We start from the raw sequence: 355952 nt of genomic DNA on the forward strand, positions 1-355952 counted from the left end.
AGCGCGGCGCCGAGGTAGGTCCAGCCGATGACGGCCCGCTGCGAGGTGTCCGCCGGCAGGTAGCGCGAGTAGTCGGAGACGTAGACGGCGTACCCGAGCTGGTAGCCGGTCGCCGCGACGAACTGCGCGAGCAGGCCGGCCCAGGAGAAGCCGTCGCCGGCAGCGGGCGAGACCGGGGTCAGGTGGACCAGGGCGAGCACCGTGAGGACGCCGAAGATCGGCACCACGAGGTAGGGCAGCCAGCGAAGCACGGTGTGGAGCAGGTCGTAGCCGAAGATCGCGAGCCCGGTGGCCAGCCCGACGATGACCAGGCCCCAGCCGAGCGTCGTCCAGCCGAGGTACGACGCCAGGACCTGCGAACCGAGCAGCACGCCGAACGAGCTGAACCCGAGGTAGACGCCGATCACCGCGATCATCGGCACGCTCGCGCCGCGCAGGCCGAACTGCGCGCGCGACTGGATCATCTGCGGCAGGCCCATCGTGGGGCCCTGGTTGGCGTGGAACGCCATGAAGCAGGTGCCGAAGAGCACCCCCGCGATCGTCGCCACGAGCGCCCACAGGAGCGAGAGTCCCAGCACGGGGCCGACGAAGCCGACGACCATGGTGGTCGGCACGAACTGGCCGGTGAACCAGAAGGGCGCCTGCTGCCAGGCCTTCCCGTGGCGCTCGGCCTGCGGCACGTAGTCGATCGACCGTGTCTCCGGCTCCAGACGCCGCCCGCCTGACACCGCTCTCGCCCCCGCCTCGACACCATCGGTCGTCGCCATCGCTCCACCTCTCTCTGGTCAGGTAGGCGATAACTTACAACCTTCTTGTAACTTTGTCTGCGGCCTCACACGAGAAGTTTCCGGACCGTGGAGACGACCAGGCCCGCCCTCGACGAGTCCACATCGTGCGACTACCCGATCCTCACCTCGCGCTCGTCAGCGTGACCGGCGCGAAGAAGACCGAGAACGCCGCACAGCAGGAGGGCGTTCGGCAACCGCCCCCGACTGCGGGGTGGCGGCTCGAGGGTCTGGGCGCATCATCGCGCCGCACGCATGGCGGCCTCGACCCTCGCGGTCGGTCCCGCCACGAAGACGTACTCGACGTTGCGCAGCCGCGCCACCTTCCCGACCTTCTTCCCCGACGGGCTGTGGATCCCGATCTGCGCCCCCACATAGCGCTTGCTGTCGAACGCCAGCATCCGCACGTCCTCGTGCCCGGCCTCCCGCAGCGACTCCGTCATCTGCTCGGCAGTGATCCACGACTCGTCGTTGTACGACACCACGACCACCTCCGCCCGGGCCCGGCCGACGAGGTCGGCCAGCGCCCCCGGCATCTCTCGCTGCGCGTTGAACACGCTCTTCGTCGCCGGGTCCCGGCTGTCGATCCGCTTGCACGCCACCCCGTAGTGCGCGGGTGCGTCCCAGCGCACGAGGGTCTCCCAGATGTGGTAGTTCGTGAAGTACCGGTGCTGGTTGTACGGCGGGTCCAGGTACATCAGGTCCACCGCCGGCAGCTCGTCGACGGTCCGCATCGCGTCGCCACCGATCGTCGTACCGGGGCCGGGGAGGAGGGTCGGCCGCCGCAGCTCGAGGTCGTTGTGGGACCGCGGCGCCCACTGCTTGAGGTACGCCATCTGCACCCCCGTCGTCGAGTCCACCCGGTCGGCCGCCTGCATCAGGCTGGTCAGCAGGATCGGGTACAGCGCCGAGCCCCGGTAGTCGGTGTCCAACAGGTTGCGGATCGCGTCGACCCGGGCGCCGTTCTTGGGCTGGAAGAAACGCGACCGCACGCAGAAGGTCTCGGTGAAGTACCCCGCCTCCCCCGGCAGCGCCGCCAGCCGCTTCAGCTCGTTGTCCAGCTCCTGCAGGTCCACCTCCCGCGCATCGGTCGCGATGTAGCAGTCACTGAGCACCTGGCTGTACGTCGCCAGGTCGGTCGCCGTCACCACGAGCCCGCGCCGCTTGAACTCCTGCGCCACCCGCGTCGTACCCGTGAACAGGTCGACGGCCGTCTGCGCCTCCACCGCCTGGGCGAGGTCGCCGAGAACGGGGACCAGGTTCCGCTTGGAACCCAGGTACTTGAGCACGGACCGAGGCTACCCGGGGCGCTCCGGGGATACGGTCAGGGCCGCGCCCGTCAGGTCGTCCGCGTCGTCGGATCGGACGTCAGCGGAGCCGCGGCCCGTCCTCCGAAGCGCGTCGGGAACCGGGTTCGCCGAGCTCGACCTGTCACGACTCACACTGCTCGATCACGGCAGCGGCTGGAGCTTCCGCGGCCTGCGCAGGTCAGCCCTGACGGAGCACGAAGCGCTGGACCTTCCCACTGGGCGTCCTCGGCAGCTCGTCGACGAAGTGCACCGCGCGCGGATAGGCGTGCTTGGAGTACTCCTCCCGAACCAGCACCTGCAGCTCCTTCCCGAGGGCATCGGAGGGTTCGAACCCGTTCGCCACGACGACGAAGGCCTCGACGACCTCGCCCCGGACCCCGTCGGGATCGGGGCGCCCGACGACCGCGACCTCGCCGACCGACGGATGCCTGGCCAGGACGCTCTCCACCTCGAAGGGGCCGATGCGGTATCCGGCGGCCAGGATCACGTCATCGTCTCGAGCGGTGAAGGAGAAGAAGCCGTCCTCGTCGACGCGGCCGGAGTCGGCCGTGAGGTACCAGTGGCCGTCAGACGTGAACCTCTCGGCGGAACGCTCGGGGTCTCCGACGTACTCGGTGAACCAGAGCAGCGGGCTGCTCTCCACACTCAGGGCGATCTGGCCGTCGACGACGTTCGCGACGAAGCCCGGCATCGCCCGGCCCATCGATCCGGGCCTGATCGGCGCCACGACGGACTCGTGCCAGCAGTTGCCGATCACCATGCCGACTTCGGTCTGGCCGTAGTGGTCACGCACCTCGACGCCCAGCATTGACGCGGCAACCCGAGTGGGATGTGCGGTAGGACAAACGGGATCGATCTCGTTGCAGGCGGATCCAGCGTCGACCTACGCAAAACTGTTGCGCGCCTGTAGGGATTCGAACCCCTAACCTTCTGATCCGTAGATTGATGGCGAGGCGTCGGACGCCGACTCGGCACGCATGCAGCCGACGTCTACAGTGCTTCAAAGCAGCAGGTCAAGCATACTTCCCGCCCCAGTGACGGCGTCTGGCGGGAGGAGTCGCGATCTGTCGGCTTCGTGCCAATCAGCGCTGACCTGAGCAAACGCCTCAGCTCAGTAGTACCAGGGGAAGCGCGGCACGCTCAGCGGGTTTTGGTGGTCGATGACCGCACTAAGCCCGGATCCACCGATGGGCATGGTCGGAATGAGGTGATGGTGGCCGTTGCTGGGTGAGGACTCCGGAGCATGGGGATCCGCCGGACCTCGCTGTCCGGGGTGTTCCACGTTGTTCCTCGTCGCGCAGCTGGGGCTGCTGGGTGGTCAGGCCGCGAGGACGGGCGGTGGGTCGCTGACCCGGTCGAACAGTGCGGTCCAGGCGGTCTCCCAGGGCCAGGCTTGTGGCAGATGCAAGGTCACCCTGCGTGCTGAGGTCGCGACCCGTGCCGGCACGGTGATCAGCTTGCGACGGATGGTCGCGGTGGTGGCCTTCGTGAGCTGGGAGTCGGTCAGGCTGGCGGCGGCACGGGTGAGGTTGAACGCCATAACGGCCAGCACCAGCCAGGCGGCGTTGGCGTTGAACACTCCGGACGGCAGGTGCGCCAGCGCGGAGTTCTTGAGGTCGGCGTGGACCTGTTCGATGATGGCGTGAGCGCGGTGGGTCTTGTCCGCGGCCACCGTGTCGGCCACGTCGTGCTCGGTGGTGGTGAAGAACGCGTGGAAGCGCCAGGTGTCGAACAGGGTGGGGCCTGACCCCGGATCTTGGACACGCCGAATCCCGCACCCGTGAGGGTGGCGGGGAGAGCGAGATGATCCGAGAATCATGGCCAGGAAGAACTACTCCGAGGAGTTCCGTCGTCAGGCCGTCGACTTGTACGAGTCCACCCCGGGGGCCACGGTCCGCGGCATCGCCGAGGACCTGGGCATCGTGCGGGGCACGCTGCGCGGGTGGCTCGAGGTGTACGGGACCGGCAAGAAGACCGCTGCTGACGGGACGTTGACCTCCAGCCCGTTGCAGTCCAAGCCCACCAGCAAGACGACCTCGGGCCCGGGTGAGGAGTCGCCCGATCAGGAGCTGGCTCGGCTCCGCGCCCGGGTCGCCGAACTCGAGGTCGAGACCACCAAGCTGGCCACCGAGCGGGAGATTCTCCAGCGGGCGGCGAAGTATTTCGCCGGGGAGACGGTCTGGTGAGTCGCTTCCAGTTCGTCGCCGACAACTCCGCCACCTTCGAGGTGAAGCGACTGTGTGAGCTCGTCGAGATCGAGCGTTCGTCGTACTACGCGTGGAAGGCCGGGGCTCCTGCTCGGGCTGAGCGGGCTGCCGCGGACGCCGTGCTGGTCGAGCGGATCCGCGCCGTCCACGACGAAGACAACACTTGCGGGGCACCGCGGATCACCGCCGAGCTCAACGACGGCGCACCGGCCGAGGAGCGGGTCAACCACAAGCGGGTCGCGCGGGTGATGCGGGCCGCGGGGATCGCCGGCTACGTCAAGAAGCGGCGGGTGCGGACCACGATCCCCGAGCAGTCCGATCAGAAGGTCCCCGACCTGCTGAAGCGGGACTTCACCGCCCCCGCGCCCGGGCTCCGCTACGTCGGCGACATCACCTACCTGCCGTTGGCCGACGGGACAAACCTCTACCTGGCCACCGTGATCGACTGCTACAGCCGACGCCTTGCCGGATGGGCGGTCGCCGACCACATGCGCACCAGCCTCGTCGAGGACGCCCTCAACGCAGCCAAGACCACCCGCGGCAGCCTCGCCGGGGCGGTGTTCCACTCCGATCACGGGTCGGTCTACACGAGCAAGGACTACGCCCGGCTCTGCAAGAGTCTCGGCGTCACCCAGTCGATGGGCGCTGTCGGCACGTCGGCCGACAACGCGCTCGCGGAGTCGTTCAACGCGACTCTGAAGCGTGAGGTCCTCCAAGACGCCGCCTGCTGGGCTGATGAGGCCAGCTGCCGCCGAGAAGTGTTCCGGTGGATCGTGCGCTACAACACCCGACGCCGACACTCCTGGTGCGGCTACCTGCCACCGTCCACCTACGAGGCCCGCCGGGCCGCTACGCTGCCAACCGCTGCGTAATCAAACCCTGTGTCCAAGATCCGGGGGTAGGGCCCGACGACCCAAGTGCGGACACCGGTCTTCGAAAGCGAACAGTGCTTTGCCAGTGCGGACGACCACCACGTCAATGTCGCCGTAACGCACGACTGCACGCCCCTCGGCTAACAGCGCTTCTACCGACCCACAATCGACACGATTGAATCCCCTGGCCCGATGTCCCATATCGGGGTTCCGATGTCTGCGCAACCCTGTGACGATCCGACTACAGGAAAGCAAATCAGGCGCCTTTCACAGCCCGCTGCCGGACGCGCCGCCAGTGGTCGGACAAAGCACGGCATGCCGCGAAGTCACCTTGACGGTGAGCGCCGCCTCGACACCCTGCACGTCGAGCTTTATGACGTCACCGTCGGCCACCGGGCCGACCCCTGCAGGCGTCCCCGAGGTGATGATGTCGCCTGGGTTGAGGGTTGTTATCGACGAGGCATAGGCCACGAGCTCCGCGAAACCCCAAATGAGATCTGACGTGTTCGCATCCTGCCTGACCTGGTCATTGACGCGGCAAGTGAAGTCGAGGTTCCCGATCTGATCGACCTCATCAAGCGTGACGATCCATGGGCCCATCGGGGTGAATGTCTCGAACGACTTACGCGTGGAACGATCCTCACTGCCGCGCATCGTCATGTCCATGAGGGGCGTGAAGCCGAAGACATGCTCGAGGGCGTCAGCAGCGCTCACCTTTCGGGCGCGACGCCCGATGACGACCGCGACCTCCCCCTCGAAGTCGAATCGACGATCCGTATAGGGGAGCTCGACCTCACCCCCGTGGCCGACAATCGAAGATGGGGACTTGAGGAACAAGCCCAGGCCCGAGACCTGCACGTCCTCGTTCATCTCGATCTGGTGATCGATGTAGTTGACCGGCGCGGCGAGGATCTTGCCGGGGTCGGGGACCGGAGGGAGGAAGGACACCTCATCGAGCGAGAGAGGATCTCCTTCCGGACCCGTGAAGCCCCACTCCCCCGCATCTATCACTTCGATGAGTCGCCGCATTGCACTGATCTGCCCAGCCTTCGAAGCTTCGAAGCCGGGAAGAGGATAGACCTTGCCGCCCTCCACGACCCCGACGCGACCGTCGCCCAACGTAGCCACACGCATTAGAGTTCTCCTAAGTCCGTAGTGCAGGTTGTCAATGTGCTGGGGCGAACCCCTGACGCCTGAGAAATCAAACCGCCTCCTCGCGATAGAGGTTCAGGGCCTTCATCGCAGGCTCGTTCGAACTGGTGAACAGCACAGCGTCCTCATCCCGAGAGCCATTCCTGTGCTGATAGGCCAGCCAACCCGGAATGACGAAGACATCCTTTTCTTGCCACTCGAGCGTCTTCCCACCAACCTCAGTCGAGCCGCTGCCACGAACGACATGGCAGATCACACTCGAGGTCTGGCGGCGGGGACGCCCGACAAAGCCTGGCCTGAGCCGCTGGACCCGGCACCCGATAGTCGGAAGGACCGACCCCCCATCGACAGGGTTGGTGTACTCGAGCGACACACCGTCGTGTTCACAGCCGTCCGCGTCATCCCCGATAGCGGCAAGCGCGCGCTCGGTCTCGACCCAGGGATAGCTACCGAGGGGGGAGTGACGCTCCTGAGAGTTGAACCAGACCGGGTTGAGGCGACCGTGGATGAACTGACGCGTCGAGATCCCGTCGGGAACGACGGACTTCTGATACTTGTCTGGGCTTTGCTCGTAGAAGCCGGCTTCGAGGAGGTTGACCAACGGGTAGTCGAGACCGTCGAGCCACAGCATGGGATTATCGCCGGGATGAAAGTGGTCATGCCACTTCCAGCCGGCGGTGAGCAGGAGGTCTCCGGGATTCATGTACAGGCGTTCACCGTCGACCGTCGTGTAGACACCGCTACCTTCGATCACGAAGCGGAATGCGTTAGCCGTGTGGCGATGCGCAGGCGCTTGCTCCCCCGGCAGCAGGATCTGAATGCCTGAAAACAGGGTATTCACGGTCGCCGGCGGATCCTGGAGTCCCGGGTTCACCAGCATCAGAACTCTGCGTGCAGCGTCTTCAATCGGGAGACTCTCGGCGAAGTGCATCGCCACCTCCCGGAGCGCCTTGTAGTGCCAGACGATCGGAACCGCGGTCGGCTTCGGCTCGGGGAGGAAGAGGTCTCCGTAGTATCGCCACAACGGCGCCGCACCCTCAGCGGCGAGCCTGGTGTAGGCCTGTTCATCACTGGCAAAAGTCATGCTATGAGCTCCCGTTCGATCAGCGTTGTCACATCGGCGTTCGGCGAATTGAGCCAATTGAGCCAGTCGATCGGTTCGCCGTCTGAGGGGTCTCGGCGCACGATGCCGTCGCTCATTTACTCTGTATACTGAGGATCGTACCGCAGGCCATTCCTCTCGTCAAACGGGGTGAGACCTCCACGGGGCTGGAACCCAGCCCGGTCACCGACGGCTCGCCCCCGGCGCCTGCCGATAGCTTGAGACTCCTGACCCGAGGACGGTCGGTCCGCCGGCCGCAGCACCTCACCAATGGTCAATTCACCCGAGTTGAGTCCAACGCATCGCCGACCGCTTGCCCGTGCGATCGGCTCCGAACCACTTGATCGCGCCTGGCGCTACTCCGAGCTCGTTTGGGCACGACCGCATGAACGCGGTCGCTGCTGGAGCATCACCGGCCCCACCCGCCCCAGTCCGGCCGTCGAGCTCCACTTCCCGTCCGCGCAGGCGTACCCGCGCGGACCGAAACCGGTGATGACGAGATTCACGCCTAATTTCGGACCACGGTGCCGAGGTCTACCGAGAAGACCGATCCAGTGATTGATCGGGCCTCGTCGGAGCAGAGGAACGCCACCATGGAGGCGATGTCATCCGGCTCGAGCCAAGGCACCGGCAGCAGGTTGCGCTCTTGGAAACGCTCCATCACCGCCTCGGCCGACGGCTCCGCCAGATCCGGAGCAAGCAGCCCGGTCGTCGCATCGTTGTGGATGAGCGGCGAGTTCACGGTGCCCGGGTTGACGGTGTTGACACGGACCCAGTGCTGTCCCAGCTCGTTAGCCATCGACCTCATCAGGCCGATCAACCCGTGCTTGGCAGCCACGTAGTGAGAGCCGTTCGGGAAGCCGACCAGCCCGGCAGCCGAGCTGGTGATGATGATGCTCCCGCCTTCGCCCTGCTCAATCAAGTGAGGCACAGCCGCTTTACAGGTGTGCCAAACACCGGTGAGGCACACATCGATAACTTCCCGCCACTGCTGCTCACTGAGCTCGTGCATCAAGCCGAAGCTCCACACCCCCGCGTTCGCGCACACGATGTCGAGCCGCCCAAGCTGAGCGATCCCGGCCTCGAGGGCCGAAGAGAGACCGTCGTACGACCGTACGTCCGCCTGGGCAGCGTAGACACGCCGCCCATGCTTCTCGACGAGACGAGCCGTCTCCTCCAGGTCCTCAGGCGTGGCCGCAGTCGCCACGTTGGTGGGGACGGCGTCGCAAATATCGATAGCAATGATGTCCGCGCCCTCGCTCGCAAGCCGGACCGCGATTGCGCGGCCTTGGCCGCGCGCCGCCCCAGTTACGAATGCCACCTTGCCGTCGAACCTTGCCATTGTGACTCCTAGACACGCCTGCGTAAAATTGTTCAGGGTACGGATGATTCTTGGCCTCAACCTAAGGGGGCAGAATGACAGTGTCAACCGTCTCGACGGGCCTGGTCGGCGCGACGGAGATCACCCTCGTTGACACCCAATTGCCGCTCCCTGTACCGTCACGTAGACGCTTCTTCCGTGTACAGATCTTTTTGATGGCGCACCTCCGTGAGTAGAGGAAGGACTGAATGAAGTTGAACATTGAGCACGACAGCCTCTTCTATGGCGGCGAGTGGAAGTCTCCCCACGCCGGCGGCAGGATCACGGTGGTGTCGGCCAGCACGGAGGAGACGATCGGCTCGGTGCCCCTGGCGTCCGAGCGCGATGTGGATGCAGCCGTGAGGGCTGCACGTAGCGCATTCGACGACCCGGCAGGATGGGCCTCCTGGGAGGTCGCCCGTCGAGCCGACGCCATGGAGCGCCTTGCAGACGTCATGGAGACGCGTGGTGCCGAGCTCGCCAAGCTGGTCACCGCACAGAACGGGATGCCGATCAGCCTCAGCATGCAGGCCGAGGCCAACACCGGGCCGCTCCTGCTGCGTTACTACGCGGCACTCATCCGTGAGCTCGGAGAGGATGAGACAAGAGTGACCGCGGGCCGAACGACCCTGATTCGACATGAACCCGGTGGCGTGGTCGCCGCCATCGTTCCGTGGAACTTCCCCATGGGGAGCGCTCTGCTCAAACTCGCACCTGCGCTGGCAGCCGGGTGCAGCGTCGTCCTCAAACCTGCCACGGAAACCGTGCTGGATTCGTTCCTGCTCGCACAGTGCATCGAATCCGCTGGGATACCGGCCGGCGTGGTCAACATCCTGCCTGCAGACCGCGATACCGGCGCCTACCTGGTCGGCCATCCGGGGGTTGATCGCGTCGCATTCACCGGGTCAACCATCGGGGGACGAAAGGTTGCAGCGCGGTGCGCCGAGCTCTTGCGTCCTGCGATCCTCGAGCTTGGCGGGAAGTCTGCCGCTATCGTTCTTGACGACGCCGACCTGGTCACGCTCCGGGACCAGTTCCTCTACAACACCATGCTGAACAGCGGACAGACCTGCTGGATCAGCACTCGCATCTTCGTGCCACGGAGTCGCTACGCGGCCTACGTCGATGACATCACGGAACTGGTCTCGTCACAGATCGTCGGTGATCCGTTCGAGGCGACGACAGAGGTCGGGCCAATGGTGAGCTCGACCCACCGCGACCGGGTTGAGCGATACATCAACGCGGGGATCGCAGAAGGTGCACGTGTGACGACCGGCGGCGGACGCCCCGTAGGGCTCGACCGTGGTTGGTACGTCGAGCCGACGATCTTGGCCGATGTCGACAACGGGTCGATCGTGGCGCGGGAGGAGATCTTCGGCCCCGTGTTGTGTGTGATTCCTTATGGCGACATCGACGAAGCGGTCGAACTAGCCAATGACTCCGAGTACGGCCTCGGGGGTTCGGTGTGGTCCGCTGATCCGGACCGTGCCGTCAACATCGCCCGACAGTTCCAGACCGGGTCGGTGAGCATCAACGGGACACCGGCCGACCTTGCCGCTCCGCTCGGCGGAGTAAAGGCCAGTGGCCTCGGACGCGCACTCGGACCAGAAGGACTCGAAGAATATCGATCGATCAAGTCCGTCTATCTGCCCACCGGGTCACCAACGCCGGCTCCGGTCCTCTGAGTCGGCCAACCCATCGGCCACGTCCGGCAGCTCGACTCGCAAATCGCTGTTCCTGATCGCGCTGGCCGCACACACCCGACTGCTCGGGCTGACCGCCGCCTGGACCGATCCGGACATGGGCGATCGTGGGCATGCGTTGCTCATATCAACGACACCATTATCGAGGTCCAGGGTCATCCCTACCGAGATCCCGGGCTCGGCTACTCCGGCATCCGCGGACTCAACGCGCTGCTCGCTGCCGTCACCACGACGAGCAGCACCCCGGTGATCACAGCCGAACGCCCTCCAGAAGACCTCGAGCCAATCACCGCGCGGTGCCAAGCGTGTAGACGGTATGACTGACCCCGTCGTCGTGAGGGGGTGCGGGCCGGGCCTCACTCACAAAACGGGCCAAGCTGACCCCTTCACATGAGCACGTGCGGTTCCGACTATGACGCGGTGCTCACGGTGAAAGCCCGCCGCGACCGGGCAAGTCCTTCGGATCGGCAACGGATGTCCTGGTCGAGGGAGCTGACCTCCCTCACGACCTACGGCCGGGTGACACCAACTCATGAGCCGCAACGCCTAGGAGTCGCGGAAGGGCCCCTTCGGCAGGGTCAATATCGCCATCGGCGGCCTTCACGTGGTCACCCAGGCCGGGGGATCGTCGTGGGCGCTTCGGCCGCACTTTCGGATGTCAACCGGATCACCGGCCCCACACCAAGCCGGTGTGAGGACTCCTCAAATACCGGCCAGAAGTTCTCGGCCCCCATCGCTGCCCATCACCTTGCGGATGTTCTCAGAGATGCGCCACCGACCGTCGACACGGCGAAACACCCACCTGTTCAGGCTGTGATTCTGATACGCAACCTCGGGGGCGTAGTTGCCCACGGCACGGGAGTAGATGATCGCGTCACTGATGATGAGCGCAGTTTCATCGTCCAACAACCGGAACACCGAAGGCTGGCCGCCGGTCTGGTGTTGGCATCGGCCGACCAGTCTCTTGTGGCGTGGCTCGGTAGCGGCCTCGTAAAGCTCCTCGTGGCCGACAAAGCGGCCGAACTTCTCCGGCCAACCAACGGTCGTTGGGTCATCGACTAGAGGATTAAGCTTCTCGTCGAGGTACGCGGAGTCGTCGAAGTAGTTGAACTCCATGACTGCGTCCTCTGTAAAGATGCCCACCCACTCGTCTGCCAAACCGAAGTCGGCGTAGAGCCCGTAAAGGGTTAGCAACTCATGGCAATCGCGCTCCGCCTCCAGGGCGAAGATTCGCCGCTCAAGGTCTTGGGCGGCGGACTTTCCAACTGGTGTCTTTGACATTGGCACTCACTTCCGCTATAGCTAGCTTGGCAAGGAATCTATCAGCAAACTGAGCAGCTTCCGATGGAGATTGTGCAGCCTCAGGACGATCCACCGATGGGAAACTTCGGGCCTGCCTGCCGTAACGCGAAGATGCCCCGCCGGGCTGGATGTCTGGGCCTTGCGACGGTTCCAAAACACCCACCAAGGAGGGCACCTTCGGCATCGCACTGGATGCCCACACCAAAAATCACGAGCTGGCCACGCGTCCGGTCAATGCGAAACTCATGCGAGGAGGCGAATGTCTCAGAATCCCTGTCGGCCGACCCGAGCATTGTCGTGATCTTCTCGACCTTTGGGATTGTCGCACCCATCGATCGAGATCTCTTCAACGGTAGTACGCGCCTGTCCCCGCACTGGCGCTTTCAGACGGGGCGCCCTCATCAATCGATTGCTCACTCAACGACGGGTCCAGGAGGAGCTGATCGCTCCTCCTTGTTGCTTCCGACACGATGAACCATGTCGCCGATTCCGGCCACAGTGGTCTCATGCGCAGCGATCAAGCTAAGGAGTTCCAAGGCAAGTTGAGGGGCGCGGGGAGCTGATCCCACAACTCCGCCGGGATTTCGGCCGCTGCGTCATCTAGGAGCGCTTGGACACGCTCTGGTCGCGACAAGCCGACAACCGTGGAGGTGATGCGCGGGTCGCGCATCGAAAACTGAAGCGCGACGGAGCGAAGACTGACGTCGAACGACTCGCACAACTCATGCAGTTGATCCACGGCCTGCAAAGCATCCGCATTCGGCGGCGCGTATTGGTACCAAGCGCTGCCTCCACGGGGAGCCGCAAGAAGCCCGCTCGCGTATGGGCCAGCGTTTAGGAAGGCCATGCCTGCATCTGAAGCCTTGTCAATCAACGAGTCCGCCGACCGGTCGAGAAGCGTGTAGCGGCCGTAGTTGAGCAAGATGTCAAGATTGCCCGTATCCACATACCGCGCCATTTCGACCACGTCGCCGCCGGCAACGCCGACGAGACCGACCAAGCCTTCATCCTTGAGTCGGAGCAGTTCCTCCATTGCACCGCCGCGTGCCATCACATGCTCAAACGGGAACTTCTCCGGGTCATGGAGGAAATAGACGTCGATATGCGAGAGTCCTAACCGTTCCAAGCTCAGTTCAAAGGAGGCGCGAACCTGCTTGGCCGAGAAGTCACCGCGGCGTGCTGTGCCATCACCCTCAGCATCTGCCTTAGTGGCAATAACGAATCCCTTGGGCATGCGGCCCTCGCGGATAACCTTGCCGATGCGGACTTCGCTGTCCCCGTACTCGCTAGACGTGTCCATGAAGTTGATAGGCGAATCGAACACAGCCTCTACAGTCGCGATGCCTCGCTCTTCGCTGACATCGTAACCGAATGCGGTCGGCATCCCCCCAAGGGGTCCGGCCCCGATGCAAAGGTTCGATACCTCCAGACCCTGCGAAATTTCCGTAGTTCTCATGCCATTCGCCTTCGTCTCATTAGTGTTTTCTCACACACGGTCATCAGCGTACTGATGATTCTAGGAACCCGACATGCGCAGTGTCAAGCACATCGAGCCAGCGGGCGGCGATCTCGGGTTAGTCCCAATTTAGGTCCTCAATTCGCGGATAGCGGCGTGGCCACAGTGGGAGGCACACCAATATTCAGCAGACTCCGATAACCTGACGAGTCAGGCCAATCGGAACGGGTCCCTCGCGTCCGCGTTGGTGTCGATCCAGACGGTCTTCGTCTCTGTGTACTCGCGCATGACCTCGATGCCGTTTTCGTGGCCGAGCCCGCTCTTCTTGACGCCGCCAAAAGGCGCGGCATAGGAGACGCGCCTATAGCAGTTGACCCAGACCGTGCCAGCGCGCACTGCTTTGACCATGCGCTGCGTCCTTCCGAGGTTTGTTGTCCACACAGCCGCGGCCAAGCCGTAGGGGGTGTCGTTTGCGATGGCGATGGCCTCAGCTTCCGTCTTGAATGGGACGATCCCGACCACCGGCCCGAAGATCTCCTCCCTGGCGAGCTCCATCGTGGGCCGAACGTCCACCAGAACGGTAGGAGCCACATAGAAGCCCCCAGGAGTTGGCGCTGGATCGGGCCGCCCACCACCCGTGACGAGCCGAGCTCCCTGCTCCTGAGCCGTCTCGATCCTTCGAAGCACACTGGCGTACTGGTCGGCCCAGGTCAGGGCGCCCATCTCGGAGCCCCAATCGAACGGGTCCCCGATCTTGATCGCCCGGACACGCGCAACCAGCCGGTCGATGACCTCGTCGTACACGGATTCATCGAGCAGCACCCTCGATCCGGCCGTGCACATCTGGCCACCGGCCGCAAAGCCCCCCGACAGGATGCCGTTGACCGCCAGGTCCAGATCGGCATCTCCAAAGACGATGTTCGGTGACTTGCCTCCAAGCTCGAGAGAGACACGCGTAAGATTGTCGGCAGCTGCGTGCATGACGCTCCGCCCCGTGGCGGTCGAACCCGTGAAGGCAACCTTGTCGACATCGGGATGCGAGGCTAGGGCGGCACCGGCGTCCCGGCCGCCGGAGACGACGTTGACAACGCCGGGCGGGAATCCGACTTCTTCCAGGACCCGAGCGAACTCAAGCGTGGAGACCGGCGCAACCTCGGACGGCTTGATTACGATCGTGTTCCCTGCCGCCAGGGCCGGGCAGAGCTTCCAGAGCATGAGGAAAATCGGAGAGTTCCAAGGGGTGATGGCCCCCACGACACCCAGTGGCCCGGGAACCGTGTAGGTGAAGGTCTCATCCATGGGCACTGTGTTGGTACTGCCCCCAAAGCTCTCCGCCAGGCCGGCGTAGTAGTAGCACCATCCGCTGAACGCTCGTGCTAGCCCGATGGTCTCTCGGATCACCTTCCCTGTGTCCAGCAGCTCGTGGACCGCCAATCGCTGAACAACGTCCTCCCTGGACAGCACGTCCGCAAGCCGACGCAGCAGGGCTGCCCGCTGCGCGGCGCTCGTCTCGCGCCAGCCGTTCTCGAAGGCAGCGCGCGCAGCCTTGACCGCTGCATCGATGTCGTCGGCTCCGCCTTCAGCGACCTCAGCCCAGGGCAACCCTGTGGTCGGGTTCGTCGAAGTGAACGACTTCCCCGATCGGGCATCGACCCACGCGCCGCCGATGTATAGCTGGTAGCTCGCCAAGCCGTTATACGGGTTCGTCAGCCGCGGTTCTTCGAGCACGCTGGTCATGTGAGCTCCTTGTCCATTGCGCCGAGCCCATGCTGCTCGACGACGAAAGCGTTCATCAGGTGGCTCAGTTCGTCCCCTTCGATCCCGAACTCGCTCAGAATCGCTACGGTGTGCTCGCCCGCATACGGCACATCGCCGACCGGCAGGTCAGGGTCAGCGGCCGGGGTCCGTGGCAACACGGTCCCAGTTGAGGTGGTCCCCCACATGCCCATGGCATCTAGCTGAGGGTCGTCGATGAGCGCACCGATCGGCCGGACCACCGCGGCGGGGACACCGACAGCAGCCAAACGGTCGACCACCCTCTCCGCCGGAACCATCTCGAGCGCCCGCTCGATCTCAGCGATCAGCTCAACCCGGTTGGCGTTACGGATCACGTTGTCACGAAAACGATCGTCGTCTGCGAGTTCAGGCACACCGAGGGCCAGTGCGGCTCGTTTCCACATCGCATCGCTATTGACGCCCACCATGACCAGTCGGTCAGAGGTTCGGATGGCTTGATACGGCGCGAAGTTGTGCTGGGCCGAACCCAGCCGCGTCGGCTCTACGCCGAGACGCGTGGAGACCAGATGGTGCAGCATGTAGCTGATTGCTGTCCCCAGCATGGTCGACTGGACTCGGGCCCCCTTTCCGTCGTGCTGCCGCTGCAGGAGCGCCGCGAGAATCTCGAGCGCCGCCCACGTTCCAGCCCCGACGTCAACGACGGCGCCCCCCACCCGGGCGGGCTCGCCCCCCGGGTGGCCAGTGAGATCCATCAGGCCCGAGTAGGCCTGGACCACCGCATCGAAGCCTGCGACGCCGGCAAGGGGACCCACGTTGCCGAAGGCGTTCACGCTGCAGTAGATCAGACGTTCGTTGATCTCCCTCAGAGCGTCCCAGCCCAAGCCGAGGGCATCAGCCTTTCCTGGGCGCATGCTCTCGATGAAGACATCGGCGTGCTTCACCAACTCATGCAGGAGCCGCTGGCCCTCCACGCTCTTGGCGTCGAGGACGATCGACTCCTTACCTCGGTTGAACGCCGAGAAGACACTTGAAAACCCGTCAGTGTCCTGAGGCGACCACGTCCGCGAGACGTCGCCACCCGGTGGCTCGACCTTGAGCACTCGGGCGCCGAGGTCTGCGAGGATCAGGGTCGCCGACGGTCCCGCAATGTTCACGGTGAGGTCGACGACCGTAACCCCAGCGAGCGGGCGATCTAGGCCTTGCATGATCAACCTTCCTGAGCCTCAGGCCCTGTCGTCCGCAAAGCGGCCAGGCACGCGGGTGCCGATCACGTCGCCGGGCCATTGGCGCGGCGGCCACTTGACCTTGCCGCCAGGACCGGTTGCCGGGTATTCGAACTCCTCGCCGATCGGAACGTCGATGACGTACAACGTGCCGGACCCAACGCCGCGCTTGAGCGCGGCATCCAGATCGCCGGCATCTTCGACCCGCTCACCATCCGCGCCGTACGCCCGCGCGAGAGCGACGAAGTCGGGGTTATTGAGGTCAGTCCAAGACGGCTTGCCGTAGAGATACTCCATAAATCCCTTATTGGCTCCGAGAGCCCCGTCGTTGAACACCACGACCGTGACCGGGATGTTCTCGCGCAGCGCCAAGGCGATCTCATTGTGGGAGTAGCCGAAGCCGCCGTCGCCAACGCCGACCACGACGTTCGAGTCCGGACGCGCCAGCTTGACTCCGAGGGCCATCGGAAGCCCCGGACCGAGCACGCCGGCTCCGAAGCTCGCCGTCAGCCGCCTCGAGCGGTTGGCCGTGGTGCCCTGGAACATCCAGCCGGTGTTGTTCCCCGAGTCCGAGACGAGATAGTCGTCAGGCCCCAGAGCCGACTCGATCGCGGAAACAACCCGCCACGGGCTGGTTGGAGAGTCGGTGACCGCCGCGCGTTCGCGGCGCTCAGTGGCCCACTTCTCCTTCGACTCAGCTAGCCGCTGGTAGTTCGGCCGCTCGTTGTAGGGCGAGGGGACGAAGCTCGCGTCCTGGCGTACCGCCTCAATCAGTTGTCGGAGTACGGTGCGAGCGTCACCGACGATCCCGAGTTCCGGGAAGTAGAAGGCGCCGATCTGGTTGGCGTCGGTGTCGATGTGCACCAGCCTGCCCGGCAAAGCTGCGGTGTAGGAGCGTCCGTAGCCCCACTCCGACATGCGCGTGCCGATCGCAATCACCACATCGGCCTCGGCGATAGCGTCGTTCGCACACGGCCAACCAATGGGACCGCTTGAGCCGAGCGAGAGAGGATGGGTCTCGGGCACAATGCCCTGCGAAGTGAATGTCGTCGTTACCGCGACCCCTGCGAGCTCAGCCAGCTCCAGCACCTCGGCGTCAGCCTGCGAGGTGACAGCGCCGCCACCCACGATGAGTACAGGACGCTCGGCACTGAGGAGCAGGCTCGCTGCAGCCCGGACGAGCTCGGGGTCTGCGCCGGCGCGATTGACTGTCGCGGGCCATCCGGTCGGGATCTCCATCTCGGCCACATCGACCGTCAGATCGAACGGGATGTCGACAAAGGTGGGACCTGCGGGGGTGCCGTGCGCACGCTGGATGGCGCGGTTGATCGCTTCCGGTAGCTTCTCCGGACGTTCCACGCGAGCGGCATGCCTGGTCAGCGGCTTCAGCGCGTCGACGTTGGGCATCTCCTGCATGGAGTCACGGCCCTGGAACCCACCGTCCACATTGAAGCCCAGGTGCACCGATGGGATGCGTGAGTACAACCCCTCGTACAGCCCGGACGTGATCATCAGAGTCCCGCAGGTGTGCCAAAGACCCGCTGCTGAGGCGCGGCCGGTGATGTAGTTGTAGCCGTTGATGAGGTGTGCTCCGCCCAACTCGGTGGCCGGGTTGATCGTGCGCATTCCCTTGCGTTCACTCGCCGCATCGGCCAGCTCCTGCGTGGTGTGGCCGATGTAGCCGACGAGCAGCTCAGTGCCGCCGGCTTCGAGGGTGTCCAAGATCGCGTCAGCGCCTCGCATTAGACCCATAAGAGTTCTCCTCAACGTTTGTGGCCAAAGGGTGGCCTGCATTGGTCTCGAGCCCTAGGGTCGAGCCTTTGCGATTTCGATACCGGCTTATGAAGTTGTGTGGCACGTGAGCGGTCAGTGCCGTGGGGCGCACTTGGTGGCCAGGAGCCCTAGCGCCCCTGCCAGACAGGGTCGCGTCGCTCGGCGAAGGCCGCGATGCCTTCAGCCGCATCGTCAGTGAACTTGAGCATGCGGAGCATCGTCTCCTCCAAGCGCAGGCCTGAGGGCCGATCCATGTCTCGCGCGCGGATCGCAAGCTCCTTGCACGCTTGCACCGCGAGCGGGGGTAAGGAGGCGAGACGCCTCGCGTAGCTCAACGCCTCTTCCATCAACTTGTCAGCGGGCACAACCTTGTTGATTAGTCCCCACCGCTGTGCAGTCTCCGCATCGACCGGTTCACCGAGCAGCAGCATCTCCATCGCGATAGGATGAGGCAGTTGCTCCAGGACACGTTGAGTTCCACCGTTGGCGGGAAGTAGCCCCCTCTTGACCTCGCTCAGGGCGAAGGTCGCATGCGACGACGCCACCCGAAGGTCGGTGGCCAAGAGCAACGTCACCCCACCGCCAAAGCAGTAACCGTTGACGGCCGCAACGACCGGCTTGTGGACCTCCAGGCCGCGATTGAGCAGTGGGTCCTTCTGCGTGTTCCAGAACTCGGAGAGATCCCCCGCGGATCCGACGAAGGACTTAAGGTCTGCGCCGGCGGTAAACGACTTCTCGCCAGCGCCGGTGACAACCGCGGCGCGTATCTCGACGTCGTCGCGGATCCGGATCCACGCATGCGACAACGCTTCGTAAGTGGCCCCATCCATCGCGTTCATGCGTTCAGGACGATTGATCGTCACCGTCGCGACGCCGTTGTCGACCTCAAAAAGCACTGACATTGTCGATATCCTTCATGCGTTGTTAGCTGGTGAGAGACTGATGCGGCTGGGACGCCACAATCGCGCGAGCCATCGCTATGACCGGCCCATCGACCATCTGGCCCTCGAAGCTCACGACCCCGAACTCCGACTTCTCCAGGGCGGCCAACAGGTTCCTCGCCCAGGCCAGCTGGGCTCGAGTCGGGCGATAGGCCTGACGAATGACGTCTGCATGCGTCGGATGAATCGCCACTTTCGCTGCGAAACCCATCGCGACCGCATCGTCGCACTCAGCGCGAAGCCCGACGAGGTCAGGAATGTCCAGGTAGACACCGTCCCAGGCCGAGATCCCCGCAGCGGCTGCGGCTATCAGGACCCTGCTGCGGGCGTACTCGACGTGGGGCAGGTAGCTTCCATCGCTACGCCGGCTGCGCCGTCCACCGATGTCGGCCGTCAAGTCCTCTCCCCCCCACATCATGCCGACACAATCGTCGAGTCGGGCGATATCAGGGGCGGCCTCGACACCTCGGGCGGTCTCACACAGTGCGATCACCGACAGCGGTGCGAGGGCCGAAATATCTTCTGGGCATTCGACCTTGGGAACCATCACGAAGCGGAGGTTCGACTTGCAGAGAAGGTCAATGTCGGCTCGACCATCCGCGGTCCGCGGAGAGTTGATCCGGACGACCGTCCGCTCCACAGGAAGGTGAGGGAGTGCCGTTGCCAGCGCCTCGCGTGCCATGCCCTTCCTGTCGACGGCGACGGCGTCCTCAAGATCGATGATCACCGTGTCCGCGCTTACCAGCGCCTTGTGATAGCGGTCAGGACGATCCGCAGGACAAAAGAGGATCGCCGGCCCAACAGGCAATCTCAACTCCAGCCTGTCTTCCACCCGTGTCACACCCCGTCGGTTACCGCCCTCACTCGAGAGCGTCGAGAACATCATTCGGTCACCTCCACACCGGCGCTCGTCCAAGGCCTGCAGGACACCGCCACACCAGATCATTCAGTGTACAGATGAACTTGGCCGAGGCTATAGCCGTTCTCTCAGACTGTCAATGACGCGGCGATGCGCCGCCCCGGTCGCGCGACCGCCGACGGCGCTCCGTGTGCGCCCTCCACAACGGCCGACACAGGGCACTCCAACTTCCGCCAGATCGCGCTCTGCTTCTCAGTCGTTGAAGGGGATGTCCGGTGCTCACTTGTCACCTACCGTGGTGGCATCGGCTTCAACGACGTGCTCGAACCCGCGTCACCACGATGGCGGCTCATACTTCCAACTCCCGAGGGCCAGTCGGTCGTACCTCTTCGTCCACATCGATGGCACGTACTTCGAGCCAAAGGAACTGGTGGGCAGGCGGGCCGACCGGCATGCGCGAGCTCGACGCGCAGCCGGCCACTTTGTTTCAGCGATGGACGAAGTTGGCCGGCCGCTTCTCGATGAAGGCCGCCATTCCTTCCTTCTGGTCCTGAGTGGCGAACGCCGCATAGAAGGCTCGCCGCTCGAAGAGGACTCCCTCGGACAGGCTCGTTTCGTAGTTCCTGTTGATGCAGTCCTTGATCGACGCCACGGCGAGGCTCGACTTCGACGCGATCTCTCGCGCCAGCTCATGAGCCGCTTCCTGAAGCTCGTCAGCCGGGACCACACGGGAGACGAGACCGCTCCGCTCCGCTTCCTCCGCGCCCATCATCCGGCCGGTGAGACACATCTCCATTGCCTTCGACTTGCCGATCGCGCGAGCCAGGCGTTGCGATCCGCCGATGCCCGGCGGGATACCGAGCTTAACCTCGGGCTGACCGAACTTGGCAGTGTCTGCGGCGACGATGATGTCGCACAGCATGGCAAGCTCGCAGCCGCCGCCGAGGGCGAAGCCGGGCACGGCAGCGATCGTCGGGGTGCGAAGAGCGGTCAACCTGTCCCATGCCGCAAACCACTGCGAGTTGTAGAGGTCACTGAAGCTGCGGCCTTGCATCTCCTTGATGTCGCCACCCGCAGCGAAGACGCCGTTGGCGCCAGTGATGACGATTGCGCCGACGGACGGGTCAGCATCGAAGCCCACCGCCGCGTCAGTCAGCTCGCGCATCACGGCTTCGCTCAGCGCGTTGAGGGCGTCGGGTCGATCGATCGTGACCGTGGCGACCCGTTCGTTCACCGACGTTCTGACCGAGGACTGCGCACCGGTGTCGACACCCATCACAGGTCCGCCCCGGCGCCAGGATGCGGGGCTCCAACAAGCGCCGAGACGTTGCCGAACACCTCTTCGCCCCGACCCATGGCCGCGTGCGCGCCGGGGATATCCTCAAACCGAATCGTCCGGCCAAGAGCCGGGTCGATCGCGCCCGCGAGGACGAGATCGTTGTAGGCACGCGCTTCCGTGTCGTTGGTGCCGTGGGAGCCTTGAAGCCGCTTCTGTCGCGTCCAGTGGTATCGCAGGTCGACCATCGCGTCGTATCCAGTGGTCCCCGCGCAGATTACTACCATGCCTCCCGTCTCGCAGACGAAAATGCTAGTCGGGATGGTGGCAGCGCCTGGGTGCTCGAAGACGATAGCCGGGTCCTGCCTGCTACCCACGATGTCCCAGATCCTCTTCCCGAAGTTGCGTGCCTCCGCCGTCCAGGCCTTCTGGCCAGCCGCGTCGTCAACCAGGGGCGGAACCCCCCAGTGGTTGAAGTCTCGCCGGTTGATCCAACCGGCGGCGCCGAGCTTCTCCGCGTAGGCACCCCGCTCGGGCTCGGATACGACCGCGACCGGAATAGCGCCCGCAAGCCGAGCGAGCTGGATCGCTTGACTGCCAAGTCCACCTGACCCGCCCCACACCAGGACGACATCGCCTTCGCTGACGACGTTCCCCTGCCAGCCGTGGAGCATGCGGTACGCCGTGGTGCCCACCAACGTAGGCGCAGCAGCCTCCTCCCACGTCAGATGGGCCGCCTTGGGCAGCACTTGATGAGCCTGGACACGGGTGAACTGCCCGAAAGACCCATAGTTGGTGTCATAGCCGTAGATCCTGGCCGTCGGCGCCGTCATCTGGTCCTTGCCACGGGCGATCCAGGCGTCGTCGGCGTCCCAGACGCCGGGATGGGTGACGACGTGGTCACCCACCTCGATCCCGTTCACCTCGCCGCCAACCGCGTAGACGATTCCAGAGGCGTCAGAGCCGCCGATGTGGAAGTCCTCAGTCTCACCCCGCCGCTGACGTGTGGCGATCTGGTCCACGGGGTAGCCACGCGCGGCCCATACGTTGTTGTAGTTGATGCCGGCGGCCATCACGCCGATCAACACCTCGTCGGGCCTGATGTCCGGGGTTGGAACGACCTCCGCCACGAAGGCGGTCGCCGGATCCCCGAAACGATCCTGGCGCACCAGTTGGGCATGCATATGGCTCGGGACCTGGCCGACGGGCGGCAACTGTCCGACGGGCGTCGGCTCGACGCCTGGAGTAACCACACTGTTGCGTTCCGCCTGATGCGAGCTGGCCATCCTTGGCTCCTCCTAGTTACGACGTACACTGCGTAACCAGAGCGTGACGGCCTCCGACAAGAAGGTCAAGTCCTCAGTATGCGGAGTACATCACGTCGCCCGCGTCACCGCGCAGGCGTGGGCGGCCGCACATACGGAGAAGTCCTTCGAGCGCTTCTTCCCAGGATCAACGTCCGCGGGCACATTTCGCAGATGACCTGCGTCGCGATGCGCAGCGCGAAGTCTGCCTGATGCCGGGGGGACCGCCGTGCGCCTCGCATCTTGCCCAGAACGCACTCATTGATCTCGATGATCCGCGAGCAATGCTCCTCGATCCCGCTTGAGCGTGAGCTCCGGGGCCGACGGCCCTCCGCCGCTGTGCGGGTTCCGCGCGGTCCATCCGAATGGAGAACTCCGACTCGATGGTGGCCTGCTCCACACTGTTCGTCGGGTAGCCGTGCGTGCGGATGTTGGTGCTGAGCCTTGGATCCCCCAGCGCCGCCCTCTTACGACTCCTGATCCGCATGCGGCACGGCGCGGCTGCCAATTTGGGACCCTTCGTGCTCGGCGTCGGTGCCGGGTTCGCCCGCAGCCGCGGAGTTTGACCGGCCTGACCGGCGCTACGAGTCACGCTCGTCGATGTCCAGCTAACGCTACAAGCACGACGCCGAGACACCCAAGTCCTCGGCAACTTGAGCGATCGAGGAGCCAGAGTGCCGGTACACCCGGATCACGTCCTCGCGGAACTCCCTGGGAAACGCCTTCGGCACCGTGCACATCCTTCGAGCGCCGACACACATCGAGGCAGATCAGATGTCACCTATCCGTGCAACAGACCCTTTCGACTCCCCTGTGCCTGTGCCGTTGACCGCGCGCAGGCGCTATGTCTCAGTCGGGTTGTCATCCGGATCCTCAACGCAGAGCCCGAATCCGCCGTGGTACAGACCTTTGGTGACGGCGATGGGCTCCTCCACAAGCTCGGGAAGACCCGCGCGCAGAACCGCAACCGCGTGACCATCCGAGTGACGCCTGTGCGCTTGCGCGTCCTCGTAAAGCTCGTAGAGGTAGACGGCGTCCGATTCGTCATCCACCGCGTGTACCGCATAGATGAGCGTACCCGGCTCCCGTTGCGCATGCTCCGACGCCTTGTCGAAGAGAGCCAGTAACCGGGCGCGTTGCCCGGGCTTCGCTTTCACCTTGGCGAAGAAGGCCACCCTGGGCATCGCCACCTCCATTCTGAGAGTTGAACCAATCGACACTTGCTGCGACGCCAGCCTCGACGGGGCGCACTACCCCGGTGATGTACCGGCATCTTCCGATACCAGCCGTCCGCCTGCGTCGAAGATGTCCTTCGGCTCGTGTTCGACGACCGGCAGCGCATCGCTCAGCCCGCCGGCAACCGACGGGCTGCTCGCACTCCGGACCCTAGTCAGACATCACCTTCAGTGTGCGGATCATAGCATCGATCTGCGCTTCTCCAGGCGTCGACGACACGAGGACCATGAGCGCCCGTCGCTTCGCTTCACGCGCGACGGGCGCTGAACGCGGCACACCCACATGTTGCCACGAACTCGACCGAAAACAGTCCCCGCGATGCGGGCCACGACTCCCCCGTGCGCGTGCACAGAGTTCATCGAATCCCCTCCGAAGGAGTAGCGGCGGCACCCGGGTTCCGCAGCCCTGATCCGCGCGCTCCACCTCCACGGTCCACGAAGGCGCGCGTGCGGGCCGGGTTGACCGGCCCAGCGCATCCCAGAGTAGACTTTCCTCCGTACACCGATTAATTCCTTGGTCCGTGGCCGCCACCGCCGCACCAAGATGCGCCGCGGGGCGCATTGCGCGGCAATGGAGCGGGCAGCGGCTCACGCAGACCCGAACAACGGAGCCCCGTCAATGACCATGCAAACCAGACTTCCGGGACGCGTGGTCATCGTAGGTGCGTCGCAAGCAGGGCTTGCGGCCGCTGAGACCTTGCGTAAGGAAGGGTTCAACGGTGGCTTGACGATCGTTGGGTCGGAGACTCACCTGCCGTATCAACGACCGCCACTGTCAAAGCACGTTCTTGCCGGTGCCTGGAGTCACGAGCGGACCTTCCTTCGCCACGAACACGAACTCGAAGCGCTCGGCGCGTCCTGGCGGCTTGGTGTGTCTGCAGTTGCTCTCGACCGAGCGAACCGACGTGTCGAACTCTCGGATGGATCGAATGTCGAGTTCGACGGCTTGGTGATCGCCACCGGCGCCTCCCCGCGCCGTATGGGCGTCGGGCATGAGCTGCACGGCGTGCACGTGCTCCGGACCCTGGATGATGCCGCGGCGATCGGGGCTGAGCTGACAGCCGGGCGTCGGCTGACCATCATCGGGGCTGGGTTTCTCGGCTGTGAGGTCGCCGCTGTTGCGCGCAAGGCCGGTATGCATGTCGACATCATCGATCCGCTCCCCGGGCCGATGATTCGTCAACTGGGCCAGGATGTGGCGGCGCGCATGGCCGCCGTACACCTCAGCAACGGAACGAAGATGCACTTGGGTGCCGGCGTGGCAGACTTCAAGAAACGGCTTGGCCACGTCACAGGCGTGGAACTCACGGACGGGTCGTCGCTCGACTCGGACCTCGTCCTGGTGGCGGTCGGGGCCGTACCAAACACGCAGTGGTTGGCTGGGAATGGGCTCTCGCTGACCAAGGGGATCGACTGCGACGAGTTCTGTCGGGCCGCGCCAGGCATCGTCGCAGCAGGGGATGTGGCTAGTTGGATCCACCCGATCTACCGGCGACGCGTGCGAATCGAGCACCAGACGAACGCTATCGAACAGGGCGTGGCGGCGGCTCGTGCCCTCCTGGACAAGGCCGTCGAGCCCTTCGCTCCGATCCCCTACTTTTGGACCGATCAGTACGACGTGAAGGTACAGGTCTACGGGATTCCTCACGCTGAGGCGGCAACGACGATCGTGCGCGGCGATCCGGAGGACGGCAGGTTCGCGGTCGCCTACCACCACGACGGGCGAAAGGTTGCCATCCTTACGTGGAACCTCCCTCGAGAGGCGGTCAAGCTGCGAGGGGAGCTCGTCGACGAACTCCAAGCGAGTACGTCCTAGATGCCTCAAGATGCGCGGCGAGCACGTCGTCCTAGGCTCGCCGACCTGTCGTCGACGACCTAACGACGACGACGAGCCAAGACGCATGGCGCGTGCCCGTGTGGCTCTGACCTTGAGTGTCCTTGCCATGTTCGCCGCCGAGTTGATGGTCGTCGGTCTCATTACGATGGGAATCGTCCTTGGTGGGACCCGACCATGACCCCCCTCGACAGAGTCCCGCGGGGTGGTGGGCTATGAGGTGGTCCTCGGTGCCCTACTCGCCCCTCTCGATGGCGGCATGATCTCCAGTATCCATGGTGGTGTTGAGCAGCGCCATGGACTCCTCGGATAGGTAGCGGCGGTCGCCCGCGATCCATTCGTCGTGCATGTCGATCAGGACCGCGCCGACGAGCCTGATCACGGCCGCGGCGTTGGGGAAGATCCCGACCACACGGCTGCGGCGCTTGTCTCCGTGTTGACCCGCTCGAGGGGGTTGGTCGACCATCTTGCGCCAGTGGGCCTTGGGAAAGCCGGTGAACGCGAGGACCTCGGCCTTCGCGTCGTCCATCAGCGGCCCGACCTTCGGGAACGAGGCGGTGAGCTGGTCGCGGACCTCGTCCCACGCTGCGTTGACTGCTTTCAGGTCGGGTTGGGCGAAGACGGTGCGGAACACCGCGGCGACCATGTTGGCGTGGGACTTCGGGACGTGGGCGCGCAGGTTACGACCGAAGTGGACCCGACAGCGTTGGTGCGCGGAGCCCTGGCAGGACCGCTTGAGCGCCTGTGGTCCAACGGCCGGGTCCCGAACGCGCCGACGACCTCATCAAGCTGCTCGCAGATCCGGGATACCTCGGACTTGCTGCTCCCGCTGTCAGCGCCCAACGCGGCCACCAGGTCGTCCACGCTCCTGGACGAGATGCCGTGGACATAGGCCTCCATCACCACCGCGTACAACCCTGGTCGATACGGCGCCGGGGCTCCAGGATGGACGGGAAGTAGGAGCCCTTGCGGAGCTTGAGAATCCTCACTTCGATGTCGCCGGCCCTGGTGACCAACAGCTCGGGTCGCGTGCCGTTGCGATCGGTGACGCGGTCCTCGGTGCGTTCGTAGCGCTCGGCACCGATCACCCCGGCGGCTTCGAACTCGACGAGCTCTTAGCCTCGATCCGTGGATCGACTCGGCGGGTGAGTCGGGGTAGGTGGTGGCTGACGCGGTTGGGTTGGGCGGCGGCAGTTGGGCAGGGGTGTGGTGCTGGTCTGCCCAGCTCTTCCACTGTCGGGGTTCCTCGGGTCGTGCCTTGCGGCTGGTGGATCGCTCAGGTGGTGATCGGTGGTCCGTGGGCGGTGTCGAAGACGCGGTCCCATGTCTGGAGCCAGCGCTCGGCCCAGGGCCAATGTGCGGGCAGGTGCAGGACGGGGCGGCGCTGCGGCCTGGTTAGGCGAGCTGGGACGTTGATGATCTGACGCCGCAGGGTCGTGCCTCGAGCGGGGATCGGGATGTTCTGTCCAGCGGTGTTGCGGGTGCGTGGGGCCAGGGTGTCGGTCGCGCGGAGCAGGTTGTAGGCCATGGCCGCGCACAGGGTCCAGGCGTGGTTCGCGGCGAACCTGCCTGAGGGCATGTGCGCGAACGGTCCGTCGATCAGGTCAGCGAAGACGGTCTCGATGACCGCGTGACGACGGTGGGTGATGTCCGCGGCCGTCACGGGCTCGGTGTTGTTGGTGAAGAACGGGTGATGCCGCCAGAGCGGGAACAACTCCTCGAGGCCGGCATCGAGGTTGGTCTTGTCGCGCACCCGCCGCACGATGAGCCGTGCGGTGACCGGGTTGTTCTGTGCGAACGCGGTGTAGGAGGTCTCGGCGACCTCGGCATCGGAGATCAGCTCACCGGTGTCGGGATCGGCCACGGCGCCGGGATAGTGCACCGGTTGCCACGCATCGTCGGGGATCCGGGAGATCGCGGCGGCAACAGCGTCGTTGTGTCTGAGCACGACCGAGAACTCCACACCGGCGTTGATGCAGGCGTTGACCACGGCACTGCTGCCGTACGCGGAGTCGCCCCGCACCAGAATCTTCCCGGTGCTCGTTCCGGTGCTCGTTCCGGTGCTCGTTCCGGTGCTCGTTCCGGCGCCGCAGGCGCGGGCAGTCCGGATCGCTTCTTCGACCATGGATGCGGCTGCTTTGCCCGATCCTGCTTTCCCGGCTCGTAGCCGTACACCGGCCACGACAGGAGCGCTGGTGGGGGTGCTGATCGTGGTGACCAGCGGCGAGAGACCCTTGCGGAGCAACGCGCGGCCCGCGATCTTGGCATGGCCGTAACTCGCTCCTTGCTTCTGGTAGCCGTAGACCGGGCGCAACAGCGAGTCGATGTCGATGAACGCCTGCTCACCGACCCCGTCCAGCAGCTCGGTGGACGCGACCAGGTTCACCAGGTGCGAGCGCGCGACCGAGGCGAGTTGGGAGACATGTCCGTGGGTGAACGAGCGGAGGAACTGGCCCAGCGTCGCTGGTGCGTAGACCCCGCCGAACAGTTCCTTCATCCCGCCGGCGCGGACGATGTCGAGGTCCTCGATGCACTCGGCGCCCACGGCCATGCCCGCGATGATCGTGGCGATCTTCCCCGCCGGGTTCACCCCAGCCGAGCGGACGAGCGAGGACTTGATCGACACCCGGTCGGCGAGGAGCCCGGAGAGTCCGGCCTGCTCGGCCAACGCCATCACCGGCACCAGTCCGGCATGCGACACGAGGTGGTCTTCATCGAAGACCGGCGTGGCTCGGGACCACTCTTGATGTAGTTTCACTTCCAGTGCCTCTTCGGCTCGAGCGACTCGCGACTTCAGCAATCACGATTCTCCCGGCCAGGAGGCACTTTCACGTCCAGGCCCGCCGCAACCCATGTCGCGAACCCCGAGTCGATCCACGGATCGAGGCTTAGAGCACGGTGCGGACCGACTCGCGGATCATGTCTACGCCATCGCCGGTGCGGAACGCCTCGAGGAGCTCGGACACGGGCAGACTGGGACAAGGCCATCGGTGGTTCTCCTTCAGTGCGTGACTTGGTCGTTTCACACCGAAGATCCCCCCGATGGCCCCCTACTTCACGCCACCACACCGGTCCTCAATCCCCACCACTCCACGGGACTCTCCTCTCCTCGAAGTCCATGTCGCCCCTCCATCGCTAGTGGGTGTGTGGGTGAGAGCTCTTGCGGAGGGGCGACGGTGGCCGGATATACCAGGCGTGGATCGGTGGCTTGGAATCGACGGCGAGGCGCCTTTCGGCTCCGCCCGCGTTCACATGACGGTCCAGCCGCCATCGCTTGGCAAGATCGCGCCGGTCACATTCGCTGAATCGTCGCTTCCCAGCCAGGCGATGCAGGAAGCGATCCGGCTGGCCGGCACGGACGGTGGCATGACCACAGGCCAGACCGACTCGAATCGATCCTTCGCCAACTTCGACTGCCATGTGAATTCGATGCTGGAGTCGACAGGCCCTGGGCAGACCGCGTTGGCTCGGATCCCGAGCGGCGAGTAAACGAAAGCAAGATTGCGTGTGAGCCCAATGAGGGCGTGCTTTGAAGCCGTATATGCCGCTCCGGCCGCGGAGCCACGTAGCCCCGCTACCGAGGAGACCATGACAATTGCGCCCGTCCCTGCTTCAAGCATCATTGGAAGAACCGCCCGGGTGAGCCTGAACGGCGCGGTCAGGTTGACGTCGATTACTCGATCCCAGAGCAGGTCATCGGTCTCGGCCACCGGTTGGCAGTTGTCCGCGATGCCGGCCACGTTGGCGAGTAGATCGATCCGCCCATGTGCGTGCGCCACTACCGCAGCAACCACTTCGCTGTCACAGGCGTCGCCGGCAACCGTGACTAGAGAGTCGTCGGCCCACTCGTTGGCGAGCGACTCGAGCCTCGCGCCGACAATGTCGGTTGCGATGACTCGCGCTCCTTCACTTCCAAGGCGCAGGGCGGTTGCCCGGCCGATTCCAGCGCCGGCACCAGTCACGATCGCGGTCTTGCCGGCGAAGCGCTTAGCTCCATCCATCGTTCCAATTCCTCCTGTGTAGTCATTCACGTGGTCGTCACCCCGGGGTCGGGGATCGTCGTGGGCACCTCTGCCGCACTTGCGGCTCCGACGAGCCTGATCACCGCGGCGGGATTGGGGAAGATCCCGACCACGCGCGAGCGGCCGCTTGATCTCCTTGTTGACTCGCTCGGGTTGGTCGACCAGATCTTCTGCCGGTGCGCCTTGGGGAACGCGGTGAACGCGCCCGACCTTCGGGAACGACTTGGCCAGCTGGACGCGGACCTCGTCCCAGAAATTGCTGACCGACTCGGCGTCGGGCCACGGGTCGGACGTCGTCGCAGATGTTCCCGGCGCCAGCATCGTGGCGGCACCCGCTCCGCCGTCCCGGACTACCAGAGCCGCACTCTCGGTGGACTCTTCCGCGACACCTGCTCGAGCCGTCCTACCTCTTCGGCAGTCAGTTCCACGGTGCGGGACTCGATCATCGGAGCGAGCTGTTCGACCTTGCGCGCACTCGACATCGCCGCGGCGACCGTCGGCTGTTGGCGCACCCATGCGATCGCAGCCGCAGCCGGAGAGACCGCGTGTGCGGCGGCCACTTCCCGCACGACCTCGAGTACTGCGCAGGCTTGGAGATCGTTCAAGTAGTGCGCGCCCGAGTTGTCACCTCGGCCGGTGCTGGCTTCGACCCCGGCCTGATACTTGCCCGTCAGGAAGCCGTGGGCCAGGACCGAGTAGCCGATCACGGCCAACTCCCCGGCGCTCACCGCGTTCCGGATGTCGAACTCGAAGTCGCGCGACAGCAGCGAGTACCGGGTCTGGATCGCGGCCGGTCGGGGCAGTCCTTCGCGGTTGCAGATCTCGACCGCCTCGCGGATCCGTGCGGCAGAGAAATTCGACAAGCCATAGGAGCGAATCTTCCCAGATTTGATCAGTTCGCTGAAGGCCGTCAACGTCTCGTGCAGGTCTCCGCCGTCGTCGCGGTGGGCGTAGTAGATATCGACGTAATCCGTCTGGAGCCGGCGCAGGGACTTGTCGATCTGGCTGTGAATCACGTTCGCCCCGATCCCGCCGACGATCGGCATCGCGTAGTAGCCGACCTTGGTCCCGATCGTCACCTGGGCACGGACTCCACGACTGGACACCCAACGGCCGATGATCTCCTCGGAGACCCCCATCCGACCCTCGTGGGCCCAGGCCGGATAGACGTCCGAGGTGTCGATCGCCAGGATCCCGCCCTCGTACGCCGCATCCATCACCTGCAGGGCCTCGTGCGCGTCGGCCGACCAGCCGAACACGTCTCCGCCGAGCCAGACCTGGGCCAGATTCACGGACATTCAGGAACGCCACCTTCCGAAGGGTGATCCGATCTGCCGATCACGGCAGAGCATAAGGTCGATCGATAACATGTGTACTGATTGATTGCACTGCCTGCGGCCTCGGGAACGGTCGACCAGTAAGTGGTGTCCACGCGCTTCGGACGGTTCAGGCCGTCGGCCCGTCGAGCAAGGCCATCGTCGTCTCCTAGACCCGCCCCAGGGCGTCGTCCACCGGCATGGCTCGAAGTTCCTTGCAAGCTGGGATACAACTGTGAAGCGTCGCCGGCACTCGTCCAGCTCGAGCACGGCAGCTTCACGTCGTCGGTCGTCGTCACACCCAGGTCCTCCGAAGACTCTCACCGCTCCGGCCTGGACATCCACCTTCGGCAGGGCTGGGCCGGACGCCGTCGCCAACGCATATTTACTCTGTATGCTGATGGTAGTCAATGATGAGCAGCGTAGTTCGTCCATCCCTCGACGCCATGGCTCCGTCATCCGCTGTGACTCATGCCTCCGTCGACCCCGCGCCGACCGGTGGCGCACAGAGTGAACGCATGAGACGAGGACCCGTTGGACGCGGCGCTGACAGGGCACCCCTCCGGCAGAGACCCACGTCTGATCGTCGCCGTACTCACCATCGGCCCTACCCCCGGATCTTGGACACAGGGTTTGATTACGCAGCGGTTGGCAGCGTAGCGGCCCGGCGGGCCTCGTAGGTGGACGGTGGCAGGTAGCCGCACCAGGAGTGTCGGCGTCGGGTGTTGTAGCGCACGATCCACCGGAACACTTCTCGGCGGCAGCTGGCCTCATCAGCCCAGCAGGCGGCGTCTTGGAGGACCTCACGCTTCAGAGTCGCGTTGAACGACTCCGCGAGCGCGTTGTCGGCCGACGTGCCGACAGCGCCCATCGACTGGGTGACGCCGAGACTCTTGCAGAGCCGGGCGTAGTCCCAATACCGTTCAGTTAGCCGCGCGACGGAGATGGTTGTGGTGTTGCCGGGTTGGGGCCAGGTGGCGTGGGCGGCGCGTTTGACGTGCCACTTGGTGTACTTCCTCTTCACGACGCGCGGTGCTGCCCGTCGTCGCCGCTCTGGGTTGAGTCGTCGCAGCAGCCGGCGTAGGAAGTCCAGCCAGCCGGGACTGTCTCGCCCATGCTGGTCAGGGGGGAAAGGCGCCCGGGTGGGCGAGGGTCTGGCGGGTGATCCGTAGCGCGGCAACGAAGCTGACCCGGTCGGGATCATGCCCGGAGTGTGCGGCGGCTTCGGCCATCAGCGAGCGGATCGCGAAGTGGCAGCACAGGTGGCCCCAGATCTCCTGGAGCACCAGGTCCGGCGACTTGGATCGCAGCACAGTCCTCGGGCCGCGTTGGTGGGTCTTGAGCTCGTCGAAGGTCGACTCGATCTCCCACCGTTGCGCGTAGGCCGCGGCCAGATCGGTCGCGCTCGCCTCGCCCGGGTCCACGATGGTGGTGAAGAGCCGATACGACGTGGTGTTCTCGCGGCCGTCGTCGAGGGTGTAGTCGATGACGCGCACTCGCATCGGCTCCGCAGCCCGCGCGGCCTTGGAGTGGGTCTGTTGTAGGTCGGCCAGCCAGGAGCCGTCGGGCAGGTCTTCGACATGGACCGGCTTGGGGGCGGATTTGTCGGTGCGGATCCGCCACAGCAGGTCCGCCCCGGTCGCGATTGCCTTGCGCCACAGGGCGTAGGAGAAGAACCCGCGATCCGCGGTCAGCAGCATCCCTGGCGCCAACCGGTCCACGAGACGATCAGCAAAGACGGCCTCGGATGTCGAGTAGGTGCCGACCTCGGCGGCGAACACCGCGTGCGTGCCACACTCGGCCAACGCGACCACGCGAGCCTGGGGGAAGGCTGCCTGCTCGCCCTTGTTCACCCCCGGCCGGCCGAAGTGCTCGGCATTGACTGCCGTGTCGGCGACATCGAGACACGTGCCGTCGATCGCAACCAGCCGCCGACCGGCGAGCCAGACTCCTGGCATCTCATCGGTGCCGATCGGCTTGGCAACCCGCTCGAACAACTCCTTCAGCGGTTCAGCGCCCAGCCTGGCCCGGGCCTGGAAGATCGCGGACTTGCTCGGCGGGGAGTACTCCTCGGTCCAGCCCGAGGCCCACGAAAGACCATCGGTCAACTGAGCCAGCACGTCCTCATAAGAGCCCTCCGAGTACAGCGCCATCCCGATCGAGAAGTACGCCATCACCCGCGCCGGCAACGACCGATGCCGACGCTCGGTCCGCCCCACTTTGGCGATCACATCGTCGACCAACTCCGGCGGGAACACCCGCGTCAGCACCCCCACCGACACCAGATCAGACAAGCGTCGCTCGGTCTCCGGCTTCCTCCATCCAGCACGCGGCATGCCACCAAACTACACCGTCGTAACCTTAACTGAACGGTATTGGGCGTAGTCCTTGCTCGTGTAGACCGACCCGTGATCGGAGTGGAACACCGCCCCGGCGAGGCTGCCGCGGGTGGTCTTGGCTGCGTTGAGGGCGTCCTCGACGAGGCTGGTGCGCATGTGGTCGGCGACCGCCCATCCGGCAAGGCGTCGGCTGTAGCAGTCGATCACGGTGGCCAGGTAGAGGTTTGTCCCGTCGGCCAACGGCAGGTAGGTGATGTCGCCGACGTAGCGGAGCCCGGGCGCGGGGGCGGTGAAGTCCCGCTTCAGCAGGTCGGGGACCTTCTGATCGGACTGCTCGGGGATCGTGGTCCGCACCCGCCGCTTCTTGACGTAGCCGGCGATCCCCGCGGCCCGCATCACCCGCGCGACCCGCTTGTGGTTGACCCGCTCCTCGGCCGGTGCGCCGTCGTTGAGCTCGGCGGTGATCCGCGGTGCCCCGCAAGTGTTGTCTTCGTCGTGGACGGCGCGGATCCGCTCGACCAGCACGGCGTCCGCGGCAGCCCGCTCAGCCCGAGCAGGAGCCCCGGCCTTCCACGCGTAGTACGACGAACGCTCGATCTCGACGAGCTCACACAGTCGCTTCACCTCGAAGGTGGCGGAGTTGTCGGCGACGAACTGGAAGCGACTCACCAGACCGTCTCCCCGGCGAAATACGGCCCTCCTGACTGATCCGTGGGTCAGATCCGACCGGGGAGGGCTGGCTTGTGGCCTCCGAGGTTGAGCATCGCCAAGGCGATGAGTGCTCCAGGTGAGGCGAACCCGAAGGCCATGCGGGTGATGAGCCGGATCTTGGTGTTGACCGACTCGATCAGGCCGTTGGACAGTCCGTGCTCGATCGCGGCGAGGATCGCGGCCTTCTGATCGATGACGGTGCGTTGGAGCTTGACGAAGATCGGGATGCGGGATCGACGGGCCCAGCCGATCCAGGCATCGAGGGCAGCCGGCGCCTCGTCCGGCGGGAGCTGGAACACCAACCTGAGCGCTTCCTTGAGGAGGTAGGCGCGGTGCAGCCTGGGCTCGGCCTTGGCGATCCAGGCGAGCTTGGCCCGCTGCCGGGTGGTGAGGTTCTCGGGGTTCTTCCACAACGCGAACCGGGAGTCCTTGACCGCCTTGGCGTGGCCGGTGGCCTGCACGTCCTTGCCGTGGGCGCGGCGGGCACGGTGAGCGCGGACGTCGCCGCGAGCAGCGTTCCAGGCCTCGCGGCGGACCTCGTCGAGGGCATCGGTGGCCCACTTCACGACGTGGAACGGGTCCGCGCAGCGCACGGCGTTCGGACATCGTTCGGCGACGACCTGGGCGATCCAGCTCGCCCCGTCGGCGGAGACGTGGGTGATCTCAGCGCAGCGACCTTCGCCGGAAGCCTCCAGCGCGTCGAAGAACGTGCGCAGGGTGGCCTGGTCCTTCCCCGGCGCGGCCCACACCAGCCGGCCGGTGTCATGGCAGACCACCACGGTGAGGTACTTAGCCTCGATCCGTGGATCGACTCGGGGTTCGCGACATGGGTTGCGGCGGGCCTGGACGTGAAAGTGCCTCCTGGCTGGGAGAATCGTGATTGCTGAAGTCGCGAGTCGCTCGAGCCGAAGAGGCACTGGAAGTGAAACTACATCAAGAGTGGTCCCGAGCCACGCCGGTCTTCGATGAAGACCACCTCGTGTCGCATGCCGGACTGGTGCCGGTGATGGCGTTGGCCGAGCAGTCCGGACTCTCCGGGCTCCTCGCCGACCGGGTGTCGATCAAGTCCTCGCTCGTCCGCTCGGCTGGGGTGAACCCGGCGGGGAAGATCGCCACGATCATCGCGGGCATGGCCGTGGGCGCCGAGTGCATCGAGGACCTCGACATCGTCCGCGCCGGCGGGATGAAGGAACTGTTCGGCGGGGTCTACGCACCAGCGACGCTGGGCCAGTTCCTCCGCTCGTTCACCCACGGACATGTCTCCCAACTCGCCTCGGTCGCGCGCTCGCACCTGGTGAACCTGGTCGCGTCCACCGAGCTGCTGGACGGGGTCGGTGAGCAGGCGTTCATCGACATCGACTCGCTGTTGCGCCCGGTCTACGGCTACCAGAAGCAAGGAGCGAGTTACGGCCATGCCAAGATCGCGGGCCGCGCGTTGCTCCGCAAGGGTCTCTCGCCGCTGGTCACCACGATCAGCACCCCCACCAGCGCTCCTGTCGTGGCCGGTGTACGGCTACGAGCCGGGAAAGCAGGATCGGGCAAAGCAGCCGCATCCATGGTCGAAGAAGCGATCCGGACTGCCCGCGCCTGCGGCGCCGGAACGAGCACCGGAACGAGCACCGGAACGAGCACCGGAACGAGCACCGGAACGAGCACCGGAACGAGCACCGGGAAGATTCTGGTGCGGGGCGACTCCGCGTACGGCAGCAGTGCCGTGGTCAACGCCTGCATCAACGCCGGTGTGGAGTTCTCGGTCGTGCTCAGACACAACGACGCTGTTGCCGCCGCGATCTCCCGGATCCCCGACGATGCGTGGCAACCGGTGCACTATCCCGGCGCCGTGGCCGATCCCGACACCGGTGAGCTGATCTCCGATGCCGAGGTCGCCGAGACCTCCTACACCGCGTTCGCACAGAACAACCCGGTCACCGCACGGCTCATCGTGCGGCGGGTGCGCGACAAGACCAACCTCGATGCCGGCCTCGAGGAGTTGTTCCCGCTCTGGCGGCATCACCCGTTCTTCACCAACAACACCGAGCCCGTGACGGCCGCGGACATCACCCACCGTCGTCACGCGGTCATCGAGACCGTCTTCGCTGACCTGATCGACGGACCGTTCGCGCACATGCCCTCAGGCAGGTTCGCCGCGAACCACGCCTGGACCCTGTGCGCGGCCATGGCCTACAACCTGCTCCGCGCGACCGACACCCTGGCCCCACGCACCCGCAACACCGCTGGACAGAACATCCCGATCCCCGCTCGAGGCACGACCCTGCGGCGTCAGATCATCAACGTCCCAGCTCGCCTAACCAGGCCGCAGCGCCGCCCCGTCCTGCACCTGCCCGCACATTGGCCCTGGGCCGAGCGCTGGCTCCAGACATGGGACCGCGTCTTCGACACCGCCCACGGACCACCGATCACCACCTGAGCGATCCACCAGCCGCAAGGCACGACCCGAGGAACCCCGACAGTGGAAGAGCTGGGCAGACCAGCACCACACCCCTGCCCAACTGCCGCCGCCCAACCCAACCGCGTCAGCCACCACCTACCCCGACTCACCCGCCGAGTCGATCCACGGATCGAGGCTTAGAGGTTCCGCCAATAGGTATTGAGCGGTGAGGGCGTGTCGGTCACGCAGGACAGGCACGAGCCTCGGTAACAGAAGGGGTGTCTGACGCCACTTCTCTTCCCCGAGGTGCTCGTGCCTGCCCTGCCATCTTTCATCATCGAACCGCTGTGGGACCAGTTCGCCGCGCTGATCCCTGAACCCATCGACGCTCATCCCCTTGGGTGTCACCGACCGCGTATCGCGGACCGGGTTGTGTTCGACAAGCTGGTCCAGATCGCGGTGCTCGGCGCCGCCTACGACCGCATCGCCGACACCACGTGCTCGGCCACCACGATCCGTCGGCGCCGTGATGAGTGGATCGAGGTCGGGATCTTCAAGACGCTGGAGCAGATCTGTCTGGACGCCTACGACCAGATCGTCGGTCTGGACCTCTGCGATGTCACGGTCGACGGGTGCATCGTGAAGGCTCCCTGTGGTGGCGAGGCAGCGGGCAGATCCCCGGTAGATCGCGGGAAACAGGGAACCAAGCGGTCCCTGTTGGTGGAAGCTGCCGGCATCCCGCTGGGGTGTGTCGTCGCGGGCGCGCACCGCAACGACTCACCGCTCCTGCGCCCCACCTTGGAGCACCTGGGCCGCTTCGACCTGGGTTTCGGTGATGGGCTGCCCGACGACATCACGGTCCACCTCGACGCTGGCTACGACAGCCGCAAGACCCGCGACCTGCTCGACGAGCTCGGCTGCGAGGGCGTGATCAGTAAGAAGGGCTTCCCGCTCCAAGCCGGTGCCCGGTGGGTCGTGGAGCGGACCAACTCCTGGCACAACCGCGGGTTCAAGAAGCTCGCCATCTGCACCGAGCGTCGCACCCAGGTGATCGAGGCCTTCATCGCGCTGGCCAACGCCGCGATCATCATCCGACGACTCGTCCGCCAGGCCTGGATCACCCACCGCTGGGACGGTCGACCAGCACGACAACCATGACCTATTGGCGGAACCTCTTATGGCCGCGCTTGTAGGAGATCTCGTCGATCCCGATCCGACGCAGCCCGGCGAACAGGTCGACCTCTGCCGACGCATCGGCCCACACCCGGTCCACGATCGAGCCGACGGTGCGCCACGCGACCCGCATCAACTCGACCACCGCGGTCTTGGAGCACCTGGTCGCCAGCCACGCCGCCTGTTGGTCGAAGGCACGGGTATGTCCCGCGCCGTGACGAGCCCACGGGACAGCCCGGACCGTGGGGCCGTGTGTGCGGCAGTTAACCCGCGGCGCATCGGCCTCGAGCCACACTCGGATCGTGCCCAGGTCGAGCGCCCGCCAGCGCCGGCGACCCTCGCCGCGGTCGTACCAGGGCGAACGGCGACCGCACCGTCCGCATCTGCCTGCTGACCGCCGGGTGGGCCGCACCGCGGCCACCACGACGCCCTCGTCCTCATCGAACTCGATGCTCTCGATGACCGTCTTCTCGACCCCCAGAAGGGCGCGCCATAGGCTGGCGTTCCGCACGCCGTTCTCCGCTCAGTGGTTCCTGTTCTTCGACAGCTCAGAAACCTAGGCAGGGAACGGCGTGTTCAGTTCTCAGGCGCGCTCAAACCACCCACGGAAGAGTCAGGAGAGCCCGAAATACTTCGCCGCCCGCTGGAGAATCTCCCGCTCGGTGGCCAGCTTGGTGGTCTCGACCTCGAGTTCGGCGACCCGGGCGCGGAGCCGAGCCAGCTCCTGATCGGGCGACTCCTCACCCGGGCCCGAGGTCGTCTTGCTGGTGGGCTTGGACTGCAACGGGCTGGAGGTCAACGTCCCGTCAGCAGCGGTCTTCTTGCCGGTCCCGTACACCTCGAGCCACCCGCGCAGCGTGCCCCGCACGATGCCCAGGTCCTCGGCGATGCCGCGGACCGTGGCCCCCGGGGTGGACTCGTACAAGTCGACGGCCTGACGACGGAACTCCTCGGAGTAGTTCTTCCTGGCCATGATTCTCGGATCATCTCGCTCTCCCCGCCACCCTCACGGGTGCGGGATTCGGCGTGTCCAAGATCCGGGGTCAGGCCCCCATCGCCTGCATCGGCGTCTCCTTCAGGCAGACGATCGTCATACCGATCCAGTCGCGCCTACCGGAGTACCCCAGCTCCACTCCCGCCGGGACGGGGTCGATGATCACGGTGTCGGCGCGCTCGAGCGCCTCCCCGTAGCGGTCCGGCCAATCGGCCGGGCAGAAGAGGATCGCCGGACCCACCGGCAGCTCGACGCCCGCTTCAGACGTTGCCGATGCGGTCACGACCCACCCCGCACACTCACCCGAGCCAGCACCGGCAGACTGGATCACCGTGGCCGGATGACCACCTCACCGAACGCACCCCATTCCTGCATCCAGTGCGGAAGTGAACCGACCCGTCAGAACCACCGCGGCCCGTCTGGCCCGCACCTGCAAGCCGCCGGCTGATACGGCCAGCCTAGATTCGTTCGCACACTGAACGAGTGCTGGTGGTCCGCGACCAGGGCAGAGACTGGCGACAGTGAAGCTCACTGCTGACCCAGAGGTGTGTGTCGGGGCCGGACACTACGTTCTGACAGCCTCTGCTGTGTTCACGCAGTCGGTCGAGGATGGCACGATGCTGCTTCTCGACCCGTCTCCGCCGGAGTTCAGGGGCGCTCGGGTCGAGGAAGCCATGGAGATGTGCCCCTCGGGCGCCATCCGCCTGTCGTCGGTCTGAAGCGTTTCGCCGCCAGGTGACCATTGGGCGAAATGCCCCGCCCGGCTGTCGCCCACAGGTGATCCAGGACGGTCACTGCCTGGAGCGGCAGGCGTGGCTTCTCGCCCACTCCGGCAGAGTGCGAGAGCGGCTGTCCTGCTGATCCGTACTCCAGAGCGAGCCGCAGATCACGCAACAGGCCTCCTGGGGCACCATGCTGACCGGGTCGCACGCCAGTACCCGGATCTGCGGCCGGAACTCGTCGGGCAGGGTGTCGTACAGAGCGGCAGGGCGGTCTGTGCGAAAAGCATGCGGCACCACAGCGATGATCCGTACCGGCTGATCGCCCAGGACGCGGAGCGCGTGCCCTGTCCCTGGGTAGGTCGTCACCAGGTCTCCGGGGCCCAGGCGGACCTCCTCGCCGGTGGTGAAGGACATCACGCACTCGCCCTCCACCACGATGTACCACTCCTCCACATCGCTACCCGTAGGGACGTCACGATGGATGTGGAGCCCGATCGCGTCGCCGGTGTGACGGGCAGGGATCTCCACGAAGCTGACGTGCAGATCTCCTGGACCGCGGTTGAAGGCCGCCCCTGCGCGGACCTCGACATCGGCGCCGTGAGCATGCGCGGGGTTGACCGCGACCTCGTCGAACGTGTAGCGGCGCCACCCGCGCTCATAGCCCTGGTTCACTCGAGCCTCCGCACGATTCATGAAGGGAATGTCGATCTCGCAGGTTGGCCGGCCCGTCGGGCTCGTTGACGGGGTCAACCGCCCGACACTATCATTTCCGTACACTGAGCAATTCGGGCCACGCCGGATCGAGCGGGTGACGATCAAGGGCGACGTCTCGATCCGCTGGTGCGGTGCACTCGCGCCCGGAACAGTGACCGCCGCACCGAGCGCGGACCTCGCCCATTCTCCATTCCTCGAGGCCAGCGGAGCGCCGACGCATGCTCCGAATCGAAACTGTGACACCAAGTCGATCTGACCTCGGTGGCGGTCCGCCGCCACGAAGATCCGCTCACCGTTGACGCACGCAGGGCTTGTGCTCCCGTGAGTCCTCAGTACACTGAGGGTAATCTCTCACAGCGAAGCTGTACTTGCGTCGCCAAGACTTGTTGCTGTGGCCCCGTCCATGAAGGGAAGAAGATGACAGCGGAGCAGGACCTTGTGGAACGCATCCAGCGAATTGAGGACTATATCTCGATCACTGAGTTGAAAGCACGCTACCTGCGCGCGGTGGACTCACGGGATTGGGACCTCCTCGAATCCGTCTTCCTTGCTGACGCGACCTTCGTCTCCCTGACCGGAGTGACGAGCCAAGGCACTGCTGGGTGGCTGGAACGAGCCAAGGGGGCCCTGGAGGGCTCGTGGTCCGTACATCACGCACACATGCCTGAGATCTCCATTGAGGGCGACACCGCGACCGGGATCTGGGCCCTAGAGGACTACGTCGGCTTTGCCTCCGGAAAGACCGTCCACGGCTATGGGCACTACAAGGAGACCTATCAGCGAACCCCCGATGGCTGGCGCATCTCGCGGTACGCGATCTCGCGTTTGCGGGAGGAGTGGACGGAGACGGTGGTACGGCCCGCCTTCGGCACCTAGGTCTACCCGGCCAGGACGTGGGTAGCAGCGGGAATGTCTTGACATGAGGAGAACCCCCAGTTCGGGTGTGGCTTGTCTAAGGCCCACATCCGACCGGAGGTTCTCATGTCCTACGGTAGTGCTCGCACCACGTTGTATGGACGGCTGCTGATCGTTCAGCGTCATCGGGCGGGTGGCCCCAGGCTCATATCGCGACTGCGATGGGTGTCTCGCGTAAGTGTGTGAAGACCTGGATCGACCGCTTCGCCGCCGAAGGTGAGGCAGGGGGTTGGTGACCAGGTCGTCGCGGCCGCACACGACCCCGACACGGACCAGTGCCGCGGCCGAGCAGCGGGTGCTGGCGATCCGCGGTGAGCGGCGTTGTGGCCGCGAGGAGATCAGTGAGCAGAGCGGGGTGCCGGCGCGGACGGTCTCGCGGATCTTGGCCCGACACCGGGTGCCGCCCTTGGCTGCGTTGGACCCGATCACCGGAGAGGTGATCCGGTCGAGCAAGGTCACTGCGGTCCGCTGCGAGCGCAGCCGGCCGGGCGAGCTGGTCCACATGGACGTCAAGAAGCTCGGCAAGATCCCACCAGGTGGGGCTGGCGGGCCCACGGACGTGCGAGCGGCTCGATCATGCGTGACCGGTCCACCCGGGTCGGCTTCGACTATGTCCACTCGCTCGTCGATGACCACACCCGGCTCGCCTACTGCGAAGCCCTGGCCGACGAGCGGGGTGCGACCTGCGCGGCGTTCGTCGCCCGGGCTGCGGCGTACTTCGCGGCTCACGGCATCGATCGGATCGAGGAGCTGATGACCGACACCGCGTGGGCCTGCAAGTGGTCGTTGCGCGGAATCAGCGCCGAGTTGGCCGCTGGTTGCGAGGTACCCAGCTAACGGGTTGCGATGCTACTCGGACGTGGGGGCGCAGTTCACCTCGACCTCGCTACGGCGAACCACTCGCTGAGATTGGCGCAATCCCCTCGATAGAACCGTCGCTGCCTCATATGACGACGCCCTGGCCGAGACCGTGGACGGCTACTACAAGGCCGAGCTCATCCGCGGGCTTGCCCTCGACGGCCGGCCGGCGCCCAAGCGTCGAAGACGTCGAGCTCGCGACTCTGTCGTGGGTCCACTGGCACAACACGCAACGCCTGCACGGCTACCTCAACGACGTCCCACCAGAGTTCGAGGAGTCGCTATACGTCGTGCAAGGAACGACCAACCCTCGTGACTCGTGCCACCGGGGTGTGTCAGTGAGGGTGGATCTGTAGCGCGGTCAGGATCGTGGCGGCGGTCGGCGTGAGGGGGTCGGCTGCGACGTGGTCGTGGCCGGCGATGCGGACGCTGATCTGCTGGATCGGTCGCAGGGTCTGGATGATCTTCTTGATGCTCAGCCCTGTCGCGTTCTGCAGGTAGCGAGCGATCGCGAGTGCGGCGAACACGATGGTGAGGTGGGCCTCGATCGCATCGCGGGTGTGGTGGAACATGGGTCTTGCGGCGAGGTCGGTCTTCGACATCCGGAACGACTGCTCGACGTGCCACAGGTCGTGGTAGCTCCCGATGACCTCGCCGGCGGGCATCAACGCAGCCTCGATGTTGGTGACGTAGCCCTTCAATCCGACCAGGCCACGAGCCCGGGCCAGTGAAGCCTCGTCGACCTCGTTGGCTCCATTGCGGGTCTTCACGAACCGTGGTGTCCGGGCGGCCTTCTCCCCGGCCACGACAGCACGGGCCTTGTTCTCCTGCAAGGTGAGCGTCTTGCCGTCCCGGACAGCTCGCTTGGTCGAGTAGGCCCACACAGCTCGCCAGGACTTCGCGTGCACGGCCGGATCCCACACCGGTTCAGCCTTCCGCTTCGGATCCGACGCCTTCACTGCTGTGCCGCGTTGGTCGCGTGGGGTGATGGTGTCGATGATCTGCCCGTCGATGAAGGCGGTGCCGTGCCACCGGAAGTGGGACTCCAGATCCTTCGGTGCCTTCGTGACGCGGGAGCCGACGATGAAGCGAAGGCCGGCATCGTCGAGCTCGCGCAGGTTCGACGACGAGAGCATCCCGGCATCAGCGACGACGACCATGTCCGCGATGCCGTGCCTGTCTTGGAACTGCTTCACCACGGGCAAGATCGTGAGTGTCTCGGCCTTGTTGCCCTCGAAGCAGCCGATCTCGAGCGGGAACCCGTGCCGGTCGACCAGGAGCCCGACCACGATCTGTGGATCCACGCGACGCTCTTTGGAGTAGCCGACCTTGCGGAGCTCGTCTTCCTTCTCTGCTTCGAAGTAGAGCGTGGTGACGTCGTAGAGAACCAGACTCACGTCCCCGGCGGTCAGGGCGTGGTCGAAGCAGGCCTCGGCGATCTGACCGCGGTAGTCACGCTCCTGGGCTCGCTGCAGCGACCGGAACATCGTGCGCAGACCGACAGCATCGACGCCGACCTCGCGAAGGACACGCACCGAGTCTGCCTTCGAAGTCGGCTCGATGATCCGCGCGAACACCAACTGGGCGAAGGCTTCATCGCCGATGACGTCGAACCCCAGCCGCGTGTACGCCTCGGTCAAGACCTGCCACAACAGGGCCGAGCGCTTGCTCGTAATGAGGCCGGGGCGCTGTGGCACGCCCTCATCCTCAAGCCCGACACCGTCAAGGTCGAGGGCCTCTTGGCCCTCATGCAGACGCCGACTGGCCGCAGCCATCAACAGCTTCAACTCCGCGTCGGTCCGGGCCGTCCCCACATGTGCCACCACGACGTCGCGTCCACCGCGGCGCTCCGCAAGCTGAACCTTCGTGCTGCCCGAGCGGCCCGGAACCTTCCGCACGAACACCACCAGCCGACCCTACCGAGGACCGGGGTGTGTCAATCAGCGACGCCGCAACGCCCTGACCTGCACAGATCCCAACGAGATCACCGAATCTCGATCAAATGGCACGAGTCAGGTCGTGGGTCCACTGGCACAACACGCAACGCCTGCACGGCTACCTCAACGACGTCCCACCAGAGTTCGAGGAGTCGCTATACGTCGTGCAAGGAACGACCAACCCTTGGTCGGAATCCAATAGTTCGTGTCTCTGTAGAACCAGGGCGATTCACACAACGGATTGTTCACCCACACGTCACTCAGCCTGAGGGCGCGGGTCGATATGCGGGCCCGGCGCTGTGCTCAAGTCACGCTGTACGTCCGCCGGAATCTAGACTGTGGGTAATGTGGTCCGCGGCTGCCATGCCAAAAACAAGCCCGATAGAGAGGTTGCCGGCGTAATGCCGGTTGTTGAGGTTGCCGATGTCGACCCCGCACGCGTAGAGACCACCGATGGTTTTGCCGACGGCATCCAGCACCTGAGCGTTCTGATTCACTTTCAGCCCGCCCATAGATGACGTAATGCCTGGCTGGACCAGGACGCCGTAGAATGGCGGCGTCATGACCGGGTAAACGTAGCGAGACTTTGGTACGTCCAGCAAGTGCGTTGTCCCATTGTTGGCTGCGCCGTTGAAGACTTCGATGGTCTCTCGCAGTTGAACCGGCGCCACGCCGAGCGTACCGGCCTGTCTAATTAGCTCTTCCATATCGTGCGTGAATAACACCGGAGCCCCGGCGTCCCTAGCGATGCCAAATTTGTCTGACCCCGCCTGACTGAATCTTGAGCGAGGATCGCGATACATCTTCCACATTGCGTCGTCAAAGACCAGCAAAGCTGTTGCATCGGGTTGCCGCGCAGTGTCCTGTGCCAGGGTCTCCTCAAGCCGTGTCTCGCCCTCGTCGGTGTACCGCTCGCCTCTGAGATTGACCGCGACTGCCGCTGGACCGTAAAATTGCGAAACCTCGATCAGTTGCGACTTATCAAACTTTGCTGGACGAGCAGGCAGATTATGTCCGTAAAATGCATTGAAACCCCCATCGGATGGAGCCGCGCCAATCTGAGTCGCTAGCCGCAACCCATCACCTGTGACTGAATCCGCACATCGTGGCCACAACTTGGCCGCATAAGGGGTGATGTGTTCTGCGATCAAACTTGGGCAGGCAGCGAAACCGCCGGTAGCCAGTACGACAGCACGGGTTTTAACCGAGAGCCGAGTACCTTGTGCGTGGAGAACGACGCCGACTACGCTCTCACCTTTCCGAACCAATTCCTCTAGCGACGTGTCGAGGAACAACGGCACAGCGAGGCGAGTAAGCTCCTCGACCATCATGTCCACAAACTGGGACGGATTCATGACCCGCCCTATCGTGTCGTATCCCTCGATGATATCGCCGTCGATCAGACGATTCGGTAGATCAGCGTCCATGCCAGACAATGTCGTGCCTGGTTTCACCTCGGCGGGTATCCCGAGCTCGTCCAGCCACGCGTGTCCGGCGGGAATGCCCTCAACCCACCGACGTTGCAGATCGGCATCGCCATGCGGAACGAATGATCGAATATCTTCGAATCTCCTCATTCCCCAGACTCCGCCCCCGGAAAGCCGCGTCGTTCCTCCAGCCTCGCTCGCCTTCTCGACAACGATGACACGTGCCCCGGCCCGTGCGGCACGCACGGCAGCCGTAAGGCCGCCGATGCCTGAACCAACGACGACGATGTCGACTTGGGAGTCCGACGCGGCCATCAGCTCGCGAAGCCGTGTTCCAGTCACAAAGATTGACTCTCTCGGGTGTGCACCGTTGACATCGACTTCGACCGTACAATTGGGACGTAGACGCCGCTCAATATCGCACTCTTGGAGTTGGAGTTCCTGACCGGAACATCCCACGCTCTCATGGCCGCGGTGTGGCATCTCCGACTACGGCCAACGACTCTCGCGAGTACCTCGATCGTTGGGGGGCCAGAGGCATTGGACGAGCTTCGCGAACACCTTGGACCTCATTTAGTGCATAGGCCCGATACTCGACGTGCAGCCGATGGCGATCGTCCCAATTATGCGGAGCCGACCGGAGCAAGATCCCAGGCTGCCGGAAGAGACGTAAAGATACATGCGGCCACATTGTATTCGACCGACACAGCGTCCTCGTCATCAATTCGGAGGTTTGGCAGTCGACGCAATACTTCCTCCAGCACAACTTGCATTTCAAGTTTTGCAAGTGGGGCGCCGACACACCGATGAATCCCTGCCCCGAAACTCACATGCTGATTGCGGGGGCGGTCGAGTCGGAACTCATCCGGCGACGGGAATTTGCTCGGATCTCTGTTTGCGGACCCGAGAAGTAACATTACCTGGTCGCCCTTCGGGACCTCGACTCCCTCTAGCGACAGGTCTTTCGTTGCAGTTCGTCCCTGGCCGAGAAGCGGGGTGGCAATTCTCAATGCTTCGTCGACGGCGGATTCGACTAGGGACTGATCAGCCGTGACTTGGTCTTGAACGTTCTGGTTGCGAGCCAAGTGATAAAGAAGTCCTCCAATGCCCGCTACCGTTGTATCGTGGGCAGCGTTCAGAGTGAGGAGCGCCATCGCGACCGCATCGTCGTCGGTGATCGGCATCCCGTCGATTTCAAGCGCTGCAATTTCTGAAAGTAGATCATCGGTCGGCTGCTTGCGCCGCTCATTTAAACGCTCGCGCACATACTCGTGCAGTTCAGAAATCGCCGCCGCCGCGCCAGCATTGTCCCCCTCCCTGGTAAGGCGTAGGGCTGTGACGTCTCTTTCGCGGAACCACGGCCAGTCCGCCTCTGGCAGGCCAAGTAGGCGGGCGATGACCAAGGGAGGGACGGGCTGTGCCAGCGACAGGGCAAGATCACCTCGACCCTCGGCGGCAAATTGGTCAAGGCAATTCGTGACAATCTCACGAACTTGCGGTTCAAACTTCCTCATGCGGGCGACCGTAAACCAAGCCTGCATGGGCTTGCGAAATTTTCGGTGCTCCGGCTCGTCTTGCTCGAGGCAGATCACTGGCGGCTGTGGGATTTTTGGAATACTAATCCCATTCAAGCTACTACTATATGTGACTGGGTCCAGCAAAGCTTCATAGACATCTTGATATCGCGACATCAGCCAGAAGCCGCCGAAAGTATCGGTATGACTTACCGGACATCCTGAGCGGAGCTTGTTATAGTATTCGGTGGGCTCTTTCGCTACTTCCGGCTTAGTCAGTTCGAAGTCTGCCACGCGCTCCATAGCCGTCACCCCTATCCAGTAGGCCACCTAAGCGAGGAACTTTGCCTCCGATGTGTGCCAACCTAGTTGCTCTGTATACTGATGGATGGAGATTATCCCCCACCCTCGTAGTTGTCAAGATTCAAGCCGACTTCTGAGCCGGGCCACCGCCTTCGTCCCCACACGCCTTTGGGTAGCACCGGAGCGGGTTCACGCCTGGATCAGCGGCCCGTTGGTGGCCCGGGGGGCGCCGCACCCACCGCTCGGGCGAGGATGTTGGCAATCAAGGCGTGGTCCGTTGGGTGAGCTCGCCCTCCCAGTGGCCCGGGACGGCCCGGTGTACTCACGCAACTGCTCGTTGGACACGGGCCGCGCGGTCTTGGGACGCTTAGCCGCCTGCTGCGCCTTCCACTGCGCCACGCCAGCGCGGTACTCCTGTTTGCCGCCACGAGTCGCGGCATTGCGACCCAGTTCGCGTGAGACGGTCCCAGGGTCACGCCCTATCGCACGGGCAATCTCGCGCACGGCCCTTGTCCTTGGCGCGGAGGATCGCGATCTCCTCGCGTTTCCCGCAGGTCAGGTTCCGGACAGTGGGGTCGGCCAGCGGGATTGGCGGCACGTCGCCAGCGTGACGAAACCAGCGAGCACCGACCGGCCACGACACACCCACGGCGATCGACGCCTCCACCGTCGTGTCACCGGTGGCGGTCTGTGGCCAGAACTGCCGCTGCACCACCCGCGAGGGATCCGGTCGCCTGAGCGAGCGCATCGCCTGTTCTTCCGCATGACCGCGATCTGCTCGACAACCGTCGCCGGGGTCCGCGTCGAGCGACAACAAGGCGCACTCGAATCACCGTGGAGGCCGGCTTCGCCGTGCTCGCGTTAACGGCCACCCACTTGCCCAGGCACTGGCGTCAGACGCCTGCTTCGGCAGCGATGTGGGCAAAAGGACCGTGGCGGCAGCACAGCACCAGTCGCAGACGGCCCTCAGGGGTCAACGGCGCATTACGAAGGCTCATAGGGCAGGTACTTCGGATCGGCGACGGATGTCTTGGTCGACTTCCATCTTTGCCACCAGGGACCCGCCCGTCCGTCACGACCTACGGCCGGGTGACACCAACCTCATGAGCCGCAACTGCTGGCGCGCGCGAACGACTCCATCGTGGTGTCGCGGACGCGTTTCAGGGCGGCCTCGACCGACGTCGCCCGATGCTCGCTCGACAGCATTTCAATACCCCAGAAACCGCCGAAACCTGCACTCATCATCGCCGCAATGAACGTTGGGATATCCGCGTCCCCCTCACCGCAGTACTGACGATGGTTGACCGTGTCCTCGAGGAGAGTCCCCTGGGGCTCCCGTCGGGCGTCGGCCAGCTCGACGGCGATGACGTGCGCCCCGCTCTGGCCCTCGAATACCGACAGATCCCAGCCACCGCGATAGGCCTGCCAGCTGTCGATCATCAGACCACCGGAGCCGCTCGGCGCAGCCCGCACAACGCCGAGGCCCAGTTCGGGTGTGCAGGTGTGAGCCCACGGATGCAACTCCAAGGCCATCTTGGTGCCCACGCGTTGCGCGGCTTCGCAGATACGCGCGAACTCAGCGGCGATCTGGTCGTAGTCCGGCGGGTGAGTCTGGAGCGCAGCGATGCTGGTTCCGACCTTGATGTGCCGAGCACCCAGCTCGGCGGCGCAGCTCAGCAGGAACTCGAGCTTTTCCTCCGACGCCTTCCGCTCGACAGGATCAGTCGAGTACCACCCGGTGAGGTACTCGAGCTCGACCATCTCAATCCCAGCACGGGATACCGCTTCTCGCACCTTGCGCATGGCGCCGGCACCATGGCGCTCCAACGCCACCCGAAGGTCGACATCGAGAAACCCTATGCCCTGGAAGCCGGCTCGTCCTACGCACTCGACCCGATCGAAGATGTCGAGGGGGCTCGCTGGGCTCTCGTACAGCGGTGATGCGTCACCGGCGCTCGTCCAAGCCGCGCTTACAAGCTTCACGTCCGTCACTGGCATCTCAGGCCCCTTCACCTTGGTCCAACTCCGGAGATTCCCCATGCAGCTGCATACCCGGCGCCCCTTGCCGACAGGTCACGCCCAGGCATTCATCAGCATACTGACTAAATCACCAATCGTCACCCCGAGGTATGGCAGCCAGCCTTCGGCGCCGCGCCGGGCAACAAGATCTGTCCCGCTGCCATTGTCAATCGTCAAGGACGTCAGGATCTGCCCCGTGACGGACGTGAGACCTGCCCGTTGACGGTCACGCTAACTGCGCGGTGGTGGCCACGCCATGCGCCGGATTCTTACTCCGCGCCGCTGCCTACTTCGCCACCTTCGGGATCGCCCGGATCGAGGAGGTGATCACCGACAACCACCTGTCCTACCGCCGATCCGCCGACATGCGTGCCGCTGTCGAGGCCCTCGGCGCCAAGCACATCTTGATCAAGCCCCACTGCACCTGGCAGAACGGGAAGGTCGGCGGCTGCTTGTCGCCGGCAAGATTGCTCAGTATGCAGAGTGGCGCTCGTTCGCCTCGCGGCATCAGCGGATCCTCCCTACCTGCCCGGTCACAACGGCAAGGTGGAGAGATACCAGCGGATCCTGGCCAACGAGCTGCTCTACGCCCGCCCCTGGCGCAACGAAGCCCACAGCTGCGACGCGATGGCTACCAGGAACCTGCACTACAACCACCATCGGCCCCACAGCGCCGCCGCGGACAAGCCCCCGGCCTCACGCCTTCGCACCGGCGTCATCAGCAACTACACCTAGCCGGCCACTCGTGCGGCGATGGCATCGCCGATCTCGGATGTACTTCGCGGTAGGCCACCTCCGCCGGCTCTCTCCGCCAAGTCGCTGAGCACCGCCTCCTCGATTCGCCGAGCCGCGGGGCCCAAACCGACGTGGGCGAGCATGAGCGAAGCGGACAGAATCGCTGCTGTGGGGTCCGCCTTCTGTTGTCCGGCGATGTCCGGGGCAGATCCGTGCACCGGCTCGAACATCGATGGAGCGGTCCCATCCGAGTTGATGTTCCCGCTCGCGGCCAGACCAATTCCGCCAGTAATTGCAGCCGCCAAGTCGGTAATGATATCGCCGAATAGATTGTCTGTAACGATAACGTCAAAACGGCTGGGATCCGTCACCATAAAGATAGTGGCCGCGTCAATGTGGAGGTAATCAACAGTAACGTCAGGAAACTCCTCGCCCACCTCAGCCATCAGCCGCGACCAAACCGCACCCGCGTTCACGAGCACATTCGTCTTGTGGATGAGTGTCAGCTTCTTGCGTGGGCGTTGCATAGCTCGGCCAAAGGCGTGGCGCACGACTCGCTCAATGCCGAAGGCAGTATTCACCGAAACCTCGGTTGCGATCTCGGCTGGCGTACCGACGCGGAGCCCTCCGCCGTTCCCGATATACGACCCTTCGGTACCCTCCCGAACTACAACGAAATCGACATCACCCGGGTCCGCGAGCGGCGACCTGACCCCAGGAAGAATCCGCGACGGCCGCAAGTTCACGTAGTGGTCCAGTTCGAAGCGAAGCCGGAGCAGCAGACCTCGCTCGATGAGCCCGGCTGGAAGTTTCGGATCCCCAGGCCTTCCTCCAACAGCTCCCAGGAGGATCGCGTCATGCCCGCGAATTTCGTCGAGGACCGCCCCGGGCAAAACATCACCAGTGGCGAGATAATGTTCCGCGCCCAGGTCGTACCGTGTGACTTCCAGCTTCTTTGTCAGCGGAGCGGCCCCCAGTACCTTGAGTGCCTCCGCGGTCACCTCCGGTCCGATCCCGTCGCCGGCGATCACAGCAAGATGCAGAGTAGATGTCATGAGTTTCTCCTATGTCGAGCAGTAGGGGCGAGTCCCGTCGCCAACGGTGCCTGATCAATGTCGAGGTGGGTGAACACGATCCAGAAGCGTCGTCGCTTGAGGCATTCAAGGCCCCGAGGTGGACATGCCTTCGGCCCGCCACCTGTCGGAGTCAGCCTGAGTCCATGGAGCTGGGTCTGCCACGCTCCTGTCCAGACAGGCACCACGTTGCGCCCAGCCCTGGCATTCACCAGAATCTGGCCGTCGATTGCTCAGAAGACATAGCGATCCTCACATCGTCCGCATGCTGAACATACCGTTCGCAATCAGTGCTTCCGCTGGACTCTTGATTCCATCTATTCGGCGAGCCGAACCGAACCACAGAGACCCGCTGGCATTAATCCTGATCGCCTGTTGACGAAGCTCTCTCGGGTCGGGTGCAGCGCTTCCATCTCCGATGACAGCTAGATGAACTACCGGCTCCAGAAGACCGTATGAACACCGGCGTTTGCCAGGTAAAGCGCCTGCGTTAGCTCGATCGTGATGCGTCGTGGGCCGCGCCGCGAGGTTCCCAGTACGCTGCACTCCAGCAATTCACCGCTCGTCCGCACGCTCACGGCCAGGGCACGGTCAATTTCAGCCGGCAGTTCATAGACCCTCGTGTTTCTGCATGCGAATTCCACGACGTTCGCCTCGCCGTAGGGCCCGGTCAAGGTGGCGCACATCCCTGTCTTGGAACTCACGATAGCGTCGACATATGCGACACCGGGTGCGCGCCGGCGCCACTCGTCAAAGGACATCAACCTCATTCCTCACCTCTCCCATTTCTCACAGACGCCAACCCCTCGGCTTTGCTCAGATGCAGCGGTAGACGTCCCCGACGTAGGCGGACTACCTCTTTCGGCAGGGAACCCAGCGAAACCGCGCACTCTGCTGTCAGCGCTTTCCCGCTACCGAACTCGGAAGTGATCGGGGCCTGGCGACGGTCACCGGCTGACGTATCCGCCCCAACAGGCTCGAGTTGAGTGCTGGCTCAACCGGGGCACCCGCCGGCCAGGGATCGCAGTGGGCCAGGGGTGACCCGGTCGACCTCACATCAAAGTCACTTACTACCGCGGCGCACCACAATGGTGAACGCAACAGCAAGAATGAGACAGGCACCGTTGAACACGTCGGACACCCAACTATCGAATCCAAGAAGCACGAGGCCCGTGATTCCCACAGTCAATAGATAGAGCGCGACCAAAGTACCTGCCACGTTGAAGCGACCCACCTTGATTGCGGACGTGCCGAGAAAGGCTGCCGTGATAGGCGGCAACAAGTAGGCAGCATTGGACGAAGTGTCGACCGCGCCAAGACTCCCCGCAAACAGCATACCGGCGAGAGACGCCAAGGCACCCGACACAATGAAGCTCCCCACGCGTAGTGATGTCACGCGAAGACCTGCCAACTCCGCCGAGGCGCGGTTTCCGCCGACGAACAATAGGAAGCGTCCAACGGGGGTCAATTCGAAAACATACCAAATGATCCCGGCAACGATCCAACCGATCCAAACAAACGTGGTCAGCCCCAGGAAACGGTGACTTGCGAAGTCACTCAACTCCGGTGGAATTGTCGTGACTAGGGTTCCACCGCTTAGAAAAATCGAAAGGCCACCCAGAATAGTCAAAGTTCCCAGGGTCGCAATAAAGCTGTCGATCCCGACCTTTACCACGAGGATCCCGTTCACTACGCCGACCACGGGCCCAATGAGGAGCGGAAGAAGGTAAACCATCCAGGTGGACTCATTGTTAAGCGTAAGAATCCCAACTGCAGCGCCCGTGAGGACCATCACTGCCGACACGGACAGATCGAAGTCACCTGCACGTAGAGGAATAAGAAGTGCCATTGCCAACAGCAAGACAGTAGCTTGACCCTCGACCATCACTCGAACGTTGGCAACAGACGCAAAAGTGTCTGGAAGGAGGAAGCAGAAGGTGATGAACATCAACGCCAGCAGAACAACCATTGCCCATGGAACGAATGCACCCAGTGGACCTGCATATCGCGGGCGACCCTTCGACGCATCTAGATGCTGAAATCCAGCCGCTTCCGTCGCCAAGTCGTCGCCATCGAGCGGACTCGTTTCGCCCTTAAGCTGCATTACTGCCCCCTTGACCATCGGAGAGCCCTCGTTGCGAGAGCGAAAGAATGCGTTCTTCGGAAACTTCGCCAGGCGACAGCATCGCGGAGCTCGACCCGTACTGCATGATCAGTACGCGATGACAGACCTGGGCGACTTCCTCGGTGTCAGACGAGAAGATGACGACGGCTGCGCCGGCATCGGCAGCTGCCCGGACAATATTCAAGATTTCCTTCTTTGCGCCGGCGTCGACGCCCTGCGAGGGCTCATGAAGGAGAAGTACGCCTGGCTCGAGGCGCAGTATTCGAGACATCACGATCTTCTGCTGGTTTCCGCCACTGAAATGAGAAATCTCGAGTGACGGGAGATTCGGGCTTACTGAAAATCCTTTGAACTCGCGCTCAACGAACTCGCGCTCCCGCGCAGGATGAATCCGAAATTTTCGCCAGAACTTACCGAGATGGGGCAGGGTCAGGTTCTCCGAAGCGGAACCGAGCAGCCAGAGTGCGTCTCGCTGGCGATTCCCCGGAACGAGCCCCATGCCTGCCAGCCTGGCGGATCTTGGGGAGCCGTCCACCGGCCGCCCATCAACGACAACCTCTCCCGCCAATCGTGCCCGACCGCCGGCAAGTAGGTACGGAATCTCATCCTGACCCATACCGGCCAAGCCGGTCACACCGACGATCTCCCCTGCGTGGGCCTCGAAAGACAGGTCGGTGATGCCGCCGTGCGTCAGACTGCGTACTTGAAGTCGGACATCCTGATTTGTATGCACGTGCTTCTCCGGATAGAATTCACCAATTGGGTATCCGAGCATTAAATCCACAATCTGTGACGCGGTAGTCGCGGCGGCGTCAACCGTAGCCACCAATTGGCCACTCCTAAGAACACTGATCCGATCGCAAACGCTCAGCACTTCATTCATTCTGTGGCTGATATAGATCACAGCAGTCCCGTTACGCGCCATCGTGCGCAGGAGTTCAAGAAGGCGGATTGACTCCGCGTGTGGCAGTGCGGCCGTGGGCTCGTCCAGCACGATCACCTTGTTCTGGCCGTCGTCACCCAGTTGGCGCAGACCTCGCAGGATCGCGACGACCGACCGTTCCGCGGGCGATAGGTCACCCACCAGTTGGTTCGGGTCCAAGTCGAGACCAAACCGTTTGGCAAGGTCACGGATGATTGTGCGCTCATGCCTGCTACTGATGGGTGAGCCAATCCAGCGCTCGTAGCCGGTCGATATGCCGACATTGTCGGCCACCGACATACCTTCAACCAGAGCTAGGTCCTGATGAATGATGGCCACGCCGTGCTGTCTAACGTCTTTGATCGGGAATGTGACCTCCTCCCCTTGGAGAGTGATCCTCGAGCCATGATCAGGGACATGGATCCCACCGAGAATCTTGACCAAGGTAGACTTCCCCGAGCCGTTCTCCCCGACAAGGCCATGAACTTCGCCGGGAAGGACAGACAGATTCACGTCTCTGAGAACGGTGACGCCTGTGAAGCTTTTGGCGACATTTCTCATTGAAATGGCCGGCTCGGTCATCGCCGCGACATCCAGCCGCGTTTGGGAATGAGGTTCAAGAGAATTGTCACGATACCCCCCAAGCCTGCCTGTACTCGTCTTCAAAGCCAACCAACTTCGGAAACTGCGTACTAAACTCCCACGCCTCGCCCCAGTTCGATTCGTCGAAAATCTGCTGTGGCAGGTACACGTTCTCTGGCGAGCCGGAAATGACGCGCATGACGCTGTCCGCCGCAATCCATCCCACGACCTCGTGCGGCATCCACGACAGGTCAGCGACCTGCCCGCTTCCTTCGATAGACGGTTGCAACTGACCGCCATCCCATCCGATGACTGGGACGTCGATACCCACCGTCTTCGCACTCTGGAGGACCATCGGAACCGCCGGGTCGGGCGTCATGAGGAAGTTCATGTTGGGATTCCGACGAAGCATATTCGCCGAAATCGTCGGCACTGACGTTGCGAAGGTCGGAATCGGGAAATCAGTCGATTCAAGCTCGCACTGGTCGCCGCAGAGAGCCTTTACCTCTGCAACGATAGCATCGTTATAGGCGGTGTTGTACTCGTCACCTGCAGCGTAAAGGACAGCGCCGTCCAATTTACACTCGGTCTTGGCGAGAGCATAGTCGGCCGACAGGGTCCCAGTGTCCTCGGCCTTCATGGCCACCACGGCCGCAACGGTGTCGGGTTGCGCCTCCTGCACGAGATCGAGTACCGGAATTCCAGCCGCCTTGGCGTCCTCCAGAGGGTTAGCCACAAGGCTGGGTGAGACGCCGAACATGATGATCGCGTCCACATCCTGTGCAATTGCTGAATTGACCCCCTGCGCAGCGAGGTCTGGCCGGGCCTTGGCGTCGAACAACGTGCTGCTAATCCCAACCTCCTCAAGCGCCTTTTGCAAAGCCTCGTTAGCAACCGCGTTCAACGTCGAGGCTTGGATCCAGGAGACGATAGCAACCGTCTTACCGCTCATCGAAGACGTGTCTAGCGGCTGCGGCTTCTCGATCTCCATCGGCTGCATAGCCGCCTCAACCTTCGCCTCAGCCTGAGCGACGCAATCGGCACTTCCAGCACCGCCACCAGAATCCGCACTCGTGTCCGAACACGCGCCAAGCGCGGTAACGAGAACAGCGGTAGCGAACGAGCCTGCGAACATTCGGCGTCGCGCTGAACCCGCGGACCTCACGCCGAACACCAATCAATGGAAAGTAGACCAGCTTTGATCGACACTTGAGTAGGTCCTTCCTGGAATGTTGAAAAGGATAGAAACGTGCCCCTGGGGGCATTGGGCCAGCTATGACATTTGCGTTCTTCTGGTCCGCCGCCCGAGTGCGTGGCCACGAGTCATCGCGAAAATGCTCAGTGTGCTGAGTAGATGACGCAATGTAACCGGACTCACAAGCGATGTCAATCCCCTCCGCGTCAGGCGGAGGTGAGACCCCGCTACTGCGTCCCTCCCCTCCGCACGGGGCGAGAAGCGAGGTAGTTGATGACCATGACGTTGGCCGATGCTGCCCGGATCGATGATGGGGTGGTGGGCCCGAGGGCAGACCAACCGACGCCAACGCCGGTTCACTGGTGAGTACAAGGCCGCGATCCTCGCCGCGTACGAGGCCGCGGAGTGAAGACCAAGAAGGCCTGCGAGCTCCTCGAGCGTCTGCGGGGCAGCCACTGCCGCGCCAAGCAGCCGGTGGCCCACGAGCCGGCCCGTAGGCCGTCGCGGCCGACCCCGCCGAACGCTCTGACCGCAGTCGAGCAGGAGCAGGTGTTGGCGGTGTTGACCTCGGAGCGGTTCTGCGACAAGTCGATAGTGCAGAACTCGCCACCCCAGTGGACGACCGGTTGGACGCCGCGATCGCCGAGATGGCCGCCGACAGCGAGTTCACCCCACTCGTGCAGCGGCTGGGGCAACAGCATCGGCTCCCTCATCGGCCTGGTACCCAGCGAGTTCTCCTCAGGCCAGTCCAGGGTGCAGGGATCGATCACCAAGACCGCCAACAGCCACGTCCGCAGGCTCCTGATCGAAGCCGCCTGGCACCACCGCGCCAACCATGTCGTCGGCAAGACCATGCGCGACCGCTGGGAACTCGCGTCACCGGCCGCCCGCGCCGCGGCGACGAGGGCAACCCGCGGCTGGACCACCGCTGGAACACATTCCCAGCCCGGCGCAAGCGCCACGTCGTGGCCGACGTCGCCACGCCCGCGAGCTGGCCGGCTGGTGCTGGTCCCTGGCCGTCCTCGAGGAGTAGCCAGCCCCGCCACAGTCTGCTTCGTCGACCAGAACAGTGGCAGCAGCGCGAGGAGCGACCCGCTCAGCCACCACCGAAGACGACGGATCACGAGGCGCCCGCCCCGAGTGATCGGGACGGGCGCCTCACCCTGCCTCGTGACACGAATGGCCTACATATCAGCTGATGGCCACCGGGGCAGGTGTGGTCGTGGGCATCACCAAGCTCCGCGGACCTGGACGCGGGACGTGGTTCCAGCTCGACGTCGCGCTCGACATCTTCTCCCGCTACGTGGTGGCCTGGACCGTCCAGGCGGCCGAGGATGACGGCGAAGCCGCGTTCAAGACCCTGAAGTACGCACCGGTCTTCCCCGAAGCATTCGGGTCGCTGGCCGACACCAGGACGAGCCGGTGCCAAACGGCCCGGGAAAGTCAGACCCCCAGGCCCGTTACAGCCCTCGGTACGCGCCGAGCTACTCGCCAGGAGCGCTGCTTCGATCGACCAATATCTGGCCTCGGCTCGATCCAAGGAACAGCTGTGGAGCGCACACCGTGGCGCACTGCGGCCGGTCGTTGAAGTGCGAGTTCGCCCGGCCGGTCAACCTCACCGACGTCCACACCGGCTGGGTCTTGACCCGTTTGGGTGCGTAAAACCGCCCCCCGCGCACATTGGATCCACCGGTTCAACCCGTCGATCCTGCACAGGTCGGTGTACTCACTTGTTGTTGGTAAACCCCGCGTCGACGGGAAGTGCGACACCTGTCACGTAGCGCGCAGCGTCCGATACGAGCCACGCAACACTGTCGGAAATGTCCTCGGGCTCGAGCCTGCCGATAGGAAGAGCGTTGCCCATCCCGTGCATCGAGGGGCTGCTCTGAACGAAAGTCTGCACGGCCTCATTTTCGATCATGCCGGTGGACACCGCGGTCGGGTGGACCGTGTTGACGCGGATCCAGTGCGGCGCGAGGTAGTTGGCGTAGGCACGCATCAGACCGACGACTCCGTGCTTGCTAGCTGTGTAGCCCAATCCGCCTGGTGAGTTGCCCGCGACACCGCTCAAACCGGCAGTGGAGCTCACAATAACGATGGATCCACCTTGCCCGAGCTCAATCATCGCGGGCACCGCGACCTGGACTGTGTTGTAGACACCGGTGAGATTTATGTCGATCGTTGTCGACCACTCATCAGGGTGCGTGTCGAGGGACAGAACTGCGACACCAGCGTTGGCGATGACAATCGTGGGTACCCCGAGTTCAGCAACACCTTCGGCATAGGCCCTGCGGAGCGCGATCTCGTCACGAACGTCGGCGACAGCGGTGTGGATGCGGCCGCCCGCGGCTCTTACGGCTTCCGCCGTATCGTCGAGGTCCTGTGACGTGCCCAACTTATAAGGGACGGCGTCGATATCGGCGCATACGTCCACCGCAATGATGGCTGCGCCAGCCTGGGCTAGCCGGATCGCATGACTCCGTCCCTGACCGCGAGCGGCACCCGTGATAAATGCGACCTTGCCCGCTAACGTCATGCTGCCACCTCTGGCCATGCATGGCACTGGGGGTGGACAGTCAGGATCACAATCACGTCGTACGTTTCCTTCCCTGAAGTCATGTTTGCGCGCCCAGGACGTGTCGACCTAGGGAGCGATTGAGCTCAGATCATGTTCTTCGCGCTGGTGACGCACCGCCAGGCTCGAGATGCGCCAGCCATCCGAGGTGCGCTGGTAGGTCTCCGCGTAGTGCCCATACTGGGCGTAGCCGCTGCCACTATGGCGGAGGAGGTAGCCCACCATGGGCCAGATAGCAGAAGCGACATCCCCGTCCAGCGAGATCTCCGGCGTGTGCCCGTGATGCGCCGACCAGGTGTCCCCCATGAATTTGCTCACGTGCTCGGTCCACCGCGCAGCCCCAGAGTGCGGAGCGCCGCCCGTGGAGAACGTTGCATCCGGCACAAAGAGTGACTCAAGCAGTGACCAGTCGTGGCTATCCACGGCTCGGAAGTAGCGCGTCTTGAGTTCGCAAATCGCGAACCGGTCCTCAAGGTCTCGCACCCTTTCATCAGGCCCTCGTGACGGCGCGTCTTCTACGTTCTCAGCGAACATGTCTACCTTTCCAGCGTGTAACCACGTCCCCAAAGGACCTGCTACGCCACGCCTTTCCTCAGTATACAGATAATTACCCAATGTGCCTTCACGGACATGGGCGGTCAAACCGCGGCACGGAGCTCCACAAAGTCCTCGTCGGTGAGCTCGATCTGGGCAGCGGCGAGGTTCTCCTCGAGGTGAGCGCAGGACGAGGTTCCCGGGATGGGCAGCATCGCCGAAGATCGCCGCAACAGCCAGGCGATAGCGATCTGTGAAGGTGTGTGACCAGTACGATTCGAGACCGACGTCAGCGGTCCATTCGGCGCGCACAGAGCGCCCGTCGCCAGGGGGAACCAGGGGATGAACGCAAGACCAACTTTGGAGCAGTACTCCAGAACGTCCTCGGCGCTGCGGTTGGCCAGGTTGTAGAGGTTCTGCACCGAGACAATGTCAGCAATCAGGCGCGCTTGCTCGATCTGGGTAACGCTTACCTCACTCAGACCTAGGTGTCGGATCTTCCCCTCGACCTGCAGGTTCTTCAACTCCCCGACCTGGTCCTCGAACGGAACCAATGGGTCGACCCGGTGTAGTTGCAGCAGATCGAGTCGCTCCACCGCTAGGTGACGCAGGCTGAGTTCCACCTGCTGGCGAAGGTACTCGGGCCGTCCGCAGGCGACAGCCAGTTCGGGCCCTTGTCGTGTGAAGCCCACCTTTGTGCCGACCACGAGATCGGGAGGGTAAGGATGAAGCGCCTTCCTGATCAGCTGCTCCACGACAAACGGACCGTAGGCGTCGGCGGTGTCGAAAAACGTGACTCCCAGATCCACGGCGCGGCGAAGGACGCGAACGGCCTCGTCTGGGTCCTTGGGGTCGCCCCAACCGCCAGGCCCGCTGAGCTGCACGGTCCCAAAGCCGAGCCGGTGAACCGGCATATCACCGCCCAACAGGAACTCGCCTGAGCGAGCCGCCATGCTCAGGCCCATGTCGCTGGCACCGACGTGAGCGTGGAATGGGTGGTCGCGAACTTGAGACGCATCGCCTCTGGGTACTCGACGCGGATCTTGGGCGTGCGACGCAGGACCTCCTCGAGGGTCGCGCGCATCTCCAGCCGCGCCAAGGGGACGCCAACACATCGTTGAATCTTGGCACCATAGGTCAGGTGCTGGTTCCGCGCGCGGTCGATGCGAAACTCCTCCGGTGCCCCGAACTCTGCCGGGTCCCGGTTGACCGCAGCCAGCAAGCGCATAGCTCGGTCTCCCCGCGCGAGTGCCACGCCATCGACTTCTACCTTGTTCACCATCATGCGCCCTTCAGCGATCACATCGACGCCTCCTGTTGAAATTTCATCCGCGTACAGAGCTTATTGAGAGACTAGGCGTGATGGCGATCTCAGGTCAAGAGCGCGACGAGACTCACGAGAACTGCCCGCTGACGGTGGTTGCTGATGACGCTGGTGCGAAGGCGTGAGGCCGAGGGCTTGTCGCCGGCGGCGCTGTGGGGCCGATCATGGTTGGAGTGCAGGTTCCAGGTAGCGATCGCGTCGCAGCGATGGGCTTCGTTGCGCCAGGGGCGGGCGTAGAGCAGCTCGTGGCAAGGATCCGCGAGTATCGCTCCACCTTGCCGTTGTGCCGGGGCGTGTAGGGATCGTGCCGGGCCTGCGGAGCGTTCACCGACGCGAAGGCGTACGCGGGGGCTCGAAGACGGAGAAGGGCCGCGTCCTGGACGAGGTCGTGGCAGTCACGGGATGGCCGCGCGACGGCGGCTGGTCGCGGACGCGGCAGGGGCCACCGAGGGCGCCGGCCGGGCAGTCGCCCAACAGCGCCCCCGGCAGCGGGCGCCGAAGTACTCCGCCGAGGCGGTCAAGGTGCTGCAGAAGGTGGGCGCGGACTCGATCGACCGCTACGTTCAGCCGGCCAAGAGCAGGGACGCGGTCCAAGAGGAACTTGGCAGCGGAAGGCGGCACGAGTATCCCGCGGACCGCCCTTTGACGTCGAGGAGCAGTCAGCCGTCCAGAGCGCAGATCTCGCGCCACACCCCGTCTGGGAGGTCCAGACCATGCTGGCTCATCTCGTGGTGTCGCCGGGAACGGTCGCCGGGCACCCTCACCGGTGCGGCCGGATCTGTCGGCGGAGTTGCACGAATTGCGTCCAGGTATTCAGAAACCACTCGCGGGGAAGTGGTGGGTTGGGCCACGATGAAGACATCACCCTTGTTGCACACTTGCGTTGAATCTAGGGTGCCCACCACGGCTCGTCCGGTCGCGCTGTCGGTGAGGCTCGCGACGAGCGCTTCGAAGGCGAGGCCGAGGGCATATCCCTTTGCACCGCCGAAAGGTGCGATTGCACCCTCCCGCGCAGCATCTGCATCATTCGTTGGGTTTCCCTGCGCATCGACTGCCCATCCATCCGGCAGCGGCTGACCGCGATGGGCGTAGTCGTGGATCTTCCCCATAGCTACTAGGCTTGTGGCCATATCCAGCACGAATGGCTGTGGCTCGGCTGGAACTCCAATAGTGATGGGATTGGTTCCCACCATTGCGAGCCGTCCACCCCATGGGTGCACGAGCGCCTCGCTGGTGGTGAGCCCGATGAGAACTTGGCCAGCGTGAGCGATCTCCTCTGCGTACAGCGCGAGCATGCCAATATGGTTGCTGTTGGAGATAGTCGCAATTGCGACTCCCGTGACTTTGGCGCGCGCAGAGATCGCAGACAGAGCATGCTCTGCGACGACCGGACCGATCCCCCGCTCCCCGTCAACAGCTAGGTGAGCAGATCTGTCCCACGTGTGCTTACCTTTTGTGCGGCCATCGAGGACTCCGTTTCGCAGCCGTTCGACTACCCGTGGAAGACGCAGCAAGCCGTGTGACGGAAAGCCACGCAGCTCGGCCTCTAGCAGGAACCGAACCAAGCTGTGAGCGTTCTGATGAGAAACACCGGCGCGGACCAGCACGTCGGTTGCTTTCGACCTGACGGTCTCAACCGGAATGAGCACGCAGTCTCCTGGGAGTTCGATTCTGCCTTCTGCAGTGCGCCTTCACCAGTCGACCGCGATGTACTTCGTCTCCGTGAACTCCAGCATCCCTTCGTGGGCGCCTTCCCGGCCAAGCCCACTCTGCTTGACGCCACCGAACGGCGCAGCCGGATCAGAGACGAGCCCTCGATTGACCGCAACCATTCCACTTTCGATGCGGCCAGCCACTCGCAGTCCGCGTCGCAAGTCTTCGGTGAAGACGTACGCGGCAAGTCCGTACTCGGTGGAGTTCGCCGCAGCGATCGCCTCTTCGTCAGTATCGAACGGGATGATCGATGCAACCGGACCAAAGATCTCCTCAGTGACCATACGCGCGTCCGAGGGCACTTCAGTCACGACCGTTGGAGCGTAGAAGTGCCCTGGCGAGTCGATTCTCGAGCCGCCGACCGTAACGGTCGCACCACGCCCAACGGCGTCCCGGACCAGGTCTTCAATCTTGACGACGCTCGCTTCGTCCACGAGCGGGCCGAGTTGCGTGTCAGCGTCTACGGCGGCGCCGACACGCAGGGCACTCATGCGTCGGGTCAGACGCTCGGCGAACAGATCGTGTACATCGCGGTGAACGTAGATGCGGTTGGCTGCCGTGCAGGCCTGTCCACCGTTGCGCATCTTGGCGACCATGGCGCCATCGACTGCGAGGTCGAGATCTGCATCCTCAAAGACCACGAAGGGTGCATTGCCACCAAGCTCCATGGAGCAGCTGAGAACTTGGTCGGCTGCTCGTCTGAGAAGGTGCCGCCCGACCTCAGTCGAACCCGTGAAGGAGAGCTTTCGCACCCGAGGGTCGGCTAGGACAACGTCCATCACCTCACCGGTACGGCTCGTCGTGAGGACATTGACCACACCCGGCGGAACCCCGGCTTCCGTCATGATGTCGGCGATGACCAAGGAAGTGAGCGGTGTCAAAGTTGCTGGCTTGAGGATAGCGGTGCATCCGGCCGCGAGTGCAGGTGCGAGTTTGCGCGTAGCCATCGCGGCCGGGAAGTTCCACGGTGTAATGAGCGCACACACACCAATCGGTTGACGCTCGACGACAATTCTGTTCGCGCCCGAGGGTGCAGTCGAGATCTGGCCGATCAAGCGCACTGCTTCCTCAGCGTACCAACGGAAAAATTCGGCGGCATAGGCGACCTCGGAACGCGCGTCGTGAATCGCCTTGCCGTTCTCGAGGGAGATGAGCCGGGCGAGCTGCTCACCGCGTTGGGTCATGAGTTCGAAGCATCGGCGAAGAATCTCGGAGCGAGTCCGAGGTGCAGTTGCGGCCCAGGCTGGGAGAGCTTCTGAAGCCGCACCTACCGCGCGCGCTCCGTCGGCAGGGGTCGCGTCCGCGACCTCGGTGAGGAGGGAGCCATCCGACGGGTTAAACACTCCGACTGTTCCGAAGTCGCTGCCATTCACCCAGCGACCGCCGATGAATAGGCCGCTTGGCACTGCTAGCTCGTCGATCGTCAACACGGTGCGGTCAACGGCAGTCTCCATTTTTCCTCGCTTCAAGTCAGCCACGGAATGAGTAATCGCCGACAAACGCGGCACGAACAATTTCGTAGAGCCCGTCGATATCCAGCTTGACGGGATTGTTGTCAATCAGGCGTTTTGAGTTTAGTGACAGTTCCGCGATTCTTGGCAAGTCATCCTCTTGCACACCAATGTCTGCAAGGGTGGGCGGGATGTCAATGTCCGCGAGAATCTGGTCTATGGCCAAGACAGCTTCTCGCGCTGCGTCCGGAACGTCAGCGCCAACCGTGTCGCAGCCGAGGGTCTCGGCGATCCGGGCCAGTTGAGGTTGAATCGCTGGGAAGTTGTAACGCATGACGTAAGGAAGGAGTAGACCGACCCCAAGACCGTGCGACGTGTGGGTGAGAGCCCCGATCGGATACTGGAGGGCGTGTGCAGCCGCAGTGCCGGCATTACTTAGGGAGATCCCACCGTAAAGTGCCGCGAGCATCATGTCTCCCCGAGCGGCGAGGTTTCCCGGTTCGCGATAGGCGGCAACCAAACTTCGGCCGACCAGACGAACGCCTTCGAGCGCGATAGAACCGGTAAGTGGACTTGCTCCAATGAAGACGCGCTCATGCGGCAGCTGAGTTGTGCGTTCACGCACGACTGCCGTGTATGACTCGACGAGGTGGACGAGTGCGTCCGCTCCCGTCGCAGACGTTAGCGAGGAAGGGCAGCTCAGCGTGAGGGTTGGGTCGCAGACTGCGGCAACTGGGATCATGTAGGGACTAGAGATACCCATCTTCATGCCTCGCTCGAGGTCTCCGACGACCGCGATCGCCGTCGCCTCGGAGCCTGTGCCCGAAGTCGTTGGCACGGCGATGATTGGCATGACCGGCCCAGGAACCGCGAATTCTCCGAAGTAGTCGCGTGGGGAGCCGCCGTGAGTCAGCATCAACGCGACGACTTTCGCCATGTCAATACAACTGCCGCCACCAACGCCTATTACGACATCGAAGTGACGCCCGCGTAGGCGGTCGACACATGAGCTGATCCCCGATAGCGGCAGTTCGGGTTCGGTGTCACTGAAGACCTCAGTGGAAAGCCCCTCGGACTGTAGGTCGCTCACGATCTCTGCGATCACGTCGGACTTTGCCAACCGGGAGTCGGTGCAGATGAGGGCTGCCTTGCCGAAGTCCCGCGCCAACATACCCACACTTCGACGTTGCCCGGCCCCGACAAGGATCGTCCGCGGTAACCGAAGCACTCCAAATGCAGACTCAGCACTGACGAGTGCGCTCGTGCACGTCACGTCCAGGCCTTCCTCTCAGGCAAGACATCCAAGGTTGTGCGGCCCAGGATACTACGTGTACTGAACAATGCAACCTCTGCCCGCCGCTGCTTTCAGTCGGTCGCGGGGGTTCCACACCACCGTCGGGCACCGCCATCACTCTGTCGCTTGCGAGCCGACGCTCCGTCCGGCCCGGTTGATCGTCGAGGACGGCTGGTCGCCCGCCGAGCAGCTGAGTTTTCAACGTCTCTTGGCGCACCGCCGGCAAGTGGGCTCGGCACTACCGGGCCGAAGGACCGGTCGGGATGCAGGATCGGTCCTGGCCCGACACAGCCAGCACACGAGGACCCGACTCAACCGGCCGACCTGCATGGACCGGGTCACTGGCGAGCCGGCCAAGCACTACGAACGCGAGCGCCCCAGGGACCTGATCCACGTCGACGTGACCAAGCTCGGCAACGTCCCCGACGGGGGCGGCTGGCGGTTCGTCGGGATCGATCAGGGCAACGCCTACCGAGGCGCCACTCGCGTCCGGACTGGGAAGAGGACAGAGATACGGGGTGGCGATGGGCACCTGCTTGCTCGGCATCACTCCGAAGCGACCTCGCCGCCCGTAGACCAAGGGCAAGATCTGCATTGCCCCCCGGCGAGTCACCTCGACGCTGGGTAGATCCTCAGTCTGCTGCGTTTATGCTTGTCGCAAGGACCAACCCAGCTGATGAGGCGAAATGGCAAACGAAACGCAGAACAACAGCGGCGAGTTCGACTTCGAGTTGGTCGACCAGGTGGGATACCTAATCAGGGTGTCGCAACAGGTCCACTTTGCGTTGTGGAACTCCTCTGACGACGTGGGAGGCCTCACGTCACCGCAGTTCGCCGTGCTTCACAATCTTGCCCACAACGAACCGCTCGACCAGACCGAGCTCGGAGGACTTGCCTCCCTCGACCGATCCACCCTGGCGAACATCGTGACGCGGCTGGCCGAGCGAGGGTTGGTGAGGCGCACGCGTGACACCGTCGACGGACGTCGGAACTTGGTGTCGCTGACTCCGGAGGGCAAGGCTGTGCATGCAGGCGCAGTTCTTGGCGCGTATAAGATCAATGAGACCCTGCTCACCTCGATGCCGGAGAGCGATCGGAAGTCGCTCCTTCGCATCCTCAGGACACTCATTTCGAAGCATCGAGAGGCGTCGACATCTAACAACGTTCGCAATGCCCTGGGCGTCTCCTCTGGGCGTAATGGCGGGTAGGGGCCGAGTTCAACTTCCGCGCTTGGCCGCACGAGACCGATGCCAGCTCCGCAGGCCGCTCGCGTCGACAAGGACGCGCCTTCCACGGCGCTGATCGGCGCTGACGCTCACGCTCTTGACTCATCCGCAAACTCGTCACGGCCCGCTAGAAGCCCACCTGGCTGTTCGGCTCCGAACAGCCAGGTTTGGAGTTCGTTTCATCACGACGACCACCCCGGGGCTCGTGGCGCCGTCACGAGCGCTTCAGACACTCGATGTTCGGTAGTCAAGTAGCCGCCGAGATGACCGGCTGCGTCGTCCACCACGCCGACGTCCCGACTTGAAGGGCGCCCTGCCCCTGCCGAAGAACGACTAAGGCTCCCGACACGATGGGCGATCGCCGGGTCGCCGCGCGGTCGAGATTCCGAACCACCCCCTCCCAACCGCACACGAGACCTTCCGCAGCGCGTTCGCTCTCGTGCTCGGCAATCACGGGCGCGCCTCGGCCGTCCACGGGAAACGCGGTCGCGGCTCCAGGCGCCCTTCCTGCGATCGTCAATTGCACCGATGGCAAGCACCGGCGCCCTCGTGGCACTCATAGTCGGTGATCGGCCGAACCGACGAGGTCGCGACGGCCGAGCACGCGGCCAGGGCGCCTTCCCCTACGCCGACGTTCCGAGGTGCTGGCCCCCGCCCTCCGTCAACTTGGGTCATTGAGGATTCCGATGTGATGGACGCCAATTGACGTCGTAACTCCGTAGCGTTGCCGACGCTCCCCGCTGGCGGAGCAAGAGAGACCTGAGGGCTGGGGGGCTGTCGATACGAGAGGAATATTATTGTCAATGGCCAAGTTGAGGTCCCCGCTGGTGGCCAACTAAAGGTCCCCACCCTTCGCTCGGGGTTCAGCTGGTCGTGAGTCGGGTTCCTCCCTTCGCTCGGGCCTGTCGCATGCGGTAGGAGTCGCCGTCGGTGACGACGGTGTGGCAGTGGTGCAGGAGCCGGTCGAGCATGCTGACCGCGGTGGTGTGCTCGGGCAGGAACCGTCCCCAGGACTCGAAGGGCCAGTGGGACGCGATGCCGAGCGACCTGCGTTCGTAGGCGGCTGCGACGAACCGGAACAGCAACTGGGCGCCGGTGTCGTCCAGGGGCGCGAACCCGAGCTCGTCGACGAGGACGAGGTCGTTGCGCAGCAGGGTCTCGATGAGCTTTCCGACGCTGTTGTCGGCCAGCCCGCGGTAGAGGGTCTCGACGAGCTCGGCGGCGGTGAAGTACCGGACCCGATGACCGTGCTCGACGGCGGCGATGCCGAGTGCGATGAGGGTGTGGGACTTCCCGGTGCCGGCCGGGCCGATCATGCACACGTTCTCGGCTGCGCGGATCCACTCCAACGAGGAGAGGTAGTCGAACGTCGCTGGTGGGATCGAGGACGCTGCGACGTCGAACTCCTCGAGCGTCTTCCTCACAGGGAAGGCTGCTTGCCGCATCCTGGTGCGGACGTTGGACTCCTCACGCGAGGCGATCTCGGCCTCGATGAGGGTGCGGAGGAACTCCTCGGGCTTCCACCGTTGGGTCTTCGCGGTGACCAGCAGCTCGGGTGCCAGCCGGCGCATCGCGGCCATCTTCAACCGCTTCAATCCCTCGTTCAGGTCCGTCGGCAGCGGTGGTGGGGTCGACGCGGTCACGACACCTCACCCCCATCCGTCCCGTCGATCCGGTAGGCGTCCAGCGACCGTGTGGGCACCGTGGGCAGGGTCATCACCAGCGCCTGCCCCGCGGCGGTCGGCCGGGGTGCGTGGCCGTTGGTGGCCAGGATCGAACGGACGTCGTCGGCACGCCACCGCCCGAACGCCACCGCCCGAACGCGACCGCCCGTTCGAGTGCGGCCAGCAGTGGTTCGGTGCCATGGGCGGCGGCCAGGGTGAGGATCTCGGCGATCTCGCTGCCCAGCTTGGTCACACCCGCGGCCGCGGCGCCGGTCAGGAACGCCTCGGCGACTGGCCCCAACTCCAGGAACTCCCGCTCGACTACCGTCTTGGGGCGTGCTCCGCGACGCGGAGTGTCCGGGCGTGGCCGGTCGTAGTGGGCATCGACGACCGAGGTCTCGCCCGGCGCCACCAACTGGTGTTCGGCGTGGACCTCGCCGGTGACCGGCTCGACCACTCGCAGCACCCGGTCCCGCTCGTCGACCAGCACCGTGACCGTGGCCCCGATCAGCCGGTTCGGGACCGAGTAGCGCGCTGAGGCGAACCGGATGCAGGACAGCTTGTCGACCTTGCGGGTGATCGGCTTCGAACCGACCTCCAGCCGCAGCGACGGCAACTCACCGAGCAGCTCCCGCTCCGTGTCGAGCCGCTCGGCCGGGATCGCGTGGATCTCGCTATGGCAACGACCATTCACCTCCTCACACCACGCCACGGCGCGGGCGTTGAGCCCCGCGATGCCCTCAGCCCACGGGTCCTCGCCAAGAACAGGGTCGAGCTCGAGCGGGACCAGCAGGTCGTCCTTGGCGTAGCCGACCAGGTTCTCCACGATGCCCTTGGACTCCGGGTCCGCGCCATGACAGAAGTCGGGCCGGAACCGGTAGTGGGTCGCGAACCGGACGTAGTCCGGTGCAGGCACGACGACGTTCGCGACCACCCCTCCCTTCAGGCACCCCATCCGGTCGGCCAGCACGACCTTCGGGACCCCGCCGAGAACCTCGAAGCACTCCGCCAACATCCCCAGCGTCGTGGCCTGCTGCTCATCGGCGGCGAACCGGACGAACCGGAACCGTGACCACGCCAGCACAGCACAGAACACGTGGACCTTCCGCCCGCCGATGATCTCCTCGCCCCAGTCGATCGCGAGGACCTCACCCGGCGACCACACCGCCGGACGCCGGCCACCGGCACGGGCATGACCCCGTCGCCACTCGCTCTTGGCCTGGGCGACCAGCCGCCGGAAGTTGCGGTCCGACCCCGCATAGCCGGCAGCGCGCGCCGCCGGCAGTAGCCGCTTCGCGCTGATCTTCCCCGCGGTCTTCTTCACACTCTCCGCGACCAGGTCGGCGACCCCGTCGTAGTTCCTGGCTCGCGGCGCCCGCACCTGCGGACTCCCACCCTGGCTGGCCAGCTCGTGCGCGGTGATGATCCGCTTCACCGTCTTATGGGTCGTGCCGCAGATCTCTGCGGCTCCCCGGTAGGTGCCTACGTCTCGGTAGGCGGCAATCACGTCCATTCGTTCCTTCGCGTTCTTCAATGGAAGCCCCTGCGTGGTGCTCGGTGACTGGTTGGCACCGCCACCGTCACCACGCAGGGCCCTCACGTCGGCTACGACACGCGAAGGGTGGGGACTTCTATCTGGCCACCAGTGGGGACCTTGACCTGGCCACCAGTGGGGACTTTTTCAGGCTCTTGTGACGCATCCGTGGGTGCTTGAGCGCGCCTGAAACGTGAGCACGCCGTTCCCTGTCTAGGTTTCTGAGCTGTTGAGGAACCGAAACCAGTGAGCGGAGAACGGCGTGCAGAACGCCACCTTATGGCGCGCCCTGTTGGGGGTCGAGAAGACGGTCGTGGAGGACATCGAGTTCGACGAGGACGAAGAGCTGTTGGTGGCCCATGTGCGGCCGCGGAAGCGTGCTCGCGGTCGTTGTGGACGGTGCGGGCGACCTTCGCCTGGCTACGACGCCGGAGAAGGCCGGCGACGGTGGCGGGCACTGGACCTAGGCACGATCCAGGTCGTGCTCGAGGCGGACGCACCGCGGGTGAGGTGTCTCGAACATGGCCCGACGGTCGTCGCGGTGCCCTGGGCACGGCACGCGGCCGGCCACACAGTCGTGTTCGACGAGCAGGTGGCCTGGTTGGCCACCCAGTGCTCGAAGAGCGCGGTGGTCGAGCTGATGCGGATCGCCTGGCGCACCGTCGGCGCGATCATCACCCGGGTCTGGGCCGACGTCGAAGCCCTGCACGACCGGTTCGCGGACCTGCGACGGCTGGGGATCGATGAGATTTCGTACAAGCGCGGGCACCGATATCTGACCGTGGTCGTCGACCACGACAGTGGTCGGCTGGTGTGGGCCGCACCGGGCCGTGACAAGGCAACCCTGGAGAAGTTCTTCGACGCCCTCGGCCCCGAGCGCAGCGCCCAGATCACCCACATCTCTGCAGACGGGGCGGACTGGATCAGCACGGTGGTCGCACAGCGGTGTCCGAACGCGGTGCGCTGCGCTGATCCGTTCCACGTTGTCCGCTGGGCCACCGACGCGCTGGACGAGGTCCGCCGGCAGGCCTGGAACGAGGCCCGTGGCGCCGTCACCCAGCGCCGCGCCGGACGAGCCAGCGGCCAGGCGAAGGCACTCAAACACGCCAGGTTCGCGTTGTGGAAGAACCCCGAGAACCTCACCCTCCGGCAGCGGGCCAAGCTCGCCTGGGTCGCCAAGACCGATCCGCGCCTGCACCGCGCCTACCTGCTCAAGGAAGGCCTCCGGCTGGTGTTCCAGCTCCCGCACGACGAGGCCGAAGAGGCCCTCGACGTCTGGATCGGCTGGGCCCGTCGCTGTCGGATCTCGGCCTTCGTCGATCTGCAACGCCGGATCGTCAAGCACCGAGCCTCTATCCTCGCCGCGATCGAGCACGGCCTGTCCAATGGACGCATCGAGTCGGTAAACACCAAGATCCGACTGATCACCCGGGTCGCCTTCGGCTTCCGCTCACCCGAAGCCCTGATCGCCTTGGCCATGCTCAACCTCGGCGGCCACCCACCAGTGCTCCCCGGCCGCAAATGACCCACGGAAGGGTCAGGAGAGCCCTTTTTCATGGCCACGGACAAATATGGAGACCAGCGCGCCGACACTTGGTCGAACCTGGATTCAGGTGCCGCCAGCAACTCGTACGCCCCGCGACACGACGGCGGGCAACTTGACTGTGGCTGACCTAACACCTATTTTCTTCCGTATACTGAGGATTTCCAGACGGGCATTGCAGGCGCGCTCAGTCGAACCGGTCATCGATACCGCCATCATCGTCAGCACCTGCCGAAACCAGTGAAGAACCAGTGAAGGATCCGATGAGGACTGCGCTATGACTTACGTGATCGCCTCGGGCTGCCTCGACGTCCAGGACCGCGCCTGCGTGGACGAGTGCCCGGTCGACTGCATCTATGCCGGTGCTCGGATGCTCTACATCCAGCCCGAGGAGTGCGTGGACTGCGGTGCGTGCGAGCCGGTGTGCCCCGAGGAGGCGATCTTCTACGAGGACGACGTCCCGGCCGAGGACGCAGACTTCACGCGATTCAACGCGGAGTTCTTCGCCGAGATCGGGTCGCCCGGAGGCGCCGCGGCCGTGGACCTGACCGACCGCGACCACCGCGAGATCACCCCCCTCCCGGTCCGCCGCGCGGGGCAGGCATGACCGCCACCGTCGACCCTTCCCGTCCCGACGCTCGACCCGGGCCGCACCGGCCCTGACCTGGTGCGCCGTCACGACCCTGCGGACGGGCCGCACGCCGGCAAGGAGTCACCTCCGACCAGGAGGTGCGCTGGTGCCCGGGATGTGGCGACTATGCGGTGCTCACGGCCGTGCAGTCGTTCTTGCCCACCCAGGACTGCGCCGGAAGAACATCGTGTTCGTGTCCGGGAACCGGCTGCTCCAGCCGGTTCCCCTACTACCTGGACACCTACGGGATGCGCTCCAACCACGGCCGCGCCCCCTCGATCTCGACCGGGATCGCCACTGCGCGGGAGGACCTCTCGGTGTCGGTGGTCACCGGCGACGGCGACGCGCTCTCGATCGGCGGCAACCACCTGATCCACGCGGCGCCGCAACGTCAACATGACCATCATGCTGTTCAACAACCGCATCTACGGCCTCACCAGGGGCCGGTACTCCCCCACCAGCGAGAACCGGCAAGATCACCGAGTCCCCCCATGGGCTCCCTAGGCCACCCCTTCAACCCGGTGTCCCTCGCGCTCGGCGCCGAGGGCACTGCCGTGTCCCGCACCATCGACAGCGACCGCAAGCACTTCACGCCGGTCCTGTCCGCGGCCGCCGCCCACCGCGGCACCTCGTTCGTCGAGATCTACCAGAACTGCCCGATCTTCAACGACGGCGCCTTCGACGCCATCAAGAACAACGACACCAAGGCCGACGCGATCATCCCGCTGACCCACGGCGAGCCGATCCGCTTCGGCGGCACCGACAGTTCGGGCGTGGGTCCAAGGGCGTGATCCGTGGTCTCGGCCCCGGGGGCCCGGTGGCGTGAAGATCGCTGCGGTCGCCGAAGTCGGAGAGGACGCGACCCTCGTCCATGACGCCCCCAACCCCGACGCGACCACGGCGTTCGCGATCTCCCGTCTCACCGCGGCCGACTACCTGCACCAGGCGACGATCGGCATCCTCCGCCAGGTCGCGCGGCCGTCGCACGACGACCAGGCCCGGGCGCAGGTCACGACCGCCCAGTACGCCGCCCCCAGCGAGCCCTCCGATCGTCTCGCGGCGCTCATCGGCGGCGGCGACACATGGACGGTCACCTGAGCCGGCCGCACGCTAGTCAGGTCACCAGCGCGAGCTTGCCCCCGGGGTGCAGTCCCAGGAGCACCCGGAGCGCATCCGGGGCGGCCTCGAGCGGGAAGGTCCGCGCGACCGGCACCTCGATCTCACCGGCTGCCGCCGCCTCGATGAGCCGGGAGCGCACACCATTACGATAGGTCGCGCTCACCGGGTTCGATCCCGCGAGGGCATGGAACCCTTCCGTCGTTGCCCGATGAGCCGAGGCGATCGTAACGATGCGACCGCGATCAGCGACCACCGCCGTCGATGCGCTCACCGCTTCGTCCGTGCCTACGCAGTCGAGCGACGCGGCGATACCTTCCGGAGCAGCTGCCTGGAGGCGCGCGACCAAGCCATCGCCGTACCGGACCGGCTCGGCACCGAAGCCACGAACGCGCTCGAAGCTGTGCTGACCGCATGTGGCCACGACCCGTACACCCATGCGCCGCGCTAGCTGGAGCACGGCGACACCCACAGCTCCCGAACCGCCGTGCACGACGATCGTCTCTCCGCTCGAGACGCCGGTGACGTGCAACATCTCGGACGCCGTCGTCCCGGCAAGAAGCAGGTTGGCGGCCTCGGCGAAGGACAGGTTGTCGGGCTTGGCGAAGACGTCAGATGCCCGCACGGTCACATGCGATGACCACCCGCCCGCGACTCTGAAGGCGAGCACCTCCTGCCCGACCGTACCGCCACCGGAGGCGATCTGGGTTCGGGATGGAATCGCGGCAAGCACGCCAGCGACCTCGTAGCCGATCGGCTTGGGGAATTCAGAGGCGTTGCCACCTGCCGCGTGCTTGTGGTCGGCCGGGTTCACACCCGCCGCTCGTACCTCGATGGTCACCTCGCCAACCTCGGGGACGGGGACGTCGTACTGCTCGAGCGAGAAGTGCTCAAGTCCGCCAGGGCGGGTGGCCACCCAGCGTCGGGCAGCGATCAAGGTGCTGTCACCGGAATGCGTGCGGGCCGCCAGCACAGCGCGAGCAGGACGGCGGCGCCCCCGCCACCACAAATAACGGCGACCAGGAGTCCCGTCCAGCCCGAGAAGTCGATGTCCAGTGCGGCGTCCAGCGACCAGCTCCCTGCCCCGAGGCCTCCGAGCGCAACGGCTACCAGGATGAGGGTGAGGACGTACTCGTATCCCTCGCCCGGACGGAAGATGAAGAACCCGTTGCGCAGATGGTTGGTGACGAGCGCCACCACCATGACCCCCACCACGCCGGCCGCGGCCAGCGGTATCAGCAGCCCGGCGAGAAGGAGGGCTCCCACCCCGAGCTCGGTCACGCTCGCCACCCAGGCGTGCACCAGCCCCGGCCGCATGCCGAGGCTGTCGAACCATCGAGCCGTGCCCGCGATCTTGCCACCTCCCCATACGTGGTTATAGCCATGGGCGAGGAACACCACACCCACAATCCCCCTGAGCACCAGGAGAGAGAAGTCGATCGTGGCAGGGTCGGACATTCGAGTTCTCCGATCGTTTGGGGCGACACCAGCGCCGAGATCGCTTCCGCAGTGTCGTGGCGGGCACTCGTGGAAGCACACGGCCCCACCAGCGCCGGATGCTCCGGTATACGGATACTGCCGGACTCATCGCATTCCTGCGATCAACGAGCCATTGCCACTCTGCATACTGAGTAATTTTACCGGCGACAAGCAGCCGCCGAAGGAGGCATACCGACGCAGGCAGCAGGGAGTGCCGTTCCGCCCGTTCGGCGCGGGACCCTGTTTCTCAGGTCAGTCGGTCATCCGAATCGCCTGAGACGGGCAGCGGCTGACCGCTTCCTCGACGTTCTCTCGTTCCGACTCCGGAGGGTCCTCTACGAGGATCGCGATCCCGTCCTCTTCTCGCTGATCGAAGACCAACGGTGCCGTCAGGACGCACTGACCGGCACCGACGCACATCTCCTCGTCGATCTCGACATTCATCTTCAACCTCACATTCAGAACTCCGACCGACACCTCGAGCCGCTGCAACGCGACCCACCGGCCCTGCATGCCCACCGCGGGCGGTAGTGGCCCGCGTCGAGCTGCTTTCGCGACATTAGAATTAATCAGTACACGGAAAGTGTACCACCCGGTCGGAGCCCAGTTCAAGGGTTGCCAGGTGTCGCCCCTTCGCAGCGCTGGCGAGCCGGGCACCGTGGTCGGCTCGCACATCTGCCCCGCTCTGCCGATTCCTTCCGCCCTTGTGCTCGGTCGGCACCAGCTTGAGGCCCGGGCACCGCGTGAACACCTCGCCGAAGATCGGCCTAGCCACGCTTCGGCGATACACCAGCCGCCGCACTCGATCTCCATGAGGGCGTTCGCGCGCGGCTGCGCCCTGGCGCTCGAGACACCGTGCGTCGGCGACAACTGACGAGATGCACGCGAACGCCCGATGGGACACGGAGGCATGTCCACTTTCCGGACGCTACCCAGATCTTCCTCCGCCTACTGAGTAATATAGGCGAACACGAGGAACGCCGCGCAAATCGGCTCTGGGCGCTTTCCGACCTCCACGGAGGTGCGAGACGGAGGAGAACTTGATGCACCGAGAATGCGACGCCGTCGGCCCAACGACACGGCTCGAGATCTGCGGCGACGACCGCCTTCCCCAACCGTTGACCCCTACCGAATGGCGCGAGGCGATGCTGAGCACGGTGCCAGAACCTGACCGCTCAGCAGACCCGTAGATTCCCAACTGCCAGAGCCGAACGCAACGTCACGCGCGTCGCGCACGCCACTTCGCGGGCTCGCACAACGTACAACTGCAGATGGGGCCCGCCGATGGACAATTGAACGGCGTGTACCGCGATGCCTGAGGCAAGCCCGCCCGAGGCCGTAAGCGACGGCGTCGAGCGGAGAAACTACGCTCTGGAGGATTGGCGTGACTGCCGAGAACTACTCGCTCTTACGGCTTCTACGCCAACTTCAGTCTCGCCCGCGGATGCGTGGAGCTGTTCACCGAGGACGGGCGCATGGAAGTCAACTTCTACAACGACTCCGCCTGCCTCAAGGACACACTGAGTCCGATGGCAGGCCACCCGACCAAGGTCGACTGGCCGGTGGAGTCCGGCCGAGTCACCAGCCACGACGAGCTGCACCTGGTCGCCACCGCGCCTAGGCACGAGCGACTCATGGGCATGTGCCAACACCGACGGGCAGCCGTCGGTCTTCACGCTGAATGACCACGAGACGGCGCTCATCATCAGCAACTCCATCATCTACGCGCGCCATCACGGCAACTTCGCACCCGAGGTCGGATATCAGAGTCACGCCCTGAACCGCTGGGTGTTCCGCCGCGCGAACCGTCGGTGGCGCATCTCCAAGAACATTCGAAGGGTGATGGGCCACCCCAGTCATCTCTTTAAAATTGGAAGGAGAACCAGATGGACAGGTTCACGCACCACGTCGGAACCGGGCTCGCCCTCCGTCGCAGCAACGTCGATACGGACCAGATCATCCCAGCTTCTTACATGAAGCGAGTTACCCGGACCGGCTACGAGGATGGTCTGTTCGCGGCCTGGCGCGACGACCCGGACTTCGTCGCAAACAAACCAGAGTTTCGAGGCGCCAGCATCCTCGTCGCGGGCCAGGACTTCGGCACGGGATCGTCGCGAGAGCATGCGGTGTGGGCTCTGATGGACTCCGGGTACAGGGTGGTCCTGTCCAGTAGGTTCGCCGACATCTTCAAGAGCAATGCGGGCAAGTCAGGCCTGCTGGCAGCGCAGGTGTCTGAGAGCGTGGTGGAGCTTCTCTGGGGCGCCATCGAGAGTGCGCCTACCACACAGATCAGCGTCGACCTGCAGAACCGGACCGTCGCCATTGACGGACTGACCGCGCCGTTCGAGGTCGACGACCACACCCGCCATCGACTGCTGGAGGGGGTGGACGACATTGCAGCGACACTCGCGAACGAGGCCGACATCGCTGCCTTTGAATCACTGAGGCCGTCCTGGCTGCCGCGCACCTCTACATCGGCGACCTGAGGGACCCAGCGTCCGTTTCGAGAATGCGAGAGACCCCCTCGAGCTACCCGACAACCGACACGGTTCGCGGCCCTCGGACCCGGTGTCGGCACCCAGCGCCTTGACCGAGTGGTCGACCTTCCTCGTGGAGGCCCCGTCCCGGTAGACGTCCATGATCACCGCGAACAGCGCCCGGTCGACCCGGCCGCCAGCTTCGGGATCCGCCAGCTTCGGGATCCGCAGCTCCAAGTCGCCCGTGGACGTCGTGAGCGTCCGCGGACGGCTGCCGTTGCCCTGCGCAGTGCGGTCCACGGTGCGTTCCCAGTGGCCAGCGCCGATCACCGCAGTGAGCTCGGCAGCGATCAACGCCTGGTAGATCGTCTGGGCCGCCGTGCGGACCCGGTCCTCGACGCCCCAGCCTGCATGGCTTCCAGCACCTCGAGTTGGGCAGGATTGTGCAGGGCCATCGTGCTTCAGGTCCTGCCATGAGTGCTATCGCTAGGTCTCACTGAACGCGGCACGGTGGCCGCGTACGTCATCGTCAACACGACGAACACCACCTCATGGGACGTCACCCCGGTGGCGATGCCTAGTCGTCCCACCATTACTTCTTCGTGACCATCCGTGGCTCGGCCCTGGACTACCGCTGGCTATCCGCCAGCACCCAAGGAAAGGCGCAGGCGGTACTTCGAGAACCGTCGACCGCCCGTGAGCGGTTGGGTTCACCCAGCTCCGCCAGGAGGCGCTGGGACAGCCGGACCATGGTGGCGAACGAAGCCGGGTCCAACCACTCCGGTTCCAAGGCGTATGACACGTCCTCGGTCGCTGCGTTTCCACTCGCGCCGGGTGCGAAGGGGCATCCGCCGAGTCCCCCCCAGCGCGCTGTCGACCATGGTCGCTCCCGCGGCGACGGCAGCCAGGGTATTCGCTACGCCCATGCCCCAGGTGTCATGTCCGTGGTAGCCGATCCGCCGTACCGGACTCAGCTCACGGACCTTGCGCACAAGGCTAGACACCTCTGACGGTCGTGCTTGGCCGAGCGTGTCGCAGAGGACGACCTCGTCGAGGCCTTCGGTGCGCGGATCGTTGATGATCTCGAGCACACGGTTGGGGTCAATCACACCTTCGAACGGGCAGGTGAAAGCAGTCGCCAGTCCGAGTTGCATGACGCCACCTACGGACTGCGCGACCTCGATTGCCTCAGGCAGGCCATCCATGCTCACGTCGGTTGTGCGCGCAACGTTTGCCTGATTGTGACTGCCCGACACCGAGACCACGTACTGGAAGTTGACGACTCCCACGGCCGCTGCTTTCCGTACGTGCTGTGGAGTAGCGACCCACATCCAACTGCTGGCCAACTCCGCCGGAGTGAGCGCTGCGGCTACTTCGAGACTATCGGCGAGCTGCGGAATCAGATCAGGTCGGGCCATGGAGCCGATCTCGATCTCGGTGATGCCGAGCGCAAACAGTGATCAGATGACTTCGACCTTGCGCTCTGTCGTGAGCGACTTTCCAGTGAGCTGGAGGCCGTCGCGCACGGTAACGTCTCGGATCGCGGCGCTCTGTACCGGTTCCTGGGTCACGCGTGAACACCTTCCTCGAGCACCCGCTCAATCTGCGCAGTCGTCTTTCCCAGGACGCTTCGCAACACAGACTCGGTGTGCTCCCCGAGGTCCGGCCCCACCGATCGGACCTGCAACGAACGACATCCCAGAAGGGGGACGATGCCGGGGAAGTCAACAGCCTCGATGCCGCTGCCGGTATCCACGGGAAGGGTTTGGATCATTCCGCGTGCACGATAATGAGGATCGTCGATGATATCTGCAGCTTCGAGGATCGGGCCCGCGGGGACGCCGGCTCGGTCGAGCTCGGCTAGTGCTTCGGCTCGAGTGCAACTCTCTGTCCACGCGCCGATCGCGGAGTCGAGGAGGTCTCGGTGCTTCCACCGCTCAGTATTCGTCTGCAGCCCAGGATTCTCCCCCAGGTCCGTTCGCCCGATGACCTGCATGCAGCGGCGGAAGATCGAGTCACCGTTGGCCGCGATGACCACGCTTGATCCGTCAGCGCACGCGTACGCGTTGGTCGGTGCGATCCCTTCCATGCGACCACCGACTCGTTCGCGATTGACTCCGTAGGCGGACCGATCGGGGATCAGCGACTCCATCATGGAAAAGACGGCCTCGTGCAAGGCGACGTCGACATGCTGCTCGCAGGGGCCCAGACGTGGCTCTCCGGCCGCGCGTCGTGAGTCACGCTGGAACAGCGCCATCACCACACCGAAAGCGGCGTAGAGTCCTGCGATCGAGTCTCCGATCGAGACGCCTGTCCTCGAAGGTGGCCGGTCGGCCTCACCGACGAGCGCACGCAGGCCGCCGTACGCCTCGGCAACGGCTGCAAATCCTGGGCGGCTCGACAAGGGACCCGTCTGACCGAACGCGGAGACCCGGGCCACGACTAGCTCCGGATTGACGGCCTGCAACCGCGCTGCACCCAGGCCCCACCCGTCCAGCGTCCCGGGACGAAAGTTCTCGAGCAGAACGTCCGATCGCTCGACGAGTTCTAGCACGGTGTCGCGCCCGGCCTCGGTCCGCAGGTCGAGCGCGATCGACTTCTTCCCCCGGTTGATCGTGCGGTAAAGGAGCGACGTGTGGCCGGCGTACAGTCGCCAGTTGCGCAGCTCATCACCGGTTCGGGGCCGTTCCACCTTGATCACCTCGGCACCGAAGTCCGCCAACAGGCGACCTGCTGTCGGTGCGGCGATGTAGTTCCCTAGCTCGATCACGCGAATGCCTTCGAGCGGGCGACCGAGCTCTGCGTCCATGAAGTCTGCGGGTCTGTCGGAGTCGACCACCTGAGTGGGCGGCCGATTGTGCGAGTGCGTCATCAGCGATGGTCTTCCATGATGATGTCCGCCGCGATCCAAGCCATCGCTTGGGTCGGCGCGTTGTTATTCCCGCCCGGCTGGGTAGGAAACACCGAGGCATCGACAACGCGAAGCTTGGTGGTGCCCCGGACGCGCAACCGATCGTCGACGACGCTGTCCTCGGTGCCACCGATCGCGCAGCCCCCGATCGAGTGGTAGCCGACCGCCTTGGTAAGGCAGTACTGAAAGATCTCCTCGCAACCAAGCGGATGTCCCGGCACGACCTCGGCCTCGACGAGTCCAGCGAAGGGTTCAGTTGCCAGCAGTTCGCGTGCCTTCTCGTAGACCTTGGGCAAGAGAGCCCTGTCGTGCTCGGTCGTGAGGTGGTTGGTAATCAAGCGCGGCTTATCCTTGATGCCCGAGCCGGTGATGTGGATCGACCCCCTGCTTGTCGGATACATCATGTACGCGTTGAGCATCGCGCCAGGGAATTTGTCCACGATCATCCTGCCGGTCCTCGGATGAACGGCAGTGGCCGACAGAGGCGTGAAGAACGCCTGCGTGTCGGGGTGCGGCGAGTTCGCGTCCGACTTGTACATCGCTGCCACGTTGTATGCCCCGTAGGAGACCAAACCCTGCCGAGTAAAGAGGTACTTGAACCCGGTCCAACCTTTCCCGAACATGCTAGAGACCGTGGCGTTCAGACCGGAGTCACCCTTCAGCTTAACCTGGAAGATCAGGCTACAACCGTGATCATTGAGGTTCTCGCCGACGCTCGGCGAGGGAACGACGACCGGGACACCCGCCGCCTTCAGGATGTCTGGATCACCTACGCCACTGCGCTCAAGGAGCAGCGGGCTGTCCAGTCCACCGGCACAGACCAGGACCTCTCGATGAGCCCTGAAACGGACCTTCTTCCCGCGACGTGTCACCTCCACACCGGTAGCCGCCGACCCGTCGAAGGTGACGCGATCCACCTCGGCCCGGGTCAGAACCGTGACGTTCGGTCGGCGTCGAGCAGGCCGGAGAAACGCTTGGGATGCGCTGACACGGAGTCCGCTTCCGATGTTTGCGCTCGCGTAGGCAACGCGCTCCTCGTCAGAGTCGTTCATGTCATCGGTCATGGCAATGCCGTGCTTGCCGAGCGCCGCGATGAAGGTATCGCTCACCGGATCCGGCGGCCGAGCGACGCTCACGGGGACAGGCCCCCCGCTGCCTCGAGCGGGGCTTTCGCCGAGCTCATGATCCTCCAGCGCCTTGAAGGCTACGAGGAACCGATCCCAGCTCCAGCCCTGGATACCGCTGCGCTGCCAGGCTTCGTAGGCCGACGCCCACCCTCGGTTCCAAAACATCCCATTGATGGTCGTCGAACCGCCGAGGACGCGGCCGCGAGGCAGGGACGCGACGTAGCCGGAGGCATCCGGCTCCGCCTCGAACACCTTGGTGTAACGCTTGCTACCCATGGTGTAGAAAAAGCCCTTGGGCACCCGGTGCAACGGGCTACGATCCGATCCTCCCGCCTCCAGGACAAGGACACTCGCGCTGGAGTCTCGGCTCAGACGATCGGCGAGGATCGAGCCCGCTGCCCCGCTGCCGACGATGATGTAATCGAAGGCAGCGGGGCCTGCCCGCCTGCTGGCTGGGTTGGTCACGTAAGGACGTTGGGTCGGACCCAGGCGCCGGCGGGACGAAACGCGAACGTGAAGTCGTGCTCGGGGTCTTTGAACTGCTCGGCCCACTTCTTCTCGTCATCGGAGAGGGGAGTCATCAGCTCGGTGATGGTGGGCGCCTTGATCCGGTTCGCGACCGCCTGCAGGACGTCCAGGTCGAGGTCGAAGGCACGCACCCCGTTGCCGTACATCATCTTGCGGACGGACTCCTCGGGGATTCCGGTCATCGCGTCACGGATTGCGAGCTGGGACCGGATCGGCTCGTTCTCGACCTCTGGGTCCGGGAAGGCCCACGTGCCCTCGCGGTGCGGGTAGTCACTGCCCCAGATCAGCATCTTGTCGAACCCCTGCTCCACGGCCGTCTGCGCCTCGAAGTTTGCCATGAAGCTCACACCGAAGAACACGTTGGACTGCACGTACTGGTTCGGCAGCTTCGGCACCAGGGCCTGCAGCTCCGGCGTGGCGTCCTCCCATGCCTGGTCCAACTCACGCACCGCGTTCTCCCACCACACGCCGCGCCCCTCGGTCAGCAGCAGCTTCAGATCCGGGTAGCGCTCGAACACCTCACCGAAGATCATCCGACCCATCCCGCGACGGTACGGCCAGCTGTCCATCTCCAGCTGCTGGATCGCACCGGCCCGGGGCAGGTTCATCTTCTCCGGGTCGCCGTAGATCCCCGGCGCGCCCACCCCTCCGGAGTGGGTGTTCAGGTGCATCTTGTTGGCCTGGGCGCACGCCCAAAACGGGGCCCACGCCGGGTCGTCGTACTCGGTCAGCCACTGCCTCGGCGAGGGAAAGTTCACCCCACGCAGACCATGGTCTGCACCCCACTGCAACTGCTTGACCGACTCCTCGATGTCCCACATCGGCAGATGCACCAGACCAATGTGACGCTCCGGCTCTACCGAGCAGAAGTCCGCGAGCCATCGGTTGAACGCACGCATCCCCGCCGCAGCGTTCTCCAACTCGTTGGCAGGGATGACTGTACGAACATCTGATGTACCCCGGTGACCCAGAGGGAACGGTTGATCGTTCTGGCTGCCGTGGAAGATCACCTGCACCGCGATTCCATCGCGATCCATGTCGCGGATCCGAGCATGCGGATCGTAGTGCCCCTTGGTCCGACTGTTCAGATCCTGCCGCCGCATACGACCCTCTGTCGGGGAGAACACCGTGTAAGCGTTTTCGGCCTTCTGCTGCTCCGCGATGAACTCATCAAACGCCGGCAGGAACTTCGCCTCGAAGTACGGTCGCAGATCCTCCGCCCGCGGCCCGCAGTGACTATCACCGGACACAATCACAACCGACTCAGAATCCGAACCAGACATCACACACTCCTCCGTCTCGCGCTAGTGGTCATCTCCGGAAGTTCTTCGGGTGTCCCGCACCCCGGGCACGCACCTCGCGGCGTTGCCGACGCTGGCGAGACGACCCGGTATGGCTGCGCGCCGGCGCCGTGCGATGCACGCACCCGGAGCACGGGCCACCCCCGCACAACTTCCGGAGATGACCACTAGTCAGCGCCGCCGCCTCGACAACAACAAAGCCTTCCGTATACTGACTGTATGACCGAGTGCACCACCAGTCAACCCGCATTTGCGAGGTGAGCCGCGTATGACGCGAATTGGAGCGCCACATGCCTAGCCAAGTTAAGCAGCTGGATCGGGTGATCATCCGGTTCGCCGGTGACTCCGGTGATGGCATGCAGCTGACCGGTGACCGGTTCACGCAGGAGTCGGCTGTGTTCGGCAACGACCTAGTGACGCTGCCGAACTTCCCGGCCGAGATCCGTGCTCCTCAGGGGACGTTGCCGGGCGTCTCGTCGTTCCAGGTCCACTTCGCCGACCACGACATCCTCACCGCGGGCGACCGGCCCGACGTCCTGGTGGCGATGAACCCGGCCGCGCTGAAGGCCAACGTGGGCGACCTGCCGAAGGGCGCCGCGATCATCGTAGACAGCCACGACTTCTCCAGGCGCAACCTGGACAAGGCCGGTTATGAGTCCAACCCGCTGGACTTCCTGGGTGACGCGAACGACCCGCTCAGCGACTTCCAGGTGCACACCTTGGACCTGACCGGCATGACGGTCGCAGCCGTGGCGGAGTTCGGGCTGTCCCGCAAGGACGCGGCGAGGGCGAAGAACATGTTCGCGCTCGGCCTGCTGTCGTGGATGTACGGCCGGCCGACCGAGCCGACCACGAAGTTCTTGGAGAACAAGTTCAAGAAGTCACCTGACCTCCTCGGCGCCAACCTGACGGCGTTCAAGGCAGGCTGGAACTTCGGCGAGACCACCGAGACCTTCGTGGTCCGCTACGAGGTCAAGCCCGCCCAGTTGCCGGCCGGCGCATACCGCAACATCACCGGCAACTTGGCGCTGTCCTACGGCCTGATCGCTGCCGGCGTACGGTCCGGGCTGCCGGTGTTCTTGGGGTCCTACCCGATCACCCCGGCCTCGGACATCCTTCACGAGCTGAGCAAGCACAAGTCGTTCGGCGTGACCACGCTCCAGGCCGAGGACGAGATCGCCGGCATCGGTGCCGCGATCGGCGCGGCCTTTGCCGGATCCCTCGGCGTGACGTCGACATCTGGCCCGGGCATCTGCCTGAAGTCCGAGGCGATCGGCCTGGCCGTGATGACCGAGCTGCCGCTGCTGGTGATCGACGTGCAGCGCGGCGGGCCCTCGACCGGTCTCCCGACCAAGACCGAGCAGGCCGACCTGCTCCAGGCCATGTACGGCCGCAACGGCGAGGCACCCGTGCCGATCGTCGCACCGCAGTCGCCCGGCGACTGCTTTGCAGCGGCGGTGGAGGCAGCCAGGATCGCGATCACCTACCGCACGCCGGTGATGCTGCTCTCCGACGGCTACCTCGCCAACGGCTCCGAGCCCTGGCTAATTCCCTCCGTCGACGACCTCCCGGTCATCGACCCCGCGTTCGAGCCGGCCCCTGCGCTCGACGCCTCTCAGACACCCCCGGCCGGCGCGCACCCTCCCGAAGACAGCGGCTCGCTGGCTTCACACCGCCCTCATCCCGCCAGCCGGGGGAGCCAGCCGTTCCAGCCATATGCTCGGGATCCCGAGACGCTGGCCCGCCCGTGGGCGATCCCCGGGACCCCGGGGCTGGAACACCGCATCGGCGGCCTAGAGAAGCAGGACGGCACCGGCAACATCTCCTACGACCCGGCCAACCACGACTTCATGGTCCGGATCCGCCAGGCGAAAATCGAGGCGATCGCCAAGTCGCTGCCACCGCTCGAGGTCGACGATCCGAGCGGCGAGGCAAGGGTGCTGGTGATCGGCTGGGGCTCGACGTACGGACCCATCGGCGCGGCCTGCCGCCGCGTCCGCCGCGCCGGCTTCCACGTCGCGCAGACCCACCTGCGCCACCTCAACCCATTCCCGAGCAACCTCGGCGCCATCCTCAAGCGCTACGACAAGGTCCTCGTCCCCGAGATGAACCTCGGCCAGCTCTCCAAGATGCTGCGTGCCGAGTACCTCGTCGACGCGATCGGCTACAACCATGTGTACGGCCTCCCACTGAAGGCTGCCGAGCTCGCCGACGCCGTCGGCCAGCTCGTCGGTCAGGCCGAGGGCATCGACGTTGACCTCGGCGAACACGGACTAAACCCTCCGGCCGACCACGAGGCCAGCCCCGCGGAGGGGTGGCTCTGATGACCTACGTGATCGCCTCAGCCTGCGTGGACGTCAAGGACCGCGCCTGCATCGACGAGCGCCCCACCGACTGCATTTACGAGGGCAAGCGCATGCTCTACATCCATCCCGACGAATGCGTCGACTGCGGAGCCTGCGAACCCGTCTGCCCCGCCGAAGACGTGGAATTCACCCGCATCAACGCCGACCTCTTCACCAGCAGAGGCTCCCCCGGGCGAGCCTCTGGGACCCACGTCGCCGACCATGACCACCCCGACGTCACCAGCCGACCGGTCCCCGAAGGAGTCCAGGCATGAGCGCCATCGATCTGAGCACGCCGTCGCTGCGCACCGGCACCGAGTCGGTGCCGGCAACCGACGGACCGCAGACCGCCAAAGAGTTCACCTCCGACCAGGAGGTCCGCTGGTGCCCCGGCTGCGGTGACTACGCCGTGCTCAAGGCGGTCCAGGGCTTCCTGCCCCAGCTGGGCCTGCGCCGCGAGAACATCGTCTTCGTCTCCGGGATCGGCTGCTCGAGCCGCTTCCCCTACTACCTCGACACCTACGGGATGCACTCGATCCACGGGCGTGCGCCGTCGATCGCGACCGGCATCGCCACGGCCCGCGAGGACCTCTCGGTGTGGGTCGTCACCGGTGACGGCGACGCGCTCTCGATCGGTGGCAACCACCTGATCCACGCGCTGCGCCGCAACGTCAACATGACGATCCTGCTGTTCAACAACCGGATCTACGGCCTCACCAAGGGCCAGTACTCCCCCACCTCCGAGACCGGCAAGGTCACCAAGTCCACCCCCATGGGCTCACTCGACCACCCGTTCAACCCGGTCTCGCTCGCACTCGGCGCCGAGGGATCGTTCGTGGCCCGCACCATCGACTCCGACCGCAAGCACCTCACCTCGGTGCTCTCGGCGGCCGCCGCCCACCGGGGCACGTCGTTCGTCGAGATCTACCAGAACTGCCCGATCTTCAACGACGGCGCGTTCGACGCGATCAAGAACAACGACACGAAGGCCGACGCGATCATCCCGTTGGTGCACGGCGAGCCGATCCGGTTCGGCGTGGAGGGCTCCAAGGGCCTGGTCCGCGACCCCGAGACCGGTGGCGTGAAGATCGTCGCGACCGGCGACGTCGGTGAGGGCGACCTGCTGGTCCACGACGCCCACAACCCCGACCCGTCCACGGCCTTCGCGATCAGCCGGCTCACCGACTCGGGCTACCTCAACCAGTCGCCCATCGGGGTCTTCCGCCAGGTCGAGCGACCGACCTACGACGACCTCGCCCGGGCCCAGGTCGACGACGCTAAGGCCAAGGTCAACGGCACGTCGACCGACCGGCTCACGAAGCTGCTCAACGCCGGCGACACCTGGCACGTGAACTGACGATCGAAGGACACTGACATGACCAGGCCCGCAGCACCCCAGACCGGGTCGCCCACCCAGATCACATCGACGGATGCGCCGGTCGAAATCAATCACGCACCCGAACGGGACCCGGCGGCGGTCCCTGCGTTCGACCAGGAGCGTGCCGAGGCTGCCGTCCGCGAGTTGCTCATCGCGATCGGCGAGGACCCCGAGCGCGAGGGCCTGCTCGAGACCCCGGCTCGCGTCGCCCGCGCGTACGCCGAGCTGACCGCGGGCCTCCGCAGCCGGCCCGAGGACGTACTCACCACGACCTTCGACCTCGGCCACGACGAGATGGTCCTGGTGCGCGACATCGAGCTCTGGTCGATGTGCGAGCACCACCTGGTGACGTTCACCGGCGTCGCGCACGTCGGCTACATCCCGGCCGAGAGCGGCAAGATCACCGGCCTCTCCAAGCTCGCCCGCCTGGTCGACGTCTACGCCAAGCGCCCGCAGGTCCAGGAGCGGCTGACGACGCAGATCGCCGACGCACTGATGCGGATCCTCGAGGCCCGCGGCGTGATCGTGGTGATCGAGGCCGAGCATCTCTGCATGACGATGCGCGGCGTGAAGAAGGCCGGTGCGCGCACCATCACCTCGGCGATCCGCGGCAGCATGCACAACGCCGCGACCCGCAACGAGGCGATGAGCCTGATCATGCACGGCACCCGCTGACGCCGATTGGTCCGCCCGTGACGCCGTCACTGACGTCACGCGAGACCTGTTTCTCTGCCGGGCCTGCCCTCGACCCAGACGGCGACATCTTTCCCCTCGACGATGGGGCGACCCGGGAGTGACCCGTCTCCGCTCGACGAGGGATGGGGCCGCTCGTACTCCAGGAGCACTCGCCGGCGAAGGTGCGACCGTCGCGCGGTCCGACACCGAGCCAGGACCTCCCACGTGCGCGACCGTTTCGGAGGTCTGAGACGTGGAAGCTGGTCGGATGACACAGCGACCTGCTGAAGATTCAGGCCGAGGAGGGATGCGGCTGATGCGATGAAGACTGAACCGCCCTGGATTCATCGGAGTGTCGGTTGTTTGGCGATCCCCGGGTCGGGGGTCGTCGCATTAGCCTGCCGGTGAAGTGTTTCGAACTTAATCGGTGGCAGGTAGCCGATCGAGGAGTGCAGCCGGGTGGTGTTGTACCAATGGACCCATCGGGCGACTTGCCACTCCACGGCGGAGCGGTCCTTCCAGGTCGGTCCGCCGTCGTTGATGGCCTCGGTCTTGAACAGTCCGATCGCCGACTCGCACGCGGCGTTGTCCAGTGCGTCGCCGACGGTGCCGATCGACCCGGCGATGCCGGCCTCGATCAGCTCGGCGGTGAACGCCACGGACGTGTATTGGGCGGGCTCAACCGGTCGAAGCAACACCAGCCTATTGGAGTAACCGTAGTTGCTCATCGAAGGCCTCTGCTGGTGTTCGCCATCCGAGGGTCTTGCGGGGCCGTCCGTTCAGGGCTGCGGACACGGCATGGAGCTCCTGCTCATCCCAACGTGAGAGGTCGGTTCCCTTCGGGAAGTACTGGCGAAGCAGACCGTTGGTGTTCTCGTTCGTGGGCCGCTGCCAGGGGCTGTGCGGGTTCGCGAAGTAGACCGCGATCCCGGTCTCGATCTTGAACTGGGCGTGCTGGGCCAGTTCCTTGCCGCGGTCCCAGGTCAGGGACTGGCGCAGCTGGGGCCTGACCCCGGATCTTGGACACGCCGAATCCCGCACCCGTGAGGGTGGCGGGGAGAGCGAGATGATCCGAGAATCATGGCCAGGAAGAACTACTCCGAGGAGTTCCGTCGTCAGGCCGTCGACTTGTACGAGTCCACCCCGGGGGCCACGGTCCGCGGCATCGCCGAGGACCTGGGCATCGTGCGGGGCACGCTGCGCGGGTGGCTCGAGGTGTACGGGACCGGCAAGAAGACCGCTGCTGACGGGACGTTGACCTCCAGCCCGTTGCAGTCCAAGCCCACCAGCAAGACGACCTCGGGCCCGGGTGAGGAGTCGCCCGATCAGGAGCTGGCTCGGCTCCGCGCCCGGGTCGCCGAACTCGAGGTCGAGACCACCAAGCTGGCCACCGAGCGGGAGATTCTCCAGCGGGCGGCGAAGTATTTCGCCGGGGAGACGGTCTGGTGAGTCGCTTCCAGTTCGTCGCCGACAACTCCGCCACCTTCGAGGTGAAGCGACTGTGTGAGCTCGTCGAGATCGAGCGTTCGTCGTACTACGCGTGGAAGGCCGGGGCTCCTGCTCGGGCTGAGCGGGCTGCCGCGGACGCCGTGCTGGTCGAGCGGATCCGCGCCGTCCACGACGAAGACAACACTTGCGGGGCACCGCGGATCACCGCCGAGCTCAACGACGGCGCACCGGCCGAGGAGCGGGTCAACCACAAGCGGGTCGCGCGGGTGATGCGGGCCGCGGGGATCGCCGGCTACGTCAAGAAGCGGCGGGTGCGGACCACGATCCCCGAGCAGTCCGATCAGAAGGTCCCCGACCTGCTGAAGCGGGACTTCACCGCCCCCGCGCCCGGGCTCCGCTACGTCGGCGACATCACCTACCTGCCGTTGGCCGACGGGACAAACCTCTACCTGGCCACCGTGATCGACTGCTACAGCCGACGCCTTGCCGGATGGGCGGTCGCCGACCACATGCGCACCAGCCTCGTCGAGGACGCCCTCAACGCAGCCAAGACCACCCGCGGCAGCCTCGCCGGGGCGGTGTTCCACTCCGATCACGGGTCGGTCTACACGAGCAAGGACTACGCCCGGCTCTGCAAGAGTCTCGGCGTCACCCAGTCGATGGGCGCTGTCGGCACGTCGGCCGACAACGCGCTCGCGGAGTCGTTCAACGCGACTCTGAAGCGTGAGGTCCTCCAAGACGCCGCCTGCTGGGCTGATGAGGCCAGCTGCCGCCGAGAAGTGTTCCGGTGGATCGTGCGCTACAACACCCGACGCCGACACTCCTGGTGCGGCTACCTGCCACCGTCCACCTACGAGGCCCGCCGGGCCGCTACGCTGCCAACCGCTGCGTAATCAAACCCTGTGTCCAAGATCCGGGGGTAGGGCCCGCTGTTCGGGCAGGGTGATCATGCTCGCAGCGAGCGCGTCCTTCATCGCGATCGCACCGTAGCCAGCAAGGGGTGGGCCGTTCTTGGTCCGCGGAATGACTCCGTAGCCCTCGGCGCGGGGTAGGTGCACGAGCATGGTGAATCTGGTGGTCCGCTCGACCAGGGTTCCGATCGCTGATCGCTCCAGCCCGATGATAGCCCGAAGAACGACTCGACCCAGGCCTGATCGTTCGGTGTCGATGGTCGGCCGAAGTGCTGTGCGATCCGGGTGCCGGCCATGAACACCGCGGTCGCGTTCGAGGTCATCTGCGGACCGTTGTCCGATACCGCGAGCAGCACCGGGACCGGCTCGTCGTCCTCGCTCAGGGCATCGGGTACGACACCGGTGGCGAGCTCGTCGAGCAGGGGCTGGTCGAGGAGATGTTCCTTCCCGTCGACCACCAGAGCACGGGTGAACGCGACCTCGACCTGGGTCGAGGTCTCCTCGGCCGAGACCACCGTGGCGAGCCAGTAGCGTGAGACGACGTCGAGGACCGCGACCGCGCAGCGCTTGCTGGCCCGGAAGTGGGTGAAGTCGTAGATCCAGATCACGCCGGGCACCAGTTCGGCCCACTCAGGCCACGGACGCTTCTCGCGACGCTCGTGTGCAGGTTGTTCGGGCAGGTGGACGCCGTGGTCGACCAAGACCCGCAACACCGTGGACTCGGAGGCGTAGAACGCCTCCAGCCGTGATCCACGGTGCGCGAGCTTGCGGTGCGAGCGGTCGATCTCGGCCCAGTCGTGGGCGATCTTGAGGATCGCGAGGCGCTCCTCGTCGAGGAGCGCGTGGGGTGCCTGGTCCGGCCCGGGCTTGGCGTCCACCAGCCGTCCGAGCACGGCCCGGGCCTGCCAGCGAAGGACCCGGACATGATCGAGTCCCAGTGTTGCTGCGGCCCGTCGCAGCGACCAGCCGCCCACGCCCGCAGCGTGGTCGACGAGGTCGAGAAGACCGGCCTTGACATCAGCGTCCACGCGCACGGGGATCGGGCCGGCGTTCAGTCCCATCGCGATTTTCCCTTGTGCAGATGCAACTCCACTGCCTGCTCGGTGATGGTGTCGCGTAGCCGCTCGATCTCAGCCTCGGCGGCTTCGAGCTGGACCTGCTCGGCACTCTTGCCAGCCCGGCCCGACGGCCGGCCCGGCGTGGAGGCGGCCAGGGCGTCCAGAGCTCCCTGTTTCGCGGTCTTGCAGACGTGGACGACCGTGGAACGGTCCACGCCGAACTTGTCCGCCGCCTCGCGCTGCGTGGCCTGCTGAGTCAACACCTGCACGAACAACTCGTACTTCTCCGAGGGCGCCAGACGCTTCCTCGACCTACCCCCACCAGCGGTGCGGGACTCGGTTCCTGTCATCTACTCCAACCTTTCAAACGGGAGGACGGTAGCCGCCTCCTGGTTGGGTATTTCAGCCCCGGTTTGGTTCATTAACTCTGACGCAGAACGACTTCGGGCGTTCGGGGCCTGACCCCGGATCTTGGACACGCCGAATCCCGCACCCGTGAGGGTGGCGGGGAGAGCGAGATGATCCGAGAATCATGGCCAGGAAGAACTACTCCGAGGAGTTCCGTCGTCAGGCCGTCGACTTGTACGAGTCCACCCCGGGGGCCACGGTCCGCGGCATCGCCGAGGACCTGGGCATCGTGCGGGGCACGCTGCGCGGGTGGCTCGAGGTGTACGGGACCGGCAAGAAGACCGCTGCTGACGGGACGTTGACCTCCAGCCCGTTGCAGTCCAAGCCCACCAGCAAGACGACCTCGGGCCCGGGTGAGGAGTCGCCCGATCAGGAGCTGGCTCGGCTCCGCGCCCGGGTCGCCGAACTCGAGGTCGAGACCACCAAGCTGGCCACCGAGCGGGAGATTCTCCAGCGGGCGGCGAAGTATTTCGGGCTCTCCTGACTCTTCCGTGGGTGGTTTGAGCGCGCCTGAGAACTGAACACGCCGTTCCCTGCCTAGGTTTCTGAGCTGTCGAAGAACAGGAACCACTGAGCGGAGAACGGCGTGCGGAACGCCAGCCTATGGCGCGCCCTTCTGGGGGTCGAGAAGACGGTCATCGAGAGCATCGAGTTCGATGAGGACGAGGGCGTCGTGGTGGCCGCGGTGCGGCCCACCCGGCGGTCAGCAGGCAGATGCGGACGGTGCGGTCGCCGTTCGCCCTGGTACGACCGCGGCGAGGGTCGCCGGCGCTGGCGGGCGCTCGACCTGGGCACGATCCGAGTGTGGCTCGAGGCCGATGCGCCGCGGGTTAACTGCCGCACACACGGCCCCACGGTCCGGGCTGTCCCGTGGGCTCGTCACGGCGCGGGACATACCCGTGCCTTCGACCAACAGGCGGCGTGGCTGGCGACCAGGTGCTCCAAGACCGCGGTGGTCGAGTTGATGCGGGTCGCGTGGCGCACCGTCGGCTCGATCGTGGACCGGGTGTGGGCCGATGCGTCGGCAGAGGTCGACCTGTTCGCCGGGCTGCGTCGGATCGGGATCGACGAGATCTCCTACAAGCGCGGCCATAAGTACCTCACCGTGGTGGTCTGCCATGACACCGGCCGGCTGGTGTGGGCCGCGCCGGGGAAGGACCAGGCCACCCTGCGCACGTTCTTCGACGCGCTGGAGGCTTCCGGCGAAGGTCGCTGCGCTGAGATCACCCACGTCTCCGCCGACGGGGCGAGCTGGATCGCCCAGGTCGTCGCCGAACGATGTCCGAACGCCGTGCGCTGCGCGGACCCGTTCCACGTCGTGAAGTGGGCCACCGATGCCCTCGACGAGGTCCGCCGCGAGGCCTGGAACGCTGCTCGCGGCGACGTCCGCGCTCACCGTGCCCGCCGCGCCCACGGCAAGGACGTGCAGGCCACCGGCCACGCCAAGGCGGTCAAGGACTCCCGGTTCGCGTTGTGGAAGAACCCCGAGAACCTCACCACCCGGCAGCGGGCCAAGCTCGCCTGGATCGCCAAGGCCGAGCCCAGGCTGCACCGCGCCTACCTCCTCAAGGAAGCGCTCAGGTTGGTGTTCCAGCTCCCGCCGGACGAGGCGCCGGCTGCCCTCGATGCCTGGATCGGCTGGGCCCGTCGATCCCGCATCCCGATCTTCGTCAAGCTCCAACGCACCGTCATCGATCAGAAGGCCGCGATCCTCGCCGCGATCGAGCACGGACTGTCCAACGGCCTGATCGAGTCGGTCAACACCAAGATCCGGCTCATCACCCGCATGGCCTTCGGGTTCGCCTCACCTGGAGCACTCATCGCCTTGGCGATGCTCAACCTCGGAGGCCACAAGCCAGCCCTCCCCGGTCGGATCTGACCCACGGATCAGTCAGGAGGGCCCGAAATACTTCGCCGCCCGCTGGAGAATCTCCCGCTCGGTGGCCAGCTTGGTGGTCTCGACCTCGAGTTCGGCGACCCGGGCGCGGAGCCGAGCCAGCTCCTGATCGGGCGACTCCTCACCCGGGCCCGAGGTCGTCTTGCTGGTGGGCTTGGACTGCAACGGGCTGGAGGTCAACGTCCCGTCAGCAGCGGTCTTCTTGCCGGTCCCGTACACCTCGAGCCACCCGCGCAGCGTGCCCCGCACGATGCCCAGGTCCTCGGCGATGCCGCGGACCGTGGCCCCCGGGGTGGACTCGTACAAGTCGACGGCCTGACGACGGAACTCCTCGGAGTAGTTCTTCCTGGCCATGATTCTCGGATCATCTCGCTCTCCCCGCCACCCTCACGGGTGCGGGATTCGGCGTGTCCAAGATCCGGGGTCAGGCCCCCGTCCTCATCTGAAGAAGTGCTGGACCATCCCGCCAAAGCAGAACGCAGCGTTCGCGGCGGCGATGGAGGATGTGCTGGCGGTCTATGCCCGCGGCTACAACCGGTGCCGACCGGTGGTGTGCATGGACGAGAAGCCTTACCAGCTGCTCAACCATGCCCGCGACCCGATTCCCGCCGAGCCTGGACACGACCTGAAAGAGGACAGCGAGTACGTGCGGCACGGAACCTGTTCCATCTTCTGCTGGGTCGAACCGTTGGCCGGTTGGCGGCGGGTGGACGCGCAACCGCGTAGGACCAAGGTCGACTGGGCTCACCAGGTCCAGCAGCTCTTGGAGGTCGACTACCCCGACGCCGAGCAGGTGGTGCTGGTGATGGACAACCTCAACACCCACAACATCGGATCCCTCTACGAGGCATTCGAACCCGACAGGGCGTTCGCCCTCGCGCAACGCCTCGAGATCCACCACACCCCCAAGCACGGCTCCTGGCTCAACATCGCCGAGATCGAGCTCTCCGCGCTGACCCGGCAATGCCTGGACCGCCGCATCAGCGACCTCGACGTCCTCAACACCGAACTCGCCGCCTGGCAGGCCGACGTCAACGCCGATCAGCGGAAAGTCAACTGGCACTTCACCACCGACGACGCACGAATCAAACTCCGACACCTCTACCCAAAACAGCAAGAATAAGAAGCGACACTCTACTAGTGCCAATGCCGTCAACTTAAGCCGACATGGTGGTTGTCACGGTGGCGCGCCGGTGAGGATGTTGATTCTGGTGTCGGTGTGGTGGCTGGGGCCGCGGAGCCGTCCTCTGGCGGTGTGTGGGGCGTAGTTTGAGATCGCTCGTTTCACCACCCGTGGGGCGGTACGGGCTCGGCGTTGGGGCAGAAGGTCGGCCAGGATCTGGCGTCCGATGGCGCCGACGATGTCGGTGACAGCGCCGGCGATGATCCCGGCCGCTTTGATGATCTGGTCACGTGCGGCGTTGAACGCCACGGTGAAGCTGGCCCGGTCAGGGTCGAGCTCGGGGCGGGCGATCGCGGTGTCAGCGATCGCGATCCTGATGGCCTGGTAGGCCACCAACAGTGCGTAGACCTCTTGCTCGATACCGGTCGGGGTGCGGGCGCGGAGCACTCGCCCGCCCAGGATGGTGGACTTGAGTTCGCAGTAGGTGGTCTCGATCTCCCACCGCTGGTGGTAGAGCCGCACGATCTCCTCGGCCCTGCAGGACTGATCGATGACGGTGGTGATCAGCCGGTAGGACGCCTCGCGCTGGCCTGCGGGAGTGGTGATCGTGATCGTTGCATCGATCACGCGGACTTGGACCGGACCGATCCGCGACAGGTAGGACCCGTCGCCCAGACGGTGGCACACTGGGAGCTTGCGAGCACCACGGCCGTTCTTGGCTCTCATGAGCACGTCGGCACCGGTTGCGGCGATCTGGGTGATGAGGTCGCCGGCCGCGAAGTTGCGGTCGCCCAGCACGATCATCCCCGGGCCCATCGCACCGAGCAGGTCGAGTGCGAACCGGGTCTCGCCACGGCTGGTCGGGCCGAACGTCGCGGCCAGCAGGGTCCGGGTGCCGCACGCGACCAACGCGAGCAGCCGGATCATCGGGTATCCGGTGCCGCCGTGATAGCCCCGGCCCTTGCGGTGCACCCTCAGGTTCGCTTCGGTGTCGGGGCAGCACATCATGGTGCCGTCGATCGCGCACACCAGCCGCCCGCGCCACCACGTGCCCTTCGTGCCAGGGGCCGCGGCCGACGTCGTCAGCAGAGCGAACAACTCTCGCAACGGTGCCGGGCCGACACGGCGGCGTGCTGCGGCCAGCGCCGCGGCGGACGGCCTGGCGAGGGGCCCGAGCGCCGGATCCAGACCCGTGACCAGCCGGGCCCATACCTGCCGGTAGCCGCACTCGGCGAACAGTGCACCGGCAAGGAGGAGGTAGACCACGACCCGGGAGGGAAGGTCACGGGTGCGTTGCTGGACCCTGCGGGTCTGGGCAAGGACCGCGTCGACCATCTCGAACGACACGATCTGGGTCAACTCGCCCAGATGACCCGGTGCGTACACGCTTCGCGAGCGCTCCTCACGTCCAGCGGCGTGGGAACTGACGCGGGAACTGATGTTGGGGATGACATGATGAACAGGCAACGGAGCTCCCGGGGAAGGAGAAGCTTCTTGGTCGTTGCATCTCTAACCCGGGCTCCGTTGCACCCCACGCCGACACGCCGCACTCGGTCCTTGACCGACCCGCCCCGTCCTTAAGTTGACGGCATTGGGACTAGTGTCCTGTCCGGTTGTTCCGGTAGCTATTTGTTGATCGCGCGGCAGTAGCCCGCGAGGCGTTCGAGGATCTCGTCGGCGGTCTTGTGCCATACGAAGGGTTTGGGGTTCTCGTTCCAGGCCTCGACCCAGGCGGTGATGTCGTCGGCGAGGGCCTTGATGCTGCGGTGGGCCGAGCGTTGGAGCTTCTTGGTGGTCAGTGCGGAGAACCACCGCTCGACGAGGTTCATCCAGGAGCCGTAGGTCGGGGTGAAGTGGAAGTGGAACCTCGGGTGGCGCAGCAGCCAGTCGTGGACTGCTGGGGTCTTGTGGGTGGAGAGGTTGTCGAGGATGACGTGGACGTCGAGCTCGTCGGGGACCTCGGTGTCGATCTTGTCCAGGAACGCGATGAAGTCGGCGGCCTTGTGGGACTTGCGCAGGTCGGTGATCACTGTGCCGGTCGCGATGTTCAGTGCGGCGAACAGGTCCAGGGTGCCGTTGCGGAGGTAGTCGTGAGTCGCCTTCTGCGGGGTGGTGGGCAGCATCGGCAGGATCGGGGCCGAGCGGTCCAGGGCCTGGATCTGGGGTTTCTCGTCCACGGCGTACACGGCTGCCGCGACGGGAGGAGACATGTACAGGCCCACGAGGTCGCGGATCTTCTCGATCAGGTCGGGGTCCGGGGAGACCTTGAACTCGTCTTGACGCCAGGGCTTGAGCCCGAACGCCCGCCAGATCTCCGACACGGTCTGCCGGCCGATGCCGTGCCGCTGGGCCAGCTCCCGGGTCGACCAGTGAGTGGCGTCCTTCGGGGTCTCCTCAAGCGTGTCGACCACGATCGCTTCGACGACCTCGTCACTGACCCTGCGTCGCGCACCCGGACGGGGCGCGTCTCCGAGGCCTTCGAGGCGATCAGCGGCGAACCGGTGGCGCCACTTGGCGACCGTGACCTGGTTGCAGCCCAACTCTTCGGCGATCGCGGTGTTGGTCTTTCCCTCGCCGCAGGCCAGCACGATCCGCGAACGCAGAGCCAACGCCTGCGACGACGAGTGGCGCCGAGCCCACCGTTGCAGTGTCTCCTGCTCGTCGTCGGTCAACTCGATCGTGACCGTCGGTCGTCCTGCTCGTCGCATCACCGGCTCCATCCTGTCGAGGCTCTTGCCTCTTCAGAACCCGGCCCAGCCTACGAAATTCCCGAATCCCCGATATTTCTTAGCGGAACAACCGGACGGGACACTAGTGCCATATGGCCTCCGAGCACCTCATAGCGGTTCGGTGTCGGGACTAGGGTCGCCGCATGCGAGTCGACGTGCGGAGCTGCCGGTGACCGCCACGACCGCCGCCGTTGAGCCCGAGCGTTCGAGTCGCTCGGGTGCGATCGTGCTGGTGTTGGCGCTGTGCGGCACGGCAGTGTCGCTAATGCAGACGCTGGTCGTCCCGCTGCTGACGGACTTCCCCCGACTGCTGGACACAACTCCCGATAACGCCGCCTGGCTGGTGACCGTCACACTGCTCACCAGCGCCGTCGCCACACCCATCCTGTCCCGCCTGGCCGACATGCACGGCAAACGCCGGATGATCGTGGTCTCGCTCGTCGCCCTGCTCGCCGGCTCCCTGCTCGGTGCAATGAGTGACTCGCTCGCTGTCCTCATCGTCGCCCGGATCCTCCAGGGATTCGCCCCGGCACTGATCCCGATCGGCATCTCGACCATGCGCGACGAGCTGCCCCCGGAGAAGATCGGCGGCGCGGTCGCCTTGATGAGCGCCACCCTCGGCATCGGCGGAGCAGTGGGTCTGCCGCTGTCGGGCGTGATCTATGAAGCGTTCGGCTGGCAGGCAGTCTTCTGGGGCAGCGTGGCCATGTCCCTCGTGATGCTGGCCTTGGTCCTCACCGTCGTGCCCGAGTCGGGAGTACGGATGCCCAGCCGCTTCGACTGGCTGGGCGCCATCTTGATGTCCATCGCCTTGACGGCCCTGCTGCTCGGCATCTCCAAGGGCGGCGTGTGGGGCTGGACCTCCCAGTGGACCTTGCTGTCATTCACCGTGGCCGTGCTCTTCTTTGCGCTGTGGGCTCCCTGGGAGTTGCGCACCGGAGCGCCACTGGTGGACCTACGCACCTCGACCCGCCGACCGGTGCTGCTCACCAACGTCGCTTCGCTCCTGGCAGGCTTCGCGATGTTCACCAACCTGCTGGTCGCCACTCAGCAACTCCAGATCCCCGCTTCGACCGGCGTCGGGTTCGGCCTCGGAGTCACCGAGGCGGGACTGGCGATGTTGCCCGGCGGGGTGCTGATGGTCCTCATGGCGCCGATCTCCGCGTCGATCACGCGCCACTTCGGTGCACGCACCACCCTGATCGCGGGACTGTTCCTCACCGGCTTCGGGTACGTCGTCCGCGTCCTCCTCGATGGTTCCCTCGTCGAGCTGATGCTGGGCGTCTCGGTCGTCTCGATCGGCATCGCGGTGAGCTTTGCCGCCATGCCGGTGCTGATCATGCAGTCGGTGCCGATCAGCGAGACGGCCGCTGCCAACGGGCTCAACACCGTGGTCCGCTCTATCGGGACATCGACATGCTCGGCAACCGTCGCTGCGGTCCTGACCGCCGGGGTCGTCGCCGGTGGCGCCTACCCCTCCGAAGCGGCGTTGCACTCGATGAGCTGGCTTGCCGCGACTGCGGCGTTCCTCGGTGCCGCCGTCGGGTTCCTCATCCCTGCTCGCGTGGCCCCCGCACTCGCGGCCCGTCCCACGATCTCTGGTGAACGTGCGCCGGTTGCGCGCGGCGACGCCGTACGCCGTGCCGAGGTCGGAACCGAGATCGTCATACGAGGGCGGGTGCAGCGCCCGGACGGCAAGCCTGCCCGACTGGCGGTGGTCTCGGTGCTCGACAGAGGTGGTCGGCAGGCCGATTGGGCACGCGCCGACAACGACGGTCGCTGGTCGGTCGTCCTGCCCGGGGCGAATGAATACCTCGTGATCTGCTCCGCCGAAGGATGGGCTGCCCGGTCCGAGCTGCGCCACCTCTCGCCCGAGAACCCCACATTGCTGAGGTTCGACGAGCGCCTCACGGTCGCCGGGGTGATCTCCCGCAGCGGGTGGCCCATCGACGACGCGCTCGTCGTGCTCACCGACGCATCCGGTGAGTCCGTCGGAGCGACCAGGACGGACGAGGAAGGTCACTACGAGCTCGGACTGCCGCCGCTGGGTCGCTACGTCCTCACGGCGCTCGATCCCAGCAGCGGGTTCGCGCAGTCCGAGGACGTAGTCATCAGCGCCCACCGACGCCGCTTCAACCTCGTCCTCCCCGAGTTGTCCGAGCGAGCGCGGTGAAGGGTACGGCGTCCACACCCTGACCGGAGGGCCGCCGACCGTCCGCGTGAACGCACTAGCGTGTTGGGGTATCGAGCGCCACTGACAGACGGCCCAGATCAAGAACCGTACTGGGCGCATTGACCCGCATGCTTCGACCGTTACCGACAGCCGTGGTGGACAGCATTCACTGCCTTGCATGCTCCTGCCACAGCAGTGCGCCCATCTGCCGGGCTGCGCGACGGCGTAGTTCGTCGACGGCGTGGGTATAGCGCTGGGCGGTGGCCATCTCGGTCCAGCCCATGATGGACATGACGGTGCGGATGTCGACGTTCTGCAGGAGCAGCAGGGTCGCAGCCGTGTGACGGGCGTCGTGGAGGCGGACCTCCTTGACGCCGGCTCGTTGCAGGAGCACCTTCCATTCGGTGCGGTCGCGTGCGGGATCGATCAGACCGCCGGCGGAGGCCGGGAAGACCAGGTCGTGGGTGCTGTCCCAATCGGATCCGGCTGCGAGGCGTCGACGGTTCACGACGGCACGATGAGCCCGCAGCTCGTCGACGAGCGGCTGCGGTAGCACGATCGTCCGCTTCGATGCCTTCGTCTTCGGCTCGACCAGTTGGAGCCCGCCACCGGTCCGGCCCTCACATTCTGCCGCGCGCTTTCGTCCGCATGAGGACGAACCATCGACAGCCTGGCAGCCGTGCTCCCAGGTGTGGCGCTGAACGGCTCGGCGAATACGGAGGACGCTGTCGTCGAGGTCGACGTCGGGCCACAGGAGGCCGAGCGTCTCCCCTTGGCGGAGTCCGAGCGAGAGTGCGATCGACCATCGTGCTGGATGCAGGGTGGATTGGGCGGCGGTGAGGACGCGGCGGCTTTCCTCGACAGAGAGTGGCTCGACCTCGACGTCCTCGGCGCGTGGCGGGCGCGCGACCAATGCGGGATTGGTGGCGAGTCGGCGTCGGCGCACGGCCTCGTTGAGTGAGGAGCGCAGGACGCGGTGGACCCCGCGGATGACGTGTGTCGAGTGGCCCTCCGCCTGCATCCGGCGGTAGTGCTCCTCGAGGTGCTCAGGGCGGAGCTCGCTGAGTCGCCACTGCCCGAGGGCAGGGATGGCGTGGACGCGCATCTGGCTGCGATAGGTCGACAGGGTCTTCCACCGTGCGGTCATGGGGAGCACGGACTCGAGCCAGTGCTCGAGCCAGTGGCCCAGGGTGACGTCGTCCTGGGTCCAGACGAACGTGCCGGTGTCTCGACGGCGCTCAAGGTCGCGGACTGCGTCGCGCAGCTCCCCTTTCGTCCTCCGCTGGACGTGCTTGCGGGCGGTGGTGCCGTCGGGTCTGCGGCCCATGGTGACGCGAGCGTGCCACTTGCCGTCGGCGCCTTGGTAGAGCGTGGAGGTGGTCTGCTCGGCTGTCTTGCGGGGCCTACTCATCGTCCACCTGCACGTCGCCGTCTCGCATACGAACGATGAAGCGCTCGAGCTCGCGGCGCTCGATACGGACCGACCGGCCGAGGTGGACAACGCGGAGCCGGTGGCTGGCGACGTGGCGCTCGACGCTGCGTCGGGCGCAGCGCAGCTGTCGGGCGGCCTCGTCGAGGGTGAGCAGCAGGGTGTCGGCCGCGGTCGTGGTCAGGGGGCTGGGGTGTGTGGTGGTCTCCATGTGACACCAACGTGCGGAGACCCTTTCCCAGCGATCACGGATCCGGGGGGACATGGGGGGACGCTGGCCGATTTCGGGGGGACGCGGCGGGGGGACGCGACCAGCCGCGACTCGGCCCGACGGTGAGGGTCCGAATAGTTTTTGAGCCAGTTTTTGGGCCGAGAAAGGCCCACCCCCCGCTCGGGGAAGTGGGCCTCTGACACCGTTTGCGCAGGTCATGCGGTGAATCCGATCTGCGCGCCTGTAGGGATTCGAACCCCAAACCTTCTGATCCGTAGTCAGATGCTCTATCCGTTGAGCTACAGGCGCTCGCCGCTGTGCGACCGCACGAGAATAGCCGAGGCAACGCACAGATGCCGAATCACCGGCGCCGGGCTGTGTGGAAGCATGACGCCATGACCTCCTACGAGCCCGCCGACCGGGCGCTCTTCGAGGAGGAGGCGACCGGTCTCTACGAGCAGGTGCTGGCGGAGGGCGGGCTGGCGACGGACGACCCGAGGCTGGCCGAGGGGTCCGCCGTACGACAGGGGTTCGACCTGCTGGTGGAGCTGGGGCTGCTGCAGCTGGACGCGTCACGGCAGACGTGGCGGCCGCTGGAGCCGAGCAATGCGCAGTCGCGGGTGGTGACGCCGCTGGGGAACGAGGGCACCCGGCTGCTCGAGGAGTCGGCGCGGTGGGCGACGGCGTTCGCGCACCTCAACCAGAGCTGGCGTCGCTCGCCGGCGGCGAGCGAGTCGGGGCCGTTCCTCTACCTGCACGGCGAGGCGATCAACCCGTACCTCACGACGCTGGTCAGCGAGGCCCAGGAGGAGCTCCTGACCGCGCAGCCGCAGGCGACGCGCAGCGCGAAGACGGTGGCGGAGGCGACCGTGCGTGACGTCGAGGCGCTCACACGCGGGCTGGCGATGCGCACGCTCTACCAGCACAGTGCGCGGCGGCATCCGGCGACGCACAAGTACGTCGCCACGGTGACCGAGCGCGGCGCGGAGGTGCGCACGCTCGACGAGTTCTTCAACCGGATGATCGTGGTCGACCGCCGGGTGGCGCTGATCCCGGCCGCCGACAGCCTCGCGACGGCGGTCGTGGTGCGGGAGCCGGCGATCGTGGCCTACCTGGTCGACGTCTTCGAGCGGGCCTTCGCTCGCGGACGGCCGTTCGCCAGCGCGGGCCAGAGCGTGACCAAGGAGATCGCGTCCGAGCAGCGCTCGATGACGATCCGGATGCTGATCGAGGGCCACTCCGACGCCGTCAGCGCGAAACGGCTCGGCGTCAGCCCACGCACCTATGCCGGCTACGTCGCCGAGCTCAAGGAGGAGTACGACGCCGAGACCCGCTTCCAGCTCGGCTACACCATGGGCACGCTGGGCATCGCCGGTCAGGACGACGACAAGTCGTCCTGACCGCACGCGCCGTACGCGACCCCGTCAGCCCTTGGCGTGGGGAACGACCCGCCAGCCCCAGCCGGTGTCGGCCTCGGCGACGGTCGGGAGCGAGACGATGCCAGCCGCGGTGATCAGCGCGGCGAGGCCGAAAGCAGTCTTGCGAGCGAGCTTCTTCATGAGCTTTCCCCTCACTGGTGGGCGGCCGAGCCCCGTCCCTCCGGATGTACTCGAACCGCTGGCGCCTTCCCCCATGAAGCCACCGCCAAACATTTTCCCCCATCGACCGCGAATAAGCGAGACCCCCGGCAGGCACTGCCGGGGGTCTCGTCCGGGTGGCGGAGGCGGAGGGATTTGAACCCTCGATGGGGGTGAACCCAAACCGCATTAGCAGTGCGGCGCCATAGACCGGACTAGGCGACGCCTCCTCCACTGCACCGGTCAGGGACCGGCCAGCGTGCTCAGGCTACTAGGACCGCGCGCGCCTGTCCCAATCGGGCCCGACGAGGCGCCGGTCAGCCGGCGGCGCGCTGCAGGTGCACCCGTACGTCGCGCGCGAAGTCGTCCTTGTCGCCGGCCACGAGCTGCACCGGGATGGTGGTGCTGCGCCCGTCGCGCAGGCGCAGCACGAGGCAGTCGATGCCCGAGGGCGCGGCCGCGACGGCGTCCTCGACCTCGGTCCAGCGGGCCTCGGTCGCGCCGGCCGCACGGATCATCCGGACCTGGTAGCCGGCGTCGGTGAGCCGGACGACGACCAGGCGGGAGCGCAGCCACCAGGCGAGCGCGATCAGGCCGAGCAGACCGAGGCCGAGCACCAGCACGAGCAGGTCGGCGTTGAGGTCCGCCGCGGCCACGACCGCGGTGACCACGAGCAGCACGACCGCGAGCAGCACCAGGTAGGCGCCGACGAAGCGCGCCATCACCGGCGGGGCGAGGCGGTAGTCGGTGACCCGGGTCGGCTGCGCGCTGCTCATGCGGGCATTGTCCCGGCCCGATCGCGGACCGGCCAAAGCGGCGGCGTCGCGCCCACTAGACTTGACCGGGTGCCTGGCCGGCGCGTGCGTCGTACCGGGCCCAGGAGGGATGCCGGAGTGGCCGATCGGAACCGCCTTGAAAGCGGTCGTAGGGAGACCTACCGCGGGTTCGAATCCCGCTCCCTCTGCCAAGGCGGCGCTCACAGCAGCGGCGCGAACCGGCGCGGCTCCGGGCGTACGGCGGCCGCCTGCTCCGCGACCCGGCTGCCACGACCGCGGTTGCCGGTCAGCGCCAGGTCGAGGCGGATCAGGAACCAGCCGAGGACCAGGCCGACGGCCAGGCCGTAGACGACCGACAGGGCGGCTTCGCTGACCGAGACCGCCGGGTTGGCGAGGGCGGTGGCGGTGGGCGAGGTCGCGGCGACGCCGAAGGCGCACACCCACCAGCCCTGGCGCCGGCGGGCGCGCATGTGAGCGCCGTAGGCGAGGGCGGGCACGCCGAGCACGGTCGCGATCGGGCGTGGGAAGGCGCCGAGGTGGCCGCGGCTCCAGGAGACCCAGTCCAGCAGCTGGTCGACCAGGCCGGTGGAGCCGTAGCGGCGCAGCATCTCGGCGTACAGCAGCGTCACGGCGAGCACGACGGCGCCGATCGCCACGATCACCAGCCCGCGCCGGCCCAGACCGTGGAAGCCCGCACCGAGGCGGTAGACGAGGACGATCGCGCCGAGGAAGGCGAGCCCGAGGCCGACGTACTCGAAGCGCTCCTTCTGGATCGCCGGCTCGAAGCCGACGGTGGCCATCGCGCCGATGCCGGCGACGACCAGTCCGACGACACACTCGCGAGCGGCGGTCGCGATCCCGGCCGCGGGCACGGTGATCATCACGCCGAGCACCGCCGCGACGGCGGAGGTGCCGACGGCGGCACCGGTGAGCAGCAGGTCCTGGTCGGAGAGCACCGCGGCCAGCCCGCAGGCCAGCGCGATCGGCGCGAAGACGAGCGGGCGGCCACCGGTGCGGGCGGCGAGCCCCCAGGTGAAGGCGGTGGCGATCGCGATCGAGCCGGCCGTGCCGAGCCACGCCGGGCCCACCGGCACCATCGCGCAGACCAGGGCGGCGGTGGCGAGGACGACCAGCGTGAACCAGATCGTCAGCGGTGCCCGCGAGGCCCCGAACTCGCCGATGCGCTGCTCGAGCGGGACACGGGAGGGAGCGCGGGACACGGAGGTGGAGCCTACATTCGCCGGTTCTGGAGGGACGGATTGACGCGACGGGCCTCCTCGAGCACCGTGCGCTCGATCACGGCGCGGACCACCTCGGGCTGCTCGGGGGAGCCCGGCCCCGCCTCCACGAGCACCTCGCCGAACGGGTCGACGACCATCGAGTGACCGCAGTAGCGGCCGGCGGGCTGACCGACCGCGGCGACGTACGCCGTGTTCTCGATCGCGCGAGCGCTCACCAGGGTGCGCCAGTGGTCGACCTTGCGCGGGCCCGCCACCCAGGCCGCGGGGAGCACGATCAGCTCCGCACCGCGGTCGACCAGGGCCCGGGCGAGCTCGGGGAAGCGGAGGTCGTAGCAGGTCATCAGCCCGACCCGCCAGCCGTGCAGGTCGACGACGGCCGGCTCGAGCGGCCCGGCGGTGAGGCGGTCGGACTCGCGATAGCCGAAGGAGTCGTACAGATGCACCTTCCGGTACGACGCCGTCGCCTCGCCGCGCATCACCAGCGTGTTGAACGGCCGCTCGGGGTCGGGGCCCTGCTCGAACATGCCGGCCACCAGCGTGGTGCCGTGCGCGGCCGCGGCGTCGCCGAGCGCCCTCGCGAAGGGGCCGTCGATCGGCTCTGCGTACGAGCTGATGTCGGAGCCGGCCTGGCCGAAGTCGCGGGCGAAGACCTCGGGGAACACGACCAGGTCGGCGTCACCGGCGTGCTCGGCGCTCAACCGGGTCAGCGTCTCGCGGTTGGCCGCGGGGTCGAGCGCCGACGCGGCCTGCACCAGGGCCAGGCGGAGCGTGGGGGCTGTGGGGCTGGTCACGGTGCCAGCCTAGGCGTCGCCTTGAGAGGATCGGCGAGTGGTGATCGAGCTCGGACTGGCCGGATTCGCGGCGATCGTGCTGGCCGGCGGGCAGGGCTCGCGGCTCGGCGGGGTCGACAAGGCGTCCATCGAGGTGGACGGCCGGCCGCTGCTGGAGCACGCCCTGGACGCGGTGATCGACGCCGGCGAGGTGGTCGTGGTCGGGCACCAGGTGCCGACCGACCGGCCGGTGACCTTCGTGCGCGAGGAGCCTCGCTTCGGCGGGCCCGCGGCGGGGCTGCTGACGGGGCGCGACGTGCTGCTGAGGACGTTCCCGACCATCGCGGTGCTCGCCGTCGACATGCCGCGCCTGGCACCGGGCACCTTCCGGCGACTGCAGGAGGCTGCCGTGGGCCACGAGGGCGCGGTGCTGGCCGACGCCGACGGTCGCCGGCAGCTGGCGTTCGTCGTGGAGACGGCCCGGCTGGACGCCGTACGCCCGGATCACGAGGGGCAGCACGGCCTGTCGATCCGCGCGCTGCTCGAGCCGCTCGACCTGGTCGAGGTCGCTCCGCTCGGCGACGAGGCGCGCGACATCGACACCTGGAGCGACCTGCGCGACATCGCCGGTGGGCCCTGATCTGGACTGGCCCCGGGGTGCCGCGAAAACCTTGCACCGGCCGGGCCCTCGGGTCACTCTGGTCAGGTGAACCTCCACGACTGGATCGATGAGTTGTGCGACGCCCTCGACATCGAAGCCGAGGCCGACGAGGGGCTGCTGGGCGACCTCGCCGGCATCGCGGTCGAGAACGTCCATCCGGCCGCGGGGCTCGTGACCGCCTTCCTGCTCGGGTTCGCCGCCGGCGAGCAGGGCGCCGACCCCGATGCCGTCGAGCGGCTCGCCGCGAGGGCGCAGGCGCTGGCCGAGTCGTGGGACCGGCCCGCGGGCGCGGCCGCCGACGAGGACGAGGACGTCGACATCGAGGAGCTCGCGGACGCCGACTACTCCGACGAGGACTCGCTGGTCTGACCGGCCACGCCTGCCAGACTGCACCCATGCGTGCCGTCACCCAGTCCGCCCCGGGCGGTCCCGAGACCCTCGTCGTCACCGAGCTGCCCGACCCCGTCCCGGGACCCGGCGAGGTGCTGCTCGACGTGGCCGCGACCGCGGTCAACCGGGCCGACCTGCTGCAGCGGCAGGGCTTCTACCCGCCGCCGCCCGGCGCCTCGGACGTGATCGGCCTGGAGTGCAGCGGCACCGTCGCCGCGCTCGGCGAGGGCGTCACGGACTGGTCCGTCGGCGACCGGGTGTGCGCGCTGCTGGCCGGCGGCGGGTACGCGAGCCGGGTCGTCGTACCCGCGGGACAGGTGATGCCGGTCCCCGACGGCGTCGACCTGGTCACCGCTGCAGCGCTGCCCGAGGTGGCCTGCACCGTGTGGTCGAACGTCTTCATGGTCGCAGGGCTGCGCCCCGGCGATGCCTTCCTGGTCCACGGCGGGGGCGGCGGGATCGGCACCTTCGCGATCCAGCTCGCCGCCGCGACCGGCGCCCGGGTCTTCACGACCGCGGGCAGCGCGGAGAAGCTCGAGCGGTGCCGCGAGCTCGGGGCCGAGGTGGCGATCAACTACCGCGACGAGGACTTCGTCGAGGTCGTCCGAGCGGCGACCGGCGGCGCGGGCGCGGACGTCGTCCTCGACAACATGGGCGCCAAGTACCTCTCCCGCAACGTCGACGTCCTCGCCGACGAGGGCCGCCTGGTCGTGATCGGCATGCAGGGCGGCACCAGGGCCGAGCTTGACCTCGGCCGGCTGCTGTCGAAGCGCGGCGCGGTGATCGCGACTGCGCTCCGGTCCCGTCCGGTCGAGGGGAAGGCCCGGATCTGCGCGTCGGTCGTCGAGCACGTGTGGCCGCTCGTGGCCGACGGGACGATCCAGCCGGTCGTCTCCGCCGTGCTCCCCCTCGACGACATCGCCGAGGCGCACCGGATGATCGAGTCCGGCGACGCCGTCGGCAAGGTCCTGCTCACCCCCTGACGCAGCCTGGGATCAGACCGGTCTGCGGTCGTCGAGGCACAAGATGTTGTCCTCGCTGTCCTTGAACCAGGCGGCATGGCCCATCCCCGCCATCCCGGCGACGTCGCCGTCCCAGACGACACCGGGCATCTCGTAGTGCTCGAAGGTCAGTCCCCGTGCCCTGAGCTCGTCGACCACCGGACGGACGTCGGCCACGTGGAGCTGGGCGATGGTGTGCCCGGCCTTCCCCGCCTCCTGGGTCTCGTAGAGGAAGAAGTCCGTCCCGCCGGTGCGGTAGACCAGCCCGCCCGGGTTCTCGTCGTACGGCTCCAGCCCGAGGGTGTCGGCGTAGAACCGGCGGGCCCGGTCGAGGTCCGCGGCCGGGATGTTGGCCGTGACCTGACAGCCCTCCAACAGCATCGGATGCCCCTCAGGCACTCTGGAAGCGCGGGTGGTGCAGGTCGTGGAAGGTGGCCCCGGTCAGGGCGTACTCCAGCTCCCGGCGTACGTCGGCCGGGGGCTCGACCCGCTCCCCCTCCCGCGCCTCCGCCTCGGTCGTGAACGCGACGGTCTCGACGAAGGAGCCGTCGGGCTCGATCGCGAGGGTGCCGCCGAGGATCTCGGGACGCATCTCGTGCAGGGTCTCGGTGTCGGCCAGCATCGCCTTGAAGCGGCCGGGGTCGTCGACCTTGCCGGTGATGATCTGCACGAAGCCGGCGTCGTCGGAGCCGCCGGCCAGGAACAGGGTGACGTCGTCGCAGTCGTGGAAGGTCATCGGGCCGTCCATCAGCGCGGCCATCCGCTCGGCCCACGCGCCCTGCTCGGGGCGCGCCGAGTTGGCCATCGCCGCGTCGCGGTCGGTGAAGCGGACCACGGCCATCAGCTGGTCGTCGTCGGTGAAGCCGTGGGTGCCGCCCAGCCAGCCGGTCGCGCCCGGGGCCAGGTCGCGCCGCCACTCGTCGAGCATCTGCTGGACCTCGTCCTGCCGGGTGCAGGGGCCCTGGATCATCTGGATGAACATGTGCTTGCTCCTCGGTCGTCGGGTCGGGACATGGCTGTCCGCTGGACCGGTCGAGGCCGCACGCACCGGGCCCGGCCGGGCCCATCGGCAACCTACGCCTCGCGGGCATCCCTGCCATCGCCCAACGGGGGGATGAGTAAGTTGGGGGCATGAGCGAGAACGTCTCCGGGAGCGAAGAGCAGATCGTCGTCGTCGGGCCGGACGGGCAGCCGATCGGCACCGTGCCGGCGTCCGCCGTCGAACAGGCCGGTGCGGCCGACGGCGGGGACGACGACGGCGAGCGGGCGCTGACCGACCTCGTCGAGCAGCCGGCCAAGGTGATGCGGATCGGCAGCATGATCCGCCAGCTCCTCGAGGAGGTGAAGGCCGCCCCGCTCGACGAGGCGAGCCGCAGCCGCCTCGCCGCCATCCACCGCTCGTCGATCGCCGAGCTCGAGCAGGGCCTGGCCCCCGAGCTGGTCGAGGAGCTCGAGCGGCTCTCGCTGCCGTTCTCCGAGGACGCGACCCCGTCGGAGGGTGAGCTGCGCATCGCCCAGGCCCAGCTGGTCGGCTGGCTCGAGGGGCTCTTCCACGGCATCCAGACCGCGATCTACGCCCAGCAGATGGCGGCTCGTGCGCAGTTCGAGCAGATCCGGCGCGCGCTGCCGCCGGGGATGAGCCTCGGCGGTCCCGGCGCCCCCGGCCCGCAGTCCCCGGAGCAGGCGGCGACCGAGCAGCCCGGGGGCGAGCAGCCGTCGTCGGGCGGGATGTACCTCTAACCCGTCAGGAGCGGCGGCGGCCGAGCCGCGAGACCACCAGCAGGCCGAGGAGGCCGATCAGGCTGATCGCGGCACCCGAGGCCACCACCCGCCCGATCTGGGGCGGGTCGCCCAGCGGATCGTCGGGCTGGTGGAAGCTCACCGGCTCGGGGGACGGCTCCGGGGCGGGCGGCGGCTCGACCGAGGCGAGGTACTTCTCGAGCATCGCCGCGACCTTCGGAGTCAGGCCCTTCGGCAGCAGCACGGTGCCGCCGCAGGCGTCCGCGACGATGCCGTCGACGGTGTCCTTCGTGAAGAAGAGGTACGACGCCCCCTGGGTCACGCCCGGCTGCGCACCCACCGGCCACTCGATCGTCACCGCGGCCTGCTGGCCCTCGGCGACGTCGCCCAGCCACGCGCGCTCGACGGTGACCCCGTAGCCGACCCGGCCCGACCCGGTCACCGGCGCCGCCGCGTCGACCTGCCCCACGAAGACGTCGTCGGCCGCGGCCGCGCTCTGGTCGAGGGCGGTCTCGTTGGTGATGTCGAGGGGGGCGCAGTCCGCCGGCAGCCCACCGGAGGCGCCGGAGGCACCGGCAGCGGCGCCCGGCAGCGCGACCAGTGCCACCGGCACCGCGAGCAGGGCAGCGCGGAGCAGTCGAGGGGCGGCCTTCACAGGCCCATCCCACCAGATCCGGCGGCGGGGAACCAGCGTCCGATCTCGACCGCGGCGCCGTCGTCGTCGACGGAGTCGGTCACCGCGTCGGCGATCCGCCTCACCTCGTCGACGGCCTGGCCCATCGCCACGCCCCGGCCGGCCCACTGCAGCATCTCGATGTCGTTGCGGCCGTCACCGATCGCCAGCACGTCGGCGCGGTCCACCCCGAGCTGCTGCGCGACGTACTCCAGGCCGGAGGCCTTGGACACCCCGACCGGGGCGAGGTCGAGCCAGGCGGTCCAGCCGACGACGTAGTCGGTGCCGTGGAGGCCGAGGTTGGCGGCCAGCGCCACGAAGTCCTCGGCGGTGGCCAACGGGTCACGGATGATCACGCGGCTGACCGGCTGGGCGACCATGTCGTCGACGTCGGCGATGATCGTCGTACCGCCGAGCTCGCCGTCGGGGAACGGGCCGGACACGCGGTAGCCGACCCCGCGCTCCTCGACCGCGACCAGCGCGTCGGGGTGCTGCTCGAGGACCGCGGCGACGGCAGCGCGCGCGTCGAAGGTGACCTCGTGGACCACCTCGGCGGGCGGGTAGCGCAGCACGACCGCGCCGTTGGCGGCGACGATCCACAGCTGCTCGCCGTGGCCGTGCAGATCGAGCATGTCCGCGACGACCGTCATGTTGTGGGGCGCGCGGCCCGAGGACAGCACGACGTGAGCACCCGAGTCGAGGACCCGCTGGACGGCGTCGTGGACCGCCGGCGTGACCTCCTCGTGGCTCATGCCGAGCCCCGCCACCCACTTGAGCAGGGTGCCGTCGATGTCGAGCGCGACGAGGCGGGGCTGCCAGTCGCTCATCGTGCCACGGGCTCCAGCACCTCGAGGCCGCCCAGGAACGGCTGCAGCGCCTGGGGAACCCGGACCGAGCCGTCGGCCTGCTGGTGGGTCTCGAGGACGGCGACGATCGCGCGGGTGATCGCGGTGAGCGTGCCGTTGAGCGTCGCGATCGGCCCGGTCCGGTCGCCGAACCGGCCGCGGGTGTCGAGGCGGCGGGTCTGGAAGTCGGTGCAGTTGGACGTCGAGGTGAGCTCGCGGTACTTGCCCTGGGTCGGGATCCACGCCTCGCAGTCGAACTTGCGGATCGCGCTGCCGCCGAGGTCGCCGGCTGCGATGTCGACCACCTGGTAGGCGAGCTCCAGCTTGTCGAGGAACTCCTTCTCCCACGCGAGCAGCCGCTGGTGCTCGGCCTCGGCGTCCTCCAGCGTGGTGTAGACGAACATCTCGACCTTGTCGAACCAGTGGACCCGGATGATCCCCTTGGTGTCCTTGCCGTGCGAGCCGGCCTCCTTGCGGAAGCACGGGCTGAAGCTCGCGTAACGGCGAGGCAGGCTGTCGCCGTCGAGGATCTCCTTGGAGTGGTACGCCGCCATCGGCACCTCCGACGTACCGACGAGGTAGAGGTCCTCGCCCTCGATCCGGTAGATGTCCTCGCCGCCGCCCTGGTCGAGGTACCCGGTGCCCTCCATCGCCTCGCTCCTGACCAGCGAGGGGGCGATCACCTGCGTGAAGCCGGCGTTGCGCGCCTGCTCCATGGCGAGGTTGACCAGCGCCAGCTCGAGCTGGGCACCCACGCCGGTGAGGAAGTAGAAGCGGCTGCCGCTGACCTTGGCGCCGCGCTCGAGATCGATCGCCCCCAGCAGGCGGCCGAGCTCGATGTGGTCGCGCGGCTCGAAGCCCTCCTTGGCGAAGTCGCGCGGGGTGCCGATCTGCTCGAGGACCACGAAGTCGTCCTCACCGCCGGACGGGGTCTGCTCCGCGACGACGTTGGGGATCGCCTTCAGGGCGGTGGTCCAGGCTTCGTCGGCGTCGGCCTGCGCGGCCTCGAGGTCCTTGACGTCGGCCGAGAGCTGCTTGACCTGCGCGAGCAGCGCCTGCTTCTCCTCGCCCTGTGCCTGGGCGACCTGCTTGCCGAAGGTCTTCTGCGCGGCGCGCTTCTCCTCGAACCGCGCGATCGCGGCGCGGCGTACGGCGTCGGCCTCGAGCGCCCGGTCGACCACGTCGGGAGACCCCCCGCGCTTGGCCTGCGAGGCACGGACGCGGTCGGGCTCGTCGCGGAGGATGCGCGGGTCGATCATGCGGCTCAGGCTATCCGCCGCCTCCGACTCGGCGCGCATCGGTTTCGCTGCGGGGCGCCGTGCAGGAATCGCCGCCTGAGTGGCGAAACTGCTGCTTCTTGACCGTAGCAACGGTCAAGAGGTGAGGGAATCGCCACTTAAGCGGCGATTCCTGCACCCCTTGGAGCCCGTCAGTAGAGCGCGACGGGGTCGGGGGCGGGGAAGAGGGCATCCAGCTCGGCGAGGTCGGTGGCGGTGGGGACCCACTGGTCGGCGGCGGCGTTGGCGACGACCTGCTCGGGGGACGTGGCGCCGGCGATGACGGACGCGACGGGGTCCTGGGCGAGCAGCCAGCCGATGGCGACCGTCACCTCGGAGACCCCGCGCTCTCGGGCGAACGACGAGTAAGCCTTGAGCGTCGGCGAGACGGCGTCCTCGAGCAGGTGCTGGCGGGTTTTCGCGAGCCGGGTGCCGGCGGGGGCGTTCCCGGAGGCGTACTTGCCGGTGAGCAGCCCGTTGGCGAGCGGGAAGTACGGCAGCACGCCGATCCCGAACGCGCGGGACGCGGGCAGCACTTCGAGCTCGGCGCGTCGGTCGGTGAGGTTGTAGTGGTTCTGGGCGGAGACGAACCGCTCGACGCCGAGCTCGCGGGCGACGTACTCGGCCTGCGCGATCTGCCAGCCCGACCGGTTGGAGTGCCCGAGGTAGCGGACCTTCCCCGAGCGCACGAGGTCGTCGAGCGCCGAGAGGGTCTCCTCGATCGGGGTGCGCGGGTCGGGGGTGTGGAACTGGCAGAGGTCGATCCAGTCGGTGCCGAGCCGGCGCAGCGACGCCTCGACGGCGGTGCGGAGGTAGCGGCGCGAGCCACGGGCGCCGAAGTCGGGGCCGTTGACGCCGCGCATGTCCATCCCGAACTTGGTGGCCACGATCACCTCGGACCTGCGGGAGCCCAGGGCGGCCCCGAGCCGCTCCTCGGAGAGGCCCGGCGTGGCGCCGTACACGTCGGCGACGTCGAAGAAGGTGATCCCGGCATCGAGGGCGGCGCCGATCACCCGGTCGGTGCCCTCCTGCGACTCCGTGGCGGCGCCGGGCCGGCCGAGGTTGTTGCAGCCGAGGCCGATGCGGGACACGACGAGGCCCGAGCGGCCCAGGGTCACAGAAGAGGGGGCGGTCATGGCTCGACGTTATCCTCCGGGGGTGGTCATCTCCGCAAGCTGTTCGGAGGCGTCCCGTGCTCCGGGTGCGTGCATGACAAGGCGGCGGAGCGAAGTCGTACTTTGTCGTCCAACGGACGACGCCAACGCCGCCAGGCGCGTGCCCGGGGTGCGGGACGCCCGAAGAACTTCCGGAGATGACCACTAGTGCTCGACCGACCCCGCCGGACCCCGTTGCTGGCCTCGCTGATCCTGCTCGCCCTGTTCGCCGCGGTGGCCGGAGCCGTCGCCGCCGACTGGACCTGGGTGCTCGACCTCGACGGCCGCGGCGAGTCGGCCCGCGGCTGGGCCGGCGACCAGGGCTGGCTGGACCACCCGCTGCGGGCCATCGAGATCGTCTTCGGCACCGCCTGCATGACCGCGATCACCGCCGTCCTCGCGATCACCCTGTTCGTGAAGGGCCACCGGCGGGCCGGGATCCTGGTCGCGGCCGTGATGGCCGCCACCGCGCTGCTGACGTACGGCGCGAAGGTGCTCGTCGGCCGCGGCCGCCCCGTGTGGCAGGACCCCGAGTACTTCCTGCACTCCAACGCCTTCCCGTCCGGCCACACCTCAGCGGCCGCCGCGTTCGCCGGCCTCGTGGTGCTGCTGGCCGTGATGCTGGTACGACGCCCGGGCATGCGCCGCCTGCTCTCGACGCTCGCGGTGCTGGTGTGGGCGCTGGTCGCCGCGGACCGGATCCTGCTGGGGCGGCACTACCCCAGCGACGTGGTCGGCGGCACCCTGCTCGGCGTCGGCGTGCTGTTGCTGGGGGTGGCGCTCTACAACCCGCTCCCCCGCAGCCACGCGCTGAAGGCCGAGCCGCTGCCCGAGCCGTTCCCGTCGGCGCGCCGGCTGGCCGTCGTACTGAACCCGATCAAGGTCGAGTCGGTCGAGCAGTTCCAGACCCTGGTGACCCAACTGGCCCTGGATTCGGGCTGGCACGCACCACGCTGGTACCTCACCACCGTCGAGGACTCCGGCACCGGCCAGGCCGAGCAGGCGGCCGTCGACGGGGCCGACCTGGTCATCGTGTGCGGCGGCGACGGCACCGTGCGCGAGGTGTGCGCCGAGCTCGCCGGCACCGGCATCCCGGTGGGCGTCGTCCCCGCCGGGACCGGCAACCTGCTCGCCCGCAACCTCGAGATCCCCCTGTTCATCCGGGCCGCCATCGACATCGCCCTCACCGGCCAGGACCGGGCCATCGACATGGTCGAGGTCGACGGCGACGGCCTCGAGCCCACCCACTTCATGGTGATGGCCGGCATGGGCTTCGACGCCGCGATCATGGAGGGCGTCAACGAGGACCTCAAGAAGAAGGTCGGCTGGCTCGCCTACGTGCTCTCCGCGCTCAAGGGGCTGATGTTCCCCACGATGAAGCTCGAGATCTCCGTCGACGACGGCCCCTTCACCAAGCACCGCGCCCGCACCTGCGTCATCGGCAACGTCGGCAGCCTGCAGGGCGGCATGAACCTGCTCCCCGACGCCACCATCGACGACGGCCAGCTCGACGTGGTGCTGCTCTACCCGCGGCGCTTCCTGAGCTGGATCCCGCTCGTGCTGCGGGTGATGACCCGGCGCGAGCGCAACGCCGGCGAGTCGGTCGCGCGGATGACCGGCCGGAAGGTCGTCGTACGCGCGTCGGGCGAGGTGCCGCGCCAGCTCGACGGCGACACGATCGGGCTGGGCTCGGAGCTGCGGATGGAGTGCATCCACGGCCGGGTGCTGGTGCGGGTGCCGCGCAGCTAGCTGCGCGCGAGCCGCGCGTGGGCGACCGCCTCGGCCTCCTCCGGCGAGAGCTCCTGGTCGCCGGCCCAGCCGGCGACCGACTTGGCGTAGGTGCGGGCCTCGTTGCGGCCCCGGATCGAGGTGAGGACGACGCCGTCGCCGCTGTCGTCGAGCAGGGCCAGCGACCACGACAGCCGCCCGCCCATCTCGTCGAAGGCGTCGTACCGGACGACGGCCAGGTGGCGCAGCGCACCGACCGCCTCGGCCCGCAGCGCGGCGACCTCGCGGCGCAGCCCGGCGGCGTCGGCGGGCAGGTCGTCGGCGGGCGTCGTGCCGCCGCCGCGTCCGCTGCGGATCGCCACGACGAGGGCGCCGACGGCCACGAGGAGAGCGAGGAGCGCGAGGACGACGGCCATGGGGCGACCGTAGTCAACGAGACGCGGCGCAGGGCGACCACGCGCCGCCACTACCCTTGCCGCATGGTCCGTATCGCGTACCAGGGGGAACCCGGCGCCAACTCGCACATCGTGTGCAAGCAGCAGTACCCCGACGCCGAGGCGGTCGCCTGCGCCTCCTTCGAGGACGTCTTCGCGGCCGTGGCCGGCGGCGACTGCGACCTCGCCCTGCTCCCGATCGACAACTCGATCGCCGGGCGGGTGGCCGACATCCACCACTTCCTGCCCGACTCGGGCCTGCACATCATCGCCGAGCACTTCCTGCGCATCCAGTTCCACCTGATGGTGGTCCCGGGCACGTCCACCGAGACGCTGCGGACCGTCCACAGCCACGTGCATGCGCTGGGCCAGTGCCGCAAGGTGATCCGCGAGCTCGGGCTGACCCCGATCATCTCCGGCGACACCGCCGGCGCCGCCCGCGAGATCGCCGAGGCCGGCGACCCCACCCAGGCCGCGATCGCCCCGCCGCTCGCCGCCGAGATCTACGGCCTGGAGATCCTGCGCGAGGACGTCGAGGACGAGGACCACAACACGACCCGGTTCGTGCTCCTCTCCCCCGACTACGTGATGGCCCCACAAGGCAACGGCCCGGTCGTCACCAGCTTCGTGTTCAACGTCCGCAACCTGCCCTCGGCGCTCTACAAGGCGCTCGGCGGGTTCGCCACCAACGGCATCAACATGACCAAGCTGGAGAGCTACATGGTCGGCGGCGAGTTCGCCGCCACCCAGTTCCTCGCCGAGGTCGACGGGCACCCCGACGACCCGGGCCTCAAGCGGGCGCTGGAGGAGCTGACCTTCTTCACCACCGACATCTTGGTGCTCGGGGTCTACCCGGCGGACCCGTTCCGGGGCTGAGGAGCGCCCGGACCGTCGTACGCCGGGATAACGCACGTGTCCCGGACACGTTGTGACAGGTGTCTCCCGCACCGGCGTCGGGCGCACTAGGGTCGGCGGTGACAGTCGGGGAGAGAGAAGGCACAGCGAAAGGGTCAGCATGGCAACGTTCTTCGAGCACTTCTCGCCTCAGGAGATCGCGCGGATCAGCGCGACCGGACGGCGGGTGAAGCTCCCCGAGGGCTGGTCGCCGATCTGGGAGGACACCCCGGCCGACAAGGCGTACGTCATCCTCGGCGGCACCGTCTCGGTCCGGCGCGACGGCGCCGAGATCGCCCAGCTCGGCGCGGGCGACATCGTCGGCGAGGCCGCGATCGTCGGCCAGAAGCTGCGCAACGCCACCATCGTGGCCCTCACGCCGCTCGACACGATCCACCTCACCGACGAGACCCTGCGCGAGCTCGACGCCGAGTGGCCCGCCTTCCACGACGCCCTCGTCGAGGTCGCCCAGTCGCGCCTCGGGAACGCCTGACCACACGTCGATGCGCACGCCCGACGACCCCGCCGCAGCCGACGGCGGGGTCGTCGGCGCGCTCGAGGAGCACCTCCTCGGCGAGGCGCCCTGGCTGACCCAGGAGCAGGTGGCCGAACGGGCCGGCGTACCCCTCGCGACCGCCAACGAGCTGTGGCACCTGCTCGGCTTCGCCCACGTCCCCGACGACGAGGCGGCCTTCACGACGGCCGACGTCCGCGCGCTGCAGCTGACCGACGACCTGATCCGGCTCGGGATCCTCAGCCAGGAGCGGCAAGACGGCCTGGTCCGCACCTGGGGGCGCAGCTTCGCCCGGCTCGCCGACTGGCAGGTCACGCTGCTGGCCGCGGTCGCGGCCGACGCCGGGGCCGACCCGACCGAGGGCCTGCTCGCCGTCTTCGACGAGGTGATGCCGCGCGTCGAGCAGCTGCAGTCCTACGTGTGGCGACGCCACCTGCTCAGCGCGAGCGCGCGGATGCTCGCCGAGTCGTCGTCGGGTACGTCGAGCACGCTCGCCGTCTGCTTCGTCGACATCGTCGGCTACACCTCCCGCTCGCGCACGCTCAGCGACCGGGAGCTGGTGACCTGGTTGGAGTCGTTCGAGTCGACCGTGCTCGGCCTGACCGTCGACCGCGGCGGGCGGATCATCAAGAACATCGGCGACGAGCTCCTCGTCGTGGCCGAGTCACCCGAGGCGATGGCCGACCTCGCGCTCGAGCTCACCCACCGCGGCGCGGACCCCGACGACCCGTTCCCCGCGGTCCGCGCCGGCATTGCGTACGGCGAGGTGGTGACCCGCCTCGGCGACGTGTTCGGCCCCGTCGTCAACATCGCCGCCCGACTCACCTCGGTGGCCCGCCCGAGCTCGGTGCTCGTCGACCTCGGCGCCTACGAGGCGCTCACCGGGCGCGAGGACGACGAGGCGGACGAGCACACCGGGACGTACCGGTTCCGGCGGCTGCGGCGAGTGTCGGTGAAGGGGTACTCGCGGCTCAAGGTCTGGGCGCTGCAGGAATCGCCTCTTCAGAGGTGAGACTTGCGCTTCTTGCCCTTTGCAACGGTCATGAAGCGCAGGGATCGCCTCTGAGGAGGCGATCCCTGCAACCCGGCTCAGCGGATCGTGACCTGGCGGTTGGCGAGGCCGTTGCGGGCCGAGCGCTGCTCGGTGGTGAGGTCGGAGCCGTCGGCGAGGGCGGCGTCGAGCTTGGTCTTGAACGCGGTGGCGGCGTCCTCGAGCGGCTCGGGGCCGGTGCCGACGGGCAGGTCCCAGACCGGGGCGAGCAGGCCGTGGGCGCGGAACATGCCGACGAACCGGGCGTCGGGGACGATGACGTCGTCGCCGGAGACGTGCAGCCGGGCGAGGGCGTCGAGCAGGGCGTCCTCGGGCTCGGGCATCACCCAGCGCAGGTGCTCCTTGGCGCCCATCCGGGTCCAGTACGCCGCGGTGACACCGGTCAGGCGCGCGGTGGGCGCGGCGGCACCCTCGGCCTGCTCGAGCGCCTGGGCGAGCTCGGAGCTGGCGTCCATGTCGGAGACCCAGTAGTCGAAGCCCTCGTGTACGTCGACCGCGAGCTCGTCACCCGCCACCAGGTCCTGCAGCCGCGGGCCGGGCCCGGGAGGCGCGGTGAGGCCGACCATGCCGGCGCCGGGCTCGGCGGCGAGCGCCTCGAGCAGCACGGCGCCGAGGTCGCGGGCCGGGTCGCCGAAGTTGTGCTGGACCTGCAGGCCGAGCCAGACCTCGCCGCTGTCGCGGACCAGGGCGGGGGCCGCCATCGGGAGCAGCGTGCAGAGCCGGACCACGCGGTCGGCGTACTCGCCCGCGAGGGGCAGCGGGGCGGTCGCGGCGGGGACCAGCTCGCGCAGCGCGACGATGTCGCACTCCGAGGCCAAGCCTTCGAAGGGCCGCTTGACGAAGACCTGGCCGCCGCCGGGCGCGCCGTGGCACGCCTTGTAGCGCTTGCCCGAACCGCAGGGGCAGGGCTGCCGGGGACCGACCTCGCCCGCAGGGGTCTCGGCAGCGGTCTTGGTGCGGTTCTTCTTCGCCATGCGCGGAAACCTACTCGGCAGGGCCGAACCGCTGCTCCAGCAGGTCGATCATGAACCGCGGCCGGTCGCTGATCACGGCCTTCACCCCGAGGTCGAGGCAGCGGTCGAGGTCCTTGTCCTCGTTGACCGTCCACACGTGGACGTCGCGTCCCGACCGGGCGATCGACTCACCGACCCGCGGATGCTCGCGCAGCATCTTGATCCCCGGGCCGACGATCCAGTCCCGGCCGATCACCCGGCGCAGCATCGGCCAGTAGTTCGCCTTGTCGAGCAGCTGCACCAGCTGGATCTCCGGCGCGAGCCGCTCGACTCGCTGCAGCGCCGTGAACGAGAAGCTCATCACCCGCACCGGCGCCCCCGCCCGGTCCCAGCCGAAGTCGCGGAGCATGTCGACCAGGCGCTTCTCGACCAGGCCGCCGTACCGGGTCGGGTGCTTGGTCTCGATCGCCATCTCCACCGGTCGGTCGTAGTCGGCGACGGTCTCCAGCAGCTTGCGCAGGGTGAGCACGCCACGCAGGCTCTCGTCCTCCTCGGGCGCCTCGTCGTCGAGGTCGGCCCACGGGTTCTTCCACGCGGCGAAGTCGAGCTCGGAGAGGTCCGCGAGCTCCATGGTGGACACGAAGCCCTTGGTGGCGGCGGTACGACGCAGGTCGCGGTCGTGGACGCACACCAGGTGCCCGTCGGCGGTGAGCCGGACGTCGCACTCGAGGCCGTCGGCCCCGCTGTCGAGGGCCTCGAGGTAGGCGCCCAGGGTGTGCTCGGCGAGCTCGTGACTGGCGCCGCGGTGGGCGACCACCTGGGGTCGGACGGTGGGCACAGGTCGATTGTGGCAGGTGTCAGGGTCGAGTTCGGGGTCGGACCGGGGTCGTTCCCCGATGTGTCGCGGCAGCCGGCCAGGCACCGTTGAGGCATGAGCAACTACGACAGCTACTCCAGTCCCCAGAACCCCGCCTCGCCCCGACGGCTGACCCGCCGCGAGCACGACAAGATGATCGGCGGCGTGTGCTCCGGTGTCGCCGCGCACCTCAACGTCGACGTCACCGTGGTCCGGCTGCTGATGGTCGCCGCGACCGTCTTCACCGGCGGCGCCGCGCTGCTGGTGTACCTCGCCGGCTGGTGGCTGATGCCGCGCGGCTGACACCCTGGCCCGGTGACCGACCTCGTCTCCCGACTCCGTGCGGCGGGCTGCGTGTTCGCCGAGGAGGAGGCCGAGGTGCTGACCGCCGCGGCCACGTCGCCGGCACACCTCGAGGAGATGGTCGTGCGCCGGGTGGCCGGCGAGCCCCTCGAGTACGTCGTCGGCTGGGTCGCCTTCGACGGCGGCCGGGTCGCGGTGGAGCCGGGCGTGTTCGTCCCGCGCCAGCGCACGGCGTACCTTGTCGAGCTGGCCGCGCCGCTCCTCGCCGCCGGCGACACGGTGCTCGACCTGTGCTGCGGGAGTGGCGCGCTCGGGCTCGCGCTGGCCCGCCGGGTGCCGGGCGTGCTGGTGCATGCCTCCGACATCGACCCCGTGGCCGTCGCCTGCGCGGCCCGCAACCTGGCGTCCGTCGGCGGGTCGGCGGTCGTGGGCGACCTGGCCGCGGCCCTGCCTCCGTCCCTGCACGGGACCGCGGCCGTGATCGTGGCGAACGTGCCCTACGTGCCGAGCGCCGCGGTTGCGCTGATGCCGCCCGAGTCCCGGGACCACGAGCCCCGCGGCACCGTCGACGGCGGCCTCGACGGCCTCGACCTGCTTCGCCGGGTGGCCGCGCTCGCCGCCACCTGGCTGCGGCCCGGCGGGACGCTGTTCTCCGAGGTGTCGCGGGACCAGGCGCCGGCCGCCGCGGCCGCCTTCACGCGGGCCGGCCTGCTCGCGAGTGTCCACCACGACGACGAGCGCGAGGCGAGCGCCGTCAGCGCGGTGCTGCCCCGGTAGCGGCCTCGGCCCGGGCGTCAGCCGTCGAGGAAGCGCGGCGCCAACGCGGCGCCGACGCCGGTGAGGTGCTCGACCAGCTCGGCCGCGTCGACCTCGACCAGTCCGGACTGCCAGGCCAGCACGGTCTCGACGAAGCCGCCGATGCCGAGCAGCACGCTGACCCGCAGGCCGGTCTCGTCGGCGTCGGGCCGCAGGTAGGGCCGGGCCAGGCCGATGAGCAGGTCGACCGCCATCTGGATCGTCTCGCGGCGACGCTGCTCGAGGACCGCGCTGCCGGCATGGTCGCCGAAGATGATCTGGGCGCGCTGCGGCTCGTCGCCGATGTGGTGGACGACGGCGGACAGGGCGGCGCGCAGCTGGACCAGCGGGTCGTCGTCGGCGTGCGGCTCGATGCTGGCCAGCAGCATCGCCAGCGTCTCGTCACGGACCTGGTCCCACAGCGCGGCGAGGAGCGCGTCGCGGTCGGCGAAGCTCTCGTAGAAGTAGCGGTCGGTCAGGCCCGCGCGAGCGCACACCCCGCGCATGGTGACCGCGGCCCAGCCGCTCTCCTGCCAGATCTCCAGCGCCGCGGCGACCAGTGCCGCGCGGCGCTCGGCGCCGCGCTGCTCGGCCGACTTGCCGCCGTACCGGCGTCGGGGGGACCGGGCTGCTGCTTCCACCCGGACATCTTGACGGCGGGTGCCCTCAGAATGCAATGTGAAGGCATGCGCCTTCAGAAAGTGGGCTCCGCGCGAGGCTCGGCGCGCAGCCGCGTCGCGGCGGCCGTCACCGCCCGCACCCTGCGCCCGCTCACCGCGGTCGTCCCGCTCAACCGCGCCGGCATCCGCTTCTCCCGCGGCCTGGTCGCCGGCGGCCTCGCCGTGTGCGGGCCACCACTGCGCGGCAGCCGGGTCGTGCGGGTCGCGCGAGCGACGACCGCGACACCGGCCTCGCGCGGCGAGTGGGTCCGCGGCCCCGGTGCCGAGCGGGACGACGCCGTCGTGCTCTACGTCCACGGCAGCGCGTACACGATCTGCTCCTCGCGCACCCACCGCGGCCTGACCTCACGCCTGTCGGCGCGCACCGGCCTGCCGGTGTTCGCCTGCGACTACCGGCTGGCGCCCTCGCACCGCTTCCCCAGCGCGGCCGACGACGTGCGGGCCGCGTACGAGTGGCTGCTCGGGGAGGGCCACGACCCGGCCCGGATCGTGCTCGCCGGAGACTCCGCCGGCGGCCACCTCGCCGTCGACCTGGCACTCGAGCTGATCCGGGAGGGCCGGCCCTCGCCGGCCGCACTCGTCGCGCTCTCCCCCGTCCTCGACCTCTCGATGTCGCTGGCCGCGGCCCGTGAGCGGATGCGCCCCGACCCGATGATCTCGGCGTCCAAGGCGGCCCGGATGCTCGACCTGTACGTCGCCGGGCACGACCCGCGGGCCGCCCGGCTCTCCTTCACCTTCGACGGCGCCGACCGGTTCCCGCCGACTCTGATCCAGGCCGGCGGCCGCGAGATGCTCGCCGCCGACGCGATCGAGCTGGCCCGCGGCCTGTCCTCGAGCGGCGCCGAGTGCCGGCTCGAGGTGTGGCCGGACCAGATGCATGTGTTCCAGGCCCTGCCGCGGATCGTCCCCGAGGCCGACCGGGCTCTCGACGTCGCGGCCGCGTTCATCGACGAGCAGCTCGAGATCCAGCGCCGACGCGACGCACTGACCCTGGTCCACCCGGCGAAGGAGGCCTGAACGATGGCACGACGGACGACGGACGCCGACGCGGTCGTCACCGGGGCCGGCAGCGGCATCGGCCGGGCGTTCGCCCGCGAGCTGGCCCGGCGTGGAGGGCGCGTGGTCTGCGCCGACCTCGACGAGACCACGGCGAAGGAGACAGCCGCCTCCATCGAGGCGACCGGCGGCCGGGCGCTCGCCGTGACCTGCGACGTCGCCGACGTCGCGCAGGTCCAGGGCCTGCACGACACCGCGCTCGACTGGTTCGACGCCGCGCCCCGGCTGGTCGTCAACAACGCCGGCATCGGTGCCGGCGGCAAGGTCGTCGGAGACGCCCCGCTCGCAGACTGGCAGCGCACGCTCGGCGTGAACCTGTGGGGGGTCATCCACGGCTGCCATGTCTTCACCCCGACCCTGCGCACGGCCGGACGCGGCGGCATCGTCAACGTCGCCTCCGCCGCGGGCTTCACGGCCGCACCGCGGATGGGCGCCTACAACGTCAGCAAGGCCGGGGTGGTCAGCCTGTCCGAGACGCTCGCCGCGGAGCTGGCCGGCACCGGCGTCGCGGTCACCGTCTTGTGCCCCACCTTCGTGAGGACCAGCATCTTCGACGGCGACCTGATCGATCCGAACGCCGCGAGCCTGGCCCGCCGGATCGCCGAGCTGGCCGGCTTCTCCGCCGAGCGGGCCGCCCGCACGACCCTCGACGCCCACGACAAGGGCCGGCTGTACGTCGTCCCCCAGCTCGACGCCCAGCTGCTGTGGCGCGCCAAGCGCCTGCTTCCCGCCCCCTACACCCGCGTGGCCGGCCTGCTCGGCCGGTTCGCCCCCGACGAGGAAGGTGCTCGACGATGACCGCCACCGACACGAAGTACGACTTCGACGCGATGCTCCAGACCATCAAGGACAAGCAGTGGTCGCTCGCCGACATCGACTGGGACGCCCCCGGCGCCGAGCTCGTCACCGACGAGGTCCGCGCGAAGATGAAGCCGTTCCTGGCCGACCTGGTGTGGATCGAGCACGTCGGCGCCCGCGGCTTCGCGTCGTTGGCGAAGAAGGCTCCGACGCCCACGATCCAGCGGATCTACGAGTACTTCCACGCCGAGGAGCAGAAGCACGCCAACGCCGAGCTGGCGCTGATGAAGCGCTGGGGCATGCTGGATGCGGACGGCACACCGCCCGAGCCGAACATCAACGTCAAGCTCGCGATCAAGGTGCTCGACGACTACGGCGACACGCTGCCGCTGACCGGACTGGCCACGCTGATCCCGCTGCTGGAGTGCGCGCTCGACGGCGCGCTGGTGAAGTTCCTGCTCGACGAGGTGCATGACCCGGTCTGCCACGAGGTCTTCCGGCACATCAACTCCGACGAGGCGCGCCACATCACCGTCGACTTCCAGGTGCTCGAGCTGATCGGCGCCGGCCCGCTGCACAAGCTGCTGATCGAGTCCCTCGCGCTGCTGCAGCCGCAGGTGATCATCGGGCTGATCGTCGTGTTCACGCCGCTGATCAACAAGATGCGCGACAACATCGTGGCGATGGGCCTGCCCGAGCAGAAGCTCTACAACGCGGTGAAGAGGTTCGCCACGATCGGCTCGCGCGGTGCGCACACGGCCCGCATCCCGGCGTACCACGTGCTCAAGGCGCAGGCCGCGATGGTCGTGGACCGCACCTCGCCGTACCACCGCCTGCTCGCCGACCCGATGGTCAAGCTCACCTCGTTCGTCCCGGCGAAGGTGCTCGGCAGGCCGCAGGCCTGGGTGGACGAGCTGACCCACGAGCCGGTCGCCTCGTGAGTGGGTACGACGGCGAGCTGCTCCGCGGCGCACAGTGGCGCGGGCGCGCCTTCACCGGCCAGTCCGTCGCGGTGATCGCTCCCGGTCGCGAAGCGGCGGTGATCGTGCCCGAGCTGGTCCGCACCGCGCGTGCGGTGAAGGTGTTCCAGGAGGAGCCGGACTGGCTGTTGCCGGTGCCGCTCCCGCTCCCCCGCGCGCTGGCCCGGCCTGCCGCACGGCTCCACCTGCGGCTACGCGTCCGCGACCCGTGGACCCGGCGCCGGCTCACCCCCGACGCCCGCTTCAACCGGCACCGGCCGCGGGTCGACGGCCGCTACTACGCCGCGCTCCAGGAGCCCCACTGCACCCTGATCTCCTGGCCGGTCTACGCGCTCGTGCCCGGCGGGGTCCGCAGCGTGGAGGGCATCGAGCACCACGTCGACTGCATCATCCTCGGCACCGCCGCCGCCCACCGAGAGGACCTCTGCGCATGAGCCCGACCCCCGACCTGCTCGCCCAGCCCGACCACGAGGTGGTCATCGTCGGCGGCGGCTTCTCCGGCATCGGCGCCGCGATCCTGCTGTCCCGCGCGGGCTTCGAGGACTACCTGCTGCTCGAGGCGGGCGACGGCCTCGGCGGCGCCTGGCACTGGAACACCTATCCCGGCGTCGCGGTCGACATCCCGTCGTTCAGCTACCAGTTCTCCTTCGAGCAGGTCGCCGGCTGGTCGCGGGTCTACGCGCCCGGACGCGAGCTGAAGGCGTACGCCGAGCACTGCGCCGACAGGTACGACGTCCGGCGGCGCACCCGGCTGCGGACCGCCGTCACCGCCGCCACGTTCGACGACGAGGCACACCTGTGGCGCCTCGACGTGGCCGGCGGCGAGCCGATCACCGCACGCCACGTCATCGGCGCCACTGGCGTGCTCACCCAGCCCAAGCTCCCCGACATCGACGGGCTGGCCGACTTCGCCGGCACCGTGATGCACACCGCGCGCTGGGACCACACCGTCGACCTGACCGGGAAGCGGGTGGCGGTGATCGGCACCGGAGCGTCCGCCGTCCAGGCGATCCCCCACGTCGCGGAGCAGGCCGCGCACCTCACCGTCTTCCAGCGCACGCCGATCTGGTGCCTGCCCAAGCCGGACGCGCCCCTGCCCGGCGTCGCCCGGGCCGCGCTGCGCGCCGTTCCCGGCGCCCGCCGGGCGACCCGGCTGGCGAGCCAGGCGTTCGTCGAGGCGACCTTCCCGGTGGCGGCGCACTTCGCCGGCCTGGTGCCGGTCGCGGCGGTGGGCGAGCGGATCGGGCACGCCTACCTGCGCCAGGCCGTGCGCGACCCTGGGGTGCGGGCGGCGCTGACGCCGGCGTACGCGCTGGGCTGCAAGCGGCCGAGCTTCTCCAACGCCTACCTGCCCACCTTCAACCGCGCGAACGTGACCCTGGAGACGGCCGCCATCGCGACCGTGACCGCGACCGGCGTCCGGACCGCCGACGGCGTCGAGCACGCGGTCGACGTGCTGGTGCTGGCGACCGGCTTCAAGGTGTTCGAGAAGGGCAACATGCCGCCGTTCACCGTGCGCGGCGCCGGCGGGCTCGACCTGGAGAAGTGGTGGGAGGAGAACCGCTTCCAGGCCTACCAGGGCGTGAGCGTGCCGGGCTTCCCGAACTTCTTCACGATCCTCGGCCCGTACGGATACAACGGCTCGTCCTACTTCAACCTGATCGAGACCCAGAGCGCCCACATCGTCCGCGCGCTGCGCCGGGCCCGGAAGGTCGGCGCCACCCGGGTCGAGGTGACCCCGGAGGCCAACGCGGCCTATCTCGCGAGCGCGCTGGGCCGCCGCCGCCACCAGGTGTTCTTCCAGGAGTCGTGCGCGCTGGCCAACAGCTACTACTTCGACGCGCACGGCGACGTGCCGTTCCGGCCGGCGACGACGCTGGAGACGATGTGGACGGCGCGGCGCTACCCGCTCGACGCCTACGCGTTCAGCGGCTGAGCGCGAGCTCCTCGCCCTCCCAGCGCCGGCGCAGCCACCGGTCGTGGGTGGCCACGACGACCGTGCCGGGGCTGGCTCCGATCGCCTCCTCGAGCTCGGCGACGAGCGCGAGCGAGAGGTGGTTGGTGGGCTCGTCGAGCAGCAGCAGGTCGGGCTCGGTGGCGACGGCGATCGCCAGGGCCAGCCGGCGGCGTTGCCCCACCGACAGCAGCACGACCGGCTGGGTGGACACACGCGGGTGGAGCAGGCCGAGGCTGCGCAGCGGCCGCCGGGCGGCGAGGTCCGGACCGACCGCGGCGTCGTAGGTCGCCTGCGCGCCGGCCGTGAGGTCCGCGAACACCGGGTCCTGGGTGAGCTCGGCGACCCGTTGGGCACCGACCTGCACCACCCCGGTGGTCGGCGCGACCCGGCCCGAGAGCACCCCGAGCAGGGTCGACTTGCCGGTGCCGTTGGCGCCGGTGACCAGCAGGTGGCCGCCGCCGTCGAGATCGAGGACGGGCAGCCGCAGCCGGCCGTCGACGACGAGGTCGCGGACCGTGACCGCCCGGCCACCGCCGGCGGCCGCGGTCAGGCCGGTCGTGAGCCGCAGCGGGGCGGGCGGCTTGCGGACCTGGGTGCGCTCGGCCTCCTCCAGCCGGCGCTCGGCGTCGCGCTTGCGTCGCGCGAGCGCGCGGTCGACGTTCGCGCCCTTGAAGGCATGGATGAACTTGTCGTTGTCGCGCGGCCCGCGGCCGGGCGCGACCGCGCTCTTGTCGATCCGCGCCGCCTCGCGCAGCCGATCGAGCTCCTCCTGCTGGGCGGCGAAGGTCTCCTCCCACCGGCGCCGCGCGGCGGCCCGCGCCTCGGCGTACGCCGTCCACCCGCCGCCGTACCTGCGCCCGCCGCGTCCGTCGGTGCCCATCCCGACCGGGTCGAGGTCGACCAGGTCGGTGCAGACCTCGTCGAGCAGCACCCGGTCGTGGCTGGTGAGCACGACGACACCGGGCAGGTCGCGCAGGAACGCGACCAGCAGCCCGACCGCGTCGTCGTCGAGGTGGTTGGTCGGCTCGTCGAGCAGCAGGCACTGGGGCCGCCGGGTCATCAGCGTCGCCAGCGCGAGCCGGGTCCGCTGGCCGCCCGACAGGCTCCCGACGCGGCGGTCCCGCGCGAGATGGTCGAGGCCGAGCTGCTCGGCCGCCAGCAGCGCGCGGCGGTCGGCGTCCCAGGCGTCGTGGGCGAGCGCCAGGTCGAGCGCCGCGGCGTACTCCTCGGCGACCGCCGGGTCGTCGAGGCGGTCGGCCAGCCGCTCGACCGCGGCCACCGCCTCGCGCAGCGGCCGCAGGGCCGTGGCCAGCACGTCGGCCACGGTGTCGTCGTCGCCGAACGGCGGCTCCTGCGTGAGGAAGGCCAGGTCGGCGGGCCGCTGGATCGTGCCGCTGACCTGGGCGGTCGTCGGCAGGTCCCCGATCACGGCGCGCAGCAGCGTGGACTTCCCCGCGCCGTTCTCCCCGATCAGGCCGATCCGGCGGCCGGGCTGGGCGAGCAGGTCGATCCCGTCGAGGACGGTCTGCCGCCCGAAGGCGATCGTGAGGTCGCGGACGACGAGCGGGGCGAGCGAGGCGGTGGCGGGTGCTGACATGGCTGATCCGATCGGTGACGGGGTCGGACTCGCCGGGCACTGGTCGGTGGACTCAGGGACGGCCGCGGGCGCGAGTCGGGTCAGGCGAGGATCAGCATGATGGGTCGAGCGTACGTGGCGGGTGGGCACGGACGCGACCGATTTACGACGGGAGACGCCGCGCTTCAGGCTCAGAGCCCGTCGAGGATCCGGGCCCGGGTGGCGTCGTACTCCTCCCGGCTGACCAGGTCGCGCCGGAGCAGGTCGTCGAGCTCGGCGAGGCGCTCGGCGGGGGGCTTGGCGTCCGGGGGCGGGAAGGCGTTGCTGGCGGCGAGAGGGCTGATCGGCTCGGCGGCGTCCCAGTCGAGCTCCCACTCCTGCGACTCGGGGTCGACGAGGACCGGCAGGTCGCCGGTGTAGAGCAGTGGCATCCGGACGTCGGAGACGACGGTGCGGCTCTCGACCTCGAACGGCGCCAGGTCCTCGCCGTGGATCCGCATTCGCAGCTTGAGCAGCGGCTGGTCGTTGATCCGCACATTGGTCGGGTCGAAGGAGAGCACCTGGGCGCGGGCGGGGCGGCCTGTGCTGCGCAGCCGGTAGAGCTTCCGCGCGGAGCGGTAGCGCCCACGACCGATGAGGACCCCGATGACCAGGTCCAGCACGGTGATGCCGAGGCCGGTCGGCAGCAGCCAGCCGGCCTCGGGCTGGTCGCCCATGACCAGGCCCATGACCAGGAAGATCGGGCCGACGACGCCGCACACCAGCAAGAACAGGACGGGCGGCAGCATGCTGCGGAGCAGGGACGGCGGTCGCGGCACGTCCCGGGGGGCGGCGGTCATGGCGACAGCGTAGGGCGCTGCCGCCGGCGCCGGGTGCTACTCGGGGCCCTCACCGGCCCCGACGTGCTGGGCGAGGTACTGCTGCACGCCGACCCGGCTGATCGCGTCGAGCTGGCTCTCGAACCAGTCGGCGTGCTTCTCCTCGTCGCGGACCATGTCCTCGAACACCGCGGCGGTGCCGTGGTCGCCGAGCTCGTGGCACTCCTTGGCGCCGGCGTTGAACTGGGCGACCGCCGCGCGCTCGCTGGCGAGCGCGAGGTCGAGCATCTCCTCGGCGCTCTCGCCCACCTGGATGGCGTTCAGCCGCTGGACGTTGGGATGGCCGTCGAACATCAGGATCCGGTTGATCAGGTCGTCGGCGTCGCGCATCTCGTCGATGGAGAGGTCGTAGAAGACCTTCCCGAGCCTGGGCAGCCCCCAGTTGTCGAGCATCCGGGCATGCAGGAAGTAGGTGTTGGTGACGGTGAGCTCGAAAGTCAGCGCCTCGTTGAGGAGCTCGACGACACGGGGATCGACTGGCTGCACGACGCACCTCCGGCGATGGGGACCCTTCTCGCCGATGCTGGCACACCACCCCCGTGGTGAGGCCAGACTCAGAACCCGATCAGCTCGCGGCGCCGCCGGCGCGCAGGTGGGCGCATTCCTGCTCGTGGTGCTGCTGCACCAGCGCCTTCACCGAGAAGATGCAGGACCCGCAGTCCTGGGCCGCGCCCGTCGACCGGCACACGGCGCCGACCGTCCGCGCGCCCTCGGCCAGGGCGGCGTCGACCTCACGGTCCGTGACGACGCGGCACTGGCAGACGATCATGTCGTATAGGTTAGCCGAACCTAACCCTGAGATCGAAGATAGCGTCCGAAATGCGGGACCGTGAACGCGATCCGGCCCCGCTCTCCGGAGTAGATCAGCCCCTTCTTGAGCAGCGAGTCCCGCGCCGGCGAGAGCGACTGCGGCTTCTTGCCGAGCACGGTCGCGACGTCGGCGGTGGCGACCGAGCCGACCGGGTCCTCCACGCCGTCCTCGGCCGCGGTGACGGCGGCGTCGGCCATCGCGCGCAGGTAGTCACGCTCGGCCGGGGTGGCCCGCTCGTAGCGGGAGCCGAAGAAGCCGACCGCGAGCTCGGTCTCGGCCTCCGGGCCGGCGACCGCGACATCCTCGGCGGTGATCGGGCTGCGCGGGGCGAGGTCCCACACCGAGCGGCCGTAGGCCTGGATGAAGTACGGGTAGCCGCGCGTGGCGTCGTACATCGCGGACAGGGCCTCGGCCGTGAACTCGGCGTCCTCCTCGGCGGCGGGCGCGACGAGCGCGCGGTCGGCGGCGTCGCGGGAGAGCCGGTCGATGCGCTGGTAGGAGAAGAGCCGCTCGGAGTACGACTTGCTCGCCGACAGCACGGCGGGCAGGTGCGGGAGGCCGGCGCCGACGACGATCACCGGCAGGCCGTTCTGGCTGAGCTCGTGGCAGGCGGCGCAGAGCGCGGACACGTCGTCGGCGCCGAGGTCCTGCATCTCGTCGACGAACACCGCGACGCCCTTGCCGACGTCGGCCGCGAGCCCGCCGACGTCGGTGAGCAGCTCGACCAGGTCGATCTCGACGTCACCCGAGTCGGCCCGGCCGCGCACGACGGGCGCGTCGATGCCGGGCGACCACCGCTCGCGCAGCTTGGCATCGGCGCCCGCCTCGCGCTGGGCGAAGGAGCGGATCACGCCGAGCACGTGGTCGGCCTCCGCCGGCTCGGGGTGCCCGAGCTCGCGGACGGCCTGGTGCAGCGCGGACGACAGCGGTCGTCGCAGCGACTGGTCGGGACGCGCCTCCAGCTTGCCGGTGCCCCACCCCTTGCGGACCGCGGCCGAGCGCAGCGCGTTGAGCAGGACGGTCTTGCCGACCCCGCGCAGGCCGGTGAGCACCAGCGAGCGCTCCGGGCGGCCGCGCGCGACCCGCTCCAGGACGACGTCGAAGGCCCGCAGCTGCTCGTCGCGACCGGCCAGCTCGGGCGGACGCTGCCCGGCACCGGGCGCGTACGGATTGCGGATCGGGTCCATGATCCGACACTATCGGGCTCTCTAGCAGATTTCCTAGATTGGTCGTGGGAAACGCTGATCAGTGCCGCCCTCGCGAGCGTCTGCAACGCGGCCGGCGTGCGTGCCTCGCGGCGCGCAGCACGCGGGATTGAGCAGCGTGTCCGATCGTCGGCCCGGCCCGGTGGCTCAGTCGTCGCTCGGCCGGACCCGCTCCTCCTCGACCGCGGAGATCTCCGCGGTCTCGCCCTCGACCCAGCCGTCGCCGGCGGGCAGCTCGCCGAGCGGCAGGTAGCGCTCCTCGGCGTCCGAGGACCCGCCGAGGACGCGGGTCCACTGGACCAGGACGACGGCCGAGGCGTCCTGGTCGCGCTGGTCTCCCGCCGGCGCGGGGGAACCGGGTGCCCCGGCCACGGCCGGGAGGCCGGAGCCGACGCAGAGAGCCGCCACGAGGGCGAGCAGACCTTGGGCGAGGTGCCTGCTGTGCATGGGAGGACCCTTCTGGAACGCGGTGGACAGGCTCCCGAGCGGCGCCGACGACCTGACAACACCGAGCTCCGGCGCAAGGTGACGCCACCCGGCCGGAAAGGGGACGAAGTCCCGGATCCCGCAGCTCCGTCGAGCGGACGTCCACGGATCCGGGCTTAGGCTTGGGCCGTGCCCGAGCTGCCCGAGGTCGAAGCCCTGGCCCTCGACCTGCGAGGCCGGCTGGAGGGGCGCGCCATCACCCGCGTCCACATCGCCGCGTTCAGCGCGCTCAAGACCTACGACCCGGCGCTGTCCGCGATCGAGGGCAGCCTGGTCGACGACGTACGACGCCACGGCAAGTTCCTCGACGTCGAGGCCAGCGGCCTGCACCTCGTCCTTCATCTGGCCCGCGCCGGCTGGGTGCGCTGGAAGGACGAGGTCCCAGCAGCGCCGCCGCGCCCCAGCACCAAGTCCACGTGGCGGTGCGGGTCGTGCTCGACGAGCGCGACGGCCGCACGCCGGGCCTCGACATCACCGAGGCCGGCACCAAGAAGTCGCTGGCCCTCTACCTGGTCCGCGACCCGCTCGACGTCCCCGGCATCGCCAGCCTCGGCCCGGACCCCCTCACCGACGACTTCACACCCGAGCGGCTCGCGGCGATCCTCACCGAGGCGGGACGCAAGCAGCTCAAGGGCGTGCTGCGTCACCAGGGCACCATCGCCGGCATCGGCAACGCCTACTCCGACGAGATCCTGCACGCCGCGCGGATGTCGCCGTTCAAGCCCGCCGACAGCCTGTCCGACGACGAGCTGGCGACGCTGTACGCCGCCGTGCGCGACACCCTCGGCGACGCGGTCGAGCGCTCCCGGGGCCTGGCCGCGAGCGAGCTCAAGAAGGAGAAGAAGTCGAACCTCGCGGTGCATGGCCAAACCGGCAAGCCGTGCCCGGTGTGCGGGGACATCGTGCGGGAGGTGTCCTTCGCCGACTCGAGCCTGCAGTACTGCCCCACCTGCCAGACCGGCGGCAAGCCGCTCGCGGACCGCCGGATGAGCAAGCTGCTCAAGTAGCGCCGCCGCCGGCCGATCGGGTCCTCATGGGCACTACCCCCGTGCGCGCGGCACGCCGCGCGGTCCTGTCCGGCGCCGCCGCCGGGCTGGGAGCGGTGCTGGCCCGGCCCGCGGGCGCCGAGGCCGCGGCGGACGTGCGCGGCTTCCCGGCCACCCCGGTCCCCGACGCCGAGACCTGGCACGGCATCCGCCGGTTCACGGCCGGCTACACACCCGCCCTGCGCACGCAGATCGCCGAGGCGGGCGGCTTCGCCGCGTGGTTCGCGGGCCAGCTCGACGGCTCGTACGACGACGCCTGGTACCACGAGACCTCCCGGTGGTGGCTCTCGATCAACGCCGACGACGCCACCGTGTGGCAGCGCGACCGCGCCGGCGTCGAGTCGCTGTGGTGGGCCGACGCGAACTACCAGAGCTGGGCGATGGTGCGGCGGTACGGCTCGCAGCGGCAGGTCCTGGAGACCATGGCCGAGCTGTGGGAGCACCACCTGCACGTCCCGGCGCAGGGCGAGGCCGGCCCGTTCCGCGCGGCGTACGGCAAGGCGATCCGCACGCATGCGCTCGGCCGGTTCGCCGACCTGCTGGAGGCGGCGATCACCCACCCCGCGATGAGCGTCTACCTCGGCAACGCGAACTCCCACAAGGCCGCTCCCAACGAGAACCTCGGCCGTGAGCTGCTCGAGCTGCACACCGTCGGCGTCGGGCAGTACGACGAGGCGGACGTGAAGAGCTCGGCCCGGCTGCTGACCGGGTTCAAGGTGGGTGTGTGGACCACCTGGGCCACCTCCTACGACCCGAGCGCGCACTGGACCGGGCCGGTCCAGATCATGGGGTTCAGCCACCCCAACAGCGACCCCGACGGGCGCGCCGCCCTGTCGGCGTACCTGCGCCACCTGGCGCGGCACCCGGCCACCGCGCGCCGGATCGCGCGCCGGATCGCGGTCCGGTTCGTCTCCGACACCCCGTCCGACCGTCTGGTCGACGACCTGGCCGCGGTCTACCTCGCCGAGGACACCGACATCACCGCGGTGCTGCGGGCGCTGATCACGTCCGCGGAGTACCGGGCGGCCGCCGATGCCAAGGTGCGCACCCCAACGGAGGACGTGGTCGCGACGTACCGCGCCCTCGGCGTCCGACTCACCGGTGGCCCGACCGGCGTCGCCGACCAGTCGGCGGCCAACACGATGCTGTGGCAGGCCCAGCGGATCGGGGCCAAGCCGTTCGACTGGCCGCGCCCGGACGGCCGGCCCGACACCGCCCTGGCCTGGTCGTCCACGTCGCGCTTCCTCGCCTCGCTGGACGTCCACTACACGATGAGCGGCGGCTGGTGGCCCGTCGAGGGCGTGCAGTACCGCGCGCCGCTCTCCTGGCTGCCCGCCGCGGCGCCCGCGCCCGCCGGCACCCCGGCCGCCGAGAACGAGGCGCTGGTCGTCGGGCGCCCGAAGAAGGGCAAGAAGAAGAAAAAGAAGAAACGGAGAAAGAAGAAGGCCAAGAAGGCCAAGAAGCAGCCGGCCCCGCCGCCTGTGCCGACACCGGCGCCGACACCGACACCGGAGGTGCCCGCCGCGCCGGAGCCGACCCCGACCGTCGCCAGCATCCGCTTCGACGAGCTCGTCGACCACCTCTGCCGCACCCTGCACGGCCGGCCGGTCGAGGCGACCATGCTCCGGGCGGCGTGCGACGCGGCCGGCTGCGCACCGAGCGATGTCATCACGCCCCAGCACCGGATCGTGGCCTGGGAGCTGCCGCGGCTGCTCACCGTCCTGCTCGACTCGCCCCTGCACATGACCCGGTGAGGTGCCGATGACCTCCTCATTCGCCTGCGACGAGTTCGCGACGCTCAGCCGCCGCGGGCTGTTCCGCGGCCTGGCCGCCACGACGGCGGCGGTGACGACCACCACCGCGGTCGGTGGGGCGTTCATGTCGACGTCGTACGCCGCCACGCCGAGCGCCCCGGCCGTGCTGGTGGTGCTCTCGATGCGCGGCGCCGTCGACGGGATGAGCCTGGTGGTCCCCCACGCCGACCCGGTCTACTACGCGGCGCGCCCGCGGATCGCCGTACCGTCGAGTCGACTGCTGGCCAAGGACGCCTTCTTCGGTCTGCACCCCGACCTGGCGCCACTGCTGCCGTGGTGGAACGCCGGCACGATGGCGGCCGTCCACGCGACCGGCCTCCCGGCCCCGAACCGCTCGCACTTCGCGGCGATCGAGGCCGTCGAGGATGCCGACCCGGGCTCGTCGGAGCGGGTCGGCTGGCTGAACCGGCTGATCGGCCGAGACGCCGAGGACAGCCCGCTGCAGGCGGTGCAGCTCGGCGACTCCGTGCTCCCGGCCGCACTGCTCGGTCCCCAGCCCGCGGTCGCCGTCGACCGGGTCGACTCGATGACGCTCGCCGGCGCGGACCGTTGGGACACGCAGGGCCGGCGGCCGCGGTCGATGACGACGATGTGGGCGGACGCGCCCGGTCCGCTGGGGGCGGGCGCCCGGTCCGCGATGCGGGCGATCGCCGACTTCGCGCCGGTCCGGGACTCGTCGGCGACGCCCGCGAACGGCGCGGTCTACCCCGACGGCGACCTCGGCGAGAGCCTGGCCTCGGCCGCGCGCACCATCCGCGGCGACATCGGGGCCGAGGTGATCACCATCGACACCGGGAGCTGGGACCACCACGTCGACCTCGGCACCCTGGAGTGGGGCCAGCTGCAACGGATGACCAAGGAGCTCGCCGGCGCGCTGGCGGCCTTCCTCACCGACCTCGGGCCGTTGATGTCGAAGGTCACCGTCGTGACACTCTCGGAGTTCGGCCGGCGTACCAGGGAGAACGCGAACTACGGACTCGACCACGGCTACGGCAACGTGATGTTCCTGCTCGGCGCCGGCGTCAAGGGCGGCTACCGCGGTCACTGGCCGGGCCTGGTCGACACCGTCGACGGCGACCTGCTGGTCACCACCGACTACCGCAGCGTGCTCTCCGAGGTGGTGGTCAGCCGGCTCGGGGCGTCCTCGGCGCAGGTGTTCCCCGGCTTCCAGCCCGAGGGCGTCGGCGTCATGCGGGCACCCTGAGCGCCGGTACGACGACCCGGGCCCGGACCCGCCTCGGCAACTGCACCAGCACCACCGCGCCGAGGACCAGCAGTCCGCCCAGCCACTGCGGCGCGGTCAGCGTCTCGCCGAACACCACGGCCGCGCTGAGCACCGTGACGACCGGCTCGAGGATGGAGAGGATCGCGGCGGTCGACGGGCCGACCCTGGCGAGGCCGGCGAAGAACAGCAGGACCGAGGCGACGGTGCTGACCAGCACGAGGACGATCAGCCAGCCCCAGCCGGCGGCACCGAAGCCGAGGTCCGGAAGGCCCCGCACGGAGTCGACGGCGAGCAGTGCGCCGGTGGCGCCGGTGCAGACCAGTGCGGCGAGCGCGACCGGCGGGGTGCCGGCGGTGACCCGGTCCCCGATCACGATGTAGCCGGTGTAGGTGGCGGCCGCGCCGAGCGAGAGCAGGACGCCGAGGGCGAGGTCGAGCAGTCCGCCCCCGGGCTGCGACTGCACCAGTACGACCTCGTCATCGGCGACGAGTACGGCGACCAGCCGCGCCTGATCCATGCCGACCTGCGCCGCGAGCGACTGCTGCGCGAGCGGCTGCACCGCCGGCGCCGGCGCGTTGCTTCCCGACCTCGCGCTCGACGGACGCGACACCGGGGCCGTCGTACGCCCGCTCGCCGAGGGCCCGCTCGGCCGGGAGGTGTTCCTGCTGACCCGGCCGGCCCGCACGCCCGCGGTCGAGGCCGTGGCGACGGCGCTGCACGCGGCGACACCGCCTGGCGCGACCTCTCGTGTCCCGTCGACACTAGTGTGGAGCCATGATCCCTGAGGTCGAGATCGACGGCGTCCCGTACCCGCTCCCCGAGGGCCTGGTGGTGCTCGACGTCCGCGAGGCCGACGAGTGGGCAGCCGGCCACATCGAGGGCGCGGTCCACATCCCGCTGATGGAGCTGCCCGCCCGGCTGGGCGAGTTCGTGGAGCTCGAGGCCCCGCAGACGCTGGTGGTCTGCAAGGGCGGCGGCCGCTCGGCGCGCGCGGTGGCCTACCTCGCCCAGCAGGGCTACGACGTGGTCAACCTCGTCGACGGCATGCTCGGCTGGGAGCGGGCCGGCCGGCCGATGAGCGCCGACGGCGATCAGCCGCCCCAGGTCGTCTGACCGTCCGGCCCGCTGACGACGACGGCCCCGCCGACCAGGTCGGCGGGGCCGTCGTGCGCCGGTCAGGCGCGGGTCACTGCGTGGGCAGGTCCGAGAGCAGGCTCTCGAGCTCCTCCGGGTCGGTCGGTAGGTCCGAGAGCAGGCTCTTGAGGTCCTCCGGCGAGGTCGGGAGGTCCGACGGCAGGTCCGTCGGGAGGCCCGTCGGGACGTCGGTCGGCAGGTCGGTCGGCAGGTCGGTCGACGAGTCGTCCGAGCCACTCGAGCCGCTGCCGGTCGACTCCGCGCACGTCTCGGACTGGTACTTGGTGAACGCCTCGACCTTCTTCTGGTCGTCCTTCGAGATCAGGTCGTCCTCGAACGCACTCTGGTCCTCGGCCTCGAAGCCCTTCTTGACGGTGTCGCCGTCGAGGTCCTTGAAGGTGTCGATCTGGATCTCGAAGCCCTCGCGAGCGTCGTCCGGGATGTCCTTCGGCGTCCCGACCTCCTCGGCCTTCTCGGCCTGCTCCTTGAACAGGTCGGCGATCTTGTCGTAGTCCTTGTCCTCGATCGCCTTCAGGAAGTCGGTGTCACCGAGGCTGTCGTTGGCCGCGGCGCAGAAGTCCTTGACGGAGGCGTCGCTCGGCGCGCCGCCACCACAGGCGGTGAGCGAGAGAGCGAGGAGGACGACGGCACCGGCGGAGGCCAGCGGGCGCTTCATGAGCGTCATGGTGTTCCTTTCATGGAGGCGGCGTCAGCCGCCGAAATGGTCGGGGGGATGGAGCACCTCGGCGCGCCCCCGGGGGGGCACGTGTACGCGGTCACCCTGCCCCACCGGACTCAGACTATTCACAGGTGTGGCGAACAGCAGGTTGCGGTCCCGTGACCGGCGTGGTGTCAGCGCGCCCAGAGTGCGGCGGTCGGGACGGCGAGCAGGCCCTCCAGCGCGGCGAGGTAGGACGGCCGCGGGATCTCCCGCACCCCCAGGCTCGCGAGATGGCGGGTGGCCCACTGCACGTCGATCAGCCGGTTGCCCGCGGCCCCGGCGGCGTCCGAGCGGAGTCCCTCGACGAGCCCGATCAGTGCGACCTTGGAAGCGTCGGTGACGTGGTGGAACATCGACTCGCCGGCGAACAGGCCGCCGATCGCGACCCCGTACAGGCCCCCGGCCAGGCGCCCGTCCCGCCACGCCTCGACCGAGTGGGCCCACCCGAGGCGGTGCAGGTCGCCGTACGCACGGGCGATCCGGGCGTCGATCCAGCCGTGCGGGCGACGTGGGTCGGCGCAGGCCTCGACCACCTCATCGAAGGCGGTGTCGACGCGGATCTCGAAGTCGCGCGCCGAGCGGCGCAGCGATCGGGACACCCGCAGCTCGTCGAGCTGCAGGACGCCGCGGTACGCCGGGCTCCACCAGCCGATCGCGCGCCCCTCGGGCATGGGGAACAGCCCGCACCGGTACGCCGCCAGCAGGGTCCCCGGCGCGAGGTCCGCCCCGACCGCCACCAGGTCGCTCCCGTCGTGGGTGCCGTCCCCGTCGTCCTCGTACTCCTCGTCGGGATCGTCGAGCACCGGCAGCGCGGCCAGGTCCGCACGGCTCGGGAACACCCAGGGGCTGGGCTCGGGCTCGACGGGCACGGCCCGATCCTAGGCGCGGCTAGGCTCGGGACATGGCTTCGATCAAGAAGGGCCTGGCGCTGCGGACCGCCCAGACCCTCGCCCCGAAGGTCACCCGGCTGGCGCCGGGGCTGACCCAGTCGTTCGTGCGCGAGGCGCTGCACCGGGCGCTGGTGGGCGTCGGACCGCTGCCACCGGCGGCCCACGCGGCGCGGGTGCAGCTCGAGGAGCAGCGCGGCGACGTCGACAAGGCTGTGCGGGAGCTGACCGAGAACCATGTCGCCTACGCCAGCGTCGAGGGCCTGGCCACCAACCTGGGCGGCCTGATCACCGCCGCGATCGTGGCGCCGGCGAGCATCACCGGGCTGGCGATCATCCAGTGCCGGATGGTGGCGGGGATCGCCTACCTGCGCGGCTACGACCTCGAGGACCCGCGGGTGCGCAACGCGATCCTGGTCTGCATCCTCGGCGAGGACACGGTGCGCGCGATGGTGAAGCGACGCCAGCTGCCCGCCCCGCCGATGGCGATCGCGACCGCCCCCCAGCACGACCCGACCCTCGACCGGACCGTGTCGACAGTGCTGGCCGGCGAGCTGGTCAGCCGGGTGATCGGCAAGCGGATGGTCACGACGGTCGGCAAGAAGGTGCCGCTCGTCGGCGGCGCCGTCGGCGCGGTGGCCGACGGCTGGAGCACCTTCCGGGTGGGTCGGTACGCCGGCCGGGAGTTCCGGCCGCGCGGCCGCTAAGAGTCCGAGGGCTCCTGGGCCGCGCGGTTGCGCGCCTTGCGGTAGACCTCGAGCGCCTGACGCCCCTTGCCGCTGCCCTCCAGCCGCTGCACCGTCCACTCCATCGACCGCATCAGCCGCGGCGTGCGGGCCCGGACCAGCTCGCGGCGGGCGGCCTCGAGCTTGCGGCGCAGCCGCTCGTTCTCGGCGTGCGCCTCGGCGTTGTCGAGCAGCAGCGCCTTGATCGCGTCGACCGCCGCGGCGGAGACCTGGCGCTCCGGCGGGCGGTCCGGGTCGACCCACTTGCCGCCCGGGGCGGGGGCGCCGCGCAGGTCCTCGAGGTCGCCGACGACGTCGTACCCGCGACGGGACAGCTCGCTCACCCAGCTCTCGGTGAGCTCCTGGACCCAGGGGTACTGGTCGGGCGGCAGGCCGAGGCGAGCGGACTTGGTGCGCTTGGACAGGGTGCGGTGCGCGAGCAGCTCGCGGACCAGCGGCCGGTAGTGCTGCGGGGGCAGGTCGCGGGCGGCGACCCGGTTGATCCGGCGGATCAGCGCGGACTCGGGTACGCCGAGGCTCGGGTTCGCGCGGCGGGTGGTGAGCTTGAGGTCGAGCCCGTCGAGCCCGAAGGTGGCACTGAACCGCTCCCACAGCAGGTCGGGCGAGCCGCCGGACGGCGGCACGGTGACCAGGTGGACCCGCTCCGGCGGGATGTCGGCGCCCCAGCGGTCGAGGATGTCGGGGATCTCCTGCACGCCCCAGAACCAGGCGCCGACGCGGTGGGCGCGCTCGGGGTCCTGGATCAGCTCGAGGAAGCGGCCGTACCCGAACCGGGCGCGGTGCTTGACGTTCTCCTGCCACTCGGCCGGGATCTGTCGGACCAGATCGCGAACGGAGAGGATCAGGTGGACCTCGGTGCCGCCGCTGCTCGTGTCGCCGCCGGCCTGGTGGCCCAGCGAGGCGAGCGCGCGCGCCACCTGGCTGCGCGAGGCGGAGGCGAGGATCTCGTGGCTGATGATCGCGGTGCCGTCGTGGGCCCGGACCTCGTCGGCCAGCCTGTCCCAGGCCCCGACGGCCTCCGCCTCGAGGCCGCCCCAGCGCAGCCGCATCAGGTCGAGCGCGGCGAGGAAGTGCGCGTCGAAGCGCCCGGCCGGGTACAGCACGTCCTGCTTGAGCAGCCGGGCGCGGTTCTTGTAGAGGACGTCTTGGAGGTACGACGTCCCTGTCTTGGGCGTGCCGACGTGCAGCAGGACTCGCCGACTCACCGGGGTTCCCGCTGAGTTGTGCGGTGGATGCGAAGCAGGCGGGGAGCGAAGCGACCGACGCCAAGGAGCGAAGCGGGGGAAGCGCAGAACTCTGCGGGGTGGTTCATGCTTCCTCCTTGGCCATGGTCCTGACTGTCGCCGTCACCGGGTCGAGGAGCAGGCCCAGCGCGAGGCTCAGCACCTCGGCGTCGACCGGCACCACCGGCTCGTACCCGAGGGGGCGCGGCAGGAGCTGGTCGAGATCGCCGAGCACAGGGTAGCGAGCAGCGGCGAGGTCGTGCCGGGTGCGTTCGGCCTGGGTGCTGAGCCAGCCGTCCCAGCGCGGCGGCAGCGTCGGCGCCGGACCGCCGAGCCCGTCGAGGCGGCCGGCGAGGGTCTCGCGGAGCAGCCGCGGGCGGTCCGCGGACGGCACCAGCAGGCCGAGCGGCTCACCGACCCGGCGGACCAGGTCGACCGCGTTCGCGCCGAGGCGCGGCGGCCCCCCGAGTCGGGACACCCCGAGCTCGTCGGCCAGCAGCCGGTCGTCGAGGACGACGCGGACCCGCGCGGCGCCGTACTTGTAGGCGGCGGAGCGCGCCATCCGCGCCAGGTCGGCCCGCGGCGGCAGGTGACCGGCGCCGGCGTTGGCGCGCACGAAGCCGCGCCAGGAGGCGCCGCCCTGGTCGAAGCTGCGGGCAGCCCAGGCCTGCACGAGGACCGTCTCGAGGTCGTCGGCGAGCAGGTACGCCGTCGGCCGGCGCCCGCCCGGGCGGTGCCCCTGCGCGGTCAGCTCGGCCCGGACGGCGTCGGCACGCCAGGGCATCCCGACGATCACGAACGAGCGCACCCACGGTCGGCGGGTGGCGCGCACCCGGTCGACCAGGCTCGGCTCGGGAGCGGGAAGGGAGGCGGCCACCGCGATGTCGTCGGCGATCAGCGCGCTGGCCACCCGGAGCAGCTCGTCGTCGGCCAGCGCGTCCGGGTCGACGGGACGCGGCCCGAACTGGTCGGGAGCGTCCACTCCCACCAGGGCGAGCTCGCTGCGCCCGCGACCGGAGACGCCGGCGGCGAGCACCCGGTCGGCGGTGGCGGCCGGGACGGTGCGACCGGCGGCCGCGGCGTGGGCGTTGACGCGGCGCAGCAGCGCGAGCTGCTGCGCTCCGGGCAGCTCGGCGCCGAGCGCCGGGCCCTCACCGGAGCCGTCGGCCGGCCAGTCGAGCCACGGCGTCGTCGCGCCGCTCCGCAACGCGGCCACCCACCCCCAGGCCCGTTCTCGACTCATGGCCCCACGTTAGAGGGGGGTCAGGAGCTGCTGCCCGCCAGGGCCCGGACGACGGCGGAGGGACTGGGCCGGCCGAGCTGCTCGGCCATCCAGACGCTGGTGCCGACGACCGCGTCGAGGTCGACACCGTGCTCGATGCCGAGGCCGGTGAGGAACCAGACCAGGTCCTCGGTGGCGAGGTTGCCGGTGGCGCTCTGGGCGTACGGGCAGCCGCCCAGGCCGCCCGCCGACGCGTCGTACGTCGTGACGCCGGCCTGCAGCCCGGCATGGACGTTGGTGAGCGCCTGGCCGTAGGTGTCGTGGAAGTGCAGGGCGAGCCGCTCGCAGCCGACACCGGCATCGGCGAACGCGGCGACCAGCGCCTTGACGTGGCCGGCGGTGGCGACGCCGATGGTGTCGCCGAGGCTGAGCTGGCCGACCCCGAGATCGAGGAGGCGCCTGCCGACGGCGACGACCTGCCCGACCGGGACGGCACCCTCCCACGGGTCGCCGAAGCACATCGAGACGTAGCCGCGCACGTCCATCCCGGCATCCAGCGCCGCCCTGATCGTCGGCTCGAACATCTCGAACTGCGACTCCAGCGTGCGGTTGAGGTTCTTGCTTGCGAAGGTATCGGTCGCCGAGGCGAAGACCGCGACGTGGCGCAGGCCGAGCTCGACGGCCCGGTCGAGGCCGCGCTGGTTGGGGACGAGCACCGGTAGCCTGCGGGCGGCGTCGCCGAGGTCGGCGGTGAGACCGGTCATCAGCTCGGCGGCATCGGCCAGCTGGGGCACCCACCGCGGGTGGACGAAGCTGGTGGCCTCGACGACCGGCAGCCCGGCGGCGATCAGCCGCTTCACGAAGGCGGCCTTGACCTCGGTCGGTACGACGGACTTCTCGTTCTGCAGGCCGTCGCGCGGGCCGACCTCGTAGATCGTGACCTCGGTCGGCAGGCCCGGCTCGGGGACGACCATCGGCAGCCCGGTCACGACTCGCTCCCCTCGACCACGAACAGCTCCGCCCCCAGGGCCACCTGCTGGCCGGTGCTCGCGCCGACGGCGGTCACCGTGCCGGCGTACGGCGCCTTGAGCGCCAGCTCCATCTTCATCGCCTCCACGACGCCGAGGAGGTCGCCCTCGGCGACGGTGTCGCCGACCGCGACCTTCACGTCGAGGACGGTGCCCGGCATCGGCGCGACGATGGTGCCGTCGCCCGCGGCGGCCCCGTGGTCCGCGCTGGCGTCGGGACGGTCGAAGACGTAGCGCTGGCCGTGGTGGGCGAGCTCGACGTGGTGGGCCGAGACACGTGACGTCATTCGTTCCGTGGGCGGTCGCCCACGGAACGAATGACGTTGTGCCCGGGAAACCGTCACGGCGCCGTCGGTGAACTCCACGACCGGAGCCGCCGCGGGTGCGCCCATCCGGAAGCCGTCGCCGGCGAACGGACCACTCGACACGGTGTTGGCATCGAGCCAGAGCCGGGCGGCGATCTCCCGTGCGGGCGCGGGGTCCGGGGACGCGACGTCGTGTCGGTCCAGCCACGCGGTGTCGATGCCGCCGGGGACCGCGAACTCCTCGCCCGCCGCCAGCACGCGCAGGAAGCCGGTGTTGGTGGTCAGACCGAGGATCGCGGTGTCGTCGAGCGCGGCGACGAGCGCGCGGCGGGCGGCCTCGCGGTCGCGACCGCAGACGATCACCTTGCCCAGCATCGGGTCGTACGACGTGCTCACGACCTGGCCGGACTCGAGCGCGTGGTCGACGCGCGCGGCCTCGGGCCAGGAGACGACGGTCGCCGTACCGGCCTGCGGGAGGAAGCCGCCGAAGGCGTCCTCGGCGTAGATCCGGGCCTCGATGGCGTGGTCGTAGAACCGCAGCCGGGACTGGTCGAACGGCAGCGGATCACCAGCGGCAACGGCGATCTGCAGCGCCACGAGGTCGGTCCCGCTGTGGATCTCGGTGACCGGGTGCTCGACCTGGAGCCGGGTGTTCATCTCCAGGAAGTAGAAGTCACCGGTGCTCGCGTCGAGGAGGTACTCGATGGTGCCGGCGTTCTCGTAGCCCACGGACGCGGAGAGCGCGACGGCCGAGGTGTGGATCCGCTCGCGCAGGTCGTCGTCGAGCGCGGGCGCGGGCGCCTCCTCGAGCACCTTCTGGTGGCGGCGCTGCACCGAGCACTCGCGGGTGCCGAGGTGGACGACGGTGCCGTGGCTGTCGCCGAGCACCTGCACCTCGATGTGCCGGCCGCGCTCGACGTACTTCTCGATCAGGATGGTGTCGTCGCCGAACGCGCTGGCGGCCTCGCGCTTCGCGGCCGCGACGGCGGCGTCGAAGTCGGCTGCCTCCCGGACCACGCGCATCCCCTTGCCGCCGCCGCCGGCGGCGGCCTTGACCAGCACCGGGTAGGCGAAGGTCGCGGGGTCCTCGTCGATGCCGTACGACGGCACCACCGGCACCCCGGCCGCGACGGCGAGGTCGCGGGCCGCGTCCTTGCGGCCCATCTGCTCGATCACCTTCGGGCTCGGGCCGACCCAGGCGATGCCCGCGCCGGTGACGGCGGCCGCGAAGCCGGCGTTCTCGGAGAGGAAGCCGTAGCCGGGGTGGATCGCGTCGGCTCCGGCCTCCTTCGCGGCGGCCAGGACGGCGTCGCCGTCGAGGTACGACGGCACGCGGAGCGCGACGTCGGCGTCGCGGACGTGCAGCGCGTCGACGTCGAGGTCGGTGTGGACCGCGACGGTGCGGATGCCGAGGTCGCGGCAGGTGCGGAAGACGCGCCGGGCGATCTCGCCCCGGTTGGCGACGAGGAGGGTCCGGATGCTGGTTGAGCCTGTCGAAACCATCGCGATCACATCCTGAAGATGCCGTAGTTGGGGGCGGGCGTCGGCACCGCGGTCACGACCTCGAGAGCCATCCCGAGGATGCGGCGGGTGTCGGCGGGGTCGATCACGCCGTCGTCCCACAGTCGCGCGGACGCGTAGTAGGGCGAGCCCTGGGTCTCGTACTGGTCCTTGATCGGCTGCTTGAACTCCTCGTCGTCCTCGCGGCCGGCGACGGTGGCGAGCACGTTGGCCGCCTGGTCGCCGCCCATCACGGAGATCCGGGAGTTCGGCCACATCCACAAGAAGCGCGGGTCGTAGGCGCGACCGCACATGCCGTAGTTGCCGGCGCCGAAGGACCCGCCGACGACGACCGTCAGCTTCGGTACGACGGAGCAGGCGACCGCGGTGACCAGCTTGGCGCCGTCGCGGGCGATGCCACGGTTCTCGTACTCGCGGCCGACCATGAAGCCGGAGATGTTCTGCAGGAACAGCAGCGGGATGCCACGCTGGTTGCACAGCTCCACGAAGTGCGCGCCCTTGAGCGCGGACTCGCTGAAGAGGATGCCGTTGTTGGCGACGATGCCGACCGGGTGGCCGTGGATCCGGGCGAACCCGCAGACCAGGGTCTCGCCGTACAGCTGCTTGAACTCCTGGAGCCGGCTGCCGTCGACCAGGCGCCGGATCACCTCGCGGACGTCGTACGGCGTGCGGGTGCTCGACGGCACCACGTCGTAGATGCTCTCCGGCGACTCGTGCGGGTCCTCCACCTCGGTCCGCTCGGCGGCGGCGGGGGCGGGGAGGGTGTCGACGATGCCGCGCAGGATGCGCAGCGCGTGGGCGTCGTCGTCGGCGAGGTGGTCGACGACCCCGGACTTGCGGGCATGCACGTCGCCGCCGCCGAGGTCCTCGGCGCTGACGACCTCGCCGGTCGCGGCCTTCACCAGCGGCGGGCCGCCGAGGAAGATGGTGCCCTGGTTCTTGACGATGACGGTCTCGTCGGACATCGCCGGGACATAGGCGCCGCCGGCGGTGCAGGAGCCCATCACCGCGGCGAGCTGCGGGATCCCACGGGCGGACATGGTGGCCTGGTTGAAGAAGATCCGGCCGAAGTGCTCTTTGTCGGGGAACACCTCGTCCTGCATCGGCAAGAAGGCGCCGCCGGAGTCGACCAGGTAGACGCACGGCAGCGCGTTCTCCGCCGCGATCGCCTGTGCCCGCAGGTGCTTCTTGACCGTCATCGGGTAGTAGGTGCCGCCCTTCACCGTCGCGTCGTTGGCGACGACCATGACGTTGCGGCCCTCGACCCGGCCGATGCCGGCGACGACGCCGGCCGCGGGGACGGCATGGTCCTCGCCCGGCTTGCCGTACATACCGTACGCCGCCAGCGGCGCCAGCTCCAGGAACGGGCTGCCGGGGTCGAGCAGGCCGTCGACCCGGTCGCGGGCGAGGAGCTTGCCGCGGTCGGTGTGCTTGGTGCGGGCCGCCTCGCTGCCGCCCTGACGCACGCGCGCGAGGCGCTCGCGCAGGTCGGCGGCGAGGTCGCGGAGGGTGGGCTCGGAAGTCTCGGACACAAGGACAGGTTAATGATCGTTAACCTGTCGTGCAATACCCCGCCTACCGAAGACGGAGCAGCGCGCCCGGACCGAACAGCGGCCCGGCCACGTAGACGTGGTCGCTGACGTCGACCCCGCCCGGCAGGATCAGCTGGTCGGGCAGCAGCTCGACCGTCCGCGGGTACCGGCCCGGCTTGCGCACCAGGAACAGGCCGCCGACCTCGGAGCCCGGCAGGCCGAGCTCCGAGGAGAGCCAGCTGGCCTTCGACAGCTCCAGCGCGTACACGCCGTCCCTGCCCGCGGCGAGGTCCGTGATCGAGGTGAGCCCGTCGGCGTACCTCTTGCAGCGGCCGGTCCACGGATGCTCGGGGTCGCACGTCGCGTTCTGCGAGCCGGGAGCGACCCGCCAGATCTGGGAGGTGCCGGGGGTGGCCGGGAAGCCGCGCAGCTCGCCGACGTACCAGTAGCCGTCGGCGCCGACCGTCACCGACGTGGCGACCGCCTCGGCCAGGATCGGCGTCCCGGCGGGCGGCAGCGGGCCGCCCTCCTCCGGTGGCACCTCGGGCAGCCCGGCGGGTACCTCGACCAGCCGCGGCTTGAGCCGCGCCACCGTCACGATGCGGCCGTTGGGCCACACCCGGAGCAGGTCGTTGCCCGCCGCGTCGGCCACCAGGACCGTGCCGTCACGCAACGCCGCGAGCCCGAAGGGGTTGCTGTCCTCGGGGAAGCCCTCCTGGTCGTCGGGGTCGGGATCACTCGCCTGGTAGGCCCCGATGTCGGCGACCGGCCGGGGGCTGCCCCAGCCGGGACGCCACTTGTAGAGCGTGGCCCCGGCCGCCGGCTCGTCCGCGCCCCGCAGCATCCGCGCCGACTCCTCCGGCGGCGGACCGGACGCGCCGGTCAGCAGGTAGACGGTGCCGTGCGTGCCCTGCGCGATCGCGGGCGGGAAGTCGGTCGGCAGATTGCCGAGCGGCACCACCCGGGCGGGCTTGTGCCGACGCTCGACGACCAGGCTGAAGTCGCCGTTCGTCTCCGTGACGAGGACGCGGCCGTGACCGAGGGCGTCCACGCCCCGCGGCCCGTCGAGCGCGGTGACCGTCGCCCGACCACCGTCCCTCTCGCCGCCTCGCTTCGCCACGGCCGGGCCGCCCGCCGCCACGAGGGCCAGGGTCACCACCGCCGTCGCCGTTCTGATCACTCGCCTGTCCATCTGCCTGCTCCCCCGCTCCCTCGGGTCGATGGCGCGGACCGCACCGTCCTCCTGCCTAGCAGCGGCGGACCGGCCGCGTCATGCCCCATCGGGGGGACGGGTCGGCGTGGGTAGCCTTCGGGGGTGACCGAGCCGACCCGCCGCGAGCAGATCCTGGCCACCGCCGCCGAACTGTTCGCCGCCCGCGGCTTCCACGGCGTCTCCGTCGCCGACCTCGGCGCGGCCTGCGGCATCTCCGGCCCCGCGCTCTACAAGCACTTCGCCTCGAAGCAGGCGGTGCTCGCCGAGATGCTGACCTCCATCAGCGAGCGCCTGCTCGAGGTCGGCCGCGAGCGCGTCGCCGCCGGCGCCGGCGACCCCTCCGCCGCGCTGCGCGGACTCGTCGACTGGCACGTCGAGTTCGCCCTCGGCCACCGCCCGCTCATCATCGTCCAGGACCGCGACTGGGAGTCGCTCCCCGAGCACGCCCGCCAGCAGGTCCGACGCCTCCAGCGCGCGTACGTCGACCTGTGGGCCGACCAGCTCCGCTCCCTGCGCCCCGACCTGGACAAGCCCCGAGCCCACGCCGCCGCCCAGGCCGCGTTCGGTCTGCTCAACTCCACCCCCCGCGCCGGTCACGGGATCCCCGACGCCGCCCTGCGCGAACTGCTGGCGTCGATGGCGTTGGGGGCGCTCGGGGTGCAGGTTTCTCAAGGGATGCAGCCAAACCCGCACTCCCCTGGTCAAATTTGAACTGGGAAGCGCAGGTTTGGCTGCATCCCTTGAGAAACCTGCAACCCCCTCAGAACCCCGGCTGACTCCGCTCCAGGATCGGCCCGAGGTCGAGGCCGGGGGGCAGGGTGCCGAACGCACTGCCCCAGTCGCGTCCCAGCCGGCTGGCGCAGAAGGCGTCGGCGACGGCGCCCGGCGCGAAGCGGATCAGCAGGCCGGCCTGGAAGATCACGGCGATCTGCTCGACCAGCCGGCGGGCGCGCAGCTCGATGTCGTCGACGTCCGTGAGCTCCTTCTTGAGCGACGTGAGCGCGTCGTCGTACCGGCTGTCGACCCCGACGGCGAGCTCGGCCTCGGCGAAGAACGCGTCGAGGGACTCCGGCTCGCGGCCGATGGCGCGCAGCGCGTCGAGGGCGGCGACATTGCCGGATCCCTCCCAGATGGAGAGGAGCGGCAGCTCGCGGTAGATGCGGGCCAGGTCGAAGTCCTCGATGTAGCCGTTGCCGCCGAGGCACTCGAGCGCCTCGTTGGCGAGGACCGGGCCACGCTTGCAGACGTAGTACTTCGTGGCGGCGAGCGCGAGCCGGCGCAGCGCCGCCTCACCGGCGTCGCCTCGGATCGCGCGGTCGTTGGCTCCCGCGAGGCGCATCATCGCGGTGGTGGCGGCCTCGGACTCGACCGCGAGGTCGGCGAGGACGTTGCGCATCAGCGGCTGGTCGATGAGCAGCTTGCCGAAGGCCGCGCGGTGGCGGGCGTGGTGCGCCGCCTGCACCAGCGCGGACCGCATGCCGGACGCCGAGCCGATCACGCAGTCGAGACGGGTCATGTTGACCATCTCGACGATCGTCTTGACCCCGCGGCCCTCCTCGCCGACGAGCCAGCCGAGCGCGTCGTCGTACTCGATCTCCGACGACGCGTTGGACTTGTTGCCGAGCTTGTCCTTGAGGCGCATGAAGCGGATCGGGTTGGCCTCGCCGCCGGGCAGCACCCGCGGCAGCAGGAAGCACGACAGCCCGCCCGGCGCCTGCGCGAGGGTGAGGAACAGGTCGGACATCGGCGCCGAGGTGAACCACTTGTGACCGACGATCCGGTACGCCCCGGGCTCGCCGGCGAGAGGAGTCGCGGTGGTCGTGTTGGCGCGGACGTCGGAGCCGCCCTGCTTCTCGGTCATCGACATGCCGGCGATCAGGCCGCGCTTGGTCTCGGGGTCGCGCAGGCCGAAGTCGTACGCGCGGTTGGTGAGCAGCGGCTCGAACCGCGCGGCGAGCTCCGGGTTGGCACGCAGGGCCGGGACGACGGCGTAGGTCATCGAGATCGGGCAGCCGTGCCCCGCGTCGACGTTCCAGGAGTAGAACTTCGCGGCACGGGCGACGTGCGCGCCCGGACGGTCGTCGGCCCACGGGGCGGCGTGGATGCCGTGGGAGACGGCGGTCTCCATCAGCCGGTGGTACGCCGGCACGTACTCCACCTCGTCGATGCGCCGCCCGTAGCGGTCGTGGGTCAGCAGCCGCGGCGGCACCCGCTCGGCCATTCGACCCCACTCCTGCGCCGGTGCCGTGCCCGCCAGGCGCCCGACCTCCTGGATCTCGGGCAGCGCCCATCCGGCGCCCTCGCGCTCGATGCCCTCACGCAGCGCGGGGTCCGCGGAGGTGTCGTGGCCGACGAGCGGCGGGACCTGGTTGACGACCTCGTGCGTAGCCATGACGTGATATTACGGTTTTCACAACGACCGTGTCCAGATGTGTAGCATCAGCTTTCGTGGAGGACCTGCCCGCCCTGTCGGCACGCTCGGTGATGCTGAGTCTGCTGCTCGGCTCGCACCCGGACCGGATGTCCGCCGCCGAGCTGGTGCGCGCGGGCGAGCACTTCGGCGTACCGTCCGCCACCGCCCGGGTCGCGCTGACCCGGGCGGTGGCAGCGGGCGACCTGCGCCGAGCCGACGGCGACTACGTCCTCGGCGAGCGGCTGGCCTCGCGCCAGCGCCGGCAGGACGAGGCGGTCCTCGACGCCGAGACCCGCTGGGACGGCACCTGGGAGATGGCGGTCGTCGTGGTCGCCGGCCGCACCGGCGCGGAGCGGGCCGCGCTGCGGGACCGACTGACGTCGTACCGACTCGCCGAGCTGCGCGAGGGCGTGTGGACCCGCCCGGCGAACCTTCGCCGGGCGCGGGGGTACGCCGGTGAGCCGGTCCTCAGCGCCTTCACCGTCACGCCCGACGACGACCCCGCGAACCTGGCGACCCGGCTGTGGGACCTGGCCGGCTGGGCCGACGCCGGACGCGACCTGCTGAGCCGGTTCGAGCGGACCACCGCCCCGGCCCCGCGGCTCGCGGTCGCCGCGCGCGTCGTCCGTCACCTCGCCTCCGACCCGTTGCTGCCGGCCGCTCTGCTGCCGGCCGACTGGCCGGCGGCGAGGATGCGGACGACGTACGCCGGCTACCAGGACGAGCTGCGCGAGCTCGCCCTCTCCGCGGCCGCGGGCGAACCCCCGCGCCGCCGCTGAACCGCGCATGGTGTTGTCTACAGGAGTGCATGAGCAGGTCCCCGCCGGCGATCACGCCTCCTGGTTCCTCACCTCCGTCGAGCGTGGCAACGCCCACACCGTGCTCGACGCCGACAAGCCCGGCACCGCCGCCTGGTCGCTCGGCAACCGGGCGACACCGCTGGTGCATGGGGCGACGTACTTCGCCGAGCTCGCCGCCTGCCTCGCCCGGACCGGCCCCGGCGACCTGGTGCTCTTCACCGACTGGCAGGGCAACGGCGACGAGCGGCTGACCGGCACCGCCGGCAGCGAGCTGGTCGAGGTGCTCGGTGCGGCGATCCGGCGCGGCGCCGACGTACGGGCGCTCATCTGGCGTTCGCACACGGGCCTGTTCGGCTACAGCGCCGAGGACCACCTCGAGCTCGGCGACCAGCTCCAGGAGCTCGGCGCGGACGTCCAGCTCGACATGCGGGTGCGCCCGGCCGGCGCCCACCACCAGAAGTTCGTCGTGATCCGGCACCGCGACGACCCGACCCGCGACGTCGCCTTCGTCGGCGGCATCGACCTGTGCCACGGCCGGCGCGACGACACCGCGCACCGCGGCGATCCCCAAGCCATCGACATCGCCGAGGAGTACGGCCCCACCCCGCCCTGGCACGACGTCCAGGTCGCCCTCCGCGGTCCCGCGGTCGCCGACGTCGAGACGGTCTTCCGCGAGCGCTGGGAGGACACCAGCCCCACCACCCGCAACCCGGTACGCCGCCTGCGCGACGCCCGCGCCGACCTCGACGCCGAGCGCCGACCGCTCCCGCCCCAGGCCCCGCCACCTCCGCCTGCAGGGACCCACGCCGTCCAGCTCCTGCGCACCTACCCGAGACTCGGCATCGGCTGGGCCTACGACTTCGCGCCCGCCGGCGAGCGCTCGGTGGCACGCGGCTACACCAAGGCGCTCGACCGGGTCCGCTCCCTGGTCTACCTCGAGGACCAGTTCCTCTGGGGCGACCAGATGAGCCGGGTCCTGAGCGACGCGCTGGAGCGCGCCCCCGACCTCCACGTCGTGGCCGTGCTGCCGATGCACCCGGACCAGGACGGCACGCTCAACCGCGACCCGCAGCTGCTCGGCCGACAGCGGGCCATCCGGCGACTGCGGGCGGCGGCCCCGGATCGGGTCGCCTTCCTCGCTCTGGAGAGTCCCGCGGGTGTGCCGGTCTACGTCCACGCCAAGGTTTGCGTGCTCGACGACGCGTGGGCCACGATCGGCTCGGACAACTTCTGCCGGCGCTCGTGGACCTGCGACTCCGAGCTGACCGTGGCGGTGCGCGACGACGCGGACACCGCGATCGGTGCCGGCTACGCCGCGCGGCTGCGCGGCCTCCTGATCGCCGAGCACCTCGACCGCGAGCCCGATCCCGGCCCGCTCGACGGCCGCGCCCTGTTCGCGGCACTCACCGCCTCCGCCGACGCGCTCGACGCCTGGCACGCCGGAGGTCGCCGCGGCCCGCGGCCGCCCGGCCGGCTGCGCCGGCTGCCCGAGCCGGTGCTGCCGCCCTGGCGGCGTCCCCTGGCCGGCGTGCTCTACCGCGTCCTGCACGACCCCGACGGACGGCCCTGGCGACAGCGCCTGCGTGGTCGGTTCTGGTGATGCCCTGAGGGCTGCCTGCCCTCAGAGCAGCCCGTCGGGCAGCTCCGCGCCGGCCTCGAACAGCGCAACCAGCCGCTGTGCCCGGACGGCCGCGTCGACGACCAGCTCGACGTCGTCGGCGAGGGCGGCGGACAGGACCGGCCGGTCGCCGACGCCCGGGACCGAGGCGGTGCGGGCGTGCAGGTCGGCCAGCAGGTCGTCGCGCTCGACGCCGCGTAGGGCGAAGAGCACCAGCGGGTCGACGTCGACCAGCCAGCCGGCCTGGACCAGGACGGCGATGGCGTGGGGACAGGGGTCGAGGTAGTGGGAGCAGGTACAGGTCGCGGTCAGCTCGCCGCCGTACGGCAGCAGCTCGACGCCGACCTCCTCCGCATGCTCGACGAGGTCGTGGGGAAGGTTGCCGGCGAGCAGCTCGGCGATCCGGCCGGACTCCGCGGCGACCGCCTCGACGAGGGCGGTGCGGGCGGCGGCGTCGAGGACGGGCACGCCGATCTGGACCGTCCAGGCGTCGTCGCCGTCGCGACAGGCGGCGAGGATCACACCTGGCTCGATGCTGACGGCACCGACGTCGCCGCGGCGGGCATGGGTGCGGCCCGGGCGCAGCTCCGCGTCGGAGTACGCCGCCTCCTCGACCGCCCGCTGCCAGGCCTTGCCCCACCAGGAGCGGACGCCGCGCGTGGGCTGGGTCTGGCGGGTGAAGGTGGTGCGCATCAGTCGCACTCCTCCGCGTCCGCCGCCTCCCGCGCCTGACGGCGCAGGGTCACCAGGTCGCGCAGCTCCTCGTTGCTCAACTCGGTGAGCGCCGCGTCACCGCGGGCCAGGACCGCGTCGGCGAGCTGGCGCTTGCGGTCGAGCAGGTGGGCCACGCGCTCCTCGATCGTGCCGCGGGTGACCATCCGGTGGACCTGCACCGGCCGGGTCTGGCCGATCCGATAGGCCCGGTCGGTGGCCTGCTCCTCGACCGCGGGGTTCCACCAGCGGTCGAAGTGGACGACATGGTCGGCGCGGGTCAGGTTCAAGCCGGTGCCGCCCGCCTTGAGCGAGAGCAGGAAGACCGGCACCTCGGCCGCCTGGAAGCGACGGACCATCTCCTCGCGCCGCGCGACGGGGGTACCGCCGTGAAGGAACTGATGGGGTACGCCGAGCGCGGTGAGATGCTGCTCGACGAGGCGGGCCATCGCGACGTACTGCGTGAACACCAGGACCGCTCCGTCCTCGGCGAGCACGGTGGTGACCAGCTCGTCGAGCAGCTCGAGCTTCTCGGAGCGGCCAGTGAGCCGGACCGCGCCGGACTGCTTGAGGAACTGGGCGGGGTGGTTGCAGATCTGCTTGAGACCGGTGAGCAGCGCGAGCACCAGGCCGCGGCGGGTCTCCTCGTCGGCGCGCTCGATGCGCTCCATGGTGTCCCTGACGAACGCCTCGTAGAGAACGACCTGCTCGCGGGTCAGGCCGAGCAGGTGGTCGGTCTCCGTCTTCGGCGGCAGCTCCGGCGCGATGCCGGGATCGGACTTGCGGCGGCGCAGCAGGAACGGACCGATCAGGTCCGCGAACTGCCGCGCCTTCGTCGGCTCGGCACCCGACTCGATCGGCGCCCCCCACACCCGGCGGAACGCCTGCCGGCTGCCGAGCAGCCCCGGAACACACCAGTCGAGGATCGACCAGAGCTCGGTGAGGTCGTTCTCGACGGGCGTGCCGGTCAACGCCACCCGGGCTCGGCTGGGCAGGCGGCGCAGGGCCCGGGCGGTCGACGTACGAGAGTTCTTGACGTGCTGGGCCTCGTCGACGACCACCAGGTCCCAGGCGACGGCGGCCAGGGTGTCGGCGTCGCGGCGCAGCGTGCCGTAGGTCGTCAGCACGAACCCGCCACCGTGCGGACCGAGCCCGCCGAGACCCTCGAGCGAGCGGGAGCCGCCGTGGAAGCGGCGCACGGGTGTGCCGGGTGCGAACCTCTCGACCTCGGCCTCCCAGTTCCCGAGCAGGCTGGCCGGGCAGACCACGAGGGTCGGGCCGCCCTGGGAGCGGCCCTGCTCGAGGCGGTGGAGGTGGAGCGAGATCAGCGTGATCGTCTTGCCGAGACCCATGTCGTCGGCGAGGCAGGCGCCGAGGCCGAGGCCGGTGAGGTCGGCAAGCCAGGTGAGGCCGTGGCGCTGGTAGTCGCGCAGTCGCGCGGCGAGGCCCGCCGGCTCGGGGATCGGCGTCCGGGTCGCCGCGTCGAGGACCTGCTCGCGGACCGTCAGCAGGCTGGCGCCGACGATCACCTCGGTCGTGGCCGGCTGCTCGTCGCCGGTGGCGGGCAGATCGGTGACCCCGGTCAGCGCCGCGGCCAGCGCCTGCGCACCGGTGGCCTTGCGGATCAGCCGCTTGCGGGCCCGCTCGGCGACGGTCGGATCCACCACCGTCCAGGCACCACGCAGCTTGATGACCGGACTGGCCGCCCTCGCCAGCTCCGCCATCTCCTCGGCGGTGAGCTCCTCACCGTGCAGCGAGACCTGCCACGAGAACGAGAAGAGGCCCTCGGTCGAGAACGGGCTGTCCTGCAGCGGCAACTCCTCACCGCGGCCCGGTCCGGCGCCCTCACGGCGCCGGTCGAGCACCGCACGGGTGGTCAGCTCCGGACCGAGCGACCGCGGCCAGTGGACGTCGACGCGCGCGTCGCGCAGCGCACCGACGTGCTCGAGCAGGCCCGCGATCTCGGCGCCGTCGAGGGTCAGCTGGTCGGGGACGGCGAGGGCGAGCAGCCGGTCGAGGACCGGCCAGGCGTCGGCGGCCGCCCGCAGCGCGATGCTGGCATGGACCCGTGCCCGGCTGCCGAAGCCGTGCTCGGCCGCCCCGCCGGTCCACAGCAGCGCGGCGTCGCAGACGTGGAGCGGGTCGCGCTCGTCGTGGACCTGCAGCACCAGCCGCACCGTGCCCGCGACCAGCTCCTCCTCGTCGGCCTCGACCCGCAGCGAGACCCGCACCAGCTCGGGCAGCACGCCGTCATCGCGCCGCTCGGCCATCCGGCGGCGCACCCGCTCGGCGAACCGGTCGGGGGTGCCGTCCGCTGCCGGCTCCCGCGCCGGCTCGCGCTCGGGCGACCGCTCCGTCGTCCGCCGGGCGGACGGCGCCGCGCGCGGCAGGGTGTCGGCGACGGCGTCGAGCATCCCGCGGACGATCTCGCCGGCGACGTCGAAGGAGCGCGCGAGACGGTCGACGGCCTCGTGGTCGCGCGGATCCAGGCCGTCGACCCGCCAGGCCCGCCCGGACTGGTCGGGCGCCACCTTCCCGGCCGCGACCAGGCGCAGCCCGAGAAGCGCCGCCCCGCTCAGCAGGCGCACGCTGGCGTGGGCCTCGTCCGTCGACCGCGATCGGCTCAGCACCGGCAGCGCCGCGCTGACCGGCAACGCGATCCGGCGGGCGCCGGCGATGTCGGTGAACTCGATGGTCGCCGGGTCCCCGGGGCGGAAGGTCGCGGGTCCGGAGACGGGAACGAAGCTCACATGGGGACGCTAACGGGTGGGGCCGACACGAAGTTCCTTCACCCACCTGCCGCGGTACGTCGACCGCGCAGCCGCGCGAGGAACGTCCCGCCGAGCAGGAGGACACCCCCGGCCACCGCCGTGCTGGCCGCCCACCACGTCGGGTGCTCGGCCGCCAGGGCGATCGACGCCAGCGGCGCGCCGAGCGCGGGCATCGCGATGGCGAGGATCGAGAAGCCCGAGTGGCCGGACACCGCGGCGGCCAGGGCCCACAGCAGCGCGAGGGCACCGCCGATCGCAACCACCCACCACACGTCGGCCTCGCGGAACCCACCCGACACGCCGATCGCCGTGGCCATCGACGGGTCGTCGCCGAGCAGCATCCCCGACATGCCGCCGAAGATGTCGCCGAGGAACCGCAGCACCGCGAAGGACGCCAGGATGCCGAGGATGCCGGCCAGGCCGGACACTCCCACCACCACGCCGGACACGGCCCGACTGGGCAGAGCCCAGCCGACGACCGTGACCGCCACGACGAATACCGCGACCAGGACCGCCCCGGTCACCTGCAGATGATCCTCGCCGACGCTGTCGGCGAGCAGGTCGTCGAACGCGACCCCGTAGACGAGGGCCAACCCGAGGATCGCGACCACGACGAAGGCGGCGCGGCGCACGGCGACGTACCCGATCACCGCCAGCACGACCATGACGCCACCGATCAGGTACGCCACCCAGCTGTCGCCGCGGTTGATCCCGATCCCGATCATCAGGCCCGTGGCGAGGATGCCCACCGCGCCCGGCCAGGTGACGACCTCCTCGCGGGCCCGGCCGCTCGCACGGCCGGCGAGGGCGCCGAGCACGGCGATCACCAGCAGCACCGCGGTGGCACCGAGCCCGACGCCGTAGTTGGACCAGTCGAGGCCGTCGTCCCCGCTGCGGCTGCGGAAACCGGCAATGACCACGGCGGCGGCGAGCAGGCCCGTCCCGAGGGCGATCACGCCGCCGGTGGTTCCGGTACGGGTGGCTCGGGTCGGAGGGTCGGGTTCGATCGGGCCGGGCAGACCCGCCTGGGGCGGCGGCGGCGGTTGGCCGGCACCACGGGCATCGGCGGCCGGAGCGTCGTCGGGGTCGGCGACGATCGCGGACGCCGGCGGCCGAATCACGGTCTCCGGCGCCGACGCCCCGGGCGGGGGCGGCGGCCCGTCGCCAGGCTGCTCGGGGGTGCCGTTCGCGGGAGCGTCGTCGGTCATGCTTTCGACTCTAGGACCGGCAGACGCCAGATCGCGGGAGGTGGGCGTCGACCTCGCGCGATCGGTCGGGGCGGCCCCCGGCCGAAGGCCGACGCGTTCATCCGGCCACCCCCAGCACCAGAGGTACGACGGCCGTCGCCCCGGCCGCGTGGAGCGCCTCCGCCCCCAGGGTCAGCGACCACCCGGTGACCAGCCGATCGTCGACGAGCAGCACCCGGCGGCCCTCCGCCGCCGCCGGGTCGTCGAGCTGGAGCGCGCACCGGCGGCTGACCGCGGCCACCCGTTGCGCGGAGTTGGTCGCACCCCGGTCGGCACCGACGGACAGGTCGACGACCGCCCACCGGCCGACGACCGGCACCTGCAGGAACCGGGACAGGCCGGCCGCCAGGTCGGCGGTGAGCTGCGGCTTCCGCTCGGACTCGGCGACGACGATCGCCTCGACCCGCGGCTGCCAGTCGCGGAGCATGGTGACCATCGCCCGGGCGAGCGGGTCGGGCACCGGCCCGTCGGGGGCGTCGAGCGCGAACAGCCCCCGCAGCGCCGCCCCGTGGCCGAGGTCGGTCAGCCGCGCGATCGCTCGCCCCTCCTCTGCGGGCTGCTTGATCTTCCCGGACCGGCTGATCCCGATCGCCGACAGCCCGGTGGGCCACAGCTTGCGCGGCTCGATCGGCACTCCGGGCCGGGCGATCCGGTCGGCGGCCTCCTCCACCGCCGCGGCCGAGACCTCCGTCGACAGCCCGAGTCCGCCACAGTTGTCGCAGCGCCCGCAGCGCCACTCCGGGTCGGCCAGCACCGCCGGGTCGTCGAGCTGACGGCGCAGGTAGCGCATCCGGCACTCGTCGCTGCGCAGGTAGTCGAGCATCGCCTGTTGCTCGGCCTGACGCGCGGCCGCGACGCGCGCGTAGCGCTCCTCGTCGTAGGACCACGGCTCGCCGGTCGCCTCCCAGCCGCCCTTGACCCGTCGGACGGCACCGTCGACATCGAGCACCTTGAGCATGGTCTCGAGCCGGTTGCGGGACAGGTCGACCCGCGGCTCGAGCGCGGCGGTGCTCAGCGCGCGGCCCTCCTCGGCCAGCACCGCGAGCGTCTCGCGGACCAGCTCCTCGCGGGGGAACGCGAGCGAGGCGAAGTACGCCCAGATGTCACGGTCCTCGGTGGCCGGCAGCAGCACCACCGTGGCGTCGTCGACCGTGCCGCGACCCGCGCGGCCGACCTGCTGGTAGTAGGCCACCGGGCTGTTGGGCGCACCCAGGTTGACCACGAACCCGAGCGCCGCGTCGAAGCCCATGCCGAGCGCGCTCGTCGCCACCAGCGCCTTGACCTCCCCGTCGACCAGCGCCTGCTCCAGCGCCAGCCGCTCGGTCTGCTCGGTCTGGCCGGAGTACGCCGCCACCTGGTGCCCGCGCGAGCGCAGGTAGTCGGCGACTTCCTGGGTGGCGGCCACGGTCAGGCAGTAGACGATGCCGCTGCCGGGCTGCTCGGCGAGGTGGTCGGCCAGCCAGGCCAGCCGCTGCTCGGCCGTGGTCAGCCGCACCACGCCCAGCCGCAGCGACGCCCGGTCGAGGGAGCCGCGCAGCACCAGCGCCTCTCCGCCCAGCTGCTCGGCGACGTCGTCGGTGACGCGCTGGTTGGCGGTGGCGGTGGTCGCGAGCACCGGGATGCCGGCGGGCAGCTCGCGCAGCAGGGTCCGGATCCGTCGGTAGTCGGGCCGGAAGTCGTGGCCCCAGTCGGAGATGCAGTGCGCCTCGTCGACGACCAGCAGGCCGCAGGTCGCCGCCAGCCGGGGCAGCACCTCGTCGCGAAAGCCCGGGTTGTTGAGGCGCTCCGGACTGACCAGCAGCACGTCGACCTCGCCCGCCGCGATCGCGCGGTGGACCTCGTCCCACTGCTCCATGTTGGTCGAGTTGACCGTCACCGCCCGGATCCCGGCCCGCTCCGCCGCCGCGATCTGGTTGCGCATCAGGGCCAGCAACGGCGAGATGATCACCGTCGGGCCGCTGCCCTGCTCGCGCAGGAGGAGGGTCGCCACGAAGTAGACCGCGGACTTGCCCCACCCGGTGCGCTGCACGACGAGGGCGCGGCGCCGATCGACGACCAGCGCCGCGATGGCGGCCCACTGGTCGTCGTACAGGGTCGCGTCGGGGCGGCCGACGAGGGCGCGGAGATGCTCCTCCGCACGGGTGCGGACGGCGGCATCGGTGGGGGCCTGGGTGTCCATGCCCCGTGTCTACCAGCGCGGCCCGACACGTCGGGCGTCCATCCACAGGCTCGGCTGTGGACAGCAGGTTCTCCACAGGTCCAACCGTCGAATCGGCCTCCTGTCGGGCCGATCGCCTACGGTGAGCGCCAACCCGACAGGAGGTGTAATTTGTGTGTATGACACGCACCAACATCGACATCGACGACGATCTCGTCGCCCGTGTCATGAAGAAGTACGGCCTGCGGACCAAGCGCGAGGCGGTGGACCTCGCCCTGCGGAGGGCGGCCGGGCCCAAGCTCACACCCGAGGAGATCCTGAGCTACGAGGGCATGGGCTGGGACGGCGACCTGGACGCGATCCGGGACGACCCGGTCGAGACGTGGTGAGCCTCGTCGACAGCTCTGTGTGGGTCGACTACTTCCGACGTCCCGGACATCCCGGCAACGAGGCGCTGCGGGACCTGATCAGGAGCGAGGACGTGGCGACCACGGAACCGGTGGTCATGGAGCTGCTCATGGGGCCGACCGACGAGCTGACCGTGCGCCGGATCGATCGCATCATGGGGTCGTTCACGACCTTGACCGCCGAGCCCGAGCTCGACTTCCGCTCCGCGGCAGAGATCTATCGAGCAGTCCGCCGTACCGGTCGGACGGTCCGCTCGAAGGTCGACTGCCTCATCGCCGCGATCGCCATCCGACACGACGTCCCGCTGCTCCACCGCGACGCCGACTTCAGCGTGATCGGGGAGGTGAGCGACCTGCGCGAGCACTCCCTGCTCGCCCCCTGATGGATCCTCGGGCACCGATCCTTGCCATTCCCGGGACGGCCCGGCCACCGGCGTCGTAGTGTTCTGCACGCAGCCGCTGGTGACCCGAGACGCCAGCGGCTGCACCTGTTCTCCGGCAGCCTGACCGCGCTGTCGTCGACGGTCGGGACGGAGCGGCCGACTGGGCCGGAGCGCCGGTCAGGCCAACGACCACCAGATCCGGGCCAGCTCGAAGCGCGACGCGGCGTTCCAGCGCAGCAACACGTCACCGACGTGCTTCTCGACGCCCTTCACCGAGATGCCCAGGTCGTCCGCGATCTGCGGGTTGGTGCGCCCCGCAGCGACCAAGGCGGCGACCTCGGCCTGACGCGGGCTGAGAGCGGGGGCGCCGGCGGCATGGACGCCGGCAAGGCGTGCGCGGGAGGCGGAGGCCGGCGGGGTGCCGGCGACCGCGGCGAGCAGGCCGACCCGGGTGGCGACGCCGAAGGCGCAGAGCACCCGGGACAGGTGGGTGCGCACGGTGCGGGGCGACAGGAACAGGGACGCCGCGATCTCCTCCACCTCCTGGCCTGCCAGCACCGCCCGGGCGACCTCCGCCTCGCGCGCCGACAAGACGTCCCAGCCGGCGCCGGCCACCGGCGGCAGACGGCGGCCGGAGGTGGCGAGGGTGGCACCGGCGGCTCGGCGGATGGCGCCGAAGCCAGCGCGGTCGCTCTCGGCGACGAGTGCGCGCAGGCTGCGGGAGGCGGTGCCGATGTCCGCGTCGAGGATCCGGGCGCGGGCGAGCAGGATCTGGCCCTCACCGGCCTCGACCCCGCGGTCGTCGGCGATGCAGCGCTTGATGCTGGCGGTGAGCAGCTCGATCGCGGTCGCGGCGTCACCGGCCTCGATCGCGACCCGGGCGCGGGCCCGTTCCACCGTGGGCTCGGTGATCGGGTGCTCGGCCAGGTCCGTGAGAGCAGCGAGCCAGGCCTCGACGGCGCCCCGGTCCTGCTCGAGGAGGGCGGCGTGGAGGAACATCTCGAAGCAGATGGCGCGGTCGATCAGGGTGCAGCGGCTCAGCGCCTCGTCGTCGCCGGCCCGGAAGGCGAGCGCAGCGGCGCCGGCCACGTCGTAGAGCGCGATCGCGCCATAGGAGAGGAGGAGCAGTGCCCCACGGTCGATGAAGTCGCGCGGCTCGGCCGGCACCTGGGCGGCGATGGCCTCCGCCACCCGGACACCGTCCTCGTCGCCGGCGTTGCCCCGCACCAGCACGGCAACGGCCTCGACGACGGGTGCGATGCGGGCGCCGGGGAGGACGGCGTCGCGGATCGGGCCGAGCAGGGCGTCGGCCGCTTCGATCCGGCCCGAGAACGCGGCGATCCGCGCCTGGCAGATCCACAGCACGGCAGCGAAGGGGTGCCCCGCCCAGGCCTCGCCACCGGGCGGGCCGAGGGTGTCGAACGCTGCCGCGTCGCGGATCCGGGCGCCGACGAGGGCGGCCTCGGCGGCGACGTATCGCACCGCCGACCACCACCGTGAGCCCGGCTCGTCGGCCGCGGCGAGCAACCGGCGCAGCTCGTCCTCGTCGACGGCGGGGGCGTGGAGGTCGCCGCCCGCCGCGAGCGCGGCGGCGGCGAGGCACAGGGCGCGGGTCCGGGCCTCGCCGGCCCGAGCGAGGCCGTAGGACGCGTGCCGGGTCGCGTCGGCGAAGTCGCCCAGCCAGAAGTCGGCGAGGGCGGCCAGACCGTGCGCCACCGCGCTCGCGTCGCCCGTCCCGCCGGCCGCCGCGGCGAGACAGGCGGTACGGGCGATCTCCGGCGTCCCCTCCGCGAGGTGCCGGAGCACGTCGTCGAGCAGCGCGTCGCGGTCCATGACCCGAACGTTCCCACGGACCGCGCCTCTTCACCGCGGGATCCCGGATTACGACGGTTCCCTACCGACGCGGGCCCTCCCGGTCCGGAAGAGTCAGGCGCCGCGAGCAACGGAGAGGAGCCGGCAATGCGGCGGACCGGGATCATCGGTGGGGTGGCACTCGTCATGGTGCTGCTGGCCGGCTGCAACGACGACACCGGCGGCGACGCCACGAGCGGGAGCGACGCGCCCGGCTCGGCCGCCACGACTCCCACGGACCCGCCGGAGACCGACGGCACCGACGCCGAGGACGGCGACGCCGGCCTGCCGGCGTTCTGCGACCTCGTCACGGCCGACCAGCTCACCGCCGCCGTGGGGGCCGCGGTGACCACGAGTACCGGGCCGTTCGACGACTGCGAGTTCGACCAGGAGGACCCCCGCGCGCTCAGCGGGTCGCTAGGGGCGCTCGACGTGCAGGCGAACGGCGGCTACGAGGCCTACCAGTCCGGCTCGAGGGCCGCGATGGACGACCCCGCGCGCCATGACTTCGACGGCATCGGCGACGCGGCGTACGTCGACATCGGTCCCGTGGCCGGGGGCGACAACCTGCAGGTGGCGGGCGGGGTGCTGGTGGGCCAGGCGATCTACACGCTCAACCTGGTCCAGGGCGTCGGGCTGTCGGAGGACGAGCTCACCGCCATCGGCGAGAGGCTGCTGCGCCTCATGACCGAGACCGCCGGCTGAGCGCGCACCCCGCCGCCGTCTGGACGGTGACCGGCGTCGCCTGCCTCCGGGTCCGCGACGGCACGAGCATCAGCCCCACCACGCAGCCGTTCGTCTTCATCATCGCCTGAGCCGACGAGCGAAGGCGTCAGTGCGGGCGCGGCGTCTCACCGAGCGTCGCGCACGCCGCGTCGTAGAGCGCGACCACCTCGCGCCGGATCTCGGCCCGCTCGGTGATCGGGCCGCTCGGCCACCGGATCCGCCGCTCACCGAGCGGGCCCTCCGGACCGATCACGGTCCAGGTCCCGGCCTCGCCGTCGACGTCGCTCATCGAGGCGGCGGTCGCCTCGACGACACCGTGGGCTCGCACGATGAGCAGGTTGTCGTCGAGGTGGTCGCCGTTCATGTGCGCCAGCACCGCGTCGACGACGGCGGGCTCGAAGGCGTGCGACACGCGGGTCACCAGATCCGGACCCGGTCCGCGGGGTCCAGCCACAGCCCGTCGCCGGGAGCGGTGCCGAAGACCTCGTGGAACTCGTCGAGGTTGCGCACGATGTTGGCGCGGAACTCCGGCGGGCTGTGCGGGTCGATGGTGAGGTACTGCTGCTCCTGCTCGAGGCGCCGCTTGGTGCGCCACACGTAGGCCCAGTTGAGGAACAGCCGGGTGCGGTCCTCGAGCGAGGCGGCGCCGCCCCCCGACTGCATGGCGATCTGGAAGGCGGTGTGGGCGATGGTGAGCCCACCGAGGTCGCCGATGTTCTCGCCGACGGTGAGCGCGCCGTTGACGTGCTCGCCGGGCAGGTTGCGCGGCGAGAAGCCGTCGTACTGGGCGATCAGGGCCTTCGACTTCACCTCGAAGGCGGCCTTGTCGTCGGCGGTCCACCAGTCGTTGAGGTTGCCGTCGCCGTCGTACTGCGCGCCCTGGTCGTCGAAGCCGTGGCCGATCTCGTGCCCGATGACCGCGCCGATGCCGCCGTAGTTCTCGGCCTCGAGAGCGTCGGGGCTGAAGAACGGCTTCTGCAGGATGCCGGCCGGGAAGCAGATCTCGTTGGTGCCGGGGTTGTAGTACGCGTTGACGGTCTGCGGGAGCATGAACCACTCGTCGCGGTCGACGGGCGAGCCGATCTTGGCGAGCTGGCGGTCGGTCTCGAAGCCGGCGGCAGCCTGGGCGTTGGCCACCAGGTCGTCAGGTACGACGACCAGGGCGGAGTAGTCGCGGAAGCGCTCCGGGTAGCCGATCTTGGGCCGGAAGGTGGCGAGCTTGTCGTAGGCCCGCTCCTTGGTCTCCTCGGTCATCCAGTCGAGCTTGCTGATCGACTGCCGGTAGGCGGCCAGCAGGTTGGCGACCAGGTCGTCCATCATCGCCTTGCTGGCGGGCGGGAAGTGCCGCGTGACGTACTCCTTGCCGACGGCCTCGCCCATCGCGCCCTCGACGAAGGAGACCGCGCGCTTCCAGCGGGCCCGCAGCTCGGGGGTTCCGGAGAGGGTGCGGCCGTAGAAGTCGAAGTTGGTCTCGACGAAGGCATCGGTGAGGTACGGCGCCGCCGAGCGCAGCACCCGGGAGTGGAACCAGTCGCGCCAGGTCTCGATGGGCGTGCTCTCGAGGACGCCCGAGAGGTGCTCGAGGTACGACGGCTGCTTGACCACGACCTCCGCGATGGTCGCGTGCGTCCCGTCGAGCGCCCCGCCGAGGTTGGTGATGTAGGCGTCCCAGTCGAACGCCGGGCACAGCGCCTTGAGCTCGTCGGCGGTCATCAGGTTGTAGGTCTTCTGCACGTCGCGTGTCTCGGCGCGCTCCCAGTGGCCCCGGGCGAGCGCGGTGTCGAGGTCGAGGATCCGCTGCGCGGCGCCGTCGGGGTCGGCGTGGCCGCCGAGGGTGAGCAGGCGGGCCAGGTAGGCGACGTAGGCGGTGCGGATCTCGGCGAACTTGTCGTCGCGGTAGTACGACTCGTCGGGCAGCCCGAGCCCGCCCTGCACGAGGTGGAACAGGTAGCGGTCGGACCGGCGGCTGTCGGTGTCGACGTACGAGCCGAACAGGCCGTAGCCGCCGATCCGCTCGAACTCGCCGAGGAAGGCGGCGAGGTCACGTACGTCGCGCAGCCCGGCGACCGCGTCGACCAGCGGCCGGGCCGGCGCCAGGCCCGCGGCCTCGACCCGGTCGGTGTCCATGAAGGAGTTGAACAGGTCCGCGATCTTGCGCGCGTCCTCGTCACCCGAGGGGTGGGCCGCGAGCTCGGTGATGATCGCCTTCACGTCCTCCTCCGCCTGGTCGGCGAGCTGGACGAAGGGGCCCCAGCTGGAGCGGTCGGAGGGGATCTCCGACTCGGTCAGCCAGGTGCCGTTGACGTGGCCGAAGAGGTCGTCCTGCGGACGGATGTCGAGGTCCATGCCCGGACGGGCGTCGTCGAGGATGCTCACGGCGTCGAGCCTACGCAGTCGGTGGCAGGACCGCCGCGCAGGGACCAACGTCCCGATTTCGCGGCGCGGGCTCAGGACCCGGGGCCGGATGCCGATCAGACCCTCATGACTCGGCTGCTCGCCCTGCTGCCGTGCGTCGTGCTCGGCCTGGGCCTGCTGGCGCCGACCCCGGCCGACGCCGGTGCCGGTACGACGACCGTCGCGCTGCTGCGTCCGGTCGCGCCGGACGTCGTACCGACCCGCAAGCTGGTCCAGCGGGCGATGGAGAACCGGGTGGTCGAGCTGGTCAACGAGCAGCGCACCAGCCACGGCTGCCGGGCGCTGAAGCGCGCCAAGACTTTGCGCAAGGCGGCCCGCCGGCACACCGTCGCGATGGCGCGGGCGGGCGTGATGTCGCACCAGCTGCCGGGCGAGGCGAAGTTCTCGACCCGGATCACGCGGGCCGGCTACCGCGGCTGGCGGCTGGTGGCCGAGAACATCGCGCGCGGGTTCAGCTCGCCCGAGGCGGTGATGACGGCGTGGATGAACAGCCCGAGCCACCGGCACAACATCCTCAACTGCCGGCTGCGGGACATCGGGGTCGGCGTGGTGCTCGACCGGGACCAGCTGTGGTGGACCCAGGACTTCGGGACCCGCTGAGCCCGATCCTGCCAAGATGGCCACATGGCCCGTCTCCCCGTCGCCATCCTCCTCCCGCTGACACTGCTGGTCCCGCTGACGGCTCTCGGCCCACCGGCCACCGCCGCGGACCCGGCCGCGGACCGGCAACCTGCTGCGGACCGGCAACCTGCTGCGGCGCCGGCGACCACGGCCGACCTCGAGCGGGCGGCGCTGAGCATCGTCAACAAGCGCCGGGTCAGGGCCGGCTGCCGGCCCCTGGTCCAGAGGAAGAAGCTGCGCGGGGTCGCCAGGACGCACTCCGCCCGCATGGGATCGGCGGGCACTCTCGCCCATCAGCTGCCCGGCGAGCCGGACCTCGCCGCGCGGGTCAGCGCCACCGGCTACCGGTGGCGTGCCCTGGGCGAGAACATCGCCTCCGGTCCGCGGACCCCGCGTGCCGTGGTCCGGGCCTGGATGACCAGCGCCGGCCACCGGCAGAACATCCTCGACTGCCGCTTCCGGCACACCGGCGTCGGGGTGGTCCGCCAGGGCACCGTGGTGTGGTGGACCCAGGCCTTCGCCCGCCCAGCCTGATCAGTCGCGCAGGCGCACGACCAGCTTGCCGAGCGCGGCGCGCTCGTCCATGTCGCTCAGCGCGCGGCCGAACTCCGCCATCGGGTACACCTGGCCGATCGGCGGCTTGACCGCGCCGGACTCGATCATCGGCACCAGCTGGGCCCACTGCTGCTGGAGGTACTCGGGCCGGGCGAAGGCGTAGGCGCCCCAGCCGACGCCGCGGACGTCGATGTTGTTGAGCAGCAGCCGGTTGACCTTGACCTCGGGGATGCCGGCACCGGCGGCGAACCCGACGACGAGCAGCCGGCCCTGCGGCGCGAGGGCCCGCAGCGAGTCGGTGAACGCGTCGCCGCCGACGACGTCGAGCACGACGTCGACGCCCGTGCCGCCGGTCAGCTCGAGGACGGAGTCCTTGAAGCCGTCGAACAGCACCGTCTCGTCGGCGCCCGCGGCCCGCGCGAACGCCGCCTTGTCCTCGGTGCTGGTGACCGCGATCGTGCGCGCGCCGAGTCCCTTCGCCACCTGGATGGTGGCGGTGCCGACGCCGCCGGCCGCACCGTGGACCAGCACGGTCTCGCCGGCCCGCAGACCGGCCCGCTCGTCGAGGGCGAACAGCGCGGTCAGGTAGTTCATCGGCAGCGCGGCACCCTCGTCGAAGCTGATCCCGTCGGGCAGCGCGAAGGTCGACCAGCGCGGTCCGGCGACCAGCTCGCCCGCGCCGCCGTACCCACCGACGCCGGCGACCCGCTGGCCGGGCTCGAAGCCGGGACCGGACACCACGACGCCGGCGTAGTCGACACCGAGGGTGAACGGCGGCTCGGGGCGCAGCTGGTACTGGCCGCGGCTCAGCAGCAGGTCGGGGAAGGACGCGCCGACGCTGTGGACCTCGACCAGGACGTCGTCGGGTCCGGGCGTGGGGTCCGCCACCTCCTGGACGACGACGTCGGCGGGACCGGTGGTGGTGACGACCTGGACTGCGCGCATGGCTCGGAGGGTACGCGGCGGGTTTCCGGGCGCGGACGGCCGGGCAGGCAGACCAAGGTGAGTGACAACTACTGGACCGACCGGCGCCAGGACAGGCGGATCGAGGAGGCCGAGGCCCAGCTCGACGCCGAGCGTCGGGCCCGCAACCGGCTCGCCGAGCAGATGCGTTCGCAGCAGGGCAACACCCAGGCCCAGTTCGAGCGCCTCACCCGGGCCTTCGTCGCGCTCGTCGAGCACGAGGACATCCGCTCCGAGCTGGGGCAGTACGCCGACGCGGCGGCCTGTCGCCGCTACGCCCGCGAGGTGGTGTCGACCGTGGTCGCCACCGGAGGCGCCGCGCTGCGGGACTCGGTCGAGCCCACCGACGTTCCGGGCTACTGGCTGGCGGCCGCCGCCCGAGGTGTCGCCGCGACCGCTCGCGGCGAGGCCGGTGCCGCAGCCCTGCTGGCCGAGGCGACCCGGCGCGACGCGGGCCGCACGGCGCTGTTCCTCACCCTGATCGCAGCCCTCACCCGCGACCCGCACTGGGTCGCGGAGCGCACGGACGGCGTGCTGCCCTCCGCCGTCACCGTCACCCATGCCCAGCGCCAGGTCTGGCTCGCCGCCGCCGACGACCGGCTCCCCGCGCCGCTGGTCGAGGCGCTGCGGGCCGCGCTCACGGCCCAGGTCGCCGCGACCGGTGGCGCCGGGCCCGACGAGGTGGCCGCCTGGCTCGAGGGGCAGGCGGTGCTCGGCCGGGACGCGCTCGCCGCCGAGCGGTCCACCGCCCAGCTCGAGGTGCTGCGCCGGGTACTGACCGCGGGCGTCGACACCGCCGGCGACCCGGCCGGCGCCGACCCGGCCGTCCCGGAGGACCCGCTGGCCGAGTGCCTACGCTCACTGGTCGAGGAGGGCTCGCCGGGCGAGGCCGACATCCTCGACCGGATGGCCGTCGCCCGCGCCGACATGGGCTTCCTCGACGAGCGGCTGGCGGCCGACGCCCCGACCTGGAACGCGGCCGCGGGAGACGTGCTGAGCCTGCTGCTGGGCGACCTGGCCGCGCCGGTGACCAGCGGTCGGTACGCCGTGGCTCGGCACGCGCTCACCCCGGTGCTGCACGGGATCGCCGACGAGCTCGCCCAGCAGGCCGCCGTACCGGCCCCGGACACGCGGACCGTCGACGCGGCCGGCGAGGTGCTCACCGTCCGCGGCGACGGCGGTCCCGCCGACTGGCGGCAACGGGTGACGGCGGGCTTCGACCAGCGTCACCCGCTGGACCGCAGGACGCTGCCGATCGGACTCGGCGTGCTCGGCCTCGGCGCGCTCTGCTGCCTGCTCGGGTTCGTCGCCGGCGGCTTCGTGCTGCTCGGTGTGCTCGTCGCGTGCATCGGTGCCGGAGTCGCCCTCGCGGCCGTCGTCAAGCGGCGCGAGCTCGACCGGAACCGCGCCGCCACGCTCGCGACGGCAGGCCGGGAGATCGAGCGGCAGGCCGGCACGGTGCGCGACCATGCCGCGCGCAGCGCGGCCGCCGCGGCCCGGGCGAGCGAGCTGCGCCGCTCCTTGTGGGGTGCGCCGAGCGTTGCGGGCCCGGGCGGGTGATCAGCCGTCGGTGGCGGGGAACGTCAGCGTGAGCGTCGTCCCCGCCCCCAGCACCGAGGAGATGGCGGCCGTGCCGCCGTGCGCCTCCACGATCTGACGCACGATGGCCAGACCGAGACCGGTGCCGCCGGTGGCCCGGGTGCGCGAGCGGTCGACGCGGTGGAAGCGGTCGAAGACGAACGGCAGCTCGTCCTCGGGGATGCCCTCACCGGTGTCGGCGACGGTGATGCTCCGCGCTGTCGCGGAGAGGACGACGGAGCCGGTCGGCGGGGTGTGGCGCAACGCGTTGGCGACGAGGTTGACCAGGGCTTGGCGCAGCCGGACCGGATCGGCCTCGATGACCACGTCCGGAGCACAGGAGACGGTGAGGAGGGGCGACGCGAACGACTCCGCGACCTGGGTCAGCAGGTCCACGACCACGAGCGGCGTGGGCGCGAGCCGGAGCTCGCCGGCGTCGCCGAGAGCCAGCTCGTGCAGGTCGTCCACGAGCCGCTCGAGGTGCAGCGCCTCCTCGTGCACCGATGACAGCAGCTGCGCGTCCAGCGGGGCGAGGCCGTCCTGCGCCGCCTCGACCCAGCCCCGCACGTTGGCGAGCGGGGTGCGCAGCTCGTGGGAGACGTCGGAGACCAGCCGGCGGCGCGCCGTCTCGAGCTGCTCACGCCGGGCAGCCATGTCGTTGAAGGCCCGCGCGAGCTCGCCGACCTCGTCGCTGCGTCGCGCCGGCGCCCGCGCGGCCAGGTCGCCGGAGCCGGCCCGACCCGCCGCCAGGGCCAGCGCCCGCAGGGGCTGCACGACATAGGCCGCGAGCAGGGCCGACAGGACCAGCGTGATCAGCAGCACCGCGCCCGCCAACAGCGCGATGCGCAGCTGCGAGTCGCCCGAGAGGTCCCAGAACACCGAGGGCGGCGCGGGCTCGGCCCCCACGAAGAGCAGCGCGGGAGGCGCGACGTACGACGCGAGCAGGGCCCGCCGCGACCTGTCGACACAGCGGGCGACCCGGTCGTGGCCGTCCGGCTCGCCGACGATCGCGGAGAAGTCCTCCCCCAGCGCGAGCACCGGCTCGCGGCCGCCGCGGGCCAGGCAGCGGTCCACCCGCTGCTGCAGCCGGGACCAGGCGCCGCGGTCGTACGGCGGCGCGTACGGTCCCAGGGCGCGTGGGTCGATCGCGGTCCTCGCCTGCACGACGAAGCGTCGACACCCGGAGCGACCGGCCTCCTGCTCGCACGGGACCACGGCCGGCTCCTGGGCGGTCGGAGGGACGCTCGCCGACGCCGAGGAGAGCAGGGCCACGTCGACGTCGAGCGGGTCGACCTCAGCCCGCGCGGCGGCCGGCGCCCGGGGCGCCGTGGTCTCGGTCGAGGAGACCAGGACCCGTCCGGTCTCGTCGGTCACCGTCACCGAGGAGCCGCTCGCCGCGGCCAGCCGGTCGACCAGGGGAGCCGCCGAGGACCAGGAGGTGTGGGTGGCCGCGTAGCCGACCAGGGCGTCGTAGGTCGTGGCGTCGGCGTGCAGCGACTGCCGCTGCTCGGCCTGGACGGCGACCGTCGTCGAGCGCACGGTCGCCCAGGTGGCCGCGACGACCGCCACCAGCGCGATCACCGCGCCGAGCAGGAACAGCCGCACGAACAGCGACCGGTGCCACGGGACCCTCACCGCGTCGTCACGTCGCGACCAGGGAGTAGCCGACGCCGTACACCGTGCGGATCAACGAGATGTCGAGCTTCTTGCGGAGCTGGACGACGTGAACGTCGACGCTGCGTCGCGAGACGTACCCGTCCAGGCCATGCACCGCCCGGAGCAGCTGGTCGCGGGTGAAGACGCGGCCCGGCTCGGAGCTGAGCGCGGCCAGCAGGGCGAACTCCCCGGGCGTCACCTCGACGTCACGGCCGTGGAAGGTCACCGAGTGCGTGGCCGGTGCCACCGTCAGCGCGCCGACGGTGATCGGCTGCGGCGAGGCGGCGGAGGTGAGCCGGGAACGCCGGAGCAGCGAGCGGGCGCGGGCCATCAGCTCGCGCGGCGAGTAGGGCTTGGTGAGGTAGTCGTCGGCCCCCAGGTCGAGGCCCAGCAGCAGGTCGTCCTCGCCCCTGCGCGCGGTCAGCATCAGGATCGGCACCTCCTCCGAGCCCGGCGAGCCGCGCAGGATCCGGCACACGTCCATGCCGTCGACCCTCGGCATCATCACGTCGAGCACCAGCAGGTCGGGGGTGCGCCGACGTACCTCGTCGATGGCGGCCCGCCCGTCGCCGACCACGGTGACCTCGTGCCCCTCGGCGACGGCATAGCGACGGATCAGCTCCGCCTGCTTGGGGTCGTCCTCGGCGACCACGATCCTGGACACCACTCGAGGATAGTGAGCCTGACGACCACGCAACACGACGCTGACAGGTCCCTAACACTCCCTCGGCAAGGTCGGCGCCATGACGCCCCGACGACTGCTCATCCCGCTCCTCGCCGCGCTGATCGGACTCCTCCTGGCCGGCTGCGGGTCAGGGGACGACGAGCCCGGCGTCGCCCGCATCCCGTCGGGCCCGTCGGGCCCATCGGGCTCGGCCGGCCCGTCCGGCTCGGCCGACACGCCGGAGGGCGAGGTCGCCGGCGCCGGCACCGACGACTCCGGACCGACCGCGGGCCGCCCACAGTTCCGCATCGACGACAGCCCGCAACGGCGTACCGCCCTCCAGGTCGCCTACAACCAGTGCCTGCTCGACAACGGCGCCACGGAGAACACCGGCCGGGAGGGCGCCGCGATGGCCGTCGCCCCCGGCGAGGACGGCAACGGCAACCCGGTCGGCCCGCTGGTGCTCGAGCCCGTCCCCGCGGAGGCGAGCGCCGCCTGCCTGTCCAAGCTTCCGGTCATGCCGCCGGAGCTCGAGGCGGCGACCAACCCGGACTTCCACCAGCAGTCGCTGGACTACGTCGCCTGCCTCAGGGCGGGCGGTCTCCACGTCGAGCTGCTCAACCACGACAACCTCGACTGGACCTACGCCGAGGGGCATCCGGTCCCCGACGACAGCGCCCAGCTCGAGGACGACTGCCTGATCGAGGCGTTCGGCCAGTGAGGAGGAGCCGTCTCGTGACGGTCGCCGTCGTCCTCGTGACGCTCGGCGGCGGCACCGGCTGGTGGCTGCTCGCCGGCCGCGACGCCGCACCGGCGGCCGAGCACGCCCGCGAGCGGCCCACGGTCGCCGTCCAGGAGGGCACCTTGCGCCAGAGCATCCAGCTCACCGGCACGCTCGGCTACGGCACCCCGACGACGGTGAGCGGCGCCGGGGACGGCATCGTCACCTGGCTGCCCAGCGCCGGCGTCACCGTGGTCCGCGGCCGGCAGGTCTACCGCGTCGACGACGCACCGGTCACCCTGTTCTACGGCGAGCTGCCGCTCTACCGCGAGCTCTCCGTGCCGACGCCGCCCGAGCCGCCGGCCGACGACGACCCGCCCCCACCACCACTCCCGTACCAACGCGGCAACGACGTCGACCTCGTCGCCCGCAACCTCGCGGCCCTCGGCTTCTACCACGGCGCCACCCGGGGCGCGACGTACGCCGGGAGCCTGGTCTCCGCGGTGCGGGCCTGGCAGTCGTCGCGGGACGAGGAGCCCACCGGGACGCTGGGTCCCGGCACCGTCCTGGTCAGCGGCGGGCCGGTCCGCGTCGACAGCCTCACCACGCACCTCGGCGACCCGGCCGCCGGTCCCGTCCTGACGGTCACGACGACCGAGAGGGTGCTGACGCTCGACCTGCCCGAGGCGAGCGCCCAGGACGTCTCCCCCGGCCGACGGGTCCGGGTGAGACTGGGCGACGGCACGGTGGTCCGAACCGAGGTGCAGCACATCGGAGCGCCCACGACGTCCGACGACGGCAGGCCGGCGAGTGTCCCGGTCGTCGTCCGGCCCCGGAAGGGCGGATCCCTCGCGGGCGCGGCGTCGGGTCCGGTCACCGCCGTGCTCGTCACCGCGGCCCACCACGACGTGCGGTACGTCCCGGTGACCGCGCTGCTCGCCCTCGCCGGCGGCGGCTACGCGGTCGAACGGCCCGACGGCGCCCTGGTGCCCGTCGAGGTCGGGATGGTCGCCGACGGCGAGGCCGAGGTGAGCGGCATCGAGGCCGGCGCCGCGGTGGTCGTCGCGCAGTGAACGTCCTCGAGCTGAGCGGCGTGAGCAAGGAGTACGCCGGCGGCGTGGTCGCCCTTCGCGACGTCGACCTGACCATCGGCGAGGGCGAGGACCTGGCCATCGTCGGGCCCTCGGGCTCCGGCAAGTCGACCCTGCTGCACCTGATGGGCACCCTCGACCGCCCCACCGGCGGGACTGTCCGGATCGCGGGCGAGGACGCCACCGCGCTCGACGACGACGCGCTGTCGCGGCTCAGGTCGCGGTGGCTGGGCTTCGTGTTCCAGCACGCGCACCTCACCGACCGGCTCACCGCGGTCGAGAACGTCGCCGTCGGCCTGCTGTACGCCGGCGTGCCGCGCCGGGAGCGCGGGCCGAGGGCCGCGGAGGCCCTCGACCGGGTCGGCCTGGCGCACCGGCGCGGCCACCTCCCCCACCAGCTCTCCGGCGGCGAGCGGCAACGGGTCGGGATCGCCCGCGCCCTGGTCAACCGGCCGGCGCTGGTGCTCGCCGACGAGCCCACCGGCGCCCTGGACCAGGCGACCGGACGGCAGGTCCTCGCCCTGTTCCGCGAGCTGCACGCCCAGGGCACCACCATCGCCCTGATCACCCACGATCCGGCAGTAGCGAGCACGTTCACCCGGCGGATCGAGATCCGCGACGGAAGGATCACGCCGTGACGGACTCATTCGTCGAGGCCTGGCGAGGCGTGCGCGGGCGCCCGGGCCGCGCCGCCATGAGCGGCATCGGCATCGCCCTGGGCATCGCGACCCTGGTCCTGGTCACCGGCATCCCGGCCAGCGGGCAGGCCGACCTGGACCGCCGCCTGAGCGCCCTCGGCACCGACATCCTGGTGGCCCAGCCCTCCGCGGTCAGCGACGACGCACCGGCGCTCTCCGAGCAGGCGGCCGCGATGGTACGGCGGATCGGGCCCGTCGAGGCGGCCAGCGCGGTCGCGAGCCTCGACGCCCGCGTGCGGCGTACCCCCTTCGCCGACCCCAACGACACCGCCGGCATCGTCACCCTGGCCGCCACCGGCGACCTGCTCGAGACGATCCACGGCAGGCTCGCCGACGGCTCGTTCCTGACCACCCCGCGGCTGCCGACCGCGGTCCTCGGCGCCCAGGCGGCGCACTGGCTCGGCATCACCCGGCTCGACCCCACCCGGCCGGTGCGGATCGCCGTCGGCGACGCCTGGCTCACCGTGGTCGGCATCCTCGCGCCGATGCCGTTGACGCCCGAGCTGGAGCAGTCGGTGCTGGTCGGCTGGGACGCCGCGCGCGAGCTCGGCTTCGACGGCCACCCGAGCGTGGTCTACCTGCGCACGGCCGAGAGCCAGGTCGAGCCGGTGCGCGACGTGCTGCCGGCCACCCTGAGCCCGGAGCTGCCGGGGCTGGTGAGCGTGAGTAGGCCGAGCGACGCGCTGGCCGCGAAGCGGGCCACCCAGGGCACCTTCTCGGCGCTGTTCCTCGGTCTGGCCGGCGTCGCCCTCGCCGTCGGCGGCATCGGCGTCGCGAACACGATGATCGTCGGTGTCCTGGAGCGCCGGCGAGAGATCGGGCTGCGCCGTGCGCTGGGCGCCCGCCGCAGGGACGTACGGCGCCAGTTCCTCGCCGAGGCCGTGCTCCTGTCCGTGCTCGGCGGCGCGGCCGGCCTCGCCACGGGCGTGGTCGGCGCGGTCGGCTTCGCCGCGGCCCGGGGCTGGCCCCTGGTCGTGCCGCTGCCGGCGGTCGCCGGCGGACTGGCGGGGGCCGTGCTCATCGGAGCACTCGCCGGCCTCTACCCCGCGGTGCGCGCCGCCCGACTCTCCCCGACCGACGCCCTGGCGAGCTGACCCGGCTCAGGCCCCGCCGGAGCGGCGGGCGTGCTCGGCGACCAGGTCGGCGTACCAGTCGAAGGACCGCTTGGGCGTGCGCCGCTGGGACTCGTAGTCGACATGGACCAGCCCGAAGCGCTGGGTGTAGCCCTCGGCCCACTCGAAGTTGTCGATGAGCGACCAGGCGTAGTAGCCGCGCACGTCCACGCCCCGCTCGATCGCCTCGGCGACGGCGGTGAGGTGCAGGGCGTGGTAGTCGACCCGCTGGTGGTCGTCGACCACGCCGGACGCGTCGGGCCCGACGCCGTAGGCGCAGCCGGACTCGGTGATCACGATCGGGGGTACGGCGGCCCGGAACCGCGCGCGGAAGGTGATCAGCCACTCGCGCAGCGCATCCGGCACCACCGGCCAGCCGAAGTCGGTCATCGGGTACCCGAGCACCTCGCGGAACTCGAACGGCAGCTCCGCGGTCTCGCCGGCGGCCGCGATCCGCATCGGGTTGTAGTAGTTGACGCCGTAGAAGTCGAGCGGCTGGCGCATCGTCGCGAAGTCGCCGTCGCGGACGTGGGGCTCGAGCAGCATCATCAGCTCGTCGGCATAGCGACCGAGGAGCATGCCCTCCAGGTAGTGGGCATTCCACAGCATGTCGAAGAGCTTGGCGGCGCCGACGTCGGCGGGGTCGTCGCTGGCCGGCCAGATCGGGGCGTGGTTGTTGGCGCAGCCGACGCTGGTCGCGCCGGCGGCTCGCAGCGCGATCGCGGCGCGGCCGTGGGCGACGAGCAGGTGGTGGCCGGCGGGGAGCGCGTCGAACATCAGCGCCTTGCCCGGAGCATGCATCGCGACGGCGTACCCCATCAAGGTCACGACATTGGGCTCGTTGACCGGCACCCAGTCGGTGACCCGGTCTGCGAGGCGGTCGGCGACGATCGCGGCGTAGTCGGCGAAGCGGTCGACGGTCGCGCGGTTCAGCCAGCCGCCGTCGTCCTCGAGGGCCTGCGGGAGGTCCCAGTGGTAGAGCGTCGCCATCGGCTCGATGCCGGCCTCGAGCAGTCCGTCGACGAGGCGGTCGTAGAAGTCGAGACCCGCCTGGTTGACCGCGCCGGAGCCGGTCGGCTGGATCCGCGGCCAGGCGATGGAGAACCGGTAGCCGGGCGCGCCCAGCCGGCGCATGAGCTCCACGTCCTCGGGCCAGCGGTGGTAGTGGTCGCAGGCGACCGCGCCGCTCGACCCGTCGACGATCCGCCCGGGCTCGGCCGTGAAGGTGTCCCAGATCGACGGCCCGCGTCCGTCCTCGTCGACGGCACCCTCGATCTGGTACGACGCCGTGCTGGTGCCGAACCTGAAGTCGGCCGGAAGACGGCTCGCCAGATCCCCCACCCTGTCCCCCATCGGACCAGCCTCCCATGACACCGGCACAATCTGACACGTGAGCGTCGAGATCCGCAGGGGAACCACCCGGTTCGTCGAACGAGAGCCCGGCCGGCTGAGCCACCACGGATTCTCCTTCGGCCCGCACCTCGACCCCGAGCGCCTGTCCTTCGGTCCGATGGTGTGCCACGACGACCACGTGGTGGGCCGCGACACCGGCTTCGAGGAGCACCCTCACGAGGAGCTCGAGATCGTCACCTGGGTGGTCGCCGGCTCCCTCGTCCACCGTGACGGCACCGGCGCCGAGGAGGTGCTCCACGCGGGTGACTGCGGGGTGCTGTCGGCCGGCGCGGGGGTCCGGCACGCCGAGATCGCCGGGCCCGACGGACCGGTCCGGTTCGTGCAGGTGTGGCTGCGGCCCGACGCTCCCGACCGGGCGCCTGCCTACGCGCGGGCGACGGTGTCCCCGGCCGGTGGGACCGGGCTGGTGCGGGTCGTCGGCGCCGGCGGACCGCTCACCGTCGACGTCGCCGGCGCGGCGCTCGACGTGGTCCGCCTCGACGCCGGCGAGACCGTGGCCCTGCCCGCCGCGGCCCGGCTGCACGCCTTCCTCACGACGGGTGCGCTGCTGCGGTCCTCGCTGGCCGAGCCCCTCGCCGCGGGTGACGCACTGTGCGTGAGCGACGGGCCGTCGTACGAGCTGACGGCGGGAGTGCCGACCGAGATCCTGGTCTGGACCTTCGCCTGACGCCCGGCCCTGCAGGGATCACCTCCTCAGCGGCGATTCCCGCGCCCCTCGCCCATTGCAACGGTCAAGAAGCGCAAGAAGCAGCCAAGAAGTACGACGCCTCACGCCGCGCCGAGCGCCTCGGCCGGGTCGACGAGTGCGGTGGCGACCTCGGCGAGGGCGCGCACCTGCGCCGGAGTGAGCCGGTCGAAGACCAGCGTCCGGACCTGCTCGAGGTGGCCGGGGGCGATCCGCTCGAGCAGCGCCTGGCCCTCGTCGGTGAGCACCGCGAACTGGCTGCGGCGGTCGTTGGGGCAGTGCCTCTTGGTGACCCAACCGCGCTCCTCGAGTGTGGCGACCGCGTGGGTCAGCCGCGAGGGGCTGGTCGCCGTGAGCCGGGCCAGCTCGCCCATGGTCAGTGCCCGGTCCGGCGCCGCGGACAGGTTGGCGAGCATCGCGTAGTAGGTGTGCGTGATCCCGGCCTCCTCCCGCAGCCGCCGGTCGATCGCCTGCGGGAGCTCCTGGACCAGGCGGACCAGCGGCAGCCAGGCCGCCATCTCCGCCTCGTCCAGCCAGCGGGTCTCCTCGCTCACGCCGAGAGCCCACCGAGGTCGAGGGTACGGACGACGGCCGGCGCAGTGGTGGGCACGGGCGCGGCGTACGGCACCGTCGGGACGGACGCCCGGCGGGCGCAGGTGGGGCAGGTCGTCATGGTCGCTCCATTATTTCAAACTTGAAATGATGGAGGCACAAGGCGACCGGGAGCACAGGTATTCCCAGCGGCTCCTGATCGAGGCCGACCCGGCGCAAACTGACACGCCCGACCCGCCGACCCGGCGCGAAATGACACGCAGATGTGTCACTTTGCGCCGGGTCGGCGTGCCTCAGGAGTTCGTTCGCGCCGGGTCGGCGATGATCCGGACCGCCCTGGGCAGCAGTTCGACGACCAGCGACGTGGTGGGGTCGGTGGGAAGGGGGCCGAGGGCCTCGCCGTCCGCGCCCACCGGTACGACGGCCCCGCCCCGGTGCCGCCCGGAGAGGCCGACCCGGCGGCCGGTCAGCACGCTCACCTCGGCGAGGTCGACGTGGCTGCCGTCGTACACCTTGGGGAGGGAGCGGATCAGGTCGAGATGGGAGGCGGCCTCGATCACGATGACGTCGAGCAGGCCGTCGTCGACCGAGGCGGCGGGGGCGATCGCCATGCCCTTGCCGTAGTAGCGCGAGTTGGCGACGACGACGGTGGCGGCGCGGTAGTCGCGGCGCGCCCCGTCGACGTCGACCACGCACTCGACGGGGCGGTAGGTGGCGAGGGCGCGGATGGCGGCGTACGGGTACTGCAGCCTGGCGGGCAGCCAACGCGAGCGGTCCACGATCTCGGCCGCGCGGGCGTCGACGCCGGCGTAGACCGACCCCGCGACGACGTACGACGTCCCGTCGGACCGGGTGGCGCGGAGCAGGTCGATCGGCCGGGGATCGGCGGCGAGCAGCAGTCGCGCCTGGGCGGCGGTCTCGGTGGGGATCTCGAGCATCCGGGCGAAGTCATTGCCCCGTCCGGCCGGGACGACGGCCAGCACGCCGCCGGCGTCGGCGACCGAGCCGGCGACCGAGGAGAGCATCCCGTCACCGCCGACGGACACCACCACGGCACCGCGGGCGACGGCCGCGCCGACCAGCGCGGGGCTCTCGGCGGCCGAGGCGGTGTAGGTGACCTCGACCTCGGCGCCCGCCTCGCGCAGCGCCCGGGCCAGCGGGACGACGACCTTCGGCGCCGCACCCCCGCCGGAGGCCGGGTTCACCAGGAAGGCGAACGCTCGGGTCACGGGATCAGCACCCCGGGGTTGAGGATCCCGGTGGGGTCGACGGTCCGCTTGACGGCACGCAGCACCTCGACGCCGACCTCGCCGATCTCCGCGGTGAGGTACGGCTTGTGGTCGGTGCCGACCGCGTGGTGGTGGGTGATCGCGGCACCGGCAGCGACGATCGCCTCACAGGCGGCGGCCTTCGCGGGCAGCCAGCGCTCGAGCGGGTCGTCACCGCCACGGGCCGCGACGGTGAAGTAGAGCGAGCAGCCGGTCGCGTACACGTGCGAGATGTGGCAGAGCACCAGGGTGCCCTCGCCGAGCTCGGCCTCCAGCGCGGCCTTCACGCGGGCGTAGAGGTTCTCGCGGTTGCTCCAGAAGGTCGCGGTCTCCAGGGTCTCGACCAGGACCCCGACGTCGAGCAGGCTGTCACGCAGGTACGGCGCGGCGAACCGCCCCTGCGACCAGGACCGGCCGGGCTCCTCGCCGAGCGCGGTGCCGCCGAGCGCGGTCAGCGCCTCGGTGACGGCGGCCCGCTTGGCGGCGACGGCGGCGGGGGTGCCCTCGTGGCCGACGATCATCAGGCAACCCGCGTTGCCCTCTCCACCGATACCTGACGGGTCGGCGAGGTTGATCGCGGTCTCGGTCTCGTCGGAGAGCCGGATGACCGTCGGCAGCAGGTCGGCCTGAGCCAGTGCGCGCATGGCGTCGGCGCCGGCGCCGAAGCTCGCCCAGCGCCAGCCCTCGTACTGCTTGACCTCGGGTAGCGGCCGGACCCGGACGGTCACCTCGGTGATGACGCCGAGGGCGCCCTCCGAGCCGAGGAAGAGCTCGCGCAGGTCGGGACCGGACGCGTTCGCCGGAGCACTGCCGAGGCGGACCTCGCCGGCGGGCGTGGCGACGCGGAGGCCGACGACCATGGCGTCGAAGCGCCCGTATCCGGCGCTGGACTGGCCGCTGGAGCGGGTCGCGGCGAAGCCGCCGATCGTGGCGTACTCGAAGGACTGCGGGAAGTGGCCCAGCATCATCCCGTGCTCGGCGAGCAGCGCCTCGGCCTCGGGGCCGCGCAGGCCGGGCTCGAGGGTGGCGGTCGAGGAGACCGGGTCGAGCGCGAGCAGGCCGCGCATCCGGCCGAGGTCGAGGGAGAGCACGCCACTCAGGCCGGCCGGGTCGGCGACCAGGCCGCCGGTGACCGCCGTGCCGCCACCGAAGGGGACCACGGCGATCCGCTGCTCGGCGGCGTAGGCGAGCACCGCGACGACCTCGTCGTGGCCGGCCGGGCGGACGACGGCGTCGGGAGCGTCGCCGAGGTCGCCGGCGCGCTGGCGGAGCAGGTCGGGGGTGGACTTGCCTCGGGTACGCCGGCGGCGGAGATCGTCGTCGAGCACGACATGGTCGTGGCCGACGATCGCCCGCAGGCCTGCGATCTGGGTGTCGTCGAGGCGGGAGGCCGGGACGGCGGCCTCGGCGCGGGCCGGGGTGTCCCGGATCGGGAAGACCAGGCCGACGAGGTCGCGGACACCGTCCGGCAGGCCCGTGGCGTGGTCCGGGTCGCCCCAGCGCGTCGCGGGCATCTCGGGCTGGAGAACGGAGGGACGCTCGGTCGTCATGTGTTACAGTGTGACACATGACGTCACATCGTCACAACCACTCGGAGGTCGAGGAGGTCGCGCAGCGACCGTCACGAGACTCCGGCACCCACGACGCCTACCTCGACGCCGCGCGCGAGTGCATCCTCGACGTCGGCTGGCGGCGGACGACCCTCACCGAGGTCGCCCGCCGGGCGGGGGTCTCGCGGATGACGATCTACCGCGCCTGGTCGGACATGCCGGCACTGCTCGGCGACCTGATGACCCGCGAGTGGGGGACGCTCGTCGCGACCGGCGTCGATGTGACCGCGACCCCCACCCCCGACGCGATCGCCGACGCGATGGTCGCGACCGTCGGCGCGCTGCGCGAGAACGAGCTGTTCACCCGGATCGTCGAGCTCGACCCCGAGCTGATCCTCCCCTACCTGCTGGCCCGCCGTGGCCGCTCGCAGGAGCTGATCCTCCAGGTCCTCGCCACCGCGATCGCGGCCGGCCAGGAGGCCCGGACGATCGCCGACGGCGACCCGCGGGCGGTCGCGCGGGGCCTGGTCCTCGCCGCCCACGGCTTCGTCCTCTCCGCGCACACGATGGTCGACGACGTCGTCGACCAGTCCGCGCTCGACGACGAGCTGCACGCCCTCGTCTCCCGGAGTCTCGCGCCATGACCGTCTCCCCCACCGGCTCCCCCACCCGGATCACCCCCGGCCTGACCGACGTGCCCACCGACGTCGACGTCGTCGTGATCGGCCTCGGCGTCACCGGCACCGGCGTCGCGCTCGACGCGGTCTCGCGCGGGCTGTCCGTGCTCGCCGTCGACGCCCACGACCTCGCGTTCGGCACGTCGCGCTTCTCCTCGAAGCTGGTCCACGGCGGCCTGCGCTACCTCGCCTCCGGCCAGGTCGGCATCGCCCACGAGAGCGCCGTCGAGCGCGGCATCCTGATGGAGACCACCGCGCCCCACCTGACCCGGCCGCTGCCGTCGATCATCCCCCTGTCGGCCGGCGTCAGCCGCCCGATGGGCGCCCTCGCGGGGGCCGGCTTCGTCGGCGGCGACCTGCTCCGGCGGGTCGCCGGGACCAGTGCCGACACGCTGCCCCGGCCGCGCCGGCTCAGCGCCGCCGAGACCCGTCGCCTCGCACCGCCGCTGCGCTTCGACGGCCTGCGCGGCGCCTACCTCGGCTGGGACGGTCAGCTCGAGGACGACGCCCGCCTGGTCACGACCATCGCGCGGACGGCGGCCGACCACGGCGCGCACGTCCGCACCCACGCCCGGGTCCTCGCCGCCACCGGACGCGAGGTCACGCTCCGCGACGAGCTCACCGGCGACCAGGTCACCGTCACCGCCCGCACCGTGATCAACGCCGCCGGCGTGTGGGCCGGCGACCTGGTCGACGACGTCCGGCTGCGCCCGTCGCGCGGCACCCACCTGGTGCTGCGCGCCGACACCCTGCCCGGTCTCGACGTCGCGGTGTTCGCCCCGATCCCCGGCGAGACCAACCGCTTCGTGCTCGTCTTGCCCCAGCCCGACGGCCAGCTCTACGTCGGCCTGACCGACGAGCCGGTCGACGGACCGGTCCCCGACGTGGCCGAGCCGACCGAGGTCGAGATCGGCTTCCTGCTCGACGTCGTCGGCGCCTCCTTCGCCCGCCCGCTGCGTCGCGAGGACGTGGTCGGCGCCTTCGCCGGCCTGCGCCCGCTGCTCGACGGCGGCACGGAGAGCACAGGAGGGGGCTCCACGGCCGACCTGTCCCGCAGGCACGCCGTGCTCACCTCGCCCACCGGCATCGTCACCATCGTCGGCGGCAAGCTCACCACCTACCGTCGGATGGCGGAGGACGCCGTGGACGCCGCCGTCGCCCACGCCGATCTCACCGCGGGCCCCTGCGTCACCGCGACGCTCCCGCTCGCCGGCGCCGCGCCGCGCGAGGCGCTCGCCGAGCGCGCCGCCACGGCCGGCCACCCCGGCACGGCCCGCCTGGTCCGCCGGTACGGCGCCGACGCGGGACTCGCCCTCGCCGCCGCCCTCGAGACGAGTGGCTGGCCGGAGTCCGACCTGCTCGCGCCGATCGCCGACGACATCTCGACGGTGTGGGCCGAGCTGTTCTTCGGCGTCACCCACGAAGGGGCCGCCGACGTCGCCGACCTGCTCGACCGCCGGACCCGGATCGGGCTGATACCCGCCGACCGGGCGCTCGCCGTACCGGCTGCCGAGCGGGTGCTGGCGGAGCTCAGAGCTCGCCGCTGGTGATCCGGCGCAGGATCTCCAGGCCGACGCTGTTGCCGGTGGCGCCGGCCGGGAGCTCCCGGCCGCGCTCCTTCTCCCGCGCCGCGGACAGTGCGGCGACCCAGGCGGAGAACACCGTGATCGCCCGGGCGTGCGCGTCGAGCAGGCTCGCGCCGCTCTCCCCCCGGTCCAGGGCGTCGTCGGTGAGCCGGGACAGGGTCGCCATCCAGCGCTGCATCACGTGGCCCGCGATGTCGGGCGAGCCGCTGCCGAGGTGTTCGACGAGGGGGTGGACGCGGGTGCCGCTCTCGACCCGGTCCGTCCAGCCGTCCGCCGCCATCTCCGCCAGTGCGGCGACCACCGTGTCGGCGACCGGCTCGTCGAGCGGGCGGCGCAGGATGCCCTCGACGAAGGCATCGAGCCACGCGTCGAAGTAGGCGAGCATGATCGCGGCCTTCGAGCCGAAGTGCAGGTAGATCGTGCGGACCGCGACGTCCGCCGACGCCGCGATGTCGTCGATCGAGGTCTCGGCGTACCCCTTCTCCTCGAACAGCCGGTCGGCGGCGGCGAGGATCCGCCGTCGCGTCTCGGCCTTGCGCCGCGCCTGCCGGTCCGGCTCGGGGGCAGTCGCGGCGTTGCGCTGGCCAGCCATGCGACCAGCCTACGCGAGTACAATGAATGCACTTATAGTACGATGGCACTATAGGATGCCGACCGCCCCCGCTCCCTGGCGCGGCCGGGCCGCTCATCAGCACCACTCGAGGGAGAGACCCGTGTCGACACCACGTCGTGGCCACACGCCGCGCGCCCGGTCCATCGCGTCCACCGCCGTCGCCGTGACGGCACTCGTGGGGAGTGCCGTCACCCTCGCCGCGCCGGCCCATGCCGCGGGCGAGCTCGACTTCGTCGCGACCGCGCTCGCCACCTGCACCGACGGCACCTTCGTGGGCCTGAGCGCCAACGTGTCCGATCCGGCGACGACGCTGAGCGTGGCGTGCAACGCGACCCTCAACCTGCACGGCTACTCGATCACCTCCAACAGCATCGACATCGCCGCCGGGAAGACCCTGACCGTCCGAGGTCCCGGGGCCCTCACCGCGACGTCGACGACCGACGGGGTCGCGGGCATCAACACGACGGGAGCCACGCTCGTCGTCGAGAGCGGCACCATCACCGCGCGCGGAGCCAGGTACGGCGCCGGCATCGGCGGCGGCGACCGGGAGGCGGGCGGCACCGTGGTGATCAACGGCGGCGACGTCCTCGCGGTCGGCAACGTGGCGGCCGGCATCGGCGGCGGCGAGCGCGGCGACTCCGGCAGCGTCACCATCAACGGCGGCGAGGTCGAGGCCCGCGGCGACGGCGGCGACGGCAACGAGACCAGCGGCGCCGGCATCGGCGGCGGGCGCTTCGGCTCCGCCACCGTCACCGTCAACGGCGGGCACGTCGTCGCGCAGGGCGGCTCGTGGGGCGCCGGCATCGGCGGCGGTCAGAGCGCCGGCGGCGGCACGGTGACGATCATGGCCGGCACCGTCGAGGCGTACGCCGGCGATCAGGCCGCCGCCATCGGTGCCGGCAACGACACCGACTTCGCCAACCGTGCCAACGGTGCCGACGTCTACATCGGCGAGGACGCGACCGTCACCGCGCAGGGCGGCTACAACGCGATCGGCCACACCTACCGCGGCACCAGCTTCGGCTCGCTGTTCGTGGACGGCACGCTGCACCTCCCGAGCGGCAGCTACCTGCGAGTCCCCGACTCGAACCCGAGCGGCCCCGAGATCACCGTCGGCGGGACCGGGCGGATCCTCGGCAACGCCGCCGACCCCGCCGGCGGCGGCGAGATCATCACCTTCTATCCGGCCAGCCCGCAGCCCGCGAGCACCGGTCAGATCGCCAACAACGGCGTGATCGCACTGGCGGCCGATCGGATCGATCCCCCGGTCACCGACCACAACTACACGATCCACTTCGATCCCGCCGGCGGCAACGCCGTCGACGACGTCATCGTGTTCGCGACCAGCCTCGCCGCGGGCTACCGCCGGCTCCCGGCGCCGACCCGCACCGGGCACACGTTCGCGGGCTGGACGACCGGTGCCGACGCCGACTCCCCCGCGTTCACCACCTCGACGACGATCACCGGCTCACGCACCGTCCACGCGCAGTGGACGCCGAACACGATCGCCCTGGCGCAGCCGACCATCCTCGGCACCCTCCGGGTCGGCCAGCGACTCGAGGCCTCCGTGGCCTCGGTCGTGCCCACCGACGCCACCCTCAGCTACCTGTGGCACTCGGGAACGACCCCCGTCAGCACCAACCCCGCCTACGCACTGGAGCCGAGCGACCTCGGCAGACAGATCACGGTGACCGTGACGGCCAGCAGGGACGACTACCCCGACGAGGCGCGGACCTCGGCGCCCTCGACCCCCGTGGCGGCGGGCCGGATGAGCGCGACCGGCGCCGTGAGCATCGATGGTGCGCCGAAGGTCGGGCAGGTGCTGACCGCGACCAGCACCGTCACCACCACGCCGGCCGCCACCGCGGTGACCGGACAGTGGCTGCGCGACGGCGAGGCGATCGACGGGGCCGGGGACGCGGCGTACACCCTCACGAACGCCGACGTGTCCGCCACGATCAGCTACCGCGAGACCCGCGACCGGACCGGGTACGACCCGGTGGTGACCACCAGCCCGGCGACCGACAAGATCACCGGCGGGATCATCGCCCTCACGCCACCCGCCATCGCCGGCGACGCCGTGGTCGACGAGGTGCTCAGCGTGGTCCCGAGCACGGCCGTCCCCGCCGACGCGACCCTCGACTACGTCTGGCGGGCCGACGGAGACACCGTCGGCACCGGCTCGACGTACCGGGTGCGACCCGCCGACCTGGACCGGCGGATCACCGTGACCGCCGAGGCCTCCCGAACCGACTACGACCCCACCCACGCCGCCTCCCCCGCCTCGGCGCAGGTCGCGCGGGCCACCTTCGCGACCGGCCCGCAGGCGACGATCTCGGGCGTCCTGAAGGTCGGCGAGGAGCTCACCGCGACCGGCGGCACGACCACTCCGGAGCAGGACTCCCTCACCTGGCAGTGGTACGCCGACGGCGAGCCGATCGATGGCGCCACCGCGCCGACGTACACCCTCACCATGGCCGAGAAGGGCGCCGTCGTCAGCGTCGAGGTGAGCGCGCTCCGCGACGGCTATGTGAGTGCGAGCGACACCGCCGCGGCGCAGGAGCGGGTGGTCACCAACCTCGCCCCCGACCTGACCCTGACCGCCTCGACCGCGACGCTGCGGCTGGGTGAGTCGGCCACCTTGGCCTGGACCACCGGCGACGCGATCACCGTGCAGGCCGGCGGCGCCTGGAGCGGTGGGCGCGACCTCGACGGCACCCTCACCGTGACGCCCACCGGCACCGGCGTGACGACCTACGTCCTCTCCGCCACCAACGGATCCGGTACGACGACCGCCCAGGTCAGCCTCGACGTCGCCCTCCCGGCGACCGGCCTGGCGGTCACGACGAGGCGCACCGCCCTCGCGCCCGGCAAGGTCCGGGTCAAGGCGGCCGGGCTGGCTCCCGGGGAGGCGTACACCGTCCGGATCGGGAGGAGGCTGGTCGCCACCGGACAGGCAGACGCGGCCGGGCGCCTGCGGCGGACGGTGCGCATCCCGGGCGGGGTCAAGGCCGGCAAGCGGGTGGTCCAGGTCGTCGGCTCGCTGCCGGACCGGCTCGGCACCCGGCGGCTCACCGTGGTGCGGACCACGATGCTGCGCCTCTCGCTGACCGAGGCCGTGCGCGCCTCCGACGCCCAGACCGTCGTCGTACGCAACCTGCGTCCGCGCGAACGGGTCACGGTGACCTACCGGGGGCACCGGATCTCGCCGGCCGGCGCCCGCGCCGACGCCCGCGGCCGGTACCGGCTCACCTTCGACGTCGGCACCGTGTGGGGGACCTACCCGGTCACGGCCACCGGCCGGCTGGACGGCCGGACGCGGACCCGGACGTTCCGGGTCGTCGAGCGCTGCCCGGGCGGAGCCACCGTCTGCGACTGACCTCGTCGAGCACCGATGAGTTTCTCGGTCGCCGCCGGTCACACCGATCAGGCAGACTGGCGAGACCACGGGAGCAGCGATGGGAATCACGGTGACCGAGACCGAGACGGCAGCGACGGCGAGTGACGAGCTCGCCGACTTCGACACCCTGACGGGGCGCTACCAGCGCGAGCTGATGGCGCACTGCTACCGGATGAGCGGGTCGGTCCACGAGGCCGAGGACCTGGTGCAGGAGACCTTCTTGCGGGCGTGGAAGGCGTCGGCGAGCTTCCAGGGGCGGTCGTCGGTGCGGACCTGGCTCTACAAGATCGCCACCAACGTGTGCCTCACCAACCTCGAGGCCAAGCCGCGCCGCCCGCTGCCCACGGGCCTCGGTACGGCGGACTCGGCGCCCTCGGACGAGCTGCTCGAAGACCACGAGGTGCCGTGGCTCGAGCCGATCCCGGACGCGGCGGTCGAGGTCGCCGAGCGCGACACGATCCGGCTGGCGTTCGTGGCCGCGCTGCAGCACCTGCCGGCCCGCCAGCGCGCGGTGCTCATCCTGCGCGACGTGCTGCGCTGGTCGGCCGCGGAGACCGCGGCCGCCCTCGACACCACGACCGCGGCCGTGAACTCCGCCCTGCAGCGGGCCCACGCCCAGCTGGCCGAGCGCGGCCTGTCGCCCGACACCGTCGAGCCCGACCTCGACCAGGCGCAGCGCACCCTGCTCGACGCCTACCTGCAGGCGTTCTGGCGCAAGGACATCGACCAGATCGTCCAGCTCCTCAAGTACGACGCCACCTGGGACATGCCGCCCTTCCTCAACCACTACCGCGGGACCGAGGCGATCGGCCGGCTCATCGACACCAAGTGCCCAGGCGGCACCAACGACATGCCGATGGTCGAGACGCTCGCCAACGGACAGCCGGCGTTCGGTCTCTACATGCGCCAGCCGGACGGTCATTTCGAGCCGTTCCACCTGCAGGTGCTGCAGCTGACCGGTGCGGGCGACGACCTGCGCGTCGAGCACGTGACGGCGTTCTTCGACGCCCGGCTGTTCGCGCGGTTCGGACTCCCCGAGCGGCTGCCCGCCGACTACGTCCCGGCCTGACCCCGTGAGTGCCGCCGCCGCCCCCGACGGGATGGTCGCCGGCCTGGACCTGCTGCAGCGCGCGCTCGACTACACCCGCGACGCGCTCGGCACGGTCGCCTGCGCCGACGTCGACCGCCCCACGCCCTGCACCGAGTGGACCCTCGCCGACCTGCTGGCCCACATGGAGGACGCCCTCGACGCGTTCGCCGAGGCCGCCGACGGCACGGTCGGGCTGAGCAGCGCCGCCCCGACGCCTCTCGAGGCGCGGGTCCGAGCCCTCCAGCTCAAGGCCTGCGCTCTGCTCACCGCCTGGCTGGACGCCGAGCGCCCGACCGTCGACGTCGGCGGTCACCCGCTGCCCGTCGACGCGATCGCCCGGATCGCGGCCCTCGAGATCGCCGTCCACGGCTGGGACGTGCGCCAGGCGACCGGACACCCCCGGCCGCTCCCCGAGCCGCTCGCCGTCGCGCTGCTCCCCTCCGCGCTGCAGATCGCACTGGCGGGCGACGACCGGTTCGCGTCACCGCTGCCCGTCGACGTCGACGCGCCAGCCGGCGTCCACGTGCTCGCGCTGCTCGGGCGCGGCCCCGCGGGACCGCGCCGTCGCGTCAGCCCTTGAACCGGGAGTCCACCTTGAGCGCCTTGCCGGCGCCCGCGCGCTTGAAGTTGACCACGACCGAGCCACCTCCGCAGCGCGGGTAGCGCCGTACCACGCTGAACTCCGCCTGGGTGACGAGCGCTCCGCGCGCGCCCACGGTCCGCTTGACCGCGCCCGGGCGCATCTTCTTGCCGATCCGGCGGAACTCCTTCTTGGAGACGCACTTCGCGGCCCGCGGCGCGGTGACGTCGCTCCCCGCCGACGGTACGGCGGCCGGCGCGGACGCCACGGCCCGCCCACCGGGGCAGGTGGCCAGCGACCTCACCGGCACGATCGCCTCGACGGTGATGCCGACCTGCGACCCGGAGAGCACGTAGACCCAGCCCTTGGTCGGGCGCTGGATCGAGACCGTCGGCCCGACCGTGCCCTTGGCGCCGAACGAGTAGGTCCACCCGGACAGGCTGAAGTCGTCGGCGACGTGGGCGAGACCGCCGGCGCCCGACTCGCGGTACTCGCCCGCGGCGCTCGGGTAGCCGCGCCCGTCCCACCAGGCACTGACCGTGGACGTGCCGTCGCCGTGGGCCGTGGCGCAGACCCGGGTCAGCCCGCCGGCCCAGGACGTGACCGTCTTCCAGCCGGTCGCCGCCGATGCGGCGGGCGCGGCGAGGGCTCCCAGTCCGATGATCAGCAACGCGCTCGCGGCGAGCGATGTCAGTGTGGTGCGCATGATGGGTCCTGTCCCTCGATGTTCCTGGTGGCAGCTGCCGGCCCGCGTCCTCCTACCCGGGGGCGCCCGCAGGTAACCCGGCCACGCCGGGCGCGAGGCCCGGCTTCGCGCGCCCAGCACCGCCACCGCCGCGAGATGCCACAGCTGGGTGAGGTCGGCGGAGGACAGCACCGCGATCGCACTCATGCCGAGCAGCTCGACGGTCGAGCTGACCAGCAGGATCAGCTGAGGAGCGGGCCGAACGTCACCCCTCCAGGGCGCCCTGGCCTCGATAGTCTGGTCCGTGTGACGACGACAGGCCCCGTTCCGGCAGGTGCGCGCATCATGCACCTGGGCCCGCACAAGACCGGCACCACCGCCTTGCAGAGCGCTCTGCACCAAGCCCGCACCGAGCTCGACGACCAAGGCGTCCGCTACCTGTCCCACGGGCGCCACGACGCCTCCGCCGCACGCTGGGCCACCGGTCGGCTGGTCGTCGGGTCGGACGCGCGCGCGGCCGAGGAGCGCTGGGAGCGCGTCGTCTCCGACCTCCTCGGCGCCAGCGACCGGCGCCGGCTGTTCAGCAGCGAGTTCCTCTCCGATGCCACCGACGAGCAGATCGACGAGATCCTCGACCGCATCGGCAGGGACGACCTCTGGGTGGTCGTCACCCTGCGCCCGCTGGCGCGGATCCTGTCCTCGCAGTACCAGCAGGGGCTGCAGAGCGGCGGGCGACGCGAGTACGACGAGTGGCTGCGGTCGCTGTTCGCCGCCGACCACCCGCGGCCGGCTCCGCGCCAGTTCTGGCGACGTCATCGCCACGACGAGCTCGTGAGACGCTGGGCGGAGCGCGTCGGGCACGACAAGGTGATCGTGGTCGTCCTCGATCCCACGGACCGAGAGTTCCTGCCACGGGCCTTCGAGGAGATCCTGGGCCTGACCGACGGCACCCTGACGGCCAAGGAGCCCCTCGAGAACCGCTCCCTCACCGCGGCCGAGGCCGAGGTGATCCGCAGGTTCAACGTGCAGTACCGCTCAGAGGGACTCCCTCCGGAGTCACATGCCCGGATGCTGATCGACATCGGCAACCATCTGAAGCGGCGAGTCCCGCCGGCGGACGAGCCTCGGCTGACCACCCCCGACTGGGCGGTCGCGCGCGCCAACGAGATCGCCAAGGAGATCGTGGCGGGCATCCGCGGGCTCGGCGTGGACGTCCGCGGCGACCTCGACCAGCTGACCGAGGTCCCGCTGACGGGCGCCGATACGACGGCCGTTCCGGTCGCGGTGGACGCCGACCTCGCGGCCTATGTGGGCATCGGGGTGGCCACGGGCCTGCAGCGGCTGCCCGCGCTCCGCGCCGCGCCGCCCGCGCCGGCACGGCAGTCCGGAACTCGCGGCCGGCTGGTCCGCCTGGGCCGCCGGGTCCGGGACCGGATCGCGGCGAGCTGATCGGGCTCAGCCTGGATCCAGGATGGATCCAGGCTCTCAGCTCACCGGGAGCGCGACGTACGTCGTGTCGAGGTACTCCTCGATCCCCTCGAACCCGCCCTCGCGGCCGAACCCGCTCGCCTTGACCCCGCCGAACGGCGCGGCCGGGTTGGAGACCAGGCCGGTGTTGATGCCGAGCATGCCGGTCTCGAGGCGCTCGGCGAGGCGGATGGTGCGAGCCAGGTCGCGGGTGAAGGCGTAGGCGGCGAGGCCGTACTCGGTGGCGTTGGCCAACCGGATCGCCTCGTCCTCGGTGGTGAAGGTGGTGATCGGGGCGACCGGGCCGAAGATCTCGTTGCGGACCGCCTCGGCGTCGGCGGGGACGTCGGCCAGCACGGTCGGCGGGTAGAAGAAGCCCTCGCCCTCGGGGGCGCGGCCACCGGTGAGCAGCCGGGCGCCGCGGTCGACGGCGTCGTCGACGATCGCGGAGACCGAGGTGACCGCCGTGGCGTCGATGAGCGGGCCGACCTGGACACCCACGTCCTGGCCGCGGCCGACCCGCAGGGCGCCCATCCGCTCGGCGAGCCTGGTGCCGAAGTCCTCGGCGACGGAGGCCTCGACGAGGAACCGGTTGGCCGACGTACACGCCTCGCCCATGTTGCGCATCTTGGCGATCATCGCGCCGTCGACGGCGGCGGCGAGGTCGGCGTCGGCGAAGACCAGGAAGGGGGCGTTGCCGCCGAGCTCCATCGACACCCGCTGCAGCTCGCCGGCGGACTGCTCGACGATCCGCTTGCCGACCGACGTGGACCCGGTGAAGCTCACCTTCCGCAGCCGCGGGTCGGCCTGCAGGGTGCTGCTCAGCCCGCCCGAGTCGCTGGTCGTCACGACGTTGAGCACGCCGGCCGGCAGGCCCGCCTCGGCCAGCAGGGTCGCGAGCAGCAGCATGGTCAGCGGGGTCTGCGACGCGGGCTTGACCACCATCGTGCATCCGGCCGCCACGGCCGGGCCGATCTTGCGGGTGCCCATCGCGAGCGGGAAGTTCCACGGCGTGATGAACAGGCACGGGCCGACCGGCTTGCGCACCGTCAGCAGCCGGCTGCCGCCCGCCGGGTTCTGCATCCAGCGGCCGTGGATGCGCACCGCCTCCTCGGAGAACCAGCGCAGGAACTCGGCCCCGTAGGTCACCTCGCCCTTCGCCTCCGCGATCGGCTTGCCCATCTCCAGGCTCATCACCAGCGCCAGATCGTCGGCGTGCTCGGTGACCAGCCCGAACGCCCGGCGCAGGATCTCCCCGCGCTCGCGCGGCGGGGTCGCCGCCCACGACTCCTGGGCGCCGGCGGCCGCGTCGAGGGCCGCACGGGCGTCGTCCAGCGTGCCGTCCGCGACGTCGGTCAGCACCGACCCGTCGGCCGGGTCCAGCACGTCGATCCGGGCACCGCTGCCCGAGGGCACCCAGCTGCCACCGACGTACAGCTGGCGACGTGACTCCGGGAGCAGGTGGGCAAGGCGTTCACGGAAGGTCATGGGCCCACTGTGGCACTGCGGCGACGGGTTCGGGGAGGCCCGCGGGGGACGAAGGTCCCGACCACCGCAGGATTTTCTCCGAAAGGGATTTGTCCCCCACCATCGGCGCGCTAAGGTGTCAGCAGTCGTACTTCGGAGGGAGCACCGATACGACTGAGCCCCTCGTTGACCCCATGCAATGAGGGGCTCTCTCCGTTTTTGGCGGGCGGATGAGAACGACGGCACGCGGTCCTGTCACCCGTTCGGGTGGCATTTGAGCCGGATTCCTTTACTTTGGCTGGCTGGCGCCCGGGAACGTCGATACAAAACGGGTCCATGTCCGTACTGACCTCCCCCTCTCGCCGCATGAGGCTCGCCGGCATCGCCGCGCTGGCCACCGCGACCGCCACGATCAGCATCGTCGGCACCGTGCCGACCTCCCACGCCGACCCTGCCCCGGATCCCGACCCGACCGTCCTCGGACTCGGCTCCTTCGAGGTGACTCCCGCTGCCGGTGCCTGCTCCGCACTGGTCACCATCGAAGGCGGCAACGGCGGCACGGCGGTCTCGGGCGCGGCTGACGACGACCCGGACACCCCCAACGACCCCGCCCAGGTCGGCGGCGGCCAGGGCGCCCGGATCCAGTTCCGGATCCCGGTCTCACCCACCGACGTCTTCACCGGCGTGGTCGGCAACGGCGGCACCGGCGGCGGCACCGGCGGCGCGGCCGGTGCCGACAAGGGCGGCGACGGCGGCGCGGGCACCCACCGCGGCGCCGGCGGTGGCGGCTACACCAGCTTCATCGTCAACGGCGCGACCGTCGCCCTCGCCGGCGGCGGTGGCGGCTCCGGCGGCGGTCACAACCCCGACGAGGGTGGCGGCGGCCACGCCGGCGTCGTCGAGGGCGCCGGTGTCTGGGCCGGCCAGGAGGGCGCCGACGGCAACGACAACGCCCTCCAGGGCGGCGCGCCCGGCGGCGGTGCCGCCGGCGGCACCAGCGCGCCCGGCGCCGGCGGCGTCCACGCGACCGACAGCGACAACAACGGCGAGGCCGGCTCCGGTCGCAACGGCGGCGCGGGTGCCGGCCCCAACGGCGCCGACCAGGGCGGTGGCGGCGGTGCCGGCTACTACGGCGCCGGCGGCGGCGCCACCACCATCGGCGACGTGAACGGCCCCAACGGCCTGATCATCGGTGGTGGCGGCGGCGGTGGCTCCAGCTACTTCGACACCGCCCAGGGCGCTGTGCTCGTCGATCCCGCCGCCGGCGAGGGCCTGGCGGAGAACGTCGCGAGCCGCAACGGCACCGGCGAGATCGCGTGGGAGCCCTGCGACTACGACCTGGCGATCACCAAGACGGCGGCGGCCGAGGTGTTCGAGTCGGGCACGCCGGTGACCTACACCCTGACGGTGACCAACCACGGCCCCGACCTGATGGGCATCGACGACACGGTCACCATCACCGACGCCAAGGCGGCCGGTGGCACCCTCGTGTCGGTCCAGGCCAGCGGCAGCGGCACGCCGTTCGCCTGTGACACCGCGGTCGGGTCGATGATCCCGGCCGACGGCGAGCTGGACTGCTCGCGTCCCGTGGGCACCGACGTCCGTGGCCTCGACGACAGCGAGACCCTGACCGTCGTCTACAGCCAGGTTCTCAACGGCTCCGCGCCGGTGCTGAACACCGTGAGCGTCACCGACCGCGCCAACCCGGCGAACAACACCGCGGCGGCCACGGTCCAGCCGGCGGCTCCGAGCGTCGCGCTGGTCAAGAAGGCCAAGCCGAAGAAGGTCGCCCGCCTCGGTCAGAAGATCAAGTACACCTTCAAGGTGACCAACACCGGCAACATCTCGCTGACCACGATCGCGATCGCCGAGCAGCAGTTCAGCGGCAAGGGCAGCCTGACCCCGAAGTGCCCGGCGCTCCCCGCGACCGGTCTCGCACCCGGCGGCACCATCACCTGCACGGCCACCTACAAGGTCCACAAGCGTGACCTGGTCGCCGGCAAGGTGGTCAACGTGGCCACGGCGACCGGCACCACGCCGGCCGGCAACCCGGTCCAGTCGCTGCCGTCGAAGGCGAAGGTCAAGACGCCCAAGGTGAAGCAGACCAAGAAGCTGGCGGGCACGCCGAACACCGGCGCCCGGAGCCAGTCCGGACGCTGACCGACCCCTCCCCGGGGAGGACGTCGAAGCGAGGGGGCCGCACCTGTCGGGTGCGGCCCCCTCGTCATGTGTCGACCGGTGCGGATCCGTCAGCGGGCGCCGCGGAGGAAGGCCTCGAGGATCGGGCCGGCGGTCTGCGAGCCGGACTCACCGGTCTCGACGTAGACGGCCACGGCGAGGTCGCCCTGGGCGGCGACCATCCAGGCGTGGGTGCGGATGGTGTCGCCGTCGGCGTACTCGGCGGTGCCGGTCTTCGCGATCACCGGCGGGCCGGGGACGTCGGCCAGGCCGCGGCCGCTGCCCTCGGTGACGACCCGGCGCAGGATCGCGCGCAGCTGGTCGGCCTCGCCCGGGGCCAGCGCCTTCGCCTCGGCGGGGACGCTGACGTCGACCTGGTCGACGAGGCGGGGCACGACGGTCGTGCCGGCCTGGACGCTGCCGATCACGGTCGCCATGGCCATCGGCGAGGCGAGCACCTTGCCCTGGCCGATCACCGAGGCCGCGGCCTCGGTCTCGCCGGCGGGGTCGGGCACCTCGCCGAAGAAGGCCGGGAAGCCGACGTCGTGGTCGATGCCGAGGCCGAGCGTGGCGGCCGCGGCGGCCAGGTCGCCCCTGCCGACGACGTCGCGCTGACCGATCAGCGCGGTGTTGCACGACTGGGCCACCGCCTCGCGCAGCGGGATCGTGCCGAGGGCCGAGGACGGGTAGTCGGAGTAGTTCTTGAACTCCTTGCCGTTGACGGTGATCGTCGGCGTGCAGTCGACCGGGCTGTCGGGGCTCAGGCCGGCGCGCAGCAACGCCAGCGAGGTGACGATCTTGAACGTCGACCCGGGCGCGAACTGGCCGTAGGTGGCGTAGTTCTGGCCGCCCGTCGCCGCGTCGTTGGCGGCCGCGAGCACCGCGCCGTCGCTGGGGCGCAGCGCGACCAGGGCGGCGGCCGGCCCGGTCGTGGCGAGCACCTGCTCGGCGAGCTTCTGCAGGCGCTCGTCGAGGGTGATCGCGAGCGGCCGGCCCGGGGCGGCGTCGTGGCGGTAGACCTCACGCCGTTCGGCACCGGGGTCCTTGCCGTCGGCCGCCGGGACGACGTAGACGACCCGGCCGACGCTGCCGCGCAGCTGGTCGTCGTAGCGCGCCTGGAGGCCGGAGAGACCGGCGACGTCGCCGGAGCGGTACTTCTCGGGATCCTTCTCCACCATCTCCGCCGTCACCGGGCCGACCCGGCCCAGGATCGGCGCGGCGAAGTCGCGGCTGGGCGCGAGGGCGAGCTCGGCGTCGACGGTGTGGCCGCCGGCGATGGCGGCGAGCGCGTCGGCGAACCCGGCCGGCTCCTCGCCGGCGCGGTAGGTGATCGCCTCGACGAAGGCGCGCGGGCCCGCGCCCCGGACCGCCTTCACGTACGGCTTCACGTCGATCCCGACCAGCCGGGCCAGGGCTCGGGCGGAGGCCGGAGCCTGCGCGGCGTCGACCTTGGAGCGGTCGATCCCGACCCGGACCACGGCCCGCTCGGTGACCAGGACCGTGCCACCGGCGCCGGTGATGTCGCCGCGGTCGGTCGGCTGGGTGACCGCGTCGAGGGTCTCGCCGTCGGCGAGGTCAGGGGCGACCAGACCGGGCGCCCAGCGCACGGACCAGGCATCGCCGTCGTGGCTGAGCGCGACGGTCGTCTCGTAGGACCACGGGTCGGCCCCCTCGATGACCGGCCAGGACCACTGCAGGGTGGCGGTGGGCTTCTCGTCCTCGGCGTCGACCTCAGCGACCGTGACAGCGGGGACGACGCCGTCCATGTCGTCGACGATCGCGGCGTACGACGTGGCGACCGACGCCGCGTCGGCGCCCGCGAACGGCACGGAGGCGAAGGGGTCCGCGGCCTTGCTCACGTCGTCGGACTGCGGGGTCGCGGCCGCGACGAGCGCGCCGGCCAGCTGCTTCGTCACGGCCTCGGCGCCGTCGGTGTCGCTGCCCGAGCACGCGCTCAGCGCGCCGCCGAGCACGAGCAGGGAGGTGAGGGCTGCCGAGGTCCGCCGCATGGTGAAGGTTCTACCAGCCGGGTCCGCCACCGCCGGCTCTCAGTGGCCGGCGAGGAACCGGACGCCCCGGGTCGTGCCGTCGACGATGTCGGAGACGTGCGCCTGGAATCCCGGGCAGGTGGTGATGTCGTGGGCCCGGCACTCCAGGGCGTGCTGGGTCATGTGCCGCGACCGCTCGAGCTCGACCTGGCGCCGGTCGAGCTCCTCGAGGTGGGCACGCAGCGCGTCGCGGCGGCCCTCCGCGGAGGCGTCGACGAGGGTGCGGATCTGGTCCAGGCTCATCCCCGACGCCTTGCTGGCGAGGATCATGGCCACCCGGTAGGCGTCGTCCTCGCCGTAGAGCCGCCGGCCCGCCGAGTCGCGCTCGGGGTGCAGCAGCCCCTTGTCCTCCCAGTGCCGCAGCACGTGCGTCTCGAGCTCGAAGCGTGCGGCCAGCTCGCCCACGGACCACCGGATGCTCCGGGTGCTTGACTTCATGTGTACATGAAGTCACACCCTGGTCCCATGATCAACTCACCGACCTACGACGTCGCCGTGATCGGCGCCGGATCCGCCGGCCTCCAGGCCGCCCAGACCCTCGGCCGGATGCACCGCTCGACCATCGTGATCAGCACCGACCGCTACCGCAACGACCCCACCGAGCACATGCACAACTTCCTCGGCCACGACGGCGCCCCGCCCGCCGAGCTGCGCCTGGCGGCCCGCAAGGACGCGGAGGCGTACGACGACGTGCGGTTCCTCGACGTCGAGGGCGCCGGCGTCAGCCGGATCACCGGCGAGCTCGGCGACTTCGTCCTCGAGATCGAGGGCGAGCAGCCCGTGCGGGCCCGGCGAGTCCTGCTCGCCACCGGCGTCCGCGACAGCCTGCCCGAGGTCCCGGGCGTCGCCGAGAGCTTCGGCGAGCTGGTGGCGCACTGCCCGTTCTGCCACGGCCACGAGTTCGCCGGCACCCGGGTCGGCATCCTCGGCTCCGCGCCCCACGTCGCCGCGATGGCGTCGATGGTGCAGCCGATCGCCGAGGAGCGCGCCGTGCTCACCGACGGCGGCGACCTCGACCCGACCACCGCCGCCCAGCTCGCCGCGCTCGGCGCCAGCGTCGTGACCGAGCCGGTGCTCGGCGTACGCAAGGAGGGGGCAGGCCTGCTCGTCACCCTGGCCGGCGGCGGGGAGGTCGCGCTGGGCGGGCTGTTCGTGAAGACCGAGTGGGCCCAGGCCGCCCCCTTCGCCGAGCAGCTCGGGCTGGAGCTCTCGGAGGTCGGGGCGGTCGTCGTCGACGCCTTCGGCCGCACCAGCCTCCCCGGTGTCTACGCCGCCGGCGACCTGGCCCAGGGCCCCGGCCTGCCGATGCCGATGGCGTCGGTGCTGGTCGCCGCGGCCGCCGGGATGATGGCTGCCGCCGCCTGCGTGCAGGACGCGGCGCTGGCCCGGATCGCTTGACGCCCGACAACGGGCTCAATACCAGCCGGTGCGCTCCGAGTGCTCCCAGGCCTGCTGGGCGTTGCCGTAGCGCGCGGCGATGTAGGCCAGGCCCCAGCGGATCTGGGTCTCGGGGTTGGTGCGCCAGTCGCTGCCGACGACGGCCATCTTGGTGCCGGGCAGGGACTGGGGGATGCCGTAGGCGCCGGAGCTGCGGTTCTCGGCCAGGTGGTTCCAGCCGGACTCGCGCTGCCACAGCGCGTCGAGGTAGGGCCACTGGTCGGCCGGGAACCCGAACTCGATCATCTCGCGGTAGCCGAGGCCGCGGTTCGACGCCGGGTCGACCTCGGCGGGGACGACGACCGCGGGCAGCCTCTTCGCGATCCGTTCGGCCCGACGGGCGAGCTGGGCCATGATCTCGACCGTCGGTACGTCGACCCGGGCCCCCGAGCGGGAGGGCTCTCCCTGCCGCGGGGTCGGCGTCGGGGCGGGCGCCGCACTCGAGATCGACACGGCCGGCCGGGCCACGGGCTGCGGCGTGCCCGCGCAAGCCGTCAGCAACAGCGCACCGGCGGCGAGTGCCACGGAGCAACGCAGACCCCCCATGGGGTCCGAGGATAGGTCAGTCGCGGGGCTTGCGCGAGCGGTTCGGCGGGCCGTAGTCCTTGGCCAGCTCGATCAGCTTGCCACTGATCCGGGTCTGCTTGAGCCGCTCCCACTGATCGTCGGTGAGGCGCGCGGGCAGCTCGACGACCGAGTAGTCGGGGCGGATCGTGATCTTGCCGAAGTCGCGACGATCCAGCCCGCCCTCGTTGGCGAGGGCGCCGACGATCTGGCGCGGCTCGACGCGGTGTCGCTTGCCGACCTGGATCTTGTAGGCCTGGAAGTTGCCGCCCGAGCGCGGCGCGCGGTCACGGCCACCGCGATCCCCGCGATCCCCGCGGTCGCGACCAGCACGGTCACCCCGGTCGCCCCGGTCGTCGTACTCGCGGCGCGGACGGCGCTCCGGCTCCGGCTCCTCCTCGAGCAGCAGCGGGGTGTCGCCCTGCAGCGCGATGGCCAGGGCGGCGGCCACATCGGCCTCGGGCACGTCGTGCTCGCGGATGTAGTGGCCGACGACGTCGCGGAAGAAGTCGATCTGCGGCGACTCGAGGGCCGCGGTGATCCGGTCGTCGAAGCGGCTCAGCCGCGACTCGTTGATCGCGTCGACGTTCGGCAGCTGCATCTGCTCCAGCGTGGAGCGGGTGGCCTTCTCGATGTGCTTGAGCAGGTAGCGCTCGCGCGGGGTGATGAAGGAGACCGCGTCGCCGCTGCGGCCGGCGCGGCCGGTACGGCCGATCCGGTGGACGTAGGCCTCGGTGTCGGTGGGGATGTCGTAGTTGAAGACGTGGCTGATCCGGGGCACGTCGATGCCGCGGGCCGCGACGTCCGTGGCGACCAGGATGTCGAGCTTGCCGTCCTTGAGCTGGTTGACGGTGCGCTCGCGCTGGGCCTGCACGATGTCGCCGTTGATCGCGGCGGCGCTGTAGCCGCGGGCACGGAGCTTCTCGGCGAGGGTCTCGGTCTCGTTCTTGGTGCGCACGAACACGATCGCGCCCTCGAAGTTCTCGACCTCGAGGATCCGGGTCAGCGCGTCCACCTTCTGCGGGTAGCTGACCATCAGGTAGCGCTGCTTGATGTTCTCGGCCGTGCGGGTCTTGCGCTCGATCGCGATCTCGACCGGGTTCTTCAGGTACTTCGCCGACAGCGACTTGATCTGCTTCGGCATGGTCGCCGAGAACAGCGCGACCTGCTTCTCGGCGGGCGTGTCGGCGAGGATCGTCTCGACGTCCTCGGCGAAGCCCATGTTGAGCATCTCGTCGGCCTCGTCGAGCACCAGGAAGCGCAGCTCGGTGAGGTCGAGCGTGCCCTTCTCCAGGTGGTCCATGATCCGGCCGGGCGTGCCGACGACGATGTGGACGCCCCGGCGCAGCGCGGACAGCTGGACGCCGTAGCCCTGGCCGCCGTAGACGGGGAGGACGTGGACGCCGCGCAGGTTGGCGGCGTACTTCTCGAACGCCTCGCAGACCTGCAGCGCCAGCTCGCGGGTCGGCGCGAGGACCAGGGCCTGCGGGGTCTTCTGGGTCAGATCCAGCTGGTCGAGGATCGGCAGCGCGAAGGCCGCCGTCTTGCCGGTGCCGGTCTGGGCCAGGCCCATCACGTCGCGACCCTCGAGGAGATGGGGGATGGTCGCGGCCTGGATGGCGGACGGCGACTCGTAGCCGATGTCCTTGAGCGCCTTCAGGATACGGTCACCGAGACCGAGGTCGGCGAAGGTCGCGGGCTGGTCCGCAGCGTCACTGGCAAGGTCACTCACCCGTCAAGACTAGTGCCGTCAAGCGCGCGAGGCGTGATCCTCGTCGCGGTGCGCTGGGTCACTGCGGATTGAAACCGGCACAGTCTGGTAAGGACAGCCTGTAATGCCGGACGCCCCGCATCCGCTCTCACCCCCGGCACACGGTCATGCTCCGCGACGAGAAAGTTCTCCATGAGGCCCGACACCACGCCCCGCCGCGCGCGGCACCTGCTGCTCGCGGCGATCGCCGTCCTGTTGTGTACGTCCGGCCTCGTCGCCGGCTTCGTGGAGCCCGCGAGCGCCGCGCCCAAGCCGGCGAAGGTCAAGGGCGTCAAGCTGAAGAAGCCCCTCGTCGACGGCACCACCGCCTCGCTGAAGGTGAAGTGGAAGCGCGCGGCCCGCGCGACGTCGTACAAGGTGAAGTGGCGCACGCCGGGCGGCAAGGCCCACAAGGAGAAGACCCGGTCGACGAAGCTGGTCGTCAAGGGACTGGCGCAGGGCACCGACTACTGCGTGAAGGTGCGCGCCTTCAACGGCAAGCGCAAGGGCAAGTGGTCGAAGACCGTGTGTCGTACGACGTCGCGGATCGACCCCGTCCAACCGGTCTGGGTCGACCGGCAGGCGCCGCAGGGCGGGACGGTCGCGCTGGGCTTCCGCTGGAACGAGGTGGGCGGGGCGACGTCGTACGAGCTGGCCTACGTTCCGGGTGAGAAGAACATCCAGAACCACAAGAAGAAGAAGGTCGTCAACGTCGGCGCGACCGGCGCCGGGACGGTCGGCGTGCAGGTCGGCGGCCTCGTGCCGAGCAAGACCTACTGCTTCCAGGTGCGGGCGATCGGGCCGCGGGGCGCGGGCCCCTGGGGCGTGGCGGGCTGCAAGTACACCGAGCCGACCAGCCGCGCCGCCGGCGGACCGATCCACGTCGACATGATGACCTGGAACATGTGCACCGCCGTATGCACCGGCGACCGCGACTGGTCGCTGCGCAAGGCCGATGCCATCGCGAAGATCGGGCAGATCGCGCCCGATGCCGTGGCGACCCAGGAGTCGGGGCAGGCGATCGACGACTTCGACGCGATGCCCGACTACTCCCGCGCCTGCAAGGTCGGCGACGGCGCGCCGTACCAGCCGGGTCTGGAGGCGAACGCCAAGAACCAGGCCCTGCTGGTCCGCGACGCCCCGGACGCGAGGTTCGACGTGGTGGCCGGCACGGCCAACGGCTGGCGCTTCCTCCCGGACAACCACGGTGGCTGCTGGGTCGTCGTCGAGGACCGGGCCAACCCGGGGCGTCGACTGGTCCTCGCCAGCGTCCACCTCATCCAGCCCGCGGCCGGGTCGGACCAGCTCCGGCTCGCCCAGATGGCTTCCTTCTGGGCCGCGCTCCACGCCGACCCGAACACCGCGGGACTCCCGATCGTGATCGCCGGCGACTTCAACTCCGAGCGCAACCGGCCGCTCGACGGTCCCCGAGCGCTGCTCAACGCCAACGGCTACGACGACGCGTTCGACGTCGCCGAGTCCTACAACTCGCTGCCCTACGTCAACTCGTTCAACGGCTGGGCCAACCCCGGGCCGATCTCCCTGCGCTGGGGCGCCCACGTCGACCGGGTCTTCGTCCCACCGAACGCGCGGGTCACCAGCTGGCAGATGGAGCAGCCCTTCGCGGGCAGCCTCCAGCTCTCCGACCACTCCCCGGTCCGGGTGACGGTCGAGATCCCCTGACCCGCGAGGTGGGTGCATCGCTCGCATCTCGCACGACCAGAGCCCACACCGCGCGGGTGCTCACTCCACGGTGACGGACTTGGCCAGGTTGCGGGGCTTGTCGATGTCGTGGCCCAGCTCCAGGGCGGCGTGATAGGCCAGCACCTGCAGCGGGACGGTCAGCAGGATCGGGTCGAGCTCGCGCTCGTTGCGGGGTACGTCGATCCGGCCGGTCACGACGCCCGCGAGGTCACCCAGGTCGACACCCTCGTGGGTGAGCACCACCAACGGGCCGCCGCGGGCCGCGATCTCGTGCAGAGCGGCGACATTGCGCTCGACCAGCTCGTCGTCGGGCACGATCGCCACGGTCGGGACCTCCGGCGAGATCAACGCGAGCGGGCCGTGCTTGAGCTCGCTGGTCTGGTACGCCTCGGCGTGCCGGTAGGTGATCTCCTTGAACTTCTGCGCCCCCTCCCGCGCCACCGGGAAGCCGCGGACCCGGCCGACGAAGAACAGGCTCTCCGCCTCGGCCAGCCGCTTGGCGAGGACCCCCAGCTCGGCCTCGGTGGCCAGGATCTCCTCGATCTGCCCGGGGATCCGCATCAGCCCGGCGATCAGCCGCTTGCCGTCGGCGATGGACAGGTCACGCACCCGGCCCAGCTGCACCGAGAGCATCCCGAACGCCAAGAACATGTTGGTCAACGCCTTGGTCGAGGCGACCGCGACCTCCGGCCCCGAGTGCAGGTAGATGCCACCGTCGACCTGACGCGCGATCGCCGATCCCACCACGTTGACCAGCCCGATCACCCGACCGCCCTTGCGCTGCACCTCCTGGACCGCCAGCAGCGTGTCGATGGTCTCCCCGGACTGGCTCACCGCGACGTACAGCGTGTCCGGCTCCACGATCGGGTTGCGGTAGCGGAACTCGCTGGCCGCCTCCGCATCCGCCGGGATCCGGGCCAGCTCCTCCAGCAGCGAGGCCCCCATCTGACCCACGTAGTACGCCGACCCACAGCCGAGGATCTTGACCCGCCGGAACGCACGCAGCTCCCGCGCGTCCAGGTTGAGACCACCCAGATGCCCGGTCCCGAACCGCTCGTCGAGCCGCCCCCGCAGCACCGCCTCGGCACGGGCCGGCTGCTCGAGCAGCTCCTTGTGCATGAACGAGTCGTGCTCGCCGGCGTCGTACGCCTCGGGGTCGATGTCGACCTCGCTGGCCCGGCGGTCGGTGGCGGCCAGGCCACTCGCCTCGATCCGGTACGTCGTGAACCCACTCGCCGTGACCGTGGCCATCTCACCGTCGTCGAGATGGGCGACCGTGGTGGTGTAGCGCACCAGCGCGGCCAGATCCGAGGCGACATGCATCTCACGCTCACCGACACCGATGATCAACGGACTCCCGTTGCGAGCCACCACCAGCCGGTCGGGGAAGTCGGCATGAGCCACCGCGATACCATAGGTGCCCTCCACCCGCCCCAGCGCCTCGGCGATCCGCTGCTCCAACGTCTTCGCACCCGAGCGCGCGACCAGGTGGGCGAGCACCTCGGTGTCGGTGTCCGAGGCCAGCACCACACCCTCCTCGGCGAGCTCGGCCCGCAACGCGGCCGCGTTGTCGATGATGCCGTTGTGGACCACCGCGACCCGCGCCGCCTCGTCGGTGTGGGGATGGGCGTTGACATCGTTCGCCGGACCGTGCGTGGCCCACCGGGTGTGCCCGATGCCGACCTTGCCGCCGAACCGCTTCGGCAGACCAGCGCCGAGATCCCGGACCCGGCCGGCCTGCTTGGCGACCTTGAGACCACTGCTGCCGAGGACCGCGACGCCCGCGGAGTCGTACCCGCGGTGCTCGAGCCGGGCCAGCCCCTCCAGCAACAACGGCGCCGCCTGCTGGGTCCCGACGTAGCCGACGATCCCGCACATGTCCGTCTCCCTCTATCCGTAGATCATCCGGCGGAGCTGGCGCTCCGACAGGTCCGGTGCCGCGACGACCGTGCTCCGCAGCTCCTCGCGCAGCCGGGCGAAGATCTCCTCGTTCCGCGCGCCGTGCAGCTTGAGCTCCGCGTGTCGCCGCCGGACCCAGCCCTCGACCGTCTCGTCGTGGAACGCGAGGACGTCTTGGACCAGTCGCGCCGCCTGCGCCGTGTCCAGACCCGTGCTGTCCTGGACGTGCTGGAGGAGCCGCGGGTCCACATGCACTCGGTGAGGGTGCTCGCATGGGCGCCGTTTCTCAAGTTCCTGCCCGAAATCGGGCAGATCTCTGGTTTCTGTGATCCCGCGCCTTGTCAGCGCGAGGTGGAGGACCAGGCCCTCTCGCGACGGCTTTGAAGGCATCCAAGTGGGGGACAGAGGGGCGAATCGTCGCATTCTGGGCCGCCCGAGTGGGGGACGTGCTATCTTGGTGAACACAAGGTGAACAGGAGGTGACCCATGACCGACACGAACATGACCGAGACGCATCTGGAGATGCGCTGGCTGCCCGTGACCACCCCCGACGGACGCACCCGGATGGAGGCCGTCTGGGTCGAGGTCGGCCAGCCCGTGGCCGCGCACTCGCACGCGGCCTGAGCCACATCGAATCTCCCAGAAGCCACCCCCGGATCCCCGGGGGTGGCTTCCGGCATCTCCGGGTGAGGACGGCAGTGTGATCCGGATCACTCTGTGCCGCGGAATGGTTGCCGCGTCACCATTGGTTACGGTCTTTGAAACTTCAACAAACCCCGCCACCACCCAGGAGCCTGCATCATGAGCGAGTCCACCGCCCTCACCGACATCACCGGCGACTACACCCTCGACATCGCGCACAGCCGCCTCGGCTTCGTCGCGCGGCACGCGGTCGTCACCAAGGTCCGCGGCCAGTTCGCCGACTGGTCCGCCACCGCGCACATCGACACCGCCAACCCGGCCGCGTCCTCGGTCACCGTGACCATCAACCCGGCCAGCGTGTCCACCGGCAGCCCCGACCGCGACGCTCACCTGGCGTCCCCCGACTTCTTCGACGCCGCGGCCTTCCCGGAGTGGAAGTTCGTCTCCACCGAGGTCTCCCGCGACGGCGACGAGTGGACCATCACCGGCGACCTGACCATCAAGGACGTCACCAAGCCGGTCACCATCGAGTTCGAGGAGAACGGCTCGGCCAAGGACCCGTTCGGCAACATCCGGGTCGGCTTCGAAGGCGACGTCACCGTCAACCGCAAGGACTGGGGCCTGACCTGGAACGCCGCGCTCGAGACCGGCGGCGTCCTCGTCTCCGAGAAGATCAAGCTCGAGTTCGACATCTCCGCGATCAAGAACGCCTGACCCTCACCGACCCGGCTCAGACTAAACCGCGAACAACGCCGACCCGGCGCAAAGTGTCTTGACGGTCAAGACACTTTGCGCCGGGTCGACGCGTCTCACGAGTCAGTTTGCGCCGGGTCACGGATAGGGTCGCCGACATGGGCGAGGTGTTCGCGGGACGCTACGAGCTGCTGGATCCGATCGCCGCGGGCGGCATGGGCACCGTGTGGCGGGTGCTGGACCGCACGGCCGGCGAGGTCAAGGCCGCGAAGATGCTGCGCCAGGCCGACGCGGCGATGCTGCTGCGGTTCGTGCGGGAGCAGTCGGTGCGCATCGACCACACCCACGTCGTCACCCCGCAGTCGTGGGCCGGAGTCGACGACCGGGTGCTGTTCACGATGCCGCTGGTGCGCGGCGGCTCGGTGTCGGGCCTGATGAGGCGCCACGGCGGGACCCTGCCGCCACGCTGGATCGCCGCGCTGACCGACCAGACCCTGCAGGCCCTCGAGGCCGTCCACGCCGCCGGGATCGTCCACCGCGACATCAAGCCCGGCAACCTGCTCCTCGAGCCGACCGGGCGCCGCCGGCCACACCTGCGGCTCACCGACTTCGGCATCGCCGTCCCCAGCGACGAGCCGCGGCTGACCCATGTCGCGATGGTGATCGGGACCCCGGGCTACATGCCGCCTGAGCAGTACCGCGGCGCCGACCCCGACCCCAGCGCCGACCTCTACGCGCTCGGCGTCGTCGTCTTGGAGATGCTCACCGGTCGCCGACCGCCCGCCGACGGCGAGCCCGGGCCGATCGACGTCGCCGCGCTGCGCACCGGGAGCCCCGAGCACGACGCGGTCCTCGAGGTGGTCGCTGCCGCCACGGCGTACGACGCCCGGCAGCGCCCCACCGCCACCGAGCTGCTCGCCCACCCGGCCCTGCGCGGGCTGGTCGCGCGCTGGGACGACCCGGCGCTGGCCGACGGGATCGAGGTCGCCGACGAGTACCCCGCCGCCCCCGACCCGACACCGAGCCGGCCCACGGCGCCGTACCCGCCCCCACCGCCGCCTCCGGCCACCCCGGCCAGCTCGACCAGCCCGACCAGTCCGACTGCCGCCGCGACGGCCGCGGTCACCGCCTACGGCGCACCGGTCACGCGCCGGCGCCCGGTCGACGCCCTCGTGCTGCTGGCTGTGGGCGTGGTGGGGCTGCTGGTGGCGGTGCTGCTGCTCGGCTGAGCCGCTAACGGCGGGCGCGGAGCCGGACCACGCCGGCGCCGAGGCACGCGACGCTGGCGACGGCCAGGCCGAGCCCGGCCCAGTGCCGGGTCGAGAACCAGCCGGCGCCGTCGAGCGGGCTGCCGGAGGCGACCGCGGCGAAGGTGTCCTCGCCGACCAGGAAGGGGCGATCAGGGGCGTAGCCGTCCAGGCTGGTCTTCTTGTCCTGCGAGACCACGACACCGTCGTACGTCGGCGCGGCGCCGGAGTCGTGGCTGACCGCGACCGTGAGCGTCACCGGGACGGCGACCGCCGTGCGGGCCGCGGCCTCGGGGAGCGGCGACACCGCGAGCGAGACCCAGTAGTCGCCGGGCAGCCGGCCGTCGGCCTGGCGCACCGGCTCCCCCGCGGCGACGAGCACCGTCGGGTCCCGGTCGTCCGCCTCGGTCAGGTAGGAGCCGGTCGTGGAGTCGCCGGCGCCGCTGTCGGCGTACCCCAGCCGGCCCCGCAGCGAGTCGACCAGGCGCAGGCTCACGGTGGGGCCGCTGTAGCCGAACTCGTCCTCGTCCTCGGCGGCCGCGACATCGACCCGCACGACCGGCAGATCGCCCCAGCCGAGCGGCACCCGCCACAGCTGCTCGGTGCCCTCGGCGAGCGTCGTGCTGACCGTCACCGGCTCGTCCCGGGCGTCGAGCTCAGGCGCCTCGTCGAAGGACGCCGCGCCCTCCAGCGACTCGGCCTCGCCCGCCTTCGGCCGGTCGTACGACGGAGTGTCGTCGGCCTCCTCGTCGCCGGTTCCCGACGATGGGGCCTCCTCGACGACCTTGATCACGTACGGCAGGTCGGTGGTCGGCGAGCCGTAGCCGCGGTTGACCTGGATCTGCACCGTGCTCGCCGCGCGGCAGGTCTCGCCGGTGCTGCCGGTCTCGTCGCCGACGACCAGGCGCGCGCCGATGACCGCCTGCGGGACACTGCTCTCCGCGGAGTCGCTCTCGTCGCCGCAGCTCGTCAGGTCGCTGGATCCCTCGGTGGCGACACCGGCGAGCAGCCGGACGCCGTCGCTCCCCGTCCCCTGCGGCGCGCCGAGGACGCCGATGTGGACCCGGCTGCCGTTGATCCGGCGCTGATAGCTGAAGTACTGCGGGTACGCCGGCTTCAGGCTCGTCCGCCACAGGCCCGGAGCGAGGACGGTCGGCGTCTCGGGGCTGGTGCTCGCCTTGTCGGGCAGCGGCGCGCCGCCCAGGTCGACGCCCGAGGTGGCCGCCGCGGCGCCGTACCCGGTCGTCAGGGCCAGCCACGCCAGACAGGTGGCGGCGCCGAGCAGGGCGGGAGTGCGTCGCGGACTCACGCCTGAACTGTAAAAGATCCACGCCGCCCCAACCCGACCGGCTCGTCGTGCGTCCTTCTTCGAGCACCACACCGACACGAGAGGATGAGCCCATGGCGCTGCGCGCATCTCGGGGGCCGACGGACGAGGAGTTCGCCGAGCTGGTCCACGCCGCCTGGCCGAGTCTCTACCGCACGGCGGTGCTGCTGGTCCGCGACCATGCGCTGGCCGAGGACCTGGTCCAGACCGCGCTGGCGAAGACGTACAGCCACTGGTCGGGCATCCGCGACGTCGGCGCGGCCCGGGCGTACGCACGGCGAGCGCTCGTCACGACGGCGACCAGCTGGTTCCGCCGCCGGTCCTTCCGCGGCGAGCGTCCGACCGCCAAGCTGCCGGAGCCGGTCACCGACCACGACCCGCGCGGACCCACCGGTGACCGGATCGACCTGCTGGCGGTGCTTGCGCAGCTGCCGCCGCGGCAACGTGCGGTCGTGGTGCTGCGCTACTACGACGACCTGTCCGTCGCGGAGACCGCCGAGCTGCTCGGCGTCACCACCGGCACCGTGAAGAGCCAGACCTCCGACGCGCTGGCCGGCCTGCGACGCCTGCTCGGGGACGGCGTCGACCTCTCCGACACCACCCCGACCACCCCGCTGATTCCCGGAGGCCACCATGGCTGAGCGCCTCACCGACCTGCTCCACCACACCGTCGCCGACCTGCGGCTCCCCCACCCCGACACCGTCGCGATCGCCGCCGCGGGCCGCGCCCGGCGTACCCGCCGCCGAGTCGGGACCGTCGCCGCCGCGGTCGCCGCCGTCGCGGCCGTCGGCGTCGGCGGCGCGGTCGTCGCCGGCCTCGACGACGGCCCCGCCCGCGGCTCCCACGTCGCCACCCAGGACCCGGCCGGCGACGCGTACGCCGCGCTCGGGTCCTGGTCGGTCGGCACGCGGGTGATGGTCGGCGCGAGCGAGGCGGTCCTCGACCCGGGTCCCCACCACCTCGCGCAGACCTCGGCGGGCGTGGTCACCCAGCAGTTCGCCGAGGCCGACGGCAAGGCCTTCGCGCTGGTCCGCCCGGACGGCACCGTCACCCCGCTCTCGATCCCGGCCGACGCGTGGTCCGTCTCGGGAGATCCGGGCAACGCTCGGGTCGCCTGGCTGGAGCCGCTCGCCAACGAGGGCTGGATCCACGTGTGGGACGTCGTGCGCGACCGGGAGGTCGGCAAGCGGCTGGTCGAGCTGCCCGGCGAGCTCCCCGAGGGAGGCAGGTCCGGCGTCCAGGAGATCCAGCTGGACGGCGACCTCGCCTATGTCGGCACCGACCTGCGCTCGGCCCACCGGGTCGACTGGCGCACCGGCGCCGACCAGGAGCTGCCCTTCTCGCCGGTCGCCGTGCACCGCGGCGTGGCGACCTCGATGGACGACGACGGCCACTGGACCGTCGTCGACGCCGCGACCGGCGCGGTGCTGCGCGACCTCGGCCGCCGCATCGACACGGTGACGCTCGCACCCGACGGCAAGCACGTCCTCGTGGTGCGCTCCGACAGCACCGGGACGGCGGCGCGGATCGAGCCGGTCGCGGGCGGGACGCCCGTGGACCTGCCGGGGATCACCGGACTGCACAGCTGGAGCGTCGGCGGCCAGGTCGTCGGGCAGGTCGACGGCACCCGCACCCTGCGCCGGTGTGACGTCACGGGCCGGTGCGAGGACGCGCTGGTCGCGTGGCTCGACGAGGAGGACCCGCTGGTGCTGCCCGCGGACTACCTGATGCTCGGCTGACCCGTCTGCTCGGCCATCACGTCGCGGGCGAGCAGCGCGACGTGGAGCGCCAGCACGTTCTCCGGGTCGGCCAGGTCGATGTCGACGACCTGGCCGATCCGCTGCAGCCGGGCATAGAGCGCCGGGCGGGAGATGTGGCACAGCTCGGCGGTGCGCACCTTGTTGCCCCCCGAGCGGCAGTACGCCGCCAGCGTGGTCGTGAGCTGCTCTCCGGTGCGCGCGTCGTGGGCGAGGAGGGTGCCGAGCTCGCGCTCGACGTACTGCTGCAGCCGGGGGTCGTGGCGCAGCAGGTGGAGCAGCCCACGCAGCCGCAGGTCGTAGAGGCGGACGGCGCGCGGCGGGTCGGTGGGGGCGGCGGAGTCGGCGACGACCATGGCCTCGCGGACGCTGCCGCCGGCCCCGGCGACGTCGTCGACGGCCGAGCCGACGCCGACGACCAGGCGGGCGCCGGTGCGGGCCAGCCGCTCGACGAGCCGGTCGACCACCGGGTCGGCGGCGCCGGGCGCGTGGGCGACCAGGGCCACCACGCGCTCGTCGTCGACGGGGCCGACCAGCCCGCTGGTACGACGTACTCGCAGCTCGTCGAGCAGGTCCGCGGCCGCACCGCGCAGCTCGTCGGCGGCGCCCGGTCCGGGCAGCCGGACGACGAGACCGGTGACGTGCCGGCCCTTCCAGCGCAGGCCGAGCGCGGTGAGCCGGGCGGCGAGGTGGGGGATGTCGACGCCGGCGGCGAGCTCGGTGAGCAGGGTGCGGTGCGCCTGGAGCTCGAGGTTCTGGGCGTCGCGGTCGATCAGCCGGCCCATCGCCAGCGCGGTGGCGCCGCGCTCGAGGAGCATCCGCTGGCGAGAAGTCAGCTCCTCGGTCCCGTCGGTGACCAGGACCAGGCGGCCGAACCGGCCGGGCTCAGGTCCGACGTCGACGGCGGTATCGGTGCCGAGCATCCGGGCGCTGCGCGAACGGCGCTCCCAGTCGCCGATGACGGCGTCGTGGTCGCGGCCGGCGGTGCTGTAGGCGATGACGTGATGGACCAGGTTCTCGAAGACCACCGGACGGTCGGCCATCTCGGCGACCAGGTCGACGACCTGCTGCGGCCGGGCCCGCCCGAGGGTGAGCCGGGTGAACGCGCGGTGCGCCTCCTCGGAGGCCTGCAGCTCGGTCATCTGCGCGTTCACGACGATCTGGTGGACGGCCTGGGTGAGCGCCACGAACGACGTCTCGCGGCGGAACGCGATCAGCGGCAGGTCGTGCTCCTCGGCGGCCTCGACCAGGGCGTCCGGCAGCCGGTCGGTGTAGCGCCGGCCGAGCTCGATCGCCAGGCCCGCGAGACCGACCTCGGCGAGGCCGGCGACGTACTGACGCAGGCCGCGCTCGGTCGAGGGCAGCAGGATGCCGGTGTTGAGCAGCAGCTCGTCGCCCTGGAGCAGGGGGGCGATGTCGGCCAGCTCGGCGACGTGGACCCAGCGGATCGCGCGCTGCAGGCCTCCGGCCCCGGCCAGCACCGCCGGGTCGCCGCGCCGGACCTCCGGCAGGGCCAGCACCTCGGCCAGCGTCGGCAGCATCCGCGTCCTTCCAGTCTGTAACGTTCGCGCGACATGTCGCGACAGATTGATGCTACTCAGCGCTCGCCGCCACGCCTACGTTCAGACCATGAGCACGATCAGCCACTGGATCGACGGCGCCGCTGTGTCCGTCCCCGACGCCCGCACCCAGCCCGTCTTCAACCCCGCCACCGGCGAGGTCACCGGCCAGCTCCAGCTCGCCGACACCGTCCTGGTCGACCGGGCTGTCGCCTCGGCGGCCGCCGCCGCGACGGCGTGGGGCCGCTCGAGCCTCGCGCGGCGTACCCAGGTGCTGTTCGCCTTCCGCGAGCTGGTCCGCACCCACGCCGACGACCTGGCCGCCGCGATCACCGCCGAGCACGGCAAGGTCCTCGACGACGCGGCCGGCGAGGTCGCCCGCGGCCTCGACAACGTCGACTACGCCGTCGGGGTCGCCGAGCACCTCAAGGGCAGCTACTCGTCCGAGGTCAGCACCGGCATCGACGTACGCACCGTGCGCGAGGCGCTCGGCGTCGTCGTCGGCATCACGCCCTTCAACTTCCCGGCCATGGTGCCGCTGTGGATGTGCGCCACCGCGATCGCCGCCGGCAACGCGTTCATCCTCAAGCCCAGTGAGCGCGACCCCTCGGCGTCACTGCTGCTGGCCGAGCTGTGGCAGCAGGCCGGCCTGCCCGACGGCGTGTTCACCGTCGTCCAGGGCGACGCCACCGCCGTGCAGGCGCTGATCGACCACGAGGACGTCGCGGCGGTCAGCTTCGTCGGCTCCACCCCGGTCGCGAAGTCCGTCTACGAGTCGGGGACCCGCGCCGGCAAGCGGGTCCAGGCGCTCGGCGGCGCCAAGAACCACATGGTCGTCCTGCCCGACGCCGACCTCGGCATGGCCGCCGACGCGGCCGTCTCGGCGGCGTACGGATCCGCGGGCGAGCGCTGCATGGCGGTCTCCGTGCTGGTCGCGGTCGGCGACGTCGCCGACCAGCTGATCAAGGAGATCACCGTCCGCGCCAACGATATCGTGATCGGCGACGGCACCGTCGCCGGCACCGGGATGGGCCCGCTGATCACCGAGGCACACCGCGACCGGGTCGCCGGGTACGTCGACGCCGGGTCCGCCGCCGGCGCCACCGTCGTCCTCGACGGCCGGCAGTCCGAGCTCCCGGCGTCCGGCTTCTTCCTCGGGCCCTCGCTGATCGACAACGTCTCGGAGGAGATGTCGGTCTACCGCGACGAGATCTTCGGCCCGGTGCTGTCGGTCGTACGGGTCGACACCTTCGAGGAGGCGATCGCGCTGATCAACCGCAACGAGTACGCCAACGGCGTCGCACTGTTCACCCGCGACGGCGGCGCCGCCCGCCGGTTCGAGCGCGAGATCGAGGTCGGCATGGTCGGCGTCAACGTGCCGATCCCGGTGCCGGTCGCGCACCACTCGTTCGGCGGCTGGAAGAGCTCGCTGTTCGGCTCGCACCACATGTACGGCCCCGAGGGCCTGGCGTTCTTCACCCGCGCGAAGGTCGTCACCTCCCGCTGGCCGGACCCGGCGACCTCGACGGTCGACCTCGGCTTCCCGCGGAACCGGTGAGCCCGATGACCCTGCTCGACCCCGCCACCAACTCACCGGCCGACTCGCTCGCTGCAAGCGTCACCGCCGACGACCGCGCGCACGTCTTCCACTCCTGGTCCGCTCAGGACAAGATCAGCCCGCTGCCGATCGCCGGCGGCGAGGGCTCCCGGTTCTGGGACTACGAGGGGCGCAAGTACCTCGACTTCTCCTCGCAGCTGGTCAACCTCAACCTCGGCTACCAGCACCCCGCGCTGGTGGCGGCGATCCAGGAGCAGGCCGCCCGGCTGTGCATGGTGCAGCCGGCGTTCGCCAACGACGTCCGCGGCGAGGCGGCCCGGCTGATCGCCGAGCGTGCGCCCGGCGAGCTCGACCACGTGTTCTTCACCAACGGCGGCGCCGAGGCCAACGAGAACGCGATCCGGATGGCGCGCCTGCACACCGGCAAGCACAAGGTGCTCTCGACCTACCGCAGCTACCACGGCGCCACCGCCGGCGCGATCGCGCTGACCGGCGACCCGCGGCGCTGGCCCTCCGAGCCGTCGATCCCCGGGTCGGTGCACTTCTGGGGGCCCTACACCTACCGCTCGGCCTTCCACTCCGCGTCGGAGACGGAGGAGGGCGAGCGCGCGCTGCAGCACCTCGCCGACACGATCATGGTCGAGGGGCCTGCCACCATCGCGGCGATCATCCTCGAGACCGTGGTCGGCACCAACGGCATCCTGGTGCCGCCGGCGGGCTACCTGGCCGGCGTCCGCGAGCTGTGCGACCGGCACGGCATCGTGCTCATCGCCGACGAGGTGATGGCGGGCTTCGGGCGCTGCGGCGAGTGGTTCGCGATCGACCACTGGGGCGTCGTACCGGACCTGATCACGTTCGCGAAGGGCGTCAACTCCGGCTACGTGCCCCTGGGCGGCGTCGTCATCTCGGAGTCGATCGTCGACACCTTCCGCGAGCGCGCCTACCCCGGCGGCCTCACCTACTCCGGCCACCCGCTCGCCTGCGCGGCCGCCGTCGCGTCGATCCGCGTCATGTCCGACGGGGTGCTCGACCACGTGAAGGCGATGGGTCAGGACGTGATCGCTCCCCGGCTGGCGGAGATCGCGGCGCGCCATCCCTCGGTGGGCGAGGTCCGCGGGCTCGGGATGTTCTGGGCGATCGAGCTGGTCCGCGACCGCGCCACCCGCGAGCCGCTCGTCCCGTTCAACGCCGCCGGCCCGGACGCCGAGCCGATGGCCCGGTTCACCGCCGCCTGCAAGGAGCGCGGGCTGTGGCCGTTCGTCCACTTCAACCGCACCCACGTCGCCCCGCCCTGCACCACCTCCCGCGAGGAGCTGCTCGAGGGACTCGACATCCTCGACCAGGCGCTCGACGTCGCCGACTCGTACTGCGCGGGCTCCTGACTGCCGCCGACCCGGCGCGAAAGTGTCACTTTCGCGCCGGGTCGGCGCAATTCCCCGGGCCAGTTTGAGCCGGGTCGGCGTCAGTCAGGAGTCACTGTCGGCCGGGTCGATCGGGTCGGCAAAGTCCTCGGGGTCGGCGGTCCGAGCGGGGCCGTCGGCGAGGATGCCGTAGAGGCTGCGGCGGGCCTCGACGAGTACGTCGACCGCGGACCGGCGCTGGGCGTCGGAGCCGGCGGTGACGATCTGCCAGACCGCGCTCATGACCTGGCCGATCTCGGCCTTGAGGTCGGCGTGACCCTGGTCGGCGGGGCCGGCCTGGGCCTTCTCGCGGGTGCGGTCGAAGGGCACCCAGACGGCGGCGAGCTCGTCGGCGTGCTCCTCGCACCAGGCGGCGCCGGCGGCGGTGAGCCGCATGGCCCGGCGGCCGCGGGCCTCGTCGATCTCGACGAGGTCCTCGTCCTGGAGCTGCTGGACGGTCGGGTACACCGAGCCGGGGCTCGGCTTCCACTCCCCACCGCTGCGGTCGGTGATCGCCTGGATCACCTGGTAGCCGTTCGGCGACTCCTCGCGCTGGTTGGCGTCGCGGAGCACGTCGAGGATGGCCGAGCGTACGTCGCCGCGGCGGACCCGCGGCCCACGGCCCGGCTCGGGGCGACCCATGCCGAACAGGCCGGCGAGCCACGGCGGCGGCAGGCCCGGCCCGCCGGGGCCGAAGCCGCCCGGGCCACCGTGGCGGCCCCGGCCGCGGCCGGGCTCGCCCCACTCCCAGCCGGCCCAGGCGCCCCACGGCCCCGGGCCACCGCCGCGGTTGCGGCGCTGGGAGCCGCGGAGCTCGGAACGACCCCAGGGGTCGCGGTCGTCGTTCTGACGGAAGTTCTCGTGGTGGTGTCCCATGGCGGGACCTCCTTCGGTTGCGGGGGCCTGGTGGGCCCCGATCGGTTCGAGATATCGCGAGAACAGGTCGTGTTCGTATCGCGATATATCGCAACCGTACGCGATAGAAGGTCGCGACGCAAGCGGGCGAGCCTCAGCGAGCCAGCCAGGCGGCGTACGACGCGAAGGAGGACGGCCGGTCGAGGAAGTCCGCGACCAGGTCGGCGGCGTCGCCCGAGCCGCCCGGGACGAGCACCCGGTCCCGGTAGCGCTGCGCGACCTCGGGGCGGAACAGGTCCGACCCGTCGAAGGCGCTGAACATGTCCTTCGCGATCACCAGCGACCACATGTAGGTGTAGTAGCCCGAGCTGTAGCCGCCGAGGTGGCCGAAGCTGGCGAACATGTGAGTGCCGGGGAGGTACGGCAGGGCGGCGTACCGCGCCTGCAGCTGGAGCATCCGGTCGGTGAGGGCGGGGGCGTCGTCGCCGTGGACCCGGTCGGCGTGGAACCAGTACGACATCGCGGCGTAGAACATCTGGGTGCGGGCGTAGATGCCCTTGCCGTAGTCGTCGGCGGCGCGCATCGCGGCGACGAGCTCGGCGGGGATCGGCTCGCCGGCCGCGTCGGTGGCGAAGGTGCGCAGCACGTCGGCGTGCCAGGCCCACTCCTCGAGCATCTGGCTCGGCGCCTCGACGAAGTCCCACTCGGTGGCGACGCCGGCGTAGCGGTACCAGTCGCCGTGGCCGGCGAGGACGTGGTGCAGCAGGTGACCGAACTCGTGGAAGAGCGTGACGACGTGGTCGTGCTCCATCAGGCCGCGAGAGAAGTTGCAGACCAGGACGCCCTCAGGCAGCTGCTCGCCCGCGACGCCGGCCGCGAGGGTGAACTGCGCGGCATGCTTGTACTTGCCCTCGCGCGGGTGCAGGTCGAGGTAGATCCTCCCGATCCGGGTCTCGAGGCTCGTCGCCGGCGCTCCTCGCACTTCAACCACCGGCTCCGTGCGGAAGACGTCGTACGCCGTGACCTCCTCGTGCCACACGGGTACGTCGACCTGCTCGTAGCGCAGCCCGAACAGCCGCCCGGTGACCTCCAGCAGCCCGGCGCGCACCTTGGCGAAGTCGAGGTAGGTGCGCACCCGCTGGGAGTCGACGTCGTACTGCTCGGCGCGGACCAGCTCGGCGTAGTGGTTGTAGTCGTAGCCGGGGACCTCGGCCGCGTCGGGGAAGTCGCGGCGGTAGCGCTCGAGCAGCTGGGCGAGGTCGCGGCGCATCGGCTCCTCGGCGGCCTCGACGATCCGCTCGATGAACGCCGGGATGGCGGGCCCCTCGCCGATCATCTTCCCGTCGGCGTCGTACGACGGCCAGTCGGCGTACCCGACCGTCGTGGCGAGCTCGTGGCGCAACGTGAACAGCTCGGTCAGCAGCGGCTCGGTGGTGGGCCAGCCGCGGTCGAGGAACGCGACGGTGACCTCGCGGCGCACGTCCTGGTCGCGAGCGAACATCCGCACCGGCACCGAGTCGGGGTAGTCGGTCGTCACGGTGACCATGCCCTCGGCGTCGACCGGGTGGGCGGCCAGCCAGTCGTCGGGCATCCCGGCGAGCCGCTCGGGCGTGACCCGAACCGTGCGGACGTCGTCGCGGATCACCCGGCTGAACTCCTGGTCGAGCTCGGTGATCCGCTCGCGCACCTCCGCGATCCGGGCCCGGGTGGCCTCGTCCTTGTCGACGCCCGAGCGGCGGAAGTCGTCGCGCACCTTGGTCAGCAGCCGGGCGGCGAGCGGGTCGTGGGCCACTGCGCTGTCGTCGATCGCCGCGAAGACGTCGTACAGCGCGCGGTCCAGGCCCCAGGCGGTGCCGATCCGCTGCGCCTCCTGCTCGGCGGCGTCGGCGAGGTCGCGGACCTCGTCGGACGGATGCACGTTGCCGAACAGCGAGCCCGCGGCGGCGGCGTTGCCGAGGTGGCCGGCGGCGCGGTCCCACTGGCGCAGTGTGGCGACCGGGTCCGCCGGGGGGTCGGCACGCAGCGCGTCGACCAGCTCTGTCGCCCGGGCCAGCTCGGACTCGGTGCGGGCCCGGAACCAGTCGGGCCAGTCGGCGACGGACGTGGGCAGCGCGAGCGGGTCGAGCGTCATGCGGTCAGCCTGCCAGTTGCTCCCGCTTCCGGAGTAGGAAGGCGCGCTCGGCCTGGTTGTCGCACGCGGCCAGGGCGGCGTCGTACTGCGCCCGGGACTCGGCGCTGCGTCCCAGCCGGCGCAGCAGCTCGGCGCGGGTGGCGTGCCAGGCGTGGTAGCCGTCGAGGGGCAGCCGCTCGACGATCGCGAGCGCGACCTCGGGGCCGTCGAGCTCGGCGACGGCGACGGCCCGGTTGAGCGCGACGACCGGCGACGGGTCGAGCCGGGCCAGCTGGTCGTAGAGCGCGGCCACCTGCGTCCAGTCGGTCGCGGCGGCGCTCGGGGCGTCGGTGTGGACGGCGTTGACCGCGGCCAGGATCTGGTAGCGGCCGGGACGGTTGGCGGCGAGGCAGACGCGGACCAGGTCGTGGCCCTCGGCGATGAGCGCGCGATCCCAGCCGCCCCGGTCCTGCTCCTCGAGCGGGACCAGCTCGCCGCCCCGCACCCGCGCCGTACGACGCGCCTCGGTGAGCAGCAGCATCGCCACCAGGCCGGTGGCCTCGAGGTCGGCGGGCAGCAGCTGGTGGAGGATCCGGGCCAGCCGGATCGCCTCGCCGGTGAGCTCCTCGCGGATCGGGTCACCGTCGCCGGAGGAGAGATAGCCCTCGTTGAAGATCAGCAGGAGGACGGCGAGCACCGCGCCGACCCGCGCCGGCAGGTCCTCGGCCTCGGGCACCCGGTAGGGGATGTTCGCGCCCTTGATCTTGGCCTTCGCGCGGGTGATCCGCTGCGCCATCGTCGTCTCCTGGACCAGGAAGGCGCTGGCGATCTCGGCGACCGTGAGCCCGCCGAGCAGGCGCAGGGTCAGTGCGATCCTGGCCTCCGGCGCGAGCGCCGGGTGGCAGCAGGTGAAGATCAGCCGGAGCCGGTCGTCCTCGATGACGCCGGTCGGCTCGTGGGGGGTGTCGTCCTCGATCATGACGGCGGCCTGGTGCTTGCCGTCGCGGAGCTTCTCACGGCGCAGGCGGTCGATGGCCCGGTTGCCGGCGGTCGTGGTGAGCCACGCGCCGGGGTTGGGCGGCACGCCGTCCCTCGGCCACTTCTCGAGGGCGGTGACGAGCGCCTCCCCGGCCGCGTCCTCGGCGAGGTCGATGTCGCCGAAGCGGCGGACCAGGGAGGCGATCAGCCGTCCGTACTCGTCGCGGAAGATCCGTTCGACGGCCTCGCGGGCGTCCTGGCTCATTCGGCCTGGAAGGGGCGGACCTCGACCTGGCCCTGGCAGGCCTTCGAGCCCGCGGCGGCGTACCTCATCGCGGTGTCGCGGTCGGGTACGTCGATGATCCAGAAGCCGCCGATGTGCTCCTTGGTCTCCAGGTAGGGACCGTCGGTGACGACCGGCGCGTCGCCGGTGCCGTCGACGACCGACGCGGACGCGGCCGTCTCGAGGCCGCCCGCGAACACCCAGACGCCGTCGGCCTGGAGCTGCTGGTTGAACCGGTCGGTGGCCGCGAACATCTCCTGCATCTGCTCGGGGGTGATCTCGGCGTAGCCTTCCTCGTTGCCGTGGACGGCCAGCAGGTACTGCGTCATGGGAGTCTCCTGATCTCGGGGGGTGAGGCGCGGGTGCGATGACCGCCTCTTTGCCTCTCCACGAACGGGGCGTTCTCGATACGACAGCCTCGCAACCTTTCCCCTCGCGGACCAGGCCCTGCTCAGGCGAGCCGCTCGGTGAGGTGGACCGTGGGGGGTGGGGCCGATTCATCGCCGGGGCGAGCGCTCCGTAGCCTTCTCCAGTGAGTATTCGCGGGATGCTGGCCGACACCCGGCCGCTGCAGAACCCGCACTTCCGGCGGCTGTGGTCGGCCAACATCATCACCGTCGTCGGTGCGCAGCTCACGGTCGTGGCGGTACCGGCCCAGATCTACGCGGACACCGGCTCGTCGGCGTACGTCGGCCTGACCGGTGTGTTCGGCCTGGTCCCGCTGGTCGTGTTCGGGCTGTGGGGCGGCGCGCTCGCCGACCACTTCGACCGCCGCACGATGCTGCTCGTCACCACGTGCGGGCTGATCGGGACCGCCGCGCTGTTCTGGGTGCAGGCGGCGCTCGGGATGAACAACGTGTGGGTGCTGCTCAGCCTGTTCTCGGTCCAGCAGGCGTTCTTCGCGGTCAACCAGCCGACCCGGTCGGCGGTGCTGCCGCGGCTGCTCGACGACGAGGTGCTGCCCGCCGCCAACTCGCTCAACATGACGGTGATGCAGGCCGGCGCGATCGGCGGACCGCTGATCGCCGGCATCCTGATCCCGTTCACCGGCTTCGCCTGGCTCTACGCCGGCGACGCGGTCTCGCTGCTCGCCACCTTGTGGGCGGTGGTCCGGCTGCCCTCCCTGCCCATCGAGGGGATCAGCACCGGGACGCCCGGGCTGCGCTCGGTGTTCGAGGGAATCGCCTACCTGCGCGGCCAGCCGGTGCTGATGATGTCCTTCGTCGTCGACATCATCGCGATGGTCTTCGGCATGCCGCGGGCGCTGTTCCCCGAGATCGCGCACGAGAGCTTCCTCGGCCCCGACGAGGGCGGCCTCGCCTTCGCGCTGCTGTTCGCCGGCATCCCGGCCGGCGCCGTACTCGGCGGGGTGTTCTCCGGCTGGGTCTCGCGGGTCTCGGCCCAGGGCCGCGCCGTGATCTGGTGCATCGTGGTCTGGGGCCTGGCCATGGTCGGCTTCGGCCTCGCCGTCCTCGGCGCCGACTCCCTGCCCGGGTCGGTCCACGCCTGGCTGGTGGTCGCCGTCCTCATGCTCGTCGTCGGCGGCGCCGCCGACATGGCCTCGGCCGCCTTCCGCACCTCCATGCTGCAGTCCGCCGCCGCCGACGAGGTCCGGGGCCGGCTGCAGGGCATCTTCATCGTCGTGGTCGCCGGCGGGCCGCGGATCGCCGACGTCGCCCACGGCGCCAGCGCCGCCATGGTCGGTACGGCGGCCGCGGCCGCCGGCGGGGGCATGCTGGTCGTCGTGCTGGTGGTCGTCGCCGCGCTCGCCGTACCGTCGTTCGTGAGGTACCGGGTGACAAGCTCCGCGTGAGACGCGGGTGAGATCGGCTGTTCTCCGGTATTCGTCGGGGGTGGGGACTACCTTCCCGCCATGTCCCAGGAGTCGAGGCACGACCGCTACACCGACGGGGCGTGGTCCGTCTGGGGCAAGTCGTCCGATTTCGGCGGCACCGACTCCATGCCGCTCGTTCAGCACCTCGAGGACTCCGCCGACGTCGCGGCGCTGGTCTGGCGGTGGCTCCCGAGCCACACGCGCAGCCTGGTCGAGGCCGCGTTGCCCCCCAGCGCCAACGACGGGCGACGACTGCTCCAGTGGCTCGCCGGGGTCCACGACATCGGCAAGTGCTCACCTCCGTTCGCCGCCAAGGTGCCCGCGCTGGCCGACCGGATGCACGAGCACGGCCTCGTGCTGCCCCGGGACTCGACGGAGTTCTCGAAGGCACCCCACGGCCTGGTCGGTCACCACATCCTCGAACGGTGGCTGCGCGAGCGACACGGGTTCGGTCTCCGGCCGGCCCGTTCGCAAGCCATCGTGATCGGCGGCCACCACGGCGTACCGCCGACCAGCAGCCAGCTGGGCTGGTTGCGAGAGCGCCCGCATCTGATCGGCACGGGCAGATGGACCGAGGTTCAGGACGAGATCCTGGACGCCACAGCCCGTCGGTTGGATCTGGACGACCTGCTCGCCGTCTGGGCGGAAAACGTCCTACCGGCGCCGGTGGAGGCGCTGTTGACAGGGGCGGTCATCGTCTCGGACTGGCTGGCCTCCAACACCGATCTCTTCCCCCTCGGCGAGTGCGCCGGGCAGGAGGCGCGGGCTGACCGTGCCTGGCACGAGCTCGACCTGCCGGCTCCCTGGCAGGCGACCCTGCCGGACGACGCCTGCGGCTCACTCTTGGCCGACCGGTTCCCCCGATTGGCCGCCTTCGCACCACGGCCGGTCCAGGCGATGACGCTGAGCGCCGCGACAGCCGCCGAGGAGCCACGGCTGATCATTGTCGAGGCAGCGATGGGGGCCGGCAAGACCGAGGCAGCACTGCTGGCCGCCGAGGTCCTGGCTGCGAAGTTCGGCTGCGGGGGCGTCTACGTCGCGCTGCCCACCATGGCGACCTCCGACGCCATGTTCGGCCGAGTGCTGGACTGGATCTCCCGGCTCGACCAGCCCGGCGCCACCAGCACCCACCTCGCCCACGGCAAAGCCAACCTCAATGAGGACTACCGGTTCTTGGTAGAGCAACAGCGGATGAGTCCGGTGTACGGCGACGTCCGCCCCCAGGAAAGCGAGGCCCAGGTGCGCTCCTGGCTCTCGGGCAGGAAGAAGGGGGTCCTGGCCAACATGGTGGTCGGCACCATCGACCAACTCCTGTTCACCGCCCTGCAGGCCAAGCATCTCGCGCTGCGCCACCTCGCCTTTGCCGGCAAGGTCGTCATCATCGACGAGGCGCATGCCGCCGATGACTACATGAGCCCCACCCCATGCCCCACATGGACCGCGACGGCACGTCTGCCCCGCGCCAGCGGGGATGAGCCTCCGCTGCCCGGCTCGCAGCCCGGCTCACGGAGGTCTGCCCCGCGCCAGCGGGGATGAGCCCCACATTGTTCTGCAATCCGCCGTCATTGTCACGTCTGCCCCGCGCCAGCGGGGATGAGCCCGCCACGGAGCCCGGCGAGACCTCCATTCGAAAGTCTGCCCCGCGCCAGCGGGGATGAGCCCATGTCGCTCGGGGTGCCGTCCTTCGACCGGGTGGTCTGCCCCGCGCCAGCGGGGATGAGCCCGACGGCACCGGCTACTCTCCGGCCCGGATCCGGTCTGCCCCGCGCCAGCGGGGATGAGCCCATCGCTGGCCGTCGTGGTCACCGTCGTATCAAGTCTGCCCCGCGCCAGCGGGGATGAGCCCCCCGACCCCAACCATGTCCGGGCGAAGAAATCGTCTGCCCCGCGCCAGCGGGGATGAGCCCGGCGAGCGATTCATGGCGAACGTCGATCGGCAGTCTGCCCCGCGCCAGCGGGGATGAGCCCCGCCGTACGTTGCAGCGAGGTCGGCGGCGCGGGTCTGCCCCGCGCCAGCGGGGATGAGCCCTTCGTGACCGCGGCCCCGGCGGCGAGCAGACCGTCTGCCCCGCGCCAGCGGGGATGAGCCCATCCATCCGCCGTCCTGTGCCGCCCATGCCTTGTCTGCCCCGCGCCAGCGGGGATGAGCCCGCGACCGGCGCCGTCTACCACGTCCCCGCCTGGTCTGCCCCGCGCCAGCGGGGATGAGCCCGGAGGTCGCTCGTGGTCAACTTGGTAGCGCCGGTCTGCCCCGCGCCAGCGGGGATGAGCCCTCGTCCGCCAGCGCCTCCACGCCCGCCCGCAGGTCTGCCCCGCGCCAGCGGGGATGAGCCCCGTCGAGAGAGCGGGGTCCACTTGCTGCCCCAGTCTGCCCCGCGCCAGCGGGGATGAGCCCGGAGGTCGCTCGTGGTCAACTTGGTAGCGCCGGTCTGCCCCGCGCCAGCGGGGATGAGCCCTCGTCCGCCAGCGCCTCCACGCCCGCCCGCAGGTCTGCCCCGCGCCAGCGGGGATGAGCCCCCGAGCAGTCCATCGGCCTTGTCTTCGGCGCTGTCTGCCCCGCGCCAGCGGGGATGAGCCGTACCCGCACGGGGTCGCGAAGAACGCCCGGTCGTCTGCCCCGCGCCAGCGGGGATGAGCCCACTGGGTCGACGAACCTGCGCGCCTTCCTCAGGTCTGCCCCGCGCCAGCGGGGATGAGCCCGGCTCCCAGTCCGGCGTACTGCCGACCGTGGTGTCTGCCCCGCGCCAGCGGGGATGAGCCCCGCTCCATCCGCGCCCACCGGGTCGCCGCTAGGTCTGCCCCGCGCCAGCGGGGATGAGCCCTCCAGCCGCCCCAACACCGGGTCGGCGTCGGTGTCTGCCCCGCGCCAGCGGGGATGAGCCCACGGCAGCGAGGTGGGCGATCACCGCGACTGGGTCTGCCCCGCGCCAGCGGGGATGAGCCCGGGAGGTCGATCACGGCCGCGCAGGCGCGCTCGTCTGCCCCGCGCCAGCGGGGATGAGCCCAGCGGTCGACGCGCTCGTGCCGAGATCCGCCAGTCTGCCCCGCGCCAGCGGGGATGAGCCCGCCGTACGGCACCGCGAGGCCCTCAATCCAGGGTCTGCCCCGCGCCAGCGGGGATGAGCCGTCGGCCGACAGGTCGCTGTAGTCGTCCTCGTCGTCTGCCCCGCGCCAGCGGGGATGAGCCCCTCCCGCCCCACGCCCACGTCCAGGCGCTCGGGTCTGCCCCGCGCCAGCGGGGAAGAGCCCGGTCGGCCGCTCGATCTCTCGTCGCGTAGGACGTCTGCCCCGCGCCAGCGGGGATGAGCCCAATCTGACTCAGATGAGGCGGGCCGACGTGGTGTCTGCCCCGCGCCAGCGGGGATCCCTCTCCGCCAGGCTGCTCGTGAGTCAGTTCATGAGCAGAAGGAGTTCGGCCGGTGTCGATCAGCGCGGGATATACCGCGGAGCAGATCCGCGAGTTTGTGCACCAGTACACGGTGCAGCCGTACGGCCGTAAGGCTGAGTGGCTGGCCGCCCAAGGGGTGTCCTATGACCGGCTGCGCAGGTGGCGACTGGCCGTCTTCGACGGCGATCTCGACCGCGGGCTGGTCCCGCGAGACAGTGGTCTGGTGGTGAAGAAGATCCCGCCTGGCCAGCGTGCTGCGTTGGAGCGGCATCATGCGAAGGAGCGTGTCGAGCACCAGGCCGAGGTCGAGCGGCTCAACGCGCGGATCCGTGAGCTAGAGGAAACCAACGGCGCGCTGGGAAAAGCTATCGGGCTCTTGCACTCGATGAGCGAGCAAGAGCCCGTCGCGCCCCCGACGACGAGCGATCCCTCCGATTCCTGAACGCCGAGAAGGCCCTGGTCACCGAGCTGACCAAGGCGACCGGATCACAGCGGCAAGCGCTGGCACTGACGGGCCTGTCACGCTCGACGTGGCACTACCGACGCCATCCACGTGCCCGCGTGGCCGTCCCGGTCCCGCACGCCGATCGGGCCTACCCATCGAGGATTAGCGCGCAGGACCGTGAGGATGTCACCGCGCGGATCGCGACCGGATGGGCAGAGGGAGTCTCGGTCGACCACGCGTTCGCGACGGCGTGGGACGAGGGAGTGATGCTTGCCTCGCGTCGAACTTGGTGGCGGATCGCAGCCCAGATCCCGGACCAGTCCGCGCGGCCCGTCGCGCCGAGCAGGCGACAGTCGAAGACGCCCCGGGTGGCACCAGTGCTGGAAGCCACCGGCCCCGGTCAGGTGTGGTCGTGGGACATCACCGACCTGCGCACCCCATGGCGAGGGGTCGCGTTCAAGGCCTACTCGATCATCGACATCTACTCCCGCAAGCTCGTCGGCTACCGGGTTGAGGACCGCGAGGCCGACCACCTGGCCGTGGAGATGTTCACCGATGCCTTCACCGCTCATGGTCTGCCTGGTGTCGTGCATGCCGATTCCGGGCCGGCGATGCGCTCGACCCTGCTGGGCGATCTACTCGGCCCGCTCGGCGTGATCCAGACGCACAACCGTCCGCGGGTCTCCAACGACAACCCGTTCTCGGAGTCGGAGTTCCGCACGATGAAGTACCGCCCGAACTACCCGGGTACCTTCGCCACGCTCGACGAAGCCCGGGCCCACATGGATACCTACGTCCCCTGGTACAACGCGAACCACAAGCACTCCGGCATCGCGCTGTTCTCTCCCGACGAGGTCCACGACGGCACCTGGCGCGACCGCTGGGCCCAACGAGCGCGTGTCCAGCAGGCCTACTACGACACCCACCCCGAACGCTTCCACAAGCCGCCCCGCACGCCCGCGCCGGCCGGCTACGTCGGAATCAACCTCCCCGACGAACGCAAGAAGGAACTCGAACGACTCCAGACAGGTTGACAACGCGCGGATGAGCCCAATCTGACTCAGATGAGGCGGGCCGACGTGGTGTCTGCCCCGCGCCAGCGGGGATGAGCCCAGTGCGTAGAGCTTCTCGATCTCGGTCAGGTCGTCTGCCCCGCGCCAGCGGGGATGAGCCGCGGGTCGCGTCGTTGCCGTACGACGCCCAGAAGTCTGCCCCGCGCCAGCGGGGATGAGCCCTTGTACGACACCTCGTACCGGCGAGCCGTGTCGTCTGCCCCGCGCCAGCGGGGATGAGCCCTTGTACGACACCTCGTACCGGCGAGCCGTGTCGTCTGCCCCGCGCCAGCGGGGATGAGCCCCGCACATCGCCGGAGACCGGAGACCGGAGACCCCACACCGTCTGCCCCGCGCCAGCGGGGATGAGCCCTCGACGCTGCTCGTCCGTCGATCTACGGCGGCGTCTGCCCCGCGCCAGCGGGGATGAGCCCACCACTGCCGGCGTCGGGACCGGCGCCGAGGGGTCTGCCCCGCGCCAGTGGGGATGAGCCCTCCCGCCGCTCTCATTCGGCCTATGACCCAAGGTCTGCCCCGCGCCAGCGGGGATGAGCCCTGCGTGCCCCAGCCGACGAACCCCGACCCCGCGTCTGCCCCGCGCCAGCGGGGATGAGCCCACCGGCAAGCGCAAGCACGCCGAACCCTGGGCGTCTGCCCCGCGCCAGCGGGGATGAGCCCTGGATGTCGCAGGCGTGCATGAACAGCCTGCCATCTGCCCCGCGCCAGCGGGGATGAGCCCCTCCCCGAGTCCGGGCCGGTCCAGTCATGGGCGTCTGCCCCGCGCCAGCGGGGATGAGCCCATGGACATCGTCCTCGTCGGCTCTGACTCGATGTCTGCCCCGCGCCAGCGGGGATGAGCCCAGGACCCGTTCAACTACTTCTTTCTGCAGTCGGTCTGCCCCGCGCCAGCGGGGATGAGCCCGACGGCCTGACCGGAAGCGGCATCACCGAGATGTCTGCCCCGCGCCAGCGGGGATGAGCCCCGTGGTCGGCGACGTCCGCACCACCAGCGGTGGTCTGCCCCGCGCCAGCGGGGATGAGCCCGCGGGGAGGTCGGCGTCGGGGCAGGTGGTCCGGTCTGCCCCGCGCCAGCGGGGATGAGCCCAACTCCCGCATGGTCGCGACTCGCCTCGCGGAGTCCGCCCCCGAGCCAGCGGGGATGAGCCCACGCTCATCGAGGCCGACGAGATCAGGCCGGCGTCCGCCCCGCGCCAGCGGGGATGAGCCCGACCACCCCGTCGTTGACGCCCCCGCCTGCACGTCTGCCCCGCGCCAGCGAGATGAGTTCAGGGTGCAGCTCTTCGCAGGACCGTCGACTGAGTCATCCCCGCGCCAGCGGGAGCGGGGTAAGGCCGTGAGCCAGCGGCAGGGATGGTCAGCCGACCCTGCGAACGTGCGGCAGGATGGGTGACGTGACGGCGGCGCCCCTGCTCGAGTGCGAGTTCCCCCTCGCCGCGGCCCCGATGGCCGGTGGCCCCTCCACCCCGGCCCTGGCCGCCGCGGTCGCGGCGGCAGGCGGGTTCGCCTTCTTGCCGGCGGGCTACCTGTCGGCCGAGGCGTTCGCCGCGGAGCTCGCGGCCGCCCACGCGACAGGGGTGCCGTTCGGGGTCAACCTGTTCGTGCCGCAGACCGGCGCGATCGCACCCGAGGCCTACCGGGCGTACGCCGCGGCGATCCGGCCCGACGCCGAGGCGCTGGGCGTCGACCTGCCCATCGAGCCGCGGCACGACGACGACGCGTGGCGGGAGAAGGTCGACCTGCTGGTGGCCGACCCGGTCCCGGTGGTGTCGCTGACCTTCGGCCTGCCCGACCGGGCCGACATCGCCGCGCTGCGGGCCGTGGGCTCGCGGGTGCTGGCGACCGTGACCACGCCCGGGGAGGCCCGCGCCGCCGAGGCGACCGGTGTCGACGGGCTGGTCGTGCAGGGACCGGCGGCCGGTGGGCACAGCGGCACCTTCGACCCGCGCCGCGCCATCACCGAGGCCGCGACCGCCGACGTCGTTCGCGCGGTGACCGGCGTGACCCGGCTGCCACTGGTGGCCGCCGGCGGAGTCGACGGGCCGGCCGCCGTACGCGACCTGCTGGGAGCCGGGGCCGAGGCGGTCGCCGTCGGCACCCTGCTGCTGCGCGCCGCCGAGGCCGGTACGACGCCCACCCACCGCGCCGCGCTGGCCGACCCGGCGTTCACCGGCACCGTCGTCACCCACGCCTTCACCGGACGACCCGCGCGAGCGCTGGCGAACGACTTCTCGGCACGGCACGGCGCCGAGGCGCCGTACGGCTATCCGGAGCTGCACCACCTCACCCGCGACCTGCGCCGCGCCGCCGCCCGCGCCGGCGACCCGCACCGGCTGCACCTGTGGGCCGGCACCGGCTGGCGCAGCGCGGAGGCCCGGCCCGCCGGCGAGATCGTGCGGGGACTGGGCGCGGAACTGTGACTCCCCGGTAGTGTCGCCCGCGGCAGGGACTCACGGGGAGGAAACGGGGTTGGAACACAGCCGCGAGACGGCCGGTCAGGCCATCGGTCTGCTCGGCGCGGGAGCGCAGGCGCGGGAGATCCAGTCCTTCCTCACGTCGTCCGTCGCGTTCGTCGCCGTGAGCGCGGGGTACGGCGGGGACGGCTCCTGGCAGCAGGTCGACATCGACGCGCCCTCCCCGAACGCCCGCGCCACGCCCGTCGTGGCGGCAGTGGGGCCGCCCGCACTCCGCCGAGCGCTCGTCTCCGCCTGGCCGGGAACCACCTACGCGACCGTCGTCGGTCCGCAGGCCTGGATCGCCTCCGACAGCGACCTCGGCACCGGCACCGTGGTCGCGCCCGGCGCCGTGGTCACCACCGGTGTTCGGCTCGGTGAGCACAACCTGGTCAACGTCGGGGCGACCATCAGCCATGACGTCCGCACGGGCGCCTTCGCCACGATCAGTCCGGGCGCCCGGATCTCCGGCGGCGTCGTCCTCGGCGCCGGCGTCTTCGTCGGGGTCGGCGCGGTGATCTCCCACGGAGTGACGCTGGCCGACGGTGTCGTCGTCGGCGCCGGTGCCGTCGTGGTCGCGGACATCTCCCAGCCGAACGCCGTGGTCGTCGGCGTGCCCGCGCGCGTCGTTCGAGTCCGTGAGGAGTGGCTGGATGTCCTCTGAGTCGCCGATTCCCTTCATCCGACCCGCCTTTCCGGAGCCCGCCGCCGTCGCCGCGGCCTACGAGAAGATCGTCCAGGCCAACTGGTACACGAACTTCGGGCCGGTCGAGCGCCGGCTAAGCGCCGCGCTCGCGGCGCACGTCGGACCGGAGATCACGGCCACGACGGCGGCCAATGCGACGCTCGCCCTCATCGCGGCCCTCGAATGCACGGTCGGTCACGGAGACCGGACCGGCGAGATCCTGGTCCCCTCCTTCACGTTCGTCGCCGCCGCGCAGGCCATCACCTGGTCGGCGCACATCCCCCGCTTCGTCGACATCTCCCCCGAGACCTGGCAACCTGACGTCCAGCACGCCCGGGAGCTCGTCGCAACCTCGGCCCGGCCTCCGCGGGCGATCCTGCTCGCCAATGTGTTCGGTGTCGGCAACCCCGACATCGCCGGCTGGGAGGACCTCGCCGGCGAGCTCGGCATCCCCCTCGTCATCGACTCGGCCGCGGGCTTCGGGTCCTGGTACCCGGATGGCGAGCGACTCGGCTCGCGCGGTACCTGCGAGGTGTTCTCGATGCACGCCACGAAGCCGTTCGGGGTGGGCGAGGGAGCGATCGTCACGACCCGGGACGCTGAGCTGGCCCGGCGGATCGAGCGCTTCGAGAACTTCGGGTTCGACGCCACCCGCGAGAGCGTCGTCCTCGGTCTCAACGCCAAGCTGCCGGAGCTGTCCGCGGCGATCGGGCTGCTCCAGCTCGACGGACTCGACGCGCGGCTCGCCGGTCGTCGTGAGGTCTACGCCCGCTACCGCGACGGCCTCGGAGAGGCGTACTCCTTCCAGGTGAACGCCGACCGGTCGACACTCGGGTTCGCAAGTCTGGCCGCGCCTGACCACGCCGCCAAGCAGGCCGCTCTCGCCCGGCTCGCCGCCGCCGGCATCGATGCCCGCGACTACTACAACCCGCCCGTGCATCGCCAACCGCTCCACCGCACAGGAACCGACCTGCCGCGCTTGCCGGTCACCGATGACCTGTGCTCCCGCGTCGTGTCCGTGCCGATCCACGACGCGATGAGCCCCACCGACATCGAGCGCGTCATCTCCGCGCTGCACGAGAAGGACTGAAGCTGTGTCCGGTAGCCCCGCCGTTCCGCCCCGCGTCAGCGTCGTCGTGATCACCTACAACCACGAGCGCTTCCTGCGCAAGACGCTCGAGTCGATTCTCTCGCAGGAGACCCCGTTCCCCGTGGAGGTCGTCGTCGCGGATGACGCATCGACCGACGGGACCGCCGCGATCATCCGCGAGTTCGCCGAGCAGCACCCGGACACGGTCGTCCCCGTGCTGCGCGAGGGCAATATCGGGATCCACGCGAACCTCATCAATGCCATGAACCGCGCCACGGGCGAGTACCTCGCCCTGTGCGAGGGCGACGACTACTGGATCGACGACCGGAAGCTGGCGCGCCAGGTCGCGCTCCTCGAATCCGACCCCGGCGCCGCCGTGTGCTTCCACCCGGTCCGGGTGATCTGGGACGACGACTCAGCCGATCCGAGCATCTTCCCGCCGCCCGAGCGGCTGGCGGCGCCCACTCTGGCGGAACTGGTGGAGGACAACTTCATCCAGACCAACTCGGTCGTCTACCGCCGCCGGGACGGGTACGACGACGTGCCGGCGGTGATGCCGCTCGACTGGTACCTCCACGTCCTGCACGCCGCCACCGGTCGGATCCTGGTCGATCCCGAGGTGATGTCGGTCTACCGCCGCCACCCCGGGGGCGTCTGGTCCGACAGCGTCACGGCTCCCCTCCAGTTCTGGCGCAGACAGGCCGATGGACATGCCGCAGCCATCGAAGGCGCCGCCGCACTGCTCGCCGCCATCCCGGAGACGGCCGAGCCGCTCGGCCGGCACGCGGCTCGCATCCTCGCGAACGTCCGGACCGCCGACGATCAGGACCGCGAGGCGGGGCTGCTCCGCGACACCGTCGCGGCCCATCCGCTGTGGGCGACGCTCGGCATTCGAAGCGAGGCCGCCGGTCGCGCCGAGGACCAGGCTGCACTCGCTGCCGCCCACACCCGCTTCCACGAGACCCACACCACCTTGACCAACGAACTCGTGACCCACCAGGAGCTGCTCGCCAAACGAGGCGAGAAGGTCCACACGCTCCGCGAACGCAACGCGGCCAGCCGACAGCAGGCCAAGGAACTCAGGCGCCAACTCCGACGACTGGAGACCGAGCTCGCCGCGGTGCGGGCACGGACTGCGCGGGCACGGGCCGAGCGGGTGCTCCGGCGCCTGGGCCTGCGGCGCTGACCGCGGCGAGCGCCCGTCGCGGTCAGCGCGGCTTGGTCACGACGTACAGCACCGACCGGGGAGCCAACGCGTGCCGCACCATCCGGTGCAGCCCCAGTTCGCGCCAGCCGAGCTGCTCGACCTGGAAACCTCCGGCGGTGAGGTTACGGACGAACGTGCTCCGGTCGTAGAGCCGCACGTGGTCGTCCTGCACGAAACGCCGCCAACGCTCGGAGACCTCGGCCTCGGTGACGTCCTCATCGAAGCAGCCCTCCGGACCGATCGGCACCATCGCGATGCCTCGGCCACCGGGCGCGAGGATGCGGTGGAGTTCGCCGATGGCGGCAGCGTCGCTGGACACGTGCTCGAGGACGTGGGAGCAGACGAACACGTCGAACGACGCATCGGCGTAACCAGCCATGTCGGTGATGTCGACGACGTCGTCGACATCACGCATGAAGAGGTCCGCACTGCGGTATTCGACGTCCGATCGCGTCCGGAGCCGGGCCTCGAGCGGTCGCGACGGGGCGAACTCGAGCACCCGGTGGCGCGGGCCGCGAGGTAGGAATCGCTCGAACCAAAGCAAGTAGAGGCGGTCACGATCGGACGCGCCACACTCCTGGCACTGATAGGCGGTCGCGTTCAGCGTCTCGAAGTCGGCGACCCGGTAACGGCTGCCGTGCGCCGCCAGGGTTCCGTCGAGATCCGCTGTGATGTCCGAGAACCGCGCCCGTTTCCCGCACACATTGCACTGCCGTCGCCGCGGATCGAGCAGGCCTCCGCGGAAGTGGACCACCTTCGACGCGACGCGTCGTGCCGCGGTCTTTGCCCTCATCCCTGTACCTCCGAGCTCAGACCCTACCGAGCACCAGCCCCCGCACGTACGCCGCCTGCCCGGCGTGCTGCGCGCAGTCGTCGACCACGCTGACCAGCCGGACGCCGAGGGTGACCGGCGGGTCCCACCGGGTGTCGACGACCCGATCGAGGTCCTCGGGTGTCACCGCGGCGACGAAGGCGAGGGTCCGGGCGTGGGTGGCGCGGTAGTAGTCCATGAGCAGCCCGGCGGACGCGCGGACCAGTCCCACCTGCTCGCTGGTGTGGCCGTAGCCGATGTCGCGCGGGTCGAGCGGGAGGCCGAACCGATCGGCGTACCCGTCGTCGGTCCAGACCTGGCCGGTCCCGGCGACGTGGGCGACGTGGTCGTCCTGGACCCGGGTGAGGTGCCAGACCAGCCAGGCGAGGCTGTTGGCGTCCGGCCCCGGTCGGCGGACGAGCAGGTCGTCGTCGGCGCCGTCGAGGACGGTCTCGACGACGCCGAGGACGCGGGAAAAGGCGTCGGTCAGCAGGTCGGCAGGTGTCATGCGCCCGACGCTACGCCGATCCGCAAGGGCTTCGTCCGTCGCTGGAACAGCGCCCCCCGCAGCGCCGGCGTCGCCCCCGCCGGCCGGGAAGGTCAGGGCACGGTCGGGGAGGTCACCGGCGCGACGAACCGCTCGATGAGCCGCCGCTCCGCCGCCTCGTCGCCGCCGGGCACGGTCAGCAGCGAGACGATCACCCGCACCAGCCACCCGGCGGCCTCCCGGTCGGCCACCAGGGTGAGCCCGAGGGCCGCGACCACCGCGGACTCGTGGGCGAGGCCGGCCGCGCGGCCGGCGTCCCCTTCACGGAACCAGGCGGCCAGGGCGGGCGCGGCCCGGACATGGCGCAGCGCCGCGAGGACCGCGTCGGTCACCGAGGTGGTCGCATCGGCGGCGACCAGCGCGCCCACCCGCACCGCCTCGCGCTGCACGAACGCCAGCTGGAGCGCCGGCCGGTCGGGGAAGTAGCGGTACAGCGTGGCCCGCGAGCACCCCGCCGCGCCGGCGATCTCCCCCATCGCGACGGCGTCGACACCACGCTCGGCGAACAAGGCGCCCGCGGCGTCGAGGATCCGCTCCACCGCCGGCGTACGACGGTCGACCCAGTTCACCGGACCACCAGCGGCACCGAGAGCGGACGCCGGACGTACGGACCCGGCGCCCAGGTCACCGCGTCCTCCTCGATCGTGAACGACGGGATCTGCGCCAGCAGCTCCTGCAGCGCGATCGTGATCTGCAGCCGCGCGGCCGCCGCACCCAGGCAGTGGTGGTGGCCCTGGCCGAAGCTGAGCACCTGGCTCGGGCGGCGGCCTACGTCGAGGGTCTCGGCGTCGGGTCCGTACCTGCGCGGGTCGCGGTTGCCGGCGCCGTACAGGAGCAGGACCTTGCGCCCCGCCGGGACGGTGACCCCGTGGAGCCGGACGTCGCGGGTGGTCGTGCGGGCCAGACCCTGGACCGGGGAGGTGAGGCGGAGGACCTCCTCGACGGCGTCCGGCACCAGCCCCGGGTCGCCGGCCAGGAGGGCACGCTGGCCGGGATGCGCGGCGAGCAGCGTGCCCGGTCAGGCGATGATCGCCTCCGGCACCGACCCCTCGGGCGCGCGCCGCTCGGCGTCGGTCAGCCAGGCCAGCTGCTCGAGCCGGTCGAGGATGGAGTGCAGCAGGTCGGCGGTGGTCGGGTCGGCGGCGTCGACGTCGTCGTGGACCCGGCGCACGGTGCCGGTGACCGCGTAGATCGAGGCGACGATCGCGTCGATCGCGTCACCGGTCGCGACCTCGCCACCCGGGAAGGCGGGGAGGCTGGACTGCGCGGCGGTGCGGGCCGAGGTGCCGTCGGGGACGACGTACAGGGCACGCATCCGCTCGGCGACGGCGTCGGTGAACTCGCGTGCGGCGTCGACGATCTCGTCGAGCTGCAGGTGCAGGTCGCGGAAGTTCGGGCCGACGGCGTTCCAGTGCGCCTGCTTGCCCTGCAGGGCGAGGTCGTTGAGGTCGACGAGGACGTCCTGGAGGTGACCGGCGAGGGCCGCGTCGGCCCGGAAGGCGGGGTGGGAGACGTGCTGGGACGAGCGGTGACGGGTCACGGTGGTGGCCACGGGTGATGCTCCCTTCGAGTGGATGTCGGTATCCACCACTGTGCCACCTTTTCTGGAACCGTTCCAGAAAAGGAAGCCTTGCCTAGCCACGCACAGCCTTGCCTCACCGCGATGAGTTCCGGTGTCGGCGCCGGTCCGTAGTGTTCGAGACCGACGCCGGCGGACGAGAGACACAGGAACAGCCATGAGCGAACCGATGATCAGCGCGACCGGACTGGTCAAGCGCTACCAGGACGTCGAGGCCCTCGCCGGCCTCGACCTGGCCGTCCCCGAGGGGAAGGTGCTGGCACTGCTCGGCCCCAACGGCGCCGGGAAGACGACCGCGGTGCGCTGCCTGACGACGCTGCTCAAGCCCGACGCCGGCACGGCCCGGGTGGCCGGGATCGACGTGCTGGCCGATCCCGCGGCGGCCAAGGCGAAGATCGGGCTGTCGGGGCAGTACGCCGCGGTCGACGAGCACCTCACGGCCTACGAGAACCTCGTGATGATCGGCCGGCTCTACCACCTCGGCCGCCGTCCGGCCCAGGCCCGGGCCCAGGAGCTGCTGGAGCGCTTCGACCTCACCGAGTTCGCGAACCGGCCGACCAAGACCTACTCCGGCGGCCAGCGCCGGCGCCTCGACCTCGCCTGCGCGCTGGTCGCGGCCCCGCCGGTGATCGTGCTCGACGAGCCGACGACCGGTCTCGACCCGCGCAGCCGGCAGCTGATGTGGGACGTGATCCGCGAGCTGGTGGGCGACGGCGCGACGCTGCTGCTCACGACGCAGTACCTCGAGGAGGCCGACGTGCTGGCCGACGACATCGTGGTGATCGACCACGGCCGCGAGATCGCGCACGGCACCGCCGACGAGCTCAAGGCTCAGACCGGCGGCCAGCGGATCGAGGTGGTGCTGACCAGTGCGGCCGACGCCGAGGCCGCGGGCCGGATCCTCAACGAAGTCGCGGTGGGCGAGGTCCAGGTCGGCGGCGGCGGGCGCGAGCTGGCCGCGGCGGTCGGCGACGAGGCCGCGGGCGACCTGCTGCGGGTGCTGCAGGCCTTCGAGCGCGACGCCGTCAAGGTGCTCGACGTCGGTCTGCGCCGGCCCACCCTCGACGACGTCTTCCTCAGCCTGACCGGACACGACAGCACCGACAGCACCGACAGCACCGAGACCCCGGAGGTCGACCAGTGAGCACCCTGACCCAGGCTGCCAGCGACGGCTGGGTGGTCGCCCAGCGGAACCTGATCAAGATCATCCGGGTGCCGGAGATCCTCGTCTTCGTCCTGCTCAGCCCGATCATGTTCGTGCTGCTGTTCGCCTACGTCTTCGGCGGCGCGATCGAGACCCCGGGCGTCAACTACCGCGAGTGGCTGATCGCCGGCATCTTCGGCCAGACCATCGTGTTCGGCGCGACCTTCACCGGCGCCGGTCTCGCGGAGGACATGCAGAAGGGCATCATCGACCGGTTCCGGTCGCTGCCCATGTCCAACTCCGCCGTCCTGGTGGGCCGGACCGCGTCCGATGTCGTCTACAACGTGCTCTCGCTCGTCATCATGGCGCTCACCGGCCTGATCGTCGGCTGGCGGATCCGCGAGGGCTTCCTCGACGCGCTGGCGGCGTTCGCGCTGCTGCTCGTGTTCGGCTACGCGATCAGCTGGGTGATGGCCTGGGTCGGCCTGATGGTGCCGAGCGTCGAGGTCATCAACAACGCGTCGTTCATGGTGATCATGCCGCTCACCTTCGTCTCCAACGCGTTCGTGCCGACCGAGTCCTTCAACAAGGTGCTCAAGCCGGTCGTGGAGTGGAACCCGGTCTCCGCGGTGACCCAGGCCAGCCGCGACCTGTTCGGCAACACCGGGGTCGGACCCGGCTCGGATGCCTGGTCGCTGCAGCACCCGGTCGCCTACACGCTGATCTGGGTGGTGGCGATCATCGCGGTGTTCGCGCCGCTGTCGGTACGCCAGTACCGGCTGACCACGAGCAGGTAGCGCCGCCGGGTACGGCTCGCAGAGGTCGGAACCGACCACCCGCAGGAGCGCGGCTACTCGACGAGCGACGGCTGGGCGACACGGTCCCCGCCGATGAGCACCGGGAGGGCCTCGACGCCGTAGACGGCCGACAGCTTGCGGAAGTCGAGCTCGGAGATGTCCACCGCCATGGCCAGGTCGGGGAAGCGCTCGGCGAGCATCCGCAGGGCGGTGCGCAGCTCCATCCGGGCCAGCTCGGCGCCGACACAGCGGTGCATGCCCCAGCCGAAGGCGAGGTGGCGGGTCGGCTCGCGCGCCGGGTCGAACTCGTCGAGGCCGGGAGCCAGCCGCGGGTCTCGGTTCGCGGCGAGCAGCGAGACACCCACGGCGTCGCCCGCCTTGATCAGCGTGCCGCCGATCTCGACGTCCTGCTTGGCGAAGCGCAGGAACGCGAGCTGGACGACGCACAGGTGGCGCAGCAGCTCCTCGACGACCTGGTTGACCTGCTCGGCGTCCTCCGAGCGCAGCATCTCTCCGGCCTTGGGGGTGGTCGCGATCAGGTAGGCGCCCAACGCCAGCATCGACGCGGAGGTCTCGTAGCCGCCGAGGAAGACGCCGTCGGCGATGCCGCCGAGAGTGACGTCGTCGAGCTCGTCGCCGTGCTCCTTCAGCAGCGCGCCGATCAGGCCGTCGCCGGGGCTCTCGCGCTGCTCGCGCACGGCGTTGATGAGGAACTCGCGGGTGTGGGCCGCGGCCCCGAACGCGCCCGCGCCGCCCTCGGTGAGGTCGAAGCGCGCGACGCCGAGCTCGAGGAACCGGGCCCGGTCGTCGACCGGCAGACCGAGCAGGTCGCAGATCACGTCGAACGGCACGGCGAAGGCGAACTCCTCCACCATGTCGACCGGGCGTCCATCACGGCCGGCCTCGGCCATCGCGTCGAGGCGCTGCTGCACGATCGCCTCGATGCCGGGCTGCAGCCGGGCGAGGCGGCGCATGGTGAACTCGGGCGTCAGGTAGCGGCGCAGCGCGGTGTGCAGCGGCGGGTCGGTCATGCCGAGGCCGCCGATCTGCTCCTCGTCGGAGCGGCCCTCCTGGGACACGAACTGGCCGAGGTCGTTGGACCAGACCTCGGCGCCGCCGGCAAGGACCTCGCGCGACTCCTCGTACCCGCTGACCAGCCACACGCCCTTGCCGAACAGGTCGGCGAGCTTCTTGACCGGCTCCTGGGCCCGCACCTTCGCCATCGCCGGCAGCGGGTCGAGCCCGTCGCGCTTGAGGGGCAGGGTCATCGAGTCGGGGAGGAAGCGGAGCTTGCGCAGGTCGATGCCGCCCCGCATGGTCCGGTTGAGGAGCCAGATGCCGACGCGCTGCTTCACCGGGCCGAGGAGGGGGATGCGCATGGGGTGTATTTCACCAGACGAGACGTCGCGATGAATCCGGTGTGACCCGGATCGCGCCCTGACCCGACCCTGAGGTCTGCCACGTTAGCCTGAGCAGGTGCGTCGGACGCTGGTGGACTGGGATGCCTGGGATGCGGTGCTCTTCGACCTCGACGGGGTGGTCACCCCGACGGCTGAGGTGCATATGCATGCGTGGTCGGCGATGTTCTCCTCCTTCCTGACCGCGCGCTCGGCCGCGGACGGCGTGGCCTACCCGCCGTACACGGACCAGGACTACTTCGCCTACGTCGACGGGAAGCCGCGCTACGACGGGGTGCGCTCGTTCATCGCCTCGCGCGGGATCACGCTGCCCGAGGGGACGCCGGAGGACCCGCCGACGGCGGAGACCGTGTGCGGCCTCGGCAACCGGAAGAACGAGGCGTTCAACCGGATCCTGACCTCGGACGGGGTGCGGCCCTATCCGGGATCGGTCCGGCTGGTCGAGGACCTGCGCCGCCGCGGGATCCCGCTGGCCGTCGTGTCGTCCTCGCAGAACGCCCCCGCGGTGCTCGAGGCGGCCGGGCTCGCCGACGCCTTCGGCTTCGTGATGCACGGCGGGCTCGCCGCCGAGCTCGGGCTGCCGGGCAAGCCGGCGCCGGACACCTTCGCCCATGCGGCCGAGGTGCTCGGCGCGACCAACGCCCGGTCCGTCGTGCTGGAGGACGCGATCAACGGGGTCGCCGCCGGCCACGCGGGCGGCTTCGGGCTGGTGATCGGCGTGGACCGCGGCGCGGGCGAGGACGCCCTGCGCGCGGCGGGAGCCACGGTCGTCGTACCCGACCTCGGAGAGCTGGTGGACCGATGAACGCACCCGAGGGCCCCTCCCACAAGGCACCGCCGGTGGCCGACCCGCTCGACCGCACCCGCTTCCCGGTCGACGAGTGGCGCCTGGTCGAGGCCCGGTTCGACGGCAGCGACCTCGGCACCACCGAGTCGCTGTTCACGGTCGGCAACGGCTACCTCGGCCTGCGCGGCAACTACCCGGAGAGCCGCGACGCCCACCTCGACGGCACCTTCATCAACGGCTTCCACGAGACCTGGCCGATCTCCCACGCCGAGGAGGCCTACGGCTTCGCGCGGATCGGGCAGACCATCGTCAACGTGCCCGACCCGAAGGTGATCCGGCTCTACATCGACGACGAGCCGCTGCAGGTCTCGGTCGCCGACCTGCTGGAGTACGAGCGGGCGCTCGACTTCCGCACCGGCGTCCTCACCCGCGAGCTGCTCTGGCGCACGCCCGGCGGCAAGCGGGTGCGCGTCCGCAGCACCCGGATGGTGCCGCTGGAGCAGCGCCACCTCGCCGTGCTCACCTTCGAGGTCACCCTGCTCGACCAGCACGCCTCGCTGGCGATCTCCTCCCAGCTCGTCAACCGGCAAGACGAGCAGCGCGAGGTCGCGCCGCTCGACGCCAGCGGCGGCGGTACGGCGGACCCGCGCCGCGCCGAGGCCTTCGACCGCCGGGTGCTGGAGCCCCGGATCCACGCCGCCGACGCCGAGACCGGCCGGCTCAAGCTCGGCTATCGCACGGTGCAGAGCGGGATGACGCTGGGCGTGGTCGCCGACCACGTGCTGGAGACGGACTCGCCGCACTCCCTCGAGGTGCATGCCGAGGACGACCTCGCCAAGGCGATCTACCGGATCGCTGCCGAGCCCGGGGTGCCCGTGACGCTCACCAAGCTGGTCTCCTTCCACACGGCGCAGACCGTGCCGCCCCGCGAGCTGATCGACCGCTGCGAGCGGACCCTGGCCCGCACCCACGAGGAGGGCGTGGCCCACCAGTACGCCGCGCAGCGGGCCTGGCTCGACGGGTTCTGGGCCCGCGCCGACGTCGAGGTCCCCGGCCAGCCCGCCCTGCAGCAGGCGATCCGATGGAACCTCTTCTCCATCCTGCAGGCGTCCGCGCGCGCCGAGGGCCAGGGCATCGCGGCCAAGGGCGTCAGCGGCTCCGGATACGGCGGCCACTACTTCTGGGACACCGAGATCTACGTGATGCCCTTCCTCACGTACACGATGCCCTGGGCCGCGCGCAACGCGCTGCGGTTCCGCTACAACCTCCTCGACAGCGGCCGGGCCCGGGCCCGCGAGCTGTCCCAGAAGGGCGCGCTCTTCCCGTGGCGCACGATCAACGGCGAGGAGGCGTCCGCGTACTACGCCGCCGGCACCGCGCAGTACCACATCGACGCCGACATCGCCTACGCCCTGAGCCAGTACGTCGGCGCCACCGGCGACGAGGAGTTCCTGGCCCGCGAGGCGGTCGACATCTTCGTCGAGACCGCGCGGATGTGGGCCGACCTCGGGTTCTGGCGCGACGACCATGCCGGATCCGGGGGCAGCCGCACCTTCCACATCCACGGCGTCACCGGGCCCGACGAGTACACCACCGTGGTCAACGACAACCTCTACACGAACGTGCTCGCGCGCTTCAACCTGCGCCGCGCCGCCCGGGCGGTGTGGGAGCTGCAGCGCGACGACCCGGCGGCGTACGACGAGCTGGTGCGTCGTACCGGACTGACCCTCGACGAGCCCGACGAATGGGCCGAGTGCGCCGCCGGGATGTCCATCCCGTTCGACTCCTTCCTCGGCATCCACCCGCAGGACCGGCACTTCCTCGAGCGCGAGATGTGGGACCTGGAGAACACTCCGCTCGACAAGCGGCCGCTGCTGCTGCACTACCACCCGCTGGTGATCTACCGGTTCCAGGTGCTCAAGCAGGCCGACGTCGTGCTGGCGCTCTACCTGCAGGGCGAGGACTTCACGGTCGAGCAGAAGAAGGCCGACTTCGAGTACTACGACCCGATCACCACCGGCGACTCCACGCTGTCCGCGGTGGTGCAGTCGATCGTGGCCGCCGAGGTCGGCTACCACTCGCTCGCCCTGCGCTACTTCCACTCCGCGCTCTTCGTCGACCTCGCCGACCGGCACAACAACACCGCCGACGGCGTCCACGTCGCCTCGACCGGCGGCGTGTGGAACGCCCTGGTCGGTGGCTTCGGCGGATTCCGGGACCGCGGCTCAGGCGCCGGCGACCAGCAGTGGCAGCTCGACCCCCGGCTCCCCTCCGAGTGGACCTCGCTGACCTACCGGGTGACCCTCCACGGCACCCGGGTGCGGGTCACGGTCCGTCCGGCGGAGCTGGAGCTCTCCGTCGAGCACGGCACCGGGCCGGTCACCTTCGCCGTGCGCGGCGAGCTGGTCAAGGTCGGGCCCGGCGAGCCGGTCGTCGTACCGCTCGAGCACCAGGGTCCGCGCCTGGACGGCGAGCCGCCGTACCCGGCCGGGATCCAGCGCGCCGACGGGACGGTGATCTCGGCGATCGTGCCGAGCGGAGACGAGTAGGGCTGCATGAGTTCCCGGACATCCGGGGATTCATGCGGCCTCAGGCGCTGAACAGCGTCGGCGCGATCCAGTCGGCCGTCCACGAGACCGGCGCCCGGCCCGGGCCGACCTCGCTCAGCTCGCGGGCGGCCAGCTCGAGCAGCAGCAGCCGGGCGACGCACCGGCTCTCGCCGACCACCCGACGGTGCCAGCGGGCGAGCAGCCGCGGCGCCTCCTCGAGGAGCGCGGCCCCCGCGCCGGGGCGGCGCAGGTCGCCGCGCAGCTCCTGGAGACGGAAGTGCAGGGTGTCGAAGCCGATCGGCCGGTTGCGCCCGTAGCGGTCCCACTCCCGCACCAGCACCGTGCCCTGCGGCCCGGTCGCGACGGTGTCGCGCGACCAGCTCCCGTGCCAGGCACCGCGCGGCAGCGCGTCGAGGTCGTGGCGCGCGGCGAGCTGGTCGAGGGCGGCCAGCAGCTGGTCGCCGAACGCGGACGGCGGCAGGTCCTGCAGCCGGACGCGCAGGTCCTCGGCATAGGACCGGTCGAGGTCCGCGATCGTGGCGAGCTCGACGACGACCCGCTCGGCGTCGTACCGGGCGGCGCGGGTCGGCACCCGGCCGGGGTACGGCGCGGCGCACCACTCCTGGACGAGCAGCGGCCGGTCGTGCCAGGCGGTGAGCGCGAGCAGCCGGGGTACGACGAGCCGGCCCGCGTGGTGGTGGGTCTCGAGGGTCGCCAGCGCGGTGGCGCCGTCGAGCAGTCGTCGGGCGGCGGCATCGTCCTCGGCGAGCCGGACGACGGCGACCCGGCGGACCTGCTCGTCGTACGCGTGGTAGCGGGTCTCGCCGGGCAGGCCCGGGCGCGGAACCAACCGGACGGTGCGCTCGAGAGCGGCGCCGACGAGGTCGGCGAGGTCGTTGCGGACGTGCGGGCTCGGCTGGTTCATCGTGTGGTCCCTCCCTCGACACGACCTGGCAGGCGCGTCCCCCCAGAACGCGCCGTACTCCAGCGTCGGGGACGGTGGGCCCGGGCGGGCGGGAAGGTGAGCGGCATCCCCACAATTCGGTAGGAACACGTTCCCCCTCATCTCATATATCAAGATCCGTGTCTCATTCAATGGACAGCCGTGCTTGACTGGACCGGTGACCTCGACCGCCTCCCCGCCCACGCCGCGGGCGCGGGCGGTCTCCGCGGCACGACGCTGGGCGATGCTGGCGGCCGGCACCGGCGCCCAGGCGGCGACGTCCGCGATGGTCACCGCGCCGAGCTTCCTGATCCCCGAGCTGCACCGGCCGGTGGCCGAGGGCGGGTACGGCATGAGCCTCGCCGAGGCCGGGGTCGTCGCGGCGGCGGGGATGACCGGGATGATGCTCACCCTCGTGCTCTGGGGGCTCGTGGTCGACCGGCGCGGCGAGCGGTTCGCACTGCTGGCCGGGCTGCTGGTGACGGCCACCGGCGGTGGGATCGCCGCCCTGCTGGCCTCGCCGTGGCCGATGGCCGTCGCACTGTGCTTCGCCGGCATCGGCGCGGCCGCGACGAACTCCGCCTCGGGCCGGGTCGTCGTCGGCTGGTTCCCACCGGAGCGGCGCGGCATCGCGATGGGCATCCGGCAGACCGGGCAGCCGCTCGGCGTCGGGATCGCGGCCGGCACGGTCGCGGTTATCGCCCACCACCACGGCATCGGCCCGGCGCTGTGGGTGCCGACCGGGGCCGCCGTCTTGATGGCGGGCCTCGTCGCCCTCGTCGTCCTCGACCCGCCCCGGCCGGTGGCCGCCGCCGGCACCCGGGCCGCCAACCCCTACCGCGCCGACCGCTACCTCACCCGGATCCACGCCGCCTCGGTGCTGCTCGTCGTCCCCCAGTTCCTGGTGTGGACCTTCGGCCTGACCTGGCTGGTCGGCGACCTCGGCTGGTCGCCCGGCGTCGCCGGCCTGGTCGTCGCCGGCACCCAGGTCGCGGGCGCGGCCGCCCGGATCGGCGTCGGCTGGGCCTCCGACCTGCTCGGCAGCCGGATGCGCCCGATGCGCGCCGTCGCCCTCCTGGCCGCCGCCACCATGGCGCTGCTCGGCCTGGCCGCCGCGGGCGCCGCCGGCTCGGGAGTCGTGACGGGCCTCGCCGTGGCGCTGCTCGTCGTCGCGTCCGCGGTCACCGTCGCCGACAACGGGCTCGCCTTCACCGCCGTCGCCGAGCGCGCCGGCCCGTTCTGGTCCGGCCGCGCGCTCGGCCTGCAGAACACCGCCCAGCACGTCGCCGCCGTCACCGTCCCGCCCGTCGCGGGGCTGACCATCACCGCCTGGGGGTACGGCGCGGCGTACGCCCTCGCCGCCGCGCTCCCCCTGCTCGCGGTGCTGGTCGTTCCCGTCGCGGGCGAGCGCCGGGTCAGCTGAGGTCGTAGTCGACGACCACCGGCGCGTGGTCGCTGAGCCGGACGCCGGCGTGCTCGCGGTCCACCACCGCGGACACGGCGGCCCGGGCCAGGGCGGGCGTGGCGAGGTGATAGTCGATCCGCCAGCCGGCGTCCTTGGCGTAGGCCCGGCCGAGCCAGCTCCACCAGGAGTACGGGCCCTCGACGTCGGGGTGCAGCCGGCGTACGACGTCGACCAGGGTGCGCGGCGAGAGCTGCGCGTCGAGCCAGGCTCGTTCTTCGGGAAGGAAGCCCTCGACCTGGTTGCTGCGGCGCCAGTTGGCGACGTCCGCCCTGGTGTGGGCGACGTTGAGGTCGCCGGTGAGCAGGAACTCCCTGCCGCTGGCGGCTGCTGCCTTGCGGGAGGCAGCCAGATGCCGGGCGAAGCCGGCCATGAACGCCATCTTGCGGTCGTACTTCGCGCCGCCGTCGGGCGCCTCCCGCATCCGCTTGGAGTCCTGCAGGTGGGCGGGCAGGCCACCCTTGGGCAGGTAGAGGCTCGCCACGGTGAGCGGTACGTCGGCCAGGTCGACCTCCACGTAGCGCCCCTCCGTCGCGTGCGCGCGCAAGGCGCGCTGGAGCGGGCGGTCGGGGTCGGGCACCGACCAGGTGCGGACCGCGGCGGCGGGCTCGCGGGTCAGCACGGCGACCCCGTTGCGTCCGGCGATCTCGCCCGCGTCGTACGCCACCTGGTAGTCGCCGAACGCGCCCGCCGGCAGGGCGTCGACCGGGCAGCGCACCTCCTGCAGCGTGACCACGTCGCAGCCGCGGGTGGCGAGCCAGTCGCCGAAGCCGCGGCGGTGGGCGGCGCGGATGCCGTTGATGTTGGCGGTGGCGACTCTCAGCACTGGCGCGACGTTAGCGAGCCCGCCACCGGGCCAGGAGGTCGGCCTCCCGCTCGGTGGTGATCCCCGTGATCCGGGCCGCGGGATCGGCGTCCAGCCAGGCCCGGGTGTCGCGGGCGGTGGCGTCGACCGGGCGGGGCCGCAGACCGGCGGCCAGGGCGGGCGCGGCGTCGTGGGCCAGCATGCCGTCGTACGCCGGGCGCGGGAGCCAGACCGGGATGCTGTCGGGTCCCGACCACGGCTCGACGCCCTCGGCCTCGAGGAACTCCTGGTCGACCCAGACCAGGTCGGCGTCGGGCAGGGCTGCCCGCAGCAGGTCGGCGATCGGCCGGGCGGGAGCGACGGCGTCGTAGGTGCCGCCGGTGCGGTCCTCGGCGAGGGTCACGATCCACGCCGCGAGGTCGCGGACGTCGATCACCTGCACCAGGTCTCGCGGGTCGCCGGGCGCGAGGACCTCGCCGGTCGCGGTGGAGCGGCGCGCCCAGTACGCGAACCGCCCGCTCGGGTCCCCCGGCCCGACGATCAGGCCCGGCCGCACGACGGCGGCCCCCGGCTCGGCCTCGAGCACCAGCCGCTCGCACGCGACCTTCATCCCGCCGTAGCTCTCGACGCCGGCCATCGGATCCAGGTCCTCGGCGATCGCGCCCTTGAGCCGGCCCTGCCCCGGGCCCGCGGGGTCGGCGTCGTCGGCGTAGACCGAGATGGTGGAGACGAACACCCAGTGCGCGTCGGGACCATGCATGTCCTGGAGGGCGGCCAGGGCGCGCCGTAGGTGGGAGGGCGTGCGGGACACGTCGACCACCGCGTCGTAGGGATCACCGTCGGTGAGCTCGGCCGGCGCCGGCTCGCCGCGGTCCCACCGGACGGTCGTCACGCCCGGCGGCACGGTTCCCGACCGGCCGCGGTTGGCGCACACGACGTCGTGGCCGCGGCGGACCGCATCGGCCGCGACCGCTCGGGACAGGAACTGGGTACCACCGAGAACCAGGAGCCTCATCTCGACAGCATGCCCTGCCGGTGGCTGATGCTCAGAGGAACTGGGTCGGGTCGAACTCGTCGATCGGGATGATCCGGACCCGCGGCAGCCGCTCGTTGAACGCGTTGACGTCGTACTCGAGGTCGAAGAAGTCGAGCCCGCGCGAGGTGAGCTGGGCGAACGCGCTGTTGCGGAACTCCGTGAACCCGACCAGCCCGACCCGGCGCCCGTCGAGGACGTCCTCGATCTGCTCGACGAAGTCGCCGTCGTTGCTGACCAGGACGACATCGGCCTCGCGGCTCTTCAACTCCTCCAGCGTGCGCTGGATGGCGATGTCGACGACCTTCTGGTTGGCGCCGCCCGACAGTGGGATCGGCCGGTACCCGATCGCCAGCAGCGCCTGCACGAACGACATCGGCAGCTCGCTGTTGGCCGCCAGGAAGAACAGCCCGTTCGTCGGCTGCCCCCACTGCCGCTCCACGAACTGCAGCAGCCGCTCCCACCGCGGCCGCTCCTCGGGCCGGGGCCGCCGACCCAGGATCGACGTGCCGAGGGTGGCGTCGATGTTCTCCCCGTCCACCAGGACGTGGGTGGTCCGCGCGGTCTCCATGGGAGGAGGCTAGTGGCCGCGGCCTCAGCCGCGCTCGACGCCGCGGAAGTCGGTCCAGTCGCCCTTCGTCTTGTAGAACCCGGCGACCGCCTTGAACCGGTACCGGGGCGCCGAGCTGGCCAGGCACGCCTGGGGTACGACGATGCGGACCCGGTCGCGGTCGAAGCGCCACTTCCCGCGGATCCCGGAGCACTCGACCGGCGTACCACCGAACTCCTGGTCGGTCGGCTCCCACAGCTGGGTGACGGGCTCGTGGCCGGGCCGGTAGCCGCTGTAGGCGATGAACCCGGTGTCGGTGCCCGGCTGGGTGCCGATGAAGACCTTCGTCTGCGCCCGGCGCGCGGCCGTCAGGTCGCGGAAGGCCAGCTTCAGCACCACGCGGTCGGCCCGGTTGTCGATCTTCACGCGCAGGATGTCCATCTGGGCGGGCAGCGACGGGTCGACGCCGTCGTCGATCACCTTCTCGGCCGCACCGGCCGGGGCGGGGACCGCGAGGACGGCGGCGAGGGTCGCGACGACGAAGGTCAGCAGAAGCTTCCGCATGGATCGACGATACGTCGCCGCCGCGCGTGGCCGGCCGGGCCGGGTGAGGAGCCTGCTGGTCGCGGTGGTGGCGCTGGTCGACCACCCGCCGTGGGCACGCCGGCTCGGGGACCGCCCGCCGGCCCGCGATCGGGGAACAATCCCGACCTCGATGCGTTGAGGAGACATGTCCACCATCGACCTCACCGCCGGCAACTTCGAGCAGACGGTCCTCGACAACGAGATCGTCTTCGTCGACTTCTGGGCGTCGTGGTGCGGCCCGTGCCGCAACTTCGCCCCGATCTACGAGGCGGCCGCCGACGAGCACGGCGACCTGGTCTTCGGCTCGGTCAACACCGAGGAGGAGCAGCAGCTCGCCTCCGCCGCGCGGGTCACCTCGATCCCGACCCTGATGGCGTTCAAGAAGGGCGCCCTGGTGTTCTCCCAGGCCGGCGCGCTGCCCGCGCCCGCCCTGGCGCAGGTGATCGCGGCCGTCCGCGACTTCGACGTCGACGCCGCGAAGGCCGAGCAGTGAGCGAGCTGGCCTTCGGACTGGACACCTTCGGCGACGTCACGCTGGACCCGGCCACGGGCGAACGGCTGGGCCACCCCCAGGTGATCCGCAACATCGTGGAGCAGGCGGTGCTGGCCGACCGGGTCGGCATCGACGTGTTCGGCATCGGCGAGCACCACCGCGACGACTTCGCGGTCACCAGCCCCGAGATGGTCCTGGCCGCGATCGCCGCTCGGACCCACACCATCGGGCTCGGTACGGCGGTCACGGTGCTCAGCTCCGACGACCCGGTCCGCCTCTACGAGCGGTTCGCGACCCTCGACGCGCTGTCGAACGGCCGCGCCGAGATCACCATGGGCCGCGGCTCGTTCACCGAGTCCTTCCCGCTGTTCGGCCACGACCTGGCCCACTACGACCAGCTCTTCAGCGAGAAGATCGACCTGTGGGCCGCCCTCCAGGGCGAGCAGGCGGTCACCTGGGACCGCGGCGGCCTCCGGCCCGCCCTGCGCGACGCGCGGGTCTTCCCGACCACCGAGCGTGGCTCGATCCCGACCTGGATCGGCGTCGGCGGCTCACCGGAGTCGGTCGTGCGCGCGGCCCGGTACGGCTTCTCGCTGGCCCTCGCGATCATCGGCGGCGAGCCGGCCCGGTTCGCGCCGTTCACCGACCTCTACCGCCGTGCGCTCGACGAGTTCGGCCGCCCCGCGCTGCCGATCGCCGTCCACTCCCCCGGCTTCGTCGCCGACACCGACGAGGAGGCGCGCGAGCTGCTGTTCCCGCACTTCAAGGCCAACCGGGATCGGATCGGCGCCGAGCGCGGCTGGGGTCCCGCCACCCGCGAGCAGTACGACGCCGAGGTCGACCACGGCGCCCTCTTCGTCGGCTCGCCGGAGACGGTCGCGCGCAAGATCGCGGCCGCCGCACGTGACCTCGGCATCCAGCGCTTCGACCTGAAGTACAGCAACGGCACCATGCCCCACGAGCAGCTGCTGCACAGCATCGAGCTGTACGGCACCCAGGTGGCCCCGCGGGTCCGCGAGCTGCTCGCGCAGTCCCCGGTCACGGTCGGAGGCTGAGCGGGTAGGCCAGCACCGCCCGGGTCCGCGCGGCCACGTCGTGGTCGCACCGGCCCGGGCGGCTCGCCGTACGGTCAGCCCAATCGGTCCTCGGGTCCCCGCGGCAGGAACTGCGCGGTGAAGGCGGGCCAGGCCTCGTCGATCAGCTCCTCCATGTCGAGGTAGGTCGCCCTGCGCACGTAGGCCTTGGCCAGCTCGGTGTCCAGCACCTTGAGCAGGAACCGCCGCAGCTCGGCGTCCAGTCCCGCGACCTTGCGCAGCATCGCCCCGCGCCGGGTGTCGGTCTTGAGCTCGAGCCCGATCTGGTCCTCGGTCGGGGTCTGCAGCTCCAGCCGCAGCCTCAGCGGCGCCTCGGTGTGGACCACCAGCACCAGCGGTACGACGACCTCCGCGTTGAACGTCAGCCGGTCCATCGGCAGCCCGAGCTCGAACACCACGCTGATCGGCAGGTCGATCGCATAGGTCAGCAGCTCGCCCGGCACCAGCTCGCCGGTCGTGGGCCGGTAGGTCCCGACGAAGCTCACGCTCGCGAACGCCCGCCCGGGCCCCGCGCCGATCGGGCCGAGTGCGATCTGGTCGCCGAGGACCTGGTCGATGGTGCGCAGGATGCGCTCCTTGTGCAGCACCCGATGGATCCATGCCAGGCCGAACTGCTCGTACGTCGTCGGCGTCGGCGGCGTGGTGACCTCCTCGGCCACGGCTCCCTCCAGCACGTCTTTCCCCCTCTTCGTCCCGGATCCCCCGCCAGGACGGACGATTGTCGTACACCTCAACGACCGTCCCCACGACGGGTCCCGGGTGTCGGTGCGATCCGTCATGATGGGCCTATGCCGAAGCCTGCCGGGTCGCATCCCGCCGACAGCCACGACGTCATCCGGGTGCAGGGCGCCCATGTCAACAATCTGCGGGGCGTCGACGTCGACATCCCGAAGCGCCGCCTGAGCGTGTTCACCGGCGTGTCCGGCTCGGGCAAGAGCTCCCTGGTGTTCGGCACCGTCGCCGCCGAGTCGCAGCGGATGATCAACGAGACCTACTCGACGTTCGTGCAGGGCTTCATGCCGTCGCTGGCGCGTCCCGAGGTCGACAACCTCGAGGGGATCACGACGGCGATCCTGGTCGACCAGGAGCGGATGGGCGCCAACGTGCGCTCGACGGTCGGCACGGCCACCGACGCCAACGCGATGCTGCGCGTGCTGTTCAGCCGGATCGGCGACCCGTTCATCGGACCGCCGACGGCGTTCGCGTTCAACGTCCCCACCCGTCGGGCCGGTGGCGCGATGACGACCGAGAAGGCCGGCGGCAAGGTCGAGAAGAAGGTCGTCAAGAACGCCGTCTACCTCGGTGGCATGTGCGTCGAGTGCGAGGGCCGCGGCACCATCTCCGACCTCGACCTGTCCGTGATCGTCGACGAGTCCAAGTCGTTGGTCGACGGCGCGATCCTGGTGCCGGGCTACACCGCCGACGGCTGGATGGTGGCGGCGTTCAAGGCGGTGCTGCCGCCGGAGAAGCCGGTCGCGAAGTACACCAAGGCCGAGCGCGAGGACTTCCTGTACGCCGAGCCGCGCAAGGTGAAGGTCGACAAGATCAACGTCACCTACGAGGGCCTGATCCCCAAGATCCGCAAGTCGATGTTCAGCAAGGACGTCGACTCGCTGCAGCCCCACATCAAGGCGTTCGTCGAGCGGGCGGCGGTGTTCGCGCCGTGCCCCACCTGCGACGGCACCCGGCTCAACGAGGCCGCCCGCTCGTCGAGGATCGACGGCCGGTCGATCGCCGAGGTGTGCGCGATGCAGATCACCGACGCCGCCGAGTGGGCGCGCGGGATCGAGGACTCGTCGGTCGCGCCGCTGGTCGCCAACCTGCTCCACCTGTTCGACTCGTTCGTCGAGATCGGCCTCGGCTACCTCTCCCTCGACCGGCCCGCCGGCACCCTGTCGGGCGGCGAGGCCCAGCGCACCAAGATGATCCGGCACCTCGGCTCCGCGCTGACCGACGTCACCTACGTCTTCGACGAGCCCACCATCGGGCTGCACCCCCACGACATCGAGCGGATGAACAAGCTGCTCCTCGAGCTGCGCGACAAGGGCAACACCGTCCTCGTCGTCGAGCACAAGCCGGAGACGATCGCGATCGCCGACCACGTCGTCGACCTCGGCCCCGGCGCGGGTACGGGCGGCGGCACCCTCTGCTTCGAGGGCGACGTCGCCGGCCTCCGGGCCTCCGACACCCTCACCGGGCGGCACCTGTCCTACCGCGCCGCGCTCAAGGACGACGTCCGGAAGGCCTCCGGAGCGATCGAGGTCCGCGGCGCGTCCAGCCACAACCTGCGCGACGTGGACGTCGACGTACCCCTCGGCGTGCTCTGCGTCGTCACCGGCGTCGCCGGCTCCGGCAAGAGCTCGCTGATCCACGGCTCGATCGCCGGGCGCGACGAGGTCGTGGTCATCGACCAGGGCGCCATCAAGGGCTCACGACGCAGCAACCCGGCGACGTACACCGGTCTGCTCGAGCCGATCCGCAAGGCCTTCGCCAAGGCCAACGGCGTGAAGCCGGCGCTGTTCAGCGCCAACTCCGAGGGCGCGTGCGAGAGCTGCAACGGCAACGGGATGATCTACACCGAGCTCGGGTTCATGGACACCGTCGCCACCGTGTGCGACGAGTGCGGCGGCAAGCGCTTCCAGGCCTCGGTGCTCGAGCTGACCTTCGGAGGACGGAACATCGCCGACGTGCTCGACCTCCCGGTCGCCGAGGCGCACGCCTTCTTCGCCGCGGGTGACGCGAAGACTCCCGCCGCAGCGGCGATCCTGGAGCGGATGGAGGACGTCGGTCTCGGCTACCTCAAGCTCGGCCAGCCGCTCAACACCCTGTCGGGCGGCGAGCGGCAGCGGCTCAAGCTCGCCATGCGGATGGGCGAGAAGGGCGGCGTCTACGTCCTCGACGAGCCGACCACGGGCCTCCACCTCGCCGACGTCGACAACCTGCTGCGACTGCTGGACCGCCTGGTCGACGCCGGCAAGTCGGTCATCGTGATCGAGCACCACCAGGCGGTGATGGCCCACGCCGACTGGATCATCGACCTCGGCCCGGGCGCCGGCCACGACGGCGGCACCATCGTCTTCGAGGGCACGCCGGCCGAGCTGGTCGCCAAGAGGTCGACGCTGACCGGCGAGCACCTCGCGGCGTACGTCGGGGAGTGAGCTACGACCAGGCCTCGACCGCGTCCGGGTCGCCGGCCACGTCGAGGTCCCGGGCGGCCGCCGAGATCCGCTGCGCGAGGTCCAGGTCGGCCGTGGTGAGCGTCCCCGTGTCGTGGGTCGTGAGATGGACGGCGAGTGACGGGTAGCCGAGCTTGAGGTCGGGGTGGTGGTTGGCCGTCTCGGCCAGCTCTCCGATCGCGTTCACGAGCGCCAGTCCGGTCGCGAAGCTGCCGGTGCGGAACACGGCGTACGCATCGACGCCGAGGACCCGCCAGTCGGCCACGCCCTCGGCCTGGGTGAACTGCTCCGCGCTGATCTGGTCATAGCCCATGCTCCGACGGTACTCGCGAGTGGTGCGGTCGCGCTCAGGCCCCGACCGGGTCACTGACCTCCGGGACGACCCGCCAGACCACCCCGAGGACGCCGATCAGCACCGCCAGCGCGATGATCCCGGCGACGGCGGCCTGGAAGGCCGCCGGGTGGAGCCCGGCGCCGAGGTGGCGGACGCCGTTGGCCAGCGAGACGACCGACGCGACGCCGAACCCGACGGGCAGCGTGGCCGCGGGCAGTCGCCGAGGTCGCCCGGCCTGCCTCGAGGACCGCCGGACGTGGCGCGCGATCGCCCATCCGACCACCAGCAGCCCGACGATCCCCGAGCCGAACTGGGCCCACTGCTGCCCGGGCAGCGCACCGTGCGTGTGCTCCAGCCACGCGACGTGCCGCACCCCCCACCGGCCCTGGTGGGTGAAGGCGTCCCAGAGCGTGTGGGTGGTCGCGCCGACGACGGCGGCGAGCGGCGCCAGCAGCCAGGCACGTCGCCCGATCCGGGTCCGCGCCGGGAGTCGCTCCCGGATCGCGTTCGGGGCGGTGTCGACCAGCGCGTCGCGCCCGAGCCGGTCCCAGAAGACCAGCAGGGCGAGCGTCAGCGCGAGATCGAGCGTCACGATCCCGGCCACGCGGTGGCTGAAGCCGTAGAGGCCCCAGGTCTGCGCGAGGACCGGCAGGTCCGGCACCATCGACCCGATCACCATCGCCGACAGGGGTAGCCCCAGGCCGCGCAGCGGCAGCACGGCGGCCGGGTGGGCGAGGGTGACCGGCACCTCAGCTCCTCGACGCCAGCTCGAGGTGCGCGGTGAGCCGCTGCCCGACCTCGATCCCCTCGGCCCGCCGTACGACGACCTTGAGCGGCACCAGGTAGCGCCCGTCCTTCGGGAACAGCGCGGTACGGAAGTCGGTGTCCCCGATCCGCATGTCGACCGCCACCTGACCCCAGTACTCCTGCCCGCGCGCCGCCTCCTTGATGTCCTCGCTCTCCTCCTCGGGCACCGCGAGGAACACGAAGGGCGCGGGTCCGCGCCACTCGATCACGGCGCCGGTGAAGGTGAAGGGCACCCAGCAACCGTAGCCGCCGCTCGAACCGCGGCCCGGGGGCTCAGAAGGTGAGTCCGGGGAGAACAGTCGCTTGCAGGGAGGAACGGAGTGCTGGGACGTCGCGAGTGACGGTGCGCCACAGCCTAGGCGCGCAGGAGCGCCGCGATCTCGCCGTACCCCTGCCGCTCGGCATGCCACAGCGGCGTCACGCCGTCCCGGTCGGCGATGCCTGGGTCGGCGCCGGCGGCGAGCAGGATCCGGACGATCTCCTGGTACGGCTCGGTGCCGTCGCCGAGGATGATCGCCTCCAGCATCGCGGTCCAGCCGAGGTCGTTGACGTGGTCGATGTCGACGTCGGTCCTCACGACCCGGCGGATGTAGTCGACGTGACCGCGCTCGCCCGCGGGGATGGGCGAGAGACCGCCGTAGCGGTTCTCGATGGTGAGGTCGGGATCGGCCGGGAGCAGCGCCTCGAGCATCGCGACGCTGCCGGTGACACCGGTGACCAGCCACGGGGTGTCGTGACGGTCGTCGAGGGCGTCGGGATCGGCGCCCATCGCGACCAGGACCTCGGCGACGGCGACGTGGTCGTACGTCGACGCGAGCAGCAGGGCGGTGCGCTCGTGGTCGTCGCGGGCCTCGATGTCGGCGCCGGCACGCAGGGCGACGGCGACCGCGTCGGCGTCTCCGGCGCGGGCGGCGCGCAGCAGGGCGGCGCTCGCGTCGGCGGGCTTCTCAGCGGTGGTCACGTTCCTCAGGATCCTCTCCAGTCCGGCGTACCCGCGCTCGCGGGCCATCTGCAACGGGGTGAGTCCCGCCGACGGCGAGACCTGGTCGAGCCGGACACCGCCGGCGGCGAGTACCCGCACGGTCGTGGCGTAGGTCGCGGTGTCGGCTCCGAGCCACACCGCCTCGTGGATCGCCTGGTAGCCGATCCGGTTGACGTGGTCGCGGTCGATCCCGGCCCGCAGCAGCTCGCCGACGACCAGCGCGTGGCCGCGCTCGGCAGCACGGATCAGGCCGGTGCCGTTCCAGCTGTCCTTGTCGTCGACGTCGGCTCCGTGGCGCAGCGCCAGGCGGAGCAGGTCGAGGTGGCCCTCGCTGGTCGCGATGAGGTACGCCGACTGCTCGGTGTCGTCCTTCGCGTTGACGTCGGCGCCCTGCTTCACCAGCCGGCGGGCGCGGTGTACGTCGTCGGCCCAGGCCGCGTCCCGCAGGCGCTGGTCGAGCCGGTCCTGCGGAACGGGGGTCGTGTTCGCGGCCGCGGCGCTCGACGTCGGGCCCGCCGCGACAGGTCGCTGCGCCGGCACGGCCGGGTCGCCGCCCGCGCACGCGCCCAGGACGAGCGCGAGCGGGAGGGCGGCGACGACGAGCCGGGGTGTCATCGGGTGGGGTCCGCGATGACCTCGTAGGGACCCGAGGCGAGGAGCAGGGTGCTGGCGGTCGCGCTTCATGTCCACCACTCTGCGGCGGCGACCGGGGCGCGGACGTCGGGCAGCCGGCTACCACTCGATAGCCAATCGGTTGATGCCGTCGCGTCCCTTCCTCCCTACGCTGGGCGAGCCATGTCCGTCCTCCCGCCCGCCGCCCGCCGCCCCGGCGAGCACGGCATCCTCGCGCCGGCCGGCCGCCTCGACCGGTGGCTGCTCGTCGTGCTGGTCGTGCTGCTGGTGACCTGCGCGGTGCGGTACGTCGACCGGCACGCCTTCGACGCCACCGGGGCCGCCGTCCTGGCCGGCGCACTGGTGCTCGGCCTCGCGTACGCCACCCGCGGCCTGCTGGCCGACCGCGCGTGGTGGCCGACCGTCTGGGTGACCGGCATGGTCGTGCTCTGGGGCGCGCTGACCGCGGTGGCGCCGTCGTTCGCGTGGTGCGCGGTGCCGGTGGCGTTCGCCGTGATGCGGGTGCTGCCGTTCCCCTGGGCGGTGGCGACCGTCGTGCTGATGACGGTCCTGCTCACCGCCGCCTGGCAACGACTCGACAATTCATGGGCCGCCGGCTTCGACCCGGTGCAGGTCGCCGGCCCGATCGGGGTCGCGTTGGTGACGGTGCTCGCCTACCGCGCGCTCGACCTGGAGTCCGTGGCCCGCCAGCACGCCCAGGCCGAGGTCGGCGCGCTGGCGGAGCGCACCCGTCTGTCCCGGGAGATCCACGACTCCGTCGGTCAGGGTCTGTCGAGCATCAACCTGCTGCTCCAGGCGGCCGAGCAGTCCTGGGACAGCCAGCCCGAGACCGCCCGCGAGCACGTCCGGATCGCCGCCGCCACCGCGCGCGAGGGTCTCGACGAGGTCCGCCGCGTCGTCCGCGACCTCGCCCCCGTCGACCTCGCCGCCACCGCGGCGGCCCTTCCCGACGCGCTGCGGACCGCCGCGGCGCAGGCGTCCCCGGGCGGGATGCGGGTGGAGGTGCGCGTCGACGGGTCGCCGGTCGTCGTACCGGCCGACATCGCGACGGCCCTGGTCCGCACCGCGCGCGGCGCGCTCGCCAACGTCCGCGAGCACGCGGGCGCCACCCGGGTCGCGCTCACCTTGACCTACCACCCGGACGAGGTGGTCCTCGACGTCCGCGACGACGGACGCGGCTTCGATCCCGCGCGGGTGCGGGCGTCGGGGACGCGCGGGCGGGGTCTGGCCGGCGTCCGCGACCGGGCCGCGGCCCTCGGCGGCCGCGCCGACGTCGAGAGCGCCCCGGGCGAGGGCACCACCGTGTCCGTCCGCTTCCCCGTCCGAGTCGAGGAGGAGAGCCGATGATCCGGATCGTGCTGGTCGACGACCACCCGGTCATCCGGGCCGGGCTGCGCGCCCTGGTCGAGGGACAGGACGACCTGTCCGTGGTCGGTGAGGCCGACGGGCTCGAGCGTGCGCTCGCCGTCGTCGGCGCGGACCGGACGGACGTCGTACTGATGGACCTCAGTCTCGGCGCCGGCGAGGCCGGCGGCGCCGAGGTGACCGCCGCGCTGCGGGGGTTGGCCTCACCACCCGAGGTCCTCGTCCTGACCACCTACGACACCGAGTCCGACATCCTGCGCGCCCTCGAGGCCGGCGCCCGTGGCTACCTGCTCAAGGACGCCCCGCCCGACGAGCTCTTCGCCGGCATCCGCGCCACCGCCCGGGGGGAGACCGTGCTGGCCCCGTCGGTCGCGGCGACCCTGGTGCGTCGGACCACCCCCGGCGCCGTCACCATCACCGAACGCGAGGTCGAGGTGCTCGAGCTGCTCTCCCGCGGGCTCGGCAACAAGGAGCTGGCCCGCGAGCTGTTCGTCTCCGAGGCCACTGTCAAGTCCCACCTCTCCCACATCTACACCAAGCTCGGCGTCGACACCCGCGCCGGCGCCGTCGCCGCCGCCATCGAGCGGCGGATCATCCGCACCTGAGCAGGCTCACCCGGACTGGACCGGGTTCACCCGAGCTCGCCCAGCGGCACCGACGGGTCCCGGACCGCGTCGGTGGCGGGCTGCCCGACCACGGTCCGCAGCGGACCGATCGCGTCCCAGTCGTTGAGGTGCATCCCGGCCACCACCCGATCCTCCCGCAGCCACAGCACGCTCGCCTGCCGGGCGGCGAGGTCACCGCGGACCACCAGGTCGTCGTACCCGGCACCGTGGCCGACGTACTCCATCCCGAGGTCGTACTGGTCGGTGAAGAAGTACGGCAGCCGCGTGTACGGCTCGTCGCCGCCGAGCATGACCCGAGCGGCGTGGCGGCCGTGCTGGATCGCGGTGTCCCAGTGCTCGACGCGGATCCGGGTGCCGAGGACGGGGTGGTCGTGGTTGGCGACGTCGCCGGCCGCGAAGACGTGCGGGTCGGGAGTGCGCAGCCGGGCGTTGACGAGGATCCCGTCGTCGACGACCAGGCCGGCGCGGGCGGCGAGCTCGTCGGTGGGCGAGACGCCGACGGCGACGAGGAGCAGGTCGGCGACGACGGGGTCGGCGCCCTCGACGTGGACGACTGCCTTGCCGTGGTCGTGCTCGACACCGGAGATCGTCACCCCGAGGCGCAGGTCGACGCCGTGCGCGCGATGCAGGTCGGCGAAGACGGTCGCGATCTCGTCGCCGAGCACCCGCTGCAGGGGCAGCGGCGCGGACTCGAGGACGGTGACCTCCGCGCCCCGCTGGCGGGCGGCCGAGGCGACCTCGAGGCCGATCCAGCCGGCGCCGACGATCGCGATCCGCGCGCCCTCGGTCAGCCGGTCGCGCAGGGCCAGCGCGTCGTCGAGGGTGCGCAGGTAGGCGGCCGGGGCGTCGGACGCGTCGGCCACCGCCAGGGGCCGCGGGACGGCGCCGGTGGCGAGCAGCAGGCGGTCGTAGGGCAGCTCGTCCGACCCGAGCAGCACCCGGCCCCGGTCGAGGTCGAGCCCGGTCGCGAGGGTCCCGGTGCGCAGGTCGACCTCGTGCTCGTCGTACCACTCGCGGGGGTGGACGAGGGCCTCCTCCGGCTCCGAGGAGCCGAGCAGCAGGCCCTTGGACAGGGGCGGTCGCTCGTACGGCGGGTGCGACTCGCCGCCCACGACGACGATGTCGCCGCTGTGGCCCTGCTCGCGCAGCTCGGCAGCCGCGTTGGCGGCAGCCAGACCGCCGCCGATGATCACGATGTTCATCTCCGCCCCCTCGTCAGGTCGAGGAACTCCGCTCGGCTGCGGGCGTCGTCGCGCAGCTGCCCGAACAGGGCGGAGGTCAGGGTCCGCGAGCCGGTCGCGCGGGCGCCGCGCAGGCTCATGCAGGTGTGCTGGGCGTCGATGACCACTCCGACTCCGCGCGGCTCCAGGGCGCGCTGCAGGTGGTCGGCGATCCGCTTGGTCAGCCGCTCCTGGGTCTGCGGCCGGCGGGCGTGGTGGTCGACCATGCGCGCGAACTTGGACAGCCCCAGGATCCGGCCGCCCGGCAGATAGCCGACGTGCGCCACCCCCACGAACGGGAGCATGTGGTGCTCGCACAGCGACTGGACCGGGATCTCCTCGACGAGCACCAGCTCGTCGTACTCGTCCTCATTGGGGAATGTCGTCAGCTCGAACTCCGGCGGCGAGGTCAGCTCGACCAGCGCGTCGACCATCCGGCGCGGCGTGTCGGTGAGGTGCTCGACGGTGAGGTCGAGGCCCAGCGCGGTGAGCAGGTCGACGGCGGCACGGTGGGCGCCGGCCTGGTCGACCGACGGTCCGTCGGTGACGACCCGCGGTCGCCAGCCCTTTTCTAAAACTGTCACGCTTACTATTTAGAACCTGTGGAGGGGCTCCTGTCAACCGTCGGACCCTGCGCGCACACTCCTCCCATGAGTGAGCGACGACATGGAGCCCCCACCCCGGCGACCGACTCCGAGGTGGTCGCCGAGCGCTGGGACGGCGAGGACCTGTCCGGCCGGACCTTCGAACGGGTGGCGTTCGTCGACGTCGACCTGACCGACGTCGTGGCGCGCGGGGCGACCTTCGAGGAGTGCGCCTTCCGTGACTGCGACCTCAACGGGGGGCAGTTCACCGACACCGGCTTCCTCAACTGCACCTTCACGAAGTCCGCCTTCTTCGGCGCCCGGTTCGAGGGCTGCAAGCTGGTGGGCTCGATGTTCGATCGGTGCCGGTTCGGCCCGGTCGAGGTCGTCGGCGGCAACTGGCAGTTCGTCGGGCTGCCGGGGGCCGACCTGCGCCAGGCCACGATCCGGCGGGCCAGCTTCCGGGAGGCCGACCTCACCGGCGCCCGGCTCGCCGGCGCGACCCTGCACCACGTCGACCTCGGCGGGGCCTGGCTGCACCACGCCGACCTGGCCGGGGCGGACCTGCGCGGCTCCGACCTGTCCTCGGTCGACCCGGTGGCGGCCTCGCTGGGCAAGGCCGTGATCGACCTCGACCAGGCCGTGGTGCTGGTGCGCTCGCTCGGACTGAAGGTGGAGGAGGCGGTGCCGATGGAGTCCTGACAACTCCACAGCGGACTCAGTCGAGCCCGGCCACCGCCGTCGCGGCCCGGTGCAGCTCGTCCCGTACGACGGTCGCCGGCACGCCGCTCGTCACGAGGTCGGCTGCCGACCGCACCAGCCCGGCCACCAGGAGCGCGCGGACCCGACCCTCCTCGGGCGTGCGGGCACCTCCGGCCCGGAGGAGGTCGCCGAGCGTGGCGTACAACTCGCGGTGCCGCTGCCCGAAGTGGGCGACGATCTCGGGTGACAGGTCGGGCGCGGCCGCGCTGGCGTCGACCAGGGCGGCGTGCGCCTCGTCGGTGACGAAGTCGAGCTGGACGTCGAGCCAGGCGTGCAGGGCCGCGGCCGTCGGGCCGTGCTCGTCGACGACCGCCTGCGAACGGGCGAGGAGTGGGTCCATCTCCCGGTCGAACCAGGCCTGGAGGATGTGTCCCTTCGTCGGGAAGTAGCGGTAGAGCGAGGTGCGACCGAGCCCGACCTCGGCCGCGATGTCGCCGAGCGAGACGGCCGCGACGCCGCGCTCGGCGAAGAGTCGCTGCGCCGCCTCGACCACGGCAGCCTCCTGGGCGGCGACGTGCTCGGCGATGCTGGCGCCGGTGATGCGCGGCATGGGACTCCTCCCGGGGTCGGTCAGGACCTGGTCGCCACCTGGACGACGCCGTTGCCCAGGTGCAGGTGGCGGTCCGCCCGGGCGGCCTGGTCCGGGTCGTGGGTGACCACCACGGTAGCCGCGCCGACGCGGCGGGCCTCGTCGAGGAGCAGGTCGAGCACCGCCTGGCCGCGCTCGGGGTCGAGCGAGGCGGTCGGCTCGTCGGCGAGCACCACGGTCGGCTCGTTCATCAGCGCGCGGGCGATGCCGACCCGCTGGCGTTCGCCGCCGGACAGCTCGGCGGGCCGGGCGTCGAGGCGGTCCGCCAGGCCGACTCGGGTGAGCAGGTCCACGGCGCGGGCCTTCGCGGCCGCGTCGAGGTTGCCGGCGATGTGGGCGACCACCTCGACCTGCTCGCGTGCGGTGAGGGCGGGCAGCAGGTTGGGCGACTGGAACACGATGCCGACCTGGTCGCGGCGCAGCCGGACCCGGCCGCCGTCGTTCAGCGCCGTCGCGTCGGTGCCACCGAGCAGCACCCGGCCGTCGTCGGGCGCGCGCAGCAGGCCGGCGACGGCGACGAGGGTGGACTTGCCGGAGCCCGAGGCCCCGGTGACGGCGACCGTCTCGCCCGGCTGGACCTCGAGGTCGAGCCGGTCGAGGAGGACGCGGCGCGTCGTACCGTCCGGGACGGCGACGGTGATGTTCTCCAGACGGAGGGACATGGGGTTCTCCTGGGGCGAAGGGACGGGACGTCAGTCGGCGCTGCGCAGCGCCATCGCGGGGTCGACCGACACCACGTGGCGGATGCCGGCGAGGCAGCCGAGCAGGCCGGCGCCGACGAGCAGCCCGAGGGACGAGAGCGCGGGGGCGGCCGCGAGCCGGAACGGGACCGCGGTGTTGTCGACCAGGGCGCCGACGCCGAACGCGACCAGCCCGCCCAGGGCCGTGGCGACGAGGAGCACGACGAGCAGCTGGCCGACCGCGTCGCGGGCGACATACCCGCGGGACGCGCCAAGCGCCTTGAGCAGGGCGATCTGGCGGGCCCGCTGCATGGTCCAGACCACGAAGAAGGCGCCGACGATGAGGGCGGAGATGACGAGCAGGAACCACTGGATCATCGCCATGGTCTGGGTCTCGCCGGCGTACCCGGGCGACCCGGCGTACGCCTGCTCCTTGGTGACCGTCGCGGTGCCGTCGGCGGCGTCGATCCGCTTCGCCGCCGCGGCGACGGTGTCCGGGTCACCCTTGAGCGCGATCGCGGAGAAGCGGCCGCGGGCGTTGTCGCCGTACAGCAGCGACTGCCAGGTCTCGAGGCTGGTGAAGGCGATCTCGACGTGGCCGTACGAGCCGGCGTAGGTGAACCCGAGGACCGGGACCCGCTCGTCGACGCCGACGATGGTCAGCTCGTCGCCGACCTCGATCCCCTGCTCCGCGAACTCGTGGCTGAGCACCAGCCCGGGCGGCCCGGCGAGGGCCTCCTCGGCGTCGTGGCGCGGGGCGAGGAAGGAGCCGGCCGGTACGCCGAACAGGGCGACGTCGACGGTCTTGCCGGACTCGGTGCGCGCGTTCACGAAGGACACCCCGAGCGGGGACGCCTCGACCCCGTCGACGTCGGACCAGCGCTCGAGGTCCCGGTCGTTGAGCGTCGAGCGGCTGAACGTCTCCTCGGCACCCGACTGGAAGGCCAGGTGGGTCATCGGCAGCCGGCGCAGGCCGGAGATGCCGTCGTCGACCAGCCCGTTGGCCAGGCCCGACAACATGGTCGTGAGCATCGCCACCAGGGCGATCACCGACCCGACGAGGACGAACCGCCCCCGGGCGACACGCAGCTCCCTCAGCGCGAGGTACATCTCCACCACTCCCCGCTCGCAGACACTGGTCGAATCATATCGACAGGGTGTCTACAACCAAGGGAGAGCCGAGGTGACGAAGCTCAGCCCTTCTGGATCGCGGCCAGGACGGCGTCGAGCTTCACCTTGAGCTCGGGCACCTCGTCGAGCAGCACCAGCTTCTCGTTGAGGTCGCCGAGCAGGACCTGCACCTCCCCGAGCACCACCCGCGTCTCGGCCAGCGTCGTGTCGACGGTGGTCAGCTTGCCGTCGACGTCGGCCAGCGTGGTGCCGACCGTGCCGAGCGTGGTGTCGACGTTGCCGAGCGCGGTCTCGGCGCTCTTGAGCACCTTGTCGGCGCGCTTGAGGACGTCAGCGACGGGGTTCAGGCCCACGGGTTCTCCTTCGGGTACGACTCATTCGGGGCCACTCTCGCAGGCCGACCCTCAGCCCTGATCCACGGCTCAGCCCAGCCGACCCAACACGGCCTCCGACTCGACGAGTCCGGCATCACTCGGCGCCTCCCCGCGGCCGAAGACCTTGTCGTGCTGCTTGGCCCGCCAGGCGAGGTGCGCCTCGGCCGGCCGGTCGTACCCGTACCGGGCCTGGGCCTGCGCCGGCGTCAGCAGCTCCGGGGTCACCGGCGGCACGCCGAGCAGGACCGGCGCGACCACCGGGACCGTGCTGGGGGAGAGCAGGCCGAGGATCCGCAGCTGGAGCCGCTTGCTCGTCGAGATCGCCGCGAAGGTGACCCGGAGCACCGGCCGGGCCAGGACGTCGAGCACCCGCGGCTGGGTCACGTCGCCCATCTCCCGCATCCAGTGCGGCAGGGTCGCGATCACGCCCGCCCGGAAGAACCGGCCGACGACCCAGCGGGCCGGGCGCAGCACGAGCGGCACGTCGTCCGCGAGCTGGCTGACGTCCATCAGGTGCGCCATCGCTCGCTGCGCGATCGGCGAGCCGGCCATCACCGGCCGCATCCGCTCGTAGTAGGCGTGCAGCTCGGCCCGCGAGCGCGGGACGTCGTCGGGCGAGCAGGTCTGCAGCTCGGCAGCCCGCGCGCACTCGGCCCAGTACTGCGCCTCCTCGGCCTCGGACAGCCGGCCCGGCCCGTACATCTCGTACGCCTTGAGCACCGAGTGCCACCCCGTCACGAGGATCCACAGCTGCGAGTCGGGGTCGTTGGCGTCGTACCGGCCGCCACCGTAGGGCTCGGTGCCGATCGCCTTGCTGTGCACCTTGACCAGCACGTCCGCGGCCCGGGCGGTGGTCCGGCTGTCGCCGAACGCGACCAGCGCGAAGTAGTGGATGGTGCGGTCGTAGCGGGTCTTCGGCCGCTTGTAGATGTCCTGGGTGCGGTCGACCGAGGCCACCAGGTTGGGGTCGAGCTCCTCGACGACGACCGCCCGGCTGAAGCCGATGGTCAGCGACGTCGGGTAGCCCCAGACCTTCCAGGCCACGGACTCGGGGCCGAAGAAGCCATAGTCCTCGGCGGGCGTGATCTCGCGGGTGCGCTTCAGGATCGCCATGGCGAACAGAATGCTACGGTTGTGTAGTAAATGGAAGAGGGAAGTTCGCCCTAGGGTGGGCGCCATGTCCGAGACCGCCCGCAAGCGACGCCCGTACGCCCCCCGCGTGCCGATGGCCGAGCGCCGCGAGCAGCTCCTCGACGCCGCCCTCACGATCATCGACCGCGACGGGTACGACGGGGTCTCGATCGACGCGATCGCTCGCGAGGTCGGAGTCACCCGCCCGGTCGTGTACGGCGCGTTCGAGGGCCTCGGCCCACTGCTCACCGCTCTCCTCGACCGGCAGCAGCAGCGCGCGATCACCCAGCTGTACGGCGCCCTCCCGCTCACCGCGCTCGCCAGCACGCCGCTGGGGATCGTCGAGCGTGCGGTGCCGGCGCTGCATGCCATGGTGCTCGCCGACCCGGTCACCTGGCGCGCCATCCTGCGCTCGCCCGCCAACGTGCCGGAGGTGGTCCGCGAGCGGATCGAGGGCGACCGGACCCGGGTGCGCGGCACGATCCAGATGATGGTCGCCGCAGTCCTCCCGGGCGCGGACGCCGAGGTCCTCGCCCACGCCGTGCTCGCGCTCCTCGACCACTTCGGCCAGCTCGTGCTGGCCGAGCCCGAGCAGTTCACCGCCGAGCGCCTCACCACCTCCGCACGCGCGATGATCGGGGCATGGATCCCGTGAGCGCCCCGACGCGTGTCCGACTCGCGACCCCGGCCGACGCGTTCGTCGTCGGCGGGCTGCTGTTCGACTTCAACACCGAGTACGACACCCCGACGCCGAGCGCGGCCGACTTCGGCGACCGCTTCACGCTGCTGCTGGCCCGGCCCGACGTCCTCGTGGTGCTGGCCGAGGACCCGGCCACCGGCGCCGCGACCGGGTTCGGCCTCCTCACGCTCCGCCCCACGCCGTACGGCGACGGCCCGCTCGCCCAGCTCGAGGAGCTGTACGTCGTACCGGACCTGCGCGACCGGGGCATCGGCACCGCACTGCTGACCCGCGCGGTCGCCGAGGTCGAGGAGCGCGACGGGATCGAGGTGCACATCAACGTCGACGAGGTCGACGTCGACACCCGGCGGTTCTACGAACGGCACGGCTTCACGAACATCCAGCCCGGCGAGGACTACCGGATGCTCTGCTACCTGCGCGAGCTCGCGTGAGCGCCCCGCGGCTGCGGGCGGCACGGTCCGGCGAGGCGGCCGCGTTGTCGGAGCTCGCGCTGCGCTCGAAGGGCCACTGGGGCTACGACGCCGCCTTCCTCGAGGATTGTCGCGACGAGCTCACCCTCCGCGAGGACGCGCTGGCCCCCTGCCGTACGACGGTCGCCGAGCTCGACGGGACCGTTGTCGGCTTCGGCACCCTCGAGGGTGAGCCGCCGACCGGCGAGCTGGGGATGCTCTTCGTCGACCCGGCCGCGATCGGCCGCGGGGTCGGCGCTGCGCTGCTGACCCACCTCGTCGGTGCAGCTCGGTCGGCCGGGTTCACGCTGCTCACCATCGACGCCGACCCCAACGCGGAGGCGTTCTACCTCGCCGCGGGCGCGGTCCGGGTGGGCGGGATCCCGTCGGGCTCCATCCCGGGCCGCGTCCTCCCCCAGCTGGAGCTGACGCTCTAGGGACCCGCCGTCGGCTCCGCGCTGAACTCACCCGGCGTCAGGCCGGTGGCGGCGCGGAAGTCGCGGGTGAAGTGCGCCTGGTCGGCGTACCCCAGCTCGGCGGCCACCCGGGCCAGGTCGAGCCGCTCGCCGGCGCGGAGGAGGTCGGCGGCGTCGTGCAGCCGGCGCCGCTGGACCAGCCACTTCGGCGACAGCCCGATCCGGCGCCGGGTCAGCCGCTGCAGCGCCCGCTCGCCGAGGTCGAACTTCGCGCACACCTGCGCGACCCGCTGCACCTCGCGATCTCCCTCGACGTGCTCCACGATCGCGTTGACCAGCCTTCCCTCGTCGTCCACGGGGGCGAGTACGGCGAGCGCCTCGGCCACCCGTGCACACGCCTCCTGCTGCCGGGCGACCTCCGCGGGATCCTCGCCGAGCGCGCCCGCCACGGCGGCCACCAGCCCCGCGGCATCGACCCCCGGCACCTCGGACAGCGGGCGCCGCAGGTTCGTCAGCTCCGCCACCGCAGCGCCGACCAGGGCGAGCCCGGCGGCCGGCTGCATCATCACCCCGACCACCCACCCGGACCCGGTCAGCTCCTCGGTGCTCAGCCCGGTGTGCGGCCCGACCAGCTGCCCGCCGTCAGGCCCGACGACCACCTGGCACACCGGGTACTGCAGCACCCGCTGCACCGAGGTCTCCCCCGGCGGCAGCGACCAGACCGGCACCCAGAACCGGCGTACGACGTCGGCGAGCGCCGGCGGCGGGGCATAGCGCCGCAGCGAGGGACTGTAGCCGCGCACGTCGCGCAGCTGGGCGGGCTCGACCACGTCGAGGGGGCCGTCGGGCGTCCAGCGCATGTGTCGGATTCTTTCAAGAGGACTGTCGGTGGCGACAGGCATGCTGGAGCCCATGACCACTCCCGTCACCGAGCTCATCGCGTTCACCATCGACTCGGCCGACGCCGCGGCGCTGGCCCGCTTCTACGCCGACCTGACCGGCGGCGAGGTGACCGGCGACTACCCGGAGTACGGGTATGCCTCCGCGTCCGTCCTCGGCGCCACCTTCAACTTCCAGACCGTCAAGGACTTCTCCCGCCCGCAGTGGCCGGGCCAGGCGCACCCGCAGCAGTTCCACCTCGACTTCCGGGTTCCCGACCTCGAGGCCGCCACCGAGCACGCCCGCTCGCTGGGCGCGAGCGTCGCCGACACCCAGCCGGCCGCCGAGGTGGGCGGCGCCTGGCGGGTCATGCTCGACCCCGACGGCCACCCGTTCTGCCTGTGCCCGCCGCAGGAGGGGTGAGGAACGGGTCTCTCCCGCACCGGTGACAGCCCGGCGCACGCCGACCCGTGATGGGGCATGCGCCGGGTCCACCGGCCCCTTCCCTCGCGCGCCCGGGTGTCGGTTTCTCAAGGGATGTCGAGAAACCTGCGCTTCCCTGTTCAAATTTGAAGTGGGAAGCGCAGGTTTGGCTGCATCCCTTGAGAAACCGACAATCAGCGACCCACCGTGCGGATCAGCTTCTTGTTGACGAACTCCTCCATGCCGTAGCGGCTCAGCTCGCGGCCGAAGCCGGAGCGCTTGATGCCGCCGAAGGGCAGCTCGGCCGCGTCGAGGCCGACGCCGTTGACGAAGACCATGCCGGCGTCGATCTGGTCGGCGACCCGCTGGGCCTGGGCGGCGTCGGCGGAGAAGACGTAGGAGCCGAGGCCGTACGGCGTGTCGTTGGCGATCCGCACCGCGTCGTCCTCGTCGGCCGCGCGGAACACCATCGCGACCGGGCCGAACAGCTCCTGGCGGTACGCCGGGTTGTCGGTGGTGATGCCGGAGAGCACGCCGCTCGGGTAGAACGCGCCGTTGCGCTCGCCCGCGGTGGCCAGGGTGGCGCCGCCGGCGACCGCCTCGCCGACCTGCTTCTCGAGGTTGTCGGCGGCGGTGACCGAGGAGAGGGGGGAGCCGCCGGAGGCCTCGAGCAGCTTCTCGGTGAAGCGGGAGACGAAGTCGTCGTACAGGCCCTCGACGACGATGAACCGCTTGCCGCCGTTGCAGACCTGGCCGGCGTTGTCCATGCGGGCGAAGACCGCCGCCTCGACGGTGGCGTCGAGGTCGTCGGACGAGAGCACGACGAACGGGTCCGAGCCGCCGAGCTCGAGGACGACCTTCTTCAGGTTGCGCCCGGCGATCTCGGCGACGGCGGCGCCGGCGCGCTCCGACCCGGTGAGCGAGACGCCCTGGACCCGCGGGTCGGCGATGATGTCGGCGACCTGCTCGTTGGTGGCGTAGATGTTGACGTAGGCGCCCTCGGGGAAGCCGGCGTCCTTGAAGATCTGCTCCTGCAGCGCGGCCGAGCGCGGGCACTGCGGGGCGTGTTTGAGCAGGATCGTGTTGCCGGTGATCAGGTTCGGACCGGCGAAGCGGGCGATCTGGTAGACGGGGAAGTTCCACGGCATGATCCCGAGCAGCACGCCGACCGGCATCCGCCGGATCACCGCGGTGCCCTCGCCCTCACCGAGCTCGATCGGCTCGTCGGCGAGGAAGCGCTCGGCGTTGTCGGCGTAGAACTCGTAGATCGAGGCCGAGAAGTCGACCTCGCCCTCGGCGTCCGCCAGCGGCTTGCCCATCTCCTCCACCATCGCGGCGGCCAGCTCCGCGCTGCGCTCGCGGTGCAGCTCGGCGACCCGGCGGATCAGGGTCGCGCGCTCGGCCACGCCGGAGGTGCGCCCCCAGGAGGCGTACGCCGCGGAGGCCGTGTCGATCGCGGCGGCGATGTCGGCGTCGGTGGCGGTCGGGAAGGTCTCGACCAGCTCCCCCGTCGCGGGGTTGCGGACGGCGTACTCGACGGTCATGGGGCGTGCTCCTTCGGGTGCTTCGTTGCGGGGTGGGTCAGTGGGCGGCTTCGACGTCCGAGGACAGCCGCTGCGCGAGCCAGACGGGGAGGATCGAGAAGACGATCAGGACGACGGCGACGACGTTGACCACCGGCGCCTGGTTGGGGCGGAACATGTTGTTGAGGATCCAGATGGGCAGGGTGGTCGCGCCGTTGCCGGCCGTGAACGTGGTCACGATGATCTCGTCGAAGCTCAGTGCGAAGGCAAGCATGCCACCGGCGAGAAGGGCCGAGCGCAGCTGCGGGAGCGTGACCAGCCGGAAGGTCGTGAGGACCCCCGCACCGAGGTCCGCCGAGGCCTCCTCGAGGCTGGTCCCCATCCGCCGCAACCGGGCCTGGACGTTGTTGAACACGGTCACGATGCAGAAGGTCGCGTGCGCCACGACGATGGTCCACAGCGACAGGTCGATGCCGAGGATCCCGCGGAAGCCGTTGTTGAGCGCGATGCCGGTGACCACGCCGGGCAGCGCGATGGGCAAGATGACGAGCAGGTTGACCGAGCTCTTGCCGAAGAACGAGTACCGCTGCAGGGCCAGCGCGAGCAGGGTGCCGAGCAGCAGCGCCAGCGCGGTCGCGACGACCGCCACCTGGAGGCTGGTCACCAGCGCCTCGCGGGCGCCGGCGCTGTGCGCGGCCCGGCGCCACCACTCGAAGGTGACGCCGTCGGGCGGCCAGGTCATCGACTGGCTCGGGTTGACCGAGTTGGCGACGACCACGAGCAGCGGCAGGTAGATCAGCGCCAGGACGCCGAACGTGAGGCCGGCCAGCACCTTGCGCGCGAGCGGGCTGAGGGTCATCGGAGGCCTTCTCTCAGATAGCCGGCCATCACAGGTTCTCCAGGGCGCCGGTACGACGGATCGCGGCCAGCAGCACCAGCATCACCGCGATCGGGATCATCGCGATCGCCGCGGCGAGCGGCAGGTTGTTGGCCGCGCCGGCGTTGATGAAGATCAGGTTGCCGAGCATCTGGTTGGCACCGCCCACGATGTTGACGGTGATGTAGTCGCCCATGGTCAGCGAGAAGCTGAAGATCGCGCCGGCGACGATGCCGGGCACGAGCAGGGGCATCACGATCGAGCGCAGCACCATGCCGGTCGGCGCGCCGAGGTCGCCGGCCGCCTCGAGCAGCGAGTCGGGGACCCGCTCCAGCGCGGCGAAGATCGGCAGGATGACGTAGGGCAGCCAGATGTAGGACTGGGTGAGGATCACGGCGCTCAGGCCGTATCCCGGCGAGCCGAGGTGGGTCCAGTCGGCCAGGCCGCCCTCGGAGAGCACGACGCGCCAGGCGAACACCTTGACCAGGTAGCTGGCCCACAGCGGCGTGAGCACCGCGACCACCAGCATCCGGCGGGCGCGGGGCGAGGCCACCTTGGCCATGTAGAACGCGATCGGCAGCGCGATCGCCACGTCGATGACGGTCACGGCCAGCGCGACGCCGACGGTCCGGAAAGCGACCTTGCGGTAGACCTCGTTCTCGAGGAGCGTGCGGAAGTTGTCGAGGGTCCAGGCGTGGTCGATCTGGCTGCTGAGGCTGTCCACCGACCACAGCGAGGTGATCAGCAGCGCCGCGAGCGCGACGACGTAGACCAGCAGCATCCAGGCCAGCGGGCCCGAGAGCAGGAGCGAGAGCCGCAGCCACACCCAGCGGTGCAGCAGGCGCGATCCCGGCCGGGCCACCGGCCCCCGCAGAGCGGGGGCCGGTGCCGGCTGTTCGGTGGACTGGGCGGTGGCCATGATCAGCCCTTGATCTCCGTCCACGCCTCGGTCCACTGGGCGTAGTCGGTGCATTCGACGTCGGTGCGGCCGTCGAGGCACTCCTTGATCGGCGTGCGCCAGAACCACAGCTGCTCGGCGTACTCCTCGTCACCGGCGTGGAAGGTGTCGCAGTGGTTCGGGTCGGTCGTCTTCGCGCAGGCCTCGGGGCTGTTGGGCGCCTCGCCGAAGTACTCGGTCGCCTGCGCGTTGGCCTCGGGCGAGAGGATGTAGTCCATCCACTTGTAGGCGCAGTTGGGGTGCTCGGCCTGCGACGACAGCATCCAGGTGTCGTTCCACGCGGTCGCGCCCTCGGTGGGCAGCGTGACGTCGACGTCCTTGTTCTCGATGCTGTTCTTGATCACCTGCCAGGTGGTGCCGACGACCGAGTCGCCGGTCTCGAAGGCCTGGACCTCCTTGAGGTAGTCCGACCAGTACTCGCCGACGTACTGACGCTGCTCCTTGAGCAGGGCCACCGCGGCGGCGAGCTGCTCCTGGTCGAGGGCGTAGGGGTTCTCGATGCCCAGGTCGGGCTGGGTCTTCATGAGGTACAGCGCCGCGTCGGCGATGTAGATCGGCGAGTCGTACGCCGTCACCTTGCCCTTGTTCCTCTCCAGCTGCGCCTTGTCGAACACCGCGCCCCACGACGTCGGCGCCTCGGCGAAGTCCTGCTTGTTGAACATCAGCAGGTTGGCGCCGTAGCCGTGCGGGACGCCGTAGTTCTTGCCGTCGACCGAGTTCCACTCGGTGTCCTTGAGGAAGTCGTAGACGTTCGCGTAGTTCGGGACCAGGTCGGTGTTGATCTGCTGGGCCTCGTCGGAGGCGATCAGGCGCAGCGACAGGTCGCCGGAGGCCGCGATGACGTCGTACTCGCCGGTCTTGGCGAGGTTGAGCGCCTCGTCGGAGGTGCCGTAGACCTTGCTGGTCACCTCGCAGCCGGTGTCCTTCTCGAAGGCGGTGACCCAGTCGACGGCCGGGTCGTTGCTGCCGTCCTCGACGTAGCCGGGCCAGGCCAGGATCGAGACCTTGCCCTCGGTCTTGCCGAGCTTCTCGACGGCCTCGGTCTTCTTGTCGCCGTCATCGCCGCCGCAGGCGCTCAGCGCGGAGACCGAGAGCAGGGTCAGGCAGGCGGCGGCCACTCGGCCTCTCCGGAAGGCGTTCTTCATCGGGTTCTCCGTTTCTTGTCGGGTGATGCAGGGAGCAATCAGGAGCTGAGGGGTACGACGTCGGCCCGGGCGAACCGGACCGTGACGTCGTCGCCGCGGTGCTCGCGGGTGTCGAGGGAGCCGGTCGACTGCTCGAGCGCGATCAGCTCGACGCCGTCGGAGGTGCGCAGGTGGACCCGGTTGCCGGTGCCGAGGTAGATGGTCTCGACGACCACGGCGGCGAGCCGGATCTCGTCGGCACGGGCGGCCTCGGTGTCGGTGTCGGGCGAGAGCCGCAGCCGCTCGGGGCGTACGGCGTGCTCGCCGGCGACGCCGAGGATCCGCTGCGAGGTCTCGGCGTCGAAGAGGTTGGTGGTGCCGACGAAGCCGGCGACGTACGACGAGGCCGGGTTCTCGTAGATCTCGCGCGGCGTGCCGAGCTGCTGGATGCGGCCGGCGTCGAACACGGCGATCCGGTCGCTGAGCGTGAGCGCCTCCTCCTGGTCGTGGGTGACGAACACGAAGGTGATGCCGAGGTCGCGCTGGAGCTGCTTGAGCTCGACCTGCATCTGCTCGCGCAGCTTGAGGTCGAGGGCGCCGAGTGGCTCGTCGAGGAGCAGCACCCGCGGCTGGAGCACGATCGCCCGCGCGAGGGCGACGCGCTGGCGCTGGCCGCCGGAGAGCTGGGCCGGACGGCGGGCGCCGAGGTGCCCCAGGCGGACCGTGTCGAGCGCCTGCTCGGCCCGCTCGCGCCGCTGCCTCCTGGCCATCCCGCGCACCCGCAGGCCGTAGCCGACGTTGTCGAGCACGCTCATGTGCGGGAACAGCGCGTAGTCCTGGAAGACGGTGTGGACGTCGCGCTCGAACGGCGCGGAGCGGGTGACGTCGACGCCGCCGAGCTCGACCGTGCCGGCTGTGGCCTGCTCGAAGCCGGCGATCAGCCGCAGCACGGTGGTCTTGCCCGAGCCGGACGGGCCGAGCATCGAGAAGAACTCGCCGTCGGCGATGTCGAGGTCGACGTCGTCGACCGCGACGACGTCGCCGAAGGTCTTGCGCAGCCCGCGGATGGCGATCGCGGGCGTGCGGTCGACGGCGGCCGCCTCGGCGGGAGCACTGGTCGAGAGAGACATCGGATGTGCCTTTCGTCACGTTCGGATTGGCGATAAGATATGACTTCACAGTTCAAAGCACAAGAGGCTCAGGCACGCTCGGGCAGGATGACCCCGGACATCGGGGACGAGGGACTGGAGGCGAGACGGTGGCCGTGCCGTTCTACGGACGTGCGTCTGCGGCGGTGTTCTCGCCGCTGGAGTCACTGAGCCGTTCGGAGCTCGTCGTACGACGGCTCACCGACGCGATCGCCCTCGGCCTGCTCCCCGACGCCGAACAGCTCCCCGGCGAGCTCGACCTGGCCGGGATCTTCGGCGTCTCCACCGTCACGGTGCGCGAGGCGCTGTCCGTGCTGCGCTCCGAGGGCCTGATCGAGACCCGCCGGGGCCGCGGCGGCGGCAGCTTCGTGCGCACGCCCGAGAACGGCATCGGCCACCTCGCCCGGCGCCGGCTCGACGGGTTCAGCCTCGGCGAGCTGCGTGACCTCGGCGACGTGTACGCCGCCATCTGCGGCGCCAGTGCCGCGCTCGCCGCCCGCCGGTCCAGCCCCGACGACGTCGACCGGCTCCAGCGGGTCGCCGACGTCCTCGAGCACGCCGAGAAGCCCGACGCCCGACGCCGGGCCGACGCGCAGTTCCACATCGAGGTGGCCGCGGCCGCCCAGTCCCCCCGGCTCTACCACGAGGAGGTCAACCTCCAGGCCGAGTTCGGGACCCTGCTGTGGCTCGCCTTCGGCGACGACGACAGCCACGCCCAGATGGTCCGCAGCTGCCGGGCCGTCGTCGCCGCGATCGCCGAGCGCGATCCCCACGCCGCCCGCGAGGCGGCCGAGCAGCGGGTGGCCGACTCCACCGCCCGGCTCATCGACTACCAGCTCAGCGAGGTCCACGCATGAACTCGTCGAACGTCCACGCGGCCGTGTCCGAGATGGCCGAGCACGCCTTCGCCGTCGCCGCGTCGATCGCGACCACCGTCGAGCAGGTGCTCGCCGCGCGACCCGCGCCGCGTCGTACCGACCTCGCGGCGGTGGAGCCCCTCCTCGTCCCGGTGCTGGCCGACGGCGGCCAGCCGGTCCAGGGCGCCGGCTTCGTCGCCGCCCCCGGCGTCCTGCAGGACGCCGAGTGGTGGCTGGAGTGGTTCGCCCGCGACGCCGACGGCCGCCCGCAGCGCCTGGTCACCCACTCTGAGCCGCAGGCGATCGGGTTCTACGACTACGAGCACCTGCCGTGGTTCGTGGTCCCGCGCGAGACCGGGCGCCGCCACGTGACCGGTCCCTACGTCGACTACCTGTGTACCGAGGAGTACACCCTCACCTTCACCGTGCCGGTCGTGGTCGAGGGCCGGTTCTGCGGGGTCGGCGGCGCCGACATCGCGGTGAAGAACGCCGAGCAGGCCCTGCTCCCCGCGCTGCGCGCCGCCGACGCACGGATCGCCGTGGTCAACGGCTTCGGCCGGATCCTGTCGAGCAACAGCGGACGCCACCTGTGCGGCGACCTGTTCGAGGGGGTCGCCTTCGACGAGCTCCCCGCCGAGCAGCGGGTCGGTGACCTGCCGCTCGCCGTGGTGACGATCGACTGAGACAGCCTCCAGGCGGAGAGGCTCCTCCGCGCTCCTCGACGAACAGGGTCCTGGACGTGGGAGGATGCGGTCCGTGCTGGGCATCACCGACCTGTCGACGTACCTCGTCGGTCTCGTGCTGATCATCTTGCTGCCCGGCCCGAACTCGCTCTACGTCCTCTCCGTGGCGGCCCGGCGCGGCGTCCGGCCGGCGTACGCCGCGGCGGCCGGGGTGTGGACCGGCGACGCGGTGCTGATGACGCTCTCCGCCGCCGGGGTGGCGTCGCTGCTGCAGGCCAACCACGTCGCGTTCGCGATCGTGAAGTACGTCGGCGCGGGCTATCTCGGCTACCTCGCCTTCACGATGCTGCGGGGCGCGATCTTGATGTGGCGGGCCCGACGCCGCGCGGTCCAGGCGCTCGAGGAGGGCGCGCCGCCCCCGGTGCCCGGCGAGCGCCCGTACCGCCGCGCGCTCGTGATCAGCCTGCTGAACCCGAAGGCGATCTTGTTCTTCGTCGCCTTCTTCGTGCAGTTCGTCGACCCCGGCTACGCCCACCCGGCGCTGTCGTTCCTCGTCCTCGGCACGCTCGCCCAGATCGCCAGCGTCGCCTACCTCAGCGCGCTGATCTTCGGCGGCACCCGCCTGGCCGCCGCCTTCCGCCGGCGCCGCGGCCTGTCCGCCGCCGGCACCTCCGCCGTCGGCGCGATCTTCCTCGGGTTCGCGGTCAAGCTCTCCCTGGCCCACGCCTGAGTCCTCCCGCCCGGGCTCACCAGGTGACGGCGTCGCACGCGGCCGAGCGGTGGCCCTCCACCTGCAAGGTGGCGTGCTCGATCTGGAACTGCTCGCGCAGCAGCAGCTGGCCCTGCCGGAGCACGCCGGCACCATCGGCCCCCTCGACGAGGACGAGGTGGGCGGTGGCGACGTGCATGCCGGAGGTGAGCGTCCAGGCGTGCAGGTCGTGGACGTCGCAGACGCCCTCGATCCCGCCGAGGGTGCCGGCGACGGTGTCGATGTCGACACCGGCAGGGACGTGCTGGCCGAGGACGGCGAGCACCTCGCGCCCGAGCAGCACCGCCCGGACCGCGACGAAGGCGCCGATGAGGAAGGCGACCACGGTGTCCCAGAGGCCGTCGCCGGTGGCGACGATCAGGGCGCCGGCGACCATCACGCCGACGCTGCCGGCGGTGTCGGCGACCACCTCGGCGTAGGCGCCCTTCACGTTGAGCGATTCCTGCGATCCGCCGCGCAGCAGGGCCATCGCGACCAGGTTGACCACGAGTCCGAGGAAGCCGACGACGAGCATCGGACCGGTCGCGACGTCGGGCCCCGAGCTGCCCTGGCCGACCCGGCCGATCGCCTCCACGACCACATAGACCGCGACGCCGAGCATCATCAGCACCGCGAGGCCCGAGGCGAAGACCTCGGCCCGATACGACCCATAGGTACGCCGCCCGGTGCTGTCGGCGCGGGTGGCGATCTTGGTCGCGACCAGGGCGGCGCCCAGGGTGACGACGTCGGCGGCCATGTGGCCGGCGTCCGAGATCAGCGCGAGCGAGCCGCTGACCAGGCCGACGACCAGCTCGACGACGAAGAAGGCGGCGACCAGCCCGAAGGAGACGCCCAGCCGCCAGCGGTGCCGACCACCGGCATGGCCCGCGCCCCCGGCATCCGCGGCGCCGCCGCCGTGCCCGTGCCCGTGTCCGACGCCCATGGTCAGTCCCTCCCGCAGGGGCCGCCGGTGACCGCGACCAGCCGCTCGGCGGCGCGGACCACCGCGCGGGTCAGCTCGGGCTGGGCGAGCGAGATCAGCGAGGCCCGACCGCTCGGGCGCGACCCGACGAGCCCGCAGTCGCGCAGGCAGGCGAGGTGCTTGGACACCGTCGACTGGGCGAGGCCGAGATGGGCGGTGAGGTCGACGACGCGGTGCTCGCCGAGGGTGAGGTGCTCGAGGATGGCCAGCCGGTTGGGGTCGCTGAGCGCGTGGAGCAGGCCGGCGACGTCGGCCAGGGCATCGACCTCGGTGGGTGCCTCGGGGAGCCCGGCGTCCAGCTGATTCATCGCCATTCGGCGATGTAATCACCGGACGGCGACGCCGGTCAAGGTCCTATGCTCGGCACCGTGATGATGCGACCGGCCGAGCTCGACGGCATCCGCGCCGGCACGATCGACCTGGCCTTCCGCCGTTGGGACCGCCCGCGGGTCAAGGTCGGCACCCGGCTGCGCACCTCGGTCGGCGTGGTCGAGGTGACCAGCGTCGAGCAGGTCCCCTTGACCAGGCTGCGCGCCGAGGACGCCCGCCGTGCGGGGGCCGGCTCGCTGTCGGCGCTCAAGGACGCCCTGGCCGCCCGGGCGGACCGGCCGGTGTTCCGCGTCGGGCTGAGGTACGGCGGCACCGACCCGCGCGAGACCCTGCGTGAGACGGTCCCCGGGACGGGCGAGATCGTGACCATCCTCGCCGGGCTCGACCGACTCGACGCGGCCTCCCCGATCGGGCCGTGGACCCGCACCACGCTGCGGATCATCGACCGCAACCCGGAGGTCCGCGCGCCCGACCTGGCAGCCGAGCTGGGGCGTGAGACGCCCGACTTCAAGAAGGACGTGCGCAAGCTCAAGGAGCGCGGCCTGACCGAGTCGCTGGCGATCGGGTACCGGCTCTCGCCGCGTGGCGAGGCGGTGCTCGACCACGAGGACGGGCCCCGGGAGCGGGCGCCGCGACGAACCGGAACGCCGCTGCCGCGCACCATCGGCGCCCCCGCCACCCGGGCCCTGCGGGCCGTCGACGTCCACACCCTCGAGGCGGTCAGCGGCTGGAGCCGGGCCGATCTCGCCGCGCTGCACGGCGTCGGGCCGATCGCGCTGGACCGGCTCGGGAGCGCGATGGCCGAGATCGGTCTCGGCTACGCGAGCCTGGATCCACGCTGAGCCTGTCACAACCCGGGTCCGGCGGGTGTCTCCATGACATGACCACCTCAGGAACCCCCCGCATCCCCGCCGCCCCCATCACCGGCCTCTACGGCGCCCTGGTGAAGAGGTTCGCCTCGAAGATGTTCGGCAGCGTGCCGGAGTCGATCGGCGTGCTCTGGCACCACCTCCCGGCCCTCAAGGCGAGCATGGCCTACGGCCAGAAGCTGCAGAAGTGGGACGAGTGCGACGAGACCCTCAAGACCTACGCGCACATGGCCGTCGCCTCGCTGGTCGGCTGCTCGTGGTGCCTCGACTTCAACTACTTCATGGCCCGTGACAAGGGCCTCGACCTCGACAAGGCCCGCCAGGTCCCGAACTGGCGCGCCGCGAGCGTGTTCTCGCCGCTGGAGCGTCAGGTGATGGCGTACGCCGAGGCGGCCAGCCAGACGCCGCCGACGGTCACCGACGAGATGGTCGAGCCGCTGCTCGCCGCGCTCGGGCCGGCGGGGCTGATCGAGCTGACCAGCGTGATCGGGTTCGCGAACCTGACCACCCGCTCCAACACCGCGCTCGGGATCGAGTCGGAGGGCTTCGCGGCCGCCTGCGGCCTCGAGCCGCTGGCCGAGCGGCCGGCCGTAGGCTCGCCGGCATGACCGACGCCGACCCCTTCGTCGCGCACCGCAACCTGCTCTTCACCGTCGCCTACGAGATGCTCGGCTCCGCAGCCGACGCGGAGGACGTCGTCCAGGAGACCTGGCTGCGGTGGGCCGAGGTGGACCAGGCGCAGGTCCAGGATCCGCGGGCCTACCTGGTGCGGATCGTCACCCGCCAGGCGCTCAACCGGCTGCGCACGCTGACCCGGCGGCGCGAGGACTACGTCGGCGAGTGGCTCCCCGAGCCGCTGCTCACCGCGCCCGACGTGGCCGAGGACGTCGAGCTCGCCGACAGCGTGTCCCTGGCGATGCTCACCGTCCTCGAGACGCTGGGGCCGACCGAGCGCGCGGTGTTCGTGCTGCGCGAGGTCTTCGAGCTGCCGTACGACGAGATCGCGGCCGCCGTCGACAAGACCTCTGCCGCGGTCCGGCAGATCGCCACCCGCGCCCGCAACCACGTGGCGGCCCGTCGACCGCGGGTCGACGTCGACCGGGGCGAGCAGCAGGCCGTCGTCGAGCGCTTCCTGGCCGCCGTGCAGGGCGGGGACCTCCAGGGGCTGCTCGACGCACTCGCCCCCGACGTGGTGCTGCTCGCCGACCACGGCGGCGTCGCGCAGGCGATCCGCAAGCCGCTGCACGGCTCCGAGCCGGTCGCCCGGCTGCTGGCGAACTTCGCCGCCTTCGCGCCCGACGGGATCGTCGAGCCGGTGTGGATCAACGGCTCCCTCGGCGCCCGGATCGAGGCGCGCGGAGAGGTGACCGCCGTCAGCCTGGAGCTGGAGGACGGCCGGATCCGCCGGATCCTGGTGGTCCGCAACCCGGCCAAGCTGACCTCGCTGAGCGAGGAGATCGCGTTGAGCCGCGACGCCTGACCTCAGCGCACGAAGCTGCTGAGGTGGCGGCGCGCCACCTCGGAGGCGAACAGCTCGGCCGAGAGCTCGACCATGTCGTCGACCCGGTCGTCGAGGTACATCAGCGCGTCGGCGTTCAGCAGCCGCTTGGTCGCCTCGAGACCCTGCCGCTCGCAGCCGGTCAGCCCGGCGAGGAGGTCGGCCACCGTGTCGTCGAGCCGGTCCGGCCGGACGGCGTGGGTGATCAGTCCGCTCTCGAGCGCGGTACGCGCATCGAAGGTCTCGGCGGTGAGGAAGGTCGTACCGGCGACTCGCGCGTTCATCCGCGGCAGCACGCTGAGCGAGATCACGGCCGGGGTGAGGCCGAGCCGGGCCTCGGTGAAGGCGTAGGTGACGTCGTCGCTGGCGACCGCGAGGTCGCAGGCGGCGACGATGCCGAGGCCCCCGGCGCGGACCGGTCCGTGGATCCGGGCCACCACCGGCAGCGGGTGGGCGAGGATCGCCCGGAGCAGCCCGGCGAGGCGGTGGGCCGAGACGGACATGCCCTCGCGGTGCGCCTCGCCCAGGTCGGCGCCGGCGCAGAAGGCGCGGCCCTCGGCGCGCAGCACCACGGCCAGGACGTCGTCCTCGGCCGCCCGGTGCAGCGCCGCCCGCAGCTGCTCGAGGAGCTGGGCGGACAGCGCGTTGCGGTTGCGGTCGGAGTCGAGGGTGACGACGGCGTGCGGCCGCCCGTCGGTCTCGACCCGCGCGTAGTGGACGAGCGCGGTCACGACGCCGGGTCGAGGAGCGGCGCGCCGGTCAGCTCGCGGACCTCGGCGGCGTCCACGCCGGGGGCGACGTCGAGCAGCACCAGGCCCTCGGGCGTGACGTCGAGGACCGCGAGGTCGGTGATGATCCGGTCGACGACCCCGGCGCCGGTGAGCGGGAGCGTGCAGGTCTCGACGATCTTGGGCGTGCCGTCCTTGGCGACGTGGTCCGTGATGACCACGACGCGCCGGGTGCCGGCGACCAGGTCCATCGCACCGCCCATGCCCTTGACCAGCTTGCCGGGGACCGTCCAGTTGGCGAGGTCGCCGTTGCTCGCGACCTGCAGCGCGCCGAGGATCGCGATGTCGACGTGCCCGCCGCGGATCATCGCGAAGCTGGTGGCGGAGTCGAAGAACGACGCCCCCGGGGCGGTCGTGACCGTCTGCTTGCCGGCGTTGATGAGGTCGGCGTCCTCCTCGCCCTCGTAGGGGAACGGGCCCATGCCGAGCAGGCCGTTCTCGCTCTGCAGCAGCACGTTGACGCCCGGCGGCAGGTGGTCGGCCACCAGGGTCGGGATGCCGATGCCGAGGTTGACGTAGTCGCCGTCGTTCAGCTCGCGGGCGGCGATGGCCGCCATCTCGTCGCGACTCCAGGCCATGTCAGGCACCCACCCTCTCGCGCACGACGCGCTGCTCGATGTCCTTGGGGCGCTCGCTCGCCCGCACCGTCACGTTGACGAAGATCCCGGGCGTGATCACGTCGTCCGGGTCGAGGAAGCCGTCGAGGACGTGCTCGGCCTCGGCGATGCAGACCCGGCCACTCATCGCGACCAGCGGGTTGAAGTTGCGGGCGGTCATCCGGTAGCGCAGGTTGCCCTCGGCGTCCGCGGTGTGGGCGTGGACCAGGGCGAGGTCGGCGACGATGCCGCGCTCGAGCACGAAGGTCTCGCCGTCGAAGGTCTCGTGCGGCTTGCCCTCGGCGACCTCGGTGCCGACGCCGGTGCGGGTGTAGAAGCCGGCGATCCCGGAGCCACCCGCGCGCAGCCGCTCCGCGAGCGTGCCCTGCGGGCAGAACTCCACCTCGAGCGCGCCGTCGAGATACTGCTGCGCGAAGAGCCTGTTCTCGCCGACGTACGACGCGATCACCTTGCTCACCTGGCTGTTCTCCAGCAGCAGACCCAGGCCCTTGCCGTCGACGCCCATGTTGTTGGACACCAGGGTCAGGTCCCGCGCGCCGCTGTCGCGCACCGCCTCGATCAGGTCGCGCGGGATGCCGCACAGGCCGAAGCCGCCCACCGCGATCGTCATTCCGTCTCGCACCCGCTCGGCCACCGCCGTACGAGCGTCGTCCACCAGCTTCCTCATGTCGCCATCACCGCGCACGTGCGCCCACGGCGTCAACGAGGTGCTCGGGCAGCGGATGCGATCGGTCCATGACGTCCATTGAGTGGACGCGTAGGATCGCGTCGTGGAGCGCGCGCCGGGGGTCGTCGAGAAGGTCGCGGACCTGCTCCGGGCGCTGTCCACCGCGGAGTCCGGTACGACGACCACCGAGCTCGCCGCCGCCACGGACCAGCCCCGGGCGACCACCCACCGGTTGCTCGAGTCGCTCGCCGCGGAGGGCCTCGCCGATCGCGACCCCCAGAGCGGGCGCTGGTTCCTCGGCCCGGAGACCTACGTCCTCGGCATGGCCGCCGCCACCCGCTACGACCTGACCAACGAGGCCCGGACCAGCGTGCTGCGGCTGGCGAAGGAGACCGGCGAGAGCGCCTTCTTCTCGGTGCGCCGCGGCGACGAGACCGTGGTCCTGCTGCGTGAGGACGGCGACTTCCCGATCCGCTCCTACGTGCTCTACGAGAGCGCCCGCTTCCCGCTCGGCGTGGTCTCGGCCGGCATCGCGATCCTCGCCCACCTGCCCGACCGTGAGATCGACGCCTTCCTCGCGCGGGTCGACCTGAGCGCCGAGTGGGGACCGCAGCACTCCGCGGCGGCGATCCGCAAGCGGCTGGCCGCGACCCGTCGTACCGGCTGGTCGGTGAACCCCGGCCACGTCGTGGAGGGCTCCTGGGGGATGGCGGCCGCGGTCTTCGGCAAGGCCGGGCGTCCGGAGTGGGCGCTGACCCTGACCGGGGTGGAGCAGCGCTTCCGGCGCGATCGGCAGCCGGTGCTCGGCAGGCTGCTGCTCGAGGAGGCGCACCGTCTCTCCCGGCTGGCGTGACGTCGCGCTCGGCGTGATGGTCGGGCGGGGGTGGGACGTTCGTCGTGGGATCGATGGGCGGAGCGGGTTCCGGCGGCCGCGCCCTCGAGCGCTCGGACACCGAGTACACCTACTCCGGTGGCGCTGACTCCTTCGAGTACGAGCAGGTGTCGGTGACCGGCGAGACCGCCACGGTCAGCGCCACCGTTCGGACCTGGAAGACCTACGTCCACCGAGGCAACGGCCTGATGACCATCTCGTCGCCGTCGAACGTCGTCCTGGTCGACGCGGTGCTGCAGCTCCGCGACACGAGCTGGCAGGTCACCGAGCTCACCTGGGAGTTCGCGCCGGGCCAGGCTCCCTGGACAAGTAGCTCCCAGGGCTCGCACGCTCCGCAACCCTCACCACGCACCCCCGGCGGCGGGGCAGACGCTCGGCGTGCGCCCAGCATGTCGGGGCCGTACCTGAACCGTCGTCACGGGCAGATCCTCGCACGATCCGCGGCCCTGCTTGACGTACTAATACCCTAGGGGGGTACTGTAGTCACATCACCGACACGAAGGACAGGGCCATGGCACACAGCTACATCGCCAACCGCACCAAGGACGACTACCTCAAGCGGCTGCGCCGCATCGAGGGCCAGGCGCGGGGTCTGCAGCGGATGGTCGAGGAGGAGCAGTACTGCATCGACATCCTCACCCAGGTCTCGGCGATGACGAAGGCCCTCCAGTCCGTCGCCCTCGGCCTGCTCGACGAGCACCTGGCGCACTGCGTCGTCAACGCCGCCCAGGAGGGGGGTGAGGAGGCCGCGACCAAGCTCAAGGAGGCCTCCGACGCCATCGCCCGCCTGGTCCGCTCCTGACCCGTCCCGATCTCTTCTGTCCCCCGACGAGAGGAAGCTCAGATGAGCACCACCCAGATCTTCACCGTCACCGGCATGACCTGCGGCCACTGCGTCGCCTCCGTCACCGAGGAGGTGCAGGAGCTCGCGGGCGTCGAGGACGTCGCGGTCGACCTGCCCACCGGTGCGGTCACGATCACCAGCGCCGCTCCCCTCGACGCGTCCGCCGTGAAGGCGGCCGTCGAGGAGGCCGGCTACCAGCTCGCATGAACGCCCCGACGCGGCTGGCCGGCTTCGGGGCCGTCGCCGCGGTCGTGTTCGGGATCGCCCTCCTCGTCGGCCGGGCCTTCGGTCCGGTCGACGTCGAGGAGCCGGCCGCCCACGACACCCACCCGAGCACCGACGGCGAGACGAACGAGATCCCCGGAGGACTGATGACCTCGCAGGACGGCTACACCCTCGCCCTCGCCGACAGCGAAGCCACGGCCGGCGACGCGGTCCCGGTGAGCTTCACCATCACCGGACCCGACGGCGCCCCCGTGACGTCGTACGACGTCCAGCACGAGAAGCGGCTCCACCTGATCGCCGTACGACGCGACTTCAGCGGCTTCCAGCACGTCCACCCGACCCTCGACGGCGGCACCTGGTCGGCCGACCTCGCGCTGAGCCCCGGGACCTGGCGGCTGTTCGCCGACTTCAAGGCCACCGACGGCGAGGCGCTGACCCTCGGCACCGACCTCGCGGTGGACGGCCGCTACGACGCCGTGCCGCCCGCCGTGGAGAGCCGCACCACCACCGTCGACGGCTATCAGGTCACCCTCGACGGCGACCTCAGTGCCGGCGCCGACGCGAGGCTCACGCTGAGCGTCAGCAGGGACGGCGCGCCGGTCACCGACCTGCAGCCCTATCTCGGCGCCTACGGCCACCTGGTGGCGCTGCGCGGTGGCGACCTCGCCTACCTCCACGTCCACCCGGACGGAGAGCCCGGCGACGGTACGACGCAGCCCGGGCCCGACGTGGTCTTCCACACCGCGGTCCCCAGCGCCGGGACCTACCACCTCTACCTCGACTTCCAGCACGACGGCGTCGTCCGTACCGCGGCCTTCACCGTCACCGCCTCGGGCACCGGAGAGAAGCACGGCCGGCAGGAAGGACCGAGCAGTGAGCACGGACACTGACCAGCAGGTCGAGCTCGCCCTCACCGGGATGACCTGCGCGTCCTGCGCCAACCGGATCGAGCGCAAGCTCAACAAGCTCGAGGGCGTGACCGCGACGGTCAACTACGCGACCGAGAAGGCGAAGGTGACCTACGCCGACGGCGTCTCGACCGACGACCTGGTGGCGGCGGTCGAGGCGGCCGGGTACGGCGCCTCGCTGCCGAGGTCGGCCGACACGGCGGGCGAGGAGCCCGCCGTCGACGCCGATCCGCTGCGCGACCGGCTGGTGATCTCTGCTCTGCTCACGGTCCCGGTGATCGCGATGGCGATGGTGCCGGCGTTCCAGTTCGACAACTGGCAGTGGCTCTCGCTGACCCTGGCCGCGCCGGTCGTGGTGTGGGGCGCCTACCCCTTCCACCAGGCGGCCTGGACCAACCTGCGCCACGGCACGTCCACGATGGACACGCTGATCTCGCTCGGCACGCTCGCCGCCCTGGGCTGGTCGCTCTACGCGCTGTTCTGGGGCACCGCCGGGATGACCGGCATGAAGCACCCCTTCGAGCTGACCATCGAACGCAGCGACGGCAGCGGCAACATCTACCTCGAGGCCGCGGCCGGCGTGACGACGTTCATCCTGGCCGGGCGCTCCTTCGAGCAGCGTTCGAAGCGGCGGGCGGGAGCGGCGCTCAGGGCGCTGCTCGAGCTCGGCGCGAAGGAGGTCGCGGTCCTCGCGCCCGACGACACCGAGACCCGGATCCCGGTGGCAGACCTGAAGGCCGGCGACCGGTTCGTCGTCCGCCCCGGCGAGAAGATCGCCGCCGACGGCGTGGTCGAGCGGGGCAGCTCCGCGGTCGATGCCTCGATGCTGACCGGCGAGTCGGTGCCGGTCGAGGTCGGCGAGGACGACGCCGTCGTCGGAGCCACGGTCAACGCGGGCGGCCGGCTCGTCGTCCGGGCGACCCGGGTCGGCGCCGACACCCAGCTCGCCCAGATGGCGCGCCTGGTCGAGGACGCCCAGCACGGCAAGGCCCAGGTCCAGCGCCTGGCCGATCGGATCTCCGGCGTCTTCGTGCCGATCGTGATCCTGCTCGCGGCCGGCACCCTCGGCTTCTGGCTCGGCACCGGCAACGGGCTCGCGGCGGCGTTCACCGCCGCGGTCGCCGTCCTCATCATCGCGTGCCCGTGCGCACTGGGCCTGGCCACCCCGACCGCCCTCATGGTCGGCACCGGCCGCGGCGCCCAGCTCGGCATCCTGATCAAGGGGCCGGAGGTGCTGGAGTCGACCCACACGGTCGACACCGTCGTGCTCGACAAGACCGGGACCGTCACCACCGGCCGGATGACGCTGCGCGACGTGGTCGCCGACGAGGGCGAGGACGCCGACGAGGTGCTGCGGTACGCCGGCGCGCTCGAGGACGCCTCCGAGCACCCGATCGCCCGGGCCATCGCCGACGCCGCCCGCGACGCCGGAGCGGTTCCCGCGGCGGAGCTGCCCGAGATCGAGGACTTCGCGAACGTCGAGGGCCTCGGCGTGCAGGGCGTCCTGCTCGACGGCGACGCGTCGCACGCGGTGCTCGTCGGGCGGCCGCGGCTGCTGGAGGAGTGGTCGCAGCACCTCTCCCCCACCTTGGCGGCAGCGCTGTCGGACGCGCAGCGCACCGGCGGTACGGCGGTCGCGGTCGGCTGGGACGGCAAGGCCCGGGGCGTGATCGTGGTCGCGGACGCCATCAAGCCGACTTCCGCCACCGCCATCGCCCAGCTGCGTGACCTGGGGCTGCGGCCGGTTCTGCTCACCGGCGACAACGCCGCGGTCGCGCGGACGGTGGCCGCGGACGTGGGGATCGCCGAGGAGGACGTGATCGCCGAGGTCCTGCCCGCCGACAAGGTCGACGTCGTCAAGCGCCTGCAGTCCGAGGGCCGGGTCGTGGCCATGGTCGGCGACGGCGTCAACGATGCCGCCGCCCTCGCCCAGGCCGACCTCGGCCTGGCCATGGGCACCGGCAGCGACGTCGCGATCGAGGCCAGCGACCTCACCCTGGTCCGCGGCGACCTGCGGGTCGCGGTCGACGCGATCCGCCTGTCCCGGCGCACGCTCGCCACGATCAAGGGCAACCTGTTCTGGGCCTTCGCCTACAACGTCGCCGCCCTGCCGCTGGCCGCCGCCGGGTTGCTCAACCCGATGCTGGCCGGTGCCGCGATGGCGTTCTCGTCGGTGTTCGTGGTGTCCAACAGCCTGCGGCTGCGGTCGTTCCGCTGAACCCGACCAACCCGTCAGGAATCGAGAAGCACCGGCGGCGGGCCGGAACTAGCGTCGGGGACATGAACTCACTCGACACCCTCGTCCTCGAGGTGGCCGACCCGGCCGCCGCCCACGACTTCTACGCCCGGGCCTTCGGTCCGGACCTGCCGCTCGGCCTCCGCGCGTCCGAGGCGCCCACCGACGGCTTCCGCGGCTTCCACGTCTCCCTGACCATGGCCCAGCCGGCCGATGTCGACGGCCTGGTCGAGACGGCACTGGCCGCCGGGGCCACCACGATCAAGCCGGTGACCAAGTCCATGTGGGGCTACGGCGGCGTCCTGCGGGCGCCCGACGGCGCCATCTGGAAGGTCGTCAGCTCCTCGAAGAGGAACAAGGGCCCGGCCGGCCGGGACATCGAGAGCATCGTGCTGCTCATCGGCGCCGACGACATCGGCGCCAGCAAGGCGTTCTACGTCGACCGCGGCTTCAGCGTGGCCCGCAGCTTCGGCAAGAAGTACGTCGAGTTCGAGCCCGGCTCGGGCGCGGTGACCCTCGGCCTGCTGCCCCGCAAGGCGCTGGCGAAGGACGCCGGCGTACCGATCGAGGGCAGCGGCTCACACCGGGTGGTGCTCGTCGGCGGCGACACCGCGGCGAGCGACCCCGACGGGTTCGTGTGGGAGCCGGCAGGTCGACCGGGTGAGGTCAGCGGACCGCGAACCCGAGCCACGACCCGAGAATGAGCGTCGCCACGACGATCTCGACGCGGCGGGCGAGGCGGGAGGGGTAGACCCGGTCCTCGAAGTAGTGGGCGATGAACCCGCGCTCGTGCAGCTGCGGCCTCCCGGCGCCCTCACGGCCCCAGTTCTCGAGGCGCGACAGCGGGCAGGCCGCGTCGGTCGCCGCCATCCGGCCACCCCACACCGCGGCCGCGAGGTGGGGGATGAAGATCCACGGCATCAGCCAGGCCAGGAAGCCGCCGACCACCGTGAAGCCGACGAACAGGACATGCACCATGAAGGCTCCTGCTGCGACGACCCGGTGCATGGCGCGGATTCTAGTGACCTGGCGTCGCAGGCCGGCCGCCAGGTGTCGTGATCGTCGGCTGCTTCCCGAGATCGGCTGATCCCTGGAGTGCGGTCAGGCCAGCCCCGCGGCGGCGAACGCCCGGGCGTAGATCTCCCGGACGACCCGCTCCTTGCGGGCGTTGTACTGCATGGCGTGCTCGCCGGCGGCGCTCGAGGCGGCGGACGCGGCGAGCTTGGCGGCGGCGTACCGCTCCCGCTCGCCGGGGTTGGCGCGCAGCCAGTCGCGGAAGATCCGGTGCCTGACGACCTCGGGGCTGTCGGGGCCGAACACATGCACGTGGGAGACCGGCGAGGTGCCGCGCAACAGGCGGTGCTCGAACCACCACGGCTCGCGGACCCGGAGTACGAGGCCGAGGGCCTCCAGCGGGGGGACGTACGCCGCCTCGTCGGCCGGGTCGGCCACGACCAGGTCGATGTCGATGACCGGCTTGGCGGGCAGGCCGGGGACGGCGGTGGAGCCGACGTGCCGGACGACGAGCGCACGCCGGCCGAGCGCGCCCCGGATGGCGGCCTCGACCTGCGAGAAGCGCGCGGGCCAGGCGGGATCGGGCGGGACGACCGCCACGTCGGGCGAGGGCCCGCCGCCGTCGACCCAGGGCGAGGCGCCCGCGGGGACCGGCGGGTCCCGGAAGGTGACGATGTCCTCGCGGCTCGGCATCAGCCGACCAGCCCGTGCTCGTGGGCGAACACCACGATCTGCACCCGGTCGCGCAGCCCGAGCTTGCGCAGGATCGCGCCGACATGGGTCTTCACCGTCGACTCGCTGAGGAACACCTGGCCGGCGATCTCCTGGTTCGACAGCCCGCGCGCGACTGCGGCGAAGACCTCGCGCTCCTTGTCGGTCAGCCCGAGGTACGCCGCCGGCGGCGCCCCGGCCGCCCGGAACTGCGCGTCGAGCAAGGTCGACAGGTCGGCCGGCGCGAGCACGGCGTTGCCGGCGTGGACGGTGCGGATCGCGTCGCGCAGCATGACGGGCGTGGTGCCCTTGAGGAGGAACCCGCTGGCGCCGTACCTGATCGCGGTCGCGGCGCGGTCGTCGAGGTTGAAGGTGGTGAGCACGACCACGCGCACCGGGTGCTCACGGCGGGCGGCGCGGTCGGGCAGGAAGATCTGCCGGGTCGCCTCGACGCCGTCCATCTCCGGCATCCGGATGTCCATCAGCACCACGTCGGGCGCGAGCTCGTCGACCAGCCGCACCGCCTCGATGCCGTCGGCGGCGGTGCCGACCACCGTCATCCCCTCCTGGGCGTCGACGATCACCCGGACCCCCTCGCGGAAGAGCTCCTGGTCGTCGACGAGCAGCACCTTGATCACGCGACCATCATCGCGCCCGCACCGGCACCCACGCGGTCGCGGTGAACGTCGGCGGGTCGGTGCGTCGGCGTACGTCGAGCCGGCCGCCGACCGCCTCGAGGCGCCGGCGCATGCCCTCGAGTCCCTGTCCGCCCGCGCCCGCGGGCGAGGCCGGGGCCGGCGGGGGCAGCGGCGCCGCGAGGGGCTGGGTCAGGTCGAGCTCCGGCGCGGATGGGGCCAGGGCGTTGCGCACCTCGATGCGCAGGTCGCCGTCTCCCTGCCCGCCCGCCCAGTGCCGCTCGACGTGGACCGGCTGGTCGCGCGGGCCGTGCTTGATCGCGTTGGTGAGCATCTCCTGCAGGACCCGGAACGCCACGACGGCGAGCTCGGGCGGCATCGGCTGCGGTGTGCCGACCTCGGTCGTGAGCACCTCGTGACCGCTGGCCCGCACCCCCTCGACCAGGCTGTCGAGGTCGGCCTGCTGAGCGCCGGAGGCGGGCGTCCTCGGCTGCTGGGCCGTGGAGGCGAGCACCTGCCGGACGTCGTCGAGCGAGGTGCGCGCCGAGGTGGCGATCCTGGCCATGGTCAGCTTGAGGCCCTGGGTGTCGGCGTCCTCGAGGTACTGCGCGGACTCGGCCTGCGCGAGGATCACGGCCAGGGAGTGGCCGACGACGTCATGCACGTCGCGGGCCAGCCGGGCCTGCTCCTCCCGCAGCCGCGCGATCTCCTCGGCCTGGTCACGCTGTGCCTCGGCCGCGACCTGGGAGCGGTGCGAGTCCTGCGAGCGCGAGGCGAAGCGCAGGGCCAGGCCGAGCAGCCAGGGCGTGGCGAGCAGGGCGATGCCGAGGATGCCCGCCGTCGCCCGCACGCCGTAGCCACCGGCCCGGTAGGCGTCCTGCGCCAGGCCACCGACGCCCAGGCTCTCGAGTCCCTCGTAGAAGGAGTACGGCGAGAGCCAGACGACCGCGATGACCGCGCCGGCGGGGATGGACAGCCCGCTCAGCCACACCGTCGGGAGCCGCCCCCACCGCGCGCACCCGAAGGCGACGACGACGAGCAGCACCTCGGTCACCATCGGGTCGACGCCGGTGAGGACCTGGAGCAGGCCGGTGAACCAGGCGACGGCGAGCGCGGCGCCGGGCAGCGCCCGGGACAGCCCGACCGCGACCGCGACGCCGGTGATGACGACGAGCGGGGGCCACAGCTCGACGTAGTAGTACCGGTTGATCTCGACCAGGCCGACCAGGAGAGCCGCGATGCCGGCCAGCACGTCCGGCACCCAGCGCGCCGCGCGGCTCATAGCGCCGCCTCGGCTCCCACCGACCGGCAGGCCCACCGGCGCTGGAGCGGGGCCTCGACGTACCGCCACGAGAGCGCCGCCGCGACCAGGGTCAGCAGCACCGCCGGGAGCGCGGGCAGCCAGAGCGAGAGCGGGTAGTTCCACAGGTACGCCGCGTACGACACGGTGCCCAGTGCGACGAGCGCCCGCAGCGGCCCGGTCACCGTGACCCGGCTCCGGCAGGCGAGGATCAGCACACCGGTCAGCGCGGCGATGGCCGGACCTCCTGCCAGGTAGGTGAGGGCATGTCCCCGCAAGGGAACCACACTGAGCACCGCGAGTGTGGCGAGGGCGGTCGGCACCGCCCAGGACGGGAGCCGGAGCCGATCGCCGTGCAGACGCACGGCGGCGCCGACGACGAAGCAGCCCGCCCAGCTCGTCGGCAGCGCGTAGGCGAGGTCGGGGTCCTCGGCCAGCCACCAGGTCGTCGCCAGGCAGGCCAGCGCGGTGCCGACGGCGGCGACCAACAGGGCCCGGCCGCGGCCGAGCAGGAGCAGCGCGGCCGGCCACAGCAGGTAGAACTGCTCCTCGGTCGCCAGCGTCCACAGGTGGAAGGTCGCGTCGCCGGCATGCCCGAACGGCAGGTTGCCCGTCCAGGTGAGCGCCCACAGCACGGTCCACCCGAGCTCGTCCCGGTCGCCGAGAGGGTCGGCGACCAGCGTCACCAGGACCACGCCGGCGACCAGCACCAGCAGTGGCGGCACCAGCCGCCGGGCACGCCGCAGGTAGAACTCGCGCAGCGGTGGGCGCCGCTCCAGCACGCCGGTGATGAGGTAGCCCGACAGCGCGAAGAACATGACCACGCCGACGACACCCGCCCCCGGGGCGAGATCCGGTGCCGCGTGCCGCAGCAGGACCAGCCCGACCGCGATCCCGCGGAGCAGGTCCAGGCCGTCGATCCTCATCGGTGGGCGGAGCGGACCAGCTCGTCGAGCAGGTCGGCGTACGCGATCCCGGCGGCGGCGAACATGCGGGGCGCCTGGGAGTGCTCGGTCAGGCCCGGCATGGTGTTGACCTCGTTGAGCACCGGCCCGTCCTCGGTGAGGAAGAAGTCGACCCTCGCGACGCCCGCGCAGCCGAGCGCCTCGAACGCCGTGGTCGCCGCGCTCTGCAGCGCCTTGGCGTCGACCTCGTCGAGCTGGGCGGGGAGCCGGAAGTCGGCGTGGCCGCCGTACTTCGCGTCGTAGTCGAAGATCCCGTCGGCCACGATCTCCAGCGCCGGCGGCACGAACAGGCTGCCGTCGGCCCGCCTCAGCACGGCGACGTCGACCTCGCGGCCCACGACCACGTCCTCGACAAGCACCCGGTCGTCGAGCGCGAAGGCGGCGTCGAGGGCGGGCTGCAGGGCAGCGGCCACGTCGACCCGACTGACCCCTTGGCTGGAGCCGGCCGCGACCGGCTTCACCACCACCGGCCGGGTCCAGCGCAGGTGCTGCGCGGTGGCCCTCGTGACGAGGAGGCCGGGGGCGACGGCGATCCCGACCGCCTGCGCGACCAGCTTGGTCGCCCACTTGTCCATGGCCAGCGCGCCGGGCCGGATCCCGCTGCCGACGTAGGGCAGGCCGGCGAGCTCGCACAGCGCGGCCAGGGCGCCGTCCTCGCCGCGCGGACCGTGGACGACGGGGAACACCACGTCGCAGCCGCGCAGCACCTGGGCCGCGCCGCTGAGCCCGATCGGGCGCAGGCCGCGGTCGCGCCAGGTCCCGTCGCGGCCGATGGTGAGCGGGACGACGTCGTACGTCGCCGGGTCCAGGGCTCCTGCGACCGAGGCCGCGGAGGCGAGGGAGACGTCGTGCTCGCAGTTCTGCCCGCCGCCGATGACGGCCACCCGGGTCCTCATGCCAGGCTCCGGAGGTAGTGGGCGGACACGGTACGGCGCGGGACGCGGGCACCGAGGCCGGTGACGATCTCGTGCTCGATGGTGCCGGCCCAGGCGGCCCACTCGGCGACGGTCGGCTCGCCGATCGTGCCGGGACCGAAGACCGTCACGATCTCTCCCGCCTCGGCACCGGACGGACCGAGGTCGACCACGACCTGGTCCATCGAGATCCGACCGACCACGCGACGCCGGACGCCGCGGACCAGCACCTCGGCACGCTCCGAGGCGACGCGCGGGAGGCCGTCGGCGTACCCCAGCGGGAGCAGGCCGAGGTGGGTCGCGCGGGTGGTGCGACGGTCGTGGCCGTAGCCGACCACGGTGCCGGCGCGCACCCGGCGGACCTGTACCAGCGGCGCGGTGAGTGTCATCGCCGGCTCCAGCACGGTCGTCCGGGACGGGTCGATGCCGACCAGGCCGGCGCCGACGCGGCTCATCGTGTGGTGGGCACGCGGGTCGGTTAGGGTGGCGGCGGTCGCGGCGAGGTGCCGGTCCCGGGGCCTCAGACCGGTCGAGCGGGCGACCTCGACCGCCCAGGCGAACCGAGTCCTGCCCTGCGCGTTGCAGGCGTCGGCCGGGTCGTCGGCGCAGCCGAGATGGCCCATCACGCCGACGACCTCCACCTCGCCGCGCTGCTCCGCACGCCGGGCCGCCCGGCACAGCGCCGCCCACTCGGTCGGCTCGGCGCCGTCGCGGGCCATGCCGGCGTCGACGTACAGATGGATCCGGTGCCGTCCGGGACTGGTCGCGACCGCGACGAGGTGGGCCAGGCTCGGGACCGCGACGTCGACGTCGTACGTCGCCGCGGTGGCGAAGTCGGCGTCGACCGGGTTGAGCCAGCTGAGGACCGGTACGACGAGCCCGGCCTCCCGCAGCGCGAGCGCCTCGGCGAGGCTGGTCACGCCGAGCCGGGTGGCGCCGTGGGCGAGCGCGGTCCGGGCGAGTTCGATCGCGCCGTGGCCGAAGCCGTCGGCCTTGACCACCGCCATCAGCTCGCCGGCGGCTCGGTCGGCGAGAGTGCGGGTGTTGCGGGCGACGGCGGCGAGGTCGACGCTCAGCCGGGGGGCGGTCGGCGTGGTCGCGCGGGGCTGCACGGCAGCGAGGTCCGTCATGCCGCCACCACCGCGGCGAGCGGGCCGTAGAGCGCGTGCGGCGCGCCGGTGACCAGCGCCCAGTAGCGGTCGCCGAAGCTCCAGTGCCACCACTCGGTCGGGTAGTTCACCAGCCCCTGCGAGCGCAGGACCCGGGCCAGCACGGTGCGGTGCGCCCGGGCGTCCGCCCCGATCCCGGCGGCCGCGAACCAGCACCGCCCGTCGCTCTGCTCGGGCGTCGCGTCGATCGGCGTGCCGAGGTCGAGCTCGTCGCCCGTGATGTCGACCAGGGTGAGGTCGACCGCCGCCCCCGCCACGTGCGGCGCCACGTCGACCGGTGCGACGAACCGGCTGGTCAGCCGCTCCAGCGCCTTCGCGCCGATGCCGGGGTGCAGCGCCGCCAGCTCCTCGCCGTACGACGCCACGATGGCGCGCTGCTCCTCGACCGGCCGCAAGCCCTCGACCACCCGCAGCCGCACCCCCGCCGGGAGCAGCCGGTCGGCCGCGACCAGCCGGTCGGCCAGGTCCGCGCGCACCAGGGCGCCGGCGGGCGAGAGGTCCTGCGGGAGGCGCACCAGCGGCTCGCCGTACTCGATGACGGGGACCGCGCGGACACGGGGATCGGACAGCAGGATCGTCATGCCGTCCACGCTAGGAATCCGGGGTCCCGGTCGCCTCAGTCTGAGGTGCCGGGGCGCGGTCCTCAGGTGCCGGGCGGGTCAGTCCGCGACCGGGTACGCCGTGACCCCGCACGTGACCGGGGCCGCGGCGGGCAGCCGGCCGAGGTCCGCCAGCGCACCCTCGGCCCGCGACCGGCCGAGGTTCCACTCCAGCCAGTCGTCGTCGGACAGCTCCCGGCCGGCGAGGGCGCACAGCCGGTCGGTGCCGGTCAGGTCGGCGAGGGCGGGGACGGCGTCGTCGGACAGGCCGCGCAGGTAGAACCAGTCGACGCGGCCGGTGTCGTCGTACCGGGCCAGGTTGTGGCGGGCGATCCACGCGTCCGGGTTGACCAGGGCCAGGCCGAGCAGGGCGACGACGCCGCTGAGCAGGGCGAAGCGCGGCAGCCAGGCGCCACTGAGCCGGAGGCCGCTGACGACGACCGCCACCACGAGGATCCCGAGCCAGCCCTCGAAGACGTCGACGAGCAGGCGCAGGCGGGTGAAGCCGTAGGCCTCCTGGTAGACGTCCATCCGGTAGAGGGCGGACGCGACGACGACCAGCGTCTCCGCGCACAGGGCGCCGAGAGCCAGGCGCAGCCACAGCCGGTCGGCCGCGGTCTCGCGCGGGGCCTTGCGGGCGGCGACGGCGATCACGAGCAGCGTCAGCGCGGTGGCGACCGTGAGCTGGGCGAAGCCCTCGTGGACGTACTCGGCGTAGGTCAGCCCGGTCGTGCGCCGTAGGTAGGCGTGCCCGCCGAACACGACGGTCGCCTGGGCGACCAGGAAGACCGCGAAGACGACGACCACGACCAGCACGGGCGCGAGCCACTCGTAGCGGCGGGCCACTGGGCGGCGGGCGACGAGGTCGCGGTCCACGCGCGGCGGGTTGAGGGCGAGGTACGCCGCCGCGAGGACGGTGCCGCCGACGGCGAGGGTGACGAAGGCGCGCAGCACGAAGGTGTCGAGGGTGAGGTCGGGCAGCAGGGCGTCGACCCACTCCGCGACGAGGGCGTCGGCGGAGGCGAACAGGGCCCCGAACACGACCAGGCCGAGCACCGACCAGACCAGGGTGCGCAGCAGCGCGGCGCCGTGCCCGACGACCGGCAGCGCCGTGATCGTCCGCCCCAGCCACGGCATCCCGCGCAGCCCGGCCACCGGCCACATCAGCCCGGCGAGCACGAACCCACCCAGGCTGCGCCCCCGCGTCACGCCCGCCACGCACAACGCGGCACCGGCGAACAGGCAGAGCACGACGATCCACTCGGCATCGCGTACGACGGCCGTGGCGGCGAGCAGCACGCAGAGTCCCGCACAGGTCAGCGTGAACGGGTCGCGTCGGTCGCGGCTCGCGGCGAGCACGACGGTGCCGGCGGCGAGCAGGACCAGGAAGGTGCCGATGCCCAGCGCGCGCTCGGGCAGCACCAGGCCGCCGAGCAGGCCGGCGCCGAGGGCGCCGAGCAGCAGGCCGGGGCGCGAGGGGACGCCGCGCTCGGGCCAGAGGCCGCCGAGCAGGTCGTCGGTGACCGACGGCGGCGGGACCGGGGTGGGCGGGGCGGTCGGGACGGGCACGGGTGCCTCCTGGATCGTAGGAACGGCCGGGGCGGCCGGGCGGGCCGCGGGCTCGAGGGGCAGGTCGACCCGGACCCGCGCGCCGGTGGCGCCGGCGACCGGGTCGAGGAAGCCGATGACGCCGCCGTGCAGGTCGGTGACCCACCGGGCGATGGCGAGGCCGAGCCCGGTGCCACCGGTGCCGGCCGACGCGGCGAGGGTGCCGAACGGCTCGAAGACGCGCTCGCGGTCGACCGCCGGTACGCCGGGGCCGGAGTCGCGGACCTCGATCCGGTACCGCTCCCCCACGATCTCCTCGGCGACCTGTGCGCGCACCTCCACGGTGCCACCGGACGGGCTGTGCCGTGAGGCGTTGTCGAGCAGGTTGGCGACCAGCTGGTGCAGCCGCGCCGGGTCGGCGGTCACGACGAGCTCGGGCGGTGTGACCCGTACGTCGTAGGCCACACCGCGGCCGAGTGCCTCCGCCTCGGCGACGGCATCGGTCAGCAACGCGGCGAGCGGGACCCGCTGCGGGACGAGCGGCGCCCGGCCGGCGTCCACCCGCGCGAGGTCGAGCAGGTCCTCGACCAGGCCGCTCATCCGCTCAGCCTGGGCCAGCGCGGTCTCGAGCACGGCCGGGTCGTCCGGTACGACGCCGTCGACCACGTTCTCGAGCACGGCCCGCAGCCCGGCGAGCGGGGTGCGCAGCTCGTGGCTGACGTTGGCGACCAGCTCGCGACGCTGCCGGTCGACCCCGGCCAGGTCACGGGCCATCGTGTTGAACGCACGGGCCAGCTCGCCGACCTCGTCGCGCGCGGTGTCGGGCACCCGGACGGCGTAGTCGCCGGTGGCCATCCGCCGCGCGGCGGCGGTCATCTGGCGCAGCGGCGAGGTCATCCCGACCGCGAGCAGCTGGGTCAGCGCCAGCGCGAGACCGATGGTGACCGGGATCGTCAGCCAGAGCGGGACGTTGTCGGAGCGGCCGAGCGCCGCGACCAGGGCGGCGACCGTCGCGCTGGCCGCGACGAGCAGGCCGAGCTTGACCTTGATCGAGCGGACGCCGACCAGCGGCTGCGCCGTCACGGGGCCGGCACCTCCAGCGCGTAGCCGACGCCGTGGGCGGTGCGGACCAGGTCCGCGCCGACCTTGGCCCGCAGCCCCTTCACGTGGCTGTCGACGGTGCGGGTCCCGGTCGCGCCGTCCCAGCCCCAGACCTCGGCGAGCAGCCTCTCGCGGGTGACGACGGCCCCCGGCGTCGCGGCCAGGCACAGCAGCAGGTCGAACTCGGTCGGCGTCAGCCGCACCTCCTCCTCGCCGCGCCACACCCGTCGCGCCGGGGCGTCCACCCGCAGGTCCCCGAGCTCCAGCGCCCGCCGCCCGGCGAGCGACGCGGCCCGGTCCACCCGGCGCAGCAGCGCCGCCACCCGGGCGACCAGCTCGCGCATCCGGAACGGCTTGGTCAGGTAGTCGTCCGCCCCGACCCCGAGGCCCACCAGCACGTCCGCCTCGTCGGCGCGGGCCGTGAGCATGAGCACCGGCACCGGGCGGTCGGCCTGGATCCGGCGGCACACCTCGTGGCCGTCGTACCCGGGCAGCATCACGTCGAGCAGGACGAGGTCCGGTGCGTGCTCGCCACACGCCGCCACGGCGCCGGGACCGTCGAACGCCCGCACCACGTCGTACCCCTCGGCCTGGAGCCGGTCGGCGACCGCCTGGTTGATGACCGGGTCGTCCTCGACGACGAGGACCCGACGGCGTGCGCTCTCCATGGCTCCGAGGCTACGAGCGCGGAGCGCCGGAAGACGGGGACGACGTGTGCAGGTTCTGTGCAGATCGGCTCCCAGCCGCCTCCCAGTCGGTACGGCGATGCTGCGCCACATGAACCACGTCATCGCCACCACGCTCGCCGTGCCGCGCCCGGCGGCCGACGTCGCGGCGTACGTCCTCGACTGGGGCAACGATCCCCAGTGGCGCTCCGCCGTGACCTCGCTGACCTGCTCTCCGGCCGGCCGGGCCGAGGTCGGGCAGCGTCAGGTCGAGCGGCTCACCTTCTGGGGGATGCGGTTCGAGACGCGGACCGAGATCGTCGCGGCGGACGCCCTCCACGCCGCATATGACGGCGGACAGCCGCCCATCGAGGTGAGCGGGCACCGCCGGGTGGAGCCGGACGGGGCGGACCGCTGCATCCTCACCGTCGTGACCCGGCTCCGCCTCGGCGGCGCGCTGCGGCTGGCCGCGCCGCTGCTCGTCCCCGCCTACCGCCGGGGCGACCGGGCCGACCTCGAGCGCCTGGTCGCGCTGCTGGCCGGCGGCGCCCCCCGACTCGCTCAGCCCGGCCGCTGAGCGGCGATCTCGTCCTCGACGTACCGGTCGCCGGTGGCGTAGAGCCCGCACAGGTACAACGGCACGCACAGGCCGAGCAGCAGGAGCACCGACGGGGTCCAGCTCCCGGTCGCGGCATGCAGGACGCCGACACCGAACGGCCCGGCGGCGGCCAGCAGGTAGCCGGCGGACTGGGTGAAGCCGGAGAGCGCGGCGGTGCCCTCGGGGGTGCGGGCGCGCAGGCCGATCAGGGTGAGCACGAGGGGGAAGGTGCTGCAGCCGGCGCCGATCGCGAGCGCCCACAGCCAGCCGAGGGGGCGGGGGGCGGCGAGGAAGCCGAGGTACCCCACCGGGTAGCACGCGACGAGGGCGGTGAGCAGCCAGCGCTGGTCGCGGAGCCGGCCGGCGAGGATGGGGATGAGCAGTGACAGCGGGATGCTGGCACCGGTGACGACGCCGAGCAGGACGCCGGACGCCTCGGCGGAGTAGCCGGCGTCGCGGCACATCTGCGCGAACCAGCCGAAGATCGCGTACGCCTGCAGCGACTGCAGCCCGAAGGCGCCCACCATCGCCCAGCCGAGACGGGTGCGGGCGATGGCGCCGACACCCAGCGCCCGGGTACGACGGCCCTCGTGGAGGTCGTGCCGGATCAGCCCGATCCACGGCAGCACCGCGATGCCCGCGGTCACCGACCACGCGACCAGGCCGCGGGTGTAGTCGACCTGGTCGCCGCCACCGGTCGCGATCGGCACGCTCAGCGCCGACGACGCCGTGAGGCCGACCGCCATCGACGTCGTGTAGACCGCGGTGAGCTGGCCGACCCGTTCGGGGAAGTGCAGCTTGACCAGCGACGGCATCAGCACGTTGGCCGTCGCGGCACCCGCCAGCGCGACGAAGGAGAGGACGAGGAACAGCCAGCCCTGGTGGACGTGCCCGCGGCCCCACAGGCAGCCGGTGAGCAGCAGCAGCCCGAGCAGCGCGACCCGGTGCAGCCCGATCCAGGACGCGAGGCGGGGCGCGGCACCGCCGACCACCGCGAAGCAGACCACCGGCAGCGTCGTGAGGATCCCGGCCTCGGTGGAGCCGAGCGGCACGCCGGCGCGGATCTCCTCCAGCAGCGGCCCCACACTGGATGCGGCCGGGCGCAGGTTGAACGCGAGGACCACGATCCCGAGGACGACGAGCAGGCGCTGGAGGCGGGTCTCCGGGGCGGCCTCGACGGAGGTGGCTGTCACGGAGTCATGCAACACCACGGTCCCGGGGCTGATTCCACGGGGCCCGGCGCCGGGGCTCGGGTCGAAGCTCAGCCGCGGTACGTCGCCCGCCGCACCAGCACCTCGAACGGCCCCCGACGACCGTGCCGCGCCAGCAGGTCCGCGAGGACCACGGAGCCCACCCACGTGGCGACCGCGAGCACCGCCGCACCCGTGACGCTCAGCATCCCGGCCAGGCCGAGCAGGTACGGCGTGAACACGATCGCCCACACCACCGACTGCATCAGGTAGCAGGTCATCGAGCGCTGGCCGGTCGCCGCGAGGGCGTCGATCACCCGGCCGCGGCGCCCCTCCACCAGACCCTCCAGCGGACGCGCCAGCAGGGTCACCAGCGCGGCGTACCCCAGGCCGCCGAGGACCCCGGCCGCATCGTGCAGCGGCCCGACCAGCTCGAGGACTCCGGCCGGCCGAACCGGGGTGAGACCGGCCAGCATCAGCGCAACCGGCTGGGCGCCGAGCACGGCGACGGTGAGGCCGACGACCGCGACCGCGACGAGCAGGCCGCGGTAGCGCTCGGGCTGCTCGAGCACCCGCCGCCGCCCGGCCCACAGGCCGAGCAGGTAGGGGCAGGCGAACCCGATCGGGCCCAGCAACGCGATGAACGCGATCCCGACCGGTCGCTCCGCGAGCTGGGTGACGAGGTCCGGCGGCAGCATCGAGATGTCCGGCCGGTCGGTGCTCACCGACGACGAGTCCGCGGAGGGCAGCGCGGTGAGCAGGAAGAGCAGGCCGGCGACGGCCAGCAGCCAGCGGTCCGACCAGCGCACCGCCCAGGCCCCGACGAGCAGCAGCACGCCGTACATCGCCAAGATGTCGCCGACGAAGAACAGCATCGCGTCGACGACGCCCACCGCGACCAGGACCCCGGCCCGCCGCCACAGCAGCCGGCGCACCGCCTGGGGCGAGGCGCCGGCCTCGACCTGGCGGCGCACGATGTGGGCGACGCCGTACCCGAACAGGAAGCCGAACATCGGGAAGGCCCGGCCGTCGACGAAGGTCGCGATCACCCAGGTCACGGTGTGGTCGAGCGCCGACCCGGCGACCGGGAAGCCGCCGCGGATCGCGTCGCCGGTCAGGAAGTAGTGGGAGTCGGCGAGCGCGATGAACAGCAGCATGCCGCCGCGGGCCAGGTCCGGTCCGAGCGCCCGCGCCGAGAGGGCGACGGGCCCGGCACCGGTCTGAGAGCTCACCGGTCCAGTCAAGGCGCGCGGCGGCGAGCGCGCATCGGACCACGGTCGCCGCCGCCCCCTCCTTTGGTCGGCCGCTCAGAAGTCCTCGTCGAAGCCGACCGCCCCGCTCACTCCGACCTGGTACGCCGACACCCGGCGCTCGAAGAAGTTCGACAGCTCCTGCACGTCTTGGAGCTCCATGAACGCCAGCGGATTCGGCGAGCCGTAGATCGGCTCCAGGCCCAGGCGCTGCATCCGCCGGTCGGCGACGTGCTCGAGGTAGGAGCGCATGTCGGCGGTGGAGAGGCCGGCGACGCCCATGCCCAGGAGGTCCTCGGCGAACTGTGCCTCCGCGTCGACCCCGTCGACCAGCATCTGCCGCACCTGCGCCGCCATCTCGTCGTCGAACAGGTCCGGCTCCTCCTCGCGCACCGTGTCGACCACGTCGAACGCGAAGCCCATGTGCATCGACTCGTCGCGAAACACCCAGTTCGTTCCCGAGGCCAGGCCGTTGAGCAGGCCGCGGGAGCGGAGGAAGTAGACGTACGCGAACGCGCCGTAGAAGAACAGGCCCTCGATGACGGCGGCGAAGCAGATCAGGTTGAGCAGGAAGGCACGGCGGTGCTCCCTGGTCTCCAGCCGGTCGAGCTCGAAGACCGAGTCGATCCACCGGAAGCAGAAGTCGGCCTTGTGCTTGATCGAGGGGATGTTGTCCACGGCCGCGAAGGCCTCGTGGCGCTCGGCCTCGTCGGGCACGTAGGTGTCGAGCAGCGTCAGGTAGAACTGCACATGCACCGCCTCCTCGAACAGCTGGCGGCTCAGGTAGAGCCGGCCCTCCGGGGAGTTGATGTGCTGGTAGAGGTTGAGCACCAGGTTGTTCGCGACGATCGTGTCGCCGGTCGCGAAGAAGGCGACCAGGCGCGACACGAGATGCCGCTCGGCGTCGGTCAGCCGCTTCAGGTCGGCGAGGTCGGAGTGCAGGTCGACCTCCTCGACGGTCCAGTTGTTCTTGATGCCGTCGCGGTAGCGCTCGTAGAAGTGCGGGTAGCGCATCGGCCGCAGGGTCAGGTTCATGCCCGGGTCGAGCAGCATCCGGGTCGGGGCGTGGTCGGCGGTCACTGGCAGGCCTCGCAGCTCTCGGGGTTCTCCAGCGAGCAGGCGAGTGCCTCCTCGTCGGTGGTGGTCGTCGTGGGGACCACCGAGACGGTGGCCTGCTGGATCCGCGTCGCCGGCCGCGAGCGCAGGTAGTAGGTCGTCTTCAGCCCGCTCTTCCAGGCGAACGCGTACATCGAGGACAGCTTCCCGATCGTCGGCGCGGCCATGAAGAGGTTGAGCGACTGGGCCTGGTCGACGAATCCCTGTCGCTCGGCCGCCATCTCGATCAGCGCCTTCTGCGGCAGCTCCCAGGCGGTCCGGAACAGCAGCCGTACGTCGTCGGGCAGCTGCGCGATCCCCTGGACCGAGCCCTCGGCGCGCTTGATCTGCTCACGCACCTCGGCGGTCCACAGCCCGCGCGTCTTGAGCTCGCGCACCAGCGCGGAGTTGACCTGCAAGAACTCGCCCGACAGCGTCTCGCGCTTGAACAGGTTCGAGACCTGCGGCTCGATGCACTCGTAGCAGCCGGCGATCGACGCGATCGTCGCCGTCGGTGCTATCGCGATCAGCAGCGAGTTGCGCAGCCCGTGCTCCGCGATCCGCTCCCTGAGCGCCGCCCACCGCTCGGGCTGGGTCAGGGTGGCTCCCCAGAGATCGGGGTGGAGGTCGCCGCGCGCGGCCCGCGTCTCGTCGTACGACGGGTGGGGGCCGTGCTCGGCGGCGAGCGCGCAGGACACCTCCAGCGCGGTCAGGTGGATCTCCTCCTGGATCCGCGTCGACAGCGCCTTCGCCTCGGGGGAGTCGAAGGGCAGTCGGAGCGCGAAGAACACGTCCTGCAGGCCCATCAGCCCCAGTCCGACCGGCCGCCACCGCGGGTTGGACGCGGCGGCCTGCGTGCTCGGGTAGTAGTTGATGTCGATGACCCGGTCGAGGAAGGGCACCGCCGTCCGCACGGTCGCACGCAGCTTGTCCCAGTCGACGTCGACGGCGCCGTGCCGGTCGGTCAGGTGCTGGCCGAGGTTGATCGAGCCCAGGTTGCACACCGCGGTCTCGCCGTCGGAGGAGACCTCGATGATCTCGGTGCACAGGTTCGACAGATGCACCACGGGCCTCCCCGCCCCGGGCGCGTCGGTCGTCTGGTTGCAGTGCCGGTTGGCGGCGTCCTTGAAGGTCATCCAGCCGTTGCCGGTCTGGGCGAGGGTCCGCATCATCTTGGCGTAGAGGTCGCGCGCCTTGACCTGGCGCACGTACCGGCCCTCCGCCTCGGCCCGCCGGTAGGCCGCGTCGAACGCGGAGCCCCACAGGTCCGGCAGCTCCGGCACCTCGTTCGGGTCGATCAGCGACCACGTCTCGTCGGCCTCGACCCGGCGCATGAACTCGTCGGGGATCCAGTTGGCCAGGTTGAGGTTGTGGGTACGACGGGCCTCCTCACCGGTGTTGTCCCGCAGCTCGAGGAACTCCTCGACGTCGGGGTGCCACGGCTCCAGGTAGACACAGGCGGCGCCCTTGCGGCGGCCGCCCTGGTTGACCGCCGCCACCGACGAGTCGAGGGTGCGCAGGAAGGGCACGATCCCGTTGGACTGACCGTTGGTGCCACGGATCAGCGCGCCGCGCGAGCGCACCCGGGAGAAGCCGATGCCGATGCCGCCGGCGAACTTCGAGAGCTGCGCGACCTGCGTGTAACGGCTGTAGATCGACTCCAGCTCGTCGCGCGGGCTGTCGACCAGGTAGCACGACGACATCTGCGTGTGCCGCGTGCCGGAGTTGAACAGCGTCGGGCTGCTCGGCAGGTAGGCCAGGCTCGACATCAGCCGGTAGAAGCCGATCGCCTCGGCCGGCGTACGGGACAGGCCGCAGGCGACGCGGAGCAGGAAGTACTGCGGCGTCTCGATCACCAGCCGCGCCGTGGGGTGGCGCAGCAGGTAGCGGTCGTAGACCGTGCGCAGGCCGAAGTACTCGAACCGACGGTCCGCATCCTCGTCGATCGCGAAGTCGAGCTTGCGGGCGTTGTCCTTCACGAACCGCGCCGTCTCGTCGCCGATCACGCCCTCGGCATGGCCCAGCGCGACCGACTGACTGAAGGAGGCCACGCCCTGGTTGCGGACCTCCTTGTCGATGTAGCCCGCCAACAGCCGGGCCGCGAGCTTCGAGTACGCCGGCTCCGCAGCCGTGAGCTCGGCCGCGGTCTGGATCGAGAGCCGGTCCAGCTCGGCGGTGGTCGCGCCGTCGTACAGGCCGCTGATGGTGCGGGTCGCGACCCGCATCGGGTCGACGTCGGGCAGGTCGGCGCTGACCCGGTCGACGGCGCGCACGATCTTGGTGACGTCGACGCGCTCGGTCTCGCCGTTGCGCTTGCGCACCGTCATGGTGGTGCGGGTGGGTGACTCGGTGACGGTCACGGTGTTCTCCCCTCGGAGTCTGGCTCGCGAGGGGACGACAGCGGGGCGGCGCCGACGCGCCTGCTCAGCCGTCGGCCTTCCCACGAGGCCTCGGACCACCGCACCCGGCGGGTGCGGCGCGCTGGCAGGTCTTCGGACTCGCGGGCGTCTCCTCGAAAGGAGTCCTACTGGCCGTCGCTTCCCAGGTCGCACATCGCGACCCAGTGCTGTGTGACGGCGGTCGTTCCCACTCACCGCTGCGGGGCAGTCCCGGACTTCCACCGGGTTCCCTCTTGCCTCCGCGCCCCTGGCTGGGGCGAGGAACCAGCTACGAGAACCACCATATGTAGGGGTCACCCAGATTCGTGGGACCTAGATCTGGTGTCGGCGCGTCGGCTGCGGCAGAGGTGAGATATCCCACCAAGAACGTCGGGCCGGTGCGTGCTAGCGTCCGCCTCGCCAGTCAACTCACACCCGTGAGCAGGGAACCCGGTGCGAATCCGGGACTGACGCGCAGCGGTGAGGGTGACGGGCGGGGCACTGAGCAATCAGGGCAAGCCACTGGACGCACGACGGTCCGGGAAGGCGCTCCGTCCGATCGATCCCGAGTCCGAAGACCTGCTGGCCGTGGATCTCGAGGGTCCGCGACACACCCGCACAACAGGCTTCGCGCAAGAGCCTCGGACTGAAAAGAGCGACCATGTCCTCGACCCGTCGTACCCGTTTCCTGGCTGCCCTCGCGGCGCTCCCCCTGCTCGCCGGATGCGCCGGCGCGCCGGAGGCCGAGAGCAAGGGACCGACCGCCACCGGCTTCCCCGTCAAGGCCGGCAGCTGTGGCTTCACCTCCACGATCAGCGCGCCGCCGGAGCGCGCGGTCACCATGAACCAGGGCGCCACCGAGGTGATGTTGGCCCTCGACCTGTCCGACCGGATGGCGGGGACGGCGTACCTCGACGACGCGGTGCCGGAGAAGTGGAAGGCGGCGTACGACGCCGTGCCGGTCCTCTCCAAGGAGTACCCCGACAGCGAGACCCTCCTCGAGGCCGAGCCGGACTTCGTCTACGGCTCCTACGCCAGCGCCTTCGGCGACGAGGCCGCCGGCCCGCAGGACGAGCTGGAGAAGCTCGGCGTCGGCTCCTTCCTCTCGCTCTTCGGCTGTGGCGAGAACAAGCCCAGCGCCGACGTCTCCTTCGACTCGGTGTGGGACGAGATCGAGACCGTGGCCGACGTGTTCGGCGTCCCGGAGCGGGCCGAGGCGCTGGAGGACGAGCAGGAGAAGGCGCTCGACGAGCTCGCCGCGAGCAAGCCGGGCGCGGGCCTCGACGTGTTCTGGTTCGACTCCGGCGACAAGGAGGCGTTCGCGGGCGCCGGTGAGGGCGGGCCGCAGCTGATCCTCGACGCGGTCGGCGCGACCAACATCTTCGCCGACATCGAGGGCGGCTGGGCGAACGTGAGCTGGGAGCGCGTCGTGCAGGCCGACCCGGATGTGATCGTGCTCGCCGACGCGAGCTGGTCGACGGCCGAGGACAAGATCGCGCTCCTGGAGAAGGACCCGGTGCTGAAGGGGCTGCGCGCCGTCCAGCAGAAGAAGTACGTCGTGCTGCCGTTCTCCGAGTCCACGCCCGGCGTCCGGCTCGCCGACGGCGCGGTGTCGGTCGGCACCCAGCTGGCCGAGCTCGGCTGATGCTGCAGGCGACCCGGCCGGCGCGGAGCCGGCCGGGGATCGGCCTGGCCATGGGCGCGGTGCTCGCGCTGGTGCTGGTGGGCACCGCCGTCGTGGCGGTCGGGGTCGGCTCGGTGCATGTGCCGGCGGCGGACGTCGTCGCCGTGGTGCTGCGTCGCCTCGGGGCGCCGGTCGACGGCGTCAGCGTGATCGACGACCGGATCGTGTGGCAGCTGCGGATGCCGCGGATCGTCGGGGCCGCGGCGACGGGTGCCGGGCTCGCCCTGGCCGGTGCCGTCCTCCAGTCGCTGACCCGCAACGACCTCGCCGACCCCTACCTGCTGGGCATCTCCGGCGGCGCCACCGTCGGCGCGGTCGCGGTGATCGTGCTCGGGACCAGCGTCGGGACCCTGGTCGGCGGCGCCGCCCTGGGCGCGGCGGCGTTCGCCACCGCGATCCTCGCGCTGGTGCTCGTGCTCGCCCTGGCCACCGGACGCAACGGCGACCTGCCGCCCGCGCGGACCGTGCTCGCGGGAGTCGCGGTCGGGCAGCTGTGCGCGGCGTTCACGTCGTTCGCGGTGATGATGAGCGGCGACCACGACGCCGCCCGCCGGGTGCTCGCCTGGACCATGGGCTCGCTCGCCGGCGTCCGGTGGCTCGGGGCGGGCGTGCTGGTCACGGTCGCACTCGTCGCGCTGGTGCTGGTCGTGGCCCATGCGGCGGACCTGGACGCGTTCGCGTTCGGGGACGCGTCGGCCGCCTCGCTGGGCGTGTCGATCCGGCGCACCCGCTGGGTGCTGCTCATCGGTACGGCGCTGCTCACCGCCTGCCTGGTCGCCTACACCGGCGCGATCGGGTTCGTCGGACTGGTCGTGCCGCACGTCGTACGACTGGTCTGCGGGCCACTGCATCGCCGGCTGCTGCCGCTGAGCGCGCTCGCCGGCGCGGTGCTGATGATCTGGGCCGACACGGCGGCGCGCTCCCTGATCGAGGGCCAGGAGATCCCGATCGGGGTCGTCACGGCGGTGCTCGGGGCGCCCGTGTTCGGCTACCTGCTGCGGCGTGAGTCGAGGACCCGATGAGGCTGACGGTCGAGGGCGTCTCGTGGGGTGTGCGGACCCGGGCGATCCTCCACGACGTCACCCTGGGCTGCGCGCCGGGCACCGTCACCGGGCTGCTCGGCCCCAACGGCTCGGGCAAGACCACGCTGCTGCACGTGCTGGCCGGGCTGCGCCGGCCGGCCACCGGTTCGGTCCGGCTCGGCGAGGAGGACCTGCACGCGCTGCCCGCCCGGGTCCGGGCCCGGCGGGTCGCCGTCCTGGAGCAGCACGCGTCGACGTCCCTGCCGCTGACCGCGCGCCAGGTGGTCGAGCTGGGCCGGATCCCGCACCGCGGCCGCTGGCCCGCCGCTCGCGCCGAGGGGGCCGGCGAGGTCGCGGAGGCGATGCGCCTCGCGGCGGTCGGCCACCTCGCCGACCGCGACTGGCACACGCTGTCCGGCGGCGAGCGCCAGCGGGTCCAGCTGGCCCGGGCACTCACCCAGCAGCCGGACCTGCTGGTCCTCGACGAGCCGACCAACCACCTCGACCTGGCCCACCAGATCGACCTGCTCGCCACCGTCCGCGCGCTCGGCCTGACCACGGTCGCCGCGCTGCACGACCTCGACCTGGCCGCGGCGTTCTGCGACCGGCTGGTGGTGCTGCGCGAGGGCCGTGTGGTCGCCACGGGCGCGCCGGCCGAGGTGCTGACCGCCGGCCTGGTCCGCGACGTGTACGGCGTCGAGACCACTGTCGGGCGACACGACCACTCCGGGCGGCTGCACGTGGTCTGGCACGACGAGCGGGTGGCGCGGTGAGCCGCGCGGTGGTGCTGGTCCCGCTCGGTGTCGAGGCCGCGCGGCACGCCGACGAGCTGGCCGACGTGGCGGCCACGACCGGCGCCACCCTCGCCTTCCTGCAGGCCGGGACCCCGAGCGTGACCGACGAGCTGGAGCGCCTCGCCGGGCTCGGCGTACGGGAGGTCGAGCTGGTCGGCCTCGGCCTGGGTGCGCCGACGGCGCGGTCCTGGCTGCGCCGGGTGGCCGGGCACTGGCGGCGTGGCCGACCCGAGGTGCAGGTGGTCGTCAGCGGGCGGGCGATCACCGGCGAGGAGGCGCCGCTGACCTCGCCGGCGTGGGAGTCCGTGCCCGGGCACGCCCGGCAGGTGCTGGTCTGCCGCGGACCGCGCTGCTCGGCCCGCGGCTCGGCCGCCACCTCCGCCGCGCTCGACGCGGAGCTGCGGGCCCGCGGGCTCGGCGACGACGACGTGCTCGTCACCCAGACCGGCTGCCTGTTCCCCTGCAACCAGGCGCCGGTGGTGGTCGTCCACCCCGACGACAGCTGGTACGGCGGCGTCGACCCGGCCCGGGTCCGCACGATCGTCGCGGACCACCTGGTCGACGGGGCCCCGCTCCCCGACCGGCTGCCGCGCGCGGGGCTCTAGCTAGTGTGTCGCGACCCGGGCCAGCACCTCCGGGTCGGTCCAGGTGTCGACCCCGACGATCCGGCCACCGGCGACCGCGAACGCCATCACGCTGAACAGCTCGTCGCGCAGCGTGACGACCGCACCGGCCCGGCCGTCGACGAGGACCGGATGCACGATCCGGCCGGGGTGGGCGAACATCAGCGCGTTGCGGGCGATGGTCTCGGCGCCCTGGTAGGTCACGATGCCGCCGCGCAGGACGCCGAGGTCGGAGTGGAGCACCACGTCGGGGGCGAGGACGCCGACCAGGCGCTCGAGGTCGCCGGCGTGGGCGGCCGCGAAGAAGGCGTCGACGACCTCGCGCTGGCGGGCCGGGCTGTCGGGACGGACCAGGTCGCTGCCACGGACCCGGCGCCGCGCCCGGCTGGCGAGCTGGCGGGTCGCGGCGGGCGTGCGCTCGACGATCGGCGCGATCTCGTCGAACGCGACCCCGAACAGGTCATGGAGCACGAACGCGATCCGCTCGGCGGGCGCCAGCTGGTCGAGGACGACCAGCAGCGCCAGGCCGACCGAGTCGGCGAGCAGCGCCTGCTCCTCGGGCAGCGCGCCGTCGTACGCCGTCACGACGGGGTCGGGCAGCCGCTCGACCCGCTCCTCCAGGGAGTCCTCGCGCCGGGTCGCGCGGGCGCGCAGGGTGTTGAGGGCGATCCGGCCGACGACGGTGGTGAGCCAGCCGCCGAGGTTGTCGATCTCGGCCGCGTCGGTGCGGTGCAGCCGCAGCCAGGCCTCCTGGACCGCGTCCTCCGCCTCGGTGGCCGAGCCGAGCACACGGAACGCGACCGTGTTCAGGTGGCGGCGGTGCTGCTCGAAGGCGGCGGCCACGGTGACGTCGTCGTTCACGGGTGGGTCCTCTCCTCGGGGTCGCCTCTCTGACCCGCGGCGGGCCGTCGATGTGACAGTCCCCCATCTTCTCGCGGATCTCCTCGGCGATCCGGTCACACTCCGGCGCCGCCGCGGGTCAGGGAGAGCGAACACCCCACCCGATCCGAAGGAGAACGCGATGACCACCATCGAACCCCGCATGGCCAACCCGGCCCAGGTCCTGCCCGACGCCTTCAAGGGCATCGGCAGCCTGCTCACCGCCATCGCCAAGGGCGGCCTGCCCACCACCACCCTCGAGCTGGTCGCCCTGCGGGCCAGCCAGCTCAACGGCTGCAGCGCCTGCGTCCAGGGCCACCTCGAGACGCTGCAGTCCGCCGGCGAGGCGGTGGACCGCATCGTCGGCGTGGCGGCGTGGGGCGAGTCGCCGTACTACGACGAGGCCGAGCGCGCCGCCCTCGCCCTCACCGACGCCCTCACCCGGCTCGCCGACAGCCACGACCCGGTCCCGGACGAGCTGTGGCGCGAGGTCAACCGGCACTACGACGAGAGGCAGGTGTCCGCGCTGCTGCTGCAGATCGCCACGCTCAACCTGTTCAACCGGGTCAACGTCGCGGTCCGGGAGCGGGCGGACGCGCCGAGCTGGAAGCAGGCCGGCTGAGTCGGAGACACCGCGCAACAGGCGGACTGGGGAGACACGGCCTAGTGTCGTCCCATGAACCTCGTCGTGTGGATCGTCACCGGCCTGCTCGCCGCCCTGTTCCTGATGGCCGGCTCGATGAAGCTCGCCAGGTCGAAGGAGCAGCTCCTCGAGGACCCGCGGATGGGCTGGGCCGAGCCGATGGCGCCCGGCGTGCTCAAGCTGATCGGCGCGGCGGAGGTGCTCGGCGCGCTCGGGCTGGTGCTGCCGGGCGCGCTGGAGATCGCGACCGGCCTGGTGCCGGCGGCCGCGATCGGGCTCGCGGTGATCATGGCGGGCGCGATCGTCACCCACCTGCGTCGCGGCGAGGCGCAGAGCGCCGCGATGAACGTCGTCCTGCTCGCCCTCGCGGTCTTCGTGGCCGTCGAGCGGATCGGGCCGCAGGCCTTCTGAGGACTACGGCGCCCGGAAGATCACGCTGACGAACACCACGCCGTCGTCATCGCGCCACGCGCCCACCGCCGCGCGGGCCTGGGCATGCAGCAAGGGACACCTCCGAGTCGGTGTGATCCCCTCAACGCTGGTGCTTGATCGACTTCGTCGTCAACCGTGAGTCCACGCGCGCGAGGGCGTGGTCGCTCATCAGCCGGACCCGTCGCCGACGTCGGTCGACGGCCGCGACGCATCAGGAGGCCGACCAGTCCGCGCGCAGGATGCTGGAGGAGCAGCAGTCGCGGTAGCCGCCGTCACGCCACTGGGCGCCGCGGACCGTGCCCTCGCGGGTGAAGCCGGCCTTCTCCAGGGCCCGCTGCTCGGCGAGGTTCTCGACGTCGGTGCAGGCCTCGACCCGGTTGACGTTGGTGTCGCAGACCGCCATCCCACCGGGCTCGCGCAGCACCGGGGAGTACGGCTCGGTGCGCGGCGCCCGCGGTCCGAAGTCGTCGAACGGCGCCTCGCCGACCATGAGCAGCGCCACGCAGAGCTCACCCTCAGATCCAACCAGCCCCACTGACGATGAGCACGAGCCCGAACAGCGCGAAGAGCCCCGCGGCGCCGTACTTGATGACCTTCTCGGGGAGCTGCCGGCCGAGGACCGCGCCGACGCCGATGGCCAGCGCGTCGGCGGCGACCATGCCGACCGTCGAGCCGAGCCAGGTGCCGAACCAGCCTTCCTGGGTGGCCAGGGTGATGGTGGCGAGCATGGTCTTGTCGCCGAGCTCGGCGAGGAAGAAGAACAGCGCGACGACCAGGACGGCACGGCCGGTGGCGCTGGTGGCCTTGCGCTCGTCGTCCTCGGTCAGCTCGTCACCGCGCAGGGTCCACAGCGCGAAGCCGAGGAACGCGATGCCCGCGCACACCTCGATGGTGCCCTGGTAGTCGGCGAAGGCGTCCCCGATCGCGTAGCCGATCCCGACCGACGCGAGATGCACCACGGCGGTCGCCGCGGTCAGGCCGATCAGTACGTCGCGCGCCCGATAGCGGGTGGCGAAGGTCATCGCCATGAGCTGGCTCTTGTCGCCGAGCTCGGCCACGAAGATGACCGCGGTGCTCAACAAGAAGGCGTACATCAGGTTCCTCTCCGGCACCTGGCCGGAGAGCTCGCCGTGAGGACGCGCCTTCGACCACGCGCGTCCATTGCAAAAACAGGTCGCACTGCTGGTCGAAAGTCTCGTCCGCCACCTCGCGGTGGCCTGCTGCGCCGGGCCCGCAAGCGGTCCAGTATGTCGACGCAGCCGTTGAGGACTACTCCCCTTCGTGCCCCCAGTGTAGGAGGTGGGCGCCGTGCCCGGCAAAACGGCTGCAGATCTGGCGGCGGTCTCACGGCCGATACGCAGGGCACGACGGGACAGCACGAGTCCCGGGCTGGACCTCGGACATCGATATCTGTCAATATTGATACATGTCGAAGTCCCTGCTCGACCTCACCCCGGCCGAGGCGGTCGCCTGCTGCTCGCCGCTGACCCGCGAGCCACTCTCGGCCGAGGCGGCCGACCGGGTGGTGCCGCTGCTCAAGGCGCTGGCCGACCCGGTCCGGCTGCGACTGTTGTCGCTGGTGGCGTCACACGCCGACGGTGAGGCCTGCGTGTGCGACCTGAACGACGCCTTCGACCTGTCGCAGCCCACGATCAGCCATCACCTCAAGGTGCTGCACGAGGCGGGGCTGCTGGGGCGCGAGAAGCGGGGCGTGTGGGTCTACTACCGGGTCGAGGCCGAGGCGCTCGGCAACCTGGCCGGCCTGCTCGGCGACGTCACCGCGTGAACCGCGACCTCGCGCGTCGGGCGGTCGCCGAGCTGCTCGGCACGGCGTTCCTGGTCGCCGCGGTCGTCGGCTCCGGGATCGCCGCGACCCGGCTCTCCCCCGGTGACACCGGCCTGCAGCTGCTCGAGAACAGCCTCGCCACCGGCGCCGCCCTGGTCGCGCTGATCATCGCCTTCCAGCCGGTGTCCGCCTCGTTCAACCCGGTCGTGACCCTGGTCGAGCGCGTGCTCGGCCGGGTCCGCAGCACCGACGCGCTGGCACTCGTCGCGGCCCAGGTCGTCGGCGGCTGCGCCGGGGCGGTGGTCGCCGACCTGATGTTCGGCCTCGACGCGCTCGCCCTGTCCGCCCACCGACGCGACGGTGGCGGGCTGCTGCTGGGTGAGGCGGTCGCGACCTTCGGCTTGGTGCTCGTCGTGTTCGGGGCGCTGCGCTCCGAGCGGATCGAGACGGTCGCCTACGCCGTCGGCGGCTACATCGCGGCGGCGTACTGGTTCACCAGTTCCACCAGCTTCGCCAACCCCGCGGTGACCATCGCCCGGGCCCTGTCCGACAGCTTCGCCGGCATCGCGCCGTCCTCGGTCGCGGCGTTCGTGCTGCTCCAGCTGGTCGGCGGCGCGCTGGCCGCCCTCACCGTCCGCTTCCTCCATCCCGCGCCCCAGGAGCAACGATGACCCGACCCACCGTGCTGTTCGTCTGCGTCCACAACGCCGGCCGCTCCCAGATGGCAGCCGGCTTCCTCCAGCACCTCGCCGGCGACCGGGTCGAGGTGCTCTCCGCCGGCTCCCAGCCCGCCGACCAGCTCAACCCGGTCGCCGTGGCGGCGATGGCCGAGGCGGGCATCGACATCGCCGCGGAGCAGCCGAAGGTGCTCACCGACTCCGCGGTCCACGAGGCCGACGTGGTGGTCACCATGGGCTGCGGCGACGAGTGCCCGTACTTCCCGGGCAGGCGCTACGAGGACTGGGTGCTCGACGACCCGGCCGGGCAGGGCCTCGACGCGGTCCGGCCGATCCGGGACGAGATCCGCCGGCGAGTCGAGACCCTGGTCGCCGAGCTCGACCAGGGTCGCTGACCTCGGCGGCGGTCGCGAGCTCCGCGCACGTCTCCTCCGCCCAGTCCGACGCTGGCCCGCCCTCGGTGACCAGTCGGGCCAGCCGCTCAGAGATGCCGGTGAGGTCGGGTGCGCTGAACACCCATTCCAGCTCGGGCCGGACCGGCGCGAGCGAGCCCGCGGAGCCCGGCGAGGACGGGGCCAGCTCGCGGAGCAGCTGCTCGAGCGGGCCGTCGTGGTCGGCGATCAGGTCGGGCAGGCGAGCCAGGTCGGCGGCCGAGCAGGCGTGGGTGGCCAGCCCGAGGGCCAGGGCGTCGGCGGCGCCGATCCGGGCGCCGGTGAGGCCGAGATAGCGGCCGGTGTGGCCCGGGAGGCGGGGCAGGAAGTGGGAGCCGCCGACGTCGGGGAAGAAGCCGATCTTGGTCTCGGGCATCGCGAAGGACGCCTCCGGGGAGACCACGACGAACGTGCCGTGCACCGAGAGTCCCATCCCGCCGCCCATGCACACGCCGCCGACCAGCGCCACGACGGGGACCGGGTAGCTGCCGAGGAGCGCGTTGACGGCGTACTCCGTCTCGAAGAAGCGCAGGCTCTCGTCGTGCCGGTCCGCGAGCGAGTTCTCACGGACCCGGCGGATGTCGCCGCCGGCGCAGAACGCACGGTCCGACGCGCTCTCGACGACCACCGCGCGCAGCCCGGCGTCGCGCCACTCCTCGAGCGCGGCGTGGATCCGCTCCACCATGGCGAGGGTGATCGCGTTGAGCGCCCGGGGGCGGTCCAGCACGATACGGCCCACCGGGCCGAGGCGTTCGATGCGTACGTCGTCGGTCGGCTCGGGCACGGCGCCAGTCTCCCAGCGTGGGGACGCTCGCTACCGTCGGGGGCGACCCCTATGCGGCAGGGGCCTGGGGATTGGTCAGACGTTGTCGCGGAGGTAGGCCGCGAAGCCGGGAATGGTGAAGCGGAGCTTGCCGCGACCGGTCGACTCGATGAAGCCGCGGTCGATCAGCTGCTGCCGTGGCCTGCTCACCGCGGTGGTCGCCACACCCAGTTCGGCGGCGATCGCGGCTCGCTCCACTGGTCCATCTCCCACGGCGGCCATGGCCTCCAGGAACCGTTGCTGTTCCGGTGTCGCGCGGGCAAGGCGCGTGTGGAACAGGCCCGTCATGCGGTCCTCGATCTCCTCCTCCGCCTGCCGGACGTGCCCGACGGTAATGGTGCTGGCGAGGTCGGGGCGAGCGACCTCCCAGGTGACGTCGCCGATGAGCTGCACCTTGTGCGGGTAGCCGGCGGCCAGATCGATCGCGGCCATGATCGCCTCGTCGGTCCAGGCAACCTGGTGATGCTCCGCGGGCAGCCGGATCGCCTCGGCAACGGCCACGTCGCTCAGGAGACCGAGTTCGACGAACCGTGAGCGCTCGCCGAAGGTGGCTGCCTCGGTGACCGCCGGCGGCAGCGAGGGCAGCCCGGCAGCGATGACCGCGACCGGAGTTGCGTCAGGTGCGCCGTCGAAGTGCTGCAGCCCGATCAGAAGGCTCTTGCGGTCCCCCAGTTGCGCCTCCTGGAGCTCGTCGACGAACACGACCAGCCCCTTCGCGTCGTGGCTGCGGGCGAACCGGCCGGCGTCCCCGAGCAGCTCTTCGAGCACGGCGGTCCCGACCGCAGCCCTGTCGTCCGAAGTCAGGGTCGCTCCGACCTTGACGCCGGGGATCCCGAACTCGACCTGCACCTGGTCCAGTCGGCGCAGCAGCGCCTTCGATCGTTCGCCGAAGGAGCGGCCCTTGACGGCCGCGCTCAGCCCCTGGGCGAGAACGGGTGACATCGGGCGGTCATCTCGGCCGGTGACCCACGCGGTGAGGAACCCGTCCGCCATCGCGTCGCGCTGAGCCATCCGCAGCAGGGACGTCTTTCCCAGTCCCCGCGGGGCGTGGAAGGCCAGCAGCGGCCCGCCCGACCGGCCGAGCATGCTCAGCCGGGAGACCTTGTCGCGGATCAGATCTCGCTCGCGGCCGCGACCAGCCAGGTACTCCGGCAACGAGCCAGGTGCGTATGGACTCGGCTGCACTGAGCACCGCCCTCCGGCATAGATCTGTATAAAACGTCATGAAGTATACGCATCTATACGGAGACGCCATCACCGCTGCCGACCAGACTGCCGGCCGCGGGCGACGGGCGTGGGAGGCTGGACCTCGTGAACGGCGAGCAACTGGCGGACTGGCTCGAGGGGCTCGGTCTCGCCGAGCACCTGACCGCAGCCGGGCTGCCGTCCTTCGAGCGCGACCTGGGCGGCGTGGTCCGCTGGCACGACCCGGGGACCGGCGCCGCGCTCACCGACGACCAGCTCGCCGACCTCGACCGGGTGCTGCACCAGGACGGCGACGACCCGGCGCACGCCGTGCCCCTGGCGTTGGTGCAGCTGCGCCGCCAGGCGCGGGTCCGGGGCGACCTGCTCTCCTCCCCGGCCCACAGCTACGCGAGCCTCGCGGAGGTGCGCGGGGTGTCGGAGAACGCCGCCCGGTTCGCGGTCCACAAGGCGGCCGAGCGCAGGGCGCTGCTCGTCGTCACCCACGACGGCGGAGTGCTGGTCCCGGCCTTCCAGCTCGACGAGGACGGCGAGCTGCGCCCCGAGCTGGCGGCGGTGCTGGAGCCGCTGCTCGCCTCGGCGATGGATCCCTGGCAGGTGTGGGCCTGGCTCACCCAGCCCGCCGGCCTGCTCGGCGGGCAGGTCCCCCACGAGGCCGCGCGGGACGACGACGAGGCCGCGATCGTGCGGCACGCCGCGGTCCGGCTGGCCGAGCGCGCCACGGCCTGAGCCGGCTCAGTGACCGGCCAGGCGGCCGGTGAGCCTGCGGTGGAACTCCGCGCTGGCGTCGTTGAGGCCGCAAATCTCGACGGCCTTGCCCTTGCGCTGGTACTTGGTGGTGACGGCGTCCAGGGCGGCGACGGTCGAGGCGTCCCACACGTGGGAGGCGGACAGGTCGACGACGACGCGGTCGGGGTCCGCGGCGTACTCGAACTGCGCGTAGAGATCGTTGCTGGAGGCGAAGAACAGCTCGCCGGTGACCCGGTAGTGCGCGGCCACGGAGCCGTCAGCAGCCTCCACGAGCTCGCGCTCGACGTTCGCGAGGTGCGCGACCCGGCGGGCGAAGAGGACCATCGCGACAAGGACGCCAACGACCACGCCGATCGCCAGGTTGTGGGTGGCGACCGTGACCACCACGGTCACGACCATCACGGTGGTCTCCGAGCGCGGCATCCGCCGCAGCATCCGCAGCGAGTGCCAGTCGAAGGTGCCGACCGATACCATCACCATCACCGCGACCAGCGCGGCCATCGGGATGAGGGCGACGACGTCGCCGAACCCGACGACCAGGACCAGCAGGAACGAGCCGGCGAGGAAGGTGGAGATCCGGGTACGGGCACCGGATGCCTTCACGTTGATCATCGTCTGGCCGATCATCGCGCAGCCGCCCATGCCGCCGAAGAGGCCGGTGATCACGTTGGCCGCGCCCTGGCCCATCGCCTCGCGGGTCTTGTCGGAGTGGGTGTCGGTGATGTCGTCGACGAGCTTCGCGGTCAGCAGCGACTCCAGCAGGCCGACGAGCGCCATCGCGAGGGCGTACGGCGCGATCGTCCGCAGCGTGTCGAGGGTGAAGGGGACGTCCGGCACGAACCACGCCGGCAGGCTGTCGGGCAGCGCGCCCTCGTCGCCGACGTCGGGTACGTCGACGCCGGCCGCGAGCACGAACCCGGTCAGCGCGACGATCGCGACCAGGGGCGCCGGCACGACCGAGCTGATCCGCGGGAACCCGACGATGACGGCGATGCCGACGGCGGTCAGCGGGTAGACGGCCCACGGTACGCCGACCAGGTGGTCGAGCTGCGCCTCGAAGATCAAGATCGCGAGCGCGTTGACGAAGCCCACCATCACCGAGCGCGGGATGAACCGCATCAGCCGGGCGACGCCGGCGAGGGCGAGCACGATCTGCAGCGCCCCGCCGAGCAGCACGGTCGCGATGAGGAAGTCGTAGCCGTGCTCGCGCATCACCGGCGCGATCACCAGCGCCACCGCTCCGGTGGCCGCCGAGATCATGGCCGGGCGGCCGCCGAGGAACGAGATCGCGACGGCCATCGTGAACGACGCGAACAGCCCGACCCTCGGGTCGACGCCGGCGATGATCGAGAAGGAGATGGCCTCGGGGATCAGGGCCAGCGCGACGACGAGGCCGGCGAGGACCTCGGTGCGCAGCAGCCGGGGCGACCGGAGCGCGGCATGGACGGAAGGGGAGTCGCTCACGGTTGCCGCACTCTACCCTCACGTTACGTGAGAGTTGGCATCGTGGCGGCGTGCGGCAGGATCGGGAGCATGATGCAGATCGGCGAGGTCGCCGCCCGGGCCGAGCTCTCCCTGCGCAGCCTGCGGCACTGGGACGAGGTCGGCCTGCTGCGGCCCTCCGGCCGCTCCGAGGGCGGCTTCCGGCTCTACACCGAGGACGACGTCGAGAAGATCATGGTGATCCGGCGGATGAAGCCGCTCGGCTTCACGCTCGACGAGATGAGCGCCGCCATGCGCGATCTGGAGACCCTCCGCGACCCCGGGGCCGCGGACCGGCACGGCGCCGCCCGCGACCGGCTCGACGCGGTCCTCGCCGACGCGACCGCGCGCCGTGCGCGCCTGGTGACCCAGCTCGCGATGGCCGACGAGTTCCTGGGCCAGCTCACCCGGCAGCTGGCCTGAGCCCTTGGGCTGAGCCACTCACGCCGGGACGAGGTCGCCCTCCGGCTACGCACCGGACAAGGGGACCTCTTCGTCCGGTGTCGGGTGCGGGCGGCGCAACCGGCGGTACCGGGAGGCGCGATGGGCGCTCAACCCGTCCGCGGGGCGTACATGATGATCGCGACACCGACCAGGCACACCAACGCCCCGGCGACGTCATAGCGGTCGGGCCGGAAGCCGTCGAGCGCCATCGCCCACAGCAGCGAGCCGGCGACGAACACGCCGCCGTAGGCAGCGAGGATCCGGCCGAAGTGCGCGTCCGGCTGGAGGGTCGCGACGAAGCCGTAGAGACCGAGCGCGATCACGCCGGCGCCGATCCACAGCCAGCCGCGGTGCTCGCGCACGCCCTGCCAGACCAGCCAGGCCCCGCCGATCTCGGCGATCGCGGCGAGCACGAACAGCGGGATCGAGCGCACCAAGTCCATGCACCCGATCCTCGCAGCCGGTCCGCCGGTCCGCCGGTCAGCCCGGTCGGCTCAGAGGTAGCCGCGCGGGCGCTCGGCGGTGTCGCCGGGCCGCAGGCCGTCCTGCCAGTCGGTGATGGTGCTGCGCGCCTCGAGGTCGACCTCCGGGTTGGCCCGGATGAACTCGCGCACGACCCGCTCGGGATCGACCCGCTCGCGGTTGACGATCAGCCGGCCGTAGGCCACCAGCTCGCGCACCGTGAAGGTCCGGGAGCCGTCGCGGTCCCGTACCTGGCTGGCCGATCCGTAGGGGGCGCCGTAGCCCTGAGCCCGAGTCATGGGGCCCACGCTATCCCGGATCCGATGGCGCCGGGCGCCCCGGTCGGCTCCACGGCGCTGCCGTAGCCTGCCCTCATGGAGACCTCGCAGCTGGTGGCCGCCCTCGCTCCGGTGCTCCGCGACCCCGAGGCCGAGGACGGCTTCGCCTACGGGATGGCCGACCTGCCGGCGGCCGGCACCGACGTGATGGTCAATGTCGACCCCGAGCTCGAGGACCGCGACGACGTCGAGGTCGCCGACCTGGTCGAGCGGGTCCGCGCGTTCCTGGCGCTCACCCCCGAGCAGTGGGAGCAGGTCGTCGCCGGCACGGTCGACGAGATCGCGCAGGCCGCCGGCGAGGCCGCCGCGGCGACCGGGGCCGCGGCCCTGCGCGACGACCTCGCGCTGACCTCCGCCGTGGTCTTCGTCGACGCCGTGCTGCTCTCCTTCGTGGCGCCGCTGCTGCTGCCCGACGGTCTGATCCGCGTCCAGCTCGACCAGGACCACCGGTTCGAGGACGTCGAGGTCGAGATCGACCCGAGCGTGCCCTGACCGCGGCGGCGGCGATGAGTTCGCGCCGCCCCACCGGTCATCCCCGCATGGCGAGCCTCAACGACGTCCGGCCCTTGGCCGACGAGCTGGAGCGGTCCTACCCGGTCTACGTCCGCGACCGGCTGAAGTTCCGCGTCGGCCAGATCGTGTACGCCGCGTTCTCCCTCGACGAGACCGTGCTGGGCTTCGCGTTCCCGAAGGAGGAGCGGGCGGCGCTCGTCGCCGGTGAGCCGGACAAGTTCCATCTGCCGGACAAGTCCGACCTGCGCTTCCACTGGGTGCATGCGCAGCTGGCCGCCCTGGATGCCGCCGAGGCGCGGGAGCTGGTCGTCGACGCGTGGCGGATGGTGGTGCCGCAGAAGCTGTCGCGGGCCTACGACCTCACCCACCCCGACGGACCAGGCGCACCCTGAGGATCCGCTCGCGCTCCCGCGCCTCCTGCTGGTCGCGGCGGCGGGCGTGCAGCAGCTGGGGCAGCGAGACGACGCCGATCACCCGCTCCGGCCGGTCCCGGTCGATCACCGGCAACGTGGTCAGGTCGTAGGTCGCCATCAGCTCCGCGACCCGGCGCAGCGTCTCGTCGCCGTGGGTCACGACCGGGTCCCGATGGGCGACCTCGGCGACGGTGCGGTCGTGGTCGTCCGCGCCCGCGAGCAGGTCGCCGCGGGTGACGACGCCGACCATCCGCTCACCCGCGATCACGGGGTAGAGCTGCTGGCGCCACGCGGCGAAGTCGTCACCCGGCTCCTGGAGGGCCCGATGGGCGCGCGCGAGGTCGACCTCGCCGTCGAACTCGACGACGTCACCGGTCATCACCTCGCTGACGAAGACGATCTCGAGCGGGTCGACGTCGTACTCGCGGCTCAGGTGGTAGCCGCGGCGGGCGATCTTCTCGGTGAGCACCGAGCGCTTGAGGACCACCGCGGAGACGCCGTACGCCGTCATCGCGCCGATCGCCAGGGGCAGCAGCGCGTCCCACTGGTGGGTCAGCTCCAGCGAGAACACCACGCCTGTGAACGGCGAGCGCATCACGCCGCCGAGTACGCCGGCAAGGGCGACGAGCGCCCAGAAGCCCGGGCCGACCTCGGGGAAGACCTGCGCCTCGAGGGCGCCGAGCGCGCCGCCGATCATGAACATCGGCGCCAGGACGCCGCCCGAGGTGCCCGAGCCGAGCGAGATCGACCAGATCAGCGTCTTGACGACGAGGATCCCGACCACCAGGCCGGTGCCGATGCTGCCGGTGAGCTCGGCCGCGATCACGTCGTACCCGACCCCCAGGGCGTGCGGCTCGACGAGGCCGCCGAGGCCGATCACGACGCCGCCGAGGGCGGGCCACCACATCCAGTGGACCGGGAGCCGTTGGAAGGTGTCCTCGGCGGCGTACACGAGCAGGGTCGCCACGACCGCGAGCAGCGCCGCGACGACCCCGCTGAGCACGCACAGCGCGTAGTCGAGGTCGCGCAGGTGCAGCGGCGCGGTGGAGAGGAAGACGGCGCCGGCGCCGAGCAGGTGCTGGCGCAGCACCGTGGCGACCGCGACGGCGGCCGCGACCGGGACCAGGCTGCGCGGGCGCCACTCGAACAGCAGCAGCTCGGCGGCCAGCAGCAGGGCGGCGAGCGGGGAGTTGAAGGTCGCGGCCATGCCGGCCGCGGATCCGGCGACGAGCAGGGTCTTGCGCTCGTCGGCGGTCAGCCGCAGGAACTGCGCGAGCAAGGACCCCAGGGCGCCGCCCGTCATGATGATCGGACCCTCGGCGCCGAACGGGCCACCGGTGCCGATCGCGACCGCTGACGACACGGGCTTGAGCACCGCGACCCGGGGCTGCACCTTGCTGCCGCCGAGCAGGATCGCCTCAATCGCCTCCGGCATGCCGTGCCCGCGGATCTTCTCCGAGCCGTAGCGCGCCAGCACGCCGATCACGAGCCCGCCGAGGACCGGCGCGCCGAGGACCAGCCACCAGGCGTGGCCGCCACCGGGCGAGACCAGCTCGGTCGACCACCGGTGGTGGAAGACGGCGTTGGTGATCAGCCCGATCAGCTGGAGCAGCGCCCAGGCCGCGACGGCGGCGACCGCCCCGACGGGCAGGGCCAGCGCGGCGATGGCGAGCATGCGCGGCGTCGTCGTGAAGTCGCCGAGGTGGCGTACGTCGCGGACGGCGTGGGCGTTCGGCGGCGCGGAGGTCGAGGGCACGGGTGCTCCTGGAGGCTGGGACGGGCCGTCGCAGAATAGATCGTGTCACGACTGATTGTGGCGCGGTCCTAGGGTGTGGACGTGCCGACGGACGCTCAGTACCAGCGACTGCTCGCCTTCCGTACCGCGCTGCGCGGCTTCGAGCAGTGGAGCCGGCAGGCCGCCGAGGAGCACGGCCTGACCCATACCCAGCACCAGCTGCTGCTGGCGATCCGTGGCACCCGGACCCCGGACGGGCCCACGATCGGCGAGGTCGCCGACGCCCTGTTCATCCGGCACCACACCGCGACCGAGCTGATCGACCGCGCCCAGCAGCTCGGCCTGGTCGAACGGGTCCGCAGCACCATCGACGCGCGCCGGGTCCAGCTCCGGCTGACCGCGCACGGCATCGACGTACTCGGCGAGCTGACCTCGGTGCATCTCGAGGAGCTGCGCCGCCTCGGACCCCTGCTCGCCCCGCTGGACGGCGATCCGGTCGCGCCGAGCCGACCGGCGTCTGCCTCGCGGCGCCCGGGCCTCCCCCGCTAGAACATCTAGGCCGGCCTCGTCGTCATCTCCGCGAAAGACGGGTCACCCTCCGATCGAAGCGGCCGGCGAGGCCGGCCGCGAGCAGACCCGGTCGAGCAGGTTGGGGAGCGTCGTCGGATCGACGCCGCCACCGAGCGCGACGGCGAGCAGCAGCCGGGCCTTCTGGGGGGTGAGTCCGTGGGCGCAGAGCAGCGGCGCGGCGGTCGCCGCGACCGGCACCGGGGCGTCGAGCAGCCACAGCAGGAAGGCCACCTCCTCGAGCCCGTTGGAGCCCAGCGAGACGACGGCGCCCGCGACCTCGGTCGGGTCGAGCGCGCGCAGCCGCCCGGCCAGGGCCAGCAGGTCGTCGGGCGAGAGGTCGTGGCTGGGGCGGCTCGCGACGGCCTCGACCCGGACCGGGCCGACCAGCCCACGGACCGGTTCGAGGACCTCCTCCGGGCTCAGCGACCGGCCCGTCTGCCAGTACCGGTCCGTGTCGAGCGGGTCATGGCCCTGCGCCTGCAGCGTGCCGCCCAGGCTCAGCCAGTAGACCGGGAGACCGGTGCTCACCGTCGCACCGCGCCGTCGTCGAGGAAGGCCGCGACAGCCGCGGCGAAGAGGTCCGGACGGTGGTCGACGGAGGGGACGCCGGTCCCCGGGAGCACCGCGGACGTGGCGCCGGGGATCGCGGCGCACAGCTGCGGGACGTCGGGCAGCGAGTAGCCGTCGTCCTCCCCGCAGAGCACCAGCGTCCGGCTCCGCACGAGCCGGATCCGCTCCTCCATGCGGTAGGCGTTGACCGCGCGGTGGCCCTCCTCGACCCGGTCGATCACGCGCAGGCCGTCGGCGACCAGGCGCGCGAGCAGGTCGGGCCGGTCCTCCGGATAGAAGTCGCGGCGTCGGTTCCACAGCTCACCGAGGTGGCTGCCGTCGGTCGCCGGCGTGACGTGGTCGATCGGCGGCGCGCCGGCGACCCGCTCGCGGCGGGCCGCGTCGACGTACGGGACGCCGGAGAGGACCAGGCCCGCGATGTCCGTGCCGCGCCGGGCGGCCACCTCCATCGCGACCACGCCGCCGGTGTGGTGCCCGACCAGGCTCACCCCACTCAGCCCGACACCCCTGTTCGTCAGTGCGCCATGTCAACGAACCGGCTGTAGTGCCCCTGGAAGGCCACCACGATGTCCCGGGTCGCGCCGTTGCGGTGCTTGGCCACGATCAAGTCGGCCTCGCCGGGGCGGGTCGACTCCCTCTCGTAGACGTCGTCGCGGTGCAGGAGGACGACCATGTCGGCGTCCTGCTCGATCGAGTTGTGGAGGGCGATGCCGTCGGCAACGAAGTTGTGGACGCCGAGGACGGTGGCGTCGTAGACCGGGAGTTCGCCGATCGGCTCGATCGACTTGATCGCGTCCCAGTAGATGTCATTGGTCGCCAGGACCTCGAGCTCGGCGTGGTCGAGTACGGCGGCCACCTTGGCCAGCCGCTCACGGCTGGGGGCATGCCTCCACATGGCCGAACCGGAGAACTGGGTGCCCATCGCGGAGGCGAACTCGCGGTGGGACATGTCCTGATCGCTGAGGACCGAGCGGACGTCGTCCCAGACGTCGAGCGGGACGGTGTCCGCATTGGTGTTGGGTCGGACATCGCGGATCAGGTCGGCGATCCGAGCGGCGGTGACTCCTCGCTCGCCGTGGACGCCGATCTCGTCGGCGAAGCGCAGCTGGTTCTCGACGCCGTAGACGTGGAGCTGATAGCCGTCGCGGTAGCCGTCCTTGCGCGCGGTCTTGACGCGGGTGAAGATGTTGTAGCGCCCCAGGAGGCGGGCCACGTCGTCGACGAGACGCCGGCTGGTCGAGGCGTAGTAGACCCGGCCGAGGCGGCGCTTCTCGTCCCAGTGCGCGCAGCCGTCGGTTGCCCAGAGGTGACGAAGGAACAGGCCGACCTGCTCCTTGGGCAGGGAGAACACCCAGTCGGGGACGAACTTCTCGTGGCTGCGCAGGCCGAACAGGCCGTCCTGGTCGAGCCACTCGGCGATGGGGTTGCGACGACCGCGCGCGAGCCGGAAGGGCGCCGGCAGCCGGAGGGTGGTGACCCGGGCCGCGGCGTACACGTCACGCACGGCGGTGATGCCGAACCGTCGGGCAGCAGCCGCGGCAACGGCCGACAGGTTGGCCTCGTCCTGGCTGGCGTAGCGGATCGGCTGGCGCCTCACGAACGAACCGTCGCCCAAGAGGTGGGCGAGGAGCACGATCTCGTCGTCATCGCGCGGCGTGATCTCCAACGGCGGCGGCACGTGCCGGATCGAGCCGACACGTCTGCCGACCTCGAGTTCGGCGAGCGGCATCCAGCCGTCGTAGGTCAAGAACGGGTGGTTGCCGGTCGCCTTGACCTTGCGGCCGGAGGTCAAGGTGACCTCGAAGACCGGCTTGGTCCCGCTCGGGAATGCATGGGTCAGGGTGCGGGGGACGAGCTTCAGGCGGTCGTCGAGCGCCCACACAGGGATGTCGCGCACGTCGCCGGCCAGCAGGTCGCCGAGGCTGATCTCGGCATTGGTGTCCGCCCGGAGGAGCCGCGTGTCCGCGGTCAGGCAGCCCGACTCGCGCAGGTCGCTGACCGCGGGGCGCTTGTCGGCGCGCTGCTCGGGGCCACGGTTGAGCTGGGAGAGCGCGATGACCGGGATCTCGAGCTCCTTGGCGAGCAGCTTGATCTGCCGGGAGAACTCCGAGACCTCGAGCTGGCGGGACTCGACCTTCTTGCCCGAGCTCATCAACTGGAGGTAGTCGATGACCATCACCTTGAGGTCGTGCTTCTGCTTGAGCCGGCGCGCCTTGGCCCGGATCTCGGTCATCGTCATGTTGGGGGAGTCGTCGATGAACATCGGCGCCGCGGAGACCTTCGCGACGTGGCGGGCCAGGCGGTCCCACTCCTCGGTGCCCATCTTGCCGTTGCGGATGTGGTTGAGCGGGATCCGCGCCTCGGCCGAGAGCAGGCGCATCACGATCTCGGCGCGCGTCATCTCCAGGCTGAAGAAGGCGGCCGTGAGGTTGTTGTGGATGGCAGCGGCGCGGCAAAAATCCAGTGCCAGCGTGGATTTTCCCATAGCGGGCCGCGCCGCGACGACGATCATCTGACCGGAGTGGAAGCCGTTGGTGAGCTCGTCGAAGTCGGCGAAGCCGGTCGGCACGCCGTAGATGCCGGCCTCGCGGTTCTCGATCGCCTCGATCTCGTCGAGGACGCCGTCCATGATGTCGGACAGCGGGGCGTAGTCCTCGGACTTGTTGCGGTCGGTGACCTTGTAGATCTCGGATTGGGCCTCGTTGACGATGCCCTCGACCTCGCCCTCGCCGGCGTAGCTGATCTGGACGATCTTGGTGCCGGCGTTGACCAGGCGTCGCAGGATCGCCTTCTCGTAGACGATCTCGGCGTAGAAGCCGGCGTTGGCGGCGATCGGCACGTTGGCCGCGAGCGTGTGGAGGTACGGCGCCCCGCCGATCTTCTGCAGCTGGCCGCGCCGCTGCAGCTCGCCGGCGACGGTCACCATGTCGGCCGGCTCGCCGCGGCTGTAGAGGTCGAGGATCGCCTCGTGGATCTCCTCGTGGGCCGGACGGTAGTAGTCGTTGCCGCGGATGACCTCGACGACGTCGGCGATGGCGTCCTTGGAGATCATCATCGCGCCCAGCACGGACTGCTCGGCGGCTATGTCCTGCGGCGGGGTACGGCCGCCGCTGGGCGCCTGCCCGGGCTGGTACGGCGCCGGCCCGTCGCCCCACTCCTCGGGCGGCTCGGCGGTCCAGGCCGGCGGGTCGTCCGTGAGACTCACGGTGCTGGCCCCCTTCTCGATGTCACAGCCTGGTGTCGCAGCCTGGTCCGGTCTGCTCGGGTCGTCCGGTGTCGAGCGTGCCGAACGGGTCCGACACAATCGTCGGCGGCGGTCCGAGCGGGCCACCGATGCGGCAACCTACGGGGCCGACCGGGGGTGCCGAAAGGGGCCTATCCACAAGGGTTGGGGATAACTCGGGACAGGGCGTGGACGACACGCTGACAGCGTGTGTACCGGGTGGGGAGGAAGCTGTGGAGAAAGCGGTGTCAAACTGCCCCGAGTGGCCTCTGACCTGCGGAAACGCGGTCCGCGACCTGTGGACGACAAAATTCTCGGGTGTGATCCCGTTCACCTTCTGGTCATCGGTCGGTCGGACCGGGTCCGCCGCGGTGCCGCATCGGCCACCCCACCGTCACACTCGGTTTCCACAGCGGTACCCCACTTATCCACCGGTCCGCGGGACCACGTCGGAAGCCGCGCGATGAGCGGCGCGCGCACCCTCGACCGCGAGATCGCCCGGCTCGCGTTCCCAGCGTTCCTCGCCCTGGTCGCCGAGCCGCTGTTCCTGCTCGGCGACGCCGCCGTCGTGGGCCACCTCGGCACCCCCGAGCTGGCCGGTCTCGGCATCGCCGGCGCGGTGATCACGACGGTCGTGGGCCTGTCCATCTTCCTCGCCTACGGCACCACCGCCGGCGTCGCCCGCCAGATCGGCGCCGGCCACCGCGACGCGGCGCTGTCCCAGGGTCTCGACGGGCTCTGGCTGGCCGTGCTCATCGGCCTGCCGGCCACCGCCCTCACCGCCCTGGCCGCCGACCCGCTCGTGGCGGTGTTCGGGGCCTCCCCAGACGTGGTCGGGCCCGCCACGACGTACCTGCGCGTCGCCGCCCTCGGCCTCATCCCGCTGCTGCTCATCCTCGCCGGCACCGGCGTGCTGCGCGGCCTGCAGGACACCCGGACCCCCCTCGCCGTCGCCGTCGCCGGCAACCTCGCCAACCTCGCGCTCAACATCCTGCTCGTGTACGGCGCCGGCCCGGTCCCGCGCCTGGGCATCGCCGGCTCGGCGCTGGGCTCGGTGCTCGCCCAGACCGCGATGGCGCTCGCACTGGTGGGGGTCGTGGTGCGGACCGCCCGCCGCGAGGGCGCCACGCTGCGCCCGCACCTGCCCGGCGTCCGGGCGGCGGCGCGGGCCGGCGTACCGCTGATCGTGCGGACCCTCACCCTGCGCGCCTCGCTCCTGGTCACGACCTACGCGGTCGTGCTCACGGCGACCGGCGCCGGCAGCGCGGCGGTCCCCGTCGCCACCCACCAGCTGGCGATGACGCTGTGGGGCTTCCTGGCGTACGTGCTCGACGCCATCGCGATCGCCGCGCAGGCGATCACCGGACGCTTCCTCGGAGCCGGCGACGTCGCCGCCACCCGCGCGGTCACCGGCCGGATGCTGACCTGGGGCATCGTCAGCGGGATCGTCACCGGCCTGCTGCTCGCCGCGGCCAGCCCCTGGCTCGGCGCGCTGTTCACCCCCGACGAGGGCGTCCGGGACGCCCTGGTCCCGGTGCTGCTCGTCGCCGCGCTCGCGCAGCCCGTCGCCGGGGTGGTGTTCGTCCTCGACGGGGTGCTGATCGGCGCCGGCGACGGCCGCTACCTGGCCCGGGCCGGGGTGGCCGTGCTCGCGGGCTACGCTCCGCTCGTGCTGCTGACGAGCGCGCTGGGCGCCGGACTCCCCTGGCTGTGGGTCGTGTTCGGCGCCGTCTTCATGGGCGGACGGCTGGTCACGCTGGTCCGCCGTGCCCGCGGGGACGCCTGGCTGGTGGCCGGCGCGTGAAGCCGCTCTACTGGGTCGCGATCGGGCTCGCGGTCGTCGTCTTCACCGCCGCACCCGACGACAAGGTCGACGTCTCCGAGGTGCTCGGCTGCCTGCTGGTGCTCGTCGGCTACGTCCGGCTGGTCCGGGCCGCGCCCGACGTACCGCTGCGGCTGACCCTGGGCTACCTCGCCGTGCTCGCCCTGGTCATCGCGATCGCGCTCAGCCCACCCGACGCGCGGGCCTGGCTCGACGACGCCGACCCGGCCGTCGTGTGGGCGTCCTCGCTCCCGGCCCTCGGCTTCCAGGCGGCGCTGTGCCACGCCCTCGGCACCCGCGCCCGCGAGGCGGGCGCCCGCAGCGGCTGGTGGTGGTTCGTCGCCGAGACCGCGATCCTGGTCTCGCTGGTCGCCAACGTGCTCTACAACGGCGCCGGCTGGCACTGGCTGTACGGCGTCGGCACGGTCGGTCTCGCCGGGGTGCTGCTCGTCATCGTGCTCTGCGCGCTCCTCGGCTCGGCCCCGTGGGCCGGGGCCGCGCCGTCGGAACCGTCCGCGGAGGATCTCAGCCGTTGATGGCGGCCAGGATCTTCTCGGCCAACCCGACGGACTGGTTGAGCGGGTCGCCCTCGTACTCGACGCCGTCCTCGTAGTCGAGGTCGATCTGCAGCAGCACGGTCGCGGTGCAGGCGCGCAGCTCGCCCTCGAAGTCCGGCGGGTTGCTCACCTTCCACCAGCCGCCGGTGGCACCGGCGATGTCGTCGGCGGGGTCGACGATGCCGTCGTCGTCGCGCGGCTGGGGGCAGCCGAAGGCGCCCTTGGTGAAGTCCTCGGGACCGGTCAGCTTGACGGTCACCTCGGCCAGCCCGGCGGCCTCGAACGAGCAGTCGTCGCTGGTCCAGGCAAGACCCTTCTCGCTGGAGTCGTCGCCGCCGACCTCGGGGGCGCCGAAGCTCATGCCGTACGCCTCGGCGAGGTCGTCCGCGCTCACCACGTCACAGGCACCGGGCAGGCCGGCGGCCGCGGTGGTCGACGGCTCGGTGGGCGCCGACGTCGCGGCGGTGGTCGCCTCCGTGGGCGTGGACACGTCGCTCGAGGTGTCGGTCGGGACGTCGGTCGCGTCCGGCTCGTCGTCACCGCAGGCCACGAGGACCGGGGTCAGCAGCAGAAGGGCGGCAGGCGCCAGCCGTCGTACACGCATGGGGAAGCTCCTGGGTCTCGGGGAAGGAAGGAGGAGTAGGCCCAAAACTAACGGCGTGGCCGGCCCCGAGGGGACCGGCCACGCCGTCGTACGTCGATCAGGTCAGCTCGGGATGACGTTGAGGGCCACCGCGGCGGACACCTCGTCGTGGAGCTTGACCGACACCGCGTGGTTGCCCAGCGACTTGATCGGGTTGCCGAGGACGATGGTCCGCTTGTCGATCGCCTCGCCGGCGGCCTCGCCGAGAGCGGCGGCGATGTCGGCGGGGGTGACCGCGCCGAACAGGCGGCCGCCCTGGCCGGCCTTGACCTTGACGTCGACCGGCGAGCCCTCGAGCTTGGCCTTCAGCTCGGCGGCGTGGGCCTCGTCGCGGACGGCGCGCGCCGCACGGGCGTTCTTGATCGAGTCGGCCTGCGCCTGGGCACCCCGGGTCCACCGGATGCCGAAGCCGCGGGGGATGAGGTAGTTGCGGCCGTAGCCGTCCTTGACCTCCACCACGTCGCCAGCAGCGCCGAGGTTCTCGACCTCCTGGGTCAGGATGATCTTCATGAGTTCAGCTCTCCTTCTCTGACTCTGCTCAGCGACCGGCGGAGGTGTAGGGCAGCAGCGCGACCTCGCGGGCGTTCTTCACCGCGATCGCGACGTCCCGCTGGTGCTGGACGCAGTTGCCGGTCACCCGACGGGCGCGGATCTTGCCGCGGTCGGAGATGAACTTCTTCAGAAGGGCGGTGTCCTTGTAGTCGACACCGGTGGCCTTCTCCTTGCAGAACTGGCAAACCTTCTTCTTCGGCTTGCGGACGACTGCCTTCGCCATTGTGGTGCTCCTCCTCAGAGCCCGGCCGCGTCAGTCAGAAAGCGGCCGGAATGGTTGGGTTGTGATGCTGGTCAGAACGGGGGCTCGTCGCTCGACGCGACGCCCGGCGCGGCCCACGGGTCGTTGGCCGGGGCGCCGCCCCCGTAGTTGGAACCGCCACCCTGGTTGCCGCCACCGGCCGGGGCGCTGCCCCACGGGTCCTGACCCGCGGGACGGCCACCGCCACCCTGGTTGCCGCCACCCTGGTTGCCGCCGTAGCCGCCGCCACCGCCGGAGCGGCTCGCGCGGGTGACCTTGGCGGTCGCCCAGGTGAGCGACGGGCCGATCTCGTCGACCTGCAGCTCGTTGACGGTGCGCTTCTCGCCCTCGCGGGTCTCGTAGGAGCGCGACACCAGACGGCCCTGCACGACGACGCGCATGCCCTTCTGGAGGGACTCGGCGACGTTCTCCGCGACCTGGCGCCAGACCGAGCAGCGCAGGAACAGGGTCTCCCCGTCCTTCCACTCGTTGGTCTGTCGGTCGAAGGAGCGCGGCGTCGAGGCCACCGTGAAGTTGGCGACAGCCGCGCCCGACGGGGTGAAGCGAAGCTCCGGGTCGTCGGTGAGGTTGCCGATGACGGTGATGACGGTGTCGCCAGCCATGGTGGTCTCCTGTGCGGTGGGGTTCGAGTGGCCCGCCCGGGATCAGTCCCGGGCAACGGACCCCATGGTGTCCCGTGGCTCCGACAATGAACAGTCGGCTTCCACAAGCTGGGGTCCGGGCTGCCTCAGACGGTGGGTCGCAGGACCTTGGTCCGCAGGACGGACTCGTTGAGGGTCAGCTGGCGGTCGAGCTCGTCGACGGTCGCCGGAGCGGCACTCAGCTTGATGATCGCGTAGATGCCCTCGGCGTTCTTCTTGATCTCGTACGCCAGGCGACGCTTGCCCCACACGTCGACGTTCTCGACGGTGCCGCCGTCGTTGCGGACGACGTTCAGGTACTTGTCGAGCGACGGCTGAACCGTCCGCTCGTCGAGGCTCGGGTCGAGGATGACCACGACTTCGTAGTTGCGCAAAGCGGTCTCCACCTCCTCTGGACTCAGGCGGCCGCGGACTTTCCACGGCAGGAGGGCCTTGCTTGCCTGCTGGTTCGGCCCAGCAGGCGGTACGGCGCCAGCGGCACCGGACGGGACAGGCTAACAGCGCCCGTCCGCCCGGGCCGAATCCCGCCGTCCTATCCGAAGATCACCGGGTTCTGGATCTGGGTGCCGTCGATGTCCAGCACCGCGATCGCACCCACCAGCCCCGCCGGCACGTCGAGCGACACCGCCGCGCAGACGTCGTCCGAGCCGAGGTTCCACGAGCCGTCGAGCGAGCCGAGCAGCTCGCCCTCGGGGTTGTAGAGCTCGATGGCGAACGGCGTGCCGTCGGGCAGCCCGGTCACGGCGAAGTGCGCGTACAGCGTCGCCGGGAGGCTCACCCCGTCGAGCACCTGCGGCGCGTCGAGGGTGCTGGTGGCCGAGCAGTCGCTGTTGCCGTCGGTGGTCCAGCCCGCGGGGGAGGCGGTGGCCTGACCCATCGGATCTGCCGGAGGCTCCGGCACGTCGTCGAGGTACGGCGACACGTAGTCCGGGTCGCCCCCCTTCTTGGCGATCTCGACGATGTCGGAGGTCAGGTTGACCGGCCGGATCCGCGCGGAGCCGCCGGTGAACGCGCCGCCCTCGCCGCTGTCGCCGACCGTGGACTCGGTGACGACGGCGCTGTTGATGCCGACCAGCTCGCCCTCGTCGTTGATCGAGGCGCCGCCGGAGTTGCCGGAGCCGATCCGGATGTCGCTGTCGATCCAGGCCCGGTTGCCGGGGACCGCGGCCTCCTTGAGGAAGGTGGACACGACGCCCCGGGTCACGGTCAGCGCCCGGTCCAGGCCGTCGTCGGAGGCGACGTGCGCGACCGCGGGGAAGCCGAGCGCGGTCAGCTCGTCGCCGGTGCGCAGCTCGTCGCTGTCGCCGAGCGGGACCGGCGGCGGCAGGTCGAGGTCCCCGTCGTCGATCTTCTTGCCGTCGGCGGCGGCGGTGATCTTGAGGACCGCGAGGTCGAGGACGCCGTCGGCGACGATCGCCTCGGCGGAGTACGACGGCGCGGCCGGCTTGTCGTCCTCGGCCGAGGTGAGCGCGACCAGCAGGCCGGCCGGGTCGTCCTCGCCGCCCCGCTGGCCGGGGGCGCTCGGCTTGCCGACGTGGGCGTTGGTCAGGATCAGCCCGTCCTCGCTGATGATCGTGCCGGAGCCGGTGTAGATCGGGTCGCCGCTGTCGTCGACGGCGATGATGAGGACGCTGGCGAGCTTGGCCCGGTCCAGCTCCTCGGTGCTCAGGCCGGGGTCGGCCGCCGGCCCGGGGCCCTTGCCCGGGTCGTCGTCGCCGAGCAGCACCGCGGCCGCGACGCCACCGCCGACGAGGACCAGCGCCGCGACGACGCCGCCGACGAGGGCGGCGGTGCGCCTGCGCTTCTTCTTCGCGATCGACTTCTGCGCGACGCCGGTCGCGACGATCTGGACCACCTCGACCTCGGCGCCCGCGGTGGGGTGGCCGAGCATCAGCGTGGTCGGGTCCTCGAGCTTGCGCTGAGTGACCCGGTCGTCGGCGAGGAAGGTGCCGGCACTCGACCGGTCGACGTACCACCAGCCGTCGGGACGGCCCTCGACCACGCCGTGCAGCCGGGAGACCGACGGGTCGTCGACGACGACCTCGCTGGCGGGGTCGCGGCCGATCCGGACCACGACGCCCGGCGGGAACCGCTTCGAGACGCCGCCGACCCGCACCAGCAGGCCGGGGCCGCTGACGTAGCCGGGACCGGCCGGGCCGGTGCCGGGCAGGACCGTCTGGGCCAGGCCCGCGGGCGGCAGCATCGCCGGGTCGGGGGCGGCCGGACGGGCGACGCCGGCGGGGGTCAGCACGACCTCCTCGCCGTTCGCGCCGCCGAACCGCACGCTGGTCGGGGCGCTCAGCCGGACCTCGGTCACCCGGGCGCCGTTGAGGAAGGTGCCGCCGCTCGAGCCGACGTCGACGAGGACCCAGCCGGAGCCGTCCGAGCGCAGCTGGGCATGCTGACGGGACGCGGAAGGCGCCGTGAGAACGATGTCGGAGCCGGTGTCGCGCCCGATGCTGACGACGCGCGGCTCCTCGAACGACCAGGTACGGCCGCCCGCGGAGACGTGAAGGGTGGTCACGCGAGGAAGGTAGTGCCCCGGCGCCGGATCCACGAGTGTCTGCGCCGATGGATACGGTGGCGGATATGAGCGAGCTGCGCATCGGAGCCCACGTCGACCAGACCGACCCGGTCGCCGAGGCGGCCGCGCGCAACGCCCCGTTGGTGCAGTTCTTCCTCGGCAACCCACAGTCCTACAAGGGCCCCGTCCTGTCGTACGACGGCGGCCCGGCCGCCCTGCGCGCGGCCGCCGAGGAGGCCGGTGTCGACCTGTACGTCCACGCGCCCTACCTGATCAACGTCGCGACCACGAACAACCGCCAGCGGATCCCCAGCCGCAAGCTGCTGCAGCAGCACATGGACGCCGCCGCCGAGCTCGGCGCCAAGGGATTGATCGTCCACGGCGGCCACGTGACCGACGACGACGATCCGGAGAAGGGCTTCGACAACTGGCGCAAGGCCATCGAGGCCACCGACATCAAGGTTCCGCTGCTCATCGAGAACACCGCCGGCGGCACCAACGCGATGACCCGCTACCTGGAGCGGATCAAGGGCACCTGGGACGCGATCGCCTCCGCCGAGGGCGCCGAGATGGTCGGCTTCTGTCTCGACACCTGCCACGCCCACGCCGGCGGCAACGCGCTGGAGACGATCGTCGACGACATCCTCGCGATCACCGGCCGGATCGACCTGGTCCACGCCAACGACAGCCGCGACGCGTTCGACTCCGGCGCCGACCGCCACGCCAACTTCGGCGCCGGCCAGATCGACCCCGACCTGCTGGCCCAGGTGGTCCGCGACGCCGGCGCGCCGGTGGTGTGCGAGACGCCCGGCGGTGCCGCCGAGCACGTCGCCGACTTCACCTGGCTGCGCGAGCGGCTCTGATCCCGGGGGGCCGGTTTCTCAAGGGATGCAGACGAAGCGACACTTCCCCGCTCATATTTGAATGGGGGAGCGCAGGCTCGGCTGCATCCCTTGAGAAACCGCCGGCCCGCTAGCCTGACCGCATGCCCAGCGTGCGCCCGATCAGCCCGACCGAGCACCGCGACCACCTCGCCACGCTGCCGTCGGCGAGCTTCCTGCAGACGCCCGGCTGGGCGCAGGTGAAGAGCGAGTGGCGCAGTGAGTCGCTCGGCTGGTTCGACGACACCGGCGCGCAGGTGGGCGTCGCGCTGGTGCTCTACCGCAAGCTGCCGAAGCTCAACCGCTACCTCGCCTACCTGCCCGAGGGCCCGGTGATCGACTGGGGCGGCGACGATCTCGGCGGCTGGCTCGACCCGATGGTGCGCCACCTCAAGAAGCAGGGGGCGTTCGCCGTGCGGATCGGGCCGCCGGTGGTCACCCGGCGCTGGACGACGGCGCAGGTCAAGGACGGCATCGCCGACCCGGCGGTCCGCCTCCTCGGTCAGATCCCGCCCGCCGAGCGCACGGCGGCCGGCGCCCGCGTGGTCGCGCAGCTGCACGAGCTCGGCTGGCGCCACCAGGGCGTCGAGGGCGGGTTCGCGGCCGGGCAGCCGCAGTTCGTCTTCCAGATCCCGCTCCGCGCCGCCGACGGCACCCAGCGCACCGAGGACGACGTCCTCAAGGGCATGAACCAGCTCTGGCGCCGCAACATCAAGAAGGCCGCCAAGGAGGGCGTCGAGGTCGCCCGCGGCACCCGCGAGGACCTGTTGGCCTTCCACGAGCTCTACGTCCATACCGCCGAGCGCGACCACTTCACCCCGCGCCCGCTGCGCTACTTCGAGACCATGTACGACGCGCTGCGGGCCGACGGCGAGGAGCGGTTCACCCTCTGGCTGGCCAGCCACGACGGCGACCTGGTGGCCTCCACGATCGCGATCCTGGTGGGCGAGCACGCCTGGTACTCCTACGGTGCCTCCTCCACCGAGAAGCGCGAGGTCCGCGGCTCCAACGCGATCCAGTGGGCGATGATCCGCGACGCGATCGCCGCGCAGGCCGCGGTCTACGACCTGCGCGGCATCACCGAGACCCTCGACGCCGAGGACGCCCACGTCGGCCTGATCCAGTTCAAGGTCGGCACCGGCGGCGAGGCGGTCGAGTGTGCCGGCGAGTGGGACCTGCCGGTCAACCGGGCGCTCTACAAGGCGTTCCAGCTCTACCTGCAGCGGAGGGGCTCGTGAGTCTCACGCTCACCGTCGACGGTCCGCGCTGGCGCGCCCACCTGGAGCAGGTGGCCGCGACCCACGCCGGGCTGGTCCCGGTCGCCAAGGGCAACGGCTACGGCTTCACCCTGGGCCGGCTGGCGCGCAAGACGCAGTGGCTGGCCGAGCGCGGCCACGACGTGCGCACCCTCGCCGTCGGCACGTACGACGAGCTGCCGGAGGTCGCCCAGCGCTGGCACGGCGACCTGCTGGTGCTCACCCCCTGGCGCCCGTGGGTGCCGCTGCCCGACGCCGCCACCGGTCGCCGCCTGGTCCACACCGTCAGCCGGCTGGCCGACCTGCGCGACCTGCTGCACGCCGACCCGGCCGCGCGGGTCGTGGTGGAGCGGATGACCTCGATGCGCCGCCACGGCATGGCCGCCCGCGAGCTGTGGGAGGCCGGCGACCTGCTCCGCAAGCACCCCGGCGCCCGGGTCGAGGGCCTGGCCCTGCACCTGCCGCTCGGCCAGGGCACCCACCTCGGCGAGGTGACCCGGCTGGTCAACGACTTCGTCGCCGCCGAGGTCCCCACCCGCGGCACCCCGCAGGTCTGGGTCAGCCACCTGACCGACGCCGAGCTGGCCACCCTGCGCACCCAGTACGGCGACTTCACGCTCCGCCCCCGGATCGGCACCGGCCTGTGGCTCGGCGACCGCGGCGCGCTGCGGGTGACCGCGACCGTGCTCGACGTGCATCCCGTCGAGCGGGGCGACGCGTTCGGCTACCGCGGCCGGACCGCCCCGAAGTCGGGGCACGTGCTGGTCGTCAGCGGCGGCACCGCCCACGGCATCGGCCTCGAGGCGCCGACCGGCGAGCAGTCGATCAAGGCACGCGCGGCGACCCTGGCCCGCGGCGGGCTCGACGCGGTCGGGTTCGTGCGCTCGCCGTACGCCATCGACGCCAAGCTGCGGCTGTTCGCCGAACCGCCGCACATGCAGGCCTCGATGCTCTTCTTGCCCCACGGCGCGCGGGTGCCGGAGGTCGGCGAGGACGTCGACGTCCGGGTCCGCTACACCGCCACCGCGTTCGACCGGGTGGTCGTCGCCGGCTGAGCCGGCAGTCCCGGCGCGATCCGCTCGAGCGCGACCGGGTCGTGGTCGGGGCGGTAGAGGTCGCGCACGATCACGGCGGCGAGGTAGAGTTCGCCGAGCACCCGCACCACGATGCCGACCCAGTAGAACCCGGCATCGCCGCCGCCGGCCGGGGCGAGGTAGCCGCCGAGGTACCACCAGACCGTGCAGAAGTAGAAGACCTCGCTCGCCTGCCACACGATCTGGTCGCGCCAGCGCGGCCGGGCGAGGACCGCGAGCGGGAGCAGCCACAGCACGTACTGCGGCGAGTACACCTTGTTGACAACCAGGAAACCGACCACGATCAGGTAGCCCAGCTGGGCCAGGCGCGGCACCCGGTCGATGCTCGCCGAGCGCCGCCCCGCGGTCATCCCGATCACGAGCACCCCGACGCACCACGCTCCGAACAGCGCCCACGACCACACGTTGATCGAGTGCGCGGAGATCCCGAGGTCGCCGGCCTGGTCGACCAGCAGCCACAGCGAGCCGAGGTCGGCCTTCCTCTCGGCGTTGAACGACCAGAACACGTGCCACTGGTCCGGACCGGAGAGGTACGCCGGCGCGTTCGCCACCACCCAGGCGACCACCGCCCACAGCGCGACCACCACGAACCGGCCCGCTCGCCGCTGGCGCAGGCAGATCACCAGCAGCCCGCCGAGCAGGAACAGCGGGTACAGCTTGGCCGCGGTGCCGAGGCCGATCAGCACGCCGGTCAGCACCGGCCGGTCCCGCGACCAGGCCCACAGCGCGCCCGCCACCAGCGCGACCGCGAGCAGGTCCCAGTTGATCAGTCCGGTCAGCAGCAACACGGGGGAGAGGGCGAAGGCCGCCGCGTCCCAGGGTCGAGCGCGATGGACCCCGGCCAGCAGCCAGGTCGCCAGCAGCGCGAGCGCGGCGAAGCCGACGGCGTTGACCAGCAAGAAGACGTGGGTCTCGTCTTGGACCTCCGGGTCGCCGTACAGGTCCGAGACGGGCTCCTTGTAGCGCGCGCTGACATCGGGGGAGCCGTTGAGCCAGTGCGTGATCCACGCCGTGCCCCAGGCCCAGTAGGCGATGCCGACCGGGTACTCCATCACGTCGTAGCGGGCCCGGGTCTGCGCGTCGTCGGAGTAGGGCCAGGCGTGCTCGGCCAGCCCCCGCGGCACGTACAGCGGCTCGAGGTCGGTGTAGCACATGTGGGAGTACGTCCAGTTCTGGTCGTGTCCCTGCGCCAGCGAGCACGGCGCCTTCTGGACCAGGCCCGCCGCGAACACCACGGCGGTGAGCAGCAGCAGCACCCGCGCCGGCGTCCACCACCGGTGCGGCCGTGCGTGCTCGCCCATCGGGCCACCGACGACCTCGCTCAGCGCCGTGACCACCGCGTCGTCACGGGTCGGGTGGACGTGGGTCACGCTCAGCGCCGCACGCGGGGCCGGTTGCCGGTCCCGTTGCCCCCGAGGATCGGGCCGCCGGTCGCGGTGGCCGTCGGCGTCGTCGGCGGAGGCGTGGTCGGGGGCGCCTCGGTCAGCGGCGGCGGGACCTCGGTCGTCACCGGCGGAGGCGGCGGCTGCTCCGACTCCTTGGTCTTGATCGACTTGGGCTCCTTGGGCTTCTTCGGCTTCTTCGGCGGCGGCGGGGGCGGCACGTACTCGTGGCCGTCGCTCGGCGCCTCGCCCTTGACGTACGCCGCCGGCGGCAGGTCCTCGACGTCCTCGCCGTCGAGGGCGCGGGTCATCACCGCGGTCCAGGTCTTGGCGGGATAGGCGCCACCGAAGTACGACGGCAGCCAGTCCTTGAGCTCCTCGTTGCCCTTGCCGCGCACGTACATCACCGCGGTCGCCAGCTGCGGGGTGTAGCCCACGAACCAGGCCGAGGAGACCTCGCCGTTGCCGTTGGTGGCCGTGCCGGTCTTGCCGCCGGCCGGCCGGTGCAGGCTGAGCGCGGCCGTACCGGAGCCGGCCTTGACGACCTGCTGCAGGGCGTAGCCCACGTCGTCGGCGATGCCCTCGGGGACCGCGTCGTGGGTGGCGAGCTTGTGGTCGAAGCGCACGACGCCGTCGCGGTCGACGACCTTCTCGATGATGTAGGCCTCGGCGGCCACCCCGCGGTTGGCGATGGTCGCGTAGCCGTTGGCCATGTTGATCGGGCTCACCGTCTGCGAGCCCAGCGAGACGCCGGTGTTCGGCTGCAGGCCGGGGCTCGACGTCGGGATGCCGTACGCCGGCGTGGCCGCCTCGGCCGGCGGGATGCCCATGGCGTTGGCCGTGGCGATGATCTGGCTCGGCCCGTCGGGCATCGCCAGCGTCATGTCGATGAAGGCGGTGTTGATCGAGTCCTCGGTGGCCTTGATCAGGTTGACCCGGCCGTAGCTGTGGTTGCCCTGGTTCTCGATCGGCCGCCCGCCACCCGGCAGGTCGTAGGGCGAGTTGCCGTCGAAGGTGTCCTTGAGCTCGAAGCCGGACTCGATCGCCGAGGCCAGCGCGAACGGCTTGAACGTCGAGCCGGCCTGCCCGCCGGAGACCGCCCAGTTGATCTGCGACTGGAGGTAGTCCTGGCCGGCGTAGAAGCCGCGCACCGCGCCGGTGCCGGGCTCGACCGAGGCCACCGCGACGTGCAGCTGCTGGGGGCCGAAGCCCTCCGGCCGCTGCTCGGCGACGCCCTCGGCGGCCGCGGCCATCGCCTTCTTGGTGAAGGTGGTGGTGACCCGCAGGCCGCCGCCGTTGATCTCCTGCTCGCTGAAGCCGAGCCGGATCAGCTCCTTGCGGACCATCGTCAGCGCGTGGCCGCGCTGGCCGCCGTACTGCGCGCTCTGCTTGATCTGCGGGAACTTCGGCAGCGCCTCGCGCGCCTGGGAGACCTCGCCCGCCGAGGCGGTGCCCATCTTGACCATGGAGTCGAGCACGTACTGGTAGCGGCCGAGCAGCCGCCGGGCGACGTCGTCGCCGTCCTCGGGGTCGAGCCCGTTGGGGTTGTTGAGGATCGCGGCCAGGGCGGCGGACTGCTTGAGGTTGAGATCCGCGGCGTTCTTGCCGAAGTACGCCTGCGCCGCCGCCTGGATGCCGTAGGCGCCGCGGCCGAAGTAGATGGTGTTGAGGTAGCCCTCGAGCACCTCCTGCTTGCTCAGCTGGTTCTTCACCTTGAGCGAGAGGATCGCTTCCTTGAGCTTGCGCTTCCAGGTGCGCTCCTGGGTGAGGTACAGGATCTTGACGTACTGCTGGGTGATCGTCGAGGCGCCCTGGGTCGCGTTGCCCTGGGCGTTGCTGAACGCCGCGCGCAGGATGCCCTTGGGGTCGAGGCCGTTGTCGGTCCAGAAGGTCTGGTTCTCGGCCGCGACGGTCGCGTCCTTCATGGTCTGCGGCATCTCGTCGTAGTCGATCGAGTCACGCTTCTGCACGGCGAACTGACCGAGCTTGCCCTTGCCGTCGGCGTAGAGGACCTGGGTGGTCTCGGTGAGGTAGTCGGCGTTCGGGTCGGGGATGTCGATCGAGCGGTAGGCGACGAAGAGGCCGGCGGCACCCAGCAGGGCCATCGCCACGCAGGCGATGAGACCCCAGATGGTGTACCGCTTGAGCCGCTGCTTCCAGGTCCGCGGCGTGCGGTCCTTCGGGCGCGACTTCGACCGCTTGGTCGCCGCTGCGGACTTCCGTTTTCCCTGAACCACGCAGGACAGGGTACGGCGCGGTGCTCAGCCGACCGATTTCCGAGTGATCTGCCCGCGCAGCACGGCCAGGGCCCGCGACGACCGGCTCTTGACCGTGCCCTCTCCACGTGGCGAGGGCGGGATCGGTTGCTCGACACTCCCGATCCATCGAAAGTGTACGTCCCGCGGATATATCGCTACGATAGGTCGCATGGCACGGCGCGGGGACACCATCGAGCTCGCAGTCCTCGGACTGCTGCACGAGGGACCCATGCACGGCTACGAGCTGCGCAAGCGGCTCAACCTGATGCTGGGCTGGGGCCGGCTGCTGTCGTACGGCTCGCTCTACCCCGCGCTGAAGAAGATGCTCCGTGGCAACCTCATCGAGGAGACCGTGCCCTCGGGTCCCCAGACCCGTCGGCAGCGGATCGTCTACCAGGTGACCGACCTGGGCACCGAGGAGTTCTCCCGCCTGATGTCGGAGGTGGGTCCGACCGCGTGGGAGGACGACAACTTCGACATCCGGTTCCGGTTCTTCTCCTCCACCGACATGGAGATCCGGCTGCGCGTCCTCGAGGGACGCCGCTCCCGGCTCCAGGAGCGGCTCGACCGCGTCCAGCGCGAGCTGGCGATGACGCAGGCCGAGGCCGACCGGTACGCCGCCGAGCTGCAGCGCCACGGGGTGGAGTCGGTCGAGCGTGAGGTCCGGTGGCTCTCGGAGCTCATCAACGCCGAGCGCAGCGGACAGCAGGCACCACCCGGACCGGAGACGCCGACCCCAGCAGCACCGTCGACGCCGTCCTGACCGGTCGCGCACCACGGAACAGGTCAGCACCTGATCATTCACGAGATGTCATGAGTAGCAAGGAAGGAAACCCCATGGGTTCGGTTCGAGTAGCGATCGCCGGCGTGGGCAACTGCGCCACGTCCCTCATCCAGGGCGTGCAGTACTACCGGGGCGCCGATGCCGCGAGCACCGTCCCGGGGCTCATGCACGTCCAGTTCGGCGACTACCACGTCAGCGACGTCCAGTTCGTCGCCGCGTTCGACGTCGACGACAAGAAGGTCGGCAAGGACCTCTCCGAGGCCATCAACGCCTCCGAGAACAACACCATCAAGATCGCCGACGTGCCCACGCTCGGTGTCGAGGTCCAGCGCGGCCCGACCCTCGACGGCCTCGGCAAGTACTACCGGATGACCATCGAGGAGTCCGGCGCCGAGCCGGTCGACGTCGTGCAGGCGCTCAAGGACGCCGAGGTCGACGTGCTCGTCTCCTACCTCCCGGTGGGCTCCGAGGAGGCCGACAAGTTCTACGCCCAGTGCGCGATCGACGCCGGCGTGGCCTTCGTCAACGCCCTCCCCGTCTTCATCGCCTCCGACCCGGTCTGGGCCAAGAAGTTCGAGGACGCCGGCGTCCCGATCGTCGGCGACGACATCAAGTCGCAGGTCGGCGCCACCATCACCCACCGCGTGATGGCGAAGCTGTTCGAGGACCGCGGCGTCGCGCTGGACCGCACCTACCAGCTCAACGTCGGCGGCAACATGGACTTCAAGAACATGCTCGAGCGCGAGCGCCTGGAGTCGAAGAAGGTCTCCAAGACCCAGGCCGTCACGTCGAACCTGACCGGCGAGCTGGCGGGCCTGACCGACAGCAAGAACGTCCACATCGGCCCGTCCGACTACGTCGCGTGGCTCGACGACCGCAAGTGGGCCTACGTCCGCCTCGAGGGTCGCGCCTTCGGTGACGTCCCGCTGAACCTGGAGTACAAGCTCGAGGTCTGGGACTCCCCGAACTCGGCCGGCATCATCATCGACGCCGTCCGCGCCGCCAAGATCGCCAAGGACCGCGGCGTCGGCGGCCCGATCATCCCCGCGTCGGCGTACCTCATGAAGAGCCCGCCGGTGCAGATCGAGGACACCGAGGGTCGCGCCCAGCTCGAGGCTTTCATCAAGGGCGTCTGACGCTCACCGCTCCACCGGCTCCGGCCCGGCTCGCACCCGCGAGCCGGGCCGTTCCGCGTTTCGGGGACCGGTGGGGCGCCTCCCGTCGGCCCATCGGCCGGCTCGGAGCGGGGGCCCCGCCGTCGGCTGACGAGCTGTGCCGCGTGATCGATTGCCCCGCAACGCCGACGGCACCCCGACATCGCCGGCCGGTGGGCCGTCGTCCGGCGCCTGCGGCGCCCCACCAGGCGCGGTCCGCGGAACGACTCAGCAGGCGGGCGGCGGCTGCAGCTGCATCCGGGTCCACACCGCGCGATGGTCGGAGACGGCGGAGTAGAGCACCTCGGCCTGGAGCGGGGTGAACCAGCCGTCGTGGAGGATGAAGTCGATCCGGCTGCCGGGGCGCTCGGCGGGGACGGTGGCGCCCTTGCCGGAGCCGACGGCCCAGGAGTCGCCGAGGCCGGAGCCCTTGAGGATGGCGATCGGACGGGAGTCGGGGCCGGTGTTGAGGTCGCCGCCGAAGAGCTTGGGCAGCGGGTCGGCAGCCATCAGCCGGACGACGGTCCTCGCCTGCACCCGGCGGGCCTTGCGGCCGCGGTGGTCGAAGTGGCTGGCGTAGACGCTGACCGGTACGCCGCCCACGTCCAGCTGGGCGTGCAGCAGCCCGCGCAGCTCCTTGCCGCCGGCCATCGGCAGGTGCGTGTTGGTGGCCGAGGCGATGGGGAACCGGGTCAGGATCGCGTTGCCGCGGGGGCCGGCGCCGGTGTTGCGGGAGTTGCCGCCGTACACGTGGTTGAGGCCGGTCTTGGCGCCGAGGACCGCGGCCTCGTCGAGGTTGTCGCTGACCGGACGGCCCTTGTCGACCTCCTGCATCACGACGACGTCCGGCTCCCAGCCGCGGATCTCCTCGGCGATCCGGTCCAGCTGGACGCGGCCGCGGTGGTCGGTGCCGAAGTGGATGTTGAAGGTCATCACCGTCAGCTGGACCGGCGCGGGTGTGGGGCAGGTCGGCGAGGGCGTCGGGGTCGGGGTGGGCGGCGGCGGCTCGGTGCGGGTGGGCGTGGCGTCGGAGGACGGCGGCGCCGGCACCGTGGTGACCGGCGTACCGGGACCGCCGCCGGGTGGCTCGGAGTCGTTCTGCAGCAGCAGCGCGACGGCCACGCCGGCCAGGACGAGGAGGACGACCGCCACGGTCGCGATCCTGGTCGCGGCACCGGTGGCGGGGACCGCCTTCGGCCGCGGAGGCTCGGGACGGTCGCTCACGCGCCTATGAGACCAGACGGCCGGTGAGGATCAGGCCCCGGCCTCGGCCTCGGCCTTGATCCGCTCCAGGGTCTGCCGGATGCCGCGGCGCAGCTCGTCGGTGAACGGCTTCTGCCCGCCCAGCACGACCTTGGTCAGCACCATCGAGATCCCGGAGACGCCGTCGGGGGTCTCACGACGCTCGGTCAGCCGGGTGCCGCCGTCGGCGGTCGGCTCGAGCGCGAAGGACCACACGGTCCGGTTCTCGCGGATCCGGAACGCGAAGTCGCCGGGCGTCGAGGCGGACGGCGGCTGGAACCGGATCACCTTGCCGGCGGTCGGCCAGCGCTTGATGCCCTGCTTGTTGAGGTTGCTGAACGTGGCGCCCTGCCTGACGACGCCGCCCTTGACGGTCGACTTCATGACCTGTGGGCTCCACTTGGACATCGCCGGGATGTCGGTGACCAGGCTCCACACCTTCTCGGCGGGAGCGGAGATCTCGATGGTGTCCTCGAGGAGCTTCTCGTAGGTGTCGGCCATGGCGGTGCCTTCCGTGGGAGCAGGGCGGTTCTGGGCAACCTACCCGCTGGTAGCGTACCGTCGGTACGTGACCCCGGTCACAGGCTCAGCCCCGCGCGGCCCACCACTCCCGCAGCGCGGCGGTCGCGGCCTCCTCCGACATCGGGCCGTTGTCGAGGCGCAGCTCGAGCAGGAACCGGTACGCCTCGCCCACGTCGCGCCCGGGCCCGATCCCGAGCAGGCCCATGATCTGGTTGCCGTCGAGGTCGGGCCGGATCGAGGCCAGCTCCTCCTCAGCGGAGAGCCGGTCGATGCGGGCCTCCAGGTCGTCATAGGTACGCCGCAGCCGGTCCGCCTTCTTCTTGTTGCGGGTCGTGCAGTCCGCCCGGGTGAGCACGTGCAGCCGCTCGAGCTGGGCGCCGGCGTCGCGGACGTAGCGGCGCACGGCGGAGTCGGTCCACTCACCGGAGCCGTAGCCGTGGAAGCGCAGGTGCAGCTCGACCAGCTCGCCGACGGCGTCGATCTGGTCGTTGCTGAACTTGAGCGCCTTCATCCGCTTGCGGGTCAGCTTGGCGCCGACGACGTCGTGGTGGTGGAAGGTGACCACGCCGTCGTCCTGGAAGCGGCGGGTCTTCGGCTTGCCGACGTCGTGCATGAGGGCGGCGAAGCGGGACACGAAGTCCGGTCCCTCCGGCAGACCCGCCCGCGAGGTGAGCCGCGACTCGAGGTCGATCGCCTGCTCCAGCACCGTGAGGGTGTGCTCGTAGACGTCCTTGTGGCGGTGGTGCTCGTCGCGCTCCAGCTTGAGCGCCGGCAGCTCCGGCAGCACCCGGTCGGCGAGGCCGGTCTCGACGAGGAGCGAGAGCCCCAGGCGGGGGTACGGCGCGCAGATCAGCTTCACCAGCTCGTCGCGGACCCGCTCGGCGGAGATGATCTGGATCCGGTCGGCCATCTCCGTCATCGCCCGCACGACCGACGGGTCGACCGAGAAGCCGAGCTGGGCGGCGAAGCGCGCTGCCCGCATCATCCGCAGCGGATCGTCGGAGAAGGACTGCTCGGGAGTGCCCGGAGTGCGGATCAGCCGGTGCGCGAGGTCCATCACGCCGCCGTGCGGGTCCTCGAGCTCGCGCCCCGGCAGCCGCACCGCCATCGCGTTGACGGTGAAGTCACGCCGGGCGAGGTCGCCGGCCAGGCTGTCGCCGTACCGCACCTCGGGCTTGCGGGAGTCGGGGTCGTAGGCCTCGGAGCGGTAGGTCGTGACCTCGACCACCCACTCGCCCTTGCGGCAGCCGATGGTGCCGAAGTCGCGGCCCATGTCCCACCACGCGTCGCCCCAGGCCTTGAGGATCCGGTCCGTCTGCTCGGGACGGGCCGAGGTGGTGAAGTCGAGGTCGTTGGACCGGCGCCCGAGCATCGCGTCGCGCACCGGCCCGCCGACCAGGGCCAGCTCGTGGCCCGCGGCGGCGAACAGCGCACCGAGTTCGTCGATCACCGGCGCGATCCGGTCCAGCTCGGCGGCGACCGCGGCTTGGACGTCGACCAGCCGCAGTGGGGCGCCGACGGGTGTCTGGTCGGGGGTGTCGGTCACGGGCGGAGAGTCTAGGAGAGAGGTCTCCCGACGCCCTACTACCCTCGGTCCGTGGTCCGCCGTCGTTCTCGCCTGCTCGCAGGTCTGGCGACCGCTCTCGTCGTCGCCGTGAGCGCCCCGGCGCTGCCCGCGCACGCGAGCCCGGAGGCCGCCGCCGAGACGGCCCCGAAGAACGCGGAGTACGACCCGCCGCTCGAGATCAGCATCCAGGCGCTCACCCCCGGCACCCTGCCGACCAGCGGGCCCCTCGTGGTCCGCGGCACCGTGACCAACGTCGACCTCGAGACCTGGCAGCGGATCAACCTCTACCCGATGTTCGGGTCGGGGGCACCGTCGATGAAGACCGAGGACGAGCTGACGGCGGCGGTCGCCACCGACCCGGAGGCCCAGGTCGGCGAGCGCTACACCCAGGACATCGCGGTCCGCGCGGAGGTCGAGTCCCTCGGGCCGGGGGAGTCGACCGACTACACGATCCGGATCCCGCAGCGGGTGCTGCGCGAGGAGTTCCCGAACCCCTCGACCGGCGTCTACTGGTTCGGGGTGCATGCGCTCGGCGAGAACACCGACGGCCGCGACGAGGTGGCCGACGGGCGGGCCCGCACCTTCTTGCCGTACGTCGCCCCCGACGCCGGCGAGCCGGTCGACACCGCCGTCGTGGTGCCGCTGCGCGGCCGGGTCGCGCACTCCGCCGACGGCGAGCTGGGCCGCACCACCTGGTGGGACGAGGCGCTCGCGCCCGACGGCACCCTCGGCGGCCCGCTGGCCTTCGGCGCGGCCGCCGGCATCCGGCCGGTGACCTGGCTGGTCGACCCGGCGGTGCCCGACGCGGTCAACCAGCTCGCGGTCGGCAACCCGATCCGTGAGATCACCCCGGTGGCGTCCGTCGACGACCCGTCCGGCAGCGAGAGCTCGTCCCCCAGCGAGGCCGAGAGCGCCGCCGGCAAGGGCGGCGACGACGGGGCCGAGGTCGGCGGCGCGACCCTGGAGCCCGACAGCACGCTCGTGCGTGCCGCGCAGAGCTGGCTCGACAAGGCCGGCAGCGTGCTGCCCGACGACACCGTCGCCCTGCTGCCGTACGGCGACCCGGACCTCGCCGCCGCGGCCCGCGCCCTGCCCAGCCTGTACCCGACCGCCCGCCAGCAGCCGTCGGCGACCCTGGCCGCCTGGGGCGTCGAGGGCACCCCGGTCGTCGCGTCGCGCAACGGCTACCTCGACGCCGCCGCGATCGAGAAGGTCGACGACGGCGCGACGGTGCTGCTGGGCGACCAGATGTTCGGCGCCGAGGCCTACCCCGACGGCCCGCCGGTCGGCGCCCGGGTGGGCGACCGGCCGATCGTGCCCACCAGCACCGCCACCGCCCGGGGCGGTCCGGGCCCCGACCGGGCGCTGGCGCCGGTCGCGCTGCGCCAGCGGCTGCTCAGCGAGGCGACGATCCGGATCCTCGCGGCCGAGGACGGGCGGCCGGAGCCGATCGTCGTCGTCCTCCCCTCGAGCATCGACGCCGCCGGCGCCGCGGAGTTCTGGTCGCAGCTGGACCCGTCGCTGGTCTCGCTGGTCTCGCTGCCGACGATCACCCGCACCAACGACCTCGCGAGCGACCCCGACGCCGGCGGCCGCCAGCTCGACCCGGAGGACCTCACCTACCCCGAGGGCCAGGTGTCCGCACAGCTCGACACCAGCGTGTTCAGCGAGGCCGGCGCCCTGATCCGCTCGGGCCGGTCGCTGCAGAGCATCCTCGGCGAGGGCTACGCGATCGGCGACACCCTCGTCGGCGAGGCGCTCGCCGGGACGTCGTACGCCATGCGCGGCGACGCCGACGCCGCGCCGCGCCTGGGCCGGTCGCGGTCCTGGGTGACCGACCAGCTCGACATGGTCAGCCTCAGCGCGCCGCAGGGCGTCACCCTGTCGAGCAGCTCCGGCAGCTTCAACGTCGCGATCGCCAACACCCTCGACCATGCGGTCACGGTGCGGATCGAGGCGGCCACGGACGACGACGCCACCATCAAGGCCGCGAGCCCGATCGTGCTGGCGGCCAAGAGCCGGTCGTCGGTCCCGATCAGCGCCGACATGCACGGCACCGGCGTCCACAACGTCCGGCTCCGCCTCACCGACGCCGACGGTACGCCGATCGGCGCCGAGGCCGAGCTGCCGATCCGCTCCGGGCAGGTCGGCGTGGTGATCTGGGCGATCATCGGCACCGGCGCCGGGATCCTGTTCGTCGCCATCGGCATCCGTCTGGTCCGCCGGTTCCGGGCCGCGCGCGGCGAGGTCGCCGGGTGAGCGAGACCGACAGCGAGGCGGGGTCGGGCGGGGAGCAGCGCAAGATCCTCGCCAACACCGCGGTGATGGCGGCCGGCACCGTCGTGTCCCGGTTCAGCGGCTTCATCCGCTCCACGCTGCTCGCGGCGGCGCTCGGCATCTCGCTGCACGCCGACATCTTCACCGTGGCCAACACGGTGCCGAACATGCTCTACATCCTGCTCGCGGGCGGGGTGTTCAACGCGGTGCTGGTGCCCCAGCTGGTGCGGTCGATGAGGAACGACCCCGACGGCGGCGCGGCGTACGTCAACCGGGTGATGACCCTCGCGGCCTGCTTCCTCGGCCTGGTGACCGTGCTGCTCGTGGTGGCCGCACCGCTGGTGATGCAGGTGCTGGTCCCGAGCTACAACACGCCGGAGCTGGCCGAGCAGCGCCAGTCGGCCATCGACTTCGCCCGCTTCTGCCTGCCGCAGGTCTTCTTCTACGGCATGTTCGTGCTGGTCGGTCAGGTCCTCAACGCCCGCGGCCGGTTCGGCCCGATGATGTGGGCGCCGATCGCCAACAACCTGATCTCGATCGCCGTCCTGGTCGCCTACCTGGTCTCCTTCGGCCCGGCCACGCCCGCCGAGCAGCGCGGCGCGTTCAGCTCCGGCCAGGAGGCCCTGCTCGGCATCGGCTCCACCGTCGGCATCGCCGCCCAGCTGCTCATCCTGCTGCCCTACCTGCGTGCCGCCGGGGTCCGGGTGCGGCCGCGGTTCGACTGGCGCGGCGTCGGCCTCGGCCACACCCTGCACCTGGCTGTGTGGACGGTGCTCTTCGTCATCGTCAACCAGATCGCGTACGTCGTCGTGGTGCGGCTGGCCTCGGGCGGCACCGCCGCCGCCGAGGACGGCACCGGCATCACGATCTACTCCAACGTGATGCTGGTGACGATGGTCCCGCACTCGATCATCACCGTCTCGCTGGCGACCGCGATCCTGCCGCGGCTCTCGGCCGCCGCCGCGGCCGACGACATGGGCCGGCTCGCCACCACGCTCGGCGCGACGCTGCGCACGGCGCTGACGGTCGTCGTGCCGTTCGCGGCGCTGCTGCCCTCGATCGCGCTCCCGCTGGCGCAGGTCGTCTGGGGACACGGCGCGACGGCGCCGTACGTCCACCGGTTCGAGTCCTCGATGGTGCTCTTCGGCTTCGCGGTGGTCGCGTTCACCGTCCACTACCTGGTGCTGCGCGGGTTCTACGCCCTCGAGCTCAACCGACTGGTGTTCTTCGTGCAGTGCGCGATCGCGGCCACCAACATCGGTCTGGCGGTCCTCTTCGTCGGCCGGGTGGATCCGTGGGACACCTCGCCGATGCTGGTCCTGGCGTACGGCGCGGCGTACACCGTCGGCGCGACCCTCTCCTCGGTCGTGCTGCTGCGCACGCTGCGCCGCGGCGGCATGGTGAAGGGCGCGGTGTGGCACCGGCGCGGGTTCCTGCTGCGGCTGCTGGCCGCGAGCGTGGTCGTGTTCGTGGTCGCGCGGCTCCTCGACATCGTGGTGAGCGACACCGTGGTCGAGCTGGTCGGCCCGCACCCGCACTGGCTGTGGGCGGCGCTCGAGGTGGGCGTGGTGAGCGCCGGTGCCGCGGCCGTCCTGCTCGGCGTCGCCCGACCCCTGGGCCTCGACGACGTGACGTCCGTCGCCGACACCGTCGGCAGCCGCCTGCGCCGCCGCTCGTTCGGGACGCACCGGGACTAAGGTGACCGGAGGGACTCGAGGGCGGATCGGCAGGGGGATCGAGGTGGCGACGTCGACGCGGTCGGGCGATGTCCTGGCCGGCCGCTACCGGTTGATCGACCTGCTCAGCGAGAGCGGCGGGGGACGGTTCTGGCGTGCCCACGACCGGGTCCTCGAGCGGTTCGTGGCGCTGCACGTCATCGCCCAGGACGACGCCCGCGCCCACGAGCTGGTCGAGGCGGCGCGCACCTCCGCCCGAGTCCTCGACCCCCGGATCCTGCGCGTCCTCGACGCCGAGGAGGAGGACGGGCGCTGCTTCGTGGTCAACGAGTGGGGCACCGGGATCTCACTCGACATCCTGGTCACCCACGACGGCCCGCTGACGCCGCGCAACGCCGCCTGGCTGGTGGCCGACGTCGCCGACGCCCTGGCCCGGGCGCACGCGGCCGGCGTGACCCACGGCCGGCTCAACCCCGAGAACGTCCTGATCGACCGGTACGGCGCCGTGCGCATCATCGGCATGTGCGTCGACGCCGCCCTGCACGGCCTCTCGCCCGGCGACGTCCAGGGCGACCTCGAGGACCTCGGCGGGCTGCTGCACTGCGCCCTCACCGGGACCTGGCCGGGGCCGTCCGGCTCGATCGTCCCGGCCGCGCCGCGTGAGAACGACACCACGCTGAGCCCGCGCCAGGTGGTGGCGGGGGTGCCCCAGCCGCTCGACGTGCTGTGGCGCGAGCTCGACCAGCGCGGCGCCGCGCCCCGGTGGCGCCGCCGCGGCGCCGACCACCCCGACGTGTCCTCGGCCGCGGCGATCACCGCCGAGCTGCTCGCCTTCGTCGGCGACCCGGCCGGCGCGCCCGCGCGGCTGGCGCGCGCGATCCCGCCGATCAACGAGCTGCGGCCGGTGTGGCTGCCCGCCCTCGCCGACCCGCTGCCCCACGACGCGTCCCGCGACGACATCCCGGTCGTCCCGCCCGCCCCGGAGCCCGCCCCGGAGCCCCCCCCGGAGCCCGCCCCAAGACCCGAGCTCGACGCTGAGCCGGAGTCCGAGGACGAACCGCCCATCCCGCTGGTCACCGAGCTGCCGACCGAGGCCGGGATGCCGGTCTTCGGCGACGACGAGGACGTCACCTGGCTGCGCACCCGCAGCACCCCGCCGCCTCCGCCGCCGCCGTTCGAGGACCTGCCGGAGCGGCCGCTGTTCGCGCCCGACCCGCCGGGCGGCGTACGACGCCGGCTGCCGCCGATGTCGGCCGACCCGGGGGGTCCCCCGCCCGGCACGCCCACCGGCTTCTGGCCGTGGGACACCGACACCGGCCCCGACGACCACGAGTCGACCGACAGCCTGGAGAGCGTGCCCGGGCGGAGCTGGCTGCGCCTGGCGATGGCGGTGGCCCTCGCCGTGCTGCTGCTCGTGGCCGTCGCGGTCGCATTCAACCTGGGCCGGGGCCGGACCGCCCTCGGCGGCGAGCCGAAGCAGGCACCGACCACCGCCGAGACCACCACCGGGCGGGCCGCGGTCATCGCCGGGGTGCAGGCCGGCGCGTTCGACCCGCTCGGCACCGACGGCGACGAGAACGGCTCGCTGGCCGGCAACGTGGTCGACGGCGACGCGCAAACCGCCTGGCGCACCGACACCTACTTCGACCAGCTCGGTCCCGCCGGCCTCAAGACCGGCGTCGGTCTGGTCCTCGACCTGGGGAGCACCCGCACGGTGGCCACGGTCGACGTCCGGATGCTCGACGAGGGCCTGATGGCCTCGAACCAGGTCGGCCTGTACGCCGTCACCGGCACCACCGCACCCGGAGAGGCGCCCACCGGCAGTCCCGTCGCGACCGGCACCGGCGGCGGCCGGTTGACCCTCACTCCTGCGAAGCCGGTGCCGGCTCGCTACCTTGTCCTGTGGTGGACGGCCCTGCCGGAGATCTCCGGCGACTTCCGGGCCAAGGTGGCGGAGGTGGTGGTCCGTGGTGAGTGAGGCCGGCGACGAGCCGACCGATCACGAGCTGCTGGCCGCGCACGTGGCCGGCGACGCGACCGCGTTCGGCACCCTCGTGACCCGACACCGGAACCGGCTGTGGGCGGTCGCGCTGCGTACCTGCGGACACCCCGAGACCGCGGCCGACGCGCTCCAGGACGGCCTGGTCTCGGCGTTCCGCCGCGCCGGGACCTTCCGTGGCGACGCCGCGGTGACCACCTGGCTGCACCGGGTGGTCGTCAACGCCTGCCTCGACCGCCTGCGCGCCGACAGGGTACGCCGGGCCGAGCCGCTCCCCGACGACCTCGACGACCTCGAGTCCGGTCACCGGCGACGCGAGAGCGCCGGCGACGCGACCGACCCGGCCGAGCACGGCGTCGCCGCCGAGCGGCGCGAACGGGTGCTGGCCGCGCTGCGCACGCTGCCCGAGGAGCAGCGGGCCGCGATCGTGCTGGTCGACATGGAGGGCTACCCGGTCGCCGAGGTCGCGCAGATCCTCGACTGCGCCGAGGGCACGGTGAAGAGCCGCTGCTCCCGCGGGCGCGCCCGACTCGCCCGCCTCCTGGTCGACGTCCTCGACCTCGCCGACGACGACGCGGACCCCCCGCCGCACGCCGCCGGGAACCCGGCCGGCACCCCGGACGTCGGATCGGTGACACCCCGCGGACCGCCCGCCGGGACCGCCGTCGACTGATCATCCACCCGTCCCGTCCGGGACCCCCGTGCCAGGAACCCCCACATGAGCGACGCCCACGAGCCCTTGACTCCCGCCCAGGAGGATGCGGTCCGCCACGCCCTCGCGGACGCTGCCGGGCCGGTGCCGATGCCGACCGACGTCGCCGACCGGATCGACGGCGTGATCGCCGGGCTCGCCGCCGAGCGCACCTCCGGCACCCGCCCCCTCGGCGGCGTCCACGAGTCGCACCCCGAGGCGGTCGTCGTCCCCCTCGACGCTGCGGCACTGCGCCGCCGGCGCCGGGTCCGGATGCTCTTCGGGGCCGCGGCGGCCGTCGCGGTGGTCGCCGTCGGCGTCGGGATCGCCTCGGACCATCACAGCGGCGACGACCTGACCGCGGCCAGCGAGGCCGCCAAGGACGACTCGGGCCGCGACAGTGCCGACGCCGCCGGCGGCAACGCCCTCAAGGCGGTGCCCGAGTCCGCGGCGGCGCCCAGCGCCGCCACCCAGGGCCAGGGGATGGCGGTCGAGCCGCGTCGGGTGGCCACCGACCAGCCCGTGCGCGAGGTGCGGATCGCCCACCTGCGCGAGGACCTGGTGGCGCTCCAGCACGTCATGCTGCCCCACCCGCGCGAGGTCGACTACGCCGGCGCGACCCTCGTCGCACCCGCCGACTTCATGTGCGACCCGGCCGCCTTCGGGGCCGGCTACCTGGTCGGCATCGAGTACGACGGCAAGCCGGCCGTCGTCGCCTTCCGGACTCCCGTCGGGTCGACCCAGGTCGCGGAGGTGCTCACCTGCGGCACCGCGGACGTCCTCCACTCCACCACCCTCGCCGCCACCGGCTGACCTCCGGAGGTCGAGGAGGTCGAGGAGGTCGCGCAGCGGCCGTCACGAGACCCCGGCCATGCCCTCGGGGCGGCCTCCCGGAATCTCTCGGCCTACGATCTCGTTGTCGAAGTGTCCGTCGTACCCAGATCGAAGTCCGGGAGTCCCATGTCCGAGTCCGCCACCTCCGAGCCCCGCAACGTCATCGTCATCGGGTCCGGGCCGTCCGGCTACACCGCCGCGATCTACGCCGCCCGGGCCCAGCTGAGCCCCCTGGTCTTCGAGGGCTCGGTCACCGCCGGAGGCGCCCTGATGAACACCACCGAGGTCGAGAACTTCCCCGGCTTCCGCGACGGCATCCAGGGCCCGGCGCTGATGGACGAGATGCGCGCCCAGGCCGAGCGCTTCGGCGCCGAGCTGATCGCCGACGACGTGATCGAGGTCGACCTCACCGGCGACATCAAGACCGTCAAGACCGCCACCGACACCTACACCGCCCGCTCGGTGATCCTGTCCACCGGCTCCGGCTACCGCAAGCTCGACCTGCCCGACGAGGAGCGGCTCTCCGGCCGCGGCGTCTCCTACTGCGCCACCTGCGACGGCTTCTTCTTCCGCGAGCAGCACATCGCCGTGGTCGGCGGCGGCGACTCGGCCGTCGAGGAGGCCACCTTCCTCACCCGGTTCGGCTCCAAGGTCTCCCTCATCGTGCGCCGCGACGAGCTGCGCGCCTCCAAGATCATGCAGGAGCGCGCCTTCGCAGACCCCAAGCTCGAGATCGTGTGGAACTCGGTCGTCGAGTCCATCAACGGCACCGACTCGCTCGAGTCGCTCACCCTGAAGGACACCGTCACCGGCGAGACGAGCGAGCTGCCCGCGACCGGCCTGTTCATCGCGATCGGCCACGAGCCCCGCTCCGAGCTGCTGGTCGGCCAGGTCGACCTCGACGACAACGGCTACGTCCTGGTCCAGCCCGGCTCCACCGCCACCAACATCCGCGGCGTCTTCGCGGCCGGCGACCTCGTCGACCACACCTACCGCCAGGCCATCACCGCCGCCGGGACCGGCTGCGCGGCCGCCCTGGACGCCGAGCGCTTCATCGCCGAGCTCGACCACGCCGCCGCGACCGCCGGGAATGCCCCGGTCAGCGCGTAGGTTCCATCAACAGACTTCACGTTCACCTAGATCCGAAGGGGTACACCCAGTGGCCGACAACATCTCCGCCGTGACCGACGCCGAGTTCGACGCGCAGGTTCTCAAGTCCGACAAGCCGGTCCTCGTGGACTTCTGGGCCGAGTGGTGCGGCCCGTGCCGCCAGGTCGCCCCGATCCTCGACGAGATCGCCGGAACCCACGGCGACAAGATCACCTTCTTCAAGATGAACGTCGACGAGAACCCGGTGACCCCCGCGTCGTACCGGGTCACCGGCATCCCGACCATCAACGTCTACCAGGGCGGCGAGGTCGTGAAGACCATCGTCGGCGCCCGTCCGAAGGCCGCGATCCTCAACGAGCTCGCCGACTTCATCGACGCCTAGAGTCACCGGAGGTCGAGGAGGTCGCGCGGCGACCGTCCCGAGACCACCGCAGGAAGCCCCCGGTCCTCAAGGCCGGGGGCTTCGTGCTTCCCGGGGGACCGGGGCGGGGGCGTGCTTGGGCCGTCGTACGGCGCCCACGAGCCGCTCCCACGCCGCCTCGACCTCGCCGCGCCAGGTCACCAGCGAGCGCATCTCCATCCGCATCCGCGGGGTTCGCGGGTGGGCGCGCTGGGTCTTGAAGCCGACCCGGGCCAGGAAGTCCGCGGGTACGACGCACTCGGCGACCCGCCCGGGTCCGACCCGGCCGGTGCGGGCGAAGGCCTCGACCGCACGGATCCCGTCGCGCCCGACCAGGTCGCGCGCCATGCCCTGCACCAGCAGCCGCCCGATCCCGCTGCGGGTCAGGTCCGGCCGGACCCAGGCGGTGGTCAGCAGGACCGCGTCCGCGGACACCGGCGCGGTGGGGAAGGCCGCGGCGCCGGGCACGTACGACGCCGGCGCGTAGACGAGGTAGCCGACCGGCCGGCCGTCGACGACCGCGACGCGGCCGCAGGAGCCCCACTCGCGCAGCAGCTCGGAGACCCAGGCCTCCTTCTCGACCGCCCGCTCGTCGGCGTCCAGCCGCTGGCGGTGGACCGGCTCGCTCTCCCAGAACAGGCAGGTGCGGCACGGCGCGCCCGCGTCGTGGAACAGCGCGTCGAGCAGGTCGAGGGTGAGAGGGACCGTGGTCCGGGCCACGTTCTCGATGGTACGTCGGTGAGCGAGCCGGAAACCGGTGGCGCGGACCTGAGAGAATGCGGCTCGTGCGCAAGATCCGCCAGAGCCAGAAGCTTCGCAACGTCCGCTACGACGTCCGGGGACCGATCCTCGTCGAGGCACAGCGCCTCGAGGCCGAGGGTCACAAGATCCTCAAGCTCAACATCGGCAACCCGGCACCGTTCGGCTTCGAGGCACCCGAGGCGATCGTCGCCGACATGGTGCACAACCTGCCCGACGCCCAGGGCTACTCCGACTCGCGCGGCATCTACTCGGCCCGTACCGCCGTCGCGCAGTACTACCAGTCGCGCGGCCTCAGGGACACCGCCGTCGACGACGTGTTCGTCGGCAACGGCGTCTCCGAGCTGATCTCGATGGTCCTCCAGGCGTTCCTCGACGACGGCAACGAGATCCTCGTGCCCGCGCCCGACTACCCGCTGTGGACCGGCGCGGTCTCGCTGTCCGGGGGTACGCCGGTCCACTACCGGTGCGACGAGGCGAACGGCTGGATGCCCGACCTCGAGGACATCGAGTCGAAGATCACCGAGAACACCCACGGCCTGGTGATCATCAACCCCAACAACCCCACCGGTGCGGTCTACAGCAAGGAGATGGTGGCCAAGCTGGTCGACATCGCCCGGCGCCACGACCTGGTCGTCTTCGCCGACGAGATCTACGAGAAGATCCTCTTCGAGGACGCCGAGCACCACCACGCCGCGGCGGCCGCCGGCAACGACGTCCTGTGTCTCACCTTCAGCGGCCTGTCCAAGGCCTACCGGGTCTGCGGCTACCGGGCCGGCTGGGTGATGATCTCGGGCCCCCAGGAGCTCGCCGAGGACTTTCTCGAGGGCCTCACCACGCTGTCCAACATGCGCATGTGCGCCAACGTGCCGGCCCAGCACGCCATCCAGACCGCGCTCGGCGGCTACCAGTCGATCAACGAGCTGATCGTGCCCGGCGGCCGCTTCTACGAGCAGGCGATGCTCGCCGACAGGCTGCTCAACGAGATCCCCGGCGTCTCCTCGGTCCGCCCCAGTGGTGCGCTCTACTGCTTCCCGCGCCTGGACCCCGAGGTCTACCCGATCGAGAACGACGAGGCCTTCGTCATCGAGCTGCTGCGGGCCAAGAAGATCCTGGTCACCCACGGCACCGGCTTCAACTGGTTCGAGCCCGACCACTTCCGCCTCGTCACGCTGCCCGACGTCGAGGTGCTCGAGGAGGCGATCGGCCGGATCGCCGACTTCCTCGCCGCCCGACGCTGAGGCTTTTTGTGCGCCGGGAGCAATTCCGGCGTCCGGGTCTGCGCGACACGCAGTCGCGGGGTGCTGGGTGGGCCTGTCAGACTTCACCGGTGCTCGACATCACGTACCCACCCGTCATCGTCACCGCCAAGGTGCTCTTCAAGCTGATGCGGCAGAAGGTCGTCGTGTCCGGCGCCGAGAACGTGCCCCGCAAGGGCGGCGCGCTGATGGCGATCAACCACACCGGGTACATCGACTTCATCTACGCCGGCGCGGGAGCCGAGCCGCAGAAGCGACTGGTCCGGTTCATGATCAAGAAGGAGATGATGGACGCGCCGGGCGTCGGTCATCTGCTCCGGTCCTTCCACCACATCCGGGTCGACCGCTCCTCGGGCGTGCAGGCCATGAAGGACGCGCTCGCCTACCTCAAGGCGGGCGAGGTCGTCGGCATCTACCCCGAGGCCACCATCTCGCGGTCGTTCGAGATCAAGGAGCTCAAGTCCGGCGCGGCGCGGATCGCGGCCGACGCCGGCGTACCGCTCATCCCCGTCATCGTGTGGGGCGCGCACCGGCTGATGACCAAGGACCATCCGCGCGACTTCTCCCGCTCGGCCAAGACGATCATCGTCAAGGTCGGCGAGCCGATGTACCCCACCGGCGACGACGTCGAGACCGCCGAGCTGCGCACGGTGATGCAGCGGATGCTCGACGAGGTGCTGGACGAGTACCCCGAGGCCGAGAAGACCCCCGGCAGCTGGTGGATCCCCGCCCGCCTCGGCGGCTCCGCGCCCACCCCCGACGACGCCGACGCGCTCGACAAGGCCGAACTGCGGGCCCGGGCGGCCAAGCGGGCCGCGAAGGCGGCGGAGAAGAAGGGCTGACCCGCCCGTCGCACCTGACCCGGGCCTCGGATGTTTCACATGAAACGTCCGAGGCCCGTGGTGTTGGTGTTTCTTTGTCGGTACGTCGACAGGTCGATGTGTCGCTATGTCGACAAATCTCAGATCGGTCGGTCGCGCCGGTTGCGCGGGTCGATCAGGTCGACGATGCGCTGGAGGTCTCCGGTGTTGGCGAACTCGATGGAGATCTTGCCCTTGGCCTTGCCGAGGTCGATCTTGACCCGGGTCTCCAGGCGGTCGCCGAGGCGCTCGGCGAGCTCGCCCAGGCCGGGGGCCTGCGGCTTGGCACGGCGAGGGCGGGGCGGCGTACCGGTGGTGCCGTCGCCGACCGCGACGATCTCCTCGAGGCCGCGCACCGAGATGCCCTCGGCGACCACCCGCTGGGCCAGCCGGTCCTGGTGCTCCGCGTCGCCGACCCCGAGCAGGGCGCGGGCGTGGCCGGCGGACAGCACCCCGGCGGCGACCCGGCGCTGCACGGCGGGGGAGAGCTTGAGCAGGCGCAGCGTGTTGCTGATCTGCGGGCGGGAGCGGCCGATCCGCTGGGCGAGCTCGTCGTGGGTGCAGGAGAAGTCCTCGAGCAGCTGCTGGTACGCCGCCGCCTCCTCCAGCGGGTTGAGGTTGCTGCGGTGCAGGTTCTCGAGCAGCGCATCGCGCAGCATGTCGGTGTCGTCGGTCTCGCGCACGATCGCCGGGATCGTGGTGAGTCCAGCGAGCTGGGTGGCCCGCCAACGGCGCTCACCCATGACCAGCTCATAGGCGTCCGGGCCGCTCCTGCGGACCACGACCGGCTGCAGGAGGCCGATCTCCTTGACCGAGTGGACCAGCTCGGCCATCGCGTCCTCGTCGAAGACGGTTCGCGGGTTCACCGCGTTGGGCGCGATCTGCTCGACGGGCAGCTCGGCGAAATAGGCACCGTCGACGGGCTTCAGAGCCGAATCCGCGATCTGAGGGCCGTTCGCCGACCCGGTGGAGCTGGGGTCCACGGAATCGCTGGACGGCGCTCCAGCGGCAAAGTCCGCATCCTGAGCGCTCTGGTTGACATCCGGTCCCGTCGCCGGTGCCGACACCGGCGGCGGCGGTCCGGTGGGGATCAGCGAGCCGAGACCGCGACCCAGACCGCGGCGGGGAGCCTGGGCGTTCACGAGAGACTCCCTCGGACGACGATCTCGCGCGCCGCCTCGAGGTAGCTGAGCGCGCCCGGCGAGCCCGGGTCGTAGGTCATCACGGTCTGGCCGTACGACGGCGCCTCGGACACCCTCACCGACCGCGGGATGGCGGTCTTGAGCACCTGGTCGCCGAAGTGCTCGCGCACCTCGGAGGCGACGCCGGCGGCGAGGCGGGTGCGCGCGTCGTACATGGTGAGCACGATGGTCGATACCGCGAGCTCGGGGTTGAGGTGGGCACGCACCATGTCGACGGTCGCGAGCAGCTGGCCGAGGCCCTCGAGGGCGTAGTACTCCGCCTGGATCGGGATCAGCATCTCCGCGCCCGCGACGAGCGCGTTCAAGGTGAGCAGGCCGAGCGAGGGCGGGCAGTCGATGAAGACGTAGTCGAAGCGGTCCTCGCCGACCTCGGCCGCGGTGCCGATCCGCGGGTGGGCGTCGAGCGCCTTCTTGAGCCGCTGCTCGCGGGCCACGACACTGACCAGCTCGATCTCGGCACCGGCCAGGTCGATGGTCGCCGGGACCACCCACAGACCCGAGGCGTCCGGGCAGGGCTGGGAGATGGCGGCGATGGCGACGCCGTCGACGAGCAGCTCGTACGACGACGGCGTGCCCTGCCGGTGCTCGATGTTGAGCGCCGTCGACGCGTTGCCCTGGGGGTCCAGGTCGATGACCAGGACCCGCTGGCCGAGCTGCGTCAGAGCGGCCGCCAGGTTGACCGTCGAGGTGGTCTTGCCTACCCCGCCCTTCTGGTTCGCGACCACGAAGATGCGGGTCTCCGAGGGGCGGCTCAGCTGCTCCTGCGGGATGCCGGCGCGGACCATCACGGTGGCCTGGGCGGCCCGGGCGAGGGGGGTCAGGTCGTCGTCGTACCCGGCCGCGCGCTCGGCGAGCTGTGCCGCCGTCAGCGGACCGGACGCACCAGCCGACGCCGTTTCACGTGAAACGACCTGCGGGGGAGTCGTGCCGGTTTCACGTGAAACATGGCCCTCGGTCATGGCGGTCCCTTCCGACCGTTCCTGTGGATAACCAGGTGCGTTCTGTGGAGACTCACGCTCAGCACCCGCCTCCGGACCGGTGGAAAACCCGGGACCAGAACCCAACGAGTCGCTCACGACTTCCTCCTCTTCCGCCGCGGCGGGCCTCCGCGCGATCCCCGAGGATCACGCCGGCCACGAAGCGGCAACGATACGCGGGCCGGATCGGCCCACGACAGACGGACGATGCGGATCGGCTCGACGGCTCCGTGTGCCGCGAGCTCCGCACCCAGCTCTTCGACGACCGCGGGAGCGCACCCCAGCCGCCGTGTGGTCTCCTCGGCCTCGGCGACCTCCTCGGCCGCGCTGGAGCCCTTCATCGCCAGCAGCGCGCCCCGCGGGGCCACCAGCGGCATGCACCAGGTGGCGAGCTTGCCGAGGGCGGCGACCGCCCGGGCCGTCACCACGTCATAGGTCGCAACGCCGTGGACCGCGTCGGCACGGCCGCGGATCACCGTGACATTGTCGAGGCCCAGTCGGTCGACGGCCTCCTCGAGGAAGACGGTCCGACGCAGCAGCGGCTCGATCAGCGCCACCTGCGCATCGGGTCGGGCGATCGCGAGCACCAGGCCGGGCAGCCCGGCTCCGGACCCGATGTCGGCGACCGTGGCGCCAGCGGGCAGGGCGGCGGCCAGCAGGCCGCAGTTGATCAGGTGGCGCTCCCAGAGCCGGGGGGTCTCGCGGGGGCCGATCAGGCCGCGGACGACACCGTCGGTCGCCAGCAGGTCGGCGTACGCCAGCACGAGATCGAGGCGATCGGCGGAGAAGACCTCCGCCAGGATCGCCGGGGGAGCGGGAAGGGCAGCACGCAGCACCCCCGGGTCCACCCGGTCCTCAGGACCGGGGGACACCGGGGGTGCTGCGTCGCCGTCGTGTTTCACGTGAAACGTCGACAGGTGGATCAGGCCGGCAGGACCACGACGTAGCGCCGCGGCTCCACACCCGCGGACTCCGAGCGGAGACCTGCGGCGGCGACCGCGTCGTGGACGATCTTTCGCTCGAAGGGGGACATCGGCTCCAGCGAGACCGGCTCGCCGGTCTTCTCCACCTCCGCGGCGGTCTCGGCGCCGAGCTGCGTGAGCCGGGTCCGCTTGTCCGCCCGGTAGCCGGAGATGTCGAGCATCAGCCGCGAGCGCTCACCGGTCTCGCGGTAGACGGCCAGGCGGGTCAGCTCCTGCAGCGCCTCGAGCACCTTGCCGTCGCGCCCCACCAGCTGGTTGAGGTCGGCACCGACGATCGACACCGCCGCCCGATCGGCCTCGACGTCGATGTCGAGGTCGCCGTCGAGGTCGGCGATGTCGAGCAGCTCCTCGAGATAGTCGGCGGCGATGTCGCCCTCCTGCTCGAGCCGGGACACGCGGTCACCCTCGGCGGCCGGGGCGTCCTCGTGCGCGTCCTCCTCGTACGCCGCGTCCTGCACGTCGTCCTGCACGTCCTCGGTCGGCGCCTCGTCGGTCTCGGTCGCCGTCTCCTCCGCCTCGATCACGGTCTCGTCGCTCACTTGGTCTCTCCCTCGTCGTTCGTGTTCTCGTCCTGACCCTCCGCCGGCGACCTCTTCGCCTGGCCGTCGGGCTTGCTCGGCTGGTTGGCCCGGCTCTGCGGGCCGGTCCTGCGCTGCGACCGGCTCTGCCGCTTGGGCTGCTGACGGGTGCTGGGCCGCTGCTCCTCCGGCTCCGGGGGAGCCTCGGTGAGGGTGTCGGTCGCGGTGTGACCGTGACGGGCAGCCTTGGCCTTGTCGCGCTCCTGCTTGGCCGTGAAGGCCGGCGTACCGGGCGCGGGGTTGTTCCGGATGACGTAGAACTGCTGGCCCATGGTCCACAGGTTCGAGGTGGTCCAGTACAGGAGCACACCGATCGGGAACGCGATGCCACCGAGACCGAAGGCGACCGGGAGGATGTAGAGCAGCATCTTCTGCTGCTGCGCGTACGGGCCGCTCATCGCCTCGGCAGGCATGTTCTTGGCCATCAGCTGGCGCTGGGTGGTGAAGGTGGTCGCCGTCATCGCCAGCACCAGGATCGCCGCGACGATCATCACGCCGGCGTGGGGGGTCTCGCCCCAGGTGCGCGAGGCCCAGAAGTTCCCGTCGATCGGGAGCTGGCCGAAGATCTTGGCGTGGCCGAACTCGTGGGCCTTCTCGGCGGTCAGGAAGCCGTGCGGCTTGTCGGCCTTCGCGGCCTGCGAGAGCAGCCGGAACAGGGCGAAGAAGATCGGCATCTGCAGCAGGATCGGCAGGCAGGACGCGAACGGGTTGGTCCCGGCGTCCTTGTAGAGCTTCATCGTCTCCTCGGCCAGCTTCTGCCGGTCGTGGCCGTACTTCTTCTGCAGCTCCTTCACCTTGGGCTGCAGCAGCTGCATGTTGCGGCTGGACTTGATCTGCTTGACGAACAGCGGGATCAGCGCCGCCCGGATGACCAGGGTCAGGCCGATGATCGACAGCGCCCAGGACAGACCGCCCTCGGGGTCCAGACCGAGGATGTCGAACAGCTTGTGCCAGCCCAGGAGCGCCGCCGAGATGATGTAGTACAGCGGCACCATGATGAAGTGGCCGATGTCGCCGATGATGCCCACGAATCAGGCTCCTTGCTGGAAGGGGTGACGCCCGGCGGTCGCCGGGCGGAGTTCGGAGTCGCGCTCAGCGCGCGTGGGGGAGTGCTCGTGCCCGTGCTCCTCGCCGCGCCGCGGCGGGACGTGGTCGACGCCACCGGGGGACCAGGGGTGGCAGCGCAGCAGCCGGCGCACCGCCAGCCAGCTCCCGCGCACCGCGCCATGCATCTGCAGCGCCTGGACGGCGTACGCCGAGCACGACGGGTAGTAGCGGCAGGTCGGCCCCAGCAACGGGCTGACGACGAGCTGGTAGGCACGCACCAGGCCGATCAGCAACCACCTCATCGCGCCTCCCGCCCGGACGCCTGACCCGACGTGGTCACGCGGTCCAGACAACGTGCGAGGTCGGTCGTCAGTTCCGGGTACGACGCCGTCGCGGCCGCCGCCTGGGCCCGCACCACGAGCACGGATCCGGCGGACAGTCCCGCCAGCGCCGGGCGCAGGGCGTGCCGCAGCCGCCGCTTCACCCGGTTGCGAACGACGGCGTTGCCGACGGCCTTGCTGACCACGAGGCCCGCCCGCGCCGGGCCGGCCACCAGTTCCCCGGACATGCCGACAGCCTGCTGCTCGTCGGGGAGCAGCAGGTGGACGACGAGGGTGCGCGAGCCGGCACGGCGACCCTTGCGGCTGGCGGCCCGGAAGAGATCCGGTTCGGTCAGCCGCTGGTCGGCGGCGAGCACGTCAGCCCCACGGGAACCGCTGGGCGGACACGCGACGTGCCCGTCACACGGACAGGCTCGAGCGGCCCTTTCGGCGACGGTTCGCCAGGATGGCGCGACCGGCGCGGGTGCGCATGCGCAGTCGGAAACCATGCACCTTGTGGCGACGACGGTTGTTGGGCTGGTACGTCCGCTTGCTCACGATCGGCCTCTCAGGATGATGCAGATGTCGGGAAGGGTCTCCGGCAGCCGGGAGCGAGCTCCGGTCGGGAGCCGCACAGCACGTCGGCCGGCACCGCGCAGCCACGATGACCGGTGGGACCCGGGGCGTCGTGGACATGCGGCACCGGTCGACACCGGTTGACCAATCAACGGTACGCGGAGGCCGGATCCAGGGTCAAACCGACGACGTCCGGACCGCCCGGTGACGGCGTTGACGTGAGGGACGTCAAAACCTGTGGATAGCGGGTTGATCCACAAGCCCCCGGCCGTTAGGTTCGACGGATCCGGGATTCCCCGCCGGTGCCGGCCGCCTCGGCCGACGTTCGTCGCACAGTTGCT

Annotated in this window: 329 protein-coding genes, 3 tRNA genes, 28 pseudogenes, 2 CRISPR repeat arrays and 2 riboswitches (1 of these 364 only partly in view); of the genes and pseudogenes, 149 read left to right on the forward strand and 211 right to left on the reverse strand. The window is 70.6% G+C overall.

The window, feature by feature from the left end:
- The 4 genes and pseudogenes from ACUP6Y_RS22260 to ACUP6Y_RS22275 form a co-directional block, all read right to left on the reverse strand.
- Positions 1-767, reverse strand: the 5' portion of a protein-coding gene (locus ACUP6Y_RS22260) for a purine-cytosine permease family protein (protein WP_462553189.1). The gene continues 736 nt to the left of window position 1, outside the view; only the first 767 of its 1503 coding nucleotides appear in the window; the start codon lies at positions 765-767; the stop codon falls past the left edge of the window.
- Between the two features lie 257 nt (positions 768-1024).
- Positions 1025-2074, reverse strand: coding sequence for a DNA adenine methylase (locus ACUP6Y_RS22265; protein ID WP_462553190.1), 1050 nt, complete (start codon positions 2072-2074; stop codon positions 1025-1027).
- A 199-nt stretch (positions 2075-2273) separates the two neighbouring features.
- Positions 2274-2888 carry an AMP-binding enzyme gene (locus ACUP6Y_RS22270; protein WP_462553192.1) on the reverse strand — a complete coding sequence of 205 codons (615 nt, stop codon included), beginning with the start codon at positions 2886-2888 and terminating at the stop codon, positions 2274-2276.
- A 525-nt stretch (positions 2889-3413) separates the two neighbouring features.
- Positions 3414-3836, reverse strand: a pseudogene (locus tag ACUP6Y_RS22275) (transposase); the annotation flags it as partial.
- A gap of 76 nt (positions 3837-3912) precedes the next feature.
- Here ACUP6Y_RS22275 and ACUP6Y_RS22280 point away from each other — a divergent pair.
- A protein-coding gene (locus ACUP6Y_RS22280) for an IS3 family transposase (RefSeq protein ID WP_462553193.1) occupies positions 3913-5174 on the forward strand; the annotation gives its coding sequence in 2 pieces (ribosomal slippage) (positions 3913-4261 and positions 4261-5174; 1263 coding nt in all).
- Here ACUP6Y_RS22280 and ACUP6Y_RS22285 read toward each other — a convergent pair.
- From ACUP6Y_RS22285 to ACUP6Y_RS22300, 4 genes are all read right to left on the reverse strand, one after another.
- Entirely contained in the window at positions 5175-5375 is a 201-nt protein-coding gene (locus ACUP6Y_RS22285) for a Rieske (2Fe-2S) protein (RefSeq protein ID WP_462553194.1), read from the reverse strand.
- A gap of 66 nt (positions 5376-5441) precedes the next feature.
- Positions 5442-6269, reverse strand: a complete 828-nt coding sequence (locus ACUP6Y_RS22290) for a fumarylacetoacetate hydrolase family protein (RefSeq protein ID WP_462553195.1) — start codon at positions 6267-6269, stop codon at positions 5442-5444.
- 106 nt (positions 6270-6375) lie between these two features.
- Positions 6376-7410, reverse strand: a complete 1035-nt coding sequence (locus tag ACUP6Y_RS22295) for a cupin domain-containing protein (protein ID WP_462553197.1) — start codon at positions 7408-7410, stop codon at positions 6376-6378.
- 526 nt (positions 7411-7936) lie between these two features.
- Positions 7937-8770, reverse strand: a complete 834-nt coding sequence (locus ACUP6Y_RS22300) for a mycofactocin-coupled SDR family oxidoreductase (RefSeq protein ID WP_125038036.1) — start codon at positions 8768-8770, stop codon at positions 7937-7939.
- Between the two features lie 227 nt (positions 8771-8997).
- Between ACUP6Y_RS22300 and ACUP6Y_RS22305 the strand changes: the two genes are divergently transcribed.
- A complete protein-coding gene (locus ACUP6Y_RS22305) occupies positions 8998-10473 on the forward strand; it encodes an aldehyde dehydrogenase (protein ID WP_462553198.1) in 1476 nt (491 codons plus the stop codon).
- 720 nt (positions 10474-11193) lie between these two features.
- Here ACUP6Y_RS22305 and ACUP6Y_RS22310 read toward each other — a convergent pair.
- The 10 genes from ACUP6Y_RS22310 to ACUP6Y_RS22355 all read right to left on the reverse strand — a co-directional run bounded on the left by ACUP6Y_RS22310 (position 11194) and on the right by ACUP6Y_RS22355 (position 23558).
- Complete coding sequence (locus tag ACUP6Y_RS22310) at positions 11194-11772, reverse strand: nuclear transport factor 2 family protein (RefSeq protein WP_462553199.1); 579 nt, start codon at positions 11770-11772, stop codon at positions 11194-11196.
- Positions 11773-12310: 538 nt separating this feature from the next.
- Positions 12311-13249 (reverse strand): aldo/keto reductase, encoded by a 939-nt coding sequence (locus ACUP6Y_RS22315; RefSeq protein ID WP_462553200.1) that lies wholly within the window; start codon positions 13247-13249, stop codon positions 12311-12313.
- A 210-nt stretch (positions 13250-13459) separates the two neighbouring features.
- On the reverse strand, positions 13460-14986 hold the full coding sequence (locus tag ACUP6Y_RS22320; protein ID WP_462553201.1) for an aldehyde dehydrogenase: 1527 nt from the start codon (positions 14984-14986) through the stop codon (positions 13460-13462).
- Positions 14983-16191 (reverse strand): CaiB/BaiF CoA transferase family protein, encoded by a 1209-nt coding sequence (locus tag ACUP6Y_RS22325; RefSeq protein WP_462556798.1) that lies wholly within the window; start codon positions 16189-16191, stop codon positions 14983-14985. The genes ACUP6Y_RS22320 and ACUP6Y_RS22325 overlap by 4 nt, the downstream gene beginning before the upstream one ends.
- 18 nt (positions 16192-16209) lie before the next feature.
- Positions 16210-18003 (reverse strand): thiamine pyrophosphate-binding protein, encoded by a 1794-nt coding sequence (locus ACUP6Y_RS22330; RefSeq protein WP_125038041.1) that lies wholly within the window; start codon positions 18001-18003, stop codon positions 16210-16212.
- A gap of 107 nt (positions 18004-18110) precedes the next feature.
- On the reverse strand, positions 18111-18884 hold the full coding sequence (locus tag ACUP6Y_RS22335) for an enoyl-CoA hydratase/isomerase family protein (RefSeq protein ID WP_125038042.1): 774 nt from the start codon (positions 18882-18884) through the stop codon (positions 18111-18113).
- Between the two features lie 22 nt (positions 18885-18906).
- Positions 18907-19809, reverse strand: coding sequence for an HpcH/HpaI aldolase/citrate lyase family protein (locus tag ACUP6Y_RS22340; protein WP_462553202.1), 903 nt, complete (start codon positions 19807-19809; stop codon positions 18907-18909).
- A 460-nt stretch (positions 19810-20269) separates the two neighbouring features.
- Positions 20270-21058, reverse strand: a complete 789-nt coding sequence (locus ACUP6Y_RS22345) for an enoyl-CoA hydratase-related protein (RefSeq protein WP_462553203.1) — start codon at positions 21056-21058, stop codon at positions 20270-20272.
- Positions 21058-22344, reverse strand: a complete 1287-nt coding sequence (ccrA, locus tag ACUP6Y_RS22350) for a crotonyl-CoA carboxylase/reductase (RefSeq protein WP_462553204.1) — start codon at positions 22342-22344, stop codon at positions 21058-21060. Before ccrA ends, ACUP6Y_RS22345 begins: the two co-directional genes overlap by 1 nt.
- 860 nt (positions 22345-23204) lie before the next feature.
- Positions 23205-23558, reverse strand: a complete 354-nt coding sequence (locus ACUP6Y_RS22355) for a putative quinol monooxygenase (RefSeq protein WP_462553205.1) — start codon at positions 23556-23558, stop codon at positions 23205-23207.
- Positions 23559-24222: 664 nt separating this feature from the next.
- Here ACUP6Y_RS22355 and ACUP6Y_RS22360 point away from each other — a divergent pair.
- Positions 24223-25413 (forward strand): NAD(P)/FAD-dependent oxidoreductase, encoded by a 1191-nt coding sequence (locus ACUP6Y_RS22360; protein ID WP_462556800.1) that lies wholly within the window; start codon positions 24223-24225, stop codon positions 25411-25413.
- Between the two features lie 253 nt (positions 25414-25666).
- On the opposite strand, the pseudogene ACUP6Y_RS22365 reads toward ACUP6Y_RS22360, so the two are convergent.
- The 10 genes and pseudogenes from ACUP6Y_RS22365 to ACUP6Y_RS22410 all read right to left on the reverse strand — a co-directional run.
- Positions 25667-26115 (reverse strand): annotated as a pseudogene (locus ACUP6Y_RS22365) (transposase); the annotation flags it as partial.
- Positions 26032-26519, reverse strand: a pseudogene (locus tag ACUP6Y_RS22370) (transposase). The pseudogenes ACUP6Y_RS22365 and ACUP6Y_RS22370, both read right to left, overlap by 84 nt.
- Before the next feature lie 188 nt (positions 26520-26707).
- Positions 26708-28189, reverse strand: a complete 1482-nt coding sequence (locus ACUP6Y_RS22375; protein WP_462556803.1) for an IS1380 family transposase — start codon at positions 28187-28189, stop codon at positions 26708-26710.
- A gap of 490 nt (positions 28190-28679) precedes the next feature.
- Positions 28680-29432 carry an SDR family NAD(P)-dependent oxidoreductase gene (locus tag ACUP6Y_RS22380; protein ID WP_462556806.1) on the reverse strand — a complete coding sequence of 251 codons (753 nt, stop codon included), beginning with the start codon at positions 29430-29432 and terminating at the stop codon, positions 28680-28682.
- A gap of 74 nt (positions 29433-29506) precedes the next feature.
- Positions 29507-29732, reverse strand: a pseudogene (locus ACUP6Y_RS22385) (transposase); the annotation flags it as partial.
- Positions 29733-29803: 71 nt separating this feature from the next.
- A complete protein-coding gene (locus tag ACUP6Y_RS22390; RefSeq protein WP_462553206.1) occupies positions 29804-30751 on the reverse strand; it encodes an aldo/keto reductase in 948 nt (315 codons plus the stop codon).
- 655 nt (positions 30752-31406) lie between these two features.
- Positions 31407-31679, reverse strand: a pseudogene (locus ACUP6Y_RS22395) (integrase core domain-containing protein); the annotation flags it as partial.
- 211 nt (positions 31680-31890) lie between these two features.
- On the reverse strand, positions 31891-33105 hold the full coding sequence (locus ACUP6Y_RS22400; protein ID WP_462551601.1) for an IS4 family transposase: 1215 nt from the start codon (positions 33103-33105) through the stop codon (positions 31891-31893).
- A gap of 39 nt (positions 33106-33144) precedes the next feature.
- Positions 33145-33798: pseudogene (locus ACUP6Y_RS22405) on the reverse strand (IS3 family transposase); the annotation flags it as partial.
- 32 nt (positions 33799-33830) lie between these two features.
- Positions 33831-34610 (reverse strand): annotated as a pseudogene (locus ACUP6Y_RS22410) (ISL3 family transposase); the annotation flags it as partial.
- A 131-nt stretch (positions 34611-34741) separates the two neighbouring features.
- Here ACUP6Y_RS22410 and ACUP6Y_RS22415 point away from each other — a divergent pair.
- Positions 34742-36247 carry an IS1380 family transposase gene (locus ACUP6Y_RS22415; RefSeq protein ID WP_462552199.1) on the forward strand — a complete coding sequence of 502 codons (1506 nt, stop codon included), beginning with the start codon at positions 34742-34744 and terminating at the stop codon, positions 36245-36247.
- A 273-nt stretch (positions 36248-36520) separates the two neighbouring features.
- The gene (locus tag ACUP6Y_RS22420) at positions 36521-37366 is read left to right on the forward strand and encodes an IS5 family transposase (protein WP_462553709.1); all 846 of its coding nucleotides are present in this window, start codon (positions 36521-36523) and stop codon (positions 37364-37366) included.
- Positions 37367-37382: 16 nt separating this feature from the next.
- On the opposite strand, the pseudogene ACUP6Y_RS22425 reads toward ACUP6Y_RS22420, so the two are convergent.
- The 3 genes and pseudogenes from ACUP6Y_RS22425 to ACUP6Y_RS22435 all read right to left on the reverse strand — a co-directional run.
- Positions 37383-37892: pseudogene (locus tag ACUP6Y_RS22425) on the reverse strand (helix-turn-helix domain-containing protein); the annotation flags it as partial.
- 114 nt (positions 37893-38006) lie between these two features.
- Positions 38007-38354: pseudogene (locus tag ACUP6Y_RS22430) on the reverse strand (transposase); the annotation flags it as partial.
- Between the two features lie 70 nt (positions 38355-38424).
- The gene (locus ACUP6Y_RS22435; protein WP_462553207.1) at positions 38425-38658 is read right to left on the reverse strand and encodes a hypothetical protein; all 234 of its coding nucleotides are present in this window, start codon (positions 38656-38658) and stop codon (positions 38425-38427) included.
- 238 nt (positions 38659-38896) lie between these two features.
- Here ACUP6Y_RS22435 and ACUP6Y_RS22440 point away from each other — a divergent pair, with 238 nt between their 5' ends.
- Positions 38897-39094, forward strand: coding sequence for a ferredoxin (locus ACUP6Y_RS22440; RefSeq protein WP_462553208.1), 198 nt, complete (start codon positions 38897-38899; stop codon positions 39092-39094).
- Between the two features lie 72 nt (positions 39095-39166).
- Here the strand turns inward: ACUP6Y_RS22440 and ACUP6Y_RS22445 are convergent, their stop codons facing one another.
- The gene (locus ACUP6Y_RS22445; RefSeq protein WP_462553209.1) at positions 39167-39769 is read right to left on the reverse strand and encodes a cupin domain-containing protein; all 603 of its coding nucleotides are present in this window, start codon (positions 39767-39769) and stop codon (positions 39167-39169) included.
- A gap of 459 nt (positions 39770-40228) precedes the next feature.
- Between ACUP6Y_RS22445 and ACUP6Y_RS22450 the strand changes: the two genes are divergently transcribed.
- The 3 genes and pseudogenes from ACUP6Y_RS22450 to ACUP6Y_RS22460 all read left to right on the forward strand — a co-directional run.
- On the forward strand, positions 40229-40687 hold the full coding sequence (locus ACUP6Y_RS22450; RefSeq protein ID WP_462553210.1) for a nuclear transport factor 2 family protein: 459 nt from the start codon (positions 40229-40231) through the stop codon (positions 40685-40687).
- 105 nt (positions 40688-40792) lie between these two features.
- Positions 40793-41542 (forward strand): annotated as a pseudogene (locus ACUP6Y_RS22455) (helix-turn-helix domain-containing protein); the annotation flags it as partial.
- Positions 41533-41940, forward strand: a pseudogene (locus ACUP6Y_RS22460) (hypothetical protein); the annotation flags it as partial. The pseudogenes ACUP6Y_RS22455 and ACUP6Y_RS22460, both read left to right, overlap by 10 nt.
- Here ACUP6Y_RS22460 and ACUP6Y_RS22465 read toward each other — a convergent pair.
- The 5 genes and pseudogenes from ACUP6Y_RS22465 to ACUP6Y_RS22485 form a co-directional block, all read right to left on the reverse strand.
- Positions 41920-43491: an IS1634 family transposase gene (locus ACUP6Y_RS22465; protein ID WP_462553211.1), complete on the reverse strand. Its 1572-nt coding sequence runs from the start codon at positions 43489-43491 to the stop codon at positions 41920-41922. The pseudogene ACUP6Y_RS22460 and the gene ACUP6Y_RS22465 overlap by 21 nt on opposite strands.
- A 338-nt stretch (positions 43492-43829) precedes the next feature.
- A complete protein-coding gene (locus ACUP6Y_RS22470; protein WP_462553212.1) occupies positions 43830-45290 on the reverse strand; it encodes an FAD-dependent oxidoreductase in 1461 nt (486 codons plus the stop codon).
- Between the two features lie 281 nt (positions 45291-45571).
- Positions 45572-46765 (reverse strand): cytochrome P450, encoded by a 1194-nt coding sequence (locus tag ACUP6Y_RS22475; protein WP_462553213.1) that lies wholly within the window; start codon positions 46763-46765, stop codon positions 45572-45574.
- A 273-nt stretch (positions 46766-47038) separates the two neighbouring features.
- A pseudogene (locus ACUP6Y_RS22480) lies at positions 47039-47582 on the reverse strand (helix-turn-helix domain-containing protein); the annotation flags it as partial.
- Between the two features lie 284 nt (positions 47583-47866).
- Positions 47867-48763 carry a sugar phosphate isomerase/epimerase family protein gene (locus ACUP6Y_RS22485; protein WP_462553214.1) on the reverse strand — a complete coding sequence of 299 codons (897 nt, stop codon included), beginning with the start codon at positions 48761-48763 and terminating at the stop codon, positions 47867-47869.
- A 278-nt stretch (positions 48764-49041) separates the two neighbouring features.
- On the opposite strand from ACUP6Y_RS22485, the pseudogene ACUP6Y_RS22490 reads away from it, so the two are divergent.
- Both ACUP6Y_RS22490 and ACUP6Y_RS22495 read left to right on the forward strand, forming a co-directional pair.
- Positions 49042-49227 (forward strand): annotated as a pseudogene (locus tag ACUP6Y_RS22490) (IS481 family transposase); the annotation flags it as partial.
- Positions 49228-49303: 76 nt separating this feature from the next.
- A pseudogene (locus ACUP6Y_RS22495) lies at positions 49304-49519 on the forward strand (integrase core domain-containing protein); the annotation flags it as partial.
- On the opposite strand, the gene ACUP6Y_RS22500 reads toward ACUP6Y_RS22495, so the two are convergent.
- From ACUP6Y_RS22500 to ACUP6Y_RS22520, 5 genes are all read right to left on the reverse strand, one after another.
- Complete coding sequence (locus tag ACUP6Y_RS22500; RefSeq protein WP_462553215.1) at positions 49516-50574, reverse strand: 3-isopropylmalate dehydrogenase; 1059 nt, start codon at positions 50572-50574, stop codon at positions 49516-49518. The pseudogene ACUP6Y_RS22495 and the gene ACUP6Y_RS22500 overlap by 4 nt on opposite strands.
- 452 nt (positions 50575-51026) lie before the next feature.
- Positions 51027-51353 (reverse strand): hypothetical protein, encoded by a 327-nt coding sequence (locus ACUP6Y_RS22505; protein ID WP_462553216.1) that lies wholly within the window; start codon positions 51351-51353, stop codon positions 51027-51029.
- A gap of 302 nt (positions 51354-51655) precedes the next feature.
- Positions 51656-52714, reverse strand: coding sequence for an ABC transporter permease (locus ACUP6Y_RS22510; RefSeq protein ID WP_462553217.1), 1059 nt, complete (start codon positions 52712-52714; stop codon positions 51656-51658).
- On the reverse strand, positions 52686-54221 hold the full coding sequence (locus tag ACUP6Y_RS22515) for a sugar ABC transporter ATP-binding protein (protein ID WP_462553218.1): 1536 nt from the start codon (positions 54219-54221) through the stop codon (positions 52686-52688). The genes ACUP6Y_RS22510 and ACUP6Y_RS22515 overlap by 29 nt, the downstream gene beginning before the upstream one ends.
- Positions 54222-54267: 46 nt before the next feature.
- Entirely contained in the window at positions 54268-55212 is a 945-nt protein-coding gene (locus ACUP6Y_RS22520; RefSeq protein WP_462553219.1) for a sugar ABC transporter substrate-binding protein, read from the reverse strand.
- A gap of 798 nt (positions 55213-56010) precedes the next feature.
- Between ACUP6Y_RS22520 and ACUP6Y_RS22525 the strand changes: the two are divergent.
- Positions 56011-56232: pseudogene (locus ACUP6Y_RS22525) on the forward strand (transposase); the annotation flags it as partial.
- A 389-nt stretch (positions 56233-56621) separates the two neighbouring features.
- Positions 56622-56848 (forward strand): annotated as a pseudogene (locus tag ACUP6Y_RS22530) (hypothetical protein); the annotation flags it as partial.
- A 294-nt stretch (positions 56849-57142) separates the two neighbouring features.
- On the opposite strand, the gene ACUP6Y_RS22535 reads toward ACUP6Y_RS22530, so the two are convergent.
- The 8 genes and pseudogenes from ACUP6Y_RS22535 to ACUP6Y_RS22570 all read right to left on the reverse strand — a co-directional run bounded on the left by ACUP6Y_RS22535 (position 57143) and on the right by ACUP6Y_RS22570 (position 64286).
- Positions 57143-57952: a mycofactocin-coupled SDR family oxidoreductase gene (locus ACUP6Y_RS22535; protein ID WP_462553220.1), complete on the reverse strand. Its 810-nt coding sequence runs from the start codon at positions 57950-57952 to the stop codon at positions 57143-57145.
- 108 nt (positions 57953-58060) lie between these two features.
- On the reverse strand, positions 58061-58525 hold the full coding sequence (locus tag ACUP6Y_RS22540) for a nuclear transport factor 2 family protein (protein ID WP_125038063.1): 465 nt from the start codon (positions 58523-58525) through the stop codon (positions 58061-58063).
- A 104-nt stretch (positions 58526-58629) separates the two neighbouring features.
- Positions 58630-59490, reverse strand: a complete 861-nt coding sequence (locus tag ACUP6Y_RS22545; protein ID WP_125038064.1) for an aldo/keto reductase — start codon at positions 59488-59490, stop codon at positions 58630-58632.
- On the reverse strand, positions 59481-59828 hold the full coding sequence (locus tag ACUP6Y_RS22550) for a cytochrome P450 (RefSeq protein ID WP_462553221.1): 348 nt from the start codon (positions 59826-59828) through the stop codon (positions 59481-59483). The genes ACUP6Y_RS22545 and ACUP6Y_RS22550 overlap by 10 nt, the downstream gene beginning before the upstream one ends.
- Positions 59829-59896: 68 nt before the next feature.
- Positions 59897-60180, reverse strand: a pseudogene (locus ACUP6Y_RS22555) (integrase core domain-containing protein); the annotation flags it as partial.
- 328 nt (positions 60181-60508) lie between these two features.
- Positions 60509-61498, reverse strand: coding sequence for an Ldh family oxidoreductase (locus ACUP6Y_RS22560; RefSeq protein ID WP_125038067.1), 990 nt, complete (start codon positions 61496-61498; stop codon positions 60509-60511).
- A gap of 42 nt (positions 61499-61540) precedes the next feature.
- The gene (locus ACUP6Y_RS22565) at positions 61541-63040 is read right to left on the reverse strand and encodes an NAD-dependent succinate-semialdehyde dehydrogenase (RefSeq protein WP_462553222.1); all 1500 of its coding nucleotides are present in this window, start codon (positions 63038-63040) and stop codon (positions 61541-61543) included.
- Entirely contained in the window at positions 63033-64286 is a 1254-nt protein-coding gene (locus ACUP6Y_RS22570; RefSeq protein WP_307718979.1) for an iron-containing alcohol dehydrogenase, read from the reverse strand. The genes ACUP6Y_RS22565 and ACUP6Y_RS22570 overlap by 8 nt, the downstream gene beginning before the upstream one ends.
- A gap of 707 nt (positions 64287-64993) precedes the next feature.
- Here ACUP6Y_RS22570 and ACUP6Y_RS22575 point away from each other — a divergent pair.
- On the forward strand, positions 64994-65515 hold the full coding sequence (locus ACUP6Y_RS22575) for a MarR family winged helix-turn-helix transcriptional regulator (protein ID WP_462553223.1): 522 nt from the start codon (positions 64994-64996) through the stop codon (positions 65513-65515).
- Positions 65516-66396: 881 nt separating this feature from the next.
- Here the strand turns inward: ACUP6Y_RS22575 and istB are convergent.
- Together istB and istA are read right to left on the reverse strand one after the other, a co-directional pair.
- Positions 66397-67176: an IS21-like element helper ATPase IstB gene (gene istB / locus ACUP6Y_RS22580; protein WP_462551617.1), complete on the reverse strand. Its 780-nt coding sequence runs from the start codon at positions 67174-67176 to the stop codon at positions 66397-66399.
- Positions 67173-68731 (reverse strand): annotated as a pseudogene (istA, locus tag ACUP6Y_RS22585) (IS21 family transposase). The gene istB and the pseudogene istA overlap by 4 nt, the downstream one beginning before the upstream one ends.
- Before the next feature lie 262 nt (positions 68732-68993).
- On the opposite strand from istA, the gene ACUP6Y_RS22590 reads away from it, so the two are divergent.
- The 3 genes and pseudogenes from ACUP6Y_RS22590 to ACUP6Y_RS22600 form a co-directional block, all read left to right on the forward strand.
- Positions 68994-70256, forward strand: a complete 1263-nt coding sequence (locus ACUP6Y_RS22590) for an ISL3 family transposase (protein WP_462553224.1) — start codon at positions 68994-68996, stop codon at positions 70254-70256.
- Between the two features lie 295 nt (positions 70257-70551).
- A complete protein-coding gene (gene fdxA, locus ACUP6Y_RS22595) occupies positions 70552-70881 on the forward strand; it encodes a ferredoxin (protein WP_125038070.1) in 330 nt (109 codons plus the stop codon).
- Positions 70882-70952: 71 nt separating this feature from the next.
- Positions 70953-72003: pseudogene (locus ACUP6Y_RS22600) on the forward strand (2-oxoacid:ferredoxin oxidoreductase subunit beta); the annotation flags it as partial.
- 16 nt (positions 72004-72019) lie between these two features.
- Here the strand turns inward: ACUP6Y_RS22600 and ACUP6Y_RS22605 are convergent.
- The 3 genes from ACUP6Y_RS22605 to ACUP6Y_RS22615 all read right to left on the reverse strand — a co-directional run bounded on the left by ACUP6Y_RS22605 (position 72020) and on the right by ACUP6Y_RS22615 (position 73944).
- Positions 72020-72862: an NADP-dependent oxidoreductase gene (locus ACUP6Y_RS22605; protein WP_260430900.1), complete on the reverse strand. Its 843-nt coding sequence runs from the start codon at positions 72860-72862 to the stop codon at positions 72020-72022.
- Between the two features lie 92 nt (positions 72863-72954).
- Complete coding sequence (locus ACUP6Y_RS22610; protein WP_462553227.1) at positions 72955-73479, reverse strand: DoxX family protein; 525 nt, start codon at positions 73477-73479, stop codon at positions 72955-72957.
- 273 nt (positions 73480-73752) lie between these two features.
- Positions 73753-73944 (reverse strand): ferredoxin, encoded by a 192-nt coding sequence (locus tag ACUP6Y_RS22615; RefSeq protein ID WP_462553228.1) that lies wholly within the window; start codon positions 73942-73944, stop codon positions 73753-73755.
- A gap of 1004 nt (positions 73945-74948) precedes the next feature.
- Between ACUP6Y_RS22615 and ACUP6Y_RS22620 the strand changes: the two genes are divergently transcribed.
- Both ACUP6Y_RS22620 and leuD read left to right on the forward strand, forming a co-directional pair.
- Positions 74949-75185: a hypothetical protein gene (locus ACUP6Y_RS22620; protein ID WP_462553229.1), complete on the forward strand. Its 237-nt coding sequence runs from the start codon at positions 74949-74951 to the stop codon at positions 75183-75185.
- Between the two features lie 201 nt (positions 75186-75386).
- Positions 75387-75986 carry a 3-isopropylmalate dehydratase small subunit gene (leuD, locus tag ACUP6Y_RS22625; RefSeq protein WP_462553231.1) on the forward strand — a complete coding sequence of 200 codons (600 nt, stop codon included), beginning with the start codon at positions 75387-75389 and terminating at the stop codon, positions 75984-75986.
- A gap of 90 nt (positions 75987-76076) precedes the next feature.
- On the opposite strand, the pseudogene ACUP6Y_RS22630 reads toward leuD, so the two are convergent.
- The 5 genes and pseudogenes from ACUP6Y_RS22630 to ACUP6Y_RS22650 form a co-directional block, all read right to left on the reverse strand.
- Positions 76077-76432, reverse strand: a pseudogene (locus ACUP6Y_RS22630) (transposase); the annotation flags it as partial.
- A gap of 255 nt (positions 76433-76687) precedes the next feature.
- Positions 76688-77395, reverse strand: coding sequence for a beta/alpha barrel domain-containing protein (locus ACUP6Y_RS22635; protein WP_462553234.1), 708 nt, complete (start codon positions 77393-77395; stop codon positions 76688-76690).
- Positions 77396-77544: 149 nt separating this feature from the next.
- Complete coding sequence (locus tag ACUP6Y_RS22640; protein ID WP_462553235.1) at positions 77545-78786, reverse strand: CaiB/BaiF CoA transferase family protein; 1242 nt, start codon at positions 78784-78786, stop codon at positions 77545-77547.
- A gap of 62 nt (positions 78787-78848) precedes the next feature.
- Entirely contained in the window at positions 78849-80480 is a 1632-nt protein-coding gene (locus tag ACUP6Y_RS22645; protein WP_462553237.1) for a GMC family oxidoreductase, read from the reverse strand.
- Positions 80477-81826 carry an amidohydrolase family protein gene (locus tag ACUP6Y_RS22650; RefSeq protein WP_462553239.1) on the reverse strand — a complete coding sequence of 450 codons (1350 nt, stop codon included), beginning with the start codon at positions 81824-81826 and terminating at the stop codon, positions 80477-80479. Before ACUP6Y_RS22650 ends, ACUP6Y_RS22645 begins: the two co-directional genes overlap by 4 nt.
- A gap of 308 nt (positions 81827-82134) precedes the next feature.
- Here ACUP6Y_RS22650 and ACUP6Y_RS22655 point away from each other — a divergent pair, with 308 nt between their 5' ends.
- From ACUP6Y_RS22655 to folE (ACUP6Y_RS22670), 4 genes are read left to right on the forward strand one after another with little or no spacing between them, the layout of a single operon-like run.
- Positions 82135-84168 (forward strand): 2-oxoacid:acceptor oxidoreductase subunit alpha, encoded by a 2034-nt coding sequence (locus ACUP6Y_RS22655; protein WP_462553241.1) that lies wholly within the window; start codon positions 82135-82137, stop codon positions 84166-84168.
- Positions 84168-84464, forward strand: a complete 297-nt coding sequence (locus ACUP6Y_RS22660; protein ID WP_462553242.1) for a 4Fe-4S dicluster domain-containing protein — start codon at positions 84168-84170, stop codon at positions 84462-84464. Before ACUP6Y_RS22655 ends, ACUP6Y_RS22660 begins: the two co-directional genes overlap by 1 nt.
- Positions 84461-85546 (forward strand): 2-oxoacid:ferredoxin oxidoreductase subunit beta, encoded by a 1086-nt coding sequence (locus ACUP6Y_RS22665; RefSeq protein WP_462553243.1) that lies wholly within the window; start codon positions 84461-84463, stop codon positions 85544-85546. Before ACUP6Y_RS22660 ends, ACUP6Y_RS22665 begins: the two co-directional genes overlap by 4 nt.
- Positions 85547-85564: 18 nt before the next feature.
- Positions 85565-86242, forward strand: a complete 678-nt coding sequence (gene folE, locus ACUP6Y_RS22670; RefSeq protein WP_462553245.1) for a GTP cyclohydrolase I FolE — start codon at positions 85565-85567, stop codon at positions 86240-86242.
- 344 nt (positions 86243-86586) lie between these two features.
- Here folE (ACUP6Y_RS22670) and ACUP6Y_RS22675 read toward each other — a convergent pair.
- Positions 86587-86916 (reverse strand): annotated as a pseudogene (locus tag ACUP6Y_RS22675) (transposase); the annotation flags it as partial.
- 28 nt (positions 86917-86944) lie between these two features.
- Positions 86945-87244 (reverse strand): annotated as a pseudogene (locus tag ACUP6Y_RS22680) (IS30 family transposase); the annotation flags it as partial.
- 78 nt (positions 87245-87322) lie between these two features.
- On the opposite strand from ACUP6Y_RS22680, the gene ACUP6Y_RS22685 reads away from it, so the two are divergent.
- Positions 87323-88584, forward strand: a protein-coding gene (locus ACUP6Y_RS22685; RefSeq protein ID WP_462553193.1) for an IS3 family transposase whose coding sequence is annotated in 2 segments (ribosomal slippage) — positions 87323-87671 and positions 87671-88584 — 1263 coding nt in all. Because the reading frame shifts where the segments join, the coding sequence is not laid out codon by codon here.
- Positions 88585-88596: 12 nt separating this feature from the next.
- Here ACUP6Y_RS22685 and ACUP6Y_RS22690 read toward each other — a convergent pair.
- Positions 88597-88815, reverse strand: a pseudogene (locus ACUP6Y_RS22690) (IS30 family transposase); the annotation flags it as partial.
- Between the two features lie 838 nt (positions 88816-89653).
- Complete coding sequence (locus ACUP6Y_RS22695; protein ID WP_462556809.1) at positions 89654-89929, reverse strand: helix-turn-helix domain-containing protein; 276 nt, start codon at positions 89927-89929, stop codon at positions 89654-89656.
- Positions 89930-90192: 263 nt separating this feature from the next.
- Between ACUP6Y_RS22695 and ACUP6Y_RS22700 the strand changes: the two are divergent.
- A pseudogene (locus ACUP6Y_RS22700) lies at positions 90193-90540 on the forward strand (transposase); the annotation flags it as partial.
- Positions 90541-90654: 114 nt separating this feature from the next.
- Positions 90655-91947 carry an ISL3 family transposase gene (locus tag ACUP6Y_RS22705; protein ID WP_462551039.1) on the forward strand — a complete coding sequence of 431 codons (1293 nt, stop codon included), beginning with the start codon at positions 90655-90657 and terminating at the stop codon, positions 91945-91947.
- Positions 91948-91971: 24 nt separating this feature from the next.
- Here the strand turns inward: ACUP6Y_RS22705 and ACUP6Y_RS22710 are convergent.
- Positions 91972-92319 (reverse strand): annotated as a pseudogene (locus ACUP6Y_RS22710) (transposase); the annotation flags it as partial.
- Here ACUP6Y_RS22710 and ACUP6Y_RS22715 point away from each other — a divergent pair.
- Positions 92318-93088: an IS630 family transposase gene (locus ACUP6Y_RS22715; protein ID WP_462553246.1), complete on the forward strand. Its 771-nt coding sequence runs from the start codon at positions 92318-92320 to the stop codon at positions 93086-93088. The pseudogene ACUP6Y_RS22710 and the gene ACUP6Y_RS22715 overlap by 2 nt on opposite strands.
- Before the next feature lie 54 nt (positions 93089-93142).
- Here the strand turns inward: ACUP6Y_RS22715 and ACUP6Y_RS22720 are convergent, their stop codons facing one another.
- Both ACUP6Y_RS22720 and ACUP6Y_RS22725 read right to left on the reverse strand, forming a co-directional pair.
- Positions 93143-94474, reverse strand: coding sequence for an IS4 family transposase (locus ACUP6Y_RS22720; protein ID WP_462550973.1), 1332 nt, complete (start codon positions 94472-94474; stop codon positions 93143-93145).
- A 239-nt stretch (positions 94475-94713) separates the two neighbouring features.
- Complete coding sequence (locus ACUP6Y_RS22725) at positions 94714-95796, reverse strand: IS630 family transposase (protein WP_462553247.1); 1083 nt, start codon at positions 95794-95796, stop codon at positions 94714-94716.
- Between the two features lie 106 nt (positions 95797-95902).
- Here ACUP6Y_RS22725 and ACUP6Y_RS22730 point away from each other — a divergent pair, with 106 nt between their 5' ends.
- Positions 95903-97990 carry an MFS transporter gene (locus ACUP6Y_RS22730; protein ID WP_462553248.1) on the forward strand — a complete coding sequence of 696 codons (2088 nt, stop codon included), beginning with the start codon at positions 95903-95905 and terminating at the stop codon, positions 97988-97990.
- A gap of 166 nt (positions 97991-98156) precedes the next feature.
- Here the strand turns inward: ACUP6Y_RS22730 and ACUP6Y_RS22735 are convergent, their stop codons facing one another.
- The 3 genes from ACUP6Y_RS22735 to ACUP6Y_RS22745 all read right to left on the reverse strand — a co-directional run bounded on the left by ACUP6Y_RS22735 (position 98157) and on the right by ACUP6Y_RS22745 (position 99939).
- A complete protein-coding gene (locus ACUP6Y_RS22735) occupies positions 98157-99401 on the reverse strand; it encodes a tyrosine-type recombinase/integrase (protein ID WP_462553249.1) in 1245 nt (414 codons plus the stop codon).
- A complete protein-coding gene (locus tag ACUP6Y_RS22740) occupies positions 99394-99630 on the reverse strand; it encodes a helix-turn-helix domain-containing protein (protein WP_462553250.1) in 237 nt (78 codons plus the stop codon). Before ACUP6Y_RS22740 ends, ACUP6Y_RS22735 begins: the two co-directional genes overlap by 8 nt.
- Before the next feature lie 236 nt (positions 99631-99866).
- Positions 99867-99939, reverse strand: a tRNA-Arg gene (locus ACUP6Y_RS22745).
- 86 nt (positions 99940-100025) lie between these two features.
- Here ACUP6Y_RS22745 and ACUP6Y_RS22750 point away from each other — a divergent pair.
- Positions 100026-101030: a LuxR family transcriptional regulator gene (locus ACUP6Y_RS22750; RefSeq protein WP_462553251.1), complete on the forward strand. Its 1005-nt coding sequence runs from the start codon at positions 100026-100028 to the stop codon at positions 101028-101030.
- 24 nt (positions 101031-101054) lie between these two features.
- On the opposite strand, the gene ACUP6Y_RS22755 is transcribed toward ACUP6Y_RS22750, so the two are convergent.
- From ACUP6Y_RS22755 to ACUP6Y_RS22765, 3 genes are all read right to left on the reverse strand, one after another.
- On the reverse strand, positions 101055-101189 hold the full coding sequence (locus ACUP6Y_RS22755; protein WP_462553252.1) for a hypothetical protein: 135 nt from the start codon (positions 101187-101189) through the stop codon (positions 101055-101057).
- Between the two features lie 156 nt (positions 101190-101345).
- A tRNA-Ser gene (locus ACUP6Y_RS22760) sits at positions 101346-101437 on the reverse strand.
- A gap of 87 nt (positions 101438-101524) precedes the next feature.
- Positions 101525-101983, reverse strand: coding sequence for a hypothetical protein (locus ACUP6Y_RS22765; protein ID WP_462553254.1), 459 nt, complete (start codon positions 101981-101983; stop codon positions 101525-101527).
- Positions 101984-102086: 103 nt separating this feature from the next.
- On the opposite strand from ACUP6Y_RS22765, the gene ACUP6Y_RS22770 reads away from it, so the two are divergent.
- Positions 102087-102174: transfer RNA gene (locus tag ACUP6Y_RS22770), tRNA-Ser, on the forward strand.
- A gap of 9 nt (positions 102175-102183) precedes the next feature.
- Here ACUP6Y_RS22770 and ACUP6Y_RS22775 read toward each other — a convergent pair.
- The gene (locus tag ACUP6Y_RS22775) at positions 102184-103203 is read right to left on the reverse strand and encodes a hypothetical protein (protein ID WP_462553255.1); all 1020 of its coding nucleotides are present in this window, start codon (positions 103201-103203) and stop codon (positions 102184-102186) included.
- Between the two features lie 11 nt (positions 103204-103214).
- Positions 103215-104015, reverse strand: coding sequence for a carbon-nitrogen hydrolase family protein (locus tag ACUP6Y_RS22780; protein WP_462553256.1), 801 nt, complete (start codon positions 104013-104015; stop codon positions 103215-103217).
- Positions 104016-104052: 37 nt separating this feature from the next.
- Between ACUP6Y_RS22780 and mobA the strand changes: the two genes are divergently transcribed.
- The 3 genes from mobA to ACUP6Y_RS22795 all read left to right on the forward strand — a co-directional run bounded on the left by mobA (position 104053) and on the right by ACUP6Y_RS22795 (position 106028).
- A complete protein-coding gene (gene mobA / locus ACUP6Y_RS22785) occupies positions 104053-104634 on the forward strand; it encodes a molybdenum cofactor guanylyltransferase (RefSeq protein WP_462553257.1) in 582 nt (193 codons plus the stop codon).
- A 66-nt stretch (positions 104635-104700) separates the two neighbouring features.
- On the forward strand, positions 104701-105024 hold the full coding sequence (locus tag ACUP6Y_RS22790) for a DUF6457 domain-containing protein (protein ID WP_462553260.1): 324 nt from the start codon (positions 104701-104703) through the stop codon (positions 105022-105024).
- A gap of 26 nt (positions 105025-105050) precedes the next feature.
- Positions 105051-106028, forward strand: a complete 978-nt coding sequence (locus ACUP6Y_RS22795) for an NAD(P)H-quinone oxidoreductase (protein WP_462553261.1) — start codon at positions 105051-105053, stop codon at positions 106026-106028.
- A gap of 12 nt (positions 106029-106040) precedes the next feature.
- On the opposite strand, the gene ACUP6Y_RS22800 is transcribed toward ACUP6Y_RS22795, so the two are convergent.
- Positions 106041-106427 carry a VOC family protein gene (locus ACUP6Y_RS22800; RefSeq protein WP_462553262.1) on the reverse strand — a complete coding sequence of 129 codons (387 nt, stop codon included), beginning with the start codon at positions 106425-106427 and terminating at the stop codon, positions 106041-106043.
- Between the two features lie 10 nt (positions 106428-106437).
- Positions 106438-107028 carry a hypothetical protein gene (locus ACUP6Y_RS22805; protein ID WP_462553263.1) on the reverse strand — a complete coding sequence of 197 codons (591 nt, stop codon included), beginning with the start codon at positions 107026-107028 and terminating at the stop codon, positions 106438-106440.
- 149 nt (positions 107029-107177) lie between these two features.
- On the opposite strand from ACUP6Y_RS22805, the gene ACUP6Y_RS22810 reads away from it, so the two are divergent.
- Positions 107178-107786 carry a bacterial proteasome activator family protein gene (locus ACUP6Y_RS22810; RefSeq protein ID WP_462553264.1) on the forward strand — a complete coding sequence of 203 codons (609 nt, stop codon included), beginning with the start codon at positions 107178-107180 and terminating at the stop codon, positions 107784-107786.
- 4 nt (positions 107787-107790) lie between these two features.
- Here ACUP6Y_RS22810 and ACUP6Y_RS22815 read toward each other — a convergent pair whose 3' ends face one another.
- The 4 genes from ACUP6Y_RS22815 to ACUP6Y_RS22830 form a co-directional block, all read right to left on the reverse strand.
- Complete coding sequence (locus ACUP6Y_RS22815; protein ID WP_462553265.1) at positions 107791-108441, reverse strand: hypothetical protein; 651 nt, start codon at positions 108439-108441, stop codon at positions 107791-107793.
- Positions 108438-109286, reverse strand: a complete 849-nt coding sequence (locus tag ACUP6Y_RS22820) for an HAD family hydrolase (RefSeq protein ID WP_462553266.1) — start codon at positions 109284-109286, stop codon at positions 108438-108440. The genes ACUP6Y_RS22815 and ACUP6Y_RS22820 overlap by 4 nt, the downstream gene beginning before the upstream one ends.
- Complete coding sequence (serS, locus tag ACUP6Y_RS22825) at positions 109283-110563, reverse strand: serine--tRNA ligase (RefSeq protein ID WP_462553267.1); 1281 nt, start codon at positions 110561-110563, stop codon at positions 109283-109285. Before serS ends, ACUP6Y_RS22820 begins: the two co-directional genes overlap by 4 nt.
- A 170-nt stretch (positions 110564-110733) precedes the next feature.
- A complete protein-coding gene (locus ACUP6Y_RS22830) occupies positions 110734-111717 on the reverse strand; it encodes an aldo/keto reductase (RefSeq protein ID WP_462553269.1) in 984 nt (327 codons plus the stop codon).
- A 186-nt stretch (positions 111718-111903) separates the two neighbouring features.
- On the opposite strand from ACUP6Y_RS22830, the gene ACUP6Y_RS22835 reads away from it, so the two are divergent.
- Positions 111904-113484 carry a bifunctional phosphatase PAP2/diacylglycerol kinase family protein gene (locus ACUP6Y_RS22835; protein ID WP_462553270.1) on the forward strand — a complete coding sequence of 527 codons (1581 nt, stop codon included), beginning with the start codon at positions 111904-111906 and terminating at the stop codon, positions 113482-113484.
- Here ACUP6Y_RS22835 and ACUP6Y_RS22840 read toward each other — a convergent pair.
- Complete coding sequence (locus ACUP6Y_RS22840; RefSeq protein ID WP_462553271.1) at positions 113481-113879, reverse strand: DUF4446 family protein; 399 nt, start codon at positions 113877-113879, stop codon at positions 113481-113483. The genes ACUP6Y_RS22835 and ACUP6Y_RS22840 overlap by 4 nt on opposite strands.
- Before the next feature lie 63 nt (positions 113880-113942).
- Here ACUP6Y_RS22840 and ACUP6Y_RS22845 point away from each other — a divergent pair, with 63 nt between their 5' ends.
- From ACUP6Y_RS22845 to ACUP6Y_RS22855, 3 genes are all read left to right on the forward strand, one after another.
- Entirely contained in the window at positions 113943-114773 is an 831-nt protein-coding gene (locus ACUP6Y_RS22845; protein WP_462553272.1) for a prephenate dehydratase, read from the forward strand.
- A gap of 139 nt (positions 114774-114912) precedes the next feature.
- Positions 114913-115284 carry a Crp/Fnr family transcriptional regulator gene (locus tag ACUP6Y_RS22850; protein WP_462553273.1) on the forward strand — a complete coding sequence of 124 codons (372 nt, stop codon included), beginning with the start codon at positions 114913-114915 and terminating at the stop codon, positions 115282-115284.
- Positions 115285-115294: 10 nt separating this feature from the next.
- Complete coding sequence (locus ACUP6Y_RS22855; protein ID WP_462553274.1) at positions 115295-116317, forward strand: adenylate/guanylate cyclase domain-containing protein; 1023 nt, start codon at positions 115295-115297, stop codon at positions 116315-116317.
- Between the two features lie 77 nt (positions 116318-116394).
- Here the strand turns inward: ACUP6Y_RS22855 and ACUP6Y_RS22860 are convergent, their stop codons facing one another.
- Positions 116395-117330: a DUF5926 family protein gene (locus tag ACUP6Y_RS22860; RefSeq protein ID WP_462553275.1), complete on the reverse strand. Its 936-nt coding sequence runs from the start codon at positions 117328-117330 to the stop codon at positions 116395-116397.
- 10 nt (positions 117331-117340) lie between these two features.
- Positions 117341-118147 (reverse strand): glycerophosphodiester phosphodiesterase family protein, encoded by an 807-nt coding sequence (locus ACUP6Y_RS22865; RefSeq protein ID WP_462553276.1) that lies wholly within the window; start codon positions 118145-118147, stop codon positions 117341-117343.
- A gap of 93 nt (positions 118148-118240) precedes the next feature.
- Between ACUP6Y_RS22865 and ACUP6Y_RS22870 the strand changes: the two genes are divergently transcribed.
- A complete protein-coding gene (locus tag ACUP6Y_RS22870; protein ID WP_462553278.1) occupies positions 118241-118468 on the forward strand; it encodes a PspC domain-containing protein in 228 nt (75 codons plus the stop codon).
- A 12-nt stretch (positions 118469-118480) separates the two neighbouring features.
- Positions 118481-119245, forward strand: coding sequence for a putative protein N(5)-glutamine methyltransferase (locus tag ACUP6Y_RS22875; protein ID WP_462553279.1), 765 nt, complete (start codon positions 118481-118483; stop codon positions 119243-119245).
- A 17-nt stretch (positions 119246-119262) separates the two neighbouring features.
- Here the strand turns inward: ACUP6Y_RS22875 and ACUP6Y_RS22880 are convergent, their stop codons facing one another.
- The gene (locus tag ACUP6Y_RS22880; protein WP_462553280.1) at positions 119263-119904 is read right to left on the reverse strand and encodes a TetR/AcrR family transcriptional regulator; all 642 of its coding nucleotides are present in this window, start codon (positions 119902-119904) and stop codon (positions 119263-119265) included.
- Positions 119905-119949: 45 nt separating this feature from the next.
- Here ACUP6Y_RS22880 and ACUP6Y_RS22885 point away from each other — a divergent pair, with 45 nt between their 5' ends.
- The 5 genes from ACUP6Y_RS22885 to ACUP6Y_RS22905 are packed head-to-tail and all read left to right on the forward strand — an operon-like array spanning position 119950 to position 124713.
- Complete coding sequence (locus ACUP6Y_RS22885) at positions 119950-120960, forward strand: alpha/beta hydrolase (protein WP_462553281.1); 1011 nt, start codon at positions 119950-119952, stop codon at positions 120958-120960.
- A 3-nt stretch (positions 120961-120963) separates the two neighbouring features.
- On the forward strand, positions 120964-121797 hold the full coding sequence (locus ACUP6Y_RS22890) for an SDR family NAD(P)-dependent oxidoreductase (protein ID WP_462553282.1): 834 nt from the start codon (positions 120964-120966) through the stop codon (positions 121795-121797).
- On the forward strand, positions 121794-122738 hold the full coding sequence (locus ACUP6Y_RS22895; protein ID WP_462553283.1) for a ferritin-like domain-containing protein: 945 nt from the start codon (positions 121794-121796) through the stop codon (positions 122736-122738). Before ACUP6Y_RS22890 ends, ACUP6Y_RS22895 begins: the two co-directional genes overlap by 4 nt.
- Positions 122735-123211, forward strand: coding sequence for a hypothetical protein (locus ACUP6Y_RS22900; RefSeq protein ID WP_462553284.1), 477 nt, complete (start codon positions 122735-122737; stop codon positions 123209-123211). The genes ACUP6Y_RS22895 and ACUP6Y_RS22900 overlap by 4 nt, the downstream gene beginning before the upstream one ends.
- Positions 123208-124713: a flavin-containing monooxygenase gene (locus tag ACUP6Y_RS22905; protein WP_462553285.1), complete on the forward strand. Its 1506-nt coding sequence runs from the start codon at positions 123208-123210 to the stop codon at positions 124711-124713. The genes ACUP6Y_RS22900 and ACUP6Y_RS22905 overlap by 4 nt, the downstream gene beginning before the upstream one ends.
- Here ACUP6Y_RS22905 and ACUP6Y_RS22910 read toward each other — a convergent pair.
- The 6 genes from ACUP6Y_RS22910 to ACUP6Y_RS22935 form a co-directional block, all read right to left on the reverse strand.
- A complete protein-coding gene (locus ACUP6Y_RS22910) occupies positions 124703-126331 on the reverse strand; it encodes an ATP-binding cassette domain-containing protein (RefSeq protein ID WP_462553286.1) in 1629 nt (542 codons plus the stop codon). The two genes, ACUP6Y_RS22905 and ACUP6Y_RS22910, sit on opposite strands and share 11 nt — an antisense overlap.
- 170 nt (positions 126332-126501) lie before the next feature.
- Positions 126502-127149, reverse strand: coding sequence for a hypothetical protein (locus ACUP6Y_RS22915; protein ID WP_462553287.1), 648 nt, complete (start codon positions 127147-127149; stop codon positions 126502-126504).
- Positions 127150-127185: 36 nt separating this feature from the next.
- Complete coding sequence (gene bfr / locus ACUP6Y_RS22920) at positions 127186-127674, reverse strand: bacterioferritin (protein WP_462553288.1); 489 nt, start codon at positions 127672-127674, stop codon at positions 127186-127188.
- Between the two features lie 79 nt (positions 127675-127753).
- Entirely contained in the window at positions 127754-127957 is a 204-nt protein-coding gene (locus ACUP6Y_RS22925; protein WP_462553289.1) for a (2Fe-2S)-binding protein, read from the reverse strand.
- 20 nt (positions 127958-127977) lie between these two features.
- Positions 127978-129186 carry an ATP-binding protein gene (locus tag ACUP6Y_RS22930; RefSeq protein WP_462553290.1) on the reverse strand — a complete coding sequence of 403 codons (1209 nt, stop codon included), beginning with the start codon at positions 129184-129186 and terminating at the stop codon, positions 127978-127980.
- Between the two features lie 165 nt (positions 129187-129351).
- A complete protein-coding gene (locus ACUP6Y_RS22935; RefSeq protein ID WP_462553291.1) occupies positions 129352-129651 on the reverse strand; it encodes a hypothetical protein in 300 nt (99 codons plus the stop codon).
- A gap of 168 nt (positions 129652-129819) precedes the next feature.
- Here ACUP6Y_RS22935 and ACUP6Y_RS22940 point away from each other — a divergent pair.
- The 4 genes and pseudogenes from ACUP6Y_RS22940 to ACUP6Y_RS22955 form a co-directional block, all read left to right on the forward strand.
- Positions 129820-130050, forward strand: a pseudogene (locus ACUP6Y_RS22940) (DNA-formamidopyrimidine glycosylase family protein); the annotation flags it as partial.
- 56 nt (positions 130051-130106) lie between these two features.
- Positions 130107-130697: a zinc finger domain-containing protein gene (locus ACUP6Y_RS22945; RefSeq protein ID WP_462553292.1), complete on the forward strand. Its 591-nt coding sequence runs from the start codon at positions 130107-130109 to the stop codon at positions 130695-130697.
- Positions 130698-130723: 26 nt separating this feature from the next.
- Complete coding sequence (locus ACUP6Y_RS22950; protein WP_462553293.1) at positions 130724-132490, forward strand: DUF1800 family protein; 1767 nt, start codon at positions 130724-130726, stop codon at positions 132488-132490.
- Positions 132491-132497: 7 nt separating this feature from the next.
- On the forward strand, positions 132498-133754 hold the full coding sequence (locus ACUP6Y_RS22955) for a DUF1501 domain-containing protein (protein ID WP_462553294.1): 1257 nt from the start codon (positions 132498-132500) through the stop codon (positions 133752-133754).
- On the opposite strand, the gene ACUP6Y_RS22960 is transcribed toward ACUP6Y_RS22955, so the two are convergent.
- A complete protein-coding gene (locus tag ACUP6Y_RS22960) occupies positions 133738-134385 on the reverse strand; it encodes an EamA family transporter (RefSeq protein ID WP_462553295.1) in 648 nt (215 codons plus the stop codon). The two genes, ACUP6Y_RS22955 and ACUP6Y_RS22960, sit on opposite strands and share 17 nt — an antisense overlap.
- A gap of 164 nt (positions 134386-134549) precedes the next feature.
- Here ACUP6Y_RS22960 and ACUP6Y_RS22965 point away from each other — a divergent pair, with 164 nt between their 5' ends.
- Entirely contained in the window at positions 134550-134888 is a 339-nt protein-coding gene (locus ACUP6Y_RS22965; RefSeq protein WP_462553296.1) for a rhodanese-like domain-containing protein, read from the forward strand.
- A gap of 73 nt (positions 134889-134961) precedes the next feature.
- Here the strand turns inward: ACUP6Y_RS22965 and ACUP6Y_RS22970 are convergent, their stop codons facing one another.
- On the reverse strand, positions 134962-135585 hold the full coding sequence (locus ACUP6Y_RS22970) for a hypothetical protein (RefSeq protein WP_462553297.1): 624 nt from the start codon (positions 135583-135585) through the stop codon (positions 134962-134964).
- A 176-nt stretch (positions 135586-135761) separates the two neighbouring features.
- The gene (gene aat / locus ACUP6Y_RS22975; protein WP_462553298.1) at positions 135762-136499 is read right to left on the reverse strand and encodes a leucyl/phenylalanyl-tRNA--protein transferase; all 738 of its coding nucleotides are present in this window, start codon (positions 136497-136499) and stop codon (positions 135762-135764) included.
- Between the two features lie 32 nt (positions 136500-136531).
- Between aat and ACUP6Y_RS22980 the strand changes: the two genes are divergently transcribed.
- Positions 136532-137224: an EcsC family protein gene (locus ACUP6Y_RS22980; RefSeq protein ID WP_462553299.1), complete on the forward strand. Its 693-nt coding sequence runs from the start codon at positions 136532-136534 to the stop codon at positions 137222-137224.
- Here the strand turns inward: ACUP6Y_RS22980 and ACUP6Y_RS22985 are convergent.
- The 6 genes from ACUP6Y_RS22985 to ACUP6Y_RS23010 all read right to left on the reverse strand — a co-directional run bounded on the left by ACUP6Y_RS22985 (position 137221) and on the right by ACUP6Y_RS23010 (position 145286).
- Positions 137221-138468 (reverse strand): hypothetical protein, encoded by a 1248-nt coding sequence (locus ACUP6Y_RS22985; RefSeq protein ID WP_462553300.1) that lies wholly within the window; start codon positions 138466-138468, stop codon positions 137221-137223. The two genes, ACUP6Y_RS22980 and ACUP6Y_RS22985, sit on opposite strands and share 4 nt — an antisense overlap.
- 103 nt (positions 138469-138571) lie before the next feature.
- Positions 138572-139729 carry a hypothetical protein gene (locus ACUP6Y_RS22990; RefSeq protein WP_462553301.1) on the reverse strand — a complete coding sequence of 386 codons (1158 nt, stop codon included), beginning with the start codon at positions 139727-139729 and terminating at the stop codon, positions 138572-138574.
- 20 nt (positions 139730-139749) lie between these two features.
- Positions 139750-140697, reverse strand: a complete 948-nt coding sequence (locus ACUP6Y_RS22995; protein ID WP_462553302.1) for a hydroxymethylglutaryl-CoA lyase — start codon at positions 140695-140697, stop codon at positions 139750-139752.
- Positions 140694-142544 carry an acetyl/propionyl/methylcrotonyl-CoA carboxylase subunit alpha gene (locus ACUP6Y_RS23000; protein ID WP_462553303.1) on the reverse strand — a complete coding sequence of 617 codons (1851 nt, stop codon included), beginning with the start codon at positions 142542-142544 and terminating at the stop codon, positions 140694-140696. The genes ACUP6Y_RS22995 and ACUP6Y_RS23000 overlap by 4 nt, the downstream gene beginning before the upstream one ends.
- A 5-nt stretch (positions 142545-142549) precedes the next feature.
- Positions 142550-144094 carry an acyl-CoA carboxylase subunit beta gene (locus ACUP6Y_RS23005; RefSeq protein WP_462553304.1) on the reverse strand — a complete coding sequence of 515 codons (1545 nt, stop codon included), beginning with the start codon at positions 144092-144094 and terminating at the stop codon, positions 142550-142552.
- Positions 144095-144137: 43 nt separating this feature from the next.
- Positions 144138-145286 carry a ScyD/ScyE family protein gene (locus ACUP6Y_RS23010; protein WP_462553305.1) on the reverse strand — a complete coding sequence of 383 codons (1149 nt, stop codon included), beginning with the start codon at positions 145284-145286 and terminating at the stop codon, positions 144138-144140.
- Between the two features lie 123 nt (positions 145287-145409).
- Here ACUP6Y_RS23010 and ACUP6Y_RS23015 point away from each other — a divergent pair, with 123 nt between their 5' ends.
- Positions 145410-146018, forward strand: a complete 609-nt coding sequence (locus tag ACUP6Y_RS23015) for an SACE_7040 family transcriptional regulator (protein ID WP_462553306.1) — start codon at positions 145410-145412, stop codon at positions 146016-146018.
- Positions 146019-146067: 49 nt separating this feature from the next.
- Here the strand turns inward: ACUP6Y_RS23015 and ACUP6Y_RS23020 are convergent, their stop codons facing one another.
- Positions 146068-147699 carry an acyl-CoA dehydrogenase family protein gene (locus ACUP6Y_RS23020; protein ID WP_462553308.1) on the reverse strand — a complete coding sequence of 544 codons (1632 nt, stop codon included), beginning with the start codon at positions 147697-147699 and terminating at the stop codon, positions 146068-146070.
- 56 nt (positions 147700-147755) lie between these two features.
- Between ACUP6Y_RS23020 and ACUP6Y_RS23025 the strand changes: the two genes are divergently transcribed.
- Both ACUP6Y_RS23025 and ACUP6Y_RS23030 read left to right on the forward strand, forming a co-directional pair.
- Positions 147756-148499 (forward strand): PaaX family transcriptional regulator C-terminal domain-containing protein, encoded by a 744-nt coding sequence (locus ACUP6Y_RS23025; protein WP_462553309.1) that lies wholly within the window; start codon positions 147756-147758, stop codon positions 148497-148499.
- A gap of 25 nt (positions 148500-148524) precedes the next feature.
- A complete protein-coding gene (locus ACUP6Y_RS23030) occupies positions 148525-150120 on the forward strand; it encodes a phospholipase D family protein (RefSeq protein ID WP_462553310.1) in 1596 nt (531 codons plus the stop codon).
- A 21-nt stretch (positions 150121-150141) separates the two neighbouring features.
- On the opposite strand, the gene ACUP6Y_RS23035 is transcribed toward ACUP6Y_RS23030, so the two are convergent.
- From ACUP6Y_RS23035 to ACUP6Y_RS23050, 4 genes are all read right to left on the reverse strand, one after another.
- Positions 150142-150831, reverse strand: coding sequence for an SWIM zinc finger family protein (locus tag ACUP6Y_RS23035; protein ID WP_462553311.1), 690 nt, complete (start codon positions 150829-150831; stop codon positions 150142-150144).
- Positions 150831-153599 (reverse strand): DEAD/DEAH box helicase, encoded by a 2769-nt coding sequence (locus ACUP6Y_RS23040; RefSeq protein ID WP_462553312.1) that lies wholly within the window; start codon positions 153597-153599, stop codon positions 150831-150833. The genes ACUP6Y_RS23035 and ACUP6Y_RS23040 overlap by 1 nt, the downstream gene beginning before the upstream one ends.
- 38 nt (positions 153600-153637) lie before the next feature.
- Complete coding sequence (locus tag ACUP6Y_RS23045) at positions 153638-154828, reverse strand: hypothetical protein (protein WP_462553313.1); 1191 nt, start codon at positions 154826-154828, stop codon at positions 153638-153640.
- A 97-nt stretch (positions 154829-154925) separates the two neighbouring features.
- Positions 154926-157046, reverse strand: coding sequence for a DEAD/DEAH box helicase (locus ACUP6Y_RS23050; RefSeq protein ID WP_462553315.1), 2121 nt, complete (start codon positions 157044-157046; stop codon positions 154926-154928).
- Between the two features lie 158 nt (positions 157047-157204).
- On the opposite strand from ACUP6Y_RS23050, the gene ACUP6Y_RS23055 reads away from it, so the two are divergent.
- Positions 157205-157414, forward strand: coding sequence for a type II toxin-antitoxin system VapB family antitoxin (locus ACUP6Y_RS23055; RefSeq protein ID WP_462553316.1), 210 nt, complete (start codon positions 157205-157207; stop codon positions 157412-157414).
- Positions 157411-157815 (forward strand): type II toxin-antitoxin system VapC family toxin, encoded by a 405-nt coding sequence (gene vapC, locus ACUP6Y_RS23060; RefSeq protein ID WP_462553317.1) that lies wholly within the window; start codon positions 157411-157413, stop codon positions 157813-157815. Before ACUP6Y_RS23055 ends, vapC begins: the two co-directional genes overlap by 4 nt.
- Before the next feature lie 177 nt (positions 157816-157992).
- On the opposite strand, the gene ACUP6Y_RS23065 is transcribed toward vapC, so the two are convergent.
- Complete coding sequence (locus ACUP6Y_RS23065; protein WP_462553319.1) at positions 157993-159648, reverse strand: LuxR C-terminal-related transcriptional regulator; 1656 nt, start codon at positions 159646-159648, stop codon at positions 157993-157995.
- Positions 159649-159774: 126 nt separating this feature from the next.
- Here ACUP6Y_RS23065 and ACUP6Y_RS23070 point away from each other — a divergent pair, with 126 nt between their 5' ends.
- Positions 159775-160371, forward strand: a complete 597-nt coding sequence (locus ACUP6Y_RS23070; protein WP_462553320.1) for a DUF3558 domain-containing protein — start codon at positions 159775-159777, stop codon at positions 160369-160371.
- A 127-nt stretch (positions 160372-160498) separates the two neighbouring features.
- Here the strand turns inward: ACUP6Y_RS23070 and ACUP6Y_RS23075 are convergent, their stop codons facing one another.
- A complete protein-coding gene (locus ACUP6Y_RS23075; RefSeq protein WP_462553321.1) occupies positions 160499-160804 on the reverse strand; it encodes a DUF2470 domain-containing protein in 306 nt (101 codons plus the stop codon).
- Between the two features lie 5 nt (positions 160805-160809).
- Positions 160810-162768 carry a M13 family metallopeptidase gene (locus tag ACUP6Y_RS23080; protein WP_462553323.1) on the reverse strand — a complete coding sequence of 653 codons (1959 nt, stop codon included), beginning with the start codon at positions 162766-162768 and terminating at the stop codon, positions 160810-160812.
- Positions 162769-162873: 105 nt separating this feature from the next.
- On the opposite strand from ACUP6Y_RS23080, the gene ACUP6Y_RS23085 reads away from it, so the two are divergent.
- Together ACUP6Y_RS23085 and ACUP6Y_RS23090 are read left to right on the forward strand one after the other, a co-directional pair.
- A complete protein-coding gene (locus tag ACUP6Y_RS23085) occupies positions 162874-163407 on the forward strand; it encodes a CAP domain-containing protein (protein ID WP_462553324.1) in 534 nt (177 codons plus the stop codon).
- 24 nt (positions 163408-163431) lie between these two features.
- Positions 163432-163962 (forward strand): CAP domain-containing protein, encoded by a 531-nt coding sequence (locus ACUP6Y_RS23090; RefSeq protein WP_462553325.1) that lies wholly within the window; start codon positions 163432-163434, stop codon positions 163960-163962.
- Here ACUP6Y_RS23090 and ACUP6Y_RS23095 read toward each other — a convergent pair whose 3' ends face one another.
- A complete protein-coding gene (locus ACUP6Y_RS23095; protein WP_462553327.1) occupies positions 163963-164928 on the reverse strand; it encodes an NADPH:quinone oxidoreductase family protein in 966 nt (321 codons plus the stop codon).
- A 57-nt stretch (positions 164929-164985) separates the two neighbouring features.
- Between ACUP6Y_RS23095 and ACUP6Y_RS23100 the strand changes: the two genes are divergently transcribed.
- Positions 164986-166506 carry a hypothetical protein gene (locus ACUP6Y_RS23100; protein WP_462553328.1) on the forward strand — a complete coding sequence of 507 codons (1521 nt, stop codon included), beginning with the start codon at positions 164986-164988 and terminating at the stop codon, positions 166504-166506.
- Here ACUP6Y_RS23100 and ACUP6Y_RS23105 read toward each other — a convergent pair whose 3' ends face one another.
- Both ACUP6Y_RS23105 and ACUP6Y_RS23110 read right to left on the reverse strand, forming a co-directional pair.
- The gene (locus ACUP6Y_RS23105; RefSeq protein ID WP_462553329.1) at positions 166507-168159 is read right to left on the reverse strand and encodes a sensor histidine kinase; all 1653 of its coding nucleotides are present in this window, start codon (positions 168157-168159) and stop codon (positions 166507-166509) included.
- A gap of 7 nt (positions 168160-168166) precedes the next feature.
- Positions 168167-168844, reverse strand: coding sequence for a response regulator transcription factor (locus ACUP6Y_RS23110; RefSeq protein ID WP_462553330.1), 678 nt, complete (start codon positions 168842-168844; stop codon positions 168167-168169).
- A gap of 79 nt (positions 168845-168923) precedes the next feature.
- Here ACUP6Y_RS23110 and ACUP6Y_RS23115 point away from each other — a divergent pair, with 79 nt between their 5' ends.
- Genes ACUP6Y_RS23115 through ACUP6Y_RS23130 form a run of 4 tightly spaced genes read left to right on the forward strand, consistent with a single transcriptional unit; the run spans position 168924 to position 172448 of the window.
- On the forward strand, positions 168924-169565 hold the full coding sequence (locus ACUP6Y_RS23115) for a hypothetical protein (RefSeq protein WP_462553331.1): 642 nt from the start codon (positions 168924-168926) through the stop codon (positions 169563-169565).
- 14 nt (positions 169566-169579) lie between these two features.
- Positions 169580-170638, forward strand: coding sequence for a peptidoglycan-binding protein (locus ACUP6Y_RS23120; RefSeq protein WP_462553332.1), 1059 nt, complete (start codon positions 169580-169582; stop codon positions 170636-170638).
- 20 nt (positions 170639-170658) lie between these two features.
- Positions 170659-171294 (forward strand): ABC transporter ATP-binding protein, encoded by a 636-nt coding sequence (locus tag ACUP6Y_RS23125; protein ID WP_462553333.1) that lies wholly within the window; start codon positions 170659-170661, stop codon positions 171292-171294.
- Positions 171291-172448 carry an ABC transporter permease gene (locus tag ACUP6Y_RS23130; protein WP_462553334.1) on the forward strand — a complete coding sequence of 386 codons (1158 nt, stop codon included), beginning with the start codon at positions 171291-171293 and terminating at the stop codon, positions 172446-172448. The genes ACUP6Y_RS23125 and ACUP6Y_RS23130 overlap by 4 nt, the downstream gene beginning before the upstream one ends.
- Before the next feature lie 6 nt (positions 172449-172454).
- Here ACUP6Y_RS23130 and ACUP6Y_RS23135 read toward each other — a convergent pair whose 3' ends face one another.
- Positions 172455-173819 carry a GH1 family beta-glucosidase gene (locus ACUP6Y_RS23135; protein WP_462553335.1) on the reverse strand — a complete coding sequence of 455 codons (1365 nt, stop codon included), beginning with the start codon at positions 173817-173819 and terminating at the stop codon, positions 172455-172457.
- 37 nt (positions 173820-173856) lie between these two features.
- On the opposite strand from ACUP6Y_RS23135, the gene ACUP6Y_RS23140 reads away from it, so the two are divergent.
- Positions 173857-174546 (forward strand): pirin family protein, encoded by a 690-nt coding sequence (locus tag ACUP6Y_RS23140; RefSeq protein WP_462553336.1) that lies wholly within the window; start codon positions 173857-173859, stop codon positions 174544-174546.
- A 101-nt stretch (positions 174547-174647) separates the two neighbouring features.
- Here the strand turns inward: ACUP6Y_RS23140 and ACUP6Y_RS23145 are convergent, their stop codons facing one another.
- The 4 genes from ACUP6Y_RS23145 to ACUP6Y_RS23160 all read right to left on the reverse strand — a co-directional run bounded on the left by ACUP6Y_RS23145 (position 174648) and on the right by ACUP6Y_RS23160 (position 177934).
- On the reverse strand, positions 174648-175118 hold the full coding sequence (locus ACUP6Y_RS23145) for a MarR family winged helix-turn-helix transcriptional regulator (RefSeq protein ID WP_462553337.1): 471 nt from the start codon (positions 175116-175118) through the stop codon (positions 174648-174650).
- Positions 175115-175237, reverse strand: a complete 123-nt coding sequence (locus ACUP6Y_RS23150; protein WP_462553338.1) for a hypothetical protein — start codon at positions 175235-175237, stop codon at positions 175115-175117. The genes ACUP6Y_RS23145 and ACUP6Y_RS23150 overlap by 4 nt, the downstream gene beginning before the upstream one ends.
- Positions 175238-175409: 172 nt before the next feature.
- A complete protein-coding gene (locus tag ACUP6Y_RS23155) occupies positions 175410-176345 on the reverse strand; it encodes a diacylglycerol/lipid kinase family protein (RefSeq protein ID WP_462553339.1) in 936 nt (311 codons plus the stop codon).
- Complete coding sequence (locus tag ACUP6Y_RS23160; RefSeq protein WP_462553340.1) at positions 176342-177934, reverse strand: FAD-binding oxidoreductase; 1593 nt, start codon at positions 177932-177934, stop codon at positions 176342-176344. Before ACUP6Y_RS23160 ends, ACUP6Y_RS23155 begins: the two co-directional genes overlap by 4 nt.
- A 17-nt stretch (positions 177935-177951) precedes the next feature.
- Here ACUP6Y_RS23160 and ACUP6Y_RS23165 point away from each other — a divergent pair, with 17 nt between their 5' ends.
- The gene (locus ACUP6Y_RS23165; protein ID WP_462553341.1) at positions 177952-178578 is read left to right on the forward strand and encodes a TetR/AcrR family transcriptional regulator; all 627 of its coding nucleotides are present in this window, start codon (positions 177952-177954) and stop codon (positions 178576-178578) included.
- Entirely contained in the window at positions 178575-180161 is a 1587-nt protein-coding gene (locus ACUP6Y_RS23170) for a glycerol-3-phosphate dehydrogenase/oxidase (RefSeq protein WP_462553342.1), read from the forward strand. Before ACUP6Y_RS23165 ends, ACUP6Y_RS23170 begins: the two co-directional genes overlap by 4 nt.
- Here ACUP6Y_RS23170 and ACUP6Y_RS23175 read toward each other — a convergent pair.
- On the reverse strand, positions 180142-180789 hold the full coding sequence (locus tag ACUP6Y_RS23175; protein ID WP_462553343.1) for a TetR/AcrR family transcriptional regulator: 648 nt from the start codon (positions 180787-180789) through the stop codon (positions 180142-180144). The genes ACUP6Y_RS23170 and ACUP6Y_RS23175 overlap by 20 nt on opposite strands.
- A gap of 121 nt (positions 180790-180910) precedes the next feature.
- On the opposite strand from ACUP6Y_RS23175, the gene ACUP6Y_RS23180 reads away from it, so the two are divergent.
- From ACUP6Y_RS23180 to ACUP6Y_RS23190, 3 genes are all read left to right on the forward strand, one after another.
- The gene (locus tag ACUP6Y_RS23180) at positions 180911-184189 is read left to right on the forward strand and encodes an InlB B-repeat-containing protein (protein ID WP_462553344.1); all 3279 of its coding nucleotides are present in this window, start codon (positions 180911-180913) and stop codon (positions 184187-184189) included.
- Positions 184190-184280: 91 nt separating this feature from the next.
- Positions 184281-185279 (forward strand): sigma-70 family RNA polymerase sigma factor, encoded by a 999-nt coding sequence (locus tag ACUP6Y_RS23185; RefSeq protein ID WP_462553346.1) that lies wholly within the window; start codon positions 184281-184283, stop codon positions 185277-185279.
- A gap of 4 nt (positions 185280-185283) precedes the next feature.
- A complete protein-coding gene (locus ACUP6Y_RS23190; RefSeq protein WP_462553347.1) occupies positions 185284-185880 on the forward strand; it encodes a TIGR03086 family metal-binding protein in 597 nt (198 codons plus the stop codon).
- On the opposite strand, the gene ACUP6Y_RS23195 is transcribed toward ACUP6Y_RS23190, so the two are convergent.
- A complete protein-coding gene (locus ACUP6Y_RS23195) occupies positions 185870-186586 on the reverse strand; it encodes a hypothetical protein (protein WP_462553348.1) in 717 nt (238 codons plus the stop codon). The two genes, ACUP6Y_RS23190 and ACUP6Y_RS23195, sit on opposite strands and share 11 nt — an antisense overlap.
- Positions 186587-186910: 324 nt before the next feature.
- Here ACUP6Y_RS23195 and ACUP6Y_RS23200 point away from each other — a divergent pair, with 324 nt between their 5' ends.
- A complete protein-coding gene (locus tag ACUP6Y_RS23200) occupies positions 186911-188014 on the forward strand; it encodes a hypothetical protein (protein ID WP_462553350.1) in 1104 nt (367 codons plus the stop codon).
- Between the two features lie 36 nt (positions 188015-188050).
- Here the strand turns inward: ACUP6Y_RS23200 and ACUP6Y_RS23205 are convergent, their stop codons facing one another.
- The gene (locus ACUP6Y_RS23205) at positions 188051-189520 is read right to left on the reverse strand and encodes an NAD-dependent succinate-semialdehyde dehydrogenase (RefSeq protein WP_462553351.1); all 1470 of its coding nucleotides are present in this window, start codon (positions 189518-189520) and stop codon (positions 188051-188053) included.
- A gap of 345 nt (positions 189521-189865) precedes the next feature.
- Between ACUP6Y_RS23205 and ACUP6Y_RS23210 the strand changes: the two genes are divergently transcribed.
- Positions 189866-191659, forward strand: a complete 1794-nt coding sequence (locus ACUP6Y_RS23210) for a DUF7507 domain-containing protein (protein WP_462553352.1) — start codon at positions 189866-189868, stop codon at positions 191657-191659.
- 89 nt (positions 191660-191748) lie between these two features.
- On the opposite strand, the gene ACUP6Y_RS23215 is transcribed toward ACUP6Y_RS23210, so the two are convergent.
- Both ACUP6Y_RS23215 and ACUP6Y_RS23220 read right to left on the reverse strand, forming a co-directional pair.
- Positions 191749-193686 (reverse strand): penicillin-binding transpeptidase domain-containing protein, encoded by a 1938-nt coding sequence (locus ACUP6Y_RS23215; protein ID WP_462553353.1) that lies wholly within the window; start codon positions 193684-193686, stop codon positions 191749-191751.
- 39 nt (positions 193687-193725) lie between these two features.
- Positions 193726-194163 (reverse strand): MerR family transcriptional regulator, encoded by a 438-nt coding sequence (locus ACUP6Y_RS23220; protein WP_462553355.1) that lies wholly within the window; start codon positions 194161-194163, stop codon positions 193726-193728.
- A 27-nt stretch (positions 194164-194190) separates the two neighbouring features.
- Between ACUP6Y_RS23220 and ACUP6Y_RS23225 the strand changes: the two genes are divergently transcribed.
- Complete coding sequence (locus tag ACUP6Y_RS23225; RefSeq protein ID WP_462553356.1) at positions 194191-195123, forward strand: NAD(P)/FAD-dependent oxidoreductase; 933 nt, start codon at positions 194191-194193, stop codon at positions 195121-195123.
- Between the two features lie 15 nt (positions 195124-195138).
- On the opposite strand, the gene ACUP6Y_RS23230 is transcribed toward ACUP6Y_RS23225, so the two are convergent.
- Entirely contained in the window at positions 195139-195708 is a 570-nt protein-coding gene (locus tag ACUP6Y_RS23230) for an aggregation-promoting factor C-terminal-like domain-containing protein (RefSeq protein WP_462553357.1), read from the reverse strand.
- A gap of 16 nt (positions 195709-195724) precedes the next feature.
- Positions 195725-197458 (reverse strand): DEAD/DEAH box helicase, encoded by a 1734-nt coding sequence (locus ACUP6Y_RS23235; RefSeq protein WP_462553358.1) that lies wholly within the window; start codon positions 197456-197458, stop codon positions 195725-195727.
- 171 nt (positions 197459-197629) lie between these two features.
- On the opposite strand from ACUP6Y_RS23235, the gene ACUP6Y_RS23240 reads away from it, so the two are divergent.
- On the forward strand, positions 197630-199159 hold the full coding sequence (locus ACUP6Y_RS23240) for a fibronectin type III domain-containing protein (protein ID WP_462553359.1): 1530 nt from the start codon (positions 197630-197632) through the stop codon (positions 199157-199159).
- Between the two features lie 60 nt (positions 199160-199219).
- On the opposite strand, the gene glmS is transcribed toward ACUP6Y_RS23240, so the two are convergent.
- Entirely contained in the window at positions 199220-201058 is a 1839-nt protein-coding gene (gene glmS, locus ACUP6Y_RS23245) for a glutamine--fructose-6-phosphate transaminase (isomerizing) (protein ID WP_462553360.1), read from the reverse strand.
- A gap of 12 nt (positions 201059-201070) precedes the next feature.
- Complete coding sequence (locus tag ACUP6Y_RS23250; protein ID WP_462553361.1) at positions 201071-201334, reverse strand: hypothetical protein; 264 nt, start codon at positions 201332-201334, stop codon at positions 201071-201073.
- Positions 201335-201565: 231 nt separating this feature from the next.
- On the opposite strand from ACUP6Y_RS23250, the gene ACUP6Y_RS23255 reads away from it, so the two are divergent.
- From ACUP6Y_RS23255 to ACUP6Y_RS23265, 3 genes are all read left to right on the forward strand, one after another.
- Positions 201566-201703, forward strand: coding sequence for a hypothetical protein (locus tag ACUP6Y_RS23255; RefSeq protein WP_462553362.1), 138 nt, complete (start codon positions 201566-201568; stop codon positions 201701-201703).
- A gap of 177 nt (positions 201704-201880) precedes the next feature.
- The gene (locus ACUP6Y_RS23260; RefSeq protein ID WP_462553364.1) at positions 201881-202435 is read left to right on the forward strand and encodes a YceI family protein; all 555 of its coding nucleotides are present in this window, start codon (positions 201881-201883) and stop codon (positions 202433-202435) included.
- A gap of 137 nt (positions 202436-202572) precedes the next feature.
- Positions 202573-203643 (forward strand): serine/threonine-protein kinase, encoded by a 1071-nt coding sequence (locus ACUP6Y_RS23265; protein ID WP_462553365.1) that lies wholly within the window; start codon positions 202573-202575, stop codon positions 203641-203643.
- A 4-nt stretch (positions 203644-203647) separates the two neighbouring features.
- Here the strand turns inward: ACUP6Y_RS23265 and ACUP6Y_RS23270 are convergent, their stop codons facing one another.
- Positions 203648-204970: a hypothetical protein gene (locus ACUP6Y_RS23270; RefSeq protein WP_462553366.1), complete on the reverse strand. Its 1323-nt coding sequence runs from the start codon at positions 204968-204970 to the stop codon at positions 203648-203650.
- Between the two features lie 92 nt (positions 204971-205062).
- Between ACUP6Y_RS23270 and ACUP6Y_RS23275 the strand changes: the two genes are divergently transcribed.
- The gene (locus ACUP6Y_RS23275; protein ID WP_462553367.1) at positions 205063-205629 is read left to right on the forward strand and encodes a SigE family RNA polymerase sigma factor; all 567 of its coding nucleotides are present in this window, start codon (positions 205063-205065) and stop codon (positions 205627-205629) included.
- Complete coding sequence (locus tag ACUP6Y_RS23280) at positions 205622-206728, forward strand: hypothetical protein (protein WP_462553368.1); 1107 nt, start codon at positions 205622-205624, stop codon at positions 206726-206728. Before ACUP6Y_RS23275 ends, ACUP6Y_RS23280 begins: the two co-directional genes overlap by 8 nt.
- Here ACUP6Y_RS23280 and ACUP6Y_RS23285 read toward each other — a convergent pair.
- A complete protein-coding gene (locus ACUP6Y_RS23285; protein ID WP_462553369.1) occupies positions 206710-208287 on the reverse strand; it encodes a PucR family transcriptional regulator in 1578 nt (525 codons plus the stop codon). The genes ACUP6Y_RS23280 and ACUP6Y_RS23285 overlap by 19 nt on opposite strands.
- An 88-nt stretch (positions 208288-208375) precedes the next feature.
- On the opposite strand from ACUP6Y_RS23285, the gene ACUP6Y_RS23290 reads away from it, so the two are divergent.
- Together ACUP6Y_RS23290 and ACUP6Y_RS23295 are read left to right on the forward strand one after the other, a co-directional pair.
- Positions 208376-209863, forward strand: a complete 1488-nt coding sequence (locus tag ACUP6Y_RS23290; RefSeq protein ID WP_462553371.1) for a CoA-acylating methylmalonate-semialdehyde dehydrogenase — start codon at positions 208376-208378, stop codon at positions 209861-209863.
- A 5-nt stretch (positions 209864-209868) separates the two neighbouring features.
- On the forward strand, positions 209869-211245 hold the full coding sequence (locus tag ACUP6Y_RS23295) for an aminotransferase class III-fold pyridoxal phosphate-dependent enzyme (protein ID WP_462553372.1): 1377 nt from the start codon (positions 209869-209871) through the stop codon (positions 211243-211245).
- Positions 211246-211329: 84 nt separating this feature from the next.
- On the opposite strand, the gene ACUP6Y_RS23300 is transcribed toward ACUP6Y_RS23295, so the two are convergent.
- The 4 genes from ACUP6Y_RS23300 to ACUP6Y_RS23315 form a co-directional block, all read right to left on the reverse strand.
- Complete coding sequence (locus ACUP6Y_RS23300; protein ID WP_462553373.1) at positions 211330-212139, reverse strand: PadR family transcriptional regulator; 810 nt, start codon at positions 212137-212139, stop codon at positions 211330-211332.
- Positions 212140-212272: 133 nt separating this feature from the next.
- Positions 212273-214249: a M3 family metallopeptidase gene (locus ACUP6Y_RS23305; RefSeq protein ID WP_462553375.1), complete on the reverse strand. Its 1977-nt coding sequence runs from the start codon at positions 214247-214249 to the stop codon at positions 212273-212275.
- Positions 214250-214253: 4 nt separating this feature from the next.
- The gene (locus ACUP6Y_RS23310) at positions 214254-215471 is read right to left on the reverse strand and encodes an RNA polymerase sigma factor (protein WP_462553376.1); all 1218 of its coding nucleotides are present in this window, start codon (positions 215469-215471) and stop codon (positions 214254-214256) included.
- The gene (locus ACUP6Y_RS23315; protein WP_462553377.1) at positions 215468-215818 is read right to left on the reverse strand and encodes a YciI family protein; all 351 of its coding nucleotides are present in this window, start codon (positions 215816-215818) and stop codon (positions 215468-215470) included. The genes ACUP6Y_RS23310 and ACUP6Y_RS23315 overlap by 4 nt, the downstream gene beginning before the upstream one ends.
- Before the next feature lie 203 nt (positions 215819-216021).
- Here ACUP6Y_RS23315 and ACUP6Y_RS23320 point away from each other — a divergent pair, with 203 nt between their 5' ends.
- The 8 genes and pseudogenes from ACUP6Y_RS23320 to ACUP6Y_RS23355 all read left to right on the forward strand — a co-directional run bounded on the left by ACUP6Y_RS23320 (position 216022) and on the right by ACUP6Y_RS23355 (position 227640).
- Positions 216022-217302, forward strand: coding sequence for an MFS transporter (locus tag ACUP6Y_RS23320; RefSeq protein ID WP_462553378.1), 1281 nt, complete (start codon positions 216022-216024; stop codon positions 217300-217302).
- A 60-nt stretch (positions 217303-217362) separates the two neighbouring features.
- Positions 217363-218670, forward strand: a pseudogene (locus tag ACUP6Y_RS23325) (CRISPR-associated endonuclease Cas3''); the annotation flags it as partial.
- A 103-nt stretch (positions 218671-218773) separates the two neighbouring features.
- Positions 218774-220694: a CRISPR direct-repeat array (repeat unit 29 nt; unit sequence GTCTGCCCCGCGCCAGCGGGGATGAGCCC).
- Between the two features lie 48 nt (positions 220695-220742).
- Complete coding sequence (locus ACUP6Y_RS23330) at positions 220743-221153, forward strand: hypothetical protein (RefSeq protein ID WP_462551602.1); 411 nt, start codon at positions 220743-220745, stop codon at positions 221151-221153.
- A 119-nt stretch (positions 221154-221272) separates the two neighbouring features.
- Positions 221273-222190 carry a transposase gene (locus tag ACUP6Y_RS23335; protein ID WP_462551603.1) on the forward strand — a complete coding sequence of 306 codons (918 nt, stop codon included), beginning with the start codon at positions 221273-221275 and terminating at the stop codon, positions 222188-222190.
- Positions 222191-222240: 50 nt separating this feature from the next.
- A CRISPR array of direct repeats spans positions 222241-223436; the repeat unit is 29 nt; unit sequence GTCTGCCCCGCGCCAGCGGGGATGAGCCC.
- 184 nt (positions 223437-223620) lie between these two features.
- Complete coding sequence (locus ACUP6Y_RS23340) at positions 223621-224646, forward strand: NAD(P)H-dependent flavin oxidoreductase (RefSeq protein ID WP_462553379.1); 1026 nt, start codon at positions 223621-223623, stop codon at positions 224644-224646.
- Between the two features lie 49 nt (positions 224647-224695).
- Positions 224696-225343, forward strand: a complete 648-nt coding sequence (locus ACUP6Y_RS23345) for an LbetaH domain-containing protein (RefSeq protein WP_462553380.1) — start codon at positions 224696-224698, stop codon at positions 225341-225343.
- Complete coding sequence (locus ACUP6Y_RS23350; RefSeq protein WP_462553381.1) at positions 225333-226454, forward strand: DegT/DnrJ/EryC1/StrS family aminotransferase; 1122 nt, start codon at positions 225333-225335, stop codon at positions 226452-226454. Before ACUP6Y_RS23345 ends, ACUP6Y_RS23350 begins: the two co-directional genes overlap by 11 nt.
- Before the next feature lie 4 nt (positions 226455-226458).
- Complete coding sequence (locus ACUP6Y_RS23355) at positions 226459-227640, forward strand: glycosyltransferase (RefSeq protein WP_462553382.1); 1182 nt, start codon at positions 226459-226461, stop codon at positions 227638-227640.
- Between the two features lie 22 nt (positions 227641-227662).
- Here the strand turns inward: ACUP6Y_RS23355 and ACUP6Y_RS23360 are convergent, their stop codons facing one another.
- From ACUP6Y_RS23360 to ACUP6Y_RS23380, 5 genes are all read right to left on the reverse strand, one after another.
- Positions 227663-228454, reverse strand: a complete 792-nt coding sequence (locus ACUP6Y_RS23360) for a methyltransferase domain-containing protein (protein ID WP_462553384.1) — start codon at positions 228452-228454, stop codon at positions 227663-227665.
- Positions 228455-228470: 16 nt separating this feature from the next.
- The gene (locus ACUP6Y_RS23365; protein ID WP_462553385.1) at positions 228471-228980 is read right to left on the reverse strand and encodes a mycothiol transferase; all 510 of its coding nucleotides are present in this window, start codon (positions 228978-228980) and stop codon (positions 228471-228473) included.
- Positions 228981-229072: 92 nt separating this feature from the next.
- Positions 229073-229588: a TetR/AcrR family transcriptional regulator gene (locus tag ACUP6Y_RS23370; protein WP_462553386.1), complete on the reverse strand. Its 516-nt coding sequence runs from the start codon at positions 229586-229588 to the stop codon at positions 229073-229075.
- Complete coding sequence (locus tag ACUP6Y_RS23375; protein ID WP_462553387.1) at positions 229585-229974, reverse strand: cytochrome P450; 390 nt, start codon at positions 229972-229974, stop codon at positions 229585-229587. Before ACUP6Y_RS23375 ends, ACUP6Y_RS23370 begins: the two co-directional genes overlap by 4 nt.
- 63 nt (positions 229975-230037) lie before the next feature.
- Positions 230038-230595: a Dps family protein gene (locus ACUP6Y_RS23380; RefSeq protein ID WP_462556811.1), complete on the reverse strand. Its 558-nt coding sequence runs from the start codon at positions 230593-230595 to the stop codon at positions 230038-230040.
- Positions 230596-230755: 160 nt separating this feature from the next.
- Here ACUP6Y_RS23380 and ACUP6Y_RS23385 point away from each other — a divergent pair, with 160 nt between their 5' ends.
- On the forward strand, positions 230756-231742 hold the full coding sequence (locus ACUP6Y_RS23385) for an ATP-binding cassette domain-containing protein (protein WP_462553388.1): 987 nt from the start codon (positions 230756-230758) through the stop codon (positions 231740-231742).
- On the forward strand, positions 231739-232539 hold the full coding sequence (locus tag ACUP6Y_RS23390) for an ABC transporter permease (RefSeq protein WP_462553389.1): 801 nt from the start codon (positions 231739-231741) through the stop codon (positions 232537-232539). The genes ACUP6Y_RS23385 and ACUP6Y_RS23390 overlap by 4 nt, the downstream gene beginning before the upstream one ends.
- Before the next feature lie 53 nt (positions 232540-232592).
- Here ACUP6Y_RS23390 and ACUP6Y_RS23395 read toward each other — a convergent pair whose 3' ends face one another.
- Positions 232593-233918: a cytochrome P450 gene (locus ACUP6Y_RS23395; protein ID WP_462553390.1), complete on the reverse strand. Its 1326-nt coding sequence runs from the start codon at positions 233916-233918 to the stop codon at positions 232593-232595.
- Between the two features lie 97 nt (positions 233919-234015).
- On the opposite strand from ACUP6Y_RS23395, the gene ACUP6Y_RS23400 reads away from it, so the two are divergent.
- Together ACUP6Y_RS23400 and ACUP6Y_RS23405 are read left to right on the forward strand one after the other, a co-directional pair.
- Positions 234016-234762: an HAD family hydrolase gene (locus tag ACUP6Y_RS23400; RefSeq protein ID WP_462553391.1), complete on the forward strand. Its 747-nt coding sequence runs from the start codon at positions 234016-234018 to the stop codon at positions 234760-234762.
- Positions 234759-237293, forward strand: a complete 2535-nt coding sequence (locus ACUP6Y_RS23405; RefSeq protein WP_462553392.1) for a glycoside hydrolase family 65 protein — start codon at positions 234759-234761, stop codon at positions 237291-237293. The genes ACUP6Y_RS23400 and ACUP6Y_RS23405 overlap by 4 nt, the downstream gene beginning before the upstream one ends.
- A gap of 40 nt (positions 237294-237333) precedes the next feature.
- Here ACUP6Y_RS23405 and ACUP6Y_RS23410 read toward each other — a convergent pair whose 3' ends face one another.
- Positions 237334-238218 carry a hypothetical protein gene (locus ACUP6Y_RS23410; protein WP_462553393.1) on the reverse strand — a complete coding sequence of 295 codons (885 nt, stop codon included), beginning with the start codon at positions 238216-238218 and terminating at the stop codon, positions 237334-237336.
- Between the two features lie 196 nt (positions 238219-238414).
- Here ACUP6Y_RS23410 and ACUP6Y_RS23415 point away from each other — a divergent pair, with 196 nt between their 5' ends.
- Positions 238415-239659, forward strand: coding sequence for an MFS transporter (locus tag ACUP6Y_RS23415; RefSeq protein WP_462553394.1), 1245 nt, complete (start codon positions 238415-238417; stop codon positions 239657-239659).
- Here the strand turns inward: ACUP6Y_RS23415 and ACUP6Y_RS23420 are convergent.
- Genes ACUP6Y_RS23420 through ACUP6Y_RS23435 form a run of 4 tightly spaced genes read right to left on the reverse strand, consistent with a single transcriptional unit; the run spans position 239652 to position 242650 of the window.
- A complete protein-coding gene (locus ACUP6Y_RS23420) occupies positions 239652-240521 on the reverse strand; it encodes an exodeoxyribonuclease III (protein ID WP_462556814.1) in 870 nt (289 codons plus the stop codon). The genes ACUP6Y_RS23415 and ACUP6Y_RS23420 overlap by 8 nt on opposite strands.
- Positions 240522-240534: 13 nt before the next feature.
- Positions 240535-241518: an NAD-dependent epimerase/dehydratase family protein gene (locus tag ACUP6Y_RS23425; RefSeq protein ID WP_462553395.1), complete on the reverse strand. Its 984-nt coding sequence runs from the start codon at positions 241516-241518 to the stop codon at positions 240535-240537.
- Between the two features lie 31 nt (positions 241519-241549).
- Positions 241550-242107: an NYN domain-containing protein gene (locus ACUP6Y_RS23430; protein WP_462553396.1), complete on the reverse strand. Its 558-nt coding sequence runs from the start codon at positions 242105-242107 to the stop codon at positions 241550-241552.
- Positions 242108-242131: 24 nt separating this feature from the next.
- Positions 242132-242650: a hypothetical protein gene (locus tag ACUP6Y_RS23435; RefSeq protein WP_462553397.1), complete on the reverse strand. Its 519-nt coding sequence runs from the start codon at positions 242648-242650 to the stop codon at positions 242132-242134.
- On the opposite strand from ACUP6Y_RS23435, the gene ACUP6Y_RS23440 reads away from it, so the two are divergent.
- Genes ACUP6Y_RS23440 through ACUP6Y_RS23450 form a run of 3 tightly spaced genes read left to right on the forward strand, consistent with a single transcriptional unit; the run spans position 242649 to position 244219 of the window.
- Positions 242649-242810 (forward strand): hypothetical protein, encoded by a 162-nt coding sequence (locus ACUP6Y_RS23440; RefSeq protein WP_462553399.1) that lies wholly within the window; start codon positions 242649-242651, stop codon positions 242808-242810. The genes ACUP6Y_RS23435 and ACUP6Y_RS23440 overlap by 2 nt on opposite strands.
- 6 nt (positions 242811-242816) lie before the next feature.
- A complete protein-coding gene (gene trxA, locus ACUP6Y_RS23445; protein WP_462553400.1) occupies positions 242817-243164 on the forward strand; it encodes a thioredoxin in 348 nt (115 codons plus the stop codon).
- A complete protein-coding gene (locus ACUP6Y_RS23450; protein ID WP_462553401.1) occupies positions 243161-244219 on the forward strand; it encodes an LLM class flavin-dependent oxidoreductase in 1059 nt (352 codons plus the stop codon). The genes trxA (ACUP6Y_RS23445) and ACUP6Y_RS23450 overlap by 4 nt, the downstream gene beginning before the upstream one ends.
- Positions 244220-244293: 74 nt before the next feature.
- Here ACUP6Y_RS23450 and ACUP6Y_RS23455 read toward each other — a convergent pair whose 3' ends face one another.
- On the reverse strand, positions 244294-244932 hold the full coding sequence (locus ACUP6Y_RS23455; RefSeq protein WP_462553402.1) for a hypothetical protein: 639 nt from the start codon (positions 244930-244932) through the stop codon (positions 244294-244296).
- A gap of 114 nt (positions 244933-245046) precedes the next feature.
- On the opposite strand from ACUP6Y_RS23455, the gene ACUP6Y_RS23460 reads away from it, so the two are divergent.
- Positions 245047-247416, forward strand: a complete 2370-nt coding sequence (locus ACUP6Y_RS23460; protein ID WP_462553403.1) for an ATP-binding cassette domain-containing protein — start codon at positions 245047-245049, stop codon at positions 247414-247416.
- A gap of 1 nt (position 247417) precedes the next feature.
- Here the strand turns inward: ACUP6Y_RS23460 and ACUP6Y_RS23465 are convergent, their stop codons facing one another.
- The 4 genes from ACUP6Y_RS23465 to ACUP6Y_RS23480 all read right to left on the reverse strand — a co-directional run bounded on the left by ACUP6Y_RS23465 (position 247418) and on the right by ACUP6Y_RS23480 (position 250172).
- Positions 247418-247747 (reverse strand): 4a-hydroxytetrahydrobiopterin dehydratase, encoded by a 330-nt coding sequence (locus tag ACUP6Y_RS23465; RefSeq protein WP_462553405.1) that lies wholly within the window; start codon positions 247745-247747, stop codon positions 247418-247420.
- Between the two features lie 34 nt (positions 247748-247781).
- On the reverse strand, positions 247782-248516 hold the full coding sequence (locus ACUP6Y_RS23470; RefSeq protein WP_462553406.1) for a DUF4184 family protein: 735 nt from the start codon (positions 248514-248516) through the stop codon (positions 247782-247784).
- A 1-nt stretch (position 248517) separates the two neighbouring features.
- The gene (locus tag ACUP6Y_RS23475; protein WP_462553408.1) at positions 248518-248808 is read right to left on the reverse strand and encodes a DUF1905 domain-containing protein; all 291 of its coding nucleotides are present in this window, start codon (positions 248806-248808) and stop codon (positions 248518-248520) included.
- Positions 248809-248930: 122 nt separating this feature from the next.
- Positions 248931-250172 (reverse strand): ankyrin repeat domain-containing protein, encoded by a 1242-nt coding sequence (locus ACUP6Y_RS23480; protein ID WP_462553409.1) that lies wholly within the window; start codon positions 250170-250172, stop codon positions 248931-248933.
- A 180-nt stretch (positions 250173-250352) separates the two neighbouring features.
- Between ACUP6Y_RS23480 and ACUP6Y_RS23485 the strand changes: the two genes are divergently transcribed.
- Together ACUP6Y_RS23485 and ACUP6Y_RS23490 are read left to right on the forward strand one after the other, a co-directional pair.
- Positions 250353-251537 carry a sensor histidine kinase gene (locus ACUP6Y_RS23485; RefSeq protein WP_462553410.1) on the forward strand — a complete coding sequence of 395 codons (1185 nt, stop codon included), beginning with the start codon at positions 250353-250355 and terminating at the stop codon, positions 251535-251537.
- Positions 251534-252160: a response regulator gene (locus tag ACUP6Y_RS23490; protein WP_462553411.1), complete on the forward strand. Its 627-nt coding sequence runs from the start codon at positions 251534-251536 to the stop codon at positions 252158-252160. The genes ACUP6Y_RS23485 and ACUP6Y_RS23490 overlap by 4 nt, the downstream gene beginning before the upstream one ends.
- Positions 252161-252186: 26 nt before the next feature.
- On the opposite strand, the gene ACUP6Y_RS23495 is transcribed toward ACUP6Y_RS23490, so the two are convergent.
- Together ACUP6Y_RS23495 and folE (ACUP6Y_RS23500) are read right to left on the reverse strand one after the other, a co-directional pair.
- Complete coding sequence (locus ACUP6Y_RS23495; protein ID WP_462553413.1) at positions 252187-253383, reverse strand: NAD(P)/FAD-dependent oxidoreductase; 1197 nt, start codon at positions 253381-253383, stop codon at positions 252187-252189.
- Positions 253380-253985, reverse strand: coding sequence for a GTP cyclohydrolase I FolE (folE, locus tag ACUP6Y_RS23500; protein WP_462553414.1), 606 nt, complete (start codon positions 253983-253985; stop codon positions 253380-253382). The genes ACUP6Y_RS23495 and folE (ACUP6Y_RS23500) overlap by 4 nt, the downstream gene beginning before the upstream one ends.
- 66 nt (positions 253986-254051) lie before the next feature.
- Between folE (ACUP6Y_RS23500) and ACUP6Y_RS23505 the strand changes: the two genes are divergently transcribed.
- Positions 254052-254687, forward strand: a complete 636-nt coding sequence (locus ACUP6Y_RS23505) for a pentapeptide repeat-containing protein (RefSeq protein ID WP_462553415.1) — start codon at positions 254052-254054, stop codon at positions 254685-254687.
- A gap of 16 nt (positions 254688-254703) precedes the next feature.
- On the opposite strand, the gene ACUP6Y_RS23510 is transcribed toward ACUP6Y_RS23505, so the two are convergent.
- From ACUP6Y_RS23510 to ACUP6Y_RS23530, 5 genes are all read right to left on the reverse strand, one after another.
- Positions 254704-255297 carry a TetR/AcrR family transcriptional regulator gene (locus ACUP6Y_RS23510; protein WP_462553416.1) on the reverse strand — a complete coding sequence of 198 codons (594 nt, stop codon included), beginning with the start codon at positions 255295-255297 and terminating at the stop codon, positions 254704-254706.
- Positions 255298-255317: 20 nt separating this feature from the next.
- Complete coding sequence (locus tag ACUP6Y_RS23515) at positions 255318-255998, reverse strand: ABC transporter ATP-binding protein (RefSeq protein ID WP_462553417.1); 681 nt, start codon at positions 255996-255998, stop codon at positions 255318-255320.
- 30 nt (positions 255999-256028) lie between these two features.
- The gene (locus ACUP6Y_RS23520; protein ID WP_462556816.1) at positions 256029-257126 is read right to left on the reverse strand and encodes an ABC transporter permease; all 1098 of its coding nucleotides are present in this window, start codon (positions 257124-257126) and stop codon (positions 256029-256031) included.
- 83 nt (positions 257127-257209) lie between these two features.
- The gene (locus ACUP6Y_RS23525; RefSeq protein WP_462553420.1) at positions 257210-257500 is read right to left on the reverse strand and encodes a hypothetical protein; all 291 of its coding nucleotides are present in this window, start codon (positions 257498-257500) and stop codon (positions 257210-257212) included.
- Between the two features lie 69 nt (positions 257501-257569).
- On the reverse strand, positions 257570-258634 hold the full coding sequence (locus ACUP6Y_RS23530) for an oxygenase MpaB family protein (RefSeq protein WP_462553421.1): 1065 nt from the start codon (positions 258632-258634) through the stop codon (positions 257570-257572).
- Positions 258635-258698: 64 nt separating this feature from the next.
- Between ACUP6Y_RS23530 and ACUP6Y_RS23535 the strand changes: the two genes are divergently transcribed.
- The 3 genes from ACUP6Y_RS23535 to ACUP6Y_RS23545 are packed head-to-tail and all read left to right on the forward strand — an operon-like array spanning position 258699 to position 260238.
- A complete protein-coding gene (locus ACUP6Y_RS23535; protein ID WP_462553422.1) occupies positions 258699-259307 on the forward strand; it encodes a TetR/AcrR family transcriptional regulator in 609 nt (202 codons plus the stop codon).
- Complete coding sequence (locus ACUP6Y_RS23540; RefSeq protein WP_462553423.1) at positions 259295-259783, forward strand: GNAT family N-acetyltransferase; 489 nt, start codon at positions 259295-259297, stop codon at positions 259781-259783. The genes ACUP6Y_RS23535 and ACUP6Y_RS23540 overlap by 13 nt, the downstream gene beginning before the upstream one ends.
- Complete coding sequence (locus ACUP6Y_RS23545) at positions 259780-260238, forward strand: GNAT family N-acetyltransferase (RefSeq protein WP_462553425.1); 459 nt, start codon at positions 259780-259782, stop codon at positions 260236-260238. Before ACUP6Y_RS23540 ends, ACUP6Y_RS23545 begins: the two co-directional genes overlap by 4 nt.
- Here ACUP6Y_RS23545 and ACUP6Y_RS23550 read toward each other — a convergent pair.
- Positions 260235-261077 carry a helix-turn-helix domain-containing protein gene (locus ACUP6Y_RS23550; RefSeq protein WP_462553426.1) on the reverse strand — a complete coding sequence of 281 codons (843 nt, stop codon included), beginning with the start codon at positions 261075-261077 and terminating at the stop codon, positions 260235-260237. The genes ACUP6Y_RS23545 and ACUP6Y_RS23550 overlap by 4 nt on opposite strands.
- A 52-nt stretch (positions 261078-261129) precedes the next feature.
- Here ACUP6Y_RS23550 and ACUP6Y_RS23555 point away from each other — a divergent pair, with 52 nt between their 5' ends.
- Positions 261130-261519, forward strand: coding sequence for a VOC family protein (locus ACUP6Y_RS23555; protein WP_462553427.1), 390 nt, complete (start codon positions 261130-261132; stop codon positions 261517-261519).
- A 194-nt stretch (positions 261520-261713) separates the two neighbouring features.
- Here ACUP6Y_RS23555 and ACUP6Y_RS23560 read toward each other — a convergent pair whose 3' ends face one another.
- Genes ACUP6Y_RS23560 through ACUP6Y_RS23580 form a run of 5 tightly spaced genes read right to left on the reverse strand, consistent with a single transcriptional unit; the run spans position 261714 to position 267131 of the window.
- Positions 261714-263063: an NAD-dependent succinate-semialdehyde dehydrogenase gene (locus tag ACUP6Y_RS23560; RefSeq protein ID WP_462553428.1), complete on the reverse strand. Its 1350-nt coding sequence runs from the start codon at positions 263061-263063 to the stop codon at positions 261714-261716.
- Between the two features lie 37 nt (positions 263064-263100).
- Complete coding sequence (locus ACUP6Y_RS23565) at positions 263101-263901, reverse strand: ABC transporter permease (protein ID WP_462553429.1); 801 nt, start codon at positions 263899-263901, stop codon at positions 263101-263103.
- Positions 263902-263929: 28 nt separating this feature from the next.
- The gene (locus ACUP6Y_RS23570) at positions 263930-264838 is read right to left on the reverse strand and encodes an ABC transporter permease (protein WP_462553431.1); all 909 of its coding nucleotides are present in this window, start codon (positions 264836-264838) and stop codon (positions 263930-263932) included.
- A gap of 2 nt (positions 264839-264840) precedes the next feature.
- Positions 264841-266022 carry an extracellular solute-binding protein gene (locus ACUP6Y_RS23575; RefSeq protein WP_462553432.1) on the reverse strand — a complete coding sequence of 394 codons (1182 nt, stop codon included), beginning with the start codon at positions 266020-266022 and terminating at the stop codon, positions 264841-264843.
- A gap of 38 nt (positions 266023-266060) precedes the next feature.
- Positions 266061-267131 (reverse strand): ABC transporter ATP-binding protein, encoded by a 1071-nt coding sequence (locus ACUP6Y_RS23580; RefSeq protein WP_462553433.1) that lies wholly within the window; start codon positions 267129-267131, stop codon positions 266061-266063.
- Positions 267132-267265: 134 nt separating this feature from the next.
- Here ACUP6Y_RS23580 and ACUP6Y_RS23585 point away from each other — a divergent pair, with 134 nt between their 5' ends.
- The 3 genes from ACUP6Y_RS23585 (at position 267266) to leuE (ending at position 269419) form a co-directional block, all read left to right on the forward strand.
- Positions 267266-268006: a FadR/GntR family transcriptional regulator gene (locus ACUP6Y_RS23585; protein ID WP_462553434.1), complete on the forward strand. Its 741-nt coding sequence runs from the start codon at positions 267266-267268 to the stop codon at positions 268004-268006.
- On the forward strand, positions 268003-268689 hold the full coding sequence (locus ACUP6Y_RS23590) for a cache domain-containing protein (protein WP_462553435.1): 687 nt from the start codon (positions 268003-268005) through the stop codon (positions 268687-268689). Before ACUP6Y_RS23585 ends, ACUP6Y_RS23590 begins: the two co-directional genes overlap by 4 nt.
- A gap of 73 nt (positions 268690-268762) precedes the next feature.
- Positions 268763-269419: a leucine efflux protein LeuE gene (leuE, locus tag ACUP6Y_RS23595; protein ID WP_462553436.1), complete on the forward strand. Its 657-nt coding sequence runs from the start codon at positions 268763-268765 to the stop codon at positions 269417-269419.
- 16 nt (positions 269420-269435) lie between these two features.
- Here leuE and ACUP6Y_RS23600 read toward each other — a convergent pair whose 3' ends face one another.
- Both ACUP6Y_RS23600 and ACUP6Y_RS23605 read right to left on the reverse strand, forming a co-directional pair.
- Positions 269436-270380: a cation diffusion facilitator family transporter gene (locus tag ACUP6Y_RS23600; RefSeq protein WP_462553437.1), complete on the reverse strand. Its 945-nt coding sequence runs from the start codon at positions 270378-270380 to the stop codon at positions 269436-269438.
- 2 nt (positions 270381-270382) lie between these two features.
- A complete protein-coding gene (locus ACUP6Y_RS23605; RefSeq protein ID WP_462553438.1) occupies positions 270383-270733 on the reverse strand; it encodes an ArsR/SmtB family transcription factor in 351 nt (116 codons plus the stop codon).
- Between the two features lie 54 nt (positions 270734-270787).
- On the opposite strand from ACUP6Y_RS23605, the gene ACUP6Y_RS23610 reads away from it, so the two are divergent.
- The 3 genes from ACUP6Y_RS23610 to ACUP6Y_RS23620 are packed head-to-tail and all read left to right on the forward strand — an operon-like array spanning position 270788 to position 273098.
- Positions 270788-271591 carry a hypothetical protein gene (locus ACUP6Y_RS23610; protein WP_462553440.1) on the forward strand — a complete coding sequence of 268 codons (804 nt, stop codon included), beginning with the start codon at positions 270788-270790 and terminating at the stop codon, positions 271589-271591.
- Positions 271592-271629: 38 nt separating this feature from the next.
- A complete protein-coding gene (locus ACUP6Y_RS23615) occupies positions 271630-272226 on the forward strand; it encodes a carboxymuconolactone decarboxylase family protein (RefSeq protein ID WP_462553441.1) in 597 nt (198 codons plus the stop codon).
- On the forward strand, positions 272223-273098 hold the full coding sequence (locus ACUP6Y_RS23620; protein WP_462553442.1) for an RNA polymerase sigma-70 factor: 876 nt from the start codon (positions 272223-272225) through the stop codon (positions 273096-273098). Before ACUP6Y_RS23615 ends, ACUP6Y_RS23620 begins: the two co-directional genes overlap by 4 nt.
- Before the next feature lie 2 nt (positions 273099-273100).
- Here the strand turns inward: ACUP6Y_RS23620 and ACUP6Y_RS23625 are convergent, their stop codons facing one another.
- From ACUP6Y_RS23625 to ACUP6Y_RS23635, 3 genes are read right to left on the reverse strand one after another with little or no spacing between them, the layout of a single operon-like run.
- A complete protein-coding gene (locus ACUP6Y_RS23625; RefSeq protein ID WP_462553443.1) occupies positions 273101-273847 on the reverse strand; it encodes an enoyl-CoA hydratase-related protein in 747 nt (248 codons plus the stop codon).
- Entirely contained in the window at positions 273844-274482 is a 639-nt protein-coding gene (locus tag ACUP6Y_RS23630) for a CoA transferase subunit B (RefSeq protein ID WP_462553444.1), read from the reverse strand. The genes ACUP6Y_RS23625 and ACUP6Y_RS23630 overlap by 4 nt, the downstream gene beginning before the upstream one ends.
- A gap of 1 nt (position 274483) precedes the next feature.
- Positions 274484-275188 carry a CoA transferase subunit A gene (locus ACUP6Y_RS23635; protein ID WP_462553445.1) on the reverse strand — a complete coding sequence of 235 codons (705 nt, stop codon included), beginning with the start codon at positions 275186-275188 and terminating at the stop codon, positions 274484-274486.
- A gap of 103 nt (positions 275189-275291) precedes the next feature.
- Here ACUP6Y_RS23635 and ACUP6Y_RS23640 point away from each other — a divergent pair, with 103 nt between their 5' ends.
- From ACUP6Y_RS23640 to ACUP6Y_RS23670, 7 genes are all read left to right on the forward strand, one after another.
- A complete protein-coding gene (locus tag ACUP6Y_RS23640; RefSeq protein ID WP_462553446.1) occupies positions 275292-276041 on the forward strand; it encodes an IclR family transcriptional regulator in 750 nt (249 codons plus the stop codon).
- Positions 276042-276094: 53 nt separating this feature from the next.
- Complete coding sequence (locus ACUP6Y_RS23645) at positions 276095-276550, forward strand: hypothetical protein (protein WP_462553447.1); 456 nt, start codon at positions 276095-276097, stop codon at positions 276548-276550.
- A 41-nt stretch (positions 276551-276591) separates the two neighbouring features.
- Complete coding sequence (locus ACUP6Y_RS23650; RefSeq protein WP_462553448.1) at positions 276592-276882, forward strand: metal-sensitive transcriptional regulator; 291 nt, start codon at positions 276592-276594, stop codon at positions 276880-276882.
- 42 nt (positions 276883-276924) lie between these two features.
- Complete coding sequence (locus ACUP6Y_RS23655) at positions 276925-277131, forward strand: heavy-metal-associated domain-containing protein (RefSeq protein ID WP_462553449.1); 207 nt, start codon at positions 276925-276927, stop codon at positions 277129-277131.
- Positions 277128-278039, forward strand: a complete 912-nt coding sequence (locus ACUP6Y_RS23660; protein WP_462553450.1) for a hypothetical protein — start codon at positions 277128-277130, stop codon at positions 278037-278039. Before ACUP6Y_RS23655 ends, ACUP6Y_RS23660 begins: the two co-directional genes overlap by 4 nt.
- A 28-nt stretch (positions 278040-278067) precedes the next feature.
- Positions 278068-280275 (forward strand): heavy metal translocating P-type ATPase, encoded by a 2208-nt coding sequence (locus tag ACUP6Y_RS23665; protein WP_462556818.1) that lies wholly within the window; start codon positions 278068-278070, stop codon positions 280273-280275.
- A gap of 62 nt (positions 280276-280337) precedes the next feature.
- On the forward strand, positions 280338-280997 hold the full coding sequence (locus tag ACUP6Y_RS23670) for a glyoxalase (protein WP_462553451.1): 660 nt from the start codon (positions 280338-280340) through the stop codon (positions 280995-280997).
- Here the strand turns inward: ACUP6Y_RS23670 and ACUP6Y_RS23675 are convergent.
- The 10 genes from ACUP6Y_RS23675 to ACUP6Y_RS23720 form a co-directional block, all read right to left on the reverse strand.
- Positions 280960-281301, reverse strand: coding sequence for a DUF2784 domain-containing protein (locus ACUP6Y_RS23675; RefSeq protein WP_462553452.1), 342 nt, complete (start codon positions 281299-281301; stop codon positions 280960-280962). The two genes, ACUP6Y_RS23670 and ACUP6Y_RS23675, sit on opposite strands and share 38 nt — an antisense overlap.
- A gap of 93 nt (positions 281302-281394) precedes the next feature.
- A complete protein-coding gene (locus tag ACUP6Y_RS23680; RefSeq protein ID WP_462553454.1) occupies positions 281395-282000 on the reverse strand; it encodes a GrpB family protein in 606 nt (201 codons plus the stop codon).
- Entirely contained in the window at positions 282000-282656 is a 657-nt protein-coding gene (locus ACUP6Y_RS23685; RefSeq protein WP_462553455.1) for a response regulator, read from the reverse strand. The genes ACUP6Y_RS23680 and ACUP6Y_RS23685 overlap by 1 nt, the downstream gene beginning before the upstream one ends.
- Positions 282657-282663: 7 nt before the next feature.
- Positions 282664-283935, reverse strand: a complete 1272-nt coding sequence (locus ACUP6Y_RS23690) for a sensor histidine kinase (RefSeq protein WP_462553456.1) — start codon at positions 283933-283935, stop codon at positions 282664-282666.
- Entirely contained in the window at positions 283932-284879 is a 948-nt protein-coding gene (locus ACUP6Y_RS23695; RefSeq protein WP_462553457.1) for an acyltransferase family protein, read from the reverse strand. The genes ACUP6Y_RS23690 and ACUP6Y_RS23695 overlap by 4 nt, the downstream gene beginning before the upstream one ends.
- Entirely contained in the window at positions 284876-285814 is a 939-nt protein-coding gene (locus ACUP6Y_RS23700; RefSeq protein ID WP_462553458.1) for a D-alanine--D-alanine ligase family protein, read from the reverse strand. Before ACUP6Y_RS23700 ends, ACUP6Y_RS23695 begins: the two co-directional genes overlap by 4 nt.
- Positions 285811-286962: an alanine racemase gene (gene alr, locus ACUP6Y_RS23705; RefSeq protein WP_462553459.1), complete on the reverse strand. Its 1152-nt coding sequence runs from the start codon at positions 286960-286962 to the stop codon at positions 285811-285813. Before alr ends, ACUP6Y_RS23700 begins: the two co-directional genes overlap by 4 nt.
- Positions 286959-287582 (reverse strand): M15 family metallopeptidase, encoded by a 624-nt coding sequence (locus ACUP6Y_RS23710; RefSeq protein ID WP_462553460.1) that lies wholly within the window; start codon positions 287580-287582, stop codon positions 286959-286961. Before ACUP6Y_RS23710 ends, alr begins: the two co-directional genes overlap by 4 nt.
- 78 nt (positions 287583-287660) lie before the next feature.
- Positions 287661-290231, reverse strand: a complete 2571-nt coding sequence (locus ACUP6Y_RS23715; RefSeq protein WP_462553462.1) for a DUF4153 domain-containing protein — start codon at positions 290229-290231, stop codon at positions 287661-287663.
- On the reverse strand, positions 290228-290917 hold the full coding sequence (locus ACUP6Y_RS23720) for a response regulator (protein WP_462553463.1): 690 nt from the start codon (positions 290915-290917) through the stop codon (positions 290228-290230). The genes ACUP6Y_RS23715 and ACUP6Y_RS23720 overlap by 4 nt, the downstream gene beginning before the upstream one ends.
- Before the next feature lie 109 nt (positions 290918-291026).
- Here ACUP6Y_RS23720 and ACUP6Y_RS23725 point away from each other — a divergent pair, with 109 nt between their 5' ends.
- On the forward strand, positions 291027-291491 hold the full coding sequence (locus ACUP6Y_RS23725; RefSeq protein ID WP_462553464.1) for an SRPBCC family protein: 465 nt from the start codon (positions 291027-291029) through the stop codon (positions 291489-291491).
- Here the strand turns inward: ACUP6Y_RS23725 and ACUP6Y_RS23730 are convergent.
- The 4 genes from ACUP6Y_RS23730 to ACUP6Y_RS23745 all read right to left on the reverse strand — a co-directional run bounded on the left by ACUP6Y_RS23730 (position 291476) and on the right by ACUP6Y_RS23745 (position 297407).
- Complete coding sequence (locus ACUP6Y_RS23730; protein WP_462553465.1) at positions 291476-292705, reverse strand: CynX/NimT family MFS transporter; 1230 nt, start codon at positions 292703-292705, stop codon at positions 291476-291478. The two genes, ACUP6Y_RS23725 and ACUP6Y_RS23730, sit on opposite strands and share 16 nt — an antisense overlap.
- Before the next feature lie 68 nt (positions 292706-292773).
- Positions 292774-293934: a DUF418 domain-containing protein gene (locus ACUP6Y_RS23735; RefSeq protein ID WP_462553466.1), complete on the reverse strand. Its 1161-nt coding sequence runs from the start codon at positions 293932-293934 to the stop codon at positions 292774-292776.
- Positions 293935-294009: 75 nt separating this feature from the next.
- A complete protein-coding gene (locus ACUP6Y_RS23740) occupies positions 294010-295032 on the reverse strand; it encodes a ribonucleotide-diphosphate reductase subunit beta (RefSeq protein ID WP_462553467.1) in 1023 nt (340 codons plus the stop codon).
- On the reverse strand, positions 295029-297407 hold the full coding sequence (locus ACUP6Y_RS23745) for a ribonucleoside-diphosphate reductase subunit alpha (protein ID WP_462553468.1): 2379 nt from the start codon (positions 297405-297407) through the stop codon (positions 295029-295031). The genes ACUP6Y_RS23740 and ACUP6Y_RS23745 overlap by 4 nt, the downstream gene beginning before the upstream one ends.
- A gap of 106 nt (positions 297408-297513) precedes the next feature.
- A riboswitch (cobalamin riboswitch) is annotated at positions 297514-297730 on the reverse strand.
- Positions 297731-297829: 99 nt separating this feature from the next.
- Positions 297830-298024: riboswitch (cobalamin riboswitch) on the forward strand.
- 62 nt (positions 298025-298086) lie between these two features.
- On the opposite strand from ACUP6Y_RS23745, the gene ACUP6Y_RS23750 reads away from it, so the two are divergent.
- The 4 genes from ACUP6Y_RS23750 to ACUP6Y_RS23765 are packed head-to-tail and all read left to right on the forward strand — an operon-like array spanning position 298087 to position 301530.
- Complete coding sequence (locus ACUP6Y_RS23750; RefSeq protein WP_462553470.1) at positions 298087-299070, forward strand: ABC transporter substrate-binding protein; 984 nt, start codon at positions 298087-298089, stop codon at positions 299068-299070.
- Positions 299070-300131: an iron chelate uptake ABC transporter family permease subunit gene (locus ACUP6Y_RS23755; RefSeq protein ID WP_462553472.1), complete on the forward strand. Its 1062-nt coding sequence runs from the start codon at positions 299070-299072 to the stop codon at positions 300129-300131. The genes ACUP6Y_RS23750 and ACUP6Y_RS23755 overlap by 1 nt, the downstream gene beginning before the upstream one ends.
- Positions 300128-300904 carry an ABC transporter ATP-binding protein gene (locus ACUP6Y_RS23760; RefSeq protein ID WP_462553473.1) on the forward strand — a complete coding sequence of 259 codons (777 nt, stop codon included), beginning with the start codon at positions 300128-300130 and terminating at the stop codon, positions 300902-300904. The genes ACUP6Y_RS23755 and ACUP6Y_RS23760 overlap by 4 nt, the downstream gene beginning before the upstream one ends.
- A complete protein-coding gene (locus ACUP6Y_RS23765) occupies positions 300901-301530 on the forward strand; it encodes a (2Fe-2S) ferredoxin domain-containing protein (protein ID WP_462553474.1) in 630 nt (209 codons plus the stop codon). Before ACUP6Y_RS23760 ends, ACUP6Y_RS23765 begins: the two co-directional genes overlap by 4 nt.
- Here the strand turns inward: ACUP6Y_RS23765 and ACUP6Y_RS23770 are convergent, their stop codons facing one another.
- Positions 301531-302409 (reverse strand): sigma-70 family RNA polymerase sigma factor, encoded by an 879-nt coding sequence (locus ACUP6Y_RS23770; RefSeq protein WP_462553475.1) that lies wholly within the window; start codon positions 302407-302409, stop codon positions 301531-301533. It lies immediately after the preceding gene.
- Between the two features lie 160 nt (positions 302410-302569).
- Here ACUP6Y_RS23770 and ACUP6Y_RS23775 point away from each other — a divergent pair, with 160 nt between their 5' ends.
- Both ACUP6Y_RS23775 and ACUP6Y_RS23780 read left to right on the forward strand, forming a co-directional pair.
- Positions 302570-303049, forward strand: a complete 480-nt coding sequence (locus tag ACUP6Y_RS23775) for a carboxymuconolactone decarboxylase family protein (RefSeq protein ID WP_462553476.1) — start codon at positions 302570-302572, stop codon at positions 303047-303049.
- 54 nt (positions 303050-303103) lie between these two features.
- The gene (locus tag ACUP6Y_RS23780) at positions 303104-303481 is read left to right on the forward strand and encodes a DoxX family protein (RefSeq protein ID WP_462553477.1); all 378 of its coding nucleotides are present in this window, start codon (positions 303104-303106) and stop codon (positions 303479-303481) included.
- A 232-nt stretch (positions 303482-303713) separates the two neighbouring features.
- Here the strand turns inward: ACUP6Y_RS23780 and ACUP6Y_RS23785 are convergent, their stop codons facing one another.
- Positions 303714-304004, reverse strand: a complete 291-nt coding sequence (locus ACUP6Y_RS23785) for a GNAT family N-acetyltransferase (RefSeq protein ID WP_462553478.1) — start codon at positions 304002-304004, stop codon at positions 303714-303716.
- A gap of 13 nt (positions 304005-304017) precedes the next feature.
- Positions 304018-304581 (reverse strand): TMEM165/GDT1 family protein, encoded by a 564-nt coding sequence (locus ACUP6Y_RS23790; RefSeq protein ID WP_462553479.1) that lies wholly within the window; start codon positions 304579-304581, stop codon positions 304018-304020.
- Between the two features lie 347 nt (positions 304582-304928).
- Between ACUP6Y_RS23790 and ACUP6Y_RS23795 the strand changes: the two genes are divergently transcribed.
- Genes ACUP6Y_RS23795 through ACUP6Y_RS23805 form a run of 3 tightly spaced genes read left to right on the forward strand, consistent with a single transcriptional unit; the run spans position 304929 to position 306360 of the window.
- Entirely contained in the window at positions 304929-305288 is a 360-nt protein-coding gene (locus ACUP6Y_RS23795) for a metalloregulator ArsR/SmtB family transcription factor (RefSeq protein ID WP_462553480.1), read from the forward strand.
- Positions 305285-305959, forward strand: coding sequence for an aquaporin (locus ACUP6Y_RS23800; RefSeq protein ID WP_462553481.1), 675 nt, complete (start codon positions 305285-305287; stop codon positions 305957-305959). Before ACUP6Y_RS23795 ends, ACUP6Y_RS23800 begins: the two co-directional genes overlap by 4 nt.
- Positions 305956-306360: an arsenate reductase ArsC gene (locus tag ACUP6Y_RS23805; RefSeq protein WP_462553482.1), complete on the forward strand. Its 405-nt coding sequence runs from the start codon at positions 305956-305958 to the stop codon at positions 306358-306360. Before ACUP6Y_RS23800 ends, ACUP6Y_RS23805 begins: the two co-directional genes overlap by 4 nt.
- Positions 306361-306370: 10 nt before the next feature.
- Here ACUP6Y_RS23805 and ACUP6Y_RS23810 read toward each other — a convergent pair.
- A pseudogene (locus ACUP6Y_RS23810) lies at positions 306371-307180 on the reverse strand (enoyl-CoA hydratase/isomerase family protein); the annotation flags it as partial.
- Positions 307181-307255: 75 nt separating this feature from the next.
- The gene (locus tag ACUP6Y_RS23815; RefSeq protein WP_462553484.1) at positions 307256-308374 is read right to left on the reverse strand and encodes a hypothetical protein; all 1119 of its coding nucleotides are present in this window, start codon (positions 308372-308374) and stop codon (positions 307256-307258) included.
- A 156-nt stretch (positions 308375-308530) separates the two neighbouring features.
- Here ACUP6Y_RS23815 and ACUP6Y_RS23820 point away from each other — a divergent pair, with 156 nt between their 5' ends.
- Entirely contained in the window at positions 308531-309151 is a 621-nt protein-coding gene (locus ACUP6Y_RS23820) for a hypothetical protein (protein WP_462553485.1), read from the forward strand.
- Positions 309152-309157: 6 nt separating this feature from the next.
- Here the strand turns inward: ACUP6Y_RS23820 and ACUP6Y_RS23825 are convergent, their stop codons facing one another.
- Positions 309158-310636 carry a SulP family inorganic anion transporter gene (locus ACUP6Y_RS23825; protein ID WP_462553486.1) on the reverse strand — a complete coding sequence of 493 codons (1479 nt, stop codon included), beginning with the start codon at positions 310634-310636 and terminating at the stop codon, positions 309158-309160.
- Positions 310637-310705: 69 nt separating this feature from the next.
- Here ACUP6Y_RS23825 and ACUP6Y_RS23830 point away from each other — a divergent pair, with 69 nt between their 5' ends.
- On the forward strand, positions 310706-311077 hold the full coding sequence (locus ACUP6Y_RS23830) for a MerR family transcriptional regulator (RefSeq protein WP_462553487.1): 372 nt from the start codon (positions 310706-310708) through the stop codon (positions 311075-311077).
- Positions 311078-311205: 128 nt separating this feature from the next.
- Here the strand turns inward: ACUP6Y_RS23830 and ACUP6Y_RS23835 are convergent, their stop codons facing one another.
- Together ACUP6Y_RS23835 and ACUP6Y_RS23840 are read right to left on the reverse strand one after the other, a co-directional pair.
- Complete coding sequence (locus tag ACUP6Y_RS23835) at positions 311206-311541, reverse strand: YnfA family protein (protein ID WP_462553488.1); 336 nt, start codon at positions 311539-311541, stop codon at positions 311206-311208.
- Positions 311542-311592: 51 nt separating this feature from the next.
- Positions 311593-311859 (reverse strand): hypothetical protein, encoded by a 267-nt coding sequence (locus ACUP6Y_RS23840; RefSeq protein ID WP_462553489.1) that lies wholly within the window; start codon positions 311857-311859, stop codon positions 311593-311595.
- A gap of 75 nt (positions 311860-311934) precedes the next feature.
- On the opposite strand from ACUP6Y_RS23840, the gene ACUP6Y_RS23845 reads away from it, so the two are divergent.
- On the forward strand, positions 311935-312390 hold the full coding sequence (locus ACUP6Y_RS23845; protein ID WP_462553490.1) for a hypothetical protein: 456 nt from the start codon (positions 311935-311937) through the stop codon (positions 312388-312390).
- 47 nt (positions 312391-312437) lie between these two features.
- Entirely contained in the window at positions 312438-312803 is a 366-nt protein-coding gene (locus tag ACUP6Y_RS23850; RefSeq protein WP_462553491.1) for an MmcQ/YjbR family DNA-binding protein, read from the forward strand.
- Here the strand turns inward: ACUP6Y_RS23850 and ACUP6Y_RS23855 are convergent.
- Positions 312772-314580, reverse strand: coding sequence for a chloride channel protein (locus ACUP6Y_RS23855; RefSeq protein ID WP_462553492.1), 1809 nt, complete (start codon positions 314578-314580; stop codon positions 312772-312774). The genes ACUP6Y_RS23850 and ACUP6Y_RS23855 overlap by 32 nt on opposite strands.
- An 81-nt stretch (positions 314581-314661) precedes the next feature.
- Between ACUP6Y_RS23855 and ACUP6Y_RS23860 the strand changes: the two genes are divergently transcribed.
- The gene (locus ACUP6Y_RS23860) at positions 314662-315108 is read left to right on the forward strand and encodes a MarR family winged helix-turn-helix transcriptional regulator (RefSeq protein ID WP_462553493.1); all 447 of its coding nucleotides are present in this window, start codon (positions 314662-314664) and stop codon (positions 315106-315108) included.
- Between the two features lie 42 nt (positions 315109-315150).
- On the opposite strand, the gene ACUP6Y_RS23865 is transcribed toward ACUP6Y_RS23860, so the two are convergent.
- The 3 genes from ACUP6Y_RS23865 to ACUP6Y_RS23875 are packed head-to-tail and all read right to left on the reverse strand — an operon-like array spanning position 315151 to position 319030.
- Entirely contained in the window at positions 315151-315657 is a 507-nt protein-coding gene (locus tag ACUP6Y_RS23865) for an asparaginase domain-containing protein (RefSeq protein ID WP_462553494.1), read from the reverse strand.
- The gene (locus ACUP6Y_RS23870; RefSeq protein WP_462553495.1) at positions 315654-316187 is read right to left on the reverse strand and encodes an alpha/beta fold hydrolase; all 534 of its coding nucleotides are present in this window, start codon (positions 316185-316187) and stop codon (positions 315654-315656) included. The genes ACUP6Y_RS23865 and ACUP6Y_RS23870 overlap by 4 nt, the downstream gene beginning before the upstream one ends.
- A gap of 26 nt (positions 316188-316213) precedes the next feature.
- Complete coding sequence (locus ACUP6Y_RS23875; RefSeq protein WP_462553497.1) at positions 316214-319030, reverse strand: replicative DNA helicase; 2817 nt, start codon at positions 319028-319030, stop codon at positions 316214-316216.
- A 355-nt stretch (positions 319031-319385) separates the two neighbouring features.
- On the opposite strand from ACUP6Y_RS23875, the gene ACUP6Y_RS23880 reads away from it, so the two are divergent.
- Together ACUP6Y_RS23880 and ACUP6Y_RS23885 are read left to right on the forward strand one after the other, a co-directional pair.
- A complete protein-coding gene (locus ACUP6Y_RS23880) occupies positions 319386-320726 on the forward strand; it encodes an MATE family efflux transporter (protein WP_462553498.1) in 1341 nt (446 codons plus the stop codon).
- A complete protein-coding gene (locus ACUP6Y_RS23885; protein WP_462553499.1) occupies positions 320723-321280 on the forward strand; it encodes a hypothetical protein in 558 nt (185 codons plus the stop codon). Before ACUP6Y_RS23880 ends, ACUP6Y_RS23885 begins: the two co-directional genes overlap by 4 nt.
- Here the strand turns inward: ACUP6Y_RS23885 and ACUP6Y_RS23890 are convergent.
- From ACUP6Y_RS23890 to ACUP6Y_RS23915, 6 genes are all read right to left on the reverse strand, one after another.
- Positions 321270-321905 carry a hypothetical protein gene (locus ACUP6Y_RS23890; RefSeq protein ID WP_462553500.1) on the reverse strand — a complete coding sequence of 212 codons (636 nt, stop codon included), beginning with the start codon at positions 321903-321905 and terminating at the stop codon, positions 321270-321272. The genes ACUP6Y_RS23885 and ACUP6Y_RS23890 overlap by 11 nt on opposite strands.
- A gap of 102 nt (positions 321906-322007) precedes the next feature.
- Complete coding sequence (gene rplI, locus ACUP6Y_RS23895; RefSeq protein WP_462553501.1) at positions 322008-322454, reverse strand: 50S ribosomal protein L9; 447 nt, start codon at positions 322452-322454, stop codon at positions 322008-322010.
- Positions 322455-322482: 28 nt separating this feature from the next.
- Complete coding sequence (gene rpsR, locus ACUP6Y_RS23900) at positions 322483-322719, reverse strand: 30S ribosomal protein S18 (RefSeq protein WP_141796553.1); 237 nt, start codon at positions 322717-322719, stop codon at positions 322483-322485.
- A 71-nt stretch (positions 322720-322790) separates the two neighbouring features.
- Positions 322791-323360, reverse strand: a complete 570-nt coding sequence (locus tag ACUP6Y_RS23905; RefSeq protein WP_462553502.1) for a single-stranded DNA-binding protein — start codon at positions 323358-323360, stop codon at positions 322791-322793.
- 125 nt (positions 323361-323485) lie between these two features.
- A complete protein-coding gene (rpsF, locus tag ACUP6Y_RS23910) occupies positions 323486-323773 on the reverse strand; it encodes a 30S ribosomal protein S6 (protein WP_462553503.1) in 288 nt (95 codons plus the stop codon).
- 158 nt (positions 323774-323931) lie between these two features.
- Positions 323932-325923: an FHA domain-containing protein gene (locus tag ACUP6Y_RS23915; protein ID WP_462553504.1), complete on the reverse strand. Its 1992-nt coding sequence runs from the start codon at positions 325921-325923 to the stop codon at positions 323932-323934.
- Between the two features lie 65 nt (positions 325924-325988).
- Here ACUP6Y_RS23915 and ACUP6Y_RS23920 point away from each other — a divergent pair, with 65 nt between their 5' ends.
- From ACUP6Y_RS23920 to ACUP6Y_RS23930, 3 genes are all read left to right on the forward strand, one after another.
- Positions 325989-326786, forward strand: coding sequence for a deoxyribonuclease IV (locus ACUP6Y_RS23920; protein ID WP_462553505.1), 798 nt, complete (start codon positions 325989-325991; stop codon positions 326784-326786).
- Positions 326787-326908: 122 nt separating this feature from the next.
- A complete protein-coding gene (locus ACUP6Y_RS23925) occupies positions 326909-328042 on the forward strand; it encodes a lipid II:glycine glycyltransferase FemX (RefSeq protein WP_462553506.1) in 1134 nt (377 codons plus the stop codon).
- Positions 328039-329115, forward strand: a complete 1077-nt coding sequence (locus ACUP6Y_RS23930; RefSeq protein ID WP_462553507.1) for an alanine racemase — start codon at positions 328039-328041, stop codon at positions 329113-329115. Before ACUP6Y_RS23925 ends, ACUP6Y_RS23930 begins: the two co-directional genes overlap by 4 nt.
- On the opposite strand, the gene ACUP6Y_RS23935 is transcribed toward ACUP6Y_RS23930, so the two are convergent.
- Positions 329073-330524 (reverse strand): glycosyltransferase family 87 protein, encoded by a 1452-nt coding sequence (locus ACUP6Y_RS23935; protein ID WP_462553508.1) that lies wholly within the window; start codon positions 330522-330524, stop codon positions 329073-329075. The genes ACUP6Y_RS23930 and ACUP6Y_RS23935 overlap by 43 nt on opposite strands.
- A gap of 2 nt (positions 330525-330526) precedes the next feature.
- Positions 330527-332773 (reverse strand): transglycosylase domain-containing protein, encoded by a 2247-nt coding sequence (locus tag ACUP6Y_RS23940; RefSeq protein WP_462553509.1) that lies wholly within the window; start codon positions 332771-332773, stop codon positions 330527-330529.
- Between the two features lie 190 nt (positions 332774-332963).
- On the opposite strand from ACUP6Y_RS23940, the gene ACUP6Y_RS23945 reads away from it, so the two are divergent.
- Positions 332964-333557 (forward strand): PadR family transcriptional regulator, encoded by a 594-nt coding sequence (locus tag ACUP6Y_RS23945; RefSeq protein ID WP_462553510.1) that lies wholly within the window; start codon positions 332964-332966, stop codon positions 333555-333557.
- 74 nt (positions 333558-333631) lie between these two features.
- Positions 333632-334714 carry an inositol-3-phosphate synthase gene (locus ACUP6Y_RS23950; RefSeq protein ID WP_462553512.1) on the forward strand — a complete coding sequence of 361 codons (1083 nt, stop codon included), beginning with the start codon at positions 333632-333634 and terminating at the stop codon, positions 334712-334714.
- A 246-nt stretch (positions 334715-334960) separates the two neighbouring features.
- Here the strand turns inward: ACUP6Y_RS23950 and ACUP6Y_RS23955 are convergent, their stop codons facing one another.
- The 3 genes from ACUP6Y_RS23955 to ACUP6Y_RS23965 form a co-directional block, all read right to left on the reverse strand.
- Complete coding sequence (locus ACUP6Y_RS23955; RefSeq protein ID WP_462553513.1) at positions 334961-335956, reverse strand: endonuclease/exonuclease/phosphatase family protein; 996 nt, start codon at positions 335954-335956, stop codon at positions 334961-334963.
- Between the two features lie 30 nt (positions 335957-335986).
- Positions 335987-336475, reverse strand: coding sequence for an SRPBCC family protein (locus ACUP6Y_RS23960; RefSeq protein WP_462553514.1), 489 nt, complete (start codon positions 336473-336475; stop codon positions 335987-335989).
- Positions 336476-336560: 85 nt separating this feature from the next.
- Positions 336561-338003 (reverse strand): CCA tRNA nucleotidyltransferase, encoded by a 1443-nt coding sequence (locus tag ACUP6Y_RS23965; protein ID WP_462556820.1) that lies wholly within the window; start codon positions 338001-338003, stop codon positions 336561-336563.
- A 90-nt stretch (positions 338004-338093) separates the two neighbouring features.
- On the opposite strand from ACUP6Y_RS23965, the gene ACUP6Y_RS23970 reads away from it, so the two are divergent.
- The 7 genes from ACUP6Y_RS23970 (at position 338094) to trxA (ACUP6Y_RS24000) (ending at position 347032) form a co-directional block, all read left to right on the forward strand.
- A complete protein-coding gene (locus ACUP6Y_RS23970; protein ID WP_462553515.1) occupies positions 338094-340322 on the forward strand; it encodes a DUF6049 family protein in 2229 nt (742 codons plus the stop codon).
- Positions 340319-342037: a murein biosynthesis integral membrane protein MurJ gene (gene murJ, locus ACUP6Y_RS23975; RefSeq protein WP_462553516.1), complete on the forward strand. Its 1719-nt coding sequence runs from the start codon at positions 340319-340321 to the stop codon at positions 342035-342037. The genes ACUP6Y_RS23970 and murJ overlap by 4 nt, the downstream gene beginning before the upstream one ends.
- 43 nt (positions 342038-342080) lie before the next feature.
- Positions 342081-343994 (forward strand): protein kinase family protein, encoded by a 1914-nt coding sequence (locus ACUP6Y_RS23980; protein WP_462553517.1) that lies wholly within the window; start codon positions 342081-342083, stop codon positions 343992-343994.
- A complete protein-coding gene (sigM, locus tag ACUP6Y_RS23985) occupies positions 343984-344688 on the forward strand; it encodes an RNA polymerase sigma factor SigM (protein WP_462553519.1) in 705 nt (234 codons plus the stop codon). The genes ACUP6Y_RS23980 and sigM overlap by 11 nt, the downstream gene beginning before the upstream one ends.
- A 45-nt stretch (positions 344689-344733) precedes the next feature.
- Positions 344734-345519 carry a hypothetical protein gene (locus ACUP6Y_RS23990; protein WP_462553520.1) on the forward strand — a complete coding sequence of 262 codons (786 nt, stop codon included), beginning with the start codon at positions 344734-344736 and terminating at the stop codon, positions 345517-345519.
- A 147-nt stretch (positions 345520-345666) separates the two neighbouring features.
- Positions 345667-346650, forward strand: a complete 984-nt coding sequence (trxB, locus tag ACUP6Y_RS23995) for a thioredoxin-disulfide reductase (protein WP_462553521.1) — start codon at positions 345667-345669, stop codon at positions 346648-346650.
- A gap of 49 nt (positions 346651-346699) precedes the next feature.
- Positions 346700-347032 (forward strand): thioredoxin, encoded by a 333-nt coding sequence (trxA, locus tag ACUP6Y_RS24000; protein WP_462553522.1) that lies wholly within the window; start codon positions 346700-346702, stop codon positions 347030-347032.
- Positions 347033-347098: 66 nt separating this feature from the next.
- On the opposite strand, the gene ACUP6Y_RS24005 is transcribed toward trxA (ACUP6Y_RS24000), so the two are convergent.
- On the reverse strand, positions 347099-347770 hold the full coding sequence (locus ACUP6Y_RS24005; protein ID WP_462553523.1) for a GNAT family N-acetyltransferase: 672 nt from the start codon (positions 347768-347770) through the stop codon (positions 347099-347101).
- Between the two features lie 65 nt (positions 347771-347835).
- Between ACUP6Y_RS24005 and ACUP6Y_RS24010 the strand changes: the two genes are divergently transcribed.
- Complete coding sequence (locus ACUP6Y_RS24010) at positions 347836-349050, forward strand: pyridoxal phosphate-dependent aminotransferase (RefSeq protein ID WP_462553524.1); 1215 nt, start codon at positions 347836-347838, stop codon at positions 349048-349050.
- An 89-nt stretch (positions 349051-349139) separates the two neighbouring features.
- Positions 349140-349910 carry a lysophospholipid acyltransferase family protein gene (locus ACUP6Y_RS24015; RefSeq protein WP_462553525.1) on the forward strand — a complete coding sequence of 257 codons (771 nt, stop codon included), beginning with the start codon at positions 349140-349142 and terminating at the stop codon, positions 349908-349910.
- A gap of 119 nt (positions 349911-350029) precedes the next feature.
- On the opposite strand, the gene ACUP6Y_RS24020 is transcribed toward ACUP6Y_RS24015, so the two are convergent.
- The 8 genes from ACUP6Y_RS24020 to rpmH all read right to left on the reverse strand — a co-directional run bounded on the left by ACUP6Y_RS24020 (position 350030) and on the right by rpmH (position 355593).
- Complete coding sequence (locus tag ACUP6Y_RS24020) at positions 350030-350911, reverse strand: ParB/RepB/Spo0J family partition protein (protein ID WP_462553526.1); 882 nt, start codon at positions 350909-350911, stop codon at positions 350030-350032.
- A 155-nt stretch (positions 350912-351066) separates the two neighbouring features.
- A complete protein-coding gene (locus tag ACUP6Y_RS24025) occupies positions 351067-352089 on the reverse strand; it encodes a ParA family protein (RefSeq protein ID WP_462553527.1) in 1023 nt (340 codons plus the stop codon).
- 113 nt (positions 352090-352202) lie between these two features.
- Positions 352203-352979: a 16S rRNA (guanine(527)-N(7))-methyltransferase RsmG gene (gene rsmG, locus ACUP6Y_RS24030; protein ID WP_462553528.1), complete on the reverse strand. Its 777-nt coding sequence runs from the start codon at positions 352977-352979 to the stop codon at positions 352203-352205.
- Positions 352980-353029: 50 nt separating this feature from the next.
- Entirely contained in the window at positions 353030-353629 is a 600-nt protein-coding gene (locus ACUP6Y_RS24035) for a Jag family protein (RefSeq protein ID WP_462553529.1), read from the reverse strand.
- Positions 353626-354696, reverse strand: a complete 1071-nt coding sequence (gene yidC / locus ACUP6Y_RS24040) for a membrane protein insertase YidC (RefSeq protein WP_462553530.1) — start codon at positions 354694-354696, stop codon at positions 353626-353628. The genes ACUP6Y_RS24035 and yidC overlap by 4 nt, the downstream gene beginning before the upstream one ends.
- A 3-nt stretch (positions 354697-354699) precedes the next feature.
- Positions 354700-355017, reverse strand: coding sequence for a membrane protein insertion efficiency factor YidD (yidD, locus tag ACUP6Y_RS24045; RefSeq protein WP_462553531.1), 318 nt, complete (start codon positions 355015-355017; stop codon positions 354700-354702).
- Positions 355014-355412, reverse strand: coding sequence for a ribonuclease P protein component (rnpA, locus tag ACUP6Y_RS24050; protein ID WP_462553532.1), 399 nt, complete (start codon positions 355410-355412; stop codon positions 355014-355016). Before rnpA ends, yidD begins: the two co-directional genes overlap by 4 nt.
- A gap of 43 nt (positions 355413-355455) precedes the next feature.
- On the reverse strand, positions 355456-355593 hold the full coding sequence (gene rpmH, locus ACUP6Y_RS24055) for a 50S ribosomal protein L34 (protein WP_075018668.1): 138 nt from the start codon (positions 355591-355593) through the stop codon (positions 355456-355458).
- Between the last annotated feature and the right edge of the window lie 359 nt (positions 355594-355952).

This window comes from Nocardioides sp. S5-5, from assembly GCF_054954065.1.

What these genes read in the sequence shown, in the direction of transcription:
- ACUP6Y_RS23035 (WP_462553311.1), bottom strand. Translation starts at nt 150,831, where the DNA reads ATGCGCACCACCTTCACCCGCCAGACCCAGCCCACGCGCGGCGTCCGC.
- ACUP6Y_RS22520 (WP_462553219.1), bottom strand. Translation starts at nt 55,212, where the DNA reads ATGGAGATCGAGAAGCCGCAGCCGCTAGACACGTCTTCGATGAGCGGT.
- ACUP6Y_RS23830 (WP_462553487.1), top strand. Translation starts at nt 310,706, where the DNA reads ATGATGCAGATCGGCGAGGTCGCCGCCCGGGCCGAGCTCTCCCTGCGC.
- ACUP6Y_RS23115 (WP_462553331.1), top strand. Translation starts at nt 168,924, where the DNA reads ATGACGCCCCGACGACTGCTCATCCCGCTCCTCGCCGCGCTGATCGGA.
- ACUP6Y_RS23435 (WP_462553397.1), bottom strand. Translation starts at nt 242,650, where the DNA reads ATGCGGAAGCTTCTGCTGACCTTCGTCGTCGCGACCCTCGCCGCCGTC.
- ACUP6Y_RS23295 (WP_462553372.1), top strand. Translation starts at nt 209,869, where the DNA reads ATGACCCTGCTCGACCCCGCCACCAACTCACCGGCCGACTCGCTCGCT.
- ACUP6Y_RS23260 (WP_462553364.1), top strand. Translation starts at nt 201,881, where the DNA reads ATGAGCGAGTCCACCGCCCTCACCGACATCACCGGCGACTACACCCTC.
- ACUP6Y_RS23835 (WP_462553488.1), bottom strand. Translation starts at nt 311,541, where the DNA reads ATGGACTTGGTGCGCTCGATCCCGCTGTTCGTGCTCGCCGCGATCGCC.
- ACUP6Y_RS23945 (WP_462553510.1), top strand. Translation starts at nt 332,964, where the DNA reads ATGGCACGGCGCGGGGACACCATCGAGCTCGCAGTCCTCGGACTGCTG.
- ACUP6Y_RS23460 (WP_462553403.1), top strand. Translation starts at nt 245,047, where the DNA reads ATGCCGAAGCCTGCCGGGTCGCATCCCGCCGACAGCCACGACGTCATC.
- ACUP6Y_RS23440 (WP_462553399.1), top strand. Translation starts at nt 242,649, where the DNA reads ATGGATCGACGATACGTCGCCGCCGCGCGTGGCCGGCCGGGCCGGGTG.
- ACUP6Y_RS23615 (WP_462553441.1), top strand. Translation starts at nt 271,630, where the DNA reads ATGACCACCTCAGGAACCCCCCGCATCCCCGCCGCCCCCATCACCGGC.
- ACUP6Y_RS22805 (WP_462553263.1), bottom strand. Translation starts at nt 107,028, where the DNA reads ATGTTCATCCAGATGATCCAGGGCCCCTGCACCCGGCAGGACGAGGTC.
- ACUP6Y_RS23360 (WP_462553384.1), bottom strand. Translation starts at nt 228,454, where the DNA reads ATGAGGGCAAAGACCGCGGCACGACGCGTCGCGTCGAAGGTGGTCCAC.
- ACUP6Y_RS23720 (WP_462553463.1), bottom strand. Translation starts at nt 290,917, where the DNA reads ATGGAGAGCGCACGCCGTCGGGTCCTCGTCGTCGAGGACGACCCGGTC.
- ACUP6Y_RS23565 (WP_462553429.1), bottom strand. Translation starts at nt 263,901, where the DNA reads ATGACCCTCAGCCCGCTCGCGCGCAAGGTGCTGGCCGGCCTCACGTTC.
- ACUP6Y_RS22330 (WP_125038041.1), bottom strand. Translation starts at nt 18,003, where the DNA reads ATGCAGGCCACCCTTTGGCCACAAACGTTGAGGAGAACTCTTATGGGT.
- ACUP6Y_RS23655 (WP_462553449.1), top strand. Translation starts at nt 276,925, where the DNA reads ATGAGCACCACCCAGATCTTCACCGTCACCGGCATGACCTGCGGCCAC.
- ACUP6Y_RS23580 (WP_462553433.1), bottom strand. Translation starts at nt 267,131, where the DNA reads ATGTCTCTCTCGACCAGTGCTCCCGCCGAGGCGGCCGCCGTCGACCGC.
- ACUP6Y_RS22840 (WP_462553271.1), bottom strand. Translation starts at nt 113,879, where the DNA reads ATGGCCGTCGTCCTCGCGCTCCTCGCTCTCCTCGTGGCCGTCGGCGCC.
- ACUP6Y_RS22360 (WP_462556800.1), top strand. Translation starts at nt 24,223, where the DNA reads ATGCAAACCAGACTTCCGGGACGCGTGGTCATCGTAGGTGCGTCGCAA.
- ACUP6Y_RS22970 (WP_462553297.1), bottom strand. Translation starts at nt 135,585, where the DNA reads ATGAAGCGCCCGCTGGCCTCCGCCGGTGCCGTCGTCCTCCTCGCTCTC.
- ACUP6Y_RS23095 (WP_462553327.1), bottom strand. Translation starts at nt 164,928, where the DNA reads ATGCGCGCAGTCCAGGTCGTCACCACCACCGGTCCCGCCGACGTCGTC.
- ACUP6Y_RS23550 (WP_462553426.1), bottom strand. Translation starts at nt 261,077, where the DNA reads ATGCGCTGGACGCCCGACGGCCCCCTCGACGTGGTCGAGCCCGCCCAG.
- ACUP6Y_RS22965 (WP_462553296.1), top strand. Translation starts at nt 134,550, where the DNA reads ATGATCCCTGAGGTCGAGATCGACGGCGTCCCGTACCCGCTCCCCGAG.
- serS (WP_462553267.1), bottom strand. Translation starts at nt 110,563, where the DNA reads ATGATCGACCCGCGCATCCTCCGCGACGAGCCCGACCGCGTCCGTGCC.
- ACUP6Y_RS23225 (WP_462553356.1), top strand. Translation starts at nt 194,191, where the DNA reads ATGATCAACTCACCGACCTACGACGTCGCCGTGATCGGCGCCGGATCC.
- ACUP6Y_RS22935 (WP_462553291.1), bottom strand. Translation starts at nt 129,651, where the DNA reads ATGCACAGCAGGCACCTCGCCCAAGGTCTGCTCGCCCTCGTGGCGGCT.
- ACUP6Y_RS23535 (WP_462553422.1), top strand. Translation starts at nt 258,699, where the DNA reads ATGTCCGAGACCGCCCGCAAGCGACGCCCGTACGCCCCCCGCGTGCCG.
- ACUP6Y_RS23670 (WP_462553451.1), top strand. Translation starts at nt 280,338, where the DNA reads ATGAACTCACTCGACACCCTCGTCCTCGAGGTGGCCGACCCGGCCGCC.
- ACUP6Y_RS22545 (WP_125038064.1), bottom strand. Translation starts at nt 59,490, where the DNA reads ATGGGCCTGAGCATGGCGGCTCGCTCAGGCGAGTTCCTGTTGGGCGGT.
- ACUP6Y_RS23845 (WP_462553490.1), top strand. Translation starts at nt 311,935, where the DNA reads ATGGAGACCTCGCAGCTGGTGGCCGCCCTCGCTCCGGTGCTCCGCGAC.
- ACUP6Y_RS23065 (WP_462553319.1), bottom strand. Translation starts at nt 159,648, where the DNA reads ATGGACCGCGACGCGCTGCTCGACGACGTGCTCCGGCACCTCGCGGAG.
- ACUP6Y_RS22850 (WP_462553273.1), top strand. Translation starts at nt 114,913, where the DNA reads ATGGCAACGTTCTTCGAGCACTTCTCGCCTCAGGAGATCGCGCGGATC.
- ACUP6Y_RS22950 (WP_462553293.1), top strand. Translation starts at nt 130,724, where the DNA reads ATGGGCACTACCCCCGTGCGCGCGGCACGCCGCGCGGTCCTGTCCGGC.
- trxB (WP_462553521.1), top strand. Translation starts at nt 345,667, where the DNA reads ATGTCCGAGTCCGCCACCTCCGAGCCCCGCAACGTCATCGTCATCGGG.
- ACUP6Y_RS23660 (WP_462553450.1), top strand. Translation starts at nt 277,128, where the DNA reads ATGAACGCCCCGACGCGGCTGGCCGGCTTCGGGGCCGTCGCCGCGGTC.
- ACUP6Y_RS23700 (WP_462553458.1), bottom strand. Translation starts at nt 285,814, where the DNA reads ATGAGGACCCGGGTGGCCGTCATCGGCGGCGGGCAGAACTGCGAGCAC.
- ACUP6Y_RS23755 (WP_462553472.1), top strand. Translation starts at nt 299,070, where the DNA reads ATGCTGCAGGCGACCCGGCCGGCGCGGAGCCGGCCGGGGATCGGCCTG.
- alr (WP_462553459.1), bottom strand. Translation starts at nt 286,962, where the DNA reads ATGACGGACCTCGCTGCCGTGCAGCCCCGCGCGACCACGCCGACCGCC.
- ACUP6Y_RS23850 (WP_462553491.1), top strand. Translation starts at nt 312,438, where the DNA reads ATGGCGAGCCTCAACGACGTCCGGCCCTTGGCCGACGAGCTGGAGCGG.
- ACUP6Y_RS22655 (WP_462553241.1), top strand. Translation starts at nt 82,135, where the DNA reads ATGCCTAGCCAAGTTAAGCAGCTGGATCGGGTGATCATCCGGTTCGCC.
- ACUP6Y_RS23690 (WP_462553456.1), bottom strand. Translation starts at nt 283,935, where the DNA reads ATGAGCCGCGCGGCGCGCTGGGTGCCGGACGTGCTGGCCGGCATCGCG.
- ACUP6Y_RS23750 (WP_462553470.1), top strand. Translation starts at nt 298,087, where the DNA reads ATGTCCTCGACCCGTCGTACCCGTTTCCTGGCTGCCCTCGCGGCGCTC.
- ACUP6Y_RS22640 (WP_462553235.1), bottom strand. Translation starts at nt 78,786, where the DNA reads ATGGACGCAGAGCTCGGTCGCCCGCTCGAAGGCATTCGCGTGATCGAG.
- ACUP6Y_RS23695 (WP_462553457.1), bottom strand. Translation starts at nt 284,879, where the DNA reads ATGAGGATCGACGGCCTGGACCTGCTCCGCGGGATCGCGGTCGGGCTG.
- ACUP6Y_RS23490 (WP_462553411.1), top strand. Translation starts at nt 251,534, where the DNA reads ATGATCCGGATCGTGCTGGTCGACGACCACCCGGTCATCCGGGCCGGG.
- ACUP6Y_RS22925 (WP_462553289.1), bottom strand. Translation starts at nt 127,957, where the DNA reads ATGATCGTCTGCCAGTGCCGCGTCGTCACGGACCGTGAGGTCGACGCC.
- ACUP6Y_RS23205 (WP_462553351.1), bottom strand. Translation starts at nt 189,520, where the DNA reads ATGACCTTCCGTGAACGCCTTGCCCACCTGCTCCCGGAGTCACGTCGC.
- ACUP6Y_RS23165 (WP_462553341.1), top strand. Translation starts at nt 177,952, where the DNA reads ATGACGTCACATCGTCACAACCACTCGGAGGTCGAGGAGGTCGCGCAG.
- ACUP6Y_RS23950 (WP_462553512.1), top strand. Translation starts at nt 333,632, where the DNA reads ATGGGTTCGGTTCGAGTAGCGATCGCCGGCGTGGGCAACTGCGCCACG.
- ACUP6Y_RS23570 (WP_462553431.1), bottom strand. Translation starts at nt 264,838, where the DNA reads ATGGCCACCGCCCAGTCCACCGAACAGCCGGCACCGGCCCCCGCTCTG.
- ACUP6Y_RS23305 (WP_462553375.1), bottom strand. Translation starts at nt 214,249, where the DNA reads ATGACGCTCGACCCGCTCGCGCTGCCCACGTCCGTCGCCGACTGGCCC.
- ACUP6Y_RS23430 (WP_462553396.1), bottom strand. Translation starts at nt 242,107, where the DNA reads ATGGAGACCGCGCGGACCACCCACGTCCTGGTGGACGGGGAGAACATC.
- ACUP6Y_RS22830 (WP_462553269.1), bottom strand. Translation starts at nt 111,717, where the DNA reads ATGACCGCCCCCTCTTCTGTGACCCTGGGCCGCTCGGGCCTCGTCGTG.
- ACUP6Y_RS23215 (WP_462553353.1), bottom strand. Translation starts at nt 193,686, where the DNA reads ATGCGGCGGACCTCGGCAGCCCTCACCTCCCTGCTCGTGCTCGGCGGC.
- ACUP6Y_RS22910 (WP_462553286.1), bottom strand. Translation starts at nt 126,331, where the DNA reads ATGTCAGCACCCGCCACCGCCTCGCTCGCCCCGCTCGTCGTCCGCGAC.
- ACUP6Y_RS23680 (WP_462553454.1), bottom strand. Translation starts at nt 282,000, where the DNA reads ATGCCGAGCCGCGAGGACATCGTCACCTTCCGGGACCCGCCGGTCCCC.
- ACUP6Y_RS23055 (WP_462553316.1), top strand. Translation starts at nt 157,205, where the DNA reads ATGACACGCACCAACATCGACATCGACGACGATCTCGTCGCCCGTGTC.
- ACUP6Y_RS23385 (WP_462553388.1), top strand. Translation starts at nt 230,756, where the DNA reads ATGAGCGAACCGATGATCAGCGCGACCGGACTGGTCAAGCGCTACCAG.
- ACUP6Y_RS23505 (WP_462553415.1), top strand. Translation starts at nt 254,052, where the DNA reads ATGAGTGAGCGACGACATGGAGCCCCCACCCCGGCGACCGACTCCGAG.
- ACUP6Y_RS23465 (WP_462553405.1), bottom strand. Translation starts at nt 247,747, where the DNA reads ATGGGCTATGACCAGATCAGCGCGGAGCAGTTCACCCAGGCCGAGGGC.
- ACUP6Y_RS23540 (WP_462553423.1), top strand. Translation starts at nt 259,295, where the DNA reads ATGGATCCCGTGAGCGCCCCGACGCGTGTCCGACTCGCGACCCCGGCC.
- ACUP6Y_RS23675 (WP_462553452.1), bottom strand. Translation starts at nt 281,301, where the DNA reads ATGCACCGGGTCGTCGCAGCAGGAGCCTTCATGGTGCATGTCCTGTTC.
- ACUP6Y_RS22990 (WP_462553301.1), bottom strand. Translation starts at nt 139,729, where the DNA reads ATGAGTCGAGAACGGGCCTGGGGGTGGGTGGCCGCGTTGCGGAGCGGC.
- ACUP6Y_RS23600 (WP_462553437.1), bottom strand. Translation starts at nt 270,380, where the DNA reads ATGGGCGTCGGACACGGGCACGGGCACGGCGGCGGCGCCGCGGATGCC.
- ACUP6Y_RS22320 (WP_462553201.1), bottom strand. Translation starts at nt 14,986, where the DNA reads ATGACCAGCGTGCTCGAAGAACCGCGGCTGACGAACCCGTATAACGGC.
- ACUP6Y_RS22740 (WP_462553250.1), bottom strand. Translation starts at nt 99,630, where the DNA reads ATGGAGACCACCACACACCCCAGCCCCCTGACCACGACCGCGGCCGAC.
- glmS (WP_462553360.1), bottom strand. Translation starts at nt 201,058, where the DNA reads ATGTGCGGGATCGTCGGCTACGTCGGGACCCAGCAGGCGGCGCCGTTG.
- ACUP6Y_RS22980 (WP_462553299.1), top strand. Translation starts at nt 136,532, where the DNA reads ATGGCTTCGATCAAGAAGGGCCTGGCGCTGCGGACCGCCCAGACCCTC.
- ACUP6Y_RS22505 (WP_462553216.1), bottom strand. Translation starts at nt 51,353, where the DNA reads ATGTCCTTTGACGAGTGGCGCCGGCGCGCACCCGGTGTCGCATATGTC.
- ACUP6Y_RS23665 (WP_462556818.1), top strand. Translation starts at nt 278,068, where the DNA reads ATGACCTGCGCGTCCTGCGCCAACCGGATCGAGCGCAAGCTCAACAAG.
- ACUP6Y_RS22305 (WP_462553198.1), top strand. Translation starts at nt 8,998, where the DNA reads ATGAAGTTGAACATTGAGCACGACAGCCTCTTCTATGGCGGCGAGTGG.
- ACUP6Y_RS23070 (WP_462553320.1), top strand. Translation starts at nt 159,775, where the DNA reads ATGCGGCGGACCGGGATCATCGGTGGGGTGGCACTCGTCATGGTGCTG.
- ACUP6Y_RS23265 (WP_462553365.1), top strand. Translation starts at nt 202,573, where the DNA reads ATGGGCGAGGTGTTCGCGGGACGCTACGAGCTGCTGGATCCGATCGCC.
- ACUP6Y_RS23925 (WP_462553506.1), top strand. Translation starts at nt 326,909, where the DNA reads ATGCCCAGCGTGCGCCCGATCAGCCCGACCGAGCACCGCGACCACCTC.
- ACUP6Y_RS23300 (WP_462553373.1), bottom strand. Translation starts at nt 212,139, where the DNA reads ATGGGACACCACCACGAGAACTTCCGTCAGAACGACGACCGCGACCCC.
- ACUP6Y_RS23560 (WP_462553428.1), bottom strand. Translation starts at nt 263,063, where the DNA reads ATGACCGTCGAGTACGCCGTCCGCAACCCCGCGACGGGGGAGCTGGTC.
- ACUP6Y_RS22715 (WP_462553246.1), top strand. Translation starts at nt 92,318, where the DNA reads ATGATTCTCGGATCATCTCGCTCTCCCCGCCACCCTCACGGGTGCGGG.
- ACUP6Y_RS22515 (WP_462553218.1), bottom strand. Translation starts at nt 54,221, where the DNA reads ATGACCGAGCCGGCCATTTCAATGAGAAATGTCGCCAAAAGCTTCACA.
- ACUP6Y_RS23170 (WP_462553342.1), top strand. Translation starts at nt 178,575, where the DNA reads ATGACCGTCTCCCCCACCGGCTCCCCCACCCGGATCACCCCCGGCCTG.
- ccrA (WP_462553204.1), bottom strand. Translation starts at nt 22,344, where the DNA reads ATGGCCAGCTCGCATCAGGCGGAACGCAACAGTGTGGTTACTCCAGGC.
- ACUP6Y_RS22355 (WP_462553205.1), bottom strand. Translation starts at nt 23,558, where the DNA reads ATGGAGGTGGCGATGCCCAGGGTGGCCTTCTTCGCCAAGGTGAAAGCG.
- ACUP6Y_RS22500 (WP_462553215.1), bottom strand. Translation starts at nt 50,574, where the DNA reads ATGACATCTACTCTGCATCTTGCTGTGATCGCCGGCGACGGGATCGGA.
- ACUP6Y_RS22400 (WP_462551601.1), bottom strand. Translation starts at nt 33,105, where the DNA reads ATGCCGCGTGCTGGATGGAGGAAGCCGGAGACCGAGCGACGCTTGTCT.
- rpsR (WP_141796553.1), bottom strand. Translation starts at nt 322,719, where the DNA reads ATGGCGAAGGCAGTCGTCCGCAAGCCGAAGAAGAAGGTTTGCCAGTTC.
- rplI (WP_462553501.1), bottom strand. Translation starts at nt 322,454, where the DNA reads ATGAAGATCATCCTGACCCAGGAGGTCGAGAACCTCGGCGCTGCTGGC.
- ACUP6Y_RS22915 (WP_462553287.1), bottom strand. Translation starts at nt 127,149, where the DNA reads ATGACCGCCGCCCCCCGGGACGTGCCGCGACCGCCGTCCCTGCTCCGC.
- ACUP6Y_RS22345 (WP_462553203.1), bottom strand. Translation starts at nt 21,058, where the DNA reads ATGGGTGTCGACACCGGTGCGCAGTCCTCGGTCAGAACGTCGGTGAAC.
- ACUP6Y_RS22285 (WP_462553194.1), bottom strand. Translation starts at nt 5,375, where the DNA reads ATGGGACATCGGGCCAGGGGATTCAATCGTGTCGATTGTGGGTCGGTA.
- ACUP6Y_RS23425 (WP_462553395.1), bottom strand. Translation starts at nt 241,518, where the DNA reads ATGAGGCTCCTGGTTCTCGGTGGTACCCAGTTCCTGTCCCGAGCGGTC.
- ACUP6Y_RS22905 (WP_462553285.1), top strand. Translation starts at nt 123,208, where the DNA reads ATGAGCCCGACCCCCGACCTGCTCGCCCAGCCCGACCACGAGGTGGTC.
- ACUP6Y_RS22660 (WP_462553242.1), top strand. Translation starts at nt 84,168, where the DNA reads ATGACCTACGTGATCGCCTCAGCCTGCGTGGACGTCAAGGACCGCGCC.
- ACUP6Y_RS23775 (WP_462553476.1), top strand. Translation starts at nt 302,570, where the DNA reads ATGACCACCATCGAACCCCGCATGGCCAACCCGGCCCAGGTCCTGCCC.
- ACUP6Y_RS23960 (WP_462553514.1), bottom strand. Translation starts at nt 336,475, where the DNA reads ATGGCCGACACCTACGAGAAGCTCCTCGAGGACACCATCGAGATCTCC.
- ACUP6Y_RS23805 (WP_462553482.1), top strand. Translation starts at nt 305,956, where the DNA reads ATGACCCGACCCACCGTGCTGTTCGTCTGCGTCCACAACGCCGGCCGC.
- ACUP6Y_RS23530 (WP_462553421.1), bottom strand. Translation starts at nt 258,634, where the DNA reads ATGGCGATCCTGAAGCGCACCCGCGAGATCACGCCCGCCGAGGACTAT.
- ACUP6Y_RS22665 (WP_462553243.1), top strand. Translation starts at nt 84,461, where the DNA reads ATGAGCGCCATCGATCTGAGCACGCCGTCGCTGCGCACCGGCACCGAG.
- ACUP6Y_RS23280 (WP_462553368.1), top strand. Translation starts at nt 205,622, where the DNA reads ATGGCTGAGCGCCTCACCGACCTGCTCCACCACACCGTCGCCGACCTG.
- ACUP6Y_RS23000 (WP_462553303.1), bottom strand. Translation starts at nt 142,544, where the DNA reads ATGGTTTCGACAGGCTCAACCAGCATCCGGACCCTCCTCGTCGCCAAC.
- ACUP6Y_RS23230 (WP_462553357.1), bottom strand. Translation starts at nt 195,708, where the DNA reads ATGGGGGGTCTGCGTTGCTCCGTGGCACTCGCCGCCGGTGCGCTGTTG.
- ACUP6Y_RS23050 (WP_462553315.1), bottom strand. Translation starts at nt 157,046, where the DNA reads ATGGACACCCAGGCCCCCACCGATGCCGCCGTCCGCACCCGTGCGGAG.
- ACUP6Y_RS23485 (WP_462553410.1), top strand. Translation starts at nt 250,353, where the DNA reads ATGTCCGTCCTCCCGCCCGCCGCCCGCCGCCCCGGCGAGCACGGCATC.
- ACUP6Y_RS23605 (WP_462553438.1), bottom strand. Translation starts at nt 270,733, where the DNA reads ATGGCGATGAATCAGCTGGACGCCGGGCTCCCCGAGGCACCCACCGAG.
- ACUP6Y_RS22325 (WP_462556798.1), bottom strand. Translation starts at nt 16,191, where the DNA reads ATGCAAGGCCTAGATCGCCCGCTCGCTGGGGTTACGGTCGTCGACCTC.
- ACUP6Y_RS23520 (WP_462556816.1), bottom strand. Translation starts at nt 257,126, where the DNA reads ATGTACCTCGCGCTGAGGGAGCTGCGTGTCGCCCGGGGGCGGTTCGTC.
- ACUP6Y_RS22870 (WP_462553278.1), top strand. Translation starts at nt 118,241, where the DNA reads ATGAGCAACTACGACAGCTACTCCAGTCCCCAGAACCCCGCCTCGCCC.
- ACUP6Y_RS22955 (WP_462553294.1), top strand. Translation starts at nt 132,498, where the DNA reads ATGACCTCCTCATTCGCCTGCGACGAGTTCGCGACGCTCAGCCGCCGC.
- ACUP6Y_RS22845 (WP_462553272.1), top strand. Translation starts at nt 113,943, where the DNA reads ATGGTCCGTATCGCGTACCAGGGGGAACCCGGCGCCAACTCGCACATC.
- ACUP6Y_RS23275 (WP_462553367.1), top strand. Translation starts at nt 205,063, where the DNA reads ATGGCGCTGCGCGCATCTCGGGGGCCGACGGACGAGGAGTTCGCCGAG.
- ACUP6Y_RS22380 (WP_462556806.1), bottom strand. Translation starts at nt 29,432, where the DNA reads ATGGATGGAGCTAAGCGCTTCGCCGGCAAGACCGCGATCGTGACTGGT.
- ACUP6Y_RS22895 (WP_462553283.1), top strand. Translation starts at nt 121,794, where the DNA reads ATGACCGCCACCGACACGAAGTACGACTTCGACGCGATGCTCCAGACC.
- ACUP6Y_RS23315 (WP_462553377.1), bottom strand. Translation starts at nt 215,818, where the DNA reads ATGACGCAGTACCTGCTGGCCGTCCACGGCAACGAGGAAGGCTACGCC.
- ACUP6Y_RS23495 (WP_462553413.1), bottom strand. Translation starts at nt 253,383, where the DNA reads ATGAACATCGTGATCATCGGCGGCGGTCTGGCTGCCGCCAACGCGGCT.
- ACUP6Y_RS23010 (WP_462553305.1), bottom strand. Translation starts at nt 145,286, where the DNA reads ATGGACAGGCGAGTGATCAGAACGGCGACGGCGGTGGTGACCCTGGCC.
- yidD (WP_462553531.1), bottom strand. Translation starts at nt 355,017, where the DNA reads ATGAGGTGGTTGCTGATCGGCCTGGTGCGTGCCTACCAGCTCGTCGTC.
- ACUP6Y_RS22615 (WP_462553228.1), bottom strand. Translation starts at nt 73,944, where the DNA reads ATGAATGTCGAGATCGACGAGGAGATGTGCGTCGGTGCCGGTCAGTGC.
- ACUP6Y_RS23515 (WP_462553417.1), bottom strand. Translation starts at nt 255,998, where the DNA reads ATGTCCCTCCGTCTGGAGAACATCACCGTCGCCGTCCCGGACGGTACG.
- ACUP6Y_RS23175 (WP_462553343.1), bottom strand. Translation starts at nt 180,789, where the DNA reads ATGGCTGGCCAGCGCAACGCCGCGACTGCCCCCGAGCCGGACCGGCAG.
- ACUP6Y_RS22485 (WP_462553214.1), bottom strand. Translation starts at nt 48,763, where the DNA reads ATGCCAGTGACGGACGTGAAGCTTGTAAGCGCGGCTTGGACGAGCGCC.
- ACUP6Y_RS22735 (WP_462553249.1), bottom strand. Translation starts at nt 99,401, where the DNA reads ATGAGTAGGCCCCGCAAGACAGCCGAGCAGACCACCTCCACGCTCTAC.
- ACUP6Y_RS22795 (WP_462553261.1), top strand. Translation starts at nt 105,051, where the DNA reads ATGCGTGCCGTCACCCAGTCCGCCCCGGGCGGTCCCGAGACCCTCGTC.
- ACUP6Y_RS23780 (WP_462553477.1), top strand. Translation starts at nt 303,104, where the DNA reads ATGAACCTCGTCGTGTGGATCGTCACCGGCCTGCTCGCCGCCCTGTTC.
- ACUP6Y_RS23590 (WP_462553435.1), top strand. Translation starts at nt 268,003, where the DNA reads ATGAACTCGTCGAACGTCCACGCGGCCGTGTCCGAGATGGCCGAGCAC.
- ACUP6Y_RS23795 (WP_462553480.1), top strand. Translation starts at nt 304,929, where the DNA reads ATGTCGAAGTCCCTGCTCGACCTCACCCCGGCCGAGGCGGTCGCCTGC.
- ACUP6Y_RS23575 (WP_462553432.1), bottom strand. Translation starts at nt 266,022, where the DNA reads ATGAAGAACGCCTTCCGGAGAGGCCGAGTGGCCGCCGCCTGCCTGACC.
- ACUP6Y_RS23630 (WP_462553444.1), bottom strand. Translation starts at nt 274,482, where the DNA reads ATGGCCTGGAGTCGCGACGAGATGGCGGCCATCGCCGCCCGCGAGCTG.
- ACUP6Y_RS22475 (WP_462553213.1), bottom strand. Translation starts at nt 46,765, where the DNA reads ATGGAGCGCGTGGCAGACTTCGAACTGACTAAGCCGGAAGTAGCGAAA.
- ACUP6Y_RS23890 (WP_462553500.1), bottom strand. Translation starts at nt 321,905, where the DNA reads ATGCGTGTACGACGGCTGGCGCCTGCCGCCCTTCTGCTGCTGACCCCG.
- ACUP6Y_RS23555 (WP_462553427.1), top strand. Translation starts at nt 261,130, where the DNA reads ATGACCACTCCCGTCACCGAGCTCATCGCGTTCACCATCGACTCGGCC.
- ACUP6Y_RS23410 (WP_462553393.1), bottom strand. Translation starts at nt 238,218, where the DNA reads ATGAACCAGCCGAGCCCGCACGTCCGCAACGACCTCGCCGACCTCGTC.
- ACUP6Y_RS23255 (WP_462553362.1), top strand. Translation starts at nt 201,566, where the DNA reads ATGACCGACACGAACATGACCGAGACGCATCTGGAGATGCGCTGGCTG.
- ACUP6Y_RS23045 (WP_462553313.1), bottom strand. Translation starts at nt 154,828, where the DNA reads ATGACCGACGACGCTCCCGCGAACGGCACCCCCGAGCAGCCTGGCGAC.
- ACUP6Y_RS23350 (WP_462553381.1), top strand. Translation starts at nt 225,333, where the DNA reads ATGTCCTCTGAGTCGCCGATTCCCTTCATCCGACCCGCCTTTCCGGAG.
- ACUP6Y_RS23240 (WP_462553359.1), top strand. Translation starts at nt 197,630, where the DNA reads ATGAGGCCCGACACCACGCCCCGCCGCGCGCGGCACCTGCTGCTCGCG.
- ACUP6Y_RS23365 (WP_462553385.1), bottom strand. Translation starts at nt 228,980, where the DNA reads ATGACACCTGCCGACCTGCTGACCGACGCCTTTTCCCGCGTCCTCGGC.
- ACUP6Y_RS23150 (WP_462553338.1), bottom strand. Translation starts at nt 175,237, where the DNA reads ATGACGACCTGCCCCACCTGCGCCCGCCGGGCGTCCGTCCCGACGGTG.
- ACUP6Y_RS22295 (WP_462553197.1), bottom strand. Translation starts at nt 7,410, where the DNA reads ATGACTTTTGCCAGTGATGAACAGGCCTACACCAGGCTCGCCGCTGAG.
- ACUP6Y_RS22810 (WP_462553264.1), top strand. Translation starts at nt 107,178, where the DNA reads ATGAGCGAGAACGTCTCCGGGAGCGAAGAGCAGATCGTCGTCGTCGGG.
- ACUP6Y_RS22650 (WP_462553239.1), bottom strand. Translation starts at nt 81,826, where the DNA reads ATGTCTGGTTCGGATTCTGAGTCGGTTGTGATTGTGTCCGGTGATAGT.
- ACUP6Y_RS23760 (WP_462553473.1), top strand. Translation starts at nt 300,128, where the DNA reads ATGAGGCTGACGGTCGAGGGCGTCTCGTGGGGTGTGCGGACCCGGGCG.
- fdxA (WP_125038070.1), top strand. Translation starts at nt 70,552, where the DNA reads ATGACTTACGTGATCGCCTCGGGCTGCCTCGACGTCCAGGACCGCGCC.
- ACUP6Y_RS23085 (WP_462553324.1), top strand. Translation starts at nt 162,874, where the DNA reads ATGACTCGGCTGCTCGCCCTGCTGCCGTGCGTCGTGCTCGGCCTGGGC.
- ACUP6Y_RS22450 (WP_462553210.1), top strand. Translation starts at nt 40,229, where the DNA reads ATGACAGCGGAGCAGGACCTTGTGGAACGCATCCAGCGAATTGAGGAC.
- ACUP6Y_RS23480 (WP_462553409.1), bottom strand. Translation starts at nt 250,172, where the DNA reads ATGACACCCCGGCTCGTCGTCGCCGCCCTCCCGCTCGCGCTCGTCCTG.
- ACUP6Y_RS22890 (WP_462553282.1), top strand. Translation starts at nt 120,964, where the DNA reads ATGGCACGACGGACGACGGACGCCGACGCGGTCGTCACCGGGGCCGGC.
- ACUP6Y_RS22335 (WP_125038042.1), bottom strand. Translation starts at nt 18,884, where the DNA reads ATGTCAGTGCTTTTTGAGGTCGACAACGGCGTCGCGACGGTGACGATC.
- ACUP6Y_RS23020 (WP_462553308.1), bottom strand. Translation starts at nt 147,699, where the DNA reads ATGGCTACGCACGAGGTCGTCAACCAGGTCCCGCCGCTCGTCGGCCAC.
- ACUP6Y_RS22310 (WP_462553199.1), bottom strand. Translation starts at nt 11,772, where the DNA reads ATGTCAAAGACACCAGTTGGAAAGTCCGCCGCCCAAGACCTTGAGCGG.
- ACUP6Y_RS22390 (WP_462553206.1), bottom strand. Translation starts at nt 30,751, where the DNA reads ATGTCCGTGAATCTGGCCCAGGTCTGGCTCGGCGGAGACGTGTTCGGC.
- ACUP6Y_RS23650 (WP_462553448.1), top strand. Translation starts at nt 276,592, where the DNA reads ATGGCACACAGCTACATCGCCAACCGCACCAAGGACGACTACCTCAAG.
- ACUP6Y_RS22820 (WP_462553266.1), bottom strand. Translation starts at nt 109,286, where the DNA reads ATGAGCGACTGGCAGCCCCGCCTCGTCGCGCTCGACATCGACGGCACC.
- ACUP6Y_RS23405 (WP_462553392.1), top strand. Translation starts at nt 234,759, where the DNA reads ATGAACGCACCCGAGGGCCCCTCCCACAAGGCACCGCCGGTGGCCGAC.
- ACUP6Y_RS22855 (WP_462553274.1), top strand. Translation starts at nt 115,295, where the DNA reads ATGCGCACGCCCGACGACCCCGCCGCAGCCGACGGCGGGGTCGTCGGC.
- ACUP6Y_RS22300 (WP_125038036.1), bottom strand. Translation starts at nt 8,770, where the DNA reads ATGGCAAGGTTCGACGGCAAGGTGGCATTCGTAACTGGGGCGGCGCGC.
- ACUP6Y_RS23920 (WP_462553505.1), top strand. Translation starts at nt 325,989, where the DNA reads ATGAGCGAGCTGCGCATCGGAGCCCACGTCGACCAGACCGACCCGGTC.
- ACUP6Y_RS22315 (WP_462553200.1), bottom strand. Translation starts at nt 13,249, where the DNA reads ATGAGAACTACGGAAATTTCGCAGGGTCTGGAGGTATCGAACCTTTGC.
- ACUP6Y_RS22755 (WP_462553252.1), bottom strand. Translation starts at nt 101,189, where the DNA reads ATGAAGAAGCTCGCTCGCAAGACTGCTTTCGGCCTCGCCGCGCTGATC.
- ACUP6Y_RS23310 (WP_462553376.1), bottom strand. Translation starts at nt 215,471, where the DNA reads ATGAGCCAGGACGCCCGCGAGGCCGTCGAACGGATCTTCCGCGACGAG.
- ACUP6Y_RS22635 (WP_462553234.1), bottom strand. Translation starts at nt 77,395, where the DNA reads ATGGCCCGACCTGATCTGATTCCGCAGCTCGCCGATAGTCTCGAAGTA.
- ACUP6Y_RS23635 (WP_462553445.1), bottom strand. Translation starts at nt 275,188, where the DNA reads ATGAGGAAGCTGGTGGACGACGCTCGTACGGCGGTGGCCGAGCGGGTG.
- ACUP6Y_RS22535 (WP_462553220.1), bottom strand. Translation starts at nt 57,952, where the DNA reads ATGACGTTAGCGGGCAAGGTCGCATTTATCACGGGTGCCGCTCGCGGT.
- ACUP6Y_RS23160 (WP_462553340.1), bottom strand. Translation starts at nt 177,934, where the DNA reads ATGACGACCGAGCGTCCCTCCGTTCTCCAGCCCGAGATGCCCGCGACG.
- ACUP6Y_RS23725 (WP_462553464.1), top strand. Translation starts at nt 291,027, where the DNA reads ATGAACCACGTCATCGCCACCACGCTCGCCGTGCCGCGCCCGGCGGCC.
- ACUP6Y_RS23645 (WP_462553447.1), top strand. Translation starts at nt 276,095, where the DNA reads ATGGGCGGAGCGGGTTCCGGCGGCCGCGCCCTCGAGCGCTCGGACACC.
- ACUP6Y_RS23200 (WP_462553350.1), top strand. Translation starts at nt 186,911, where the DNA reads ATGCACCTGGGCCCGCACAAGACCGGCACCACCGCCTTGCAGAGCGCT.
- ACUP6Y_RS22540 (WP_125038063.1), bottom strand. Translation starts at nt 58,525, where the DNA reads ATGTTCGCTGAGAACGTAGAAGACGCGCCGTCACGAGGGCCTGATGAA.
- ACUP6Y_RS23220 (WP_462553355.1), bottom strand. Translation starts at nt 194,163, where the DNA reads ATGAAGTCAAGCACCCGGAGCATCCGGTGGTCCGTGGGCGAGCTGGCC.
- ACUP6Y_RS23210 (WP_462553352.1), top strand. Translation starts at nt 189,866, where the DNA reads ATGAGGCTCGCCGGCATCGCCGCGCTGGCCACCGCGACCGCCACGATC.
- folE (WP_462553245.1), top strand. Translation starts at nt 85,565, where the DNA reads ATGACCAGGCCCGCAGCACCCCAGACCGGGTCGCCCACCCAGATCACA.
- ACUP6Y_RS22510 (WP_462553217.1), bottom strand. Translation starts at nt 52,714, where the DNA reads ATGGTCAAGGGGGCAGTAATGCAGCTTAAGGGCGAAACGAGTCCGCTC.
- ACUP6Y_RS23840 (WP_462553489.1), bottom strand. Translation starts at nt 311,859, where the DNA reads ATGACTCGGGCTCAGGGCTACGGCGCCCCCTACGGATCGGCCAGCCAG.
- ACUP6Y_RS23990 (WP_462553520.1), top strand. Translation starts at nt 344,734, where the DNA reads ATGAGCGACGCCCACGAGCCCTTGACTCCCGCCCAGGAGGATGCGGTC.
- ACUP6Y_RS22885 (WP_462553281.1), top strand. Translation starts at nt 119,950, where the DNA reads ATGCGCCTTCAGAAAGTGGGCTCCGCGCGAGGCTCGGCGCGCAGCCGC.
- ACUP6Y_RS22800 (WP_462553262.1), bottom strand. Translation starts at nt 106,427, where the DNA reads ATGCTGTTGGAGGGCTGTCAGGTCACGGCCAACATCCCGGCCGCGGAC.
- ACUP6Y_RS22725 (WP_462553247.1), bottom strand. Translation starts at nt 95,796, where the DNA reads ATGCGACGAGCAGGACGACCGACGGTCACGATCGAGTTGACCGACGAC.
- ACUP6Y_RS24025 (WP_462553527.1), bottom strand. Translation starts at nt 352,089, where the DNA reads ATGACCGAGGGCCATGTTTCACGTGAAACCGGCACGACTCCCCCGCAG.
- ACUP6Y_RS23285 (WP_462553369.1), bottom strand. Translation starts at nt 208,287, where the DNA reads ATGCTGCCGACGCTGGCCGAGGTGCTGGCCCTGCCGGAGGTCCGGCGC.
- ACUP6Y_RS22340 (WP_462553202.1), bottom strand. Translation starts at nt 19,809, where the DNA reads ATGATGTTCTCGACGCTCTCGAGTGAGGGCGGTAACCGACGGGGTGTG.
- ACUP6Y_RS23090 (WP_462553325.1), top strand. Translation starts at nt 163,432, where the DNA reads ATGGCCCGTCTCCCCGTCGCCATCCTCCTCCCGCTGACACTGCTGGTC.
- ACUP6Y_RS23290 (WP_462553371.1), top strand. Translation starts at nt 208,376, where the DNA reads ATGAGCACGATCAGCCACTGGATCGACGGCGCCGCTGTGTCCGTCCCC.
- ACUP6Y_RS23620 (WP_462553442.1), top strand. Translation starts at nt 272,223, where the DNA reads ATGACCGACGCCGACCCCTTCGTCGCGCACCGCAACCTGCTCTTCACC.
- ACUP6Y_RS23195 (WP_462553348.1), bottom strand. Translation starts at nt 186,586, where the DNA reads ATGCGCACCACACTGACATCGCTCGCCGCGAGCGCGTTGCTGATCATC.
- ACUP6Y_RS22765 (WP_462553254.1), bottom strand. Translation starts at nt 101,983, where the DNA reads ATGAGCAGCGCGCAGCCGACCCGGGTCACCGACTACCGCCTCGCCCCG.
- ACUP6Y_RS22610 (WP_462553227.1), bottom strand. Translation starts at nt 73,479, where the DNA reads ATGTCCGACCCTGCCACGATCGACTTCTCTCTCCTGGTGCTCAGGGGG.
- ACUP6Y_RS23710 (WP_462553460.1), bottom strand. Translation starts at nt 287,582, where the DNA reads ATGACGATCCTGCTGTCCGATCCCCGTGTCCGCGCGGTCCCCGTCATC.
- ACUP6Y_RS22575 (WP_462553223.1), top strand. Translation starts at nt 64,994, where the DNA reads ATGGCAAACGAAACGCAGAACAACAGCGGCGAGTTCGACTTCGAGTTG.
- ACUP6Y_RS23880 (WP_462553498.1), top strand. Translation starts at nt 319,386, where the DNA reads ATGAGCGGCGCGCGCACCCTCGACCGCGAGATCGCCCGGCTCGCGTTC.
- ACUP6Y_RS22860 (WP_462553275.1), bottom strand. Translation starts at nt 117,330, where the DNA reads ATGGCGAAGAAGAACCGCACCAAGACCGCTGCCGAGACCCCTGCGGGC.
- trxA (WP_462553400.1), top strand. Translation starts at nt 242,817, where the DNA reads ATGTCCACCATCGACCTCACCGCCGGCAACTTCGAGCAGACGGTCCTC.
- leuD (WP_462553231.1), top strand. Translation starts at nt 75,387, where the DNA reads ATGGACAGGTTCACGCACCACGTCGGAACCGGGCTCGCCCTCCGTCGC.
- ACUP6Y_RS23510 (WP_462553416.1), bottom strand. Translation starts at nt 255,297, where the DNA reads ATGCCGCGCATCACCGGCGCCAGCATCGCCGAGCACGTCGCCGCCCAG.
- ACUP6Y_RS23135 (WP_462553335.1), bottom strand. Translation starts at nt 173,819, where the DNA reads ATGGGGGACAGGGTGGGGGATCTGGCGAGCCGTCTTCCGGCCGACTTC.
- ACUP6Y_RS23395 (WP_462553390.1), bottom strand. Translation starts at nt 233,918, where the DNA reads ATGCGCATCCCCCTCCTCGGCCCGGTGAAGCAGCGCGTCGGCATCTGG.
- ACUP6Y_RS22930 (WP_462553290.1), bottom strand. Translation starts at nt 129,186, where the DNA reads ATGGACCCGATCCGCAATCCGTACGCGCCCGGTGCCGGGCAGCGTCCG.
- ACUP6Y_RS23905 (WP_462553502.1), bottom strand. Translation starts at nt 323,360, where the DNA reads ATGGCTGGCGACACCGTCATCACCGTCATCGGCAACCTCACCGACGAC.
- ACUP6Y_RS22750 (WP_462553251.1), top strand. Translation starts at nt 100,026, where the DNA reads ATGACCTCCTACGAGCCCGCCGACCGGGCGCTCTTCGAGGAGGAGGCG.